We start from the raw sequence: 448,580 nt of genomic DNA, 5'->3' as shown, positions 1-448,580 counted from the left end.
AGGCCATCGCCAAGGCCAAGCAGTCGACCGACAAGCCCACGCTGATCAACTGCAAGACCGTCATCGGCAAGGGTAGCCCGAACCGCGCCGGCACCGCCAAGGCGCACGGCGAGGCGCTCGGCGCCGAAGAAATCAAGCTCACGCGCGACGCCATCGACTGGCACTACCCGGCCTTCGAGATCCCGGCCGAGGTGTACGCCGACTGGGACCACAAGGAAGCCGGCGCCAAGACCGAAGCCGCCTGGAATGACAAGTTCGCCGCCTACGCCGCCGCGTTCCCCGAACTCGCCGCCGAGTTCACCCGCCGCATGAAGGGCGAGCTGCCCAAGGACTTCCACCAGGTCGCCTTCGACACCGTGGTCGCCGCCCACACCAAGGCAGAGACCGTGGCCAGCCGCAAGGCCAGCCAGCTCGCGCTCGAAGCCTTCACGGCCGCGCTGCCCGAAATGCTCGGCGGCAGCGCCGACCTGACCGGCTCGAACCTCACCAACACCAAGAGCACGCCCGCGCTGCGCTTCGACGCCAAGACCGGCGCCGTGGTCCGCACCGAGCCCACCGAACAGCACCCCGAAGGCCAGATCGGCCGCCACATCAACTACGGCGTGCGCGAATTCGGCATGGCCGCCATCATGAACGGCGTGTCGCTGCACGGCGGCTACATCCCCTACGGCGGCACCTTCCTCACCTTCAGCGACTACAGCCGCAACGCCATCCGCATGGCCGCGCTGATGAAGCGCCGCGTGGTGCACGTGTTCACGCACGACTCCATCGGCCTGGGCGAAGACGGCCCGACGCACCAGTCGATCGAGCACGCCGCCTCGCTGCGCCTCATTCCGAACCTCGACGTCTGGCGTCCGGGCGACACGGCGGAAACTGCCGTGGCCTGGGCCGTGGCGCTGCAGAACCAGTCGCGCCCCACGGCGCTGCTGCTGAGCCGCCAGAACATCGCCTACGCGGCGAAGTCGGAGCTGGGCGACATCAGCCGTGGCGCCTACGTGCTGTCCGAGCCGGAAGCCGTCGGCCTGAAGAACAAGAAGACCGTGGCCGTGATCATCGCCACCGGTTCGGAAGTGCAGCTCGCGATTGCCGCGCAGAAGCTGCTGGCCGACAAGAAGATCGCCGTGCGCGTGGTGTCGATGCCCTCGACCACCACCTTCGACCGCCAGGACCTCGCCTACAAGAAGGCCGTGCTGCCGAAGAAGCTGCCGCGCATCGCCGTCGAAATGGGCTGCACCGGCGGCTGGTGGAAGTACGGCTGCGCCGCCGTCGTCGGCATCGACACGTACGGCGAATCGGCGCCCGCGCCGGAGCTGTTCAAGTACTTCGGATTCACGGCGGAGAACGTGGCCGCTACGGTGGAAGCCGCATTGCGCGACTGATCGCGCCGGTTCACGACAAACAAGTTTTTCAACCTTAGGAGCAAGTCAGATGGCTATCAAACTCGGTATCAACGGCTTCGGCCGCATCGGTCGCAACGTGCTGCGCGCAGCAGTGCAGAACTTCAAGAACGACATCGAGATCGTTGCCATCAACGACTTGCTCGAGCCCGACTACCTCGCCTACATGCTCCAGTACGACTCGGTGCATGGCCGCTTCAAGGGCGAAGTCACGGTTGAAGGCAACACGCTGATCGTGAACGGCAAGAAGATCCGCCTGACGCAGGAGCGCGACCCTGCGCAACTGAAGTGGAACGAAGTCGGCGCCGACGTCGTGCTCGAATCGACCGGCCTCTTCCTCACCAAGGAAACGGCGCAGAAGCACATCGATGCGGGCGCGAAGAAGGTCATTCTGTCGGCACCGTCGAAGGACGACACCCCCATGTTCGTCTACGGCGTGAACGACAAGAAGTACGCCGGCGAAGCCATCGTCAGCAACGCCAGCTGCACCACTAACTGCCTGGCCCCGCTGGCCAAGGTGCTGAACGACAAGTGGGGCATCAAGCGCGGCCTGATGACCACCGTGCACGCAGCCACCGCCACGCAGAAGACCGTGGACGGCCCGAGCAACAAGGACTGGCGCGGCGGCCGCGGCATCCTGGAAAACATCATTCCTTCGAGCACCGGCGCAGCCAAGGCCGTGGGCGTGGTGATCCCCGAGCTCAACAAGAAGCTCACGGGCATGAGCTTCCGCGTGCCGACCTCCGACGTGTCGGTGGTCGACCTCACGGTCGAGCTGGTCAAGGAAGCCACGTACAAGGAAATCTGCGCCGAAATGAAGGCACAGAGCGAAGGCGCGCTCAAGGGCGTGCTGGGCTACACCGAAGACAAGGTGGTGGCCACCGACTTCCGCGGCGACCCGCGCACCTCGATCTTCGACGCCGAAGCCGGCATCGCGCTCGACGGCACCTTCGTGAAGCTCGTGAGCTGGTACGACAACGAATGGGGCTACTCGAACAAGTGCCTGGAGATGGTGAAGGTCGTTTCGAAGTAAGGCTTCGCGGCTTCAACAAAAAACGCGCCTTCGGGCGCGTTTTTTATTGGACTCTTGCCCACCGTTATCGCAGCTTCTCGTTCCTGCGAATTTCGCTGCTCAGCTGCGAGGTCAATCGCGTTGCAGCCCTGCGTGCCGCCAATCCGAAGTCGCCCTTGAACTCGCCGAACTCCGCAGTGCCGTTGCCCGTCGCACGCACGTGCGTGACCTCGGCGCCGGCAGCGTCGGTCACCACGCACGACACCTCGGCCGTGAACGAGGTCGGCGGCCAGCTGATGAAGGACGATGAACTGGAGTCGGTCTTGATGCGCGGCGCGAACACCAGCGACACGCCGGCCGCCTCGTTCGCCTTCGCGTCACCGGCGGTGCGCAGCACCACCACGTCGCGGTACACCGCGCGCAGCGCATCGCGGATCGACTTCTCCAGGTCGCGGTACGGGTAGTAGCTCACGCGGTCGCCGCTGCCGCCGGGGGTGATCACTTCCAGGTCGCGATCCGCATCGGTCATCACGTAGGCGACCTTCTTTTGAATCAGGTGCGCCTGCGAACGCTGCGGCGCGGTCTCGGTGATCATCGTGATCGGATGCACGCAGCCAGCGAGCATGGATGACATCAGTGCCACGAGTGCCGCGCCCGCAACACGTCGAATCGCGGTCATCGGAAGTAAGAAGAACATCATCATCGAAGCGCCTCCAGGCCTGTGACGTCAGCGGCCGATGGCGGCCACGAACTGCGGATCGGCATACACCTGCCGCAGCAAGGCGCGCACGAGGCGCGGGTACGCGGCCTGTCCGGCCGGCACGGCGACGATGCTCGCGTAGCTCGAATCGAAGGCGGTCTCCGCGCGGTAGGTCTTGCGCAGGCGTTGCGTGCCCTCGCGCGTGACGGTGACTTCGACGTCCATGCGGCCGGTGCCGTTGATCACGCCGAGGTCGATCTCGTTGACCAGGATGCGCGCCGCGATGCGCGTGGGCGCCTTCGGGTCGTAGACGGAGATTTCGCTGAGGTCGCGCATCAGCGCGTCCTGCAGGTATTGCGCGAAGCTGCCGCTGGGTGACAGCAGCCTGGCGCTGCGAAGGCGCACGGTGTTGACCTTTTCTTCCGCTTCGATGGGCTGTGCCTTCGTGAGCGCCACGGGGCCGGGGCGCGTGGCCTCGAGGCGGTCGAGCGTCTCGTAGTCGGCCGCGTAGGGCGGCGCCAGCAACGGCGCGCAGCCGGTCGTCAGAACGACGACGGCCAGTGCGCCGGGCGTGAGCAGGGCGCGCAAGCGCCAATCCTGCGAACGAAAGATCGCCATGTCCTTGGTTCCCTCTCTCCACGAGGCATCCCGTGATGCATACATAGTGCATCCGTGGTGCGTGCTCCCGGCGCGAAGGTAGCACGCATCGCGCCGCGCGCGAAGGCGGGAAACTCAGGCCAGCTTCAGACCGGTTCGAGCACGTGGATCAGCTTGCTCTCGGTGAACTCTTTCGTCTTCTCGCTGTGGGCCTTCATGTGCGGTGCAACCGCATGCGCCTGCAGATGTGCCAGCGTTTGCCATTTCTCGACGACCACGAAAGTGTCTGGGCCGAAGCTGGCCTTCGAAGTCGGGATGCCCTGCGCATCGACCGTGGCGCCGTATTCGATGCAGCCCTCTTCGGCCAGCACGGCCGCGCGATTGGCGGCAAAGGCTTCGAGCAATTTGGCGCGCTGGCCCGGCTTGGCGGTGATGACGGCGACGACGTGAATCATTGAAAGAGTCTCCAGTAGCTAAGGTAGTAGGACGGTCGAATCTAAGAGATTCGGCGCCGTCGCGCTGGTCCGGTCCGCGACAACACCACGGCCTTGTCCCTATCATCGCCCGCATGTTCTTCCCGCTGCCCCGCACGGCCACTGCGCCCTTCTGCCCTTCCGAAGTGAAAGGCAGCGTGGCCGTTCCGCAAGACCTGCCTTTCTTCAAGAAGCTGATGCGCTACGCGGGCCCGGGGCTGCTGGTGTCGGTCGGCTACATGGACCCGGGCAACTGGGCGACCGACATCGAGGCCGGCTCTCGCTTCGGCTACGGCCTGCTGTTCGTGGTGCTGCTCGCGAGCCTCGCGGCGATGCTGCTGCAGACGCTGTGCGTGCGGCTGGGGCTCGTGGCGCAGAAGGACCTGGCGCGTGCCTGCCGCGAGCACCACTCGCCGCGTGTCAATCGCCTGCTGTGGCTCGGCGCCGAGCTGGCCATCGTGGCCTGCGACCTCGCCGAGGTGCTGGGCAGTGCGCTCGCGCTGCATCTGCTGTTCGGCGTGTCGATTCCGGTGGGCATCGCCATCACGGCCTTCGACACGCTGCTGGTGCTGGGCCTGCAGGGCGCGGGCTTCCGCCGTGTCGAGGCCATCGTGCTCGGGCTGGTCGGCACCATCGCGGGCTGCTTCGTCGTCGAGCTGGCGATGGCGCCGCCCAACTGGTTCGGCGTGGCGATGGGCTTCGGCCCGAGCCTGGAGCGGCTGCACCAGCCGGGCGCGCTGTACCTGGCCATCGGCGTCGTCGGCGCCACAGTGATGCCGCACAACCTGTACCTGCATTCGTCCATCGTGCAGACCCGGCTGATTGCCGACACCGATTCGGCGCGCCGCGAGGCGGTGCGCTTCTGCACGCTCGACGCGGTGGTGTCGCTGTCGCTCGCGCTGCTGGTCAACGCGGCCATCATGGTGCTCGCGGCCAGCGCCTTCCATGCCACGGGACACCGCGAAGTGACCGAGATCGACGACGCCTACCGGCTGCTCGAACCCATCGTCGGCAGCGCGTTCGCGGCCACGCTGTTCGGCATTGCGCTGCTGGCGTCGGGGCAAAGCTCGACCTTCACCGGCACCATCGCGGGCCAGATCATCATGGAAGGTTTTCTCGACCTGAAGATCCCGTGCTGGCAGCGCCGGCTGATCACGCGCGGGCTGGCGCTCGGCCCGGCCTGGCTTGGCGTCTGGTGGTTCGGCGATGGTGGCGTGGGCAAGATGCTGGTGCTCAGCCAGGTGGTGCTGAGCTTCCAGCTGCCCTTTGCGATGTGGCCGCTGATCCGCTTCACGAGCAGCCGCGCGATGATGGGCGGCTTTGCAAACGGGCCGGTGGTGAAGTCGCTGGCCTGGCTGTTGTTCGGCGTGATCAGCGCGGCCAACGTGTGGCTGGTCGCCACGGTGGTTTCGGGCAACTAGCGCTTGCCCGCGTCCTTCCACAGGTGCACCAGCGCCTCGGGCGCCTCGGCTTCCGGCACCTCGAAGCTCACGGAGATCTTCTGGTCTTCTCCGGCGCTTTCAACGAGCACCTCGACGCGGTAGTAGCGCTGGTCGCCGCTGGACAACGTGGCACCGGCCTGCCCGGCGTACGGCACCGCGCTCTGCAGCGCGTCACCGATCTGCTGGCGCAGTTCGGCGGTGCAGTCGCCGAGCTGGAAGCTGCGCGGCTGCGACAGGCCGGGCATGTAGGCCAGCCCGCCCTCGCGCGTCACGCGCACGATGGTCGCCTTGTCCAGTGGCGGCAGGCGGATCATGGCGAAATCACTCCCACGCCTTGCCAGGCATCAGCCACCGCCTTGTGTACCGCGCTGCCGGCGCCGAAGCGCCGCGAGGCGACGTCGGCGCTGAGCGTTGCGAAGGCCTCGAAATCGGCGTCCTGGCGCAGGCGCTTGTCGCATACCGCGTCGTACCAGACACGGCCTGCGGTTTCCCAAGCCTGCCCGCCGATGGCCATGGCCGCCAGATAGAAGGCGCGGTTCGGAATGCCCGAGTTGATGTGCACGCCCCCGTTGTCCTGCGAGGTGGTGACGAAGTCCTTCATGTGCGCCGGCTGCGGGTCCTTGCCGATCACCGGGTCGTCGTAGGCGGTGCCGGGCTCGGCCATCGAACGCAGGGCCTTGGCCTTCACGCTCGGCATGAAGAGGCCCGCACCGATCAGCCAGTCGGCCTGCTGCGCCGTCTGCCGCAGCGAGTGCTGCTTGACGAGCACGCCGAACACGTCGCAGATCGATTCGTTGAGCGCGCCGGGCTGCCCCTGGTAGATGAGCCCGGCCTCGTGGTCGATCACGCCGTGTGTGAGCTCGTGGCCGATGATGTCCACCGCGATGGTGAAGCGGTTCATGACCTCGCCGTCGCCATCGCCGAACACCATCTGCTCGCCGTTCCAGAAGGCGTTGTCGTAGTCCTTGCCGTAGTGCACGCTGCCGGTCAGCGGCATGCTCGCGCCGTCGATGGAGTCGCGCTCGTACACGTCGTGGTACAGACGCCAGGTTGCGCCCAGGTAGTCGTAGGCCTCGTCGGCCGTGATGTCGCCGGTGGCGGGCTTGCCCTCGGTGCGCACCAGCTTTCCCGGCAGCGTGGTTGTGTGGCCTGCGTCGTGGATGGCGCGTTCCGGTGAATTCGGCCGCGCCGGGCGTGGCCGCGCGGCTGTCGTGCTCGCTGTGCCCGAGGCAAGCTTTGGCGGCACGAAGCCGCGCAGCGCGCGGTGCTCGCGATCGATCGTCAGCGTGTTCACTGCACGCGCGCTGATGGACGCGCTGGCGTGCTCGGCAAGGCGGCTCAGCAGGTACGGCGGTATGAAGCCGGGCGGCAGGATCTGCAGCGTGCGCGACGGCATGGGCGGGCCTTTCGTCGGGTGTCGATTGATCCAGAACACCGTAGCAGAAACACCCGTCCGCGCTTGTCGGATCGAAGCTCAAGCCCTCGGCGGCATGTCGTCTTTTCCGAGCGCGGCGGCCATGAAGTCGACGAAAGTTCGCACGCGTGCCGACAGCTGGTGGCGCTGCGGGTACACCGCGTAGATGTCGGCGTCGGGCGTGCGGTAGTTGGCCAGCACCTGAACCAGCCGGCCGCTGCGCAGGTAGCGCGCGATGTCCCACTCGGCGCGCATCAGGATGCCGTGGCCGTCCAGGGCCCAGTTGACCGCGATTTCGCCGTCGTTGGTGCTGAGCGCACCGCGCGTCTTCACGGCCTCGGTGCGCTGTGCCGTGCCGCGCCCGGTGCTCAGCCGCCAGATGCCATAGGCCTCGTCGCCCTGGCGAATGCCGATGCAGCGGTGGTGCGTGAGGTCGTTGGGCACCTTGGGCTGCCCGGCGCGCGCCAGGTAGGCGGGCGAAGCGCACAGCAGCCGCCGGTTCGACGCGATGCGCCGCGCGATCACGCGGGCCTCGGGCGGCGCACCGAAGCGGATGCAGACGTCGAAGGCGTCGTCGGTCAGCGGCGGTGGATTGACCGAGAGCTGCAGCTGCACCTCCACCTGCGGATGCCTGCGTGCGAACTTCGAGATCAGCGGCGCCACGTGGCTGCGGCCGAAACCCAGCGTGGCGTTCACGCGCAGCAGGCCCTGCGCCTCGCCCTTCGCGCCGCCCAGCAGCTGCGCCATGTCGTCGATCTCGCCGAGGATGCGGCGCGCGTGCGCCACGTACAGCTCGCCCTCGGGCGTGAGGCTCATGCGCCGCGTGGTGCGGTTCACCAGCGTGACGCCCAGGCGCGTCTCCATCTGAGCGAGCCGCTTGCTCACCGCGGGCGTGCTGATGCCGAGTTCGCGCGCCGCCGCGCTCAGGCTGCCGCAGGCCGCGAGCGAGGAGAAAAAGCCGAGGTCGGCGGGCTGGACCGGAGCAACCATGAGCGATCCGATTGTTGAACTGAGGTTAATGATGGATTCACTTCCGGCATGAATCGTTCGGCACATCGGATCCTACAGTGGGCCACCACCACTACAGCGCACACAAGGACATCGATGAGCAGCTACAGCATTGCCACCATTCCCGGCGACGGCATCGGCAAGGAAGTGATCCCGGCGGGGCGCCAGGTGATGGAGGCGCTGGCCGCGGCCTCCGGCGGCGCCCTGCATTTCAGCTTCGAAGACTTCGGCTGGGGCGGCGACTGGTACCGCGCGCACGGCGAGATGATGCCGGCCGACGGCCTCGACGCGCTGCGCAAGAAAGACGCGATTCTTTTCGGCTCCGCGGGCGATCCGCACATTCCCGACCACATCACGCTGTGGGGCCTGCGCCTGAAGATCTGCCAGGGCTTCGACCAGTACGCCAACGTGCGGCCCACGCGCATCCTGCCGGGCATCGACGGGCCGCTCAAGCGATGCGCGCCGGGCCAGCTCGACTGGGTGATCGTGCGCGAGAACTCCGAGGGCGAGTACGCCGGCGTCGGCGGCCGCGTGCACCAGGGCCACCCCATCGAAGCCGCCACCGACGTGAGCATGATGACCCGCGCGGGCGTCGAACGCATCATGCGTTTCGCTTTCAAGCTCGCTCGTTCGCGGCCGCGCAAGCTGCTCACCGTGGTCACCAAGAGCAATGCGCAGCGACACGCGATGGTGATGTGGGACGAGATCGCGCTGCAGATCTCGAAGGAGTTCCCCGACGTGAGCTGGGACAAGGAACTGGTCGACGCCTGCACCGCGCGCATGGTCAACCGCCCGGCCTCGCTCGACACCATCGTCGCCACCAACCTGCACGCCGACATCCTCAGCGACCTCGCTGCGGCGCTGGCGGGCAGCCTGGGCATTGCGCCCACCGGCAACATCGATCCGGAGCGGCGCTATCCGTCGATGTTCGAGCCCATCCACGGTTCGGCCTTCGACATCATGGGCAAGGGGCTGGCCAACCCGGTCGGCACCTTCTGGTCGGTGGTGATGCTGCTCGAGCACCTGGGCGAGGCCGAGGCCGCGCGCCGCGTGATGGCTGCGGTGGAGCACGTCACGGCCAACCCGTCGCTGCACACGCGCGACCTGGGCGGCAGCGCGACCACCGAGCAGGTGACGCGCGCGGTGTGCGCGCACATTGCCGGCGAGCCCGTGCGGCTTGCGGCCTGACCGATTCGAGCGACACGACGGTATCCGCGCGCCTCGATGCGCGCATCACAACAACGAGCCGGAGACAACACCATGACAGCAGCTTCTTTCCCCCAGCGCCACCGGCGCACGGTGCTTCGGGCCGCGGCGCTCGCGCTCGGCCTCGGCGCCTCTGCCCTCGCCTTTGCGCAGCAGGCACCAGTCAACTGGCCGACCCGGCCCATCAGCCTCGTCGTGCCCTTCCCCGCCGGCGGCACCACCGACGTGCTGGCCCGCGCGCTGGCCGACAAGCTTTCGCAGTCACTCGGCCAGCCGGTGGTGGTCGAGAGCAAGCCCGGCGCCGGCGCCACGCTCGGCGCCGACTACGTGGCCAAGGCCAAGCCCGACGGCTACACGTTGCTGATGGGCGCGGTGCACCACACCATCGCGACCAGCGTCTACAAGAAGCTGCCCTACGACTTCCAGAAAGACCTGGCGCCGATCACCGTCGTGGCCATGGTGCCCAACGTGCTGGTCATCAACGCCGCGAACACGCCCGCGAAGAACGTGGCCGAACTGGTTGCGCTCGCCAAGGCCGAGCCCGGCAAGCTGGCCTACGGCTCCAATGGCAACGGCACGGCGCAGCACCTGATCGGCACGCAGTTCCAGTCCAGTACCGGCACCACGCTGCTGCACGTGCCCTACAAGGGCAGCGGCCCGCTCACCACCGACCTGCTCGGCGGCCAGGTGGCGATGTCCTTCGACACCATCACGCCGGTGCTTCAGCACATCAAGAGCGGCAAGCTGCGCGCGCTGGCCGTGACCACGGCGCGCCGCTCGTCGGTGCTGCCCGACGTGCCGACGCTGGAGGAAGCGGGGCTCAAGGGCTTCGACATCGGCACCTGGTTCGGCGTGCTTGCGCCGGCCGCCACGCCGAAGGAGATCGTCGCGCGCCTCAACGCCGAGATGGTGAAGATCATCCACTCGCCCGATTTCGCGCAGCGCATGCAGGCCATCGGCGCCGAGCCGCTGGGCGGCACGCAGGAAGAGATGGCGCGGCAGATCCGGGAAGAGACAGCCCGATTCGCGAAACTCGTCAAAGAGGGCGGAGTGGCGATCGACTAGCGAGCAGTCTGTTACGGGTGTGCACACCTCGCCCGGGCGGGCGCCTTGCCAAGGTCATAGGATCGGGGCTTCCGAATTCACCGCAGCCCTGCCCATGTTCATCGTCACCCTCACCTACATCCGCCCGCTCGAAGAAGTCGACGCGCTGATGGACCCGCACATGGTCTGGTTGAGGAAGCACTACGAAAGCGGGCTGTTCGTGGCTTCGGGCCGCCAGGTGCCGCGCACGGGTGGCGTGATCCTCGCCCGGTCGGGCGACCGTGAAGGGCTGGAGGCCGTGCTGGCGCGCGATCCGTTCGTGCAGGGCGGCGTGGCGCGCGCCGACGTGACCGAGTTCGTGCCCAGCATGACGGCCCCCAGCATCGAGGTGATCAAGACGTTCTGACGAAGAACGTCTTTTTTTCGCTCAGACTCCCGGCACTTCTTCGTGGCCGCCGGGGTGCCGCGCAAAGCGCGCGGCCTCGCGGTCGTGCACCGGCGCCGGATCGTCCCACGGCCAGCCACCGAACTGCGTGCGGCGGTAGTCGGCCATGGTCTGGCTGATCTCGGCCTGCGTGTTCATCACGAAGGGGCCGTACTGCGCCACCGGCTCGGCGATCGGGCGGCTCTGCAACACCAGGAACTCGCTCGTCTCGTCGTTGCCGTTGACGATCTCGACGGCCGCATCCGCGCGCAGCTCGACAGCGGCCGGGCCTTCCACGCGCTCGCCGGCAATGTGCGCCACCGCCCCCTTGAAGAAGTACAGCATGCGCCGCGTGCCTTCGCCCGTGGCGGCCGGCAGCGTCCATTGCGCGCCGGGCGTCATCTTCAGCGTCCAGATCGCCACGTCGGCATCGGCCTGGGCAGCCCATGAATCGGGCGGCGGCGCCAGCGGCTGGATCGGGTCCTGTCCGCTGGCGGCGTCGCCGAGCCGGCCCGCGATGACTGCAACCTCGGTGCGGCCGCCCTTCGCATCGTCGGAGGCGAAACGCGGAATGGCGTCGGACCAGAACATCGTGAAGTGCGGCTCGGCCATCTTGCTCCTGGCTGGCAGGTTGAGCCAGATCTGGAACAGCTCCAGCGGGTTCGGCGCGCCGGCGTCGAGCAGCGGGAACATTTCAGAGTGCACGATGCCCTTGCCGGCCGTGAGCCACTGCACGTCGCCGCCGCCGAAGCGCGCGGTGGCGCCCAGCGAGTCGGAATGATCGACGAGGCCCTTGCGCACGATGGTCACGGTTTCGAAGCCGCGGTGCGGGTGCGAGGGAAAGCCCGGCACCGTGTCGCCGTGGTACATGCTCCAGCCGTCCTTGCGGCTGAAGTCCTGGCCGATCTGGCGACCGGCCAGCGAGGCATCGGGGCCCATCTGGCCGTTGGCCTTCGGGTAGGCGTCGTCGTGGTAGACGCAGAACAGGAACGGGTCGATCGTCTGCCACGGGAAGCCGAGCGGCTTGACCTGGACGACGGGGCCCTTGTTGTTGTCGGACATTTCGATATTCCTTTCCATGTGGGACGCGGCCGATGATGCCGTGCCAGTGGATGGAATATCGGGGCGCCGCCGCCTTCCGGTAGAGGCCTTCCGTGCAACAGTGAAGAGCGCGTATGGAACGATGGGCATCGCTCTGGTTCTTCAGCGGCGTGGCGTTACATCACGGGTTCTGGTGCGTCACGGCGGCGTTCGGGTCCATGTACACCAGCTCCCACAGGTGGCCGTCGATGTCCTGGAAGCCGTGGCCGTACATGAAGCCGTAGTCCTTCGGCTCACCCGGGATGGTGCCTCCGGCCGCCTTTGCCTTGGCCACCAGCTCGTCGACTTCGGCGCGGCTCTCGCACGAGAGGCACAGCAGCACTTCGGTGCTCTTCGACGTGTCGGTGAGGCTCTTGGTGGTGAAGGTCTTGAAGAACTCCTCGACCAGCAGCATGACGTGGATGCTGTCCTTCTGGACGACCATGCATGCGGCATTGGCGTCGGTGAACTGCTCGTTGAAGGTGTAGCCCAGCGCGGCGAAGAAGGTCTTGGTCTTCTCGAGGTTCTTGACGGGGAGGTTCACGAAGATCTGCTTGGTGGCCATGGTGTCGTCCTGTATCGGTGGATGGATGTGGAGGTGTTTCGCGGTGTCTTGTGTACACCGTCCACAAAAGATATCAAAGAAAATGGACGGCGTCCACATCTTTTTTCCAGGCGAGCATTCAGAACGCCACAGTCGCCTGCGCCCACAGCCGCGCGCCGCCGCGGCGGCCATCGCTGGCCCGGCCCTCGGTGGCCCAGGCAGAGGTGAGCGAGAACGCCAACTTGTCCGTCGCCCAGCCCACGCCCAGACCGGCGCCGGCCAGATGCGCACGGTTGCTGGTGCTGCCGGTCCGGTTCCAGGCACGGTGGTTGAGCTGCACGCCTCCCGCGTCGTAGAAAGCTTGCAGTTGCCAGCCCGGCGCGGGCTGCCAGCGCAGGGCCGCACTGGCCAGCCAGCCTGCGTCGCCAAGGGCCTCGCCTTGCGCATAGGCCCGCACTCCGTTGTTGCCGCCCAGGCTGAATTTCTCCGCCGAAGCCAGGTTCCTGTCGGCCATCTGGCCGCCGAGGTTGAGTACCAGCGACCAGTTGGGGCGCAAGGCCTGCACGCGTTGCAACTGGTAGTTCAGCTTGCTGAAGTGCCCGGCGCTTTGGGTGCTGGCCGCGTCTTGCGCCAGGCTGTCATTGTCCAGCCGCAGTTGGCCGGTGGTCAGGTTCACGGCCAGGCTGTTGCCGGCAGCACCACCCAGCGTATCCTGCCAGTCGCCGTTCAGCCCCAGCACGACATTGCGCAGCTGGTGCACCGACGTGGTGGCGGTGCTGCCCACGGTGTCGCGCAGATTCTTGGCGTCCACCTGGAGCTGGGCATACCAGTTGTTCTCCAGGCTGCGCAGCAAGGGCTGGCGCACATACAGGCTGACGGTATCGGCCTTGCCGTCGGCATCCAGTGCCGCAAAGTCCTTGCCCAGGCGATAGTCGAGGTGCGACACGGCCACGCCCACGCGCGTGCCGCTGGCGCCCAGCGGCAGCTGGTAGCCCAGGCGCGCGTAGTGCATGCTGGTGTTGCTGGCCTGCAGCCGCAAGCTCATCTGGTCGCCCCGGTCCAGCGGATTGTTCCAGTACAGGCTGGTGCCCACGCGGTACTGCCCGGTGTAGGTGCTGCCGAAGTTGTCGATATCGGCAATGCCCTGGATGGCGCGGGTCTTGTCCACCTCCACCAGCAGGTCCGATGCCCCCACGGTCGTGCCCGGGCGCAGAGTGGACTGCACGCGGGTGCCCGGCAGGTCCGACAGTGTGAGCAGGGTGCGGTCCAGGCTTTGGGCTTGCACCGGGGCGTTCAGCGGCAGGGCGCTCAAGGGAGCAAGGGCCGAGTCCTTGAGGCCGGCGTTGTTGGTGATGCTGACCTGGCCCAGGTTGCCCTCCAGCACGGCGATGTCGAGCACGCCGTTCTTGAGCTCTTGCGCCGGCAGGTAGGCCCGGGCGACAAGATAGCCCGCCTCCCGGTAATGCCGCGTCACGCGCGCGGCCAGGCGGCTGAGGTCGGCAAAGGTCTGTTCCTTGCCGATGGCGTCGGCCAGCAGGCTTTCCAGGGCGGCGCTGCCGAAGGCGGTGTTGCCGCTGAAGTGGATGGCCACCACGCGAACCTGGGCACCGCCCTCGGCCACGCTACCGGCGCCGGGCTTGTCGATGGTCAGGGCCGGAGCTCCGGTGCTGGGGATCGGCTGCGGAGCACGGGGTTCCTGCAGGATCTGGCCGGCATCGGGGAGCGTGCGGACCTGGCCGACGGCGATGGTGGGAACCAGAGCCAGGGCGATAGAAAGCAGGCTCAGCGGGATTCGAGGCGTGACATGCATGAAAGCTTGTTCTCGTTGCGGGTGAAGAAGTCGGTCGCGGGTTGGTCCATGTTCAGACCGCAATACTCGATGCGCAGCGGCTCGTGCGGATTGGCCGGCGGCTTCGGCCAGTCGGCCAGGCTGGCCACTGCGCGCTGCTGCGCATCGCCAAGCGACGGGTTGGCGCTCGACGGCACGGGGCTCAACGGCACGGGGCTCAACGGCACGGGGCTGGGCGCCGCCGCGCTGATCACCAGCGCACCGTCGACATAGCTCAGCGTGTAATTGCCCGAGCTCAGCCCGCCGGCCGCGATGCTGTAGCTGCCGGCCGCGGTGGCGCCCTGGGCGCTGCCGCCATAGACCAGCCTGCCATTGAGCACGCTTGCGGTCTCGCCATTGACGAAGCCGCTGTAGCTGACGCCATTGCCGCCGCTGTAGGCACTGCCGTCGGCGACGCGGCTGTCGTTGTTGGCGGTGACCGTCAACGCGGCGGCGGTGATGCTGGCCGTGGTGGTGGCGCTGTTGCTGGCCAGCACGTAGTTGCCGGCATCGCTGCCGCTGATGGCGAAAGTCTCGGTGACAGTCTTGCCGGTGCCGGCGTTCTTGTCGCTGAAGCTGCCGCTCTGGCTCAGCGCCACGGTGTCGCCGCCGACCAGGCCGCTCAAACTGCCGCCGCTGACCGTGGCGGCAGTCGTGCCGTCATAGGTCTTGTCGGCCGCAGTCGCGCCGCTGACGGTCAGCGTGGCGGCATTGATGTTTGCCGTGGTCGTGCCGCTGCTGCTGGCCAGCACGTAGTTGCCGGCGTCGCTGCCGCTGATGGCGAAAGTCTCGGTGACAGTCTTGCCGGTGCCGGCGTTCTTGTCGCTGAAGCTGCCGCTCTGGCTCAGCGCCACGGTGTCGCCGCCGACCAGGCCGCTCAAACTGCCGCCGCTGACCGTGGCGGCAGTCGTGCCGTCATAGGTCTTGTCGGCCGCAGTCGCGCCGCTGACGGTCAGCGTGGCGGCGGTGATGCTGGCCGTACCCGCTGAAATCAGGTCGTAGCCCTGCTGGCTGGAATACAGGCCGCCGACGGTGATGGCGTAACTGCCCACATTCTTGCTGCTGGTGTCGTAGCTCGCGGTCCCCAAGATGAGGCCGGTGTTGGCACCTGGATCGCTGAGGGTGTAGCTGCTGCTGAAGCTGGTCGTGCCGTCATAGGTCTTGCTGACGTTGCCGGCCGTGACGGTCAGCGCGGTCAGGAAGCTGCGCAGCAAGGGCATGGTGTTGCCCTCGTAGATGCGCCACACCGCGCTGGTGCCGCCGGTGGTGGCGATGTCCCAGCCGGCGGCGCTGTAGATGTTGGCGCTGGTGGCTTCGCTGCCGCTCAGGCCGCGCGTCAGCGCATCGACCGACCCCGCTTGGGTGCCAACGCCAGTGTTGCCCGCACCGAGCCAGAACGATGCCGTGATGCTGCCGGCGTTGTGGCCCACCAGGCTGCCCAGAACGCCGGAGCTGCTGACGGCGCCGGTGGCGTAGGTGTTGAGGACGCTCCCGGCATTCCAGCCCATCAGGCCGCCTGCATAGGCATTGGACGCACTGACGGCCCCGGTGGCGTAGGCATTGCTGATGCTGCCAGCGCCGCTTCGGCCCACCAGACCGCCGGCATAGTCATTGGATGCACTGACGGCGCCCATGGCGTAGACATTGTTGATGCTGTTGGTGCCGCTGAAGTTGAAGCCCACCAGCCCGCCCACGTCGTCCGTGCCCGTGGCGGTGCCGATGGCGTAGGAACTGCCGATGCTGCCGCTGTTGCGGCCCACCAAGCCGCCCACCGCGGTGGTCCCGCTGACGGCCCCCGTGGCGTGGGCGGCGCCGATGCTGCCGTCGTTGAGGCCCACGAGGCCACCGACATTGATGCCGGAACCACTGACGTTACCCGTGGCGTAGGCATCGCTGATGCTGCCGCTGTAGTTGTAGCCCACCAGGCCGCCCAAGGAGGCGACACCGCTGACAGCTCCCGTGGCATGGGCGTTGCCGATGCTGCCGAGGGAGTTGTAGCCCACCAGGCCGCCCACGACCCCAGCCGCGTTGGAACTGCTGACAGCGCCCGTGGCGTATGCATTGCTGATGCTGCCAAGGTCGAGAAGGCCCGTCAGTCCACCGACATGGTTGCCCGCGCTGGTGACGGCACCAGTGGCGTATGAATTGCTGATGCTGCCGCGGTTGTAGCCCACCAGGCCACCGACATCGTTGCCGGTGCCATTGACGGCGCCGGTGGCGTAGGCATCGCTGATGCTGCCGCCACTGCCGGCGCTGTGGCCCACCAGGCCGCCGACATCGTTGCCGGAGCCATCGACGGCACCCGTGGCGTGGGCACCACTGATGCTGCCGGCGTAGCTGAATCCCAGCAGGCCACCAACGCTGTCGCCGGCGCCATTGACATCGCCCGTGGCAAAGGAATTGCTGATGTTGCCGCCGAAGTTGAAGCCCATCAGGCCGCCCACACTGTTGGCCCCGCTGACGGTTCCCGTGGCGTAAGCATTGCTGATGCCGCCTTCGTTGTGGCCCACCAGACTGCCCACCTCGTCGCGGCCGGTGACTCTGCCGCCCAGCAGGCCGACGCCTTGGATCACGCTGCTGCTGCCGGCCTGGCCGAACAGCCCGACCTTCGACGTCGTGCCGCGGTTGATCACCAGGTCAGTGATGGTGTGGCTTTGGCCGTCCAGGCTGCCGCTGAACGCCACCGTGTCATTGCCCACCGGCGAGAAGCCGGCCGTGGTCCACATGCCGCTGGGGTTGGCGCCGGCGGTTTCGCTGGCGTCGACATCGGCGGCCAGGCTGTAGCTGGCGGAGAGGTTGTAGGCCATCAGCTGCAGCTGGTGGGCGTTGCGGATGCTGGTGGAGTACTCGCTGTACAGGAACGGGCGGGTCGCGCCTTCGACCATCACCCACTGCGGGTTGCCGCTGCCGTCCTTGGCCACCCACACGCCGGAGCCCGAAACCGTTTCGGTCCAGGTGCCGAGGTTGGTATAGCTGCCGTGGCTGTAGGCGGTGCCGCTGGTGACAGCGTTGACGCTGGTGACCGTGCCGCTGTTCGTACCCACCGCGGCGCCTTGGCCCGTGGTGCTGCTGTCCCAGTAGGCGTTGCCGATGCTGCCGTCGTTCAAGCCCACCAGCCCGCCAACGTTGGCGCCCCCCGAGACGCTGCCGGTGGCATAGGCGTTGCTGATGCTGCCAAGGTTCCAGCCCACCACCCCACCGACGTAGCTGGTTCCCGAGGCGCTGCCGGTGGCATAGGCGTTGCTGATGCTGCCAGCGTTCACGCCCGCCAGCCCGCCGACGGCGGTGTCTCCTGAAACGCTGCCGGTGGCATAGGCGTCGTTGATGCTGCCGCCGTTCGTGCCCGTCAGCCCGCCGGCGGAGCCGGCAGTTGCCAAAACGCTGCCGGTGGCATAGGCGTTGCTGATCGTGCCGCCGTCGTTCCAGCCCACCAGCCCGCCGGCGTTGAAGCCGGCCGCCGAAACGCTGGCCGTGGCATAAGCGTCGCTGATGCTGCCGCTGTTCCAGCCCGCCAGCCCGCCGACGTTGTCGCTGGTTCCGGCAACGCTGCCGGTGGCATGAGAGCTGCTGATCGTGCCGTAGTTCCGGCCCACCAGCCCGCCGACGTCGTCGCCAGTTGCCGAAACACTGCCGGCGACATAGGCGTTGCTGATGCTGCCGCTGACGCCGCTGTAGCCTGCCAGGCCGCCGACGCGGTCGCCGCCCGACACACTGCCGCCGACCAGGCCCAGATCACGGAGGGTGCCGAAGTTTTGCGCGAACAGGCCCACGTAGTCGGCGCTGCCGGCGCTGATGGTCAGGTTCGAGATGGCATGGCCCAGGCCTGCAAAGCGGCCGCTGAAGGGGGTGCTGGCCGAGCCCACCAGCGCACTGGTGTAGGTGATGCCGCCGGCATCGAGGCCCTGCGCGAGCGCGTAGTTGCCGCCCAGGCCGGTGCTGTCAATGGCATCGAGCTGCGCCATGCTGTGGATCAGCGTGTAGCTGGTGCCATTGATGCCCAGCGTGGCGTTGGCACCGCTCAAGGTGATGGGCGCCTTCACGTTGTAGTCGGTGCCGCTGGTGACCGTTCCTGTGCTGGCGTAGTTGCCGTGGTTGAGCACCAACCCGGCGCTGGTGCCCGTGGCAGTGATGGCTGCATTGATGTTGATGTCGTGGTACGCATTCAGCGTCAGCGTGGTGTTGGCCCCCCAGCTCACCGCCGCGTTGACGTTGATGTCGCCGCTGTCCGTGCCCGTGCTGTTGTCGGTGGCCAGCGTGACGTTGGTCGTTGCCAGGTTGGCCGACAGCGTGTCGGCGCCGATGCCGCTCGTGGTGCCGGCCGCGCTGCCGGCGCTGACGGTGAAGTCGGTCGGGTCGACCAGCCAGGTGCCGGTCTTGCCCGTCTCCGACAGCGTGCTGACCTTCGCCCCACCGGCCACCTGCACATGCGCGCCGCTGGTCTCGATGAAGCCGCCGTCGTGGGCGCCGCTGGCCGAGGCGTCCAGCGTGCCCGCCACCTTGACGGTGCCGCCGGTGAGGCCGCCCAGCAAGAGGATGGTGCCGCCCGCGGCATCGATGCCCTTGGCTTCGATCACGCCCTCGTTGTTGACCACCGTGTTCAGCAGCGCATCCTTGGCGCTGGCCGTGAGGATCACCTTGCCGTTGTCGGCGCGGATCAGTCCCTTGTTCTCGGCCAGGGCGTTCAGGGTGCCTTCGTCCACCTGCACCGACAGCAGCCTGCTGCCGCTGAAGTCCAGCGTGATCTTGTCGCCCGCGGCCAGTGCCGCCGTGCCGTTGGCGGTGGTGATGGTGCCGCTGTTGCCGGCCTGCTTGCCCAAGAGGGCCACGTAGCCGCCGGTCAGGCTGCCCTGGTTGACCACCGTGCCCTGGCCTCCATTCGCGCTGAAACTGCGTTTGCCGGCCAGGAAGTCGGCATCGCTCAGGCTCAGCGTGGAGGCCACCAGGCCACCGACGTTGACGCTGGCCGTGCTGCCGAACAGCACGCCGTTGGGGTTGAGGATCCACACCTGACCGTTGGCGCTCAGGCTGCCGTTGATGACCGAGGACTCGGAGCCAACGACCCGGTTCAGCGCAATGGCGCTGGCACCGGGCTGCACGAAGTTGACGCGTTCTCCGGCGGCAATGCCGAAGCTGGCCCAGTTGATGGACAGGTTCTGGCTGGCCTGGGTGATGGTGGTGGTGGCGCCGCTCTGGCTGATGCTGCCGCTACCGGCGCTCACGCTGCCACCGCTGGGGCCAGCCCACGTGCCGCTGGCCAGCAGCGCCACACAGAGCGCCACGACGGCAGCGCCACGGCCTGACGACTTGCCGCGCCCCTTGGCGGTCTCGGGGGCAGGCACGAAGCGTGCGGCGGCGTCGCTCCAGACGAGGCGGTAGGCGTGGTTCATGGAGAAATAGCCCCTGTTTTTTGCATGAAAAAAATTGCATGCTGCCCAGGGCGCACCGGCCCGCATATAGTCAATATTGACTGATTGAAACTCTTTGCAACCAATGTTTTAATTTGCGCATGTCGCTCATGCATTTGCTGCTCATCGACGACCACGCGCTTTTCCGCTCGGGTCTGCGTCTGGTTTTGCTGCAGGGCATGGCCGACGTCGAGGTATTGGAGGCGGCATCCCTGGAGCAAGCCGTGCGCACGACGGACGAGCCCCCCGCGCTGGTGCTGCTCGACATCCAGCTGCAGGGTGTCAACGGACTGGAGGGGCTGGGGCTGCTTCGGCAGCGCTGGCCACAGGTGCCGGTGGTGATGCTGTCCTCCATCGCGACGCCCGACACCGTCGCCCAGGCCCTGGCACGCGGCGCGGCGGCTTTCGTCTCCAAGGGCGATACCCCGGACAAGATCATCTCAGTGATTCGCCAAACCCTGGCGCATCTGCAGCAGCCGCCCCTCGCCGGCACCGCCCCGGCAAAGCCCACCGTGCCCCGGCTGACCCCCCGCCAATGCGAGGTGCTGGACCTGCTGTGCGAGGGTCTGCCCAACAAGCTCATTGCCCGGCGCCTGCAGGTGTCGGAGTTCACCGTGCGCGGACATGTGCAAGCGGTCCTGGGCTTGCTGGGGGTCAACAGCCGCTCGCAGGCCACGTTTGCGGCACGCCAAAACGGGCTGATTGGTTAACCGGACTTACGCAACGCCCCCTGTCCGCCCGAGGGCGGACAGGGGGCGTTGCGCAAGCAAATCCTCAACGTGAAACAGCGCAGGCCCTGGTAGTTTCCGAAGGTTGCCTAGATGAACCCGTCTCCCGCTCCTTCGCCCCTGTCTTCCAAGGCCGAATCCCAGATCCAGTTGCATCAGTTCATCACGTTGCAGAGCAACGTGCCCTTCATCGTCCTTGGCAGCCTGTTGGTGGCCACTGCACTGCTGTGGGTGATGAACGAGGTTATTCCTCTGGCCGTGCTGCTGGTGTGGAGCGGGTTGCTGGTTGGGCACGCGTTGGTGCGCCTGGCATGCTGGTGGTGGCTGCGGCACCAGAGCGTTACGGAAGCGGAGGTGGGCCGCCGGATTCATCTGCACACGGTCCTGTCGCTCGCCTCGGGATTGCTGTGGGCTGGTGGTGCTCTGTGCTTGCTCCAGTACGGCGACATTGAGCACCGCTTGCTGGTCACCCTCATGCTGGCCGGCATGGTCTCGAGCTCCCTGATTTCGCAGACGATCCATCTGCCGACCTTCCATGCCTTTTTCCTGCCCTGCGCGGTGAGTGCCGTCGCGGGCAACCTGATGCTTGGCAATCGCTTGTACCAGGCCGTCGCCCTGACGATTTTTGCCTATTCGCTGCTGGCGGTGCGCTTTGCCCGGACGCTCAACGACAAGCTGACCGAATCGTTGCGGGCTCGCTTCCAGATTGCTGACCTGGCCGAACGCCTGCATGTCCAGAAAGAAGCGGCCGAACAGGCAAACCTGGCCAAGTCGCGTTTCCTGGCCGCCGCAAGCCACGACTTGCGCCAGCCGATCCACGCCCAAGGCATGTTTCTGGACGTGCTGTCGCGTACCCCGCTGTCACCGTATCAAAGCGAGGTGTTGGTCAGCACCCAGTCGGCCTGGCGCGCCTCCAGCGACATGCTCAACACCCTGCTGGACTTTTCGCGCATCGAAGCCGGTGTCGTGCAGCCCCAGATACAACCCTTTCTCCTGCAAGACCTGCTCTACCAGATCGAGAACGACTTCGCTCCGCTGGCCGATGCCAAGGGGCTGGTCTACCGCTCGCGGGAAACCCGGCTTGCCGTGCAATCCGATGCCATCCTGGTCGGCATGGTGGTGCGCAACCTGGTCTCCAACGCCATCCGCTATACCCAGCGCGGCGGCCTGCTGGTTAGCTGCCGAAAACGCCGGCACACCGTGAGCGTCGAGGTGTGGGACACCGGCATAGGCATCGCGCCAGCCGACCAGCAAGCCATCTTTCGGGAGTTTCACCAACTGGGCAACCCCGAGCGCGACCGGCACAAAGGCCTGGGGCTCGGCCTGGCCATTGCCGACGGACTGGCGAGATCAATGGGCCATGGGCTGACCTTGTCATCCAAGCCTGAGCGGGGCAGCGTGTTCCGGCTGGAGCTACCCCTGTCGGTAGCACCCGTGCCGCCTCCGCGACAAAAGGGGCCGCAGTTGCAACCCATGCGGGTACTGGTGATCGACGACGATGCCGCTGTGCGCAGCGCCATGGCGCACCTGCTGCAAAGTTGGGGCTGCCCCTGCGACAACGCCGAATCCCTGGAGGAAGCACTGCCGCTGGCCCTGCAAAACCCCCCTGCATGCATCATCAGCGACTATCGACTGCGCGGGCCACGCACCGGGGCTCACGCCATCACTGAATTGCGTCAGCAATTGCATCGGCAGGGGGGGCGTCATACACCCGCCCTCATCATCACCGGCGACACTGCCTCGGAGCGCCTGCGCGAAGCCCTGGCCAGCGGTATTCCACTGCTGCACAAGCCGATCTCAGCCGAGCAACTGTACCGGGCGCTGGTGGAGTTGCAGACCGATGAGCAACCACGCTAAACCGGTTGTTCGCAATCGAGGAAGCCATCCCCGTGCTCGCAACGGTTGGCAAGGGCGGCGTGCCCCGGAGTACCCGATGCGACGTTGCGCATGAGAAAAAAGACGGGGCATCATGGCCGCCATGGAAATCGAGTTCAAGTTCTGCATTCCCGCCGACCGACTGAAGGCCGTCGAAGCCGCCCTGAAGCGTGGCGCCGTCGTGCGCACGCGCCTGCAGGCCCGCTACTTCGACACCGCCGACCAGCGGCTCGCCGCCGACGGCATGGTGCTGCGGCTGCGCAAGGAAGGCCGGCGCTGGGTGCAGACCGTGAAGGCCACCGGCGACAACGCGCTGCACCGGCTGGAGCACAACGTCGACCTGGGTACGGCGGCTGCGGCGCCGCAGATCGATCCGCAGCGCCATCAGGGCACGCCCGTGGGCGACCGGCTTTCGAAGCTGCTGGCCGAAGGGGGCGGCGCGCCGCTGGTCGAGCGGCAATCGACCGACATCGTGCGGCTCACGCGCGACGTGCGCGTCAACGGGACCGGCGGCGCTGTGGTGGAGATGGCGCTGGACATCGGCAAGGTCGTCGCGCACGCGGGCACGCCTGAGCAGCGTGAATCACCGGTGTGCGAGCTGGAGCTCGAACTCAAGCGCGGCGACGTGCAGGGCCTGGTGTCGCTCGCGCGGCGTTGGTCGCAGCAGCATGGGCTGTGGTTCAGCACCGTGTCGAAGGCGGAGCGCGGCGCGCGCCTGCTCGCGGCGCAGGAGACCGTGGAAGCAGTGAAGGCCGAAGTGCCACGCTTCGCCACGCAGCACCCCGACGGGCGAGTCGTGCAGCAGGCCGTGGTGGCATCGTGCCTGGCGCAGATGCTGCCCAATGCCAGCGAGATCGCGGCGGGGAGTACAGATGAAGAGCAGATCCACCAGCTGCGCATCGGCATCCGCCGGCTGCGCACGGCGTTGCGCGAGCTGCCGGAGCTGGGCCAGTTCGACACGGCCGAATGGGAGCCGCCGCTGGTCGACGCCTTCCGCGCGCTGGGCGCATTGCGTGATCGCGAACAGGTCGTGAAGCTCGCGCAACCCCGGCTGCGCGAGGCGGGTGCGCCGGACTTCGATCCGCTGGCCGGCGGCGATACGGCGGCCAGCACGCTATCGCCCGGTGACATCGTGCGTGCCCCGGCGTTCCAGAACGTGCTCGTTTCGCTGATTGGCTTTACCGCTGCGAAGCCTGTGGAAGCCGCACCGGCGACCGTCGCCACCGAAGACAGCCCGGCAGTTCCTTCGGCACCCGCGCCCATCAATGCCAATGCCGTGCGCCGCCTGCTGCGCAAACGCCTGCAGCGTCTGCACAAACAGGTGCGGCGCGACGGCGAGCGCTTCGAGTCGCTCGACACCGAAAGCCAGCACCGCGTGCGCAAGCGGCTCAAGCGCCTGCGCTACCTCGCCGAGTTCGTGGCGCCGCTGTTCGAGAAGGAAGACGGCAGCGCCGTCGCGCGCTACCTGAAAGCACTGCGCCCCGCGCAGGATGCGCTGGGCGAGTTCAACGACGAGGCCGTCGCGCTCGCGCTGTACCGAGAGGCCACCGCGCGCGATGCGCGTGCGTGGTTTGCGGTGGGATGGTTCACCGCGCGGCATGCAGCCGGCGCGAAGGCCTGCCACAAGGCGCTGGCGAAGATCGAGGATGCGCCGCGGTTCTGGAAGAAGCGCGCCTAGGTGCCGAAGTCCAGAGTCAATTGAGAGTCCGGTAGCGCTGGATCAAGCCGGCGAGCCGCCAGATGCTTTGCGACATATCCTGCGGCCCAGGCAAGAAAGCAAATCCACGAGAGCCAGATTGCGAAGGCGATCAGAAGCGCACAGGTCCAGCGCTGCTCTTTCAGCGAATCCTTGACGAATGCGGCGGTGTCCTTGTCCTTGAGAACCCCGCAAAGAACGCTTATCTCGTTCTCGGTGAAGGAGGTCCGTGCCGCATTGAGGCTCGCTGGCTGCGAGCAGTCTTCGATGCGCAACGGTGCGGGTCCGAACGGAAAGATGGATCGAAGAGCCTTGGCCTGAGTCGTCGTGGCGGCGAATGTTCGCTGCGTTGCTTTCAGCGTCAGAAAGGCCTGGTCGTGAAAAAGCGCTGTCGTGCTGACAAAAAGAAGCAGCATCCCGATCGCGACGCCGGTAAGCCTCATGCCTTGAGTCAGCCGTGACGGCAGCTTGTGCTGCTTGATCTGGCGAAGCTCCATGTCGAAAAGCTCGCCGCACAAGCTCAGCGCTCTCATCTGTACGCCGTTGTGCTTCGCCCATTGAATGAGATGCCGGGCTTGGTCCAGGCTGTTGACCTTCACACCGGCAAACAGGCGGAATGAAATCAGGCTGCTTTGCTCATCGATGAATGCGCGAATCTCCGGGTCGGTGATTTCCTGCTTCCCATGAACCAACTGCCATAGCCGGTGCACGAGTACGTGAAGTGACTCCGTCCGCCAGATGACCCAAATGAAAGCAGCGCAGATCAGCGAAGGCGCGGCAACGCTCAGGAAGCTGGAAAGACTGGGAAGAGTGGCGAAATCCATCGCCCGAGTCTGCCTCAGTGATGGTGCCCGTGCGCCCCATGAACATGCCGGTGCTCGATCTCCACCGGCAGCGCCGCACGCACATCCGTCACCTGCAGGCTGAAGCGCAGCGCCTTGCCGGCCCATGGATGGTTGCCGTCGAGCAGCACGACCGGGCCCTTGATCTTCATGACGGTGAAGACATGCTCGGTGCCGTCGTCGAGCCGGCCCTGCAACTGGCCGCCGACCTTCACGCCCGGCGGAAAGTCGGTCTTGGGGATGCTGCGCACTAGGGTCTCGTCGCGCTGGCCGAAGGCGTCTTCGGGCGCGAGGTTCAGCACGGTCTGGTAGCCCTTTTCCTTGCCATCGAGGGCTTCCTCGATCTTGGGCAGCGTGTTCTCGTAGCCGCCATGCAGGTAGGCCATCGGCTCGGGGCTCGCTTCGATGAGCTTGCCCTGGGCGTCGGAGACCTTGTACTTGATGGTGACGACGGTGTCTTTTTCGATTTTCATGGGGTGGCATTTTCAGTGGAAACGAAAAGGCCCTGAGCCTTCCCGGAAGACGGCAGCTCCAGCAGCATGTCCATCTGGTCGAGCTTGTCCAGCACCAGGTCAATGAACGCCGACACCGCCAGCGGCAGATGCTTGCGGCTCGGGTAGACCACGCTGAGCCCCCGGCCGGTGTACTCGTACTGCGGCAGCACCCGCACCAGCCGCCCTTCCTGTTCGTCGCGCGTCGCCATCGCCGGCGGCAGCTGCGCAATGCCCAGCCCGGCCAGCGCCGCCTTGCGCAGTGCCTGGGCGGTGTTGCCGGTGAACCGGCCGGTGACCTGCACTTCTTCTTCCACCCCCTCGGGACCCGTGAGGCGCCAGATCGTGTGGCCGCTGGGGTGCGGTGGCGTCACGCAGTCGTGGTCCGCCAGCTCCTGCAATGTTGTGGGCTCCCCGCGTTGCGCGATGTAGGCGGGGCTTGCCAGCAGGCCGCCGCTGCGGGTGGCCAGCCGCCGGCCGATGTACCCCGAATCGCGCAGCACACCGCCGCGGAAGGCCACGTCGATCTGCTCCGCGATGAGGTCGGCGGCCGCGTCGCTGAGCACGAAGTCGAGCTTCACCAGCGGGTGCGCGGCCAGGAAGTCGGACACCCATTCCATCGGGAAGAAATCGAAAAAATCCGCCGGCGCCGCCACTCGCACGAGGCCGCTGGGCTCCTGGCCTCCGGCCACCAGCGCCTGCCCGGCCGCAGCCAGCCCGTCGACCAGCCCCGCGCACCGGTCATGAAAATCCTGCCCGGCGCTGGTCAGCGTCAGCTTGCGTGTCGAGCGCTGCATCAGCCGCGTGCCCAGTTGCGATTCGAGCTGCTGGATGCGCCGGCTCACGGTGTTGGGCGGCAGGCCCAGCCGCCGGGCCGCCTCGGCAAAGCTGCCGTGGCGCGCCACCTGCACGAACATGGCGACGTCGTTGAGGTCGAACATGGTGGGTTGATTCCTTCAATTTTTGGACGAGTGCAATCCGACTCTACCGTCTAGTCGATCAATGGGTGCGTGCCTAACCTTATGCCCATGACTTCTTCATCTACTTCCTCTCCCATGCAGCGCCGCATCGTCTGGGGCGTTCGCATCCTGCTCGCGCTGGCTTTCGGCGCCGCCGGCGCTTCCAAGCTGGCCGGCGTGCCGCAGATGGTCCAGGTGTTCGACGCGATCGGCTTCGGCCAGTGGTTCCGCTACGTGACGGGCCTGGTCGAGGTCGGCGGTGCGCTGCTGCTGCTCGTGCCCGCAACCGGCTTCTTCGGTGGCCTGCTGCTGGCCGCGACCATGGTCTGCGGCGTGGCCACGCACCTGGTGCTGATTGGCGGCAACCCCGTGCCGGCAATGGTGCTGGCGCTGCTGTCGGGCTTTGTCGCCTGGCGCCTGCGGCCCGTGCCCCGGCTGGCCGTCAAGGCGGCCTGACCTCCTCTTCATCTTCTTCAACTTTATTTGGAGTACCCCATGACCCAGCAACAACCCCGCATCGGCATCATCCTCGGCTCGACCCGCGAAGGCCGCTTCGGAGAAAAGCCCGCGCAATGGATCCACGAGATCGCCAAGCAGCGCACCGACCTCGCCTTCGAGCTGGTCGACCTGCGCGACCATCCGCTGCCCTTCTTCAACGAGGCGGGCGCGCCGGCCTGGGGGCCGGTGAAGAACGAAGCCGCGCAGCGCTGGCAAGCCAAGCTGGCCACCTTCGACGGCCTTGTCGTCGTCACGCCCGAATACAACCACGGCCCGAGCGCGGTGCTGAAGAACGCGATCGACTGGGCCTACAAGGAATTCATCCGCAAGCCGATCGGCTTCGTAGGCTACGGCGGCGTGGGCGCGGCGCGGGCCGTGGAGCAACTGCGGCTGGTGGCGGTCGAGATGCAGATGGCGCCGGTGCGCAACGCCGTGCACATCGGCATGGTCGAGTTCCTCGGCATCTGGCAGCAGGGCAAGAGCTTCGACGACTTCCCGCACCTCGCGCAGTCGGCCACCGGCATGCTCGACGACATCGCCTGGTGGGCCAAGGCGCTGAAGACGGCGAGGGAGGCTGTATGACCACCGCTGCTGTCGAAACGCTGGCCCGCGCCATCGTCTACCGCACGCGCGGTTCGCAGCACGGCGGCATCGTGCGGCTGATGAGCCCCGGCGACCTGGGCGAGTTTCTCAAGCCCTTCGTGTTCCTCGACCTCTTCGGCTTCGACACCACGGGCGGCCACAAGGGCTTCGGCCTGCACCCGCACTCGGGCATTGCCACGCTCACTTATCTGATCGAGGGCGACACGCTCTACGAGGACACGACCGGCGAGCAAGGCACGCTGCTCGGCGGCGGCGTGGAGTGGATGCGCGCCGGCAACGGCGTGTGGCACACCGGCGGACCCGCGCCGGGTGTGAAGCGCGTGCGCGGCTTCCAGCTGTGGGTGGCGCTGCCCGCCTCGGAAGAGAACGCACCGGCGCAAAGCATGTACCTCGCGCCCTCGCAGGTGCCGCAGGAGGGCCCGGCGCGTGTGCTGCTCGGGCGCTACGGCGCGGCGCAGAGCGCCATCGCGGCACCGGCTCCGATCAACTACCTGGCCGTGCAGCTGAAAGACGGCGAGCGCTGGAGCTACGTGCCGCCCGCCGGCCACACGGTGGGCTGGGTTGCGGTCAACGAAGGCGCGCTCGAGACGGGCGACGACAGGGGCGGCCCGATCGGCAGCGGCGAGCTCGCGGTGTTCGAGGAGTCGAGCGCGGTCATCGACTTCGTGGCCCGTGGCGACACGTCCTTCGTGCTGGGCTCGGCGGCGAAGCACCCCCACGAGCTGGTGATGGGCCACTACTCGGTGCACACCAGCCGGGCGACGCTCGACCAGGGCGAGGCTGAAATCCGGCGCATCGGCGCACGGCTGCGCCAGGAAGGGCGCCTGCCCTAGCACCCCATCGGTGCGCTTGGGCGCACGAACGACAGCCCCCAACCACGCCGGCGGCGCGCATTTTCGGGTGCGCGCCGTCGGTTTTTTTGCGTTCCGCCCTCTGAGCGGCACCGGTCTGGAGGGCCACCCAAGGGCTTACCCCATCACGCGGGCCCGCATATTGCTTAAGACTGTCGCTGGTTGACTGTCGACAGCTCGCAGTCAATCCGACGAACCCATCAACAAGGCAAGGCCCGCCCGGCCGGGCCTGTGGAAAGGAACGCGATATGCAACTGCACGCAGTGGACCGCAAGGCCCCGCCCGTCTCAGACGCCGAGCGCCAGGTCCGACAAGACCTGGCCGCGGCCTACCGGCTGGTGGCGCACTACGGCATGGACGACAGCATCTACACGCACATCTCCGCGCGTGTGCCGGGAACCGAAGACCAGTTCCTGATCAATCCCTTCGGCATGCTGTTCCGCGACATCACGGCCTCGTCGCTGGTCAAGATCGACCTGGAAGGCCGCATCCTCGACGACTCGCCCTACGACGTGAATCCGGCCGGCTTCACCATTCACAGCGCGGTGCACGCGGCGCGCCACGACGCAGCCTGCGTGCTGCACACCCACACGGTGGCGGGCGTGGCGGTGTCGTCGCTGGCCGGCGGGCTGCAGCCTTGCAACCAGTGGGCGCTGCAGTTCTATCAGCGCGTGGTCTATCACGACTTCGAGGGCATCGCGCTCGACCCCGAGGAGCGCGAGCGCCTCGTGGCCGACCTGGGCCCCACGGCGCGCGCGCTCATCCTGCGCAACCACGGCCTGGTGACGCTGGGCCGCACGGTGTCGGAAGCCTTCATCCTGATGCTGAACCTGGAGCGCGCCTGCCGCGTGCAGGTGGCCATCCAGTCGAGCGGCCTGCCGGTGTACCCGGTGCCGGCCGAGGTCTGCGAAAAGACCGCGCAGCAGTACGAGGCCGGCGGCGGCAGCTACCTGCCCGGCCAATCCGACCCGAACGCGCGCGAATGGCGCGCGATGCTGCAGCGCATCGAGCCCGCACCGGCCACGTCGTTCCGCGACTGAGCCGCTGCCCCCCGCTTTCCCATCCCGTCCCCCTGACCCTGTCCACCACCTCGAAAGAGCCAGAAGGAGTTCGCCCTCATGAAACGTCGCAACCTCATCCAGATGGGTGCCGCTGCCACCGCCGGCCTGACGCTGGCCGGCGTTCCCCTGCATCTTCTGGCCGCGGGCAGGAAGGGCGGCGTGATCAACGCCGTCGTCCAGCCGGAGCCGCCGGGGCTGATGCTGGGCATCACGCAGAACGGCCCCACGCAGATGATCTCCGGCAACATCTACGAAGGCCTGCTGCGCTACGACGAGAAGATCACCCCGCTGCCCTCGCTGGCCACCGCGTGGACCGTCAACAAGGAAGGCACGCTCTACACCTTCAAGCTCAAGCCCGGCGTCACCTGGCATGACGGCAAGCCCTTCACCTCGGCCGACGTGGTGTTCTCGGCCGACGTGTTCCTGCGCAAGACGCATGCGCGCCTGCGGGCCAACCTGGCTGCGGTGGAAAGCATCCGCGCGGTCGATCCGCTCACCGTCGAGTTCAAGCTCAAGTACCCCTTCGGCCCCTTCATCGGCATCTTCGAGGTCGGCAGCATGCCGATGATCCCGAAGCACATCTACGAAGGCACCGATTTCGCGACCAACCCCGCCAACGCCACGCCCATCGGCACCGGGCCGTTCAAGTTCAAGGAGTGGGTCAAGGGCTCGTACATCCAGCTCGTGGCCAACGACAAGTACCACGTGAAAGACGTGCCGCTGGTCGACAGCGTCTACTTCCACGTCATTCCCGACGCGGCCTCGCGCGCCGCGGCCTTCGAATCGGGCAAGGTCGACCTGGTGCCCGGCGGCGCGGTCGAGTACTTCGACGTGCAGCGCCTGTCCAAGCTGCCGGGCGTCGCGGTCACCACCAAGGGCTGGGAGTTCTTCGCGCCGCATTCGTGGCTGTGGCTGAACAACCGCAAGGCGCCGATGGACAACGTCAAGTTCCGCCAGGCCGTGATGTTCGCCATCGACCGCGAGGCCATGGCCAAGATCGCATGGCAGGGCTTCGCCAAGCCCGCCACCGGCCCCTTCAACAGCAACATCAAGTTCTACAGCACCGACGTCGCCAAGTACCCGCGCAACGTGGAAACGGCCAAGAAGCTGCTGGCCGAATCGGGCTACAAGGGCGAGACGCTGCGGCTGCTGCCGCTGCCCTACGGCGAGACCTGGTCGCGGCAGGCCGAGATCCTGAAGCAGAACCTGGCCCAGGCCGGCATCAAGGTCGAGATGACCGCCACCGACGTGGCCGGCTGGAACCAGCGCCTGAACGACTGGGACTACGACCTCGCCTTCACCTACGTCTACCAGTACGGCGACCCGGCGCTGGGCGTGGCGCGCAACTACACCACCGCCAACATCGCCAAGGGCTCGCCCTTCAACAACGTCGAGGGCTACTCCAACCCGAAGATCGACGAGCTGTTCGATTCCGGCGCACGCGAGACCGACCCCGAGAAGCGCAAAGCCATCTACCTGCAGGCGCAGAAGATCCTGCTCGACGAGGTGCCCGTGGCCTGGCTGCTGGAGCTCAACTTCCCCACGCTCTACCGCACCAAGCTCAGCAACATCGTGAGCTCGGGCATCGGCCTCAACGACAGCCTCGGCAACGCAAGCGTCGGCTGACGCGCGGAGTGACGACCGAATGAAACGTACGCAGTTCATGTTGACCCGCGTGCTGCAGGGCCTGGTGGCGATCCTGCTGATTGCGACGGTCAACTTCATGCTGGTGCGCGCCGCGCCGGGCGATCCGGTGTCGGTGCTGGCCGGCGAGGCCGGCGCGTCCGATCCGCAGTTCGTGGCGCAGCTGCGCGCGCAGTTCGGGCTCGACCAGCCGCTGTCGACGCAGCTTGCCACCTACGTCGGCAAGGTGGTGCGGCTCGACCTCGGCTATTCGTACCGCCAGCAGCAGCCGGTGCTGAAGCTCATCATGGACCGGCTGCCCGCCACGCTGCTGCTCACCGGCACGGCCTTCGCGCTCTCGCTGCTCTTCGGCATCACGCTGGGGGCGCTCTCAGCGCGGCGCGCGGGCACATGGGTCGACAGCGCCATCACCGTGGTGGCGCTGCTGTTCTATGCCACGCCGCTGTACTGGCTCGCGCTGATGGCCGTGCTCGTGTTCACGGTGCAGCTCGAATGGCTGCCGGGCTTCGGCCTCATGACCGTGGGCTCGGGCCACACCGGCTTCGCGCTGGCGCTCGACGTCGCCAAGCACCTGGTGCTGCCGGCACTCACGCTCGCACTGTTCTACATGGCCGTCTACGCACGCATGACGCGCGCCGCGATGCTCGAGGTGGCGCAGATGGACTTCGTGAAGACCGCGCGCGCCAAGGGCGTGCGGCCCGGCCGAATCCTGCGCGCGCACGTGCTGCGCAACGCGCTGCTGCCGGTGGTCACGCTGGCGGGCATCCAGGCCGGCGGGATGATCGGCGGCGCCGTGCTCACCGAGACCGTGTTCGCCTGGCCCGGCATCGGCCGCCTGATGTTCGACGCGCTGCTGCAACGCGACTACAGCCTGCTGCTCGGCGCCTTCCTGGTGACGGCGGCGATGGCAGTGCTCTTCAATCTCATCACCGACCTGGTCTACACCCTGGTCGATCCGCGGATCGAGCTGACATGACGACGACGATGCAAAGCGATTTCTGGCGGCGCTTTCGCCGCAACAAGGGCGCCGTGGCCGGCATGGTCGTGCTGCTGATCGTGGCAGCGGTTGCATTGCTCGGGCCGTGGCTCGCCACCAACGACCCGTGGGCCATGGTCGAGCAACCCTTCGTGCGCCCCTGGACCGAGCCCGGCTTCCTGCTGGGCACCGACACGCTCGGTCGCGACATCCTCGCGGGCCTGGTCTACGGCGCGCGCATTTCGCTGTTGATCGGCGTGGTGTCCACCATCGTGGCGCTGCTGATCGGCGTTACCTTCGGCGCAATCGCGGGCTACTTCGGCGGCTGGATCGATGCGGCGCTGATGCGCTTCACCGAGCTGTTCCAGGCAGTGCCGAGCTTCGCGCTGGCCATTGTGCTGGTGGCGATCTTCGAGCCTTCGATCAAGTCCATCGTCGTGGCCATTGCCATCGTTTCTTGGCCGCCGGTGGCGCGCCTCGTGCGCAGCGAGTTCCTCACGCTGCGCCAGCGCGACTTCGTGCAGGCCGCGCTGCTCGCGGGCCAGTCGACGCCGCGCATCATCCTCACGCAGATATTGCCCAACGCCATGTCGCCCATCATCGTGATGGCCTCGCTGATGGTGGCCACCGCCATCCTGCTCGAAAGCAGCCTCAGCTTTCTGGGCCTGGGCGATCCGAACCAGATGAGCTGGGGCTACATGGTCGGCGCCGCGCGCACCGTGCTGCGCCAGGCCTGGTGGATGGCGTTGTTCCCGGGGCTGGCCATCGTGCTGACGGTGCTTGCGCTCAACCTCGTGGGCGAAGGCCTGAGCGACGGCCTCAACACCCGGCTGCACGGAAGGGGCAAGTAAGAAATGAACGCCACCGTGACACCGATGAAACCCCTGCACCCCGTGCTCGACATCGTCGACCTGAGCATCTCGCTGCCCTCGGGCGCCGACCGCGCGCTGGCCGTCGAGGGCGCCACGCTCTCCGTGCTGCCGGGCCAGACGCTGTGCGTGGTCGGCGAGTCCGGCTCGGGCAAGTCGATGATCGCCAACGCCGTCATGGGCCTGTTGCCGCGCCCGCATGTGGCGCCTGTGGCCGGCCGCATCATGTTCGAGGGCCACGACCTGCTGCAGCTCACCGAGCCGCAGATGCGCGAGCTGCGCGGCCGCCGCATCGGCATGGTGTTCCAGGAGCCGATGACCGCGCTGAACCCGGTGATGCGCATCGGCGAGCAGATCGGCGAAGTGTTCGACGCGCACGGCAGCGTGCCCGCGGCCGAGAAGCGCCGCCGCATCCTCGCGGCGCTGGCCGACGTGGGCCTGCCCGACCCGGAGCTGCTGATCGACGCCTACCCCTTCCGCCTCTCGGGCGGCCAGCGCCAGCGCGTGATGATCGCCTGCGCGCTGGTGCTGGAGCCCGTGCTGTTGATCGCCGACGAGCCGACCACCGCGCTCGACGTCACGACCCAGGCGCAGATCCTCGCGCTGATACGCGAGCTGCAGCAGCGCCGCGGCACGGCGGTGCTCTTCATCACGCACGACTTCGGCGTGGTCAGCGAAATCGCCGACCACGTGGTGGTCATGCAGACCGGCCACGTGGTCGAGAGCGGCCCGGCCGCGCAGGTGCTCGGCGCGCCGCAGCACCCCTACACGCGCAAGCTCATCGCCGCCATCCCCGACGGCCAGGCGCAGACCGTGCCGCACGACGACCTCACGCGCGTGCTGCAGGTGCAGGACTTGTGCAAGACCTACCGTTCGAGCGGCGGCCTGTTCAAGCGCGGCCGCGCGGTGCAGGCGGCAAAGGACATCAGCTTCGAGCTGCACCGCGGCGAAACGCTGGGCCTCGTGGGTGAGTCGGGCTCGGGCAAGTCGAGCGTGGGGCGCTGCCTGGTGGGGCTCGCGCCTTTCGACAGCGGCCGCATCATCTTCAAGGGCCGCAATCTGGCGCAGGGCCGCAACTTCCGCAGCGCAGCGGCCGGCAAGATCCAGATGGTGTTCCAGGATCCGTACGCATCGCTCAACCCGCGCCACCGCGTGGGCGCGGCCATTGCGGGCGGGCCCATCGCGCAGGGCGTGAGCAAGGCCGAGGCAATGGCGCGGGCCATGGAGCTGCTGCAGCTCGTGGGCCTGGGCGCCGATGCAGCGCAGCGCTATCCGCACGAGTTCTCGGGCGGGCAGCGCCAGCGCATCGGCATTGCCCGCGCGCTCGCGATGCAGCCCGAGCTGCTGGTGGCCGACGAACCCGTGTCGGCGCTCGACGTGTCGGTGCAGGCGCAGGTGCTGGAGCTCTTCGCGCAGGTGCGCGCGCAGTTCCAGCTCGCGATGGTGTTCATCACGCACGACCTGCGCGTGGCCGGGCAGATGTGCGACCGCATCGCGGTGATGCAGCGCGGCGAAGTCGTGGAGTACGGCGAGACGCAGAAGGTGCTCAACGATCCGCAGCACGCCTACACACGCAAGCTGATCGACGCCGTGCCGCGCCTCGCGCCGCAGGCCGACATGTCTGCGAAGGTGGCCTGATGCCTTGCGTTGCGCTACTGAGCGATGTGCTCGACATGCACTACCTGGCGCCCGCTTTTCGCGAGCATTGCCCCGACATCGATTTGCGCCTTGGGTCCGACCTCGGCCCGCTCGACCAGATCGATGCGGCCGTTTGCTGGTTTCCGCCGCATGGCCTGCTTGCGAGCCTGCCGCAGCTGCAGCTGGTGCAGTCGCTGGCAGCGGGCGTCGACCACATCACGGCCGACCCCCGGCTGCCGCGCGCGCTGCCGCTGTGCCGCATCGTCGATCCGGAGATGGCCACGGGCATGAAGGCATACGTGTGCTGGGCCGTGATCCAGCATCAGCGGCAGATGCCCGCGTACCTTGCGAGCGCGGCCCGGCGCGTGTGGGAAGAGCAACCGATGAGCCCGCCCGGGCGCCATCGTGTCGGGATCGCGGGGCTCGGCACCCTGGGGCTGGCCTGTGCCGAGGCGCTGGCCGCCATCGGCTATGCGGTGCGCGGCTGGAGCCGCAGCGCCAAGGCCGAACTGCCGGCCGGTGTCACGGGCTTTCACGGCGATGCGCAGCTCGACGAATTCCTCTCGGGCTGCGACACGCTGGTGTGCCTGCTGCCGCTCACGCCGCAGACGCAGGGCTTTCTGGACGCGGACCTGTTCGCGCGGCTGCCGCGTGGCGCGCACCTGGTCAACGTAGGGCGTGGCGCGCATCTGGTCGAAGCCGACCTGCTGCGCGCGTTGGACCTTGGCCAGCTCTCTGCCGCCACGCTCGACGCCTTCACACAGGAGCCGCTGCCGGCCGACCACCCCTTCTGGGGCGACCCGCGCATCCTGGTCACGCCGCACATCGCCACCCGCACCGACACCTCTGTGATCGCGCGGCAGACACTTCACAACCTCGCGCTCGTGCAGCGCGGCGAGCGGCCCCACACGGCCGTCGACCTCGACCGGGGCTACTGAGCCGCGAGGTTTTCTTCTCTATCGCAATTCAAGCAAGAAAAACGGAGCAGGCCCCATGAACGCATCGATTCCCAACGCCGCCCTGCAATCGGCACACGCCGAGCGCGCGGCGAACGACATCGCGGCCCATCTGCACCCCTTCACCAATCTCGCGGCGCATCCGCAGGTCGATCCGCTCGTGATCGAGCGCGGCGACGGCATCTACGTGCAGGACGACCAGGGCCGCCGCTACCTGGAGGCCATGTCGGGCCTGTGGTGCGTCTCGCTGGGCTTCAGCAACGCGCGCCTGGCCAAGGCCGGCAGCGAGGCGCTGCACACGCTGCCCTGCTATCACACCTTCAACCACCGCTCGAACGCCGCCGCCATCGCGCTGGCCGAGAAGCTGATTGCGATGGCGCCGGTGCCGATGTCCAAGGTGTTCTTCGCCAACTCGGGTTCGGAGGCGAACGACACGGCCGTCAAGCTGGTCTGGTACTACCACAACGCCATCGGCAAGCCGGCCAAGAAGAAGATCATCGCGCGCCGCAATGCGTACCACGGCGTCACCGTGGCGGCGGCCAGCCTGAGCGGGCTTGTTCCCAACCACCGCGACTTCGACCTGCCGATCGACCGCATCCTGCACGTCGACTGCCCGCACCACTACCGCTATGCCGAGCCCGGCGAAACCGAAGAAGCCTTCGCCACGCGGCTGGCCGATGCGCTGGAGCAGCGCATCCTGGCTGAAGGGCCCGACACCGTGGGCGCCTTCATCGCCGAGCCTGTGATGGGCGCGGGCGGCGTGCTGGTGCCGCCGGCCACCTACTTCGAGAAGGTGCAGGCCGTGCTGCGCAAGTACGAGGTGCTGCTGATCGCCGACGAGGTGATCTGCGGCTTCTGCCGCACCGGCGAGATGTTCGGCTCCACCACCTTCGGCCTGCGGCCCGACATCCTCACCGCAGCCAAGGCCCTGTCGTCGGGCTATGTGCCGATCTCGGCCGTCATGGTGTCCGAGCAGGTGCATGCGGCCGTGGCCGCCAACAGCGGAAAGATCGGTACCTTCGGCCACGGCTTCACCTACTCGGGCCATCCGGTGACCGCAGCCGTGGCGCTCGAAACACTGCGCATCTACGAAGAGGAAAAGGTGCTCGCGCATGTGCAGTCGCTGGCGCCACAGTTCCAGGCTGGCCTGCGCCGCTACGCCGGCCATCCGCATGTGGGCGAGGTGCGCGGCGTGGGGCTGATCGGCGCGATCGAACTCGCAGCTGAGCCGGCCACTCGCACGCCGTTCGATCCGGCGATGAAGGCCGGCGCGCGGCTGGCCGAGCTTGCATTGCAGGAAGGCCTGATCGTGCGCGCCATGGGCGATGCCGTTGCCTTCTGCCCGCCGCTGATCATCACGCCCGCGCAGGTCGACGAGATGTTCGAACGCTTCGACCGCGCGATGGCCCGCTTCGAGGCTTCGCTGGCGTGAACACAGCGAACGCCGCAGTGCTGTTGCGACCGCCGGGCTCCAGGAGCACCGGCGTTGCGCTGTTCTTCTGCGCGCTGATGGCCTTTGCGAGCTACGACGCCTTCTGCAAGCACATGCTGCAGTTCTACCCGGCGCCGTTCATCAACCTGATGCGCTACCTGTCGGTGATCTGCATCGCCTTTGCCATGCTGCTGCGCCACGGCGACCTGCGCATCTGGCGCGCGCCGCAGAAAAAGCTGCTGCTGTTGCGCGGCACGATGCTCGCGACGGTGGCCACCTGCTTCATGACGGCGCTGATCTGGATGCCGCTGGCAGAGGCCACCGCAATCTACTTCACCGCGCCGCTGCTCATGGTGGCGCTGTCGCCCTGGCTGGTCGGCGAACAGGTGCAGCGCAGCCGCTGGGTGGCGGTGAGCGTGGGCTTCGCGGGCATGCTGCTGATCGTGCGGCCCGGCGGCAACCTGCCCTGGGTGGGCACGGTGCTGATGGCGGTGTCGGCCGTCTGCTATGCGATCTTCCAGCTGCTCACGCGCCGCCTCGCGGGGCTCGTTGAAAGCCCGGTGCAGTACGCCTACACGGCGCTCGTGTGCCTTGTGGTCACGGCCGTGCCGGCGCCCTTCTTCCTGCCGGCCGAGCGGCCTGCCGCCGGCGCCGTGTTGCTGTTGCTTGCGGGCGGCGCGTGCAGCGGGCTCGCGCAATGGCTGCTGCTGGCCGCCTTCGAGCGCGTCGAGGCCGCGACGCTGGCGCCGCTCAACTACTTTCAGCTGCTGCTGGCGGTGGCCTTCAGCACCTTCTGGTTCCACAGGCCGCCCGATGCGCTGGCGATGGCGGGCATTGCGCTGATCATGGCGGCGGGCGTGTACCTGGCGCGGCGGCCGATCAAGAATAAGAACCCGATCCCTCTCACATGACGAGACAAACACCATGGCTTTTTCTTCTTCCACTGCCGACAGCGCCGGCTTCGAGTCCGTCGAGGCGCAAGACCTCGTCGGGCTGGTCGAAGCGCAGCTGACGCGCGCGATCGTCGAGGGGCGCCTGGCGCCCGGCAGCCGCATCGTCGAGGCCGAGATCGCGCGCCGCATGGGCGTGAGCCGCGCCCCGGTGCGCGAGGCCGCGCGCCGGCTCGAACGGCAGGGCGTGCTGGTCGCGCGGCCGCGCCACGGCTTCGCGGTGCGCACCATCAGCGTCCAGGAGATCGACGACCTGTTTGAAGTGCGCCTGAGCCTGGAGATGACCTCGGTCGAGCTGGCCTGCCGCAAGGCCGACGACGCGGGGCTGCAGCGCCTGCGCACGCTGGTCGACGGCATGGTGCGCGAGGCGCCCACGCAGCCGCAGCACGTGCGCATCGCGACCGACCTGGCCTTTCACACGCTGATCTGCGAGCTCTCGGGCAACGCGCACCTGCACCGCATCTTCTCGAACACGCAGACCGAGATGCAGATGATCATCGCGCTGATCGACGCGGTCTACCACGACCCCGAGACCATGGCCAACACGCACTACCCGATCGTCGATGCGCTGATGAGCCGCGACGTCGATGCCTCGCGCCTGGCCATGCGCGAGCACCTCGACGACGCCTGGCAGCAGGTGCGCGCGCTGTTCGTGAAGCAGCACGGCACGGTTTCTCCATCTACCCCGACTCCAACGCAAGGACCCGCGCGATGAAGATCGTCTACAGCGACGCCCACAAGGACCACGACCCGCAGCTCTTCATGGTGCGTGGCCGCCTGAAGCGCAGCAACGAGCAGCCCGAGCGCGCCTTCCGCCTGCTGTCGGCGGTCGAGCATGACGGCCACGAGGTCATCGCGGGCGAAGACTTCGGCGCCGGCCCGCGCGCCGCGATCCACACGCCCGAGTACCTGCGGTTCCTCGAGACGGCCTATGCACGCTGGCGCCTGCTGGACGACCCCTCCGACGAGGTCATGCCCAACATCCATCCCTTTCCGGGAGAGCCCTGCACCTACCCGGAGAGCGTGGTCGGGCAGGCCGGCTACCACATGGGCGACAACGCCTGCTCCATCGGCCCGCACACCTGGGCAGCGGCCGTGGGCTCGGCCCACGTGGCCACGCATGCGGCACAGCTGGTGCTGCAGGGCGAGCGCGCGGCCTATGCGCTGTGCCGCCCGCCGGGCCATCACGCGTATGCAGACCGTGCCAATGGCTTCTGCTACCTGAACAACACCGCCATCGCCGCGCAGCAGCTGCGCGCGGCGCACGAGCGCGTGGCGATCCTCGACATCGACGTGCACCACGGCAACGGCACGCAGGGCATCTTCTACCGCCGCGCCGACGTGCTGACGATCTCGCTGCACGGCGATCCACGCAACTTCACGCCCTTCTTCACCGGCTACGCGCATGAGCGCGGCGAAGGCGCGGGCCTGGGCTACAACATCAACAAGCCGCTAGCGTTGGGCACCGACATCGATGGCTACCTGCCTGCGTTGCGCGATGCCTGCGAGAGCATTCGCGCCTTCGCGCCCGGCGCGCTGGTGGTGGCGCTGGGCCTGGACACGCACGAGCGCGATCCCTACAAGGGCATGAAGATCACCACGCCGGGCTTCGCGCAGCTGCTCGCCGAGATCGCGCGCCTCGGCTTGCCGACTGTGCTGGTGCAGGAGGGTGGCTACCTCTCCGACGACCTGGGCCCCAACCTCGCCAGCGCGCTGCGCGGCTTCGCGGGCGCCGCATGACGGCAGCGGACGGGTTCGACGATGCGGAAGTCCTGAGCGAAGGCTCGCCCGAACTCGGCGCCGAATGGGTGCGCGCGTTCGCGCTGCGCCATTACGGCATCGAGGGCGAGATGCGGCCCCTGACCGGCGAGCGCGACCGCAACTACCGTCTCGAATCGGCGCTGACCGGCGAGCGCTTCATGCTGAAGATCTCCCACCCGAGCGAAACACCGCTGGTGGCGGACTTCCAGACCCAGGCGCTGCTGCACATCGCGGCTGCCGACGCGGGGCTGCCGGTGCAGCGCATCGTGCTCACGCGCGACGGCCAGCCTTCGCTGCTGTGCGATCCGGGCGACGGCCTGCCGCGCGTGGCACGGCTCTTCAGCTATCTGCCGGGCCTGCCCTTGCCCGAAGCGCCGCGCACAGCCGCGCAGCAACTGAACCTGGCGCGCACGCTGGCCCGGCTCGACCTCGCGCTGCGGGACTTCGACCATCCGGCCGGCGCGCTCGCGCTGCCCTGGGACATCCAGCGTGCCGACAGCGTGCGCGGCCTGCTCGCGCACATCGGCGATCCGCAGCGGCGCGCGCTGGCCGGGCGCTCGCTCGATCGCTTCGAGCGCGATGCGAAGCCCGTGTTGGCGGGCCTGCGCACGCAGCCCATTCACAACGACTTCAACATCTACAACGTGCTGGTCGACCCCGCCGACACCGACCGCATTGCCGGCATCCTCGATTTCGGCGACATGGTGCGCGCGCCGCTGATCGACGACCTCGCAGTGGCCGCGGCCTACCAGCTCGATCCGGCGGGCGATGCGCTGGCCGGCATCGTGCCCTTCATCGCCGCGTACCACGCCGTGCTGCCGCTGACGCGCGAGGAGGTCGACGTGTTGTTCACGCTGATCACCGCGCGGCTCGTGATGGTGGTGGCCATCAGCGGCTGGCGCGCCGCGCGCCACCCCGACAACGCGGCCTACCTGCTGCGCAACAACGCGCTTTCGTGGGCCCGCCTGCAGGCTTGCGACCGCATCGGCAACGACGTCGCGAGCGCCGCATTCCGGCGCGTCTGCGGCATGAACGAGAGCAACGCAAATGCCTGAAGAATCGCTCCTGGAGCGCCGCGCGCGGCTGCTCGGCCCGGCCTACCGCCTGTTCTACGAAGCACCGCTGCACCCGGTGCGCGGCGAGGGCGTGTGGCTCGACGACGCCGACGGCAAGCGCTATCTCGATGCGTACAACAACGTCGCGTCGGTGGGGCATTGCCATCCGCACGTGGTGGAGGCCATCGCGCGGCAGGCCGGCGTGCTCAACACCCACACGCGCTACCTGCACGAGGGCGTGCTCGACTATGCCGAGCGCTTGCTCGCCACCATGCCGCGCGAACTCGGCCATGCGATGTTCACCTGCACCGGCAGCGAGGCCAACGACCTCGCGATGCGCATCGCCAAGGCCCACACCAAGGCAGAAGGGCTGATCGTCACGCGCTTCGCGTACCACGGCGTGACCGAGTCGATCGCGCAGGCCTCTCCCTCGCTCGGGCGCTTCGTGCAACTCGGCCGTGCGGTGCGCACCGTGCCGGCGCCGGACAGCTATCGCGTGCCGGCCAGGGAGCTAGGCACGGCGTTTGCGGCCGGTGTGCGTGCAGCGATTGCCGACCTGCAGGCTCATGGCATTCGGCCTGCCGCGTTGATGGTCGACACGGTGTTCTCGAGCGACGGCATCTTCACCGACCCGGCGGGCTTTCTCTCTGAAGCAGTGGCCGCGATCCGCGAGGCCGGCGGCATCTTCATTGCCGACGAAGTGCAGCCGGGCCTGGGCCGCACCGGCGACGCCTTCTGGGGCTTCATGCGCCATGAGGGCCTGGTGCCCGACATCGTGACCATGGGCAAGCCGCTGGGCAACGGCCACCCGCTGGCCGGACTGGCGGTGCGCCCCGAGGTGCTGGCCGCGTTCGGCCGCGAGTGCCGCTACTTCAACACCTTCGGCGGCAATCCGGTGTCGATGGCCGCCGGCATGGCCGTGCTCGACGTGATCGAGCGCGAAGGCCTGATGGCCAATGCGCAGCGCGTCGGCCGCCATCTGCGCTCGGGGCTCTCGAAGCTTGCCGAGCGCCACGAGTTGATCGGCGACGTGCGCGGCGCGGGCCTGTTCGTGGGCCTGGAGCTCGTGACGGTCCGTCGCGCGCGCACGCCTGCCACAGCCGAGACCGTGCGCGTCGTCAACGGCCTGCGGGAGCGGCAGGTGCTGCTGAGCGCCACCGGAGAGCACGCCAACACGCTGAAGATCCGCCCACCGCTGGTGTTCTCCGAAGCCAATGCCGATCTGCTGATCGACACGCTGGACGAAGTGCTGGCCGGGCTTTGACCCGCTGCCATGGCGGCAAACGCCGCCTTGCGCCAGAATCGTCCGCCTCCCACGACAGTGCCCTTGCCGCCATGAACATCGCCGATTCCTTCCTCGCCAACGCCGCCCGTTTCGTCGAGATCCGACGCGACATCCACGCCCACCCCGAACTCGGTTTCGAAGAGCACCGCACTTCCGAGAAGGTCGCGAACCTGCTGACCGGATGGGGCATCGAGGTGCACCGAGGCATCGCCGGCACGGGACTCGTCGGCGTGCTGCGCAAGGGCACGGGCTCGCGCACCATCGGCCTGCGCGCCGACATGGACGCGCTGCCATTGCACGAAGCCAACGAGTTCGCCCACAAGTCGACCAACCCCGGCCGCATGCACGCCTGCGGCCACGACGGCCACACCACGATGCTGCTGGCCGCCGCGTGGCACCTGTCGCAGCAGGGCCCCGGCGACTTCGACGGCACGGTGCATTTCATCTTCCAGCCCGCCGAGGAGATGGGCAAGGCGGGTGCCAAGAAGATGATCGACGAGGGCTTGTTCGAGCGCTTTCCGTGCGACGCGGTCTTCGGGCTGCACAACTTTCCGGTGGGCGACGTGGGCCGCTTCGCGCTCAACGAAGGCGCGCTGATGGCGTCGAGCAACACGTACAAGATCACCGTGCATGGGCGCGGCACGCACGCCTCGATGCCGCACACGGGCATCGACCCGGTGGCGGCGGTGGTCACGCTCGCGCAGCAGCTGCAGACCATCGTGGCGCGCACCATTCCGAGCACCGAGCGTGCGCTGCTTGCGGTCACGCAGTTGCAGGGCTCCGATGCGCCGAACGTGATTCCCGACGTGGCGACGGTGGGCGGCACCATCCGCACCTTCTCCATCGAGGCCATCGACAAGATCGAGGCCCGCCTGCGCGAAGTGGCCGCGGGCGTGGCGGCGGCGCATGGCTGCACGGCCGAGGTGTATTTCAACCGCTCGTCGCCGCCGACCGTGAACCACCCGGCCGAGGCGCGTTTTGCCGCCGGCGTGATGCGCGAGGTGGTGGGCGACGACATGGTGACCGACAACTTCCCCGCCGTGATGGGCGCTGAAGACTTCGCGCACATGCTGCTCGCACGGCCCGGCTGCTATGCCTTCCTGGGCAATGGGGACGGCGATCACCGGCTGGACGGCCACGGGCCCGGCCCTTGCATCATCCACAACACCTCGTTCGACTTCAACGACGAGATCATCCCGATCGGTGCCAGCTACTTCGTGAAGCTGGTGCAGCGCTGGCTGCCGTCGGGCGTTTGAATTTTTCACTGTCGACGATGACGAAGAAAGAAGTGGCCACCCAGATGACCTCCACCCCGCTCACCCGACGTTCATTGACCGCGCTTGCAGCCGCGGCGGTGCTCTGTGCCGTTGCACCGGTGCATGCGCAACAGCGCGTGATCCACATCGTCGTGCCCTTCGCCACCGGCGCGGTGCAGGACACGGTGGCGCGCGCCTTCAACAACGAACTGGGCGCGGCGCTGAATGCCAGCGCCATCGTCGAGAACCGCGCGGGCGCGGGTGGCACCGTGGGCGCGGCCCTGGTGGCGCGCGCGCCGGCCGACGGCAACACGCTGATCCTGGCGGCCGCGAGCCACAACATCGCGGGCTTTCTCTACAACAAGCTGAGCTACGACCCGCTGAAGGATTTCGTCGGCGTGGCCAACGTCGGCAACGCGGGCTATGTTCTGGCGGTGGCGAGCGGCATGAATGTGTCGAGCACGGCCGACTTCATCAAGGAGGTCAAGGCCAACCCCGGCAAGTACAACTACGCCTCGGCGGGCAACGGTAGCGCCACGCACCTCGCGATGGCATCGTTTCTCGCGAAGGCGGGGCTGCAGATGACGCACATCCCGACCAAGTCGACCGGCGAGGCCGTCAACGAGGTGCTCGCGGGCCGCGTGCAGGCGGTGATCTCGTCGAGCATCGGCGTGATCGGCTTCCAGGACGACGCGCGCATGAAGCTGCTGGCTTCCACAGGCCAGTCGCGCAGCCCCTTCCTGCCGAAGCTGCCGACCGTGGCTGAAAGCGGGCTGCCGGGCTACGCCTTCGATTCGTGGATCGGTCTGCTCGCGCCGGCCGCTACGCCCAAGGCAGAGGTCGAGCGCCTGAACGCCGCGGCCAACAAGGTGCTGGCCGACCCGGCGATCCAGGAACGCTTCAAGCGGCTGGGTGTGGAGCCGCGCAGCCAGAATGCGGAGGAATTCCAGAAGCTGCTGCGTTCGGATTGGGATGCGATGGGGGTTGTGGTGAAGGCTTCCGGGGCGAAGATCGACTGAGGCGGTGATCGAATAACGGCCAGGCCTTGTTTCGGAGAAAAACAAGACAGGGCTTGTAACTTATAAAAATACCCCAAAGCTGATATTTTGACAAAATAAGCTATAGCCGATATTCTGGTCGGCGATGGACTATCCCCTTCGCTTCGTCGACCAGCTGCGGCCGCATCTCAAGGCACTGCGGAAGAAGCGCGGCCTGACGCAGGCGCAGGCAGGCGCGCTGGTCGGTGTCAGCCAGGCCCGGATCGCGGAGATCGAAGCGAATCCCGGGGCGGTCAGCTTCGAGCAACTGATGAAGTTGATGGCGGCGTTGGGGGCATCCTTTTCCCTGCAGGACGGGACGTCCCCAAGTCCCATCGCGGACGCCGCGCAGCAGCATCCCGGGGAGCGCGACTCGCTGCCGGACGATGCCGTGAACCTTCCGGAGGGATGGATCGCCAAGAGGATGAGCGATCAATCGGTGCTGGTCCGCCTGCCTTCCGGGCAATCGAGCGCTCCAGGCGCATCGCTTCGCGCGCTTCAGGCGCTGAATCCCGGCAAGGACATCAAGCCGACGTCTCGCCGGAGCTTCGTCGTCCGGCCGAAGAAGGAGTCATGGTGACGCAAGCGCTCGGCGCGTGGATGAACGGGGAGCCCGTTGGCACCTGGTCCGTCGACCACGGCGTCCACACCTTCCGGTACGACCCACGATGGCTCGAATCGCCCCGGCGGCGCTCGCTGTCGTTGTCGATTCCGCTCACCGGCACGCTCGAAGTCCGCGGCGAGGTGGTCCGCAACTACTTCGACAATCTGCTGCCCGACAACGACAGGGTTCGCGCGCGTCTGCGCAATCGCTTCAAGCTCAAGGACGCCAAGACTTTCGACCTGCTCGAAGCCATCGGCCGCGACTGTGTCGGGGCCGTGCAATTGCTGCCCGAAGGCGCCGCGCCGCAGGGCTGGAATGCCGTGAACTGCGAGCCCTTGAACGAAGAGCAGATCGCCGTGCTGCTGCAAGCCGTTCCGTCCGAAGACACCCCGGAAGGCATGCGCGACGAAGACCTGTTTCGCATTTCCCTTGCCGGTGCGCAGGAGAAGACCGCCCTGACTTTCTGGAACGGCGAATGGTGCCGGCCGCATGGCGCCACGCCCACCACGCACATCATCAAGCTGCCGCTGGGATTGATCGGCGGCTCCAAGCGCGTGGACGCCTCGGACTCGGTGCAGAACGAATGGCTGTGCGCACAGATCGTCGAGGCACTCGGCCTGCCAGTGGCACCGACGTCCATGGCCACTTTCGGCGGGCAGACGGTCCTGGTCGTGGAGCGGTTCGACCGCGAGTGGATGGACGGTGGCGCCTGGATCGCGCGCCTGCCGCAGGAAGACTTTTGCCAGGCCATGGGCCTGCCGTCCGACAGGAAGTACGAGCAGCACGGTGGCCCCGGCATGAGCAAGTGCCTGCAGCTTCTGCAAGGCAGCGGGAGCGTGGATGACGGCGCCCGGTTCCTGCTCGCGCAATTGGCCTTCTTTCTGCTCGCCGCCACCGATGGCCATGCCAAGAACTTCTCGATTCACCTCCTGCGCGGCGACGCCTACGAGATGACGCCGCTCTACGACATCATTTCGATGTGGCCGTACTTCGGCAACGGGCCCAATCAGTTCCAGCCGCGCAAGGCGGGTCTGGCCATGGCCATCCGATCCAAGAATGCGCACTATGTCTTTCACACCATCCAGGCTCGCCATTGGCATGGGTTGGCCATGAAGAACGGTGGCATCGACGTCTGGAACGCCATGCTGGACATGGCGGCGTCGGTGGATGACGCACTGAGCGAGGTCGAGGCCCTGTTGCCGTCGGATTTCCCTGCATGGACCTGGGAGTCCATCTCGCGGGGCATGCGAAGCGAGGCCGAGCGGTTCCTCTCAGGTGTGGCCGACATCGCTGTGTAGGACGCCGGTCAATTGACAACGCGCCGCCCGCGTTCATGCTTCCTGATGGGTTTCGGGGCATTCCGCTTCGGACCGTAAAAGGGGCTTTTCATGGATCCGACGTCGCCATTCAACCCGCCTCCGGGCCAGCCGGCGGGCAAGTCGCCCAAGGCGCTGTGGGCCGTGATCGGCGCATTGAGCGTGGCCGTGGTGGCGCTTGGCGGCGTGTTGCTTCACCGGCAGGAGCCGGTCGCGAGTGCGAGTGTTCCGCCGCCAGTCGTTGCCGCAGCATCACCCGCCGCACCGGACGATTTCAAGCCTGAAGCCATGCCGCCAGCGCCCGCAGTGCCGCCCACGGCGGCAGGCCCGGCGCCACAAGCGAGGGCGGCTGCGCCGATGCCCGCTCCCATGCCAGCCCCGGCTATCGAGCCCGGACCTGCGCCAGGCGTGATGAATGCACCACAGGTCGCTGCCGCGCCTCCCGCCCCGCCACCTTGCGCGGTCTGCGGCCATGTCGAATCGGTTCGCCCGGTTCAGAAGCGCATCCAGAACACCTCGGGCGTGGGGGCCGTGGCCGGCGGCGTGGTGGGTGGCCTCGTCGGCAACCAGTTCGGCCATGGCAATGGGCGCGTCGCGACCACGGTGCTCGGCGCGGTGGGCGGCGGCTTCGCGGGCAACGAGATCGAGAAGCACGTGCGCACGGTCACGGTCTACGAGGTGGGCGTGCGCATGGACAACGGCACGCTGCGCACCGTCGAGACGAAGACCGCGCCGCCCATCGGCAAGCCGGTGACGCTCAAGCGGGGCCTGCTGCGCCCCGCGGACGGCCGCAAGTAGCGCGACCTACCCGCTCCCGGATATCACAGAAAAACCGGGCGCGGAAGAGCGCATGCCCGAAAGATATCTTGACCATATATCCTTAATATATTTAAAGTGCGACGCTTCCACACCACCGCACATCCACAAGGAGCGATCAAGTGAGCAATCCCCGCTGGCAAGGCATCTTCCCCGCCGTCACCACCAAGTTCCACGCCGACGAGAGCATCGATGCCGAGGGCACGGCCCGTCACATCGACTTCCAGATCCGCAACGGCATCCACGGCCTCGTCACCTGCGGCTCGCTTGGCGAAGCCAGCACGCTGACGCTGGAAGAAAAGCTGCAGGTCGCGAAGATCGCGCTCGAAGCTGCCGACGGCCGCATCCCGGTGCTGGCCAACGTGTCCGAAACCAGCACGCGCGAAGCGCTGCGCTACGTGGACGGCGCCAACAAGCTCGGCGTGGCCGGCTTCATGGTGATGCCCTCGGTGATCTACGTGGCCGACGCGCGCGAGGCGATGCTCAATGTGCGCACCATCGCCAACGCGGCGCAAAAACCCATCATGGTCTACAACAACCCGGTGGCCTACCGCGTCGACCTGAAGCCCGAGCACATGGTCGAGCTGGCCGACTGCGAATGGATCGCGGCCATCAAGGAAAGCACCGACGACATCCGCCGCATCACCGACCTGCGCAACACCGTGGGCGACCGCTACCAGCTGTTCCTGGGCGTGGACGACCTCGCCTACGAAGGCCTGGCGCTCGGCTGCGACGGCCTGCTGGCCGGCGTGGGCTGTGCCTTCCCGCGCGAGACCGTGGCGCTGTACGACCTGATGAAGGCCGGCAAGTTTTCCGAAGCGCTCAAGCTCTACCAGTGGATGACGCCGATGCTGCATCTCGACGTGTCGACCAAGCTGGTGCAGAACCTCAAGCTCATCGACGTGCTGGTGGGCGTGGGCAGCGAGCACATGCGCCGTCCGCGCCTGCCGCTCATCGGCGAGGAGCGCGCCTTCATCGAAGCGATCGTCAAGAAGGCGCTCGCGACGCGGCCCACTCAGTACCAGTCGGTCATGTAATCGCACACAACGAACGTCCTTTTCATCGTCCCCAACCTAGGAAGAAGCATGAAGACAAAAGCAGGCATGGTTCCGTTTCTAAGCCTCGTGGCCCTCGCCCTTGCAGGCCAGGCGTACGCACAGGAGCAGGTGGTCAAGATCGGTCACAGCGGCCCGCTGTCGGGCCCCAATGCCTTCGCGGGCAAGGACAATGAAAACGGCGTGCGCCTCGCCGTCGAGGAGCTCAACGCGAAGAAGCTCGTCGTCGGCGGCAAGACGCTGAAGTTCGAGATGGTGTCGGAAGACGACCAGTGCGACGCCAAGACCGGCGTGAGCGTCGCGCAGAAGTTCGTGGACGACGGCGTCAAGTACGTCATGGGCCCGTACTGCTCGGGCGTGGCCATCCCGGCTTCGCGCATCTACAGCGAAGGCGGCACCATGGTCTCGACCGTGGGCACCAACCCGAAGGTGACGCAGGGCGGCTACAAGAACCTCTACCGCATCATCGCGAGCGACAACCAGATCGGCTCCAGCATGGCCGTGTATGCGGCCAAGGTGCTGAAGGTGACGAAGGTCGGCGTGATCGACGACCGCACCGCCTTCGGCCAGGGCCTCGCCGAAGAGTTCACCAAGGAAGCCAAGAAGCAGGGCCTGACCGTGGTCGGCCAGGAGTTCACCACCGACAAGGCCGTGGACTTCACCGCCATCCTGACCAACATGAAGGCCAAGGCGCCAGAGGCCATCTTCTTCGGCGGCTATGCGCCGCAGGCCGCGCCCATGGCACGTCAGATGAAGCAGCTGGCCGTGCCCGGCAAGCTGCTGGGAGGCGACACCGTGTGCAGCCCCGCTACCGGCAAGCTCGGCGGCGATGCGGTCAACGACCTGGTGTTCTGCGCGCAAGGCGGCTCCATCCTCGAGAAGGCGCAGAGCGGCCCGGCGTTCAAGGAAAAATTCAAGAAGCGCTTCAACGCCGACCCTGATGCCTACGCAGCTTCGTACTACGACCAGGTGCTGTTCATCGGCGAGTCGATGAAGAAGGCCAATTCCATCGACCCAGACAAGGTGGGCGCGGAACTCTACAAGGCAACGTACAAGGGCGTGGCAGCAACCTATGCCTACGACGACAAGGGCAACATGAAGCAGGCGCCCATCACCGTGTTCACGTTCAAGAACGCGGCCCCGGTGCCCATCGCCAGCTACTGAACGAACGAACGGACGACGCCACATGCAACGCATCCAGGTCATCGACTCGCACACGGGCGGCGAGCCCACGCGCCTTGTGATCGGCGGCTTCCCCGATCTGGGCGGCGGCAGCATGGCCGAGCGCCGTGCGCTGCTGGCCCACCAGCACGACAAATGGCGCGCGGCCGCCGTGCTGGAGCCGCGCGGCAGCGACGTGGTGGTGGGCGCGCTGCTGTGCGAGCCGGTGTCGCCGGATGCGGCTGCCGGCGTGGTCTTCTTCAACAACGCCGGCTACCTCGGCATGTGTGGCCACGGCACCATCGGGCTGGTCGCAAGCCTCGCGCACATGGGGCGCATCGGCGTGGGCGAGCACCGCATCGAAACGCCCGTGGGCACCGTCACGACCACGCTGCACGAAGACGGCTCGGTGAGTGTGCGCAACGTGCCCGCGTACCGGCATCTGCACCAGGTGGCAGTGGAGCTGCCGGGCCATGGCACCGTGCGCGGGGATGTGGCCTGGGGCGGCAACTGGTTCTTCCTGGTGAGCGAACACGGCCAGCGCGTGGCGAGCGACAACCTCGCGGCGCTGACCGACTACACCGCGGCATTGCGCAAGGCACTCTCGGCCCAGGGCATCACGGGCGCGGACGGCGCGGAGATCGACCACATCGAACTCTTCGCCGCGGACGATGAAGGCGCCGACAGCCGCAACTTCGTGCTGTGCCCCGGCAACGCCTACGACCGCTCGCCCTGCGGCACCGGCACCAGCGCCAAGATCGCCTGCCTCGCGGCCGACGGCAAGCTTGCGCCCGGCGAGGTGTGGAAGCAGGCCAGCGTGATCGGCAGCGTCTTCGAGGCCAGCTACGCGATGGACGGCGACAAGGTCATTCCCACGCTGCGTGGCCGCGCGCACATCAGCGCGGAAGCCACGCTGCTGATCGACGACGAAGACCCGTTCGGCTGGGGCATCCGGCTCTGACGCCGCGCGGCATGGACGCGGATGTCATCGTCATCGGCGCCGGCATCGTCGGCGCGGCTTGCGCGCAAGCGCTTGCACAGGCGGGGCGCCGTGTGCTGGTGCTCGATGCGCACATCGGCGGCGCCACCGGCGCGGGCATGGGTCACCTCGTGGTGATGGACGACAACGCGGCCGAACTCGAACTGAGCCGCCATTCGGTCGCGCAATGGCGCGAGCTTGCGCCGCGCATGAGCGAAGACTGCGCGTACAGCGCCTGCGGCACGCTGTGGATTGCCGCCAACGACGAAGAGATGGCCGAGGCCGAGCGCAAGCAGCAGCGGCTGCGCGCGCACGGCATCGACAGCCGGCTGCTCGATGCGCGCGAACTGGCGAGCGCCGAGCCCGCCTTGCGCAAGGGCCTGTCGGGCGCGCTCGAAGTGCCGGGCGACGGCATCCTCTATGCGCCGAATGCGGCGCGCTGGCTGCTCGCACAGGCCGCTGATTCGGTCCGTGTGGAGCACGCGAAGGTCGATGCCATCGAAGACGACGGCGCACTGCGCCTCGCGGACGGCAGCCGCCGCACCGCGCCGCAGATCGTGCTGGCCAACGGCATCCAGGCGACGACGCTGTGCCCTGAGCTTCCGATACGCCCGAAGAAAGGCCACCTGCTGATCACCGACCGCTATCCGGGCACGGTGCATCACCAGCTCGTCGAGCTCGGCTACGTGACCAGCGCGCACCACAGCGACGGTGACTCGGTCGCCTTCAACGTGCAGCCGCGCCCCACGGGGCAGCTGTTGGTCGGCTCGTCGCGCCAGTTCGACACGACCGATCCGACGGTCGAGGCGCCGATGCTGGCGCGCATGCTCCAGCGCACGCTGGACTACCTGCCGGGGCTCGCGAATCTCAACGCCGTACGTTCGTGGACCGGTATGCGCGCGGCATCGCCCGATGGGTTGCCGCTGCTGGGCAAGCACCCGTGGCGCGAGAAGCTCTGGCTCGCCGTTGGGCACGAAGGCCTTGGCGTAACCACGGCGCCGGGCAGCGCGCATCTGCTTGCTGCGCTGATGACCGGCGCGACTCCTGATTTCGATGCGACGCCGTACGCGCCGCGCGGACTGCGGGGGATCGCATGAGCGCCCACACCCTGTTGAACATCGACGGCCACCTGGTCCGCGTGAAGGCGGGCAGCTCGGTCGCCGCCGCGTTGCGTGTGGCTGGTGGCATGGGCGTGGCGCGCACGTCGGTCACGGGCCAGCAGCGCGCGCCGTTCTGCGGCATGGGCGTGTGCCAGGAGTGCCGCGTGCTGGTCGATGGCTGGCGCAGGCTCGCATGCCAGACGGTCTGCGCCGAGGGCATGCGCGTGGAGACCGCGGAATGAACATGGAACATTGCGATGTGCTGATCGTCGGCGCAGGCCCGGCCGGCATGGCTGCTGCAGTGGCTGCCGCGCCGAGCGGTGCATCGATCGTCGTCATCGACGACAACCCCGCGCCCGGCGGACAGATCTGGCGCGACGGCCCCGGCGCGACGCTGCCGCCAGCAGCGCGCAAGTGGCGCGATGCACTCGAGCGTCACGCCAACATCCGCGTGCGCAGCGGCACCCGCGTCGCTGCCGCACCTTCGCCCAACGAGCTGCTGCTCGAAGACGCGGAACGCGCCACGCGCATGCAATGGCGCAAGCTCGTCCTCTGCACCGGCGCGCGCGAGCTGCTGCTGCCCTTCCCCGGATGGACGCTGCCCGGCGTGACCGGCGCGGGCGGCCTGCAGGCGCTCATCAAGGCCGGCATGCCGGTCGAGGGCGAGCACATCGTCATCGCGGGCAGCGGCCCCTTGCTGCTTGCTGCCGCCGCGACGGCACGTGCGGCGGGTGCGAAAGTGCTGCGCATCGCCGAACAGGCTTCGTTCGCCTCGGTCGCGCGCTTCGGTGCCAGCCTCGCGCGCTGGCCGGGCAAGGCCGCGCAGGCAGTGACGCTCGCCGATCCGCAGTACCGCACTTCGTCGCACATCGTCTCGGCGCAGGGTGCGACGCAGGTCGAGTCGGTTCGCCTTCGACAAGGCAGCGGCAGAGAAGTCGAGATCGCCTGCGAGCGCATCGCCTGCGGCTTCGGCCTCACGCCCAACACGCAGCTGGGGCAACTGCTCGGCTGTGCCCTCACGCCCGCGGGCCCAGGTGCGCAGGCCCTGGCGGTCGATGCCTTGCAGGCCACCAGTGTCGCTGGCGTCTATGCAGCGGGCGAGTGCACCGGCTTTGGTGGCAGCGAACGTGCGCTGGCACAGGGCACCATCGCCGGCCATGCCGCTGTCGGCAACGGGCGCGCTGCAAAGACGCACGAGGGCGAACGCGCCCGCTGGAACGCCTTCGCCGCCCAGCTGCACCGCAGCTTCGCACTGGCCGCCGACATCAAGGCCATGCCGCAACCCGACACGCTCGTGTGCCGCTGCGAAGACGTGCCCTTCTCAGCGCTGGCAGCCTGCAGCGGCTGGACAGACGCCAAGCTGCACCGCCGCTGCGGCATGGGCGCGTGCCAGGGGCGCGTCTGCGGTGACGCTGCACAGTTTCTCTTCGGATGGACTCCGCCCGTGCCGCGCCCGCCGCTGTCGCCGGTCCGCATAGCGACACTCGCGGGTCTCGTGGGTCTCGCGAACGACGGCGACGCCCGACAATGACGCCGCCGCATCCGCGGAAAAAGAAAACCATGGCCGCCCCGAAGAAGACTGCTCCAAAGAAGACAAGCTTGCGCGCACCGCCCAAGCGCCGCGCCGCTGACATGGCCTACGACGCCATCGAGACGCTGCTGTCGACCATGCTGCTGAAGCCCGGCAGCCAGATCGTCGAGGCCGAACTCGCCGAGCGCACGGGGCTGGGCCGCACGCCGGTGCGCGAGGCGCTGATGCGCATGGTGTCCATCGGCCTCATCGTGCAGCAGCCGCGCCGCGGACTGCTGGTGTCGGCCATCGACCTGGCCGACCATCTCGACGTGATCCAGACCCGCCGCGTGCTCGAACTGCTGATTGCCGCCTGCTCCGCGCGCCGGGCCACCGCGCAGCAGCGCAAGGAAATCGTTCATTGCGCCGAGATGATGGTCGAGGCCGCGGGCCGCGGCGACCTGAACGACTACATGCAGGCCGACCGCGCGCTGGACCTCGTCAATCACCAGGCGAGCCACAACGATTCCGCGGTGAAGGCGGTGGTGCCGCTGATCGTGCAGTGCAGGCGCTTCTGGTACGCGTACCAGCATGAAGGCGAGATCGTCGAAGGCGCGAATGCGCACCTCGAACTGGCGCAGGGCATCGCGACAGGCGATGAGGCCGCGGCCATCGCGGGCGCCAACCGGTTGATGGACTATCTCGAAGTTTTCGCCCGCAAGATCATCGACAAGTAGCGGCGAGTAGGCCGAAGGGCCTCGCCCGGCACCCGGGGAATTCCGTGTGTTCTACAGCGGCTTGCAGCGCCATACTGGCCTCATGGCCGCCGCTCCCCGTGCCCAACCCGAAGACTTCTTCACCACCGACGAGTGGCAGTCGCTCACCGCGCGTTCGTCGTGGAAGGGCCTGTGGCTGGTGCTGCACTGCTGGGGCGTGATCGGCGTCGCCATGCTGGTGGGCATCGTGTGGCCGTGGACCATTCCGCTGGCGGTGCCCATCGTCGGCGCGCGGCAGCTGGGGCTCTTCATCCTCATGCACGACGCGGCGCATGCTGGGTTGCATCGCAACCGCAAGGTCAACGACTGGGTGGGCTACTGGCTGTGCTCGTCGACGCTGCGCGACTACCGGCCGTACCACCTGCAGCACCATCGCTTCGTGCAGCAGGCCGAAGACCCCGACCTCGTGCTGTCGGCGCCTTTTCCGATCACTCGGGCCTCGATGTGGCGCAAGGTGGTGCGCGACCTGAGCGGGCAGACTTTCTACAAGCAGCGCTTCGGGCACATCGCCGAGGGCATTCGCAAGCGTGCGCCGGGCGAGTCGGCCTTGAAGGTGCTGGGCCGGGAGCTCGAGAAAGACCGCCGCTTTCTCATCGCCAACGGCCTAGGCTTCCTGGCCTTTGCCGTGGCCGGCTACTGGTGGGCATGGCTGCTGATGTGGCTGCTGCCGATGGCGACATGGCTGCCGCTCGTGAGCCGTGTGCGCAACATCGCCGAACACGCGCTTGTCGCGCAGAACGAGGCCGATCCGCTGCGGCAGGCCCGCACCACGCACGCCGGCTGGCTCGAACGCATCCTGGTAGCGCCCTACTGGGTCAACTACCACTGCGAACATCACATGTTCACCAACCTGCCCTGCTGGGCCCTGCCGAACGCGCATCGCCTGCTGCAGCGGCAGGGCGCGATCGTGCGCATGGAAGTGCAGCCCGGCTACCTGAGCCTGCTGAAGCGCGCCACGGCGCTTGCCGCCTAACGGGTGGCCGCAGCAGGCCGCACCAGCGGCTGGGCGCCGCGCTGCGCATGCTGGCTGAGCCAGATGCTCGCGATCACGATGCCGATGCCCGCCACCTGCCACGCCGAAAGGCTCTGCCCCAGCAGCGCCCAGCCGAGGATCACGGCCGTCACCGGGCTCAGGAAGGCCAGCGGCGCGATCGCTGATGGCTCAAGCTTGGCCACACCACGGAACCACACGATGTAGGTCAGCGCGGCGCCCACGAGGCCGAGCCAGCCGAAGCCGATCCAGTTCTGCACCGTGAGCGCGGGCAGCGGCGGCTCCAGCAGCAGCGCCACCGGCAACAGCAGCAGGCCGCCCGCGGTGAGCTGCCAGGCGGTGAAGGTCAGCGCCGACACCGGCGGCTGCCAGCGGCGGCTCAGCACTGTGCCGAAGGCCATCGACACGGCCGCGGCGATGGCTGCGGCAATGCCGATGGCGTCGAGCGCCGCATTCGGCGTGAGCACCAGCAGCGCGACCCCGCCGATGCCGACCACCGCCGCCGCCACCGACAGCGCACGCACCGGCGAGCCCAGGAAGACGCTCGCGAGAAACACCACGAGCAGCGGCTGCACCGAGGTGATCGTCGCCGCCACACCGCCCGGCAGTCGATACGCCGCGAGGAACAGCATGGCCCAGAGGATCGAGAAATTCAGCGCCCCGAGCACGAAGATGCGGCCCCACCAGGCGCGTTCGGGCAGCTTGCGCACGATCAGCAGCAACAGCAGGCCCGCGGGCAACGCGCGCAGCAAGGCGACGGTCAGCGGGTAGTTCGCCGGCAGCAGTTCGGTGGTGACGATGTAGGTGCTGCCCCAGATGGCGGGCGCGGTCGCGGTGAGGAGGATGTCGGTGATGCGGCTGGTCATGCCTCGAATCTAGTGAGTTGACCCTTGGTTGTGAATGCTCGAATAATGAATTGATTCATTACTGTCGGTCGTCAATCCAGCATGGACCATCTCACGGCTCTCAAGGTCTTTCGCACCACCGCGGCCACGGGCAGCTTCGCCGGCGCCGCGCGGCAGATGGGGCTCTCGGCCGCGGCCATCAGCAAGAACATCGCGGAGCTGGAGGCGCATTTGAAGGTGCGGCTCATCAACCGCACCACGCGGCAGATGAGCCTGACGGAAGCGGGCGCAGCCTACTTCGAGCGCCTGTCGCGCATCCTCGACGAACTCACCGAGGCCGATGCCGCGCTCGCGCCCATGGGCAGCAGCCCCGGCGGCGTGCTGCGCGTGAGCGCACCGCTGACCTTTGCGCTCACCTCGCTGTCGCCGGCCATTCCCGAGTTCATGAAGCGCTACCCGAACCTGCGGCTCGAACTCAACCTGCAGGACAGCCGCTCGGACATCATCGGCGAGGGCTACGACCTCGCCATCCGCGGCAGCGACCGGCTGGAAGATTCGAGCCTCGTCGCGCGCAAGCTGATGACCATGACCCACGTGCTGTGCGGCGCGCCCGGCTACTTCGCCTCCGCCGGCCGGCCTGCGCAGCCCGAAGACCTGAAGGCCCACGAGTGCGTGCAGTTCACGCTCTCGGGTCATGCGAACAAGTGGACCTTCAGCCGCGCCGGCCGCAGCGTGGTGGTGCCCATCGACGGGCGCTACAAGGTCAGCTCCAGCATCGCCGTGCGCGACGCGCTGCTTGCGGGCTTCGGCCTGAGCCTGATCCCGCGCATCTATGTCGAGAGCGAGCTGGCTTCAGGCCGGCTGCAGGCTGTGCTCGAAGACTGGGAGGCCGATCGGACGCCCATCTATGCCGTCTACCCCTCGCGTCACTTGGCGGCCAAGACCCGCGCCTTCGTCGACTTCCTGGTCGAGCGCTTTTCCGCGCGCTGACCGTTCAGCAGCGTGCCGAGGCGGGTGTGGCGCACCAGCAGCTGGTAGCTGGCGAGCGCCACCAGCGACGTGGCCGCGATGTTCAGGCCCATCTTCGCGACCGCGCCGAGGGGCGCGTTGAACAGCAGGATGCCGAAGCCGATGGTGCCGAGCATGTGCACCAGGTACACCCAGTACGAGCTTTGCGACAGGTAGGCCAGCACGGCGTTCTGGCGCGGCAGGTAGCGCACGAAGCCGCCGATCAGGGCCAGGCTCCAGAGCCATGCGGTCGCGTTGTAGACGAAGGCGATCCAGAACTCGGGGTGCGGCAGCGACTGGAGACGGTTGCCGCGGAATGCACCCAGCAACACCACCGTTGCCACCAGGAATGCGAGACCGGCCACCGCGTGGCCCTTGCAGCGCGACGCGAACAGCGCCAGCAGCCGCTCCTGCTGGCCGTGCACGTACCAGCCGACCACGAAGAAAAGTCCGCTCTGCACCCATTCGGCCAGCGGCGGCAGGAACGAGCCGCTTTCCGTGACCATGCCGGATGGATAGAAAGTGCCAACGAGCGCCAGGGGCAACGCCAGCACAGCGAAGCCCCAGCGCCGTTCGGCCAGCGTCACGAAGCTTCGGGCCAGCGTCTCGCGCAGCCGTGTCGGCACGAAGCGCTGCAGCCGCACGCCGGCCCAGGCCATCACGCTGAACCAGAACAGCTGGTACAGGAACCACAGGTGCATGGTGTTGAAAGGCGAGCCGCCAGGCTGCCGCGCGGGCGCCAGCGCGGGGGCGATGCCCGGCACGCCGCGTGCCGTCAGGTGGATGTAGACCATCGCCAGCACGGTGGTCGCCACGAACAGCGGCGGCCAGAAAATCGCGAAGGGCAGCGCCAGCCGCAGTGCGCGGTTTCGCAGCATGCCGCCGGCGCCGCGCCGCGCGACCAGCAGCGCAACGAAGAAGCCGGCCAGCATGAAGAACACCGGCATGCGGAAGCTGTGGATGAAGAGCAGCAGCAGGTCCGCGACCGGCGATGTCTTCGGGTCGCGCCATGGCAGCGGCGAATTGATCGTGAGGTGGTTGATCGCCACGTGCAGCACGATGCCGAGCCACATCATCAGGGCGCGGAGGTTGTCGAGCGCGTGGAGCCGTTGGGGCGTGGTTGGGTTGTTCATGCGGCCACTGTCGGGCCTCACGCAACGTCAGGGTCAAGCGCTGCCGGCGGGCGGCGGTGGATTTTTCTGCTGCAGCACGGCCATGGCGCGCATCAGGTACTCGCGCACTTCGGGCGTGGTCACGGCGGCGGCCTGCAGCACCGGCTCCGCGTTCATCGCCCGCATCAGGCGTGCCGCCAGGCCGGGGTCGTGGTTGGTGAAGGCGGCGAACAGGCGCGCCCATTCGCGCGCGATGGCCTGCACCGACTCGTCTTCAGGAGGGACGGCGCGCGCCCGTAGCGCGGCGAGTTCGCCCGCCAGGCGCCGCCATTCGTCCTCGGGCGGGCGGCTCAGGTGCGCGAGATCGTCGGTGCTCAGGTGACGCAGCAGCGCGGCCATGCGCATGCCGATGGCTTCGCCGATGTACTCCACCAGTTCGGCGGGAGGCCCGTCGTCGCTGCGAGCCACGGGCTCGCGCCGGTACATCTCGCCCCAGCGCGTGATGAGGTCGAAGCTGCCGTCCATCCACTGGCCCATCAGCGTCATCCAGCGGGCGGCCAGCGGCTGCACCTCGGGGGCGCCGGCCGGCACGCCGCGCGACATCAGCGCGGCCACCTCGGCCACCAGCGGCGGCCACCGGTCGGCCACGTCCTTCCAGTTGGCCATGAACGACCTGATCTCGGCGGGGCTGAAGTAGCGCCCGTAGGTGGTCATCTTCTCGAGCGTGTCCAGCCAGTCCTTCATGTCGGGCTGGGCGCCTTCGTCCAGGCGCTGCTGCAACAGGCCGAGCCGTTCGCGCAAGGCCGTGGCCTGTGCGATCTGCTGGTCGAGCGATTCGATCTGCCGCGCGATGATGGTGGGCAGCGAGCTGCTCTCCGCGCCCAGCAGGGCGCCGATCTCCGCCAGCGGCAGGCCCAGCAGCCGCAGTGCCTGGATCGCGTGCAGGCGGGCGATGTCGGCCGCGTTGTAGAGCCGGTAGCCGGCCTCGGAGCGTGCCGAGGGCGCGAGCAGGCCGATAGCGTCGTAGTGGTGCAGCGTGCGCACCGTGAGGCCCGTGTGCCGGGCGAGTTCTCCGACCTTGAGCAGCATGGGTCGCTCCGGCAGGGGCTCAGTCCGCTTCGGGCGCCGGCTCGGGCCCTTGCCAGCCCAGCAGCTCGGCCAGCCGCTGCACGATCCAGCCCGCCTCGGCCGCCGATACGCCCGATTCAGGCGTGGCCAGCCCCACGTGGATGCGCCGCAGGATCTCGCTTTCGACCGGCACCTCGGTGTGGTGCTGGATCTGCGCATGGCCCACGAGGTGGCTGGCGAGGTCTTCGCAGATCTCGTAGCGCTCGCGCACCACGCCGATCGGCTCGCTCAGGCGCTGGCGCGCGTCGGTGTACACCGCGAAGAACGAGGGCGGGATGAGGATCTGGTTGTCGTCGGACATTGCGATTTATAGCTGCCCCAATGACAAAACGCGCCCTGGGGCGCGTCTGTCGTGGCTCAGGTGGGAGCCAGGCGGGGGCTGATGGATCAGCCGCCCTTCTTGGCGCGCTTGCCAGGGTTCTTCTTGCTGCGCGTTGCGGTGCCGCGTTCCAGGCTGACCTTCTGGCCGCCACCGGAGCGAGGCGCCGTGTAGCCGGGCAGGGGCGTCGGCTTCGGGGTGGCAACGCGGTCGGCTTCGGTACGAATTTTCTTGGGCATGAAAAGCTCGGGTAAAAGTAATGTTCGAGCCGCAATTAGGCCACATCGAGAATTTCACATGCCAATAGCCGAAACAACCGGCGGTGTCGAGCGCGCGCGCTTCGTTTCGGGGTCGCTGCTGCGGCATGTCTGCGTGATGGCGGGCACCGGGGCCATCGGACTGATCGCGGTGTTCGCGGTCGACCTGATCAACCTGTTCTACATCTCGCTGCTCGGGGAGAAAGCGACGGCCGCGGCGGTCGGCTTCGCGGGCGTGGTGGGGTTCTTTCATGCGTCGCTGTGCATCGGGTTGACCATCGGCATCGCGGCGGTGGTGTCACGCACGGTGGGGGCGGGACGCACCGAGGACGCGCGGCGCATCGGCACCTCGAGCCTCGTGCTGATGACGGCGGTGTCGGTGGTGGTGGGCACGGGCACGGCCTTCTTCCTGCACCCCGCGCTGCAGGCGCTCGGCGCCGAGGGCGAGACGGCGCGACTCGCGCAGCGATACCTCTCGGTGACGGTGCACACGCTGCCCCTGCTGGGCATCGGCATGGCGACTTCCGCGCTGCTGCGTTCGATCGGCGACGCACGCCGCGCGATGACAGTGACGCTCGCGGCCGCCTTCGTGACGGCGGTGCTCGACCCGATATTGATCTTCGGCTTCGGGCTGGGGCTCGACGGCGCGGCCATCAGCGCGGTGGTTTCGCGCATGGTGCTGGCGGCCATCGGGCTGCATGGCGTGATGGTGAAGCACCGCATGCTCGGGCGCTTCGATGCGCAGCAGCTGGCCGGCGACGCCCGCGCGCTCGGCACGGTGGCCGGGCCGGCTGTGCTGACCAATCTTGCGACGCCAGTGGGCGCGGCCTTCGTGACGCATGCGGTCGCGCAGTTCGGGCCGTCGGCAGTGGCGGGCGCGGCCACCATCGACCGGCTGACGCCGGTGGCCTTCGGGCTGGTCTACGCGCTCAGCGGCGCGGTCGGGCCGATCCTTGCGCAGAACCTTGGCGCGGGGCAGTACCGCCGCGTGCAGGAGGGGCTGCGCGACAGCCTGCTGTTCATGGTGGCATCGGTGGCCGTGGCGTGGCTGGTGCTGGCATTGGGCCAAGGCGTGCTGATTCGCGCGTTCTCGGCCGACGGGCTGGCGGCGGAGCTGATCTCGCTGTTCTGCAGCTGGCTGGCCGCGAGCTTCTTCTTCGCGGGCGGGCTGTTCGTGGCGAACGCGTCGTTCAACAACCTCGGGCATCCGCTGCTGTCTACGGCGTTCAACTGGGGGCGCGCCACGCTGGGCACGATTCCATTTGCCTGGTGGGGCTCGCACTACGGCGCGGCCGGCGTGCTGGTCGGGCAGGCCGTGGGCTCGTCGATCTTCGGGTTGCTGGCGGTGGTGGTGGCGTTCCGGCTGGCCGCGAAGCTGGCGCGGCAGGAGGCGCCCGATGCGGCGCCGGCACCGGTGCTCGATGCACCGGTGGCGCCGACCTCGGCGCTCGCTACGCCGCAGCCAGCAGGGGTTGCTACAGGTCCTGCAGCGTCAGCAGCCGCACCTTGACCGACTTGCCCTTCACGCGGCCGCTGGACAGCTTGCGCGCCGCCTCTTCGGCGATGGCGCGGTCGACCGCCACATAGGTCGAGAACTCGTTGACGTTGATCTTGCCGACCTGGTCCTTCGCGTAGCCGCAATCGCCGGTGAGCGCGCCCAGCACGTCGCCGGCGCGGATCTTTTCCTTGCGCCCGCCGACGATCTGCAGCGTGGCCATCGGCGGCTGCAGCGGTGCGCCCTTGCCCGGCGTGAGCTCGGCCAGTTCGTGCCATTCGGACTCGCGGCCTTGCAGCTGCTCGATTTTTCCGACGCTGCCCATCTCGTTCATGCTGGCGAGGTTCAGCGCCAGGCCCTCGGCATCACCCGACTGGCCCACGCGGCCGGTGCGGCCGATGCGGTGGATGTGGATTTCCGAATCGGGCGTCACGTCGACGTTGATTACCGCTTCGAGCTGCGCAATGTCGAGCCCGCGCGCCGCCACGTCGGTTGCCACCAGCACCGAGCAGCTGCGGTTGGAGAACTGCACCAGCACCTGGTCGCGCTCGCGCTGCTCCAGTTCGCCGAACAGCGCCAGCGCACTGAAGCCCTGGGCCTGCAGCACCTCGACGAGGTCGCGGCACTGCTGCTTGGTGTTGCAGAAGGCCAGCGTGCTCACGGGGCGGAAATGATCGAGCAGCAGGCTCACGGTGTGCAGCCGCTCGCTGTCCTTCACCTGGTACCAGCGCTGGCGGATCTTGCTGCCTTCATGCTGGGCCTGCACCGTGATCTGCTCGGGGTTCTTCATGAACTGCTGCGCGAGCTTGGCGATGCCTTCGGGATACGTGGCCGAGAACAGCAGCGTCTGGCGTTCCTTCGGGCACTGGCGCGCCACCTTCACGATGTCGTCGAAGAAGCCCATGTCCAGCATGCGGTCGGCTTCGTCGAGCACCAGCGTGTTGAGCGCCGAGAGGTCGAGGTTGCCGCGCTCCAGGTGGTCCATCAGGCGGCCGGGCGTGCCGACCACGATGTGGGCGCCGTGCTCCAGGCTGGCGATCTGCCCGCGCAGTGCGACGCCGCCGCAGAGCGTGACGACCTTGATGTTTTCCTCGGCGCGCGCAAGGCGGCGGATTTCGGTCGTGACCTGGTCGGCCAGCTCGCGCGTCGGGCACAGCACCATCGACTGCACCGCGAAGCGGCGGGGGTTCAGGTTGGAGAGCAGCGCCAGGGCGAAGGCGGCGGTCTTGCCGCTGCCGGTCTTGGCCTGGGCGATCAGGTCCTTGCCGAGCAGCGCCGGCGGCAGGCTGGCCGCCTGGATCGGCGTCATCTGCGTGTAGCCGAGCTGCGTGAGGTTGGCCAGCATCTGGGGCGAGAGCGCCAGCGCGGCGAAGCCGTTGTCGGCAGGGGCCTGGGCTTGCGGGCCGCCGGCTGTGGGATTGGGTGTGGTCATCGTTCAGCAGCCGGACAGACGCACGAATGACAAAGGCCTTGCCGACGCCCGTCGCGGGGCGCCGCAAGGCCTTTCGTCAGTCGCGGATCAGCGGCGGGGTGCGTTGTTGTTGCCGGAGTTGGTCGGCGGCGGGCCGCGACGTTCCAGGTGACGGAAGGTGATACGTCCCTTGGTCAGGTCGTAGGGCGAGAGTTCGAGCGACACCTTGTCACCCGCCAGGATGCGGATGTGGTGCTTGCGCATCTTGCCGCCGCTGTAGGCGATCAGCTGATGGCCGTTGTCCAGCGTGACGCGGTAGCGCGAGTCGGGCAGGACTTCGGTCACTGCGCCGTTCATTTCGATCAGTTCTTCCTTGGGCATGTGTGGTTACCTCTGAATCGTTCGATGTGTGTTGGAGATGGAATTGGGCGTAATTGTTTCAGCCCGCGCACGGAAGCGCGAGAGGGGCATTGCGGGGAGCGCGTTCGCGCACCCAGCCGAGGCCCTGGTCGATGGCGTAGCCGACGGCGGCTGCGTGGCTGGCAAAGCGCGGCGTGAAGCGCATCACGCGGTCGTGCATGCCGCTGCCGTGGCCGGAGCGGATCGAGACGGAAGCGGCGTAGTTGCCGTCGTCCTGGTGTCGAATGAGCGGGGAAACAAGGTACTTGCCCACCGCGATACTGTGTTGAATGATGTCCATGAAGCCTTGGCACGCCGCGCGGATACAAAGCGCGAAGTGCCTGAAAAATAATTGAAAACGGGCGTGGGCCGGCCGGAATGGCGCGGCGGACGCGCTATTCGCTTCAACAGGAACGAAGGCAGTGGTGGCAATCATGGGCGCCCGGTCTGGCGCTCCAACACACTGTGAAAGCCGGCTTGGGAGTGAGAGGCCTGAATAATCCAAGGACAGTGCAGGTCAGCCGGCGGTATTGACGAAATTCTTCGTCGTGGTATCGAAACGAACCCGACATTATAGCTTGCGGGGCATGACAATTGCCGGTCTTAAAAACAACGATCCCATGAAAAAGGCCCCGAAGGGCCGTGATTGGAGAGTTGTTTGCTATCAAAAGTATAGTTATTCAGCGGCCGATCAAGCCGTAGCAGCCGCTGCCAGCGCCGAACTGGCCGTCCGCGCCTTGTGCGCCGCGCGTAACAGCAGCATCAATCCCGCGAACTGGAAGGCCGCCCCCACCCAGCCCACCGCGCTGACGCCGACCAGCTCGATCGCCGCGCCGCCGGACACCGAGCCCGCCGCAATGCCGAGGTAGATCGCCGAGGCGTTGAGCGACAGCGTCATCGGTGCGCGCTCCGGTGCCAGCCGGATCAGCCGCACCGCCTGCGCCGGCCCGAAGCCCCAGCCCGCGAAGGCCCACAGCGCCGACAGCCCCACGATCAGCGGCAGCGCCAAGCCGCGCGGCAGCATCTGCGCCGAGAAAGACAGCCCGCCCAGGATCACCACCAGCATCAGCGCGAAGCCCTGCGCCGTGCGGTCGGCGCCGAGGCGGTCGGTGGCCCAGCCGCCGGCCGCGGTGCCGATGGCCGCCGCCACGCCGATGGCGAAGAACATCGCGCCCACGCCCTCGGTGCCGAAGCCCAGCGTGGCCGAGAGGAACGGCGCGATGTAGGTATAGAAGCTGAAGCCGCCAGTGGTCCACAGCATGGTGGTCAGCAGCGCCGGCAGCACGCCCGGCACGCGGGCCACGGCAAAGGCCGGTGTGCCCTTCGTGGCGGCGGCTGCGACGACCGGCGCCTGCGCCAGTTGGCGCGGCAGTCCGAGCGCGAGACCCCAGGTGGCGAGTGCCGCCACCGCCGCGATCAGCAGGTAGGCCGTGCGCCAGCCGCCCCAGCCCGCGATCCACGCACCCAGCGGCACGCCGAGCGCGACTGCCACCGTACCTCCGCCGGTCACGATGGCCAGCGCCCGGCCGCGCAGCGCGGGCGACACCATCGCGGCCGCCACGGCGCTCGCGGTCGGCAGGAACACGCCGGCCACCAGCCCCAGCGCGACCCGCGCCAGCGCCAGCTGCGCAAAGCCGTGCGCCATCGACGCCGCCAGCGTCAGCGCCGAGAAGGCCGCGAGGCTGGCAATCAGCAGCGGCCGGCGCCCGAAGCGCGCCAGCAGCGCCGCCATCACCGGCGAGCCGATGGCGTAGCTCAGCGCGAACAGCAGCACCAGTTGCCCGGCCCGCGCGGCGCTGATCTGCAGGTCGGCCGCCAGCACCGGCAGCAGCCCCACGACCATGAAGCTTTCGGTGCCGAGGGCGAAGGCGCCCAGCGCAAGCCAGCCCAGGCTCAGCGGCAGGCGTTCGGTTGCCGGTTGCTGTTGCGATGTCGAGAGATCCGTGTTCATGAAGGACTCCGTGGCAAGTGTGTTCAAGGCCTCCAGAATAGGTTTGCAATTGGTTCTTCAAAAGAACCACAATTGGCGAAGTTCATGGAGCCACTTTTCGAACTCGCCATCCGCCTGCCGGGCGCCGGCTCGCGCGATCTGCTGCGCGAGGTGCACCGCCAGCTGCGCAGCGCCATCCTCGACGGCCGGCTGCAGCCCGGCGCACGCCTGCCCGCCACGCGCGCGCTGGCGCTGCGGCTGGGCGTGTCGCGCAACACCATGCTCGCGGCCTACGACCTGCTGCTGAGCGAGGGCTACCTGCTGGCGCGCCCCGGAGCCGGCACCTACGTGGCGGACACGCTGCCGGCATCCCGGCGCGGCCGCAGCACGAAGGCCTCGACGGCCCGGCGTGACCCCCGGCTGGTGCCGCTGAACGTTCCTGGCGCCGACCTCGCCCCCACGCTGCAGCCGCAGCCCGCGCGCGACGACTTCCGCGTCGGCCTGCCCGACGTGAGCGTCTTTCCCTTCGACATCTGGCGTCGCCTGAGCGACCGCGCGCTGCGCCGCGTCGCGCGGCAGACGGCCGACTATGCCGACCCGCAAGGCCAGGGCGCGCTGCGCGAGGCCATCGCGAAGCACGTGTCCTTCACCCGCGCGGTCGGCTGCACCGCCGACGACATCGTGGTCACGGCCGGCGCACAACAGGCCTTCGGGCTGCTCGCGCGCATCCTCGTCGTGCCGGGGCGCACGGTGGTTGCGGTCGAGCAGCTGTTCTATCCGTCGCTGCGCGAAGCCATGCTGGCCGCGGGCGCGAGAGTGATGACGGTGCCGACCGATGGCGAGGGCCTGTGCGTGGACCGCATTCCGCCCGAGGCGCGCGTGGTCTGCGTGACGCCCTCGCACCAGTTCCCCACCGGCGTCGCGATGTCGCCGCAGCGCCGCGCCGCCCTGCTGGCCTTTGCGCGGGCGCGCAACGCTGTCGTCGTCGAGGACGACTACGACAGCGAATTCCGCTTCGCCGGCCGCCCGCTCGATGCACTGCAGACGCTGGACCGCGCCGAGTCGGTCTTCTACATCGGCACCTTTTCCAAGAGCCTGTTTCCCGCCTTGCGCCTGGGCTTCGTGGTGACGCCGCCGTGGGCGCGCGCGGCGCTGGTGCGGGCGCGCGAGCTGGCCGACTGGCACGGCCCGGTGCTCGGCCAGGAGGCGCTCGCCGCCTTCATCGCCGAAGGGCACCTGGCGCGCCACATCCGCAAGATGCGCAAGATCTACGGCGCGCGGCGCACCGTGCTGCTCGATGCGCTGGCACGCCACTGCGCGGGCAGGCTCGAAGCGATTCCTTCAGATGCGGGCCTGCACCTGTCGGCCTGGCTGCACGGCGACACGCGCGACCACACTGTGGTCGAACGCGCGGCCGCAGCCGGCATCACGCTGCCGCCGCTGTCGCGCTACGCGCTCGACCCGAACGCGCCCGGCGCGCCTGACGTACCTGAATTGCAAAAAAATGGCCTCGCCTTCGGCTACGGCCTGATCGCCGAGCCGCAGATCGACGGCGCCATCCAGCGGCTGGCGCGCCTGCTGTAGCGCAGGCCTACGCCCTGTCCAGCGGCAGCTGCGTCGTGAACTTGGTGGTCGACAGCACGATGTCGCTCGAATAGTTCTCCAGGGCCAGCGCGTCGCCCAGCTGCTCCTGCGCGAAGGCCTGGTAGTCGGGCAGCGAGCGCGCGCAGATCACGAGCACGAAGTCGGTCTCGCCGGCCACGCAGTGGCATTGCAGCACTTGCGGCAACGCGTGCACCTTGCGCTCGAAGGCCCGGAACGCCTCGCGCGTGGTGCTGCGCAGCGAGACGCGCGAGATCACCAGCACCGGGAAGCCGACGCGCGCGGCATCGAGGATCGCGACCTCCTCGCGGATCACGCCCGCGCGCCGCAGCCGCTGCACCCGCTTGAGACAGGCCGAGGGCGAGAGGTTCACGCGCTCTGCCAGCGTCTGGTTCTGCAGGCCCGCATCGGCCTGCAGTTCGGCCAGGATGCATTGGTCGATGCGGTCGAGGGTGCCGGTTTTCATGCCGCCAGTGTGGCGCAACCAGGATGCAATCGGCTTCGTTTCAAGGCCCCTACAACGACAGCCGATTTCCCGCCCGATGGCTACGCTGGCCGCATCCCCACGACAAGGAGCATTCAATGGGCCAGGACACAGGCTACGACCCCACGGTCGCCCGGCATCTCATTCGCTACGGCATGGGCCTGAGCCCGCACGTCATCGTCAAGGCGCGGGGCGCCACGCTGTGGGACCAGCACGGCCGCGAGATCCTCGACTTCACCTCGGGCCAGATGTGCGCCACCATCGGCCACAACCACCCGCGCATCGTTGCCGCCATGCACAAGGCCTGCGAGGGCGCGTTGCACCTGTACAGCGGCTTCGTCGGGCCGGCCGTGCTCGGGTTGGCCGAGCGGCTGGCCTCGATGCTGCCGCCGCAGCTGTCGAAATCGATCTTCCTCTCGACCGGCGGCGAGGCCAACGAGGCGGCGGCGCGCATGGCGCGCGTGGCCACCGGGCGCTACGAGATCGTGGGCCTGAACGGCGGCTGGCACGGTGTGACCGGCGGCATGGCCGGGCTCACCTTCGCGGGCAGGCAGCACGTCGACTACGGGCCGCGCAAGCCCGGCACGATGTCGATCCCGCCGCCCAACTGCTTTCGCTGCCCCATCAGGCATTGCCGCGATGCCTGCGACAGCACTTGCCTGGACGTCGGCTTCGACATGGTCGATGCGCAGTCCAGCGGCTCGCTGGCCGCCTTCATTGCCGAGCCGGTGCAAAGCTCGGGCGGCGTGATCGTGCCGCCCGAGGGCTACCTGCCCAAGCTCAAGGCCAAGTGCCAGGAACGCGGCATGCTGCTGATCCTGGACGAGGCCCAGACCGCCTTCGGCCGCATGGGCAGCAACTTCGCTTTCGAGCAGTTCGGCGTGGTGCCCGACATCCTCACGGTGTCGAAAACGCTGGGCGGCGGCGTGGCCATCGGCGCGGCGATCACCAGCGAGGCGATCGAGCAGGAGTGCCACGACAAGGGCTTCGTGCACGTCACCTCGCATGTGTCCGACCCGCTGCCGGCCGAGGTTGCGCTGGCCGTGCTCGACGTGCTGGAAGAAGAAAAGCTCAACGCCCGCGCCAACGAGATGGGCCTGCGGCTGCGCCACGGACTGGAGACGCTGCAGGCGCGCCACGAGCTGATCGGCGACGTGCGCGGCCACGGGCTGCTGCAGGGCGTCGAGCTCGTGAAAGACCGCGAAACCCGCGAGCCCGATGCCGAGCGCGGCCGGGCCATCACCGATGCGTGCATGGCGCGCGGCCTCAGCATGAACATCGTGTCGGTCGGCGGCATGGCCGCGGTGTGGCGCATTGCGCCGCCGCTGACCGTGACGCCCGCGGAGATCGATCGCGGCCTGGAGATCCTCGACGACGCGATCCGGTCGGTGAGCTAGCTAGCCGACTCAGCCGATCCCGAGCATCCGCTTGTTTGCCGCCACGTCGACCCCGCCCGCGGCGAAGTCGTCGAAGGCCCGGTCGGCCACGCGGATGATGTGGTCGGCGATGAACTTCGCGCCCTCGCGCGCGCCGTCTTCGGGGTGCTTGATGCAGCACTCCCACTCCAGCACCGCCCAGCCCGGGAAGTCGTACTGCGCCATCTTCGAGAAGATTGCCTTGAAGTTCACCTGCCCGTCGCCCAGCGAGCGGAAGCGCCCTGCCCGGTTGATCCAGCTCTGGAAGCCGCCGTACACGCCCTGCTTGCCGGTCGGATTGAACTCGGCGTCCTTCACGTGAAAGATCTTGATGCGCTCGTGGTAGTGGTCGATGTAGGCCAGGTAGTCGAGCTGCTGCAGCATGAAGTGGCTCGGGTCGTACAGCAGGCAGGCGCGCGGGTGGTTGTTCACGCGCTCCAAAAACATCTCGTAGCTCACGCCGTCGTGCAGGTCTTCGCCGGGGTGGATCTCGTAGCCCACGTCCACGCCCACGGCGTCAAAGGCGTCGAGGATCGGCCGCCAGCGGCGCGCAAGTTCGTCGAAGGCTTCCTCGATCAGGCCCGGCGGGCGCGGCGGCCACGAGTAGAGGTACGGCCAGGCCAGCGCGCCCGAGAAGGTCGCGTGCGCCGTGAGCCCGAGGTTGGCCGAGGCCTTTGCCGCAAAGTGCAGTTGCTCGACGGCCCACTGCTGGCGCCGCACCGGATCGCCGCGCACCTCGGGCGCCGCGAAACCGTCGAAGCCCGCGTTGTAGGCCGGATGCACCGCCACCAGCTGGCCCTGCAGGTGCGTCGAGAGTTCGGTGATCTCCAGGCCGTGCTTTGCCAGCGTGCCCTTTACCTCGTCGCAATAAGTTTTGCTTTCGGCGGCGCGCTGAAGCTCGAACAGGCGGGCATCCCAGCTCGGGATCTGCACGCCCTTGTAGCCCAGCCCGGCGGCCCAGCCGGCGATGCCGTCGAGCGTGTTGAACGGCGCGGTGTCTCCCGCGAACTGGGCCAGAAAGATGGCGGGGCCCTTGATCGTTTTCATCGGCTTGTCTTCCTTATTCGTTGGGGCAGCGTTGAAAGCATACTTGGCGTGTCGTCCGACCCCGTGCGAGAGGCCAACGAGCCAAAATGGACTTTCCTTTTCGCATCAATCGCCCGGTTCCCACCGACGACAGTCCCGCGATGACACAACCTGTTTCCGCTCGGCTCAAGATCGGCCTGTCCGCCTGCTTCTCGCATGCCGACCCGGCCCGTTCGCTCTTCACCAACAAGACGCTGCAGTACGTCGAGCAATCGATCGCGCACTGGCTCATGTCCGCCGGCGCCATGGTCGTGATGGTGCCCTGCCCCACCGGCGAAACCGCGCGCGGCGACACCAAGCTGTCGCACTACGCCGAATGGCTCGATGGCGTGGTCATGCACGGCGGCGCCGACGTCTGGCCCGGCAGCTACGGCGAGGTGCCGCTGAAGGACGCGTGGATCGGCGACCAGATCCGCGACCTCTACGACCTCGCGCTGGTCGAAGCCTTCGAGCAGGCCGGCAAGCCCATCTTCGGCGTGTGCCGCGGGCTGCAGCTCATCAACGTGGCCTTTGGCGGCACGCTCTACCAGGACATCGAGGCCCAGCACGAGGGCGGCCTGCGCCACCGCGACCCGGTGACCTACGACCAGAACTTCCACGAGATCGAACTGGTTCAAGGTACGCGGCTGTCGAAGCTCTATCCGCAGGTGGAGAAGGCGCGCGTCAACAGCATCCACCACCAGGGCATCAAGGGCCTTGCGCCCGGTTTCGAGATCGAGGCCTGGAGCCTGCCCGACCGCGTGCCCGAGGCCATCCGCCGCCGCCCCGACAAGGGCCGCAGCTACATCGCCGCGACCCAGTGGCACCCCGAATTCCACAAGTACGGCAGCACAGAGACGGTCGACGACACGCCGATCCTGCATGACTTCCTGTGGGCCTGCGCCACCGCGAAGGTCGCGCCGAAGGTGCCGCCGCGCTCCAGCTCCGGCAAGATCCGCGACCGCGCTGCGCGCGTGCTGCGCCAGGCGCTGCTGCGACGCTAGGCGGCGCGCACTGATCAGCGCGACGACTTGTTCGTCGTGCCGCTGACGCTGGCGTCGATGGTGCCGAACACCGTGACGCCGCTGCCGCCGGTCGCGCCCGATGTATTGGCGCCGCTGCTGGCCGGGGCCGGACCCGTGCCTGCGCAGCCCGACACCAGCACGCCCATTGCGATCGTGAACACAGCAGCAATGATTGGCTTCACTGGAAACTCCAAGAGATGGTTTGGTTGACGGTTGTTGCCGGCCCACTATAGGCCGCCGGCCCGCTCGCCCTGTAACAACACACCCGGCGCCGACAAGGTTGTTTCGCGCAGCCAGTCGATCAGCGCGCGCAGCTTGGGCGGCACGCGCCTTCGGTCGGGGTAGTACAGCGTCAGGTCGGGCAGCGGCGTGGTCCAGTCGGCCAGCAGCTGCACCAGCCGGCCGTCGGCGACGTGGCGCTCGGTGTAGCTGCTGATCAGGTTGGCGATGCCGATGCCTTCGACCGCCGCGTCGAGCATCACGGCCACGTCGTTCATCACGAGGCGGCCGCTCACCGCGAGTGTCATGGCCTCGCCGTCTTTCTCGAACTCCCACCGCTCCAGCAGGCCCGAGCTCTCGAAGCGAAAGCCGATGCAGTCGTGCGCCAGCAGTTCGCGCGGGTGCACCGGCGTGCCGCGTTCGGCCAGGTAGCGCGGCGCGGCGACGATGCTGTTGGCCAGCGGCCCGCCGACCTTCACCGCCACCATGTCGCGCTCGACCATGCCGCCGAAGCGGATGCCGGCGTCGAAGCCCCGGCCCACGATGTCGACCAGCGCGCTGTCGATCGACACCTCCACGTCGATCTGCGGATAGGCCCGCAGGAAGCCCCCGAGCGCCGGCTGCAGCACGAACAGGTAGGCCGCGCGAGGCACCGTGAGCCGCAGCAGGCCCGCGGGCCGCTCGGCGCTGTCGCTCAGCTCGTCGGAGGCCGAGGCCAGCTCCTGCACCGCCGGGCGGATGCGCTCCAGAAAGCGCGCGCCGGCTTCGGTGAGATTCACGCTGCGCGTGGTGCGGTTGAACAGCGGCACGCCCACGCGCTTTTCGAGCAGCCGCACCGCCTGGCTCACGGCCGAGGGCGAGACGCCCAGCCGCACAGCCGCGGCCGAAAAGCCGCGTGTTTCGGCCACGGCTACGAAGGTGACGAGTCCGTCGAGCTGGTCCTGGCGCATGGGTGGAATCCGGTTGATCTTGAAGAAAACCTTCAAGGTGCTTCGTCGATTGGGTGGATTATCAAAGCGATGCGGCGCGCGCACAGTCAGGCCATCGGTTCTTCCATCCACCCTTCAAGGACATCGCCATGACGGTTTCTTCTTCTCCCAGGACCTGGTTCATCACCGGCGTCAGCAGCGGCTTCGGCCGCGCGCTGGCGCAGGAGGCGCTGGCCGCCGGCCACCGCGTGGTCGGCACGCTGCGCAACGAGGCCGCGCGCGCCGAGTTCGATGCGCTGCAGCCCGGCCGCTCCTTCGGCCGCCTGCTCGACGTGACGCAGGGCGCCGAAGTGGCCCGCGTGGTGGCCGAGGTCGAGGCCTCGGTCGGCCCGATCGACGTGCTGGTCAACAACGCCGGCTATGGCCACGAAGGCACGGTCGAGGAATCGTCGCTCGACGAGCTGCGCCAGCAGTTCGAGGTGAACGTGTTCGGCGCCGTGGCCGTCGCCAAGGCGGTGCTGCCCTTCATGCGGGCGCGCCGGCGCGGCCACATCCTCAACATCACGTCGATGGGCGGCATCGTGACCTTTCCGGGGCTGGGCTACTACCACGGCAGCAAGTTCGCGCTCGAGGGCATCTCGGAGACGCTGGGCAAGGAGGTGGCGAGCTTCGGCATCCACGTGACTGCCGTGGAGCCCGGCGGCTTCCGCACCGACTGGGCGGGCCGCTCGATGGTGCGCGCACCGCAGACCATTGCCGACTACGCGCCGGTGATGGGCCCGGTGCGCGAGCGGCGGCTGGCGCGCAGCGGCAAGCAGGACGGTGATCCTGTGAAGGCGGCGCGCGCCATGATCCAGATCACCGAGGCCGCGAACCCGCCGGCCCACCTGCTGCTCGGCCCCGACGCGGTGAAAGTGGTGCGCGAGAAGCTCGGCGCGCTGCAGGAGGAGATCAAGGCGTGGGAGGCGCTGTCGGTGTCGACCGACTTCACGCCTGCCGGCGCCTGATCGAGCTGCAAAGGATCAGCGCGGGTCCGTGGCCAGCAGCATCTCGACCATCGAGCGCAGATGGCCCTGCAGCCGCGCCGCTCCGGCCTCGTCGAGCGCCAGCGTGGCCTCGTCCATGTACAGCTTGCGGTTGATCTCGACCTGGATGCTGTGCCGGTGTTCGGCAGGCTTGCCGTGCCGGCGCACCAGTTCCACGCCCTTGTACGGGTGGTTGTAGTCCACGCTGTAGCCGAAGGCGCGCAGGTGCTCGCAGATCTTTTGCGACAGCGCCGGGTCGGCCGTGCTGCCGTCGCGGTCGCCGATCACGAAGTCGGCATGCGCCAGGCCCGGAAAGTCCGTCGCATGGCTGGCCGCGATGGCCGGCATCGAGTGGCAGTTGATGTGGATGCTGTAGCCGTGACGCGCATGCGCCTCGGCTACAGCCTGCGCCACCGCCGCGTGGTACGGCCGCCAGCAGGTGTCGATGCGCTGGCGCACCTCGTCCACCGGGAGCTGGCGGTCGTAGATAGGCAGGCCTTCGTCGGTGAGCTTCCAGATCAGGCCCTTGCCCAGGCGCACCTTCGACAGCACGCGCGGGTCGGTGGAAACCGGATCGGTCCAGGAGCCGTCGAGCATCGTGGTGTCGATCTCGGTCGTGTCGCGGTTGGCGTCGAGATAGCTGCGCGGAAAGTGCGCCTCGATCCAGGCCGCGCCCATGGCGGGCGCGAAGGCGTAGAGCTTCTCGACGTGCGTGTCCTCGGCGCGGCGCAGGGTGGCCAGCTCGCGCACCGTGCGGAAGTCTTCTGGGTAGACGGTGCCGCTGTGCGGGGAGTCGAGCACCAGCGGGGTATGCCCGGCGACGCTCGTCACCTGGGCGCGGGTTTGGATCAGTTTCAGAACAGGATGCATAGGCAGGTGTCGGTCAGTCCAATCGGATGCGGGCGAATTCGGCCACCTTCTTCATCTTCTCGATCTCACCCGCGATCTGCTTCGTGAACTCGGCAGGCGTGGTGCCCGAGGCATACAGCCCCTGCAGCGCAAGGCGCTCGCGCACCGCGTGGTCCTTCAGCGCAGTGGCCACGGCCTGCTGCATGCGCAGCGCGATCTCGGCCGGCGTGCCGGCGGGTGCGACCATGCCGAACCACGAAGGATCGTTGTTGACCGGATAGCCCAGCTCGCCATACGTCGGCACCTCGGGCAGCACGTCGAGCCGGCCGCTCCAGGACACGGCCAGCGCCTTCAGCTTGCCCGACTTCACATGCGGCAGCGACGAGGCCACCTGGTCGAAGTACACCGGCACCTGGCCCGCCAGCACGTCGTTGATGGCCGGGCCCGCACCGCGGTAGGGGATGTGCACCATCGAGGTTCCGGTGCTGCTCTTGAACAGCTCGCCCCACATGTGGCCGATGGTGCCGTTGCCCGGCGTGGCGTACGACACCTTGCCGGGGTTGGCCTTCAGGTACTTCACCAGCTCCGCGAAGCTGCCGACCGGCAGCACGGACGGGTTGATGACGATCACGCCCGGCGCCTTCACCAGCTCGGTCACGGCGACGAAACCCTTGATCGGGTCGTAGGGCAGCTTCTGGTACACGGCCGGGTTCACGCCGTGGGTGGACAGCGTGGCCACGCCGAAGGTCAGGCCGTCGGGCGTGGCGCGTGCCAGTTCGGCCATGCCGATGGAGCCGCCCGCACCGGCGCGGTTGTCGATCACCACGGGCTGCTGGAGGATCTTGCCGAGGGGCTCGCCGAGCACGCGCGCCGTGATGTCGGTGGCGCCGCCGGGCGGGAACGGCACGACGAGGCGAATCGGCTTGCCCTGGGCGAAGGATATTCCTGGCACGATGGAAGCAGCGGCCAGGGTGGAAATGAAGTGACGACGTAGCATGGGTTTCTTCCAATGAAACAGAGAGTGATGGAGCGATTCGCTGCATTACCTGAAGCAAAGGATAGACCAGCTAACATTCCGATCTGGAATGTTTTAATGGGCATCCCGCCATGTCACTCCGCCCATGTCACTGCGCCGTCTCAACCCGCCCCTGAACCTGCTGCGCGCCTTCTCGACCGTCGTTCGCTTCGGCGGTGTCTCGCGCGCGGCCGAGGCGCTGCACCTCACGCAGGGCGCGGTCAGCAAGCAGGTGCAGGAGCTCGAACGCTGGATCGGCGCGCCGCTGTTCGAGCGCAGCCGCAAGCGCCTGGCGCTCACGCCGGCCGGCGAGCGCTACGAGAAGGCGGTGCGCGCCACGCTCGCGCAGCTGGAGGCGGCCACGCTGGAGCTCATTACCAGCGGCGACGGCGGCGGCGCGCTGCACCTGTCCGCCCTGCCCACCTTCGGCGCCAAGTGGCTGATTCCGCGGCTGCCCGACTTTCAGCGCGCGCATCCGCAGATCACGCTGCATTTCGTGCCCTTCGTGCATGGCTATGACTTCGAGCGGCCCGAGCTCGACTGCGCCATTCTTTTCGGCGACGGCCACTGGCCCGGCGCCCGCTCGCACTACCTCGCCGGGCAGGACGTGGCGCTGATCGCCCCGCGCGCCGCGCAGGCCGAGGTGGCCATCCGCACGCCGCAGGACGTGGCGCGCTGCACGCTGCTTCGCCACGTGAGCGTGCCGCAGTCGTGGCTGCAGTGGAGCGAGGCGCATGGCGTGCGCGGGCTCGACCCGCTGGCGGGGCCGCAGTTCGACCAGTTCCAGACCATGATCCGCGCAGTGATGGTCGGCATGGGCGTGGCGCTGGTGCCGCGCTGCCTGGTGCAGGACGAAATCGCTTCCGGGCTTGTGGACGAGCCCTTGCCCGGCGGCGGCTACCGCGGCAACGAGGGCTACTGGTTCTGCTACCCGGAAGGGCGCGGCCAGCTGGCCACGCTCGATCATTTCCGCAGCTGGCTGCTCGCGGAGGTGGATCGCGGCAAAGAGGCGCAGGCGCCTGCTTGATGCCTGCTTAATGCCTGCTTACTCGGGCTTCGCGCCCGAGGCCTTCACCGCCGCGCCCCACACCCCGATCTCGCTCGCCACGAAGCGGTCGAACTCGGCCGGCGTCGTGGGGGCGGGCTCGGAGCCGCGCTCGCGGATGAAGCGCGCCATCTGCTCGCTCTTCAGGATGTCCGTCACTTCACGATTGAGCCGCTCGACGATGTCGGCCGGCGTGCCGCGCGGCGCCATCAGGCCGAGCCAGCCCACGGCCTCGAAGTTCTTGGTGCCTGCCACGCCGCTTTCGCGCACGGTGGGCACGTCGGGCAGCTGCGACGAGCGCGTGGCCGAGGTGACGGCCAGCGCCACCGCCCTGCCCGACTTGATGTGCGGCAGCGCGGCCGTCACCGAGTCGACCATCAGCGGAATCTGGTTGCCCAGGAAGTCCGACTGCGCCGGCCCGCTCCCCCGGTACGGAATGTGCGTGATGAACACATGCGCCGCAGACTTGTACATCTCGCCCGACAGATGCTGCGTGCCGCCGATGCCGGCGCTCGCGTAGCTCAGCCGGCCGGGCTCTGCCTTGGCGCGTGCCGTGAGTTCGGCCAGCGTGCGGATGCCGCTCTCTGGCGTTGCAAGAAACACCAGCGGCACCTTCGCGATCAGCGAGATGCCCGTCAGGTCCTTGCGCGGGTCGAAGCCCGGCTTGGCATAGAGCGTCTGGTTCACAGCCATCGCGCTGCCGGCCACCACCAGCGTGTAGCCGTCGGGCTGCGAGCGCACCACAAACTCGGTGCCGATGTTGCTGCCGGCACCGGCCTTGTTGTCGATGATCACCGGCTGGCCCAGCCGCTTGCCGAGCTGCTCGGCAAGCGCGCGGGCGAAGATGTCGGTGGCCTGCCCCGGCGGAAAGGGCACGACCAGCTTGACCGGCTTGTCAGGCCACGCGGCGGCGTGGGCCAGGCCCGCGCCGCCCAGCAGCGCGACGGCCATCGCAACAACGCTTGCGCTGAAGTGTCTGCGCCGCATGGCTCAGGGCGCCGAGAGGTGCTTGCCCACGATGCCCGCGAGTTCGAACATCGTCACTTGGTCCTTGCCGAACACCGGCTTGAGCTTGGCATCGGCATTGATCGCGCGCTTGTTGGCCGCGTCCTGCAGGCCGTTGGCCTTGATGTAGTCCCACAGCTTCTTGATGACCTCGGTGCGCGCCACCGGTTCGGCGCCGATCACCGCGGCCAGCGAATCGCTGGGCTTCAGGCCCGCGCCGGGCTTGCGCGGTGCCGCGGCCTTCTTCGCTGCCGGTGCCTTCTTGGCGGCGGGCGTCTTCTTCGCAGCAACCTTCTTGGCCGCAGCCGTCTTGCCCGCGGGCGCGGCCTTGCCGAAGGTCTTGCGCGGCGGGAACTTGCTGCCGCCTTCGCGCGGCGCGAACTCGAAGGTCACCTTGCCCTCTTCGGCGTTCCACGTCAGGAAGGCCTTGAAGGCGCGGCGCGTGCGCATGCTCACGAACTTGTCGAGCAGGTCGGTCTTGCCGGTGGCGAGCAGCTTTTCCATCTGCGCGCGTTCCACCGGCTGCTGCAGGATGATCTTGCCGGTCTTGAAGGTGCAGCTCGGCGTGGGCTGTGCATTGGTCGGCACCGACTTCTCGCAGACGTAGTTGCTGCCGTGCTCGAACACCGGCGCACCGCAGACCGGGCATGGGCCCACGGTGTCCTGCTCGCTGAAGTCGACGATCTCGCCGCTGTCTTCGTTCTTGTCGTCGCCGAAGTCGAACTCCAGCTTCCAGTTCTTTGCTTCCTCGTCGAACTTGATGACGATCTCGGAGGTGAAGGGCCAGCCGGCCTTGGAGCGGAAGCCTTCCAGCGGGCCGATGTGCTTGTCGCGCAGCAGCGCCTCGGCCTCGGCCACCTCGAAGGTGCGCCCGGCCGGCGACTTGCCGAACGAGAAACCGCAGGCGTCCTCGCCGGTGCCGCTCTTGCCGGTGCAGGCGTAGCGGCGGTAGTTTTCGCGCACGATGCCGCCGCAGTTGGGGCACGGTGTCTGCAGGGTCGCGTAGTCGCCCGGCACGGTGTCGCGATCGTATTCCTTGGCCTTCTTGACGATGTGCTCGGTCATCGCCGCGATCTCGCGCATGAAGGCGTCGCGGCTGAGCGCGCCCTTCTCCATCTGCGCGAGCTTGTATTCCCACTCGCCGGTCAGCTCGGCCTTGGAGAGTTCTTCCACGCCCAGGCCGCGCAGCAGCGTCATGAGCTGGAAGGCCTTGGCCGTCGGGATCAGCTCGCGGCCTTCGCGCAGCATGTACTTCTCGGTGATCAGGCCTTCGATGGTGGCCGCGCGCGTGGCTGGCGTGCCGAGGCCCTTTTCCTGCATGGCCTCGCGCAGCTCGTCGTCGTCGATGGTCTTGCCCGCGCCTTCCATCGCGCCGAGCAGCGTCGCTTCCGAGTAGCGCGCCGGCGGGCGCGTCTTCAGGCTCTTGATGTCGGCCGACTCGGTGTTCACGATCTCGCCCGGCTTCACCGGCACGAGGCGCTTGCCGTCCTTGTCGTCTTCCTTTTCGTCGTCCTGTGCTTCCTTGCCGTAGATGGCGAGCCAGCCCGGCTTCACCAGCACCTTGCCGTCGGTGCGGAAGGGATACTTCTTGCCGCCCTGCTCCACCGTGCTGATGCGCGTGGTCACCTGGTGCTCGGCGCTCGGGAAGAACACCGACATGAAGCGGCGCACCACGAAGTCATAGAGCTTCTGCTCGGCATCGCTCAGGCCGCTGGGCGCCTGCAGCGTCGGGATGATGGCGAAGTGATCCGACACCTTGGCGTTGTCGAAGATGCGCTTGTTGGGCTTGACGTAGTTGCCATCGACCGCCTGCTGCGCGAACGGCGCCAGGTGCTTCATGCCGCTCGTCGCGAGCATGCCCATGGTCTGCTTGACCACCGGCAGATAGTCTTCGGGCAGCGCGCGCGAATCGGTACGCGGGTAGGTCAGTGCCTTGTGGCGTTCGTAGAGGCTCTGTGCCAGCGCCAGCGTGGTCTTGGCGCTGAAGCCGAAGCGGCCGTTGGCCTCGCGCTGCAGCGAGGTCAGGTCGAACAGCGCGGGCGAGGCCTGCGTGGTGGGCTTGCTCTCTTCCGTCACCGTGGCGGGCTTGCCGCGCGAGGCGTCGGCGATGGCGCGGGCTTCCTGCTCGTTCCACACGCGGTCGGCGCGCTGTTCGGAGTCGGGCTCGCCGTTGGCCAGGAGCGGCGCGTTGGCCTTCTTCCAGTCGGGGTTGAACCACTTTCCCGGGTACTCGCCGGCCTCGGCCGCGAAGCTGCCGTGGATTTCCCAGTAGTCGCGCGAGACGAACTTGCGGATCTGCTCCTCGCGCTCCACAACGACGGAGAGAGTCGGCGTCTGCACGCGGCCCACGGTCGTGAGGAAGAAGCCGCCGTCGCGCGAATTGAACGCGGTCATGGCGCGCGTGCCGTTGATGCCCACCAGCCAGTCGGCCTCCGAACGCGAGCGCGCAGCGTCGGCCAGGCCCTGCATCTGCTTTTCGGTGCGCAGCGCGTCGAAGCCGTCGCGAATGGCCTGCGGCGTCATCGACTGCAGCCACAGGCGCTTGACCGGCTTGTGAAGGCCCGCCTTGCCGCCGGCGTATTGCTCGATCAGGCGGAAGATCAGCTCGCCCTCGCGCCCGGCGTCGCAGGCATTGATGAGCTGCGTCACGTCCTTGCGCTTGGCCTGCTTGACCACGGCGTTCAGGCGCGTCTTCGTCTTGTCGACCGGCTTGAGGTCGAAATGAGGCGGGATCACCGGCAGGTTGGCAAAGCTCCATTTGCCTCGCTTGACGTCGAACTCCTCGGGCGCCTGGATTTCGACCAGGTGACCGACAGCGCTGGTCACGACATAGGTGTCGTTCTCGAAATGCTCGTCATGTTTGTCGAATTTCCCTGCAACCGGCGTGAGGGCACGGACGATGTCCTGTGCCACCGACGGCTTTTCTGCGATTACCAAAGTCTTTGTCATCTAAGGGCTCTCTATACTCTGCGGCTTCCCGCGTGCGCACGCGCACACGCGCATGTGTGCATATTCAAACTAACAGACTTCGGCGATGCCTTCCAAATCCCCACTTTCCGCCGGTCGCCGAATCCAGACGCGGCGCTCGAATGTCCATGGCAACGGCGTGTTCGCCGTGCAGGACCTGGCCGAGGGCGAAACGCTGATCGAATACAAGGGCGAAGTCATCAACTGGAAGGAGGCGCTGCGCCGCCATCCGCATGACCCGGCCCAGCCGAATCACACCTTCTACTTTCACATCGACGACGGGCGTGTGATCGACGGCAACGTCAAGGGCAACGCCGCCCGCTGGATCAACCACTCGTGCGAGCCGAACTGCGAAGCCGACGAGGTCGATGGGCGCGTTTATATCAAGGCGCTGCGCAACATCTCCGCCGGCGAAGAGCTCAACTACGACTACGGCCTGATCATCGATGAGCCGTACACGCCGAAGCTTCTGTCCGAATTTCCTTGCTGGTGCGGCTCGGAGCAGTGCCGCGGCACGCTGCTGACGCCCAAGGACGATGAGGACGAAAAGAAGAAAAAGAAGAAAAAGAAGAAGGCTGAAAAGAAAAAGGCCGAGAAGAAAGAAGCCAGGAAGGCGGAAAAGAAGGCCGACAAAAAAGCCGAGAAGAAATCCGAAAAGAAGGCGGAGAAAAAATCCGCCAAGAAGGAAAAGTCCGCCGAGGACTGACCATGAGCAGCAGCACCTCGGCCGCCTGGTTCGAAGACCGGATCGCCGCGTCGGTCGCTCCGCTGCTGCCCGGCTTCGCGGTCGAGGCCGTGGCCGAAATCGATTCCACCAACACCGAGCTGATGCGCCGCGCGCGCGCCGGCCGCATCGAGCCCGTGCTGCTCGTGGCCGAGCGCCAGACCGCGGGGCGCGGCCGTCTCGGGCGGCCCTGGCAGAGCGCGCCGCAGCAGGAAGAATCGGCCTCGTTGACCTTCTCGCTCGGCCTGCCTCTGGCGCCTGCCGACTGGTCGGGCCTGTCGCTCGCCGTTGGTGTCAGCGTGGCCGAAAGCCTCGATCCCTCGGGCGCACACAAGGTCGGCCTCAAGTGGCCCAACGACGTGTGGGTGAACGACTGCAAGCTGGTCGGCATCCTCATCGAAACCGCGCTGCCGTCCGCCGGCCGCGCCGATGCGCCGCGCTATCTCGTGATCGGCATCGGTATCAACATCGGCGCGCGCGAAGGCGACGGCATGCGTACGCCGCCGGCCTGGCTGCGCCAGTGGCACCCCGAGGCCAATGCGCCCGAAGTGCTGCGCGAACTGGCCGAGCCGTTGGTGCGCAGCGTGCTCGAATTCGAGGCCAGGGGCTTCGCGTCCTTTGCCGAGCGCTTTGCAGCACGCGACGTGCTGCGGGGCCGCGAAGTGGTGCTCAGCGACGGCACCGCCGGCCTGTGCGAAGGCGTGGCCTGGGGCGGCGAGCTGCAGGTGCGCACCGACGCCGGCCTGCAGCTGATTTCCAGCGACGAAGTGAGCGTGCGCCCTCGCGGCATGACCCTCTGACACGTATGAAGCTGCGCCTGCTCCTCATCGTCCTGCTGCTGGCCAATGCCGGCTATTTCTTGTGGGCGCGCGGCGATCTTGCCGGCTTCGGCCTGGCTCCGGCCGCGCTCAACGAGCGAGAGCCGCAGCGCATGTCGCGCCAGATCCACCCCGAGTGGCTGCAGATCCGCAAGGAAGCGAAGCCGGGCGCGCCTGCGCCCTGACTTCCCTGGTCAATCAAGGTGCCGCTTCGCCCTCGAAGCGCACTGTGAACAGCGCGCCCGGCGGCTGCTTGCCGGGATGCGCATCCTCCAGCTTCACTTGCGCGCGATGCTGGTTCGCGATCTCCAGCACGATCGGCAGCCCCAGCCCCGAACCGTCGGCCTCGTTGCCGAGCACGCGGTAGAAGGGCTCGAACACCAGCTCGCGGTCGACCTCGGCGATGCCGGGGCCGTTGTCCTCCACCTGCAGCAGCAGCACGTGGCCGAAGGGGTCGGCCAGCACGCGCACGGTGATCAGGCCAGGGCGCTCCGGCGTCGAGGGCGTGTAGTTGATCGCGTTGTCGACCAGGTTGCGCACCAGCTCTTTCAGCAGCGTCGCGTTGCCGTCGAACATTACGCCCGGTGCGCCGGCTTCCGCGCCGTCGTAGCCCAGGTCGATGCGCTTCTCGATCGCGCGCGGCACGGCCTCGCGCACCACCTCGATGGTGAGCTTCGCCAGATCGCAGGGCTGGTGGTGCGCATTGGCGCTGTTGCCTTCGGCGCGCGCCAGCGACAGCAGCTGGTTCACCGTGTGCGTGGCGCGCTTGCTCGCGCGGCCGATCTGCTTGAGCGATTGCTTGAGCTCGTCGGCATTGGCGCCTTCGCGCTGCGCCAGGTCGGCTTGCATGCGCAGGCCCGCGAGCGGCGTCTTCAGCTGGTGCGCCGCGTCGGCCAGAAAGCGCTTCTGCGTGCCGATCGAATCGTTGAGCTTGTCGAGCAGTTCATTCACCGACGACACCAGCGGCACCACTTCCAGCGGCACCGACGATTCGTCGAGCGGGCTCAGGTCGCCCGGGCGCCGCTCGCGGATGCGTGCCTCCACCACCGACAGCGGCTTGATGCCGCGCACCAGCGCCAGCCAGATCAGCAGCACTGCCAGCGGCAGGATGGCGAACTGCGGCAGCAGCACGCCCTTGATGATCTCGGCCGCGAGCACCGACTGCTTCTCACGCGTCTCGGCCAGCTGCAGCAGCGTGGGCGGCACGTCGTCGGTGCCGCTGGCGATCCACATCGAGGCCACGCGCACTTCCTTGCCATGCAGGGCGCTGTTGTGCAGGAACACCTGGCCGGCCGGCAGCGGCTCGTCGAGGCCGGGCATCGGAATGTCGCGCTCGCCGCTCAGCAGCGTGTCGTGGCCGTCGAGCAGCTGGTAGTACACGTGGCCGGCGTCGTCGGCCCGCAGGATCTCGCGCGCCGATTGCGACAGCACGAACTGCGTATGCCCTTCCTTCACCGTCACCAGTTCGGCCAGGGCCTTCACGTTGTGTTCGAGCGCGCGGTCGAAGGGCGCGTTGGCAATGCCCTGCGCCACCAGCCAGGTGACGCCGATGCTCACCGGCACCAGCAGCAGCAGCGGCGTGAGCATCCAGTCGAGGATCTCGCCGAAAAGCGAGCGCTGCGCACGCTGGAAGAGCTTCATCGCGCCGAGTCCTCCGGCGTGCCGCCGCCCGCGCGTGGCGGCTGCCGCGTCGTCGTCACTGGATCTTTTCGAGGCAGTAGCCCAGCCCGCGCACCGTCGCGATGCGCACCGGCCCCTTCTCGATCTTCTTGCGCAGGCGGTGGATGTAGACCTCGATGGCGTTGAGGCTCACCTCCTCGCCCCATTCGCACAGGCGGTCGACCAGCTGGTCCTTGCTCACCAGCCGGCCGGCGCGCTGCAGCAGCACTTCGAGCAGCCCCAGTTCGCGCGCCGACAGCTCGATCATCTTGCCGTCGATGGTGGCCACGCGGCCGGCCTGGTCGTACACCAGCGGGCCGTGGCGGATCGCGTTGCTGGTGGTGCCCATGCCGCGCCGCGTGAGGGCGCGCACGCGCGCTTCGAGCTCCTGCAGGCTGAAGGGCTTGGCCATGTAGTCGTCGGCGCCGTGGTCCAGGCCCTTGACGCGTTCCTCGACGCTGTCGGCCGCGGTGAGCACCAGCACCGGCAGCTGCGAGCCGCGCGCGCGCAGGCGCTTGAGGATCTCGATGCCGTGCAGGCTGGGCAGCCCGAGGTCGAGGATCAGCAGGTCGAACTCGTCATGGGTCATGAGCGCGGTGTCGGCCTGCGAGCCGTTCGCCACGTGGTCGACCGCCGCGCCCGAGGTGCGCAGGCTGCGCAGCAGGGCATCGGCCAGCACCTGGTCGTCTTCGGCAATCAGAATCCGCATGCGTCACCTCCGGCCTGTTCGAGCGCCGAAACGGCGCCGTTCACATTTGTCTCTGGGGCGAGTCTAGCCCGCTGTGTAGGCTTCCAGTCCGATGGTTACCACGGTGGCGATCTCGTCGCCGACGCTGCTTCGGAACTCGCTCTCGGCCTGCGTCACCGCGCTGCGGAAGGCGTCTAGCCAGGCCAGCCCGTCGGCGGTGAAGAGCACGCGCCGCGCCCGCGCGTCGAGCGGATCGGGCCCGCGCGTGACCAGCCCCCAGGCCTCGCACTGGTCGACCAGCGCCCCCATTGCCTGCTTGGTCATGCCGGCGCGCTCGGCCAGCTCCGTGAGGCGCGAGCCCTCACGCGCCAGGTGCCGCGTGATGTGGATGTGCGCCGCGCTCACCTGCGCGCGCGCCGCGAGGTTCGACAGCGCCAGCGGCACGTCGACGTCGTGCGCCATCAACTCCAGCACGCGCTCGTCGAAGCGGCGCATGGCGTGGCCGAGCAGGCGGCCCAGGTGGGTCTGGCGCCAGGCATCGGGGTCGGTCGGGAAAGCGGCTTCAGCCATGGCGGCAAATGGTAAAGCAAACTGACCAAAAAATGGGTTTACGCCAACCCATCAGCCCCTACACTACTGTTCAAGCATCCAGCCTGTAGTTAAAAGCAGATCGGATGAAACCCAACACAAACCGTTGATTTTCAAGGAATTTCCACATGGACGCAGTCGTCAAGGGCGCAAGCATCTCGGTCGCCAACAGTGAAAAAGCCAAGGCGCTGCAAGCCGCGCTGGCCCAGATCGAAAAGCAGTTCGGCAAGGGCACGATCATGCGGCTCGGCGAAGGCGAGGCGCTCGAAGACATCCAGGTGGTCTCCACCGGCTCGCTGGGCCTGGACATCGCGCTGGGCGTCGGCGGCCTGCCGCGCGGCCGCGTGATCGAAATCTACGGCCCGGAATCGTCGGGCAAGACCACGCTCACGCTGCAGGTCATTGCCGCCATGCAGAAGCAGGCCGGCACCTGCGCCTTCGTCGATGCCGAGCACGCGCTCGACGTGCAGTACGCCCAGAAGCTCGGCGTGAACCTGTCCGACCTGCTGATCAGCCAGCCCGACACCGGCGAGCAGGCCCTTGAAATCGTCGACTCGCTGGTGCGCTCCGGCGCCGTCGACCTGATCGTCATCGACTCGGTCGCCGCGCTCACGCCCAAGGCTGAAATCGAAGGCGAAATGGGCGACTCGCTGCCCGGCCTGCAGGCCCGCCTGATGAGCCAGGCGCTGCGCAAGCTCACGGCCACGATCAAGAAGACCAACTGCATGGTCATCTTCATCAACCAGATCCGCATGAAGATCGGCGTGATGTTCGGCTCGCCCGAAACCACCACCGGCGGCAACGCGCTGAAGTTCTACGCCTCGGTGCGCCTGGACATCCGCCGCATCGGCACCATCAAGAAGGGCGACGAGGCCATCGGCAACGAAACCAAGGTGAAGGTGGTGAAGAACAAGGTCTCGCCCCCGTTCAAGACGGCGGAGTTCGACATCCTGTTCGGCGAAGGCATCAGCCGCGAAGGCGAGATCATCGACATGGGCGTGACCGCCAAGATCGTCGACAAGTCGGGCGCCTGGTATGCCTACAACGGCGAGAAGATCGGCCAGGGCCGCGACAACGCCCGAGAGTTCCTGCGCGAGAACCCCGAGCTGTCGCGCGAGATCGAGAACAAGGTGCGCGAGTCGCTGGGCATCCCGCTGCTGGCCGCCGATGCTGGCGCCACGCCAGAGAAGCCGCAGAAGGCTGCCAAGGCCGAGAAGGCCGACAAGGGCGAATAAGCCAGAGCGCGGCTCCCCGGGGGCCGCGCGAGCGACCCCCGAATGGCATTCAACGCCCCGTCCCTCAAAGGCCGCGCACTGCGCCTGCTGAGCCAGCGCGAACATTCGCGCGCGGAGCTGGAGCGCAAGCTGGCAAAGCATGAAGAAGAGCCCGGCACGCTGGCGAAGGCGCTCGATGAGCTGGCAGCGAAAGACTTCATCAGCGAGCCGCGCGTGGTGGCCTCGGTGCTCAACCAGCGCGCTGCCCGCTCGGGCGCGCTGCGGGTAAAGCAGGAGCTGCAGGCCAAGGGCATCGCGCCCGAGGCCATTGCCGAAGCGATAGCTGGTCTGCAGGAAACAGAAGTCGAACGCGCCACGGCCCTGTGGCGCCACCGCTTCGATGCGCCGCCCGCCGATGCGAAGGAGCGGGCCAAGCAGATGCGATTCCTGATGGCGCGCGGTTTTTCGGGCGCCGTCGTGTCCAAGGTACTCAGGAGCGATTTCGATGAAACCGACGAATGAAGACCACGCCGCGCAGTCCCGCGTCATCACTCAGCGCGTGCAGTGCGAATGGCGCCGCGCCTATGTGCTGGCGGCAGATCCGAAGCGCTTGCCCGACTGGGCCAGCGGCCTCGCCAAGAGCGCGCTGGTGCCGCATGGCGACCACTGGATCGTGCGCACGCCCGAGAGCGGCGAGGCCCGCATGCGCTTCGCGCCGCGCAACGATCTCGGTGTGCTCGACCACTGGGTCGCGCCCGAAGGCGTGCCCGAGGTCTACCTGCCGTTTCGCGTGATCGGCGTTGCGCCGGACGCCTGCGAGCTGCAGTTCACGCTGCTGCGCCAGCCGCACATGGACGATTCGGCCTTCGAGCGCGATGCGCAGTGGATCGCCCGCGACCTGCAGGCGCTGCGCAACCTGCTCGAAGCAGACTGACTGACAGCCTCAGCCGCGCACCACGATCGGAGCGAACTTGCGCCGCGCCTTCAGCTGGTCGGCATCCCACTCGATGCCCAGCCCCGGCGTCTCCGGCGCCACCGCATGGCCGCCTTCGATGCGCAGCCGGCTCGTCGTGAGGTCGTCGAGCTGCGGGATGTATTCCACCCAGCGCGCATTCGGCACCGCCGCGCACAGGCTCACGTGCAGCTCCATCAGGAAGTGCGGGCACATCGCGATGTTGTGCGCCTCCGCGAGGTGCGCAATCTTCAGCCACGGCGTGATGCCGCCCACGCGCGCCACGTCGGCCTGCACGATGGAGCAGGCGCCCTGCTGGATGTATTCCGCGAACTGCGAGGGGTGGTACATCGATTCGCCCACCGCGATCGGCACGCTGGTGCTCGCCAGCAGCTGCGCGTGCCCGCGCACGTGCTCGGCCGGCATCGGCTCCTCGAACCATGCCAGGTCGAGCGGCGCGTACTGGCGCGCGCGGCGAATGGCCTCTGCCGCGGTGAAGCTCTGGTTGGCATCGACCATCAGCTCGAAGTCCGCCCCCACGGCCTCGCGCACAGCCGAAAGGCGCGCGATGTCCTGCGCCACATGCGGCTTGCCGACCTTGATCTTCGCGCCGAGAAAGCCGTCGGCCTTCGCAGCGAGTGTCTGCTCGACGAGTTGTGCGGGCTCGATGTGCAGCCAGCCGCCCTCGGTCGTGTAGACCGGCACGCGCGCCTGCGCACCACCGGCCAGCCGCCACAGCGGCAGCCCCGCCGCGCGCGCGTTGCGGTCCCACAGCGCAGTGTCGATGGCCGCCAGCGCCAGGCTGGTGATGGCGCCCACGGCGGTCGCGTGCGTGTGGAAGAACAGGTCGCGCCAGATGGCTTCGTACTGCTGCGGGTCGCGCCCGATCAGGCGCGGCACCAGGTGGTCGTTCAGCAGCGCCACGATGGACGAGCCGCCCGTGCCGATGGTGTACGTGTAGCCCGTGCCCGACGAGCCGTCGTCGCAGCGCACGGTGACCATCACGGTCTCCTGCGTCACGAAGGACTGGATCGCGTCGGTGCGCTTGACCTTGGGCGCGATGTCGATCTGCGCGATTTCTACCTGGTCGATCTTCGCCATCGTGCTCAGGCTCCGTTGCGCATCACGTCCGCGGGCAGGTCGGCGCCGTGGAATTTCTTGTAGATGGTGTTGAGCTCGCCGCTCTTGAGCTGCGCCTTCACGAACTCGTCGAGCTTGGCCTTCAGGCGCGGCTCGTTCTTGCGCATGCCGATGGCCAGCATGTTGACCTTCATCGTGAACTTCGGCTCCATCTGCTTGGCAGGGTTCTTCTCGTTGATGGTCTTCAAGAGCGGCGGCGCGGTCGCGAAGATGTCGGCCTGTCCGCTCACCACGGCGGTGATGGAGGTGGCGTCGTCGTCGAAGCGCACGATCTGCGCGCCGGCCGGCAGGATCTTCGTCACTTCCTGGTCGTTGGTGGTGCCGCGCGTGGCAATCACTTTCTTGCCCGCCAGGTCGGCCGGGCCGGTGATGCTCATGCTCTTGGGCGCGCCCACCACGGCCAGGATGGCGGCATAGGGCACAGAGAAGTCGACGACCTTCTCGCGCTCCGGCGTGACCGACATGCTGGAGATCACGATGTCTGCCTTGTCGGTCTGCAGGAAGGGAATGCGGTTGGCGCCGGTGGTGGGCACGATCTCCAGTTCGAGGCCCAGGCTCCTGGCCAGCAGGCGCGCGGTCTCGACGTCGGAGCCGGTGGCGTTGAGCTTCTCGTCCTTCAGGCCGTAGGGCGGCACTGCGAGGTCGATGGCCACGCGGATCTTCTTGGCGGCGGTGATGGTGTCGAGCTGGTCAGCGTGCGCCGCACCTGCAAAGCCGAGGGCCAGCACGAGCGCGGACAGCAGTGCGCCGCGGCGCTTGAACGAGAGGGAAGAAGTCATCGAAGGTCTCCTGGAGTTGTCTGAAAAGAAAATCAAAGCCCGGTGCCGATGAACTGGCGCAGCTCGGGCGTCTGCGGGTCGCTGAGGATGCCGGCGTCGCCTTCCTCCCACACCAGCCCCTGGTGCATGTAGATGACCTTGTCGGCCACGCCGCGCGCGAACGCCATCTCGTGCGTGACGAGGATCATGGTCATGCCCTCGGCAGCGAGCTTTTCCATCACCTTGAGCACTTCGCCGGTGAGCTGCGGGTCGAGCGCGGAAGTCACTTCGTCGAACAGCATCAGCTGAGGCTTCATCGCGAGCGATCGCGCGATGGCCACGCGCTGCTGCTGGCCGCCCGAGAGCTGCTCCGGGTAGGCGTCGGCCTTCTCGGCCAGGCCCACGCGTTCGAGCACTTCCATGGCGATGGCGCCGGCTTCCGATGCGCTCATCTTCTTCACCGACTGCGGCGCGAGCGTGATGTTCTGCTTCACCGTGAGGTGCGGGAACAGGTTGTAGCTCTGGAACACGATGCCCACGTCCTTGCGCAGGTCGCGCAGGTTCAGCGCCGGGTCGTGCACCGCGTGGCCGCAGCACTGGATGGTGCCGCTGTCGATGGTCTCCAGCCGGTCGATGCAGCGCAGCGCGGTGCTCTTGCCCGAGCCGCTCTGGCCGATGATGGCCACCACCTGCCCGCGCGTCACCGAGAACGACACGCCCTTGAGCACATGCAGCTTGCCGAAGTGCTTGTGGACGTCGTTGAGTTCAACCACGGGCTGCATTGAGCTTCCTTTCAAGGGCGCGACTCCATCGCGACAGCGGATAACAAAGAATGAAATACAGGACCACCGCGCACCCGAAATACAGGAAGGGCTGGAACGTCGAGTTGTTCAGCACCTTGGCGTTGTAGGAAAGCTCGGCATAGCCGACCACCAGCGACGCGATCGACGTGTTCTTGATGATCTGCACCAGGAAGCCCACTGTGGGCGGCGTCGCGATGCGCAGCGCCTGCGGCAGGATCACGCGGCGCATGCGCTCCCAGCGGGTGAGCGCCAGGCACTCGGCGGCTTCCCACTGGCTGCGCGGCACGGACTGGATGCAGCCGCGCCAGATCTCGCCCAGGAAGGCGCTCGCATAGATGGTGATGGCCAGCGCTGCCGCGACGATCGCCGGCACCGAGCCGATGCCCGCGATGTTGGGTCCGAAGAAGCACACGCCCATGAGCACCAGCAGCGGCGTGCCCTGGATGACCTGGATGTAGCCCGCCGCAATGCGCCGCACCGCCTTCACCGGCGACACGCGCGCCAGCGCCACCGCCAGTCCGATGAGCCCGCCGCCCACGAACGCAAGCGCCGAGAGCTGTACCGTGCCCCACGCGCCCATCAACAAAAAGCCGAAGTGATCGATTGGCATGAAGGTCATGTCGAAACCTCTTTCGCCCGCCTCACAGCGGCGTGCCCAGCTTGCGCCGGCGCGGGAAGATCAGCATGCCCAGCAGCCAGAAGCCCAGGCGCATGGCGTACGACAGCGCCAGGTACACCACCCACAGCACGATGAAGATCTCGAAGTTGCGGAAGGTGTCCGACTGGATGCGGTTGGCCACGCCGAAGAGCTCTTCCGCGCCGATCGACGACATGATGCTGGAGGCCAGCATCAGCAGCACGAACTGGCTGGCGAGCGCCGGGTACACGCGCTCCACCGCGGGCCGCAGGATCACGTGCCAGAACACCTGCAGCTTCGACAGGCCCAGGCATTGCGCCGCCTCGAGCTGGCCCTTGTGGATCGACTCGATGCCCGCGCGGATGATCTCGCAGCTGTACGCGCCGATGTTCACCACCAGCGCCAGCACCGCGCCCACCATGATCGGCATCGTCACGCCGGCACTGGAGAGGCCGAAGATGAGGAAGTAGCTCTGGATCAGCAGCGGCGTGTTGCGGATGGCTTCCACGTAGCCGCCCGTCAGGCGCCGCAGCCAGCCGTGGCGGCTGTTGCGCCCCAGTGCGCAGACCGTGCCCAGCGCAAAGCCCAGCACCGTCGCGATGAAGGACAGCTGCACGGTGGTCCACGCGCCTTCGAGCAGCAGCGGCCACTGCTCGAGCACGGGCATGAAGTCGAACTGGTAGTTCAATGCGTTGGGCTCCGGAAGTCCAATGGAAGAAAGCAGGGGAGGGTGCCGCTCACGCAGCGCGAGCAATGCTGGCGAGCGGCAGGCACGAAGGGCCGAGCGGTTCGAAGGCCTTGTAGGTCAGGATGAATTCGCGATGTCCCAGCGCCTCGGACTTGGTGGCCGCGCCGTCGGCAACGCTGCGCACAGCGTCGAAGATCTCCTGGCCCACCTCCTGCAGCGTGCCGCGCCCTTCGAGGATGCGGCCGGCATCGACGTCCATGTCCTCGCCGAGCTGGCGGTAGGTGTCGGGGTTGGCGCAGACCTTGATGACGGGCGACACGGCAGAGCCCACCACAGAGCCGCGGCCCGTGGTGAACAGGATGAGGTGCGCGCCGCAGGCGATGAGTTCGACGATCTCTGCGTTGTCGCTGATGTTCGGAAAGCCGAAGCGCGGCTCGCCGTCGGGCACCACGTCGAGCAGGTAGAGGCCGCCCTGCGGCGGAACGTCGCCCGGCTTCACGATGCCGTTGATGGGCGAGGCGCCGCTTTTCGCATATGCGCCCAGCGATTTTTCCTCGATGGTCGAGAGGCCGCCGTCGGCATTGCCCGGCGCGAAGCTGCCGTGGCCCATGGTGCTGTAGTAGCGCGCGGCCTTGTTCACGCATTCGACGATGGCCTCGCCGAGCTCCGGCGTGGCGGCGCGGCGCTGCATGTGGAATTCGCAGCCGATCAGCTCGCCGGTTTCCTCGAAGATGCAGCGCGCGTCCTGTTCGATCAGCAGGTCGAAGGCGCGGCCCACGGCCGGGTTGGCGGTGATGCCGCTGGTGCCGTCGGAGCCGCCGCAGATCGTGCCCACCACGAGCTCGCTCAGGTTCATGGGCACGCGCTGCTGCTGCGCGAGTTCGGCCAGCGCCCACTGCACCCACTGCGTGCCCTCGCGGATGGTGGTGCGCGTGCCGCCCTTCTTCTGGATGGTGAGCGTGTGCACCGGCCGGCCCGATGCGGCAACGGCCTCTTCGAGCTTGCGCTTGTTCATGCTCTCGCAGCCCAGCGAGATCAGCAGCGCCGCGCCCACGTTGGGGTGCGTGGCAATGGCTTGCATCATGCGTTCGGCGTACTCGTTCGGGTAGCAGCCGGGGAAGCCGACGAGATGCACTTCCGATTCACCGTCCTGCTGGCGGAAGTTGAGCGTGATCTCGCGGGCCACGTGGTGCGCGCACTCGACGAGGTAGGCCACGACCACGACGTTGCGAATGCCCTTGCGGCCGTCGGCGCGCGGGAATCCGTTGATCTTGAAATTGGGAGCGTTCATGCGGGGAGGGCGCCTCAGGCGTGGCCGACGAAGGTCTTGCCCTCGTCCAGCGTGTAGGTGGGCGTGTAGTCGCTGTCGAGGTTGTGCGTGTGGATGTGTTCGCCGGCCTCTACGGCCAGGCGCAGGCTGCCGATGACGGCGCCGTACTTCAGCACCTTCTCGCCGGCCGCGATGGCATGGCGCGCGAGCTTGTGGCCCAGGCCGATTTCTTTCGGCAGGGTCACGGCGCCGTCTTCGAGCTGCACGGACGTGCCGGCGGCAAGGCGGGTGCAGGCGATCAGGCAGTTGTCGCCGGGCGAGAGCAGCACCAGCCGGGCGTCGATGGATTGCGGGTTCGACATCCGGCGCTCAGAACTTGCGGTACTTCAGGTAGGCCTCTTGCGGGTCGGTGCCCGCGAGGATGGCGGTGCGCACGAGGTTTTCGCGGCCCATCATGTGTTCGGCCTCGGTAACGATGGCTTCGGCCTGCGCGAGCGGCAGGCAGATCACGCCATCGGTGTCGGCCAGCAGCAGGTCGCCGGGGTTCACCGTGACGTCGCCGATGCGCACCGGCACGTCCATCGCGTCTGGCAGCCAGTAGCCGACGATGTCGCGCGGCGTGAAGTAGCGGTGCCACACCTGGAAGCCCTGCTGCAGGATGAATTCGGCGTCGCGCACGCCGCCGTCGGCGATCACGCCCAGCACGCCCTTGCGGCCCAGCGTCTCGGCCGAGAGCTCGCCCATGTGCGACACCGTCGAGTCGTTCGGCTGGATCACGGCGATGTGGCCGGGCTTGGCACGCGAGAGAAAGCCGGTCCACGCCATCAGCGTCTCGTGCGGATCGGCCGTGGGGTCGACGCGGCCGTTCACCGTGAAGGCCGGCCCGCACATCTTCTGGCCGGCGATCAGCGGGCGCAGCGTGGGCGGCAGCGTGAAGTCGCGCAGGCCCGCGGCGCGCATCACGTCGTGGAGGATGCCCGTGTAGCAGGCTTGCAGGCGGGTGAGCAGCGAGGAGGGTGCTTGGGCCATGGGTGAATCTCGTTTTCTTAGGTAAAACTACTTTTCACAGATGAGGTTAGCAGCAGGCCTTCGAATGGAAGCTGGGGTTTGCGCCAATTCAAGGGTATTCACCAATGATTGAGCGACCGATCCCGGGTTTTTGAGGGGATGCAAAGGCTTGCGGGTCGCGTATATTTGATTTCATCAGTGAAATTGATATTTCACATATGCGCCGACACTCACTCAAAGGACATCGCCAATGACTTCTCGCGTTCAGGGAAAGAACATCCTCGTCACCGCTGCCGGCAAGGGCATCGGCCGCGCCAGCGCACTGGCGCTGGCGCGCGAAGGCGCCGCCGTATGGGCCACCGACGTGGACGAAGCCGCGCTGGCCGAACTCGCAGCGCTGGCTCGTGAAGAGGGCCTGTCGGGCCTGAAGACCGCCACGCTCAACGTGCGCGACAGCGCCGCGCTGCAGGCCTTCGCGCAGACCGCGGGGCGGCTCGACGTGCTCTTCAACTGCGCCGGCTTCGTGCACAGCGGCAACATCCTGGCCTGCGAGGAAGCCGACTGGGACTTCAGCATGGACCTCAATGTGAAGTCGATGTACCGCACCATCCGCACCTTCCTGCCGGCGATGCTGGAGCGCGGCGGCTCGATCATCAACATGGCCTCGGCCGCGTCGAGCGTGAAGGGCGTGCCGAACCGCTTTGTCTATGGCGCCTCGAAGGCCGCGGTCATCGGGCTGACCAAGGCGGTGGCCGCCGACTTCATCCAGCAGGGCGTGCGCTGCAATGCCATCTGCCCGGGCACGGTCGAATCGCCCTCGCTGCGCGACCGGATCGCGGCCCAGGCCGAGCAGGCCGGCGCCGACGAAGCCGCGGTGCGCGCCGCCTTCGTGGCGCGCCAGCCGCTCGGGCGCGTCGGCAAACCGGAAGAAATTGCTGCGCTGGTGGTGTACCTGGCTTCCGACGAGTCGGCCTTCACCACCGGCGCGATCCATATGATCGACGGTGGATGGTCGAACTGAGCAGGGAACAATGAAGCAAGCACCAGCGCCGGAAGAACTACAGAGTCAGGAAGAGGCCGCGCCCGAAGGGGAGGGCGCGCTGCGCTATGCCGCGCCGGCGCTCGAGAAGGGGCTGGACATCCTGGAGGCGCTGGCCGACAGCGCCACCGGCTACACGCTGAACGAGCTGGCGCAGAAGGTCGGGCGCAAGGTCAGCGAGATCTTTCGCATGGCGGTGACGCTGCAGCGGCGCGGCTATGTGCAGGTCGACGAGAACGACCGCTACACGCTCACACTGCGCATGTTCGAACTGGCGCATCGCCAGCAACCGCTGAAAAGCCTGGTGAGTGCGGCGCTGCCGCTCTTGCGCGAGCTGGCCAACCGGGCGCGCCAGTCGTGCCACCTCACCATGTACCAGGGCGGGCGCGTGGTGGTCATCGCGCAGGTCGAGAGCCCCGAGCGCTGGTCGTTCGGGCTCAAGGTGGGGGTGGTGATGGGGCTGACGGATACGTCGTCAGGCCACGTGCTGCTGGCGTTCCGCGACGAAATCGATCGCGCCCGCATGCTGCGCGCCCACATCGGTGTGGAAGGCGAACTCGACATGGACCCGGGCGAGCTCTTCGCGATCCTGCAGGAGGTGCGCGAGCGCGGCTACTCGGCCATGCCGAGCAAGCAGACGCGCGGCATCACCAACATCGCGTTCCCGGTGATGGGGGCGGCCGACCACGTGATCGCGTCGATCAACGTGCCGTACATCGAGCGCATCGACCAGAAGTCGGCGCCGGACGTGGTGCAGGTGCGCGGCATCGTCGGCAACATCTCCGCGCGCCTGTCGGCGCTGATGGGGGCCAGCGGCTACAACGACAACGAGTAGCGCCGGCTCGCTCGCTCAGTTGGCTTCGGGCGAGTCGTCGAGCGACGGCATCTCGCTCTTGTGCGCGGCGATGTCGCGCACGTTCTTCTGCACGGCCACAGCGCCGAACAGGCTCAACAGGAAGGCCATGGCGTAGAAGCCCTTTTCGCTCGCGGCCAGCGTGGCGTTGAAGAGGCCGACGGCGAGCAGCGCCACCGACAGCAGCAGCGAGATCCAGCACAGGCCGTAGTAGATGCCGGTGACGGCGGTGCCTTCGAGGCGGTCGCGCACGGTCTTCTGCAGCGACACGGCGGCGAACAGGCCGTACATCAGGATGGTGAAGTAGTAGCCCTTCTCGTTGAGCTGCATGGAGGCGTTCCACAGCCCGATCAGGTAGACGATGGCGCCGATGAGCAGCGCGGCCCAGGATGCGGCGACGAATGCCGCGGTCGGTTTCTGGAATTTGACGGCCATGAAGTCCTCCTCGTGTGGTTGGTGCGCGATTATGGTGTGGGGCGCCGATGGCATGATCCGCGGCAGGCCGCCGGATTGCACGGCAAGCAGTCGAGCAGAACGGCCGTCAATCAACGGAGGAGTTTTTCCATGTCATCCGACCCCGTCGGCCAGCCGTCTCTCGTTCGCACCGGCGCCAAGGCCGGCTTGTCTTTCGCCGGTTCCGTGATCAAGGGAGGCCTGCTCGGCGTCATCCTGGGCGGCGGCGTTTTCTTCTTCTATCTGAGCCAGTTGCAGGGGCCGGGCAATACGGCTGCGCGTGCCGGTGGAGCCGGCGCCATCGTCGCGCTCATCACCTCGCCGCCGCTGCTGGTAGCGGTCTTGCTGCTGCTGTTCGTGGTCGTCTACGTGATGCTGGGCGTGCAGCAAGGGCGCGCGCGTGCGATGCAGCATCTGGTCGCGGCGCGTGGCGAGGCCGTGTCGCAGCGGCTCGGCGGTGCGATTGCCGGGCGCATCGAAGCGATGCCGCGCGCCCACGGCACTTTGCAACGCGCGGCCGACTGGCTGTCGATCGATGCCTTGAGCAAGCAGCTCGCGCCGGTGCTGGGTGAAGGCAAGGCGGTGCGTTCGGTGGTGGGCTTCGTGCTCAACAGGCTGCCGCTGAGCGAGATGCTGGCCGAATGGCAGCAAAGTCGCGCGGAGCATGGCGAGCCGGTGGCAGGCGAGGGCGCTGTGCAAGACCCGGCGCTGCGCGCGCTACTCACGCGCCGCATCCACGAGGCGCTGCAGGACATGGCGACGCCTTCGCGCAAGCCGCTGTACGTCGCGCTGGGCGTGCACGCGGCCCTGCTGGGCGTCGGGCTCTGGCTGGTGAACTGACTGAAGAGGCGTGGCGCTCAGAGCGCCAGCATCAGCTTCAGGTTCTGCACCGCGGCGCCGCTGGCGCCCTTGCCGAGGTTGTCGAGGCGGGCAATCACCACGGCGTGGCGATGGTCCTCGTTGGGGAACACGCGGATCTCGAGCTCGTTGGTGTCGTTGAGCGCCAGTGCTTCGAGCTTGCCGTCCTCGGTGGGCGGCAGCACCTTCACGAATTTCTCGGGCGTGTTGCTGCGCGCGTAGTGCGCGGCCAGCGCATCTTGCAGGTCGCCGGCCTTCGGCTTGCCGGGCAGCAGGTCGAGGTGCAGCGGCAACTGCACCAGCATGCCCTGCTTGAAATTGCCCACCGACGGAATGAAGACCGGCCGGCGGGTGAGGCCGGTGTAGGTCATGATTTCGGGAATGTGCTTGTGCTTCAGGCCCAGGGCGTAGATCTCGTACGGCGGCGCTTCGCCTTTTTCGTAGGCCTCGATCATGGTCCGGCCGCCGCCCGAATAGCCGCTCACGGAGGGCAGCGAAACGGGGAAGTCGACCGGCAGGATGCCCGCGTCGACCAGCGGGCGCACCATGGCGATGGCGCCGGTGGCGTAGCAGCCGGGGTTGCCGACGCGCTCGGCCTTGGCTACGGCCTGCCAGTGGCCTTCGGTGAGTTCGGGGAAGCCGAACACCCAGCCGGGGGCGATGCGGTGCGCCGTGGAGGCGTCGATGATCTTGGGCTTCTTGCCGGGCAACTGGTCGATCAGCGCGACCGATTCGCGCGCCGCGTCGTCGTGCAGGCACAGCACCACCAGGTCGACGCCGGCCATCAGTTCGCGCTTGGCGTTCACGTCTTTTCGCAGCTCGGGCGCGATGCTCACGAGTTCGATCTGCGGCATTGCCTGGAGCCGTTCGCGAATCTGCAGGCCGGTGGTGCCGGCTTCGCCGTCGATGAAAACCTTGGCCATGATGGAGGGTGCCCCGGGTAACTAGAAGAAAGTACGTATTGCCCGCAACCCCACGTACAGTATTGGTGCGGCGCACCATGATACAGTCCGCGGTTGTTCGCCGCCCCCGGCCGTCAGGCCGCCGTCGCCCGCGAGCAACAGAGCAGAAACACTCTCACCCAGATCTCCCGTTCTCAACCTCCTCCTTCCGAGAGACATCCCTCATGAAGATTCACGAGTACCAAGGCAAGGAAATCCTTGCCAAGTTCGGCGTGCCGGTGCCGCGCGGCATCCCGGCCTATACGGTTCAGGAGGCGGTGGAAGCCGCCCAGAAACTTGGAGGCCCGGTCTGGGTCGTCAAGGCCCAGATCCACGCGGGTGGCCGCGGCAAGGGCGGTGGCGTCAAGGTCGCCAAGTCCATCGAAGACGTCAAGAAGCTCGCCGGCGAAATCCTCGGCATGCAGCTCAAGACGCACCAGACCGGCCCCGAAGGCCAGAAGGTCCGCCGCCTCTACATCGAAGACGGCGCCGACATCAACAAGGAATACTACGTCTCGGCCGTGACCGACCGCGCCACCCAGAAGGTGGCCTTCATCGCTTCGAGCGAAGGCGGCATGGACATCGAGGAAGTGGCCCACTCCTCGCCCGAGAAGATCATCACGGTGTTCGCAGACCCCGAAAAGGGCCTGACCGACGAACAGGCCAAGCAGATCGCCGACGGCATCGGCATGCCGGCCGATTCGACCGCCCAGACGGTCGACATCCTCAAGAAGCTCTACACCTGCTACATGGAGACGGACGCCTCGCTGGTCGAGATCAACCCGCTCAACCGTGACAGCAAGGGCAACGTCATGGCGCTGGACGCCAAGTTCAACTTCGACAGCAACGCGCTGTTCCGCCACCCCGAAATCGTGGCCCTGCGCGACCTCGACGAAGAAGACGCTGCCGAAGTCGAAGCCTCGAAGTTCGACCTCGCCTACATCTCGCTGGACGGCAACATCGGCTGCCTGGTGAACGGTGCCGGCCTGGCCATGGCCACCATGGACACCATCAAGCTGTTCGGCGGCGAGCCGGCCAACTTCCTGGACGTGGGCGGCGGCGCCACCCCCGAGAAGGTCACGGAAGCCTTCAAGATCATGCTGAAGAACAAGAACGTCGAGGCCATCCTCGTCAACATCTTCGGCGGCATCATGAAGTGCGACACCATCGCCACCGGCGTGATCGCAGCCTGCAAGGCCGTGAACCTGCAAGTGCCGCTGGTCGTTCGCATGAAGGGCACCAACGAAGTCGAAGGCAAGAAGCTGCTGGCCGATTCGGGCCTGCCGATCATCAGCGCCGACACCATGGCGGAAGCGGCCCAGAAGGTCGTGGCAGCAGTCAAGAAGGCCTAAGGAACAAGTCATGTCGATCTACATCAACAAAGACACCAAAGTCATCACGCAAGGCATCACCGGCAAGACCGGCCAGTTCCACACCGAGAAGTGCCAGGAATACGCGAACGGCAAGAACGCCTTCGTGGCGGGCGTGAACCCGAAGAAGGCCGGCGAGTCGATCTTCAACATCCCGATCTTCGGTTCGGTGAAGGAAGCTGCCTCGCAAACCGGCGCCACGGTGTCGGTGATCTACGTGCCGCCGGCAGGCGCCGCGGCCGCCATCTGGGAAGCCGTCGAAGCCGACCTGGACTTGGCGATCTGCATCACCGAAGGCATCCCGGTTCGCGACATGCTCGAAGTGCGCAACAAGATGAAGGCCAAGGAAGCGGCCGGCGGCAAGAAGACCCTGCTGCTGGGCCCGAACTGCCCCGGCCTGATCACGCCCGACGAAATCAAGATCGGCATCATGCCCGGCCACATCCACCGCAAGGGCCGCATCGGCGTGGTCTCGCGCTCGGGTACGCTGACGTACGAAGCCGTGGCTCAACTGACCGAAATCGGCCTGGGCCAATCGTCGGCAGTCGGCATTGGCGGCGACCCGATCAACGGTCTGAAGCACATCGACGTGATGAAGGCCTTCAACGACGACCCGGACACCGACGCCGTCATCATGATCGGCGAAATCGGCGGCCCGGACGAGGCTGACGCAGCCCGCTGGTGCAAGGAACACATGAAGAAGCCGGTCGTCGGCTTCATCGCCGGTGTCACCGCCCCTCCCGGCAAGCGCATGGGCCACGCCGGCGCGCTGATCTCGGGCGGCGCCGACACGGCTGATGCCAAGCTTGCCATCATGGAAGAATGCGGCTTCACCGTGACGCGCAACTTCTCGGAACTGGCCAAGCTGCTCAAGGCGCAGCTCTAAAACGGAAAACGGCAGCAACATGCCGTAGGACCACGCAGAAACAAAGAAGCGCCCGCACTGGATTGCGGGCGCTTTTTTCAATAAAACACAGTGGGATCAGAGACATGGAAATTCTTCAAAGCACAGACTTCTGGTTAGGTCTGCTCAAGATCGTCTGGATCAACATCATCCTGTCGGGAGACAACGCGGTGGTGATTGCCATGGCGGCGCGTTCGTTGCCGCCCGCGCAGCAGAAAAAGGCCGTGCTCTTCGGCTCGGGCGCGGCCGTGGTGCTGCGTATCGTGCTCACGGTGGTGGCGGCCAAGCTGCTCGCCCTGCCTTACCTGCAGATCATCGGCGGCCTGCTGCTGCTGTGGATCGGCCTGCAGCTGCTGAGCGAGGACGACGAGGGCGAGGGCGAATCCAAGGAATACGGCAGCATGATGGCCGCCGTGCGCACCATCCTGCTGGCTGACCTGGTGATGAGCCTGGACAACGTGATTGCCGTCGCGGCCGCCGCGCAGGGCAGCATGGTCCTGCTGGTCCTCGGCTTGGCAATCAGCATCCCCTTGGTGATTTTCGGCAGCACGCTCATGATCAAGCTCATGGAACGCTTCCCGATCATCGTCATGCTGGGCGCCGCGCTGATCGGCTGGGTTGGTGGCGAAACCATCGTGCAGGACGCGGTGCTGCGTGACACGCTGGCGGCCAACCCCTGGTTGCACTACGCGGCTGCTGCTGCTGGTGCGTTGCTCGTCGTGGCCGGTGGCCGCTTGCTGCAACGGCGCGCACGCGCCGCTGCGCACTGAGTTTTCAAGAAGTCGGCACTGACAAACCATGGCGAGTGTCGGCGTTTCCCTGTTCTCCACCCGCCCTCCGCTGACCTGGGAATTCGCCGCCCTGACTGACGTCGGGCGGACGCGCGCCCATAACGAGGACGCCGTGCACGTGGACTCCGCCCTGGGATTGGCCTTGCTGGCCGACGGCATGGGCGGCTACAAGGGCGGCGAAGTGGCGAGCGCGATGGCTGTCTCGCTGATGCATGCCAGCTTCGGCCGGTGGTTCGCCCAGGCCGGGATGCAGGCGCCGACCCGCGTGATCCGGCGGGCGCTGCAGGCGGCCACGGACGAGGCCAACAGCTCGATCCTGCACGCCGGCATGACCAATCACGAACTGCAGGGCATGGGAACGACGCTGGTGCTCGCGGCGTTCCGGCCGCAGCGCGTGCTGGTCGGCCACATCGGCGATTCGCGGTGCTACCGGGTGCGCAACAACAAGCTGGAGCTGCTCACCCGCGACCACTCGCTGCGCCAGCAGCAGCTCGACGCCGGCGCCATCACCGCCGAGGAAGCCCTGAATTCGCCCACCCGCAACCTTGTGACGCGCGCCGTGGGCGTGGAGGCCCAAGTCTTGCTGGAAATGCACGAACACAGCGCAAGACCGGGCGATCTCTATATGCTTTGCTCCGACGGGCTCAGCGAGATGGTTTCGGATGAGCAGCTTTTCACGCTTCTAGGACACGATGTCGGGCTTCAGAAAAAAGCATCACTTTTGGTTTCAATTGCCAATGACAATGGTGGACGGGACAACATCTCGGTTGTCCTTGCCAGCGCGAGCGTTGCAGAAGCGCCTCGCACGGCCAAGTAGCAGGCCCTGGCGGCAATCCGCCAATGTGCTTGCCGTCATTCAAGCTCTGGATTCGGGGAGTCGGCAATGCCGAAGATGATCATCTCGGTCGATGGCGTTGTCATCGGGCAAGTGGCGCTTGCCAAGGAACGCACGACGCTGGGACGCCGTGCCTACAACGACATCGTGATCGACAATCTGGCGGTCAGCGGCGAGCATGCCGTGCTGCACATGAGCGGTGGCGAAGTCGAAATTGAAGATCTCAACAGCACCAACGGCACCTACGTCAATGCGCTCGCCATCCAGAAGCAGGCGCTCAAGGACAACGATGTCATCGAGGTCGGGGGCTGCCGCATCCATTTCCGCGCGCGCAGCAATCTGCCCATCGGCACCGGCTCGGTCCGCTCCCCGTCGGCCGAGTACCCCTCGGGGTCCATGCCTTTGTCGTCGGCGCCAACGGAATCCGGCGCCTTGGTCGAGCTCGGCATTCCGGTGCTGCGCGTGCTCTCCGGTGCCAACGAGGGGCAAGACGTCGCGCTGCAGAAGGTCGTCACCACCATCGGCAAGCCCGGTGTCGCGGTGGCGGTGGTTACGCGCCGCCGACAGGGCTACGTTGCTGCGGGCGTCGAAGGCAACGTCACGCTCAACGGCCTGCAGCTCGGCGCCGAGGCGGTTGCGCTGCAGGAGCGCGACGTGCTCGAGCTGGGTGGCGCCACGCGCATGCAGTTCGTGCGCATCTGAGCCGCCTTTTCTTCCGGCCTGCCGCGGCGACGTGCGCATGGACGCCGCGCCGTGAGGGAACTGCGGCGGCACTGGCCGCGCATCGCCATCACCTTGCTGCCCGTGCTGCTGGCGCTGGCGCATGCCACCGGCGTCTGGCCGCTGACCGCGATCGAGCGCCTTGACCGGCTGATCTACGACATCCGCCTGCGCGCCACCATGCCGGGCACACCCGATGCGCGGGTCGTGATCGTCGATGTCGACGACGCCAGCCTGGCGCGCCAGGGCCAATGGCCCTGGGCACGCGACAAGATCGCCCGCCTCACCACGGAATTGATGACCCGCCAGCAGGCGGCCGTGCTCGGCTTCGACGTCATGTTTCTCGAGCCGGACCGCAGTTCGGGCCTCGACAGGCTGCGGGAGATGGCGAGCGGGCCGCTGGGCAACGTGCCGGGCCTGGCCGCCGAGGTCGAGCGACTGGCGCCTGGCCTCGACCATGACGCCACCTTCGCCGCGGCGCTGAGCGGCCGGCGCGTGGCGCTGGGCTATTACTTCACGCGGACCGAGGCGCCGAGTGCCAAGGGACAGCTGCCTGCTGCCCCCTTGCTGCCAGCCGGGGCGTTCCCCTCGGGCGGGATCTACGCAACGACCTGGAACGGCTTCGGTGCCAGCCTGCCGGCACTGGCGCAGGCCGCGCCAATGGCGGGTTTCCTGAATACGCTGGTCGGTGCCAACGGCGACGGCGTCATTCGCAGCGTGCCGCTCATCGCCCGCTACGAAGGCGACAAGGCGCAGCCGGGTTATTACGAGTCGCTGGGGCTCGCCGTCTACCGCCTCGCGAACGGATCGCCGCCCGTGCAGCCGGCCTTTGCGCCCGGAGGAGGCGCCACGCCGCAGCTCGAATCGCTGAGAGTGGGACGCCTGCGCATTCCGGTCGACGGCACGGGCAGCATGCAGGTGCCGTTTCGCGGCCCCGGCGGCGCGGACGGAGGATCGTTCCGCTACGTGCCTGCAGCGGACGTGCTCGAAGGCCGGCTCGGGCCGGGCGAGCTGAAGGACAAGATCGTGCTCCTGGGCGCCACGGCCCCGGGGCTGCAGGATCTGCGTGCCACACCCGTCGAGGCCGCGTTCCCGGGGGTGGAGGTACATGCCAACGTCGTCTCCGCCCTGCTCGACCATCGGCTGCTCAGCGTGCCCGATTACGCGGTGGGCTATGAGGTGCTGCTTGTCGCCGTGACGGGGCTCGTGCTGGCCTTCGGACTGTCGTTGCTGTCGGCGCCTCGCGCCCTGCTGCTGGCCGCGGGGACGATCGCCGCGCTGATCGGTCTCAACACCTGGTTGTACGTGAGCCACAGCCTCGTGCTGCCGCTGGCGTCGGCGCTGGCGATGACGGCGCTGGCCTTCGTGTTCAACATGAGCTGGGGCTACTTCGTCGAATCGCGTGCGCGGCGCGGCCTGGTGCGGCTCTTCGGCACCTACGTGCCGCCACAGCTCGTCAACGAAATGATGGAGCACCCCGGCCGCTACAGCATGCGCGCCGAGAGCAAGCCCATGACCGTGATGTTCTGCGACATGCGCGATTTCACCCGCCTGTCGGAGCAGATGGCGCCGGCCGAGCTGCAGGCCTTTCTCAACACCGTCTTCAGCCGACTCACCAACGTGATCAGCGCGCACCGCGGCACCATCGACAAATACATGGGCGACTGCGTCATGGCCTTCTGGGGCGCACCCATCGACACACCCGACCACGCCACGCTCGCCGTACGGGCTGCGCTCGACATGGCCGACGCCGTGCACGACATCAACCGCATTCACCGCGCCAGCGGCCGGCCCGAGATCAGCGTGGGCATCGGCATCAACAGCGGCCTGATGAGCGTGGGCGACATGGGCTCCGCCGCGCGCCGCAGCTATACCGTGGTCGGCGATGCGGTCAATCTCGCATCCCGCCTCGAGGGCCTGAGCGGACACTACGGCGTGCAAGTCGTGGCCAGCGGCGCGACATGCGAGCTGGCGCCCGACTACATCTGGCAGGAGCTCGACAGCGTTCGCGTCAAAGGAAAGGCACAAGCCGTTGCCGTTTTCACGCCCCTGGCCGTGCGCACGCCCGAGGCGGTGGCGCAGACCCGGCAACTGCTCGGCCGCTGGAGCGAAGTGCTCGCGGCCTACCGACGGCAGGACTGGGCGATGGGCCGAAACTTGCTGGCCCCCCTGCTCGCCGCGGATGCCAAAAAAGTCCTTTACCAGCTCTATGCCCAGCGTTTAGCCTCGATGGCGTTGCGACCACAAGACCCTGATTGGGATGGCGCAACCCGGTTCGAAACCAAATGACGACAGACACACACAAGGGGTCTCTCACAATGCAGGTTCGTGTGCTGGGTTGCTCAGGCGCCATCGCCAAAGACTGCCGCACCACCTCTTTCCTGGTCGACACGGACCTGCTCGTCGATGCGGGCACGGGCGTCGGAGATCTCACGCTCGAAGAAATGGTCTGCATCGACGATGTCGTGCTCACCCACAGCCACCTCGACCACATCGCCGCGCTCCCATTGATGCTCGACGCCGTAGGCAGCCGCCGCAAGCGGCCGCTGCGCGTGCATGCGCTGAGGGCCACCATCGACGCGCTGCGGGCGCATGTGTTCAACAACGTCATCTGGCCGGATTTCGAGAGCATTCCCAGCGTCGAGGCGCCGTTCGTGAGCTTTCACGTCATTGCCGTCGGGCAGATGCTGCCGCTGGGCAGCCGCGAGCCCAAGCTGGTCGAGGTGCTGCCTGCGGTTCACACCGTGCCGGCGTGCGGTTTTGCCGTGAGACGGGCCGAAGGTGGTGCCCACTGGGTGTTCAGCGGGGATACCGAGCGCAACGCGCCCTTCTGGGAACGTGTGAATGCGCTCGACGTCGCGATGCTGGTGATTGAAACGGCCTTCAGCAGCCGCGAGCAGGCCCTGGCCGAGCGCAGCTTGCATCTGTCGCCCGCGGTGCTGGCCGACGAGTTGGCGCACATCGGGCCGGGGAAGCAGTACCCGATCTACATCACCCACACCAAGCCCACCGAAACCGACGAGATCATGAGCCAGATCGAGGCACTGATGGACGAGCAGGTGGCGGGGCTGGCGCAGCGGGACATACGCTGGCTGAAGGCGGATGGGATCCTGACTTGCTGATGCTGGGTGATGCGTTGGCATGACAAATTTGTCACTACGTGTAGCTTTTACTGGCGAATCGTGTCACACCGTGTAACGCCAAAGTGGGTAAAGGTGACGTGTTCGGTCAGCAGGAGGCTCTGGGGATGGGTGGCACAGATGCTGCGGAAGGTACCTCGCTCCGGGCAGGTTCCCGGGCGTAACAACCAACCAACCTGGAGTTAGTTAAATGAACCGTCGTACTTTCGCCCGCCGCGCACAGGCTGGCTTTACTCTTATCGAATTGATGATCGTTGTGGCGATCATCGGCATTTTGGCCGCTATCGCGATTCCCCAGTACCAAACGTACATCGCCAAATCGCAAGTGACGCGTGTTGTTGGCGAAACCGGTGCGCTGAAAACATCGGTCGAAACCTGTATTCTGGACGGCAAGCTGACCGTCGGTGCCGCCACTACGGCCGCTCCCAACCTTTGCGACCCCCAAGCAAGTGCATCTAATCTTCTGACGGGCGCAGTGCAAGGTACCGGCGCCGCTGCCAATGGCAATGGTTATCCCCAGGTGAAGACGCCTTTGACTGGCACCGGTGGTGACACCATCACTGGCACGCTGGGCAGCAATGCAGCCGCCGCTATCGCGGGCAAGAAGATTCAGTGGACGCGTGACGCAAACGGTACGTGGACTTGCCTGACCGACGCTGACTCCAAATATGCTCCCCCGGCTTGCAAGAACGGCACTGTGACCTAAGTCACAACACTCAAAAAAGCCGCCTCAGGGCGGCTTTTTTTTTGGGGGACATACTGAGATCGGCAATTAAGAAATCTGGGGTCAGATTCCAATTGGACACAGCGTGAGTCAGATTCAAATCAAGTCGGGGAGGGAACTTCTACGGCTTGACCCGCAGCATCGCGATCGCTCGATGCACAAGTCAAATCTGGTTTGGCCTTCGCGTCGGCTTACGTTGAAAGCCTCCATTGCGCCCGCCTTCGCTCAGCGCGACACGCAACGATTGAATCGTGATGTCGACCGCTTCGATGCGCCGCCCCAACTCCTCGTTGACCAACCACACCAGGGCGCTGAATTCGGTACGCGTCGGATAAACCTCTTCCGTGTCGTTCACGTGGTGCGGAGCGATGAGTTTTTCGAGACACGCGTAGGCGCGTCGCACAACCTGCAGGTTGTCGATGTCGTCGCTTGCCTGTAGCGCGAACGATTCGGCGCAGGCAATTGCAGAAGACTCAGAAGGTGAATGAGTGTGCGCAGACGCGCGGGCGGATGTAGCCATGAGTGGCCTCCAAGTGATTGCAGTTTTCAAAAACTGCCGTCCCGAGACCAATCGGGGCGGCAGCTCGACGGGTTGGTCTACCGGGCAACCACTTGCGTGAAACCGGCCGGGCTCACGCCCGCCCGCCGAGCCGCCAAAACTGGAGGCGCCAACGACAAAGCCACAGACCCTGCGGGGAAACTGCGGCTTGCATCGCAGTGATTGCACGGGAGACCAATCCCGATCACGCCGTCTTTCGGTGTGACCGCCGCAGTATAGCCACGCAGGTGTCGTGTCGGCCGCGGATGAGCTTGGATGATTCCAGCCCAGCCCAGCCCCAGCCCAGCGCGGAAGAGTTTGATCGCCATTGAGGCGACTAGAGCGCGTCATCAATTGCTGGTGTGCCCGAACGATGGTTGAGTCGATGATGGCGCATTCGTTGTCAGCCTCCTGCGCCAAGCTCTGGCAGATCCGCAGCCATACGCCGGTTCTGCTCCAGCACGAGTGGCGCAGATGCACCACTCGGAAGTCACCGAAGCGCTCGGGTAAATCACGCCACGGAATGCCTGCCAGATACCAGCCATCAATCAATCGTCGGCACTTCCCGCCAATTCAACAACCGCAGCCCCGTCCCCTTGCCGAAGTCGATTGGCGGCTGGTTCACTTCGCCCTTCACATTTCCCGCGATACCCTGCATCCTGCCGTTGTTGTTGATGATCTGGATGTCCGTGATTGCGCTGCTGTAGCCGACGTATGCGGCCCCCGTGGTCAGCGCGGTGGTGCCGGATCCATAGTTCACCGCATAGATGCGACTCTGGCCCGAAGGGCTGCAGGCATCGCCGGTGGTCAGCAGGCTTGAAAACACCGCGACGCCATTGAACGATGTAGGCCCCAGCGTCACGCGCCAGGTAATCCCCGAAGTCGCGTCCTTGCCCAAGTCAAGGTACCAGCCCAACTTCGTTCCCAGGCTGAACACCGTGGTGCCGGTGAGATTGGCTTCGGTGAGCTCGGCCAGATCGTTGCGCGTGATCGGATAGGTGCCACCGGTACTGAAGCCCGAAGCCGTGCCGTCGATGATCGCGTAGAACGACTGACCCGCTGTCGAGTTGATGTCCACGGTATCGAGCAATTGGCCCGTGCCGAACAGCACATAGCGCTTCTTGCTCTTCGGATCGATTTCCACCAGCGGCTGTGTCGTGATCGGCTGGGCCGTATTGCTGGGATTAGCCAGCGTCGCCAGCTTCAACGGTGCCGGATAGAACCCGGTGCTGCCCCGTGCCGCAGTCACATCGAAGCGCCAGAGCTGTCCATTCAGGTCGCCGGCGTAGAGCGCATCGGCGGTGCCGTCAGTGAAGTCTGTGATGTAGGCGGTCAACTGCGTCAGGCCGGCCGACGCATTGCCTGTTTGCACCTTCTCGAGCAGCGCACCGGTCTTCGGGTTCACAAAATACACGTAGCCATAGCCGTCGGTGTTGTTGTAGCCCGAAGTGAGGACCACGACCCAGCCGTACTTCTTGGTCTTCAGCACCACTGGCGTGCCGAAGCTGTAGCCCAAGGTATCGCCGACACCGGTGGTCGCGCTCGAGAATTCCCAGAGCACCTTGGTCTTGATGTTGTCCTCGCTGGTCATGCTCGCAGGGTCAGTGACGTCGATGGCATAGAAGCCCTTGCCACCCTTGCCAAGACCGCCGATCAATACGGTGTGCCAGTCCGAATTGTTGCCCGTGGTCGTGGTGGTGAAGACTCCGCCTGCGGTATTGAAGTCAATGTCGAAGGTCTTCGGCGATGCGTCGACGTAGTAGCGATGCTCGTAGTCCGGGTTGCCGAGTTGTCCCAGGCCATTGAGCGCCGGTGTGGCGGGGCTGCTGGGCCCCGAGAACAACATGCTCGGCACGTAGGCGAACAGTTCCTGGCCTGCAGTCGTTCCGGTCAGGGCACCGTTGAACGCGTGCATCATGCCGTCGTTGGCGCCCGCGTAGACCACTGTCGGCCGGGTGGCGTAGTCAGTCTTGAACTTCGCATAGCCGGGGTTGACGGTATTCGAGAACTGGCCCGAAGGCGGTCCCACCGGTGTGACCTTCGCATTGACGATGTCGCCGAGCAGCAAAGCGCGGCGGCGGTAGGGCTTGGTATCGTCGGTGGTCGTCTTCTCTTTGCTGCGGTCGCCGCGCAGGTAGTTGACGAAGTCGCTGCTGTCGTCACCCGTCACCCACGGCGTATCGAGCGCGGTGGACTGAGCCGTCGTCAGGTTGGTTTTGCGGAAAGGCACGCCCGCAGTGCCATTCCAGGTGAGCACCCGGCGCGCGGTGTTCCAGCCGGTGCCGGCAAGCTGGTTTTCCAGCGTGGTGGAGGTGTTCCACATCTCCGTGAGAGTCGGCACGCCGCTTGGGAACGTGAGCTGGCTGCCGGAAAGCACGCCGGTCCATCCGTTCGAGTCGTATTGCGATGCATAGGATGCCGCGCCGGAAGACGACACCTGCGGGCTCGACAGCGAGAACGAAGTGGTGAACGACTTGATGGCGTTGGCGATGCTCGCGAAGGCCTTCGTCAGGCCATCCACCATCGAGTCGGGTCGACCCGCGGTGAAGTAGTTGTCAGGCCTTGCCTGGGTGGTGCCGCCATTTCGGGTGTCCGTGAGCATGTCACCGCTTGTCGCCCACCAGGCTTGCGGAATGGTGTCGTTGAAGGTGTACGGGTTGAAAGTGCTCTGCATGCTCGTGGGTATCTTCAGCCCTCCGAACTTCGCCGCCAGGTAGAACTGGTTGTTCGCCTGGAAAGCCTGTTCGAGCACGTCGACCCAGTAGGTTTGCACTGTCTGCTTGCCGACGGTGTTTGACTTGGTCGCGTCGTCAGGTCGGATGTCCTTGGTGTTCGCGTCGTAGGCAAGCCCGGCCATGCGCGCCGAGTTATTGCTGCAGCAACCGTTCGAAATATTGGTGCGCGTGCCGAGGTCGTCGCCCATGCCTTGCAGCTGGCCGACCTTGTTGGTGGCTACCACTGCATCGACGGTCGTGTCGGCCGTGACCTTTGCAGGCATCGCGGGTTCGTTCGCGTTGTTCGTATTGCCGGGCACGTTCTTGTCGGCGTGGGTGTAGATGTCGCCGATGCCCAGAACGAAGTTGCGCTGGCACGAATACTGGATCGGGTCGTCCCAATTGGTGATGACCGGAAAGCCGTCGAGGCGTTTCGCCGTCGTGTTGGTGTCGGTGGTGTTGAGGTTGCTCCACTCCGGCACGTTGCCCAGGTTGCGGTAGTAGCGCAGCGCCGCGTAGTAGAGCTCGCTGACCGGGTCGTTCGACTTGTAGTTACCGGGAATGATCTGGCCGAACTTATTGAGGTAGTTGATCACGCCGCTGTCGGCAATGGTCACGCCGTTGGCTGAGGTGGCGGTGGCGTCGGCCGGGTTGGGGTTGCGAACGAACACGCCGGTGTTCTCATCCCATTCCTTCGATGCGTTGCTGGTGTCGGGCAGGCCAGGCACCGGTTGCAGCGGCCCCACGAACTTCTGGCGTGCGCGCATCACGCCGCCGTCACGGCCGTTGCCGTCCTCGTTCAGATAGCCGAAGGCGCTGAAGCGCATGCGGCGCGCGTACTGCTGGATCAGGCCTTCGGGCTTCCAGTTGCTCCCGTACTGTTTGCAGTTGCTTTCCACGCCGCCAGGTGCGTTGGGGTTGCACACCCTGTTGCGCATCGTGTAGTCGTTGGTGACTGCGGCCCCGATGTCGCTGGTGAAGGTGTTGAAGCTGTTGCCGCCCCCAGGCCTCTTCCACAGGAATTGCATCACCGCGCCGCCGCCGTTTTCGTAGTACTCGATCTTCACGTCGAAGCTCTGTCCAGCAACCAGGGCGACGGTGGCGTCATAGTTGGTCGCGCCCTGGTCGATCCATTTGTCGATCAGCAGCACGCCGGACACCCAGAGGCGCACGCCGTCGTCTGCCCGCACCCGGAAGGTGTAGGTGCCGGTGGAAGGCGCCACGAAGGTGCCCGTGAAGCGCGCGGCGAAATTGTCCGCGCCAATGCCCGTCACGGGCGCGCCGTTGCCCCAGTCGTGGTCCACGGTGTCCTGATTCACCGTGACAGTGGGGGTGCCCGTAAGAGTCTTGTTGGCGGCGTTGTAGTACTCGCCTTTCAACGACGCACCGGATGCGGTGATGCGCATCGCATACTTGCGGCCATTGACCGAAATGCCGAGGCTGGTGGCGTTGCTGAACGGTGTGGCGCCCGCGATCTCGGTGGTGGGAAGGGTGCGGTCGTCGAACAGGCCTTGCCCCGCGTGATAGCCCTTCTCCAGGATGGTGTCGGTGGCTGTATCCACCACGCGTCTGCCGCCGGTCATTGCCCAGCGGAACGGGTCGATGGTCGCCGTGGCCGCCCAGTTCAGGAAGTTGCCGCTCCACTTCGTGCCGTCGCACTTGCGATTGGCGGCCACAGCCGTCGGATCGAAGAAGCTCTTGTCGCCGGTGTTGGTTTCGTTGGCGGTGGTGTCCACCACGTAGCTGTAGCACTTGGCCGGGTCGAAGTAACCCAGGAATGTGCTGGCGCTGGAATAGGCGGCGGTGTGCGCGGTGCGGGAGGCCGTTGGCCATTCCACAGACAGTGTCAGCGCCAGGTTGCCGGGTACGTTGGAGGTGGCGAAGACGGGTTGGTCCGCCAGGCTGGCAGCGTTGGCCAGCCCGTGCATGCCGAGGAATGCGCCGGCCAGCGCTGCGGTACCGGCGAGGCGCGCGGCAAGGATGGAAATCTTGTTCATGGTTCTTCCGCGATGCGTTATTCGGGCTTCGTGAAGGAGGACTGCAGGAAGACCTGCGTGTCGCGAGGGCCGTCCACGCGCACGCTCAGTCGATAGACCAGCGCCTTGGGCGGCGGCGGGCGCCCCGATTCCTGGACGCTGCCGCCGCGCACGTCGGTGGTGGCGGGGGCGTAGACGCAGGTGCTCTTGCTTGCGGCGCCGGAGGTGTTGCACAGGCGGTCGATGAGGTAGCGGATCTTCACGAAATCTGCGGTCCGTTCGATGGTGTCGGATGCCTTGGCGTTGTAGAGATCGTCCTTCAGAAGCGCGAGCGGAATGCCGCGGTCGTTGGAGTCGAGCCTGACCGCGCTGTAGTTCGACGCCTTCGCGTCGTTGTAGTCGGCGCCCACGGCAGACAGGGCGCCAGTGCTGAACAGCGCCAAGGCCTTGACCCCCGCTTGCTCGCCCTGGTTGACGAGGTCGCGCTTGAAGGCAAGGTTGCCGGCGCCGGAAAGTGATGTGTTCATCGAGCGCATCACCGCTACGCCGCCCGCGAGCAGGATGACAAGAACGATCAGACAGATGAGCAGCACGACGCCGCGCTCCCGGCGCTGCCGGTGCAAGGAAGTAATCATGATTTGGGCAGCAACAGGACGTTGCGCAACGGGATGGTGAATTCGACCACGCGATAGCGGTAGCGACGGTCGTCGTTCGTGAGGGTGACGGCGTCGCGTTTGAGGCCCGTGTCGCTGAACATTTCCGGAATGGTCAGCGAGACGAGGTCACGCTCGAGTGTCGCGCTGCGCAGGATCAGGCCTACGCGAACGGCCACCACCTGCCTGCTCAGCTTCCCGTCCTTCATCATGGTGCTGATGTCGAAGCCCGTGGTATCAGGTGCCTTCCACGTGTCGATGATGCCGTCCGTATTGGTGTCCAGGCCATAGAGCGCATGCATCTCCATGACGCCGTCGGCCAAGGTCTGTGGGGCGTCGGTGCCGTCGCTGCGCAGCAGGTCGTAGCCGACCAGCGTGTTGTTTGCACCGATGCCGAAGAGCTGAAACTGCACGTTGTTGGCCGCACCGTTGCCCAGCGGCGTGAAGTAAGCGCTGCCGGTGGCCGCCAGCGAGGCCAGCGTCGTGCCGACGCCTGCGGTGTAGTAGGTGCCGTTGAGCGTCACGAGCTCGTTGTTCGCGCTATCCGTAAAGGAGGAGTCGACCTGCTCGAGCAGACAGTCCGTGGTGCCGACCTGGCTGACCAGTGCGATGTCGTTCTTCTTCAGCTGCACTGTGTTGTCCAGTCGAACGATGTTGGCGCTGGCACCTGCCGAGATGATCGGGCGTGGTACGTCGCCAGCTGCGGCGTTGCCGCCCATCACCATCAGCACGTCGGATTTGCCGTCCGACGACTGCCCCTTGCCGATCAGCAGCGGTGCGATACGCAGATCGGCGACCCCGGTAGCGTTGCCGAGGAATTTCTCGAACGGCACTGGAAAAACCGTGGTGCGCGGCAGGATCGCCGTATTGCTGCGCTTGGCCTGCAGCTTGCACCCGAATACGCCCAGGTCCCACGACTGGGTGAAGCCGGAGCCGGCGCTACGACCTGCGCGGTCCAGCAGGTAGGCGGCGTAGGAGCCCGATTGATTGATGTCGTTGACGGACGTGGTCGTGCGCTTGGTCGACTCGCCGAAGATCACGGCGCTTGTGACTGCCAGTGTCACCACCAAAGCGATGACCATGGCAACCAGAAGCTCGATCAAGGTGAGGCCGCGTTCGCGCATCGCGCGCCTGGGTTGCTGAATACTTATCAAGGCAGCTCCACATGTGTCGTGAGTTGGCTGCCCGTGCTGCGCGACGGGGCCTGCCAGGTGATAGTCACGTCGGCCGCCTTGCCTGTGCCGGCGACGTCGACCTTGCCGACGCCATTGGGTAGACCACCGGTCGTCGGAGTGGCAACACGCAGCTTCCAGGCATCCAGCGCTGCGGCCGGCACCGTGGATGATTGGTTGAGCCACATCAGAGCCACCACTTCATTGGCGAGCAGCGCTGCGCGGTTGCGGTCTTCGGCATCCACCGAAAAGCTCACGGCGCGTGCCTGCAGGCCGATCAGGCCCAGTAGGCCCAGGGAAAAGAGCAGCACCGACACCAGAACTTCAAGCAGTGCGATGCCGGCCTGGCTGCGGCGGCGTGTTGTTTCGCGTAGGTGTTTCATCGCTAGGGGCAGCCGTCGGGCTGGGTGGCTGAAAGGGTTCGCGCCGGGTCGCACATGCGGACTTGCCCGCCCAGCGCGACGAGGACGCGTAGCGGTCGGTCGCCCGTCTGGCTATCGCTCATCGTGATGTCGTACTGAACGGCTGCGGCTGTGCACTTTGCGCTGGTGGGGCCCGGTGTGTCGTTCGCCACCAGGCGGCCGATCGAGCTGAAGCAGATGGAGATAGGGCCGGAGATCGCCACGCTGGAGCCGACGTCGCGCAGGATGCCCGCCTCGACAAACGCTGCTGTTGCATCTGAGTCAGCCGGGACCACAGTGCTGATAGCCCAGTTGCTGCCGGAGGCCTTGGCTGTATAGCTGGTGGTGGTTGGCTTGTCGTCCGTAAGCGAGAACACCACTTGCCGGCTGCGCCGGGTGGCTTCTGTTTGCGCCTGCCGCAAGCCGTTCTGCAGCGAATCGCTGACTGTGCGGATCTTGTTGTTGCGCACCCAGCCGAGCATGGATGGCATGGCGAGCGCCGCGAGCAACGCCATGATCGCTACCACGACGATCATTTCGACCAGCGTGAACCCCCTGCGATGACGCTGGGAGAAGCTGGTTTTCAGCATGCCTGACCCTTCTTGACGATCCAGGCAGTAGTACAGGACGTCGTCCAACCCGACCATGCGGTTGGCATGCCCGTCGTGGCGCGAATGTTCTGCTCGCTGATGGTGTAGACGACTCCGTTCGCTGGCCCGCTTCCTGTTGCAGTGAGCGTGAACGTCGTATCGGTCGGCACAACGGTTGCACAACTGATCACAAAGTTGCCGAAGGTGCGTTTGCTGGCGGCTACGCCAGCGTCGCAAGGCGGCAGGATGGTGGCGCTGACCTTCTTGTACGTGCGGTTGTCCTGAAAATACCTCTCCATGTCCGCACGCATGGTGGACAACGCATTCGTGCCGTCCACCACGTACCCGCGCCGTACATAGTCCTGATAGCTTGGAATGGCGATCGCTGCGAGCACGCCGATGATCGCCACCGTGATCATGATTTCGATCAGGGTGAAGCCACGAGACTGGTCACGGGAGGCGAGCCGGTTTCGAGCAGTTTGTTGTTTCATCAAAGACACCTTTAAGCCCCGCCCGGCAGAGCCGGAAACGGGTGGGAAACAATTACACAGAGTTGTTAAAGGATGTCTCTAGATGTTTGTTTTTGCAAAACCTTCCATCTCCCGGCAATGACCATTCGTCGGCAAGTCGGCCCGGCACAATCGACCGGATGACGTCTTACGCAGCGCACGCCAGCTCCGTTTTGCCCGCCTCCAGGGCCCTTGACGTCACCCGTACGGTTCTCGTCGCACTGCCTTTTCTCTGCCCCCTGGTCGCCGGTCCGTCCGCCAACGTGTGGCAGTTGCTGGTTTCCTGGGGTTGCCTCGCGGCGCTTCTTTTGACGGGCCCCGTCGGCTGGCCCGCTCTCGCAGTCGGAGGATGGCTGGGTCTCGGAGGCTTTCTTGTCGCACTTTCCGGGTGGGGCGCGCTGACTGCATGGGGGCCGGCCTGTCTCGCAATCGCAGGAATCGCGGCGGCGGCGAGCGTCGGCAGCGGACTGGCGCGCGACGGTCAGGCAGCTTCCTCGCTATTGGCAAAGGGTGTGCTTGTTGCCGGTCTTGTCAGCGCCGTCTTGGGCTTGCTGCAGTACTACGGCCTCGCCGAATGGCTTGTTCCCTGGACGACCTCCCCCGCGCTGGGCCAAGCCTACGGCAACCTTCGCCAGCGCAATCAGTTCGCCACATTGATCAGCATGGCCTGGATTGCCGCGCTATGGCTCTATGCCATGCACTCGTCGACGCGCACCCGGCGCGGATTGATGGCTGCGGCGCTGCTGTTGCTGGTTGCCGCAGCGGCTTCGACATCGCGCACGGGGTTACTGCAACTGTTGGCCATTGTTGGCGTGGCGAGCTTCATCGCCTGGCGGGAGCGTCGGGGCTGGCGCGTCGAAGAAACCGGGGCACGGTTGCGGCTGCCCTCGCCACTGCTCTTGTTGGCGACCATCCCGCTCTACTTCGCCATCGCCTGGGCATTGCCTCAGCTGGTGGGCGGCGGCAGCGGCGGTGTCGAAAGCATGCTCCAGCGCCTGCACACTGGCGCCCCCGACGACCACAGCCGGCTGATCCTGTGGCACAACGTGCTCACGCTGATCGCAGAGCGTCCCTGGACCGGCTGGGGCTGGGGCGAACTCAGCTTTGCGCACTACAGCACCCGGTACGCCGGTGCCCGGTTCGTCGAGATCCTGGACAACGCGCACAACCTCCCCCTGCATCTGGCGGTGGAGCTGGGCATTCCCGCCGCCGTGCTGATCTGCGGTGGCTTTCTCTGGATGGTGCTCGCCGCGCGGCCTTGGCGCGAGCGCGATCCCACTCGCCTGATGGCGTGGGGCATGCTGGGGGCGATCGTGCTGCACAGCCTGCTCGAGTATCCGCTCTGGTATGGACCGTTTCAGCTGGTTTTCGGCCTGTGCCTGGGCATGCTCTGGCCGGCCAGGCGCAGTCTTGCGATCCGGCCAGCGTTTTCATTCATCGCGGCTGGCGCCCTGCTGTTGATTGTCGGATGCGCGAGCTGGGACTACATCCGTGTCAGCCAGATCTATCTCCCGCGCGACGAACGGCTTCCGGCTTACGAGGAAGACACGCTCGCCAAGGTGAGAGGAACGTGGCTGTTTGCGCGCCAGGCGGAGTTTGCGGAGCTGACGCTGACCACCGTGACGCCTGCCAACGCCGCAGCGATGCATGCGCTCGCGCAGCGCGTGATTCATTTTTCACCTGAGCCACGCGTCATCGTCAAATTGATCGAAAGCGCTGAATTGCTCGGCTTCGAAGACGAGGCCAGGGCGCAGGCGGAACGCTTCAGGGACGCGTTCCCGTCGGATTTCGCCCGTTGGATGAGAGAGGATGCCAGCGAAGGCACCGCTCCCTAGCAGTGCGATTACGGCGCCACCCAACTCCCCGACTTCCCCCCATGCTTCTCCAACACATGCACATCGTTGATCCGCATCCCCCGGTCCACCGCCTTGCACATGTCGTAGATCGTCAATAGCGCCACCTGTGTTCCTTGATAAATCAAGGACTTAGCTTCGCCACGGCGGTCAACGCTACGTCGAAAACTCAACTTCTTGCCCACCCAATGGGACAAAACTGGGACAGAGAATTCTGCCCAGACAGAGGAAGGATAGCTCATAGGTCGCGCCCGCTGATGTTCGTTGTCGTTAGACGTTTTTGTCAGAAAGCCCGGTCGGAAGCGGTGGATAAATCTGTTGATAAACAGGGGAAAACATTGTATAAAGAGGATTGAGCAATCCTATATTTAATATAGTTCACACTGAAGCGATAATGAGCACTTACTCCACCTTGGATGCTGTGAGGCTCACGGGTATCACGCAGCCCATGCTGAACTATCTTTGTCGGGTAGGGGTGGTGGTTCCAACGGCAAGCCGGAGGCAGGGGAGGAAGGGGCATGGCCACGAGCGGAGGTACAGTTTCCGCGACTTGGTCTCCTTCAAAGTGGTCCGCCAGCTGACGGCTTCAGGCGTTTCCCCGGTTAAAGTGAAGGGGGCAATCCGAGATTTGCATGCGCTCGGGATCGCGCTCCACAGGTTGCCTTGTTCACATGTGGTCATCTTTGGAGGGAGCGTCTATCGCTGGAATGGGATCGATGACATCTACCGCTTGGTAGACGGGCAACGTGCATTCGGATTTGTTCTTGACCTCACAGCGATCCACGATGAGCTTGTTGCAGAAATTGCGGCAATGGCGGCGTAGCGTAAGTTCGGTTTGAACGCGGTAGATTCGGCCGATTAATTTGTGGCGCGAAGGGGAATTAAATGACATTGATGACGACTTACTATCCTGGAGCGTCTTCGTCGATTCTGTTCGGCGAACTCGCCGGACGTGTGGCGGAAGTTTTTGAGCGTCCGGAGAATTGCAAAAGGGAGACTATTGCTCTTCGAAACGCTTTCCGTCTCTTGGAGATGTTTCGGTATGACGCATTTGCAGGGGTGCATTCGCCGGGCATCCTTGACCTTGATGCAACCAACTTCGGCACAGACGCAGGCGACTCTGACGAGCAAGTAGTGAAGCACGCGATGATGGGGGCCGCCCACGCAGTCTATCCGGGCGTCGACAAGGACGCTGTGGTGGAAATGTTGGAACAGGTGATTTCTGCTATGGCAAAGGACGAGCCTGAAGCGACGTATCACGGTGAATTGAGAAACGCTAAGACGTTCTTCGCTGAGGTATCGAAGGCGCTGCAGGTGTAGAAGTGCTTTCAAGAGAGTTTCTTCTTCACGAGCTCGAGAACGTACAAAGTGCCCTGGACGACACGCTACGGCACGACTACCTTCCTGGTGATGGGCGAGAGTTCTACCTTGAGTGCTTCGCCCGTCTTAAGGAGGCTGAGAAGCAGCTCCAGCGCTTATCGCCTACGAATCTGAGCCTTCAGGTTACGTACGCGCACCAGCTTTCGTTTCTATCGAAGCTGGTATCGCTTATTGAGCGATCGCATATTGGCGAGTTTTCGTGGGCATTTGCTTCGAGATTGCGCGACCTTACAAGAGAATTGTGCGCAGAAAATGGGCCGGGTGGTGAGCTGCTGCACCCTGTCGTGCATATCGTCGCTGAAGGCGGGCTTACTTCATATGCCGTCCTACCTGAAGATCCAGCGCTGACTGGGGGTCTAAAAAGACTCATCCATGTGATCTTTCCTCGGACGCTGAAGCATGATGTGCTTGTTCACACGATCTTGGGCCACGAAATTGGCCACGCTGCGTGGGCAATACCAAAGCTGCGGCGTGACATCATCTCTAAAGTGGTTACCCCGCTTTTTAAAGGAGGCCCACTTGAAAGCCCTACATCGGCCGAAGCTTGGCTGAACGAATCAGGAAGAGCGTCCGATGCCGATGAATTCTTACTAAAGCGGGATAAGCTTACGCCGAACAAGTTCTCGTTTTCTGGGAACAACAACAAGATGCTCGATCGGTGGCATCAGGAGTTTTTCTGCGACTTATTCGGTTTGGTAATGTTCGGACCTAGCTTTGCCTGCGCACACCGACTGCTACTAGGTTTACATCAACCTAGCGGCAATCAGCCGGGCGATCATCATCCGCCTTACGCATCAAGAGCCATCCTAGTTCTTAAGGCTTTGCGGCATCTCAACTGGCTGAGCTTTCCTTGCGGCACGGATACGTATTTGCAAGATGCGGTCAACAAGATGGAGGCGTACGTGGCTAAACTGCCCTCTACTCACGGCTGGTACGACGTATTCACTGACCAACAGGTTCGAGATGCGACAGATGGCTTGGTAGCAGTCCTCGCGCCGTACGCGGGGTTCGCCTATTCGCCTGTGGGCGAGTCCACGCTAGTCACCGTCAAGAACAGCCTTCATGCTCGAGTTCCTCCGGTGGGCTCAGCTTTGAATCCGACTAATGAAACGGTGTCTCTATCAGAGATGGATTTTCGACATGTGCTGACCGCTGGATGGGTGTATTGGCTGGGGCAAGAAAATCTCGCTGAAAATGATCGATTGAGCTTCAGTAGCATCAATCAACTGTGTGACCGAGGGATTCTCCAACAGGGTGCGGTGGACATAGTTCGAGGGACACCGTAATGTCAGCGCTGAGCCGAAGTGCGATCGTTGACCGGCTTAAAGATGGTTCTCTTGTAGTGTCCCCGCTACTTCAAGATGCACAGCTTGGGGCTTCTGCGATTGATCTTCGTATGGGGAACATCGTGCTCATGGCGAGAGCCCGAGGGTTATCACACGTCGAACCACGGAACTATCTAAAATCTGCCGACGACCACGCGGCGGTTTTGGGGAAGCGGCAAAAGCACGAAAGACACGAACTGGCTTATCACCAGCGATTTCTACTTCATCCCGGAACCTTGGCACTTGTGCCGACCCTTGAGTGGGCGAAGCTGCCGATGAATCTGCAAGGCGTGGTTACCGCTCGTTCAACCTGGGCCCGCGAAGGATTGAGCATCGCGACGGCCAGTTTCATCGAGCCGGGGTATGAGGGAATAATTACTCTTGAACTGGCAAACCTTGGGCAGATTCCAATCGCTCTCTATCCGGGACAACGAGTCGCGCAATTGGCTCTTTACACAATTGATTCGCCGCTCAACGTAGGCCAGCGGAAGAAGAGTCAGTTTCACGCGGCCTTCGAGCCATCCGAAGGAAACATCGCCAAGGGCGACGAGCCTTTCATTCCCACGCAGTGAGCGGACGATCGGCTCACAGCCGTATTCGATTCGCGGGTCACGAGCAGTCACGTTCCGCACTGCGGGCAATCGCTCGAAATCCCAGCTTTCTCGCAACAGCAGGTAGGCGTGTGTGCGCCAAAAACGACCGGTTGCGGACATCCGCTTTCAGCATGTCCAGAACCTAGGGTTGACTGAATTTCGGACTAATGCGATTATCGGATCTCCTTTTCGTACACCAAGGATGTCCGCATGACCCGTGTCTTCGCCTACTGTCGTGTCAGCACGACTGACCAGACGACAGAGAACCAGCTTCGAGAGATTGCAGCCGCAGGATTCGACATCGCGCCCAAGCGGCTCATAACTGAGACGATATCGGGCAGCGTTCCAGCCTCGGAACGGGCGGGCTTCTCGGGGCTCATCAATAGGCTGGAGGAAGGCGATGTGCTTGTGGTCACGAAGCTGGACCGACTTGGCCGCAATGCCATGGACGTTAGAGCCACCGTGGAGGCCCTGACGGGCTTAGGCGTCCGGGTTCATTGCCTAGCCCTTGGCGGCGTTGATCTAACCAGTGCGGCGGGCAAGATGACGATGGGTGTGCTCGCTGCCGTTGCGGAATTCGAGAGGGATTTGCTGATCGAGCGGACGCAATCAGGATTGGCGCGTGCGAAGGCCGCTGGAAAGGCTTTGGGGCGTCCGCAGGCGCTGGCCGAGGGGCAGGCCCGCGCCGCCCTTGAAAAGCTCTCCAAAGGGCTCTCCGTGGCGGCTGTCGCAAAGGAGTTCGACACGAGCAGGCAGACCATCATGCGCCTGCGCGACAAGGCCCCGCCAACGCAGCACTAAAGCGACAGCGAGGGCAGATGCCGGAGTGGAATTCGGCCTGCCGTGGGGCCCTCTCCGGCCCTCCTGAGCCCATTACTTGGAGGGGCACGGGGGAACTCAGACTCTGGAGCAGTCGTAGCTGCCCTCTTGCGGATACAGAAAAAATTTGGACTTCCACTCTCTACGGTTTGAGCAGTTGAAACGGCTTGACTTGGAGGGCGCGAGCCAATCGTTCTAGGTTGTCCAGCGAGATGTTTCGAGCCTGCCGCTCCACATGCGCCACAAAGGTTCGATGCAGGCCCGCTTCAAAGGCAAGCGCCTCTTGAGACCAACCCTTCGCCGCTCGGCGCCGTATCAAATTAATGGCAAGCACTTCCCGCGCCGAAGGTTCGGACTCTCCGTCGGGAACAAGCGGGCGAGACATTGCGGGGGAGTCTCTTTGCCTGCTGCTTTTGAGTCAGCCGCTTTTGAGTCACAATCTCGCGCTTGGCTTGTACGTGGTCGCCTAGCAGATCGCCGAAGGTTCGCTCTGCGTTCAAGCGAACTGGAGGACGCATGGGATTGTTTTCATGGATTGCCGCTACCGGGAGAAAGAGTGCGGCAGCTGCTCTGATTCAGCAGTACTTCGAGTTGAGCAAGCAGCATGGAATCTTTCCCGGCGACCCCGCAGGGACCGCCAATAGGATTACCGAACTCGCATGCAACCGCGTTCCCGAACTACCCCAAAAGTGGAAAGGACGAGTACTGGCCGCAAGCGTTCTAGCCATCGCAGTGCTCGAAGACGAATTCGCAGTAGAGGTCCGAGATCAGTGCGCGATGGCGCTGGCAGGCATGCTCAAGGCGGCGCATGCCGAGCGGCACCTTCATTCCTACGAGGATCAGAAGATGCTCGCAGTTGCTCAGCGTCTGTACGTCGAATTTCGGGAGGCCGTACCGGCGCAGCCGTATGAGCCACCAAAAACCGCAGCGGCCCAAAAGGAACAGCATCCGCAGACCGGGCGAGACAGGGCGCGGGCAATGGATGAACTCATCAAACGGATGAAGGCGTAGCGTCTCAGGCGTTGCAAGCCGGGACTCATGCACTTCGCGGACAAATAAGAAAGATGCAGTTCCGTCTCTCGGGCTGCTGGGCAAAGTCTCGCTGCACCGGACTCCTCCGCCGGGGCTGAAGCCCAGCGGGGGCGGGGCCAGCCGCGCCAGCACCTCGGTCATTGCAGCAGCCCCTGCCCCAGTGCACGAGAGATCGCCCGCTTGCCGACCTGGCAGGGGCCTCCATGCCCGTCAGACGCTGCACGACCTGATCGACAGGGACCACATCCTTGCAATGCATGAACGGGTTGCCCGAGGTGTGGCTGTTCCAAGTGAAAACTCTCCCATTCCCATGCCACTCGGTCTGCCTCACGCTGGGCTTCCAACTGGGACACCTCGGTCGCGATAACCTCAGCGTCCCCTGTGCGAGTCCGCGTGGTCGAGATGGGTTGGGCCTTCATCCGCAGCCGAGAGTAGATGCACGCTGCGCGGTACTCCTCCCCGAGATGCTCCCTTGCCTTCCCGCCTGTTCGTTGGAAGAGGGGCCCTAGCAGTGTTTCCCCGGCCAGAACACCGGCTTTGTGCAGCGCCGGGATGTAGCGCCGAACATCCTGCGAGCGTCGACTATGCATCTCGGCGTACCACTGGCATAGGACTCCAATGCCGGGTGTGATACCTCGGCGCAGATTGGCGAAGCGTAGGACGAATGTCGCGAACTGCTGCACCTCGAATCGAAGGGATGCAAGCGCCTTGGCGCGGGCGGGCAACCTCTCGCGCAAGTCCAGCACGGGGATGTTCAGCTGGTCGGCAGGGATGATCTCTCCCGTACCTGTGTCCAAGTACTCATGGACGCTCCGAATCCCCCCGGCCTTGGTGGTGTTGACGGAGTACACCGCCAGCATATCGAAGCTCAGGGACTCCGCAGCCGTGGCGCGGCTGATTGTGTTCTTTCGCATGTGTATGTCTTTATTCGGGAAAACAGCAGGAATCCAGCATCCATGCGGGTTTGCGACCGATGGAAGTGCGCAAATGGCGCGATTCAGCTGGTCTGCGGTGGTGGGGGGGCGACGGGTATTCGGTGTCAGGCATTCATGGCTGCGCGGCCCGCTTCGCGGTACGCGTTCAATCCCGGCAGTGCGGCCCGAACGGCTGCTGCCCCAACGGCGGCGCGGTCCTGATGCGATGCGGAACCGACTCGGAACTCGACCGCTGCGACGGTCCGTGCTCGCTCATCGCGGGAAAGAATGGGAGCCTGCGGACATGTCCGCTCGCTGAAGCCAATCTCCTTGCCGCTGACTCTGAGGATCAGGTTTTCACGAGTGAGATCGTTGCGGTCCCCATTGCGGTAGCTGATCCTCTCGCCTTTGCGGGCGTCCAAGATGACGCGGGCGAGGGGCCTGATCTTGTCGCCGTGATTGATGCTGGGGTAGTAGTTGTTCCCAGTGACCTTGCGTTGCGTCCAGCGAGCGGTCCAACCTGCCGCTTGAAGGAGGCAGTAATCTCGCGCTTCGACCTTGGCGGTAGACCCGTCTTGCAGTACCACGCCGAGCACGGTAGGGGTGAGGGGCACGATGTCATTTATGCCGCCTAGACGAGGAAGCCGTTGAGTATCGTCAGGCGTGTATGGACTGGTCGCAGGGCCGTACCAGCGGGGCGTTTGCGCGGCAGGCGTTGAGGTCAATAGTCGCGCGGAGTTCGTGTCCATGAAGTTCCTTTGAAGAGTCTTCGCGCACGGCTGCGCCTACCGGTAAGGGCATGCGGTTTCGAGAGCGAGGGAGTGCGTAACCCGGAGCCGCTAGATCGGGCTAGGGAAGTGACGCGTGAGCACAGGGTGCGATGAATGCCAAGAAGACCTTGGCGCTAAGACGGAAAAGGCCGCACCGTCAGCAGCATTGCGCTGCCAAGAAATGCGACCTTGTGTCTGTAATATAGGTACCGGATATAGAAACCGGTCCGCCGCTACTAACCCAGCTTCTTGGCCAGGGCCCCCGCGCTGGGGTGGTAATACCGCTTCAACATTTGGAGGCTGCGATGCCCCGTCACCGCCGCCAGTTCGATGACATTGGGCAGTTTGTCCGCCATGCGACTTGTTGCCGTGTGCCGTAGGTCGTGAAAGCGAAAACCGGGAACGCGTGCCCGCGCTGTAGCTTTCCGGAATGCTGCTGCCAGCGTCTGCGCAGATATCGAGAAGACGCGCCCATCCCCGTCTGTAGGCCGCGCTGAGAGGGCCGCGACTGCGGCGCGGGATAGCGGCACGCTGCGCGGATGCCCGTTCTTCGAGACCGGCAAGTACGCGGTTTGAGCGGCGAGATCGATATGCTTCCATTCGAGGGCCAACAGTTCACCCCGGCGCATGGCCGTATGCAGTGCAAGCTGCACAAGCGGCAGCATGTCTGGATTGCGTCGGCCTACTGGGGCCACGGCCACCAGCAAGCGCCCTTCTTCATCAGCAGAGAGCACGCGTGCCCGGCCAGGGGGAGCAGGCGGTTTCTTTACTAGTAGGCAAGGGTTTTCGATGCCAGCGCCCCATTCCCGCCGAGCGTGATTGATGACGCTGGAAAGCAGCGAAAGGTCCCGGATGACTGCTCCGGCCTTGACCTCCCTTAGCCGTTCGTCGCGGAAAGCAGCAACGACCGTAGGCGTCAGTTTCTCCAGCGCAAAGGCGGCCATCTTCGAACGCATAAGCGCCTTGATGCGGATGACCTCGTCTAGGTGTCCGCGCTTGGTCGGCGATACCTCCGCTGAATACCGGAGCAGCGCCTCGCCAAGCAGTGCCTTGTCCATGCTGGTACGCGACCGATAGCCCCCCGCGTCCATGGACGTTTCCATGTGACGCGCCCATTTCTTCGCCTCTGTTCGCGTGGCGAAGCTCTTCACTTCAGCCGGGTAGCCTTCTCGCCGCACGCGTGCTTGCCACGTGCCAAACCGTTCTCGAATCGATGCCATCTCGTGCCTTATTGGGACAGGAGTGGGACAAGAACGAGTTTTCGGCCTTTCCGGGCGGCTAGTCTGGTGTGCGGGTCTTGTGGTGAGGTTGGCGTTTACTTACGCCGCAATCACCCCGCCACCCAACTCCCCGACTTCCCCCCATGCTTCTCCAACACATGCACATCGTTGATCCGCATCCCCCGGTCCACCGCCTTGCACATGTCGTAGATCGTCAATAGCGCCACCTGCACCGCCGTCAGCGCCTCCATCTCCACCCCCGTCGGCCCGACGGTCTCGACGGTCGCCGTGCAGACCACTTGCGGCACGCTCCCCGCGTCGGCAAGCGCAAACGCCACAGCCACCCGCGTCAACGCCAACGGATGACACAGCGGAATCAGATCGCTGGTCTTCTTCGCCGCCTGAATCCCCGCAATCCGTGCGATGCCCAGCACGTCGCCCTTCTTCGCCGTCCCCGACTCGATCAGCGCCAGCGTAGCCGCCTGCATCTCGATGCGGCCCGTGGCCACGGCCACGCGGTGGGTTGCGGGCTTGCCGGCCACGTCGACCATGTGGGCCTGGCCCTGGGCGTCAAAATGGGTGAGAGTGCTCATGGTGAACGTTCGTTTTGAAGATGCATCATACGAGCCCGAGCCACAGACGAGGAATGCCGCGCTTGACTCCCCATCGCCCCACGAAAAGCCTGCCGATGCCTGCCTTGCGGTCGTTGTGCGCTACTTTTTTAATAGCTTCCCAGGTGCTGTTGCCGGTGCCCGCGCTGGCACAGATGCAGCAGATCCTGCCCGGCATGGGCGATGGCGGCGAGATGACTGCCAGCGCGGAGCGCCACCTCGGCGACCAGATCGCCCGTGAGCTGTACCGCGACACGGACTACATCGACGATCCGGTGATCGCCGCCTACGTGCAGGACATCTGGCAGCGCCTGCTGACGGCCGCCCGCGCGCGCGGCGAGCTCACGCCCGAGCTCGACGAGCGCTTCGCCTGGACGATCCTGCTGGGCCGGGACCGCAACATCAATGCCTTCGCGTTGCCCGGCGGCTACCTGGGACTCAACCTCGGCCTGGTGGCGGTGGTCGGCAGTCGCGACGAGCTGGCCACGGTGCTCGGGCACGAACTCTCGCACGTCACGCAGCGCCACATCTCGCGCATCATGAGCAAGCAGGGCAAGCAGATGCCATTGATGATCGCGGGCCTGATCCTCGGGATGATCGCGGCCGGCAAGAGCCGCAACGGCGACGCAGGCCAGGCCGTGATCATGGGCAGCCAGGCGCTGTTCATGCAGAACCAGTTGAGTTTTTCGCGCGACATGGAGCGCGAGGCCGATCGCATCGGCTTCGGCGTGATGACGCAGGCGGGCTTCGCGCCGCAGGGCGCGGCCGCGATGTTCGAGAAGCTGCAGTACGCCTCGCGCCTCAACGACAACGGCTCGTACCCTTACCTGCGCAGCCACCCGCTGACCACGGAGCGCATCTCCGACATGCAGGGCCGCTTCCAGTTCCGCATGGACGCGGCGCCGCCGGTTCCGCTGGCGATGGACCACGCGATGATCGCTGCGCGCGCACGCGTGCTGACGCGCCCGGGTGTCGACGTGTTGCGGCTCTGGATCGAATCGGCCTCCAGCGGCGAGTTCGCAAAAAGCTCACCGGCCCAGCAGGCCGGCACGCTCTATGCCGCGGCACTGTCGGCCAAGGAAATGCGCGACTACAAGAGCGCGCGCACGCTGGTCGAACGACTGGTTGCGCGCACGGCGGACGATGCTGCCGCGGCGAAGCAGGCGCGTTGGCTCAACGCGGAGATCGAGCTCGCCGCAGGCGCCGCGCCCAAGGCGGCTGCGCTGCTCGATGCCAAGTCGAAGGAGCGGCCCGAGATGATGCTCGCTGCCGAAGCCGCCACGGCGATGCGCCAGCCCGCGCCGATGATTCCTGTATTGCGCGACTGGGTCGCCGCGAACCCGCGCGATGCCACGGCGTGGCGCACGCTCGCCAATCTCTACGGCGCCCAGAACGACACGCTGCGCGCGGTGCGCGCCGACGCCGAGGCGAACGTGGCGATCCTCGACTACCCGGCCGCGCGCGACCGTTTCAAGGCTGCACAGGAACTCGTCCGCCAGTCCAAGGTGGTCGACCACTACGAGGCGTCGATCATCGACACCCGTGCGCGGGCAGTGGAGGCGTTGGTGAAAGAGCAGGCTGCGGAGCCGCCGCTGAAGTGACGTAGCGCGGCAGCCGCTGCAGATTCAGCGCTTGGACAGCAGCCCGCCCAGCGCGGACTCGATCAGCAACCCCAGCAGCGAATACAGCAGCGAGCCGATCAACGCGGCCAGGAAGCCGCTGACGTGAAAGCCGCTCAGCAGCCCCGATGCGGCCCAGAACAGCAGCGCGTTGATGATGAACAGGAACAGCCCGAGCGTGACGATGGTGACCGGCAGCGTCAGCACCACCAGCACCGGCCGCACGACCATGTTGAGCAGGCCGATCACCGCGGCCGCGATCAGCGCGGAGCCGAAGCTGTTGACCTGGACACCGCTGTAGAGATAGGCAACCGCCAGCAGCGCCACGGCGCTGAGCAGCCATTTGATGATGATGCGCATAGGGCGCTCAGGATACCCCAGGGCCCACAAAACAACGAGCTCCGGTGCGTTGCCGCACCGGAGCTCGTCCAGAGAGACTCGTCCTGCCTTACTCGGCCAGTTCGTTCGCCAGCACCAGCAGCGCGCCCATGCCCATCACTGCGCCGGGAAAGGCCCAGCCCGATTGATGGGCCGGTGTCTGGTCGGGCGTTACCGGCTCCAGGTCGACGCCGATCTTCGGGCGGCGTGCATCGACCACGTGAACGGCCGAGTGCTCGCGCTTGAGCTGTGCCGTCAGTTCGGTCAGCGGGCCCTTGGCCAGCACCGGGGTCACCTGGCCGCCATTGCGCTCCAGCAGCGGCAGCATCTGCGCCTGCACCTTGCTGAACCACTTGGCGCGCCAGTTCTCGCGCGCGCTGTGGCTCACCCACTTGCTGATGCGATGCGTCATGCGCGGCGCGCAGGCCACGAGCACCCAATGGCGCGCCACGACGGTGCTCGCGTCCGGAGCAAGTTCGGCGAACTGCTCACAGGCGTAGGTGACGTCGTCGACATAAAGAATGATCTTTTCCATGGCGTGCTCCTTCAGGTAGTTAGAGTGAGAGACGAGGTGGGACAGGAAGTTTCTCGAAAGCGACGCCGGCTCAGCCGGTCGTCACCGCCTGTTCTTCAGGCTTGTTGCGGGCGTGGCGCGCGGCCACCCACTTGCCGATTGCCAGCACCAGCAGCGCACCGGCGATACCGGCGGCGTACTTGACCACGTCGGTCTGCGGCACCTTCGGCACCCAGGTCCAGGCGGCGGCGTTTGCCAGTGCGGGGTCGGACACGGCCATCGTGCCGGCGATCCAGCCGAGCAGCATGCCGCCCAGCGTGATGATCATCGGGAAGCGGTCCATCAGCTTGATGACCAGCTGGCTGCCCCAGACGATGATCGGGATGCTCACGAGCAGGCCGAAGATCACGAGCGGCATCTGGTGGCCGTCGCCCGCGCCTTGCGCGGCACCGGCAATGGCGATCACGTTGTCGACGCTCATCACGAGGTCGGCCACGATCACGGTCTTGACCGCGCCCCACAGCTTGTCGCTGCCGGTGATGTTGCCGTGTGCGTCGTCGTGTTCAGGGGCCAGCAGCTTGACGCCGATCCACAGCAGCAGGATTGCGCCCACCAGCTTCAGGAACGGAATGGCCAGCAGCGTGAGCGCAAAGAAGATCAGGATGACGCGCAGGATGATGGCGCCCGCTGTGCCCCAAAGAATGCCCTTGGTGCGTTGGGCCGGCGGCAGCTTGCGGCAGGCCAGCGCGATCACGACAGCGTTGTCGCCGCCCAGCAGGATGTCGATCATGATGATCTGACCGACCGCGACCCAGAACTCCGGGGTCATGAACATTTCCATAGATTTCCTCTTTGTCTTTGCGCCCCAGCCTCTCCCTTCAGGGGCGACGACGGAAGGCGCATGCCGATGCGTTTCGATTCATCCTGTGCGGGAAGATCGAAAGCGAGGAATGAAGTCCGGGGGTGACACCGGGAGCTTGCGAACGCTTCGACCAAACCTGCACAGGTTCAAATCGAAGGTCTCGCTCGACAGCGCCCGCGCGAGTGCGCGTACGTTGTCCGGCAGGCCGGAAGTGTTTTGCTTCGTATTGACGACCTGACGATTCGCGCTGCCGTGGACAGCGGTCGGGAGCTACTCCCCTTCGTGGGGCGGATTAGAGCATCGAAGCTCGCGGCGGTGCAATCGAAAGTTTCCACGGGTTTAAAGAGAACACCTTCAAACTGCTGATGAATAGGGCATGTGGCGCTCTGTTTTTCATAGCAAGCTTGTCCCTTCGGCGTTTCGGGACATTGCCGGACTATGATCGCCGTCCGCTGCTTTTTCACGTTCCATGGCCGCCATACACATCACCGACATCGAGGCCGCCATCAACCACTGGCGCGAGAAGACGCCGTCGCCCGACGGGGTCACGCTCGGCCCCGAATTGCGCGCGCTGGCCGAGGTCTACGCGCTCATGGTTTTTCATCACGAGGACGAGGTCGACGAGGTCGGCTTTCCACCCAAGGCCTGGGCCGCCTGGATGGCCTGGTACGAGAGCACGCCCGACACGCCTTGCATCGCGATCTGCTCCACCAGCCAGGGCGACGACGAATGCAAGGGCTGCGGCCGCACCTTCGACGAGGTGCAGTTCTGGCCCGGCATGACACCCGTCGAGAAGCGCGCCACGTGGCGCCGCATCACGATGGAAGACTCGGCCTGGCGCTTCAACCGCTATGCCGAACGGGCACGCGAGGCGGAACCGCCGCCGTCCGCCGCCGAGCCTGAGCTCGATCCCGACGACGAGAAAAACTGGGCCCCCTGACCATGCGCCGCCTCGCGCAAGCCCCCAACCTCGCGATCGCGACCGTGTGGGTGCACGCGCTGCGCGAAGAGGGCGTGGCCGCCACCGTGCAGCGCGAATTCCTCGGCGCGGTGATGGGCCAGCTGCCACCCGACCAGTGCCTGCCCGAGATCTGGATCGACGACGAGGCCCAGTTCGATCTGGCCAGGAGGCTGCTGCACGAGCTGCAGCACCGCCCGCAGCGCAGCTGGCTGTGCGTGTGCGGCGAGCAGGTCGAAGGCGGCTTCGAGCAGTGCTGGCAGTGCGGCGAGATGATGCCGGCCGCCTAGCCGCGCGGCATTACTTCCAGCGAAGCAGTTCCACGTCGATGCTGTTGACGCCGTCGCCCAGCGTCAGCGTGTTTTCCTGAATGGTCGCCTGCAGCTGCATGCTGCGCTGCGCCAGCGCGGCCAGCGCCTGCGAGGCATTCGTCGGCACGCGATAGACCTTCAGGTTCTGCGGCCGCGTGAGCTTGTTCTCGATGCCGCGCCACCAGATTTCTGCCGCGTGGTTGAAGCAGTAGACGATCACCTCGTCAGCCTTGCCGCAGGCCTTGATGATGGGCTTGTCTTCCGGCTGGCCGACCTCGATCCAGATCTTGACCTCGCCCGTGAAGTCGCGCAGCCACACGTCGGGCTCGTCAACGTTCGACAGGCCAGCGCCGAAGGCCAGCGTGCCGTCGCCCTGGCAGATGTCCTGCAGCTGGTGCGCATTGAGCGCGAGCGCGACCAGCCGGATCATCATCCGCTCGTCGGTTTCGCTCGGGTGGCGCGCCAGGGTCAGCGCATGGTCGGCGTAGTAGCCGTGGTCGATGTCGGCCACCGCGAGGGTGGCCTTGAAGATGGTGGACTTGAGGGCCATCAGATGCGCTTGGCCAGCTCGGCAGCCTTGCCGACGTAGCTGGCCGGCGTCATCGCCAGCAGGCGGGCCTTTTCCTCTTCCGGAATCTCCAGCGAGCGGATCAGCCCGTGCAGCGCCTCGGCCGTCACGGTCTTGCCGCGCGTCACTTCCTTCAGCTGCTCGTAGGCACCCTGCACGCCGAAGCGGCGCATCACGGTCTGGATCGGCTCGGCCAGCACTTCCCACGAGGCGTCGAGGTCTTCGGCCAGCGCTTCCTCGTTGAGTTCGAGCTTGCCCAGGCCGGTGGCCAGGCTGGCGTAGGCCAGAGTGGCATAGCCGAAGGCCACGCCGATGTTGCGCAGCACCGTGCTGTCGGTCAGGTCGCGCTGCCAGCGGCTGATGGGCAGCTTCTCGCTCAGGTGGCGCAGCACCGCGTTGGCCAGGCCCAGGTTGCCTTCGGCGTTCTCGAAGTCGATCGGGTTGACCTTGTGCGGCATCGTCGAGGAGCCGATCTCGCCCTTCTTCAACCGCTGCTTGAAGTAGCCCAGGCTCACGTAGCCCCAGATGTCGCGCGAGAAGTCGATCAGGATCGTGTTGGCACGGGCCACCGCGTCGAACAGCTCGGCCATGTAGTCGTGCGGCTCGATCTGGATGCTGTAAGGCTGGAAGCTCAGGCCCAGGCCCAGCGGCGCGGGCGTCTCGATGACCTTGCGGCTGAAGGCTTCCCAGTCGAAGTCGGGCCAGGCGGCCAGGTGGGCGTTGTAGTTGCCGACCGCGCCGTTCATCTTGCCGAGCAGCTGCACCGAGGCGATCTGGGCGCGGGCCTTCGACAGGCGCACCGTCACGTTGGCGATTTCCTTGCCGACCGTGGTCGGGCTGGCGGTCTGGCCGTGCGTGCGCGACAGCATCGACACGTTGGCGAACTGGTGCGCCATTTCGCGCAGCTTGGTGATCAGGCCGTCGATGGCCGGCAGCACCACCTTGTCGCGCGCGGCCTGGATCTGCAGGGCGTGGCTGGTGTTGTTGATGTCCTCGCTGGTGCAGGCGAAGTGCACGAACTCGGCGGCCGCAAGCAGCTCGGGCCGGGCCTCGAACTTGGACTTGATCCAGTATTCGACCGCCTTCACGTCGTGGTTGGTGGTTTTCTCGATTTCCTTGATGGCCAGCGCGTCGGCCTCGGAAAAGTGCGACACCAGGCCCAGCAGGTACTTGCGGGCGCCGCCCGTCAGGGGCTTGAATTCGGCGAAGCCGCAGTCGGACAGCGCAATGAACCACGCCACCTCGACTTGCACGCGTCGGTGCATATAGCCCTGTTCGCTCATCAGCGGACGCAACGCCGCGAGTTTGGCCGCGTAACGGCCATCAAGGGGGGAAAGGGCGGAAACGGTGGAAAAGCTCATGCCCGAATTTTAGGCGGCCGGCGGTCCGTGGGGCGGTACCGACACATTGGGGTCGATTTGGGGCTCTGGTTTTCCCGTTCACCTAAAATGACTATTAACAAACGTCATTAAAGCTAGGGAGAGAGCCTTCATGAAACTGATCGGATCCGCCGCCAGCCCTTATGTGCGCAAGGTGCGCGTGGTGCTGGCCGAAAAGCGGCTCGATTACCAGTTCGTGATCGAAGACGTCTGGGCTGCCGACACCACGATCTCCAATTCCAACCCGCTCGGCAAGGTTCCCTGCCTGATCATGGAAGGCGGTGAGGCGATGTTCGACTCCCGCGTGATCGTCGAATACCTGGACACCCTGTCGCCGGTCGGCAAGCTGATTCCGCAGCAGGGCCGCGAGCGCGCCGAGGTCAAGACCTGGGAGGCGCTGGCCGATGGCGTCATGGACGCCGGCGTGCTCTGGCGCCTGGAAGCCACCTGGGCCGGCCGCAACGACGGCGAGCGCAGCGCGGCCTGGATCGAGCGCCAGCGCACCAAGGTCGAGGACGGCGTTGCCGCCATGTCCAAGGGCCTGGGCGACAAGCCCTTCTGCAGCGGCATCCACCTGAGCCTTTCAGACATCGCAGTGGGCTGCACGCTGGGCTGGCTGGACCTGCGCTTCCCTGAAATCGACTGGCGCGGGGACCACGGCAACCTCGCGAAGCTGTTCGACAAGCTGATGCTGCGGCCCAGCTTCATCGACACCAAGCCCTGAGAAACGAGCCCTGAAGAAAGGCGCCACGCGGCGCCTTTTTCTTTTCAGCGCTTGCGCAGCGTGTACTGCACCACGTCGATGTTCGCCTGCGAGAACGCGGCCTCGCAGTAGGCCAGGTAGAACTCCCAGATACGCATGAAGCGCTCGTCGAAACCCAGCTGCAGGATGCGGCCGCGCTGCCCGAGGAAGCTCTCGCGCCAGCGGCGCAGCGTCTCGGCGTAGTCGGCGCCGAAGGCGAATTCGTCCACCACCTCCAGCCCCGCGGCCTCGGCCTCGCGGCGGAACTCGCGAGGGCAGGGCAGGCAGCCGCCCGGGAAGATGTACTGCTGGATGAAGTCGGTCGAGTCGATGTAGCGGTCGAACAGCAGATCGTCGATCACGATGCTCTGCACGCAGGCGCGGCCGCCCGGCTTGAGCAGCCGGCTCACGCTCTGGAAGTAGGTCGGCCAGTACGCGCGGCCCACGGCTTCCACCATTTCGATGGAGCACACCGCGTCGAAGGGGGCGTCGGCGATGTCGCGGTAGTCCTGCAGGCGCAGGTCGGTGACCAGTCCGGCGGTGCGCTCGCGGGCGTAGGCCAGCTGCTCGGTCGACAGCGTCACGCCCGTCACCGAGGCGCCGAAGTCCGTCGCCGCCATCTCGGCCAGCGCGCCCCAGCCGCAGCCGATCTCGAGCACGCGGTCGCCGGGTTGCACGGCCGCCAGTTCGAGCGCGCGGCGCACCTTGGCGCGCTGCGCCTCGGGCATTGGCCTCGACAGATCGCCATCGAACCAGGCCGACGAGTAGTTCATCGTCTCGTCGAGCCAGAGTTTGTAGAACGCATTGCCCAGGTCGTAGTGCGCGTGGATGTTGCGCGAGCTGCCGGCCTTGCTGTTGCGGTTCATGAGGTGCCGCACGCGGTACAGCAGGCGGCCGGGCCAGCTGCCGTACACCACGTCTTCGATGGCGCGGCGGTTGGCGATGAACACCTTGATCAGCTCGGTGAGGTTGGGCGTGGTCCAGTCGCCGGCGATATAGCTCTCGGCAAAGCCGATGTCGCCCGACTTGAGCGCGGCCTTGCAGGCATTCCAGTTGCGCAGCGTGAGCGAGGCTGTGGGGCCGCTGCCCGGCGTGGCCCCGAAGTGCCGCACCGAGTCGTCGGGCAGGCGCACGGTGAGCGAGCCATGGGCTAGCCGCTGCAGCAGGCCGAGTACGGTGCGCGCGGCGGCGGGCGCGCCCTGGGGCAGCGAGAAGCGGGACGCGGTTGTTGTGGACGTCATGGATTCACCTGCTGCTGCTGGTTGTCGCGTGAAACGAAGTGCGTGGGCGGCGCCGGCCTGGCGACCAAGGGCACGCGCTTGACCCACAGCTTCGCGGCCTGCCAGTGGATGCGCGCGATCAGCCCGAAGGTCATGGCCGGGTAGCGCCACAGCGCGCGGCGCACGCTGGCCGCGGTCATGGGACCGAGGTCGCCGCTCACGCTGGTCTGCAGCAGCGGGCCGTCGGTGTCGTCGTGGTCGATGCGCACCACCGTATGCGCGCGGCCGGCATCGACGAAGAAGCGGAAGCGGTAGCTGCCATGGACGCTGCAGAACGGCGAGACGTGGAAGGCTTTCGTCGCCTGGAGTTCTTTGCCGTACACCGGGCGGTCCAGCAGGTAGCAATGGCGCTCGCCGAAGGTGTTGTTGACCTCGACCACGATCGCCCGCAGCACGCCTTCGGGCGTGTGGCAGTACCAGAAGCTCACCGGCTTGAAGGTGTAGCCGAACACGCGCGGGTAGCAGTGCAGCCAGGCTTCTCCGCCGGCGTCGTGGATCTGGTGGGCGGCCAGCAGGTCGTCGAGCCAGGCCAGCGCGCCGCCTTGCTCGGGCGGGCGGCCGTCGCCGTGATCGACGTCGTGAAAAGAGATGGCGGCCGCGCGGTTGAGCGCCACGGCTTTGCTGCCGTGCTCGCGCAGGGCGCGCATCGGCAGCATCAGGAAGTAGGTCGGATAGACGAAGGCGTTGCGCGCAGGGCGCAGGCGTGTGTGGCGGACTTCGCCGAAGCCCATCAGCGGCACGGCCTGCGTGGGTGTCATGCTGCAAGCCTCGCCGTCGTCGGGTTCTCGCCGGCGGAAAGCCGTGCGCGCAGTCCTTCGGCCACCGCCAGCCCGGCCTTGAGGCCGTCTTCGTGGAAACCGTAGCCCATCCACGCGCCCGCGAACCAGGTGTTGCGCTGGCCTTGCAGGGCGGGCACCTCGGCCTGCGCGCGGATCGCGGCAAGGTCGAGCACCGGGTGGTCGTAGTCGTATTCGGCCATGACCTGACTACGCTGGATTTCGCGCACCGGATTCAACGAAACGACGACCGGTTGTTCCCAGGGCAGCGGCTGCAGCTTGTTCAGCAGGTAGTGCAGGCAGATGCGGCCCGATTCGCGCTCGCCGGCTCGTTCGTAGTCGGCGCGCTCGTAGTTCCAGGCGGCCCAGGCCGTGCGGCACTGCGGCAGCACCGAGGCATCGGTGTGCAGCACGGCATGGTTCGACTGGTAGCGGATCGCGTCCAGCACCGCGGCCTCGGCGGGGCTCGCATCGCCCAGCATGGCGAGCGACTGGTCGGAGTGCGTGGCCAGCACGACGTGGTCGAAGCGCTCGACGCCCGCGTCGGTGGCCACCAGCACCCCGGCGTCGCTGCGGGTGATGCCGCGCACGGACGTGTTCAGGCGCTTGTCGGGCAGGCCCGCGACGATCTTCTCGACGTAGTGGCGCGAGCCACCGCGCACGGTGCGCCACTGCGGCCGGTTCGCGATCTGGATCAGGCCGTGGTTGTGGCAGAAGCGGATCATGGTCGCGACCGGAAACGCCAGCATCCGCGTGGTCGAGCAGCTCCAGATGCAGCCCATCATCGGCAGGAAGTACCACTCGCGAAACGCCGCGCCGAAGCGGTGGGCGTCGAGGAATTCACCCAGCGGCTGGGCCATTTCGCCCTCGGTGCCGGCCTCGGCGATACGCGTCGTCAGGCGGTTGAAGCGCAGCAGATCGCCGAGCATTCCCAGGAAGCGGCGGTCGAACAGGTTGCGCCGCTGCGCGAACACGGTGCCGAGGCTGTTGCCGCTCCACTCCAGCCAGCCGCCGCTGTTGTCGCGCGCGGCCTGGACCGAGAACGACATGTCGGAAGCAGCTGTCTCGACACCGAGTTCGGCGAAAAGACGGATCAGGTTCGGGTAGGTGCGGTCGTTGTAGACCAGGAAACCGGTGTCGACGCCATGGGCGACCCGGGTGGTGTCGGTAGAGGAGCGTGGAAGCTCGATTGTTGCCGTATGGGCGTGGCCACCGAAGTAGTCACTGGCTTCGAAGAGGGTGACGGCGGCCGCGTCGCGCAGCGAATGCGCTGCGGCCAATCCTGAGATGCCGGCGCCGATGACGGCGATGCGAGGGGGCCGCGTCATCGCGAAACCCCAGCCCGGCTGGAAGACAAAAATGCTGCGAGGCGCCCCGACGCGAAGGAGGGAGGGAGGGAGGAGGAGAAGAATCGCCTCGGGATTTCGACCAGACGGCAGGCGCCCGGAAGACCTCGCAACATGAAAACTGCTGGGCAATCACTGCCCACGCAAGTTAGGAGCGCGACATCCGCGGCACGGTTCCCGCGCGTTTGGTAAACGTTTGTGACGCCGAGCTCACGATGATTTAGACGCATCGGTAAATAATATTACCGATTCGTTTTCTTGTGAACTGCTCAGTCTCAATTTGACCCGAGTTGCTTCTCGATGACGTTCACAAAGCCGTTTTCATCGGGCGCCGTCATGCTCGACCACGCCTGCACGACCTTGCCGTCGCGCCCGATCAGGTACTTGTAGAAGTTCCACTTCGGCGTGGTGCCGGAGGCCTGCGCGAGCTGCTTGAACAGCGGATTCGCCTCGGTGCCGCGCACCGACGACTTGGCGAACATCGGGAATTTCACGCCGAAGGTGCTTTCGCAGAAGTCGGCAATTTCCTTGTTGGAGCCCGATTCCTGGGAGAAATCGTTGGACGGAAAGCCCAGCACCACGAGCCCGCGCGAGCGGTATTTCATGTCCAGCGACTCCAGCCCCTTGTATTGCGGAGTGAATCCGCAGAAGCTGGCCGTATTGACCACCAGAACCACCTTGCCGGAGTACTGGCACAAAGACTGGGGTTTTTCATCCTGCAGCCGCGGGAAGGTGTGTTGCAGGATTGCCGGGCATCCTGCGGCTTCTGCCGGAGCGGGCGCGGCGGACGCCGTCTGGGCGTGGGCGGGAAGGGTCGAAAAGAGGCTCGCCACGAGGGAAATCGCGGGGGCGCAGCGCCAGAGCGTCGACAATCGGAAGAGGGTTCGCATGGCGGGCTCCTGGGTCAAAAAGGGGGGTGTGCATCCGTGCCGCAACGGCGCACGTATTCGCATCATCGCGCGTCTGTCATGGTCGCGCCAAACTGGCCGACTAAAATCGGCGGCCATAGAAAGACATTGATGCTCTATCCGGAACTCTTCAGACAACTCGAATCCGTCCGCTGGGACATGGACAAGGACATTCCCTGGCAGTCGTTCGACGCTTCCTTGCTGTCGGAAGAGCAGGCGCAAACCATCAAGATGAATGCCATCACCGAGTGGGCGGCGTTGCCGGCCACCGAGATGTTCCTGCGCGACAACCGCCACGATAGCGATTTTTCCGCTTTCATGTCGATCTGGTTCTTCGAAGAGCAGAAGCACTCGCTGGTGCTCATGGAGTACCTGAAGCGCTTCAGCCCCAAGCACGCCCCCACCGAAGAAGAGCTGCACGAAGTGCGCTTCGACTTCGACCCGGCCCCGCCGCTCGAAACCCTCATGCTGCATTTCTGCGGCGAAATCCGCCTCAACCACTGGTACCGCCGTGCCGCCCAGTGGCACACCGAGCCGGTCATCAAGCACATCTACACCACGCTGAGCCAGGACGAAGCCCGTCACGGCGGCGCCTACCTGCGCTACATGAAGCGCGCGATGGAAAAGTTCGGCGACGAGGCCCGTGCCGCGTTCACCAAGGTCGGCGTCCTGATGGCCAGCGCGCGGCGTACGGCGCAGGCCCTGCACCCGACCAACCTGCACGTCAGCAAGGCGCACTTCCCGCGCGACACCATCCAGAGCCGCATGCCCGATCCGGACTGGCTCGAGCACTGGCTCGACAAGCAGATCAAGTTCGATGCCGTCTGGGAAACCAAGGTTGGCGAGCGCATCCTGCACAACCTGAGCCTGCTGATGAACCGCAGCTTCAAGACGGTCCAGGAACTGAACCGCTACCGCAAGGAGCTGGCGGCCACCCTGGGCCCCAAGCCCGAATACCAGGGCGCATAAAGAAAAACGCCCCGCACGCCGGGGCGTTCTTTCTTGAAGGACCCGTGTCACAAACCGGGGACGCCAGCCGTCTAGCTCCCATGGACGACGCCACCCTCACCTTCGACCGCCACCGCCCTCGCCTGCAGGGCATCGCCTACCGGATGCTCGGCTCCATGGCCGAGGCAGAAGAGGTCGTGCAGGACGCCTGGCTGCGCTGGCATGAAGCCGCCAAGGACACCTTCGACAGCGCCGAAGCCTGGCTCGTGACCGTGGTCACGCGCCTGTCGATCGACCGGCTGCGCGCCGCCAAGGTCCAGCGCGAGCACTACATCGGCGCCTGGATGCCCGAGCCCATGCTGACCGAGGCGCCCGACACGCCCGAGCAACTGCTGGAGCGCGCCGACAACATCTCCGTTGCCTTCCTCGCCGTGCTGGAGCGCCTCGCCCCCGAAGCCCGCGCCGCCTTCCTGCTGCGCGAGGTGTTCGACGCCGACTACGAAGAAGTCGCCCGCACCCTCGGCAAGAGCGAGGCCGCCTGCCGCCAGCTCGTGCACCGTGCCAAGGTCCAGGTGCAGGAAGGGCGTCCGCGCTTCACCGTGCCGCGCGAAACCCACGAGCGCCTGTTGCGCGCCTTTGCCGACGCCGCCGCGCGCGGCAGCCTGCAGGACCTGAAGGCGTTGATGGCCGAGGACGTCGAACTCATCGGCGACGGTGGAGGCAAGGTGCAGACCTTCAGCAAGATCCTGCGCGGCAGCCAGCGCCTGGCGCAGCTGTACTACTCGCTGTGGCGCCGCATGGGGCCGGCGGTGCGCATGGAAATGGTCGACATCAATGGCGAGCCGGGCATGCTGCGTTTTCTCGACGGCGAACTCGAATCGGCCCAGACCTTCGAAATCGAGAACGACCGCATCGTGCGCATCCGCGCGCAGCGCAACCCCGACAAGCTGGCGCGCATCGCACAGCTTTTTTCTTCGAAATAGTTCGCGCGGCGTGTCACAGGGCGCATGGCTCGCCCGTCTTCAGTGGGTAGCAAGCAGATTTCATCGCAACCCACCTGGATAAACCCATGAACACCACCGCACGCCTGAACTGGTTCAAGCTCGTCCCGAAGTCCTTCGAGGCCATCCTCGCCGTCAACACCACCATCGAGTCGAGCACGCTCGGCAAGACACTGGTCGACTTCGTCTTCGCCCGCGTCTCGCAGATCAACGGTTGCGCCTACTGCCTCGACATGCACGTGCGCGACCTGCGCAAGCAGGGCGAGGAGTGGCAGCGCATCAACAGCCTGCCCACCTGGCGCGAGGTGAGCTTCTTCAACGAGCGCGAACGCGCCGCTCTGGCCTGGGCCGAATCGCTCACGCGCCTGGCCGACGACCATGACGAACGCGAAGCAGAATTCGCCGCGCTGAAGGCCAATTTCAGCGACGTGGAAATTGCAGAACTCACCGTGGCAATCGCGCAGATCAACACCTGGAACCGCCTCAACGTCGGCATGCGCGTGCCGGTCGCGGTCAAGCCGCTGGCCTGAACGGGCTTACCTGCGCTCCACCACCATCGGCGAGATGCGCAGGTTCTCGCGCAACTGCGCGACCGCTTCGCCGGCCGCATTGCGCGAGGCAAAAGGCCCGGCCTGCAGCCGGTGCGTGCCGGCTTCGCTGAACACATGCAGCTGCGGCGCCAGCGAAGGCAGGCCGCGTGCGGCCTGGTTCAGCATGCTCTGTGCACCGTCGCGTTCGCGAAAGGCGCCGAGTTGCACCCAGAAGCCCGGCAGCGCCAAGGGCTGTGCAGCGCCGGCAGGTGGCTGTGACGCAGGCGCCGCCTGCAGAGGGGCCAGGTCGCTCACCACGATGGCCTGCCGGGTCGGCGGAATGGAAGGCGGCGACTGTGCCGATTCCGGCTCAGCCCCCGGCGGCAGCGCCGCGGCCATCGGCGTCTGCGGCGTGACGGGCATCGTCGATGCCGGTGGCGGCATGTCGTCATTCACCGTCGCGACCGGCGCCACCCATTCGGCCGGCACCCGCACCTGCTGCGCACTCGCCACGCGCACCGGTGCCGCGCGCACGGGAACAGGCGCTTCAGCCGCCGCATACGCCGTCCCCGAATCCCGCCGCCATGCGCCCGTGCGGATGTCTTCGTTCGTGATCCGCTCGATCTCCACCGGCGCCACGCCGCGCAGCAGGTCGAGCTTGAGCGCGGCCGTGTAGCTCAGGTCGATGACGCGGCCGTCCACGAATGGGCCGCGGTCGTTCACGCGCACGATCACCTCGCGCCCGTTGGCCGGGTTGCGCACGCGCACATAGCTCGGCAGCGGCAGCGTCTTGTGCGCGGCCGTCATGGCGTACATGTCGTAGGGCTCGCCACTCGAGGTCGACGCCGCGTGGAACTTGCGGCCGTACCAAGAGGCCAGTCCCGACTCGCGGAACGGCCGATCGTCGGTGAGCGGCGCATAGCCGCGACCCAGCACCGTGTACGGCTTGCTGGTGCCGCCGCTGGTGCGGATGGGCTCGATGCGGGGCTCGGCATCGGGCACGCTGGCGAGGTCCGGCGGAATGTTGGTGCCCGGCCCGTCGCGGCCGCTGGCTACGCCGCTCCCGCTGCGCGGACCGCTCGCACAACCGGCCAGAAGGACGGCGACAGCCACCGCGCACGCAGCCAGCGCGGTGGCGGCGGAGGAGCGAGCGCCGTCAGCCAAATACCGCCTTCCACAGCGCCAGCATGGCCTCGCGCTCAGGGGCCAGTGCGGGCGGGGTGACCTGCGTCGGTTCTTCGTTCAGGCGCGCGCGATGCTGCACACGGCGCAGCTCGCGATAAGCCCGCGCCGCGCTGCGGCCCACGCCTTCGGGCAGCAGCCCCGCCAGTTCGGCGCGCAGCAGCAGCGCGATGTTGCCCACGTTCGGAATCAGCTCGGGATGCTCGCCCGACGACGACAGCACCAGAAACTGCACCGCGAACTCGGCATCGACCATGCCGCCGGGGCTGTGCTTCACGTCGAAGCGGTCGGCTTTCACCGGCCGCGCGCCGCGCAGCTTCTCACGCATGGCGATGATCTCGGCCTTCAGCGCCTCGCGGTCGCGCGGCGACACGAGCACGGCCTCGCGCACCTGGTCGAAACGTGCGCCCAGTTCGGCGCCGTGGTCTTCGCTGCCGAGCACGAAGCGCGCGCGCGTCATGGCCTGGTGCTCCCAGGTCCACGCGGTGTTGCTGCCGCGGCCGAGCTGGTATTTCTCGTAGGCCTCGAAGCTGGTGGTAAGCAGGCCCGAGTTGCCGTTGGGCCGCAGGGCGGTGTCGATCTCGAACAGGTCGCCCTCGCGCGTCTTCACCGTGAGCCAGTTGATGAGCTTGCGCACGTAGGCCGCATAGACCTCGCCAGCGCGCTCGTCGTCATCGTCGTAGACGAACACGATGTCGAGGTCGCTGCCGTAGCCCAACTCTTTTCCTCCCAACTTGCCGTAGCCGATGATCGCGAACTGCGGCACCTCGCGGTGCCGGTTGCGCACGTGCGGCCAGCACCAGCGGGCGGTCACGCGCAGCGTGGTGTCGGCCAGCGCGCTCAGGTCGTCGGCCACCTGCTCGACGGTGATGCGGCCGTCCACGTCGCGTGCCAGAGTGCGGAACACTTCGGCGTGGTGCGCGTGGCGCAGCAGGTTCAGCAGGCGCTCCTCGTCGGCTTCCCCGGTGCGGGTGAGCGATGCGTGGCGCGCCTCGAGCTCGCGCTCGAACTCGACGGCGACGAAGCGGCCCGACAGCATTTCGTCGCTCGCCAGTTCGTCGATCACGCCCGGGTGCTGCATCAGGTAGCGCGCCGGCCATTTGGCCGCGCCCAGCAGGCGCAGCAGGCGTTCCTGCACGGCCGGTCGTTCGACCAGCAGCGCGAGATAGCTCTCGCGGCGCATCAGCGGCTCGATCCAGTCGGCCCAGCGCATCGCGGCATCGACGTGGCGCGGCGTCTGCCCGGCGCCATCGCCGTCGGGCTCCTTGAGCCACTGGCCGGTGCGCTGCACCAGCTGGCGCAGCCGCCCGCGTGTTTCTTCGCGCAGGGCCAGCACGCGGGGCTGTTCGCACCAGTCGCGGATGCGCTCGGCAAACACCGGGGGCAGGTCGTCGAGCAGGTCGGCCAGATCGGCGGGCGCGGCGGTCTTCTTGCCGCTGCACTTGCCGTTGCAGGGCTTCTCGCCGCCGAGCAGCTTGTCGAACTCCTGCGCGACGAACTCGCGGTGCGTGTCGAGCTGCGCCAGGAAAGGGCAGCACTCGGGATAGCCCAGGGTCTGGGCGATCCAGCGCAGATCGTCGTCGGACACCGGCAGCACATGGGTCTGCTGGTCGTCGAGGTATTGAATACGGTGCTCCACGCGGCGCAAAAAATCATAGGCCGCGGCCAGCGCATCGGCCGTTTCCTGCGGCATGAGGTTGGCGCGCGCCAGGCGCTGCAGCGCATCGAGCGTGGGCCGCGTGCGCAGCTCGGGAAACTGGCCGCCACGCACCACCTGCAGCAGCTGCACGGTGAACTCGATCTCGCGGATGCCGCCGCGCGACAGCTTCACGTCGTTCGCGCGCTCGGGCCGCCCGGCGCTGCGGCGCGCCGACTGCTCGCGGATCTGCCGGTGCAGCACGCGCAGCGAATCGAACACGCTGTAGTCGAGATAGCGACGGAACACGAAGGGCAGCACCGCGCCGCGCAATCCCTGGGCCTGGCCCGCGAGCACGATGTCGCGCGGAGCCACCACCCGGCTCTTCATCCAGGCGAAGCGCTCCCATTCGCGGCCCTGCACCTGGAAATACTCTTCGAGCGCATCGAGCGAGACCACGCTCGGGCCCGAGTTGCCGTTGGGCCGCAGAGCCAGGTCGACGCGGAACACGAAGCCGTGCTCGGTGGTGTCGCCCACCAGCGCATAGATGCGCTTCACGGCGCGCGCAAAGTACTCCTGGTTGGCCAGCCGGCCGCGCCCGTCGGCGTCGCCCTTGGTCTCGCCGTCCACGTCGTAAAGGTAGATCAGGTCGATGTCGCTCGACACGTTGAGCTCGCGCGCGCCGAGCTTGCCCATGCCGACGATCCACAGCTGAGCGCGCTGGCCTTCGGGGCCGAGAGGGGCGCCGTGCACTGCGTCGAGTTCGTGGCATGCGTCCTGGCACGCAATATCGAGTGCCAGTTCGGCCAGCTCGGTGACGGCGATGGTCACCACGGCCAGCGGCGCCTGCTCGTCGCAATCAAGCGTTACAAGCCGCTCCATCACAAGCTGCCGCACAATTCGCAGTGCATCGCCAACGCTGTCCCCACGTTGGCGCAATGCCTCGTAAGCCACCGTCATCGACTCGCGCCGCGGCGCACCAGGGGGAAGCAATGAAAGCTCGGCCGCATACCTGCGACGCAGGCGCTGCACGAAGCGTGAGTAAGAAGAGAGCGCGCTGCGCGTCGAAGTGGCTGGCAACTGGTTCACACTGATGCTGGTTTCCGTGGAACCCCTCTGAATGCTGGCGGTCATAATTCCCGACACAGCGCGATCCTCAATGAACGACACGGCGTCTACCCCTTCACGTCTGCTCAAAATCACCGCTGTGACGGCGCGCTGGCTGCTGGGTCTGTTGATCGCTGCATGGCTTCTGCTGGCGCTGTCAGTCGTTGTCCTACACGCGTGGATTGTGCCGCGAATCGGCGATTTTCGCGGCGCACTGGAGGCACAGGCTAGCAAGGCCATCGGCGTGCCGGTACGCATCGGATCGATCACCGCCCGCTCCGAAGGGCTTTTCCCGGCCTTCGAACTGCGCGACGTGGTGCTGCAGGATGCAGACAAGCGAGAGGCGCTGCGCCTCGTGCGCGTGGTGGCCAGCGTGTCGCCGCGCTCGCTCTGGCGGCTCAACTTCGAGCAGCTCTACGTAGAGGGCCCGGAGCTCGACGTGCGCCGTGACACTCAGGGAAAACTCCATGTGGCTGGATTGCACATGGCGACCGATACGACCGGAGAGACCCGCGGTGCCGACTGGTTTTTCGCCCAGCGCGAGCTGGTCATCGAAGGCGGCACCGTGCGCTGGACCGACGAGCAGCGCCAGGCCGAACCCCTGCTGCTGACCGACGTGCGCTTCGTCGCGCGCAACAGCGCCCGGCGCCATGGCCTGCGGCTCGACGCCACGCCGCCGGCCGGCTGGGGCCAGCGCTTCACCCTTCGCGGCCAGTTCCGCCAGCCATTGCTGTCGATACGCAGCGGCCACTGGCAGACCTGGGACGGCCAGCTCTATGCCGACCTGCCCTACATCGACGTCACCCGGCTCGGCCAGTACGTCTCGCTCGACGCCCGCATTCGCCAGGGCAACGGCGCGCTGCGCCTGTGGGCCGACGTCGACGACGGCCAGGTCGTCGGCGGCGCGGTCGACCTGGGGCTCGACAAGGTCGACGTCTCGCTCGACAAGGGCCTGCCGCCGCTGGTGCTGAACGCCGTCACCGGTCGTCTCGCGGGGCGGCTCTCCGAGGAAACGCTCGAGTTCTCGACCACTGCGCTGCAGTTCGACACCAGCGACGGCCTGCGCTGGCCCGGTGGCAACCTGTGGCTGCAGCACACGCCGAACAGGGGCCGCACGCCCGAGCACGGCGCGCTGCGCGCCGACCGCCTCGACCTGGCCGCGCTCGCCCTCATCGCCGACCGGCTGCCGCTGGGCGACGCCACGCACCGCGTGCTCGACGCCTATGCGCCGCGCGGCCTCGTCGAGCACGTCGACCTGAACTGGCAGGGCTCGCTGGGCGCGCCCAGCCGCTACCAGGCCAAGGGCCGCGTCAGCGGCCTGCGCATCGCCTCGCAGCCCGGCGCGGCGGATGAGGCTGCGGGCCCGCCCGCAGCGGCGGCCTCGGCACCGTCGGCGACCACCGCTGCGGCCACCCCGCCCAGGGTCCATGCGGGCACCCCCGGCCTGAGCGGCGCCACGATCGACTTCGACGCCACCCACACCGGCGGCACCGCCACGCTCGCCATTGCAAAGGGCACGCTCGAATTCCCGGGCGTGTTCGAGGAGCCTGTCATTCCCATCGACCGGCTCTCGACCCAACTGCAATGGAAGCTCGACAACGGCAACGCGCAGCTGCAGATGTCGAAGCTGAGCTTCGCCAACGCCGACGCCGAGGGCGACGCCCAGGCCAGCTGGCGCACCAGCGACCCGGCCACATCGAGCAGCAAGGCCCGCTTTCCCGGCGTGCTCGACCTGCAGGGCAAGCTGACTCGCGCCGACGGCACGCGCGTGTTCCGCTACCTGCCGCTCGACATTCCCCAGCACACGCGCGACTACGTGCGCGAAGCCGTCACCAAGGGCGTTGCCAGCAGCGTCGACTTCCGCGTGCGCGGCGACCTGCACGACATGCCGTTCAAGGACCCGAAGCAGGGCGACTTCCGTATCGCGGCCAAGGTTGCGGACGTCAACTACGCCTACGCGCCGCCGTCCATCGCGGCGCCGTCGCGCAACGGCGTGCCCGCCCCGGTGTGGCCCCCGCTCACCGGCCTTTCGGGTGAGCTGGTGTTCGAGCGCGACGGCATGCTGGTGCGCAACGCGCGCGGTCGCCTGGTCGGCGCCACCGGCGTGGAGGTGACCAAGGGCGAAGCGCAGATCCCCGAGCTGTCGCACCACGCGCAAGTGCTGCGCGTCGATGTACAGGCCAAGGGCCCGCTCGGCGAGGTTCTGCGAGCGGGCGCGCCGCTGGCCGGAGAAACCGGCGAGATCATGCGCACCGCGCGCGCCACCGGCTCGGCCGACTACAAGCTGCACCTCGAGCTGCCCCTTGCGGCCATGGAGAACGCCAAGGTGCAGGCCACGGTCGTGCTGGCCGACAACGAGCTGCAGGTCGTGCCCGAGGCGCCTTCGTTCACGCAGGCCAAGGGCACCGTCAGCTTCACCGAAACAGGCTTCTCGCTGGCCGGCGTGCAGGCCAGGCTGCTGGGCGGTGACATCCGTGTCGAGGGCAAGGGCCGCTTCAGCGGCCCCAACCGCGAAGTCGCCCTGAAGGCACAGGGCACGGCCACCGCCGAGGGCCTGCGCGGCGCGCGCGAGATCGACTGGCTCGCCCGCCTCGCGAAGAACTCGACCGGCAGCACGCCCTACGCGGCCACCTTCTCGGTGCGCGACGGCACAACCGAGTTCTCGCTCACCAGCAGCCTGCAGGGCCTGGCGCTGCAACTACCGCTGCCGCTCGTGAAGACCGCCGAAGAGCAGATGCCGCTGCGCATCGAGAAGAAGGTGCTCGCGCGCGAAACCCGCCAGGGCACGAGCGTTGCCACGCAGGACCAGCTCTCGCTCGACCTCGGCCGCGTCGGCGCCGTCCAGTACGTGCGCGATCTCGTCGGCAACGAGGCGCGCGTGCAGCGCGGCAGCATCGGCGTCGGCCTCGCGCAGGGCGAGACGGCCAGCCTGCCTGACAAGGGCGTGTTTGCGAACGTCAACGTCGCCAAGCTCGACATGGCCGCATGGCAGGCGCTGATCGGCGACGCCGCCAGCACCGGCACCGAGGCCGCGGAGCGGGCCGACGATCCGTCGCAGGCCTACCTGCCCACGCGCATCGCAGTGCGCGCGCAGCAGCTCGGCATTGCGGGCCGCACGCTGCACAACGTGGTGCTCGGCGGCACGCGCGAGGGCGCCGTCTGGCGCGCCAACATCGACGCCACCGAACTCAGCGGCTACGCCGAATACCGCCACACGCAGGCCGGGCGCCTCTACGCGCGGCTTGCGCGGCTGAAGATCGCGCCGGCCGAGGCCACGCAGGTCGAGGCCCTGCTCGACGAGCAGCCCGGCACCCTGCCGGCCCTGGACATCGTGATCGACGACTTCGAGCTGCTCGGCAAGCGCCTCGGCCGCGCCGAGATCGACGCCGTCAACCGCGGCGGCGCGGGCCGCGAATGGGCGCTCAACAAGCTGGTCTTCACCATGCCCGAGGCCAGCTTCGCGGCCAAGGGCAGTTGGGCAGCCGTGCCCGGCGCCGCGGCCGGCCAGCGCCGCACCGCCATGACCTTCAAGCTCGACATCGCCGATGCCGGCGAACTGCTCACGCGCTTCGGCATGCCGGGCGTGCTGGCGCGCGGCCGCGGGCGGCTCGAAGGCGACGTCAACTGGCGCGGCTCGCCGTTCTCGCTCGACTACCCGAGCCTGGGCGGGCAACTGCAGGTCGACGTGGAGCAAGGCCAGTTCCTCAAGGCCGACCCGGGCCTGGCCAAGCTGCTCGGCGTGCTGAGCCTGCAGGCGCTGCCGAGGCGGCTCACGCTCGACTTCCGCGACGTCTTCAGCCAGGGCTTCGCCTTCGACTTCATCCGCGGCGACGCGAAGATCAACAAGGGCATCGCCAGCACCAACAACCTGCAGATGAAGGGCGTCAACGCCGCCGCGCTGATGGACGGCTCGGCCGACATCGTGCGCGAGACGCAGAACCTGCGCGTGGTGGTGGTGCCCGAGATCAATGCCGGCACGGCCGCGCTCGTGGCCACCGCCATCAACCCCGCCATCGGCCTGGGCACATTCCTGGCCCAATGGGTGCTGAGCAAGCCGCTCGCGGCGGCGGCCACGCAGGAGTTCCACGTCGAGGGCACCTGGGCCGACCCCAAAATAGCGAAGGTGCCGCGCACCCTGCAGCTGTTGCCACAGAGCATTCCGAACATCCCCGGCCTGCCGGGCTCGTCGACAGCAGACGAAGGCAAGAAAACGGAGATCACGCAATGAAAGTCGCAGCCATCCAGATGGTGTCGGCCATCGCCCGCGAAGCCAATCTGGCGCGTGCGCACGGTCTGCTTGCACAGGCCGCAGCTGCGGGCGCCGAGCTGGCCGTGCTGCCCGAGTACTTCTGCATGATGGGCGCGCGAGACACCGACAAGCTCGGCCTGCGCGAGACCGCCGGCGCGGGTGCGGTGCAGGGCTTCCTGGCCGACGCGGCGCGCGAGTTCGGCCTGTGGATCGTCGGCGGCACGCTGCCCATCGAGAGCACCGATGCCGAGCACGTGTTCAACAGCTCGCTGGCTTTCTCGCCCGAAGGCCGGTGCGTGGCGCGCTACGACAAGATCCATCTCTTTTTCTTCGACAACGGCACCGAGCGTTACGACGAGCGCCGCGTCATCGCGCCCGGCAAGGAGCCCGTGGTGTTCGACCTGCCCTCGCGCGACGGCCACAGCTGGCGCGTGGGCATGAGCGTGTGCTACGACCTGCGCTTTCCCGAGCTGTACCGCGCGCTCGCCAAACAGGGCGCCGACCTGCTGCTGGTGCCCAGCGCCTTCACGCGCACCACCGGCGCGGCGCACTGGGAGGTGCTGCTGCGCGCCCGCGCCATCGAGAACCTGGCCTGGGTGGTCGCGCCCGCGCAGGGCGGCACGCACGAGAACGGTCGCCACACCTGGGGCCAGTCGCTGGTGATCGACCCCTGGGGCACGGTGGTGGCGCAGCAGGCCAGCGAAGAGGGCGTGGTGCTGTTCGACATCGATGCCGCACAGGTCGAGCGCACGCGAACCCAGCTGCCCGTGCTCTCGCACTGCGTTCTCTAGCAATGTCCGATGCGCTGCTGACCGTCGCACCGCAGCGGTGGGCGCTGCTGGCGTACGCGCGGCTACGCTCGCTGTGGCAGCGCTGGTTCTTGTGGCTGCTGCTGGCGGTGCTGGTGTCGGTGCTGCTGGTCACGGTGGTGTGGCTCGCGGGGCGGCACGAGGTCGAGCAGGTGCAGGCGGCGCTCGACCGCGACACCTCCGACGCCGTCTCCGACCTGCGCAGCGGCTTCCAGCGCAATGCGCAGAGCCTGCGCGCCACGCAGGCTCCGGGCGTCGACCGCGCGCAATGGTCCGAGGTGGCGGCCGCGCTGCTGCGTGAGCATCGCGAATGGCTGCGGCTCGAATGGCGCGACGCCGCGCTGCGCCCGCAGCAGGCCGTCAACACGCCCTATCGCATGCGCATCCTCGACGAGGAGAGCCGCGGGGCCGAGCAGTCCGACGTGACGCTGGCCTGCGCCGCCGCGCGCAAGCTCGGCGCGCCGGCCTATTCGCCGAGCCACTACGTGCCGATTGCCGGCGGCGGCGGCATCGAGGTGATGGAGCTGTGCGTGCCCATCGATGCCGGGGGCTATCTCGTGGCCAGCTACTCGCTGCGCGACGCGCTGATCGAACTGGTCGGCCCCACGCTCACGCGCGGCCAGGAAGTGGCCTTCACCGAGGCCGACGGCACGCGGCTGGTAGCCCTCGGCACCTCGCGGCGCACCGGCACGCGCGTGTTCACCTCGCAGCAGCTCATCGACCTGCCGGGCACCGCGCTGATGCTGCGTGTCGACGGCTGGCGCGCCGCGCCCGACCTGTTCCCGAACATGCTCACGGCGCTGGTCACGGCGATCTCCATCGCGCTGGTGTCGGTGCTGGTGCTGCTTGCGCGCGACACGCGCCGCCGCCTGCGCGCCGAGCGCGACCTGGCCGACGCGCTCGCCTTCCGCAAGGCGATGGAAGACTCGGTCATCACCGGCCTGCGTGCGCGCGACCTGCAGGGCCGCATCACCTACGTGAACCCGGCCTTCTGCGAGATGGTCGGCTTCAGCCCCGAGGAGCTCATGGCCGACAACGCCGATGCGCCCTACTGGCCCACCGAGCTGGCGCACGAGTACCAGCAGCGGCAGGCGCGGCGCCTTGCGGGCGGCATGCCGCCGCGCGAAGGCTTCGAGTCGGTCTTCATGCGCAAGGACGGCACGCGCTTTCCGGTGCTGATCTTCGAGGCGCCGCTGATCAACGCGCACAAGGTGCAGACCGGCTGGATGAGCGCGTTCATCGACGTGAGCGAGCAGCGCCGCATCGAGGAGCTTTCGCGTGCCAGCCAGGAGCGGCTGCAGGCGAGCGCGCGGCTTGCAACGGTGGGCGAGATGGCCTCGCTGCTGAGCCACGAGCTCACGCAGCCGCTGGCCGCCATCGCCAGCTACGCGAGTGGTTCGCTCAACCTGCTCGGGCCGCATGCCAAAGGCGACCAGGGCGAGGTGGCGATGGCGGTGAGGCGCATTGCCGAGCAGGCCGACCGCGCGGGCCAGGTCATTCGCAGCGTGCACGACTTCGTGCGCCGGCGTGACCGCACGCGCGAGGCCGTGGCGCCGCAGGCGCTGATCGATGCGGTGCTGCCGCTGGTGCGGCTGCAGGCGCGCAAGCTCGGCGTGATCATCGAGGTGGTGCTGGAAGACCGCCTGCCCGCGGCCATGTGCGACCGCACGCTGGTCGAGCAGGTGCTGCTGAACCTCGCGCGCAATGCGATGCAGGCCATGGACGGCCCCGACAATGTCGGCAGCCGCGTGCTGCGGCTGCGCGTGGCGCGCGCCAACGCGGTGGGCGCCGCGGTGCAGGAAGACGGGCGGCGCTGGCTCGAGTTCTCGGTGGCCGACCTGGGCAGCGGCATCAGCGAGGAAGTGGCTGAGCGGCTCTTCACGCCCTTTTTCACCACGCGCGCCGATGGCATGGGGCTCGGCCTCAGCCTGTGCCGCACGGTGGTGGAGCAACATGGCGGGGCGCTGGTGTTCGAGCCGAACAAGCCGCGCGGCACCGTGTTCAGATTCACGCTGCCGGCCGCGGGCTGACGGCGTTTCAATCAATCAAACAATCTTCTGCTGGATCTCACCGCATGCAACCGCTGATCGATGGCTTGATCTTTATCGTGGACGACGACGCCAGCGTGCGCGAGGCGCTGGCCTGGCTGCTGCGCTCGCGGCGCCTGGCCAGCGAGCACTTCGCAAGCGCCGAGGCCTTCGAGCAGTTTCTCGACCAGGGCCCGTTGCCCGAACAGCCGCTGTGCCTGTTGCTCGACGTGCGCATGCCCGGCACCAGCGGACTGGTGCTGTTCGACCGGCTGGCCGAGCGCGGCCTGCTGCCCTCGATGCCGGTGATCTTCCTGACGGGCCACGCCGACGTGCCGACGGCCGTCGACGCGGTCAAGCGCGGTGCTTTCGATTTCTGCGAGAAGCCGTTCTCGGACAACGCGCTGGTCGACCGGATCGAGCATGCGTTGAATGCGTCGCTTCAGGCGCTGGAAGTGCAGCGCGTGCGGCGCGGGCTGGCCGAGCGCATCGGCGAGCTGACCGACCGCGAGCGCGACGTGATGCGGCTGGTGGTCGAGGGCCTGCCCAACAAGCTCATCGCCGACCAGCTCGCGATCAGCGTGCGCACGGTGGAAGTGCACCGCGCGCGCGTGTTCGACAAGATGGAAGTGAAGTCGGCCGTCGAATTGGCCAACCGACTTCGGGATCTCTAGAAGATCAGGCCTTTTCCGCGACGAAGATTTCGACGCGGCGGTTCTGGGCGCGGCCTGCTGCCGTGCCGTTGTCGGCCAGAGGCTCGCGCGAGCCGCGGCCGTCGGTGGTGATGGCCGTGGTCGACACGCCTCGGCCCACCAGGTGATTGCGCACGCTGTCAGCGCGGCTCACCGAGAGGCGTTCGTTGCCTTCTTCGCTGCCCGTGTTGTCGGTGTGGCCGACCACGCGCACGCTGGCGGCGGTGGCGTTCTTCAGGCCGTCGGCGACCTTGTCGAGTACCTGAGCCAGGTTGCGCTTGACGTTGGCGCGGCCGGTGTCGAACGACAGCTCGTTCGGGATCACCACGTGCAGCTGGTTGTCGGCGGTCTGTTCGATCACCGCGCCCGTGCCCTTGGTCGAGGCTTCCAGGTCGGTCTTCAGTGCGGCCAGGCGGGCCGTCCAGCTGTTGGCTGGCGCAGCCGGTGCAGCAGCCGGAGCGGCGGCTGCCGGCGGCGGCGACTGCGAAGCGCAGCCCGCAATAAAAAGCAAAGCGGCCGCAGCCGCACTAGCAACAACAAACTTCCTCATGAATTTCCCTCTCTATGGACCAATGGAACGGTAGTGGTGGGAACCGGCCTTTCAGCGCGGCCGGTTTCCCGGGGTGGTGAACGCTCAGCCCTGCGGCGCGCGCTCGCCCACGTAGATTTCGACTCGGCGGTTCTGCGCACGGCCGGCATCGCTGTTGTTGTCGGCAATCGGTTCGTGCGAGCCGCGGCCCTCGATGCGGAAGGCCGCCGCGTTCACGCCGCGCGCCACGAGGTAGTCGCGGGTGCTGGTGGCACGCTCGACCGACAACGGGTTGTTGATGGCGTCGGAGCCGGTGCTGTCGGTGTGGCCGATGATGCGCACCTCGGCGTTCGGGTTGTTGCGCAGGCCGTTCGCGAACTGGTCGAGCACCGGCGCGAAGTTCGACTTGATGTTGGCGCGGCCCACGTCGAAGGACACGTCGCTCGGGATCTGCAGCTTCAGCTCGTTGTTCGGCGTCTGCGTCACGGCGATGCCGGTGCCCTGCGTGGCGGCTTCCATCTGGCGCTTCTGGTTTTCCATGCGCTGCGACCACAGGTAGCCGCCGAGCGCGCCGGCTGCCGCGCCGAGCACCGCACCCGTACCGATGGCGCCGCGGTTGCCGCCCGTGGCCGAGCCGATGGCGGCGCCGCCGAGCGCGCCGATACCGGCGCCGATGCCGGTGTTGCGCTGCGTGTCGGTCATGCCGCCGGCGCAGCCGGACAGGATGAGTGCTGTGGCAGTGGTGGCGAGTACAAACTTTTTCATGGCGATCCCTTTCTAGGTTGAGTCAGGCGGGCCACAGCTTAGCTTCCGGGCGTACGCGATGGTACGGGCTCAAAGCCCCACAGAAAATAAGAAAAGTTTCGCCATAGCGCATGAATGCTACGATGATTGCTACTAAAGTAATAGCGATGGGGTAGTTGTCCGACATGGCGGCGCGGCGCGGGACTGCACAAGCAATTCACGTTTCCGGCGGCGGGTTTCGATCGGTGGCGTCGCGGCCTGCTTCAGGCTCGTCGTCGTCATGCAATTCACCCTTGTTCCGGCCGGAAAACATGGTCCACCAGATGATCAAGATGAACACGAGTCCCGCGGCGAGGGCTTCAAGCAGAATCAAACCCATGAGAAATGGACTCCAGTGGCTGGTCGGGCTTGTGATCGTAGCAACGCTCGCCGCCTGTTCCACCGGCCCGCGCGCGCCCGAGGCCCCCACCCGCCCCCCCGCCACCCAGCCGCGAGACCTCGGTCCGCTCACCGGCTCGCTCGCGCACCCCAAGAGCCGCTGGGTGCCGGTCGGGTGGGGCGAGCTGCCCGGGTTCGGCGAAGACCCGCTGCACGAGGCCTGGATCGCGCTGCTGGCGAATTGCTCGCGCCCCAACGCCGCCTTCGCGCCGCTGTGCCGCGACGTGCGCCAGCTGACCATTGCCACCCCCGAAGAGCAGCGCCAGTGGATGACCGACCGGCTGCAGCCCTACCGCATCGAGGCGCTCAACGGCCAGACCGAAGGCAAGCTCACCAGCTACTACGAGCCGGTGTACGAAGCATCGCGCGTACCCACCGCCGCCTTCAATGTGCCGATCTACCAGGCCCCCGACGGCCTGGTGCCGCGCCGCCCCTGGTACACGCGCCAGGAGATCGAGACCCTGCCCGAAGCCCAGGCTGCGCTGCGCGGCCGCGAGATCGCATGGATGGCCGACCCCATCGACGCGCTGATGCTGCACATCCAGGGCTCCGGGCGCCTGCGCATCACCGAGGCCAACGGCTACCAGCACACCGTGCGCGTGGCCTTCTCGGCCACCAACGAGCAGCCCTACCGCAGCGTGCAGCAATGGCTGATGAGCCAGGGCGTGAGCAAGGTCGGCAAGTGGCCCGACGACACCAAGGCCTGGGCAGCGCAGAACCCGCAGCGCGTGACGCAGCTGATGTGGAGCAACCCGCGCTACGTGTTCTTCCGCGAAGAGACGATGAGCGAGGTCGACGCCGCCTTCGGCCCGCGCGGCGCCCAGGGCGTGCCGCTCACGGCCGGCCGCTCCATCGCGGTCGACCGCGAGAGCATCCCGTACGGCACCCCGGTGTGGCTTGCTTCCAACGGGCCGGCGGCGCAGCTGCAGAAACTGGTGGTGGCGCAGGACACCGGCAGCGCCATCCTCGGCGCCGTGCGCGCCGACTACTTCGCGGGCACCGGCGCCGATGCGGGCAGGCTTGCGGCGAGCATGAACCAGCCGCTGCGCCTGTGGGCGCTGTGGCCGCGGCAACTGCCCGCGCCCTGAGCCGCGCGGGCCTGAAGGGTTGATGAAGAGGTGCTGAAAACAGCCTGATTCAACCTGACTGGAACCTGAGCAATTCACGGAGTCGTCATACGAAGTGCCTAACTTCGCGGGCTGGTTTCTCCCCCAACCCACGAAGAAAGACATTGCGCATGACCGCAAATACCCGCACCGACGATCCCTCGGTCGACCTCGACGACATCGGCACCAACCCCACGTCGAACCCCTCGTTCACCGACCTGATCGCCTCGCGCCTGAGCCGCCGCCATCTGTTCGGCCTGGGCGTCGGCACTGCCGGTACCGCGCTGCTCCAGGCATGCGGCGGCGGTGGCGGCGGTGGCACCAGCTTCCCGGTCCTGCCCCCGGCCCCCGCACCCGCCCCCCCTGCGCCGGCTGCCGCTCCTTCCCCCGCTCCGATGAAGCTCGGCTTCAATGCCGTCGCAAAGAGCCTCGCCGACGTCGTGACCGTGCCTGCCGGCTACACCGCCAGCGTGCTGTACCGCCTGGGCGACCCGATCGCCTCGGGTGTCGCTGCCTACAAGAACGACGGCACCGACGACGCCACCACCTACGACCGCCGCGCCGGCGACCACCACGACGGCATGACCTTCTTCGGCATGAATGCCTCGAACAAGTGGGACGCCGCCAACGCCTCGCGCGGCATGCTCGTGATGAACCACGAGGCCATCACGCCGCTGTTCCTGCACCCCGCCGGCCAGACCATCACCGGCACCGGCAATGCCGCCGTGCGCACCGTCGCCGACGAAGTGCTGCGCGAGTTCTACCTGCACGGCGTGAGCGCGATCGAGGTCAACAAGAGCGGCAGCACCTGGAGCTACAAGCAGGACTCGAGCTTCAACCGCCGCGTCCACACGCTGACCGAGATGAATTTCTCGGGCCCGGCCGCTAAGACCGACTACCTGAAGACCAAGTACTCGACCGACGGCAGCAAGACCCGCGGCACGCTCAACAACTGCGCCAACGGCACCACGCCGTGGGGCACGTACCTGACCTGCGAAGAGAACTGGGCCGGCTACTTCCGCCGCATCAAGGCCAACGACGACCCCCAGCGCACCGCGAAGGAAATCGCAAGCTTCACCCGCTATGGCGTGGCCAGCGCTGGCCGCGAGCTCTGGGCCACCGTCACGCCCGACACTGCCGACAACCTGTATGGCCGCTGGAATACCGAGGTCATCGGAGCCACTGCCGTCGACGACTACCGCAACGGCTCCAACACATACGGCTGGGTCGTCGAGATCGACCCGTTCGCTCCCACCAGCACGCCGAAGAAGCGCACCGCGCTCGGCCGCTTCGGCCATGAAGGCGCCTGCCTCGGCCCGGTCGTGGTCGGCAAGCCGCTGGTCTGGTACATGGGCGACGACTCGCAGAACGAGTACCTCTACAAGTTCGTGTCCACCAAGAACTGGGATGCGGCCGACGTCGGCGGCGGCATTGCGGCCGGCGACAAGTACATGGACGACGGCAAGCTCTACGTCGCCAAATTCAAGGCCGACGGCACGGGCGATTGGCTCGAACTGAAGCTCGGTGTCAACAACATCACCTCGAGCTACGCCGGCTATGCATTCGCCGATGCGGCCGATGTCGTGATCAACGTACGCCACGCAGCCGATGCGGCTGGCGCCACGAAGATGGACCGCCCGGAATGGACGGCCGTCAACCCGAAGAACGGCGAGGTGTACCTCACCCTCACCAACAACTCGGCACGTCCGGTCACTGGCACCGACGCGGCCAACCCGCGTTCGTACAACGACCCGAAGAACGGCGTCGATCAGAAGGGCAACCCGAACGGCCACATCATCCGTTTCGCGGATGCCGGTGGCGACCCCGCTGCAGTCACCTTCAAGTGGGACGTGTACCTGTTCGGCGCGCGCTCGACCGCGTCGGCCGACGTGAACCTGTCCGCCCTTGGAGCTGACAACGACTTCTCCAGCCCTGACGGCATGTGGTTCAGTCAGGCCGCGCCCGGCCTGCTGTGGATCGAGACCGACGACGGCAAGTACACCGACGTGACCAACTGCATGCTGCTCGGCGCCCTGCCGGGCAAGGTCGGCGATGGTGCAGCGAAGACCATCACCAACGTCGATGGCGGCACCACCGCCACGCAGGCCACCTTCGTCGGCAAGGCCCCGGGCACCGACGGCCTGCGCCGCTTCCTCGTTGGCCCGGTTGATTGCGAAATCACCGGCATCGCCGAATCGGGCGACGGCCGTGCGCTGTTCGTGAACATCCAGCACCCGGGCGAGAACACGGCCAAGGCCAACATCAGCGATCCGACGAAGTTCCTCAGCCACTGGCCGCAAGGCGGCACCGCCCGTCCTCGCTCGGCGACCGTGGTCATCACGAAGGACGACGGCGGCCTGATCGGCCTCTGAGCGTTGAATCCCTAGGCCCCTCCGGGGAACACCGTGGAACCGGCTCTGCCGGGCCACCGGTGTTGCCCCCGGCGAGGGGGTGGGCGAAGCGACACGAAGTGCGCGAAGCCTGGGGGAGCACCTACTCCCTCGGCAACGGCAGCGCCGTTTTGTATCGCACTTGCTTGAGCGCAAAACTCGAGCGGATCTTCTCGATCCCCGGAATCGGCGTGAGCTGTTCCAGGATGAATTTCTCCAGCGCAGCCATGTCCGCCACCGCGATGCGGATCAGGTAGTCGCTGTCGCCCGTCATCAGATAGCACTCCATCACCTCGTCGTGCTCGGCGATGCGTTGCTCGAAGTCGGCGAGCGATTGCTTGCTCTGCGTCGTCAGGCTGATCGAGATGAACACGTTGAGCCCCAGGCCCAATGCCTTCGCGCTGACGAGCGCCACATAGCGGTCGATCACGCCGTTCGCTTCAAGCACCTTCACGCGCGCCAGGCAGGGCGACGGCGACAGGTGCACGCGCCGCGCCAGTTCCACGTTCGACAGCGCACCGTCGCGCTGCAGCTCATCCAGAATGCGCAGGTCGATGGCGTCGAGTTGCATGAAATGCTTTGAATTCAAGAAATGGCGGAATTTTATGCTGCAAGGCTGGCGTGGGATTGCTCGCGCCAGTAGCTAATTTTCCGCAAGGCGGCCTAAAGTGCCGGTATGAACGCCCCGATTTCCGCCGACCAGATGCGCGCCTTGCTGCTCGACCCGCAGCTTTCGCACGACCCCGATCCCGCCGAGACCGCCGAATGGCGCGACGCCTTCGTGGCGCTGGCGCAAACACAGGGGCCGCAGCGCGCCAGGCAGATGCTGGTCGAGCTGGCCCGCCTCGCGCGGCAGCAGCGCATCGGCTGGCAGCCCGAACTCGCGACGCCGTACGTCAACACCATCGCCGCGGAAGACCAGCCGCCGTTCCCGGGCGACCTTGCCATCGAGGAAAAGCTCGCCTCGCTGATGCGCTGGAACGCGCTCGCGATGGTGGCCAAGGCCAACCAGGCGTATGGCGAACTCGGCGGCCACATCGCCAGCTATGCCAGCGCGGCAGACCTGTTCGAGACCGGCTTCAACCACTTCTTCCACGCGCGCAGCGAACAGCACCGAGGCGACCTCGTGTTCTTCCAGCCGCACAGCGCCCCGGGCGTCTATGCGCGGGCCTACCTCGAAGGCCGCCTGAGCGAAGAAGACCTGAAGCACTACCGCCAGGAGCTCACCGCTCCCGCCTTCGTCGACGGCAGCGGCGCGCGCGGCCTGTGCAGCTATCCGCATCCGTACCTGATGCCGGACTTCTGGCAGTTCCCCACCGGCTCGATGGGCATCGGCCCCATCAGCTCGATCTACCACGCGCGCTTCATGCGCTACCTCACGCACCGCAACCTGCTGAACTGCGAAGGCCGCAAGGTGTGGGGCGTGTTCGGCGACGGCGAGATGGACGAGCCCGAATCGATGAGCGCGCTGACGCTCGCCGCGCGCGAAAAACTCGACAACCTCGTGTGGGTCGTCAACTGCAACCTGCAGCGCCTCGATGGCCCGGTGCGCGGCAACGGCCGCATCATCGACGAGCTCGAAAAGCTCTTCGCGGGCGCCGGCTGGAACGTCATCAAGCTCGTGTGGGGCAGCGACTGGGATGGCCTCTTCGCGCAGGACACGAGCGGCGCGCTGGCCCGCGTGTTCGCCAACACCGTCGACGGCCAGATGCAGACCTTCGCCGCAAAAGACGGCCGCTTCAACCGCGACAACTTCTTCGGCCAGAACCCCGAACTCGCGCGCCTGGCCGAAGGCATGACCGACGAGCAGATCGATCGCCTCAAGCGCGGCGGCCACGACCTCGTGAAGATCCATGCGGCTTACGCGGCGGCGGCCAAGCACAAGGGCCAGCCCACTGTGATCCTCGCCCACACCAAGAAGGGCTACGGCATGGGCAGCGCCGCGCAGGGCAAGATGACCACGCACTCGCACAAGAAGATGGGCGACGTGGACCTCATCGAATTCCGCGACCGCTTCAACCTGCCGCTGACCGATGCGCAGGCCACCGCGATGGACTTCTATCGCCCCGCCGAAGACAGCGCCGAGATGCGCTACCTGCGCCAGCACCGCGAATCGCTCGGCGGCGCCATGCCGCGCCGCGAGACCGCCTGCGACGTGGTGGCCAAGCCCGACATCGCGAGCTACGCGCAGTTCGCCACGGCCGCCGCCGGCAAGGAAATGAGCACCACCATGGCCTTCGTGCGCATGCTGGGCAATCTCATGAAGGACAAGGCCCTGGGCCCGCGCATCGTGCCCATCGTGGCCGACGAGGCGCGCACCTTCGGCATGGCCAACCTGTTCAAGCAGGTGGGCATCTATTCGAGCGTGGGCCAGCGCTACGCGCCGGAAGACATCGGCTCGGTGCTGAGCTATCGCGAAGCCACCGACGGGCAGATCCTCGAAGAAGGCATCAGCGAAGCCGGCGCCATCGCGAGCTGGACGGCGGCCGCCACCAGCTACAGCGTGCATGGCCTGGCGATGCTGCCCTTCTACATCTACTACTCGATGTTCGGCTTCCAGCGCGTGGGCGACGCCATCTGGGCTGCCGCGGACCAGCGTGCGCGCGGCTTCCTGCTCGGCGCCACGTCCGGGCGCACCACGCTCGGCGGCGAAGGACTGCAGCATCAGGACGGCAGCAGCCACCTCGTGGCCGCGACCATTCCCAACTGCAAGGCCTACGATCCGGCCTACGCGGGCGAGATGGCGGTGATCGTCGATGCGGGCATCCGCGAGATGATGGTCGAGCAGAAGGACGTGTTCTATTACGTCACGCTCATGAACGAGAACTACGCGCAGCCCGATGTGCCCGAGGGCGCGGAAGGCGACATCCTGCGCGGGTGCTATCGCTTCGGCACGTATGCGCCGGCATCGGGCAAGGCGAAGAAGAAGGTCACGCTGATGGGCTCTGGCGCGATCCTCACAGAGGTTGTGAAGGCCGCGCAGCTGCTGGCCGAAGAAGGCATCGAGGCCGAGGTGTTCAGCGTCACGAGCTGGAGCGAACTTGCGCGCGACGGGCTGGCCTGCGAGCAGCGCGCGTTGTCGGGTGAAGAAGCCGGCACCGCGTTCATCGCGCAGCAGCTCGGCAAGGGCAGCAAGGCGCCCATCATTGCCGCCACCGACTACGTGCGCGCCGTGCCTGAGAGCGTGCGTGCCTTCCTGCCGGAAGGCCGCCGCTACATCACGCTGGGCACCGATGGTTTCGGCCGCAGCGACACGCGTGCGGCGCTGCGCGGATTCTTCGGCGTCGATGCGGCCAGCATCGCGCGGGCTGCTCGCCACGCGCTGAACTGAGGCCGCGGCGGTCGCGCAGGGCCTGCGTTAGAGTCGCAGGCCCCACCCCATTCGCGCCCATGACCGCCCGCTTCCAATCCCTCGCCCCCAGCGTCCGCCTGGCCGACCAGGTCGCCGATGCATTGGCCGCCGAGGTGCGCAGCGGGCGCCTTTCCGAAGGCGACCGCCTGCCGACCGAGACCGCGCTGGCCGAGCAGTTCGGCGTGAGCCGCACCGTGGTGCGTGAAGCGGTGTCGCGGCTCAAGTCGCTGGGCCTGCTCGATTCGCGCCAGGGCAGCGGCGTGTATGTGCGTGCCGCCGGCGTCGAGCCGCTGCGCTTCGAGATGCCGCACGTAGCTTCGCGCGAAGCCGTCATCCAGATGGTCGAGCTGCGCCGCGCGCTCGAAGCCGAAGTGGCCGCGCTGGCCGCCGAGCGCCGCACGCCAGACGATGTGCAGCGCATCCGCGACGCCATCGACGCGCTGCACGCCGCCGTGGAAGCGGGTGGCAACGGCGCCGACGAAGACGTGCGCTTCCACCGCGCCATTGCCGAGGCTGCGCGCAATCCCTTCCTCATCGGCACGCTGCAGTACCTGCGGCAGTTCCTCCACGGCGCCACCCGCGTCACGCGCGCCAACGAGGCGCGCCGCGCCGACTTCGCGCGCGAGGTGGCGCAGGAGCATGCGCGCATCGTCGAAGCCATCGAGGCCGGCGATCCGCTGCGGGCGCGCGAGGCGGCCAAGAGCCACATGGACAACGCGATCCGCCGCATCGAGCAGGCCGATCCCGCGTTCTGGCAGCAGGAAGGCGCGCAGCTCGCGCGGCCCTTGGTCGAAGGCTGGCCAATAGGCAGCTAAAGCGAGCTGTAGGCAGCCGAGCCGACACAGAAAGACACCAGAAAGTCGCCGCCAACGGCGCGATCTCCGGGTTTACCCGGGCCAGCTCATAAATCTCAAATTTGTATGATGACCTGACAAATCAACCGAGACAAAGCTTTCTCATGACTTCCTCGACCCTCAAGGCCGGCGCCATGCCGTCGTCCGCCGCAGCCGATGCCGCGCTCGAAAAGCGCACTTACGCCAAGGTGTTCTGGCGCCTCGTGCCTTTTCTCATGCTGTGCTATGTGGTCGCGTATCTCGACCGCGTCAACGTGGGCTTCGCCAAGCTGCAGATGGGGCAAGACCTGGGCTTCAGCGAAACCGTGTTCGGCCTGGGCGCGGGCATCTTCTTCCTCGGCTACTTCCTGTTCGAGGTGCCGAGCAACCTGCTGCTCAACCGCGTGGGCGCGCGCATCTGGATCGCGCGGATCATGATCACCTGGGGCCTGCTCTCGGCCTGCTTCATGTTCGTGAAGACGCCGACCAGCTTCTACATCCTGCGCTTCCTGCTCGGCGTGGCCGAGGCGGGCTTCTATCCGGGCGTGATCCTGTACCTCACGCACTGGTACCCGGCGCACCGGCGCGCGCGGATCATCGCGGTGTTCATGTCGGCCATTCCGGTGGCGGGCATCTTCGGCAACCCGCTGTCGGGCTGGATCATGGACAGCTTCCACGGCGTCTCGTCGATGAGCGGCTGGCAGTGGATGTTCTTGATCGAGGCGGTTCCCGCCGTGCTCGTGGGCGTGATGGTGCTGGTCTACCTCGACAACGGCATCGCCCAGGCGCGCTGGCTCAGCGCCGAAGAAAAGGCGCTGCTGCAGCGCGAGGTGGCGCGCGACGCAGCCCATGGCGCCAAGGGCCCGCACTCGGTGGCTGGCGTGTTCCGCGATGCGCGCATATGGTGGATGGCGTTCATCTACTTCGCCTTCGTCATGGGCCAATACGCACTCACTTTCTGGCTGCCCACGCTGGTCAAGGCCACGGGCGTGCAGGGCAACCTGAACATCGGGCTGCTCAGCGCGATCCCCTTCGTCTGCGCCATCGTCGCGATGAACCTCTTCGGCCGCAGCGCCGACCGCCGCCAGGAGCGCCGCTGGCACCTGATCGTGCCCGCGCTGATGGGCGCGATCGGCTTCACGGTCGCGGCTTCGTACACGCAGAACACGGTCGTGTCGCTGGCGTTCCTCTCGCTCGCCGCAGCCGGCGTGCTGACCTGCGCGCCGCTCTTCTGGTCGCTGCCCACCGCTTTCCTCACGGGCACGGCTGCTGCTGCCGGCATCGCGGCCATCAACTCGGTGGGCAACCTCGCGGGCTTCGTGAGCCCGTACCTCATCGGCTACCTGAAAGACCTGACCGGCAGCACGCAGATCGGCATGTACGTGCTGGCCGGTGCGCTGGTGCTCGGCGCCATCGGCGTGTGGCTCACGCCCAAGCAACTCGTCAATCGCTGACCTCGAAAGAAAGAATCCCTGCATGACTTCCAGCACCAACACTCCCGTCGTCGGCCTCGTAGGCCTCGGCGCCATGGGCGCCGGCATGGCGCAATCGCTGCGCCGCGCGGGCCATGCGCCGCACGTGTTCGACGTGCGCCGCGAGGTCGCCGAAGCCTTCGCGCGCGATGGCGGCACGGCCTGCGACACGCTGGCCGCGCTCGGTGCGCAGTGCGACATCGTCGTCAGCGTCGTCGTGAATGCGGTGCAGACCGAATCTGTGCTGTTCGGCGACGGCACCGCGCCCGGCTGCGCCGCATCGATGAAGCCCGGCAGCCTGTTCGTGATGTGCTCCACCGTCGATCCGAACTGGTCGGTGGCGCTCGAAGCGCGCCTTGAGAAGCTGGGCATCCTGTACCTCGACGCGCCCATCTCCGGCGGCGCAGCGAAGGCTGCGAGCGGCCAGATGACGATGATGACCGCCGGTACGCCCGCCGTCTACGAGAAGGCCGGCGCGGTGCTCGACGCGATGGCCGCCAAGGTCTACCGCCTGGGCGACAGCGCGGGCGCCGGCAGCAAGGTGAAAGTCATCAACCAGCTGCTGGCCGGCGTGCACATCGCCGCGGCGGCCGAGGCCATGGCGCTGGGCCTGCGCGAAGGCGTGGACCCGGCGGCGCTGTACGAAGTCATCACGCACAGCGCCGGCAACAGCTGGATGTTCGAGAACCGCATGGCGCACGTGCTCGCGGGCGACTACACGCCGCTGTCGGCCGTCGACATCTTCGTGAAGGACCTGGGCCTGGTGCTCGACGTGGCGCGCGCGACCAAGTTTCCGCTGCCGCTGTCGTCCACCGCGCACCAGATGTTCATGCAGGCATCGACCGCGGGCTATGCGCGCGAAGACGACAGCGCGGTGATCAAGATCTTCCCGGGCATCGAAGTGCCGGCGCCGAAAAAACAGGCCTGAACAAGACAAGAAGGACACACTCGCTCATGAACATCCTCATCACCGGCGGCTGCGGCTTCCTCGGCGCCCGCCTCGCCCGCACGCTGCTCGCGGGCGGCAACCTCGCACTGGCAGGCGGCGCCGCGCAGCCGGTGTCGCGCATCACCCTGGCCGACCGCGTGCCGCCGCCCGCCGACCTGGCCGGCGACGTCCGCGTGCAATTCGTGCAGGGCGATCTGTACGAGCAGGCTGGCAACGGAGCGCTGCCGCTGGCCGACACCGACGCGGTGTTCCACCTCGCCGCCGCTGTGAGTGGCGAATGCGAGGCCGACTTCGACCTGGGCATGCGCAGCAACCTCGACACCACGCGCGGCCTGCTGGAGGCCTGCCGCCGCGCGGGCCACTCGCCGGTGTTCGTGTTCTCCAGCTCGGTCGCCGTGTTCGGCGATTCGCCCGAGCAGCGCCTGCCCGCAGTGATCGAAGACACCACGTTGCCGACACCGCAGAACAGCTACGGCATCCAGAAATTCATCGGCGAGCAATTGGTGGCCGACTTCACGCGCAAGGGCTTCGTGCAGGGCCGCAATGTGCGGCTCATGACGGTGTCGGTGCGCCCGGGCAAACCCAACGGCGCGGCCTCCAGCTTCCTGAGCGGCATGCTGCGCGAGCCGCTGGCGGGCGAACGCGCGCGCTGCCCCGTGTCGCCCGACACGCCTGTCGCGCTGGCATCGCCCGGCAACACCGTCGCGGGCATCGTGCGCGCGGCCACCGCCAGCGCCGCGGAATGGGGTGCACGCACTGCGATCAACCTGCCGGCATTGACGACCACCGTGCGCGAGATGGCGCAGGCGCTCGAACGCATTGCCGGCAAGGACGCCACCGGCCTGATCGACTGGGAGCCCGACGCCGCCATCGCGAAGATCGTCACCAGCTGGCCCAGTCGCATCCACGCAGCGCGCGCCGAAGCGCTGGGCCTGAAGGCCGACGCCAGCTTCGACGCCATCCTGCGCGACTATGTGCGCGAGAACGCACAGGCCGTGAAGCTGCCTGTCGTGAAGGACTGACCCATGGCAAAGCTCGTTCTCGGCTGCATCGCCGACGATTTCACCGGCGCCACCGACCTCGCCAACAACCTCGTGCGCGCGGGCATGCGCGTGGTGCAGGCCATCGGCGTGCCCGAAGGCCCGCTCGATGCCGATGTGGATGCCGTCGTCGTCGCACTCAAGTCGCGCACCATCGCGCCGGCCGAGGCCATCGCGCAGTCGCTCGATGCGCTGCGCTGGCTGCAGGCACAGGGCGCAAAGCAGATCTACTTCAAGTACTGCTCCACTTTCGACAGCACGGCGCAAGGCAACATCGGCCCCGTGACCGAGGCGCTGATGGATGCGCTGCAATGCGACTTCACCATCGCCACGCCCGCTTTTCCAGACAACAAGCGCACCGTGTTCAAGGGCTACCTGTTCGCGGGCGACGTGCTGCTCAACGAGAGCGGCATGCAGAACCACCCGCTCACGCCGATGACCGACCCGAACCTCGTGCGCGTGCTGCAGGCGCAGTGCAAGCGCAAGGTGGGCCTCATCGACTACACGGTGGTGGCGCGCGGCGCGACTGCCATCGATGAGCGCATCGCTCAGCTGAAGGCCGAGGGCGTGACGATCGCCATCGTCGACGCCGTGTCGAACGACGACCTTCTGCGCATGGGCCCGGCGCTCGCGAAGATGCCGTTGCTCACCGCGGGCTCGGGCGTGGCCATCGGCCTGCCGGCCAACTTCGGCCTCGCACCTTCTTCGCAGGCCAGTGCATTGCCAAAGGCCGGCGGCAAGACGGCGGTGGTCTCGGGCAGCTGCTCGCTAGCCACCAACCGGCAGGTGCTCGACTTCATCCAGCGCGGCGGCGCGGCAATGGCCGTCGACCCATTGCGCATCGCCGCGGGCGTGGACGTTGCCGCCGAGGCTCTGGCTTGGGCCGCGCCCTTGATCGACAAGGGCCCCGTGCTCGTCTACTCGACCGCCGAAGCCGGCGCCGTGAAGTCGGTGCAAGGCAGGCTCGGTGTCGAAGAGGCCGGCGCGATGGTCGAACGCACCATTGCAGCCATCGCGCGCGGTTTGGTCGAACGCGGCGTACACCAGCTGGTGGTGGCCGGCGGTGAAACCTCGGGTGCATGCGTGCAGGCGCTGGGCATCGCGCAGATGCAGATAGGCCCGCAGATCGACCCCGGCGTGCCGTGGTGCCATGCGCGTTCCGATGCTGCGCCAGAGGCAGGCGTGCATATCGCGCTGAAGTCCGGCAACTTCGGAAGCGACGATTTCTTCACCAAGGCATTTACAGTGCTCGCATGACCGAGAACGAAGCCCGTGAAGAAATCTGCCGCGTCGGCCGCAGCCTGTTCGAGCGCGGCTACGTGCATGCCACCGCCGGCAACATCAGCGTGCGGCTGGACGACGGCTTCCTGATCACGCCGACCGATGCCTGCCTCGGCTTTCTCGACCCGGCCCGATTGGCAAGGCTCGACGCGCAAGGCCAACAAACTAGCGGCGATCGCGCCAGCAAGACCATCGCACTGCACACGCGCATTTACGCCGCGACGCGCAAGTTCGATGCGAACACCGCCTGCGTGATTCACACACACAGCACGCACTGCGTCGCGCTCACGCTGAACGAACCGGGCGACGAACTGCTGCCCGCGCTTACACCGTATTTCGTGATGAAGGTCGGCCACGTGCCGGTCATCCCGTACCACCGGCCCGGCGCGTCCGAAGCGGCCGAACAGGTGGCACAAACCATCGAGCGCTTCGGCACCGCCGGCACGCCGATTCGCGCCGTGATGCTCACGCGCCTCGGCCCCAACGTCTGGCACGACACGCCGGCCGCCGCCATGGCCGTGCTCGAAGAACTCGAAGAAACCGCACGGCTTCAGCAGCTCGCGCAGGCCGCACGGCCCGAGCCGCTGAACGCCGATCAGATCGATGAACTGCGCCGTACCTTCGGTGCGCGCTGGTAGTACAAACACCCCATGCCCCAATTTGCCGCCAACCTCTCGATGCTCTACCCGGAGCTCGCTTTCCTCGACCGCTTCGACGCCGCCGCGAAAGACGGCTTCAAGGCCGTGGAATATCTCTTCCCCTACGACTTCGCGAAAGACGAAATCCTGGCGCGGCTCAAGCACAACGGCTTGCAGCAGGTGCTGTTCAACGGCCCGCCCGGCGACTGGAACGGCGGCGAGCGCGGCCTGGCCTGCCTGCCGGGGCGCGACGCCGAGTTTCGCGAAGGCATTGCCAAGGCTATCGACTACGCCGTGGCGCTCGACTGCCCGCGCATCCACGTCATGGCCGGCCTCGTGCCCGAAGGCCTGGAGCGCGACGCGCTGCAGCCCGTGTACCTCGACAACCTGCGCTGGGCCGCGGCCGAAGCAGCCAAGGCCGGCCGCGACGTGCTGATCGAGCCGATCAACACGCGCGACATTCCGCGCTTCTTTCTCAACCGGCAAGACCACGCGCACGAGATCGTCGAGACGGTGAGCGCGCCCAACCTCAAGGTGCAGATGGACCTGTACCACTGCCAGATCGTCGAAGGCGACGTGGCAATGAAGATCCGCAAGTACCTTCCCACCGGCCGCGTCGGCCACATCCAGATCGCCGGCGTGCCCGAGCGGCATGAGCCGGACATCGGCGAACAGAACTACCCGTACCTGTTCGACGTGATCGACGAGGTGTCGGCGCAGTGCGGCTGGCAGGGCTGGGTCGGCTGCGAATACCGGCCGAAGCGCGGTTCGGAGCCGGGCGGCACCTCGGCCGGCCTCGGCTGGCTGCGGGCCTGGGAGCAGCGGCACGCATGAAGCTCGAGGCGCTGCGCATTCCGGCGCCGCTGCGTGCATTCGCGGCGGGCGATGCGCAGTTGTTTGATGTCACGTTGACTGGCGACAGCGTTGCATCCATCGTGCCGAGCGCCCAACAGAAGCACGCAAGCGGCACGCTGCTGAGCGCGCTGGTCGAGGCGCACGCGCACATCGACAAGAACTACACCGTGCAGGACGTCGGCGCTGCGCAAGGCAACCTGTTCGCCGCCATCGAGCGCATGAACAGGCACCGCGACAGCTGGACCGGCGAATCACTGCGCGTTCGCATGGAGCGCGCATTGAACGACGCCTGGCAATCGGGCACGCGCGCACTGCGCACGCACCTCGATTGGGTGCAGGCCGAACCGCCGGCCGCGCTGGCCGTGTTCGAGTCGCTGCGCGAGGAGTGGCGCGGCCGCGTCGAGCTGCAGTTCGTCTCGCTCACGCCGCTCGACCTGTTCGCCGACCACGCCGCAGGCGAACGCATCGCGCGCGAGGTGAAGCGCGCGGGCGGTGTGCTCGGCGCGTTCGTCTACCGCAACGAAGGCATCGTCCACAAGCTCGGACGTGTGTTCGACCTCGCGCAGCAACACGGGCTGGGCCTCGACTTCCATGTCGACGAAGGGCTCGACCCCGAGGCCAGCGGCCTGCGCAGCATCGCGCAGCTGGTGCGGGCGCGCGACTTCAGGCACGGCGTGGTCTGCGGCCACGCCTGCTCGCTCTCGGCGCAGGACGACGCGGTTGCCGGGGAAACGCTGGCACTGTGCGCCGGCGCGGGCATTCACCTTGTTGCGCTGCCCACCACCAACCTCTACCTGCAGGGCGCCTGGGACCGCACGCCGGTGCAACGCGGCATCACGCGCATCCGCGAGGCGGCGGCACGGGGCTTGCGTGCAAGCCTCGCAACCGACAACGTGCAGGACGCCTTCTATCCCTACGGCAGCTACGACTTGCTGGAGACCTTCGGCCTCGGCGTGCAGATGGCGCACCTGGCGCCGGCCTCCGACTGGCTCGACACCGTCACCGTGAGCCCCGCGAAAGCGCTGGGGCTCGCATGGGACGGGCGCATCGCGCCGGGCTGTCCGGCGGACCTGCTGCTGTTGTCGGCCACAGACGAACACGAACTCATCGGCCCGCGCGGGCGGCAACGCACCGTCATCCGCGCTGGCCAGGTACTGGAGAAAACACAATGAGCACGATGGGCAAGCCAATGGCCAACTACGCCGCCGCCAAGCGCGTCGGCGATTTCGTCTTCATGAGCGGCGTGGTCGCGGTCGATCCGGCCACACGCCGCGCCGTCGCTGGCTACGACGCGATTCCCGAAGCAGCACGCACCGCGCTGCAGGGCGTGGGCTATGCCACGGGGCAGATGTCGGTCGACGTGTTCGAGGCGCCCATCGTCGCGCAGAGCTGGTTCGTGCTGGAGCGCATCCGCCAGATCGCCGCCGAGCATGGCGGCACCATGGAAGACGTGGTGAAGCTGGTGCAGTACTTCCGCCACCTGCCGCACTACGCCTTCTACAACCGCGTGCGCGGCCTGTTCTATCCGGGCGAGCCGCCGGTGAGCACGGTGGTGGAGGTGTCGCGCTTCCTGCCGGGGGACGAAGTGCTGGTGGAAGTCGAAGCCACCATGTACCTGCCCCAGCGCTCTTCTACTTGACCCCCGCGCCCTTCAGCAGGAACTCCGTCACCTGCTCGATCAGGTAGCGCCGGTCTTTGCCGTCCTTGTCCTGGCCCTGCTGGGCTGCGTTGCGGTAGTAGGCCGCCTGCGTGGCGTGGTCGGCGTAGAACTGCGTCACCGCCCAGATGTGGAACAGCACCAGCATCGGGTCGGCCTTGTCCATCAGGCCCTGGTTCATCCAGTTCTGGATCACGGCGGCGGCCTGGTCGGTGCGCTGCTTGCTCGTGTCCATCATGTTGTTGATGACGGGCGCGCCGCGCATCATCTCGGCCGTGAAGATCCGCGAGCGCAGCGGGTGCTCGAACGAGAACATCATCTTGCGCTGGATCAGGTCGCCCAGCACCTTGCGCGGGCCGAAGGCCTCGTCGCTGAAGCCGAACACCACGATCCAGTCGGTGAGGATGTCCTGCAGCACCTGGCGGTACAGCGCTTCCTTGCTCTCGATGTAGTAATGCAGCTGCGCCTTCGAAAGCCCCGCCTTGTCGGCGATGGCCTGCGTGGACGCGCCGGCCAGCCCTTCGCTTGCGAACACTTCGATGGCGGCCTGGTTGATGAGGCCGAGCACCTGCGTGTACTTGCGCGAGCGGCCGCGCGTGGCGGGCGCCTCGGCGTCGCTCTCTTCGTTGACGGAAGCAGGACGCGCGCTCACAGCTGGAGTTCCAGTTCCTGGCCCCTGGCGCGCGAGCAGCACAGGGCAATCTTGTGGCGGCGCTCGCTGCCCGTGAGGCAGAAGTCGCGGTGCTCGGCGTCTTCGCCGTCGCCCTCGACCACGCAGGTGCCGCACAGGCCCTGCTGGCACGACACGGGAATGTCGATGCCGACTTCGTGCAGCGCGTCGACGGCTGTCTGGTCGGCAGCCACCGGCACGGTGATGCCACGCCGGGCGAGCTTCAGCGTGAAGGGCAGGCCGGTGGTGGCGTTGGCGTCGGTCGGTGCGGCGAAGTATTCGGCGTGCAGCGCGTCTTCGGGCCAGTGCGCGGCTGCGTCGCGCACCGCCTTCATGAAGCCGCCGGGGCCGCAGACGTAAAGGTGCGTGCCGGGCGCGCGGTCGGCCAGCAACCCATGCAGGTCGATACGCTGCAAGGCGTCACCCTGGTCGAGGTGCAGCCGCAGGTGCGGCGCCAGCGCGGGCGCGTGCAGCGCATCGGCGAAGGCCAGATGCTCTTCGCTGCGCGCGAACACGCACAGCGTGAACTGCGCGCCGCGCGCCGCAAGCGCCTGTGCCATCGCCAGCAGCGGCGTCATGCCGATGCCACCGGCCAGCAGCAGGTGGTGCGTGGCTTCCTCGCGCAGCGGAAAGGTGTTGCGCGGCGCGCTGATCGGCAGCAGGTCGCCCTCGCGCACGCGCTCGTGCATCGAGGCCGAGCCGCCGCGGCTGGCGAGTTCGCGCTTCACGCCGATCACGTAGGAGTTGGCGTCAGAGGGCGCGCGCGCCAGCGAGTACTGCCGCGAGAAGCCGCCGGGCATGTGCACGTCGATATGCGCGCCGGCCTCGTAGGAAGGCAGCGGCCGGCCCCACGGGTGGGCCAGCTCGAAGGCCAGGATTTCCGGCGTCTGCCGCGAGATGCGTTCGACGCGGACGGTGAGCGTGCGTTCGAGGCTCATTGAGTTGTCTCCCTGTGTCGATGTTTTCTAGATGCTGCCCAGCTTGCGCGACACGCGCTCGATGAAATGAGTCCGGTCGCGTGCGGTCGCTGCGTTCATGTCGTGCAGCTGCAGCCACGTCACCTTGCAGCGCCACGCGAACAGCGCACGCAGCGCGCGCGTGAACAGCCGCCGGCCCGGGTCGCCGATCATCAGCACGAACCAGCGCGGCGAGCCGCCGGTGGTCACCACCGTCAGCCGCCGGATGTGCCGCATGCCCGACTTCGCGAGCTGCCCCTTGCGTTCCGCCGGCAGGAAGGCCACGCCCGGCAGCCACACCCTTTCGAGCCAGCCCTTGAGCATCGACGGCGGCCCGTGGAACCAGGTGGGAAACACGAACACAAGATGCTCGGCCCACAGCAGCGCTTCGACGTGGGGTTTCACGCGTTCGCGGATCAGGTCGGGGTTGTCGAGGTAGGCGATGCGCTCTTCGCGTGTCAGCGTCGGGTCGAAGCCCTCGGCGTACAGGTCGATGGCCTTGACGGGGTGTCGCGGTTCGAGCGCCTCGAGGGCGGTGCGATAGAGCGCGTGATTGAAGCTGTCAGGGTTCGGATGGCAGTGGACGACTAGCGTTTTCATGGTTGAGGGCCGGTTCGCTCAGGACTTGCGTCGCTGGCGAGACGGGGTCAGAGCCCAAGGAGTGAAAGGCCGCGCGGTGCCTTATGGCAACCCAGGCGCCGGCATCTGACCCCGGCGCAAGCCCCGCGCGACCCACGGGAAAAAATCGGTGTGCTTACTTGCCTGTGAGCTTCTTGCGGACGTCGACGCCGACGCCCTTGTTGACGAACTGCGTGGTCACGACTTTCGAGAGATCGACCTCGCCGGTCTTGTACAGGCCGGCCTTGACCATCTTGTCGTAGAAGTCCTTCACGCGGGCCTCGTCCATCGCGCCGATGCCCTTGGTGAGCGATTCGCCGCTGTCGACGATGCCCATCTTCTTCATCAGCTCGATGGAGCCCTGCGAGGCGGCCACGGGCGAGTCGGGGTTGATCTTGGCGATCATCTCGTTGGCGGCCTTGTTGTCGCCGTAGAGGTAGTTGTTCCAGCCGATGATCGAGGCCTCGACGAACTTGCGCACCGTCTCGGGCTTGGTCTTGATCAGGTCGGCGCGCGTCTCGATGGTGGTCGAGTAGGTCGAGAAGCCGTTGTCTGCCAGCAGCTGCACCACCGGGTCGAAGCCGGCCTGCGCCTTGATCGACAGCGGCTCCGAAATCGCATAGCCCTGCTGGATCGACTTCTTGTCGGCCAGGAAGGGGCCCACGTTGAAGGTGTAGGGCTTGAGCTGCGAATCCTTGAAGCCGTGCTCCGACTTCATCCACTGCCAGAAGCTGAACTGGCCGTCCTTGCCGATGAAGGCCACGGGTGCCTTGGTCATGTCCTTGAAGGTGTCGAAGCCCTGGCCCGGGTGGGCGAACATGGCCTGCGGGTCTTTCTGGAAGAAGGCCGCGACCACCACCGTGGGCACGCCGTTCTTCACGTTGTCGAAGGACTGCAGCAGGTTGCCCGTCATCAGGAAGTCGACCTTGCCGGCCGGCAGCATCGGCCGGTTGTTGACCATCGGGCCGCCCTGCTGGATGTCGACGTCGAGGCCGTACTTCTTGTAGGTGCCGTCCACCAGCGCCTGGTAGAAGCCGCCGTGGCCGGCCTGCGCCTTCCAGTTGGTGGCGAACACCACTTTTTCCTGCGCCTGCGCGGCGAAGGCGGCGGCCGCGAGGGCCAGGCCGAAAGCAAGCGGTCGGAGATTGAAAGCGGGGATGCGCATGGGGACGGACTCCTGTGGAGGTTTTGGAAGGTACGGGATGCGGAGACTAAATCTTTTCAGCGTTCGGTAGCCATCTCTGGCGACCAGCCGCGCGTCTTGCCGGGATTCATCAGCCCCATCGGATCGCTGCGCTTCTTGAATTCGATCTGCTGCGTGTCGATGGTCTTCATGCCGCCGTCCTCGATGGTGACGACGTGCGGGTTGAAGATCTGGCAGCCGCCCTGCGACTCGATCTCGCGGATCACTTCGTACTGGTGGGCCTCGCCCTTCCAGCGCACGAGTAGGATGCCGAAGGTGCCGCACTCGCCGTTGGCGCGCGCGAAGTCCTGGTGCTGCAGCACGTCGTCGCCGAAGATCTGCAGATGGCGCTCGACCACGGCCGGGTCGAAGGGCTGGGCGTAGGCCACCTGCAGGTAGGTCCAGCCGCGGTCTGCCTTCAGCGCCTGCAGCGTCGTGTGGTTGAACGCGCACTCGTAGGCCGGGGGCAGGCCTTCGGCGAGCAGCTCGGCTTCGGTGCCGGCGACCGAGATCGTGCCGCCCTGTGCATCGGCCAAGGCGCGAAAGTCCGCCATCGACTCGGGCGAGACCATGGCGAACACGGCGTGCCGGTCGACAGGAAATCGGTCGCGCATGGCCGTGTAGTAGGGCGAGAAACGCGCCTCCACCGTCGAGAGCAGGAAGATGTCGAGCGAAGGCGCCTGCGCCGCAATGCCGAAATCGAGCGCGCCGCGATAGGTCTCGAAGAGCACCGTGCAGTGCACCCATTCGACGGCGGGGCTCAGCGCGACTTCCACGTCGAGGATCACGCCGTTGGTGCCATAGGCGTGGTGCACCTGCTGGATCTCGTCGCCGTGCAGTTCGATGATGCGCGGCTCGCGCTCTACCGTCATCACGCGCGCGCGCAGCAGGTTGCCGGGGTCGCGCAGGATGCCGTGGCGGAACGAGCCGATGCCGCCGAAGCCGCCCGCGATGAAGCCGCCGATGGACGCCACGTGCCAGGTCGAGGGCCACATGCGCAGCGCCTGGCCGGTCTCCCGTGCGGCGAGGTCGATGTCGTGCATGCGCGCGCCGGCCTCGACGCGGATGCGTCCGGGCTGGATGTCGAGCACGCGGCACATCTGCGTCACGTCGAGCACGATGCCGCCTTCGAGTGGCACGCACTGGCCGTAGTTGCCGGTACCGCCGGCACGCACGGTGAGCGGCAGCTTCCATTTCGCGGCCACGGCGGCGGCCTGCCGCACGTCGTCTTCGGTGCTGACCTTGACGACGAGGTCGGCCACGCAGCCCGCGAGCTGCGCGGTGAGGATGGGGCTGTACCAGTAGAAGTCTTTCGACAGCTGCTTGCGCTGGGCCGGCGCGGTGATCAGGTTGAGGCCGCGCAGGTCGGCGCGCACGGCATCCCAGTCGACGGCAGGCACGATGGTCCTAGCGTTCACGGCGCATTTCGCTTTCGTGCCAATGCCCGAGCACCAGCCGCGACAAGGCCGCGAACACGATGAAGATCACGATGCCCAGCAACGACACCAGCAGCAGCGCCGCGAACATCATCGGAATCTCGGTGCGGAAGCTCGATTCGAGAATGCGCGATGCAAGACCCGTTTCCTTGCCCGCAGTGCCGGCCGTGAACTCGGCGACCACCGCGCCGATCAGGCTCAGCCCGCCCGCGATCTTCAGGCCCGCCATGAAGTACGGCAGCGCGCTGGGCGCGAGCAGGTAGCGGAAGGTCTGCCACGGCGAGGCCATGTAGAGCTGGAACAGGTCGCGAAGGTTGCTGTCCGCGCTTTTCAGGCCGATGACGGTGTTCGACAGGATCGGGAAGAAGGCCACGATCCACGCGCACAGCAGCAGCGCCGCCGTGGTGCTCGACACGTAGATCAGGATCAGCGGCGCGATCGCGATGATCGGCGTCACCTGCAGGATCACGGCGATCGGGAACAGGCCGATCTCCACCCACTTGAAGAGCGCGAACGCAATCGCCAGCAGCACGCCGCCGACGATGGCCGCGGCCAGCGCGAGCAGCGTGAGCTTCACCGTGAACCACAGAGCGCTGGACAGCGAATCCCAGTTGTCGAACAGCGTGCGAAGAATGAGCGAGGGCGCGGGCAGGATGTAGTGCGGGATGTTGTTGGCGCGAACCGTCCATTCCCAGATGAGCAGCAGCAGCACGACGATGCCCGCGGGCACGACGATGCGCAGCAGCGACTCGCGCCGGCGCAGCCGGTCTTCGTGCGCGCGCAGCGATGCCTCGGAGGGCGCCGCATCCGCATTGGCATCCGCGAGGGCGACGGGCTCAGTGATCGATGTCGAGGCCATGCAGGGCTCCGTGCAGGGATTGCGACACGGCAGTGCAGTGCGCGTTGTAGCGGCTCGATGTGCGGAACTCTTCGCCGCGCGGATAGGGTTCGTCGATGCGGATCTCGTCGATCACGCGGCCCGGGCGCGCGGCCATCACGACGATGCGGTTCGACAGGTACACCGACTCGTACACGCTGTGCGTGACGAACACGACCGAGAAGCGGTGTTCGCGCCAGATGGCCAGCAGGTCGTTGTTGAGCTTGATGCGCGTCATCTCGTCGAGCGCGGCAAAGGGCTCGTCCATCAGCAGCAGGCGCGGGTGCGTGACCAGTGCGCGCGCAATCGACACGCGCATCTTCATGCCGCCCGAGAGCTCGCGCGGGTACACGTCGGCAAAGCGCGAGAGGCCAACCATCTCAAGCACCTGCTGCACCACCGGCGCGGCCGCATCGCGGCTCATGCCCGCGAGCTTGAGTGGCAGCCAGACGTTGTCGAACACCTTGGCCCAGGGCATGAGCGTGGGCTCCTGGAACACGAAGCCCAGGTCGCGGTCGCTCTGCGTCTTTCCGGTGTTGGCACCCGACCAGTGCATGTCGCCCGAACTGAGGCGCGTGAGCCCCGCGATGAGGCGCAGCGCGGTGCTCTTGCCGCAGCCCGAGGGGCCCAGGAAGCTGATGAAGTCGTGCTCGCCGATGTCGAGCGTCATGCCCTGCAGCGCGAGCGTGCCGTTGGCGAAGCGCTTGCTGACGTTGCGCAGGGTGACCAGCGGCGGGGTGGATGGCGTGGTGCTTTCCATGATGGCTGCGAGCCTAGCGCCAGGCGGGTTGGTTGGCGAGGCGCGACAGGGGGAAGCGGTCGACCTCGTGCAGCAGCTCGACGAAGCGGCGGCCCACGTGGTCGAGCACCGCCGCGCCCTTTTCGGCGGTGGCGCGCGTGGCGTCGCCGGCTGCGCCCGCGGGGTTGATGTCGTGCATCTGCCAGCCGAGCTTGCCGCTGGGGGTGATCGACAGGAACTTGTTCTCGGCGGCCAGTTGCTCCGTCATCGAGCTGAAGTTCTGGAACTGGTCTTTGCGGACGTAGTCGGGCGTGAGGTGCAGCATGACCGAGCTTTCGAGGTCGCCGGCGTGGATGCCGTGCCTGCCTTCATGCGCGGTGAACAGGCCCTCGGGCAGGCCCAGCGTGTACCAGTTGGCGGCCACGACCATCATGTCGTGGGCTTCGCGCAGGTCGCGCGCCACGATGTCCATCACGCTCATCTGGCCGCCGTGGCTGTTGTAGAGCACCAGCTTGCGCACGCCTGCCTTGGCGACGCAGGCGCCGATGTCGGTCCACAGCGAGATCAGCGTGTTCGCCGACACGGTGAGCGTGCCGGGGTAGCGCGAGTGTTCGTTGCTCTTGCCATAAGGCACGGTGGGCAGGAACAGCACCGGCAGGTCGTCGGGCAGGTGCGGCAGCGTGGCGCGCACCATGCCGCCGATGGTGGCGGTGTCGGTCGACATCGGCAGATGGGGGCCGTGCTGCTCGGTCGCGCCCACGGGCAGCACGGCGATCAGCCGTTCACGGTCGAGGCGGGAGAACTCTTCGCTGGTCAGGTCAGACCAGAAACGGCTGCGCAGTGGGGGCGGATTCATCGTGGTGTACCTCGTGGCGACGGACGGGATGATGGTCTAAATTATCCATACGGTCAAAAAAGATTGGCTATCCGTGGATACCCGTTGATCTTTCATGACCGATCTCATGCAAGCTGCATGCCATCAAATTTGCTCGAATGGTCAAAAATTGACCCCGAGCGCCCGCCGCCCGGGGTTCACCAGCGCAGGCGCAGCCCCACTTGCCCCTGCACGCCGGTCTGCTCGGTGATGCCGATGGCGCTGGTGTACGCCAGGCCGCCGTAGACCGCCAGCGTCTTGTTCACCTGGCCGACAACGCCGCCGCCGACTTCGAGCGCGCTCGAATTGCGGCGGTTGACGACCTGGTCGGTCGGCCCGAAGTAGATCGCGTTGCTGCCGCTGAAGGTGTGCCACAGGTTGACCTTCAGGTACGGCTTCCAGACGCCGCCGCCCGCGTCGAAGCGGCCTTCGAGCCGCGCGCCCAGCCGGCCGGTGACGGCGTTGTCGCGCTGGAAGCGCACGGTGGAAAGGCCATCGTCGAAATCGTCGATCGAGCTGCGCTGCCAGATCAGCTGCGCCTGTGGCTGCAGCGTCACGGTGTCGCTCAGGGCAAACGGATAGCCCGCTTCCAGCGATGCGGTGATCGTCTTGCCGTGCGGCCTGCCGCCGCGGCCGAGCGTGGAAATCGCGTCGGTCTTGAAGCGGGTGGCCATGAGCACGGCGTCGCTGTACCAGCCGCTGTTCGCGATACGGGTCCAGTACGCGCCGAGGCTGTAGCCCTCCACGCTCAGCCGGCCGGCCGCCTCGTTGGTGGCCCCGTCGGCGACGCCGCTCGCGCTGCCGCTGGCGCGCGTGTAGCCACCCAGCACGCCGACGCGGTTGCGTCCGCCGGCGGCGTCGGTGCCCACCAGGAAGTCGTGGCCGAGCTGCAGGCCGTGGACGTTGCCGTCGAACTGCGGATTCGCATCGCCGCGCAGGCGCTGCCGCGTGCTCTCGCCGAACACGCGGCCCCACGAGGCCTGCCGGCCTTCGCTGTCCCCGTCGCCGGCCAGCAATTGCTGGTCACCCTGCCGGTCGTGGAAGCTGCCCAGCTGCGCGAGCCCGAGGCGGCGCACCGCGATCGGCAGGGCGCTGTAGAGCGGGACCTCGGGCCGGTAGAGCTTGACCGGCTCCACCGACATGGCGGCTGGCGGCGCGCCGGGCACCGGCGGCGTTTCGTTGAGGACCGCGAGCGCTTCTGTCAGCGAGCCCACCACGGTGCCGCCGACCAGGTAGCCGTTGTTGCGCAGGTACCAGTTGTCGGGGTTGTTGCCGGCCGCGCTGCCTCGGAACAGCCGGTAGTTGTAGGCGCCGGCCTCGACCGCCTGGGTCAGCGAGAACGCGGTGGGGGCCGTGGTGGCGCCGTTGAGTGCCTGCACCACCAGGATGCCGTCGGCCAGCGTGGGCGCGCCCAGGCCGCCGCGGTTGACCACGCGGATGCCGGTGCTGCCCGATGCCGCGCCGCCGTCGATCACGAGCTTGTCCGATGGCGAGTTGTCACCGGCCAGCACGGTGTTGACCTGCATCAGCGCGCCGCTGCCGCCGAAGTAGTTGCCGCGCACGGTGAAGGCCCCGAAGTTCACGCCGTCGTTAGGCCCGGGCAGCAGCGTGCCCTGGTTGGTCACGTTGCCCGCGAATGTGCCGGTGCCCGCGACTGTGGTGCCGGGGATCACCGTGATGACGGGGCTCGTCAGTGTCGCGGGGAGGTTGAAGCGGCCGGACTCCACCCGTATCGAGTCGGAGAAATTCGCGTCGGTCAGCCACGACCATTCGGTGCCGCGCATCGTCAGGTTCTGGAAATTGCGGAACGCGTTGTCCACCGTGCCGGTGCCTTCGAGGAAGGTGCTGGCAGTCTTTCCGACGCCGCCGTCGGCGCCGCCACGGATGACCGAGCCGGTCTGCAATATCAGCGTGCCGTTGCCGAGCGCGCCCATGTAGATCGCGTCGGTGTTGGCGGCGCCGCCGTGTCCCTCGATGGTGCCGGCGTTGACCAGCACGTCGTTGCCGTTCTGGCCGCGATAGCCGTAGCCGTTGGCGCTGGACAGCGTGCCACCGGCCCGGTTCTCCACGCGCGAGAAGAAGCTTGAGCCCAGAGTGTTCGCATGCACCGCATCGGCGCCGCCCGCGGGCGAGTTGGCACCGGTGGTGGTGATGGTGCCGGTGTTCACCAGCAGGTTGGCGACGAGGTTGCCCCCCTGCAGGTAGACGCCCTTGGCCGAGGTGCCGCTGGTATTGATGGTGCCGTTGTTGATCACCGTGTTGCCCGGGCCCAGCATGGAGACGCCGTGCGAGCTGCCGCCCGTGGTGCTGATGCTGCCGTTGTTGGTGATGACCGTGCGCGTGCTGCTGTTCGACGTCACCAGGATGCCGGAGGTGCTGCTGCTCGTCGTGCGGATGGCGCCGTTGTTGGTCAGGGTGTTGTCGTTGCCCGTGGCGACCATCGCCGCGCGAGCAGAACCCGAGCCGCCCGAGACGGTGATGGTGCCGTTGTTCGTGATGGTGCTGGCATCGCGCACCAGCAGGACCTGCGTGGCGTTGGTGCTGAGCGTGGCGCCGTTGTTCACGGTGATGCCGACGCCGGTGCTGCCCGGCGTGGCGATCACGCTGGCCGAACCGGTCGTTGCGCCGTCGCAGACCACGGCGGTGTTCGAGCCCGGCGTGGCGGTTGGCGCGCAGGCGGCATAGGCGCCATCGGCGGCCAGCGTGGCGAGCGTTGCCGCAAGGCAGCGAACAAGAGGGGAATGGGAAGGAAGGTGACGCGGAATCCGATGCGATCGCGCGATGCTCATGCTTGCTCCTTTGTTCTTGGTTGTCTCTCGTGCACGACCCTGGGGCTGGGCGGTCGTTTGACCATTTGCCAAGACATTTGGCACGATTAACAATCAAGAAACAATCGAGCGAATGTTTGCATGTTGCTGTAGTGAGACGGCGCGGGCGCCGGTGTCTTTCAGGCCGCCACGGCCTGCGTCTTGCGGCGCGGCCACGGAATGAGCAGGCATGCGCCGAGCAGCGTGACAACGCCCACCAGGCCGCAAAACAGGGTCACTGAGAAGCGTGGGACGACGGTGCCCAGCGCGAACGAGACCGAGAAGATGCCCAGGTTGAGCAGGCTCGCGTGGTACGAGTTGATGGTGCCCCGGCAGCGCTCAGCCAAGCATGGCGCCCATCATCGGGCCGGCGAGCACCTCCGCCGAACCGATGAGGAAGAGGCAGCCGAAGAGTGTTGCGATCTGCGAGGCTCTTATGCTCATCGCCGCACCACATAGCGCGTGACCACAGGCGGCGATTCGCCGAGGTGAAAGGCCAGCCGCCGCTCGCGCAATGCCATGTCGCTGGCCGTCGCGCGGTTGAAGCGGCGCAGGTGGTCGGTCCACGATTCGTCGACGATCTGCTCCACGTAGCGCTCCGGCTGCGCGATGTCGTGCAGCAGCTCCCAGCCGATGGCGCCCTGGCTCAGGCGCGCGCGGCGGGTCTGCTGCATCACGAGGTGGAAGGCGGCGGCGCGGGCCGGGTCGATCATGAATTCGACGGTGATGACCACGCGGCCGTCTTCCTGCGGCGCCTCGGTCGGCGGGCCGGCGGCCCAGCCGGCCTGCGCGGGGCTGGTGTCGTCCTCGCCGCTGACGTCGGTCACCCAGCGCAGGGCCATGAGCATCAGCAGCGTGCCGCTGATGGCGGCGACGGAAAGGCTGGCGACCAGCGAGGTGACCGTGGCCACCTGCCCCCAGATCGCCGCGCCGATCGCGCTCGCGCCCATGATCGCCATCTGGTACATCGACATGCCGCGCGCGCGCACCCAGTCGGGCAGTGCGAGCTGGGCCGACACCGACAGCGAATTGGCCACCGTGATCCACGCCATGCCGCCGAAGAACATCGCCGGCACCGCGACCCATGCGTTGGGCGCGAAAGCCATCACGGCCGTGGCGCCCGACTGCAGCAGCGTGCCGCGCAGCACCAGCTGGTCGCGCCCCAGCGCCTGGCGCAGCCGCGGCAGGAACAGCACCGCGATGATCGCGCCCGCGCCCATGGCCGCCAGCAGCAGCGTGAAGGTGCCCGCGCCGCCGCCCTGGAGGTTGCGCGCCAGCAGCGGCAGCAGTGCCAGCAGTGCGGTCGAGTGGAAGAAGAAGATAGAGATGCGCGTGAGCACCGCGCGCATGCGCTGCGACTGCCGCACGAACTGCACGCCCACGCGCATCGCACTGATGAGCTTCTCGCGGCCCAGCGGGTTGGGCGTGTGCTCGCGCCGCCAGCGCAGCACCACGAAGCCCGAGGCTACCGACAGCACCGCGTTCAGCGCAAAGACCCAGATGCTGCCCGCGCTCGCGATCAGCATGCCGGCCGTGAGCGGGCCGACGATGCGCGAGGCGTTCATCGCGATGCCGTTCAGGCCGAGCGCGGCCGGCAGCTGCGGCCGCGGCACCAGCTCGGGCACGATGGCCGCGAACACCGGCCAGCGCAGCGCCAGGCCGATGCCGTTGGCAAACGTGAGCGCCAGCAGCAGCGGCGCGGTCATGAGGTCGAGCGCCAGCGCGGCGCACAGCACGATGGCGGTGCCGGCCAGCCAGAACTGCGTGGCCACCAGCCAGCGCCGGCGGTCGAGGATGTCGGCCAGCGCGCCGCTGGGCAGGCCCAGCAGGAAAACCGGCAGCGTGGAGGCCGACTGCACCAGCGCCACCCAGATGGGCGAGGTGGTCAGCGAGGTCATCATCCACGCGGCGGCCACGTCGTTCATCCACATGCAGATGTTGGCGACGAGCCATGTGCTCCACAGCATGCGGAACACGGGGAGCTTGAGGGGCTCGAGGGCCGCGAGCTTCGTTGGCTGCGGCCGCGCGGGCGGGATCGGTGTCTCTTCGGGGGATATGGGCGGCATGTGCCGCTATTGTGGCGCGGCCTCTTCTCTCAACCCCGGTCGCTGCGTGCGAGGCGGTGTTCGAGGCGGCGCAGCATCGTCGTGAGCACCAGCGTCATCACCCAGTAGATGACCGAGATCGCGAGGTACGGCTCCCAGTAGCGCGCATAGGCGCCGGCCACGGTGCGTGCGGCGTAGGCCAGCTCGGCCAGGCCGATGGCGGAGACCAGCGAGGTGTCCTTCAGCAGCGCGATGGCGTTGTTCCCCAGCGGCGGCAGCATGCGGCGGAAGGCCTGCGGCAGCACCACGTAGCGCATCACCTGCGCGGGCGAAAAGCCGATCGAGCGGCCGGCATCGAACTGCCCGCGCGAGATCGACTGGATGCCCGCGCGGAACACTTCGGAGATGTAGGCCGCCGAGTTGAGCGTGAGCGCCACCACGCCCGAGATGAGCGCACCGTGCTCCTGCTTGAGCGTGCGCGCGAGTTCGCCGTCGATCAGGATGCCCGAGGTCGGGTGGATGAACACCGGCATCACCGCGAAGTGGATCAGCAGGATCTGCACGAACAGCGGCGTGCCGCGAAAGAAGCTCACGTACACCGTGGCCGGCCAGCGCAGGAAGAAACGCGCCACCCAGGTCCACGGCGCATGGCGCGGGTGCGCCAGGCGTGCGAGCGCAAGGCACAGTCCCCAGCTGGAGCCCAGCAGCACGCAGACCACCGTCATGCGCAGCGTCATCCAGGCGCCCTGCCAGAACAGGTCTTTGTATTCCACGAGGATGTCCCAGCGGAACCATCCGAAAAGCAGCACTGGTTGTTCCATGCTTGCGTCCTCAACTCTCAGTCAACGAAAAACGAAACGGCCGCGTGAGGGCGGCCGTGTTCAGGGAAATGCCGTGCGGCTCAGCGCACGTTCGGGTCCTTGTTGAACCACTTCTTGTAGATCGTCACGTAGCTGCCGTCGGCGCGAATGGCCGCGAGGCCGGCTGTGAGCTTGTCGAGCAGGGGCTTGTCGCCCTTCTTCACGACGATGCCGAAGCCTTCTTCGGGGAAGGACTTGTCGTCCAGCGTCTTCAGCTCGGGGTTCTGCGCCACGCGATAGGCGATCACGCCGTTGTCGCCCATGGCTGCATCGACGCCGCCGCCAGCCAGCTCGGAAATGATGAGCGGCGTGCTCTCGAAGCGGCGGATGTCGGGGTTGGTCTTGCCGAATTCGCGCGAGGCGATGTCGTCGGCGGTGGAGGCGCTGACCACGGCGATCTTCTTGCCGGCCAGGTCCTTCAGCGAGGCGACCTTGCTGTTCTTCGGCAGCGCGATCAGCTGGCGGGCCGCGAAGTAGGGAGGCGTGAAGTCGTAGCTCTGCTTGCGCTTCTCGTTGATGGTGACGCCCGAGATCACGAGGTCGACGTCGCCGTTGTTCAGCGCGCCGAAGATGCCGGTGAAGGGCGTATTGACGATCTTGATCTTCAGGCCCTGCTGCTTGGCGATGGCGTTGATGATGTCGATGTCGAAGCCGACGATCTGCTTGTCCTTGTTCTCGAAGGCGAAGGGCGCGTAGGTGGCGCTGGAGGCCACCGTCAGTTCGCGGTTCTGGGCCTGGGCGCCAAGGGCGAGCGTGGCGGCAGCGAGGCCCAGGGCCAGGGCGCGGCGGAGTGGATTCATTCGGGGTCCTTGCTTTTTCGCCGTCCGGCGGGAGGTGGTGGGCGGGGATTTTAGGCTGTCGCTATCGGCCGCCCCCGGGGCGCTCCCTGGAGTGCGGGGCTAACTAAGGTTCTCCGGGAGAGATGAAGGGCATCGGGGAGCGATCGCGGCCTGCTGACTAGTATCCGGAGCTTTCCGGTTCAGGAGCCTTGCATGACGACCTCGCGGCTTGCTTTTCTTCTCTGTGGCATCGGCCTCACATGCAGCGCTGCGAGCGCGCTGGCGGCTGATCCTCCGGCGCCGCGATTCGATCCGCAGCGCCTGTCGCAGATCGTGAAGACGGTTTCCGGCGACGACTTCGAAGGCCGCGCGCCGGCTACGCCAGCGGAGGCCAAGACGGTCGACTATCTCGTGGCCCAGTTCAAGGCCGCGGGCCTCGCACCCGGCGGCGATCTCGAAGGCGGCCGGCGCGGCTGGACGCAGTCGGTGCCGCTGGTGAAGACCGAGTTCCGCGGTACGCCGCGGCTCATGCTCCAGGTGGGAGCCCATAGCGACGCGCTCGTGCAGGGCGAGCAGATCGCGGTGCGCGCCGCGCTCGACGGCTCGACCACGGTTGCGATCCAGCAGGCGCCGCTGGTCTTCGTGGGCTATGGCGTCAGCGCGCCCGAGCGGCGCTGGGACGACTACAAGGGCGTCGACCTGAAGGGCAAGATCGCCGTCGTGCTGGTGAACGACCCCGACTTCGAAACCGGCAGCGGAGACTTCGGCGGCAAGGCAATGACCTACTACGGCCGCTGGACCTACAAGTTCGAAGAGGCCGCGCGCCGTGGTGCGCTGGGCGTGCTGATCGTGCACGAGACCGCTCCTGCCGCCTATGGCTGGGCCACGGTCAAGAACTCCAATACCGCGACCATGCTCGACATCGAGCGCGAAAAGCCGGCCGCCGTGCATCCGAAGCTGGAGGGCTGGATCCAGCGCGAGGTGGCGGTCGATCTGCTGCGCCGCGCGGGCCTGGACTTCGAGGCGCAGAAGAAGCTGGCGCAAACGCGCGAGTTCCAGCCGCAACTGCTGAAGGACGCGAGCCTCTCGGCCGAGTACGCGATCGAGCGGCAGGTGATCGTCTCGAAGAACGTGGTGGGCCGTGTCGAGGGCCGCAAACGGCCGGGCGAGACGGTGATCTACAGCGCTCACTGGGACCACCTGGGCGTGGGCGCGCCCGATGCCAGGGGCGACAAGATCTACAACGGCGCGGTCGACAACGGCACCGGACTGGCCGCGCTGATCGAGATGGGCCGCGCCTTCGCGAGCGCGCCCAGGAAGCCCGAGCGCTCCGTCGTCTTCCTGGCCGTGACGGCCGAGGAGCGCGGCCTGCTCGGCTCCGAGTACTACGGCGCCAAGCCGCTGTATCCGCTGGCGCGGACCGTGGCTGTCATCAACATGGATGCGCTCGGCCCGGAAGGCCCGGCGCGCAATTTCAGCACCTCGGGCAGCGCGGCCTCGCAATTGCAGGATCTGCTGGTCGAGCAGGCCAAGGGCTTCGGCCTGGCCTATGCGCCGGACCCGCACCCCGAAGCCGGCTATTTCTTCCGCTCCGACCATTTCTCGTTTGCCAAGCGTGGTGTGCCGGCGTTGTCCTTCGCCTCCGGCAACGACTTGGTGGAAGGCGGCCTCGCGGCCGGCGAAGCGGCCAGCAAGGCCTACACCGCCGAGCGCTACCACCAGCCGGCCGACGAATGGCGCGCCGACTGGTCCTTCACCGGCATGGCGCACGACCTGCCGCTGCTCTATCGCGTGGGCGAGACGCTGGCCAACAGCCGCCGCTGGCCGGAGTGGGGGCAGGGGTCGGAATTCCGCGCGATCCGTGAGGCCAGCCGAGGGGAGCGGCGCTGATCCAAGACGCCTAAGACGCGCGCGTTCGAGCGGAACCGCCGAGATGGCCCAGCGGCAGCGCGCTGCTGGCCTTCACCTCGCCCAGCGAGAAGCTGGTGTGCAGGTCTTTCACGTTTGGCAGGTTCATGAGGTGCTGGCGCGCGAAGGTCGAGAAGCTGTCGAGGTCCTGCGCCACCACCTGCAGCTCGAAGGTGCCGGTGCCGCTGATGTAGTGGCAGGCGATCACGTCGGGCAGCTTGCGGATCGCGTCTTCGAGCCTGCGGGTGGCCTCGTGCGTGACGCGCTCGGTGTCCACGCGCACGAAGGCGAGCACGCCCAGGCCGATCTTGTGGCGGTCGATTTCGGCGTGGTAGCCCTTGATGAAGCCGGCCTCTTCCAGCGCGCGCACCCGGCGCCAGCAGGGCGCGGCCGAGAGGCCCACGCGCTGCGCAAGCTCGGCGTTCGTGAGGCGGCCGTCGGCCTGCAGTTCTTGCAGGATTGCGAGGTCGAACTTGTCAATGCTTTCCATGGATGGCAATCTTAAGCAAGATTCTTTCTGGAAGCGGGTTTTTCAGGGCAAAGAACGCAAACACCTGTCGCGGACCCCGGCATACACTTTGCACGATCATGGGCTCGTGCCCTACCCGGGCACAGACCCACAGTAATCAGCCAGGCTCACAAGGCCCTGCCATACGGAGACAAAGAACATGAATGCACCGCTACCTGCGCACATTCGCAAGGCCCTGGAGACCGTCACGCTCGACGACAAATACTCTCTGGACTACGGCCGTGCCTTCATGAGCGGCGTCCAGGCCCTCGTCAAGCTGCCCATGCTGCAGCGCCTGCGCGACCAGCAGGCCGGCAAGAACACCGCCGGCTTCATCAGCGGCTACCGCGGCTCCCCGCTCGGCGGCTACGACCAGGCGCTATGGAAGGCTAGCAAGTTCCTCAAGGAACAGAACATCGTCTTCCAGCCCGGCGTGAACGAAGAGCTGGCCGCCACCGCGCTGTGGGGCACCCAGCAGCTGGGCTTCTCCCCGCAGGGCACCAACAAGTTCGACGGCGTCTTCGGCATCTGGTACGGCAAGGGCCCGGGCGTGGACCGCTGCTCCGACGTGTTCAAGCACGCCAACATGGCCGGCACCACCGAGTTCGGCGGCGTGATCGCTGTGGCGGGCGACGACCACATCTCCAAGAGCAGCACGGCCGCGCACCAGAGCGACCACATCTTCAAGGCCTGCGGCACGCCGGTGTTCTTTCCGGCGAACGTGCAGGAAATTCTCGACCTGGGCATTCACGCCTTCGCGCTGAGCCGCTTCTCGGGCGTGTGGTCGGGCATGAAGACGATCCAGGAAATCGTCGAGTCCAGCGCCACGGCCATGATCGACCCCGAGCGCGTCGAGATCGTCATTCCCACCGACTTCGAAATGCCGCCCGGCGGCCTGCACATCCGCTGGCCCGACCATGCGCTGGAGCAGGAAGCCCGGCTCATGCACTACAAGTGGTACGCCGCGCTGGCCTACATCCGCGCCAACCGGCTGAACCACAACGTCATTCAGGGCCCGAACGACCGCTTCGGCATCATGGCCAGCGGCAAGGCCTACAACGACACCCGCCAGGCGCTGATCGACCTGGGCCTGGACGACGCGGCCTGCCGCCAGCTCGGCATTCGCCTGCACAAGGTGGGCGTGGTGTGGCCGCTGGAAGCGCAGCTCACGCGCGAATTCGCCACCGGCCTGCAAGAGATTCTGGTGGTCGAGGAGAAGCGCCAGGTCATCGAATACCAGCTCAAGGAAGAGCTCTACAACTGGCGCCCCGACGTGCGGCCCAACGTGGTCGGCAAGTTCGACGAGGGCGAGGTGCATGCGGCCGAGGGCTACTCGGGCGGTGAATGGTCGATGCCCAACCCGACCTCCCACACGCTGCTGCGCGCCAACGCCGACCTGAACCCGGCGCTCATCGCCAAGGCCATCGCCACGCGCCTCAGGAAGACCGGCCTGCTGGCCGCCGCCGGTGCCGACATGGCCGCGCGCATCGACGCGCAGCTCGCCATCCTCGAAGCCAAGGAGCGTTCGATGGTGGTGCAGCAGGCTTCCACCAGCGTGGTCGACGCCACGCGCCAGCCCTGGTTCTGCTCGGGCTGCCCGCACAACACCAGCACCGTGGTGCCCGAGGGCTCGCGCGCGATGGGCGGCATCGGCTGCCACTTCATGGCGACCTGGATGGACCGCTCCACCATCGGCTTCACGCAGATGGGCGGCGAGGGCGTGCCATGGGTGGGCCAGCAGCCCTTCACGACTGACCAGCACATCTTCGCGAACCTGGGCGACGGCACGTACTTCCATAGCGGCCTGCTCGCCATTCGCCAGAGCATCGCGGCGGGCGTGAACATCACCTACAAGATCCTCTACAACGACGCGGTCGCCATGACGGGCGGCCAGCAGGTCGGCGAACGGCCCGAAGGCCACTCGGTGCTGCAGATTGCCGAGAGCCTGCATGCCGAGGGCGCCAAGAAGGTCGTCATCGTCACCGACGAGCCCGAGAAGTACGAGGGCGTGAACATCCCCGGCGACCACGTGCAGGTCAAGCACCGCGACCTGCTCGACGACGTGCAGCGCGAGTTCCGCAAGATCCCCGGCACCACGGCCATCATCTACGACCAGACCTGCGCCACCGAGAAGCGCCGCCGCCGCAAGCGGGGCACAGCCGTCGATCCGGCCAAGCGCGTGGTCATCAACGAGCTGGTCTGCGAAGGCTGCGGCGACTGCAGCGTGCAGAGCAACTGCCTGAGCGTGGAGCCGCTGGAGACCGAATTCGGCCGCAAGCGCACCATCAACCAGAGCAGCTGCAACAAGGACATGAGCTGCCTGAAGGGCTTCTGCCCGAGCTTCGTGACGGTTGAAGGCGGCCAGCTCAAGAAGAAGGGCAAGAACAAGGCGGCCACGCCGGCCGAGTTCGGCCTGCTGCCCGAGCCCGCGATTCCGTCGCTGGTGGGCGGCAAGGTTTGGGGCGTGGTGGTGGCGGGCGTTGGTGGCACCGGCGTGATCACCATCGGCCAGCTGCTGGGCATGGCCGCGCACATCGAGGCCAAGGGCATCGTCACGCAGGACGCGGCCGGCCTTGCGCAAAAGGGCGGCGCCACCTGGAGCCACGTGCTCATTGGCGACACGCAGGACGACATCCGCACCACGCGCGTGGGCACCGCGGCGGCCGACCTGATCCTGGCCTGCGATCCGCTGGTCACGGTGAATGCCGAAACCATGGCGCGCATGCGCGAAGGGCGCACGCACGTGGCGCTCAACAGCCACAGCGCACCGACGGCCGCCTTCGTGCGCAACGCCAACTGGCAGAACCCCGAAGACGCCTGCGCAGCCGAGATCGCGCGCGCCGTGGGCATCGACGGCATGGGCACCTTCGATGCCGACGCCGCCGCGACCACGCTGATGGGCGACACCATCTACGTCAACCCGATGATCCTGGGCTACGCCTGGCAGAAGGGCTGGATCCCGCTGGAGCACGAGTCGCTGATGCGCGCCATCGAGCTGAACGCCGTGGCCGTCGAGAACAACAAGACGGCGTTCGAATGGGGCCGCCAGGCAGCGGTGCGCCCCGAAGAACTGCAAAAGCGCGTGCGCCCTGGCCAGGTCATCGAGTTCAAGAAGCGCGAGTCGGTCGAGGCCATCGTGGCGCGCCGCGTGGAGTTCTTGACCGGTTACCAGAACGCGGCCTATGCCGACGAATACAGGCAGTTCGTGGGCAAGGTGCAGCAGGCCGAGTCGGCCACCGGCAAGAGCACGGCGCTGACCGAGGCGGTCGCGCGCTACCTGTTCAAGCTGATGGCATACAAGGACGAGTACGAAGTCGCCCGCCTGCACACCGACCGCACTTTCCTCGACCGCGTCGAGGGCATGTTCGAAGGTGACTACAAGCTCAACTACCACCTGGCTCCGCCGATCATCGCGAAGAAGAACTCCAAGGGGCAGCTGCAGAAGCAGAAGTTCGGCCCCTGGATGCTGACCGGCTTCAGGTTCCTCGCGAAGCTCAAGGGCCTGCGCGGCACCGCGCTCGACATCTTCGGCCGCACCGAAGAGCGCAAGACCGAGCGCGCGCTGATCGGCGAATACCGCGCCAGCATCGAGGAAGTGATCGGCGCCCTGCGCGCCGACAACCACGCGCTGGCGCTGGAGATCGCCAGCCTGCCCGAGCAGATCCGCGGCTACGGCCACGTGAAGGATCGCAACCTGGCAGCGGCCCGCACCCGCTGGAGCGAGTTGATGGCCAAGTGGCGCAACCCGCAGGCGCAGCGCGTGGCGGCCTGATCCAGGATTGCTGGAAGTCGGCTCAGTCGGTCTTGTCCGCGAGCCGGCCGTCGAGCCGGGCGCGTGCAGCCATCAGGGCGCCGTGAATCTTCTGTTCGAATACTTCGCGAGGCGGCAGGACGGTGAGGTATTCCGCCACGTGAATGCCTGACTTGTTCAGCTCGAGCAGTTCGATCTGCTCCTGCTTCTTGCCGGTGCAAAGAATGATGCCCAGCGGGGGCGCATCGCCCGGCTCCTGGTCGTGGCGGGCCAGCCAGCGCAGGTACAGCTCCATCTGGCCCTTGTACTCGGCGCGGAATTCGCCCAGCTTCAGCTCGATCGCCACCAGGCGGCGCAGCTTGCGGTTGTAGAAGAGCAGGTCGATGTAGAAATCGTCGTTGTCGAGCTGGATGCGCCGTTGCCGAGCGACAAAGCTGAAGCCCGCCCCGAGCTCGAGCAGAAAGCTCTCCAGCTCGCGCAGGATGGCGTCCTCGAGATCCTTCTCCAGATGGCGGTCCTGCAAGCCAAGGAAGTCGAGCACATAGGGGTCTTTCAACAGCAGCGCCGGCTCGGTGGGGTTCTGGCGCTGCAGTTCGTCGAGTTCCTGGCGGATCAACACGTCGGGCTGGCGCGAGACCGCGGTGCGTTCGTAGAGCAGCGAGCCAATGCGCTCCCGCAGCGTACGGACGCTCCAGCCTTCCAGTTGGCACATCTGTGCATAGAAGTCGCGGGCGAGCGGGTCCTTGACCGGCAGCAACGCGAGAAAGTGCGTCCAGCTCAAATGTCGTATCAGTGGCACGACAATTTGCTCGGACGGGAACACCTCGGCGAACTGCACCATGCGCCGGAGGTTCTTCTCCTCGAAACCGCGTCCGTAGTCGCTCGCCAATTGTCGCGACAGCGTTGCGACAATTTCTTCCCCGTAGCCGGCGCGCTGGCCCCCAAGCACTTCGGTGCGGATGCGCTGGCCAATGCGCCAGTACATGAGCGTCAGCCCCGCGTTCACGGCGGCGACGGCCGTTTGCCGGGCTTGCTCGATCAGTTGCCGCAGGTCTGCCAGGAGGGATCCGGCCCCTCGTGAAGCGCCGGTGTGGCGTTGGCTGTCGTCAAGCTATTGCGCTTGCTCATGGAGGCTCCTTGCTTTGCGCGTCATGCGGGTGGAATTGTCCGGCGGCTGTCACCTCGGCCTCCACGTGCAATACGGTGTAGTCCGGAAAAGAGCTGAAAGCCGGTGATATTTGCAGGAATTGCTATCAAAAATGCAGCAAATGCGGGGCCTGGAGGCTTCCTGAAAGCCCCGCGCGTCGCGCCGGGATAGCGCCCTGAGAGGCGCCGCGCCCCGAATACAATGCCCGGTGCTGTGCGCGGCCAAGCCCCGCCAAGCTTTGATTTGCGGCCCGTTTCCCTTGTGGCCGCGAAGCCGCGAAAGAGGCGGAATGACGGACCCCGGTCCGCGCTCCTCTCGTTTTCTCTTCCCTCTGCTGGAGACTCTCTTGTTCATTTCCTCTGCTTTCGCCCAGACCGCGCCCGCTGCAGCCGGCGGCGGTGACATGTTGTCTTCCCTCGGCAGCATGCTGCCCCTGGTGCTGATGTTCGTGGTGCTGTATTTCGTCATGATCCGGCCCCAGATGAAGCGCCAGAAGGAAGCCCGCGCCATGATCGAAGCCCTGGCCAAGGGCGACGAAGTCGCCACCGCCGGCGGCGTGCTCGGCAAGATCACCTCGCTGGGCGACCAGTACCTCGGCCTCGAGATCGCCAACGGCATCGAGATCAAGATCCAGCGCAGCGCCGTCGTGCAGGTCCTGCCCAAGGGCGCCGTCAAATAAAAGCGTGAGCCGAGCCTTGCGCTTTGCGGCGCAGGGCCCCATTTCACGCCGTGTTCCATTTCTGAAAAGCTTGTAAAAAGCGCCCTCTCATGAACCGTTACCCGGTCTGGAAGTACGCGATCATCGTGATCGTGTTGCTCGTGGGACTCGTCTACGCCCTGCCCAATTTCTTCGGTGAGGCGCCTGCAGTGCAGGTGTCGGCGGCCAAGTCCACCGTCAAGATCGACGCGGCTACCCAGGCCAGGGTCGAAGGCCTGCTCAAGACGGCCGGCCTCACGCCCGATCTGCTGAGCCTCGAACCCACCGCGGTGCGTGCGCGCTTTGCCACCACCGACGACCAGATCAAGGCACGCGACACGCTGCAGCAGGCGCTGGTGCCCGATGCGGACGACCCCTCCTACGTGGTGGCGCTGAACCTGGTATCGCGCTCGCCCTCGTGGCTGACCGCGCTGCACGCCTTCCCGATGTACCTGGGCCTCGACCTGCGCGGCGGCGTCGACTTCCTGCTGCAGGTCGACATGCGCGGCGTGCTCGACAAGAAGGCCGAGTCCTTCGCCGGCGACATCCGCATGGGCCTGCGCGAAAAGAAGGTTCGCGGCAGCGCCGTGAACCGCAACGGCCAGACCGTCGAGATCACGCTGCGCGACGCCGACAGCGTGGAAACCGCCCGGCGCCTGATCCAGGACCAGATGCCCGACCTCACCACGGTCGAGAGCCAGCAGGGCTCCGAATGGCGCATCGTGGCCAGCATCAAGCCCGAAGCCGCGCGCCGCATCCAGGACGCGGCACTCAAGCAGAACGTGACGACGCTGCACAACCGGATCAACGAACTCGGCGTGGCCGAGCCGGTGATCCAGCAGCAGGGCATCGACCGCATCGTCGTGCAGCTGCCCGGCATGCAGGACCCGGCCCAGGCCAAGCGGATCATCGGCCGCACCGCCACGCTCGAAATGCGCCTGGTGGACGAAAGCGCCGAAGGCCGCTCGGCCGAACTGAACGGCGGTCCGGTGCCCTTCGGTTCCGAGAAATTCCTCGACCGCTCGGGCCGTCCGGTGATCGTGAAGAAGCAGGTGCTGGTCACCGGCGAGAACCTCACCGACGCGCAGCCCGGCTTCGACCAGCAGAGCAACCAGCCCAAGGTCGACCTGACCATGGACTCCAAGGGCGGCACCATCATGCGTGACGTCAGCCGCGAGAACTACAAGAAGCGCATGGCCATGCTGATCTTCGAGAAGGGCAAGGGCGAAGTGCTCACGGCCCCGTCGATCAACGGCGAGCTGGGCAACCGCTTCCAGGTGTCGGGTTCGATGACCGTGGCCGAAGCCAACGACCTCGCGCTGCTGCTGCGCGCCGGCTCGCTGGCCGCGCCGATGGAAATCATCCAGGAACGCACCATCGGCCCGACGCAGGGCGCGGAGAACATCAAGAAGGGCTTCGACAGCGTGATGTACGGCTTCGCCGCGATCATGGTGTTCATGTGCATCTACTACGCGCTGTTCGGCCTGTTCTCGTCGATCGCGCTGGCCGTCAACCTGATGCTGCTGGTGGCCATTCTCTCGATCCTGCAGGCCACGCTCACGCTGCCGGGCATCGCGGCCATGGCGCTTGCCATCGGCGTGGCCATCGACTCCAACGTGCTGATCAACGAGCGCGTGCGCGAAGAACTTCGCAACGGGGCGTCGCCGCAGGCGGCCATTCATGCGGGCTACGAACGCGCCTGGGGCACCATCCTCGACTCCAACGTGACCACGCTGATCGCGGGTATCGCGCTGCTGGCCTTCGGTTCGGGGCCGGTGCGCGGCTTCGCGGTGGTGCACTGCATCGGCATCGTCACCTCGATGTTCTCGGCGGTGTTCTTCTCGCGCGGCCTCGTGAACTTCTGGTACGGCCAGAAGAAGAAGCTCAAGACGGTGTCCATCGGCACGGTCTGGCGCCCCAAGACCGACGGCGCTGCCGTGGCCGAAACGAAGTAAGAGGCAGAAGAGACAGTCATGGAATTCTTCCGCATCCACAAGACCATCCCGTTCATGCGCCACGCGCTGGTGCTGAACATCGTTTCCTTCGTCACCTTCGCGCTGGCGGTGTTCTTCCTGCTCCACCGCGGGCTGCACCTGTCGGTGGAATTCACCGGCGGCACGGTGATGGAAGTCGCCTACACGCAGTCGGCCGATGTCGGCAAGGTCCGCGAAATCGTCGGCACGCTGGGCTACACCGAAGTGCAGGTGCAGAGCTTCGGCAAGTCGGTGCAGATCCGCCTGCCTGTGAAGAAGGGCGCAACTTCCGCCCAGCAGAGCGCCGAGGTGATGACCGCGCTGAAGGCGGCCGAGCCGACGGTGGAACTGCGCAGCAACGAATTCGTCGGCCCGCAGGTCGGCGACGAGCTCACCACCAACGGCCTGAAGGCCCTGGCCATGGTGGTCGTCGGCATCATGATCTACCTGGCGTTCCGCTTCGAATGGAAGTTTGCGCTGGCTACCGTGCTGGCCAACTTGCACGACGTGGTGATCATCCTGGGCTTCTTCGCCTTCTTCCAGTGGGAGTTCTCGCTGGCGGTGCTGGCGGCGGTGCTGGCGGTGCTGGGGTATTCGGTGAACGAGTCGGTCGTGATCTTCGACCGGATCCGCGAGAACTTCCGCCGCTACCGGAAGATGTCGACCACCGAGATCATCGACAACGCGATCACCTCGACCATCAGCCGCACCATCATCACCCACGGCTCCACCCAACTGGTGGTGCTGTCGATGTTCTTCTTCGGCGGCCCGACCCTGCACTACTTTGCGCTGGCACTGACCATCGGCATCTGCTTCGGCATCTACTCGTCGGCCTTCGTGGCGGCGGCAATCGCCATGTGGCTCGGCGTGAAGCGCGAAGACCTGATCAAGGGCGGCCCGGCCAAGCGCGACGGCGAGTCCGAAGACGACCCGAACGCCGGCGCCGTGGTCTGACGGATACTTCGGGGTTCAACAAAGCGGTGGCGGCAATGCTGCTACCGCGGTCCGCAGGCAACGCCGGGTACTCTTCGCACTTGTGCGGTAGCGCTTCCCGATGCAAGCTCGCGGTTGTTGCCGATGAATCGATCACCCAGGCCTTTCCGACTTTTCAATGAGCATTGCGCGGTCCGCCTCTTCCCTGCAGCTCGCACGCGAGACGCGTGAGCGTTTCGTATTGGCCACGGAAGGGGCCATTGCGCCGCTGGCCCGCGCGATCCGGGACCGGCTGACGTCGCTGTCCTCCGAGGCCGGCACCGCCCGCGCCATGCAGGAAAACCGCGACGACTTCGTCGCATTCCAGGGACAGGCCACGCAGTGGGTGACGCTCTCGCAGACCGGCTGGCGCAAGGCGCTGGGCGCCGGCTCCGGCAGTCCGTCGACGCTGCCTTCGGCGCTGCGGCTCGAGCTGATCGGCGACGAAGTGGTGGAAAGCAACATCCTCTCCTCGCGCCTCGCGCAGCTGATCCACGACAAGGCCAGCTTCGAACTCAGCGACCTGCGCCTGCGCATCCAGCACCTCGAAGGCACCACCGAACTCGACGCCAAGGACGTGCTCAAGCCCGAGACGCTGGCTAAGCTGCTGGTCGAGCAATGGCTGGCGGTCGGCCTGAGCCGCGGGCTCTGGACCCGCGTGCAGGACACGGTGCAGCAGGGTCTGGTCGAGGTGGTCGTCAAGGCCTACGAGAGTGCCAATGCCTATCTGATCGCCAATGGCGTGATGCAGGAGATCGACCTCAAGAGCTTCGTCCGTCGCACTGGCAGTGCGGGCGGCGGCGGTGGCGGCGGTGGTGGATCGGGCGCCGCGCCGGTGGACAGCGGCATGTCCTCTGGCGGACCCCACAGCGCGCAGCGGCCTGGTTATGGATTCGGAGGACAGCAGGCATCGGTGCCGTCGACCGTGGCCGCGGCGCCCGCGTCGACCACCGGCGGCTCGCCGCTCTCAATTGCGCGGCAGCGAGCGCAGACCGCGCTGCTGAGCCTCAAGCGCTTCGTGACGGCGCGCATCGGCGGCGAGGCGGGCGGCTCCGCCGCACAGTTCCAGACTGCAGGCGCGGAAGGGCGCGCCACGGGTGGCAGCGGCCAACCGGGCCAGGGCGGCGGCATTGCGGCGCCCCGCGTGTTCTCCAGGACCTTCGCCGGTGCCATCGCCGACGCCGAGGTCGCCTACCGGATGGCTGCCACGCAGTACATGGACGGCGCGGCCGAACAGGCCACGCTGATCCAGCAGACGGCGGTCGACCTGCGCCGGCGCAGCACCGAGCTCAAGAAACGCGCGCCCACCACGGCCGACAAGGCCACGGTCGAGATCGTGGCGCTGATGTTCCAGGCCATCCTTGCCGAGGAGCGAATTCCGTTTTCGGCGCGCGTGTGGTTCGCGCGCCTGCAGATGCCCGTGCTGCGCGTGGCCATCGCCGAGCCCGAGTTCTTCGGCACCCTGCAGCACCCCGCACGGATGCTGATCGACCGCATGGGCTCGTGCGTCATGGGCTTCGACGCGGCAGCCATCACCGGCAGCGCGCTCGAAGGCGAGATCCGCCGCGTGGTGCAGGTGATCGAGCAATACCCCGAAACCGGCCAGCGCGTGTTCAAGCTGGTGTTCGACGAATTCGTCGCCTTCCTCAACCGCTATCTGACGCAGAGCGACACCACGCAGCGCGTGATGAGCGTGGCGCAGCAGGTCGAGCAGAAGGAAACGATGGCGATCCAGTACACCATCGAGTTGCGCAAGATGCTCAACGACATGCCGGTGCGCGACGAGATCCGCGAGTTTCTCTTCAAGATCTGGGCCGAGGTGCTGGCCATTGCCGCGCTGCGCTACGGCGCGCAGGGCGAGCAGACCGTCATGCTCAAGCGAGTGGCCTCCGAGCTGGTGTGGGCCGCGAGCGCCAAGCCCAACCGCACCGACCGCGCCCGCGTCATCCAGGACCTGCCGCAGTTGCTGCAGCGCCTGCGCCAGGGCATGGCGCTGCTGGGCATCGTCGACGAGCCGCAGGAAGCCCACATCAAGACCATCGGCGCCACGCTGTCCGACGCCTTCCTGTCGAAGACCGAAGCCATTCCGCAGGCCAAGATCGAGGCGATGGCCGAGCGGCTGGCGCACCTGGAGGACTTCGTGAGCGACGTGGGCGGTACCGCCGACCTGCCGCTCGATGCCCACAGCATCGAACTGCTGCTGGGCGTGGATGCAGCGTCGATCGAAGTCATTCCGGACGCCGCCGGCACCAGGGTGCCCGAGGACATGATTGCCTGGGCGCACGAGCTGCAGGTGGGCAACTGGTTCATGCTCGACCATAACGACCGCGTGAGCCAGGTGCAGTTCGTCTGGCGCAGCGAGCGCAAGCAACTGCATCTGTTCGCGACGTCGGACGGGCGCAGCTTCCTCATTCAAGCCGGCCGGCTCGCAACCTACCTGCAGGCGGGCCTGCTGGTGCCGGCGGAAGAAGAAACGCTCACGGTGCGCGCCACGCGCGAGGCGCTGGCGAAGCTGGATGCCAACCCGGAACGGCTGCTGAACTAGCGGCGAGCCTGGTCAGTGAGCCGTGCGGCCTTCGCGGCTTTCGCACAGTTCGTCGAGCACCAGCGCATCGGGCTCGATGCCGGTGCTCCAGTGCACCATCAACACGATGATCTTCAGCTCGTCGAGCGCCACCGGGTCGCCAGGCGCGGCCATTGCGCGCTCAACGACGATCTCGCGCAAGCCGCAGGGCAGCACGTTCGATGATTCGAGAAAGCGGATGAAGCCGAGGCACTCGGCGCCAAGGTGTTCCTGCTCGGCCTGCGAATAGACGCGCATCGCGTCGTCAGATTGGGGCATTGCCGCTTCGGGTGTGCCCCGAAGAATGACCGTGGCGCTGGCCTCGTCGTTGGCGCTGCGTTCGATCTGCATGCCTTGCGTTGCAAGGCTGAGGCCGTCGAGCCAGTGAAGGGCCTCGCGGATTTCTTCTGCCTCGAAGCCGTGTGCACTGAGCTTGCGGCCCAGTTGCTCCGGCTCTGGGCAGGCATCGCCGCGCCAATAGTTTTCGTACACAAAAACAAGCACTTCGAACATGAGCCCAATATAGCCGACGTTCGTGCAATCCAGACTAGGTGGAAGCCGCTCGCTGGAAGAGTCCGCCCGGCAGGCGTGAGATATGGCCTTCCAGCTCGAGTTCGAGCATCTTCGCCTGCAGCGCGGCCGCACTCCATCCGGTGCGCGCGCTCAGTGCGTCGAGGCTGACGGGGTCGAAGCCGAGGGCCTCCAGCAGCGGGTCTTCGGTGGTGGCGACCGGGTGCCCGTTGCCGGCAGAGGGAGCGGCCGCAGCTGGTGCCCCGAGGGGCGGAAGTTCTTCGAGGATGTCGCTCACCGACTCCACCAGCTTCGCGCCCTGGCGGATCAGCGCATGGCAGCCGCGTGATTGCGGCGAATGGATCGAGCCCGGAATGGCGAACACTTCCTTGCCCTGCTCCGAAGTGAGCCGCGCGGTGATCAGCGAGCCCGATTGCAGCGCCGCCTCGACCACCAGCGTGCCGCGCGCCAGCCCGGCGATGAGCCGGTTGCGCTTCGGAAAATTCTGCGTGAGGGGCGGCGTGCCCAGCGGCAGCTCGCTCACGATCAGCCCCTGCAGCGTGATGCGGTGCGCCAGGTCGCGGTGCCGCGCGGGGTAGACGCGGTCGAGCCCGGTGCCCACCACGGCCACAGTCGCGAGCCGCGGGGCGTCGCCGGCCGCATCGAGCGCGCCCTGGTGCGCCGCACCGTCGACGCCCAGCGCCAGTCCTGAGACCACGGGCAAGCCCGCCTCGCCCAGCGCCCGCGCGAAGCTGCGCGCATTGGTCGCGCCCTGCGGCGTTGGATTGCGGCTGCCCACCACGGCAATGCTGTGACCCAGTTGCGTGAGGTCGAAGCCGGCGGCGCCGACCACGTAGAGCATCAACGGCGGGTCGGCCATCTCGAGCAGCGAGGTCGGGTAGCTGGCATCGCCCAGCGTCACGACGCGGCGCGAGACGCCGTTGTCGGTCGTGTGGAGCCACTGCCAGGTCTGGTCGATCTGTGTCTGCAAGCCCACGGGCGGTTGCAGCAGCGCCTCGGCCTGCGCAGAAGAGACGACCTCGCGCAGCGCGGCATGCGGCTGCGCGAAGACGCCCTCGGGCAGGCCAAAGGCCGCGAGCAAACGGCGCGCGGCACCGTCACCGATGCCGGGCGTCAGTGAAAGTCGCAGCCAGCCTGCGAGTTCTGCGCGTTCCAAACGAGTGTCGAGAAGGAAAGCCGGAGTCGCGGGTCAGGGATTGACGAGGAAGTCGCCGGCGCGCGGAGTGTCGTTGATTTCGAGCACCAGCGCGTACGAAACCTTCTCGAAGGTGCGGAACACCATCAGCAGGCCGATGCGTTCGTTCGGCAGCTTGATGGTTTCCTTGCGGGCGCCGGTGCGGTCGAGGATAGTCTCGCCGTTCTTCAGGATGGCCAGCACGTGGCCGTTGTCGATGCCGTCGCGCGTGCCCTTGTTGATGGCCACCACCTGGTTCTGCGCCGCGAACTGCACCGCGTTGCCGTAGACCGAGATGATGCGGCCGTCGACCTGTGTCGACGGTGCGCGCGGCACGTAGCTCAGCAGCTGGCGCGGCGGCTCGGGCAGCAGGCGGTCGCCGGCGCGCATTTCCTCGCGCGACGCGATGATGTCGATGCTGGCGGGCACCACGGTGATGACGTCCTTGTCTTCCACCGTTTCGACGGTGGTCGATTCGCCGCGCTGCAGCCGGGCCTTGCCCAGATACTGAGCCTCGTAGCCGAGGATTTCGCCCGTGCCCGGGTCCTTCAGCGGCGTGGCGTTGCGGAAGATGCGGAAGTTCTGCACCGGGCCCGGCACCTCGACCAGCGGCGATTCGGCGTTGCCGCGGGCATAGGCCCGGTCGCCGCGCGACAGCAGCACGCGGCTGTCGTTGCCCGCGACGATGCGCGGGGCGCTTTCCAGCGTGCCGGCGTCGACCACGATGGGTTCGCTGAGGAAGGGCTCGATGATGCTCGGGTTGAGCGTGGGCAGTGCCATGCCGGCCAGCGAGTCGAAACGGGTGCGAGGTGACAGCTTGATGGTTCCGCCGTCGCCGCTGAAGCCGCCGCGGCGGGTGGTCAGGCGGGCGCGGCCACCGCTCTTGTCCAGGTAGAGCACCTGGCCCGGATAGATCCGGTGCGGGTTGGCGATTTCATTGATGTTCATGCCCCACAGCTCCGGCCAGCGCCAGGGGTGCAGCAGGTAGAGGCGGGAGATGGCCCAGAGCGTGTCGCCGGACTTGACGGTGTATTCGTCGGGCGCCTTGGGCGACAGTTCGTTCAGCGGCACGCCGGCCTGGGCGGTCTGCTGGGCGGTGGCGCGCTGCTGCGGCGTGACGGGGTAGTTCTGAGCCCAGGCTGTCGTGGCGCCGCAACTGCCGATCACCGCCAGGGCTGTCAGCGTGGCAAGGAGGGAGGGGCGCTGGCGGTCGGTGAGTCTGAGCTTTTTCATGTCTGGATGGGTGAGCGCGCGACGTATCGCTGCGCATACGAATCTCACAATTTGCTACGAATTCTGCGCTGAACCCCTTGGGAGGGCAACGTTTTCGGGGCCAGATGGCGCGTCACGTCGCGGAATTGGCGAAAATAGCCACAACTTTCCCCCGATTTCATGGCCAAACGAATCATTCTGAGTTACCCGGACAAACGCCTGCACACCGTGGCCAAGCCGGTGCAAGGCGTCGACGCACGCATCAAGACCCTGGTCGCCGACATGCTGGAAACCATGTACGACGCCAACGGCATCGGCTTGGCAGCGACCCAGGTCGACGTGCACGAGCGCCTCGTCGTCATCGACGTGTCCGAGGAGCGTAACCAGCCGATCGTGCTGATCAACCCCGAAATCACCTGGGCCAGCGACGAAAAGGTGCTGAACGAAGAAGGCTGCCTCTCGGTGCCCGGCATCTACGACGGCGTAATGCGCTCGACATCGGTCAAGGTGCAGGCGCTCGACGAGAACGGCGAATCGCGCAGCATCGAGGCCGACGGCTTGCTGGCCGTGTGCATCCAGCACGAACTCGACCACCTGTTGGGCAAGGTGTTCGTCGAATACCTCTCGCCCCTGAAGCGCAACCGCATCAAGAGCAAGCTGCTGAAGCAACAGCGCGAAGACATGCGGGAACGGGCTTGAACGCCATGGAGGTACGGCGCTTCGGCTCCCTTGCGGCACTGGGGGTCTTCGCGGTCGCCGGGCTGGGGCTCATTGCCGGCTGCGCCAACGAACCCACGCGCGTGCAACCCGGTGCCACGGCGGCCGAAACGCTGCAGCGCCTGGGCGCCCCCACCGGCCGCTACCCGCTCACCGGTGGTGGCGAGCGGCTGCAGTACTCGCGCATGCCGGCCGGCTTCGAGGTCACCGACATCGACGTCGACGCCTCGGGCAAGGTCGTCTCGGTGACGCAGGTGCTCAGCGAAGCGCGCTTCGGCTACGACATCAAGGTCAACCAGTGGCGCCAGAACGACGTGATGGCCTTCTATGGCCGTCCCTATGAAATCACCCGTGTCAGCTCTTTCGACGGCGCGGTCTGGACCTGGCGCTACAAGGCCGTGAACGAGCGCCGCATGCTGTACATCTACATCGATCCGACCGGCGTGGTCCGGCGCTATCACACGGGGGACGATCTCGATTTCGATCGGATCCGGGATTGAGCCGCCTCAGAGTCGTTTTTGCGGGCACGCCCGAGTTCGCGCGCGTCGCGCTCGAAGCCATTGCCGCCGCCGGCCATGACATCGTGCTGGTGATGAGCCAGCCCGACCGCCCCGCCGGCCGCGGCATGAAGCTGCAGGCCTCCCCCGTCAAGCAATGCGCCGTTGCCAACAACTGGCCCGTGGCGCAGCCGCGCAGCCTGCGACTGGACGGCAAGTACCCCGACGAGGCCTCGGCCGCGCGCGACACCCTGCTGGCCGCCAGGCCCGACGTGATGGTGGTCGCGGCCTACGGCCTGATCCTGCCCCAGTGGGTGCTCGACCTGCCGGCGCACGGCTGCCTCAACATCCACGCGAGCCTGCTGCCGCGTTGGCGCGGCGCCGCGCCGATCCACCGCGCCATCGAGGCGGGCGATGCCCAGACCGGCATCACCATCATGCAGATGGACGCCGGCCTCGACACCGGCGACATGCTGCTGCGCGAGGCCGTCGACATCGGCAGCGATGACAACACCGCGCGCCTGCACGACCGCCTGGCCGATCTGGGCGGAAAGATGATCGTCGAGGCGCTGGCGCACATCGGTACGCTCACTCGCACGCCGCAGCCCGCCGAAGGCGTCACCTACGCCAACAAGGTCGAGAAGCACGAAGCGCTGATCGACTGGGCCCAGCCGGCCGACGCCATCGTGCGCCGCATTCGCGCCTTCGACCCGTTCCCGGGGGCCAACAGCCCGCTCGACGGCGAGACCGTCAAGCTCTGGGCCGCCCACTCTGCAGGCTCGCCCGAGGCGTCCGCCGCGCCGGGCACGATCCTGGCCGTCAGCGATGCCGGTGTGGCCGTCGCGGCCGCCGGCTCGGTCGTCAACGTCACCGAACTCCAGCGTCCGGGCGGCAAGCGCCTGCCCGTGGCCGATTTCCTGCGCGGCTTCGACCTGAAGCCCGGGCAGGTGTTCGGCTGATGTTTCTCTCGAAAAGCATCCGCAGCCGCCCTGAATTCCGCGTCGGCATGCGCGACATGTCCCCGGTGGCGATGGGCATCGGCGCGTGGGGGCTCATGACCGGCGTGGCCATGGTCAAGTCGAACATGAGCACGGTCGAGGCGCTGGCGATGACGCTGCTTGTGTACGCGGGCAGCTCGCAGCTGGCGGCGATTCCGCTGCTGTTCGCGGGCGCCCCCGCCTGGGTGATCCTGGCCACGGGCTTCTGCGTCAACCTGCGCTTCGTGGTGTTCAGCCTGCACCTGCGGCCCTACCTCATGCACATGCCGCGCTGGCGCCGCATGACGCACGGCTACCTCACGGCGGACATGAGCTACGCGCTCTTCACGAAGAAGTACCCGAAGCCGCCGCTGACCATCGCCGAGCAGGAGTCGCAAGAGGCCTACCTCACCGGCAATTACTTCGTGACCTGGGGCGCCTGGATGGGCATGAGCCTGCTGGGCGTGGCGCTGGCCAACTTCATTCCGCAGACCTGGGGCCTGAGCTTTGCTGGCGTGCTGAGCCTGGTGGCCATCGTCTGCTCGATGGCAACGACGCGCCTGCGCGTGCTGGCCGCGCTGATTGCCGGCGCCACTGCCGTCGCGGTTTACTCGCTGCCGCTGAAGCTCAACATCGTGGTCGCCATCGGCGTGGCCGTGCTGCTGTGCTTCTGGCTCGAAAAGCAGTTCGGCCTCGACCCCACGGCGGAGGACGACAAGTGAGCGGAACGGGGGCAACCACCGACTGGTGGACCATGGGCGTGATCGTCGGGCTGGCGCTCGTCACCGTGCTCACGCGCTGCTTCTTCTTCATCCTCGACCGGCCCTGGGGCCTGCCCGAGTGGGCGCACCGCGCGCTGCACTACGCGCCGGCCGCCGCGCTCGCGGGCGTGATCGCGCCCGAGATCGTCATGACGCAGGGCCACCTCATCACCACGCTGCACGACGCCCGCCTGTATGCGGCGGTCGTCGGCGCGGCGTATTTCTACTGGCGGCGTGGCGTGCTGGGCACCATGCTCGCCGGCATGGCGGTGTACCTGCCGCTGCACCTCGGCCTGGGCTGGTAACGGGCGGCCGCCGCCGGGCCGCCCCAAGGGGGGCCGCGCCTCCCCCTTGGGGGGTGGAGTTACACGCAGCGAAGCGAAGTGAAAAGCCCGGGGGGCTCGTGGCTCGTCAATCCAGCTTCACGCCAGCGGCCGCAATGATCTTTCCCCAGCGCTCGCTCTCGGCGCGAGACAGCTTGTAGAAATCCTGCGGCGTTCCGGGCAGCGCCTCGAAGCCGAAGTCCGCGAACAGCTTCACCACCTTCGGCGCCTTCATCGCCTTGTGCAGTTCGCCGTTGAGCCGCGCCACCGTTTCGGGCGGCATGCCGGCCGGGCCGATCAGGCCGTGGAAGGCGTAGGCGTTGACGTCGCTGAAACCAGCCTCGACGAAGGTCGGCACCTCGGGCAGGGCGCTCGCGCGCTGCGGCAGCGCTATGGCCAGCACCCGCACCTTGCCCGACCTGATGATCGGCAGGCCCGAGGCCAGGTCCAGCATCATCGTCGGCACCTGGCCGCCCATCACGTCGGTCATGGCGGGCGCGGCGCCCTTGTACGGCACGTGCGTGATCGTCAGGCCGGCCTTCTGCTTGAAGAGCTCCATCGCCATGTGGTGCGGCGAGCCGTTGCCGGGCGAGGCGTAGCTCACCTTGTCGGGGTTGGCCTTCACGTAGCGTACGAACTCGGCCACGTTCTTCGCGGGAAAGTCGGGGTGCACCACCAGCGCCACCGGAAAGCGGCCGATGGTGCCGATGTAGGTGAAGTCGCTCGCAGGCTTGTACGGCAGCTTGGCGAACATGTGCTCGTTGAAGAGCAGCGCCGCGTTCTCGGCCTGCATGATCGTGTAGCCATCAGGCTTGGCCTGCATCATCACGGACACGCCGATGTTGGTGGACGCGCCGGGCCGGTTGTCGATGATGAGCGGCTGCCCGAGCGAAGGCTGCATCGCCTCGGCGAGCGTGCGAGCCAGGTTGTCGGTGCCACCGCCGGCCACGTAGGGCACGATCCATTTGACGGGCTGGCTGGGGTAGGCGGCCGGCTGCGCCGATGCAAGGCTGCTGGCCAGCGTGAGGGCTGCGCCCAGCAGGGGCAGAAGGAATCGCTTCATCGTCTCTTGTCTCCGTTGCTTGTTTTGAAATCGGTTCAGGTCATTCGCCGCGCAGCGTCTGCCAGAGCTCGCGGTCACGCTCCGCGGTCCACACCACGGGGTGCTCGATGCCGCGCAGTTCGTCGTACGCGCGCGAGACGTCGAAGGGCAGCACGTGCTGGAACACGGGCCAGTCGCCGAAGCGCGGCGTCATCGCCGCTTCGGCGCGCGCAAAGCAGCCCTTGAGCGTGTCGCCCGCGGCGATGCCGGCCTTCACGCTGTCGAGCAGTGTCGAGAGAAATGCCTTGGTCAGGCCGATGGCCTCGGCGCATGCGGCTTCGTCCTGCAGCACCGCGCCGCGCCCGGGCACCAGCATGCGCGGCTTCAGCGCCGCCACCGCGTCGAGCGTGCCGGCCCAGTCGCCGATGTAGGCGTCGCCCGCGTACACGCCGCAGCGGTTCTCCACCACGTCGCCCGAGAACAGCACGCCGCAGTCGGGCAGCCATGCGACCGTGTCGCCGCCCGAGTGACCGCGGCCCAGCGCCTTCAGATGCAATTCGCGGCCACCGCCGAGCTGCAGCGTCATCTCGCGCTCGAAGACCTTCGTCGGAAGGGTCAGGCCCGGAATCTCCTCGACGCCGGCGAACAGGCGCGGAAAGCGGCCGACCTCCGAATCGAAATCGGCTTGGCCGCGCGTGCGGATCCAGTAGAGCGTGCCGTTGCTCGCGATGATGTCCTTCACTTCGTCGAAGGCGCTTGCGCCCATCACACGCACTGCGTGGTAGTGCGTGAGCACGATGGTGCGGATGGGCTTGTCGGTCACCGTGCGAATGGCCGCGAGAAAGTCGCGCGCCATGCGCGGCGTGGGGCGCGTGTCGATCAACACCACCTGCTCGTCGCCGGCGACGAAGCCGCAGTTGGGATCGAAGTCGCTGATGTAGCCGTAGGCACCGGGCGCGAGCTCGCGCAGTTGCGGCTTTTGCTCGCGGGTGTCGGACGCAGAGGCGAAAGAGACGGAAGTGGTCATGGGGCGGTTGTTGTCGTGGTGTCTTCGGCGGCTGCGCGGATGCAGGCGAGCAGCACGCGCTGGTCGGCGCACTGGTTGGCCAGCAGCAGCACGAGGCGGGCGTTGAGGTCGGCGCTCTGCGCGTCGGTGCGGCCTTCGTGCGCGGCGAGCAGGGCCGCGTAGAAGCCATCGGGGTCGGGAATGCGGGGCTCGGTGATCATGGGTTGCTGTCGTGGCCCAGCGCGGTGCGCAAGGCGGAGGCGATGATTTCCGGCGTGGCATTCGCCAGCACGGCGGCGCGATAGGCGTCGGGCCGCACGAGAGCAAAGCTGCCCGCATCGCCGATGCCGAGGTGGCTCGCGAGCCTGTCGTCGGCCTGCAGCGTGGGCAGGCCGCTGTCTCCTCCCACGGCCAGCAGGCGCAGCGGCAGCGACGCCGTGGCATCGAGGGCCGCCTTCGCCTGCTCGCGGGTCGGCGCGAACCAGAGGCCGATGCAGTGCGTTCCCTCGGACAGCAGTTGCACCAGCGTCGTCTCGCGGCCATCGGCCCAGCGCAGCGGCAGGTTCTGCACCGAACGCGCGCCCTCGGGTAGCAGCGGCGCGGCGGGGTAGTCGTTGGCGACCGACATGCGCCCGGTGTTCACCAGCGCCCGCGCAAACGGATGGCGGGCCGCCAGCGCTACCACGGCGCGGCGCAGCGTGTGCTCGGCCGGCGAGCGCGGCGCCAGGAAGCGTGCCGACCGGCTCGTCACCTGCAGGTTCTGCTGCGCGGCGGGCTGGCGCTCGGCGTCGTAGCTGTCGAGCAGGGTGTCACCGGCCTTGCCCTGCGCGACCAGCGCGAGCTTCCAGCCCAGGTTCGCCGCATCCTGGATGCCGCTGTTGCCCCCGCGCGCGCCGAACGGACTCACCACATGCGCCGCATCGCCGATCAAGAACACGCGGCCATGCCGGAAGCTGTCGAGCAGGTGGTCACGGTAGCCGTACGGCCCGATCCACACGAACTCGAACTCCACGTCCGGCCCGAGTTGCTCGCGCAACCGCGCACCCGCCACTTCGGGCTGGCTGATATAGGCCGTGTCGCAGTCTTCGGGCATCTGGTAGTCGATGCGCCACACGCCGTCGGCCATCAGGTGCTGCCACACGCCGCGGCCTTCGTTGAAGGGCGCATCGACCCAGGTCCAGCGCTCGGTCGGCAGCGGCTTCTTGAAGCGCACGTCGCTGATGCACCAGCGGTCGGTGCTGCGCGACGCGTGCGCCTCGATGCCGAGCTGCGTGCGGATCGGGCTGTTGGCGCCCGTCGCGTCGATCAGCCGGTCCGCCTCGATGGTGTAGCTGCCGGCGGGCGTTTCGATGTCCAGGCGTACGCCGTCGGCCAGTTGCTCGACGCGCGTCACGCGGCTCTTCCAGCGCAGGTCGGTCAGCCCGAGTTCGAGGATGCGCTCGACCAGAAACCACTCGACGTAGAACTGCTGCAGGTTGATGAAGGGCGGCTGCCTCGAGACGCTGTTGGCCTGCAGGTTGAAGTTGTAGACCTCCTGCTCGCCCGAGAAGGTGCGCCCGAACGACCAGGTGATGCCCTTGGCCGCGATGTGTTCGTAGATGCCCAGGCGTTCGAAGATCTCCAGGCTCTTCTGCGCATAGCAGATACCGCGCGACGATGCGCCGCGCACGCCGACGGTGTCGTCTTCGTCGAGCAGCACGGCGCGCACGCCGCGTTGCGCGAGGTCGCAGGCCAGCGTGAGGCCCGAGGGGCCTGCGCCGACGATCACGATGGGGTGGCGCACGACCTTCGCGCTGCCCAGTTCGGGCGGTGGCGTGAAGGGCCAGACCGGCAGCTCGTAGGCCGGCGCGAAAGCAAAGTTTTCCATGTCTCTTCTACAGCGCGTGCGCGAACTCGGCGATGGCGTCCGCCGCCTTGGGGATCAACTCCGGCTGCCCCGCGAGATAGTGGTTGCCGCCGACGATGTCGACGTTGCGGATGCGCGACTCGCCCGCGGCCATCCACGCATCGCGCGTGCTCGGAAAGGTCGACTGGTCGCCCGTGTAGGTCAGCAGCAGCTTCGGCACCGTGGTTCGCGCGAGGTTTGTCGGCCCGTCGGCCTGCGAGCGTGACGACCATTGCGAGAGAAATGCCGTCAGCGAGGTGGTACGCCCCATCGCATTGGCCGAGTAGTTCACCTGCCGGGCGTCGCCCCACACGCTGCCCGGAAGGCGGTCGTTGGGGTCGAGCGACAGGTCCACGCAGCGCGGATCGGCATGCGTGCGATAGACGATGAAGGTCTGGTCGCGCGGCGCGCCCGGCGTGTTGCGCAGCAAGGCAAGCCGGTCGATGGCCCATTGCTCGATGCGGTCCAGCCGTGCCTTCTGAGCAGCGCTGAAGCGCGCGAGAAAGTCGCTGTCGTAGGGCACGCGATGGCGCGGGTCGTACATGTCGAGCTCGGGGTTCACCGAGAGCGGGTCATGCTCGTCGGTGACCGACGGGTCGATCCAGTCGCGCATCAGCCGCGTGCGGCCCAGGTGCGCGGCGCACAGCGCGATGCCGTCCACGGGCGGAAGGTCGCTCGGGTGCAGGTGCGTGGGGTCACCGTCGGGCAGGTGCGTGGCCGTGAGCTTCTCGGCCTGCGCCTGGTAGAAGCTCGCGAGCGCCGCGCCGCCCGAGTTGCCGACGAGAAACACCTTTTCGTAGCCGGCAGCGCGCAGGTACTGCACGCCGGCGCCCAGGTCTTGAATGGCACGCTCCATCAGCAGCACCGTGTCGTTGCCCACGAAGCGCGAGTTGAGCCCCATGCAGCAGATGCCGCGCTCGGCCAGCGGGCCGATCAGGTAGTGGCCCATGAAGTTGCTGGTCGGGTGCATCACGATGGCGGCGACCTTCTTCGGGCCTTGCGGTGCGCGGAAGGCGCCGTAGATGCGCGGGCGCAGCATCTGCAGGCCCGACTGGCTTTCCATCGCCGCGCCGGGCTTCACGTCGATGACGGCGAGTTGCAGCTCAGACATTCGGCGCACCCTTTGCTGCTGTCGCACGAAGTTCGGCCTTGCGCGCGGTCCACGCATCGAGGTCGGCGCGAGCGCGCAGCGCGTGCGCGTCCATCTCCGCTTGCGGCACGGTCGGCGTGGTCAGCTCCACGCGAATGCCGTTGGGGTCGAAGAAGTAGATCGATTCGATGATGTGGTGGTCGGTCACGCCCAGCACCTCGACGCCCGCGCCTTCGAGCCGCGCCTTGGCCGCCAGCAGGTCGGCCACTGAATCGACGCGCAGCGCGATGTGGTTCACCCACGAGGGCGTGTTGGGCGAGGGCAGCGCGGCGATGTCGTCGCCGAGGTCGAAGAAGGCGATGTACGAGCCGTCGCGCATCTGGAAAAAGATGTGCACGTAGGGGCAGTACTCGCCCGTGCTCGGCACGTGGTCGCTCTTGATGACGTGGGCCAGCGGCAGGCCCAGCAGGTCTTCGTAGAAGCGGCGGGTTTCCTCGCTGTCGCGGCAGCGCCAGGCGAAGTGGTGCAGCCCGCGCACGGGTGGTGGGATCGGCATGGCTCGTGTCTCCAGTGAGCCGTTATTGGGCGATGCCGCGTCTTATGATGCAATCGAAATTAATTCATCGATTGATGAAATAACCGTATATATGAATCTCACCCTGCGCCAGTTGCGCGCCTTTGCCGCCGTGGCCGAAACCGGCAGCTTCACCGCGGCGGCGCTGCAACTTCATCTCACGCAGTCGGCGCTCAGCGTGCTGGTGCGTGAGCTCGAACGCGAAATGGGCGTGCAGCTGCTCGACCGCAACACCCGCAGCGTGCAGCTGTCGGAGGCGGGGCGCGAGTTCTTGCCGTCGGTGCATCGCCTGCTCGGCGACCTGATGAGCGCGGTGGCCGGCGTCACGGATTTGCGTGACAAGAAGAAAGGCTTGCTACGGCTTGCGGCGCCGCAGCTCATGGCCTGCACGTTGATGCCGCGCGTGATCGCGCTCTACCGCGAGCAGTACCCCGACGTGGACGTGCGCCTGACCGACACGCTGCCCGAGCACCTGCTCGCAGGGGTGACGGCCGGCGATGTGGAGTTGGCCGTGGGGCAGGATGTGGCCGTCGACAGCGCCATCGAGCGCCGCACGCTGCTGCGCGACCGGCACTGGCTGATCTGCCCGCCCGGCCATGCCTTTGCCAACCGCCGCAAGGTGCGATGGCACGAGCTCGAGCCGTACACCTTCATCGCCCCCACGCGTGACTTTCGCCAGCGCGTGCTGCCCGAGCTGGCCCCGGCAGAGCGCGACTACATGTTGCGCCCCGCCACGCAGGAGGTGTCGTACATGACCACCGCCCTCGGCATGGTGGCCTCGGGGCTGGGGCTCACGGTGTGCCCGACCTATTCCGCGCCGCTGGTGCGCGCCCACGGCCTGCAGATGGTGCGGCTCGAATCGCCCGACTTTCACCGCGAGGTGTGCGTCTACAGCGCGGCGCGGCGCTCGCTGTCGCCGGCCGCCGCGAGCTTTGTCGGCGTTCTCGAAAGCTTCGCCAAGGCGCAGCAAAAGGGCTGAAAAGCATCGGAGCGCTGCAACAGGCGCGTAGAGCGGCAGTGGGGCCAAACCTACAATGCAGGCCGACCCGTCTTCCACCTCCTCCAGATCCATGAACGTCATTCGATTCACCGACCTCTGCGCACAGGGCAAAGCCGCCGGCCAGCGCGTCTTCATCCGTGCCGACCTCAACGTGCCGCAGGACGACGCAGGCAACATCACCGAAGACACGCGCGTGCGCGCCTCGGTGCCTTGCATCCAGCTGGCGCTCGACGCAGGCGCCGCCGTGATGGTCACGTCGCACCTGGGCCGCCCGACCGAAGGCGAGTTCAAACCCGAAGACTCGCTGGCCCCTGTCGCCAAGCGCCTGGGCGAACTGCTCGGCCACCCGTACGAAAATGGAGTGCCGCTGGTCTCCAACTGGGTCGACGGCGTCGACGTCAAGCCCGGCCAGGTCGTGCTGCTCGAGAACTGCCGCGTCAACAAGGGCGAGAAGAAGAACGACGAGGCGCTGGCCAAGAAGCTGGCCGCCCTCACCGACATCTACGTGAACGACGCCTTCGGCACCGCCCACCGCGCCGAGGCCACCACCTACGGCATCGCGCAGTTCGCGAAGATCGCCGCGGCCGGCCCGCTGCTGGCGGCCGAGATCGACGCCATCACCAAGGCGCTGGCGCAACCCAAGCGGCCGCTGGTGGCCATCGTGGCCGGCTCCAAGGTCAGCACCAAGCTCACCATCCTCAAGAGCCTGTCGGCCAATGTCGACCAGCTGATCGTGGGTGGCGGCATCGCCAACACCTTCATGCTGGCGGCCGGCCTGAAGATCGGCAAGTCGCTGGCCGAGCCCGACCTGGTCGACCAGGCCAAGGCGGTGATCGACGCCATGCGCGCGCGCGGCGCCGACGTGCCGATTCCGGTGGACGTGGTCACGGCCAAGACTTTCGCGGCCGATGCGGCTGCCACCGTCAAGGACGCAAGCGATGTGGCCGACGACGACCTGATCCTCGACATCGGCCCGAAGACGGCCGCGATCCTGGCCGCGCAGCTGCGCGAAGCCGGCACCATCGTCTGGAACGGCCCTGTGGGCGTGTTCGAGTTCGACGCCTTCGCCAATGGCACCAAGGCCATCGCGCAAGCTATTGCCGACAGCAGCGCCTTCTCTATCGCCGGCGGCGGCGACACGCTGGCGGCCATCGCCAAGTACGGCATCGAAAAGCAGGTCGGCTACATCTCGACCGGCGGCGGCGCCTTCCTGGAAGTGCTGGAAGGCAAGACTCTGCCGGCCTTCGAGATCCTGTCGAAGCGCGCGGCTGGTTGAGCACGGCCCTGCGCGGGAAAACCCATGGGTGACTTCCGTCCGACACACAAAGTGTATACAGTAGCGAATACAAAACGGAGACTACCCTCATGAGCACGGACCGCATCCCCCGCCACGCCACCAAGATCGTTGCCACGCTCGGTCCGGCGTCCAGCACCCCCGAATTGCTGGAAAAGATGATCCAGGCCAAGGTCAGCGTGGTGCGGCTGAACTTCAGCCACGGCACCGCGCAAGACCACATCGACCGCGCCGCCATGGTGCGCGAAGCCGCCCGCAAGGCCGGCCGCGAAGTGGCCATCATGGCCGACCTGCAGGGCCCCAAGATCCGCGTCGGCAAGTTCGCGCAGGGCAAGGTCTGGCTGGAGCCGGGCGCCAAGTTCGTGCTCGACGCCTCGCGCACCGAACTCGGCGACGCCGATGCCGTGGGCCTCGACTACAAGGACCTGCCACGCGATGTGAAGCCTGGCGACAGGCTGCTGCTGAACGACGGCCTCATCGTGCTGACCGTCGACGCCGTCAAGGGCGAGGCCGTGCACACCACCGTCAAGCTGGGCGGCGAGCTGTCGAACAACAAGGGCATCAACAAGCAGGGTGGTGGCCTCACGGCGCCCGCGTTGACCGCCAAGGACATGGAAGACATCAAGACCGCGATGAGCTTCCAGGCCGACTACGTGGCCGTGAGCTTCCCGAAGAACGCCACAGACATGGAAATGGCGCGCCAGCTGTGCAACGTGGCCGCGGCCGAGTACGGCCACAAGCCCGGCATGATCGCCAAGATCGAACGCGCCGAAGCCATCCCGAAGCTGGAAGAAATCCTGCGCGCCAGCGACGGCATCATGGTCGCGCGCGGCGACCTCGCGGTCGAGGTGGGCAATGCGGCCGTGCCGGCGCTGCAGAAAAAAATGATCCGCATGGCGCGCGACATGGACAAGGTGGTCATTACCGCGACCCAGATGATGGAGTCGATGATCACCAACCCCGTGCCCACGCGCGCCGAAGTGAGCGACGTGGCCAACGCCGTGCTCGACGGCACCGACGCCGTGATGCTCTCGGCCGAAACCGCCTCGGGCCGCTACCCGCTCGAGACCGTGCAGGAGATGAGCCGCATCTGCGAAGCCGCCGAAGCTGCCGAAGACAAGACGCTCGACGCCGATTTCAGCGGCAAGACCTACAGCCGCATCGACCAGTCGATCGCCATGGGCGCGCTGTTCACTGCCCACCACCTGGGTGCCAAGGCCATCGTGGCGCTGACCGAGTCGGGCTCCACCATCCTGTGGATGAGCCGCCACCGCGCGCACATTCCCATGTACGCGCTGACCTCGCGGCTGGCTACGCAGCGCAAGCTGGCGCTGTATCGCAACGTGCGTCCGCTGCTGATGGATTCGGAAAGCGACCGCGACACCGCGCTGCAGCAGGCCGAAAACCACCTGAAGAAGCGCGGCATCGTGCAGAGCGGCGACGTCTACGCCATTACCTGCGGCGAGCCGATGGGTGCCCCTGGCGGCACCAACATGCTCAAGATCTGCCGCGCGAGCTGAGTCGGCTCAACCGTTGCGGAACAGGAAGCTGTAGGCGTTCAGCGCGGGCACCCCGCCCAGGTGCGCATACAGCACCTTCGAGCCGGCCGGGAATTCCCCCAGCCGCACCTTCTCGATCATCCCGTGCATCGACTTGCCCTCGTACACGGGGTCGGTCAGCATGCCCTCGAAGCGCGCACACAGGCGAATGGCTTCCAGCGTGCCGTCGTTCGGCAGCCCGTACTCGGGGCCGCCGAAGCGGCGGTCGAGCACCACGTCTTTCTCGGTGATGTCGCGGCCCAGCTCCACCAGCTCGGCCGTGTTCTTCGCGATGCGCAGGATCTGGTCGAAGGTCTGCTGCGGCTTGGCCGAGGCGTCGATGCCGATCACGCGGTCGGCCCGGCCGTCGGCCGCGAAGCCCACCACCATGCCGGCTTGCGTGCTGCCGGTGACTGCGCAGACCACGATGTAGTCGAACTTGAAGCCCAACTCGGCCTCCTGCTGGCGCACTTCTTCGGCAAAGGCGACGAAGCCGAGCCCGCCGCGCGGATGCTCCGAGCAGCCCGCCGGAATCGGAAACGGCTTGCCGCCTGCCTTGCGCACGCTCTCCATCGCGTCTTCCCAGCTCTTGCGGATGCCGATGTCGAAGCCTGCCGCGTCCAGCCGCACGTCGGCGCCCATGATGCGTGACATCTCGATGTTGCCGACCCGGTCGTACACCGCGTCGGAGTAGTTGACCCAGTTCTCCTGCACCAGCACGCATTTCAGCCCGAGGTGCGCGGCCACCGCGGCCACCTGCCGCGTCTGGTTCGACTGGATGCCGCCGATGGACACCAGCGTGTCGTAGCCGCCCTCGAGCGCCTCGGGGATCAGGTATTCGAGCTTGCGCGTCTTGTTGCCGCCGAAGGCCAGGCCGCTGTTGCAGTCCTCGCGCTTGGCGTACAGATCGACCTTGCCGCCGAGGTGCGCGCTCAGCCGCTTCAGCGGGTGAATCGGCGTGGGGCCGAAGGTCAGGGCGTAGCGGGGAAACTTCTTCAGATTCATGGGAGCGGCTCCAGGGAGTTGAAGCCTTAGATCGTAGAAAGAAGCGAACGCAACGTGCTTGCGAAGTTTTGTGGATTCTCTAGAGAAAAAAAGGCACTATGGCCAGATCGAAAACTTTCAAGCCGAAAAATAAGGCATGAGCACAACAAAATTGCGTATCGCGCCGGAGCTCGATCGCACCGACCGCGCCATCCTCCGCGCCCTTCAGCGCGACGCCTCGCTGTCGAACGTGGCGCTGGCCGCCAAGGTCAATCTCAGTGCAGCCGCCTGCCTGCGCCGCGTCGAGCGGCTCAAGGCGGAGGGGTTCATCAAGGGCATCGTCGCCCTGCTCGATGCCGACGCGCTCGACGTCGGCATGCTCGTGATGATCGGCGTGGTGCTCGACCGCTCCACGCCCGACTCGTTCGCCGATTTCGAGAAGGCCGCGCAGAAGGTGTCGGGCTGCCTCGAATGCCATGTGGTCACGGGCGAGTTCGATTACTTCATGCTCGTGCGCACGCGCGACAACGACAGCTTCAACCACCTGCATGCCGAGCAGCTGCTGTACCTGCCGGGGGTGCGGCAGGTCCGGACTTTCGTTGTGCTCAAGCAGGTGCTGTCGACCACGCAGTTGCCGATCTGACGAAACCGGCGCCCGCCCGCGTGCGTACTGTTGCGATGAGTCTTCCCACCTTCGCGTCACTCCGCCGGCGCCGCGGCGCTTTCTTCATCGCCCTCTGCGTCATCGCCGCCGCAGTGCTCCCGGCCTGCTCGCCGGTCAAGGTGCTCAACGGCCTGGTGCCCACCGACACTTACCGGTTCCAGGGCGGCATCACCTACGGCCAGGCGCCCCGCCAGTTGCTCGACGTGTACCAGCCGTTGCCGGCCACCCAGCCGGCCCAGGGTGCGCGGCCGCTGGTCGTATTCTTCTATGGCGGCACCTGGACGACCGGCGACCGCGCCGGCTACAGGTTCGTCGGCGAGGCGCTGGCCGCGCGCGGCGCGGTGGTTGTGGTGCCCGACTACGGGCTGTCGCCGGCTTTCACCTACCCGGCATTCGTGCGCGACAGCGCGCTGGCCGTCAAATGGGCGCTCGACAACGCGGCCCGGCTGGGCGCTGATCCGAAGCAGGTGTTCGTGATGGGCCACAGCTCGGGTGGCTACAACACCGCGATGGTGGCACTCGACGAGCGCTGGCTCGGCGAGGTGGGCGCCAGCCCGAAGCAACTCGCGGGCTGGATCGGCCTGGCCGGCCCCTACGACTTTCTGCCCATCGGCGACCCGCAGGCGCAGGTTGCCTTCAACTGGCCGGACACGCCGCCCGACTCGCAGCCGCTGGCGCATGTCACGCCAGCCTCGCCGCGCGTGCTGCTCATGGCGGCATCGAAAGACGACCTGGTCTACCCCGACCGCAACACCGGGCAGATGGCCACGGCGCTGCGCGCGGCGGGCGTGCCGGTGCAGGTCAGGCTGTTCGACAACCTGAGCCACGTGACGCTGATCGGCGCTTTCGCCAGGCCCATCCAGTGGCTGGGTGGGCCGGTGCTGCCGCCGGTGATGGAGTTCCTCGGGTTGGCGTCAGTCCTGTCCCACAAGGGGGCTCGGTAGAATTGCGGCAGTTTTCTCCTGTCTTCCAGCCTTCTTCTTTCCCTAATTTCCGCGAGGTATTTCCATGGCACTCGTCTCGATGCGCGAACTGCTCGACCATGCCGCAGCCAATGGCTACGGCATTCCGGCCTTCAACGTCAACAACCTCGAACAGGTCCAGGCCGTCATGGAGGCCGCCAAGGAAACCGGCGCGCCCGTCATCCTGCAAGCCAGCGCAGGCGCCCGCAAGTACGCCGGCGAAGCCTTCATCAAGCACCTGATCCAGGCCGCCATCGAGCAGTACCCGAACATCCCGCTGGTCATGCACCAGGATCACGGCCAGAACCCCGACGTCTGCAAGGGCGCCATCGACCTGGGCTTCAGCTCGGTCATGATGGACGGCTCGCTCGAGGCCGACGGCAAGACCATCGCCAGCTACGACTACAACGTCGACGTCACCAAGAAGGTGTCCGACATGGCCCACCGCCTGGGCGTTACCGTCGAAGGCGAGCTCGGCTGCCTCGGTTCGCTCGAGACCATGAAGGGCGACAAGGAAGACGGCCACGGCACCGACGACACCATGACGCGCGAACAGCTGCTCACCGACCCCGAGCAGGCAGCCGACTTCGTCAAGCGCACCCAGATCGACGCGCTGGCCATCGCCATCGGCACCAGCCACGGCGCCTACAAGTTCACGCGCGAGCCCACCGGCGACATCCTGGCGATCGACCGCATCAAGGAAATCCACCGCCGTATTCCCAACACCCACCTGGTGATGCACGGCTCGTCGAGCGTTCCGCAGGAACTGCTGGCCATCATTCGCCAGTACGGCGGCAACATGAAGGAAACCTACGGCGTGCCCGTCAAGGAAATCCAGGAAGCCATCAAGCACGGCGTGCGCAAGATCAACATCGACACCGACATCCGCCTGGCCATGACCGGCGCGGTGCGCAAGTTCCTGGCCGAGAACCCCGAGAAGTTCGACGCCCGCGAGTGGCTCAAGCCCGCGCGCGAGGCCGCAAAGCTGATCTGCAAGCAGCGCTACATCGAGTTCGGCTGCGAAGGCCAGGGCGCCAAGATCAAGGGCGACACGCTGCAAGTGGTCGCCGCCAAGTACGCCAAGGGCGAACTGGCTCAGGAAGTCGTCTAAAAACTTCCCTGCGATTCGAAGGCCACCGTTCGCGGTGGCTTTTTTCTGCGCGCACAATCCGCTTTCACCGTCCCACGTTCCCCACCGCATTTGTTGTTGTTCCCATGACCACCGTCCACACCTCCTCCATCCAGAGCCTGCCCCTGCTTGCGCGCGGCAAGGTGCGCGACAACTACGCCGTCGGCGAAGACCGCATCCTGATGGTCGCGAGCGACCGGCTCAGCGCCTTCGACGTGATCATGGGCGAGCCCATTCCCGGCAAGGGCGAGATCCTCACGCAGATGGCGCTGTGGTGGTTCGAGCGGCTGGGCCAGATCTGCCCCAACCACCTGACCGGCGACGCGCCCGAAAGCGCTGTAACACCCGATGAGGTGCCTCAGGTCACGGGCCGCTCGATGCTGGTCAAGCGCCTGAAGCCGATCCCGGTCGAGGCCGTGGTGCGCGGCTACCTGGCCGGCAGCGGCTGGAAGGAATACCAGGAAAGCCGATCGGTCTGCGGCGTGCCGCTGCCCGAGGGCCTGACCAACGCCAGCAAGCTGCCGCGCCCCATCTTCACGCCCGCCGCCAAGGCCGCGGCCGGCGAGCACGACGAGAACATCAGCTACGACCGCGTGGTCGAGATCGTCGGCCCCAAGCTGGCCCAGCAGATCCGCGAGACCAGCATCGCCATCTACGAAACCGCCGCCCAGATCGCCCTGACCAAGGGAATGATCATTGCCGACACCAAGTTCGAGTTCGGCCTGGACGAGGCCGGCACTCTCGTGCTGATGGACGAAGTGCTCACGCCAGACAGCTCGCGCTACTGGCCGGTCGAGGGCTACCAGGCCGCGCTGGCCACCGGCGCCAACCCGCCGAGCTACGACAAGCAGTTCGTGCGCGACTGGCTCGAAGCCACCAAGATCAACGGCAAGCCGTGGGACAAGACGCCCCCGGCGCCGCGCCTGCCGGCTGAAGTCATCGAGAAGACGGCGGCCAAGTACCGCGAGGCGCTGGAGCGCCTGACGGGCTGATCCTCCTCTTCCTTTTCGTCGCTTCGTAGTTCATCCCGGGCGCCTTGTCGCCACGGGAATCGGGGATGTACGAACGCCCCCGCCCCGCCATCATGCGTACTCAAAACATGAGGGGCGGGGGATATGAAAACCGGGAATGTTCTTCGTTGGCAGCGCTGCGTGGCGGCGGGGCTTGTGGTGGCTGTCACGGGCTGCAGCAGCACCAATCCCTACCAGCGCAGCAAGCGGGTCGACGTGCCGATCGCCCAACTCGGCCGCGAGGAGGTCCGCAACGCCCATGCCGAGCGGTTCGCGGGCAACCTGCATGGCGCGCTCGGCGTGCTGAAGGACCAGCGCCGCGAGTGGTACGACTCCCTCTCGACGCAGGCGCGGGTGCGTGCCGTCACGCAGCTTGGATTGCTCGGCATCACGGCGGCGGCGCTCTACAGCGGCCTGAAGTCAGGCGTGACGACCGACCATGACAAGACGCGCCTGGCCATGGCCGGCGCGGTCGGCTTCGCGGCGTATTCGGGCAGCACCTGGTTCGTCAATCCCAACCAGGAGCTGGCGTATGTCGAAGGCATCCGTGAGCTGACGTGCGCGATGATGAACATCGAGCCGCTGCGCATGAGTGCGGTCGACTTCTCGCTGATGCGCCAGGAGCGGCAGGCCTTGACGGAAGCCATCAATACGCTCGACAAGGATTTGCTCGAAGCCGAGGCCATCGATCGCTATGGCAGCGACAGCAAGCTTCCCAGGGCACGGGTTCGCGCAGAGGCGAAAGAAGCGCTGTGGCGCGCCCGCAAGACCCTGGCCTCCAGCGAACAGTTGGCCGACCAGCTGAACAACAGCGGCGTCATCCTGATGCGCGAGGGCGATCTGGTCTTTGCCCGCGTGGCGGCCCGCATCAATGCCGCCAACAAGCCCATCACCCCGCCGGACACCATGGCCAGCCAGGCAGCGGGAATCATCGGCAAGTTCAGGGCGGTGAAGATCGATGCGCCGAGCGAGAGCAGCGGTGGCGGCGGCGCGACCCCGCCAGCGCCTGCCGCTGCCGCAACAACAACTGGTGCCCGGGCGCCCGCGGTCGCGGCAAAGTCGTTGGGGACAGCAAGCATTCAGGAGCTGCTTGCGCAGGTCACCGCTCTGCAGCAGCAACAGATCGCCGCCGCCGTCGCCGCTGCAGAGAAAAAGCGGGAAGACAAGCTCGAGGCGGATGCCAAGAAGCAGCCAGCCAATGCATCCGAGGCCAGCATGGCGCGCAAGCTGGCCAAGGAAACGGCTGATCTCTACGCCGCCCGCCGCCCCCTGAGCAACCGCTTGCTCAGCTTTGCCGAGCAGCGCAAGTCCGTGGAGCGAAACGGCAGCTGCGTGGGGAGCGTCAGTGCCATGACTGTCGCGCCGGCCGACGATGCGAAGGTCAGTCCGGGCGAGGTCTACGAGATTGCCGTGAGCGGCATAACGGTCTGGCCGCAGGTGACGGTCAAGGGCTCGGCAACCTCCGAAATCCTGGTTGGTCCCGCGGTGAACCAGTTTGTCGTGCGCATCAAGGTGGCGGCAGACGCCAAGGGCACGGTGGACGTCAGCATCTCCGACCGGGGCCTGGCCACCGAAGACATCCAGCTGACCGTCGGTGCCCCCGCGGCCAAGTGAAGGTAGGCGCGGCGAGTGCGCTCAGCGCCCCCCGCCGCTGTTCAACAACGCCACTGTCCGCCCGCCGCCGTCCAGCAGCGCCAGCCGGCTCGGCCCCGCCAGCCGGTAGCTCGCGGTGCTCTGCAGCGCGGAAATGAACTGCGCTTCATTGGCCCCACGCGCCGGGTCCGCGCAGGCCATGCGGGTAGAGGCCAGTTGGCCGATCCTCAGCGTGATGCCGCTGCGCGTGAAGGTGCCGGAGATGCGGTTGCAGCCGCCCGATCCGCTGACGCGGCCGCTGCTGCGGTCGAACTGAACTTGCGCTTCGCTCTGCCCTACCGGCTCGTCACCCAACTGAGCAAGGCGCCAGACCGGCCCTTCGATCGGCTCGTCGAGGCTGATGCCGCTGCCGCAACCGGTAAGGGCGGTCAGCAGCGCCGTCGTGGCAAGAAGGGGAAACACGATACGGCGGGCGAAGGAGCGCATGGCCAGTCTTCCTTTTCAATCTGCAACAAGTTGAATCGGGCGTGATCGTATTCGAGGCGGCCACGAAAAAGCGACCCCGAGGGTCGCTTTGTGGGTCCGCTTTCCGGATCAGCTCAGCACGATGCTGCTGAGGCGACGGCGGTAGGTGGCCACCACCGGATCGTCCGGCGGGATCTGCCCGTCGGCCACCTTCACCTTCGGCGGCTCGATCAGGTCGAGGATTGCGATGTAGGTCTTGCGGGCCAGGTCTTCGCTCCAGGTCTTGTCGCGCATCAGGATGTCGAGCAGCTCGTCCATCGCGTCGGTCCAGCGCTGTGCGGCCATCAGCAGGCGGGCACGGCCGAAGCGGGCGTCGAAGTCGCGCTTGTTGGCGGCGATCTTCGCCTCGAATTCGGCGATCGCAGGCGCGGCGCCTGCCACCGGTGCTGCGAAATCGATAGCATCCATCCAGCGCTGCAGTGCATCGAAGCGGCGCACCAGCGTGGTCTTGGCGATCACCGGGGCGAAGGCGACCTTGGCGTCGTCGACGCGGCCTTCCTGCAGCAGCAGCTTGATGTAGTCGAAGCGGGCGTCGTCGTTGGCCGGGTCGGTGGCCACTGCGTGCTGCAGCCGTTCGAGTGCGCCCTGGGTGTCGCCTTCGGCCAGCGCTTCCTGCGCGGCGGCTTCTTCAGAGGCGGCCTCGGCTTCGTCGGCGCCCGGCACGTGCTTGTCGAGGAATTCACGGATCTTCTCGGCCGGAATGGCGCCGACAAAGCCGTCCACCGGCTGGCCGTCCTTGAACATCACGCAGAACGGGATGCTGCGCACGCCGAACATTTCGGACAGCTGCGACGAAATCTGCGGCACCTTGTCGGCGTCGAGCTTGGCCAGCGTGAAGCGGCCGGCGTACTCGACTTCGAGCTTTTCGAGCACCGGGCCCAGCTGTTTGCAGGGGCCGCACCATTCGGCCCAGATGTCCAGCAGCACCGGCGTGGCCACTGAGCCTTCGATCAGTTCGGCCTGGAAATTTTCGAGAGTGATGTCGATCATCGGAACCAGCTGAGGGTGAAACGTAAAATTGAAACCATGAACGAAACCATTCAGGTCGGTGTAGTGATGGGCTCGAACTCCGATTGGGAGACGATGCGCAACGCGGTCGAGATTCTCCAGCAATTCGGAATCAGTCACGAAGCAAAGGTGGTCTCGGCCCACCGGATGCCCGATGCGCTCTTCGCGTACGCCGAAAGCGCCGCCGGGCGCGGGCTCACCGCGATCATCGCGGGCGCGGGCGGCGCGGCCCATCTGCCGGGCATGCTGGCCTCCAAGACCACGGTGCCGGTGCTGGGCGTGCCGGTGGCCAGCCGCCACCTGCAGGGCGTCGATTCGCTCTACAGCATCGTGCAGATGCCCAAGGGCGTGCCGGTGGCCACTTTTGCTATCGGCAATGCGGGCGCGGCCAACGCGGCGCTGTTCGCGGTGGCAATGCTGGCGGTGAACGACCCGGCGCTGCGCGCGAAGCTCGATGCCTTCCGCACGGCGCAGACCGCCGCCGCCGAGGCCATGACGCTGCCGCCGGCTCCTGCCGGCGGTGTTGGAGAAGTGCCCCCCGTGTCCCCTTTCTCGCCGCAAGGCGGAGGTGCCCTGTGAGCAACAGCAAGAACGGTGACCTGCCCATCCTCCCGGGCGCCACGCTCGGCGTGCTCGGCGGCGGCCAGCTGGGGCGCATGTTCGCCCATGCGGCCCAGCGCATGGGCTACTTCACGGCGGTGCTCGATCCCGACACCGACAGCCCCGCCGGCCGCGTGAGCCACCACCACATCCACACCGACTACGACGACGTCGACGGCCTCGCCCGCCTCGCCGGCCTGGCCGATGCGGTGACGACCGAGTTCGAGAACGTGCCAGCGCCCTCGCTGGAGCACCTTGCGGTCGCGCGGCCGGTGTCGCCCGGCGCCTCGGCCATCGCCATCGCGCAGGACCGCATCGCCGAGAAAGCGCATTTCACCCGCTGCGGCGTGCCCTGCGCGCCCTACGCGGTCATCGAGACCGCGGCGCAGCTCGCCGCCGTTGAAGACAGCCTGCTGCCCGGCATCCTGAAGACCGCGCGGCTGGGCTACGACGGAAAGGGCCAGCAGCGCGTGAAGACGCGCGCCGAGCTGGTTGACGCCTGGCAGGCCACGGGCTGCGTGCCCTGCGTGCTCGAGAAGATGCTGCCGCTGGAGTTCGAATGCTCGGTCATCCTCGCGCGCAGCCGCGACGGGCAGATCGTGCACTTTCCGCCGCAGCGCAACCTGCACCGCGACGGCATCCTGGCTGTCACCGAGGTGCATCCGCAGAACATGCCGAAGACGGTGGCGCAGGGCGCGGTCAATTCGGCGAAGAGCATCGCCAACGGCCTGGGCTATGTGGGCGTGCTGTGCGTCGAGTTCTTCGCGCTGGCCGACGGCTCGCTGGTCGTCAACGAGATGGCGCCGCGCCCGCACAACAGCGGCCACTACACGATGGAAGCCTGCGACGTGTCGCAGTTCGAGCTGCAGGTGCGCACGCTCGCCGGCCTGCCGCTGGCCGCGCCGCGCCAGCACAGCCCCGCGATCATGCTCAACCTGCTGGGCGACCTGTGGTTCACCGCCGAGGGCGGCGACAAGCCGGTTTCGCCGCGCTGGAGCGAGGTGCTCGCGCTGCCGGGCGTGCATCTGCACCTCTACGGAAAGATCGACCCGCGGCGCGGCCGCAAGATGGGCCACCTCACGCTCACCGGCGCCACGCTCGAAGCCGTGCGTGCCACCGCCTCGCAGGCCGCGCTGCTGCTGGGCCTGCCGGCGGTGACCACCGCCGATCTCGCATGATCCTCGACGGCCGCTCCCCCGAGTCCATTGCCGAAGCCGCGCGCGTGCTTCGCGCGGGCGGGCTGGTGGCCTTTCCGACCGAGACTGTCTACGGCCTGGGGGCCGACGCGAGCAGCGACATGGCCGTGGCCGGCATCTTCAAGGCCAAGGGGCGGCCCGCCGATCACCCGCTGATCGTCCACGTGGCGGCCGGCATCAAGGGCACCGAGTCGCTGTCGCGCTTCGCGCAGCCGCTGCCGCTCTTCGCGCAGAAACTCGTGCAGGCCTTCTGGCCCGGGCCGCTCACGCTGATCGTCACGCGCCAGCCCGGCGTGGGCGCGGCGGCGGCCGGCGGGCAGGACACCATCGGCCTGCGCTGCCCCTCGCATCCCGTGGCGCAGGCGCTGCTCGAAGCCTGCGCCCAGCAGGGTGTGCCCGGCCTTGCGGGGCCCAGCGCCAACCGCTTCGGCCGCGTCAGCCCGACCACGGCGCAGCACGTGCACGACGAGTTCGGCGACGCGCTGCTGGTGGTCGACGGCGGAGCCTGCGAGGTCGGTATCGAGTCGACCATCGTCGACTGCAGCCGCGGCGCCCCCGTGCTGCTGCGGCCCGGCCTGATCACGCGTGCGCAGATCGAGGCCGCCTGCGGCGAGAAGCTCAGCGATCGCGAAGTGCTCGAAACACCCGACCCGCGCGCCTCGGGCACGCTGGAGGCGCACTACGCCCCGGACGCCAAGGTGCGGCTGATGGACGCCAAGGCGATCCAGACCGGCCTCGACGTGCTGGGCGCGAATGCCGCGCACATCGCCGTGTGGTCGCGCACCGTGGTGCGCAGCCGCTCGCAGCGCGTGCTGCAGCGGCGCATGCCCGACGACGCGGCGGCCAGTGCGCAGCAACTCTTCGCGGTGCTGCGCGAGTTCGATGCGCAGGGCGTCAAGCTGATCTGGGTCGAGATGCCGCCCGACACGCCCGATTGGGAAGGCGTGCGGGATCGCTTGCAGCGCGCGTCGGCGGCCTGATCAGCCCCCAGCGGCGAGCACGCCCTGGAAGAAGCCGCGGGCGGAGGCCAGGCAGAACGGCGGCGCCAGCGTGCCGTGGTACGCCAGCGTGACCGCCTGCGCCTTGTCAGATGCGCTGCCTGACGTGTTCTGCGCCAGCAGGGCCTTGGCCTGCGCGAAGCCGGCACGGGCCGTCGAGTAGGCGTCGATCGCGGCCGAATCTTCCAGATCGACCACCGCCAGCGCGGTGGCCGGCACGCCCTTGGCGCGGAAGTAGCCTGACGTGGCGCGGGTGCTCACGAAGTTCACCGTCGGATCGTTGGCGCCGCCGCACATCAGCATCGGGCGGGTCGGCGTCCAGTTGCGCAGGTCGTTGGCGAGCGCCGCCTTGCGGAAGCCCGTGGACGGCTTGCAGTCCAGCGGCGATGCCGTGCTCAGCGACGCCGACGTGGCCGGCAGCGCGTTGCCGGGGCAGGGCGTGGCCTGGATGTCGCCGGCGGCCTGCGTCAGGAAGCTCTGCTTGATGAGGTTGTTGGCGCCGTAGAAGATCGACAGCGAGGGGCTCACCGGCCCCGGCGTGGCGTTCGCCGGGAACAGCGCCAGCTGCGGCAGCTTGCCGCTGGAGAACAGCGTGCCGGGCGAGGTGCTCGGCAGCAGGGTGTCGATGCCGTTGGCGTACTGCGCTTCATACACGTCGCTGGTGGAGCTGTAGACGTTGCCGAACTGCTGCTGCCAGCTGGTCGACAGCAGCGGCACGAACAGCGTGGCGCCCAGCGCCGGCCAGCCCTGGTAGGTGTAGTCCGTCAGCAGGCTGATGGCCGAGGGTGCCGACAGTGGCGCCGACGCCGTCACCGTCTTGCCCGTGGCCTGCATCTCGCGGTGCGCCGCCATTGCCACGTAGCCGCCCTGCGAGTAGCCGGTGATGAACAGCGAGCCGGCGTCGTTCGCGCCGATGCCCGAGAAGGTCTTGCGCGCGGCGGTGAGCGCGTCGACCATGTCCTTGCCCTGCTGGTCGCCGTTGAGATACGGGTGGTAGGGCAGGGTCGACTTGTCGTAGCCCGCGTAATTGGGCGCCACCACGATGTAGCCCTGCGCCGCGAACATGGCGGCGACCATCAGGCCCTCGCCGGCAGCCGCCTGCGTGCTGTCGGTCCACTTGGCCAGGTTGTAGGCCTTGGCGGCGGTGGTGCCGTGGGCATAGAGCACCACCGGACGCTGGCCGCCGCAGGCCACGTCGGAGCCGGTGGGCACCATGATCGCGGCGGTGGCGTTGGTGGCCTCGCTCTTCGCGCCGATGGTGCGGTATTCGAGGTAGCGCAGGTCGATGCCGCACTTGGGTGTGCCCGCCACCTGCAGCAGCGCCTTGCCCTGGTCGCTGGCCTGCAGGCTGGCGGTGAACTGGTCGGCGGTCAGCTTCGCCGTCTGCTCGGGCGGGTTGGTGACCACCGAGCCCCGGCCGTCGTCGGCGGCGGGCGGCGGAACGCCCACCCCGATGCCGATACCCCCGCCACCACCACCGCCTCCGCAGGCGGCGAGCAGCAACAAGGTTGCGCCTGCGAGCGCCGTCAGGGCTGCTGTCTTGCGCATCGGGACGGACGAATGGGGGTGGGGCTTTGTCAAGGCATGTCTCCTGCGTTGGTTTTGTACGGAAAAGAACGACCGTCCGATTCTGTGCAGGGGCATGCCCGCGCGCAAGCGGGCGTTTGCCCTCAGAAGATTTCAGTACACGGCCGCTGGCCGTGCGCCTTGTCGAGCCGTCGGCCTCAGTTGTCCTGCGAGGCCCAGTCGACCAGCGCGTCGAACGCCGCGCGCGCCGCGCCCGCGTTCTCGCCGTTGGCAATGGCCACCAGCACGTAGCGGCGCCCGCTTGCGCCGTCCACGTAGCCGGCCACGCCGGATGCGTCGCGCAGGGTGCCCGTCTTCAGATGGGCCGAGCCGCCGGAGCGCAGCGTGCGCTTCTTCAGCGTGCCGTCCACGCCCATGGCCGGCAGCGAGGACATCAGCTCCGGCATCACCGGCGAGCGCCACGCCACCTGCAGCATCTTGCCGAGCGCGGCCGCGCTGATGCGCTCGTCGCGCGACAGGCCAGAGCCGTTCTCGAACACCGGCTGCGCCTCGCCCGTGCCGATGCGCTCGCGCCACCACTGGCCCAGCGCTGAGCGCGAGGCCTCGAAGGTGCCGCGGTTCTTCTGCGTGAGCCCGATCGTGAGGAACAACTGCTGCGCCATCACGTTGTTGCTGTACTTGTTGATGTCGCGGATCACCTCGGCCAGCGGCGGCGATTCGAACTCGAAGGCCGGCTTCAGCCCCGCCGGCACGCGCCCCTCGCGCATTTGCCCGCCCACGCGCCCGCCCATCTCGGCCCACATGCCGCCGATGGCGCGCATGGCGTAGGTGCGCGGATCGCCGTAGGCCACGGCCCAGCTCTTCTCGCCGCAGCCGGCCGGGAAGCCGCCGTTGAAGCGGATGCGGTTCACGTCGCTGAAGTCGGTGCGCAGCGCGGCGCGCCAGTCGCCGCATTCGCCGGGCACGATCGCCACGGTTGGCGGCATGGCCACGCTCGCCAGCGGGGGCTCGTAGCTCACCCGCGCGATCTGGCCGGCGCGGTCGGGCGCGAAAGTCATGTTGACCGACTTGAAGTTCACCAGCAGCGCGTCGGGCGAGGCGTTGTAGGGGCGCAGCGGCTCGCCGTCGAAGGCGCCCGGGTCGCCCTCTACCGTGGTCTCGAAGGCGCTGCGGTCGATGACGATGTCGCCGCTCACCGTGGTGATGCCCAGCCCTTGCACGTGGCGCAGCAGCAGCCATACGCGCTCCAGCACCAGCTTGGGGTCGCCCTGGCCCTTGATGTAGAGATTGCCGTTGAGCACGCCGTTGTTCACCGTGCCTTCGACGTAGACCGGCGTGGTCCAGCTGTAGGCCGCGCCGAGCAGGTCAAGCGCGGCGTAGGTGGTGACCAGCTTCATGATCGACGCCGGGTTCACCGGCGCCTGCGTGCGCCAGGCCAGGCGCGGCTGGCGCGTGCCGTCGGCCTCGGCCACCAGCATGGTCACGGACTCGCGCGGCACCTTGGCGCGGGCGAGGGCGGCATCGACCTGGGTCGGGAGTGCTTGCTGGGCGAAGGCGCCAGCCGGGGCCAGCAAGGAGAGAGTCAGTGCGCAGGCCGCGCGGCGGAAGGCAAGAGGCATGCGGCGATTATCCCGGCGCAAACACATGCAGCTTCGCGTGATACAGCAGCATCACCGTCTTGGCGTCGGCGATGCGGCCGTCGGCCACCATGGCCAGCGCCTCGTCGATGGCCAGCTCCAGCACCTCGATGTCCTCGCCCTCCTCGGCCAGCCCGCCGCCCGCGCCGATGCGCATCGAGGGCTCGTAGGGCGCGACGAAGAAATGCAGCTTCTCGGTGACGGAGCCCGGGCTCATGAAGCTCTCGAAGATCTTCTGCACCGTGCCGAGCCGGTAGCCGAGTTCTTCCTCGACCTCGGCGCGGATGCGCTCCTCGGGCTCCGCGTCGTCGAGCAGGCCGGCCGCGGCCTCGATCAGCAGGTCGTCGTGGCCGTTGACGAAGGCCGGGTAGCGGAACTGGCGCGTCAGCAGCACGGTGCGCTGCGCGAGGTTGTAGGGCAGCAGGGTGGCGCCGTTGCCGCGGTCGTAGGTTTCGCGGTGCATGCGCTGCCATTGGCCGTCGTTGCGCCGCCAGTCGAAGGCGGTGGTGCGCAGCGTGTACCAGTTGTCGGAAAGCAGGGTGACTTCGTGCACCCGGACGCGGTCGTGGATGGTCATGGCGGCGAGCATATGTGCGAATTCGTGCAAAAACAAGAAAAAACGTGCAATAAACGGCGCGCACCGATACCATCGGCCGATGCTCACCAGCCAGCGCAAGCAACACATCCTCTCGGTCCTGCGACGTGACGGCAACGTCGTCGCGAAGTCGCTCAGCGAAGAACTCGGCCTGTCGGAAGACACCATCCGCCGCGACCTGCGCGAGCTGGCCGCCGAAGGCCTGTTGCAGCGCGTGCACGGCGGCGCGCTGCCGGTCGCGGCGGCCGAGGCCGACTTCGCGGGGCGCCAGCAACTGGCTCCTGATGAAAAGGTGGCCATCGGCCGCGCCGCTGCGCGCCTCGTGAAGCCGGGACAGGTGGTATTCATCGATGGCGGCACCACGGCCGTGCAGCTTGCGCGCCACCTGCCGGCGAATCTGCAGGCCACCGTGGTCACGCACAGTCCGTCGGTGGCCATCGAGCTGGTGGCGCATGCCGGCATCGAGGTGGTGCTGATCGGCGGGCGCCTCTTCAAGCACTCGGTGGTGGCGGTCGGCTCGGCGGCGATGGCGGCCATTGCGCGCATCCATGCCGACACGTATTTCATGGGCGTTACCGGCGTGCACGCCGAAGCAGGGCTGACCACGGGCGACCTGGAAGAGGCCGAGATCAAGCGCGCGCTGATGGCGTCGGCGGCCGAGACGGTCGTGCTGGGCTCGTCGGAAAAGCTCGGCGCAGCGTCGGCCTGGGTGGTGAACCCGGTGACCTCGGCCACCAGCCTGCTGGTATCGCCGGACGCTCCTGCCAAGGCGCTGGCGCCGCTGCGCAAGGCGGGGCTGGCCATTTTGCGCAGCGATAACGGCGCGTGACCCTGGGGATTGGCCGCCCCTCGATAATCGGCGGATGCCCCTCGCCCTGCCCAAGCTGCTCGCCTTCGACACCAGCACCGAGCACCTGTCCGTGGCCGTGCTTCACGGCGACAGGCTGCTCGCGCACAACGGCGTTGGCGGCGCGCAGGCCTCGACCACCCTGCTCCCGCTGATCCAGCAACTGCTGGGCGACGCCGGGCTGGCGCTGTCCGAGCTCGACGCCATCGTCTTCGGCCGCGGCCCCGGTTCGTTCACCGGGCTGCGCACCGCCTGCTCGGTGGCACAGGGACTGGCCTTCGGCGCCAAGGTGCCGCTGCTGCCGGTCGACACGCTGCTCGCCGTGGCCGAAGAAGCGCGCCATGCCTTCGGTGCCCAACAGGTGGTGGCCGTGCTGGACGCCCGCATGGACCAGATCTATGCCGCTCGCTACGACTTCGCGGCCAACGGCCCGCTGGGTGGCGACGACGAGCCCCTGCTGCTGTCGCCCGAAGACCTCGAAGTGCCCGCCGGCTGGGCGCTCGCCGGCAATGCCTTCGCCGCCTACGGCCTTCGCCTGGCCCCGCCCGCCATCCGTCACGAGGCGCTGCCGACCGCCACCGCCATGCTGCGGCTGGCCCCCGCGCTGCTCGCGGCCGGGCGCACAGTGCCGGCCGCGCAGGCCTGGCCGCTCTATGTTCGGGATAAAGTGGCGCAAACCACCGAAGAGCGCGCCGCCATCAAGGCGGCCGCAGCCGCCGCCAACTGACCCGCATGAGCGCCGTCCTCCAGCCCGTCGAAGCCCGCCTCGAACCGCTCACCGTCGAGCGGATCGATGCTGTCTGCGCGGTCGAGCAGACGGCCTACAGCCACCCCTGGACGCGCGCCAACTTCACCGATTCCATGGCCGTGGGCTACCACTGCCAGTGCCTGCTGGCGCCCGGCGTGGCACCGGGTGTGAGCTCGCCGGTCACGGAGCTGGGCGAAACGCTGATCGGCTACTTCGTCGCCATGAAGGGCGTCGACGAAGTGCACCTGCTGAACATCACCGTGGCGCCGGCCTTCCAGCGCCAGGGCTGGGCGCCGCTCATGCTCGAGGCGCTGGGCGGCTGGGCGCGCGGCGAGGGCGCGCAGTGGCTGTGGCTCGAAGTGCGCCAGAGCAACCAGCGCGCGCTCGACATCTACATGCGCCAGGGCTTTCGCAGCGTCGGCGTGCGCAAGGGCTACTACCCGGCGCACGACGGCAAGCGCGAGGACGCCGTCGTCATGAGCCTGCGTTTGAACGAATCAGGCTCCGCCTGGGGAGCCTTGCGATGAGTGCGGTACAGACATTGAAGCTCGACGCGCGCCAGCGCGCGATGCTCGACGAGATGGGCGTGAAGGTCTGGTGGCCCGTGCCCGAGGCGGTGGAAGTGGCGGTGCCTGAGACGGCTGCTGTTGCCGAAGAAGAGGTGGCCGTGGCCGAGGAACGCGTGCAGGTCGAAGCACCCGTTGCCGCGCCAGCACCAGCCGCCCGGCCTGCTGCGGCACCAGCACCGGCTGCCCGCCCGGCGGCTGCGCCGATGTCCCAGGGCGCTGCCGTGCTGGTCGAGGCGCCTTGCCGTCTCTATGCCGACGCCGGCGCGGCGGAATCCACGCAGGGCGGCTGGCTGGTCGTGGCCGACATGCCGCCCGAAGCCGACGGCCGCCACGGCGAGCCCTTCGAGGGCGACGCCGGCCGCCTGCTCGACAACATGCTGCGCGCCCTGAAGCTGCACGACGGCCATACGCCAGTGCACCTCATGCGCACCCACCGCGGCGTGGCCGCCGGCCAGCCCGGCAGCCCGCGCGCAATCGATGAGGCCTTCGACGAGCACGCCGCCGCGCTCGCCCCCCGCATCGTGCTGGCGATGGGCCCGCTGGCGGCGCAGAGCCTGATGCGCAGCGGCGACCCGCTGGGCAAGCTGCGCGGCCGCGTCGTGCCACTGGATTCCGTCGGTGGCGCGGCGGTGGTGGCGACCTACCACCCCGCGTATTTGCTGCGCAACCCCGCCGACAAGGCACGCGCCTGGGCCGACCTCTGCCTGGCCGCCGAGCAGCACACGCCCGCGCCCAACTGAGGGCCGAAAGCGGGCCGCCTAAAATCAGGCCCCATGACTTTCCTCGACAAGCTGGCCGCCGCACAGCAAAAAAACGGTTCCTTGCTCTGCGTGGGGCTCGATCCGGAGCCAGCCAGATTCCCGGGGCAATTCAAGGGCGACGCCAGCCGCATCTATGACTTCTGCGCGCGCATCGTCGACGCGACGGCCGACCTGGTCATCGCCTTCAAGCCGCAGATCGCCTACTTCGCGGCCCACCGTGCCGAAGCCCAGCTCGAACAGCTGATGGAGCACATGCGCCGCAACGCGCCCCACGTTCCCACGATCCTCGACGCCAAGCGCGGCGACATCGGCTCCACCGCCGAGCAATACGCCCTGGAAGCCTTCGAGCGCTACGGTGCCGACGCGGTGACGCTGTCGCCCTTCATGGGCTTCGATTCGGTCGCGCCATACCTCAAGCACGAGGGCAAGGGCGCCTTCCTGCTGTGCCGCACCAGCAACCCTGGCGGGTCCGACCTGCAGGGGCAGCGGCTGGCGGATGTAGCGGGGCAGCCCTTTTTGTACGAACACGTCGCCAGGCTGGCGCAGGGGCCGTGGAACCTGAACGGCCAGCTCGGCCTGGTGGTGGGAGCGACCTACCCCGCCGAAATCGAGCGCGTGCGCGAGCTCGCGCCGACGGTGCCGCTGCTGATTCCGGGCGTCGGCGCACAGGGCGGCGATGCTGTAGCCACGGTACGCGCCGGCTGGCGTGCCGATGCGCCGATCGTCGTGAACTCGTCGCGAGCGATCATTTATGCGTCGTCGGGCGACGACTTTGCCGAAGCGGCAAAAATTGCCGCGCGTACCATGCGCGACACCCTGGAAGCCGCCAAGCCCTGATCGGCCCCGGGTTCAGCCCCGGCGCAGGCGGGTGAAGAGCTCGAATTCCCAGTTGCGCATGCCCAGCAGCAGCGTGTAGCCCTCGCGGTCCTTGGCCGACAACTTCTGGTCCGTCTGGTGCTGCTGCGCGAAGTCCTGCGCCACGCGCTGCAGGCGCTCCAGGAAGGCCGGCGCCAGCGAGCGGCTGATCGAGCCGTGCACCAGCAGCAGGCCCTCGGCCGGGCCGTCGAAGCCGCCGCGGTAGTAGTCGAGCACCACGTTCTCGCGAAAGAACTCCATCACCGGGCCGTGCGGCCGCCAACGGAAGGTCTTGGCGAGCTTCAGGCGATACCGGTTGAGCGGGCGCAGTTCGATGATGCCGATGCGGTCCAGCTGCGCCAGGCAGCCGATGCACTCGGCCTCGCTCACGCGGTAGGCCGCCACGATCTGCTCCAGCGTCCACTGGCTCAGCACGCTGATGGCCACCAGCAGCAGCTTCTTGTCCTTGACCACGGCCTTCTCCTGCTCGTGCGTCAGCTCCTTCAGCAGCGGCTGGGCGTCGGCCACGCGGCGCGCCAGCTCGGCGAAATCGATCTTCAGCGCCCGGCAGATGGCGTCCACCCGCGACAGCGGCATGTCGCTCTTGGCCAGCATCCGCTTGACGCTGGATTCGGCCATGTCGAGCGACCGCGCCAGGTCGGCGTAGGTCATGCGGGCGCTCTTGAGTTCGTTCTTGAGGGCTTGGACGAGATCGACGGTGGTGCTCATGGGGCGGAAGCGTACACGGGCGCCGGCAAGTATCGATTGAAGATACCGTCAGGTGTGAATTAGTGCCACGTATCGATTCTCGATGCCTGTGGAGCGGCCTGCCACTAAATTCCGCGGCTCGTACAGACCACCCACCGAGGACCGCCATGCTCTTGCCCTCTCTCAGCCGCCGCGAACGCGGGTTGCTTTTCACCTTCGTGCTGCTCGCGCTGATCGCCTTCTTCGGGCCCGAGCTGCCGGCCGCCGAAGTCGCCATCGCCTCGGTGTTTGCCGACGACCGCGCCTGGCACGGCCTGCCCAACGCCATGGACGTGCTGAGCAACATCCCCTTCGTGGTGATCGGCCTGTGGGGCCTGTACCGGCTCAACCGCATCGACCGCTCGCACCAGGAGGCGCTGTCGCAATTCCCCCTGGCCCCGCCCGCCAGCGACCCGCCCGACAACACGCTGGACTGCGCCTGGCTCTTCTTCGCCGGCCTGATCGCCACCGCCGCGGGCTCGGCCTTCTTCCACCTCGTGCCCGACGCCCCCCGGCTCGCGGCGGACCGCGCCGGCATGGCGGTGGCCTTCGCAGGCTTGATCGGGGTGGCGGTCTGCGAGCGGGTGAGCCAGCGCGCCGGCTGGCCCGCCGCCTGGTTCGTGCTGACGGCCGGCCTGCTCTCGGCCGAGGTGTTCCAGGAAACCGGCAACGTCATGCCCTGGGCGCTGGTGCAGTTCGGCGGCATGGCGCTGGTGGTGACGCTGGCGCTGGCCACGCCGATGCGCAAGTCGGTCGGGCTGAAGCTGGGCTGGGTCATCTTCTTCTACGTGCTGGCCAAGGCTTTCGAGCTGGCCGACCACCAGATCTACGAATTCACGCGGCACACGGTTTCGGGCCATACGCTGAAGCACCTGACGGCCTCGCTCGCCGGGCTGCCCGTGGTGCTTGCGCTCCACAAGCTCGAAATGCGCTGGGAAGCCGCACTACGGCACAATCCGGGCGCCGCCGCCGTGGCCGCCTGAGGAGCACTCTTCGAATGACAAATCCCGCCGCTGCCGCAGCCACACCCGTGGCCCATGAAGCGAACGCCCACGCCAACCAGTTCGCCCTCCTCAAGCAGCGGCGCTTCGCGCCTTTCTTCTGGACCCAGTTCGCCGGCGCGGCGAACGACAACCTCTTCAAGTTCGCCTTCACCGTCATGGTGACCTACCAGCTCCAGCTGAGCTGGATGCCGCCGGCCATGGCGGGGCTGGTGATCGGTGCGCTGTTCATCTTGCCGTTTTTGCTGTTCTCGGCCACGTCCGGCCAGCTCACCGACAAGTTCGACAAGACGAAGATGATCCGCTTCGTCAAGAACCTCGAGATCGTCATCATGCTGATCGCCGCCTGGGGCTTCGTCACGGCCAATGCCGTGGTGCTGCTGGGCTGCGTGTTCCTCATGGGGCTGCATTCCACGCTGTTCGGGCCGGTCAAGTTCGCCTACCTGCCGCAGGTGCTCGACGCGCGCGAACTCACGGGCGGCAACGGCATGGTCGAGATGGGCACCTTCGTCGCCATCCTGCTCGGGCAGGTGGCGGGCGGGTTGCTGGTGGCGATACCGCAGATCGGCCACATGAGCGTGGCCGTGGGCTGCGTGCTGCTGGCGCTGGTCGGGCGGGGCGTGGCGCAGGCCATTCCGAAGGCGCCGGCCACCGATCCGGGGCTGGTCATCAACTGGAACCCCATCAGCGAAACCTGGCGCAACCTGAAGCTCGCGAACGAGAACGTGGTGGTGTTCCGCTCGCTGCTGGGCATTTCGTGGATGTGGTTCTTCGGCGCGGTGTTCCTGAGCCAGTTTCCGAGCTTCGCCAAGGAAGTGCTGCACGGCGACGAGCAGGTCGCCTCGCTGCTGCTGGTGGTGTTCTCGGTGGGCATCGGCGTCGGCTCGCTGCTGTGCGAAACGCTGAGCCGCCGGCAGGTTGAAATCGGCCTGGTGCCGCTGGGAGCCATCGGCATGAGCTTGTTCGCGATCGATTTGTACTTTGCCTCGCGCGGCCTGCCCAAGGTGCCCGAGATGGGCATCGGCGCCTTCGTGCACCAGGGCGCGCACTGGCGCGTGATGGCCGACCTGGCGCTGCTGTCGCTGTTCGCGGGGCTCTACAGCGTGCCGATGTATGCGCTGATCCAGCTGCGCAGCCAGCCCACGCACCGCGCGCGCATCATCGCGGCCAACAACATCCTCAATGCGCTGTTCATGATCGGCAGCTCGGTCATCGCCGGCGCGCTGCTGGGCGCGGGCTTCACCATTCCGCAGATCTTTTTGTTCACCGGCATCGCCAACGCGGTGGTGGCGTTCTACATCTTCATGCTGGTGCCCGAGTACCTGCTGCGCTTCGTGGCCTGGGTGCTGTCGCGCTTCGTCTACCGCTTCGATATCAGGGGCGAGTCGCACATTCCCACCGAGGGCGCGGCCGTGCTGGTGTGCAACCACGTGAGCTTCATCGACGCGGTGCTGCTGATGGCGGCGAGCCCGCGGCCGATCCGCTTCATCATGGACCACCGCATCTTCAAGGTGCCGGTGCTGGGCTGGCTGTTCAGGCTGGCCAAGGCGATCCCCATCGCGCCGCAGAAGGAAGACCCGGCAGCGTACGAAGCGGCCTTTGCCAAGGCGCTGGGCGTGCTGCGCGAGGGTGACCTGCTCGCCATCTTCCCGGAGGGCGCGATCACGCGCGACGGCACGCTGCAGCCCTTCAAGGGCGGCGTGATGAAGATAGTCGAGAGCGCACGCGCCGAAGGCCTGGAGCCGCCGGTGATCCCGATGGCGCTGATCAATCTCTGGGGCTCGTACTTCAGCCGCATCGAGCTGCGCGGCGGCGAACAGGTGGCCATGGCCAAGCCTTTCCGCCGCGGCTTCTTCAGCCGCGTGGGCCTGAACGTCGGCGGCCCCGTGCCGCCGGCCGAGGTGCAGCCCGAGTCGCTGCGCCAGCGCGTGAGCGCCCTGCTGGGCGCCTGAAACACCTCAAAAGTATCGGCTGCAGATACCGGTGGCGCTGAAAGCCGCCACTGGTGCAAGCATTCAAGCCTCGCAGTGCGGGGGCGAACCATCATTCGCTCACCTTCACTACGCCGCGAGGCACACATGCAACCCCTCTCATCCACCTCGACCGTTTTCATCCAGCGCGACACGCGGGCCTGGCAGTTCCAGGCCTGGGCTTCGTTCGCGATAGCCGTCTTCCTGTGCGCCACCGGGCTGAGCTGGCTGCCAGGGGAGGCGCTGGACCGGGCGTTCATGGTGATGGGCTACGTGTTTTGCCTGAGCACCGCCTTCATGCTGGCCAAGTTCGTGCGCGACAGCCAGCAGGCCGCCGAGCGCGGCGCCGATGCGGGCCGTGACGTGCCGATGTGGAAGCTGGTCGTCTGGGGCAGCTTCTTCACCGCGATGGGCCTGACCGGCTGGGGCCTCGTGCGCATGGAGATCAACGAGGCCTACAAGGCCTTCCTGGGCGTGAGCTGGCTGTTCCTCATCAGCTCGGCCTTCACGCTGGCCAAGACGCTGCGCGACCGCCATGAGGCCGACATGGCCGAAGCCCGCATGCAGGGCCGCCGCATGGCCCGCGCCGAAGCCGCTGCTTCCTCTGCCGAATAACCCGTGTCCGATCAACGAAAGCCCATCATGAAAAAGTCGATTGCCGCTGCCCTCGTCGCTGCCTGCACCGCCTTCGCCGGCGTCACGGTTCCCCTGCTTGCCCAGGCGCAGAGCGAAGCCTCGGTTGCTCTCTCTTTGATGCCTGTGGCATCGGTGGTGGTTACCGCCTCGGCCGTTGGAGCTTCTGCCACCACGGCGGTTGCGCTGCCTGCCGCGCTGTCGGTTGCCGGCTCTACGCTCACCGTGGTCGCGGTCGAAGCCTCGGCCGACGGCACGGTGTATGTACTCGAACGCGCCTCGGACGGCGCGCGTGCCAGCATCAAGGTGGCGGGGCGCGCCGCCAACGGCGTATCGAACGCGGTTGGCACCAGCGTCGTCGTCAGCGTGATCGGCACGGGCGTCGTGCTGTCGGCCGCCGGCGAGGTGCTGGCCTTCGTGCCCAACGCCATCGGCCGCGCGCTGCTCTACAACGAGAGGCTGTCATGAAGCGCGGCGCGCTGCCCGTGTTCTGCGGGCTCGCCACCATCGTCGTCTTTGCTGCGATGGCCTTGCTGCCGATGCAGGCGCAGGCCGGCCGCTCGTGCGAGCAGGTCAAGCCGACGCCCGACGTGATCGTCAAGGGCATGCAGATGGCCGAGCGCACCTCGCAGGCGCTCGACGCCAGCGGCGCGCGCGTCGTGATCCTCGCGCGTGCCGGGCAGGACCTGAGCAAGTACGGCCTGCGCTATTCGCACCTGGGCTTCGCCTACAAGACCGATGCCGGCCCGTGGCGCGTGGTGCACAAGCTCAACCAGTGCGGCACCGCGGTGGCCGCCGTCTACCGCCAGGGGCTGGGCGAGTTCTTCCTCGACGACCCGTGGCGCTACGAGGCGGCCTGGGTCGTGCCAACGCCCGACGTGCAGACGCATCTGCTGGCCGCGCTGAACGAATCGCCCGCGCGCATCGTGCGGCTGCACACCGCGCCCTACAGCATCGTGAGCTACGTCTGGGGCCAGAAGTACCAGCAGTCGAACCAGTGGGCAGTGGAGACGCTGGCCGCCGCCATGGAGCCCGCCACCATCAACAGCCGCGCGCAGGCGCAGGCCTGGATGCAGTTCAAGGGCTACGAGCCGACCACGCTGAAGCTCGGGCCGCTCACCCGGCTGGGCGGGCGCGTAGGCTCGGCCAACGTGGCCTTCGACGATCATCCGAACGACAAGCGGTTCTCGGACCGCATCGAGACGGTGACGGTCGATTCGGTGTTCGCGTGGCTGCCGCGTGCGGGGCTGGGTGCGGCGCCGGTGACACTCAGGCTTCAATGAAGAAAGACAAGAAGGAGAAAACAACATGAGCAAATCCCTGCGCCTTTCCGAAAAATGGTTCCGCCGCGGCCTCTGGCTGGTGGCGCTGGTGTTCGCGAGCTTCCTCATCGGGCTCGGCAGCACCGTCGTGAGCGACCTGCCGCAAGTGGAGCGCGTGCGCCAGCTCGACGACTTCATCGACAAGCCCAGGGCCGAGCCGCTGCGCGCCACCATCAAGGCCTCGGAAACCGCGGAGCTGCAGGCCGCGCGCGACCTCGACCAGATCCGCCTGCAACTCAGCGCCGCGCAGCAGGCCAGCGCCAATGCACGCGAAACCTTCGGCAACTGGATCGCCACGCGCCGCGCCACCGCGCAGCCCGACCAGGACACCGAGCTCATCGCGCGCACCAAGACGCTCGACGCCTTCAAGCAGAAGGAAGACGAGCTGCAGCGCAAGGTCAACGCGCAGCAGCAGATCACGCTCGATGCGCGCCAGGCCGAGCAGCGCGCCCGCACGGCGCTTTCCGACCTGGAGCGCGACGCGCAGATCAAGCTCGACGCCGAATACCGCCGCATCGAGCTGCGCGTGTTCGCCTACCGGCTGGCGCTCACGCTGCCGTTGCTGCTGGTGGCCGGCTGGCTGTTCGTGAAGAAGCGCAAGAGCACCTACTGGCCGTTCGTGTGGGGCTTCATCTTCTTCGCGCTGTTCGCCTTCTTCGTCGAGCTGGTGCCCTACCTGCCGAGCTATGGCGGCTATGTGCGCTACGTGGTGGGCATCGTGCTCACGGTGCTGGTGGGGCGCTATGCCATCGTCGCGCTCAACCGCTACCTGGCGCGGCAGAAGCTGGCCGAGCAGCAGCCCGACCAGGTGCGGCGCGAAGAGCTCAGCTACGACACCGCACTTGCGCGCCTGGGCAAGAGCGTGTGCCCCGGCTGCGAGCGGCCGGTGGACCTGAAGAACAACGAGATCGACTTCTGCCCGCACTGCGGCATCGGCCTGTTCGACCACTGCGGCAATTGCGAGACGCGCAAGAGCGCGTTCTCGAAGTTCTGCCATGCCTGCGGCACCTCGGCCGCGCCGCGCGTTCTGCCGCCCATTGCGTCACCTGTCGCGTAGTCTGCGAATTCGGTCACAGGAGGCGGTCCGATCGACACACCGTGTAGCTGGTATGCCGCACGGTCGTGCTACAACCGCCGACTGCGACACAAACGTTGCCGCAGACTTCCAGCCAACCCCTTCGACGGAGCACCAGCATGAGCATTTTCGGCAGCATCCTTTCCAAGATTTTCCCGTCCGCAAACGCCGCGCCCGCACCTGCTGCGCCGGCCCCCGACGCACCCGCAGGCGCCCCCGCCGCAGCGGCGCCGCCGCCCGCCATCACCGTGGTGGACGTCGAGGCCCTGCTCGACGGCATGCCCGGCGCGAGCAGCCTGAACTGGCGCACCTCCATCGTCGACCTGATGAAGCTCCTGGGCCTGGACAGCAGCCTTGACGCACGCAAGCAACTGGCCGCCGAACTGAGCTACGGCTCGGACACCAGCGACAGCGCCAAGATGAACATCTGGCTGCATCGCCAGGTGATGACCAAGCTGGCCGCGAACGGTGGCAAGGTCCCTGCCGAACTGCGCGACTGATCCGCTCGCAGTGCAAACAAAAAAGCCCGGCATGCCGGGCTTTTTGCTTGGGGGAGAAGGCGAAGAAAGGCTTCAGGTCCAGCCTGCGTCCACCACATAGTCCTGCGCCGTGCACATGCGCGAGTCGTCCGCCGCCAGGAACAGTGCCATCGCCGCAATGTCCTCAGCCATCACGCGGCCCGGCAGGCATTGCGCCGCATCGATCTCCGCGCCCGATTCGGGCTTGACCCACAGCTTGATCTGCCGCTCGGTCATCACCCAGCCCGGCACGATCGAATTCACGCGAATGCTCTGCTTGCCCAGGTCGCGCGCCAGCGAGCGCGTGAGGCCGCGCGCCGCCGCCTTGCAGGCCTGGTACACCGGGTAGCCCTTGCCCTTGATCATCCAGCTGATGGAGCCGAAGTTGACGATCGAGCCGCCGCCCAGCGCGCGCATGTCGTCGGCCACAGCCTGCGCCGCGAAGAACTGGTGCTTGAAGTTGACGGCCACGAGGCGGTCGAAGTCATCGCTGGTCACGTCGGCCATCTCGTGGCGGCGGTCGTTGGCCGCGTTGTTCAGCAGCACGGCGATCGGGCCGAAGCGCTGGCGCACTGCGTCGATGGCGGCGGCGAGCGCGACTGTATCGGTCACGTCGCACGGTACGAACAGCGCCGGGTGCTCGCCTTGCAGCTGGGCCGCGAGCGCGTTGCCGGCAGCCGCATCGAGGTCGCAGAAACCGACCTTCGCGCCCTGCGCGTGAAAGGCCCGCACCAGCGATTCGCCGATGCCGCTGGCGCCGCCAGAGATGAACACGGTGCGCCCGGCCAGCGAGGGATAGCGGGCGGTGTAGGGCGAAAGTTGTGATGCGTTGGTCATGTGAATGCAGCAACAGCGGTAAGGAGAGGCGGCAAGCGTACCGGATGCATGTGCCCCTGCCGGGCGCGGGGCCGCCGGCCGGCGTATGGCTTACGGCGAATGGGCAGCGCGGGCCTGTGTGACTACGCTTGCCCGCATGACGAAGACCTTTCCCCGCCGCGCCCTCCTTGCGCTCTCGCTTCTCCCTGCCGCCCTGGCGGTGCGCTCAGTTCGCGCCCAGGCGCCGGCAGCGCCCGTGCAGCTCTTCAAGGTGGTGTCACCGCGTGACGAGGTCGTCGTGGGCGTCGATGCGGCGCAGCTCGGCGCGGGTTCCAACCCCGCCGTCGAGCGGCTGGCCGCGCAGCTCGCGGCGAAGGGTCAGCTCACGCTCTGGCAATACGCCTCGCACAAGGACGCGAGTGGTGCGCTGGTGCAGGCGCCGCTCAAGCAGATCGTCGTCTTCAAGAACGAGCTGCTGCGCATCGAGCCCTATGCGACGCCGCTGCCGATCCAGCCCTTGAAGTAGCGGCCGGCAGCCCCGGGCGTCAGACGCCTCTTGCGCGCTCCGACTTGAAGCGCGCGCGAAATTCCGTGAACGTGCCCGCGTCCAGCGCCTCGCGAATCTCGCTCATCAGGTTCAGGTAGTAGTGCAGGTTGTGGATGGTCGTGAGCATCGGCCCCAGCATCTCGCCGCAGCGGTCCAGGTGATGCAGGTAGGCGCGGCTGAAGCCCTCGCGCCCGCCGTCGTTCCAGCTCACGCCCGAGGTGCCTGCGCAGGCGTGGCAGGTGCAGCTCGGGTCGATCGGCTGCGGGTCGCTCTTGTGGCGCGCGTTGCGCATCTTCAGGTCGCCGAAGCGTGTGAAGAGCGTGCCGTTGCGCGCATTGCGCGTGGGCATCACGCAGTCGAACATGTCGACGCCGTCAGCCACGCCCTGCACCAGGTCTTCGGGCGTGCCTACGCCCATCAGGTAGCGCGGCTTGTTCGCGGGCAGCCGGTGCGGCGTGTGGCCCATGATGTGCAGCATCTCTTCCTTGGGCTCGCCCACGCTCACGCCGCCGATGGCATAGCCAGGAAAGTCCATGTCGACCAGCGCGGCCAGCGACTCTTCGCGCAGGTTCTCGAACATGCCGCCCTGCACGATGCCGAACAGCGCGTTCGGGTTCTCGAGCCGCGCGAACTCGCTCTGGCAGCGCTTGGCCCAGCGCAGGCTCAGCTCCATCGAGATGCGCGCCTCGGCCTCGGTCGTGATGTGGCCCTTGGTGTCGTAGGGTGTGCACTCGTCGAACTGCATCACGATGTCGCTGTTGAGGATGGTCTGGATCTGCATCGAGACCTCGGGCGTGAGGAACAGCTTGTCGCCATTGACGGGCGACGCGAACTTCACGCCCTCTTCGCTGATCTTGCGCATTGCGCCCAGCGACCACACCTGGAAGCCGCCCGAGTCGGTGAGGATGGGCTTGTCCCACTTCTCGAACTGGTGCAGCCCGCCGAAGCTCGCCATCACGTCGAGGCCGGGGCGCATCCACAGGTGGAAGGTGTTGCCCAGGATGATCTGCGCGCCCATCTCTTCCAGGCTGCGCGGCATCACGCCCTTGACGGTGCCATACGTGCCCACGGGCATGAAGATCGGCGTCTGCACCTTGCCGTGGTTGAGCGTGAGCGTGGCGCGGCGCGCGTGGCTGTCGGGGTCGGTCTTGAGGAGTTCGAAGTTCAGCATGTCATTCAGTCCTTGGTCCGTGCGAGCAGCATGGCGTCGCCGTAGCTGAAGAAGCGGTATTGATGGGCGATGGCGTGGGCATACAGCGCCATCACGCGCTCGTAGCCCGCGAAGGCCGAGACCAGCATCATCAGCGTGCTCTTGGGCAAATGGAAGTTCGTCACCAGCAGGTCGACGTGCTCGAAGGCGAAGCCCGGCGTGATGAAGATGCGTGTGTCGCCCGTGGCCTCGCCGCTCTTGGCCCACGACTCGAGCGTGCGCACGGTGGTCGTGCCGACCGCGACGATGCGTCCGCCCCGCGCCTTGCACTCGGCAATGGCGCGCTGCGTGGCCTCGGGAACCTCGTAGCGCTCGGCGTGCATCGTGTGTTCGGCGATGTTCTCGGTCTTCACCGGCTGGAAGGTGCCGGCGCCCACGTGCAGCGTGACGTTGGCGCGCTGCACGCCGCGCGCTTCGAGCTCGGCCAGCAGTCCTTGGTCGAAATGCAGCGCGGCCGTGGGTGCCGCCACCGCGCCGGGCACGCGCGCGAACACGGTCTGGTAGCGGCTTTCGTCGTCGGCCGAATCTGTATGCGTGATGTAGGGCGGCAGCGGCACGTGGCCGCAGCGGGCCATCAGTGCGTACGGGTCTTCGCCCGCGTCGCTCTCGAAGCCGAAGCGGAATAGCGCGCCCTGCTCATCGGGCCAGCGGCCGAGCAGCGTCGCGCGAAAGCCGCCGACCATCTCCAGCGTGGTGCCCACGGTCGGCTTCTTGCTGACCTTCATGTGCGCCACGACCTCGTGGCCCTGCAGCACGCGCTCGACCAGGAGTTCGAGCTTGCCGCCGGTGGGCTTCTCGCCGAACAGGCGCGCCTTGACCACGCGCGTGTCGTTGAAGACCAGCAGGTCGCCCGCGCGCAGCAGCGAGGGCAGGTGCTTGAAGATGCGGTCGACCGGCGCAGGCTCTGTGCCGTCGAGCAGACGGGAGGATGTGCGTTCGGTGGCCGGGTGTTGCGCCACCAGATCGGGTGGCAATGCGAAATCGAAATCGGAGAGCGTGAAGGCGCGCATGGTGCTCGAGGGCCGGACGGGCCCGTGCCAAGGAGGCATGGGGAAAAGAAAAAACAGGGCGGGAGCCGGGCAGAATTGTCCCATGCCCGCCGCGTCCAAGCCCGAACCGCCCGAAAAGACCGCAGCCGCGCCTGCGGCACCGGCGGCACCAGGTTCGGGCCTGAGCCTCGTGCAGCGCGCGCTGCGCAAGCTCGGCCTCGTGCGCGACATCGACTTTGCGCTCTACCTGCCGATGCGCTACGAGGACGAGACGCGCATCGTGCGGCTCGCCGACACGCGTGACGGCGACATGGCGCAGGTCGAGGGCGTCGTCACCGAATGCGAGGTGGTGTACCGCCCGCGCCGCCAGTTGCTGGCCACCATCGACGACGGCAGCGACACCTGCCAGCTGCGCTTTTTCAACTTCTATCCCTCGCAGCAGAAGCAGCTGGCGATCGGCGCGCGGGTGCGCGTGCGGGGCGAGATGCGTGGCGGTTTCGTGGGGCGGCAGATGATGCATCCGACCGTGAAGGCGGCCGGCACCGCGCTGCCGAATGCGCTCACGCCGGTGTATTCGACCGTGGCCGGGCTCGCGCAGCCTGTGTTGCGGCGCGAGGTGCGTTCGGGTCTTGCCCGCGCGGTGCTCGACGAGACGATTCCCGTGCAGATCGGCCCGCGCGGTGCGTGGGACCTGCGCGCCTCGCTGAGCTTCCTGCACTACCCGACGCCCGACGTGGCGATGGCCACGCTCGAAGACCACAGTCATCCGGCCTGGCAGCGCATCAAGGCCGAGGAACTGCTCGCGCAGCAGCTGTCGCAATTGCAGGCCCGGCTGGAGCGCGCGGCGCAGCGTGCGCCGGTGCTGCCCGCGCCTGCCGAGCCGGTCGCTACCTCGCTGCACGCGCAGCTGCTCGCGGTGCTGCCCTTCGGCCTTACCGGCGCACAGCAACGCGTGGGCGAAGAGATCACGCGCGACCTGGGCCGCGAGATACCGATGCACCGGCTGCTGCAGGGCGACGTGGGCTCGGGCAAGACCGTGGTGGCGGCGCTCGCGGCGGCGCGCTGCATCGACGCGGGTTTCCAGTGTGCGCTGATGGCCCCCACCGAAATCCTCGCGGCGCAGCATTTCGGCAAGCTCGTCGGCTGGCTCGATCCGTTGCTGGCCGAGCGCGGCCTGCGCGTGGCGTGGCTCACGGGCAGCCAGAAGAAGAAGGAGCGCGATGGGATGTCCGCCGCCGTCGAAAGCGGCGAGGCGGCGCTGGTCATCGGCACCCACGCGGTCATCTCGGAGAAGGTGCGCTTCAAGAATCTCGCGCTGGCCATCATCGACGAGCAGCATCGCTTCGGCGTGGCGCAGCGCCTGGCCTTGCGCGGCAAGGCCGGCGGGCACCTGGAGCCGCATCTGCTGATGATGAGCGCCACGCCCATCCCCCGCACGCTCGCGATGAGCTACTACGCCGACCTCGACGTGTCGACGCTGGACGAGCTTCCGCCTGGCCGCACGCCCATCGTCACCAAGCTGGTGGCCGACCACCGGCGCGATGAAGTCATCGACCGCATCCATGCGCAGATCGCGCAGGGCCGGCAGGTGTACTGGGTGTGTCCGCTGATCGAGGAGAGCGAAGCGGTTGATCTGCGCAACGCGACCGAAACGCGCGACGAACTGGCCGAGACGCTGGGCGAGCCCATCCAGGTCGGCCTGCTGCACTCGCGCATGCCCACGGCCGAGAAGCAGGCGGTGATGGCCGCATTTACCGCCAACGAAATCCAGGTGCTGGTGAGCACGACCGTGATTGAAGTGGGCGTCGACGTGCCGAATGCCTCGCTGATGGTGATCGAGCATGCCGAGCGCTTCGGCCTCTCGCAGCTGCACCAGCTGCGCGGCCGCGTGGGGCGCGGCGCGGCGGCCTCGGCCTGCGTGCTGCTCTATGCGCCGGGCGACAGCGGCCGCGTCGGCGAGGCGGCGCGTGCGCGGCTCAAGGCGATGGCCGAGACCAGCGACGGCTTCGAGATCGCCCGGCGCGACCTGGAGATTCGAGGGCCCGGCGAATTCCTTGGCGCGCGGCAGTCGGGCGCACCGCTGCTGCGTTTTGCCGACCTCACGACCGACACGCTGCTGCTCGACTGGGCCCGTGAACTCGCGCCGGTCATGCTCCGCAAGCATCCCGACCTGGCCCAGCGCCACATCGACCGCTGGCTCGGCACCAAGGCCGAGTACCTGAAGGCCTGAGGAAGATCAGGCTGCAGGACGGCGCGTGAAGGCCAGGATGAGGCCGAAGCCGACCATCATGCTGCCGCTCACCCGGTTGAACCAGCGCATCGCACGGCTGCCATCGGCCAGCCGGCGCATGCGCGCGCCGAGCATCGCGTAGAGCGCGATCGCGATCAGCTCGAACACCAGGAAGGTCACGCCCAGCAGCATGTAGCTGGAGGCGTAGGCACCGGGCACCACGAACTGCGGAAAGAAGGCGGTGAACACCAGGATGGCCTTCGGGTTGCCCGCCGCCACGGTGAACTCCTGCCGCGCCAGCGCGCGCATGGAGGGCGGCGCGGATGCGTCGCGCGCCTGCACCTCGGCCGTGGGCGCTGGGGCGCGCAGCAGGCGGATGCCGATCCACACGAGATACGCCGCGCCGATGTACTTGATGACATCGAAGGCCAGCTCCGACGCCACCAGCACCGCGCCCATGCCCAGCCCCGCGATGGCGATCATGATCGCGAAGGCCACCAGCCGGCCGCTGGCCGCGATCACCGCCGGCGACACGCCGTGCTTTGCGCCGTTGGTCACCGACAGCAGGTTGTTGGGGCCGAAGGCCATGTTGATGGCGAAGCAGGCCGGCAGGAAGAGCAGGTAGGCAGACAGGGTCATGGCGGGTCCGTCGGCGGGGCGTTGCAGGGGCTGCCATTATTTCAGCTCATCCCGAGAAAGCCGCGGCGAATGCCATGACAACGAATTCCCCTCTGAAGATACGCAAGGCCGTACAGGTTGATCTCCCCGCCATCACTGCCATGCTGGCCGACGACGTGCTCGGCGCAGCGCGCGAGCGCCTGGGGTTCGAGGCCACGCACGAAGGCATGAAGCTCGAACTGGCGGCTGCCTAGTTGTCGATGCCGCTTTCCGGCATCTGCCGCGCGTAGACCGCGAGCACGATGCGCTCGGAGTGAATGAGGTAGTCGTTGAGCGCCACCGCTCCCTCGGCGAACTTGCCGGCCTCGATGAGTTCGAGCAGCTTCGTGTTCATGTCCACGTAGGGCGCGTGCAGGAACTCCGGGTCCTTGAGCAGGCCGAAGGCCAGCCGAAGCTCGACCAGGATGTGCGCGAACAGCACGTTCAGCCGCTCGCTGTCGGCCAGCTCCACGATGCCCTTGTGGAACTCCATGTTGGCTGTACCCACGCCCAGCCAGTCGCCTGCGTCGCGGCATTTCAGCGCCATTTCCACCGCCTCGCGCATGTGCTTCTTGGCCGGGTGGCGCGGGTAGGCCTGCGCCAGCGCCTGGCATTCGATGAGGCGGCGCACCCGGTAGATGTCGATGATCGACGCGATGCTCGGCACCGCCACGAACACGCCGCGGTTCGGCGCGTGCTTGAGCAGCCCTTCCTTGGTCAGCGTGCGGAACACCTCGCGCAGGGTGTTGCGCGAAATCTCGAAGCTGTCGGCCAGCGCGGCCTCCGACAGCCGCTGCCCCGGCGAGAACTCGCCCTTCACGATCTTCTGGCGGATGAGCTCCGCAACCCTGTCGTTGAGCGTCTGCGCGCCGGCGGCTGGCGAGGCAGGTGAAGTCGGGGAGGCCAATGGAGTCATGCCGGAAGGGGGTGGAAGGAGCGGGGAGTCCGGGCGTTTGTAGCAGGTTTTCCCCGCCGGACGGCACCCGCGCGGCCGCCGCCCGATGCACCAAGTGTTGACACGCTCAGGGTTTTCATGGGGTCAGTCAAGCACTGTTGTTGGGCACACTCGCACAAATTGTTCAACAATTTATGAGAAATGAGTGATTCATATGATTTAAATTGCTCATTCATTGGCACGCAGTTTGCAAGAAGCGGCTTGCCGGCGCCCCCGCGCAAGGTGTCTCCGAATCCAGAACCGAAAGACCAACATGACTCCTGACATCCCTCATCTGTGGCCGCTGATCGGCGTCGCCGTGATCATTGCGGGCTTCATCCTGCGCTTCAATCCGATGCTGGTGGTGATCGTCACGGCCATCGCCACGGCGATCGCCGCGGGCTTCGGCCCGATGGCGATCCTCACGGCCATCGGCACCGGGTTCATCAAGACCCGCAACCTGCCGCTGATCATTCTTCTGCCGCTGGCGGTGATCGGGCTGCTCGAACGGCACGGCCTGCGCCAGCACGCGCAGAACTGGATCAGCCGCATCAAGTCGGCCACCGCCGGGCGCCTGCTGATCGTCTACCTCGCGGCGCGCGAACTCACGGCGGCAGTTGGCCTGACCAGCCTGGGCGGCCACCCGCAGATGGTTCGCCCGCTGCTCGCGCCCATGGCCGAAGGCGCCACCGAAACCCGTTACGGCAAGCTGCCCGACCGCATCCGCCACAAGCTGCGCGCCTATGCGGCGGCCACCGACAACGTGGGCCTGTTCTTCGGCGAAGACATCTTCGTGGCCTTCGGCGCCATCGTGCTGATGAGCACCTTCCTGCACGAGGCCGGCATCGACGTCGAGCCGCTGCACATCGCGCTGTGGGGCATCCCGACCGCGATTGCCGCCTTCATCATCCACGCCTGGCGCCTGCGCCGGCTCGATCAGTCGCTGGCACGTGAACTGGGCGGCGCACCGGCGTCCGATGCGCCCGCCGTTCCGGCCACGCAGGAAGGCCGTTGATCATGATTCTCTCGATCCAGCACCTGTACATCCTGGTCGGCCTGATCCTCGCGATCACGGCAGTCATGACGCTGGCCGACCGCCAGCACCCCAAGCGCTACACCAGCGCGCTGTTCTGGGGGCTCTATTCGCTGGTCTTCCTGGTCGGCGACAAGCTGCCGCCCGCATGGGTCGGCGTGGGCGCCATCGGCATGGCCGTCATTGCCGGCCTGCGCGGCGTTGGCGCGGGCAAGCACAAGGAGCCCACGCCGGCCGAGTACGAAACCAGCGCCAGGCGCCTGGGTAACAAGCTCTTCATGCCGGCGCTGGCGATTCCGCTGGTCACCGTCATCGGCACCGTGCTGATGAGCAAGGTGAAGATCGGCGACGCCTTCCTGCTCGACCCCAAGAACACCACGCTGGTGAGCCTGGGCGTGGGCTGCGTGGTGGCGCTGGCGCTGGCCTGCTGGCTGACGCGCGAGACGCCGGTGCAGGGCATGCGCGAGTCGCGCCGCCTGACCGACGCGCTGGGCTGGGCCGTGGTGCTGCCGCAGATGCTGGGCATGCTGGGCCTGGTGTTCTCCGACGCGGGCGTGGGCAAGGCCGTGGCGTACATCACCACGAGCTACATCAACATGGACATCCGCTTCGTCGCCGTTACGGTGTACGTGCTGGGCATGGCGCTCTTCACCATCATCATGGGCAACGGCTTCGCGGCCTTCCCGGTGATGACGGGCGGCGTCGGCGTGCCGGTGCTGGTGGGCGTGTACCACGGCGACCCGGCGGTGATGGCGGCCATCGGCATGTTCTCGGGCTACTGCGGGACGCTGATGACGCCGATGGCGGCCAACTTCAACATCGTGCCGGCGGCGCTGCTGGAGCTGCCCGACAAGAACGCGGTGATCAAGGTGCAGATACCGACCGCGGCCGCGCTGCTGGTGGTCAACATCTTCCTGATGTACTTCCTGATGTTCCGCTGAGGCGCCGAGCATGACGAAGACCACCGATGGCGCGGCGCCCCGCGTGCTGCTCGCGGGCTTCGAGCCTTTCGAGAACGATCCCGTCAACCCCGCGTGGGAAATCGCGCGCTCGCTCGACGGCTGGGCCTGCGAAGGCACCGTGGTGCAGGCGGTGCAGCTGCCCTGCGTGTTCGGCCGCGCCATCGACACGCTCGACGAGGCGCTGGTGGGGCCGCCCCCACGGCTGGTGCTGTGCATCGGCGCGGCAGGCGGGCGCACCGAGATCTCGCTGGAGCGCGCCGCGCTGAACGTCGACGACGCGCGCATCCCCGACAACGCGGGCTACCAGCCCATCGACACCGAGGTGGTCGCGGGTGGGCCGGCGGCCTACTTCTCGACGCTGCCGATCAAGGCCATGGTGCGCGACATGCGCGCAGCAGGGCTGCCATCGGCGGTTTCCAATACTGCCGGCACCTTCGTGTGCAACCACATCTTCTATGCGCTGATGCACCGCATCGCGACGAGCCCGGCGCTCGCACACACGCGCGGCGGATTCATCCACGTGCCCTACCTGCCCGAGCAGGCGGCCTCCAAGCCGGGCGTGGCCAGCATGGCGCTGGCCACGCAGGTCGAAGCCTTCCGCGTGGCGATACGCACCGCGCTCACCGTGCGCGACGACGTGCGCGAGACCGCCGGCCGCCTGCATTGATGACCCTGGGACCAACGATGAACATCGACTTGAACAGCGACCTCGGCGAGAGCCTTGGCGTTTGGCGCATGGGCGACGACGCCGCCATGCTTTCCCTCGTGAGCAGCGCCAATGTGGCCTGCGGCTTCCATGCGGGCGACCCGGCGGGCATTCTGCGCACGCTGCGCCAGGCGAAGGAGCGGGGCGTTGCCGTCGGCGCTCACGTGGCCTACCGCGACCTGGTGGGCTTCGGGCGCCGCAACATGGACGTCGACAGCGCCGACCTGCGCGCCGACATCATCTACCAGATCGGCGCACTCAAAGGCCTTGCCGCCGCCGCCGGCACCACCGTGCGCTACGTGAAGCCGCATGGCGCGCTCTACAACACCATCGCCCACGACGAGCGCCAGGCGCGCGACGTGATCGCTGCCATCCGCGAGATCGACCCCGGCCTGTGCCTGGTGGCGCTGGCGGGTTCGCCGCTGCTGGGCTGGGCGCGCGGCGAAGGCCTGCGCGCCGTGGCCGAAGCCTTTGCCGACCGCGCCTACACGCCGCAGGGCACGCTGGTGTCGCGCCGCGAACCCGGCGCGGTGCTGCACGACGCCGACGAAGTGGCCGCGCGCATGCTGCGGCTGGCCACCGACGGCGTGGTCACGGCCGTCGACGGCAGCACGGTGCGCATCGAAGCCGAATCGGTCTGCGTGCACGGCGACAGCCCGGGCGCGGTCGAGATGGCGCGGCAGGTGCGCGCGCGGCTCGAACAGGCAGGCGTGACGATCCGCTCCTTCGTGGATTCAGCCGCATGACGATGCGCTTCCTGCCGGTCAATTTGAACGCCGTGCTGGTCGAGCTCGACGACCTGCCGCAAACCCTCGCGCTGCTGGCCTCGCTGCGCGCCGAACCCATCGCGGGCGTCGAAGAACTGGTGCCTGCGGCGCGCACGTTGCTGATCACTTTCCGCCCGGCCGCCATCACGGCCGATGAACTGGTGCGGCAGGTCGGCGGGCGCAGCCTCGACGCTCGCGAGACGCGCATCGACAAGCGCATCGAGATTCCCGTGCGCTACGACGGCGAAGACCTGGCCGAGGTGGCCGGTCTGCTGGGCATCGCGCCCGAGGAGGTGGTTCGCCGCCACACCGGCAGCGACTACACCGTCGCCTTCACCGGCTTCGCGCCGGGCTTTGCTTATCTCTCGGGCGGGCACCCGAGCCTGAACGTGCCGCGCCGCACGGTGCCGCGCACGCGCATTCCGGCGGGCGCGGTCGGCCTTGCGGGCAGCTTCAGCGGCGTCTACCCGCAGGCCAGCCCTGGCGGCTGGCAGATCATCGGCATCACCGATGCGCCGATGTGGGACCTGGCGCGCGAGACGCCGGCGCTGCTGCAGCCGGGCGACGCGGTGCGCTTCGTGGATGTCACCGGATTGCCGCAGGCTGTGCCTGTGACCGTGGCATCCGCGCCTTCGCAACCCGCTGCCGTGGAAGGCGGCTGCGCCTTCGAGATTCGCGCTGCGGGCCTGCAGGCACTGCTGCAGGACGGCGGCCGGCATGGCCAGGCCGGGCAGGGCGTGTCGGCCTCCGGCGCGATGGACCAGCGTTCGCTGCAGGCGGCCAACCGGCTGGTCGGCAACGCATCGGACACGGCCTGCGTGGAGATTGCCTATGGCGGCTTCCAGCTCGCTTGCCGTGGCGACGCGGTGGTCGCCATCACCGGCGCTGACGGCTCCGTCACGCTGACCCGTGCCGATGGCGCGAAGTGGCCGCTGCCGCGCTACCAGCCCATCGCGCTGGCCGATGGCGACGTGCTTGCGCTCGGCGAGCCGCAGGCCGGCATCCGCAGCTACATCGCCGTGCGCGGAGGCTTCGACATCTCGCCCGTGCTGGGCAGTCTCTCGACCGACACGCTGGCCCGCGTCGGCCCGCCAGCCATCGCCACGGGCGACGTGCTGCCCGTGCGCGCGGTGGCAACCGGCGCCGTGGTCGGTGCGCCCGAAACGCCACCGGCGGACCTGCCCACCGTGCCGGAAGAAGTCGTGCTCGACATCGTGTTCGGCCCGCGTACCGACTGGTTCACGCCCGATGCGGTCGAGCTGCTGTGCAGCCAGCCGTGGGCGGTCACGCCGCAATCGAACCGCGTCGGCATCCGGCTCGCGGGCGAGGTGCCGCTGGCACGCGCCAATCACGCAGAGCTGCCCAGCGAGGGCACGGCGCGCGGCTCGATCCAGGTGCCGCCCAGCGGCCAGCCCGTGCTGTTCCTGGCCGACCATCCGCTGACCGGCGGCTATCCCGTGATCGCCTCCGTCGCCACCCACCACCTCGACCGCGCGGGGCAGATTCCCGTGAATGCGCGCGTCCGCTTCAAGCCGATGGCCGACGCCGGCTTCGTCGAAACCTTTGCACCGTGAGAGCCTCCCGATGAAAAAACTCCTGATCGCCAACCGCGGCGAAATTGCCGTGCGCATCGCACGCGCCTGTGCCGACCACGGCGTGCAATCGGTCGCGGTGTATGCCGACGCCGACCTGAATGCGCTGCACGTTCGCATGGCCGACGAGGCCTACGGGCTCGATGGCAACAAGCCCGCCGACACCTACCTGAACATCGGCAAGCTGCTGGCGGTGGCCGCGCGCAGCGGCGCCGACGCGGTGCACCCGGGCTACGGCTTTCTCTCGGAGAGTGCGGCGTTCGCGCAGGCCGTCATCGACGCCGGCCTCACGTGGGTCGGCCCGTCGCCGGCCGCGATCGCGATGCTGGGCGACAAGGTGCAGGCCCGCAAGCTCGCGATGAAGGTCGGCGCGCCGCTGGTCGCGGGCACGGCCGATCCGGTGAAGAACGCTGGCGAGGTGCTTGCCTTCGCCGAGAAGCACGGATTGCCGGTTGCGATCAAGGCCGCGTTCGGCGGCGGTGGCCGCGGCATCAAGGTGGCGTGGCGGCTCGACGAGGTTGAAGGCCTCTACGAATCGGCGGTGCGCGAGGCCGTCACGGCCTTCGGTCGCGGCGAGTGCTATGTCGAGCAGTTCCTCGACCGCCCGCGCCACGTCGAGGCGCAGGTGCTGGCCGACACGCACGGCAACGTTGTGGTGCTCGGCACGCGCGACTGCTCGCTGCAGCGGCGCAACCAGAAGCTGGTCGAAGAGGCGCCCGCGCCCTTCCTGAGTGACGAGCAGCGCGAACGCATGCACCAGTCGGCACGCGACATCTGCGCGGAAGCCGGCTACACGGGCGCCGGCACGGTCGAGTTCATGCTGAGCGCGAGCGGTGCGATCTCTTTTCTCGAAGTGAACACGCGGCTGCAGGTGGAGCATCCGGTGACGGAGGAAACCACGGGCATCGACCTCGTGATCGAGCAGCTGCGCATTGCCGAAGGCCTGCCGCTGTCGATCAAGCAGACGCCGGTGCCGCGCGGCCATGCGTTCGAGTTCCGCATCAACGCCGAGGACGTGGGGCGCGGCTTCATGCCTTCGCCCGGGCCGGTCAAGGTGTTCGATGCGCCTTCGGGCCCCGGCGTGCGTGTCGATGCCGGTGTGGATGCCGGCTCGCAGGTGCCGGGCACCTTCGATTCGCTGATGGCCAAGCTCATCGTCACCGGCGCCACGCGCGAGCAGGCCATTGCGCGGGCGCGTCGTGCGCTGAAGGAGTTCCGCATCGAGGGCCTGCCCACGGTGCTGCCGTTTCATCGTGCCGTGATGGCGCACCCCGACTTCGTGTCCGGCGATGCCTTCAAGGTGCACACGCGCTGGATCGAGACCGACTTTGCGAACGGCGAGGCCGCAGCTATGCGGCCGGACCCGTTGCCCGATGCGGCCCTGCTGCGCACGTCGATCGAGGTGGATGGGCGGCGGATGTCGCTGGGCCTGCCTGCCGTGCTGCTGAGCGGGCTGTCGGCGGCCGCTGGCGGCGCGGGCGCTGCACCGGTTGAAGCGGCAGCAGTGGTGGACGCCGCTGCCGTGGCCGCACCGGTCTCCGGCACGGTGCAGGGCTGGAAGGTCGCTGACGGCGACGAGGTCGCAGCGGGCAGTGTCATTGCCGTGATGGAGGCGATGAAGATGGAAATGCAGGTGCTCGCGCATCGCGCCGGACGCATCGCGTTCTCGGTCGCCGCTGGCGGCTATGTGGCGGCCGGCGCCGCCATTGCGACCATCGGCTGAGGCCATGAGCCAGCCCCTCATCACCCGCCGGACCTTCGCACTGCTGGTGGGCGGTGCGGGCGCCTTGTCTTGCGCCGCATCTGCCGCTCCCGGGGCGACGGTGTGGCGGCTGGCCACCGGCTATCCGGCGGAAAACTTCCACACGGCCAACCTGCTGGCCATGGCGAAGGAGGTCGGGCTCGCGACCGCAGGGCAACTGCGCATCGAGATCCACGCCGGCAATTCGCTGTTCGCGCTGAACGCGATCCGTGCGGCGGTGCAGGACGGCAAGATCGAGGCCGGCGAAGCCATCATGAGCAGCCTTGCTGCCGACGTGCCGCTGGCCGGCGCCGATTCCGTCCCGTTCATCACCAGCAGCTATGCCGACGCGCAACGGCTCTGGCGCATCCAGCGCCCGCTGATCGAACAGGCCTTCGCCGAGCGCGGGCTGCGCGTGCTCTACGCCGTGGCGTGGCCGCCGCAGGGCCTGTACTCGACCAAGCCGCTCGGCGCGATGAGCGACCTGCGCGGCATGCGGATGCGTGCCTACAACGCCACCACCGCGCGCATCGCGACGCTGATGGGGGCGGTGCCTGTCGACGTGCCGGCCACGGAGCTCGACAAGGCGCTGGCGGACGGCCGCATCGACTGCATGATGACCTCCGCCGTCACGGGCGTGGAGAGCCGGGTGTGGCAATCCATGCGCTTCTTCTACGAGATCAATGCCTGGTTTCCCAAGAACCTCGTGTTCGTCAACGACAAGGCCTGGAGCGCCCTCGAGGCGCCTTCGCGCGATGCGCTGAAGGCCGCCGCTGCGGCCGCCGAATTGCGCGGTTGGGCGAACAGCGCTGCCGCAGCAGCACGCTCCATGGACGAATTGCGGCGCAACGGCATGAAGATCGAGCAGGTGTCCTTCCTGTTCAACCGTGACCTGCAGCGCCTTGGCGAGCACTTCTCGCTGGACTGGGTCAAGCAGGTGGGCGTGGCCGCCAACGGCGTTTTCATTCCGTATTTCGACAAGCGGTGAGGCGGCGAACAGAGGGAAGACCCTACTCGCCGCTGAAGAAGTTGCTGCACCGCAACATGCTTTTGTAGCGGTTTTTTTTCGCAATACGACTAAAGATTCCCAATTCCGGAAACCGCGAATTGGGTGATCGCTTTGCGATGAAATCTTTCGCGCTCAAAGCTCCACGTGAAATGTTTTCACCCGGAAAGCTGTCTCTGAAATTGTTGAAACAGCTTGTACATTGATTCGGAGTTTGCGATTGTTTCCTGAGGGATTCGATCGCTGCCGATTCAATTCAAGACGTGGAGAAGTTCATGAGCACGGTCGATCCCCAGGGCGCCGCATCTGCCCTTACCTCGGGTCAGATGGCGATGTGGCTCGGCGCGAAATTCGCCTCGCCCGACACCAACTTCAATCTCGCCGAAGCCATAGAAATCGACGGCTGGATCGATCCCGCCGTCTTCATGGCCGCCATGCGGCAGGTGACCGAAGAAGCCGAGGCCACGCGCCTGAGCTTTGCCGACACCCCGCAGGGGCCTCGCCAGATCGTCGCGCCCGCTTTCATGCGCGAAATGCCTTACCTGGATTTCAGCGGCGCAGAGGATCCGGCCGCCGCCGCGCAGTCGTGGATGCACGCCGACTTCAGCCGCAAGGATGACCTGGCGCGGGACCAGCTCTGGATGTCCGCGCTGATCCGCATCGCGCCCGAGCGCCACATCTGGTACCACCGCAGCCATCACATCGTGCTCGACGGTTTCGGCGGCGGCCTGGTTGCGCGCCGCTTCGCCGATGTCTACACCGCACGCATCAACGGCACCGAGGTGCCCGAGGCTTCGCGCATCGCGCCCATCTCGCAACTGGCCGAGGAAGAGAAGGCCTACCGCGAGTCCGGCCGCTTTCCGCGCGACCGCCAGTACTGGACGGAGCGCTTCGGCGACGCGCCCGATCCGCTGAGCCTTGCTTCGCATCGCTCGGTCAACGTCGGCGGCCTGCTGCGCCAGACGGCGCACCTGCCGGCCGCCAGCGTGCGGGCCCTGGCGGACATCGCGCAGCAACTGGGCACCACGCTGCCGCAGATCCTGATTGCCACCACCGCGGCCTACCTGTACCGCGCCACCGGCATCGAGGACATGGTGATCGGCATTCCCGTCACGGCGCGCCACAACGATCGCATGCGGCGCGTGCCCGCGATGGTAGCGAACGCATTGCCGCTGCGGCTCGCGATGCGCCCGGACCTGCCGGTGCCTGAGCTCATCAACGAAGTGGGCCGGCAGATGCGGCAGATCTTGCGGCACCAGTCGTACCGCTACGAGCACCTGCGCAGCGACCTGAACATGCTGGTCAACAACCGGCAGCTGTTCACCACCGTGGTCAACGTCGAGCCCTTCGACTACGACTTCCGCTTTGCCGGGCATGCCGCCAAGCCGCGCAACCTGTCCAACGGCACGGCAGAGGACCTGGGCATCTTCCTGTACGAGCGCGGCAACGGGCAGGACCTGCAGATCGACTTCGACGCCAATCCGGCGGTCTACACCGCGCAGGAGCTGGCCGATCACCAGCGCCGGCTGCTTGCCTTCATGACGGCAGTGATCCGCCAGCCCGACCAGGCCATCGGCCACATCGACCTGCTGCAAGCCAGCGAGCGCGAGCAACTGCTGGTGACGTGGAACGACACGGCCCATGCGGTGCCCGACACCCATCTCACCGCGTTGATCAAGGCACAGCTTGCCGCCAACCCGCAGGCCATCGCATTGCGCTTCGCCGGCGAGGACATGCGCAACGACGAGCTCAACCGGCGCGCCAACCGTCTCGCGCACCTGCTGCGCGCACGCGGCGCGGGCCCGGAGCGCACCGTGGCGCTGGCCATTCCGCGTTCGCTGGACCTGATGGTGGCCTTGCTTGCCACGCTGAAGACCGGCGCCGCCTACCTGCCCGTCGACCCGGACTTTCCGCAGGACCGCATCGCCTTCATGCTCGGCGACGCGCAGCCGGTGTGCCTGGTCACCACCGCAGCGCTCGCGGAGTCGCTGCCGGCAGACGCCCCGAAACTTCTGCTCGATGTAGCGCAAACGTTTGCGGATCTGGCGAATTGCGCCGAAACCGACCCCGCCGTCGCGATCGATCCCTCGCACCCGGCCTACGTGATCTACACCTCGGGCTCGACCGGGAAGCCGAAGGGCGCGGTCGTGTCGCACCGCGCCATCGTCAACCGCCTGCGCTGGATGCAGGACCGCTACGGCCTGCAGGCCGATGACCGCGTGCTGCAGAAGACGCCGTCGAGCTTCGACGTGTCGGTGTGGGAATTCTTCTGGCCGCTGATCGACGGCGCCACGCTGGTGCTGGCAAAGCCGGGCGGCCACAAGGACGCCGCATACCTCGCGGGGCTGATCGCGGACGAAGGCATCACCACGATCCACTTCGTGCCGTCGATGCTGGAGGTTTTCCTGCTCGAACCCATGGCCGCCAGCTGCACCTCGCTGCGGCGCGTGATCTGCAGCGGCGAGGCCTTGTCGCCCGCGCTGCAATCGCAGTTCCAGCAGATCCTGCCGTGCGAGTTGCACAACCTCTACGGGCCGACCGAGGCCGCTGTCGACGTCACTTCGTGGGAGTGCCCGCGCACGTCCGAAGACGAGCAGTCGTCGAAGAGCGTGCCTGCCGTTCCTACCGTTCCGATCGGCCGCCCGATCTGGAACACGCAGATGCACGTGCTCGACAGCGGCCTGCAGCCGGTGCCGCCCGGCACGACCGGCGAGCTGTACATCGCGGGCATCGGCCTGGCGCGCGGCTATCTGAACCGCCCGCTGCTGAGCGCCGAGCGCTTCATTGCCAACCCGTACGGCGAACCCGGCAGCCGCATGTACCGCACCGGCGACCTCGCGCGCTGGCGCGCCGACGGCAACCTGGACTTTCTCGGCCGTGCCGACCAGCAGGTGAAGATCCGCGGCCTGCGCATCGAGCCGGGCGAGATCGAATCGGCGCTGCTGCAGCATCCGCAAGTCGCGCAGGCCGCGGTGATCGCGCGTGAAGACGTGCCGGGCGAGAAGCGCCTTGTGGCCTACGTCGTGGCGGCCGATGCGGCCGACCCGCAGGCAGCCGAGCTGCGCACCCACCTCGCGCAAACGCTGCCCGAGTACATGGTGCCCTCGGCCTTCGTCGGCATGCCGGCCTTGCCGCTGGGCCCGAGCGGCAAGCTCGACCGCAAGGCGCTGCCGCCGCCCGAACTGCAGGCGGCCACGCCTTATGCCGCGCCTCGCACGCCCACCGAACGCATCCTCGCGGGGCTCTGGGCCGAGACGCTGCACCTGCCGCGCGTCGGCATCAACGACAACTTCTTCGAGCTCGGCGGGCACTCGCTGATGATCGTGCAGCTGATCTCGATGATCCGGCAGCAGTTCATGATCGACCTGCCGCTGGACACGCTGTTCCAGGTCTCCACCATCGCCGGCCTCGCGGAGCTGCTCGACCAGGCCTCGCAGGCGCGGCCCAGCCTCACGCCGATGCCGCGCCCGGCGCGCATTCCGCTGTCGTTCGCGCAGCGCCGCCTGTGGCTGATGAACCAGCTCGAGAACTCGAACCCGGCCTACAACATGCCGCTGGCCCTGCGCCTTTCGGGCGTGCTCGACCGCGATGCGCTGCAGGCCGCGCTGGACGACCTGGTGCAGCGCCACGAAAGCCTGCGCACCATCTACCAGAACGAAGACGGGCTGCCGTACCAGCAGATCCTCGATGGCGCACAAGCGCGCGCGCTGCTGATCGAAGCCGACAGCAGCGAAGACGAGATCGCTGCCCAGTTGCACGCCGCGGCACGCCTCGGTTTCGACCTCGGCAACACGGCCCCCTTGCGCCCCCATCTGTTCAGGCTGGCCGCCGACGAGCACGTGCTGCTGCTGCTGACGCACCACATCGTCGGCGATGGCGCCTCGCTGCTGCCGCTGGCGCGTGACCTGAGCATCGGCTACGCCGCACGCAGCGAAGGCAAGGCGCCCGGCTGGTCGCCGCTGCCGCTGCAATATGCCGACTACGCGCTGTGGCAGCAGGAACTGCTCGGCAGCGAAGACGACGCCGAGAGCATGGCCGGCCGCCAGCGCGAGTTCTGGCGCGAGACCCTGCGCGACCTGCCGGAGCGGCTGAGCCTGCCGGTCGACCGTCCGCACCCGGCCGTTCCCAGCTACCACGGCGACGTGGTGCCGGTGCAGATACCGGCGCATGTGCACGAACGCATGCTGCAGCTGGCGCGCGACGGCCAGGCCAGCGTCTTCATGGTGCTGCAGGCCGCGCTCGCGGGCTTGCTGAACCGGCTGGGCGCGGGAGACGACATCGTCATCGGCACGCCGGTTGCCGGCCGCAGCGATCACGCGCTGGACGACCTGATCGGCTGCTTCGTCAACCCGCTGGTGCTGCGCACCGACACCTCGGGGCAGCCGGGCCTGCGTGACCTCGTCGCGCGGGTGCGGGCCACCAACCTTGCCGCGTACGCGAACCAGGAGTTCCCGTACGACCGGATCGTGGAACTGCTGCGGCCGCAGCGCTCGGGCGCCAACCTGCCGCTGTTCCAGGTCATGCTGGGATTCCAGCAGGGCGGCAACCGGCTGTCGTTCAGCCTGCCCGGCCTGTCGATCACGCCGCAGCCGGTGGCCGTGGACACCGCCAAGTTCGACCTGTCCTTCATCCTCGACGAACTGCGCGGCGCCGATGGTCTGCCGGGCGGCATTGCCGGCGGCATCCAGTACAGCACCGACCTGTTCGACCGCAGCACCGTCGAAGCCATCGCGGCGCGACTGGTGCGCCTGCTGGAGCAGGCCTGCGACGCGCCCGACGCCGCGCTGGGCAGCCTGGACATCCTGAGCGAAGAGGAAGACCAACGCATGCTTGCCGACTGGAGCGGCAGCACGCTCGACATCGCGCCGCTCTCGCTGGCCGCCATGGTGGAGTCGCACGCCGCCGAGCGTCCGAATGCACCGGCGGTGGTGCTCGACGGCGCGACCGTCAGCTACGCCGCGCTCGACGTGCGGGCCAACCGGCTTGCGCACCTGCTGCGGGGCCGGGGCATCGGCGCCGGCGCCATCGTTGCGACGGTGTTGCCGCGTTCGCTCGATCTCGTCGTGGCGCACCTTGCCATCGTGAAAGCAGGCGCGGCCTACCTGCCCATCGACCCGAATCACATGGCCGGGCGCAGTGCCTTCGTGTTCGGCGAGGCGGCGCCCGCAGGCGTGCTGACCCATGCATCGCTGCTGCCGGAGCTGGCCGGCATTCCGCATTGCCTGGCGCTCGACAGCGACGAAACGGTCGCCGCACTGGCGATCCAGTCTGACGACCCCGTGGCGCAGTCGCGAGCGGTCGATGCGCGCGATGCCGCCTACGTCATCTACACCTCCGGCTCCACCGGCCTGCCCAAGGGCGTGGTGGTGCCGCATGCCGGCCTGAGCAGCCTTGGCGCATCGATGGCGCAGCGCTTTGCCATCGGCCACGACTCGCGCGTGCTGCAGTTCTCTTCCAGCGGCTTCGACGCTTCGGTGATGGACCTGCTGATGGCCTTTCACGCCGGCGCCGCGCTGGTGGTGCCGTCGCCGCAGCAACTGCTGGGCACGGAACTGGCCGAGCTGCTCGAGCGCCAGGCCGTGAGTCATGCGCTGATTCCGCCCGCCGCGCTGGCAACCCTGCCGCACGGCGAATTCCCGCATCTGCAGACGCTGGTGGTGGGCGGCGATGCCTGCCCCGCCGCGCTGGCCGCGCGCTGGTCGCAAGGCCGCCGCATGATCAATGCGTACGGCCCGACGGAGATCACCATCTGCGCGAGCACGAGCGCGCCGATGAATGCCGAAGAGCAGCCCTCCATCGGCCAGCCGGTCTGGAACACGCGGGTGTACGTGCTCGACGACAGCCTGCAGCCGGTGCCGCCCGGTGTCGCGGGCGAGCTCTACATCGCCGGCAGCGGGGTGGCGCGCGGCTACCTGAACCGCCCGCTGCTCAGTGCCGAACGCTTCATCGCCAACCCCTTCGGCGAACCCGGCAGCCGCATGTACCGCAGCGGCGACCTGGTGCGCTGGCGCGGCGACGGCAGCCTCGACTTCCTGGGCCGCGCCGACCAGCAGGTGAAGATCCGCGGCTTCCGCATCGAGCTGGGCGAAATCGAATCGGTGCTGCTGCAGCACCCGCTGGTGACGCAGGCGGCAGTGATCGTCCGCGAGGACGTGCCGGGCGAGAAGCGCCTCGTGGCCTACGTGGTCGCTGCGGCCGATCCGCAGCCGATCGAGTTGCGCGCCCACATGGCGAAGGCGCTGCCCGACTACATGGTGCCTTCGGCCTTCGTCCACCTGCCGTTCCTGCCGCTGACCCAGAGCGGCAAGCTCGACCGCAAGACATTGCCGGCGCCCGAGCAGCAGGCCGCCGCACCGTATGCCGAAGCCCGCACGCCCACAGAAAGGCAGCTGGCCGCGCTCTGGGCCGAGACGCTGCACCTGGAACGCGTCGGCATCCACGACAACTTCTTCGAGCTCGGCGGGCATTCGCTGATGGCCATCCAGCTCGGCATGCGCATCCGCCAGCAGGTGCGTGCGGACTTCCCGCACGCCGAGGTCTACAACCGACCGACTGTCGCCGAACTCGCCGCGTGGCTCGACGACTCTGCCGGCACGGCCGAGGCGCTGGACCTGTCGCGCGAACTCGATCTGCCCGCGCACATCCGCAGCCAGGATGCTTCGCCGCCGCTGGCTGCAAAGCGCGTGTTCCTGACCGGCGCCAGCGGCTTCGTCGGCAGCCACCTGCTGGCTGCGCTGCTGCGCGACACATCGGCCTGCGTGGTCTGCCACGTGCGCGCCGCCGACGAAGAGGCGGGCAAGCGCCGCCTGAAGCTCACGCTGGCCCAGCGCCAGCTCGGCGCGATCTGGAACGACACGCGCATCAAGGTCGTCACCGGCGACCTCGGCAAGCCGCTGCTCGGCCTCGACGACAGCGCCGTGCAACTGGTGCGCGACGGCTGCGACGCCATCTACCACTGCGCCGCGCAGGTCGACTTCCTGCATCCCTATGCCAGCCTGAAGCCCGCCAACGTCGACAGCGTGGTCACGCTGCTCGAGTGGACGTCGCAGGGCCGGCCCAAGAGCATGCATTACGTCTCGACGCTGGCGGTGATCGACCAGAACAACAAGGACGGCACGGTCACCGAGCAGTCGGCTCTCGCTTCGTGGAGCGGGCTGGTCGACGGCTACAGCCAGAGCAAATGGGTCGGCGATGCGCTGGCCCGCGTGGCGCAGGCGCGCGGCATGCCGGTCGCGATCTACCGGCTGGGGGCGGTCACCGGCGACCACACCCACGCGATCTGCAACGCCGACGACCTGATCTGGCGCGTGGCGCATCTCTATGCCGACCTGGAAGCGATTCCCGACATGGACCTGCCGCTCAACCTGACGCCGGTGGACGACGTGGCGCGCGCCATCCTCGGCCTTGCGGGCCAGCAGACGTCGTGGGGCCAGGTGTTCCACCTGATGAGCCAGGAGGCGCTGCGGGTGCGCGACATTCCGCCGGTGTTCGAGCGGCTTGGCATGCGGCTCGAACCGGTGGGGCTCGAGCCCTGGCTGGAGCGTGCGCATGCACGGCTCGCCGTGGGGCAGGACCGCGACCTTGCTGCGGTGCTGGCGATTCTCGACCGCTACGACACCTCGGCCACGCCGCCGCAGGTCAGCGGCGCGGCCACGCATGCACAGCTCGAAGCTATCGGCGCGGCGATCCGCCCGGTGGACCGCGAACTGCTGCAGCGCTACTTCGTCGACCTCGGCATTGACACCAAGGCACGCCGTGCCCTGGAAACCAGCGCTTCATAGGAGACCCGACATGGCACGCTATCTCATCGCGGCAACCGCATTGCCGGGACACGTGTTGCCGATGCTGGCCATCGCCCAGCATCTGGTGAACCTCGGGCACGAGGTGCGGGTGCACACCGCGAGCCGGTTCCGGGCGCAGGCCGAGGCCACCGGCGCAAGCTTCACCGCCTTCGACGCCGCGATCGACTTCGACTACCGCGAGCTCGACCAGCGCTTTCCGCAGCGCCAGCGCCTGCCGTCTGCGCATGCGCAGCTGTGCTTCGGCCTGAAGCACTTCTTTGCCGACGCCATGGCCGCGCAGCGGGCCGGCCTGGGCGCGATCCTGGAGAACTTTGAGGCCGACGCCATCGTGGTCGACACGATGTTCTGCGGCACCTTTCCGCTGCTGCTGGGGCCGCGCGAGCATCGCCCGGCGATCGTTGCCATCGGCATCTCGGCGCTGCCGCTGTCCAGCTGCGACACGGCCTTCTTCGGCACCGCGCTGCCGCCGTCGTCCACGCCGGAAGGGCGCGTGCGCAACCGGGCGATGAACGCCAACCTCAAGCAGGCGATGTTCGGCGAGGTGCAGCGCTACTTCGATGCGTTGCTGACGTGCGCGGGCCTGCCCGCGCTGCCGGACTTCTTCATCGACGCCATGGTCAAGCTGCCGGACCTGTATCTGCAGCTGACGGCGGCGTCTTTCGAATACCCGCGCAGCGACCTGCCCGCCTCGGTGCGTTTTGTCGGCCCGCTGCTTGCGCCCGCCAGCCGCGACTTCACGCCGCCCGACTGGTGGCACGAGCTGGACGACGGCCGCTCGGTCGTGCTGGTCACGCAAGGCACGCTGGCCAACCAGAACCCGGCGCAGTTGATCGGCCCGACATTGCAGGCGCTGGCCGGGGTGAAGGACATCCAGGTCATCGCCACCACCGGCGGCCCGCTGCCGGCCGCGCTGAACATGGCGGTTCCCGCCAACGCCCGCGTGCTGCCGTTCCTGCCCTACGACCGACTGCTGCCCAAGGTGCATGCGATGGTGACCAACGGCGGCTACGGCTCGGTCAACCATGCGCTGAGCCTCGGCGTGCCGCTGGTCGTGGCCGGCGCCACCGAGGAAAAGCCCGAGATCGCCGCGCGCGTGGCGTGGTCGGGCGCGGGCATCAACCTCGGCAACGGCCAGCCGAGTGCACGCCAGATCGGCGACGCCGTGCGCAGGCTGTTGAGCGAACCCAGCTACCGCCAGCGTGCGGGCGTGCTGCGCGAGGACTTCGCGCGCCATCACGCATTGACCGAAATCACCACGGCCCTCGTGGCACTGCGCGAGGCAGCCCCCGAGTCCGTGGAAATGGCTTGAACGCCTGAACCCATTCAAGGAAATCGACCATGAGCAACCCGTTTGACGACAAGAACGCCACCTTCCTGGTGCTGGTAAATGAAGAAGGCCAGCACTCGCTGTGGCCGAGCTTCATCGAGGTGCCCGCCGGCTGGCAGGTCGCGCTGGCCGCGACCGACAGGGCGGCCTGCAGCGCCTTCATCGAGGCGAACTGGACCGACATGCGGCCGCGATCCCTTGCGGCCATGGATCTCGATGCCGCCAAGGCATGAGGGTGTTTGCCCTGCATCGGCGCGGCGCTGCCTGGGCGTATGCGTCGCGGTTCCGGTCGCCTGCTGCCGGTGACTTGAACAAGGAACGCACCGAGCCAGTGGGGGAGGGGGCCGGCGTTCTTGCGAAGGCGCCTGGAGCAAGAAGGCAACAACAGGGCAGGCCGCGCCAGCGATGAGCGTCTTGTCCGTCTGGCCGTATTTCGTGCTCGTGCTGGTCGTGCTCGGCGTACTGGCGCTGCCGGTTTTCCGCGCGGCCGATGAGCCACCGCAGCGCGACCAGCGCACCGCGACGCTCGACGGGCTGCGCGGCTTTCTCGCGCTGAGCGTCTTCGTGCATCACCTGATGGTGACCCATGGCTACATCGAGCGTGGCGAATGGACGTTTCCACACTCGGGCTTCCACACCCTGCTCGGGCAGGTCGGCGTAACGGTCTTCTTCATGATCACCGGCTTCCTGTTCTGGGGGAAATTGCTCGACGCCAAGGGCCGGCCGGACTGGACGAGCCTCTACGTCGGCCGGCTCTGGCGCATCGGGCCGATGTACCTGGTGGCGGTGGGCCTGATGTTTCTCATCGTCGCCTGGAGAACCGGGTTCGAGCTCAAGGAGCCGGCCTGGTCCGTGCTGGGCGAGATGCTGCAGTGGCTGGCCCTCGGCATCGTGCCGATGCAGCCCGATATCAACGGCTATGACGGGACAAGGTTCATTCTCGCGGGCGTGACCTGGACAGTCTTTGTGGAATGGCTGTTCTACGGATCGCTCCGGCTGATGGCACCGCTCGCGCGCGGCGGGCGGACGCCGCGCTTCGTCGCCGGTGCCTTGCTGCTGTGCCTGCTGGTGCTGACGTTCTCCGCGCTTTCGCCGGACGGCTCGCTTTGGCACCCGACGCTTTTGCTTGTGGTCGGCGCCCTGGCGTGGGTGCTGGCGTCGTTCCTCATGGGCATGCTGTCGGCTTGGTTGATCCGTCGCGATGGCGCGAGCATGGCGAGGCTGCGACTGCCGGAATGGGCGGCTTCACTGCTCGCACTGGTCTGCCTCGGTGCCGTGTTCCTCTGGTTCGAGCACATGGTCGGCCCCATTCAGGCCTTGCTGCTCTGGGTCTTCTTCCACCTGGTCTGCCGCGGCAGCACGCTGTTCGGCCTGCTGGCCACGCGTGCGGCCCGGCGCATGAGCACGGTGAGCTACAGCATCTATCTGCTGCAGGGGCTCGTTCTGACCGTGGTCTTCGCGGCACCGCCGGTGCGCGATTTCGCGATGACCGGCGCGCTGCAGTACTGGCTGGTGGGCATCCTCTGCGCGCTGCTGCTCGTGGCCGCCTCGGTCGTCAGCTACCGCCTGGTCGAGAAGCCGGGTATCGCGCAAGGCAAGCGTGCGCGATCGGGCCTGCGCCGGCTGCCCGCCGCGCAGGGCGCCCGGCCCTGAGGGGGGGCGGATCTGCGCTCTCCAAGACCTAGGAGCTGTTAACAGAAAGTGGGTTGCAGAGCCTCATTTTGCGCGGGTTTCTGCGACACGTGAAGAATTGGCGCGTTCGCAAATAGTTGGCTGACAGAGTTGATCTTGAACAGACGAAATTTCTTGGCAACAGAAAGTTGGCGCTGCGTAAGCGGCTGGTGCGCCCATTTTTCCCGCCCGCAAAGGCAAGCATCGTCTGAGATCGATGGCTGCGTCTTGGCTCATTGCTGTTCTTCGAACTGACGCATTTCTAAAGTTGGCAATGAAGTCGCTCAAACAGTTGGCACGCGCCTCCAGATTCGATAGAAGTACAGCGCCTGGAACAACAAGGCACACCCGTACGTGGCTGGATAGGCCATCCAAAGCCCATGGATGCCAAAGAACCCGTCGAAAAAGCTGGCCAGCGGCACCAATAAAACTGCCAGGCAGGCGAGTGAAATCGTGGTCGGGATGAGCACTGTCCCAGCGGCACGCATCACCCCACTAAACACGCTGGCAATACCAAACAGGACACTGCCCCAGACCGTGATGTGAAGCAAAGATCCGGCAAGCTGAACAACTTCAGGCTCAACTACGAACAGGCGCACAGCGCTTGAGGAGAAAAGTGCTGCCATCGTCGCCACGCCTCCCGTGAGCGCCAAGTTCATCCAGATGCCAGTGTTCGTGATCTGACCAACCCGAACAAATTCTTTGGCCCCAATAGCTTGTGCCGCGAATACAGAGGCCGCGATGGCAATACACATAGCGGGCATCTGCACGTAGGCCATCACCTGATTCACCGCGCCCCACGCAGCGGTAGCCGTGGCGCCGTAGCTGTTGACCAGGGATAGCAATATCATGTCCGCCAGCGAGCCGGTGACAAAGAAAAGCCCCGTTGGCACGCCGAGTCGTACGATCTCAAATAGGATCGCGCGATTAAAGCGAAGATGCGGTGCAATGCTGCCGAGGGCAAAAGGTGAGCGCCTCTTCGCAAGATGACGCATCAGCCACACGAGCGAGAGCAATGTTGCACACGCGCTAGCTAGCGCAGCCCCTTCCACCCCGAGACGCGGCATGCCCAGTGCTCCGCCAATGAGGGTCGGCGTCAGAACAATCAAAGCGGCGCAAGCGATCGCGAGCGAGAAGAGCGGGGTGCGTGTGTCGCCAGTGCCTCGCAATACGGCGGAAATCAGCATGAACACAAACACCGCCGGAAAGGCCAGCACGGCGATACGTGCGTAGGCGGTTGCCGCCTGCCGAATCTCTGGCGGGGTGTGCATCCACTGCAGCCATGTGTCCACGGAGACGATGCCAACCAAGGCAGCGACAAGGCCCAGGCTCATACCTCCGACCAGCGCAGCTCCGGCGATCTCCTGCGCCTTGGTGAGATCCTTGGCACCCCACGCACGGCCCACAAGGATCGAAGCACCCGTTCCAAGGCCGATCACAAAGGCCGTGAAGAACATTAGAACGGGAAAGACCCCTGCAGCAGAGGCGATGGCACTCGCGCCCAACATACGGCCGAGGAAGATGCCGTTGATTGTGTTGGACAGCGCTTGCAACACATTGCCCAGCAACAGCGGGAGCAAAAAGATGATGAACTGCTGCCCCAAAGATCGGCGCGAAGTCTCTTGGGGTGAAGGTCTTGCAGCGGCGGTCACGGAGTTGATTCGTGTCGGGGGCGGGAGTGCTCACTCTACCAGCGCTCTGATGGTCTACCGACTACTTAGCGCCCGAGCGCACTCGCATGCTTACGAACGTCGACTTCCCATGCCCACGACGTATGTGCAGTCGCGGAGCGAGATTCCGGCAAATCCTCCGTGTTTCCTTGGAGGTAGGAACTAGGTTGTATGAAGCGTGGATCGATCAACTCGCTCGGCGCCATCGATGAGGAAGTAACTCGTCAATGCGGCTGTTCAGATGCGTCGGCAGGCGCGTAAGTACGTCTTTGAGGTAGGCCCACGGCTCATGGCCATGGAGTTTGGCCGATTGCACCAGGCTCATGACGATCGCGGCGCGCTGGCCCGCCAGCTCGCTGCCCGCGAACAACCAAGCCTTGCGTCCCATCGCCCATGGCCTCACGAGATTCTCAATGCTGTTGTTATCGATGCTCACCTCGCCGTCACGGAGGTGATGGGTGAGCGCTGGCCAGTGGTTGAGGCTGTAGTCGATCGCCTTGGCTGTCGCGCTGCCGTCAGGCACGAGACCTCGCTCCAGCGCGAGCCACGCATGCAGTTGCTTCCACAGCGGCCACGTGCCAACAAGCCTACCGGCCAAACGCTCATCGGGCGTCATCGAGACCATCTCGCGCTCGACCCTGTAGATTCTCGCGATGTGATGCAAGGCTTCTGTCGCGACAGCGCTGCGCCCGCCGTCGTGCAATAGCTCATCGAACTTGCGTCGCGCGTGCGCCAGGCAGCCGGCTGCCATGCGGTCCGGCACCGCGCTCAACACGCTGTCGTAGGCCTTGTATTCGTCGCGCACCAGCGTGCCGCGCCAACCTCTGCGGTCGTTGCCCACTGCCCCGAGGAACGCGATGGGGAACCGCGCGCCTCGCCCTACGCAGAAGTCGTAGATCACACCCGGCACCGCATCGAAGGCGCCGCGGGCATAGGCCCAAACGTAGGCGCGTCTGGTCTTGCCTGCCCCTGGGTCGAGCATCGCTACCGGCGTCTCGTCGGCATGCAACACGCGCGCGGCCAGCACGAAGCGTTTGTGGGCTTCGTACAGCGGCTCCAGGGCCGCGCCGGCTTGCCCGGACCAGCTTGCCAGTGTCGAGCGAGGCGTGTGCACGCTGGAGCGCGCGTTGATCGCCTCCTGCCGGTAGTACGGCAGGTGGTCGACGAAACGACTGATCAATGTGTGGGCCACAAGTCCAGCGGCAGGCATGCCGCCATCGATGACCTGAGATAGCGCCGGCGCCTGCACGAGGCACTGGCAGCAGCGGCAAGCCCACTTGCCGTAGATGTGGCGGTGCACGAAGAACTCTGCTGGCACGATGTCCAGCCGCTCGCTGACGTCCTCGCCCACACGCGTCATCGGCTTGCCGCACCCCGCACTCGGACAATTCGTGTTCTCGGGCTCGTGGTGGTGATCGACGCGACGCAGCTCGTCGGGTAGAGGTTTGCGACGTGGCGCGCGCCTGGTCATTGCGCTGTCTTCGGACGGCGCTGGCGCCTCGCCCTTGGCTTGCCGCAACAGCGCCAGCAAGCTGGCCTCGTCCTCAACCAGCGTCTCTTCGAAGAGACGGCGTTGCTCGGCGCTCATCGCCTCGGTCTTCGCGCCGAACTTCCAGGCCTTCAGCCGCGCGAGCTGGAAGGCGATCTTCTCGATCTTGGCATCCTTGAACTTGATCTCGCTGTCCTGGCGGCGTAAGCGCTGAAGCATCTGCTGCGCCAGCGCGGCGACGGACTCCGGCGCCAGACCTCGCAGGTCTTCGTCCTTGAGGTCGTGCAGTTCTTGCATGCGTGGATCATGCAGGTGGCGGCGACACGCCGCCACTGGGAGATGCGCTGTCAACGCACCGCCTCTCGAGCCCTTCTTCTAGAGCCGCGTGATCGCGCTCATCTCGGGTAGCCGCTGCCACGGCAACCCGACCACGAGCGCATCGAACTGCGCCTGCGTCAGCGCGATCGGCTTCGCCGTGTCGAGCTCGCGTGGCCACGCGAAGCGACCGACGTTCAATCTTCTCGCAGCACACCACACGCCGAAGCCGTCATGCACAAGCACCTTGATGCGCGTGGCCCGCGCATTGGCAAACATATAGCCGTGGTGGGCGTTCGCGCTTCCCAGCGCGTGCACCACGTGCGCAAGTAGCCGCTCGGCACCGGAGCGCATGTCCACTGGCTTCGTGCACAGCCACAGCGCGTCGATGCGAATCATCGCAGCACCTCGCGAAGCCACACTGCGCAGCCTGCGGCCGCCGAGGCGGGCCACGTCACGTTCACGCCGATCGCGCCACGCTTGAACTCAAGACGGATCTCCTCGGTAGCGGCAGCTGTGACCGCGGGCGCTGGCATCGAGGGCGGTGGTAGCGGGGGCAATGACAGCGCGATGAACTGCGATGCCGACTTCGCAACCGTCGTCGACGTTGCCGGTGGAACTGGACTCGCCCCGCGTCCGCGACGCCATTGATGCACAAGGTTGTCGTTCAGCTGGAATGACAGCGCGACCGCCGCGACCGATGCCCCAGGCTCCGCGCAGGCGGCCAGAACTTGCGCCTTGAACTCTGCACTGTGGCGGCGCCGTTGCTTCGGATTGACGTCCATTGATGATGTCCAGCTAACTTAGATGGACAGCATGGTCTCCTGCTTGGCTTCAGTTCTCAAGGTGGGACGGCCGGTCGCTTACTGTGCGACTGTAAGCATGGAGGCCAACGCCCACAGTTCGTGGATGCGGTTGTAAGCAACGTCGATAAATGTGAATGAACCCAGATCTATTGCCATTCAATGCGAATCTGCCAAGGGGCTACTGGTTCGCGCATGTGCAAATCCTGCCGCCTCGCTCTTGCTGCGACAACCCGCTATCGCGTAGATAGGCGTTCCGCAACTTCGCGCGCACCGAGGTCTCGCACTGCCGCAAGACTTTCGAGTTGCGCTGCCCGCGGGCGTGCCTTGCCTTGTTCCCAGTGGTAGATGGTCTGCCCGGACACGCCAACCAGCTGCCCATAGCTCGCTGCGGAGAGCCCAAGCTTTGCGCGATGTGCCGCCAGCCTGGTTGCGCTGAATCGACGCTTCGTACCTTCTGCAGCTTCATTGGCCGAATCAGGCACTGTGGCGGAGCGCGTCGCGCTCTTCGCAACACGGCGCAATTCTTTCTCGAGCGCATTCACTTGGCGACGTAGCTCGGCAATCGACGCGCGATGCGCGACCGATGCCTTCTTGAGCGTTTCGATCTCGGCGCGCACTTCTTTGCGAGCAACACGGGAGATTTCGGTTTTGAGGATCGAGGCAATATTTGGCATGGGCACATTGTGCCGCGCCGTTGCAATGCTGCAATTCTGCTGCCGGACCTTCAAGTCCGGGCATGAAAAGCGACAGCGGTCGGCATCGAGGCGGTTCCCTGAGCGGCTTTTTTCTCCCTGGCCTCTACCAGCGCCGAACCACTGTCGATAGGCAGTTTGCGCGACCGAGGTGAAATCGGAATGAAGTCCATGCAGGAGTTCTGTGAAACGATACTTGCCGTCTTGTTTCATGCAACTGCTGTCCCTGATGCAGCCAGTCAGAGCTGGCGCTTGAGCGACCCTGTGTCCCGCCGCCGAGATCTCACCGGGGCTGGATCGCCCGCCTGATCCGATCCGCGTATGTCGTCAGTATCGGCACCATCGCCACGACGTCCTCCAGCGTGCGCCTGCTCTTTGGCGCAGAGATCGTGAGCGCCGCCACGACCTGACCATCCGTGTTCTGTATGGGTACTGCGGCACCGACGACGCCTGTGATGTACTCGGACTCGTTGGCTGCGTAGCCCTGGTTCTTCACTTTCCGAAGACGCTCGAGGAGCACCTTCGGCTCGGTGACGGTCTTGGGTGTCAGTGGCTCCCAGGGGCCGGAGGCCATGAACTTGGCAAGCTCGTCTGGCGGCAGTGCGGCGAGGAAGATCTGTCCACTGGACGTGCAGTGGAGCGGCGCCTTCTGGCCGGCCTGGAACTGGAGCGTGAGGGGCGATTGCCCCATGACGCTCGCGATGTATTCCACCTCGCCGGAGGACATCAACGCCAGGCCGCAGGTCTCCCCGGTCTTTTGTGCGACGGCCGTCAGCAGCGCCTGTATCGGCGCGTAGACGATGGTGGAGCTCAGGATCGACGTCGCCAGTCCAACCAGCTTGGGGGCGACGGCGTACTTGCCCTTGACGGGCATCTTCTGGAGAAACTGTAGCTCCTCCAGCGTGGCGATCATCCGGTGTGCCGTTGGCCTGGGCAGATCGAGGAGATAGACGATGTCGGCGGCGGAGATCATGCCCATCTTTGCCGCCAGGTTGAGGACCGCAAACAGCCGCTCGACAGGCGTTCCCACAACGGCCGTCGACGCCTTCTTCGCCTTCTTGGTCATCGTGCTCATGGCCGCATTATTCCGATCTCTATCGACGTCCAGGAACGGCATAGCGATTTTTCAGAATGGCCACGAGCTGCGACGTCAGCGAGGAAAGCACCATGTAGATCACGGCGACCGCCAGGTACATCTCGACGAGGCGTCCATCGCGTTGGGCAATCTTCGAGGCGGCTCCCAGCAGATCAGTGACCGACAGCACGTAGACCAGCGACGTATCCTGAAACAGGATGATCGTCTGCGTGAGCAGTATCGGACTGACGACACGCAGAACCTGCGGCAGGATGATCAGTCGATAGGTCTGCCAAGTCGACATCCCCAGCGCCTTGCACGCACCATACTGCCCCTTTGCCATCGACTTGAACCCTGCGCGAATGATCTCGGCATAGTAGGCGGCCTCGAACAGCGTGAACGTCACGAAGGCCGTCCACACGGGCCCGATCTGCACCGGCCTCGAGGCTCCGGTCATCCACATCAGCACGAGCGGCATCAGGAAGAAGAACCAGAAGAGCACCATGATCAGGGGCACCGAGCGGATCAGCGTGATGTACGCACTTGCGAGCTGCGATGCGACCGGAACTTCAAGGTGCCTCACAAGAGCGAGGCCGATACCGAGCAACAGGCCGCCGAGAAAGCCGACCGCGGTGAGCTTCAGCGAGAACACCAGCCCGTCGAGCAGGAACGGCCAGGCCTGCGCGATCACGGAAAAGTCGAAGTGGTTCATGGCTTCGCTGCCTCCTTTCGCATCGGGAAGAGGCGGCGCCTCGTGATCGTGGGTTCCGTGCCGGGCGTGCGAAGGCGCTTTTCCAGGCCATGCATGACGGCATAGACGGAGAGCGCGAGCAGCAGATAGAGGATGGTTGCCGCCCCGAAGGCCTGGAACGTCTTGAAGGTGAACTCGTTGATCTGTCGAGCCTGGGCGGTGAGTTCAAGAAGCCCGATGGTCAGTGCCACCGACGTGTTCTTGAAGATGCCCATCACCTCGCTGGTCAGCGTCGGCATGATGATGCGCAGCGCCTGCGGAAGCAGGACGGTGCGATACAGCTCCAGTTCGGTCATGCCCAGTGCCTTGGCTGCCGATCGCTGACCGTAGGGCAACGCTTCGATCCCCGCCTTGACCTGCTCTGCCACGCGAGCACCGGTGTAGAGCGAAAGCGCGATCAACGCGGGAAAAAAGGCTCCCCAGGGCGGCACCATCTTCTTCATCGCATTGCCGAGGTCGGGCGGCAGCAGTTCCGGCAGCACGAAGTACCAGAGGAACATCTGGACGATGATGGGAATGTTGCGGAAAACCTCGACGTAGAGCCGCGCGGCCAGCGCGATCGCCCGGTTGGAGGAGGTCCGGCCACAGCCGACCAGCACCCCCAGGACGAAGGCTACGCACCAGCCCGCCAGCGCCAGGGCGACCGTCCAGCCCAAGCCATTGAGCAGCCAGGCGAGGTACAGCTCCTCGCCGTCCTGGACTGTCTCGAAAAGAACGTCGAACACATCGAGCTCCGGTCAGTTTCAGATGGTGTTTCTTCAGTCGATCCGGTCGCTGGGGGCCTTGATTCGCTCCTTCAGCTTCTCCGTCATCGGAAAGGCAAGGCTCACGTTGCGCGGCGGGATCGGCGACTCAAACCACTTCTTGTAGAGCTTGTCGTACTCGCCGCTCTTCATGAGGTTGCCGATCACGCCGTCGACGAGGGCCTTGAACGCCGGATCGTCCTTGCGCAGCATCAAGCCGTAGTAGATATTGTCGAAGCCGCCGGGCATGAGGGCAAACGACGCCGAGTTGCGCGAGTTCGCCTTCTCCCCCGCCAGCAGGATGTCGTCCTCGAGCCAGGCGACGGCACGGTTGCTGTCGAGCGTGAGCATCGATTCGCCATGGTCCTTGGCCGCGATCGTCATCAGCGCCATCTTCTGCTCTTCATTGAACTTGCGTGCGAAGCCGACGGCGTTGGAGCCTTGCGTGACCACGATGGTCTTGCCCTTGAGGTCCGCCGAACTCTTCACACCGGAGTCCACACGCACCAGCCAGAGCGGCTGGCTGACGAATGTGGCCACGGAGAAGGCGACCTGCTTTTGCCGCGCGGCGTTGTTCGCGGTGCCGCCGCACTCGACGTCGACGGTGCCGTTGACGACCAGCGGAATGCGGTTCGACGAGTTGACGGCCACCTGCTTGACTTCGAGCTTGGGCATGTTCAGCTGCTGCTTCACCTTGTCGACAACGGCTGCGCACAGGTCCATCGAAATGCCGACGGGCTTCTGCTGACTGTCCAGGAACGAGAACGGCACGGACGACTCGCGGTAGCCGAGCGTGATCGCCCCGGTTTCCTTGATCTTCTGCAGCGTATCTCCGCCGGTCTGGGCGAAGGTGGGCATGTTCGCGGCCAGCAGGCATGCGGCTGCGATGGTGAGAAACGACGACTTCGGGTTCATGAAGATTCTCCTGCGGTCAATAAGAAAAACGGATGGCAATCAGTCGACCTGGCTCGCTGCGCTCGGGTGGGCACCGCGGCTCAGGCGCTGCTGGATCAGCGATACGACCTGGTCGACGTCTTCGGAGGTATTGAAGAGTCCGAAGGAGATGCGGATGCCACCGCGCTCAGGCGATACGCGAACCTGGTTCTGCGTGAAGTAGTCCAGCCATTCGGCGACCGGCAGATCCAGCACGTAGATGTGGGCACGGCTGGCACGGGTGCGTGGACCGACGAGGCGCACATCGAGCTTCTCGAGCTGTGCGATCAAGCGATCGCCCAGCTCGAGCACATGCGCTTCGATGCGCTCGACACCGGTCTTTCGGATGAGGCTGATCGAGCTCGACAAGGCATGCAGATCGGGAAGGTTGTAGTTGCCGAACTCGAAACGCCCGGCATCCTTGCGCGGCGCCAGATCGTCGGGCCGCGCGATGTAGTCCTCGGGGGGATTCGCCAGGCTGCTCATCGCAAGGTAGGCCGGTTGCAACTCATCCAGGCCGGCCTTCACGTAGAGGATGCCCAGGCCCTGGGGCACGAGCAAACCCTTGTGGCAGCCAGCGGCCAGCACGGACACGCCCAGCTTCCTGACGTCGACCGGAAGCACGCCGACGGACTGCATCACGTCGACGACCAGGTAGATGCCCTTCTGTGCACACAGGCGGCCGATGCTGGCGATGTCGTGCCGCTGGCCCGCATGGAAGGTCACGTGCGACAACGAGATGACCTTGGTCCTGGCGTCGATGAAGGTCTCGAAGGTCTCCGCGGTCGCGATTTCATCGTCTGCCACCTTCACGAAGCGCACCTGCACGCCCTTGCGCTTCAGGTTGAGCCAGGCATAGGCATTGTTCGGATGGTCGCCCTCGAGCATCAGGACGGTGTCTCCGCTTGCGAGCGGAACGGCATTGGCGGCGATATTGAGGCCCTCGGAGGTGTTCTTCGTGAAGGCGATCTCGCTGGGGGATGCATTCAGCAGCGCCGCGACGTCTTCCCGGGCGCGCTCGACGCGGCGCATCCACACAGGCTTGGGGCCGGCCATTTCGTTGCCTTCCGCGAGAAATTCGGAAAGCGCCTGGCGCACGCAGGTCGCCATGGGTGTCTGGTGCGCGGAGTCCAGGTAGAGCATCCGCTTGGTGACCGGAAATTCCTGGCGGATGGAATCAATTTCGAGAAGGGCGGACATGGTTTCCTCAGTTCATCAATCATTGCCCCGATGTGGGGCGGCGGGTGCACGGAACGCATGACCACCGTGTGACGTGAATCGATGCGACGGTGTCATCCTAGGAGTGCCTGTGAGTCGCCACGTCTCGATATTCGGCCATATCGAAGGTCGAATTTCCAAGGGAAAGTACAGGCAGATCGCTCCGGAAGTTGCGTCCGAATTTCGAGACAAAATTTCGCCACAAGCAGCATCGAACAGGCTCTTTCATACGCTGCTCGCAGGGTTTTGGAGCGCTGAACGAAGGTGCTCGACCCCAAGACCGCGCCCTCGCAGGAGTCAACGCCTCGCACCATGCCGGGGCGAAGTCCGAACGGGAATCGGCCCTTGAATTTTTTGCGTTGCACTTTTCGGACGCGCGTCCGACCCGGGCGCCGCGCGGGCGAACACGATGAAAGAGGCACCTTGCGAGAGCGTGCTCATCGGGCTGCTGCGTATCGAAATCTGAACACACCCAGTCGGCGCGCAGACATACCATCCGCCGCGCTCTGCAACTGCAGGGCTCCGTGGACAGGCTGGCTGCTCACCATCCGCCGCGAGGAAAACGTACGTCGCCGCGCAGTCCCGGCGATTGAACCTTGAGGAACCTCGACCCCATGAAAACCAAAGCCGCCGTCGCCTGGAAATCCGGAGCCCCGCTCACCATCGAAACCGTGGACCTCGAAGGCCCGAAGTTCGGCGAAGTGCTGGTCGAGATCAAGGCCACCGGCATCTGCCACACCGACTACTACACCCTCTCGGGCGCCGACCCCGAAGGCATCTTCCCCGCGATCCTCGGCCATGAAGGCGCGGGCATCGTGGTCGACGTCGGCCCCGGCGTCACCACGCTCAAGAAGGGTGACCACGTCATTCCGCTGTACACGCCCGAATGCCGCCAGTGCAAGTTCTGCCTGAGCCGCAAGACGAATCTGTGCCAGCTGATCCGTGGCACGCAGGGCAAGGGCCTGATGCCCGATGCCACCTCGCGCTTCAGCCTCGACGGCAAGCCGATCTTTCACTACATGGGCACGTCGACCTTCAGCAACTACACGGTCGCCCCTGAAATCTCGCTCGCCAAGATCCGCGAAGACGCCCCCTTCGACAAGGTCTGCTACATCGGCTGCGGCGTCACCACGGGCATCGGCGCGGTGATCTTCACGGCCAAGGTGGAAGCCGGCGCCAACGTGGTGGTGTTCGGCCTCGGCGGCATCGGGCTGAACGTGATCCAGGGCGCCAAGATGGTGGGTGCCGACAAGATCATCGGCGTGGACCTGAACCCCGAGCGCGAAGCCATGGCCCGCAAGTTCGGCATGACGCACTTCATCAACCCCAAGGACACCGAGAACGTCGTCGATGCCATCGTGCAGCTGACCGATGGCGGCGCCGACTACAGCTTCGAGTGCATCGGCAACACCAAGGTGATGCGCCAGGCGCTCGAATGCACTCACAAGGGCTGGGGCCGCAGCATCATCATCGGCGTGGCCGAAGCGGGCGCCGAGATCAGCACGCGGCCGTTCCAGCTGGTCACCGGCCGCAAGTGGGAAGGCTCGGCCTTCGGCGGCGCACGCGGGCGCACCGACGTGCCGAAGATCGTCGACTGGTACATGGAAGGCAAGATCAACATCGACGACCTGATCACGCACACCATGCCGCTGGAGGACATCAACAAGGGCTTCGACCTGATGAAGCGCGGCGAGTCGATTCGCGGCGTGGTCCTGTACTGAGCGATGAGCTTCAGGGTTGTTTCAGAACACGCGTGCTATGGCGGCATGCAACGTTTCTACGAGCATGCGTCGCGGGTCATCGGTCTGCCTATGCGCTTCTCGATCTATTTACCGAAAGCCTGTGCAATTCAGAAGGTTCCCGCTCTGGTCTATCTGGCAGGCTTGACCTGTACCGAAGAGACGTTCCCGATCAAAGGAGGAGCCCAGCGCTTGGCATCCGAGCTGGGCATTGCGCTAATCGCACCGGACACCAGCCCGCGAGGCGCAGGCTTCGAGGACGAGTCGGACAGCTGGGACTTCGGTGTCGGCGCCGGCTTCTACCTCGATGCCACGCAGGCGCCATGGTCTAAGCACTGGCGCATGGAAAGCTACCTCATGGAGGAACTGCTTCCTGCCATCTGCGAGAGCTTGCCGATCGTGAGCGATCGAATCGGCATCTTCGGCCACTCGATGGGCGGACACGGTGCGCTGACGCTCGCCCTGCGCCATCCGGGACGCTTCAGGTCGGTCTCGGCTTTTTCGCCGATCTGTGCGCCGACCGAAGCGCCGTGGGGCAAGAAAGCATTTGGCGGCTATCTCGGCATCGACTCTCAAGCCTGGATTACGCACGACGCAACGCAGCTGATGGCAATGCAGACAGAAGCACCATGGCCGGAAGGCGTCCTCATCGATCAAGGCCTTCTGGACAAATTTCTTGTCGAGCAGTTGCATCCACACCGCTTCGAAGCGGCATGTGCCAAGGCGGGCCAGCCACTGACGTTGCGCTGGCATGTGGGTTACGACCACGGCTATTTTTTCATCCAGACCTTCATGGCCGATCACCTTCGCCATCACCACCGCATCCTCAGTTCCAGCCGGAGCTGAATGCTTTAACCCCTCCCAAGGAGACAACCGTGCCCAAACTTTACGACTGCGACATTTCCGGCAGCTGCTACAAGATTCGTCTGTTCCTGAACATCCTGGGGGTCGCGTACGACGCCGTTGCCGTGGACTTCGTCAACAAGGAGCACAAGACCTCGCCCTACCTGGCGCTCAACCCGTTCGGCGAGATCCCGATCTTCGAAGACGGCGAGTTGCGCCTGCGCGATGCACAGGCCATCCTGGTCTACGTCGCGGGCAAGTACGACAAGACGCGTCAATGGTTTCCGGAGGACGCAACTTCGCAAGGAAAGATCGCCCAATGGCTGTCGACGGGCGGCGGCGAAGTGATGAACGCCGCGGCTGCGCGCCTGGTCAAGGTGCTGAGCTATCCGTTGGATCTTGAGAAGCTCCATGCCGGTGCCAACCGGGTGTTCAAGATCATGGATGACCATCTGGCGCATCGCCAGTTCCTTGAGCTCGATCGCCCCACCATTGCCGACATCGCATGCTTTCCCTATACCGCGCTTGCCGGCGAAGGTGGTATCGACCTGAGCGCGTACAAGAATGTGTTGGCGTGGATCGAGCGCATCAAGCGCCTGCCCGGATTCATTCCGATGCCAGGAATACCTGTCGCGGCCTGACGTAGAGCAGCGGGGGCGTGCGCTCCCCCGCTCCAATGATTTTCTCGGCGATGACAGGTCTTGAAGACACGTCTTTTATGCATCGAATTTCGGACGCTTCAATTTGACCGGCAAGAGGGCGAGTTACAGCACGCCTTTTTCAACGGAGCACCTCGAAAGCGCCCGAAATCCGGACGGCTCAAGTTGCATTGCGCATGACCATTGCTTCGCTCTCTCAGGATAAAAGTTCCATCAACCCACGAGGTGCCCCATGATTTCTAAAGTCCTCCAAACTGCAGCACTTTCGTTGAGCGTTCTTCTCTCAAGCGCTCCAGCGCTGGCGCAACAGGCAATACCGCAGCCGAACGTCGTGGTGATCGCCACGGGCGGCACGATTGCGCAAACCGACTCAAAGGAAGCGAAACTTCTTGTCGATCAACTCATCGATGCGGTTCCCCAGATCCGCTCGGTTGCCAAGGTCTCGGCAGAGCAGCTCTTCCAGGTCTCGAGTCCGGACATCACCGTCGAGAACTGGTTGACCCTGGCCAAGCGCATCAATCAGCTCCTGGCCCGCGACGACGTACAGGGTGTTGTTGTCACGCATGGCACCGACACCATGGAAGAGACGGCATATTTCCTCGATCTTGTTGTGAAGAGCAGCAAACCCGTGGTTCTCGTGGGTTCGATGCGCGGCTCGAAAAGTCCGGGTGCAGACGGACCGGCGAACCTGCTCAACGCAGTGATCGTCGCCAGCAGCGCAGACGCAAAGGCAAAGGGCGTACTGGTTACCTTGAACGACCGCATCCTTGCCGCGCGGGACGTGACCAAGACGAACACCTTCACCCTGGACACATTCGCCAGCCCCGATTTCGGATCGCTGGGATACATCCAGGCAGGCCGTGCCAGGTTCTATCGCGAGCCGATTCGCAAACACACGATCGGCACTGAATTCGATGTTGCCGCGCTGAGCTCGCTGCCCAAGGTGTCCATCGTGTACAGCTTTGTCGGTGTAGAGCCGCCTTCGCTGACGGACACGGTGAATGCCAAGGTCAAGGGCGTCGTCTATGCCGGCACCGGCAACGGCAGCGTGCCGAAGGCGATGCAACCTGCGGCGCTCGGCCTGGTCAAAGCAGGCATACCGTTTGTGCGAGCTGCACGAGTCAACGGCGGTATCGTTGAGCGTAACGGCGAGCACAACGATGATCAGATGGGATTCGTGACGGCTGACTCGCTCAATCCGCAGAAGGCGCGGATCCTGTTGATGCTTGCGCTCACTAAGACGACCGACGCACAAGTAATTCAACGAATATTCGAAACGTACTGAGCAAGTTGAACAGGGTGAGGCGCGAGAGGCCTACTGTTCGTTCTAGGTCAACGGACATATCCCTTGCGGTGCGCTTACAGGCAACCCTGGCACCACCAACATCTCCGAGGTGAAGTTCAACTTGCGGTATTCGGGACAGTATGCGGACGAGGAGTCGGGGTTCAACGCGGAACGAAGTCGGAAAGCAGATGCCCCGCTTGATAGAGCAGCTCAAACTCACTGTCATCAATCGAACGCTCGATCAGATCGAAGTGAGATAGCGTGCCAACGAGCACCCGGTCGGAGTCAACAAGCGGAACGGCGTGATAGCTGACAACGACACCCTGATACGGGAGCCCGTCAAGTCGGGCATCGGTTGCGGAGTTGTTGGTCCTGAACAACCCGTCACGAACGACGAACTGGCAAAAGCTCGCGTCCATAGGCACCACCTCGAGGAAAGCCGGGCGAATCTCTCCCCGCTTGTCCACGAGCAGCACATTGCGAAGGTTGTCGCCGTCAATACGGTATACGCCGGAGAATCTATGAGGCACCCCGTCATTCAAATACGCGAGCGCCGCGCGCGCACCTCTGGCCTTAAGGACGGCAGCAAATGCATTGAAGTCGCGGGACTGGGACATGGGCCTCCCGGCGCTTTCACGCGAGTCGGGTGCTGGGCCGATAAATCTAGCACGATGCGGGGTGCACATGCATAGTTAAAGTACTCCCCTGCAGCAGGCTCGCTATTCAAGCTTGCCGAGAATTCAGACGTGCCGCGCGGTGCTTCGCCCGCGGTGGTTTGCTCCTCGGTCTGATGCGTTCGCCGAGCTTGATGTACAGCTCGACCGCTCGAATTTTGTCTTCATATGAAGACACGAACTACCTTCTGGTAGTCCAAGTTTTCGTCCGAACCCCCAGCTGGTCAAGATTGCATCGGCACTAACACCGTGGGTTCTTGGCGGGCGTCGTCCGGCCTATTTGGTCCGCGCGAGCAACTAGGACGGCATGTGCGCCGGTTCGGCCGCAGCCCCGGAGGAGCCCGGTTAGTCTTCAGGCCGAACTGGCATTCCGGTCGTGGCGCGCGATATCGTTCCGGATTCACGCACGCAGAGCAGAACCAACACCAAGCCCGTCATCAGTGCCGCCAGCCCCAAATGCGGAATGATTGCAATACCTGCCTGTTTGGCGGCCCAGCCCGCCAGCGCCGGCGCCAGTGCTCCGCCGAGGATTTCCCCCATGCCCACCACGACTCCGGTAGCAGAGGTTGCCAGCGTGGCAGGCACCGCAGCGCTGGTCAGCGGGCCGAGTGTGATGGCGATGGCGCCCGAGGTCGACCCGAGCGCGATGAATAGCAGCAGGAACAGAATCACGGGCTGAGGACTGGTGACCGTGAACACTCCCAATGCGACAACGCCGACGACCAGTGCAGCGATCAGTGCCGGCTTGCGGCCCGCGCGGTCCGAGAATGCAGGGACCACCACCATTCCGACAAGGCTACCAAGGCCCTGGCCTGCCATCACCATGCCCATGGTTTCAAGCGGCAGTCCGAGGTGGTCGGTTAGATAGCTGGGCAGGAAAGTTGCGAGAGTGATCAGGCCACCCAGGTAGCACACCATGCACAGCCCGGCCACCAGCACTGCGGGATAGCGCAGTGCAGCACGCGCGCCGGGTGGGCGCGCGCTGAAGCCGCGTTCGACAGCAGGCCTTGTGGCCGGGGCGTCTTTGCGCAGCACCCGCGCCATCAGCAGCGCCAGCGCCAGGCCTGGAATCCCGACCGCCGCGAACACCCAGTGCCAACTCGGCAGCACTTTCAGAAGACCAATCGCGATCAGGGGGCCTAGTCCCAGGCCCACTAATGGCTGGGCCATTTGCTGAATGCCCACGTTCAGGCCGACGCGTGAGGGATTGGAGGCGGCTACGGTAGCCACGACCGAAGCGGGCGTGTACGCGCCTTCTGCCAGCCCCATCAGCGCGCGGACCAGCAGCAGGCTCAACAGCCCAACGGCCAAGCCGCTCGTCGCGACCAGCAGGGAAAACGCTAGCAGCGCCGGCACCAGAACGTTCTTGCGGCCCACGCGGTCGGCTAGACCGCCCGAGAACAGTGCCGCAGTGCCCCAAGCCAGCGCGAGCGAGGCCGATATCAGGCCCATGTCCTGGTAGTCCAGCCCCAGATCCTTCTGCATTACGGGGAACAGTGGATTGATGATGAAGCGGTCCAGACCGACTAGCCCATAGCCGATGGTCAGCAGTCCTATGGCCTTAAATTCGTAGCGCGTGTCCCACGGGGCGACATGGTCGCCGGCAGCGTCTTTCGTCTGGGTGGCTGTGCAGGGAGTCATAGGCGTGCGGGTGGAAGTTGGATGTAGAAGGTTGGACAATCGCCACGCCAGAGTGTCGATAGCGGGGGGGCGAAAGCTTGGGCGACATCGCTTGCGCCGCAGACGCAAGCGTGCCGGGGCGTCAGGCAATAGAGACGTCCCCGGCGGGCTGATCTGGGCTTGTCGCGGCCTGGGCAAGATGGTTCAGCCCGTGGGGCATAAGCAGCACCGGCTTGACCGTGCGACCCGAAATCGCGTCGTCCCAGGCACGCGCGATATCAGCGAATGGATAGGTCTGGATCAGGCGATCGAAGGGAAAGCGCCCCTGCCGCCAGTACTCCACCAGCATCGGGATGAAGGTTTGCGGATTGGCCGAACCGCCGATGATTCCCTGCAGCTTGCGGCCACCGGCGAGTAGATGCGCGACATCAACCGACCATTCTCCGCGGGGTGCAACGGCGATGCCGCAACTGCCTTGCGCACCCAGGCAGGAGAGCGCGGAGGCGTACACGCTGGGGTGATCAGCGGTGACGAAGGAGAAATCAAAGCCGTCGGGCAGGATCGTCCGCAACGCCTCGTCCATCCCATCGCCCGACGGTACGCCGTCGGTCGCTCCCAGCTCTTGGGCCAGTGCCAAGCGCCGCGCGTTCAGGTCTACCGCGACAACTCGCGCCGCGCCTGCAATGCATGCGCCCATGACGGCCGCTAGACCCACGCCGCCAGTGCCGAAAATCACCACCGATTGCCCTGGGCGCACCTTGAAGGCCTCGATAATCGAGCCGGCGCCGGTGATCATGCCGCAGGCCAGCGGACCAAGCAGATGCAGCGGAACGTCCTTGGGCACAGGAACTGCCGTACGCGCTGCGGCCACGGCGTAGGTGCCGAAAGAAGACTGCCCGAAGAACGAGCCGGCCAGGCGGGCGCCGTTTTGCGACAGCGGCGAACTGCCATCCAGGCGCTGTCCGCCGAAGCCCGCCTGCATGGCATGGCGGCAGTAAGTCGGGCGCGCCGCGCGGCAACTCGGGCAGGCCCCGCACGAGCCGCCGGACAGAACCACATGGTCGCCCACGCGCAAGGTGGTCACGTCGGCACCGATGGCTTCCACCACGCCCGCGCCTTCATGACCGAGCACGATCGGCTTAGGCACGATGCGGCCGATGCCATGTCCGGCGTGGCTGTGGATGTCGGTGTGACAGATGCCAGTGGCGACGATGCGGACAAGCACCTCGTCGCCACGTGGTGGCTCTAACTCGATCTCCTCCAGTTCAGGTACCTGAGTGTTGGGGCGCGATACGGCGGCGGTGATGTGCATAGTGTGCTCCTTCGGCGAGGTCGGCAATGCAATGGCATCGGCCACTCAGGCCATGTGGACACCGCCATTGATGGCGAGGGTGGCACCGGTGACGAAGTCGGTCTGCGCCGAGGCTACGTATGCCACGCTTGCGCTAACTTCCTCCGGCGTCGCCAGGCGGCCGAGCAGGGTGAGCGAAGCGATTTCTTTCCGGATCTCCGTGTTTGTGTTGCTGAAGAACTCAGGCGTGCCCACCGGCCCCGGCGCGACCACGTTGACGGTGAGGCCGGCAGGTGCCAGCTCGAACGCGGCCTGCCGCGCCAGTCCCAGCAGCGCCGCTTTGGCGGCGCAATAGGCAATGTCGACACCGCTGCCGGCCACGGCGCCGGCCGTGGAGCCCAGCAAGATCACGCGCGCGTGCGCTAGCGGTCTGGCCAGCCGCTGCCGCGCAAAGGTCTGCAGGCAGCAGAATGTCCCGGTGAGGTTCAGCGCGAGAGTGCGGTCCCAGGTCGTGCGGGTCAGGGTGACAAGGTCGGCGCGCTGCCCCAAATGCACCTGCGGGCCGCCCGAGGCAACCACCAGCACGCGGGCTGGATCTTGCGCCTCGATGCGCTCGAATGTGGAACTGACGGAATCCGGGTCCGTCACATCGAGCGTTTCCAGCGTGTGTCCCCGGCCATCCATCGTTGAGAGCACTTCTCGCGCACGCGCCTCATTGAAGTCGGCCACCACGACCTGATGGCCCTGCGTTGCCAGTGTGCGGCAGACGGCACTGCCGATCCCGCCGGCGCCACCGATGACGATGGCACGCCCTGTTATTTGTTGCATCGCGTTGTCTCCTGTCGCCGCCTTGTGTGTGGGACGCCATCCGTCAGGCGTCACGGCGATGCGGCAGTATTTGACTGAGCGGCTGCTCGGGCAATCGGCTACGCCTAAGATCAACTATTTGCGAGAGAAATAATTGGTACGCCAGAGGGCGCCTTCACGCTTTGTCACTGCGAAAACAGGCGTACCACCAATGCGCGCAGCCACTGCACAGCAGGGTCGAGGTGAAAACAGGGGTGCCAGAAAACGCTCAAGGGAAAGGCTTCGATGTTGATCGGCGGCTCAACCACGCGCAGTTGCTCGATACGCACGGCGTAGTCGGCCACCGTGCGCGGAACGGTCACGATCAGGTCAGTGGCGGCGATGATCGAGGGCACGGCCATGAAGTGCTCCATCACCAGTTGCACGCGCCGCTCGCCGCCATGCGCCTTCAACTGCGCCTCGAACAACTCCTGGCTGATGCCGGTAGGCCGTACCACCACGTGTGACAGCGCCAGGAAGCGTGCCATGGACAACCGCGACGAGCGTACCTCGGGGTGGTCGGATCGCACGAGGCAGACCATGCGCTGCGAGCACAGCTTGTGGACGTGCAACGACGACTGTGCCAAGCCGGAGAACAGGCCCAGCGCAAGGTCACAGCGGCCTTCCTCCATGGCGCTTTCGACCTCGTCTATCGCGAATGTCTTGCACCGCAGGTTGCAGTGCGGCGCCATCTGGTGCAGGTGCACCATGAGCCGTGGCAGGAAATGCAGCTCCCCGACATCGACGGCAGCGATGACGAAGTCCCGGCGCGAGCTGGCTGGATCGAAGGTCGGCGGACTTAGCAGTCGCGCATTGAATGCGGACAACGCCTCAGAGGCTGCATCGGCCAACTCGGTACAGCGGCTGGTCGGGACCATGCCGGCGCGCGAACGCACGAACAGCGGGTCGTGCACGGCCTTGCGCAGACGCCCCAGCGCCAAGCTGGTGGCCGGCTGACTCAGTTGTAAGGCATCTGCGGCCTTCGAGACGCTGCGTGTGCGGTGCATGGCCACCAGTACACGTAGCAGGTTGAGGTCAAAGCGCAGATCCAGATCCTTCATTTGCATGCCAAATAGTAGATCTAATTAAAACTTTATTGATCAAATTTTTAGGATCGTCAATGCTTCGGTCCACGCAATGCCGTACGAGGCAGCGCGCAAAAAAAGCGAGCAAGGTTGCTCGCCATCAGGAGACATGACGATGAACATCCCAACCCACTCCATCGCAGCCTCGGCTGCCATTACGTCCGAGGACGTGAAGATCGCTGCCAAGGGCGGCTCCATCGATGCCTGTCTGGCCTCGCCATCGACAAGTAGCCCTAAGGTGCCAGGTGTTGTCGTGGTGACCTCCATCTTTGGCGTGGACCGCGACACGCGCAACACATGCGAGCGGCTGGCGCAGAACGGCTATGTCGCGCTGGCCCCCAACTTTTTCTGGCGCGACACCGACCCCATCGTGCTATCCGAGGCCGAGGTTCCCCGCGCTATCGGCCGCGTGATGCGGACCGATTTCGACACCTCGATGAACGATCTGCGGCTTGCCATCGACTATGTGCGCCGGCACCCAGCATGCAGCGGCAAAGTCGCGGTGCTGGGTTACTGCTTCGGCGGGCCGCACGCCTGGCGTGCAGCCTGCGATGGCTTGGAAGTGGAGGCGGTCGTGTCATTCCACGGAACCCATGTGTCCAAGTACCTTCAGCCGGGCGACCGGCCTGCGTGTCCGGTTGCCTTCCACTACGGCGAGCAGGATGACTTCGCACCGGCAGAGGAGTTAGCGAAGGTAGGGGCTGTGGCACGAGCCACTGGTAGTGCGTTTCATGTCCACCCGGGTGCCGGTCATGCCTACATGATGGAGAGCAATTCGCACTACCACGCTGCAGCAGCCCGCGCATCGTGGGAGGAAGCCATGCGCCTGCTTTCCCAACTGCGGGGATAGGCCCGGGCAGTGCATCCCGCACGGCGGTCGCGCAGATACGAGGCATGACCCCGTCGCCCGCCGATGGCCGAGCAGACCCCGCACGGGCCGTGCATCGTTGGCGCACAGCGGTCGCTTCGATAGCGATAGGCCTCGATACAGGCGAAGAGACACACAAGCGGACAGGACGAAGCCGCGCCACCGCAGTGGCGCGGAGAGGCGGCCGCCCGCCCGCATTTAGACATTGACAACCCAAGGAGAACGAATTCATGAACGCACAACTGGATCTGGAATCCGTGCGGCACACCCCGGCGGCCGAATTGGACTGCGGGCGTCTGGTAGAGGCCGAGCGTGTGCACCGCCGGGTGTACGTCGATCCCCAGATTTTCGAACTGGAGATGGACCGTATCTTCGGACGAGCGTGGATCTATGTCGGCCACGAGAGTCAAGTGCCCAACGCCGGCGACTACTTCACGACGCAGGTCGGACGTCAGCCCGTGGTCATGACGCGCCATCCGGACGGCAGCATCCACGTTTTGGAGAACCGCTGCCCCCACAAGGGCGCGATCGTGTGCCCCGAGCGCTCTGGCCACGCCAAGCGGCTTGTGTGCTGGTATCACGGCTGGAGCTTTGAACCCGATGGCTCGCTGGCGGGCGTGCCGGTCCGCGCGGGATACGACAGCACATGCTTCGACCCGGCGAACCGTGCCAATGGCATGAAACGGCTGCCCCGCGTTGAGAACTACAGGGGCTATGTATTTGCGTCGCTGGCGGCAGATGGCCCCGATTTTCAGTCGTGGGCGGGAGAGGGCATACGGGGATTCGACAGCGTTGTCGATCGAGCGCCAGAAGGGCAGATCGAGATCGTCGGCGATTGCTTCCGCACGGTGCAAAACAGCAACTGGAAGATCTTCATCGACAACATGAGTGATGGTCTGCACACCTCTTTCGTGCACCACCAGACCGCACGCGCGGCGAAGCGCACTCTGGAGAAGTACAAGATCGAGCACCCTGGCGGGCTGCAGGTGGCGACGCTGCTGGCCGGGGCGCCAGACCAGATGGCCAAGACCGACTTGGTCGCACATACGAACGGCCACTTCGATATGGCGGCCTTCGCCCCTGAACCGAAGGGCCCTGATGCGGAGAAGTACAAGAGTGACCTTATCGCCAAGCACGGCGAGGAGGGCACGCAACGCATCCTTTCGCAAAACTACCATAACGCCATGCTGTTCCCGACGGCGCTGATGCAGCCTTCGCTGCAGCAGCTGAGGGTGATCCGTCCGCTTGCCGTCGACCGGACTTTGCTCGAGATCTGGGTGTTCCGGCTCAAGGGTGCACCCGATAGCTTCACCAGCCGCGCCATCACGGCCGCCAACATCGGCAACTCACCGGCCAACATCGTCGCCGCCGACGACTTCGAGGCGTACTACCGAGTCCACGCCGGACTCAAGGGCCCCGCCTCGGACTGGGTGATCCTCAGCCGCGAGGCGAACCGAGACATCCCGATTGGGGGGAGCCTCAAAGGCGCGAACGGCAACTCGGAGGTCTGCATGCGCAACATGTATCAGGCCTGGAGCCAGTACATGTCCGCGCGCTGAGCCACGCATCACCCGCACCGCACAAGGGAAACACCACATGCAGACCACTGCAAAAAACCACCTTTGCTTCAGTCGCGGCGACGCCGAGGACTTCCTCTATCGCCAAGCCGAGTACATAGACACGCGTGACTACGAAGCCTGGATCAATCTGTTCATGCCGAATGCCACCTACTGGATCCCGGCGCGAGCGGGGGATACGGACCCCAAGACCCAACTGTCGTTCCTCTTCGATGACGTGCCAAGCATGGCGGCGCGCTGTGAACGCCTGCTTGACCATGGAACGGGTGGCCAGCAACCTATTACGCGCAGCAGCCACGTCATCGGCAATGTGCGCATCGTCGCCACCAATGATGACGGATCGGTTGTGGTGCGATCGCGCTTTCACGTCACGCAGTTCCGACGCGATGCGTTCAAGCACTACGTCGGCAGCTACACCCACCATCTGGCGCGGTGTGATGAGGGCGATTGGAAGATTCGCTCCCAGCGCGTGGATTTGATCGATAGCGATGGCATCCACGACGCGATTCTGCAGGTCTATCTCTAGCGCTCGCTGTGTCGCCGCATAGGCGCACTACCGGGTACGCCGGGGGTTATTTCGCGTCAACGTAGGCACCGCTACAAGGTGCGCAAACTAGGAGACAACATGATGAGAAGACTGCCGGCGGCGACTGCCGTAACGGCTTGGGTCACTTTGGCCTGTGCGCCCGTCCACGCGCTGGAGGGAGGCGTCTCGCCGTACCCTGTAGGCGCATCAGGCGCGTCCATCGCGTCCCTGCCACCAATCCCGGGGCTATTCGTGCAGGAGCAGTTCAGTTATCGGGCATCGAATGGGCTTTACGACAACAACGGCAACAAGCTGCCAGTGCCGTTTCAGTCGTCATCGTTCGCTGCCACCACGCGCCTTGTCGCTGCGTACCCTGTAACTTGGCTTGGAGCCAACGTCTATTCGCAGGTCGTGCTGCCCGCCGTGACTTTACACCTGGATGCTGCTGGCAGCAGCGGCCGCTACAACGGCTTGTCGAATGTCACGCTCTCGCCTGCGATTCTGCAATGGTCCCTGAGCCCCAATCTTGCCGCAATCGCCGGACTGGACGTCGCAATGGCTAATGGGTCTTACAGCGCCTCCCGTCCCAGCGTAGCAGTTGGCTACACGTCGGTGCAGCCCGTGCTCGCGCTGCGCTACAACGAGCCCAATGGGCCCGACGTGGGTCTACTCACTCGCTTCATGTTCAACCGCACGAACGGCGACACAGGGTATCGCTCCGGAAATGCCGTTGCGGCCGATTTCAGCGCAGGCTGGAACTTTGGCAAGTGGAAGCTCGGTGTCGTCGGCGGCTACTTGAACCAGTACGAAGACGACAAGCGACAGGGCGTTGTCATAAGGGACAACCGCAGCCGAAGCTTTGGCATCGGACCTTCCATCGTCTACGACGCGGGCCCTCTGAGCATCAATATCAACTACCAGCACGGCATCTATGCAGCCAATACTTCCAAAAGCCACGCGCTGTGGCTGAACTTCTCGCTCCCTCTGTGGGTTGGCCAGCGCGCTGCGCCCTAGACCATTGGGAACCGTCAGAGAGTGCCAAGGTGCAATACGCTGAAAACAATGCAATGACAATGAGAGAGACACTTGCCGCGCAGAGCGAGCGGCTCGGCCCCGAAGCGATTGCGCAGGTTCATCGCCTGTACCTACCCGAGCAGCAGCGCCTCGCCGCCGAGCTCGTCCCCTCGGCACTCGATGTGCCGTATGGGCCGCATCCCCGCCACCGGCTCGACCTGTACAGCGGCAGCGGTGGCCATGCCTTGGCTCCCATCCTAGTGTGGGTGCATGGCGGCGGCTTTATGCGTGGGGACAAACGTTCGACCGAGCATCCCTTCGAGGCGCACGCAGGTCGTTTCGCGGCGCGACACAACTTTCTCGGCGTGGTGATGAACTACCGTCTCGCGCCTCAGGATGGTTGGCCAGCCGGCGGCGAGGATGTGGGGCACGTTGTCGATTGGCTGCGCGACAACGCTGCAAGCCATGGCGGTGATCCGGACCGAATCGTTCTGGTGGGCACCTCGGCAGGTGCCACGCACGTCGCGACGCATCTGCATCTGCGTTCACAGACGCCATCGGTCCGGGGCGCTGTGCTGCTTTCTGGTCTCTATGGGCTGACACCTTCGGATGGCGAGCGCGACGCTGCCTACTACGGTCGCGATCCACAGGAGTACGTACGGCGGGTTCCAGCGCTCGGTATCGTGCAGACGAGCACGCCGCTGCTGCTATGCTGTGCCGAATTCGATCCGCCGCGTTTCCAGACCGAGTTCCTGGGTCTGATGCAGCGTCGACTTGATCACCACGGCCGCGCGCCACGCGCCTGGATCGCCAGCGGCCACAACCACTACTCGCTGGCCTACCACTTGGGAACACAGGACCATCGCTTAGCCGACGAGATCCTGGACTTTGCGCGCAGCTGCTGTGTGTGATTGTGTTGCGCCGACGGTGTAGGGGGGCGTGGACGGTCCCGGCGGGCCAGACCCCTACAAGGTGGCGATGGTTAGCGGACCGTTCAGGAGCAGATGGTGCAGTAGTCGCTACTGCGACTCCGTGGAACCGTTGACGTCCCGAAGCCGCGCATTCACGCTCAAGCTCGCCAGCGTAAAAATTCTGCGCACCAGAAGAGGCAGGTCTGACTTAACGTCATAGCCTGGGGGCGGCGGCGCAGTGGATTGCGCGTCTTTCAGGGCGCTTGTTCCCCCCGGGGCCTCAGGCCAGCTTGCGCGAGGTGAACTTCCTCGCTCCCTCCGAATAGGCCCCCGACGCAAAGTTGGCCGCGTGCCCGCGCCGGGCCGCGGCGCATGCCTTGGCGAACAGCTCGTCGCCCATCTCTTTCCACCATGCCTTGGTGATCTCCACCGAGGTGGGCGACCAACCTGCGATAAGCGTGCAGATCTCGGCCACGCGCTCGTCGAGGCGCTCGTCCTCCACCACCTCGTGCACCAGTCCGAGGTCGAGCGCCGGGCCGGCGGGGACGATCTCGGCCAGCAGCACCAGGCGCTTCATTGCGGCCTCGCCAATGATCGGCTGCAGCAGCGCACTGCCGACGATGGCTGCCGAGCCGACCTTGAACTCGGTCATGCCGAAGCGCGCCTGCGTCGAGGCGATGCGCAGGTCCGACATCAGCGCGATTTGCAGTCCTGCGCCGGCCGCGACGCCGTTGATGCGCGCCACCACGGGCTTGCGCAATGCGCGGAACACTTCGTACATAGCCTGGGTCTCTTTTGCCTCGTGCTCGACCCTGGCGCCATTGCTGGCGCGCAGTTCCATCACACGCTGGGCCGTCTGCGAGACGCCATCGAATCCCAACCCGGCGCGCGCCTGCCTGGCAGGCGCGCGAGGGCAGGGGAGTGCCTGACGGTGGATAGCGTGCTGTGGCGGCAGGCGTTGTCACTCGCCCGCCTGGCTCCCACCCCTGAAACCTGAATACGGGCGCTCCGCGCCCTTTGCCCCAGACCGCCATTCGGCGGATTCCCACCATCTGAAGTTTGAGGAGACCCCACGTTGCATCGCCCACCCTTGACCGTGCTCTGCGCGGCTGTTTCGGCCTTATTGCCAGCACTCACCTTCGCGCAGTCCAGCGTCACCCTCTACGGACTGATCGATGTAGGTGTGCGCTACCAGCGCAACAAGGATGCCTCCCTTACCACTGTGGGCGACGGCGCTTTTACCGGTAGCCGTTGGGGTATACGCGGCACAGAGGATTTGGGCGGTGGTCTGAAGACCATCTTTTCGCTGGAAAGCGGCTTCGACCTCTCCACTGGTGTACTGCAGCAGGCCAATGCTAGTCCCACCGACGGCTCCGCTGCAGCGCCCGCCGGTCGCGCCTTCGGGCGCGAGGCCTATGTGGGCCTGGAATCGTCGCAGCTGGGCCAGGTGACACTGGGGCGTCAGTACACGCTGGCGCACGCGCTCTCCAATCGCTTCCAGCCCCTGCCCAACCCCAATCTGGGAGCCGTCAACATGTTCAGCGGCCACCAGGTCACGCGCCAGGACAACATGGTGCGTTACACAAAGAACTTCGGCTCGGTCGGCCTCCATGCGGCGTACACCTTCAGCGAGGGCAACGGACGTGGCCGTGCACTGGGTGTCAGCTACAGCGCAGCGCCGTTGGAACTGGTGGCCTTCTACCAGGAAGTCAACAACGCGGCCGGCACAAGCACGCGCCGCCTCTCCGGCGCAGGCGGCAGCTATGCCATCGGCCAGAGCGCAAAGCTATTCCTCGGCTACATGAAGCGCGACGACAAGGGCGCCAGCACGCAGGAGAACGACATCGTGAACCTCGGCTTCAACTACACCGTGCCGTCGATGCCGTCGATGCCGTCGATGCCGTCGATGCCGTCGATGCCGTTGGTGCTAACGGTGAGCTATGGGCAGGACCGTCAGACCCAGGTCAATCCGGGCACCAAAAAGACGGCTTACGTGGCAGCGAGCTATCTGTTGTCCAAACGCACAGACATCTATGCAGAACTCGACCACAACCGGCTGAGCGGCAAATACCCGCAGCCCAGTTTCATGACGACGCGCAGCGCGACCGTCGGCACCACCATCGGCTTGCGGCATCGGTTCTGACCCTCTTGACGTCACGACAGTTGCACGGCCATAATAACAAATATCGGAACACTGTGCCGATTATAGGAACAAAAAATGTCCACCAATCAATCTCTGTCGCGCGGTTTGGCGCTGCTCGACAGCATCAACGACAGTGCCCAGCCGCTGGGAATTCGTGAGATTGGGCGTCTGCTCGATATCAGCCCTTCTATTGCGCAGCGCCTGGCCAATACGCTCGTGGAGGCCGGCTATCTGCAACAGGTTGTGGAAACGCGCAAATATCGATTGGGCGTGCGTGCGCTTGCCCTGGGGGGGGCAATGGTGCGCAGCGACGCGCTGTACGTGAGCGCCTCGCAGGAGTTGGGCTTTCTGGCCGAGCACCACCAGCTCAATGGCTATTTGGGCGTGGTTCAGCAGGACGCCGTGGTCTACCTGCACACGGTGCAAAGCCACGGTGCCATTGCGATCCGTGCCGAGGCGGGGCAGCGTGTGTCCCCGCACGCTACAGCCATGGGCAAGGCCCTGCTGGCCGAACTGCAGGCTGAGCGCGCTGCTGCCATTCTGGGGTCGGCGCCGTATCTGGCCCGTACCGAACACACGCTAACCAGTCTGCCCGCGCTGCAGAAGGAGCTTGAGGGTGTGCGCAAGCGCGGCTACGCCATTGCCGACGAGGAAAACAACCTCGGCGTGGTCTCCATTGGAGCGCCCGTGCGCAACAAGGATGGCTTGGTCGTGGCTGCCATCAGTGTTGCCTTCCTGAAGGCTCAGCGTGGTCCGAAGGAATGGCCCGAAATCGCTGAACTGGTGCTGCGTGCGAGCCAGCGCTGCTCAGCCTCGTTGGGCTATGCGACCGAATCATCTAACACCAATCAGACACCGGGCGTCGCTGCTGGCGCCGCCCTCAAGCCTTCCACACATTAAGGAAACAGCATGACCACCCTTTTGAACAAGCAACGCCTGGCCGACATCGCCAAGCGTCACGGTATTGACGCCTTCATCGCTACCTCGCCCGAAAACGTCACCTATGCCAGCGGCTATTGGGCACTTTCTCAGTGGATTCGACGCGGGCCGCAGGTGCACGTGCTGCTGCCAGTCCAGAACCTCGAAGCCGCACGCATCATCGCCCCGAGTTCGCTCCTTGATCAGCTCGTGGATCAGGAAGACGTGTGGATCCGGAATGTCTCGCGCTATGGCTTTTTCCATGTGGACAAGTCCGCTGACCTGCCGCTGAGCGCTTCCGATACTCGCCTATTCGATTTGTTTGGCCAGCCAGACGAGAAGGATGCCATTGCTGCTCTGGTCAAGGCGCTACAGGCACAAGGACTGGAGAAATCGACTTTGGCCATTGACGAGCTGGGTTTGATGCCTGGCCACTGGGAGCGTCTGCAACAGGAGCTCCCGAATGCGAAGCTTGTTCCGGCCATGAGGCTCTTTCGCGAGATCCGCGCCGTCAAGACCCCGCAGGAGGTCGAACGACTGCGCCGGATTGCAACGATCACCGAAGAGTCCATTGACGCGGCGCTGAAGCTGGCGCGCCCTGGCGTTACCGAGATCGAGTTGGCCCGCGTCTTTCATGCAACCACCGTTGAAGGCGACGCTACGCCCGTGCTGGGTTGCGTTGGCTTTGGGGCGCGCTCTGCCATGCCCAATGTTTACCCCTCGGAGGCGAAGCTGAAGGCGGGTGACATCATTCGTTTCGATGCGGGCGGTCGCTACCGGCATTACCGCGCTGACATCGCGCGCATCGCGATTTTGGGTGAGCCTGACGCTAAGACCCGGATGTACCACAAGGCCCTGCACAACGGTGTGCTGGCTGCCTTCGACGCCATCCGGCCCGGCGTTCGTGCCTCGGCGGTCTTTGACATCGCGATGGAGGCCACGCGCAAGTCGGGCATCCCACACTACGCCCGAAGCCATGTGGGCCACGGCATCGGTCTGGACGGCTACGACATGCCTGACTTGATCCCTGGCAACGACCAGATCATCGAAGAAGGCATGGTCATGTGTGTGGAGACGCCGTACTACGAATTCGGCTGGTGTGGTCTGCAGGTCGAGAACACCGTGGTCGTCCGCAAGGACGGTGTTGAACTGCTCCACCGAGAAGACGGTGCGCTGAAGGTACTTGCATGAGCGCACCTATTGCACTCAAGTGCCTGCGATGCGGCACTCTCTATGCAACCGACCATCAAGGCTCCGGTTGCACCAAATGCACAGGCGCCCTGGCCAGCAACCTGCGTGTGTGCTACGGGCCGGCCGACGTGGGTCGGTGGAATTTCCGCAAGGCTGACACAGCTTTGCGCGGAATGCAGCGATTTGGCGACATGCTGCCGGTTCAGTCGGAGCACTGGGTCTCGCTGGGCGAAGGCGATACGCCGCTGCACGCAACCACTCGGCTCGCGAGCTATCTCGGCGTCGAAAAACTCTATATCAAGGACGAATCCAGCAACCCTACAAACTCTCACAAGGATCGCGTGAGTGCCGTTGCTGTGGCGTATGCGAAGCAGATCGGTGCGCCCGTGGTGGCTACGGCTTCGTCGGGCAACGCCGGGGCCTCCCTGGCAGCCTATGCCGCTCGCGCTGGTTTGCCCTGTGTGGTCGCATCGATGAAAGGTGCGGCGGGCCCCATGGTGGCGCAAATCCGTAAGCTTGGCGCGCACTTGATCCTGATGGAAGACAAGACGCTGCGCTGGCCTCTGCTCGCCGAGGCCGCCCAGCGTTACGGCTGGTTCATCACGTCACCCTATTCGGCGCCGGTGGTTGGAAGTACGCCCATCGGCATTGAAGGCTACAAGACGATTGCTTACGAGATCTACCAGGATCTGGGCCGCGTGCCCGACTGGCTTGCGCTGCCAGTTTGCTATGGAGATGCGCTGGCCGGGATTCATCAGGGATTCCTGGATCTGAAAATAACGGGCCAAACTGACCGCGTGCCTCGCTACATCGCTGCGGAGGCCCATGGTTCGCTGCAGCGGGCGATGGCAGCGAATGCGGATCAGGTCGATAGTTTGCCTGCGGCGTACGCGACATTGGCGGCCTCTGTGGGCGGTCCGCAGAGTGCGTATCAGGCGCTTCTGGCGCTGCGGCAATCCAATGGCATCGCAATCAGGATTGGCAACGAAGGCTTGGTTGAACTTCAAGAGCGGGTAGGCGCCATCGAAGGCCTGAACTTCGAACTGGCCAGCGTCATGCCATTCGCTGCCGTGCGCCAGCTGAGAAATGAGGGCGTCATCGCAAGCGGTGACTTGGTAGTTTGCCTTGCCACGGCCTCGGGTTTAAAGGACCTCGACAAATCGACGAGTGACTGGGCGGAAATTCCCATCAGCAGCCAGCCGCAAGAAGAAGTCCTCGAGGCTGCAGTGGCGGCGGTGAAGCGAATTGCTTTGAAGTTCTCGAATATTGAAGACGAGACTTCTCCACAAATGGACCTCGCCAGTTCTAGCAACGCCTAAGAAATACAAAGGAGACAAAATCATGAAGCTGATCCGAATCGCTGCTTTTCTAACGTTGGGCCTTGTGTGCAACTGGGCTGCTGCACAGGACCGCTACCCAAGCCGTCCCATCACCCTCGTGCTTGGATATTCTCCTGGAGGCATTGGCGATGGTGTGGGAAGGCAGATCGCTGAGTTCGCCCGTCAGCGACGAGGTGCAACCGTCATCGTGGACTTCAAGCCCGGTGCGGCGAGCACGATCGCAACGACCTACATCAAGCGTGCCGCTGCAGATGGCTACACGCTGGGATTCCTGAGCCCCAGCGCGATGTATGTCTTGCCCCATTTCCAGAAGCTTCCCTATGACCCTCTAACGGACTTCACGTATCTTGGCCTGGTGATGGCGCAGCCATATCCCTTGTATATTCGGGCCGACAGCCCCTTCAAGACATTCAACGACGTGCTGGTCTATGCGCGCGCAAACCCGGGGAAGTTCCGTTGGGGGACCGCGGGCTCAAACACACTGGGTCAAATTTTGATGCAGTCCGCATTTGAACGAGACAAGGTGGACGCGACCACCGTGCCATTCAAGGGCGGCTCCGATGCGATCAACGCACTGCTCGGGGGCCATATTGAAGGTGTGGTTTCCTCGGATTTTGGTCCCATGTTGGCAGCTGGAAAGGTACGCCTGATTGTTGAGACTGGTGAGACGCGGCCGATGGCTCAAGTGCCCACTCTTAAAGAACTTGGGTACCCGCTTTCGGTCACGCTGAAATATGGTGTTTTCGGGCCGGCGGCGCTACCAGCAGAGGTCGTTACTTGGTGGGACACGCTGCTCAAGGAGTTTGCGGAATCGCCTGCATACGCAGAGTTCGCAAAAAAGAACTATGGCATCCCCATCTACGCATCGCCTGCTGACGTGACGCGGCATGTGCAGCAAACCTACAGCCACATCGGAACAGCGATCAAGACGCTTGACCTCAAACCGAACTGAGAATGGCCTCATTGGACTGCGTGCATTCGGTCCGCCAGCTGCGCGTGCTTAGCAACCATATCGACGGGAGCTGAGTGCAATGTATTGACTTATCGCATTTCAAACTTGCCCGCGGTCCGTGGAATCTGGAGCGCGATGTCGGCGCCGAGCATGTGGTGATTCAGCCGGTCGATGGGCGCGTCGACATCTTCGATGAATTTGTTCCTCGAGCGCTGGGGTGTCAGCCGCAGGGTGGCGGTCAGCACCTACAGCTTCGTCGCGCTGCCAGCGCTGCTGATCGGCGCCGACCGCATCGCGACCGTGCATGAACGGATCGTGCGCCGCCTCGTCGGCGTCTGGCAGCTGGAGATCAGACCTACGCCTATGCCTTTCGATGCAATGGAGCAGGCGATGCAGTAGCATAAATTCCGGACGAAGGTCCCGGGGCTGGCTTGGCTGTGCCGACTGGTTGCCGAGGCAGCGGGACGCATCGACGAGGTCTACGCGTAGCAGCCGATATTCAACGCTCAAGCGCGATCGCTGTTGCGAATACCGAGCTTCTCAGCAAACCGCGGGACCACGCCGTCCAAGGCTTTCAGCACGGCTGCGATGGCGGGGCGGCGAAAGGTTCCTTGGGCCATAGCAACGAATATTCGTCTCACCATCAGCGGCTGCACGGATATCACGCTGAACGCGGGGTCTGCTGCTGCCGCCCTTAGTGCCAGCGCCGGCAAGACGGTGACGACATAGCCGGTACGCACCATCTCCAGCGTCGCGGCCATGTTCCTGCAGCTTGCCACCACGCGCGGCGCGAACCCGGCTTCATGGCAAGCATTGACGATCTGGGTCTTGTAAGTCTGCGCGTTTCTGTTGATGGCCCATTTCTCGGCCTTGAGGTCAGTCACGCTGATCGAAGAAGCTCCCGCGAGTCGATGGCTTGCAGCCATCACCACGGCGAAATGGTCCTCGTAGACCGGGCGGAAATACAGCATGCTCCAGAGCGCTTCGGCACTGATGGAGTCATCGACCAGTGCCAAGTCGACCTGTTTCGCAGCGGCAGCCTTCAGGCTCTCGCCGGGCTCGAGTTCCTCGAAACGAAGGTCAAGTTGGGGGTATTCGCGTATCAACGATTCGAACACCGCCGGGATAAAGGTCGTCGCAACCGAGCCGAATGCTGATACCCGGACTTCGCCCGCCACGGAGCCCTTGGCGGACGCGAGGTCCGATTCGATCTCGCTCACCAGATCCAGCACTTTTCCGGCCCTTGCAACCAGGCTTTCGCCCGCCAGCGTCAGTTGAACACCTCGGCCTGAGCGTTCAAACAGCACGGTGCCTGTCTCCTGTTCCAGGATGGCCAGTTGCTGCGAGACAGCGGGGCGTGTGAGGTTCACAGCCTCCGCCACCTTGGCGATGGTCCCTAGAACGGCAAGTTCGCTGAGAAGGTGAAGGCGAGACAGGTTGAGCATCTGAACGACAGAAAAGCTAACGCCTCCACTCTCGCGGCAATGTCCCTCGAGCTCTTGGCATCAGGGTATTCCCCAATGAAATGGGGCGAAGGAGTTTACGCATGCAACTTTGATGCCTCTATACACGCACCAACTTGGAGGACCACAATGGGAAAGAAATTCTAACGATTCCCGTAAGCATTGGTGGTCTTATCCACACGCCACGCTCTCCCTACAGTCCAACGCATCCAAACAGGAGCGCTTAGGAATGAAGAACGTTGCATTTATCGGTATCGGCAAGATGGGCGCGCAAATGGCTGCGCGCCTGGTTTCGGCAGGTTTCAAGGTCACGGTGTTTGACCCGAACCGCAGCGCTGTCGACGAATTGGTGTCCAAGGGGGCGGCCGCAGCCGCAAATCCCAAGGCAGCCGCTGAGGGGGCTGATGCAGTTCTGTTCAGCTTGCCTACGCCCGCCATCCTCAAGTCGGCAATCACAGGCGCCGACGGTGTGCTCGCGTCGCTGAGCAAGGGTGCGGTACTGATCGATTTCAGTACCGTCGACCCTGAAACGACCAAGGCTCTGGCTGCCGAGGCGGCCGAGAAGGGTGTCGCCTTTCTCGATGCGCCCGTCAGCGGTGGCGTTGCAGGCGCCACGAATGGAAAGCTGGTCGTGATGGTCGGTGGCGATGCCGCTGTCCTCGAACGCGTCACGCCGATGCTGAACAACCTGGCCGGACGCATCGTCCACTGCGGCGCCATCGGTGCCGGCCAGCTCACGAAGCTGAGCCACAACCTTGTGGTGGCAATCAACACCGTCGCGTTGGGCGAAGTTCTTGCAGCCAGCGTCAAAGCTGGCGGCAACCTGGAAGTGCTGTGCGACGTGATGAGCGCAGGCATGGCTGGCAGCAAGATGCTTGACTGGTTCCAGAAGACGTTGTTCACCGCAGAGCGCCCGGCATTCTTCGCCATCGATCTGATGAACAAGGACCTGGGCCTGTGCCTCGATGAGTTCTCCAACTACCCAATGCCCCTGGGTCAGCTGGTCAAGCAGACCTACAACGCCGCTCGTGCCAAGGGCATGGGCGGCAAGGATTCCACCAGCGTCAGCGAAATCTACGAGGAACTGCTGGGCGTTCGCCTGCAAGCCGCCGCGTAAGCGCGCCTCCCTCATCCAGCCAAGAGCATCCAAGTGAATACCATCTCCAAGTCCACCTACGGCACTGTCAGCCTCCCCACGTCCGGTCTCGCCGGCAACTTCATCAACGGCGAATGGTGCAAGCCCATCGGCGGCAAGACGCTTGACGTCATCAACCCATGCCGCCTCGACACCATCGCCGCCATCGGCGCCGCCGACTCGCGCGACATCAATGTCGCTGTTGCGGCTGCCAAAGCGGCATTCCCGAAATGGCGCCGCAAGGCAGCACGCGAACGCGGCGCCATGCTGATCGAGTTCGGCAACCGCATCACCGCAAACGCCGAAGAAATCGCCAAGATCCTGGCCGCGGAAACGGGCAATGCGCTGCGCACCCAGAGCCGGCCGGAGGTTGCCAGCACCGCCGAAGTCCTTCGCTATTACGGCGGCGTTATTGCAGAGCAAAAGGGTGAGACCCTCCCGCTTGGGCCTGGCCTCTTCAGCTACACCACCCGTGAGCCTTTCGGCGTGGTCGGGGCCATCATCCCCTGGAACTCGCCGCTCGTCCTGGCTGCGGTCAAGATCGGCATGTCGCTCGGAACGGGCAACACGCTGGTTCTCAAACCGGCAGAAGACGCACCGCTCGCCGTCATCCGCATCGCCGAGCTCGCTGCGGACATCTTCCCGCCCGGCGTCTTTAACGTCGTGACCGGCGAAGGCCTGGAAGCCGGCGCCCCGCTGAGCACTCATGCCGACGTCGCCAAGGTGTCGTTCACGGGATCGCACGAAGTGGGTCAGAAGGTCGCGCACGCCGTTGCGGACCGCATCGGGCATCTGACCCTGGAACTCGGCGGCAAGAGCCCCTGCATCGTCTACCCGGACGCCGGTACCGATGCAATGCTGGACACCACGGTGAACAACATCATCGCGGCGATGCGTTTCGCCCGTCAGGGCCAATCCTGTACCGCTGGCTCGCGTCTGTTCCTGCACAAGTCCATCTGGGACAAGGTGATGCCACGCCTGGTGGAGAAGGTCAATGCACTGAAGGTCGGCGACGCTCTCGACGAAACCTCCGACATCGGCGCCGTCATCAATGCCGAACGCTACAACGCGGTCTGCGGCTTCATCAAGGAAGCCATGGATGCCGGCGCGAAAGTGGAGACCGGCGCGTTGCCGCCGGCCGCCGGCGATGCCAAGGGCTACTTCCCGACACCCGTCATCTTCACGGGTGTCGACAACACCTGGCGCGTTGCCCGCGAAGAAGTGTTCGGACCGGTCCTCGTGGCCATCGCGTGGGAGAACGAGAGCGAAGTTCTCGCCATGGCTAACGACACGCACTACGGTCTTGCCGCCTACGTCTTCACGAACGACATCGGCGCGGCAATGCGAGCCACCGAACAGCTCGATGCGGGCTGGATCCAGGTGAATCGCGCCGGTGGCCAGATTCCTGGCATGTCCTACGGTGGTGCGAAGCAGAGCGGCATCGGTGCTGAGTACTCCATCGAAGGTGCGCTGGAGAGTTACACCAGCCGCAAGAGCGTCACGTTTGGTATTTGACCCGGGGACCCTCGTGAACAGCACTTCCACATCGGCGAACTACTGGACCCAGGGCTTGTCGCCGCAGCAGGTCGAGACGGGAAACCGAATCGACCGTCTGATGACGCTCGAAATTCGACCGCTCAGTGGGGGACTCCCGCCGGGAATCGTCGTGCCCATGTACGAGGTCTGCCGCGCGCACCACGAGGGCCCACTTTCGATGGCCGCCGCAGTTGCCCTCAAGGAGAAGGTTGTGCCTGGTAGCACGGTATTCATCGCTACAGGCGCAGGTGTGTCCCCGAAGCTCCCATGGGGCGAGACCGACGGTCCGGTCGGAGCTGCAGCACTGGCAGCCGCCCTGGTCAAAGGGCTGCGCGCGAAGGTCGTCTTCGTCACCGAGGAGGCGCACATGGCACCCATCAAAGCCGCCGTCGACCTGATGAACGCCAAGCTCGCTGTCTGGGCCGAAGAGAAGCCGGGTCGCGATGTTCAGCCCGTCACCATCGAGTCGTTCCCCATCGGGATGAACCGCGGGCAGACGCGCTCCCGGGCGCTGATCGAAACCCATCGCCCCAGCGCGGTGGTCTTTGTGGAACGTGACGGTCCCAACGTCGAGGGGCAATTTCACGGGGTTCGCGGTGACTGTCGGGATCCGTTGGCCGTTGGCTACGTCTATCTGCTCGCGTACCACGCAGCGGAAGCTGGAATCGTCACGATTGGCATCGGTGATGGTGGCAACGAGGTGGGCTTCGGCGCGGTCCGGGAGTCCATCCGGGACGTCCTCCCGCTGCGTGGCCGCTCTTTGGCCGGGCACGAGTCCGGTGTGGTCACCGTGGTGGCAACGGATGTGACGGTGAGTGCCGCCGTGTCGAACTGGGGCGCGTGCGCCGTCGGAACCGCACTCGCGGTGCTCGTTGGTGACGAGGAGTTGCTGCACGACGCCGATACAGAGCATGAACTGATAGCAGTGACTGTGGCCGCAGGTGCGCGCGACGGGGCTACTTCGAAGCAGGCCATGGTCGTTGACGGCATTGCGTTCGACGGCCACCTCGCCTTTGTCAATCTTCTGAGTGCCGTAGCGCGCATGTCCATTCGCACCGCTGCCACTGCGTAACCAAGACAAAAAATGCAAGTCAAGAAGACCACCGACTCGCTCGGCAATCCGCTCGACCCTATCGTCGGCTTTGCACGCGGGAAAATCATTCAATCGAGCGTCGACGAGGCGCGTCGACTGCGCCAAGGTCAGTCGGTTGCGGCAGAACGCATCCGCCGTCTCGGATCGATGTCGATTGGCGTGTTCACAGGCAACCAACGCGAGTTCCCGCTGAACGTCGAAGACCTCGCAACGAACTGCGAAGAGTGGGTCGGGCCTGGGCTCTACGCCGAAGAACTCCGACAGGTCGCCATCGAGCACATGGGCGGACAGCCCGGCGACATGGTGGCGCCCGTGAACAGGACGAGCGCTGGAATCATTGCCACTATTGCAGCGCTAGCCGACGGGAGGCCGGTGGTGTCCGTGGTCCCGCCTGGCGGCCGGTCGCACGCGTCGGTCATCCGCGGATGCGGCATCGCGCAGGTCATCCTGCATGAGGTTCAGGGAGACAAGGACTGGGCGTCGGTCATAGAAGAAAGGGCCCCCGCATTGGTGGTCGTGACCACCGTCACCAGCAGCCTTGAATATCTGGACGACAACGTCTCCATGGATGTCGCAGCGGTGGCGAAAGCAAGCGGCGCGGCGGTTCTCTTCGACGAGGCATACGGCGCCCGGATGCGACCGGTCCTGCGTGGTGGTGCGAAGAGTCTTCACCTCGGTGGCGACGTCGCCATCACCAATTGCGACAAGGCCGGTCTGTCGGGGCCACGCTCGGGGCTGTTGGTAGGCCGACCGCTGTTGATCACGCGCATTTCTGCGAAGGCGTCCGAGTTCGGGATGGAGGCGCGCGCCCCCATCGCAGCGAGCGCTCTTCGCTCATTGCAGCGATTCTCTCCAAAGGATCTTCTGGAGGAAGCGGAAAGCGGCAAGCAGCTCGCGGCGGCACTGCGAGACCGCATGGGAACCGATTTGGTCGCCGTGAGCGATCTTGGTCCGATGATTGAAGAAGACCTTGCCCTAAAGGAAGTCTTTCGCCGCGCCGGCAAGGCCCCGTCGGGGACTGATCTTGTTCCCTGTGAAATCACTTCGGCGCTCGGCATGGTGCTGCTGCGTGACCACGGCATCCTGACGGTGAATACTCATGGCCAGCCCGGTGCCCGTGTATCGGTCCGTCTCAAGCCGACCCACGGTGCGATCGAGCGTGTGGGTGGCATGTCCAAGGTTGTCGATGCAATGGCGGCCTCCTTCGATGAAGTGGCCCGCTACGTCGACAAGCCCAAAGAGCTTGCCGAACTCATCGTGGGAGCCACGCAATGACCGCGGTGAGCGGCGTGCTTGCCGCCATCGACGAGCGGCTCGACAAGCTGGTCAGCATGGACATCGGCGGCCGTGGCGTCGAACATCTGTACAAGGCCGCGCGCGCCCGGCAAGGCGCGACGCTCGTCGGCGCCGCGGCTGATGCGCTCTTGTCGGTGCCCGACGGCGCGACGGTCTTCGTCACCACGGGGTCGGTGTCGCGCGCCTGGATTTCCACCGAAATCGGTGAGAACGACGGCCCTGCAGGAGCCGCTGCCGTTATCCGTGCCCTGGCCATCTCCAAGCGCGTCCATTGCGTCCTGCTTGCCGAGGCCACGCTACTGCCTGGAATGAAGGCCATCCTGACAAGCGCGGGTTTGACCGTGCTGCCCTACGACCAGGCGCAGATTGCGTCCAAGGATGGGACTTTGGCGATCGCCTCGCTTCTCCCGTTCACGACGTCAGATGACGAGGCGCCTGCAGCAGCCAAGGAGTTGCTCGCCAAGTACAAGCCGAGCCTGTTCTTCTCGACGGAACGTGTTGGCCGAGCCAAGGACGGCGTCTACTACAGCATGCGGGCAATCGACTACGGTATGGGGCGGTCGCGAATCGACATCTTGTTTGATGAGGCCATCAGACAAGGCATCCCCACCGTTGCAGTGGGAGACGGCGGAAACGAAATCGGCATGGGGGCTGTGACCGAAGCAGTCAACGCACACGTGAAATTCGGCGAAACCATCGCTGCTGTCACATCCGCCGACGTGCTGGTGACCGCTGCATGCTCGAACTGGGGCTGCAACGCGATTGCGGGCGCCATGGCCGCCAGGCGCAAGGACGCGCGACTCCTTCATACGCCGGAGATGGAGCGCCAGCTGCTGACCCGCGGCGTCGACATCGGACTCATCAACTCTGTGCAGAACATCATCGATGCCAATGTCGATGGCTTGGCTCTGGACACACATGTCGCGTTTGCCGAGATGGTGCGTGCCGTTGTGCGGCCCGCACTGAGCTGATCCTGAACCGAACTCCCCCAGTTTTACAACGCAACGAGGAACTTCAAATGCGCCAACTCCTTAAATTGTTCGGTCTGCTACTGGCAGGCATGGTCATCGCGTCAACCGCGATGGCCCAAGAGAAGTCGAAGCTTGACGAGGTTCTTGCCCGCGGCAAGATCATCGTCGGTGTAAGTAGCGAATCGCCGCCCTTCGGATTTGTCGACGAGAAAGGTGAACTCACGGGCTTCGACATCGATATGGCGAAGCTCATCGCAAAAGGGATTTTTGGCAGCGATGACCCCAAGCACATCGAGTTCGTCAAGCAGAGTTCGGCTGCTCGCTGGGAGAATGTGAACAGCGGTAAGGTGGACTTCGGAATCCACGTTGCAACCGTTCTCCCCGACCGCATTGCGCGCGTTGCATTCACCCGTGGATACATCGACTCGTCAATCGTTGTCATCGTCAAGGCTGACTCGAAGTTCAAGAAGTTTGCGGACCTCAACACCGACAAGGTGACGACCGCGATCCTTTCGACACCCGTCCAGGCCGCTCGAGCCACGCAGTTCTTCCCGAAAGCAAAGACGACCACGCTCGACTCGATCGGGGCTCAGTTCACTGCGGTCAAGGGCGGGCGTGTGGACGCTGCTCAGCTGGACGAGCCTGTCGCCCTCTGGTACGCCACGCAGAACAAAGACGTGCGTGTACTGGAGGAGCGCATGACGGCAGTCACCAACAACGCCATCTATATGAAGCAAGGCGACTTCAAGTGGTGGCTGGCTCTGGACACCTACGTCAACGAGATGCGCGCCGGCTCGATGTTCAACGACTACTCGGCCTCGTACAAGAAGTGGTTTGGCAAGGCACCGATGAACGCGAAGTACTACGTCAAGTAATCGCCGACACCTCTGGAGCTGAAAGCAAGTATGAGCTGGTTGAACATGGTTTGGGGATGGTTGCCGGAGTTCTTCAACGGATTCCTGGTCACGGTCACGCTGGTGGGCATGTGCCTTCCTGTTGCCGTGGCCTTCGGGATGGGCGTGGTCCTCATGCGACTCTCGAACCATGCTGTCATCTGGGCACCGACGTACGCAGTGATTGAGTTTCTGCGAAACGTGCCAACGTTCCTGCTCATACTTGTCGTCTACTACGGCGCGCCGCTGCTCGGCTCGCGACTCGACGGAATTTATTGCGGTGCGATTGCCATCGCAGTTCAGCATACCGCCTACCTGGCAGAAGTCTTCCGAGGCGGAGTCAGCGCCGTTCCCCGGACGCAGTGGGATGCAGGGCGAGCCATCGGCCTTCGACCTGCCGGCGTTTTCTTCCGAGTTGTCCTTCCCCAAGCTGTGCTCAAGGTTGTACCGGCCATCGGGAACCAAGTGGTCGTGCTGATCAAGGACACGTCTCTTGTCGCAGGCATTGGGGTGGTGGATCTCACGCTGAGCGGAAAACTCGTCATGGAGCGGACAGCCGCCTCCTACGAAGTTTTCATCGTCATCGCTGCCTTCTATCTCGTGCTCACAACGCTCGCCAGCGCGGTTTTTCATTGGCTCGAGATTTTCTCGCGCAAGCGCAACTGAGGAATTCAGATGGACGTCGCATTTCTGAATATCAACTATCTGCTGAAGGCAGCTCTTGTCACCCTGGAGATGGCGGTCGCTACGGTCGTCCTCAGCTTCATTGTTGGTACCGCCCTGGGCGTCGCGGCAGCGCTGAGCGGACGACTGGTCCGATCAGTTCTTACAGTCTACGTGTATGTGGTGCGAGGGGTTCCGGTCCTGGTCCTTATCTTCATCGCCTACTTTGGCCTGCCGCGCCTGGGCGTCGACGCGCCGAACTACGTGGCTGCCACCATTGCCCTGGTCATCTACTTTGCGGCCTTCGTGGCCGACATCGTCAGAGGTTCGATTCTTGCCGTGCCCAAAAGCACCGTGGAGGCCGGATTGGCTATCGGTCTGCGTTGGAGGCAAGTCCTCATGCAGATTCAACTTCCCCTTGGGATGCGTCTCGCGCTCCCGCCATTGGTAACCACTGCGTCTATTGCAGTGAAGAGCACTTCGTACGCCTCGATCGTGGGCGTCTGGGAACTGACGTATGCATCGCGTGAGGTCGTCGAGCGGACTTTGGCCGCGTTTGAGATTTTCTTCACCGTGATGGTTATCTATTTCTGTATCTGCTACCCGATTTCACTCTGTGCGACCTATCTGCAGCGGCGCTATGCGGCGGCGTAGTCGCTCAACGAACTGCCTGAAAACCATGAACAAAGAACAGCCCCTGCCGACTAGCCGGCCGATGATCGAAGTTCGAGGCGTCTCGAAGAGCTTCGGCGAGAACCAAGTCTTGAAGAGCATCTCCTTCGAAGTGAAGGAGGGTGAGGTTGTCGTTCTCATCGGACCCAGCGGGTCCGGTAAGTCGACGCTCCTGCGATGTATTAACTACCTTGAGGATTTCCAGGCAGGCGAAATCCTCGTCGATGGTGCGGCTGTCGGCTACAACTCCACGGCTGGCAGCTCAAAGAGGACCAAGCAATCCGAGACTGAGATTGCCCGTCTCAGAACCAAGGCAGGGATGGTCTTTCAGAACTACAACCTGTTCCCCCACAAGACGGCCATCCAGAACATCATGATGGGGCCGGTGCTGGTGAACGGGGAGTCCAAGGCCGAGGCTCGCGAACATGCCCAGGCGTTGCTGGCCAAGGTCGGCCTGGCAGACAAGGCGAACCACTATCCATCTCAGCTCTCCGGCGGTCAGCAGCAGCGCGTGGCCATCGCCCGTGCTCTTGCCATGCGGCCGAAGGTGATGCTGTTCGACGAGGTGACATCAGCCTTGGACCCAGAGCTGGTCGATGAGGTCCTCAAGACGCTTCGCGACCTCAGCACAGAGGGGATGACGATGATCATCGTCACGCACGAGATGCAGTTCGCACGCGATGTCGCGGATCGACTTCTCTTCTTCTACCAAGGCTCCATCATCGAAGACGGGCCTCCGAACGATGTGTTCGCGAACCCCAGAACCGAACGTTTTCAAGCGTTCGTGAAGCGTTTCCAGAGTGCGGCGATGGCTGCCTAGTCCCTCTACAGGTCAATCTCCCGCCTCCAAAAGAATGAACGCACTTGCTTCATCCGTCGCTCTCGCTGGTGAGAGGCCCATTCTGGAGATGAAGAAAATTCATCTCTCCTATGGCAATAACGCCGTGCTGAAGGGCGTGGACCTCTCGGTTCGTCGAGGGGAAGTCGTCGTGATCGTGGGCCCCAGCGGCGGCGGAAAGAGTTCTCTACTTCGCTGCGCGAACCTGCTGCAGCGAGTCAACTCTGGTCAGATCCTTCTCGAAGGAGAGGACCTTGCAGGAGGTTCACTCAACGAGAACCAGATTCGTCAGCGCGTGGGTATGGTGTTCCAGCACTATCACTTGTTTCCTCATCTCAGCGTCCTTCGAAATCTGACACTCGCTCCGCGAAGAGTGCTCAAGGAGTCGACGGGCAGATCGGAAGCGCGCGCGCATGAACTCCTGCGGAAGGTCGGTCTTGCCGACAAGGCGAACAGCTATCCGGACCAGCTCTCCGGTGGCCAGCAGCAACGCGTTGCCATTGCCCGCGCGCTGATGATGCAGCCGCACGTGATGCTCTTCGACGAAGCAACGTCCGCGCTCGACCCGGAGCTTGTGGGCGAGGTGCTGGCGGTGATGAAAGATCTGGCCAAGTCTGGCATGACCATGCTCGTTGTCACCCATGAGATGGGCTTCGCTCGGGAGGTTGGCGACCGGCTCGTCCTGGTCGCCGGCGGAAACATCGTCGAACAGGGCCCTCCTGCTCAAGTACTCGACCGGCCTCAACACGAGCGCACGAAACAGTTCCTGTCTCGGATGACCAGGCACTAGCTGGATGCCACTGTTCTTTTCTCCACGTCCTCCCGTCTGTTCTGAAAGCTTGTCATGAAGAAATCGCTGATTGCTTCCCTGGTCTCCGCCATGAGCTTCATCTCCCTTGCAGCAATGGCCGCCGTGCCCAAGGTGGACGTTCCGCTGCCGCCGGAGGTCAAGGCAACTGGCTTCCTGACCGTTGGCATCAACTGCACGTACCCGCCCGCTGGTTTCGTTGGCATCGACGGCAAACCTGCCGGATACGAGTACACGTTGGTGAAGCGTATCGGTGAAGCCGCCTTCGGCACCGGTGATGGCTTGAAGACTCAGTGCGTCAACGATGGAAACCGCGTTTCATTCCTTCAGTCCGGCAAGATCGACATGATTCTGGCCTCGCTCGCATATACACCTGCGCGTGCAGAACAACTCGACTACTCCAATCCAATTTGGGCTAGCAATCTTCAGCTCATTGTCCCCAAGGACTCGAAGATCAACGACTACGCTGATCTCGCCGGCAAGACAGTCGTGACGCCGACTGGCAGCACGTACCAGACTTGGCTGCAGAAGTGCTACCCGCAAGCAAACTTGGTGACAGCTCAGACCGCAGCAGAAGGCGCCACCATGCTCACGCAAGGACGTACCGATGCCTTCGCCTACATCGATGTGTATGGCTTCAACTTCACTCAGATGCAGAAGAACTACAAGGTAGTCGGCACATTGGCCGCGACTGCAGTTCAAGGCGTGGGGGTCAAGAAGGGCAACAAGCCGATGCTCGATTGGCTGAATGCGGTGCTCGAGCAGATGCGTGCGGAGGACGCTTTCTACAAGGCTTTTGCAGCGGAAGTAAAGGATCCCGCATTCGTCGCGAAGTATCGACAGATTGTTCCGGGACCGGGCATGAAGATGGACTACTCAAAGTCCGGCGCGCTCGACTGCTTGAAGTAAGGAATCCGAAAAGAGCGCCCATCCGACCACGTAGGGTGGATCGCCGGGAGGAACCGATATGACACCGAATTTCATGAACGAACTGCTCGTTCTGCTCGACGGACTAGGCCGGACGCTGCTTGTTAGTGGCATCGGCATTGCCCTCGGTATGGCGCTGGGCATGCTGATGGGGGCAGCGCGCCATGCGCGCATTCCGGTGCTGAGCGAGCTCATCGCTTGCTACGCCAATCTCTTCCGATGCACGCCGCTCCTGGTCCAGGTCGTGATGCTCTACTTCGCGCTGCCCGACCTTGGAGTAAAGCTCTCGCCGTTCGAGACGTCGTGGCTGGCGCTGGGACTTTGGGGGGCTGCGTACCACACGGAAATCTTCCGAGCAGGCTTCGGCGCTGTGAACCCGAACGAGGTGCTCGTTGCTCGAGCGCTCGGGATGTCTGCTCCTCGGGCTTTTCTGGACATTACCGTTCCCCTTGGTGCGCGTGCGGCAATTCCTGCGGCGACGACTATGGCGATCACGCAGTTTCGGTCGTCGTCTTTCATGATCGCAGTCGGCTATCAGGAGCTTACGTACGTAGCCAATCGCATGGTGGCAGACACGTTCAAGGTGTTCCAGGTGTTCGGCATTGCAGCGCTTGCCTATCTCATCGTCTCGAACGTTATTGCAATGGCCTCCCGCAGGCTTGAGAAGACGGTCGCAGTGCACGGCCTGGGGGCTGTGAAATGAACCAGGTATGGATGGGTCCCGTCGCATCGCACATGCTCAGCGGGCTGTACGTCACGCTCTGGGTCTCATTGCTGACAACGCTCGTCGCGACCGCTATCGGGATAGTCGTCGGAGCGCTCTCCGCGAGCACGACGCCCTGGGTGAAGTTCGTCGTGCGGTTCTATATCGACATCTTCCGAGGCGTTCCTTCACTGATAACGCTCTTGTTTGTCTTCTTCGCGTTGCCGCACGTCGGCATCAGCACCGGGCCTATCACTGCGTCGGTGCTTGGATTGGCACTCTGGGGTGGCGCGAACATCGCCGAGACCGCACGAGGTGCGCTCAAGTCGATTTCGTCCCATCAAACGGAAGCCGCCCGCGCTCTTGGTATGGGCAAGCTGGATGCACTCGTGTTTGCAGTGATGCCCCAGGCGCTCCGGCGGTTCCTGCCTCCGTACATCGGACAACTCACCGTGCTGATTCAGGCCAGCGCGCTCACATCCGTCGTCGGTGTCACCGACTTGCTGGGTTCGGCGAGGCAAATGATCGAACGGCTGGCATACGTGAGCAATGACGCTCATGCAGTGGAAATCTATTGTGGTGTCCTCGTTGTCTTTTTCGTCATCTGCTATCCGCTAACCCTGCTCTCCGACTACCTGGAACGTCGGCTCCGAAGCTAACCATCATGAACAGCCCTGCCACCCTACAAGAACGAAGCCTGCCAGCCACGACAGCAGTGTCCCCCGCGGCGCTGCCACCGGCCGGTGCGCAAGGCCTGTTGGCCGTTCCGCGCTTGCGCGACCTACCGATGTCCGTCGCGGCGGCTGAAGCCAAGAAGAGGGACGTTGAGGCGATCCTGGAGGGTGTGGCGGTTCTCGGCTACAACTAGGCGCTGGCATGTCCGCTCTATGCTCAGCAACCGCCATGCAGGAACAGAAGGGTGACGGCATGTCCGAGCTTCACCGGGTGGTCATCGTCGGCGGCGGCGCGGCGGGCCTTGAGCTCGCGACCAGCCTTGGCAAGAACCGGGATCTGGCTGTCACGCTCGTTGACCGATCGCGAACGCACGTCTGGAAGCCGAAGCTCCATGAGATCGCGGCCGGAAGCATGGACACCGGCCGGCACGAAGTCGGATACCTGGCGCATGCACGCAAGCACGGCTTCGTGTTCCGTATCGGACAGGTGTCCGGGCTCGACCGATCAGCCCGACTCGTGACCGTCGAACCGTATGTGGATGGGGAGGGGGAGCAGGTCACCCCCCGGCGGCGCATTCCCTACGACACGCTGGTCATCGCCATCGGAAGCCAGAGCAACGACTTCGGCACCGAAGGGGTGGTCCAGCATGCCCTCAAGCTGGAGTCGCTCGGCGATGCCGCCCGCTTCAATCGAAAGCTGATGAATGCCTGCTTCCGAGCCCAGTCTCAGGAAGGTCCGCTGACTGCGGTCCAACTTCGCATCTGCATCATTGGCGCGGGCGCGACGGGCGTCGAGCTGGCCGCCGAACTGCACCGAACGGGGCGGGAGGTCCTGGGCACCGCCGACGCCGTGCGAAACAGGCGGGCGCAGCTCGAGATTCACCTGGTCGAGGCTTCGCAGAGAATTCTTCCGGCGCTGCCGCCCCGCGTCTCCGACGCCGCGCATCGGCTGTTGAGCCGTTCGGGCATTCATGTCCATGTCGGAGCGAGTGTCAGCCGCGTGGGCGAGGGCGAGGTCACCCTGAAGGACGGCCGCACGATCCCCGCGGAAATCAGCGTGTGGGCCGCGGGCGTGAAGGCGCCGGCCGTGCTGAAGACACTGGACGGTCTTGAGACCAATCGGCTTCATCAGCTGACCGTGCACCCGACCCTGCAGACGACGTCGGACGCCCGCATCTTCGCGATCGGCGACTGCGCTGCATGCATGCGCCCCGATGGAAACGGCTGCGTGCCACCTCGCGCCCAGGCGGCGCACCAGCAGGCGTCATTCCTGGCGCGACATCTTCCGCGATTCATCGCGGGCGCAAGTCTGCCTCCCTATCGCTACCGGGATTTCGGCTCGCTGGTTTCCCTGGGGGACTTCAGCACGGTCGGCAGCTTGATGGGCAGCGTCGTCGGCAGGAACATGTTCATCGAAGGCGTCTTCGCCAAGCTCATGTACCGGTCGATGTACAAGATGCACGAACTTGCCCTGCACGGATGGTGGCGGGTGGCCCGCGAGACGCTGGCGAGGTTGCTGACGCCTTCGACTGGCTCCAAGGTGAAGCTGCACTGACTTCCCATTTGCCGACTATTGAACAGAGGAAATCATGTCCACCATTCTCGACGTTGATGCCGTCCGCCAGGAATTCCCGGTCACCAGGCGGATGCTCTACCTGGACTCCGCGCACCAGACACCCATGGCGACCTGCGTGCGCCAGGCGCTTTCCGAATTTCTCGCGGAAGGCAACGAAATGGCCGGCCCCAAGCCTGTGTGGATGCGCCGCGTCGAGCGCGCCCGGGAGGACGTCGCGGCGCTGCTGAATGCATCGCCCAGCGAGATCGCCTTCACGAAGAACACCTCCGAGGGCCTCAATATCGCCGCCAATGCCGTTCCGCTCGCAAGCGGAGACACCGTCCTGATGCTCGAGGGCGACCATCCGAACAATGCCTATGCCTGGCTCAACCTGAAGCGCAAGGGCGTGCAGGTGCGTTTCGTGAAGGTGGCAGACGATGAAATCGCGACCGCGGAAACCTTCGAGCCCTTCATCGATGCCAGGACCAAGGTCATCTCGTTGTCGCACGTGACCTTCCATGCGGGCCAGCGGCACGACATCGCCAGCATCGGCCGCCTGTGTGCACAGAAGGGCATCTACCTGGTCGTCGACGTGATGCAGTCCGTCGGCGTGCTTCCGGTCGACGTCAGGAAGCTGGGCGTGTCCGTGCTGGCCGCTGGCTGCCACAAGGGTTTGCTCGTGCCCCAGGGCCTGGGCATCCTCTACGTGAAGGCCGGCCTGGATGAGTTGCAACCGGCCTACCTTGCGATGAGCAGCCTGGCGAATCCCCCGGAAGACTACATCGCGCGGCCCGACGATCTGGCGCCGCGCAAGGATGCGGGGCGCTTCGAGTTCGGCAACTACAACCTTCCCGATCTGCATGCCTTGTCCAGCTCGATCGCCCTCATCCGAAAGACCGGCGTCGAGCGCATCGAAGCGCATGTGCTCGAGCTGGGCGACCGCTTGATCGCACAGCTTGAAAGGCTCGGCGTGCGCCTCGTTGGTCCACGCGCTCGTGCCAGCCGTGCCCACATCTACGTGCTGGATCTGCCGGTCGCCGAGTGGCTCGACTACTTCACGCAAAATCAGGTTCGCGTATCGCCCGAGCGCGGCGGCATTCGCATCTCCTTCGGCCTCTTTAACACCTCCGAAGACGTCGACCAGGTCGTCTCGCTGATCCGGCAGCGCCTGAGCCGCGCCGTTTGACGGTGCCCGCGGGCGTTGACAGGGTTGCGCCGCGGCCGTGCTACCCCAAGGCCACGAACAGCTTCTTCAAAAGAACAAGCAGTCCAAGCGATCCACCGAGGACGATGAAATACGCCAGAGGCGCGCCTGCCATGGTCTCCCACCATCGCGGTGGGCCGGAAGGCCTGGGTTTGTTTCTTTGAGTGTTCATCGTGTTCCCTTTGGATGTGTACCTCTGCCTGCGCAAGGCAGGCAGAGGCTGCGTTTCAACTGATGCGGATCTTCGGATTCACCAGGCCGTTGAGCCACTCGGCCAGCCACAACAGCGCCGTACGGCCCGGGCCGTGCAATGAAAGCTGATGGCTGCGGTAGAGCAGTGCATGACTCCACTGTGCGAATCGGCCCTTGACAAAGCCGTCCGGGAAAAAGCCGAAGCGACCGAGCGTTCCAAAGGCGTTGTAGTCACTGAGTGAAACAAGAGATCCCAGGTCGCGAAAGTTGAACGGCGGCAATGGCTCGCCGGACAGCCATGCCGGGAGATGCCTTGCCAGATGTAGCGCTTGCTGGTTGGCAACCTGGGCCGTCGATGGAAGCGGCCGCGGGGCGCCAGGCGGAAGCAGACTGGCGCAATCGCCGATGGCAAAGATGCAATCCTCACCGCTTGCCAGCAAGCTGGGTGTAGCTATCACTTGGCCGAGAGGGTTGAGTCCGAGTCCGCAGTCCGCGATGCCGCTGGCCGCACGGATGCCGGCAGCCCATACCTTGAGGGCGGCCTCTATCCGTTCCCCGCCGTCAAGCACGAATCCTTCGGGGTCGGCCGCCACGACCCGTACCCCGGTGCGAACATCGATACCCAGTGCGCGCAACTGGGCCGCTGCCGAAGTTGAAACTGCTTCCGGAAATGCGTTGAGTATTCTTGGCGCGCCTTCCAGCAATGTCAGGCGCAGCCGCTGGCGAATACCGGTCTGGGTTCCATAGCCGCCGGCGAGTTCGACCATGCGGCTCATTTCGGTGGCCAGCTCCACGCCTGTAGCGCCGCCGCCCACGATCGCGACGTCGATGCTGTTCCCGTTCACGAAGCTGCGCGCCACGTGCGCACGCAAGCGACTGTTGAAGGCATCCGCCTGCCCCTGGCTGTCGATCCGATGGCAATGTTCGTCGACGCCGGGCGTCCCGAAGTCGTTGGCGCTGCTACCCAGGGCCAGAACGAGTGCGTCGTAAGACAGCTCGCGGGCCCCGGCCACCGTTTCGCCTTCCAGCCGGACCGGCGCCAGATGGATGCGCCGGGCCGCACGGTCGATGCCGTCGAGCTCGCCGGGCACGTAGCTGAAATCATGCGCCCGGGCGTGCGTCAGATACTGGACCTGCTGCTGATGGATGTTCCAGGTGCCCGCGGCGATGGTGTGCAACATGGGTTTCCAGATATGCGTGGGACTTCGATCGACGAGGGTGATCTCGGCACGGCCGGTGGCACCGAGCGTGCGTCCCAGGCGGGTGGCCAGGATCAAGCCGGCGACACCCCCTCCTGCCACCACGATGCGCCGCGGACGCCGGTGAAGTGTGCTCATGATGGCGACCCGATCAGGAGCCGGACCTGCTCGTTGGTCATGTTCACAGCGGTGGCGCGGTCCCGCCGCAGGTCGACGACGGAGCGAAGCGCCAAGCCGCTGAACAGCGCCGCGATCATGTCCATGCGCGTCATGAGGGTGGACTCGTCGAGGCCTTCGGGCAGGCCGATGCGCCGTGTCATGTCCAGAAAGCGCTTTTTGACCGCGCGATCGGTCCTCTGCAATATCTTTGCCACGGCGGGGTTGCGCGCTGCTTCGGCTGCCAGCTCGAGCATCAGACCGACAGAAGCCGGATTGCTGTTGCGTTCGACCATCTCTTGAGTTCGGCGAATCAGTCTGCTCGCAAGATTTCCACCGCCCGCGTCTTGTTCCATGCGGCGCACCAGCTCGGCCATGTCGCTTTCCTCGCGCGCCGCGATCGCTTCGACCATGGCTTCCTTGCTCGCGAAGTACCGATAGAGACCCGCCGGGCTGATGCCGGCGACCTGGCAGATGGTGGCGGTACTGCAGCCATGGAAACCTTCCCGACGAAAGCATTCCGCTGCGGCATCCAGCACTTGGTTTCGGCGCAATTCGTCCTCGCGTCCGGTCTGGGTCGCCGCGCCGTAGATGAAAGGAAGGCGCATGCAAGTTCTCCTGGAGGGGGGTGGAAAAACGGTTTGCCCGGTCGATGTTTAAATAGACAGTGCTGTACTGAAATGTATTTTGACTTCCAGCTCCGTGTCAATAAATAATGAACACATGTGTATGAAAATAAACGGAGGCACGAGATGCGAGTGAAGACCGAAGCCAAGCGCGAAGCCATCGTCCAGGTGGCATCGGAAGTCTTCAGGGAGCTGGGGTTCGAGGGCACCTCCATGGTGGAAATCGCCGCGCGCGTGGGCGGTTCGAGGGCCACGCTCTATGGGTACTTCGCCTCCAAGGAGGAACTGTTCGTGGCCGTGATCCACGGCTCGGCAAAGCGCCACTTCGATCCGATCTTCACCGCGCTGGCGGAGGAGGGCGAGGAAGACCTCGAACGCGTGCTGCAACGCTTCGGCGAGAAGGTCCTGGCCGTGATCTGCTCGCAAGAGGTCATCCAGGCGCACAGGGCCGTGATCGCGGAATCCGGCCGCAGCGACATCGGGCGGCTGTTCTACGAGGGCGGTCCCAAGAAGGGTGTTGCCGCGTTGGCAGATTTCCTGGAGCAGCAGATGCGCCAGAACAGGCTGCGGCGAGCCGATCCGTACGTGGCGGCTGCCCATCTGACTGCACTACTGGACTCGGAGACCGTCAGGCCGAGTCTTCTCGGCATCCAGGGGCCGTTGACCCGGAAAGAACTGCGAGAGGCGACGCATCGCGCCGTGCAGGTGTTCCTTGGCGGTTACGCGTCGGCCGGCAAGCGTGTCGAATGACATGGGATCGAGGTTCCCCGTGCACCCAGTCCGATTGGCAGACCGCCTGCGCCCATGAAATTTGGCATCAGGGCAAAGTGCTTCCGGTTCGTTCTGTTTGCCTGCGCTGCCGCTGGCTTCCTCCGATCAGACTGGCGCATTTGCATGTGTGGGCCTGCTGGATGCACGCATCGCCTGAAGCGACCGGAGCATCCGCTGAACCCATTTGCAGTTAGATCGAGGAGGGTAAAAAGCGCTTCTCACGCCGGGTGCGACTACATAGCCAAGTTGGCTTGTGGTGGGATGTAGGCCATCCGCGCCGCATACACCGATGCCTGATTTACTTTTGCCCACTCGACTAATCCATGCATGGGTGTCAGAAATGATCTACCCAACACAGTAAGGGTGTAGTCGACCCGCGAGGGAACGACGGGAAACACCGTGCGCAACACCAAGCCGTCTTGCTCGAGTCGACGCAAGGTGCTGGCCAGCATCCTCTTCGAAATGTCGGGAATCAAAGCATTCAAAGAAGAAAACCTGAGCGTGCCGTTTGCCTCCAGCTTGAAAAGTACCAACATGCTCCAGCGGTCACCGATCCGATCGAGAACATCACGTATAGGGCAGCTTGCCGTTGGGATGGGTTCGTTTTGCATCATGCACAGCTCTCTCTTATCCCGATTCTCAAATTCGCTTGATGGTTATCGCGGGGTTACCAAGGCACTTCAAGCTCCCTCCTTGTGGTCGCCCTGCCATTGGTGAAACATATAGAGCCCAGGAGGATTGCATCCCCCGGGGTAGCCAACCTCTTTTCTGGAAATCCTTCCCTTATGCGCATCTTCACATGCCTTCATGCTCTCCTGCTCACCGTGGTTCTTTCGGCGTCCGCATTGGCCCAGACCGCAGTAACGCCCAACCCGGACCACGCTTCATTGCTTGGCAGCGCGGACCCACAGCTTGCCGCAAACAAACGCCTTGTCTATGACTTCTGGAGAGAGGTTTTCGAGGCTGGTCAAGTGTCAGGTGCGGATAAATATGTGGCCGAGTCATACATCCAGCACAACCCCAACGTTCCCGATGGCCGGACGGCCATGGTCGGCTTCATCTCGCGAAGAAATCCTGTGGCGAAACCTGTGGATGCACAGGTCAAGGCACCCCTGGTTTCCATCGTGGCTGAACGGGATATCGTTGTCCTTGGCTTCGTGCGGGAGTATCCAGACCCAAAGGATGGATCCCGTAAGTACACGACCACATGGTTCGACATGTTCCGTATCGAAAACGGCAAAATCGCGGAACACTGGGACTCAGCAATACGGCAATAAGAATGTCAGATTTCAGCGATCCTGAGCATGGCAGCCGTTGGGGAAGTGCTTATGTGGGCGTGTCCTGCGTCTCATGTAGCTCGTGTCTTGTGCAGAGGCGGGGCCGTACTGTGTCCAGCCTGTTCAAGTGACACTTGACCTTCACCACTTCCTGGACCCTCAACTGTCGGACTACCCGTGTCACGCATGCCGCCTTTGCACTGGAGTAAATGGCGTGCGCGCACCGGAACGGATACAAAGCTCGATCGCATGTTCATCATGTTTTCTTTGGATTGGTGCCTCAGCCTTCACAAGGCAGACCGCTGCAGTGCTTCAACTGATACGGCTCTTCGGTTTGACCAGCGCGTTGATCCGCTTGGTCAACCACAGCAGCGCCGCGCGGGCGGGGCCGTGCAATGAAAGCTGATGGCTGCGGTAGAGAAGCCCATGGCTCAACCGTGCGAAGCGGCCCTTGACCGGGCTGATTGCGCGGGCCAGGCGAACGAACGCTACGCAGAAGATGTACCGTGTCGCGCGTTGTTCGCCAGGCGCGCAAGCAGTTGAAGCAGGTTCTTCCGCTGTGCCGCGTCGAAGTCAGCCAGCAGTTCGTGTTGCGCGCGCTCGAGCAAAGGAGCAACGCGCTGTGCAGATTCCGCGCCGCGCTCGGTGAGAAAAACTTCGACCACTCGGCGGTCCGACGGAGACCGCGATCTGCGGCAAAGCCCCTTGCGTTCCAGGCGATCGATGAGTCGGGTCATGCCGGCCGGATCGATCTCGCAGACGCGGGCCAGTTCGATCACCCTCAAGGAGCCGTGCAAGTACAGGCAATGCAGCGGCCGCCATTGCGACCCCGTCGGTCCCTCGATGCCGCGCAGCCGCGCGTTCACGGCAGTGCTGGCGAGTGCAAGGATTCTGCGAATCAGAAGATTCGGGTCTTCTTCGATGTCATAGCCTGAGAGGGCCGAAGAGCGTGCGAACGTCACGGCCGGACTGCCATCACCGCCAGTGACGAGGTGGCATTCGCGATCAGGCGGGAGCGCTCTGCGTCGTAAAGCTTCGCGTGCGCAAAGGCGATCTGCCGCCCGACCCGGTCTACCCCCGCCACCGCAATGAAATGACCTTCGTGGCCAGCACTCTGCATGTTGACCGTCAAGCTGACGGTGGCGCATGTATGGCCAAGCTTCAGTCGCGAAAGTACTGCCATTGCCATGGACAGGTCCAACATGTTCGCCAGCGTGCCTCCGCCCACCACGCCGTTGCCCTGCGTTGCATCGCGTGGCGCGGTGAACCGGATCACGAGTTCATCTTTGCCGCTCTCCACCAGCAGGGCCGACAGGCTGGCCAGCGCGGGATTCACCTCCAGTGGGAGATGTCGGCGCCCGGACGCCACCGCGTCCGCGATGAACGCGCGGGTGGGGTTGTCCTCATGCCGCGGAATGTCGGAAATCTCGTCAGCTTTCACGGTTCAGCCCAGCAGCGTAGTGCGCGCGTAATCGGGCGTGGAGACTTCGTACCCGAGGTCCTCGATGATCCTGGCTGCCTTGGCGACGAGCTCGGCGTTGTCGCGCGCGAGCTTGCCCGGCGACACATACAGGTTGTCCTCGAGTCCGACTCGCACGTGCCCGCCCAGGATCGCGGCAGTCGCGACCATCGGGAATTGGTCAGGGCCGATGCCGAACGCGCTCCAGTGCGAGCTGGTCGGCAGCAGGCGCTGCATTTCGGCCAATACCGTCGGCGTGGCTGGCGCGCCCCAGGGCACCGACATGCACAGCTGGAAATAGGCGCTCTTCGGAATGGCGCCCGTGGCGATCAGGTGACTTGCCAGGCGGGCGTGGCCGAGGTCGAAGACCTCCAGTTCCATCGTCACGCCGCTCGCGTGGATTTTTGCGGCCATTTCCCGTAGGTGGTTCGCGGGGTTGATGAAAACGGCGTCACCGAAACTCATGGTTGCGACGTCGAGGCTGCAGATGTCGGGCTTGAGGCTGACCACGTGCGCGACCCGCTCATGTGGCGTCATGAGTTCGGCATCGGGAATGGGGACGACACGAAACGGCGCGTCGGTCGGCACCGTCAGCATCGTGCCCGGACCGGTTGTGAGATTGATCAGCACATCGCAGCGGGATGCCCGGATGCGCTGCACGACCTCCTCGTAGTAGGAGAACTTCGTGGAGGACTTGCCGGTCTCGGGCTCGCGCACATGGATGTGGACGATGGATGCACCGGCACGCGCGGCATCGATGGCCTGGTCCGCGATCTCCCGAGGCGAGGCGGGCACGGCGGGGTTCTTTGCTCGGGTGTCCCCCGCGCCGGTTAAGGCGCAGGAAATGATGACGGGAGGGCGCTTGCTCATGTGTGGGGCCAAGGCTGGCAATGGGAGTGACAGAACCGGCATGAACGAACAGCATCCTGCCGGGCCATTTACGATACGAGTCGTATCGAGGAAAATATAGGCATGAAAGACAAGCTCGTCAAGGAGGGGTCTTGCTGAATATTCGCTCGTATCCTAGGGAAAGTACCAAAATACAATTTATAAACGATACGTACAGTATCGAAATTATTTCAAACAGGAGCTACCGTGAAACTTGGAAGATTTGTCGTACAAGGACTCGATGGTCCGGTTCAGCGCATCTGCATGGTGTTGCCGGAGGAGTCTCGCGTGATCGACCTGCGTGCGGCGGAGGCATTGCGGCAGCAGTCGCGCGGTGCCAACCGCGATGCTGCGCTGCGATACGCATCTGCGGTGTTTCCCGAAAGCATGTCGGCGGCCATCGCTCTGGGCGAGCAGTTCCTCGAGACGGCGCATGAGGCGGCGACACGCCATGGGGACGATGCATCCAGGCCCTTCGAAGGGCTGAGCTGGGCTGCAGCCTGCGACCCGTCGGTCGTGCGCGACGGCCTCACTTTCGTCAAGCACATCCGGCAGTTCCATGAGCGCATGAAGCTCACGCCTGCACCCGCGCTGCTTCAGGTCCCCGGCTATTTCAAGGGATCCCCTTGGACCGTGATCGGGCATGAAGCCGAAGTGCCTTGGCCGGCACGCGCCGAAAAGATGGATTACGAATTGGAAATCGGCTGGGTCATGGGGCGGACCGCTCACAACATCACGCCCGACACGGCCCGATCGCACCTGTTCGGCGTGACGATCTTCAATGACTTCTCGGCCCGCGACCTGCAGGCCAACGAGTTCGCCATCGGCATGGGACCGACCAAGAGCAAGGACTTCGCCTACGGCATCGGGCCATGGATCACCACGATCGACGAATTCCCGCACCTGGACCGCATCCGCATGGCCGTGCGGGTGAACGGGGAGACCTGGGGCGAGGGCGATACCTCGGAAATGCTGTGGAGTGTCGAGGAGTTGGTTGCCTATGTGTCGCTGGGCGACCATGTGCAGCCGGGCGATGTCATCGGTTCGGGAACGATGGGCAACGGCTCGGCACTCGAGCTCGGCCGCAGCCTCAGTCCGGGCGATGTGGTGGAGCTGGAGGTGTCCGGTGTCGGCGTCCTGCGCAACCGCATGGGCCAGCCTGAGAAGGGCACTTGGTGGCCGACGCCGCGCAAGCCCTTCATGTGAGAAGACTGCTGTGAAGTTCACCCTTGGCACTTTCTCGCACGATGGGGGCGAACGGTTTGCCGCCATGTGCATCGGCGACCGCGTGCTGCCCTTGCACGCGTTGCATGGGCAGGCACTGCGCTGCGGGGCAGCATGGCCCGAGAAGGCGTCGGTGCTCGACCTGCTGCAGGACTGGGATCGCAACCTGGTGGTGCTGCGTGCGCTACGGGAGAGTATCCCCGTCGAACACGATGCCCAGATGCTGATGAGCCGCCTGAGGGTGCATCCCCCTGTGGACTTGCCGCGGCAGCTGATTTGCACCGGCGCCAACTATCGCAAGCATGTGGTCGATCTCACGCTCGACATGGGTGTCGGGCCGGAAGGTCTCGAAGGCCCTGCGCTGCGCAAGTGGGCGGAAGGCATGATGGACGAACGGGCGGCGCACGGCGAGCCGTACGCGTTCCCGAAGTTGCCTTCGGCCGTCACGGGTGCCTTCGATCCGATCCTGCTTCCGGCAACGACCGGCAAGCCCGATTGGGAGCTGGAGCTCGCCGTCATCATCGGACGGCGTGCCAGGAACGTGCGCCGCGAGGATGCGCTCGGCCACGTCGCCGGCTACGCGATCGTGAACGACGTTTCGGCGCGTGACCTTATCGCCCGCACCGACTACAAGATGCTGGGCACCGATTGGCTCAGGTCGAAGTCCGCTCCGAGCTTCATGCCATTCGGCCCGGTGCTGGTGCCCGCATGCTTTGTACCGAACCCGCAGAACCTGCGGATGACCTTGAAGCTGAACGGACAGACCATGCAGGACGAGTCGACTGCGGACATGCTGTTCGACGTGGCGCGGCAGATCGAATATCTCTCCGCGCATATCGAACTCTGGCCGGGTGACCTCATCGCCACCGGATCGCCCGCCGGGAACGGTACCCACTACAACCGGTTTCTTCAGGACGGTGACGTGCTCGACTCGGAAATCGAAGGGCTTGGCAGCCAGCGCAATGTGTGCGTGCGGTCGCAGGCGCCGAAGCCCGCCTGATCGCGCACTGCGAATGCGAAACCACTTATCCATCGCCACCAGAAAGGACCCTCGGCGTGAACATTGAAGCAACGATCGAGAAACAACACGCGAAGACTCCGGCGAACGCGCGGCCGGTGCGGCGCATCGTCACCGGCGAGAACGCGCAGGGCAAATCCGTCTTCGTGTCCGACGGACCGACGCCGAACCACACGACCGACCCGGGCACACCGCTCGCGCGGGTGGTGTGGGCGACGGGCGAAGCCGCGGTGCCCGGGGCCGATCCGGCGCCTGCCGGCCAAGCCTTCGGTTTTCATTCCAAAGGCGGTTCGCTCCTGCGGGTGGTGGATTTTCCGCCGGACGAAACCTACGAGACTGCGAAGCTGGCACGTTTTCTCGACGAGCACGGCGTGCGGGACACCGGCGATGCCCGTCACTTCTGGTTCCACAAGACGCAGTCTCTTGACTATGCGATCGTGCTGGACGGCGAGATCCATGCGCTGATGGATGAGGGCGAGACGCTCATGCGCGCCGGCGACATCCTGATCCAGAGGGCCACCAACCACAGCTGGGCGAATCGCTCCGGCAAGACATGCCGCATGGCCTTCGTGCTGCTGGACCTGGAGCCGGGTGCCAAGGTGTGATTGCGTGTCCCGGATAATGGGCTCGTCGCAGTAGCCATCGAGAATTCCTTGCCGACCAAAACCCCTTCTCCAACGACCACGGCCAAGGCGCGCGGCCGTTCCGCTGCCTCCTCGGCAGCGAAGCTCGCCGCCGCTCCGGGGCCGGCTGCTTCGCGCACGCGCTCGCCGGGTCGCGCACGCAGCGATGCATCGCGCATGGCCATTCTCGATGCCACGCTGAAGCTGCTGGAAACAACGCCAGTGCCCCAGATCTCGATCGAGTCGATCGCGCGCGAGGCGGGTGTGGGCAAGGCCACCATCTACCGTTGGTGGAACTCGAAGGCCGCGGTGGTCATCGAGGCATTCCTGCACACCCATCTGTCCCACACGCCGATGCCGAAGGACATCAGCCCGCGCGATGCGCTCATGCGGCATATCCACCTGCTGGTCGAGGAGTACAGCGGCTGGTCGGGGCGCATCGTCTCGCAGATCATGGCCGAGGGCCAGAGCGACCCGGACGTGCTGCGCGAGTTCCGCGAACGCTTCTGGTACGGGCGGCGTGCGGTCGTGCGAGAGGTGGTCGAGGACGCGCGCCGCAAGGGCGAGTTCCGCAACGACGTGGAAACGGAACTGCAGATGGACATCCTGTATGCGCCGATCTACTTCCGTCTCCTCATGCGTCACCTGCCGCTGGACAAGAAGTTCGCGGACGAACACTGCGCCACGATCATGCAGATGCTGGCGCCCATCGAGAATCAGGCTGCTGCGGCGTCGCCCAAGCGGCGCAAGATCGCCCGAGCCGCCCGGGCCGCCTGAGCGCGGGACAGTTTCAGCCGCCGGGCAAGGCGGAAGTGTCGACCAGTTGCTCGTACGTGATGTCGGCACCGGGCAGGCCGCAACGGCGGCGCAGCGCGGCAAGGAGCTCGATCCCCGCGCGAGCCGGCCACAGCGAGTCCGGTGTCGCATGCAGCATCGCATCCACCACCGAAGCGGAGAAACCGGCCGGTGCCAATGCCTGGCGCGCGGCCTCCGGTTCACCTGCCATGCGCTGGCGTGCCTTTTCGAGGCCGTGCAACCAGGCGGAAAGAGCAGGGCGCAGCCGCCCCAGTGCGCCCGCCCTTACCACCAGGCCCTGCCCTGGAAAGGCGGGATAGCATTCCTGGACGGTTGCAATGCGGCTCAGGCCTGACGCGAGTGCCATGGCGTCGAAGGGCGGTCCCAGCAAGGTTGCATCGCCGCGCCCAGAGACGATGGCGTGGTGCCTTTCCTGCACGCCGCCCACCGATTCCAGCACGTAGGCCTCCGGGCCGATGCCTTCGTCCGCGAGCATGGCGCGCAAGGCCACGACGAAACCGTTGCCAGGTGCGTCGACCAGCAGTGTTGCGCCGCGCAGGTCGCCGAGCACAGCGCGCCCTCTCTGCCCGACCACGGTCAACGGGGTTGTGCGTTCGAGCTGCGCGACCACGCAGAAATCCCGCGGGCCTGGGCGCCGGTTCCAGTCCATCACGTTGTCGATGGCCGTGACCACGGCATCCGTGCGATCGGACACGAGCGCTTCGAATTGGGCGTCGGATGAGGGGTTGCGCTCGGCCAGCAGGGTCAGTCCTGCCATGAGGTCCAACGCGTCGGCGACCAGGGCGACAGGCGAGGGAACGAACCAGAGAAGCCGCAGGATGTGAGACATGGGACTCGGGGCTATGGAGTGAAAGGAAAAATCAGAGCGACGCTATGCATGGTCGGGAGGGCTGCGGTGCAGAGCGACGGGCTGGCCTACGCCGACCGCGGTTGAGCTCTCGGCGGCCTCCAGTTCCAGGCGCCGGGAGACCGCCCTGCGGAACCGGGAAAGCGCAGCATCCATCGCGAACGGTGCCATCTTGAAATCGGGGTCCAGCGCGAGGTTCTTCTGCTGCGCCGTGATGATCGCCCTGTCTTCCTCGAATGCGGCGACGATGTTCTGGTGAATCGACCTCGTCACTTCCGGCTTGTCGATTGAGAAGTTGTGTGGATGCGCAAAGAAGTAGTGCGTGGAGTTTTCCGTTTCAGGCGTGATCGCCTGGCAGCCCCTGAATTCCACGGCGTCGATGCGGTGCCCCTCCGGCGCGCCCGTACCGGCCGGCGCATTGCCCGAGTCCATGATCAGGATCGCGGGGATCGTGAAGTTGTAGATGTTCCAGCGGTCCACCTTGCCGCTCCAGTCCTTCACCGCCTTCACGAAAGGAGGCGGCTCCGTATCGAGGACCCACCGTGTGATGCGCACGCCGTCGTCCAGCCGTTCGACCTGGGGCGGATGCTCTGCGTAGTCGGCGCCGCCCCCGAGGGTGGCGGGGTGCACGAAGGGCAGGTGAGAAAAATCCAGCAGGTTGTCGCAGATCAGGAGGTAGTGGACGTCGTAGTGGATGTAGCCGTCCAGGCTGCGCCAGTCCGGATGGTCAAGCCACGGCGTTGGCGGGATCAATGCGGGATCCGCCTTGGCGGGGTCACCCATCCAGATCCAGACCCAGCGATGCTGCTGGACCACGGGGAAGGTGCGAACCTTCGCCTGCGGCGGAATCCGGGGCTGCGCCGGCGCCTCGATGCATTGGCCGGCCGCGTCGAACTTGAGGCCGTGGTAACCGCAGCGCACGCAATCGCCCTCGCGCCTGCCGACGGAGAGCGGCGCGCCGCGATGGCAACAACGGTCTTCCATGGCGGTCAGCCTGTCGTCCGATGTGCGGTACATGAGGATCGGCGTGCCGATGATCGTGCGCGAAAAGAGGCCGTCGCGCGTGACCTCGTTGTCCCAGGCGGCGACGTACCAGGTGTTCTTGATGAACATGCTTTTTCTTTCGTCAGGTCAGTTCGAGTTTGATTCCGGAGCGCCGCACCACCGGAATCCATTTCGTCCGCTCGGCGCGGATGTAGGCGGAAAACTCCGCCGGGGTGCTCCCGACGGGGTCGCCGCCGTATTCGTGGTACCTCTGGATGACTTCCGGCTTGCGTGCCAGCGTGGCGCAGGCGGCTGCCAGCTTGTCCAGCACTGCCTTGGGCGTGCCTGCGGGCGCAAGAAGGCCGAACCATGTCGATGCGTCGAAGTCCCCGATGCCCAGCTCCTCGAAGGTCGGCACGCTCGGGAGCAGCGGATGGCGGCCCTTGCCCGTGACGGCCAGCGCCTTCAGTTTCCCCGCCCGGATATTGCTCATGGACGCCGCGAGCGCGTCGAACATCACTTGGGTTTCGCCCGCAAGCAGCGCTGCATAGGGACTGGTCGTGTTGTACGGGACGAACTGGTAGCTGGTTCCCGTGATCGCGCCAAACCACTCGCCCAGCAGGTGCTGGAAGGTGCCGATGCCGAGCGTCCCCGCCGGGATGGTTCCGGGCCTGCCCTTGGCCAGCGTCACGAGTTCGGATGCCGTCGATGCGGGCAGGCCCGGATGGGCGACGAGTACGCTGCGCAAGCTGGTGAGCTGGCTGATGGCGTCGAAGTCGGTGGGCTTGTACGGGAGCTTCGTATACAGCTCGGACATGTAGCACAGCGAGCTCGGGATGCCGATGAGCAAGGTGTAGCCATCGGGCGGCGCCTTGGCGGCCAGCGAGGTGCCGATGGTCGTCGCCCCTCCGGGGCGGTTGTCGATGAGCACGGACTGCCCGAGCAGGGCCGTGAGTCCCGCAGCCCAGAAGCGCGAATCGGCGTCGAGGCCTGACCCGGGCGGGTTCGCCACGATGATGCGCACCGGCTTATCGGGGTAGGCCTGCGCCAGCGCCTTGCCGGCAAGCGTGGTCATCAGCATTCCAGCACAGGTGCCCAGCGCCTGTCGTCTCGAGATCGTCATGGTCGTCTCCGCAGCTCGGGCGCAGGAAGGAAATGCAAATGCACGGCGCCCGCAAGTGCCTACTCTAATTCAATACGAGTCGTATTGAAAATATCGGGAAACCCCGTAGATGCCTCTGCAGACGGAGTGCCGGTGACAGACATCTGTCGCGTCGCCGAAAGGGCTGGGAAAACTACCTCTTCCATAAGGAAATCGACAATTCTGAATGATGGTTTTGCCATCGGCGCGGCGGCCGATGTGCATCCTGATTCAAGGGTTTGTCCTTAATTTATAACGATACGGTCCGTATAGTATTGAGGCAGTTCCAGTACATAAGACAGAGACAAGCAAAGAAGCATGGCGAGATGGCAGCTGTCCTGCGGACCCTCGGGCCGCAGGAATCAGCGGAGCCGATTCGCCCATCGCTTCGCGAGCATCGGTGCTTGGCTTTCGAGTGCTGGCCATGGAGCCTTCTCACTCTCGAAAGGAAAAGAGGATGAACATCCTGGGCCCTGATTCCCTGGTCTTCGGCGTCGACGATCTCGATGCTTGCATTCAGTTCTTCACCGACTACGGCCTCACGCCGGTCGGCGTCGACGAAACCGGCGGGCGCTTCGAAGCGGTCGACGGCACCTCCATCGTCGTCGCGCACCGCGACGATTCCTCGCTGCCTCCCCCGATGGACACGGGCACGATGCTGCGAAAAACGATCTACGGCGTCGCAGACCGTGCGACGCTGGAAGCCATCGCCGACGAACTGGGCCGCGACCGCGAGGTGAAGCGTCTGGCCGATGGCTCCATCGAGGCGTCCGACGACATGGGCTTCGTGCTGGGTTTCCAGATCTCGGTGCGGCGAGAGATCGAGGTGGCGGGCGAAGCCGTGAATTCACCGGGCGCCAGGCCGGGCCGGGCGCCCAACATCGTCGGGGCGAGTGCCAGCGCGGAGTTCCTTCCATTGACGCTTTCGCACGTCGTGTACTTCGTGCCCGACCAGGCCAAGGCTTCCCGGTTCTACGAGGATCGGCTTGGCTTTCGTTGCACCGACCGCTTCACCGATGCGGGCACTTTCCTGCGGCCCGCGGGCACGCTGGATCACCACACGCTGTTTCTGATCCAGACCCCGGCCTTCATGAAGGGCGTGGAGCACTTCACCTTCCACCTCTCGGGCCCGACAGCCGTGCTTCAGCGCGGCACCGAGTTCGCTGCCAAGGGCTACCAGACCTACTGGGGGCCCGGGCGGCACAAGTTCGGCTCCAACTGGTTCTGGTACTTCAACAGCCCTGTGGGCTGCCATGTGGAGTACGACGCTGACATGGACCTGCACGACGACAACTGGGTTGCGCGCGAAGCGCCGATGCAGGTCGACGAATCGCAGATCTTTCTTTTCCAGCACCGCGAGAAGTGGGCACCGGGCGGCCCACCGCCGGGCGGCGAGACGCATTGAAAGCCCGGCATGCGAACGTACCTGTGCAGGCTCGACGAGCTTCCTGACGGAGCGGCACGCGGGTTCGGTTCTGCAGGCGTATCGCGAAGAGCGATGTTCGTGGTCCGGCACGGCGATCGGGTGAGGGGATGGCTCGATTCCTGCCCCCATGTCGACGGCGCTCCGCTGGCTTGGCGCAAGGATGCTTACCTCAACGCAGACGGGAATTCGATCGTTTGCTATGGGCACGGCGCGGTGTTCGACATCGAAACCGGTGTCTGCACCCAAGGGCCATGCGTCGGGCAGGCGCTCACGCCTGTGGCGCTGGAATGCGATGAACAGGCGTTGTGGATCACTTCACCGCACGCCGCCGAATGACAACTTTTCCGAGGGCTTCAAGATGAATGCGACAGTTGGCTTGCGGGCACGGATTGCCCTGATGAGCGCGCATTGCGCGGGGATGATCGACATCGTTGCGCTGCCCGTGTGGGTCGGAACGCTGATTGCACGGTTCGGATTCGACCCGCAGCAGGCGGGGGCGCTGGCCACCTTGTTCCTGGCGGGCGCCGTCACGGCGAGCTTGAGCGTGGCATCCCGTTTCAACCGCTTGCGCGGTCGCTGGATGGTTCCTGCCGCCTACGCCGTCTCGGCAGCTGCGTTTCTGGTTTGCATGCGCACCAGCGAGTTCGAAACGCTTGCCGTCCTGCACCTGCTGGCCGGCATGGCGACCGGGTTCGGTTTGAGCATCACGCACGGCACTGTTGCGCTCACCAGCAATCCGCACCGGCTGTTCGGCTTCATGCAGGTCGCGGTCGGCGTACTCGGCATTGCCTACATGGCGGCCGCGCCGCAGATCATTGCCCAGGTCGGCGGGGCAGGGCTCTTTGCCATCTTTGGCGGGATCATGATCGCAGCGAGCGTCATCACTGCTCTGGCGTTTCCGAAAACACAACCGGTGCAGACAGAGGTTGCGGCACACGGTGTGCGATCGGCCCGGCTGCCCAGGGCCGCATGGTGCGCGATGGTGGGCATCAGCCTCATGAACGTGACGCAAGCCATGGTGTTTTCGTTCATGGAGCGCATGGGTGCCGACCGCGGGTTCACGCCGTCTGATCTGCATGTGGTGCTGATCGCGGTCGGCATCGTCAACCTGATCCCAGGCGCAGTCGCCGCATTTCTGCAGCACCGGCTGGATGCCCGCAATGTCGTGCTTGCAGGCGCGACGGCACAGGCCCTCCTTGCGGTGGTGCTGGTTTCAAGCACAGCGTTCCCTGCCTACGCGACGAGCGGTGCCTTCTTCGTCTCGGCGGTGATCTTCACGCACATCTTCACGTTCGGGGCACTGGCGAAGCTGGATCCGTCCGGGAGGGCTGTTTCCGCGACGCCTGCGATGCTGATGATCGGTTCCGCCATCGGCCCGATTCTGGGCGGCACCCTGGTGAAGTTCTTCGGCTACGGGGCCATCGGCTGGGCCGCGGTTGCGATCGACGCCGTGGCCTTCTGCTTCTATCTGCAATTGCGAAACCACACCGCGCCGCCCGATGCGCCGGTGGTAAAGATTCATCCACAAACATGACGAAACAGGAGACAAAGCCATGAACAAGACCAAGCGGGTACTCGTGGTCGGAAGCGGCATCGGCGGTGCCACGGCAGCCTGTGCGCTGGCCAAGGCCGGCGTGGAGACGCATTGCATCGACATCCAGCCGGCGAGGTCCACGCTCGGCTCGGGCATCTGCCTGCTTCACAACACCATGCGTGCTCTTGCGGAGATCGGCCTGGCCGAGCCCTGTCTCGAGAGCGGCCTGCGCTTTGAAGTGTTCAAGCAATACGACGCCGCCGGGCACTTGCTCATGTCGAACCCGACACCGCCCGGCATCGGCATCCGTCGCCCGGAGCTTGCCCGGATCCTCGAGACTTCGGCCAGCGAGGCGGGTGCGAAGATGGAGCGCGGCCTCACCACCAAGCGCGTGACCGACCGGGGAGACTGCGTGGAGGTCGAGTTTTCCGACGGGCACGAGGCGGCCTACGATCTCGTGGTTGCGGCAGACGGTGCCTACTCGAAGCTGCGGGAACAGTTCTTCGGTGCCGAGCATCGCGTGTGGTTCGCCGGCCAGAGTGCCTGGCGCTTCAATGCGCCGCGCCCGCCCGAGGTCGATGGCTTCTGCCTCTATCGCTCGCCCGATGGCAGGCGTGCCGTCGGTGCACTGCCGACGTCCAAGGAGATGTGCTACTTGTTCTTTCTGGAGAACAGTGCCCAGCACATGCGTTGGCCGGACGACCAGCTGGATGTCCTGGTGCGCGAGCGGCTGGCCGGCTTCACCGCTCCTGTGATCCAGGATGCGCTGGCGCTGGTCACGAGCCCCCAGCAGGTCCTGGTACGCCCCTTCGACGTGACGTTAGTACCCGCCCCGTGGCATCGCGGCCGCATCGTGCTCGTGGGAGATTCCGCGCATTCGCCGACCCCCCAGATGACGTCCGGCGGCGGCATGGCCATCGAGGACGCCGTGGTCCTTGCACAGTGCATGCGGGCCGAGGCGGATGTCGAAGAGGCTTTGGCAGCCTACTCGAAGCGTCGGTTCGAGCGCGTGTCGACCGTGTGGAATGCTTCGCTGCAGCTGTGCAGGTCCGAGCAACAGCCTGTCCTGGAGCCGCAAAAGTCGGCCGCGCTCATGCTGCAGACCTACCAGTACCTCGGCCAGCCCATGTAGATGCAGTTGCTCATCGACAGGGAAGGGCGGCGAAAATCACGGGCATGAAGTCCATTGTCGACGCGGCCTGGCACCACTTCGTCAAAGTGGCGGAGCTGGGGTCGGTGTCGCGCGCGGCCTTGGCGGCGGATGTTCCGCAGTCGGTTGTTAGCCGGTGCATCGCCCAACTCGAGCGCGACGCCGGCACACGCCTGTTTCGCCGCACAGGACGCGGTGTCGTCCTGACCGAGCTGGGCGAGCAACTCTATCCGCGCATCAAGCGCCTGATCGCCGAGTCGGAGAGCTTTGCCGACGACCTCCGCGCGAGCCGCGGAGTGCCGGTCGGCGATGTGCGCCTCGGACTTCTGCCCTCGACCGTGCCCGCACTTGCCGGCCCCCTGTACCAGCGGATCCTCGAGCAGTTCCCCCAGGTGCGACTGCATCTGACGGAAGGCTCGAGTTCGCAGTTGCAGGAAATGCTGGATCAGGGGCGGCTGGACCTGTCCTTGCTGCTGCGCGACGGCGGCGAAGCGAGCGCCGACGAGCCCGTGTTGATGGAGGGGCCCCTGTGCCTCGTCGCCGCCAGTAGTGATCCGCTTGCAGGTCGCTCCGACATCCGCTTCGAGGAGGTCACCCGCTTGCCGCTGGTGCTGCCGGGCGATCCTCACCCGCTGCGCGAACGGTTGGTGTTGCTCGCGCGCAAGAGGGGCCTATCGCTGCGGGTGGTCGCTGAGGCGAACTCGATCCGGCTGCAGCATGAAGCTGCGGCCTCCGCCGCGGGCTATGCCATCACCGCCCTGTCCATTGCGCCGCACGATCGGCACCGGCTGGTGGCGCTGAAGATCGTCGAGCCGGTGCTGTCGCGTGCCATCGTGCTCGCCGTTGCCCGTCACCGGCCGCACACGCTCGCGACGCGGGAAGTCCATGCACTCCTGCTTTCGATAGCACCCGGGATCCTCTCGGAAGAAAGCCGCACAGCCTCAGGTTTCGCTTGAGCGCATAGCTGCTATCGCGTGCGCACTCTCGCTCGTTGCGCACGGCAAACCTAAAGTCGTTGGCATGCGGTGCCGTACCTCGACGAGGGCGGCTTTCATTCCACCACCAGCGAATCGAGACAACATGCTTCCCTACAAGCGCGCAGACGCCCGGGCCTGGGCCCGTGACCACCTGATCGGCTGCTCTTCCGTGACCATTCCAAGTTACTCGGCCGATCTGAAGAAATTGAATGAGCGCGGTATACGCCACGACGTGGCGTTGTCCAAGGAACTCGGGTTCAAGCACACGCTGCTGTGCGCCGAAGTTGCCATCACGCCGGAAGAGAACGCACAGTTCACCGCCTGGGCGGCAGAGACCGCGGGTCCGGGATTCGGCCTGTTCTTCCATGCGGCCTTCAACACGCTGGCCGAGAACATCCAGGCGGTCAAACTGGCTGAGGCCGCCGGCGCCACCATGGTGTTGCTGTCCTATCCCGCGCAGTTCTGGCCCACGACGGAACAGGAAGTCTTCGACTACACCAAGGAACTGTGCGACGCCACGAACCTGGCGGTGATGCTGTTTCCTCTGCCCGCCTGGGGCTTCGAGCGCATCCATCCTGCAGGCATGTCGGTCGCATTTGTACGCAGCCTCCTGAAGGCATGTCCGAACATCGTGGCGATCAAGTCGGAGCAGGGTTTTCCGCTGCCCGCTGGCGTGTGCGAGATGTACCACCACTTCCGCGACGAGGTCGTCATCAGCTGTCCCATCGAAGGCGACGCCATCCCGCTCATGAGCGTGATGAAGATGCAGTTCTCGGGCACCAGCAACACGCAGTGGATGGGTGACTACTATCCGCGCGCCTTCGAACTTGCTCGTACCGGCAAGTGGGAGGAGGCGATGGAGCTGTACTGGAAGGTCAACCCGGCACGCGGTGCCAATGGAGCCGCCACCCAGGCCTACATCGGCGGCACCTCGGTCCTGAACCGGACCATGTGGAAGTACCAGGACTGGCTCGCCGGTTTCAACGGTGGCCCGCTGCGCGCGCCGGCCATGCGTATTCCCGACCGGTTCTTGAAGGTGCTTCGCCAGGGCTTGATCGCTTCCGGGCTTCCGGTGACAGCCGACCCCGACAGCGAGTTCATGGTCGGTCGGCATCCCTGCTGAAGCCAGTTGCCGGACAGTCATCGCCTCCAAAGAAGAAACGAGACAAGACCATGACACTCCTTGGGCGTCGCACATTCATCGGCGGGATCGGCGGCCTGCTGCTTTCATCGGCCCGTGCCTCCGACGTGGTTCGCGTGATCGTGCCCTACGCTGCGGGCGGTTTCACTGACATCGGTGCACGGGTCATCTGCGAGCAGTTGGGCTATGCGCTGGGGCAGCCCGTGATCATCGAGAACCGGCCGGGCGGCGGAACGCGGATCGGAACAGCCGCCGTGTTCGGTGCCAAGCCGGACGGCAACACGCTGCTGCTCACCAACATCGCCTACAGCATCCTTCCGTTGGTCGATCCGTCGGTGAAATACGACGCGCTCACGGCCGCCGCACCGGTGGGCATCGCTTCGGTCTATCCCATCGCCCTGGTCGTCAATGCGCAGCTGCCAGTGAGAACGCTGCGGGAGTTCATCGACTACGCACGCAAGAGCCCCGGGAAGCTGAGCTACGGCAGCGCCGGTCCGGGCAGTGGAGCGCACCTTGGCGGCGAGCTGTTCAAGGCCTTGACCGGCACTGATCTGGTCCATGTTCCGTTTCGGTCCACCTCGAGTGCGCTCACCGAAGTGGCGGCGGGCAGGGTCGATCTCACCTTTGACGCGACAGCCATCGAACTCGCGAAGATGGGCAAGGTCAGGATCCTCGCGGTATCGGGCACCGATCGCGATCCGCGGCTGCCGGACGTTCCCACGGTGGCGGAAGCGGGGCTCAAGGGCATGGAGACGAATTCCTGGCTCGGGATCTTCGCCCCGCTGGGCACTCCCGCGTCCACCGTCGAGCGCCTGAACCAGGCACTGAACACTGTCCTGAAAAACGAAGCGCTCAAAGCACGCTTCCGCGAACTCGGGATGCTCCCGCGTTCCGGCCCTCCAGGCCTGTTGATCGATCAGGTGCGCTACGACACCGATCTGTACAGGCGCGTCATCCACGAAGCCAAGCTGAAATTCGAATGACCTCTTCCAATCTCGATCTCTCCGCGAACGATGCGCCCGATGCACCGGTGTTCGTTTCGTCCGAAACCGCTGCAGCCGTTTTCCAGTGGCTGCCCGCTGTGCGCGCCTTGCAGGAAACCTACGCACGACCCCTGGGCCCTCAGGCGGTTCCCCGGCGCACGATCGCCGCGGGCGCGGCCGAGCGTGCCTCGCTGCGGACCATGACGGCGGTGCCGCCGGGCTCCCGCTACTACGGCGCCAAGCTGATGGGCATGGCGTTCGGGCCGGCGGGCCGGCAGCTCGAGTACGCCGTGGTGCTGTTCGATGCAACCACGGGCTCGCTGGCCGCGATCGTCGACGGCAACTTGGTCACCGCATATCGCACGGCCGCCACATCTGCTGCGGCCCTTGACCGCCTGGCGCCGCCAGGGGCCGCGAGGCTCGCCGTCCTTGGCAGCGGACTGGAAGCACGCATGCACACGCTGGCCATTGCCGCGGTGCGCGAGCTCCAGGAGATCCGGATCTACAGCCCGACGCCGGCCAAGCGCGCGGCGTTCGCCGACGCCCTGGGCTCCGAGCTGGGCGTTCATGCATATGCCGTCGATTCGCCCGCTGAAGCCGTCGGCGGCGCCGACATCGTGCTCGCCGCGGCCCGCTCGTATGGCGAGAAGCCCATCCTGCACGGCGCCTGGCTCGCGTCCCATGCGACGGTCGTCTCCATCGGGTCGACGCTTCCCGACCAGCGCGAAGTCGACAGCAGTGTGGTGGCGCTCGCCAGTCTTGTCGTCTGTGACAACGTGGAGGAAGTGCTCGAGGAATCCGGCGACATGCTGGCGGCCCATCGAGACGGTGTCGAGCCCGACGCCAAGTGCGTGAGCCTGAACGACCTGATGTCCGGCAAGGTCACGGCCTCTCGCCGTGAAGGCGATGTGGCCATGTACAAGTCTGTCGGCTCCGGACTGCAGGACGTGGTGGTCGCCGGCATGATCCTCGACCTCGCGCGCGCGGCCGGGCTGGCGACACCTCTGCCCATTCGATTCGAAACCAAGCGCATCGGCTGATGCAACGAACCATGAAAAATCTGCTGAAAGATCCAGAGCTGTTCCGCAACGCCGCCTTCGTCGGCGGCGAGTGGATCGGCACGACGCCGCACGGCAAGTACACCCTGCGCAATCCTGCGACCGACGAGCCGCTCGTCGAGCTCCCTCGCTTCAGGCAGGACGAGACAGCGCACGCCGTCGAGGTGTCGCACCGCGCCTTCCTCAACTGGCGCCGTACCACGGCCAAGCACCGCTCGGACCTGCTGCGCCGCTGGTACGACCTCATGGTCCTGCACAGCGATGACTTGGCAACCTTGATCACCCTGGAAGAGGGAAAACCGCTGGCCGAAGCCAAAACCGAGATCCAGTACGCAGCATCGTTCCTCCAGTGGTTTTCCGAGGAAGCCAAGCGGGTACGCGGTGACGTGATCCCGGCGCCCAAGGACACCCAGCGCATCGTGGTACTGAAGGAGCCGATCGGCGTGTGTGCAGCCATCACGCCCTGGAACTTCCCCGCGGCCATGATCACGCGCAAGGCAGGCCCCGCGCTGGCCGCCGGCTGCAGCATGGTTGTCAAGCCTGCGAGCCAGACGCCGCTCACGGCCCTGGCACTGGCGGAACTGGCCCGGCGCGCCGGCGTGCCCGCGGGCGTGTTCAACGTGGTGACCGGCAACGACACGCGCGACATCGGCAACCAGCTCACATCGCATCCGCTCGTGCGCAAGATCACCTTCACCGGTTCGACCGAGGTCGGGCGCGTGCTGCTGGCCCAGGCCGCAGGCACCATCAAGAAGTGCTCGATGGAACTTGGGGGAAACGCGCCATTCATCATCTTCGACGATGCGGACCTCGATGCCGCGGCAGACGGCGTGGTTGCTGCCAAATTCCGTAACACTGGGCAGGCGTGCATCAGCGCCAACAGGGTGCTCGTGCAGGCCAGCGTGTACGAGGCTTTTGCCGCCAAGCTGGTGGAGCGTGTCCGGAGACTGCGCGTCGGAAATGGACTGGAGGCGGACGTGCAACTCGGCCCGCTCATCGATGACGCGGCCGTCCGGAAAGTCGAGGAACACATTGCGGACGCCGTTGCGCACGGCGCGACGGTTCTGCAAGGCGGGCAGCGCCATTCGCTCGGAGGCCGCTTCTACGAACCGACCGTATTGGGTGGTGCGACCGCGCAAATGGCGCTCGCGCGGGAAGAAACCTTCGGACCGCTCGCACCGCTGTTTCGTTTCGAGAAGGACGAGGAAGCGTTTGCTATCGCCAACGCGACCGAATACGGACTGGCCGCCTATCTCTACAGTCGCGATGCCGCCCGCATCTGGCGCGCGTCGGCGGCTATCGAGGCCGGGATGGTCGGCATTAACTGCGGGTTGATCTCGAACGAAGTCGCGCCGTTCGGCGGCGTGAAGCAGAGCGGCCTGGGGCGCGAAGGTTCGCACCTCGGCATCGAGGAGTTCCTGGAGGTCAAGTACCTGTGTTGGGACGGGCTCGCGCCGGCGTTCAGCTGAAGTCGTCGGCCTGCGGCATCGACGCGCGGCCGACCCCTCTCAGTCCAGCTGCAGCTGGGTACGCTGCGCGACCGCGCCCCACTTGGCGAAGTCGTCCTGGCTGCGTCGTTGCGCTTCCTGCGGGCTGTTGCCCTCCACGCGCAGGTCCATCTCTGCCAGCCGGGCTTTGTTGGCCGGCGTCTGGAGCGCGGTTCGCACGTCGCGCTGGATCTTCTCGACGGTGGCGGCCGGCAGGCCCGATGGCGCCATCAGCGTTTCGAAGAAGGTTGCATCGAAGCCGGGATGTCCGCTTTCGGCGACGGTGGGAATGTCGGGCAGCAGCCCCGAGCGTGCTGTGCCGGAGACGGCGATCGCCCGCAAGCGTCCGGCCTGGATGTGGGGCTGGACGACGGACGAGACGATGAAGCCGCAATCGACGTGGCCTCCCATCACGTCGAGCGCCGCGGGTCCCGGTCCCTTGTAGGGCACGTGGGTAAGCTTGGTCCCCGTTGTAGCCAGCAGCATTTCCATCGTCATGTGGCTCGGTGTCCCGGGGCCGCCGGAGGCATATAGCCGTGTCGACGGCAGCTGGGTGAACTTGTCGAGCGATGTGATCCCGGTTGCCGGGTTGCACACCAGCGTCTGGTTGAAGCTCGCGAAGTAGGTGACGGGCTTGAGCGACGTCCGCAGATTGAAGCTCAGTCTCTTGTACAGATGCGGGTTGATGGTGAGGATCGTGTCGGGCCCGACGAGCAAGGTGTGTTCATCCCTGGCCTGAGCCACTTCGCTGGCGGCGATGTTGCCTCCCGCGCCCGGCTTGTTCTCGACGATGACGGGCTGGCCCCACGCCGTCTGCAACGCCGGTTGGATCAACCTGGCGATCACGTCGCCCGGCGTGCCCGGCGGAAATGCCGCCACCATGCGCACCGGCTTGGTGGGCCACGCTTGCGCAAAGGCCGAGGGCGCGATCGCCAGGGCCATGGCGAGTACGGGGATTCGAAGCAATGGGACAAAGTTGGTTTTCATGCGAGGTCCTCGGATGGAGTGCTTGAAGTCGTCGAAACGGAATGGCCTGTGGGTGGCAGCGACCTGGCCGTGACGCGGGACAGCACGCCCGCCGCATCGCCCGCAGCCGCGCCACGCCAGGCGACGATCTGGTCGGGCCGGATCAGCACCAGCGGTGCCTCGTAGAGTTCACGCAGCGATGGCTGCGGCAACCGCACGACGCGCAGGTCGACGGCCATGGCGCGGGCTGCGGCCTCGAAGGCCTCGGTGTCAGGCGCATCGGGTCCCAGCGCCAGCAGGGTCCATTCGGTGTGGAACAGGTCGAACAGCGAGCGCCCGTCGTCCAGCCAGGCGTGCGGCGGACGACCGCCGGGGCTGGCCGTGGGCGTGTAGGCGTTCGGTTCATCGGGCGGCAGCACAGCGCCATCGCCGACGATGATCGGCGAGCCGTCGTACCGGCCCCCGAAGGTCACCCCGGGGATGTTGAACTCCAGCCGGACATGCGCGTTCAGCTGTTGGCCCGCGAGCTCGCGCTCGGCGTCCCCTCGTGCCGAGGCCTCGTCGAGCTCGGGCTTTGCCGCAAAGAGCCCCACCGAGTCGGCGAACTTGCGCGCATAGCCGGTGTTGCGCTCGGCGAGCGGTTTGCGCTCGGCCTCGTAGCTGTCAAGCAGCGCTGGTGGCGCCTGCCCGCGAATCACGCTGGCGAGTTTCCAGCCCAGGTTGACGGCATCCTCCACCGCCGTGTTGTAGCCGAGGCCGCCTGTCGGGGTGAACAGGTGAGCGGCGTCGCCTGCGATGAAGACGCGGCCCTGCTGGAAGCGTTGTGCGACCAGCGCATGCCCGGCGAGCCAGGTGCCCATCGAGAGGATCTCCATGGGTACCTCCTGGCCCACCGCCTCTGCAAAGACGCGGCGCGCATCGTTTTCGGTCCAGCCGTCGGCGTCTTCGCCGGGCCGCAGCGCCGCGTGGAAGGCGTACTCGGCCTTGCCGTCCACCGAGGCCATGAAGGCGCGCCTTTCATGGTTGACGGCTACGTACATCCAGGCCTTGGGATGGCGCAGCGCAGGGAGGAATTCGGGCGCGCGCAAGTAGATGGCGAACATCTTGCCGCCCATGAACTCGCGCTGGATTCCGGTGACACCGCCCCACTCGATGCCAAGCTGCTGCCTGACGAAGCTTCGTGCGCCATCGGCGCCGACCAGGAACCTGGCGGTTACGTCCTGCGCCGCGCCGCCTTCGCTCGGCTGCACGGCGGCGCTCACGGAGGAACCGTCATCGCTGAATCGCTCCAGGCGCCAGCCATAACGCACATCGGTGGACGGCCAGGCCTGCGCATGGCGGCGCAGGGTTTCCTCGACGAACTTCTGCGACACGCGATGCGGCAGTTCGGCTGCGCTCCACGAACCCGTCATCGACTTGATCTTGACGGCGGCCTCGGCGGCCGTGGGCAGGCTGAGGCGCGCCAGTTCATGCTCGGCAAACCGCGTGAAGTAGGCGATGTCCGTCGGATGGTCAGCGGGCAGTCCCAGCGCGCGGATCTCGTGCGCGAAGCCCAACCGGCGGAAATGCTCCATCGTGCGGGCCTGCGTTGCGTTGGCCTGCGGATTGAAGGCGGTGCCGGGCTTGCCGTCGACCAGCAGGCACTTGATGCCGCGGCGGCCGAGTTCGTTGGCGAGCATCAGCCCACAGGGCCCACCGCCAGCGATCAGCACATCCGTTTCGATGAGGGGAGTGTGGCCGGCAGCACGCCGGGAAGTTGCGATCATCGGCTGTCTTTCTTCTTGAAACATCAGTCGGCGCGAATGCCGCGCTCCCGGATCACTGCGCCCAGGCGCTTGAAGTCAGCTGCGCCTTTGTCGCCGAAGGCTGCGGGCGTCAGGGGCTCGGGTACGTTGCCTAGCGTTTCGATATGCGCCCTGACCGCCTGTTTGGTCAGCGCGCGGTTGACTTCCGCGTTGATCCGCTGAATCACGGCCGGCTTCGTGCCGGCAGGCGCGTAGAGGCCGAACACCGCATCGGCGTCGAAACCCTTCAGCCCGAGTTCATCGAGCGTCGGCACCTCCGGCATTTGAGGGGCCCGCATGAGGCTTGCTACCGCGAGCATGCGCAGCTTTCCGGTCTGGACGTGCTGGATGCTGATCCCCGGGTCAAAGAGGAAGTCGATCTGACCGCCCAGCAGGTCCGTCAGCGCGGGCGCCGCGCCTCGGTAGGGCACGTGGACCGCTGTTGTCCCGGTCTGGCCGGTCATCATCTCCGCTGCGAGATGCGGCGAGCTTCCGTTGCCGGGCGAACCGAAAGACCGCTTGCCGGGGTTTGCTTTCAGATCGGCGATCAAGCCCTTGAAGTCCTTGACCGGGCTGTCGGCACGAACCACCAGATAGAACGGAACGCGTGCAACGGATGCAACCGGGACGAGGTCCTTCGCAGGATCGAACGGCATCTTTGCGTAGATGTGCGGATTGATCGAAACCATGCCGCCGGAGCTCATCAGAAACGTATAGCCGTCAGGCGGCGACTTGGCGACGAAATCGCCGCCGAGGTTGCCTCCGGCGCCACCCTTGTTCTCGACGAGCACCGGTTGTCCGAGCGCCTCCTGCAGCGGGGCGCTGATCACGCGGGCCAACTGATCGGCCGCGCCTCCGGGCGCGAAGTTGGCGACGATCTTGACGGGCTGCTTCGGCCAGTCCTGGGCCTGGGCAATGCCGTACGGTCCCAGGCCGAGCGCAAGCGCTGCTGTTGCAAGCAGGAATTTCATGGGGTGTCTCCTGCTTTTCATCAGAACGGATAGTGGCGGTCGGTGGTCTGCACCGTCAGCCACCGCAGTTCGGTGAAGGCATCGATCCCGGCCTTCCCGCCGAACCGCCCGTAGCCGGAATCTTTCACGCCACCGAAGGGCATCTGCGCCTCGTCGTGCACGGTCGGGCCATTCACATGGCAGATGCCGGAGTCGATGCGGTTGGCTACATCCCACGCCCGGGCAACGTCGCGACCGAACACGGCGGAGGACAGCCCGTAGGGGTTATCGTTGGCCACGCGCACCGCTTCGTCGACGCCATCGACACGCACGATCGATTTCACGGGACCGAAGCTCTCTTCGTGATAGATACGCATCTGCGGAGTCACGTGGTCGAGCAGCGTTGCGGGCATCAGCGTGCTCTCTGCCTTGCCGCCGCACACGAGCTTGGCGCCCTTGGCGAGCGCGTCGTCGATCAGCGCATTGCAGCGCTCGACGGTGCTGGCATCGACGACCGAACCGAGCACCACGGGGCCTTTGCGCGGGTCGCCCAGCGGTAGTTGCGTGGCCTTGGCGGCGAGCCTGTCGACGAAGGCGTCCGCGATCCGGCGATCCACCACGATGCGCTCGGTGCTCATGCAGATCTGGCCGCTGTTGGCGAAGGCGCCGAAGGCTGCGCCGTTGACTGCGGCATCGAGGTCGGCGTCGTCCAGCACGACCAGCGGAGCCTTGCCGCCCAGCTCCAGCACTGCCGGCTTGAGGTACTTCGCGCAGGTCAGCGCGATCAGCTTGCCCACGCGGGTGGAGCCGGTGAAGTTCACGCGGCGCAGGGCAGGATGGGCAATGATCGCTTCGACAACCTCGGCCGCGTCCGCTGGCGCGTTGGTCACGAAGTTGACGACGCCCGGGGGGAAGCCCGCATCCTTGAAGGCCTCCACGATCAGCCCGTGGGTGGCGGGGCTGAGTTCCGAACCCTTGAACACCACCGTGTTGCCGCAGGCCAGCGGTGTGGCGATCGCACGCACGCCGAGGATCACCGGCGCGTTCCATGGCGCGATGCCGAGAACCACACCCGCGGGGCGGCGTATGCCCAAGGCCAGGCTACCTGGCACGTCGGACGGGATGACTTCTCCGCCGATCTGGGTCGTCATGCCGGCCGCCTCCTGCAGCATGCCGGCTGCCAGGTGCACGTTGAAGCCGGCCCACGGCGCGGCGGCACCGGTCTCCGCCGCCATCGACTCGGTCAGGGCCTGCGCCTTGGCCTCGATGGCTTGCGCCGCCTTCAGCAGCAGCGCCCTGCGTTCGCCCGGGCCGGTCCGGGACCAGGCCGGGAACGCGGCAGCCGCGGCCTCGACCGCAGCCACGGCGTCGGCGCGAGTGGCAGCGGGCGCCGTGGTGGCCACCGTGCCGTCAAGCGGGTTGCGGCGCTCGAAGGTGGCGCCGTCTGCGGCCTGCCGGCTTTCGCCATTGATCAACATCGATATCGTGCCCATCGTTTTGTCTCCTTGTAGGTTTGAAAGAAAGCGAAAAACTGTCAGGCCACTTCGACCTCGACCAGCATTGGTGCGGCCGATTGAAGGGCCTGGTGCAAGGCCGCGCGCAACTGCTCGGCCGTCTCGACGCGCAGCGCCTTCATGCCTTGCGCGCCGGCCAGCGCAACAAAATCGAGATCGGGCAGGTCGGTGCCCGGAACATGCTTGTCTCCTTGTAGGTTTGAAAGAAAGCGAAAAACTGTCAGGCCACTTCGACCTCGACCAGCATTGGTGCGGCCGATTGAAGGGCCTGGTGCAAGGCCGCGCGCAACTGCTCGGCCGTCTCGACGCGCAGCGCCTTCATGCCTTGCGCGCCGGCCAGCGCAACAAAATCGAGATCGGGCAGGTCGGTGCCCGGAACATGCTCGTCGGGCCGGTAGCCGAAGATGCGGGCGAACTCGTAGAGCGCCGCGTAGCGGCGGTTCTTCAGGATCACGACCGTGACCGGCAGCGCCAACTGCGCCGCACTCCACAGCGCCTGGATCGCGTACATGGCCGAGCCGTCGCCGATCAGTGCAATGACCCGTGCGCCGGGCTTGCCCAGCGCCACGCCCACGGCGGCCGGCAGCCCATAGCCCAGGCCGCCGCTGCACATCGTGTAGAAGGTTTCCGACTCGAGGATCGGCAGGTGCCCATGCATGACCGGCCGTGCGCTGGGCGCTTCCTCGACCACGATGCTGTCGCGCGCGCGCACATCGGCCAGCGTCTGCAGAACCCACGGCACCGGCAGGCGTTCGCCAGGCGATGGCTCCGCAACGCGCGGCGGCCGTGGATGAGGAGGCGGTGCCGCGCGATCTCGGGGCTTGCACTGTTCGAGCAGGTCAAGCAAGCCGAGGCGGATGCTGCCGACCACGGAGGTTCCTGTCGGCGCCCAGGCCGCGACCTGAGGATCGTCTGTCAGCTGTACCAGCTCGGTTGATTCGGGCAGATGCGGCCCTTGGCCCGGTACGTGATAAGTGAACGCCGGCGCGCCCAGTGCAAATACCAGGTCGTGGCCCGCGAGCCGCTCGACGATGCGCTCGCGCATCGGCGGCAGGAAGCCTCCCCACAGCGGATGGTCTTCAGGGAAGCTGCACCGGCCCGACATCGGGGCCACGTACACGCGCGCGTTGTGCCGCTCGGCCAGCTGCAGGGCCTCGTTCCAGGCTTCGTCGCGATCGACCGCGGCACCGACCACGAAGGCCGGGCAGCGGGCGCCATCGATCGCTTCGGCAATGCGCGCGAGCAGCTCCGGGTCGGGGCGCAGGTGCCGGCTGACAGCCCGTGCATCGACCGGCTGGGTCTGCACATCCCAATCGTCCGACGGGATGGAGACCAGCACAGGCCCGCGCGGCGGCGTCATCGCGACGTAGTAGGCCCGCGCGATCGCCAGCGGAACGTCTTCGGCCCGCGCCGGCTCGATGCTCCACTTGACGTAGGGCCTAGGCAGCTCGGCCGCCTGCGTGGATCCGAGGAAGGGCTCGAAAGGCAGGATCGAGCGTGCCTGCTGGCCGGCCGTGATCACCAGCGGCGTGCGGTTGCGAAAGGCCGTGAAGATGTTGCCCATCGCGTGGCCGACGCCGGCGGCGGAGTGCAGATTGACGAACGCCGCGTTGTGCGTGGCCTGGGCGTATCCGTCGGCCATGCCCACGACCACCGACTCCTGAAGGCCGAGCACATAGTGGAAATCGTCCGGGAAGTCGATGAACAGCGGTAGCTCCGTCGACCCGGGGTTCCCGAACACGCGCTTCATGCCGAATGCGCGCAGCAGCCTATAGACGGCATCCCGCACGGACAGGGTGCGGCCCACTGCGAGTGGCTCTTGCTCAAGCGGCTCGACGCGTTGATCCATGAATGCTCCTTTGATGAATGCCGCAGTCTTGCCGTTGGAGGTTTATTCATCAATACAATGAACTGTCTATAAGAAAATAAGAAATATGCATAGTGAGAAGCTGGACATGAACCTGCTTCGCTTGTTCGAAGCGGTGTATCGCTTGGGCAGCGTCAGCCTTGCGGCCGATGCGCTGGGGCTGTCCCAGCCGGCGGCCAGCCAGGGGTTGACGCGATTGCGGCTTGCGCTGGGCGACGCGCTGTTCGTGCGCGCCAACGGACGCATGCGGCCGACCCTGCGGGCGGAACGGCTGGCCAGCGTGGTGCAGCCGGCCGTGGCCGCCATTCAAGAGGTGTTGCGAGACGAAGACAGCTTCGATCCTTCGCACTCGCGCATGACCGTTCGAATGCACATGAACGACATCGGGGAGGCGAGGCTATTGCCGGAATTGATCTCGGCCTTGCACCGCCAGGCACCCGGCGTGCGGGTGCACACGACCCCGCTGCCGCACGCGGAGATCGCCGATGCCCTGGAAACCGGGGCTATTCATTTCGCGCTTGGCTTCCTGCCCTCGGTCAGCGGAACGGAGCGTGTCGAGTTGCTGCGCGACCGCTATGCAGTGGTGGTCCGGGCGGGGCATCCCATGGCCAAGGCCAAGAAGGGGCATACGACCATCCAGGACTTGCGGCGGCTGGAGTACGTGGCCGTGCGATCGCATTCGGAGACCTTCCGTATCCTGCAGCAGCTCGGGCTGGACGGCAGGTTGGTGCTGACCTCCGCGCACTTTCTTGCATTGCCGGCCATCATCGAACGCACTGATCTCGCCGTCGTGATGCCGGAAGAAATCGCACGCCGGTTCATCGATGCCAAGCGTTATGCACTGCTTCCGGCCGAACTTCCCCGCAGCACCTTCACCGTGTCGATGCACTGGAGCCGCCGCTTCGAGTCAGACCCTGCGCTCCAATGGATCCGAAACCTCTTCGTCGGTCTCTTCAAGGACAAGGGGCGCCAATAGGCGCGCGATCCGCCTTCGCCGAGGTGTACTGCAGCTTCCGCAGGAAGCTTTCGGCCAGTTGCGCGAGACCTGTGCGATGGGGCGTGCCCGTCACCACGAAGTCGGCTGCGTCAGAACGACGTGGGCGTCGAGCACGCGATGGCCTTGGCTCGAGCCTGAGCGCCGGCACAGGCGCCTGCTGCCGCTGCCACGCCCGCATCGGGAGACAAGCAATGAAGTACCTCAAGTCGTCGTCCGCCGCGCTCGTGTTGCCGGCTTCGTCGGTCGGAATGGCCGGTGCGCGGACGTCTCCGTCCGCATCCGCTTCAAGCGCTGCCATCGTGGCCTGCCTCGGCGAAATCATGGTGGAGCAGGACGAGGTCGAGACGCCGCTGCAAGGCCTTCCCGGGAACGAACGCGCCGCCCCCGCGAAGAGATGAGGCCGAAGTTTCAGGCCGCGCTGCGCCAGCAGCGGCAACTCGTGCAGGCCTGCCTCGCGCAGATCGCATCCCAGCCGTCTCTATGCCACACTTTGTGATCCACCAACCGACGAAGCCCGTGACCCGTCGAATCGATTCCTACAGCATCAGGTTGTTCGTCGCGGCGGCTCGCGCCGGCTCCATCGTCCGTGCCGCTGCCGCGGAGAACATCGCACCTTCGGCATTGAGTCGCAGGATCGCGGATCTGGAACATGCCTTCGAGACGCCGCTGTTGGTGCGCTCGCCGCGTGGCATTGCGCTGACCGATGCCGGCAAGCTGGTGCTGGCGCGAGGCGAACGCATCGACGACGAGCTGCAGGCCTTGTTGCGCGAGGTACAGAGCGAAGGCGGCGAAGTGCGTGGCACGGTGCGCCTTCATGCCAACATGTCCTCCGTGATCGGCTTCCTGCCCGAGCGCTTGCACCGTTTCATGGAGACCTACCCGGGCGTGGAGGTCGCCCTGCACGAGGAAGATACGCGCGACGTGCTGCGCGCCTGTCTGGACGATCGCGCCGATGTCGGTGTGGGCGTCGATGTCGCCGTGCCGGCGGGCATGGATGCATGGCGCTTCGCCTCCGACCCCTTGCTCGTGGTTCTTCCTGCGGGACATGAACTGGCGGACCTGGAGGCCATCACGTTTGCGCGTGCGCTCGAATCTCCTTTGGTCGGCATTCATCAGGGCGGTGCGATGGACCGATCCCTGAATGAGCGCGCCATGGCATTGGGCAAGCGCTTCAACCCGAAGGTGACGGTCAGCAGCTTCGAGGCCGTCTGCCGCATGGTGGAGGCAGGCCTGGGCATCGCGGTGGTGCCTCGAAGTGCAGTGACAGCTTATGCGGGGACCGACCGCTTTGCCAGGCGTCCACTGGCGGAAGAGTGGGCCGACCGCATCCTGAACATCTATGCCTTGCGCAAGACGCCGCAGCCTCGCGCAGTTGCGGCGCTCATCCAGAGTCTTCAAGGGTAATCACCGATCTCGCGACCGGCGAGAGCCCCTGTGCCGTACGAGCGCTCTATGGCGCCGCCACCGCCCGTGAACATCGGGGCATGCCAGCCTCCACGCCAGCCGCCGCCAGCGCCGAACGCATCCGGTTCGAGCCGCGCATCCTCTTCCTGAGCTGTTCCGCACGCATGGTCGAACAGGGCTTGGAGGGAGAGCCGTTCGAACTCGCCGACGCGTCGCCGTTGCGTGACGACGTTTCGACGGACGAGATCACGCCGCTTCCGATCCTCACGCACTACGACGACAAGCTGGGGCGCTACCCTTACACCGGTTTCAAGGTGGGGGAGGCATTCCCGATCGGCACCGATGCCGTCCGCGAGTCAGGCATCGAGGTCGTGGTCGCGGGCAGGCGCTATGGCAAGGGCTCCTCGCGCGAGCACAGCCCCACAGCCGAGAAGGCGGCCGGCGTGCGGCTGGTCATCGCCGAAAGCTTCGAGCGCCTGTACCGGCAGAACGCCGACAACATCGGCCTGTTCACCTCGACCGACTTCGGCTTGGTCGCGCGCATCCGGGCTGGCGAGGCGATTCCGGTCGACGACCTCGTGGCCGGCCGCGACGCGTTGGCCGCAGGGATCCTGAAGAGCGGCGGGCTGTTGTGCTTCGGCCAGCGATTCATGCGCGACATCACGGTGCCGCCCAAGGCTCAGGGCGCGCATCCGCGCACGCTGTTCGAGAAGATCGTGGCGCGCCACGCGCTCGCCACCGAACTGACGCAGGCGCATCCTGCGCCGGGCGCCGGTGCCTTCGTGCGCGCCGACCTTCGCTTCATCCACGAGTACTACACAGGCATGGCCGCGCACATGCTGCACGCCACCTTCGGCCGTCCCCTCGTGCTGCACGACGCCGATTCCATTGTCGTCTTCGAAGACCACACGTCCTATGTCGAGGAGAGCCCCGCACACGTTCGCGGCGGCCTGGTGCCGAATGTGCATCGCATGGTCGAGGCGCAGCGCGAATTCGCGGCCGCCTACGGCTTGCGCTCACACCGCACACTGACGGAGGAACAGGCCGAGAAGGACGACGGCACCAACGTGGCCGGCATCTCGCACGCGATGGTGGCGGAACACTATGCGCTGCCGGGCCAACTGGTGGTGGGCACGGATTCACACACGCCGCACAGCGGCGCGCTGGGTTGCGTGGCTTTCGGCGTCGGAACCACGGACATGGCGAATGCCTTTATGACGGGGGCGGTCCGGCTGACGGTGCCGCAGTCCCTGAAGATCGTGCTCGAAGGTTCGCTTGCCGCTGGCGTGACCGCCAAGGACGTCGTGCTGCATCTGCTGGCGCTGCCCTTCGTGCGCGAGGGCGGCGGGGTCGGCAAGGTGTTCGAGTTCACGGGCGAGGTGGTACGGCGCATGACCACCGACGAGCGCGCCACGCTCACCAACATGACGGCGGAACTCGGCGGCTTCACCGGCCTGGTCGCACCCGATGCCGAGACCGTGCGCTTCCTGCGCGAGCGCCGCGGCATTGATTTCGAAGTCGAGCCCTGGATGCACAGCGACGACGGCGCGGCTTACGCTAGAACGCTCCACGTCGACTGCACGCAGCTTTCCCCCATGGTCGCGGCACCGGGCGATCCCGGCAACGGCCTGCCGCTGGCGGCGGTCGACGAGCGGGTGCGCATCGACATCGCCTACGGTGGCTCTTGCACGGCCGGCAAGCGCGAAGACTTCGACCACTACCACGCGGTGCTCAGGTGGGCGGCGGACCGCGGGCTCAAGGTCGCGCCCGGGGTGGACCTGTATCTCCAGTTCGGGACCACCGCGGTGCGTGACCACTGCATTGCAGCCGGGTACATGGATGCGTTCGAACGCGTGGGCGCGCGCATTCTTCAGCCCTCCTGCGGCGCTTGCGGCAACTGCGGACCGGGTGGTTCGGTGCGGGCCGACCAGGTCACCGTGAGCGCCATCAACCGCAACTTCCCCGGCCGGGGCGGACCCGGGAAAGTCTGGCTCGCCAGCCCGCCCACGGTGGCGGCCAGCGCGATTGCGGGCGAACTCGTTTCGTTTGTCGAGCTCCAGGCGCGCCATCCATGAATTCCAACAAAGCAAGAGAGACAAACCTATGCGTGCACATTTCCTCCGGAAAGCCATTTCAGTTTCTTTAGCGACAGCGTTGCTTGCCACGTCATTGTTCGCCGCCGCGCAATCCTCGAACGCCGACCGGCCGATACGGCTCGTCGTTCCGCTGGCCGCCGGATCGACGGTCGACGCGGTGGCCCGCGCAGTCGCGCCGGCCTTCGGACGCGCGACCGGCCATCCGATCGTGGTGGAGAACGTCGTCGGCGCCGGTGGGATTCCGGGCACCGCACAGATTGTGAAGGCACCCAAGGATGGGCTCACGCTCGGCATGGTGTCGTCCAACCATGTCATCAATCCAGGCATCTACAAGACGATTCCCTACGACAGCATGAAGGACATCACGCCCATCGCGGTACTGGCCACGGTGCCGGTTGTGCTGGTGGTGAACAACGCGCTTCCGGTGAAGAGCGTGAAGGAGCTGCTGGCCTATGCGAAGGCCAATCCCGGCAAGCTCAACTACGGGTCCGCTGGCAACGGGAGCGTGCTTCACCTGGCGGGGGAACTCATGGTGAGCGAGACCGGCATCGACATGAAGCACGTGCCCTATCGCGGCACTGGACCGCTCATCACCGATCTGATCGGCGGGCAGGTGCAACTCGCATTCGTTTCGATCTCGCAGGTCGCCCCGCAGATCAAGGCCGGGGCACTGCGCGCATTGGCGGTGTCGACGCCGGCGCGCTCCGCGGCCTTGCCCGAGGTGCCGACGATGATGGAGTCGGGCGTGCCCAAGTACAGCTTCGACGCGTGGATCGCGTTGATCGGTCCGGCCGGTTTGCCCAAACCCGTGGTCGACGGCTATGCCGCGGCGGTGCAAGAGGCCTTGGTATCGCCGGAGGCAAGAAACGTCATCGCCGGCCAAGGGCTCACGGTCCTGAACACGGGGCCTGACTTGGCGCCAGCCTTCTTCCAGTCCGAGTTGGCGAAGCACCAGAAGCTGGTGAAGCAGTCCGGCGCCACCCTGGATTGAGGCCATGCCCGCGTTCAGGATCGCGATGCTGCCAGGCGAGGGCGTTGGACCGGAAATCATTGCGCAGGCGCGAAAGGTGCTGGAGGCGCTGAAGCCTCTCGGGTTTCACGCGGAAGTGGAAGATGGCGCCGTGGGCGGTGTCGCCTGCGAATCGCATGGCAGCCCTTTGCCGGCCGAAACACTTTCGCTGGTGCAACGTGCCGACGCAGTCCTGTTCGGTACCGTGGGCGATCCACGGTTCGATCACCTGGAGCGTGCGGCGCGGCCGGAACGCGCTTTGCTTGGCCTGCGGCGTGAACTCGGGCTCTTTGCCTGCCTCAAGGAGGTCGTCGTTCCGCCGGATCTGGTGCGGCTCTCGCCCTTGCGCAGCGAACGCGTCGCGGGCACCGACCTGCTGGTGGTGCGCGAGCTGAGCGGAGACGTCTACACCGGGCTGCCGCGCGGCCAGCGATGCGCGCCGGACGGGGATTTCGAGGGACAGCGGGAAGGGTTCGACACGATGCGATATGCGGAAGACGAAGTGCGCCGCATAGCGGGCATCGCTTTCGAAATGGCACGTGCGAGACGCGGAAAACTCGCGAGCGTGGACAAGGCCAATGTGCTGGAAACGTCCGGCCTCTGGCGTTCGGTGGTGAGCGAGCTGGCAGCGCAGTACCCCGACGTGGAACTCACGCATCTGTACGCCGACAATGCGCTGATGCAGCTCATCGGGCATCCCGCGTCCTTCGACGTCATCGTGGCGGGCAACCTCTTTGGTGATCTCCTGAGCGACGCGGCGTCGGCGCTGACAGGATCGATCGGGTTGTCGGCATCGGCGTTGCTGGGAGAGAGCGCCAAGGGCATGTTCGAGGCAGGGCATGGAACTGCGCTCGACATCGCTGGGCAGGATATCGCGAACCCGATTGCCTGCATCCGTGCCCTGGGGCTTCTGCTGCGCCACTCCGCGCGCCGGCCCGACCTTTCTGCAGTCATCGAGGTTGCGATACGCTCGGTGCTCCATCAGGGCTACCGTACCGTGGATATCCGACGCAGCAGCACCCGACTGGTTGGAACGGAGCGCATGGGCGACCTCATCGCCGACGCCGCAAGAAGCGGGTCGACCTTCACCGAGCATTGAAACCATGATCACCCTGCACCATTGCGTGAGCGCACGTTCGTTTCGTCCCTTGTGGATGCTTGAGGAACTCGAGATTCCGTACGATCTGAAAATGATGCCGTTTCCGCCTCGCGCGCTTGCCCGGTCGTACCTGGAGATCAACCCCTTGGGGACGGTGCCGGCCATGGTCGACGGGACTGTTCGCATGACAGAGTCCTCCGCAATCTGCCAGTACCTGGCGGCGCGCTTCTCACCGGGAAAGCTTGATGTCGGCGTCGATGAGCCGGCCTTTGGCACCTACCTGAATTACCTGCATTTCGGCGAAGCGACCTTGACGTTCCCACAGACGCTGGTGCTGCGCTATCTGCACTTCGAAACGGGCGAACGGCGTCAGCCCCAGGTGGCCCATGACTACGGCAAGTGGTTCCTCGCGAGGTTGCGGACGCTGGAACCCCTCTTAGTGGAGCAGGAGTTCCTCTGTGCGCATCGTTTCACCGCCGCCGATGTTTCGGTCGGCTACGCGTTGCTGCTGGCCAAGCATCTCGGCCTCGACCAGCAGTTCACGCCTTCGGTTTGCGACTACTGGGAACGTCTGCAGGCAAGGCCTGCTTACGGGCGCGCGATGGTGGTCCAGAACGGTGCGGCCATCTTGCAGGGGGTGCCCACGACTCCATCGCCCGACATCAGGCCGAAGAGCTGACTTACACACCAGCGTTCAGGTAGGCGCGAACAGTGCCAGGGTGCTGATCCCGGCGGACGCGACTGATTCCCAGCAGGCGTCGGAGCCGTATGCGTGAAAACGCTGCAGAAGTTCCTCGACCATACCCGTAAGAGAACCCGGCAAGTTGACCTATGGAAGTGCCGATCCGGACAGCACCCTCGCGCCGCTCTTGCGCTTTGAGAAAGACGAGGATGCACTCGCATCAAGGAGTTCCTCGAGGTGCAATCCCTGTGCCGGGACGGCCTTGGGCCGGCGTTGAATGGGCGTGTCGAAAGAGTGAAGGCAGCCTCCGATCGCGTCGCTAAGCGCACCAGATTTCCTCCCATTGGTTGGCCCGATGCGCGCGAGTGGATCGCCCATGGGCGCATCGGAGCAGGAATTGCGGCCGCCAACGGCCAGGACCCGCGCGCCACTGGGGAGTGATGGCGGCCGCTCACCGGTCCCGCTTCCTTATGGGGCCGGATGCGGCGACTGGCTCCTTAGTCGCAAGGGGATCACGCGAAATCAGAGATCCGGTGAAACCTGCCTCCATCGCTCGCGATGGCGCAGAGCTCATTTGCGCGAGTTCTCGATCAGCGTCGCAACGATCCCTGACCGAGAGGATCGGGTGAAGGCGGTGGAGGCATCGGTCAGCTGACGCTCATCCCGCACGTGTCTTTCCGAGTCGCGCCCGTGCTCTTCAGCACGCCCGAACCGCTCGAACATGACGAATAAGAGCAACGCTAGAAGACGAGCTCCGGGTGGGGGGTACAAAAGGGGTACCGAGTTTTCCCGGAAGTAACGGAACGCCGCATATATGCGGAAGGCGGGCCATCGTTAGATTGGCTTCGCAACTAGGACCCGAGGCTTCACACCACGGTTTTCTTCCTGGACTCGCCTGGCGATATCCGTAAGCGGGATGGTTCCCGACGAGGCTTCCCGCAACGTCTTGAGCACGCCATGGAGAATGGCGGGCCGGTGCAGACGCACATTCGGCATGGCTCGCAGTTCCTCCAATAACCAAGTAGGCCTGGAATCGATGTCCAAGTCGATCGGACGGGGTGATCAATATAGACCGGAATACGCACGTACTTCTGATGGCCGACGGTTGAGGAGCGAAAGCAGTGGGAGCCTGAGTGGTTCGGTACCCGTTACTCGAAGCAACATCTTCTTCTCTCGACTCGATGTGACTTCGGCTCCATGGTCGATGCTGTGAGAAACAACGAATGGGAATTGCAGGAGGTTAGGCGATCGGACGACGATTCTGCGGTCATCGAGTTCACGTCCTATTCCTACCTGTTCGGTGGCACGGGATGTCTCATCGCTATTGCCGAATCGCTTGGACGGGCATCCAGTCATTGACGTCGACGACGGCACTGGAGTCACACCGCACTCCCCGATATCAGCATACTGGACTGCACGCGAGAAAGCCGCAATCAGCCTTGGACGGTCGGAACAACTCCCGGCAGAAGCTCGTTGGTTGTGATCCAGGGTCGGTGTATGGCTGCGCCGAGTCGAGGCTACTGAGTTGTGACTGGAGCCACAGACGCCCCTTGAATTCGGTGACGTGATAACGCATCGGCCACAAAGCCGCTCGCTTTAATTTCTTCGACGAATGCCTCAAGTGCTGCCGCTGCTGCTTGCCCCCGGGATTTCGGTGTTCCCATTGCCTGCTGGATCACCATGAAGCGCCCGGGCAGCAGCCGAAGGCCGGCATGCCTCTTCTGATCTGCTTCGAGTTGCTGTTTCACGCCGGCCGCGACATCGAGCTGTTGAGCAAGGAATGTCTCAACAACGCTCGGCGAGGTCGGCGCACGAACGATATGGGCGTGCTTCAGCTCGCGTGTCAGGTAAAGGTCATAGGCACTTCCCTTGCCCACAGTCACCGAGACGCCCTGTTGATCGACCTCCTCGTTTCGCTTCAGCGGCGAGCCATCGCGAACGAGGTAACTGCCTTCGATCAATACATAGGCCGCGGTGAACGCGATGTCGGCCCCTCGGACGGGGTCTATCGCAAAGAAGCCGATGTCGGCGCGCTCTGCGACAACCGCCTCCACTGATTTGCCTGCCGCGTCGAACACCACCAGCTCGACTGGCACCCCTAGCCGCTCGCCGAAAGCCCTGGCGAGATCGATCGACACGCCAACAGGCGCGCCAGAGGCATCCTTGTTAGCCAGGATCGGATTTCCCAGATTGATCGATGCGCGCAGGACGCCCGAGGGTGCAAAGTTCTTGACGATTTCGGGGGACATGATGAATTCAGTTCTTCAGGATGCCAGTGATCTTCTTGAGATTCCGAAGCGTGCTCGACAGGTGTTCATGCATGGCCTTCGACGCATCGTCGTTGTGGCCGCGCTCGATGAGGTCCAGCAGTTGCAGGTGCTGATGGCAGTGTTCCTTGTAGCGGCTGCGATCCTTCATCGACCTGTAAGAAAGCAGCCGTCGCACTCGGTTGACGCGCCGGATGGTGTCGATGAAGAAAGCGTTGCCGGAACCTTCGACGATCGATTCGTGGAAACGCACGCCGCGGTCGTGCATCTGGTCGGCTGTGTCGGTTTCAATCCCGCCGTCGAGCAAGTGCTGTTCCGCGGCGCGGCAGCGCGCGATCACGCTGGGTGCCAGGTGATAACCCGGTTCGAGCAGCGCGGCCGGCTCCAGCGCAAGGCGCAGCCGGTACGACTGCAGCAAGCTGTCCGCCGTGGTCAGCATCGACGAGAACTCCCAGCCGTAGCCGGGTTTCTTCTCGGCCCAGCCCTCACTGGCGATGCGCGCCAGTACCGCATTGAGCTGCGCGGGCGTGAGGCCGTAGCGCTGCTTGAGCATCACCTCGGTGAACTCGCCCGGCAATTCACCGCTCAATCTGTCGTCCGCGATACGGAAATAGACCTCTGTGACGGTGTCGGAGTCTTCCAGCCCAAGCCGACGCGCCGTGGCCTCGACCGACTCGCTCAACGGTTCGACAAGAAAGTAGCCGCGGTTGGGCTGGCGCACCAGCACCCCCTTCTCCGCAAGGAACGACAGGGCATCGTTCACAGGCGAGCGGGAAACTCGCAGGCGGTCTGCCAGTGGTTGGGCTCGCATGTGGGCCCCGGCCTTCATGTCGTCGGCTTGAATCAGGCCAAGGATCTGAGTGGTAATGGATTGTTCGGGCCGCATGACCACGATTTTCATCACTTTGCCTCGGCCACCAAGCGTTGGGGTGCATGCGCCGTCATCATCTTGTGCAGCGTCGAGGGAATCACTCCGCCTGCGCGCAGCAGCGAGACCTCCAGTTGCGTCTCGACGGCGGCGGTCGCCTTGAAGCTCTCGATGCGGCCATCGCGGCGGCAGATCGACACGCTGACCGGCCCGCGCGGGGCGATGTGTGCCGCCCGGGCGTCGACCTCGATGCGGTCGCCGGGCTGCAGGTCCAGCGTGAACGGCGTCATGCCCGCCGGCATGCGCAGCGGCAGCACGCCCATGCCGACGAGGTTGGAGCGGTGGATGCGCTCGAAGCTGTTGGCCAGCACGGCACGGATGCCCAGCAGGCGCTGGCCCTTGGCGGCCCAGTCGCGCGATGAGCCCGTGCCGTAGCGTTCGCCGGCGACCAGCACCACCGATTCGCCGGACTCCTTGTAGCGCCGCGCCGCCTCGACCAGCGACACGAGCTCGCCGCTGGGCACGTGCACGGTGTGCGCCACGGGCGCACCGGGGGCCAGCAGGTTCTTCAGCGTCTTGCTGTGGAAGGCGGCGCGCACCATCACTTCCCAATTGCCGCGGCGCGAGGCGAAGACGTTGAGGTCGTTCCGGTCGTCACCGCGCGCCACCAGGAAGTCGGCCACCAGGCTATCCTGGGGGATCGCGCTGGCTGGGGAGATGTGGTCGGTCGTGATGTCGTCGCCGACCACCAGCAACGCGTGGGCAGTGTAGGCGCCGAGCAGGCTGCCTTCGGTGGCCGCCGCGAACGGTGGGCGGCGCAGCGCGGTTGATTTCGGGTCCCACGGATACAACGCGGATTCGGGAGCATCAAGGTCGTGCCACAGCGGGTTCGCGCTGGCCAAGGCGAAGGCGCGTTGGTAGTCGGCCGGGTCCTGCGATTGCCGCAGCGCCTGGTCGACTTCCTCGCGCGAAGGCCACAGGTCCTTGAGATAGACCGGCGTGCCGTCTCCGGTGATCTGCACCGGGTCGACGCTGAAGTCGCGCTCGGCATCGCCGGCCAAGCCGAACACGATGACCAGCGGTGGCGACATGAGGAAGCCGAGGTCCAGATCAGGATGGACGCGGCCCGGAAAGTTGCGGTTGCCGGACAGCGCCGCAACAGGATGGATGGTGCCCGCGGCCAGCGCCTCCTGAATGACCTGGGGCAGCGGCCCGGAGTTTCCGATGCATGTGGTGCAGCCGAAACCCACGATGTCGAAGCCGACGGCCGCCAGGTCGGCGGTGAGGCCTGCGCGCTCCAGGTAGACAGCGGCCGCCGGCGAACCGGGCGCGGTCGAAGTCTTGACCCAGGCAGGCGCCCTCAGCCCGAAGGCGCGCGCCTTGCGCGCCACCAGGCCTGCCGTCACCAGCAGGCGCGGGTCCGAGGTGTTGGTGCAGCTTGTGATGGCCGCCACCGCCACGGGATGTCGAGGCATGGTGGCGTGCGCCGCCTTCGGCTGGAAGTTCAGCGCCGCCAGCGTCGAGGCGGCGTCGTAAAACGCCAGCAGGTCCTGCGGCCGGCGCGGCCCTGCGATGTGCATGCCAATTGCGTCCAGCGCGATGTCGATGCTGCGGGTGTAGCGTGGCTGCGCCGACGGGTCGAACCACAGGCCGGTGGCCTGCGTGTAGGCCGCGACCATGGCCGCATGCGCCGCGGTTCGGCCGGTGGAAAGCAGGTAGTCCACGGTGTGCTGGTCGACCGGGAAGAAGCCGGTCGTCGCGCCGTATTCGGGCGCCATGTTGGCGACCACGCTGCGCTCGCCCGCGCCGAGCGTCGACACGCCCGGGCCGAAGAACTCGACGAACTCGCCCGATACGCCGATGGCGCGCAGTCGCTGCGTCACGGTCAGCGCCAGGTCGGTGGCCGTCACCCCCGCGCGCAGCGCGCCCGTGAGCCGCACGCCGATCACGTCGGGGATGCGCAGCATCGTCGGCATGCCGAACATCACGGTCTGCGCCTCCAGTCCGCCCACGCCCCAGCCCAGCACGCCGATGCCGTTCACCATCGGCGTGTGGCTGTCGGTGCCAATCATCATGTCGGGCACCACCCAGGTGGTGCCGTCGCGCTCCTCGGTCGTCACCACCGTGGCGAGCTGCTCCAGGTTGATGGTGTGCATGATCCCCGTGCCCGGCGGATTGATGCGCACGCCGCGCAGCACCTTCGAGGCCCAGCGCAGGAACGAATAACGCTCGCCATTTCGGCGGATCTCGAGCGCCATGTTCAGCGCGGGTGCATCGCCGCGCGCGAAGGCCTCTACCGCCAGCGAGTGGTCCACCGACACGTCCACCGGCAGGCTGGCGTTCAGCACAGCCGGGTCGACGCCCGCTTCCGCGAGCGTGTCGCGCATGGCGGCCAGGTCGACCAGCGCGGGCGTGCTGGTGGTGTCGTGCATCAGAACGCGGCCCGGCTGGTAGGCGATCTCGGCCTCGCTGGTGCCGGTGTCGGTCCAGGCGAGCAAGGCGGCCAGGGCTGCGTCTCTTTCCGTGCCTTCCATGTTGCGCGCGACGTTCTCCGTCAGCAGCCGCAAGACCACGGGCATGTCATGCAGTCGCGCACCGCACAGGGCCGGCAGATCGACCGCGCATAGCGAGCGATTTCCGACGCTGATCTGGCGGATCGCGGTCGTCTCAGTGTTTTCCATAGGTTTGATTTTGCATTTGTCATTCATAAAATGCAATTAAGTGCAAACCCTCAGACCCGCCCGAAAGCTCCCTTGACCCTCGAACGCCCCCTGTTCTCCCGCGCTTTTCCCGCAGATGCGGGCCGCCGGCGGCTGATGGCGCAAGGCGCAGCCCTCGGCGGCGCGGCCTTGCTCGGCCCGCTCGCCGGGTGCGCCAGCCCCCGTCCCGGCAGCGCCGGACCCTCCGCCCACAACCCAGGAACACCCATGTACGCCTACGTCGGAAGCCGGACCACCCGCGAGCGAAACGCGCGCGGCGACGGCATCAGCATCTTCAAAGTCGACACCGAGCGCGGCACGCTCGCGTCCGTCGCCGTGGTCGGCAACCTCGTCAACCCCTCGTTCCTCGCGCTGAGCCGCGACGGCGAATTCCTCTACACGGTGCACGGCGACGAGAGCGAGGTCAGCGCCTTCAAGGTCGACCGCCGCACCGGCCTCCTCAGGTTCCTGAACCGCCAGAGCACGCAGGGCAAGAACCCGGTGCACCTCGCACTCGACCCGAGCGGTCGCTTCATGGTCGTGTCCAACCATATCGGCGCGAGCCTGGCGGTGCTGCCGGTGCGCGAGGAAGGTTCGCTCGGCGAGCTCAGCCAGCTGGTGAAGCTCGAGGGCCCGATCGGTCCGCACCGCGTGGAGCAGAAGCAGGCCAAGCCGCACTTCAACCCCTTCGACCCGAGCGGGCGCTTCGTGATCGTTCCCGACAAAGGGCTCGACCGCGTCTTCAGCTTCCGCTTCGACCAAGGCAAGCTGACGCCGGCGGAAGTGCCGTTCGTGGCCACGCGCGAGACCGCCGGTCCGCGCCACATCGCGTTTCATCCCGCCGCACCTCTGGCATACGTCGTCAACGAGCTGGACTCCACCGTCACAGCCTACCGCTTGGCGCCCGCCACCGGCGCGCTGCAGCCCTTTCAGATCGTGTCGTCGCTGCCCGAGAGCTTCACCGGCAACAGCCGCGCCTCGGAAATCCAGGTCGATGCGCACGGGCGCTTCGTGTACGCGTCGAACCGCGGCTTCGACAGCATCGCGGTGTTCAGCATCGACCCGGCCACCGGCGCGCTGAAGTTCATCGGCGCACAGCCGACACAGGGCAAGACACCGCGCTTCATGACGACGACACCCGACGGGCGTTTCATGTTCGCGCTGAACGAAGACAGCGATTCGATCGTCACCCTGGCCGTCGATCCGGCAGCCGGAACGCTGGCTCCCACAGGCGCCTCCGTGCGCACGGGCAGCCCGGTCTGCATGGTGTTCTCGTCATGAGCGCCGCGACGCCCGTTGCGTTCACGCCGGCCCAGGAGAAGGCGACGGTGCGCAAGATCACGCTGCGCATCATTCCCTTCGTCTTCCTGCTCTACATCATCTCGTACCTCGACCGCGCGAACATCGGCTATGCGGCGCTGCAGATGAATGCCGAACTGGCCTTGAGCAGTGAGGCCTTCGGTTTTATTTCCGGCATCTTCTTCATCGGCTATTTCCTCTTCGAGGTGCCGAGCAACGTGATGCTCAACAAGTACGGCGCGCGCGTGTGGATCGCTCGCATCCTGATCAGCTGGGGCCTGCTGGCCGCCCTGTCGGCCTTCGTGCAGAACGCAACCCAGCTCTACGTTCTTCGCTTCCTGCTGGGCGTGGCAGAAGCCGGCTTCTTCCCCGGGATCATCGTGTACCTGACGTACTGGTTCCGCTCCAAGGAGCTCGCGACCACGGTGGCGCTGTTCACCGCAGCCATTCCGGTGTCGTACATCATCGGCGCGCCGCTCAGCACGCTGATCATGGACCACATCCAGTGGTTCGGCTGGAGCGGCTGGCGCTGGATGCTGTTCCTCGAAGGCATTCCCGCGGTGATCTTCGGCGTGGTGTGCTTCCTGCGCCTGACCGATCGGCCCGACCAGGCGAAGTGGCTCACGTCCGAAGAGAAGGAATGGCTGCTGGCCGAACTGGAGCGCGACCGCCAGTCGAAGAAGAACGTCAAGCACCTGTCGGTGATGCAGGCGATCGGCAATGGCAAGGTGCTCTACCTGTCGTTCATCTATTTCGTCTATCAGTGCGGTAGTCTGGGCGTGGGCTACTGGATGCCGCAGATCATCAAGGGCTTCTCCGACAAGCTGAGCCACACGCAGATCGGCTTCATCGCGATGGCGCCGTACATCGTTGCCACCATCGCCATGGTGGCGTGGTCGCGCAGCTCCGACCGCCGCAACGAACGCAAGCTGCATTCGGCCCTTCCGCTGGCCGTGGCCGCAGCCGCGCTCACCGGCGCGGGTCTGGTCGGCAATCCGTTTGCTGCCGTGGCGCTCATCAGCGTGGCGCTGGCCGGCCTGTATGCGTTCAAGTCGCCGTTCTGGGCACTGCCTACGCTGTTCCTGAGCCGCTCGACGGCGGCGATCTCGATCGCGGTCATCAACTCGATTGGCAACCTCGGCGGCTTCGTCGGGCCCTATGCCATCGGGCTCATCAAGGGCACGGGCCGCACCGCCACGACGGGCCTGATCTTCCTGAGCGCGCTGCTCGTCGTCGCGTTCCTCATGACGATTTTCATGCGGCTGTCCTATGCCAACCGGACCGAGGACGCCGCAGCGGGAACGGTCAGCAGCTGAGCACACCGATCGCTAGAACGATTTCGAAGTTCATTCACAAGGAGACAAAAATGCAATTCCCATTCAACCGAATCTTCACCGGCGCGGTGGCATCGCTCGCGCTGGGTGCCAGCCTGCACTCCGGCGCCCATGCACAGGCTGCGGCCGGCGACTATCCGACCAAGGCCATCACCATCATCGTTCCCTTCGCCGCGGGCGGGAACACCGACGTCAAGACGCGCCTGGTCGCGCTGCAGATGGCCGCTATTCTTGGCAAGCCCGTGATCATCGACAACCGGCCGGGCGCGAGCGGCAACATCGGCATCGAGATAGTCTCGCGCGCGGCACCGGACGGCTACACCATCGGCATGGGCAGCTTTGGCCCGCTGGCGGTAAACCCGTCGATCTACCCGAAGGTGAACTACGATCCGAAGAGCTTTGTGCCGATCGTGCTGCTGGAGAAGAGCCCGCTGGTGCTGACCGCGCCTGTCGACAAACCCTACAAGACCGTGAAGGACGTGGTAACGGCGGCGAAGGCCAAGCCCGGCAGCCTGAACATCGCCAACGCCGGCCCCGGCGGCGCACACCACCTGTCGGCCGAACTCTTCGAAAGCGCCGCGAGCATCGACATGGTGGGCGTGCCGTTTAAGGGCGGCGGTCCGGCCTCCACGGCGTTGCTGGCCGGTCAGGTCGACCTGATGTTCGAGCAGACCGGTGCCGCGATTCCGTCGATTCAGGCCGGCAAAATCCGTCCTATCGCGGTGACGTCAGCGAAGCGGCTCTCGACCATGCCTGACGTTCCGACCTTTGCCGAGGCAGGCTACCCGCAGGTGCTGGTGTCGAACTGGATGGGCTACGTGGCGCCGAAGGGCACGCCGCCGGCCATCGTGGCGCAGTTGCACGCCGCCTTCGTGAAGGCAATCGATCATCCTGACGTGAAGGGGCGCATTGTCTCGCAAAGCAATGAGCTTGGCGGCGGCTCTTCGAAAGAGTTCGCGGAGTTCATCGACAGTGAGAGCGCGAAGTGGTCCAAACTGGTTAAGGAACGCGACATCAAGATCGAATAGTGGAGTGAACTGGGCGCCGAGATGATCGTGGCGTCGACGGTGGAGCCCCTCTTCAGCAGCAGACCCTTCCTGGCAAGGTGCGCGTTGACTCGCTTGAAGATGTCCTCGGCCAGATCGTTGGCCTCCAGCAGGTGCCGCAGTAATCACCCGTCGTCGTCAAGCCGGAGACTAAGCTTTCGGCGGGACGAAGATGTTCGAGGGAATACACGCAGTGCATGTCAGCAACCTGGAGCGTTTCGGCTAGGGGGTGGGAGCATAGGTCTGCGCGAGCCGCAGCCTCGAGCGCAGATCGCGTTCCGCGCCGGGCTGTGTGAGGCTGCGCCCAGTCAGCGGCTTGCTCAATCGCGTCGCGGTCATCACGTCCCGCAGCGGCTTGCGCGAGTGCACATGGAAATGCACGTTGCCCCGTCGCGCGCCTTACAGCGACTTGCGGATCAACAACGGCCATGCTTGGCCCGTGGCAATTGAAACCCCGTGCACCTGTCGCACATGGACGCTTGGCAGGTCGACCCTTAGTCCTAGTTTCCACCGAGGCGCCTCGTGGCTCGGCCGCGACCAGATGCCGACGCCGTCGTCTGCAGGCTTCGAAGGAACATGGAGTTCAGGCACGATGTAGCGGTGGCCGGGTTGATCCTCGTCATATTCCCACAGCGATACGATTCCGACCGGCGAGTCTTGCGCCCCTTCCACGCGGGAAGCCCTCGGAAAAAGCGCAACGTTGAACGGCGCCACATCCGCGTCATCTGCCTGTAGCGCGCTGGGCTTTTGCACGGAGGCCCGCCGGCGCGCGAGCGCGATGCATTCGCACAGGTTGCCCCACCCCTGCTTGTTCGGCGCCAGCAACACCACCCGCGCATGGACATGGCCACGCTCGGTCGTCAGCAGAAGCTCGGAGCCGCAAATGAAGTGCAGGCCGTTCTCACGGGCATGCAGGTGCGCACGGACGACCCCGGCCACCGAGGCCTCGTCCGTGAGCGCCAAGGCCGAGTAGAGCTTGGCGGCCGCGCGCTCCACCAGTTCCTCGGGCTGCGAGGCGCCCACGAGAAAGGTGAAGGCCGAGCGGCAGTGAAGCTCGGCGTAGGGTGGTGGCTCGGCTTGTCATTCACTGTGTTTTCTCACAGTATTTTGAACCACTCGTTCGGCATGGTCTCAGAGTTTTTATTTATCCAATAGAATAGATAATTTACCTTGAACGATTTGGCAAATTTACCTATCATAATGACCAATATGGCAAGGAAACGCGCTCCTACCGCAACCACTCAAACTCAACCTGCTACGACCGTCGAGATCTACGATCGCGGCCGCTGGCTTCCTGCGGCCACGCTCCAGGCCCTTGGGGAAGACCGGTGCCGTTTCGAGTACCTGCCTGAATACGTCTTCAGTGACGATCCTCGCCCCATCGCGGTCGGCCTGCCCATTGGGATCGAACCTGACAGGTTCATTGAGGGTCCAACAGGAACGGAGGCCGACCGACGACCGCCAGCGTTTCTCTACGACCTAGTTCCCCAAGGGAAGGGCCGCAAGTACTTGCTGGAACGACTCGGCCTCACCGACGGTGACAACTTGAACATGCCGCTGGTGATGGCCGGCGCCTTCAACCCGATCGGATGCCTTCGATTCATGAGCGCCCTCGAATTCTTTCGACAGGAATCAGAGAGACACCCGGATCCGGCGACGGCAACGGGGTTCGACTTCGAGGAAGTGCTCACGCGAAGCCAGGAGTTTCTGGACCACCTCTCTCTGCACGCGATGCTTGCGTCAGGTACGACTGGCGTGCAAGGAGTTGCGCCAAAGTTCTTGCTGACCACCGATCGTGATGGGCGATGGTTCGCCGACATGGCATTGTCCGACGACCGAGCGCACGAACATTGGCTTCTAAAGTTGCCGCGTGGGAAGAGCGATGCCGACCGCGCGGTCCTGCGCAATGAGGCAGGATTTCTGCGGGTAGCCGAGCGATGCGGGATGCGGACATTCGCAAAACCAGATCTGCACAACGAAATCTTGTTCGTACGGCGCTTCGATAGACAGGTGATCGACGGCCAGATGCACCGGCTCCACCAGGAAAGCCTGGCCAGTGTCTGTGGCATCAGGGGCTTCAGCGTTCCGAAGAGCCAGCAGACCCTTCTTGCAGGCCTGCGCAGCGCGGTCACGAATCCGCTGGCCGAAACGATCGAATTCATGAAGCGTGACGTGTTGAACATGGCCATGCGCAACACCGACAACCACGCGCGCAACACTGCAGTGCAAAGGCTCCCCGATGGCACTATTCAACTCACACCGGTGTTCGATTTCGCGCCGATGTACCTGGACAGCGAAGTAATCGTTCGCGGCTGCCACTGGCGCGGCGCCGAAGGTAGGGTTCAGCGTACCTGGACAGAAGTCGTTGAATCCCTGGATATGCCAGATCACGAACGGAAGCAGATCGCAGCCGAGCTCACTCGATTCGCGGACGTTGTTGCGGCACTCCCGGCTACTGCCAAAGAATGCGAGGTCGAACCGGAGGTGATCGAAGCGTGCAGAAAAACGATCGAAACCCAGGCGGATCAGTTGCAAGCGCTGGCGCATCTGGCCGCGGCCAACGCATCTCCGGAGAATGTCCATGGATAAGCGACGCAAGAGTTCCGACGCAACACACGAGATGGAGTTGCGCGATGCCCTATACCGTGCAATCTCCTCAGGGAAATTGCCGGTTGGCCAATCCGTCGCAGCGATGCGGCGGATGAGCAAGCTGACTCAGCCGGAGTTCGCAACGCATCGTGGGCTGAGCGTTCAGAGCTTGCGCGCGATCGAAGCGGACAAAGCCAACCCCACTGTCGATACGCTCAACAAGGTCGCAGGGATCTTCGGCCTGCAGGTTGGGTTCGTCCCGAAGGATTCGCAACGTGAATCCTGGAGAGACGTCGAGCATGCATTGAAGCAAGCCGCTGATCACCTTCAAAACCTGAAAGACGAGCAATGACCCGGAAAACGAGCGCTGCGACAGCTGGCGCGGCCATGTGTGGACGGCATGGTGTCAACAGGGCTCAATATTCGTCTCGACCAGCTTGCCACCATTGAAGTAGCACGCCGCCTTAGAGGTCAACTCCGCCGCATCGAACGGCACTAAGTCGGTCCACAGCGTCGCTCCGAGAAATCGCACTCCGTCGATCACCAGTTCGTCACCATCGAGCAGATGGACATTGCTGCCCTCGGCTTCGCGGCGCGCTTCGGCCAGTGTCGTGTCCAACCGCCCGTCGTAGTACTCGTGGTTTCCAAGCAGATAGATCACCGGCTTGCCACGAAAGCGATCCACCGCCCACTGGACGGCGCGCTTGGCTGGCGAATGGATATCGCCGGCGAGGATGACGACATCGAATTCGAGATCGGGTACCGGCTCGAAGGGGGCGAACTCGAGGTGAAGGTCGGAAAGAACCAGCACCTTCATTGGGATGCTCCCTCAAAGCGCGAGCGAAGCTCGGCACTTGCCTTGTCGTCGAAGCCGGTGAACGAACCACACACCACAAGGTGTTCCTTGCAGTGGTCGAACTGCCAATAGGCATCGTCGAGTGCGACCCAGGGTTCATCGACCGCATCGTGGATTTGGAGCCAGGCGAGGATTTCTCCTTCGCGCTTTCCGTACGGTGGAGGGAGGCCGAAGCCTGAATGAGGTGTGGCGCCGAGGATCCGGGCCCGGATGTCGCCGGAGAACGGCTTCAGCAGAGTCTCATAGAGAAGCTGCTCGCGCCAGGACGAACTAATCACGATCTTCACGTGCGGGAACTCGCGCAGCAGTGCCTCCAGTCGTGGAAGGAAGCAGAAGTCGGCGCCGCCGTTGAGGATGTGATCTTCCCCCTCCGGATGCAGCACGCCGTCGAAGTCGAGGAACAGGATCACTCTGAATCTCCTAGCCCATATCCACCGGCCCTCATACGACACCGCCGTGTTGAATCGCGATGAGCATCGATCGCACTCTTTCCGAGCCACCTGCAGCGGCGAACGCTGTTGGCGTTTGGCCATCGAGCCATTCGTGTGGCTTGTCCAGCCATGCTTGAGCCGCTGCGCCGAACACCTGAGTAGCGAGCTCGAGCACGTCTTGTAGAGACCCTCCCGGCCCAGGCTCGTCGCGCGGCCATGCCAGGTGCGAGCCCATGTCGACCCCGAAGGCGCGAAACGGCGCCGCGGTGGTTATCAAGCCCTCCGCGACATAGTCGATGTTCTGATGGTGGTGGCCATGAACCAACAGCTGGACGCCGAGCGTCTCAGCGAGCTCGTCGATCGCCTGCCAGCCATGCGGGTGAGCCGCCGGCGCCTCGTGCGTCACTAGGATGTCGGCGGCTGGGCTCCGCAGCAGTTGCTGGTAGTCGGCCGGGAAGATGGAAGACCGGTGCTTGCGGGAGATGCCGTCGCGCCACCGTTCTTCGCGTTTCATGGTGCGGCGCATGGCGTCGCTCGACTGGAACGCCGCCTCCTCGATCGGCCGCCGCGGATCCCAGATCTTGCTGCGGAAGACGCCGCCCAGGCCTGCGACCTTGTACCCGGCGATCTCGACGATGCGTCCGTGCAGGTTGCGGTCCGCGAGCTCCGATCCCCACAGGTTGTCACAGTCGGCATCGGAGTCCGTGTCATGGTTCCCGTGGATGAACCAGACCTCGGTGAGAGCCAGGATCGGCTGAAGCTCGATGTGCAGAGGCTGGCGCGCCTGGATGTCGCCCAACAGCACGATCGCCTCCGGCTGAAAGTGCTCGACCGCGGCAATCACCGGATCGAGATCGCCGTGCGGGTCGCCGAAGAACATCAGCTTGGGCTTCGACTGGTTGCGCTCGGATCGCGCATGGAGGTCCGACGAGATGAGCGGTTTCATTTCATATGCCAACGGCGGTTCATCGTCCAGCCGCGAACCGCAGGAAGTGCGAGCGCAACTCCTGGAAGCAGTCCTGGTCGAATGCCCGCGCGGGATCGGTGAGCACGAGCCGCGCGTAGCCCGCTTCGAAGCTCGAGGGCCAATCGTCAAGCGCGACCCATTCCGCGTCGCTGCGGCCATTCCCATCGAGCCAGGCCTGGATTTCCAACTGACGCCGGTGGTGGACGGCCGCATTGGGATCAATTTGCGGCGTCGCTCCGATGATCCGGTGCCGAATGTCAGCACTGAAGTAGCGCTGCAGCTGCTCGATGCCTTCGGCCAGCCGCCAGTCCGATGAAATGACGACGTCGACAGACTCGAACTCTCGAAGAAGCTCTTCCAGCCGCGGCAAATGGCTGAAGAACCTGCTGCTGAACGAGTAGTCCACGCCGACAGGATGAAGCACACCATCGATATCCAGGAACAGAAGATCGCTGGAATCACTCGTGTGACCAACGGCATCATGGGTCAACGTCGCTTTTGGCATGGGTAGACGGCAAGTGCAGGGCCGCATCACCCAACAAACCCTGCTTGGAAGGACTCGAGGAGATTGAGCACATCGGCGGCTCTCCCTTCGGCAACCAGCGACTCGGCGGTCCTGCAATCAAACAGCGCGAATGGCTCGTTCCTGTACCAGAGGATGGCCGCCTCAAAGTCCCCACCCGAGACCGTAGTCGCGGCAGCCAGCACTTGCTGGATCGTGTGGGTAGATGACTGGATGTCACTCATAGCTCGACCACGAGCTCGGGGCTGAACTGCTTGTTCTCCAGGCCGCGGCCATGCTGCAAGTACCCACGGGGATTGCACACCACCCGGCAGTTGCCCACTTGATAGTCAAAGCTCTCGTGGATGTGGCCGTGGAACCAAAGCGAAGGCACCTCGAAGAAAGAGCTTGGGAGCTCGCTCACAAAAGATGGGGACAGCCAGTCGGACTGATAGTGCCGCGCAAGGGAGTTTCGATGCGGGGCGTGGTGGGTCACAACCACCGTTGGCCCGTCGAAGGGCTCGGCCAGTTTCTGGGCCAGCCAGGCGCGGTCACGCTGGTGGAGCGCCAGTGTGTCCTCGGGGACCAGGCGGCGCTTTTTTGACTTGGCTGCTACCACCGGTGCGTCGGAGGATTCCTGCGCTTCGGCCCACCGGATCGATGAGTAGTCGTTGAGACGGACCTTGGCCGCCTTCGTAGCCCGTTCGGTGTCTACCAGCAACCCCGTCTTGGTCTGGATCGGCAGTTCGAAGTCTGTCCACAGCGTGCAGCCCAGAAAGCGGACGCCGGCGATCACGGCCTCGCCCGGTGCCAGGAGATGCACGTTGCACGACCTCGCGGCGAGCGCCATTTCCTTGAGCGAGGTCTGGAAGACACCTTCGTAGTACTCATGGTTGCCGGGCACGAACAGGATGGGGGTTGTCTCCCCAAAGTTTCCCGCCCGCCGGGCCCAGCGCATGGCCTTGAAACCGGGGACGAAGATGTCCCCAGCAAGGATCACTGCGTCGTAGTTGACCTTCGGGACGTTGAAGATCCCGAACTCGAGGTGCAGGTCCGAAAGGATGAGCAGCTTCACGTCGATGGCCCATTTCTTCAGCAGCGCATTCAGGACATCAGGATCGAGAGCTTGGCGTTCCATGCCTCGCCATCGGACCTGGAGGGCACGGCGACGCGGATCGTCGGGCGGTCGAAGTCCCTGGTCTCGAAGAGGATGTGCACGTGCTGAAAGCGAAACACCGGGTTTCCGGGATATTCGGTCCACTTGAGTTGCCAGGTGTTGAAGTACTCGAAGTCGACCGTCCGGGCTTTCCTTCCGCGGCTGACGATGCAGGCCTTGCGGGCATCCGGATCGAACAGGATGCAGGTTCCATCCCAATCGCCCAGCATGCGGCGAGGGTCGACCGGGAAGAAGGTTGCGCCAAATGCTTGGCCTTGCTCGCGAAGCAACTGCTCATGTCCTGTCTGGATCGAACGAGGCGATGCGATCCAGGCCCAGTAGAAGAGAACCAGTGCGACTGCGAGCATCGCCATGAGTGGGAGTGTCACGAGCGAGTCTCCTGAGACCAACGTGAACGAGTGTTGCCTCTCAACGACAAGTCGACGATGTCCTGTGGTGGTAGTGCCAAGCGTGGCCCATTTCGTCGAGAACTTGATGGATCGTCCGGCAAAGCTAGATCACCGAGATCTGCGACCCGGCTATCGATTGGGGGCTGTGTCGGTTCCGCTTTCATTCATCGTCCTGTGCCAGCTGTAAGACGACGCGGACTCCGCTGGGAGCCGCGACGAGTCGAATCGCTTCAGTGTGAGATCTGAAGAATAGTCGAATTTCCACTATTCCAAAACGAACTTCAGGGTGCGGGCCACAAGGAAGTGGCTCATGCAGAAGACAATTTACAGCCGGCAAAGCAAGCTGGTGACGACTCTCCTACGAGAGTTCAGGCAGGCAAGGGAAATGACTCAGGTGGAACTGGCCAAGAAACTTGGCATAACCCAAAGTGACCTCAGCAAAGTTGAGCGGGGAGCTCGGCGCATCGACTTTGTCGAACTGAGGCATTGGGCCGCCGCACTGGGTATCGATATGGGGCTTTTCGTCGCCGAGTTTGAGGCGAGGCTTGAAGCCGCGTCTGTGGCAGCACAGGTGCACAGGCGCCCCCACTGATGCGCTGGCGACGCTCAGTCGAGGTAGGGGGCGTCCCGCGTTAGACGCCATGAATACGGCTCTAGTTGAGGCAATGACTTGATTTCATGCGCAGTCTCCGGTGCCGGTATCGCTGGCAATGAGTGAGACTTTTTCCTTCGATGTTAGTGTCTACTGCTGGCATTTGCTCCGAGTTTTCCGCAGAAATTTTTGACACTCTGTTATCTAGTGTTTTCGCCTGCGCTCTCGATTTTTGACACTCTGTTGGGAAATTTGACACTCTGTTAGGAGCCTCTAAGACCCCAGGCCTGCCGGGTCACACACCCTTGCGCATAATTGACGCAAGCTATGACTCTCACCGAACTCAAATACATCGTCGCAGTAGCCCGCGAACGGCACTTCGGCAAGGCGGCCGAGGCCTGCTACGTTTCACAGCCGACCCTCTCGGTCGCGATCAAGAAGCTCGAGGACGAGCTCGAAGTCAAGCTCTTCGAGCGCAGCGCCGGCGAAGTGACCGTCACGCCGCTGGGCGAGCAGATCGTGCAGCAGGCGCAGAGCGTGCTCGACCAGGCGGCCAGCATCAAGGAAATCGCCAAGCGCGGCAAGGACCCGCTGGCAGGTCCGCTGAATCTGGGCGTGATCTACACCATCGGGCCGTACCTGCTGCCCGACCTTGTGCGCCAGGTGATCGCGCGCACGCCGCAGATGCCGCTGGTGCTGCAGGAGAACTTCACCGCCAAGCTGCTCGAGATGCTGCGCGCCGGCGAGATCGACTGCGCCATCATGGCCGAGCCCTTTCCCGACACCGGCCTCGCGATGGCGCCGCTGTACGACGAGCCCTTCATGGCGGCGCTGCCCAACAAGCACAAGTTTGCCGATCGCGAATCGATCACCTCCGAAGAGCTGCAGAGCGAAACCATGCTGCTGCTGGGCACCGGCCACTGCTTCCGTGACCACGTGCTGGAGGTGTGCCCGGAGTTCGCGCGCTTCTCCAGCAATGCCGAAGGCATCCGCAAGAGCTTCGAAGGCTCGTCGCTCGAAACCATCAAGCACATGGTGGCCTCGGGCATGGGCGTGACGCTCGTACCGCGCCTGTCGGTGCCGGCCGAGGCGATCAAGCCCAAGGTCAAGGGCCGCAAGGAGCCCGAGCAGATGGTGCGCTATCTGCCGGTGCGCGATGCGCACGACCGCGACCCGCCCACGCGCCGCGTGGTGCTCGCATGGCGGCGCACCTTCACGCGCTATGAGGCGATTGCGGCGCTGCGCAACGCGATCTATGCGTGCGAGCTGCCGGGCGTCAAGCGCCTGTCGTAGATCGCTGGGATAGAGTCACGCTGTTGCGAAGCCGCGTGCCGGCTTTCAGAATTCAGGTGTTCTCCCCTCCAAATTGAAGAAAGACCTCCCGCCATGGCCAAAGACTCGAAAAAATCATCGTCCGCCTCCTCCGCCGGCAAGGTGCCCAAGAAGGGCGGTGCGGTGGTTGCGCAGGAGTCGGGCAGCCGCAATGCGCCGATCATCAACATCGGCATCGAGCGCCAGGACCGCGCCGCCATCGCCGAAGGCCTGAGCCGCGTGCTGGCCGACACCTACACGCTCTACCTCACCACGCACAACTTCCACTGGAACGTGACGGGCCCGCACTTCAATTCGCTGCATGCGATGTTCATGGGCCAGTACACCGAGCTTTGGGGCGCAACCGACGTGCTGGCCGAGCGCATTCGCGCCCTGGGCCACTATGCGCCGGGCTCGTATGCCGAGTTCAGCAAGATCGCCACCGTGCCCGACGTGCCGCAGACCCCGCCCAAGGCGATGGAGATGGTGCGCATCCTGGTGAAGGGCCACGAAACTGTGTCGCGCATTGCGCGCGAATTCATTCCTGTCGCCGAAGAAGCCGGCGACGACCCGACGGCCGACATGCTGACCGCGCGCTGCACGGTGCACGATCAAACGGCCTGGATGCTGCGTTCCCTCCTTGAAGACTGAGTCCGCTCCCCCCGTCACTGCGCCCGCGCCTCCCCGCGGGCGTTTTGCGTTGTACCTCGACCTGATCCGCTGGAACCGTCCCGCGGGTTGGCTGCTGTTGCTGTGGCCCACTCTTGGCGCGCTCTGGTTCGCGGCGGGCGGCTGGCCCGGCTGGCACCTGCTGGTCGTGTTCACGCTCGGCACCTTCCTCATGCGCAGCGCAGGCTGCTGCGTCAACGACGTGGCCGACCGCGACTTCGACCGCCATGTGAAGCGCACAGCGCAGCGGCCCGTTACCAGCGGCGCGATGTCGGTCAAGGAAGCGCTTGGGCTGGGCGTGGTGCTGGCACTGGCGGCCTTCGGCCTGGTGCTCACGACCAACCGCACGACGGTGCTGTGGTCGTTCGCGGCGCTGGCCATCACGCTGATCTATCCGTTTGCGAAGCGCTTTGTCTCGGTGCCGCAGGCGGTGCTGGGCATCGCCTTCAGCTTCGGCATTCCGATGGCCTTTGCCGCGGTGCAGTCCACGGTGCCGGTCTTTGCCGCGTGGTTGCTCGCGGGCAACCTGTTCTGGGTGCTGGCCTACGACACCGAGTACGCGATGGTCGACCGCGACGACGATCTCAAGATCGGCATGAAGACCTCGGCCATCACCTTCGGCCGCTTCGACGTGGCGGCAGTGATGGCGAGCTACGCGATCTTCCTTGCGGTCTGGACCTGGGCCGGCGCGAGCCGTTCGCTGGGCGTGCTGTTCTACGTGGGCATTGCCGTAGCCGTGGCGCAGGCGCTGTGGCACTGGCGGCTGATTCGCGACCGCACGCGCGAAGGCTGCTTCAAGGCCTTCCGCCTGAACCACTGGCTGGGCTTCACGGTGTTCGCCGGCGTCGTGGCCGGCTACGCCGTTCGCTGAGAGCGCGCATGCTGGAGCGACTGAAGCAGAAGATCGGCCAGGAGGGCTTCTCCGAATGGCACCGCATCACGCAGGAGATGGTCGATCGCTATTCGGAGCTGTCGGGCGACGGCGAAGGCGAGTGGATTCACCTCGACCCCGAGCGTGCGGCGCGTGAGGCGGACTACGGCGGCACCATCGTGCAGGGCTTCTTCCAGGTCTCGCACCTCATCCGGCTGACCGGCGAAGCCATGCGCACGCTGCTGCCCTTCGATTCGAACCATGCGCTCAACTACGGCTTCGACCGTCTGCGCTTCGTGCGGCCGATGCCGGTGGGCGCGCGCTTCAGGGCACGGTTGCGCATCGCGGAAGTGACGCCCAAGCCCGGCGACAGCTTTCTGCTGAAGGAAGAAGTCTGGCTCGAGCTGGAGGACGGCACCGTCACGCTGGCCGCCGAATGGCTGTTCTTCCTCGGGCCGCGCGCGCTGCCCGAGGCCTGAAATCAGTCGCGGCCGAATTCTTCGCCCAGTTCGGCGGCGCGCTTCTGTGCCGCGCGGATCGCGGTCTTGAACTGTGCCTTCACGTCGGCCTGTTGAAGCGAGGTGATGGCCGCGTAGGTCGTGCCGCCCTTGGAGGTCACACGCTCGCGCAGCACCGAGGGGGGTTCGGTCGCGCTGTGCGCCAGCGCCGAGGCACCGGTAAAGGTGCCGATGGCCAGCCGCTGGGCTTGGTCGGGCGTCAGGCCCATCTCGACGCCGGCTTCGGTCATCGCCTCGATGAAATAGAACACGTACGCCGGGCCCGAGCCGGACATGGCGGTCACGGCGTCGAGCGCCGGTTCGGCGTCGACCCAGATCAGCTCGCCGGTGGGCGCCAGCAACTTCGCGACCGTCGAGCGGTCGGTGTTCTCGACGCCTGGCCGGGCGAACAGGCCGGTCATGCCCTTGCCCACCAGCGCGGGCGTATTGGGCATGGCGCGCACCACGCGTTCCGTGCCCAGCCAGCGGGCGATGCTGCCGGACGGAATGCCCGCGGCCACGCTCAGGTGCAGGGCGTCTTCGGCAAAGTCGCGCACCGCGCGGGCGGCTTCGGCAAAGGTCTGGGGTTTGACCGCCCACACCACCACGCCGCAGCGCGACAGGGCCTCGCCCGCCTCGGCCTTCGCGACGATGCCGAAGGACTGGGCCAGCTTCGTGCGGGCCTCCTCGAAGGGCTCGACCACCTCGAACGCATCCGCCGGGGTGCCTTGCTGGATCAGCCCGCCGATGATGGCGCTGGCCATGTTGCCGCCTCCGATGAAGGCGACGGGGGGCAGCGGCGCGGGGCCGGTGCGGGGCAGGAAGGTCACGGCGATGGTCATGGTCGGTCGGCGTATTCGAAGGCTGCGAACTGGGTGATTTGAAGCGGATTGAAATTGTCGTCGCTCACGACCACCAGCATGCGCTTGCCGTTGGGCAGCGGTGGCCCCCAGCACATGCCTTCGGTGTTGTCGAGGCGGGACAGGCCGAGCGCGGCGAAGTCGGCCACCAGAGTCTTGGCCGCCGGCCGGTGGTTGTCCGGTGCCAGCGTGTCGACCGCGAGCACGTCGCTGGCAGCGCGGGTGTCGATTTCGTAGAGGCGCAGCGAATTGCCGGCGCCGGTGGCGTAGGCGCGCTCCAGCACCAGCATGCGGTCGGCGTCGAGCATCAGGATCTCGCTCACGCCGTTGTCGGCGTAGCTGCCGGGAATCAGCGGGCGCAGCGGTATGGCGTCGGGTACGTAGGCGATCTGGCGGTCGGCCTGGCCGGTTTGCAGGTCGATCCGGGTGAAGCGGCAGGGGCCGCCGGGCGCGCCGGTGGTGGGCTTGGGGCCGTCCTGGATCAGTGCGTTTTCCATCGCCAGCCAGGCGAAACGGCCGTCGGGCGTGAGGGTGACGCCTTCGAAGGTCAGGTTGTCGCGCGGGCCGCGGCGCAGGGCCGGATCGGGCTGGAACATCGCCGGCATCGGGAATTCGCGCAGAAAGCGGCCGTCGCGGGTCGATTCGTACAGCGCGGGGCCGAAACCACGGGCGATGTCGCCCTCGCTGGTCCAGAGCAGGGTGTTGGTCGCCGGGCGCAGCCGCAGGGCTTCGGGGTCGGGCACGGGAAGTCCGTCGACCGCGTGGCGACGATCCGGCCAGGGTCCGCCGCCGGGGCGTTGCAGCTGCACAACGCCCGTCGGTTCGGGTTGTTGCGCGGCCTGTGGGTGGGGCCAGCGGGCGATGTAGTAGCGCACGGGTGCTTGGTCTGACCGGTCATCGCTGATGAGCAGGTACTCACCTCGGATCGGGTCGTAGTCGATGCCGGAGAGGCCGCCGGCCACGGTGCCTTCTATATGAAGGCGGTGCGGCCAGCGCGCCTCGCCAATGCGGCGCAGCCGGCCAGGGTCCGGATTCGGAGTCGCGCTCTTGCAGCCGGCCAGGCCCAGCGCTACCAGGCTGGCCCCGCTCGCCAGCAGGTGACGACGCTGGAGCAATGGGGGCGAAAAGGGTGGTTTCAGGGGCTGGCGCACGCCCTGGAGTCTAGTGGCAGCGCGAGATGGTGTAATGGGGTTGTTGACATCGGCATTAGTGCGTGCAACAATCGCGGGCTTCGCTTCTAAAAGGCGAAGCTTTCAGCCCAAAGCGGAAGTGCCTCGAGTGGTTCGAGGCATGGACGACGGGCCCAAGACTGACCGCGGTGCCTCCCTCCTGGATGCACATCGGTACAAGTTGGGAATATCAAGAAATGATCCAAACTGAATCCCGGCTCGAAGTGGCCGACAACACAGGCGCGAAATCCGTCCTGTGTATCAAGGTGCTCGGTGGCTCCAAGCGGCGTTATGCCAGCGTGGGCGACGTCATCAAGGTCAGCATCAAGGAAGCCGCTCCGCGTGGTCGCGTCAAGAAGGGCGAGATCTACAGCGCTGTGGTGGTCCGCACCGCCAAGGGCATCCGTCGCGCAGACGGCTCGCTCGTCAAGTTCGACGGCAACGCAGCAGTGTTGCTCAACGCCAAGCTGGAGCCTATCGGCACCCGCATCTTCGGACCGGTCACGCGCGAACTGCGCACCGAGAAGTTCATGAAGATCGTGTCGCTGGCACCTGAAGTTCTGTAAGGACAACAACGCCATGAACAAGATTCGCAAAGGCGACCAGGTCATCGTGTTGGCCGGTCGTGACAAGGGCAAGCGCGGTACCGTGTCGCTCCGCAAGGACGATTCGCACGTGCTCGTCGAAGGCATCAACGTCGTCAAGAAGCACACCAAGCCGAACCCGCTCAAGGGTACGACCGGTGGCATCGTCGAAAAGTCCATGCCCATTCACCAATCCAACGTGGCGATCTTCAATGCCGCGACCGGCAAGGCCGATCGCGTGGGCATCAAGATCACCCAGGGTGCTGACGGCAAGCGCGTGGCTGTTCGCGTCTTCAAGTCCAGCGGCGACGAAATCAAGATCGCCTAAGAGGTACTCACATGGCACGTCTCCAACAACACTATCGCGAAAAGATCGCGAAAGACCTGACGGAAAAGTTCGGCTACAAGTCGCCGATGCAGGTTCCGCGTCTCACCAAGATCACCCTGAACATGGGTGTGGGTGAGGCAGTCGCCGACAAGAAGGTTCTCGACAACGCTGTCGCCGACCTGACCAAGATCGCTGGCCAGAAGCCCGTGGTTACCAAGTCGAAGAAGGCTATCGCCGGTTTCAAGATCCGCGAAAACCAGCCGATCGGCTGCATGGTCACGCTGCGTGGCGTGCAGATGTATGAGTTCCTGGACCGTTTCGTGACCATCGCGCTGCCGCGTGTTCGCGACTTCCGCGGCATCTCCGGCCGTGCGTTCGACGGCCGTGGCAACTACAACATCGGCGTCAAGGAACAGATCATTTTCCCCGAGATCGAGTACGACAAGGTCGATGCCCTGCGCGGTCTCAATATCAGCATCACGACGACGGCCAAGACCGACGAAGAAGCCAAGGCGCTTCTCGCTGGTTTCCGTTTCCCGTTCAAGAACTGAGGTGATCTGTGGCTAAAGCATCTTTGATCCAGCGCGAACTCAAGCGCGACAAGCTGGTTGCCAAGTTCGCTGCGAAGCACGCGGAACTGAAGGCAATCTCCAACGACGTGAAGAAGAGCGACGAAGAGCGCGCTGCAGCCCGCCTGGGCCTGCAAAAGCTCCCGCGCAACGCGAACCCCACGCGTCAGCGCAACCGTTGCGAAATCACCGGTCGCCCGCGTGGCACCTTCCGTCAATTCGGTCTGGCCCGCGCCAAGATCCGCGAACTGGCTTTCAATGGCGACATCCCCGGTGTCACCAAGGCCAGCTGGTAAGCCAGGCAGGAGCAAACAACATGAGCATGAGTGATCCCATTGCCGACCTGCTGACGCGTATCCGTAACGCGCAGATGGTGGCGAAGCCCACCGTGTCGGTCCCGTCTTCCAAGGTGAAGATCGCGATCGCACAAGTCCTGAAGGACGAGGGCTACATCGACGGCTTCCAGGTCAAGACCGAAGCCGGCAAGAGCGAGCTTGAAATTTCGCTGAAGTACTACGCTGGCCGTCCGGTCATCGAGCGCATCGAGCGCGTGAGCCGCCCTGGCCTGCGCGTCTACAAGGCCAGTGCTTCCATTCCGCAGGTTCAGAACGGCCTCGGCGTTGCGATCGTCACGACCCCCAAGGGCGTGATGACCGACCGCAAGGCTCGCGCCACCGGTGTCGGCGGCGAAGTTCTGTGCTACGTCGCCTAACCGAGACATCGAGGAGTTACTGAAATGTCCCGAGTAGGAAAAATGCCGATCACCATCCCCGCAGGCGTGGATGTGTCGATCAAGGAAGACCAGATCAGCGTCAAGGGCACGGGCGGCACGCTCAGCCTGTCGCGCAATGCACTGGTGAAAATCGTCAGCAATGACGGCAAGCTGAGCTTCGAGCCCGCAAACGAGTCGCGTGAAGCGAACGCGATGAGCGGCACGATTCGCCAGCTGGTGAACAACATGGTCGTCGGCGTCACGAAGGGCTTCGAGAAGAAGCTCAGCCTGATCGGCGTCGGCTACAAGGCTGCAGCGTCCAACAACAAGCTGAACCTGCAAGTCGGTTACTCGCACCCGGTCAACATCGACATGCCGCAAGGCATCACGGTGGCCACCGCGACCCCGACCGAAATCGTGATCAAGGGTGCTGACCGTCAGCGCGTTGGTCAAATCGCCGCTGAGATCCGCGCTGTTCGTCCGCCAGAGCCCTACAAGGGCAAGGGCATCCGCTATGCGGACGAGAAGATCGTGATCAAAGAGACCAAGAAGAAGTAAGGGGCAGCAAAATGATGTTGACCAAAAAAGCACAGCGTCTTCGCCGCTCGCGCCAGACCCGCATTCGCATCGCGACGCAGGGCGTGGCCCGTCTGACGGTGAACCGCACCAACCTGCACATCTACGCGACCGTCATCTCCGACGACGGCACCAAGGTGATTGCAACCGCATCGACGGCAGAAGCCGAAGTGCGTACCTCGCTCGGCGGTTCGGGCAAGGGCGGCAACGCCGCTGCAGCCACCGCCGTCGGCAAGCGCATCGCTGAAAAGGCGAAGGCTGCCGGCGTCGAGAAGGTCGCCTTCGATCGCGCAGGTTTCGCATACCACGGCCGCGTCAAGGCGCTGGCCGAGGCCGCCCGCGAAGCCGGCCTGCAGTTCTAACCGGACACGAGATTCAAAATGGCAAAGATTCAGGCAAGAACGCAGAACGAAGGCCCCGAGGACGGTTTGCGCGAGAAGATGATCGCGATCAACCGTGTCACCAAGGTGGTGAAGGGTGGTCGTATCCTCGGTTTCGCAGCACTCACCGTGGTCGGTGATGGCGATGGTCGCGTCGGCATGGGCAAGGGCAAGTCGAAGGAAGTGCCCGCTGCAGTGCAGAAGGCCATGGAAGAAGCGCGTCGCAACCTGCTGAAGGTTTCGATCAAGAACGGCACGCTGCACCACCAGGTGCAAGGCCACCATGGCGCTGCGACGGTCGTGATGTATCCGGCTCCCAAGGGTACCGGCATCATCGCCGGCGGCCCGATGCGCGCCGTGTTCGAAGTGATGGGCATCACCGACATCGTGGCCAAGAGCCATGGTTCGTCGAACCCCTACAACATGGTTCGCGCCACGCTCGACGGGTTGAAGAACTCGACGACGGCGGGCCAGGTGGCTGCCAAGCGCGGCCTCACCGTCGAAGAAATCTTCGCTTAAGCGCAAGCCGAAAGAAGCATTCAAATGACGACGCAACAACAAACCCTCAAGGTCCAATTGGTCAAGAGCCCGATCGGTACCAAGGAATCGCATCGCGCGACCGTGCGTGGCCTCGGCCTGCGCAAGCTCAACAGCGTGAGCGAGCTGCAAGACACCCCTGCGGTGCGCGGCATGATCAACAAGATCAGTTATCTGGTCAAAGTTCTGTAAGAGAGACTGATATGGAACTCAATGGCATCAAGCCGGCGGATGGCGCCAAGCACGCCAAGCGCCGCGTCGGTCGCGGTATCGGCTCCGGCATCGGCAAGACCGCAGGTCGCGGTCACAAGGGCCAGAAGTCGCGCGCAGGCGGTTTCCACAAGGTCGGCTTCGAAGGCGGTCAAATGCCGCTGCAGCGTCGCCTGCCGAAGCGTGGCTTCAAGTCGCATCTGCTGAAGTTCAACGCCGAAGTCACGCTGACTGCCCTCGAGCAGCTCGGCCTGGCCGAAGTGGACGTCCTGGCGCTGAAGCAAGCCGGCCTCGTGGGCCAGCTCGCCAAGGTCGTCAAGGTCGTCAAGACCGGCGAACTGACCAAGGCCGTCAAGCTGACGGGCGTGGGCGCTACCGCTGGTGCCAGGGCTGCGATCGAAGCGGCCGGCGGCAGCATCGCCTGATCACCATCGGACTGAAAGAAGTTCTTCGTGGCAACTAACGCGGCAACGATCGCAAAAACAGGCAAGTTCGGCGACCTCCGCCGTCGGCTCGTCTTTTTGCTGCTCGCGCTCGTGGTCTACCGGATTGGCGCGCACATTCCTGTGCCGGGTATCAACCCGGACCAGTTGGCGGCGCTGTTCCAGGGCCAGCAGGGCGGCATTCTGAGCCTGTTCAACATGTTCTCGGGCGGGGCGCTGTCGCGCTTCACCGTGTTCGCGTTGGGGATCATGCCGTACATCTCGGCGTCGATCATCATGCAGCTGATGACCTACGTGCTTCCGACCTTCGAGCAATTGAAGAAGGAAGGCGAGGCCGGCCGCCGCAAGATCACGCAGTACACGCGCTACGGTGCGCTGGGCCTGGCGCTGTTTCAGTCGTTCAGCATCGCGGTGGCTCTCGAGTCGTCGGCCGGTCTGGTCATCTCGCCTGGTTTCGGCTTCCGCCTGACCGCCATGGTGAGCCTGACGGCAGGTTCGATGTTCCTGATGTGGCTCGGCGAGCAGATCACCGAACGCGGCCTGGGCAACGGCATTTCGATCCTGATCTTTGCAGGTATCGCGGCCGGTCTGCCCAACGCCATCGGCGGCCTGCTGGAGCTGGTGCGTACCGGTGCCATGAATGTCATCGTCGCGCTCTTCATCGTCGCGGTGGTGGTGCTGGTCACCTACTTCGTTGTGTTCGTCGAACGCGGTCAGCGCAAGATCCTCGTGAACTATGCGCGGCGCCAGGTCGGTAACAAGGTCTATGGCGGCCAGTCGTCGCACCTGCCCTTGAAGCTGAACATGGCCGGTGTGATCCCGCCGATCTTCGCTTCGTCGATCATCCTGCTGCCCGCAACGGTGGTTGGCTGGTTCAGCACCGGTGAAGGCGGTTTCCGCTGGATCAAGGATGTTGCCGGCGCTCTGCGTCCGGGCGAGCCGATCTACGTGCTGCTGTACGCTGCCGCGATCGTTTTCTTCTGCTTCTTCTACACGGCACTCGTGTTCAACAGCAAGGAAACGGCCGACAACCTGAAGAAGAGTGGTGCATTCATTCCTGGCATTCGCCCGGGTGACCAGACCGCTCGCTACATCGACAAGATTCTGGTTCGCCTGACGTTGGCTGGCGCGGTGTACATCACCTTCGTCTGCCTGCTGCCCGAGTTCCTGATCCTGAAGTACAACGTGCCGTTCTACTTCGGTGGTACCTCCCTGCTGATCATCGTGGTCGTCACGATGGACTTCATGGCCCAGGTGCAAAACTACATGATGTCCCAGCAGTACGAATCGCTGCTGAAGAAGGCGAACTTCAAGACATCGTAGGGCTGTGTTTCAGTATTGAGTCCGGGCGGTAGACCGCCACGTTAAACAGTTTTAGGAGAATGAAATGAGAGTTTCGGCTTCGGTCAAAACCATCTGCCGTAATTGCAAGGTCATCCGCCGTAAAGGTGTGGTGCGTGTGATTTGCACCGACCCGCGCCACAAGCAGCGCCAGGGTTGATTGAAGAGTATTAGAGGACGCACATGGCACGTATTGCTGGCATCAACATTCCGCCGCACAAGCACGCTGAAATCGGCCTGACCGCCATCTTCGGCATCGGTCGCACTCGCGCCCGTCAGATCTGCGAAGCGAGCGGCATCGAATATTCGAAGAAGATCAAGGATCTGACCGACGCCGATCTCGAAAAGATCCGCGACCAGATCGCTCTGTTCACCATCGAAGGCGATCTGCGTCGCGAGACGACGATGAACATCAAGCGTTTGATGGACATCGGCTGCTATCGCGGCTTCCGTCACCGTCGCGGCCTGCCGATGCGCGGCCAGCGCACGCGCACCAACGCCCGCACCCGCAAGGGTCCGCGCAAGGCTGCGCAGTCCCTGAAGAAATAAGGATAGAACAGCATGGCTAAAGCACCTGCAAACAACGCCGCACAGCGCGTTCGCAAAAAGGTTCGCAAGAACGTCGCGGACGGTATCGCTCACGTGCACGCTTCGTTCAACAACACCATCATCACGATCACCGATCGCCAGGGCAACGCCCTGTCGTGGGCTTCGTCGGGTGGCCAGGGCTTCAAGGGCTCGCGCAAGTCGACGCCGTTCGCTGCGCAGGTGGCTTCCGAAGTGGCCGGCCGTGCTGCTGTCGAACAAGGTATCAAGAACCTCGACGTCGAGATCAAGGGCCCGGGCCCCGGTCGCGAATCGTCGGTGCGCGCACTGGCTGCGCTCGGCATCCGGATCAATTCCATTGCCGACGTGACGCCCGTTCCGCACAACGGCTGCCGTCCCCAGAAGCGTCGCCGCATCTGATCGTCAGTCCGCAAGGCGCAGCCAGCTTTGAATAGCGGCTGCGCATTTGTTTTTTAACTAAGCCCACCGCCATCCGCGTTTCGCCGATGGCTCCCGCAGGCAACTGCGGCAGATGACACAAAGGAAAAATCGTGGCACGTTACCTCGGCCCCAAGGCCAAACTTTCCCGCCGTGAAGGCACCGACCTGTTCCTGAAGAGCGCCCGCCGTTCGATCCAGGACAAGGCCAAGTTCGACTCCAAGCCCGGCCAGCACGGTCGCACCTCGGGTCAGCGCACTTCCGACTACGGCCTGCAACTGCGTGAAAAGCAGAAGGTCAAGCGCATGTACGGCGTGCTCGAAAAGCAATTCCGCCGCTACTTCGAAGAAGCTGATCGTCGCCGTGGCAACACCGGCGCCAACCTGCTGTTCATCCTCGAATCGCGCCTGGACAACGTCGTCTACCGCATGGGCTTCGGCTCGACCCGCGCCGAAGCGCGCCAGCTCGTGTCGCACAAGGCGATCACGGTGAACGGTCAGTCGGTCAACATCCCGTCGTACCTGGTCAAGACCGGTGACGTGATCGCCGTGCGCGACAAGTCGAAGAAGCAAAACCGCATTGTCGAAGCGCTGCAACTCGCCCAGCAAGTCGGTATTCCGGCTTGGGTCGACGTGAATGCCGACAAGGCCGAAGGCACGTTCAAGAAGGTGCCCGATCGCGACGAATTCGCCGCCGACATCAACGAATCGCTGATCGTCGAACTGTATTCGCGTTGATTTTTTCTACCCGCTTGCGCGTCTTTGCGCTGGCGGGAGATTGATATTGTTGTTCACGTTCCTGCTCCGCGCTTCGTCGCGGATCAGGTGCTTCACCAGCCTTACCGGTGTAACGAGCCGGGGGTATTGAGAGGAAGTCTGCATGCAAACCACCCTGCTGAAACCCAAGACCATCCAGGTCGAGCAACTTGCCCCCAACAAGGCCAAGGTCACGCTCGAACCTTTCGAGCGCGGCTACGGCCACACGCTCGGCAACGCGCTGCGTCGCGTTCTGCTGTCGTCCATGGTCGGCTACTCGGCCACCGAAGTCACGATCGCTGGCGTTCTGCATGAGTACTCGTCGATCGACGGCGTGCAGGAAGATGTCGTCAACATCCTGCTGAATCTCAAGGGCGTGGTGTTCAAGCTCCACAACCGCGACGAAGTCACGCTGAGCCTGCGCAAGGACGGCGAAGGCCCGGTCCTGGCGTCGGACATCCAGACCCCGCACGACGTCGAAATCATCAACCCTGACCACGTGATCGCGCACCTGTCGCAAGGCGGCAAGCTCGACATGCAGATCAAGGTCGAAAAGGGTCGTGGCTACGTGCCCGGCACGATGCGCCGCTACGCCGACGAGCCGACCAAGTCGATTGGCCGTATCGTTCTCGACGCGTCGTTCTCGCCCGTCAAGCGCGTGAGCTACACGGTCGAAAGCGCCCGTGTCGAACAGCGTACCGACCTCGACAAGCTGCTGGTTGAAATCGAAACCAACGGTGCGATCACCGCCGAAGACGCCGTGCGCGCATCGGCTAAAATCCTGGTCGAACAGCTCGCCGTGTTTGCGCAGCTCGAAGGCGGCGAACTCGCAGCATTCGATGCACCGGCACCGCGCAGCGCACAGCAATTCGATCCGATCCTGCTGCGCCCTGTCGACGAGCTCGAGCTCACCGTGCGTTCGGCCAACTGCCTGAAGGCCGAAAACATCTACTACATCGGTGACCTGATTCAGCGCACCGAAAACGAGTTGCTCAAGACCCCGAATCTGGGTCGCAAGTCGCTCAACGAAATCAAGGAAGTCCTCGCTTCGCGCGGCCTGACCTTGGGTATGAAGCTCGAAAGCTGGCCGCCGGCCGGTCTCGACAAGCGTTGATTTGAATTTTTGAAATAGGCCTCCTGAAAAAGGCCAGTGCACCGGGCAGTACCTGATACGGCTGCCTGTTTTTATAAAGTAAAGGAAAGCACCATGCGTCACGGACACGGACTCCGCAAACTCAACCGCACCAGCTCGCACCGCCTTGCGATGCTGCAGAACATGATGAATTCGCTCATCGAGCACGAAGTCATCAAGACCACGGTCCCCAAGGCCAAGGAACTGCGCCGCGTCATCGAACCGATGATCACGCTCGCCAAGAAGCCCACGCTCGCCAACAAGCGCCTGGCTTTCGACCGCCTGCGCAGCCGCGACAGCGTCGTCAAGCTCTTCGGCGAACTCGGCCCGCGTTTCGCCGCGCGTCCGGGCGGCTACACCCGCATCCTGAAGATGGGTTTCCGCGTGGGCGACAACGCTCCGATGGCACTCGTCGAACTGGTCGACCGTCCTGAAATTAAAGAAGAAGCAGCCGAGCAAAACGCTGCTGAATAAGCTATAATTCCATCTTGCCGCGCGATGGAGCAGCCTGGTAGCTCGTTGGGCTCATAACCCAAAGGTCGCAAGTTCAAATCTTGCTCGCGCAACCAATTTAAAAGGCCCTTTGAATTTCAAAGGGCCTTTTTTCTTGGCCGGTAAATGAATTGAAAAAGCCCTCGCAAAGAGGGCTTTTTTGTTTCCGGAATTTGCGCGCTCGCCTAGTCTTAACCGTGCCAGGCCGAGCAGCGGATTACGCTGCAGAAGTTGCCCCGGTGGAAGTGCGGCTCCTTGTCCGCGATCACGTCCGCCTTGACGTTCCCGAACGTCGTCTCCGGCTTGTGCCGGATGCCGTCGTAGAAGGCCTGGATGATGTCTTCTTTGAAGTGTTCGGTGCGCGGATGCGCATGCACGACCTTCGTGCGCTCGGCCTCGCTGTACTCCTTGTAGGTCAGGCCCAGCACGTCCATCTCGACGCCGGCCGTGACCAGTGCCACCACCGGGTGCATGTGCTGCGGGATGCCCGGCGTCGTGTGCAGCGCGATCGAGGTCCATACCAGGTCGATGTCCTGCTTCGAGATTCCATGCCCGCACAGGAAGTCGCGCGCCACGTTCGCACCGTCGACTTCGAAGCGCTCGTGCGCGCTACTGTGTTTCTTCACCAGCCCCATGTCGTGGAACATCGCGCCGGCGTACAGCAGCTCCGGGTCGAAGGTCAGCCCGCGGCGCTTGCCGGCGAGCGCTCCGAAGTAGTAGACCCGGCTCGAATGGTGAAAGAGCAGCGGCGGGGCCGTGTCTCGAACCAGTTCCGTGATCTCGTGTGCGAGCTTGCTGTCGGGGATGCGCACCCCTTCGATATCCGTCGTCGTCAAAGTCATTTGGATTTCTCCTGTGAAGTTGAGACAACTCTAGGAGTAGGCTGTGATGGCTTCGATCGACGTAGAACGGCGAATCCAGACATTGTCCGTCCGAAAGCGCCGCAGATCCATGAAAGCTCCGAAGACCGTCGCCATCCTCGCCATGCCCGGCGTCCAGTTGTTGGATGTGTCCGGCCCGCTCGACGTGTTCGCCGAGGCCAACCTGCAAGCTCGTTCGCAGGCCTACAGGCTGCAGGTGATCGCAACCCGGCGAGGGCCCGTGCGCAGTTCCTCGGGTGTGCGGCTCATGCCCGATGCAGTCATCGGCGATGCAATGGACGAGCCCATTCACACACTGCTCGTCGCGGGCTCTCCGCACGCGGCCGACGCGGTGTCCGATGCCAACGTGACCACGTGGCTGAGGAAACTCACACCCAAGATGCGCCGTTTCGGCTCGGTCTGCAGTGGCGCCTTCGTGCTGGCCCAGGCCGGGCTCTTGAACGGCCGGCGCGTCACCACGCACTGGGCCGTTGCCGACCAGCTCGCGCAGGAGTTCCCTTCGGTCACCGTCGACGCCGATGCCATCCACGTGCGCGACGGCCGCCTGCGCACCGCCGCAGGTGTCACGGCGGGCCTGGACCTATCGCTCGCACTCGTGGAGGAAGACCTCGGCCGCGACATCGCAATGAAGGTTGCCGCGCAGCTCGTGATGTTCTTCAAGCGCCCTGGCGGCCAGATGCAGTTCAGCCGCAAGGGCGAGGCCGCGCCCACCGGCCGTTCGGCCCTTCAGGAGGTCCAGCGATGGATCTCGGCCAACCCTGCCGAGGATCACGGCGTCGCGAATCTCGCGGCGCGCATGGGCCTCAGCGAACGCCACTTCGCGCGGCTCTTCAGGCAGGAGGTCGGAGTCACACCCGCGGCGTGGGTGGAAGACGTTCGCGTGGCCGCCGCGCGCCGCCTGCTGGAGGCTGGAGACGCGGCACCCAAGCAGGTGGCATACGAATGCGGATTCGCCGATGCCGACACGCTGCGCCGCGCGTTCCAGCGGCAGGTCGGCATCACGCCCGCGGAGTACCGCAAGCGTTTCGGGGCCGCGTCAATCAGTCTGGAATGACCGCCGTCACCTCGATCTCGACCTTCGCGCGGTGCTCGACCAGTGCCGCCACCTGCACGCAGGTCATAGCCGGGAAGTTGCGGCCCATCGCATCGCGGTAGACGGGGCCGAGCTCGGCGAGCCGGCTGCTGTATTCGTCGCGGTCGGTCACGTACCAGGTCATGCGCACCATGTGCTCAGGGCCCGCACCGCCTGCGCGCAGCACCTCGGCGATATTGCGCAGCGCCAGGCCGCATTGGTCGATGAAGTCGTCCGACTCGAACTGCTGCTGCGCATTCCAGCCGATCTGTCCGCCGACGAACAGCGTCGTGCCGCGCGCGGCAACGCCGTTCGCATAGCCTTTGGGAGGCAGCCAACCTTCGGGCTGCAAGAGTTTGTGGATCATGATGTTGTGTTGAGTTGTCTCAGTTTGAATCGCTGGAGCTTGCCGGTTTCGGTGCGTGGCAGCACCGGCACGAACTCGATTTCCCGCGGGTATTTGAAAGGCGCGATCGTCGCCTTCACGTGGTCCTGCAGCGCCTTCACGAGGGCTGCGTTGCCCTCGTTGCCGGGCTTCAGGACACAGAACGCCTTCACGATCATGCCGCGGTCGGCATCGGGCTTGCCGATCACGCCGCACTCGGCCACGGCCGGGTGCTTGAGCAGCGCGTCTTCGACCTCCGGGCCGCCGACGTTGTAGCCGGCCGTGATGATCATGTCGTCGGCGCGTGCCTGGTAGAAGAAGTAGCCGTCGTCGTCCTGCACGAACGAATCGCCCGGATAGTTCCAGCCGTTCTTCACGTAGTCGGCCTGGCGCGGATCGTCGAGATAGCGGCAGCCTACTGGGCCCTGCAGCGCGAGCTTGCCGACCGTGCCGCGCGGCACCTCGTTGCCTTCGTTGTCCACCACCTTCGCGGTGAAGCCCGGCACTGCCTTGCCGACCGCGCCGCGGCGCACGTCGTCGCCCGCAGCCGAAATGTAGATGTGGAACACCTCGGTGCCGCCGATGCCGTCGAGCATCTCGATGCCGGTGGCGTCCTTCCACAGCTGACGCGTGGCATCGGGCAGCGCTTCGCCGGCACTTACGCTGATGCGCAGGCTGGGCATGCCGTGCTGCTTCACGAACGGCGCCATCTGGCGATAGAACGTCGGTGCCGTGTAGCAGATGGTCGCGCCGACCTCGTTGATGAGCTTCACCAGCCCCTCGGGCGTGAACGGCGCATCGGGAAAGTAGACCGAAGCCCCCGCCCACATCGGGAACACCAGCAGCCCACCGAGGCCGAAGGTGAAGGCCAGCGGCGGAGAGCCCACCACGATGTCGTCGCTGCGCGCGCGCAGCACATGGCGCGGCCAGGTCTCGCACATCGCGAGCACGTCGCGGTGTGTGGTGACGGGCGCCTTCGGCTTGCCCGTGGTGCCCGATGTGAAGGCCAGCAGCGCGATGTCGTCCGATGCCGTGGGGCAGGCCTTGAACACACCGCTCTTCTTCGCCGCGCGTGCAGAGAGCGAGTCATCCGCATCGGGCTTGTTGAATGCAATCACCGTGGCGAGCACCGGATGTGCCTGCTGAGCGATCACGAGTTCGTCGAGCAGGCGCCCATCGCACAACGCGGCTACGGGCTGCGCCTTCTCGATGATCTCGCCCAGCTCCTTCGCGCGCAGCAGCGGCATCGTTGCTACTGCGATCAGCCCGGCCTTCACCACCGCGAGCCACGACAGCGCCATGGCCACCGAGTTGCCGCCACGCAGCAGCACGCGATTGCCCGGCACGAGCCCGAGGTCTTCCGTCAGCACCTGCGCGATGCGATTGACCTCGACGGCCGCTTGCGCGTACGTCAACGTGCCCTGCGGCGAACGCAGCATCGGCTTGTCGCCGAGGCCCTTGGCCACCGCCTTGTCGAGCAACTCCTCGACCAGGTTCAGCTGGTCGGGCAACTGCAGCTCGGGCAGTTCGTAGCGAAAGACGGGCAGCTGCGCGGCAGGCGGCAGGCGGTCGTGAACGAAGCGGTCGACTTGGGCAGACACGGTGTTTATCCCCGCAGAACAGATTTACCGATGATCAGTTGTTGGACTTCCGTCGCGCCCTCATAGATGCGCAGCGAGCGGATGTCGCGGTAGAGGCTTTCAATCTTCGTGCCAACCTTCACGCCGAGGCCGCCGTGCATCTGCAGCGACATGTCGATCACGCGGCTTGCGTTTTCGGTGGCGCACATCTTGGCCATTGCGGCTGCGGCAGAGACGTCGCCCACTGCCGGTGCACCGCGTTGCTCTGCGTCGTCGCGCATCCACGCAGCGCGGTACGTGAGCAGCGCGGCGCTGTCGATCAGCGCGGCCATCTCGCCGAGCTTGGCCTGCGTGAGCTGGAAGTCGGCCAGCGTCTGGCCGAACATGCGGCGGCTCTTCGAATGCGCAATGGCTTCAGCCAACGCGCGACGACCCATGCCGAGCGCAGCAGCCGCTACCGAAGCGCGGAAGATGTCGAGCGTGCGCATCGCGAGCTTGAAGCCGCCGTTGAGCTCGCCGAGTTGCGCCGAGCGCGGCACGATGCAGTTTTCGAAGCGCAGCGTGGCCAGCGGATGCGGCGCCATCACGTCGATGTGCGCGGAGGTGTCGAGGCCGGGCGTCGCTGCATCGACGATGAAGGCCGTGATGCCGCGCGTGCCACCGGTGGGGTCGGTCTTCGCGAAGACGCAGTAGAAGTCGGCGATGCCGCCGTTGCTGATCCAGGTCTTCTCGCCGTTGAGCTTCCAGCCGTCGGCGGTTGCTTCGGCGCGCATTGCCATCGCGCCCACGTCGGAACCCGCTTCGGGCTCGCTGAGCGCGAAGGCCGCGATCTTGCTGCCCTTGGCAACCGCCGTCAGGTAGTTGGCGTGCTGCTCCGGCGTGCCTGCAAGTGTGATCGCCCCGCTTCCGAGGCCTTGCATCGCGAACGCGAAGTCGGCGAGCGGCGAGTGAAAGGCAAGCGTTTCGCGCAGCAGCACGAGGGCACGCGAGTCGAGTCGTTCGAGCGCGCCGCCGGACGTACCCGGCACGCAGTAGCGCAGCCAGCCGCCGGTGCCGAGCCGCTGAACCCAGTCGCGACAGGCGGCACGGTCATCGCGCTCATCGACTTCCTGCGCAGCGGCCCAGGGCAGCAGGCCGTCGGCGAGCGCGCGATGCGCATCGTCGAAGAAGGGCAGCGCAAGGTGCGCAGTCGATGGCGGGGCGGGTGCTTTGGTCATCATCGCGTCAGTCTCCGCCGAACACCGGCTTGCGCTTGGCCGCGAAGGCTTCGTACGCGCGCTTGAAGTCTTCCGTCTGCATGCAGATGGCTTGTGCCTGCGCTTCGGCCTCGATGGCCTGGTCGATGGTCATTGACCATTCCTGCGACAGCATGGTCTTCGTCATGCCGTGCGCGAAGCTCGGGCCTTCGGCCAGCTCGCGCGCAACCTTCGTGGCTGCTTCGAGCAGCGCATCGCTTTCATGCAGTGCGTTGAAGAAGCCCCAGGCGTGGCCTTCCTGCGCCGTCATCGCGCGGCCTGTGAACAGCAGCTCCGATGCGCGGCCCTGGCCGATCACGCGCGGCAGCAGCGCGCAGGCGCCCATGTCCGCACCGGCAAGACCCACCCGCGTGAAGAGGAATGCAGTGCGCGTGGCGGGCGATCCGTAGCGCAGATCGCAGGCCAGAGCGATCATTGCGCCGGCGCCGGCACACACACCGTCGATGGCTCCGACGATGGGCTGCGGGCACGCACGGATCGCCTTCACCAGGTCACCCGTCATGCGCGTGAACTCCAGCAGCTCGGGCATACGCATGCCGGTCAGCGGGCCGATGATCTCGTGCACGTCGCCGCCAGAGCAGAAGTTGCCGCCCGCGCCGGTCACGACGATCGCCTTCACGTCGGTCGCGTAGTTCAGCGCGCGGAACAGGTCACGCAACTCGGCGTACGAGTCGAACGTGAGCGGGTTCTTGCGCTCCGGCCGGTTCAGCGTGACGGTGCCGACGCCGGCCTCGTAGCTCCATGCGAAGTGCTCGGCCTTGTAGGCTGCCTTCGCTTCGAATTGCGCGCGCATGGGGTTGCCTGCGCCGATGTAGTGCTTCATTCGGTCTCCACTATCAATTGGTTGTGTGAGTGTTCCTTGACCTTGCCGAGCAGCTTGTGGAGCTGGGAGATCTCCTTGCCGCTGAGGCCCGCGAAGGCTTCGACGATCCAGTCTTCGTGCTGCTGCGCCATTTCGTTGAAGAGCTTGCGCCCGCGCGGCGTGAGGCGCACGCGCCAGGCGCGGCGGTCGCCCTCGACGTTGATGCGCTCGACCAGCCCTTCGGTCACGAGCTGGTCGGTGATGCCGGTCACGTTGCCGCCCGTCACCATCATGCGGCGCGAGAGCTCGTTCATCTTGAGACCGTCGGGCGAGCGTTCGAGCTGCGACATCAGGTCGAAGCGCGGCAGCGTGGTGGCGAACTGCGAGCGCAGTTCGTTGCGCACCTGCTTCTCGATCAGCTGGGTGCAGGTGAGCAGCCGCAGCCAGAGCCGCAGTGCTTCGGGGTGTTCGCTGTGCGCGCGCGCTTCGAGGTCCATGTCAGTGCGTCTCCTCGCCGCTCTGGGCGGCCATCGCGGCATTCGCTGCCGCTGCGAGCTGTTGCTGCTTGGCGATCTCGCGGTACATCTGGTCGCGTCCGCTCAGGTATTGCTTGGGCCAGTCGACGTCGCGGCTCTGCAGCTTGGCGGCTTCGTGCAGCGTCCACGCCGGGTCGGCCAGGTGCGGACGCGCGACGGCGCACAGGTCGGCGCGGCCGGCGGCGATGATGCTGTTGGCCTGGTCGGCGTCGGTGATGGCGCCGACCGCGATGGTCGAGATGCCGACCTCGTTGCGGATGCGGTCCGAGAACGGCGTCTGGTACATGCGGCCGTACACCGGCTTCGCGTCGCGCGTGGTCTGGCCGGAAGACACGTCGATGAAGTCGGCGCCGGCTTTCTTGAAGAGGCGCGCGATCACGATCGCGTCGGCATCGGTGTTGCCGCCGGGCGCCCAGTCGTGCGCGGAGATGCGCACGCTCATGGGCTTGTCCGCTGGCCACACGGCGCGCATGGCGCGGAACACTTCGAGCGGATAGCGGCAGCGGGCTTCGATGTCGCCGCCGTATTCGTCGGTGCGCAGGTTCGTGAGCGGGCTGATGAAGGCCGACAACAGGTAGCCGTGCGCGCAGTGCAGTTCGAGCCAGTCGAAGCCGCATTCGACGGCGCGACGGGTGGAGGCGACGAACTGGTCGCGCAGCGTGTCCATCTCGGCCCGCGTGATGGCGGCGGGCAGCTGGTTCTGTTCGCCGTAGGGCAGCGCGCTCGCAGCCAGCAGCGGCCAGTTGCCGCTTTCGAGCGGTTCGTCGGTGCCTTCCCAGCCCACGCGGGTGGAGCCCTTGGGGCCGCTGTGGCCGAGCTGCATGGCGATCTTTGCGCTCGACTGCGTGTGCACGAAATCGACGATGCGCTTGAACGCTGCCTGCTGCGTGTCGTTGTACAGGCCCGTGCAGGCCGGCGTGATACGGCCTTCGGGCGTCGGGCTCGTCATTTCGACGAACACCATGGCGGCGCCGCCGAGAGCACGTGCGCCCAGGTGCACGAGCAGAAAGTCTTGCGGCACGCCATCGACCGCGCTGTAGGTGGCCATCGGCGACACCAGGATGCGGTTCTTCAGCGTGAGCCCGCGCACCTTGTAGGGCATGAGCATCGGCGCCATCGCCTTGCCGCCCGCAAGCCATTGCTCGTAGCCGCCGAGCCATTGCGTGTCGCGCACGCGCAGGTTCTCGTGGCTGATGCGCTGCGAGCGCGTGAGCAGCGAATAGGCGAACTGCTCGATCTGCATGCCGGTGTAGCGCGGCACGTTCTCGAACCACTCGGTGGAGTTGCGCGCGGCGTTCTGGATCTTCAGTACCTCGACGCTGCGGCGCGCTTCGTAGCCTTCGAGCACATGGTCGACCGTGCCGCCCTGCGCGAATTCGTTGGCCAGGTCTATCGCGTCTTCCAGCGCGAGCTTGGTGCCCGAGCCGATGGAGAAGTGCGCCGTGTGCGCGGCGTCGCCCATCAGCACCACGGGCACCGAGCGGCCTTCGACGTCGATGCGGTGCGTCCAGCGCTCGCACACCACGCGCGGAAAGCGGATCCAGTTGGCCGAGCCGCGCAGGTGCGTGGCATTGCTGATCAGCGAATGGCCGCCCAGGTATTTGGCGAACAGCTTCTCGCAGAAGGCGATGGCCTCGGGCTGCTCCATCTGGTCGAGGCCATGGGCCTTCCAAACGGCCTCGGGTGTCTCGACGATGAAGGTCGATGTCTTGTCGTCGAACTGGTAGGCATGCGCCTGGAACCAGCCGTGCTCGGTCTGTTCGAAGGCGAAGGTGAAGGCGTCGAAGGTCTGGTGCGTGCCCAGCCAGACGAAGCGGCAGTTGCGCAGATCGACGTCGGGCTTGAACACGTCGGCGTAGCGCTGGCGGATGCGGCTGTTGAGGCCGTCGCTGGCAATGACCAAGTCGGCCTTGTACTGCGCGGCAATGGCCTGGTCGTCGGTGGCGTCGGTCTCGAACACCAGATCGACGCCAAGCGCGAGGCAGCGCTCCTGCAGGATGTTCAGCAGCCGCTTGCGGCCGATGCCGCAGAAACCGTGGCCTCCCGAGCGCACCTGGCGGCCTTTGAAGAAGACCTGGATGTCGTCCCAGTGATGGAACTCATTGCCGATGAGCGCCGCGGTGTCGGCGTCGGCCGCGCGCAGGTTGCCCAGCGTCTGGTCGCTCAGCACCACGCCCCAGCCGAAGGTGTCGAAGGGGCGGTTGCGCTCCACCACGGTGATTTGCAGCGCCGGGTTGCGCGCCTTCATCAGCAGGGCGAAATAGAGACCCGCCGGCCCCCCGCCAATGCACAGGATGCGCTGGAGGTCCGAAGCGGGAGCGGATTTGAGCGGGCTGATGCTGTTCATGGTTCAATAGTTTAGACATAAACAATCTCATGTCAATCCCGATTCGCACCGGGCGCCCGGCGTGTCGCTCGCGGCCGCCGCTGACACGGGTAGTCATGCAAAAACTTGGAAAAATCAATACCATGGGCCCCATGCAAAACTTGATACCCAAGATCGAGTCGCAGCTGGCTTCGCTGCCTGTCCCCATCGCGCTGGAGCTGCCAGATGGCCGGCGCGTTGCCCAGGCGGGAGCCCGCGTCACCCTGGCCTTCAAGGAGTGGACGGTGCTCGCCAAGCTGGCGGCCCGACAGGTGGGGGCCATCGGCGAGGCGTATGTCGAGGGCAAGGTGCAGATCGAGGGCGCCATGCGCGACCTGATCGACGCCACCGTCGGCATGCTGCCCGGCAACCCGGCCGAAACCGACACCGGTTGGTGGAGCCGCCTGCAGCACCGGGCAAAGTCCCATGGCTCGCACTCGCTGCGCAAGGACGCGGCCCAGATCGAGTTCCACTACGACGTCTCCGACGACTTCTACGCGCTGTGGCTGGACCCGCGCCGCGTGTATTCATGCGCCTACTTCCGCACGCCCGACCTCACGCTGGCGCAGGCGCAGGAGGCCAAGCTCGACCACATCTGCCGCAAGCTCATGCTGCAGCCGGGCGAGCGCTATCTCGACATCGGCTCCGGCTGGGGCGCGCTGCTGCTGTGGGCGGCCGAGCACTACGGCGTGGACGCCACCGGCATCACGCTGTCGAAGAACCAGCATGCCTACGTGCAGCGGCTCATCGAGGAAAAGGGCCTGCAGGGCCGCGTGCGCGTCGAACTGCGCGACTACCGCGAGCTGTCGGTCGACCAGCCCTTCGACAAGATCTCGTCGGTGGGCATGTTCGAGCACGTGGGTGCGGCCAACATGCCGACCTACTTCCGCAAGATCCATTCGCTGCTGAAGCCGGGCGGCCTGGTGATGAACCACGGCATCACCTCGGGCGAGCTCAACTACCGCCAGCTGGGCGCCGGCATGGGCGACTTCATCGAGAAATACATCTTCCCCGGCGGCGAACTGCTGCACGTGACGCACGTGCTGCGCGAAACGGCCGCGGCCGGCCTGGAGATGGTCGACACCGAGAGCCTGCGCCCGCACTATGCGCGCACGCTCTGGGCCTGGTCGGATGCACTCGAGGCGCAGCTCGACACCGCGCGCGAGGTGCTGCAGCGCAACGGCGGCCGCCAGGCCGAGAACGCCGAGCGCGTGCTGCGGGCCTATCGCCTCTACCTCGCGGGCTCGGCCATGAGCTTCGAGCAGGGCTGGATCTCGCTGCACCAGATGCTGTCCACCAGGCCCGACGGCAAGGTCGAGCACGGCGTTTTGCGCGGCGCGCAATCGGTGTACCCTTTTGCCCGTGACTACATCTACAAGTGAGTGAAAACACCATGCTCTATCGATTCCAGTCCCGAGCCTCCCCCGACTTCGTGATGCTCGAAGTGCATGCGCGCCAGTTGCTGGACATCGTCGGCAAGTCGGCGGCCCCGCAGGGCATCATCACGGTCGAGCAGATCCCCGGCGCCATCGCGGCCATCGAAGCCGCGCTGGCGCGCGAGGGCTCCAACGCCCACAACAACGACGACTACGCCGTCGAAGGCCACGCCAACGAGGCCGAGAAGCAGCATGTCGGGCTGCACCAGCGTGCAATCCCCCTGCTTCACATGCTCAAGGATTCGCTGGCCGAGAAGAAAGACGTGACCTGGAAGACCTGAGCTCCGTCAGTCGACTTTCGCGCCTGAGTCTTTGACGACCTTCGCCCACTTCACGTGCTCGCTCGCAATGAGCTTCGTGAAGTCGGCGGGTGAATTCCCGCTCGGAATCGCGCCCTGCGCGAGCATCTTTTCCTTGATGGCCGGCGTGCCCAGCGACTTGGCCACTTCCTGCTGAATCCGGTTCACGATTTCGGGCGAAGTGCCGGCCGGTGCCAGCAGCCCGAACCACGAGCTCGCCTCGAAGCCCTTGAGCGACGGGCCCCCCACTTCTTCCACCGTCGGAATGTCCGGCAGGGCAGGCGAACGCTGCGCGCTCGTCACGGCCAGGGCCGTGAGCTTGCCTGCCTTGATCTGCGCCATCGACGAGGGCAGGTTGTCGAACATCACGTCGGCGTTACCGCCCACCATGTCCAGCAGCGCCGGGCCCGAGCCCTTGTACGGGATGTGCGCCATGAACGTGCCCGTCATGCTCTTGAACAGCTCGCCCGCGAGATGGATCGACGTGCCGCTGCCGCTCGACGCCATGTTCAGCTTGCCCGGGTTGGCCTTGGCGTACTTGATGAAGTCCTGCACGTTGCGGATGTTCAGCGTCTTGGCCTTGTCGGCGTTCATCTCCATCACGTTCGGCACGGCGGCCACCAGCGTGATGGGCGCGAAGTCCTTGATCGGGTCGAAGGGCAGCTTGGGGTACAGCGCGCGGTTGATGCCGTGCGTGCCCACCGTGCCCATCAGCAGCGTGTAGCCGTCGTTCGGCGCGCGCGCCACGACCTCGGCGCCCACGTTGCCGCCCGCGCCCGCACGGTTGTCCACGATGAACTGCTGGCCGAAGGCCTTCGACAGCTCGGGCGCCACGGCGCGCGCCAGGATGTCGGTGGTGCCGCCGGCCGCAAACGGCACGACGATGCGCACCGGCTTGGTCGGCCAGGTGCCTTGTGCCCACGAAGGGGCGGCCATCAGGGTCAGGGCGGTGGCTACGGATGCGGCCAGCGCGGTGCGGCGACTGGGCTTGAAGAGAGGGAAAGAAGAAGTCATGCGCGCGTTTGTACAGGTGCGCGCCACGGGCGTCGCGGGTGAAAACCCCGTGAGCCGGTGGGTCGACGCACAGTCGGCTCAGGCGACCTGCATGCGCTGCGCAAACCGCTCGTTGCGAAAACGCTCCAGCACGAAGTCGATGAACACGCGCGTCTTCGGCGGCAGCAGCTTCTTGCTCGGGTAGTAGAGCCACACTGCGCCCGCGTCCTGGTGCCATTCGGGCAGCAGCCGCAGCAGCTCGCCGCTGCGCAGCCCGCGTTCCACGAAGGGCATCGGCAGCATCGCCACACCCAGCCCCATCAGTGCGGCATGCGCGATGGCTTCGGGGTCGTTGAAGATCGCGCGCGGCCGGGGCAGATCGACCGTGACCTCCTCTCCGCGTGCCTGCCGCAGCGTCCAGCTGCGCAGCCGCCCCGTGGGCGAGGAGCGGCGCAGCAGGGTGTCGAGTTCCGCCAGATCCGAGGGGTGCCGCGGCCGCTTGCGCCCCTCCATGTAGCGCGGCGACGCCACCGCCACCACGTGGATGCGCGCCAGCTCCCGCGCCACCAGCCCGGCCGACAGCTCGATGCCGCCGCCGATGGCCGCATCGAAGCCCTCGCCGACCAGGTCGACCTGCTGGTTGTCGAAATGCCAGTCCGGCAGGATGGCCGGGTAGCGCGCGAGAAAGTCGCCCATCAGCGGCAGCACGTGCTCGCGCCCGAAGGCCTGGCCCATGCTCACCTTCAGCGTGCCGGCGGGCTGACCGTCGTCGGTGTCGATGCCGGCCACGGCCTCCTGCAGCGTGGCCAGCGCGGGGCCGATCTGCGCCAGGAAGCGCTCGCCGCCCTCGGTCAGCGTGAGGCTGCGCGTGCTGCGCTGGAACAGCCGCACGCCCAGCCGCGCCTCGAGCCGCGCCACGTTCTTGCTGACCGCGGCCGGCGTCAGCCCAAGGCGCCGGGCGGCCGCCGAGAAGCTGCCACCCTCCGCGCTCTGCACGAAGGATTCGAGGTGATTGAGCGGTTCCATGGCCGCATTTTCGTGTTTATCTTCAACTTTGGGTTGAATTTGATTGCGCCAATTGATGGCTACCGCCGAGGGAATGAAATGCCGACACTGAAGGTCTTCTTTCTCCCGTCCTCCTTCAACTGATCGGAAAAATCATGACTTCCAGCACTGCTTCTTCTTCCGCCGTCCTGGCCGGCAAGGTCGCCTTCGTCACCGGCGGTTCGCGCGGCATCGGCGCCGCCATCGTGCGGCGCCTGGTGCGCGACGGCGCCGCCGTGGCCTTCAGCTACGCCAGTTCGGCCGCCCCGGCCGACGAACTGGTGCGCAGCATCCAGTCCGAAGGCGGCCGCGCCCTCGCGCTGAAGATCGACAGCGCCGACGCTGCCGCGCTCACCGCCGGCATCGACGAAGCGGCCCGCGCCTTCGGCAAGATCGACATCCTCGTGAACAACGCCGGTGTGTTCCTCGGTGGCACCCTAGACGACTTCTCGCTCGAAGATTTCGACAAGACGCTGAACGTCAACGTGCGCGCCGTGTTCGTCGCGGCCAAGGCGGCCTCGCGCCACATGGGCGAAGGCGGCCGCATCATCAACATCGGCAGCACCAACGCCGAGCGCATGCCCTGGCCGGGCGGCAGCGCCTATGCGATGAGCAAGTCGGCGCTGGTCGGCATGGTCCAGGGCCTGTCGCGCGACCTCGGCCCGCGCGGCATCACGGTCAACAACGTGCAGCCCGGCCCGGTCAACACCGACATGAACCCGGTCGACGGCCCCAACGCTGCCGCCATGCACGGCCTGATGGCACTGGCCCGCCATGCCCATCCGGAAGAAATCGCCGGCATGGTCGGCTACCTGGCCAGCCCCGAAGCGGCGTTCGTGACCGGTGCCAGCCTGAACATCGACGGCGGCTTCGCGGCCTGACTGTTGCTCGCCAGGCCGGTCCCTTCTTCTCTACTTATTTCTCTTATTAAAGATAGTAGTAATAGATAAGGGTAAACCCCTGCTGTGGAAACTGCGCTTTTTTCCATGGCTGACAACGACTTGTGCTGCCTGCTTCACTGTGCGCACCTCTGCTTTCGGGGCTGCCTCGAAAGAGGAACAACTTAAGGGCGATCGGGCCGGCTGTGGACAACCGGCTCCTTGTGCCAAAACTTTCCCCAGAGTTTTCCCGCGCGTCTGCGCTCAGCGTCTGCACGCAGTGAAGACACCGGAGCGGGTCGTCCTTCGCCTACGCAGGATCGCCCGATGTGACGACGCGGCGGCGCCGTCGATCTTTCAACCATGGGTCTTCGCTCAGCCGCCAGAGCAATCAATGAAAGCAGAGGCAAGGCTGAACCCCGCAGACCCGGCCCGTCGCACAGACGGGCAACGAAAGGACCCCGACATGGCATACACCGAAGCAACCACAGACACCCTGAACACAGGCCCTATCCTCGCCAACGACGAGGTCGTGGACGTGCTCAACGACCTGCTCGAAAACTCGCGCGACGGCGAATACGGCTTTCGCGCCTGCGCCGAAGAAGTGAAGGACCCCGCGGCGAAGCAGCTGTTTGCCAGCCGCGCCGAGCAATGCAGGAAGGCCGGTGCCGAACTGATCGCGCTCGTCACCACCTACGGCGGCACACCGGCCTCCGGCGGCACCACCAGCGGCGCATTGCACCGCGGCTGGGTGCACGTGAAGGGATCGCTGGGCGCGAACAGCGAGCTTTCGATCCTGGAGTCGTGCGAGCGCGGCGAAGACGCGGCGGTTGCACGCTATCGCAAGGCGATGAAGCAGAACCTGCCTGCCGACGTGCGCGGCGTGATCGCGATGCAGGCCGAAGGCGCGCAGCGCAACCACGACCAGATCCGCGACCTGCGCAACGCCGCGCGTGCGCGTGAGTAACTCGCGCTGATCGGATTCGCGCCGATCTCGCGGCGCCTCACGAAAAGGCCGGGACCTCCCGGCCTTTTTCGCGCGCGCCTTCGCCCGGATAGCGCACGCATTGCAGCGCCTCGAAACCCTTCTGCGTGACCGCCAACACTTGCACCACGCGCAGGCCCGGCATCTTCGCGATGTCCGCGGCCGAGGGCACCAGCGCGAGCACCAGTCCGGCTGCACGCAGTTTCAGGACTTCATCGATGTCCTTGCGCGAGGACATCACCATGGGTAGCCGCGTGGCGGCAATCTGCCTGAGCATGAGCATGTCTGTGAGCATTTCTTGTCTCCTTGTTCATCGGCGACAAAGGTCGGGAGAGCGTTCGGAATATGGTCTCCCGCCAAGCGGGAGGGATGCGAAAGATACCGGGCCGCACACGCCCGCAACGTAGGACCGCATCCCGCGACAAGGGTCGCAATGCGCTCCGGGAATTCCCGGATGCCCAGAGCCCCGCCGCGATGGGATAGTTAGTTCGCCCTTCAAACTAACTAATTTCTTACACGGCTGATCCCTGCGGGGCGCACCAACATTGGAGAGACATCGATGCAACTGAAACACACCCTGGCCGCCATGGCCTTCGGTCTTACGGCCGTGGGCGCGATGGCGCAGACCGTGGTCGGCGTGAGCTGGTCGAACTTCCAGGAAGAACGCTGGAAGACCGACGAGGCCGCCATCAAGGCCCAACTGGAGAAGCTCGGCGCCAAGTACATCAGTGCCGATGCGGGCGGCTCGCCCGAGAAGCAGCTCGGTGACATCGAGGGCCTGATGTCCAAGGGCGCCAAGGCGCTCATCGTGCTGGCGATGGACAAGGACGCCATCCTGCCCGCAGTCACCAAGGCCACGCGCCAGAAGGTGCCCGTGGTGGCGTACGACCGGCTGATCGAGGCGCCCGGCGTCTTCTACATCACCTTCGACAACGTCGAGGTCGGCCGCATGGAGGCGCGCGAAGTCTTCAAGGTCAAGCCCAAGGGCAACTACGTGATCATCAAGGGCTCGCCGAGCGACCCGAACGCCGACTTCCTGCGCGCAGGCCAGCAGGAAGTGCTCGACGCCGCCGTCAAGAAGGGCGACATCAAGATCGTCGGCGACGAATACACCGAAGGCTGGAAGCCCGAGGTCGCGCAGAAGAACATGGAGCAGATCCTCACCAAGAACGGCAACAAGGTCGACGCGGTGGTCGCGGCCAACGACGGCACGGCCGGCGGCGCGGTGGCTGCGCTCACGGCCAAGGGCATCCGCGGCATTCCGGTGTCGGGCCAGGACGCCGACTTCGCAGCGCTCAACCGCATCGCGCTGGGCACGCAGACCGCCACCATCTGGAAGGACTCGCGCGAACTCGGCCGCGAAGCCGCCACCGCCGCCGTGGCGCTGGCCGCCGGCAAGCCGGTAGACAAGGCCGCGCCATGGGCCGGCGGCGCCAAGAAGATCTCGCTGTCCTCGCGCCTGCTGACGCCGGTGCCGATCACGCGCGACAACCTCGACGTGGTCGTCAAGGCCGGCTGGATCAAGAAGGACGAGCTTTGCAAGGGCGCCTCGGGTGCGAGCGCGCCCGCCGCCTGCAAGTAAGCCGTAGCAACGGACGCGCCGGTCGCGCGTCCATCCGCGCAACGCTGCCGCCTCGGGCTGGCCCATCACGGGCCCGGCCAGGGCAGGTTGCGCACCTGTAGTCCCTGGGGGTTTCAAGAATGAGCAATCCAACACCGGGCTGGTGGCGCCGCACGGGCATCGACCTGCGGCTGATATTGATGTGCGTGCTGCTGGCCGTGATGGCCGTGGTGTTCAGCGTCATGTCGGGCGGCGTGTTTCTGTCGCCCGAAAATCTCTACAACGTCGCGCAGCAGACGGCCGTGGTCGGCATCGTGTCGACCGTGATGGTGCTGGTCATCGTGGCGCGCCACATCGACCTGTCGGTCGGCTCGGTGATGGGCTTCGTCGGCGTGCTGATCGCGTACCTGCAATACACCTCGGGCTGGTCGTGGCCCACGGCCTGCCTCGCGGGGCTCGCGGTGGCGCTGCTGGTGTCCATCTACCAGGGTTGGCTCACGGCGGTGCTCGGCGTGCCGTCGTTCGTGGTCACGCTGGGCGGCCTCATGTCGTTTCGCGGCGCGGCCTTCCTGGTGGCCGACGGCAAGACGCAGCCGGTGAACGACGAATTCTTCCAGCGCCTGGGCGGCGGCTACGACGGCGGCATCGGCGTCACCGCGAGCTGGGTGCTCGCTGCCATCGTGGCGCTGGTGCTGTTCGGGCGCATGCTGCAAAAGCGCCGCGCGCGCCAGCGCTACGACATGCCGACCGAGGCGCTGTGGCTCGACGTGCTGATCACCGCGGTGCCGGTGGCGGTGGTGATCGCCTTCGCATGGGTCATGAACAACTACCAGATCTCGTCGAAGAGCGAGCCGCAGGGCATTCCGATTCCGGTGCTGATCTGGGCGGTGGTGGCGATCGTGCTGTCGTTCATCGTGCACCGCACGCGCTTCGGGCGCTATGTGTTCGCGATGGGCGGCAACCCCGACGCGGCAGCGCTGGTGGGTATTCCGGTCAAGCGCGTCACGCTGATGCTGTTCGCGCTGCTGGCGGTGCTGGTCACCATTGCGGCCATCGTGTCGATTGCGCGGCTCAATGCGGGCACCAACTCGCTGGGCACGGGCATGGAGCTGTACGTGATCGCGGCGGCCGTCATCGGCGGCACGGCGCTCGCGGGCGGCAGCGGCTCGATCTTCGGGTCGGTCCTGGGCGCGCTCATCATGCAGTCGCTCGACAGCGGCATGCTGCTGCTCGACGTGCCCATCGGCAAGCGCATGGTCATCATCGGGCAGGTGCTGATCGTGGCTGTGGTGTTCGACGTGCTGTATCGCCGCAAGTTTGGGGAGAACTGAAATGGCAGACATCGACACCTCCAAACCCCTGGTGGAACTGCGCGAAATTCGCAAGGCATTCGGCGGCGTCAAGGCCGTGGACGGCGTGAGCGTCAACCTCTACCCCGGCGAAGTGGTCGCGCTGCTGGGCCACAACGGCGCCGGCAAGTCCACGCTGATGAAGATGCTCGCGGGCGCCTACCCCATCGACTCCGGCGACACGCTGATCGCGGGCGAGAAGGTCAACATCCGCACGCCCGCCGAAGCGCAGGGCCAGGGCATCGAGACCATCTACCAGACCCTCGCGCTGGCCGACAACCTCGACTCCGTGTCGAACCTCTTTCTCGGCCGCGAGAAGATGACCCCGTGGCGCACGCTCGACGATCACTTCATGGAAGTGCAGGCGCGCAAGGTGTTCCACCGCCTCAACAAGAACTTCACCAACATCCGCGTGCCGGTGCGCAGGCTCTCGGGCGGGCAACGGCAGGTGGTGGCGATCTCGCGTGCGCTGTACTTCAACGCGCGCATCCTCATCATGGACGAGCCCTGCGCGGCGCTCGGCCCTGAAGAAACCGCGATGGTCGGCGGCCTCGTGAAGCAGCTCAAGGCCGATGGCGTGGGCATCTTCCTCATCACGCACGACATGCCCGACGTGTTTTCGTTGAGCGACCGCCTCGCGGTGATGAAGAACGGCAAGCTGGTCGGTACCTACCGTACCGCCGACGTGACCGAAGACGAAGTGCTCGGGATGATCATTGCCGGCAAGCGGCCCGAGGGCAAGGAGCAGGCCCATCACGCCGACACTGCCGCGCTCGCCTGATGTTGTCGTGAAGACGATAGGCGACCAGCAACTGCTCAAGCGCATGAACCGCAGCGTGCTGCTGCGGCTGCTGCGCGCGCAGCCCGGCCTGTCGCGCGCGCGGCTGGCCAGCGAGAGCGGCCTCACCAAGTCGACCGTGAGCCTGCTGGTGCGCGAGCTGATCGACGAAGGCTGGCTCAGCGAGGCCGGCGCCACCGTGGCCGACGGGCTCGGCCGGCCTTCGACGCCACTGCAGATCAATGTCGGCGTGCGCGCGCTGATGGGCGTGGAGATTGCGGTAGAGACCGTGCGCCTCGTGTGCGTCTCGCTGCAGGGCGAGGTGCTGCATTCGAACACCCACGCACTCACCGACGGCTCGCCGGCGGGCGTGTGCGCGCAGGTCGCGCGCATGGCGGCCGCCGCGAATGCGCAGCTGGAGCAACTGGGCCTGCGCCTGTCGAGCATCGGCGTGTGCGTGCCCGGTGCGGTGGACGACTGCACTGGCGTGGTCCGCTTCGCGCCCAACCTCGGCTGGCGCAACGTGAGCCTGCTGCCCGCGCTCGAAAAAGCCTTTGCCGCCATCGGCCTGCCCGGCGTGACCGTGCAACTGCAGAACGACGCCGATGCCGCTGCGCTCGGCGAATACGAGTTCGCGGCGGGCGAGGGCGAAGACCCACTGGTCTTCGTTAACTGCGACGTCGGCGTGGGCGCCGGCGTGGTGCTGAACGACCGGCTCTTCACCGGCGCGCAGGGCATGGCCGGCGAGATAGGCCACACCATCCTTGAACTCGACGGGCCGCTGTGCTCGTGCGGCCGACGCGGCTGCGCCGAGGCCTTCTTCGGTTCGCGCGTGCTGGAGCGCAAGGGGGTCGACCTGCCGCGCGCCGCCGCCTTCTTCGGCGTGCTGCTGCAGAACCTGTGGGTCACGTTCAACCCGCGCGCGATCGTGCTCGGCGGCAAGGCGTGCGCCGAGCATCGCGGCTTTGCGCAAGCGGCGTTCGAAAGCATGAAGCGCCACGCTGACGATGCCGGCATGCCCGCGCCCGACCTGCGCACCGCGCGCTACGGCGCGCTGGCCCCTGCGGTGGGCGCAGCTGCATTGGCGCTGCACGAATACCTGCGGCCGTTGCAGCCCGATGCGAAGGCGCGTCGCGCGCGTGCGCTGGCTCGCGCCGCGGCCTGATCAGTCCGCGGCGTCTTCTTTCCAGCCGCGCAGCCTGCGATAGAGCGTGCCGCGCGACACGCGCAACTGCCGCGCCGCCTGCGACACATTGCCGCCGTGCGCCACTAGCGTTTCCTCGATCAGCTTGCGGCTGTGCTCGCGCAGCGTTGTCTCGGCATGGGGCTCGGGCTCGCAGGCTTCGGCAGCAGGCATCTGCGCATCCTGTTCGATGGCCAGCGGCGTGGCTTCGCCGGGCATTGCCACCGCATGCCGGAAGTCCGCGCCATCCGCGCCCTTCAGCCGCGCCTGCACCCACACGCCCAGCCCGCTCGCAAGCCGCAGCGGCTGCGCTGCCTCGCGCCGCCCAAGGCGCAGCAGGCTCGCAAGGTCATGCCCCAGCAGGCATTCGACATCGCGCTCGTCCGCCGCTTCGGGCAGCCGGCCCAGCAGCCGCGCACCTGCGTTGTTGAGCCACGCGATCGTGCCGTCGGGCGCGATGCCGGCCAGCGCTTCGAGCGGCGTGCCCAGCAGAGTGGGGCTGGCCTGGAAGCGCAGGATCAGGTGGTCGCGCGACTGCGCCTGCAGCAGCCGGTTCTCGATGGTCGTGGCATAGAGCGCCACCATCGATGCCGCATCGAAGCCGAAGCGCCGCGCCTCCGCCGTGAGGTCGAGCACGCCGGCCAGTTGCCCCGTCACGTCGCGTATCGGTGCTGCCGCGCACTGCATCTGGCACAGCACGTCGAAGTAGTGCTCCGCGCCGTTGACCGTGCAGGCCTGGCCGGTGCTCGCCACGATGCCCGGTGCCGTGGTGCCGACGATGCGCTCGGAGATGTTCACGCCCACGCGCGCGGTCTTGCACAGCACCGGCTGGTGCGCCATGGCGGGCTGCTGCGTGACGTGCACCAGCACGCCCTCGCTGTCGGTGAGGATCACGCGGCAGTCGGTGCCCGCGAGCGCGTGCTCCATCTGCACCAGCTCCTGCCGTGCCACCTCGAGCAGTTCGCGGTTGCGCGCGAGCGTGGCGTGCAGCCGGCTCGGCGTGACCGCATCGAAGGGCACGATGCGCTGGCGGTCGGTGTGCGTGCGGCTGCAGCGCATCCACGACTGGATCACCGCCTCGCCGACGAGGCCCGAGGGGCGCACGCCTTCCTCGAAGAACTGCTGCCGCGCGAGCGCCACGCGCTGCGCGGGCGTGCTGGCAAAGAGTTGGCGCGGCGCATCCGCCGTGCCGATTCTTCTTCCGTCGAGGGCCATGGTGTTCGCTGCCTCCCGCAAGGGACCGAGTCCGGGACCAACGCTGAATGTGTTCCGCAATGGAACAGCACCGGACTGGGGAAATCCCGAAGATGAATGCGAAGCCCGCACAGACCATCCTTGAGCCACAAAGGAGACCTGCGATGAAAAAAACACACTCCGGGCTGCTCGTGCTCGCCGGCGCTTTGTTGTGCCTGGGCGCAAACACGGCGGCCACGGCCCAGAACGCACAGGACCGCGCGGCAGCCGCCACCAAACGCGTCGACGGCAGCTTCATCCGCGCCAACGCGGCGCAGAAGAAAACACCCGACTGGCCCAGCGTCGGCCTCGACTATTCGGAGTCGCGCTTCAGCCAGCTCGACCAGGTGAACGCCGGCAACGTCAAGCAACTGGGGCTGGTCTGGTCGTACAACCTCGAGTCGACGCGCGGCGTGGAGGCCACGCCGCTGGTGGTGGACGGCATCATGTACGTCACCGCCTCGTGGAGCGTGGTGCATGCCATCGACACCCGCACCGGGCAGAAACTGTGGACCTTCGATCCGCAGGTCGATAAGTCCAAAGGCTTCAAGGGCTGCTGCGACGTGGTGAACCGAGGCGTTGCGATCTACGAAGGCAAGGTCTACGTGGCGGCCTACGACGGCCGCCTGATCGCGCTCGACGCAGCCACCGGACAGAAGGTCTGGGAGAAGAACACCATCGAGGGCCAGAAGGGCAGCTACACCATCACCGGTGCGCCGCGCGTGTTCAAGGGCAAGGTCATCATCGGCAACGGCGGCGCCGAGTACGGCGTGCGCGGCTTCGTCACCGCCTACGACGCGAAGACCGGCGACCAGAAGTGGCGCTGGTTCGTGGTGCCGGGCGACCCGGGCAAGCCCTTCGAAGACGAATCCATGGCGCGCGCCGCCAAGACCTGGGACCCGAGCGGCAAGTACTGGGAAGCCGGCGGTGGCGGCACCGCGTGGGACAGCTTCGCCTTCGACCCCGATCTCAACCTGATGTACGTGGGCACCGGCAACGGCTCGCCATGGGCCGCCAAGGCGCGCAGCCCCAAGGGCGGCGACAACCTCTACCTGGGCTCGGTGGTGGCGCTCAACCCCGACACCGGCAAGTACGTGTGGCACTACCAGGAGACGCCCGGCGACAACTGGGACTACACCTCCACGCAGTCGATGATCCTCGCCAACGTGAAGATCGACGGCAAGGCCCGCAAGGTGCTGCTGCATGCGCCGAAGAACGGCTTCTTCTTCGTCATCGACCGCACCAGCGGCAAGTTCATCTCGGCGAAGAACTTCGTCGAAGTGAACTGGGCCACCGGCTACGACAAGAACGGCCGGCCCATCGAGATTGCCGCCGCGCGCCAGAACGAGAAGCCCGGCGACAGCATCCCCGGCCCCTTCGGCGCGCACAACTGGCACCCGATGTCGTTCAACCCGCAGACCGGCTTTGCCTACCTGCCAGCGCAGCACGTGCCGATCAACCTGATGGACGACAAGGACTGGAAGTTCGACCAGAACGTGCCCGGCCGCCCGCACTCGGGCCTGGGCTGGAACCTCGGCAAGTTCGCCAATGTCGAGCCGCCCACGAGCAAGCCCTTCGGCCGCCTCGTGGCGTGGGACCCGGTGGCGCAGAAGGAAGCGTGGGGCGTCGACTACGCATCGCCATGGAACGGCGGCACCCTTACCACTGCCGGCAACCTCGTGTTCCAGGGCACGGCCGACGGGCGCCTGCTGGCCTACAACGCCAAGACCGGCGAGAAGCTGTGGGAAACGCCCACCGGCACCGGCGTGGTGGCCGCGCCCTCGACCTATATGGTCGACGGCAAGCAATATGTTTCGGTCGCCGTGGGCTGGGGCGGGGTGTACGGCCTGGCGCAGCGCGCCACCGAGCGGCAGGGCCCAGGCACGGTCTACACCTTCGCGGTGGGCGGCACGGCCAAGATGCCGGACTTCGTGCAGTACCGCATGGACAAGCTGGTGCAGGGCGTGAAGTACGACCCCGCCAAGGTCCAGGCCGGCACCATGCTCTACGTGAGCAACTGCGTGTTCTGCCACGGCGTGCCCGGCGTGGACCGCGGCGGCAACATCCCCAACCTCGGCTACATGGACCCGGCCTACATCACGAACCTGGACAAGTTCATCCTCAAGGGCCCGGCCATGGCGCGCGGCATGCCCGACTTCACGGGCAAGCTCTCGGGGGACGACATCGAGAGCATCAAGGCCTTCATCCAGGGGACGGCTGACGCGATCCGACCAAAGTAGGGAAGCCCGCTCTCTCCTTCTCTACCGGCCGCCGTACCAGTACTGGGTGCTGGCGGCCCAGGTCGAATCCGGGTATTTCGCGTGCAGGGTCTGAAGGCCCTTGCGCGACCAGTCGCCCACCGCCTTGTCCGGGCAGGCGTAGCGCGCCATCTTCACCGCGACCGATAGCGCCTGCGGCACCAGCGGATCAGCGCGGTTGCGCTGCATCAGCGCCAGGCTTTCCTGGGTGAAGTAGATCGAGTCCTGCGGAATGGCGCGCAACTTTGCGACCAGCGCGGCCTGTTGCGCGCGCTCTTCTTGCGGCAGGAACTCGGGCATCTCGAAATCGGCAGCCGTGGCGGCCTGCGGGCCGGTGGTCATCACGCCGAGCGGGCGGCACCACTTGCTGTAGCTGCCGGTGGCCATGCTGCGGTCGTACGCCGGTTCGAGCCAGGGCTTGAGCGGCGTGGGCCGGATGCCGTCTGCCACGGGCCAGTGCGGCGGCAACAGCACCTCGGTGGTGCTTGCCATGCGCTCCAGCAGCAGGTGACGCCAGGCGGCGGTGTCAGTGACCGACAGCGCCATCGAGCGGCGGATGCCGGCGATCATGTCCGGCCCCTTGGCGGTAGCCCCCTGCGACGGTGACGCGATACGCATCTGCGCAGCGCGGCGAGCGCTGGCGTAGTCCTCGGCCAGCACGGCGCGGGTCCATGCGGTCTCCAGCAGGGAGTCGCGCAGCGCGGGCGAGAGCGCCGGGTCGGCCGCGAGCCGCAGCCACATTGCGAGCGGCGCGCGCGTGTTCAGGAAGCGCGTCGCGTCGTCGTCGAAGGTGCTGGCCAGCGGCACCGCATTGGGTTTGGCTTCCATCGCCTCGGGGTCGCGGCGAGCAACCACCGGGCGGATCGCCAGGCGGCGCCATTCCTCTTCCGACGAGGCCGTGGGCAGCAGCAGCGCCTTCACGAGGTTCTGGCCCGAGAGGCTGTGTGCGATCAAGGGCGAATCGGCTGCACTGGCGACCAGTTCACGCGTCTCCTTGAAGCGGCCCTGCGCAAACAGGCGCTGGGCGCGCAACTGGGTGGCGGCGAAGCGTGCGGGGTGGTCTTCGGGCACGGCCGCCAATGCGGCCTGCAGTTCGGCCTCGCGCTTGTCGTCGGTGGCGGTGCTCACGGGCACCAGGCTTGCCGCGGCCATCAGCCAGGCGAGGTCGTGCGTGCGCTGGTAGTTGCTCCAGCTGAACTTCTCGCGCCACTTGTCCTGGGCGGTGATGCCGCTCGCCGGACCGTTGAAGCCGCGCACCGTGTTGAGCCACTGCACGAGATCCGACTTCTGATCCGGGCCGGCGTACGAACAACCGGCCATCATGCAGTAGCGGAACTCGTGGTTCAGCAACAGCAGCCTGGCGGCGGCGACATCGGGTGCGCCCATGGTCTTCAGGCTGTCGGCCAGGCGCTGCAGGCGCGTGCCGGGCGTGAGGTAGCGGATGCGCAGTGCCTCGGCCAGCCGGTGCACCGACGGATGCAGCGCCTGGAGGCGTGGGTTCTTCAGCAGCGGCAGCGCGATGGCATCGACCGCTTTGGTAAGTTCGGCCTGCTGCTTCAGCGCCTCGGGGCTTTCCTTGCCGGCGTCGTCCCGTTCCGAGAAAGACGGCTCGCCGCCCGGGTTCTGCCGCGCCAGCACGCGCAGCCGCATGTAGGCCGCGAGGTCGCGCCAGGGGCTGGCCTTGTCGGCCGCGATCTCGGTGAACGCGGTGTCGGCCTCGTCGAGATCGTCGGCGTAGAAGCGCTGTGCGGCCAGCTGGTAGGCATGGTCGGCCTGCAGCCAGGCGGGGGCGCGGGGTGGCAGTTCGGGGATGGTGCCGGGCTCCTTGTTGCAGGTGTCGAACACTGCGTCTTGCGCCTGCAGCCAATGCCGCACGTAGGGGGTGGCCGCCTTATCGCCGGCGGCACGCGTCATGCGCTGGGCCAGCGTCTTCGTGGCGTTGCGGAAGGCATCGCCGTAGAAGCAGTTGGGGCTCGCCTGCAGGCTGCTGGCGTTCCATTTCGGCTGCTGCTGCGATGGCGCCAGCAGGGCAGGCCTGTCGCGGGGCGACTGGGGATCGAGCTTCGCATTGGCGTCGTCGCGCGCTTTTCGCCATTCGATCCAGGCGTCGTCCGTTTCGGCCATGCCGTTGTCTTCGCGCGGCAGCTTCTCCAGCAGATCGGAGAAGGCCCGCACGGCGTCGGAAGAGAACGGCTGGCCGTGCAGGCGCCAGTACCAGAGCACCTGGTAGGGCACGAGGTAGTCGGTGTAGTAGCCCGCGGGCCGCTCGACGAACTCGCGCACCGGCTGGTCGGGCCGGGTGGTGGCGAAGAACAGGTCCTCGGGGTCGCCGCCGCCACTGGCATGAGCCGCGAGAGCGCTGCCGAGCAGCGCGGCCATTGCGAGCAGCCTGGCGCCGGCGCGCATCGCGTTTGCTGTTGAAGAAATCATTTGTGCGAATCCCTGTTGCCGAGTTGTTCGAAGTCTTCGTTCTTCCATGCGCCCGCGTGGAACACATAGCGCCGCTTCACGCTGCCGAGCACGGGCCATGCCTCGCCGAGCATCAGCCCCGCCGCGTCGCGGCAGGCCGGCACCGTGGCCGCGCCCGTCGCGTCGAGCCGCTGGCGGATGCGCGCGGATTCCGCCCCCATGCGGAAGTACATCGGCACGATCTCGTCGAGCAGGCCGGCAGGCAGCCACGCGTCGCTCATGCACCATGAGGCGAGCGCCGTGGCCGAGAGCCGCACGCCGCCGGCGCGCACCGGCTGCAGCCGCCGCAGCAGCGCGACATACGCCTCGCGCTGGCTGCGGCGCGCCTCGAAGTCGAGCTGCACCCAGCCCGAGCGGTTGCCGTGCTTCGCGGCATGCTCGATGGCGGCGGCAATGGCCTCCTGCTGCGCGTCGTTGACGGGCGAGGGCGCGAGGTTGTCGAGTGAAACATGGACCACCGGCACCACGGTGGTGGCGCCCGGCGCGATGCGCAGCGGCCACTGACGCCAGCTCGTGCGGCTGCGCTCGCCGCTCAGCTGCACCGTGGCATGCAGGTAGGCCACGCCCGTGCCTTCTGGCAGCGCGGAAAAAAACTGGGGCCGGTCCCAGACCCACAGCAGCGTCTGCGGCTGGGCCATGCCGTCATGCGCCAGCAGGGCCAGGAAGACCGGAAAGGCCGCGCTGCGAAAACGCATGGGAGAGAGCGAAAGGGGCGGGAGGGTGGAAGAAAAATCCCGGCCAGCATAACGAAAAAAGCCGCCTGGCCCGGGAGGGCGCAGGCGGCCTTGCGGCTGCTTGTGGCGGCGGTGAATCGATCAGTCGGCGTACACGCCGGCAGCCTTGATGATCGGACCCCACTTCGCGATTTCAGCCGAGACGAACTTCTTGTGCTCCGCCGGCTCGACGCGCTTGTCGGTCGTGATCACGGCGCCCAGCGCTTCTTCGCGCTTGATGAAGCCCGGGTCCTTCATCGCGGCCTTGATGGCTTCGTTGAGCTTCTTCAGCACCGGCGCGGGCGTGCCCTTGGGCGCGTACATGCCGTGCCAGATCGTCACTTCGAAACCCTTCAGGCCCGACTCGTCCAGCGTCGGCAGGTCTTTCAGCGCGGGGGTGGTCAGGCGCTTGGCGGTGGTCACGGCATAGGCCTTGACCTTCTTGGCCTCGATCTGCGACGTGGTGTTGGTCGTCTGGTCGCACAGCAGGTCGATCTGGCCGCCCAGCAGGTCGGCGATGGCCGGGGCCGTGCCCTTGTACGGCACGGGCGTCATCTCGACCTTGATCGCGCTCTGGAACAGCAGGCCGCACAGGTGCGACGCGGCGCCCAGGCCGGCGTTGCCCAGGTTGATCTTGCCCTTGTTGGCCGCGATCCAGGTCGTCAGCTCCTTGTAGTTGTTGGCGGGCAGGCCGGGCTTGCCGATCAGCGTCATCGGCACTTCGTTGACCATGCCCAGGTATTCGAAGTCGGTCTCGACGTTGAAGGGCAGCTTGCGATACAGCGCCGGCATCGTCGACATGCCGATATGGTTCAGCAGCAGCGTGTAGCCGTCGGGGTTGGCGCGCGCCACCTTGGCGGTGCCGATGGAACTGCCCGCGCCCGCGGTGTTGTCCACCACGATCGTGGTGCCGAGCGTCTTCTGCATGGCCTCCGCCAGGTCACGCGCGACACGGTCGGTCGGGCCGCCGGCTGCGAAAGGCACCACCAGCGTAACGGTCTTGCCCGCGGGAAAGTCCTGGGCGTGAGCACCGGCGGCTGCGGCGGCAATCGCCGCGAGGGCGAACAGTTTCTTCATGTCGTCTCCGGGAGGGGGTAATAAAAACGCCGCGATCTTAAAGGCTGACTGCTGCCTGACCTATAGCGAATAGCCCTTAGGTTCGCGTCGTCATCCGATACCCTTGCTTCTTCCGCGCATGCCACCGCATGCGCCATGTAAAGCGAGAAAAAGCATTCCCATGACGACGACCCCTTCCCCCGCAAGCGCGCAGCGCCTGCCGCGCGATCTTGCGCTCGTCACCGTGGCCATCGATGCCGCGATGGTGCTGGTCAACATGGCCATCCAGCTCTGGCCCGATTCGCCCCACGGCGAGCAGCTGCGCAGCACCTATGCCCTGCCGGGTGTGTGGATACCGATGGTGTTCAGCATCGGCATGGCCTGGGTGCTGGCGGCGGCACTGGCCTGGAGTCACGGGCGCAACGCGCTCGAAAAGCGCGGCGTTGGCAGCGTGGCCCGGCTGCCCCAACCCCGCATCCGCTACGCCGCGGTGTACATCGCGGTGCTGGTGCTCAACTTCTACTTACTGAGCCCGCTGTTCTACGAAGTGCAACTGCTCTTCATGCCGGGCGGCCGCCTGCATGATTTTTTCGGCTCGACGTCCATGAGCGCGGCGATGGCGCTGTTCACGGTGCTGCAGTCCGTCGCGCAGTTGATCTTGCTCGTGCTCGGCGTGTGGGTCTCGGCCTGGTTCGCGTTGAGGGCGGCCAGTGCAGCGCCTTCCGATGCGCAGCAGCAGGACGACGATGAAGCCATCGGTGCATCGCCACGCCGTGCCGTGGCACTGGTGGGCGCCGCGGTGTTCGCATCGCTGCAGATGTGGAGCGGCGTGGTCGTGAGTCGCTGGACATCCGTCGCGCGCGGCATGGATGGGCTCGAACTGCTGATCGCCTGGATGCTGCCGCCATTGGTGGCCTTCGCGCTCGCGTTCTGGGGCGGCTGGCTGGGCGCCAATGCCGGGCTCGCGCGGGTGCGGCCTTTCAGGGCCGTGGCGGCCGCGGCCCTGGCCTTCGTGCTGGTGCAGGTCAGCTGCATCGCCATCGCATTGGCCTGGGTGATGCTGGTGACCTGGTCGCACAGCTTCGACAACGCGGGCGGCCTCATCGGCTTCGCCCTGGCGCTCGTGCTGGTCTATTCGGTGCTCGTGGTGGTGTTGATGCGCGCCGCCACGCGCTGGCTGTACCGCCGCGACTGACTGGCTACTTGTAGCTGCGCGCGTCCTCGATCACCTTGCCGTCGTTGGGCAGACCGCCCGCACCCAAGACGACGACCTCGCCACGCAGCTTGGTCACTTCGCGGATCACCGCGCTCACGCGGGCCTCGAGCCCTTCGGGCACCGCCCCCGCGCATTCGAGCTGCAGCGTCATCTTGTCGTCGCCCATCTCGCCGGACACGATGAGCCGCGCGCGCTGCACTTCGGGAAAGCGCCGCGCGATCTCGGCCACCTGCGAGGGATGCACGAACATGCCGCGCACCTTGGTCGTCTGGTCGGCGCGGCCGAGCCAGCCCTTGATGCGCTTGTTGGTGCGGCCGGTGGGGCAGGTGCCCGCGAGCACGGCCGAGAGGTCCCCGGTGCCGAAGCGCACCAGCGGGTAGTCGGGGTTGAAGGTGGTGACGACGATCTCGCCGACCTCGCCATCGGGCACCGGGTCGCCGGTGCCGGGCCGCACGATCTCGACTAGCACGCCTTCGTCGATCACCAGGCCTTCGCGCGCGCTGGTCTCGTAGGCGATCAGGCCCAGGTCGGCAGTGGCATAGCACTGCGTGCCTTTCACGCCGTGCGCGGCAATCCAGTCGTGCAGGCTGGGTGGAAAGGCTTCGCCGGAGACGAGCGCCTTGGTGAGCGAGGGCAGCTTCTGCCCTTTCTCCTCGGCCTTCTCCAGCAATATCTTCAGGAAGCTCGGCGTACCCGCATAGCCTTCGGGCTTCAGGTCGACCATGGCTTCGAGTTGCTGCTCGGTCTGCCCGGTGCCGCCCGCGAACACGGTGCAGCCCATGGCACGTGCGCCGCTTTCCATGATCGAGCCGGCGGGCGTCATGTGATAGCTGAAGCTGTTGTGAATGAGCTCGCCGCTGCGAAAGCCCGCCGCATGCAGTGCCCGTGCGGTGCGCCAGTAGTCGCGCGCTTCGCCCTCAGGCTCGTAGATGGTGCCGGGGCTCGCGAACACGCGCGGCATGCGCGGGCCGCGCACGATGGTCGAGAAGCCGCCGAAGGGGTCGTCGGTGCGGCGTGCCTTCTGCAGGTCGAGCAATTCCGATTTGCGCGTGACCGGTAGTTTCGCCAACGCCTCGCGTGTCGTGATGTCTGCGGGCTTCACGCTGGAGAGGATCTTTGCGAATGCGGGTGCTGCCGTCTGGGCCTGTGTGATCTGCTTCGGTAGCGCGGCCAGCAGGTCGCGCTCGCGTTCGGCCGGATCGCGGATCTCGAGCTTGTCGTAGTGGTCGGTCATGTCCGTACCCTTTGTCTTTCAGTTCGGTTTTTCGCCACGCTGGCGTTCGTTCGGGGTGCGTGCGAATGACACCGGGTGCTCCCCTCCGAGAATGTCCCCTGTCGGCGTGATCGCACCCCGAACAGCGACACATGAATACATCAAGCCAGCCACCTCTTGCGCCGCTTGTAGCTCTTCACGTCCCGAAAGCTCTTGCGATCCGCACCGCCAACGCCAAGGTAGAACTCCTTCACGTCCTCGTTCTCGCGCAGGCTCTTGGCCTCGCCATCCATCACGATGCGCCCGTTCTCCAGGATGTAGCCGTAGTCGGCGTAGCGCAGCGCCATGTTGGTGTTCTGCTCGGCCAGCAGGAAGGTCACGCGCTCCTTGGTGTTCAGGTCTTTCACGATCTCGAACACCTCCTCCACGATCTGCGGCGCCAGGCCCATAGAGGGTTCGTCGAGCAGCACCATGCTCGGGTTGGCCATCAGCGCGCGGCCGATGGCGCACATCTGCTGCTCGCCGCCCGATGTGTAGGCCGCCTGTGAAGTGCGCCGCGTCTTCAGGCGCGGGAAATATGCGTAGACCTTCTCCAGCGTCTGCTGCACCGCTGCCTTGCCATCGGTGCGCGTGTAGGCGCCGGTCATCAGGTTCTCTTCGATGGTCAGGTGGGCGAAGCAGTGGCGGCCCTCCATCACCTGGATCAGCCCGCGCTTCACCAACTCGGCGGGCGAAAGCGCCTCGATGCGATCCCCGCGCAGCTCGATGGTGCCTTTGGTGACAGCGCCGCGCTCACCCGCGAGCAGGTTGCTCACTGCGCGCAGCGTGGTCGTCTTGCCCGCGCCGTTGCCGCCGAGCAGCGCCACGATGCCGCCGTCGGGCACCGTGAGCGACACGCCCTTGAGCACGAGGATCACGTGGTTGTAGATGACCTCGATGCCGTTGACATTGAGAAGGATGTTGGGTTCGCTCATGGTGTGGTCCGAAGCATTCGCAAGAACAGCGCGTGCAGCGCAGTGCTGTTCTTGCGAATGGCGGCTCTCGCGAGCCGCCACGGCACGCTCAGTGCATCAAGACTGGCAATCTGCTGCCTCGCGGCGCGTCAGCTTCTTCTCGCCCGCGTACTTGTCGGCAGCAGACTTCACCATCGGCTTGATGATCTGGTCGTCGGCCTGGTACCAGTCGGACATGTCGCCCCACTTCGCGCCGTCCCAGGTGTGCACGCGCGCCCAGGTCGAGCCCATGTGGTCCTGGCACGAAGTGCTCACCGGACGCATCACGCCCGAGAAGCCGAGTGCGTCGAGCTTCTTCTGGTCGAGTGCCAGGTTCTCCATGCCCCAGCGCACCTGCTCGCCGGTCATGACCTTGCCCTTGCCGAAGCGCTCCTGCGCGCGCTTCACGGCCTCGACGGTCAGCATCTGGATGATCACGCCGCGCGTGTAGAGCACCGAGCCCACTTCGTCCTTCGGCCCTGTGCCCTGGCCCTTGTCGTGCACCTGCTTCAGGATGTCCTGGATCACCTTGGGCTGCGTGCCCGAGGTGTTCAGCGCCAGCGCGTGGTAGCCCTTGGCATTGGCGCCCACGTCCTTCACGTCGGGCTCGGCACCGGCCCACCACACGCCGTACATCTTCTCGCGCGGGTAGCCCGTGGCCACGGCCTCTTTCAGCGCGGTGGAGTTCATCACGCCCCAGCCCCACAGCAGCACGAAATCAGGGCGCTGCTGGCGCACCTGCAGCCAGGCCGACTTCTGCTCCACGCCGGGCGCGGTCACCGGGATCAGCGACAGCTCGAAGCCGTTCTGCTTGGCGCGCTCCTGCAGCAGCGGAATGGGCTCCTTGCCGAAAGGCGAGTCGTGGTACACGAGGGCGATCTTCTTGCCCTTGAGCTTGTCCATGCCGCCTTCGGCCTTGCCGATGTGCTGGATCAGGATGTCGGCCGCGGTCCAGTAGGAGCCCATCAGCGGAAAGTTCCACTTGAAGACACCACCGTCCTGCGAGGCGGCCAGGCCGTAGCCCAGCGTGATCAGCGGGATCTTGTCGGTCGGCACCTTGTCGGTCAGCGCGAAGGTGATGCCGGTGGCTTGCGGGTCGAACAGCGCTACGCCCGGGCGGCCCTTCAGGCGCTCGTAGCATTCCACGCCCTTGTCGGTGGCGTAGCCGGTCTCGCATTCTTCGTACGTGATCTTCACGCCGTTGATGCCGCCAGTCGCATTCACCAGCTTGATGTAGTCCTGCTTGCCGTTGGCCCAGGGCGTGCCGTTGGGTGCATAGGGGCCCGTGCGGTACACCAGCAGCGGGAAGAACTGCTCCTTGGCCTGCGCATTGGCGAGCGACGGCGCGAGCAGGGCGCCGAGGGTGCTGGCCACCAGGGCGGCGGTCAGAGCGAGCGATTTCAGTTTCATGCCTGTCTCCTTTGTGGGCACCTCGGTGCCGGGTTTTTTACGAACGGGAACTCATCAATCAATGAGGGAAGGGCCAGAGCCGGAGCTTCTCTTTGGCCGTGGACCACAGCCGCGCAAGACCATGCGGCTCGACGATCAGGAAGAACACGATCAGCGCGCCGAAGATCATGGTCTCCAGGTGCGAGGCCAGCGCGGTCGAAATCGAGAAGCCCAGCCACCCCGGCAGCTGGTTCAGAAACAGCGGCAGCAGCACGATGAACGCGGCGCCGAAGAAGCTGCCCATGATCGAGCCGAGCCCGCCGATGATCACCATGAACAGCAGCTGGAACGAGCGGTCGATGCTGAACGCCGCCGGCTCCCACGCACCCAGGTGCACGAAGCCCCACAGCGCGCCGGCCACGCCGACGATGAAGCTGCTCACCGCAAAGGCAGTGAGCTTGGCGTACACCGGGCGAATGCCGATCACCGCGGCTGCCACGTCCATGTCGCGCATTGCCATCCACTCGCGGCCGATGGCGCTGCGCACCAGGTTCTTTGCCAGCAGCGCGAACACCACCACGAAGAGCAGGCAGAACAGATACTTCTGCACCGGCGACTCGATCGGCACGCCGAACACGTTGAGCCCCGCCACGCTCACCGAGCCGGATGAAGAATTGTTGGTGAACCACTGGATGCGCAGGAAGGCCCAGTCGGTAAAGAACTGCGCCGCCAGCGTGGCCACAGCAAGGTACAGCCCCTTGATGCGCAGGCTCGGAATGCCGAACAGCACGCCGATCACCGTCGCGCACAGGCCGCCCAGCAGCAGCGATGCGATCAGCGGCATGCCGTCGATGCGCACCTGGAAGTTGTAGGCCGCATATGCGCCCACCGCCATGAAGGCGCCCGTGCCCAGCGAGATCTGGCCGCAATAGCCGACAAGGATGTTGAGGCCCAGCGCCGCGAGCGACAGGATAAGGAAGGGCGTGAGGATGGCGCGCATCCAGTAGTCGGACACGCCCAGCGGAACCACGACAAACGCCACGAGCAGCAGCACCAGCATCGCGATGCGATCCTGCGCAATCGGAAAGATCTGCTGGTCGGCCCTGTAGCTCGACTTGAACTGACCGTTTTCTCTGTAGAACATTGCTCAGACCCGATCGATGATTTTTTCGCCGAACAGGCCTTGAGGCCGAACGAGCAGGAAGACCAACGCCAACACATAGGCAAACCAGATCTCGATGCCGCCACCGAGCATGGGGCCGAGATAGATTTCGGACAGCTTCTCGCCCACGCCGATCAACAGGCCACCGATGATGGCGCCCGGAATCGATGTGAGCCCGCCGAGGATCACCACCGGCAGCGCCTTCAGCGCCACCAGCGAGAGCGAGAACTGCACGCCGAGCTTCGATCCCCAGATGATCCCGGCCACCAGCGCCGAGAAGCCGGCCACCGACCACACGATCACCCAGATGCGCTTGAGCGGAATGCCGATGGACTGCGCGGCCTGGTGGTCGTCGGCCACCGCGCGCAGCGCGCGGCCCGTAGCCGTCTTCTGGAAGAAGATGGCCAGCACCACCACGAGGCCGGCCGCCACCAGCGCGGCGATCAGGTCTTCCTGGCTCAGCAGCAGCCCGCCCTGGAAGGTGCCTTCGAGCACCATCAGCGGTTCCTTGGGCATGCCCACGTCGATCTTGTAGATGTCGTTGCCGAAGATCGTCTGGCCCACGCCGTCGAGAAAGTAGGCGATGCCCAGCGTGGCCATCAGCAGCGTGATGCCTTCCTGGTTCACCAGCTTGCTGAGCGCGAGCCGCTCGATCAGCCAGGCCACCACCACCATCACCGCCATCGCGGCAATGAAGGCCAGGATGTTCGCGAGGATCTGGCTCTGGAAGCCGAACCACAGCGGGAACCACTCGGAGAAGCGCGCCATGGCCAGCGCCGCGAAAAGCACCATCGCGCCCTGCGCGAAGTTGAAGACGCCCGAGGCCTTGTAGATCAGCACGAAGCCGATGGCGATCAGCGAATAGAGCATGCCGACCATGAGGCCGCCAAACAGGGTTTCAAGAAAAAAGCCCATCGTGTTCTTTCGTGATCAGTGCTCGACGCCGAGGTAGGCGCGGATCACGTCTTCGTTGTTGCGCACTTCATCCGGCGTGCCGTCGCCGATCTTCTTGCCGTAATCCAGCACCACCACGCGGTCGGAGATGTCCATCACCACGCCCATGTCGTGCTCGATCAGCACGATGGTTGCGCCGAACTCGTCGTTCACGTCGAGGATGAAGCGGCTCATGTCCTGCTTCTCTTCCACGTTCATGCCTGCCATCGGCTCGTCGAGCAGCAGCACCTGCGGCTCCATTGCGAGCGCGCGGCCCAGGTCGACGCGCTTCTGCAGGCCGTAGGGCAGGCGGCCCACCGGCGTCTTGCGGTGTGCCTGGATCTCGAGGAAGTCGATGATGTGCTCGACGAATTCGCGGTGCCGCAGCTCCTCGCGCTCGGCGGGGCCCCAGCGCAGGGCTTGTGCGAGCAGGCCGCTCTTCATCTTGAGGTTGCGCCCCGTCATGATGTTGTCGAGCACGCTCATGCCCTTGAACAGGGCCAGGTTCTGGAAGGTGCGCGCCACGCCCATCTCGGCCACCTGGCGCGAGTTCATGTGCTTGAAGGTCTGGCCGCGGAAGGTGATGGAGCCCTGCTGCGGCCAGTACACGCCGTTGATGCAGTTCAGCATCGAGCTCTTGCCCGCGCCGTTCGGCCCGATGATGGCGCGCACTTCATGCTCGCGCACGTTGAAGCTGATGTCGGTCAGCGCTTTCACGCCGCCGAAGCTCAAGGAGATGTTCTGCACGTCGAGGATGACCTCGCCTGTCTTCCGGGTGCTCATGCCGCCGCCTTCACGATGGGAAACGTCTTCGCTTCGACGACCTTCAGCGTGGCGCTGACAACCCCCGTGCGTCCGTCCTCGAACTTGACCTGGGTCTCGATGTACTGCTCGGTCTTGCCGCCATACAGCGCGGCGACCAGCACCGCGTATTTCTCGGCGATGAAGCCGCGGCGCACCTTGCGCGTGCGGGTCAGTTCGTCGTCGTCGGGGTCGAGCTCCTTGTGCAGCACCAGGAAGCGCGCAATCTGCGTCTCGCCCATGCCGTCCTCGGCCGCGAGGTCGGCATTCACCTTGCCGATGCATTCGGCCACCAGCGCCAGCACGTCGGGCTTGCCGGCCAAGTCGACGTAGCCGCCGTAGGCCAGGCCGCGCCGTTCGGCCCAGTTGCCCACGGCCTCGAAGTCGATGTTGATGGCCGCGCACACTTCGTCTCGCGCGTTGCCGAAGCACACGGCTTCCTTGATCTGCGGGAAGAACTTGAGCTTGTTCTCGATGTAGTTGGGCGCAAAGATCGCGCCGCTCACGAGACGGCCTACGTCCTTCGCGCGGTCGATGATGCGCAGGTGCCCTTCGCTGTCGAGCACGCCCGCGTCGCCGGTGTGGAAGTAGCCGTTTGCATCCAGCACTTCGGCCGTGGCGTCGGGGCGCTTGTAGTACTCCTTGAGCACCGACACGCCACGCACCAGCACTTCGCCGTCTTCCGCGATCTTCAGTTCGATGCCCGGCGCGGCCGTGCCCACGGTCTGCAGCTTGACCTTGCCGTCCTGCTGCAGGCACACATACGCGCAGGTCTCGGTCTGGCCGTAGAACTGCTTGAGGTTGACGCCGATGGAGCGGTAGAAGCGGAACAGGTCGGGCCCGATGGCCGCGCCGGCCGTGTAGGCCACGCGGATGCGGCTCATGCCAAGCACGTTGCGCAGCGGGCCGTAGATCAGCAGGTTGCCCAGGCCGTACATCAGGCGGTCGCCGGTGCCCACCGGCGCGCCATTGAGAATGTCCGCGCCCACGCGCCGCGCCAGCGCCATGAACTTCGCATAGAGCCAGCGCTTGGGCGCGGCCGCGTCTTCCATGCGGATCGACACGGCCGTGAGCAGCCCTTCGAAGGTGCGCGGCGGGCCGAAGTAATAGCTCGGGCCGATCTCGCGCATGTCGTTCATCACCGTCTCGGCCGACTCGGGGCAGTTGAGCGTGAAGCCGCCCACCAGCCATTGCGCCACCGAGAACAGGTGGTCGCCCACCCATGCCATCGGCAGGTAACTCATGATGTTGTCGCCGGGGCCGAGCTTGTCGGTCTGCACGCCGCCGCTGCCCGCTGCGATGAAGCTCGCATGCGTCTGGCACACGCCCTTGGGGCGGCCGGTGGTGCCCGAGGTGTAGAGGATCACGCCGACATCCGTAGCCTCTCCGCTGGCCACCGCGCGGTCGTAGTAGCCGACGTTGGCCTTGTCGAACTCGCGGCCCAGTGCGCGCAGTTGCTCGTAGCTCATCAGGCCCGGCTGGTCGTAGTGGCGCAGGCCCTTAGGGTCGTCGTAGATGATGTGGCGGATGCCGTGCTGCTGGTCTTTCTGGAGCTCGCGGCATTCGAGCAGTTTGTCGACCTGCTCCTGGTCTTCGACGATCACGAAGTCGATGGCCGCGTCCTGCAGCATGAAGACCATCTCGCTTGCCACCGCATCCTGATACAGCGGCACCGGCACGCCGCGCAGGCTTTGCGCCGCGACCACCGCCATGTACAGGTGCGGCCGGTTGGCGCCGACGATGGCCAGGTTGTCGAAGGGTTTGAAGCCGAGGCTCGCGAGACCGCAGGCCATTTCGCGCACTTCCTGCGCCACGGCGTTCCAGGTCCAGGTTTGCCAGATGCCGAGATCCTTCTCGCGCACGGCGGGCGCCTCGGGTTGGGCGTCGGCATGCGCGAGCAGCAGACGGGGGAAGGTGGGGGCGGTTGTTTGCACAGTGGGCGGATCGTAGGTCTCACTTTGACGCCCGGTTGTCGTTCCAACGACAATCCTAGGGACACTACTCCCCGGAGTTTCCCGATGCCTCACGGCAATCTCAACCACAACGTGCTCGGCGGTTCGATCAAGGATCGCGTGCGTCCCGCCAATGCCGCTGAGCTCGAAGGCATCCCCTGGCTGCCCACGCTCACGCCCGCCGAGCGCCGCCGCGCCGAAGCCGCGCTGGTGGTGGGCGAGGCCGAGCCCGGCGACCTGGTGTGCCGCGTCGGCCGCTCGCCGACCTACTGGTTCGGCGTGGTCGAGGGGCTGCTCAAGATGAGCAACGACAACGCCGACGGCGGCTCGGTCACCTACACCGGCGTGCCGCCCGGCGGCTGGTTCGGCGAAGGCACGGTGATGAAGCGCGAGCCCTACCGCTACAACATCCAGGCGCTGCGGCGCAGCCTGGTGGCGGGGCTGCCGATCGAAAGCTTCCACTGGCTGCTCGACCACTCCATCGGCTTCAACCGCTTCGTGATGAATCAACTGAATGAACGGCTGGGCCAGTTCATCGCGGCACTGGAGATCGACCGGCTCAACAACCCCGACGCGCGCGTGGCGCGCAACCTGGTGTCGCTGTTCAACCCGGTGCTGTACCCAGGCGTGGGCGAAGTCTTGCGCATCACGCAGCAGGAGCTGGCCTACCTGGTCGGCCTTTCGCGCCAGCGCGTGAACGAGGCGCTGAACGGCCTCTCGGCACAGGGCCTGATCCGGGTGGAGTACGGTGGACTGCGCGTGCTCGACCTGCCGGGCCTGCGCGCGACCGCGATGTCGAACAGGAAGAACGCCTCGGCGGAAACGGAAAACACATGACCCTCAAAGACCAGCTCCAGGTGGTGCCCGCGAATGCGGAAGCCGCCTTCATCGCACCGCCCGAGGCGCCCAAGGCGAAGGCCGAAGACACCGGCCCGACGCTGCAGGAGGCCATCGAACGCAACGAGGCGTTGAACGAGAAGCTCGATGTGCTCAACGAAATACTGGCCAAGCCGCTCAGCGAAATTCTGGCCGACCGCGAGAAGTCCGAAGAGGCCGCGCTCGCGTGGGACCGCTTCGGCGCGATGTGGATGCTCTCGCAACGCGCGATGCGACGCGTGGCGCTCGACCTCGCAGCGCAGCTCGGCGTGAGCGAGGAAGAAGTCGTCGCGCGTGCCATGGCCAATGCCAATGCGGTGCTCAACGGCGCAGACGAGGTCGACCTCGACGGCACCATCGCGCCTGCGCAGCTGCAGCACATCGCCCGCCACCGCAACTTCCTGCGCAAGCAGTTCCGTACCGGCTGAGCACCAAGGCCTCTCGATACCGCTTAACCTCCCCGCCTTCGTTCAAGAAAGAGCTTCCCGATGACCGCTTCCCACCTCACCCTCATCACCGGCGCCTCGCGCGGCCTGGGCCGTGCCATGGCCGAACAGCTGCTGCAGGCCCGCCACACGGTGCTGGGCATCTCGCGCAAGCAGGATCCGGCACTTGCCGAAGTAGCCAAAGCCGCCGGCGCCGAACTCGTGCAATGGGAGCAGGACCTGTCCGACCCCGTGGCCGCATCGGCCCGCGTGTCGGCATGGCTCAAGACCATCGACGCGCAACGCTTCGACAGCGTCACGCTCATCAACAACGCCGGCACCGTCGGCAACCCCGCGCCGCTGTCGAGCGCGGTGGAGGCCGAGCTCTCGCTGGCCCTGCGCATCGGCCTCGAAGCGCCGATGCTGCTGACGGCAGCCTTCCTCGGCGCGACCCGCGAATGGCGCGGCGCACGCAAGGTGCTGAACATCTCGTCGGGCCTGGGCCGCAACGCCATGGGCAGCCAGGCGCCTTACTGCGCGGCCAAGGCCGGCATGGACCACTTCTCGCGCGCCGTGGCGCTCGAGGAAGCGAATGCAACGAACGGCGCGCGCATCGTCTCTCTCGCGCCCGGCGTGATCGACACCGACATGCAGGTGCAACTGCGCGGTGCGTCGGCCGAAAAGTTTCCGGACCGCACGCGCTTCGTGAGCATGAAAGAGGACGGCCGGCTCGACAGTCCCGCCACTGCGGCGGCCAAGGTGCTCAAGTACCTGGCGCGCGAAGACTTCGGCAATAACCCCGTGGCCGACGTGCGCGACCCTGCCTGATCGAAACGAAGGACACGCACGCCATGGCCACCGCCAAGTCGATCGACACCATCGAGTACAAGCTCTTCCCGTCGCCGAGGAACGTGCACCGCATCGTCTTCGAGCACCAGGTCTTCGTGCCGTACCCGTACGCTCTGATCGTGATGGACGAGTTCTACTTCAAGGGCCGCTACAGCCTGTTCTCGGCTTGCAGGCTGAGCGACGGGAAGATGGGGCAGGTGGCGACGTTCGAGGATGCGTCGGACGTTGCCATCTTCAACACGAAGTTCGTGCCGGACTGAACTGCGACTACTGCATCGCGAACCTGTCGCGCTGCGCCTGCGCGCATTCGCCCATCACGTTCAATGCGCGCTCCACCGTGGGCGTGCCCATCACGAAGGGGTTCGCCGCGCCGGCCGGCTGCTGCCGCATCGCCGCCATCTTGGCCTGCGAGCTGTCGACGTTCGAGTGGTTCGACAGCATCACGTCGATGCCTTGTGCTTTCACCAGGGAGTCCATGCGCCGGGTGGACGCGATGTAGCTGTCCAGCCGAGGCACGTCCTTGCCGAAGTTGAAGCCTGTGCCGCCCCAGAGCATGGCGCGGTGCTTCCTGCCGTTCTCGCTCACGTCGAACACCGGGGAGAGCGTGCCCATGGTGTGGCCCGGCGTGAGGTACAGCGTGACGGTGGTGTCGCCCAGGGTGACGCGGTCGCCGTCTCTCACCGAGATGTCGCCCGCGCCGCGCTTGGGCGGCGCGCCCCAGATGGGCGTGGCGAACTCCAGCTTCGTCTCGGTCATCGTCCAGTCGGCCTCGCTCATCACCACGCGCGCGCGGTACTTCTGCGCGAGGTAGGGTGCTCCGCCGTAGTGGTCGCCGTGGCCGTGCGTGACGATCACGTACTTGATCTGCGCCGGGTCGAGGCCCAGCTTGCGCATGCCGCCTTCGATCAGCGCGGCGGCCTCCACCTGGTTGTTCAGCGCATCGATGAGGATGATGCCGTCGGAGGTCTTGATGGCCCAGGCGCTGACCCAGTCGGCGCCCACGAAATACAGGTTGTCGAAGGCCTTGGCGGGCGGTGGCGCCGGCTTGTTGATGAGCAGCGGGAGGCCCTTGTCGAGTTCGTCCTGCGGCGGGCGCGTGGCGGGGGCAGGCTTGCATAGCGTGAGCAGCGGACCGAGGTCGCTGCCCGCGGCCTGCGTGGCTGCCGCGACGTGGGCAGCCACGGTTGCGTCGGAAGGTTTCTGCGCGGGCATCTGCGCGCAGCCCTGGACGAGGGCGACAACCGCCGCGCTGGCAGCTGTCTTCAGGGAAAAGGAAGAAACCATCGGTGTCTCCATGCCGTCGTTGCGGCTTGTTCTGGAGACACCATTCTGCGGCGCGCAGGCTTATTCGATTGTCGCGCCCGAGGCTTGCACGATGCCCTTCCACTTCTCGTAGTCGGTCTTCAGCAGCGCGCCGAACTGCTCCGGCGTCATGCTCTGCGGCTCCGCGCCCTGCGCGATGATGGCCGCCTTCATTTCAGGCGTGGCCAGCAGCTTGTTGATATCGGCATTCAGCAGCGTCACCACGTCCTTCGGCGTACCGGCCGGCACGAAGATGCCATACCAGGTGCTCACGTCGAAGTCCTTGTAGCCGAGCTCGGCCACGGTGGGCGTGTCGGGCAGCGAGGTGCTGCGCCTGGCCGAGGTGACTGCCAGCGGGCGCAGCTTGCCTGCCTTGATCTGCGCCATGGCCGAGGGCACCGACGACACCATCAGGTCGACGTTGCCCGCGAGCACGTCCATCATGGCCGCGTTGGAGCCCTTGTAGGGCACGTGGCGCATCTTGATCTTGGCGGCGCTGTTGAAGATCTCGCCGGCCAGGTGGATGGTGGTGCCGTTGCCGGGCGAGCCGTAGGTGACGGTGTCTGGCGCGGCGCGCGCGGCTTTCACCACGTCGTCGAGCGTCTTGAACTTGGAGTTGGCCTGCGTGACGATCACCACCGGCGTGTAGGCCACGTGGGCCACCGCGGTGAGGTCTTTCACGGGGTTGTAGCTCAGGTTCTTGTAGAGCCAGGGCGCGACGACCATGTTGTCCTTCTGGCCCATCACGATGTCGTAGCCCGTGGGCGCGGCGCGCGCGGCCTCGGCGATGCCGATGGTGCCGCCGGCACCCGCGCGGTTGTCGGGCACCACGGTCCAGTGGTTCACCTCGGTGAGCTTCTGGGCCACCAGGCGCGCCAGGATGTCGGTGCCGCCGCCGGGCGGGAAGGGCACGACCATGCGGATGGGCTTGGCGGGGTAGGCCGCGGTCTGTGCATGCGTCGCAACGGTGGCGAATGCCATGGGGATTGCCAGCGCGATGGCCAGCGGGCGGATGAGTTTTCTGATCATGGGTTGTCTCTGTATCTGTGTGTCGTCGGGACTATGCGGGTAATGGAGTGCGCGCCCGGCTCTGCCGAAGGGCGAGTGTGCCGGAACCGTGATGCAGGGGTTTCGCGGTTCGCGATGACCCCTATCTCGGTACGCGCTGACAGCAACCGTATGGATGCGGATAACAAAGGGCACGAGCTTTGGATAGCCCGTGTACGTGCGAGGTTGTCATGTGCTGAAGTCTCAATCGATCGACTCAGATGTCGCTCTCGCACAAACCTCAAAGCTGAAGCTACGGCATCGGACTGGCAAGACTTCTTTTATAAAAATTAGACTGTAAATGTCAATTGACGCTATTAATGTTAATTAATGTCAATTAACACGAATGCGGTTGAATTTCTTGTTGAGAATGAGTATTGTTTGCTGGCTGGGCTTTTCCAGCGATGTTCGAAAATCTCAGGTGAGGAATCAAGAGATGAGCAAATTTCTGTCAGTTACTGGGTTGCTTCTCGCAACTGCACAAGCGCAGGCAATGCAGGTACCGCTGCAAGAAACCGTACACCAACCGCAGTCTCCAATCGATATCGTGAAAGAAGGGCAACCTCATGAGGTTGTAGCGTTTGGAAGAGGCTGTGGACCAGCAGCGGAGTGGATGTTGCAGGGGATGCCCTACTGCAATTAAAGGAGCAGAGAAGGCTCCTTGTTAACCGAGGGGCCTTTTATCCAATGAACCATTTTTCAAATATGACAGAGCGAGATCCAGAAAAAATAGTGGATCGAGTCATTGTCGTAAACGACAGGCCTATCGGCTTGCTCCGACCTTCAACGGTCTGGGGGCAGGAGCTAGATGGCCCACTGTATATTTACGGTCCTCATCATATCGTCAGAGCCCAAAGCCACTCAAGAGAGGATTTCTGGAAGGCGCTAATTGATTCGGGTGCAATATTGTTCGGCACGGTCGATGAAATCGCGGAGGCTAAAAAATATTTAGCAATCGATCGAACCAGTCGCACAGCATCTTATTTGATGGCGACGGGAAGAAATTGCCGAGAATTTCTCGATCGAATGCTGAACATAGCGAATAGTCGAATTTTAATCGTGGGCTGCGGAGGAATCGGCTCGCTAGTCGCTATGAATCTCGCGGGCGCAGGAGTGAAGGAATTGCGACTGGTCGATGGCGACGTTATTGAGCCCAGCAATTTGAACAGGCAATTCATGTGGCGCATGGCAGACGTGGGGAAAAAGAAAATTGATGTACTAAGTTCCTTGATCGAGGATAGGTTTCCAGAAGTCGTATGTAGCACATCCAGTGATTTTGTCGGCGAGAAAGAGCTGGAAAGGTTGGCGAAATCTTTCAGTCTTGTGATAATTTCTGCGGATAATCCTTTGGGGCTTGGGAGGTCTTTAAAAACCTCCGGTCAAACAAGAATTATCGAATGCGGCTATATGCATCACTATTCAACCGTAAGTAGGGGCGCTGCCTCGAGAAATAGTGACTCTGCAATTCAATGGGAAAGGGTGCCTGGATTTATTGGGCCCAGTTTTGGCCCGTCAAACACGGAAATAGCCGGAATAGTCTCGTCGTTGGCCATTCAGTCCATAGGGGGAGATCTTGGCGATAACTTTGAGTTGAGCTCCCTTTGGGATTCGACTGAATTCCCGCGTCAGCATTTCTCGCGTTTCCGCTCTGCCTTGGAAGAACAATCCAGGCCGCTTATTGGTTGGACGCCAGATCTAATTAAAAAGACAAGTTATCCTGCGCTTGTCGGTTATTTGCGTCAAGAAAATTCCCCTCCTGGCGGGGAAAAGACCATTCGATATTGGATAAATAAGGGGAATATCAAGGAAAAATCATCCATCTTGGACCTTGCCTGTTCGACTGGATATAGCTCCAGAAATACGGCAAAGCTAACCGGCTGCAGTGGAGTTGGTATTGATGTGGAGATGTGCGCAATAGAGTCGGCAAAAAATATGGCGGCCAGGGATGGTGTATCGCACCTTCAATTCGAGAGTGGAGACGCGGAAAATTTATCTTTTAAAGATTCTGAATTCACTCATATCTTGGCAGGATGCACTTTTGCCTTCATTCAAAACCAGCAGGCTGCGATCAACGAGGTTCGTCGAGTTTTAAGGGGTGGTGGAATTCTTTGCGTGTCCAGTTTTTTCTACTCTCAGGAGCCTCCGGTCGATGTCCTCGATGCAATTGAATTGCACGTCGGCTTCAGGCCGCGGCCTTTCTGGAGTGAGCTGTGGTGGAATAATTTTTTTGAAACTGCCGGATTCTCTCTGACTAATCAAGAGGTGGAAGGCCTGCCGGTTTATTCTGATGACGTCATTGCGATGGAGGTCCGTCGAATCGTCTTTGAGTCTCAGCATGACCTAACCGGTGCCGCGCCTGAGGTGCTATGGGCGGCGTACGAAAAAATCTTGGCCATGCGGTTGGCTGCGAATAAGCAAAGAAAATATCAAGGATTGGCGATACAGGTATGGCGCAACGAAAAATTTCCGCATCAGTAAAAGAGGTCATTGCTGGCCTGCTACAGCAGGGAGAGAAAACTCCTTTTTATTTTTTGGACTTGAATGCGATAGAGGGTAAGGCGAAAGAGTTTCAACGATTGGCTTTTTTGAATTTCGAAAAATGCGAAATCGCCTACTCCATAAAAACCAACAATCTTCGCTCCCTGCTTCAGATTTTCAATGCCCTGGGATGGTCGGCTGAGGCAGCTTCATTGGCGGAAATCAAAGCTGCGGTGGCAGATGGATTTTCGTTGGACAGAATTATTTTCGACGGCCCCGTAAAGGGACGGGAGGAGATTGAATTTGCCCTAAAAAACGGCATCAGAATCCATGCGGATTCGCTTGAGGAGTTGAGGGCGATTATTGAAACAGCGGGCTTGCATCAAATTTCCGTGCCATGCATCGGAATACGGTTGACTCATTTTGGCAAGAAAATGGGTGCGTCTCGATTTGGATTTGATCGAAAGGAATTGGAGCAAGTCGCAGAATTAACCAATGCCGGCCGTTTTCTGTTGGGTGGCGTGCATCTGCATGTTGGTTCAAATATGCTTGATGAATCGAGCCTCAAGGAGGCACTGGTTTTTTATGCTGAATTCATAAATTCGCATCTTCCGGAAACCGGGTGGATCGATCTGGGGGGAGGATATCCCGCAAACTCCGCATCGACGTTTCTCGAGATTTCAACTATTGAAAGTTACCTGAGAGGCATTTCTCAGTGCCTCGCTGAGTTAATTGATAAAAAATTCAAACTCAAGATAATACTTGAACCCGGACGCCATTTGGTCGAAGATGACGGGTACCTTGTCAGCACCATTTCGCACGAGAAAAGCAGAAACGGGAGGAGAATTCTTTTTTGTGATGCAAGTGTCAATCAGGCTTTTTCGATTCATTCGTGGGCTCATCGTCTCGAGCCGATTCTGGAGAGGCCGCAGCAGGCACGTAAATCGTTCTATTTGTCGGGTGCAAACTGTTTTGAATCGGACTATCTCGGTGGTGTACATGAAATTGACTCCGAAACACAGGCTGGCGATGCGATCTTGATTAGAGGGTGTGGCGCCTACGATATTCCGTCTGCAACAGCATGGATTCGCCCAGCGATTCCAATCTGGGGTGTTGCGGGGAAAAATGTAATTTTGCTTCGTCATCGTGTGTCGGAGGGAAAATTTCGATCATTGGATGTTAGTTCGATAAATTCCTTCCCCCTTGTCATCGCGATTGAAGAAGGCCTGGAGTTGCGAGCTATTGCCCGAGGAAATGCCTCCGTATTGCATTGTTTGATAGAGAAAAACAAATCAAGCTTGTCGCAACAATTGCATTGGCCGAGATTTGTTGATTCCCTTGAGGACACAATTTCATTTTGCATTTCCTGTGAAATCGGGATGCAAAACAAGGTAGAAGCAGCTTACGGAATCTGGTGTAATGATCACCTTGTAGGTGTCGTGTCGTTCAACACGCTTGATCTTGGAAACGAATCAGGTGAAATTGGATACTGGCTGGATGAGTCCGCTCGCGGAAAGGGCGTTGCTTCATCGGCAGTTGGCGCACTTGTGCGGACTTTCGCTCAGCAGCAATTGCTGCGACGCTACGTAATAAAGTGCGCCGTTACCAACAAGAGGAGTCAACGCGTCGCAGAGCGACTTGGGTTCTCTCGCGAGGGGTTGCTCAAGCTCGCGGAAAAAATAGGCGATACGCGTCACGATCAGCATCTGTACGCGCTGTCCTTGCAGGACGGCACCGACCTTCCGGCCTTCTGGACTTCAGGGTGCTAGCCGGTGCAGATGCTCGGTTCGGAGGGCGGGGTATCGCCTGTTTCAGTCTGCTTCAGGAATCCGATACTCATCATCCCCGACCCGATCAACGATTGAGGATGTTGTCCCTCGGTGTTCAGCCGAAGTTCTTCGCCGCGAAGTCCCAGTTCACCAGCTTGGCCAGGAAGGTCTCGACGAACTTCGGGCGCAGGTTGCGGTAGTCGATGTAGTAGGCGTGTTCCCAGACGTCCACCGTCAGCAGCGCGGTGTCTGCAGTGGTCAGCGGCGTGCCCGCGGCGCCGGTGTTCACGATGTCCACCGAACCGTCGGCCTTCTTCACCAGCCACGTCCAGCCCGAACCGAAGTTGCCCACGGCCGACTTCACGAAGGCTTCCTTGAACGCGTCGTAGCTGCCCCACTTGGCATCGATGGCCTTGGCCAGCGCGCCGGTGGGAGCGCCGCCGCCTTGGGGCTTCATGCAGTTCCAGAAGAAGGTGTGGTTCCAGATCTGGGCAGCGTTGTTGTAGATGCCGCCGCTGGATTTCTTGATGATCTCTTCAAGCGTGAGCGACTCGAACTCGGTGCCCTTTTGCAGGTTGTTGAGGTTCACCACGTAGGCGTTGTGGTGCTTGCCGTAGTGGTACTCGAGGGTTTCCTTCGAATACTCGGGTGCCAGCGCATCGAGGGCGTACGGCAGGGGTGGGAGCTTGTGTTCCATCGTGGTTTCCTTGTGGTGGTTGCTGAAAAAACAGAGTCAGGCATTCGCCTTGGGTTCGACCCGGTAGGCGCACCTTCGCGCGCCCGCCAGCACGTGTTCGACGCGGCTGACGCTCACGTCGGGCCCCAGCACTTCGTCGAAGAGTTGCAGCTCACTGCGGCACAAGCCCGTGCAGGCCTGCGCCGCGGTGCAGATGGGGCAGTGGTTCTCGATGAATAGAAAACCCTTGCCCTGTTCGTCGGGCCGGAACTCGGCCATGTAGCCCTCGCGGCTGCGGATTTCCGCCAGCCGCTCCAGCCGCGCCTTGAGGCTGCGCGCGCCGCGCATGGCCTCGGTGTAGTTGGTGCGCATGGTGGCTTCGCGCGCGCTGATGAGCTGGTCCATGCCCTTCTCGCCGAACACGCTGATGACGGCGCTGATCATCTGCACCGTCATCTCGGCATGCGTGTCGGGAAAGCGCTTGTGGCCCTCGCCCGTGAGCCGCCAGATCTGCGTGGGCCGGCCGCGGCCGCTGGAGCGGCTCTCGGCGTCGACCAGGCCTTCGGCTTCCAGCTTGGCCATCTGCTGGCGCACCGCCTCCACAGTGACGTTCAGCACCTTGGCGATGTCGGGAATGCCGAGCGCGCCGCGGGTCTTGAGCGTCGAGAGGATGCGGTCTGCCGGCTGGTGCGGCATCCAGGTGGGCTTGGCATCGGGGGCGGACATGGCGGATTCGGTCGTAGGGAGGAAACAGCGCCATTGTCAGGTGGTTGGCACTCCCTTCGCAGCGGCGGGTGCTTGCCAGCCGCCGCCCAGCGCCTTGTAGAGCGCGACGAGGCTGGTGTACGAGGCGGTTTCCGCCTCGGCCACCGCGTCTTGCGCGCGCAGCAGGGTGCGCTGCGCATCGAGCACGCTCAGGTAGGGCGCGGCCCCTTCGCGGTAGCGCACCTCGGCCAGCTCGGCGGCGCGGCCGCTGCGGGCGGAGGCTTCCACCAGCCGCTGCAGGCGCAACTGGTTCTGACCGTAGCCGGTGAGGGCGCCTTCCACGTCCTCGATGGCGCGCAGCACGGTCTGCTCGTAGAGCGCGCGGTCGCCTTGGGCGCGGGCCACGGCGCCACGCACGCGGGCCTTCACCGAGCCCAGCCGCAGAGCCGGCCAGCTCACGCCCGGCGTCACGCTGAAGGCGCGGCTCGGCGAACTGCCCAGGTCGGAGCCCCGCAGCGCGACGAAGCCCAGGAAGCCGCCGATGTCGAAGCGCGGATACAGCTCGGCCGTGACCGCGCCCACGTCGGCCGTGCTGGCCGCCAGGCCGCGCTCGGCGCGCAGCACGTCGGGCCGGCGGCGCAGCAGTTCGGCCAGGTCGCCGATGGGCAGGCGCTTGTCGAGCACGCGCAGCTGGCGCGGTTGCAGCATCGACTCCAGCTCGCCGGGGCGCAGGCCGGCCAGCACCGCGACGCGGTAGGCCGACTGCCGGCGTGTGGTTTCGAGCGCGGGCAGCTGGCTTTCGGTGGTTGCCAGGTTGGCCTGCGCGCTCGCGAGGTCGCCTTCGAGGCCGCGGCCGGTCTGCACCTGCGCCTCGGTCACGCGCAGGCTCTGGCGCAGGCTGTCGAGCGTGCTGCGCGTCACGGCAATGCGTTGCTCGGCGCCGCGCATCTCGTAGTAGTTGCGCGCCAGCTCGGCCACGGCAACGATGCGCACCTGTTCGAGATCGGCGGCGCTGGCCTCGGTGCGCGCGGTCGCTGCCCCGTCGAGCCGCTTCAGGCGGCCGAACAAATCGATTTCCCACGAGGCGTCGAAGCCCGCGCGGCTGCTCTGCGACAGCGAACGCACATCAGGCTGCGTGCCGCTGTTGCCTTGCGCAATGCTGCGCGTCTTGCTCGCAACGGCGGTCACGACCGGCAGCCGGTCGAGCTCCGCCTCGGTCTGCGTGGCGCGGGCTTCGAGCAGCCGGGCCTGCGCGATGCGGATGTCGTGGTTCTCGGCCAGTGCGCGGTCGATCAGCGCGTCGAGCTGCGGATCGTCGAGCTGGCGCCACCAGTCACGCTGCACCGCGTCGTCGGCGAACAGCGAGCGCTCGGGCGCAGTGATGGCAACGGGTGCGTCGGCCGGCGCCTTGTAGTCCGGCCCGACGGCGCAGCCGGCCAGCACCAGCATGCTCAATGCGAAGGGAGCGGCGTAGGAAAAGAGTCGGTTCATGGTCATGCTCCTTCGGCCAGCGCATCGAGTTCGGCCGCGCGCTGCGAGTGGCCCGCCGCGCGGTGGTCGCGCGCCAGCAGCGTGTACATCGTGGGCAGCACGAACAGCGTGAACAGCGTGCCCACCAGCATGCCGACCACGATCACCAGGCCGATGCTGAAGCGGCTGTTGGCACCCGCGCCGCTGGCAAACAGCAGCGGCACAAGGCCCATCACCATCGCGGCCGTGGTCATAAGAATGGGGCGCAGCCGGATGCGTGCGGCCTCCTCGATCGACGCGCGCCGGTCGAAGCCCTTGTGCACCTGGATCTCGTTGGCAAACTCCACCATCAGAATGCCGTGCTTGCTGATGAGCCCGATCAGCGTCACCAGCCCGATCTGCGTGTAGATGTTGATGGTGCCGAAGCCCAGCGCCAGCGGCACCAGCGCGCCGCAGATCGACATCGGCACGCTGATCAGGATGATCAGCGGGTCGCGCAGGCTCTCGTACTGCGCGGCCAGCACCAGGTAGATCACCACGATGGCGAACACGAAAGCCATCACCAGCGCCGAGCCCTCCTGCGTGAACTGCCGAGCGTCCGACTGCCAGTCGTAGCTGAAGCCGGCCGGCAGCTTCTTCGCCTCTTCGCTCAGGAAGGCCACCGCGTCGCCCATGGTCACGCCGGGCATCGGAATGGCCTGGAAGGTGGACGCGTTGAGCTGGTTGAACTGCGTGAGCTTGTTGGGCCCCACGCTGGTCGACAACTGCACCAGGTTGGCCAGCGGCACGGGCTGGCCGCTCGCGCTCTTCACGAAGTAGCGCGACAGCGCCTCGGCCGTGAGCCGCTGCTCGCGCGGCGACTGCGGGATCACGTCGTACGAGCGGCCGTCCATGCCGAAGCGGTTGACGTAGTTCTCGCCCACCAGCACAGCCAGCGTGTCGCCGATGGACTTCATCGTCACGCCCATGCTGTTGGCCTTGGCTCGGTCGACGCGGATCTCGACCGTGGGGTTGTTGAATTCCAGGTCGCTGTCGACCACGGCGAACTTGCCGCTGTCGCGCGCCGACTTCTTCAGCGCTTCCATCGCCTCGAACACGGTGCGATGATCGCCCGCGCTGCGAATGACCATCTGCACCGGCAGCCCGCCGGTAGAGCCCGGCAGCGAGGGCAGCTGGAACGCGAAGACGCTGCTGCCTTCCACGTCGTTCATGCGGCCCTGCGTGTCGCCCTGGATCTGGTCGGCGTTGCGCTTGCGGTCTTTCCAGTCGGAAAGCTGCACGCCGCCGATGCTGTTCGACACGCCGTCCGAGCCGTTGATGAGCCAGCGGCCGGTGTTCTCGGGCAGCGTGGCGAACACCTCGTCCCACTTCTTGCCGAACTTCTCGACGTAGTCGATGTTCGCGTGCTGCGGCGACTTGATGGCCGTGAGCACCATGGCCTGGTCTTCACCTGGGGCCAGCTCGCGCTGCGCCGCGTTGTAGAGGAAGGGCAGGCTCACCAGCACCAGCGCCGCGAACGCGCCGGTCACCCAGCGGTGGTGCAGCGACACGTCGAGCAGCCGGCCATAGCCCGTGGCGAGCCGGTGGAAGAAGGCCTCGGCAGCGCGCGCCATGCGGCTGCCTGCGGTGTCCTGCGGCAGCAGGAACGAGCTCATCACCGGCGACAACGTGAGCGCGATCACGCCCGACACCACCACCGCACCCGCCAGCGTGAAGGCGAACTCCTTGAAGAGCGAACCGGTGAGCCCGCCCATGAGCCCGATGGGTGCGTACACCGCGGCGAGCGTGAGCGTCATCGCGATCACCGGGCCGGCCACTTCGCGCGCGCCGATCAACGCGGCCTGCACGCGCGACTTGCCTTCTTCTATGTGGCGGTGCACGTTCTCCACCACCACGATGGCGTCGTCCACCACCAGCCCGATGGCCAGCACCATCGCCAGCAGCGTCAGCAGGTTGATGCTGAAGCCGAACAGCAGCATCAGCGCGGCCGCGCCCAGCATCGACAGCGGAATCGTCACCACCGGAATGAGCACCGCGCGGATCGAGCCCAGGCACAGGAAGATCACGATCACCACGATGGCGATGGCTTCGAGCAGCGTGTGCCGTACCTCGTCGATGGAAGCCTCGATGAAGCGCGCCAGCTCGAAGGGCAACTGCACTTCAACGCCCGGCGGCAGGTTCTGCTTGATACCGGGCAGCAGCTCGCGGATGCGCTTCACGATCACCAGCGGGTTGCCGTTGGGCGCGGCCTGCAGGCCGAGGTAGATGGCGGGCACGCCGTCCATCGTCGCGCTGCTGTCGGCGCTTGCAGCGCCCAGCTCCACCGTGGCCACGTCGCCCAGGCGCACGATGGCATCACCGTCGCGCTTGATGACCATGTCGCGGAACTCGGCCACGTTCACCAGGTCGGTGTTCACGCGGATGTTCGACACCACGTACAGGCCCTTCACCTGCCCGGGCGCGGCCTGCACGTTGTTCTGGCGCAGCGCGTCGGCCAGTTCGCCGGCCGAGATGCCGCGCGCGGCCATGCGGTTGGGGTCGAGCCACACGCGCATGGCGAGCGTCTGCCCGCCCGACACCTCGACGCCGGAGACACCGGTGATGGAGGCGAACTGCGGTTGCACCACGCGCGAGAGGTAGTCGGTGAGCGCCGGCATCGGCATCGTCTTGCTGGAGAAGCCGACATAGGCCACGGCAGTGGCCTCGCCCGACGACTTCAGGATCACCGGGTCGAAGGCCTCGGCCGGCAACCGGTACTTCACCTGGCTGACCTGCGCCATGGCTTGCGTGAGCGCCTGGTTGGCATCGGCGTTGAGCTTCATGCGCACGCTGATCACGCTGCGGCCCAGCGTGGAAGACGACGAGAGGTAGTCGACGTTCTCGATGGTCGCCACCGCCTGCGCGATCGGCTGCGTGACGAAGCCCTGCATCAGCTCCGGCGAGGCGCCGGGGTACTGCGTGGTGATGGTGAGCGTGGTGCTCTCGGTCAGCGGGTACTGCCGCACCGGCAGGTCGCCCAGCGCACGCGCGCCGAGCAGCAGGATGAGCGTGCTCACCACCAGCGCCAGCACGGGGCGGCGCACGAAGAGGTCGGTGAACTTCATGACTTCGATTCCTGCGCGACGGCCAGCGTGTCTTTTGCAGTCGGCATCACGGCGGCGCCGGTGTACAGGCGCAGCTGGCCGGAGGTGACGACCTTGTCGCCGGGCATCAGGCCCTTCTCGATGACGACCAGGCCGTCCTGCCGCTCGCCGGCTTTCACGAACACCTGCTGCGCCGTGAAGCCGTCGCCCTTTTCGGCGGGCCGCACCACGAAGACCGAGTCGCCGTGCGTGCTGTAGGTGATGGCCGTCTCGGGCACGGTGATGGCGTCGGCACGCGCTGGCAGCGCGACCTTGCCGTTGACGAACATGCCCGGCGTGAGGGCGCCGTCGGCGTTGTCGATGGTGGCCTGCAGGCGCACCGTGCGCGTGTCGCTGCCGATCTGCGGCTCGATGGTGCTGAGCCGTCCCTGGAACACGCGCCCCGGATAGGCGTCGACCGAGAGCGCCACCTGCTGGTTGCGCTTGAGCACGGGCAGCGCGGTTTCGGGCAGCGTGAGGTTGGCGAACAGCGTGCGGCTGTCGGTGAGCGACACCAGCGCATCGCCGGCCCGCACGAACTGGCCGAGGTTGACGCGGCGGATGCCGAGCACGCCGTCGAACGGCGCCTTGATGCGCTTCTGCTCCAACAGCGCCTGCACGCGCCGCAGGTCGCCGCTGGCCTGGTCGAAGGCGGCCTGCGCCTGTTCGAGCTGTTCCTGCGTGGCCGCCTGCTGCGGCACCAGGCGGCGCGTGCGGTCGAGCAGTGCCTTGGCATTGGCGCGCTGGGCCGTCAGGCGCTCCAGGTCGCCCTGCTCGGGTGCGTCGTTGAGCTGCACCAGCAGCTGCCCCGCGCGCACTTCGCCGCCGGGCGTGAAGAGAATCTTCGCAACGCGGCCTTCCACTTCCGCCGGCACTTCGACCTGCCGGTTGGCCTCCAGCGTGCCGATGCCGCTGAGGAAGCGTGCCACCTCCGTCTTCTGCGCGGTGGCCACCGCCACCTTGGCCGGCGGCCTGCCGCCACCCTCCGCATGCGCCGGCGTGAGCTTCGTGACGAGCCCGTAGCCGGCTCCCCCAATTACCAATGTCGCGAGGCCGGCGCCTAGCCACGCCCTTGATTGCTTGTTCATTACGACGTCCATTATTAATCAAAGAAAGTACTTTGATTATTAAAAGATGCCGATGGCCTGTCGATGAAGGCGTGGCAATGGCCGTCATAGGCCGGGGCTATTTGTGCAAGGCTGTGCATGTCGAGTTCTCCAGGGTTGCGCGGGGATTCCCGCTGACCTGAAGAAGACGCGCCACCCACCCGGGTTGTGACAACCCGGTGCCTTGCTATCTATCTGTAGTGAGTCGCCATGAAATCGATGAAGGCGCGCACCGCGGGCTGCACGTGCCGCGTGCGCGGATAGAGCGCCGCGTAAGTGCGCTGACCGAGCGTGACCTCCGGCAGAACGCGTACCAGCGCGCCTGCCTGAAGATCGGCGCGCGCCGTGTGCCATGTCAGCGCCGCAATGCCCAGCCCGCATTTCGCGGCCGAATACAGCGCGGTGATCGTGTCGCACGCGAAGCGCGCATCCGGCTTGAGCGTTTGCTGTTGGCCGTCGCGCAGGTGGAGGGTCCAGTGCGCAGGGCTTTCCGGCCCGTTGTGCTGCAGGCACTGGTGCTGCGACAAGTCTTCCGGCGTGCGGGGCAGGCCGTGCTCGGCCAGATAGCGTGGCGCGGCGACCAGCACCATGTCGGAGATGGCCAGCGTCCGCGCCATCATCGAGGCATCTTCCAGCTCGGCGCTGATGCGCAGCGCGACGTCGATGCCTTCGGCGACCAGCTTGGTGAAGCGGTCGGTGCAAACGACTTCCAGTCGGATGCCTGCATGCCGCGCCTGAAAGGCCGGCAGCCAGTCCGGCAGCTCCAGCGTCGCGATCGAGAGCGGCATGCTTACCTTCAGTGTTCCCGAGGGCGCCTTGCTATCCGCCGCCGCATCGGCATGGGCCGCATCCAGTCGCGAGAGGATGTCCGTGCAGGCGGCGAGATAGCGATGCCCCGCTTCGGTCAGCGTGATACCGCGCGTGTCGCGCCGCACCAGCTGCGCGCCGAGCGACGCCTCCAGTGCCTGCAACTGGCGCGACAGGCTGGAGTGCGTGGTTCCCAGCGACTGCGCCGCCGACGAAAGGCTCTTCGCCTGCGCGATGCGTTGAAAGGCGCGCATCGCCTTCACCTGATCCATGCGCCGCCCTCCCGCGGGTTCCTTAGATTTCTCGCATTTTCAGGCAACCGGCAATGCCAGGATCTGCGCGGTCGTCAGCACCTCGCCGAAGGTGTCCTCGATCTCGGCCAGCGCTGCGCGATGCAGGCTGTCGTGCGAAACGGTGTCGCCGTTCTCGCGGCGGATCGACCGGGTGGCCGTGGCATCGGACGACACCACCACGTCGAAGCCCTGCACAGCGGCGTCACGGGCCGCACCAGCCACGCATGCGTGGGTCATGAGCCCGGTGATGACGAGGGTCTGGACACCGGCCGAGCGCAGGCGCTGCGCGATGTCGGTGCTTGCGAACACGCTGACGGTGGTCTTCTGCACGACCGTATCGCGCGCCCTCGGTTGCATGTCTGCGTGGAACTTCACGGTGTCGCCGCCCTGGGCGAATGTCGCGGAGCCCGCCGGCGCCACGTGCTGTATCTGGAACACGGGGAAAGCGTGCCGGTCCGCCCACGCCAGCAGGCGCTTCGTGCGGGCGACGGCATCCGATGCGTCGGCAATGGGCATGCGGCCGGTGAAGTATTCGTTCTGGAAGTCGATCACCAGCAAGGCGGTGGCCTTGCCGTTCAACTGCTGCAGAGGTTTCGCGCCCGACATGGCGCGAAGGGTCGGCGTCGGTGCGGGGGAAGACACGGGTGCGGCAGCGGAAGTGCCGACGATGCCGGCCGCGCAGGGCACGGCCAATACGCTCATGAGTCCGCGGCGAGAGAGTCCTGACATGGTTGTTGTTCCTGGAAGAGATTCATCAAAAGTGATGAGGAAGTCTAGGAACGGCAGCGGACAGCGACTAGGCCGGCACGGCGACAAGTGTTGTGCGGCTTGCGCACACCGCCGCCGGACGCGGATGCAATTCAAGCCGCGTCGGGCATCCGGCTGATGAGCTTGTCCAGCGTGATCGGATAGTCGCGCACCCGTATGCCCGTGGCGTTGTGGATCGCGTTCGCCACTGCCGCACCCACGCCGCAGATGCCGAGCTCACCAACGCCCTTGGCCTTCATAGGCGAAGAGATCGGATCGGTCTCGTCCAGGAAGATCACTTCCTGGTGCGGTATGTCGGCATGCACCGGCACCTCGTAGCCGGCCAGGTCGTGATTGACGAAGAAGCCCAGGCGCTCGTCCACGGCGAGTTCTTCCATGAGCGCGGCTCCTACCCCCATGGTCATCGCGCCGATGACCTGGCTGCGCGCCGACTTGGGGTTGAGGATGCGGCCCGCGGCGCAGACGGCGAGCATGCGTCGCACCCGTATCTCGGCAGTGAATGCGTCGACTCCGACTTCCACGAAGTGCGCGCCGAAGGTGGACTGCTGGTACTGCTTGTCGAGGTTGCCGAACTCCAGCACGTCTTCCGCGACGATGCTCTCGCCAGCCGCGATACCGGCGAGCGGCACGCTGCGGCCACCGGCGCGCACCATGCCGTCCGCGAAAACGGCGCCGGCGGAGTCAAGGCCCGCCCGCTGCGCGACGGCCTCCCGCAGCTTGGTGCAAGCAGCGTAGACACCAGCCGTCGAGCAGTTGGCGCCCCATTGCCCGCCCGAGCCGGCGGACGCGGGAAAGTGCGAATCGCCGAGCCGCACGACCACGCGTTCGAGCGGCACGCCCATCATCTCGGCGGCCGTCTGCGCAATGATCGTGTAGCTGCCGGTGCCGATGTCCGTCATGTCGGTCTCGACCGTCACCACGCCGCGCGCATCCAATGCCACGCGTGCGGCCGACTTCATCACCTGGTTGTTGCGGAACGCCGCCGCCACGCCCATGCCGACGAGCCATCGGCCGTCGCGCACGAGGCCGGGCCGCGCGCTGCGCTTGTTCCATCCGAAGCGCTCGGCACCCGTGCGCAAACACTCGATGAGGCGGCGCTGCGAGAACGGACGGCTCGGGTTGGCCGGGTCTACCTGCGTGTCGTTCAGCACGCGGAACTCGATGGGGTCGATGCCCAGTTGCTGCGAGATTTCGTCGACTGCAATCTCCAGTGCCATCAGCCCCGGCGCCTCGCCCGGTGCGCGCATCGCGTTGCCTTCGGGCAGGTCGAGCAGAGCCAGCCGGGTGCCGGTGAGCCGGTGTTCGCCCGCGTAGAGCAGGCGCGTCTGCTGCACTGCGTTCTCGGGTTTGCCGTCCACCAGGTTGCCGGACCAGCTTTCATGGCCGATGGCGGTGATCTTTCCCTGCGCAGTGGTGCCGATGCGAATGCGCTGGATCGTCGCGGGCCGGTGCGTGGTGTTGTTGGCGATCAGCGGGCGCTGCAGCGCGACCTTGACCGGCCGGCGCGCAATGCGCGCGCCCAGCGCCGCCAGCAGCGTGTCCGCCCGCAGGAACAGCTTGCCGCCGAAGCCGCCGCCGATGTAGGGCGACATGAGGTGGACCTTGTCCTTGGGTATGTCCAGCGTCTTCGCGAGTTCGCCGGTGGTCCAGTCGATCATCTGGTTCGAGGTCCACACGGTGAGCCTGTCTCCATCCCACGCGGCGATGGTGGCTTGCGGCTCCATCATCGCGTGCGAGTGGTCGGGCGTGGTGTAGGTCTGGTCCAGCCGCACTTCGGCCTTGGCGAATGCGCCGGCGAAGTCGCCGACGGTGTTGTCGCGGTTGATCGTCTTGCGGTCCGCCGAAGCTTTCGCATCCGCGAGGCCGAAGCTGCCTTCGGCGCGTGCGTACTGCACCTGAACGAGTTGCGCCGCGGCGCGCGCTTGCTCGAAGGTCTGCGCGACGACGAGCGCAACGGCCTGGTGGTAGTGGTCGATGACGGGGCCGCCGAGCAGCCGGGCCGTGTTGAAGTTGCCCTTGCCCAGCTTGCCTGCGTTCTCATGCGTGACGATGGCGATCACGCCCGGCGCGGCCTTCGCGCGGCTCAGGTCGATCGAAACGATCCGGCCCTTGGCAATGGCCGATCCGACGATGTAGCCGTAGGCCTGGTTGGCCACAACGTCGTGCCTCTCGTATGCGTAGGGGGCAGTGCCCGCGGTCTTGAGCGGACCGTCGATGCGGTCCACCGGCTGGCCGATCACCTTCAGCTGGTCGATGGGGTTGGTGGTGGCGGGGGTGTCGAACTTCATCGCTCAGCTCCTGGCTTGCGTCAGCACCGCATCGAGCGTGCGCTCGACCAGCGACACCTTGAAGGTGTTCTGTGAAGTGGGCTTGGCGCCGGCAAGCAATGCCGCGGTCACGGCCCTGGCGCCGCGAGGCATCTCGGCCTCCGCCGCCTCGACGCGCCACGGTTTATGTGCGACGCCGCCCACCGCAATGCGGGCACTGCCGTCGCGCTGCACGATCGCGCCTACCGAAACCAGTGCAAAGGCATAGGAGGCCCGGTCGCGCACCTTCTGATAGATGTGCCTGCCGCCCACCGGTGCGGGGAGCTTGACCGACGTGACCAGCTCGCCGGGGGCCAGCGCTGTTTCAACATGCGGCGTAGCGCCGGGCAGCTTGTGGAAGTCGGCGATGGGGATGGTGCGCCGCGAGCCGTCGGCGCGGATGGTCTCCACCGCCGCATCGAGCGCGCGCATCGCGACGGCCATGTCGCTGGGATGTGTCGCGATGCATGCATCGCTCGTGCCCACGATCGCATGCTGCCGGGTGTATCCGCCGATGGCCGAGCAGCCGCTGCCGGGCTGGCGCTTGTTGCAGGCCTGGTTGGTGTCGTAGAAGTAAGGGCAGCGCGTTCGCTGCAGCAGGTTGCCCGCGGTCGTTGCCTTGTTACGCAGCTGGCCCGATGCGCCGGCGAGCAGGGCGCGCGACAGCAAACCGTGGTCGCGCCGCACGCGGCTGTCGGCGGCAAGATCGGTGTTGCGCACCAGCGCGCCGATGCGCAGGCCGCCGTCGGGCGTGCTTTCGATCTTGTCGAAGCCCAGGCCGTTGACGTCGATCAGGTGAGCGGGCGTCTCTATCTCCAGCTTCATGAGGTCGAGCAGGTTGGTGCCGCCTGCGATGAAGCGCGCACCCGGAACCCTTGCCGCCCTCATGACGGCTTCCGTCGGCGAAGACACGCGCTCGTAGGTGAAGGACTTCATGCCGTTCTCCCCGCGGCCACTTCGGTGATCGCATCGACGATGTTGCTGTAGGCCCCGCATCGACAGATGTTGCCGCTCATGCGCTCGCGCAGTTCCACCACCGTGACCTGGGGCCTGGCCGTCAGGTCGGCACTCACGTGGCTGGGGATGCCTTCGCGAATCTCGTTCAGCACGGAGACGGCAGAGCAGATCTGCCCCGGCGTGCAGTAGCCGCACTGGTAGCCGTCGTGCTTCACGAAGGCAGCCTGCATCGGATGCAGCGCGCCCGGCTTGCCCAGGCCTTCGATGGTGGTGACCTTGGCGCCTTCATGCATTACCGCCAGCGTCAGGCACGAGTTGATGCGGCGGCCGTCCACCATCACGGTGCAGGCGCCGCATTGGCCGTGGTCGCAACCTTTCTTGGTGCCGGTCAGGTGCAGGTGCTCGCGCAGCGCATCGAGCAGGGTGGTGCGGTTGTCCAGCGTCAGGACGTGCGTCTTGCCATTCACTTCAATGGTCGTCTTCGACAGGCCGGAGAGCTTTGGCGCGGGTGTCGTCGCCGCGTTGGCCGCTGGAGCCTCCGCGACCACTGCCGCCGAAGCGGCCCCGGCAATCAGCAGATCGCGCCTGGAGATGGTGGTGGGTTCGTCGGGGGTATTCATGCCGTGCCGCGTGCCTTTCATCTCGAACAACTGCAATCCGCCAATGTAGGCCGGTACCCCCGGGCCGAACTAGGCGGAACGGCCTTGATGCACTGACAAGTTGCTCTTGATAATCGACGGCCACACTGGAGGCCTTTATGCCTATCAATGAACTGCGTTCCATCGCCACATTCGCCAGGACGGCCGAACTCGGCAGCCTGCGACAGGCCGCCGCGGCGCAAGGGATGACGCCGCAGGCCGCCAGCCAGGCCCTGGCCCAGCTGGAGCAGCACCTGGGTGTGCGACTGTTCCATCGCACCACGCGCAGCATGGCGCTCACAGACGAGGGGCGGCAGTTTCTGGAGGCCGCGCAGCCCGCGCTGCTCGGTCTGCAGCGCGCCCTGCACATGGCGCGCCGGGCAACCGACGAGATTGCCGGGCCGCTGCGCATCGTGGGGCCGCGATCGACCTTCGCTCCCGTGTTCTGGCCCCTGCTCGACGAGTTCTGCAGGCTTTACCCTGAAGTGCAGCCCGACGTGCAACTGGACGACCGCATCGGCAACTGGGTGGAAGACCGGGTCGACGTGGGTTTTCGCGTCGGCCCGTCGCCGGCCGAGGGCGTCATTGCGCGAAGGCTGTTCGGCCTCCAGCTCATCGTCTGCGCGGCCCCGTCGTATCTTGATCGCCATGGCGCGCCCGACAGCCTGAACGCGCTGGCCGCGCATCGCTGCAGCGGCTTCCGTCTCCCGAGCACGGGCAAGGTCATGCCCTGGTACGTGAAGGTCGGGGAGGATGTCGTCGAGCATCACATCGTTCCGGCACTGTGCGTCAACGACGAAGCGCTGGAAACCGAAGCGGTGCTGGCCGGGCATGTCATCGGTTCGATGACCAGCGTGAGCGCCAGCGCGCACATCCGGGCCGGGCGGCTGATACCGCTGCTGAGCGAGCACGCCGCCGACCGTTCGGCCGTGTTCGTCTACTACGGAAGCCGCGCGGCCCAGCCCGCGCGCGCCAAGGCATTCATCGACCTGGCCATCGAGCGGCTGACCAACAACCCCGCCTACCTGCTGACGGCGGAAGAACTGCGTTCCGCGGAATCCGCAGGGCGGCTTGCACATGCACGTCGTTAGGGTGAGTCGACATTCAATCCGATGCGCTAACCTGTGCCGCCGATGAACGACGTTTCCCGCCCTGATCCCGACGCCCTGCTGGCCCAACTGCGAAACGACGAAGCGCGCGCATTGCGCGGCAAGCTGCGCATCTACTTCGGCGCCAGTGCCGGTGTCGGCAAGACCTGGGCCATGCTGAGCGCGGCGCAGCGCGAGCGCGCCACCGGCCGCGACGTGCTCATCGGCGTGATCGAAACCCATGGCCGCAGCGAGACCGCCGCGCTGCTCACGGGGCTGGAGGCGCTGCCGCTGCGCGAGCTGGACTACCGCGGCCGCACCCTCGCCGAATTCGATCTCGACGCCGCGCTCGCCCGCAAACCCGCCGTGCTGCTGGTCGACGAACTGGCTCACACCAACGCCCCCGGCTCGCGCCACGCCAAGCGCTGGCAGGACGTGCAGGAGCTGCTGGCCGCCGGCATCGAGGTGTGGTCTGCGCTCAACGTGCAGCACCTCGAAAGCCTCAACGGCACGGTCGGCGCGATCACCGGCGTGCGTGTGCACGAGACCGTGCCCGACACCGTGCTCGACGAGGCCGACGAGGTGGTGCTGGTCGACGTCACGCCCGACGAACTCACGGCGCGGCTCGCGGCCGGCAAGGTCTACCTGCCGCAGCAGGCCGAGCGCGCTGCGCAGAACTTCTTTCGCAAGGGCAACCTGATCGCATTGCGCGAGATCGCACTGCGCCGCACCGCCGAGCATGTGGAAGACGACGTGCGCGGCTGGCGCGTGGAGCAATCGGGCGCTGGCGGCAACGGGCAGGGCCGCGAGCTGCAGGCCTGGAACACCTCGGGCGCGATCCTCGCCTGCGTGGGCCCGCATGAAGGCGCGGCGCAGACGGTGCGCACTGCGGCGCGTCTCGCGGGCCAGCTCAATGTGCGCTGGCATGCGGTGTATGTCGAAACGCCCAGGCTGCAGCGGCTGGCCGCGGCGGAGCGCGATCGGACTCTTGCTGTACTCAAGCTGGCGGAAGAACTGGGCGCGGCCACCGCCGTGCTCACCGGCTCGGATGTGGCGGAGCAGCTGGCCGAACAGGCACGCCGGCTCAACTGCGCGACGCTGGTGCTGGGGCGCGCCGAACCGGCCACCGGCTGGCGCCGCTGGTGGCCCGCGGGAGCGCAGCCGCTGGCGCGTGCGCTGGCCCAACGCGCACCCGCGCTCGACATCATGGAAGTGGCCCGCGCGGAAAGCTCGCGCCGCCTGTCGCGCACCCAGCTGGAGGGCATGCGCATCGACAGCGACGATCACGAGAAGGCGCCCACCCACTGGCCCGCCTACGCATGGGCCGCTGCCACCAGCATCGCGCTCACGCTGATCTGCACGCCGCTGGCCCACGTGCTGGAGCTGTCGAACATCGTCATGCTGTTCCTGCTCGGCGTGGTGGGCGTGGCGATGCGCTTCGGGCGCGGGCCCGCGGCGCTGGCGGCTCTGCTCAACGTCGCGGCCTTCGACTATTTCTTCGTGCCGCCGCGCCTGTCGTTCGCCGTGAGCGACGTGCAGTACGTGCTGACCTTCGCGATCATGCTCGGCGTCGGCCTGCTGGTGGGGCAGCTCACGGCGGGGCTGCGCTTCGCGGCCGGCGTGTCGGCCAGCCGCGAGCGGCGCGCGCGTTCGCTGTTCGAGCTCACGCGCGAACTGTCGGCCGCGCTGGAAAGCTCGCAGGTGATCACGCTCGGCACCGCCGCTGTGCAAGGTCACTTCGGCGGCGATGCACTGGTGCTGGTGACCGACGCGGCCGATCAACTGATGCTGCCCGCCGACCCTCCCAAGGGCTTCGACCCGCAGGTGGCCGACTGGGCCTTCCGCCATGCCCAGCCCGCCGGCCTTGCGACCGCCACGCTGGCGGCGCAGGCCTGGCACTACGTGCCGTTGCAGGCGCCGATGCGCGTGCGTGGCGTGCTCGCACTGTCGCCCGCGCAGCCGCGCTGGCTGCTCATTCCCGAACAGGCGCAGCAGCTCGACACGCTGGCGCGGCAGATCGCGATTGCGCTGGAGCGCGTGCACTACGTCGAGGTGGCGCAGCAGGCCGTGGTCGAGATGGAGTCGGAGCGTTTGCGCAACGCCCTGCTCGGCGCCATCTCGCACGACGTGCGCACGCCGCTCACCGCGCTGATCGTGCTGGCTGAATCGCTGCAGACCCTGCCGCCCGAGGAGCACGGCAACACCGCGCGCGCCATCGTCGCGCAGGCACACGAACTGCATGCGCTGGTCAACAACCTGCTCGACATGGCGCGGCTCGAAAGCGGCATTGCAGGCGGTGCGGTGAACCTGCGGCGCGACTGGCAGTCGGTGGAGGAGGTGGTGGGCTCTGCGATTCGCGCAGCGCGCACGTCGCTCGGCAACACCGTCGTGCAGACCGCGCTCGACCCCGAGCTGCCGCTGGTCGAGTTCGACGCGGTGCTGATCGAACGCGTGCTGGTCAACCTGCTGGAGAACGCCACCAAGTACGGCGCGCCGCCCATCGTGGTGGGTGCACGGGCCGAGCCCGGCACGCTGGTGCTGACGGTGCGCGACCACGGCCTCGGCCTGTCTGCCGCGCTGCTGGGCCACGAGCAGAAGCTGTTCGACAAGTTCACGCGCGGCGAGGTCGAATCGGCCACGCCCGGCGTGGGCCTGGGCCTTGCGATCTGCAAGGCCGTGGTGAACGCGCACGGCGGCGAAATCGCTGCGGGCAACGCGCGCGACGGCGGTGCAGAATTCACGGTCACCTTGCCCCGCCGCGAGCCTCCCGAACCGGCAGAAGCCCAACTCTGAACCCATGCCAACCCCCATCGCCATCGTGATCGAAGACGAGCCGCAGATTCGCCGCTTTGTACGCGGCGCGCTCGAGGCCGAAGGCTGGGTGGTGCATGAGGCTGGCACGTTGCGCGATGGACTGGCGGCGGCCGGCACGCGGCAGCCCGATCTGCTGGTGCTCGATCTCGGGTTGCCCGATGGCGATGGCGTCTCGCTGATTCGCGACGTGCGGGGTTGGTCGGCCGTGCCGATCATCGTGCTGTCGGCGCGCACAGATGAAGCCGACAAGATCGCCGCGCTCGACGCGGGCGCCGACGACTATCTGACGAAGCCCTTCGGCACCGGCGAATTGCTGGCGCGGGTGCGAGCCAACCTGCGCCGTCCGCGAGCGGCAGGTGGCAACGGCAGCGAAGAACCTCCCGAGGCGCTGTTCCGCTTCGGCGAGATCGAGCTCGACCGCGCCGCGCGCCTCGTGCGGCGTTCAGGCGTCGAGGTGCATCTGACACCTACCGAGTACCGCCTGCTGTCGGTGCTGGTCGCGAACGCGGGGCGCGTGCTGACGCAGCGCCAACTGCTGCGCGAGGTGTGGGGGCCGTCGCACTCCGACCAGAGCCATTACCTGCGGATCTACATGGGGCATCTGCGGCAGAAGCTGGAGGCCGATCCTGCGCAGCCCCGGCATCTGTTGACTGAGACGGCTGTGGGGTATCGGTTGGTGGTTTAGGCCTTCCCGCAACACCGTGACTCCCAGCCAACAGGGCACGTCGCCGCGCTTGCCTTTGCCCGCCGGCATCACCACAATCCAGCCCACCATGAAATTCATCCAAGCCATCGAGGCGAGCATCGCCACCTGACATCGCCCTCGATCGCGTTCGGAAGGCGGTGCGCCTTCCGGTATTGAAAACCCCGGCAGGTTCGTCCCTCCGGGGTTTTTGTTTTGCTGCACTTCATTCTTCACAACGCCATGCGTACCTACGACAAGCTGATCGCCACGATTCGCCTCCGCCGGAGCGTGGACACCGTGCGCCCGGGCTCCGGCCGCCGCATCAGCAGATTGCACGACACCGTTCGTCGCTAGCCCTCAGGCGAATTTTTCTTGCCCTGGGGCTGGCGCATGCCAACCAGGCCTTCGAAGCAGAGCGCGAAAGAGCGAGCTTCGGCCGAAAGAAAAGAGAGATTCGTCTTATGAACCCGAAACCCAGAAACCTCCGCAACATCGGCATCATTGCCCACGTCGACGCGGGCAAGACCACGACCACCGAACGCATCCTGTTCTATGCCGGCGAGAGCCATCGCATCGGCGACGTCAGCCGTGGCACGGCCCGCATGGACTTCGAGCCGCAGGAGCAGACGCGCGGCATCACCATCAGCAGCGCGGCCATCACGGTCCACTGGAACGCGACGCAGATCAACCTGATCGACACGCCCGGCCACATCGACTTCAACATCGAAGTGAACCGCTCGCTGCGCGTGCTCGACGGTGCGGTCGTCGTGTTCGACGGGGTGGCCGGCGTGGAGCCGCAGACCGAGACGAACTGGCGCCTCGCGGACAAGTACCGCGTGCCGCGCATCGCCTTCGTCAACAAGCTCGACCGCCTCGGCGCGGACTTCCCGCGCGTGGTCGCGATGATGGAAGAACGCCTGGGTGTGAAGGCCGTTGCCGTGCAACTGCCCATCGGCGCGGAGGGTGACTTCCGCGGTGTGGTCGACCTGGTTGGCATGCGCGCACTCGTCTGGGACAAGGACGATGCGAGCCAGCCGTACCGTGTGGTCGACGTGCCTGCAGAGATGCTGGCACCGGCGCAGCGTTGCCGGGAGCGGCTCGTGGCGCTGGCGGTCGAACAGGACGAAGCGGCAATGAACGCCTACCTGAATGGCGAAGAGCCGTCGGCCGACGTGCTGCACGCGTGCATCCGCAAGGGTGTGCTGGCCAGTGCCTTCGTGCCCGTGCTCGCAGGCTCGGCGTTCCGCAACCGCGGCGTGGAACCTCTGCTCGACGCGATCGTCGATTGGCTGCCGAAGCCGGGCGAAGTGGCTATGGCCAGCGATCCACAGGCGCCGTTCGCGGCGCTCGCGTTCAAGGTCGCCAGCGACGACCATGGCGCGATGGTGTTTGTGCGTGTCTACAGCGGCAGGCTGCGGCGTGGCGACACGATGCTCAATGCCACGACGGGCCGCATCGAACGCGCTGCGCGGCTGTACGAAGTGCATGCGGACGACCGCATCGAGCGCGACGAGCTCGTGGCCGGCGACATCGCGGCCATCGTCGGGCTGAAGGACACGCTGACCGGTCACACGCTGTGCGACCGGAATCATCCGGTACATCTGGAGGAGATCAGCGTGCCCGAGCCGGTGATCCACGTCGCGATCGAGCCTAAGGCGCAGGCCGACCAGCAGGCGCTGTCGAAGGCGCTGCAGGCGATGCTGCGGGAAGACCCGAGCCTGCAACTGAGGCAGGACGCCGAATCGGGCCAGACGATCCTGTCGGGCATGGGCGAGTTGCAGCTCGATGTGTCCATCGAGAAGCTGCGCGCGAAGTACGGCGTCGAAGTGTCGGTGGGGCGGCCGCAGGTTGCCTACCGGGAAACGATTTCAAGAGAAGTGGAGGTGCACCATGTGCACAAGAAGCAGACCGGTGGCCCCGGTCAGTTCGCGGAACTGAAGCTGCGTCTCGCGCCCCGTGCGCGTGGCGAAGGCATCGCCTTCGAGAGCCAGGTGGTGGGCGGCGTCATTCCGCGCGAGTTCATTCCCGCGGTCGAGGCCGGCATCCGCCGTGCCGCGCAATCGGGCGTGGTTGCCGGTTTTCCGTGTGTGGACTTCATGGCCACGCTGGTGGACGGTAGCCATCACGAGCGTGATTCGTCGGCGATGGCTTTTGAACTAGCCGCCGCTGCGGCCTTCCGTGAAGCGGCTGCGAAAGCCGGGCCGCAGGTGCTGGAGCCGGTGATGGCGGTGGAAGTCATCACGCCCGCCGACTACCTCGGCGATTGCATCGGCGACCTGCACCGGCGGCGCGGCATGGTCCGCGGCCAGACGGCGCGCGGCAACGCAGCGGTCGTCGAGGCGCATGTGCCGCTGAAGGAGATGTTCGGCTACATCGGCAACCTGCGCGCGCTGTCTTCGGGCCGTGCGCAGTACACGATGCAGTTCGACCACTATGAAGTGGCGCCTGCGGGTGAAATGGCCACGCTTGTGAAGAGCTGATGGTATTGAAAGGGCGGTTCGCAAGAGCCGCCCTTTTTTATTTCAGTCTTCTTTCGGGGCGTTGTGTTCGGGGTGCGTGCGAATGACACCGGGTACTCCCCTCCGCGAATGTCCCCCGGCCTTCGGCCTCCTCCTTTATTTCGCTGCGGGGAGTACCCGGTGCCATTCGCACATAGGCGCAGCGCTTATGCGGGCCGATCGACCGCCGCGTCCATCGATCACGTCGATGGTGTGCTCTGCGCAGCGAAATAAAGGAGGAGGCCGCAGGCCGGGGGACATTCGCGGAGCAGAGCACGCCGTCGGCGTGATCGCACCCCTGAAGACGAACTTTCTCAGGCCGCAGCAACGCCCTTGTTCGGATTCAGCAAGAACTTCTCACCAGTAGCCTGCTTCCCATAAACACCGATCGCATCGAGCTGCAGCGCCTCGACCAGCGACACCTCGCGCGTGTAGTGGCTCGCAAACGTCGTCTTCAGTTCCGCCACAACACGCGCCTTCAAGCGCTGGGTGCCCGCATCGCCGAGCTTCCCGAGGAACGGGAACAGCAGCCACCCGCCCATGCCCCACGCCATGCCGAAGTTGCGCACGAACTCCGTGGGGGCGCGGTCGAGGCCGCCGTAGATGTACACCTGCTTGTGCGTGGTCGAGCCGTAGCGGCTGTATTCCTTGGCGGTGCGGTTGATGGCCGCTTCCATGCAGCCGAGGATCTGTCCCGCGAGCTTGCCGCCGCCGGTGGCGTCGAAGGCCAGCGTGGCGCCGGTCTCGACCAGCGCCTGCGTCAGGTCTTCGAGGAAGGTGGGCGAGGTCGCGTTGCACACGTACTTCGCGCCCAGGCCGCGCAGCAGGTCTTCCTGCTCCTGCTTGCGCACGATGTTGACGAGGGCGATGCCGTCCTTCTGGCAGATCTTGTTGAGCATCTGGCCGAGGTTTGAAGCAGCAGCCGTGTGCACCAGCGCCTTGTGGCCTTCCATGCGCATCGTCTCGACCATGCTGAGCGACGTAAGCGGGTTGACGAAGCACGAGGCGCCTTCGGCTGGCTTGGTGCCGTCCGGCAGTTCCAGGCACTGCGCGGCGGCAAGGCAGCGGTACTGCGAGTACATCGCGCCGCCGATGGCTGCCACGGTCTTGCCGAGCAGCGCCTGCGCGGCCGGCGACGAACCGGCTTTCACCACCACGCCCGCGCCTTCGTTGCCGACGGGCATCGATTCGTCGAGCCGCGCCTTCATGGCGGGCAGCACACGCTCGGGCACGGTGGCGGTGACGACGGGGCGATCGGCGGTGCCGGAGGCCTTGGCGGTGCTCATGTCGGCCGCGCCGAACAGCAGGCCCAGGTCCGACGGGTTCAGGGGCGACGCCTCGACGCGAATCACCACTTCGTGGGCCTGCGGCTCGGGAATGGGGTCGTCGTGCAGCGAGAGTTCGAGTTCGCCGCTGGCGCGAATGAGGGAGCGGATTTGCAGTGCCATGGAAGAGCCCTTTTCAGAAGGTTCGCAGATGGCCTGTGGCCACGGGGCGGCCAGTATAGGAGCGGGGTACGAAAGGCGCTGGCGCCTTCAGGACACCATGGGCACCACCGGGGCATGGGCCAGCGCCTGGCGCATCTTCACCGGGTCGAGCCGCTCGATGTAGCGCGGAATGTTGCGCCACAGCGTGTGATAGCCATAGCCGCCGCGCAGCATCTCGTGGCGCGCGCTGTCCTTGTCCCAGTCTTGTACCGCCATGCGGTACACCGCCGCGACCACGCCGGTGCGGTCGGCGCCGTGCATGCAGTGGATGAGCACCGGGCCGTGCTTTTCGGCCTCGCGAATGGCGAGCAACGCGCGCAGCACCTTGGCGTCGTCGATGGACCAGGTGTTGATCGGCACGCGCACCAGCCGGATGCCGCTGCCCGCGAACACCTTCCTGTCGTCGTTGAAGGAGCGCAGGCTCACCACCGTGTGGATGCCCAGCGATTGCAGCGCCGCCATGTTGGCGCGCCGCGGCTGCGCGCTGCGGTACAGCGTGGGCGTGATGCGGTGCAGGTTCTCGACTTGCAATGCGTCCAGCGGATCGGCCCAGTGGCCGGGGCGCGGGTCGGCAATGCCTTCTTCTGCTGCCGCTGCAGCCTTGCCGTGCTTCTTCTTCGTCATTGCTGTCGTTGCTTCTGGCGAGGCCAGTGCCGCGTTGCCAGTATCAGCGCCGCCACCGCGAGGCCGCCCCAGTAGTCGACCGGCGCGCCCCACATCCAGTGCTTGTGCCAGAACGCATCGACCGGGTTGAAGCGCTCCCAGCCGAAGGCCGGGTTGATGAGGAACCAGGTGAAGTCTTCGCAGACCCAGAACACGATGAGGCCCGCCCCCGCCAGCCCCATGTCGCGCCAGGTCCATCGCCCGTTGAAGGCCAGCGGCGAGAAGAACACCAGCGCCATGAAGGTGAACACCCAGGCGTGATAGCCCGTCATCGCGCGGCCGCCCCAGAAGATGTCGAGCCAGATGCTGTTCTCGATGCGCCAGGTCGGCAGCGACGTGGCCCAGCCCGCGCCGCCTTCGATCTGGATCTCGGCATTGGCGAAGAAGAAGGCCATGACGACCACCCAGGCGAGATAACCGAGCGTGCGGGCCACGCTCGTCTTTTCGACGGCGCCGCTCACGCCTTGGCACCCAGCACGTGTTGCAGCACCGCGCGCGCCGCCTGCGGCTTGCCCAGCGCCCGGCTGCGCGCAGCCATGGTCGCGAGCTTGGCGGGGTCGGCCATCAGGCGCGCCACCTTGTAGTCGAGGCCGATGGCGTCGTAGGCCAGCCAGGCCGCGCCTTCTTCCATCAGGAAGCCGGCGTTGTGTTCTTCCTGCCCGGGAATCGGCGAGATCAGCAGCATCGGCTTGCCCAGCGCCAGGCATTCGGACACCGTGAGGCCGCCGGGCTTGGTCACCACCAGGTCGGACGCGGCCATCATCTTGTGCATTTCGTTGGTGAAGCCGATGGCCACCACGCGGCCCGGATAGCGCCTGGCCAGCGCTTCGAGCTTGCCATGCGCTTCCACGTTGCGGCCCGCCACGGCGATCACCTGGAAGTTGCCTTCCTTGCCGTCATGGCCACCCAGGCCGAGCACGCGCTCGACCATGCTCGGCAGGTCGCCGACGCCGGCACCGCCCGACGCCATCAGCAGCACGGGGCGCGAAGGATCGAGGCCGAGTTCCGCCGCGCAGGCATTGCGCGCCAGCGCCGGCACATCGGGCTCGGAAAAAGCCGGCATCACCGGAATGCCGGTGACGTGGATCCGCTCCGCCGGAATGCCCCGCGCCCGCAGGCGGAAAGCAACCTCTTCCGTCGCAGCAAGGTAGCCCGCCATGCCCGGCACCAGCCACATGTTGTGCAGGTCGTAGTCGGTGATCTGCAGCCACACGGGATATTCGATGCGGCCGCGATTGCGTTCGCGCATCAGCAGTTCGGCCGGCAGGAAGTGCGTGCAGACCACGGCATCGGGCTTTTCGCGGCGGATTTCGCGCACCAGTGCGCCGGTGCTCAGCCGCTCGATGCCGCGGCGCAGGCGCTGCGAGGGCGCGTGGTGCGGCGTGGTGTCGGTGCGCTGGTGCAGGTACGACCACAGCTCGGGTGCGCGGTTCACGAGCTGGATGTACCAGTCGGTGTAGACCTTACGAAAGCCGCTGGCCACGTGGGCCATCGCGTCGATGTGAACCGCCGTGCAGGGCGGGACTAGGTTCTGGGCGGTGGCGGCAAGCGCCTGTGCTGCACGCACGTGGCCGTTGCCGGCGCTCACGCTGAGGATCAGGAGTTTGGTCATGGATTCGGCGGTCTGGGCGGATTATGGCTATGCCTTGTGGCACTGCCCCTTGGGGAGCCTGAGGCGCGATCACGCCGACGGTGTGCTCGTTCAGCACAGCGGTTGATCGGCCGGCACAAGCGCTGCGCTCATGTGCGAATGGCACCGGGTGCTCCCCGCAGCGAAATAAAGGAGGAGGCCGCAGGCCGGGGGACATTCGCGGAGGGGAGTACCCGGTGTCATTCGCACCCGCCCCGAAGGAGCGACCCGAACCGCCTCAGAGCGGCGCGCGAGAGGTGACGAACTGGTTCACCCCGATGGCAGCCCGCTCGCGTATTGCATCGAACGTGGTGCTCTCGACAATGCGCCCGTTCTCGAACACCGTCTGCAGCAGGTCGACCTGACCTGCCGCAAGCGTCTCCTCACGCACGGTGTTCTCGACGCCGTTCGCATCACGCACCAGCGCAAGCCGACCCTTCTTCGAGGCCTTGCTCACATCACCCACCGGCGACTTGTACACGTCGCGCCACTCGCCGTTCACCTGCATGGCCGAGCACTTCATCGCCCACTGCATCGTGTCGCGATTGACCTGCTGCAGCAGCCCGCCACCCATGCCGAAGGAGATGTTCTCCGTCGAGAAACCGTTGTGGAAGAAGTTCGACAGGCACAGCCGCAGCGAGTCGAGGTTCACGCCGTCGCCCTGGATGATGCGCACGTTGTTCAGCACGCGAAAGCCCTTGGCATTCGTCGTGGTGCCGAAGCGGTCGGCCAGGATCTGCGCCACCTTCAGCGTGGTCTCGGCCGGGTCGCCCGAGTCGGGCCGCACCACCAGCGTCGCGCCAGAGGCCACCACCTTCGCCTTCAGCTCGCCGCCCCAGATGCGCGCGCAGGCATTGAAGATGTCGTAGCTGTCGCTCACCACCGCGAAGGTCGCGCCGGGCTTGCCGAACTGCTCGACCATGTTGCTGTACGCGTCGGCTTCATGCTCGCGGCCCCAGCCCGTGATGGTGCTGTGCTCGGCCGCCGGAATCGAAAAGCCCGCCACGTCGCAGTCGTAGTACCGGCGCGCGGCTACCAGTGCGGCCAGCGTGTCGGTGCCCATGAAGTTCACCAGGTGGGCCATGCCGCCGAGCGCGGCTGATTCGAGACTCGACACCCCACGCGCGCCGAAGTCGTGCAGCCTGAAGGCGATCTGCCCTTGCGGGTCGTCGCAGGTCGCTTCGAGGTACCGCAGCAGTGTGGTGCGCGCGGCAGCCGAGAGCGTGGCGACCGTGGTGGGGTACCAGATCGCGCGCAGCAACTCGGTCTCGAGAAAACTCGTGACCCAGAAGAACTCGGGGTCCGTGTTCTCGATGGTGGCCAGCACGTTGTGCACCGGCAGCACGCTGCCTTCAGGCACCGCGCGGATGCGCACCGGCATCAGCCCGCCATGCTTCTCGATCAGGCGCAGCCAGCCTTCGCGGTTGAAGGGCTCGCCGTGCGCGGCCATGAGCAGGGCGGCTTCTTCCACGTCGTCGCGCGTCACCGGCGTCTGCAGGTATTCGCGCAGATAGGCCTGCAGGCCGAAGAACAGCGAGTGGCTGAAGATGCCGCCGCGCGACTCGATGTAGCTGTACACCGTCTGCGTGCCGGGTGGATATTGCATCCAGTGCGACACCTTGTAGGAGTCGGTGCGAAGCAGCAGGTTGTTGCCCAGGGGCGAGGAGGTGAGATTGCGGTTCATGTGAAAGCTCCTTTCACGTTGGCACCCGTCAACCAGGTGCCGTTCTTGCTGACAAAGCCTGGTCGTTCAGTTCTTGCCCAGGCCACCCAAAAAATGATTCGCGATGAAGAAGTGGTCTTCGTAGACGTGGTCCTGCATGTCGAGGAACTCGGCGATCGGCACCCATCGCACCTCGGCCGCATCGTCGT

The 448,580-nt window shown here is 65.8% G+C and carries 428 protein-coding genes, 1 tRNA gene and 2 pseudogenes (2 of these 431 only partly in view); 240 read left to right on the top strand and 191 right to left on the bottom strand.

All coding sequences use genetic code 11. The features are described 5' to 3' along the window. Both tkt and gap read left to right on the top strand, forming a co-directional pair. Positions 1-1,379 carry the 3' portion of a transketolase gene (gene tkt, locus ACN9MV_RS32720; protein ID WP_097197584.1) on the top strand. Its footprint begins 676 nt before the window's first position, so 1,379 of the gene's 2,055 nt are visible here — the last part of the coding sequence; its start codon lies beyond the left edge, outside the window; it ends in the stop codon at positions 1,377-1,379. 49 nt (positions 1,380-1,428) lie between these two features. Further along, complete coding sequence (gene gap / locus ACN9MV_RS32715) at positions 1,429-2,430, top strand: type I glyceraldehyde-3-phosphate dehydrogenase (protein WP_093076388.1); 1,002 nt, start codon at positions 1,429-1,431, stop codon at positions 2,428-2,430. A gap of 64 nt (positions 2,431-2,494) precedes the next feature. Here the strand turns inward: gap and ACN9MV_RS32710 are convergent, their stop codons facing one another. The 3 genes from ACN9MV_RS32710 to ACN9MV_RS32700 all read right to left on the bottom strand — a co-directional run bounded on the left by ACN9MV_RS32710 (position 2,495) and on the right by ACN9MV_RS32700 (position 4,161). Beyond that, positions 2,495-3,043 carry a hypothetical protein gene (locus ACN9MV_RS32710; protein ID WP_256329039.1) on the bottom strand — a complete coding sequence of 183 codons (549 nt, stop codon included), beginning with the start codon at positions 3,041-3,043 and terminating at the stop codon, positions 2,495-2,497. A 93-nt stretch (positions 3,044-3,136) separates the two neighbouring features. Further along, on the bottom strand, positions 3,137-3,727 hold the full coding sequence (locus tag ACN9MV_RS32705; protein WP_426390912.1) for a hypothetical protein: 591 nt from the start codon (positions 3,725-3,727) through the stop codon (positions 3,137-3,139). 125 nt (positions 3,728-3,852) lie between these two features. Then, a complete protein-coding gene (locus ACN9MV_RS32700; protein WP_093055072.1) occupies positions 3,853-4,161 on the bottom strand; it encodes a putative quinol monooxygenase in 309 nt (102 codons plus the stop codon). Between the two features lie 113 nt (positions 4,162-4,274). Between ACN9MV_RS32700 and ACN9MV_RS32695 the strand changes: the two genes are divergently transcribed. Then, complete coding sequence (locus ACN9MV_RS32695) at positions 4,275-5,600, top strand: Nramp family divalent metal transporter (protein WP_426390911.1); 1,326 nt, start codon at positions 4,275-4,277, stop codon at positions 5,598-5,600. On the opposite strand, the gene ACN9MV_RS32690 is transcribed toward ACN9MV_RS32695, so the two are convergent. From ACN9MV_RS32690 to ACN9MV_RS32680, 3 genes are all read right to left on the bottom strand, one after another. Next, on the bottom strand, positions 5,597-5,935 hold the full coding sequence (locus tag ACN9MV_RS32690) for a protealysin inhibitor emfourin (RefSeq protein ID WP_093174557.1): 339 nt from the start codon (positions 5,933-5,935) through the stop codon (positions 5,597-5,599). The genes ACN9MV_RS32695 and ACN9MV_RS32690 overlap by 4 nt on opposite strands. Next, positions 5,932-7,017: a M4 family metallopeptidase gene (locus tag ACN9MV_RS32685; protein WP_426390910.1), complete on the bottom strand. Its 1,086-nt coding sequence runs from the start codon at positions 7,015-7,017 to the stop codon at positions 5,932-5,934. Before ACN9MV_RS32685 ends, ACN9MV_RS32690 begins: the two co-directional genes overlap by 4 nt. 78 nt (positions 7,018-7,095) lie before the next feature. Next, positions 7,096-8,025 (bottom strand): LysR family transcriptional regulator, encoded by a 930-nt coding sequence (locus ACN9MV_RS32680; protein WP_093055080.1) that lies wholly within the window; start codon positions 8,023-8,025, stop codon positions 7,096-7,098. A 114-nt stretch (positions 8,026-8,139) separates the two neighbouring features. Here ACN9MV_RS32680 and ACN9MV_RS32675 point away from each other — a divergent pair, with 114 nt between their 5' ends. The 3 genes from ACN9MV_RS32675 to ACN9MV_RS32665 all read left to right on the top strand — a co-directional run bounded on the left by ACN9MV_RS32675 (position 8,140) and on the right by ACN9MV_RS32665 (position 10,699). Then, on the top strand, positions 8,140-9,231 hold the full coding sequence (locus ACN9MV_RS32675; protein WP_093055082.1) for a tartrate dehydrogenase: 1,092 nt from the start codon (positions 8,140-8,142) through the stop codon (positions 9,229-9,231). Positions 9,232-9,303: 72 nt separating this feature from the next. Continuing rightward, entirely contained in the window at positions 9,304-10,314 is a 1,011-nt protein-coding gene (locus tag ACN9MV_RS32670; protein ID WP_426390909.1) for a tripartite tricarboxylate transporter substrate binding protein, read from the top strand. A gap of 94 nt (positions 10,315-10,408) precedes the next feature. Next, complete coding sequence (locus ACN9MV_RS32665; RefSeq protein WP_093055086.1) at positions 10,409-10,699, top strand: YciI family protein; 291 nt, start codon at positions 10,409-10,411, stop codon at positions 10,697-10,699. 21 nt (positions 10,700-10,720) lie between these two features. On the opposite strand, the gene ACN9MV_RS32660 is transcribed toward ACN9MV_RS32665, so the two are convergent. The 4 genes from ACN9MV_RS32660 to ACN9MV_RS32645 all read right to left on the bottom strand — a co-directional run bounded on the left by ACN9MV_RS32660 (position 10,721) and on the right by ACN9MV_RS32645 (position 19,556). Continuing rightward, on the bottom strand, positions 10,721-11,779 hold the full coding sequence (locus tag ACN9MV_RS32660; RefSeq protein WP_426390908.1) for a pirin family protein: 1,059 nt from the start codon (positions 11,777-11,779) through the stop codon (positions 10,721-10,723). A 160-nt stretch (positions 11,780-11,939) separates the two neighbouring features. Next, a complete protein-coding gene (locus ACN9MV_RS32655; RefSeq protein ID WP_093174549.1) occupies positions 11,940-12,362 on the bottom strand; it encodes a VOC family protein in 423 nt (140 codons plus the stop codon). A gap of 118 nt (positions 12,363-12,480) precedes the next feature. Then, entirely contained in the window at positions 12,481-14,151 is a 1,671-nt protein-coding gene (locus ACN9MV_RS32650; protein ID WP_426390907.1) for a ShlB/FhaC/HecB family hemolysin secretion/activation protein, read from the bottom strand. After that, positions 14,124-19,556: a beta strand repeat-containing protein gene (locus ACN9MV_RS32645; RefSeq protein ID WP_426390906.1), complete on the bottom strand. Its 5,433-nt coding sequence runs from the start codon at positions 19,554-19,556 to the stop codon at positions 14,124-14,126. Before ACN9MV_RS32645 ends, ACN9MV_RS32650 begins: the two co-directional genes overlap by 28 nt. 128 nt (positions 19,557-19,684) lie before the next feature. Between ACN9MV_RS32645 and ACN9MV_RS32640 the strand changes: the two genes are divergently transcribed. The 3 genes from ACN9MV_RS32640 to ACN9MV_RS32630 all read left to right on the top strand — a co-directional run bounded on the left by ACN9MV_RS32640 (position 19,685) and on the right by ACN9MV_RS32630 (position 23,855). Beyond that, entirely contained in the window at positions 19,685-20,284 is a 600-nt protein-coding gene (locus ACN9MV_RS32640; protein WP_426390905.1) for a response regulator, read from the top strand. A 111-nt stretch (positions 20,285-20,395) separates the two neighbouring features. Further along, on the top strand, positions 20,396-22,159 hold the full coding sequence (locus ACN9MV_RS32635; RefSeq protein ID WP_256330750.1) for an ATP-binding response regulator: 1,764 nt from the start codon (positions 20,396-20,398) through the stop codon (positions 22,157-22,159). A 112-nt stretch (positions 22,160-22,271) separates the two neighbouring features. Beyond that, positions 22,272-23,855: a CHAD domain-containing protein gene (locus tag ACN9MV_RS32630; protein ID WP_426390904.1), complete on the top strand. Its 1,584-nt coding sequence runs from the start codon at positions 22,272-22,274 to the stop codon at positions 23,853-23,855. Here the strand turns inward: ACN9MV_RS32630 and ACN9MV_RS32625 are convergent. The 3 genes from ACN9MV_RS32625 to ACN9MV_RS32615 are packed head-to-tail and all read right to left on the bottom strand — an operon-like array spanning position 23,852 to position 26,147. Further along, positions 23,852-24,697 carry a DUF6216 family protein gene (locus ACN9MV_RS32625; protein ID WP_354336530.1) on the bottom strand — a complete coding sequence of 282 codons (846 nt, stop codon included), beginning with the start codon at positions 24,695-24,697 and terminating at the stop codon, positions 23,852-23,854. The genes ACN9MV_RS32630 and ACN9MV_RS32625 overlap by 4 nt on opposite strands. A 14-nt stretch (positions 24,698-24,711) precedes the next feature. Continuing rightward, complete coding sequence (locus ACN9MV_RS32620; protein ID WP_093055094.1) at positions 24,712-25,188, bottom strand: FKBP-type peptidyl-prolyl cis-trans isomerase; 477 nt, start codon at positions 25,186-25,188, stop codon at positions 24,712-24,714. Beyond that, positions 25,185-26,147, bottom strand: a complete 963-nt coding sequence (locus ACN9MV_RS32615) for a LysR family transcriptional regulator (protein WP_426390903.1) — start codon at positions 26,145-26,147, stop codon at positions 25,185-25,187. Before ACN9MV_RS32615 ends, ACN9MV_RS32620 begins: the two co-directional genes overlap by 4 nt. Positions 26,148-26,234: 87 nt before the next feature. Here ACN9MV_RS32615 and ACN9MV_RS32610 point away from each other — a divergent pair, with 87 nt between their 5' ends. From ACN9MV_RS32610 to ACN9MV_RS32475, 28 genes are all read left to right on the top strand, one after another. After that, a complete protein-coding gene (locus ACN9MV_RS32610) occupies positions 26,235-26,621 on the top strand; it encodes a DoxX family protein (RefSeq protein ID WP_426390902.1) in 387 nt (128 codons plus the stop codon). 39 nt (positions 26,622-26,660) lie between these two features. Continuing rightward, positions 26,661-27,245: an NADPH-dependent FMN reductase gene (locus ACN9MV_RS32605; RefSeq protein ID WP_093055098.1), complete on the top strand. Its 585-nt coding sequence runs from the start codon at positions 26,661-26,663 to the stop codon at positions 27,243-27,245. Next, positions 27,242-28,099: a pirin family protein gene (locus tag ACN9MV_RS32600; RefSeq protein WP_354336537.1), complete on the top strand. Its 858-nt coding sequence runs from the start codon at positions 27,242-27,244 to the stop codon at positions 28,097-28,099. The genes ACN9MV_RS32605 and ACN9MV_RS32600 overlap by 4 nt, the downstream gene beginning before the upstream one ends. 266 nt (positions 28,100-28,365) lie before the next feature. Then, positions 28,366-29,157: a class II aldolase/adducin family protein gene (locus tag ACN9MV_RS32595; protein ID WP_093055102.1), complete on the top strand. Its 792-nt coding sequence runs from the start codon at positions 28,366-28,368 to the stop codon at positions 29,155-29,157. Positions 29,158-29,235: 78 nt separating this feature from the next. After that, positions 29,236-30,804: an ABC transporter substrate-binding protein gene (locus tag ACN9MV_RS32590; protein WP_093076363.1), complete on the top strand. Its 1,569-nt coding sequence runs from the start codon at positions 29,236-29,238 to the stop codon at positions 30,802-30,804. A 19-nt stretch (positions 30,805-30,823) separates the two neighbouring features. Continuing rightward, positions 30,824-31,798, top strand: a complete 975-nt coding sequence (locus tag ACN9MV_RS32585; RefSeq protein WP_426390901.1) for an ABC transporter permease — start codon at positions 30,824-30,826, stop codon at positions 31,796-31,798. Next, positions 31,795-32,649, top strand: coding sequence for an ABC transporter permease (locus tag ACN9MV_RS32580; RefSeq protein WP_093076359.1), 855 nt, complete (start codon positions 31,795-31,797; stop codon positions 32,647-32,649). Before ACN9MV_RS32585 ends, ACN9MV_RS32580 begins: the two co-directional genes overlap by 4 nt. Before the next feature lie 3 nt (positions 32,650-32,652). After that, on the top strand, positions 32,653-34,305 hold the full coding sequence (locus ACN9MV_RS32575; RefSeq protein WP_093174531.1) for an ABC transporter ATP-binding protein: 1,653 nt from the start codon (positions 32,653-32,655) through the stop codon (positions 34,303-34,305). Then, a complete protein-coding gene (locus tag ACN9MV_RS32570; RefSeq protein ID WP_093076355.1) occupies positions 34,305-35,243 on the top strand; it encodes a 2-hydroxyacid dehydrogenase in 939 nt (312 codons plus the stop codon). The genes ACN9MV_RS32575 and ACN9MV_RS32570 overlap by 1 nt, the downstream gene beginning before the upstream one ends. Positions 35,244-35,298: 55 nt before the next feature. Beyond that, positions 35,299-36,693 (top strand): aspartate aminotransferase family protein, encoded by a 1,395-nt coding sequence (locus ACN9MV_RS32565; RefSeq protein WP_426390900.1) that lies wholly within the window; start codon positions 35,299-35,301, stop codon positions 36,691-36,693. Beyond that, positions 36,690-37,604, top strand: coding sequence for a DMT family transporter (locus ACN9MV_RS32560; RefSeq protein ID WP_093174527.1), 915 nt, complete (start codon positions 36,690-36,692; stop codon positions 37,602-37,604). Before ACN9MV_RS32565 ends, ACN9MV_RS32560 begins: the two co-directional genes overlap by 4 nt. Before the next feature lie 13 nt (positions 37,605-37,617). Next, entirely contained in the window at positions 37,618-38,358 is a 741-nt protein-coding gene (locus ACN9MV_RS32555; RefSeq protein WP_093076349.1) for a GntR family transcriptional regulator, read from the top strand. After that, a complete protein-coding gene (locus tag ACN9MV_RS32550) occupies positions 38,355-39,383 on the top strand; it encodes a histone deacetylase family protein (RefSeq protein WP_093055120.1) in 1,029 nt (342 codons plus the stop codon). The genes ACN9MV_RS32555 and ACN9MV_RS32550 overlap by 4 nt, the downstream gene beginning before the upstream one ends. Continuing rightward, positions 39,380-40,459: a phosphotransferase gene (locus ACN9MV_RS32545; RefSeq protein ID WP_426390899.1), complete on the top strand. Its 1,080-nt coding sequence runs from the start codon at positions 39,380-39,382 to the stop codon at positions 40,457-40,459. Before ACN9MV_RS32550 ends, ACN9MV_RS32545 begins: the two co-directional genes overlap by 4 nt. After that, entirely contained in the window at positions 40,452-41,723 is a 1,272-nt protein-coding gene (locus ACN9MV_RS32540; RefSeq protein WP_426390898.1) for an aspartate aminotransferase family protein, read from the top strand. The genes ACN9MV_RS32545 and ACN9MV_RS32540 overlap by 8 nt, the downstream gene beginning before the upstream one ends. A 71-nt stretch (positions 41,724-41,794) precedes the next feature. After that, positions 41,795-43,000, top strand: a complete 1,206-nt coding sequence (locus tag ACN9MV_RS32535; RefSeq protein ID WP_093055126.1) for a M20 aminoacylase family protein — start codon at positions 41,795-41,797, stop codon at positions 42,998-43,000. Positions 43,001-43,017: 17 nt separating this feature from the next. Next, a complete protein-coding gene (locus ACN9MV_RS32530) occupies positions 43,018-44,019 on the top strand; it encodes a tripartite tricarboxylate transporter substrate-binding protein (RefSeq protein WP_426390897.1) in 1,002 nt (333 codons plus the stop codon). 124 nt (positions 44,020-44,143) lie between these two features. After that, entirely contained in the window at positions 44,144-44,617 is a 474-nt protein-coding gene (locus tag ACN9MV_RS32525) for a helix-turn-helix domain-containing protein (protein WP_093174515.1), read from the top strand. Next, entirely contained in the window at positions 44,611-45,939 is a 1,329-nt protein-coding gene (locus ACN9MV_RS32520) for a type II toxin-antitoxin system HipA family toxin (protein ID WP_426390896.1), read from the top strand. Before ACN9MV_RS32525 ends, ACN9MV_RS32520 begins: the two co-directional genes overlap by 7 nt. Before the next feature lie 90 nt (positions 45,940-46,029). Further along, a complete protein-coding gene (locus tag ACN9MV_RS32515; protein ID WP_093174513.1) occupies positions 46,030-46,755 on the top strand; it encodes a glycine zipper 2TM domain-containing protein in 726 nt (241 codons plus the stop codon). 140 nt (positions 46,756-46,895) lie between these two features. After that, on the top strand, positions 46,896-47,810 hold the full coding sequence (locus ACN9MV_RS32510; protein ID WP_426390895.1) for a dihydrodipicolinate synthase family protein: 915 nt from the start codon (positions 46,896-46,898) through the stop codon (positions 47,808-47,810). A 48-nt stretch (positions 47,811-47,858) separates the two neighbouring features. Then, positions 47,859-48,992 (top strand): branched-chain amino acid ABC transporter substrate-binding protein, encoded by a 1,134-nt coding sequence (locus tag ACN9MV_RS32505; protein ID WP_093055138.1) that lies wholly within the window; start codon positions 47,859-47,861, stop codon positions 48,990-48,992. A gap of 22 nt (positions 48,993-49,014) precedes the next feature. Beyond that, positions 49,015-49,950: a 4-hydroxyproline epimerase gene (locus ACN9MV_RS32500; protein ID WP_426390894.1), complete on the top strand. Its 936-nt coding sequence runs from the start codon at positions 49,015-49,017 to the stop codon at positions 49,948-49,950. 11 nt (positions 49,951-49,961) lie between these two features. Then, the gene (locus tag ACN9MV_RS32495) at positions 49,962-51,065 is read left to right on the top strand and encodes an NAD(P)/FAD-dependent oxidoreductase (RefSeq protein WP_426390893.1); all 1,104 of its coding nucleotides are present in this window, start codon (positions 49,962-49,964) and stop codon (positions 51,063-51,065) included. Continuing rightward, on the top strand, positions 51,062-51,310 hold the full coding sequence (locus tag ACN9MV_RS32490) for a (2Fe-2S)-binding protein (RefSeq protein ID WP_426390892.1): 249 nt from the start codon (positions 51,062-51,064) through the stop codon (positions 51,308-51,310). Before ACN9MV_RS32495 ends, ACN9MV_RS32490 begins: the two co-directional genes overlap by 4 nt. Then, positions 51,307-52,599, top strand: a complete 1,293-nt coding sequence (locus tag ACN9MV_RS32485) for an FAD-dependent oxidoreductase (RefSeq protein WP_426390891.1) — start codon at positions 51,307-51,309, stop codon at positions 52,597-52,599. The genes ACN9MV_RS32490 and ACN9MV_RS32485 overlap by 4 nt, the downstream gene beginning before the upstream one ends. Positions 52,600-52,628: 29 nt before the next feature. Beyond that, the gene (locus tag ACN9MV_RS32480; protein ID WP_093174501.1) at positions 52,629-53,315 is read left to right on the top strand and encodes a GntR family transcriptional regulator; all 687 of its coding nucleotides are present in this window, start codon (positions 52,629-52,631) and stop codon (positions 53,313-53,315) included. 82 nt (positions 53,316-53,397) lie between these two features. Then, a complete protein-coding gene (locus tag ACN9MV_RS32475; RefSeq protein WP_426390890.1) occupies positions 53,398-54,327 on the top strand; it encodes a fatty acid desaturase family protein in 930 nt (309 codons plus the stop codon). Here the strand turns inward: ACN9MV_RS32475 and ACN9MV_RS32470 are convergent. After that, complete coding sequence (locus ACN9MV_RS32470) at positions 54,324-55,211, bottom strand: EamA family transporter (RefSeq protein WP_426390889.1); 888 nt, start codon at positions 55,209-55,211, stop codon at positions 54,324-54,326. The genes ACN9MV_RS32475 and ACN9MV_RS32470 overlap by 4 nt on opposite strands. Positions 55,212-55,292: 81 nt before the next feature. Between ACN9MV_RS32470 and ACN9MV_RS32465 the strand changes: the two genes are divergently transcribed. Beyond that, entirely contained in the window at positions 55,293-56,180 is an 888-nt protein-coding gene (locus ACN9MV_RS32465; RefSeq protein WP_426390888.1) for a LysR substrate-binding domain-containing protein, read from the top strand. Here ACN9MV_RS32465 and ACN9MV_RS32460 read toward each other — a convergent pair. The 4 genes from ACN9MV_RS32460 to ACN9MV_RS32445 all read right to left on the bottom strand — a co-directional run bounded on the left by ACN9MV_RS32460 (position 56,117) and on the right by ACN9MV_RS32445 (position 58,996). After that, the gene (locus ACN9MV_RS32460) at positions 56,117-57,331 is read right to left on the bottom strand and encodes an acyltransferase family protein (protein WP_426390887.1); all 1,215 of its coding nucleotides are present in this window, start codon (positions 57,329-57,331) and stop codon (positions 56,117-56,119) included. The genes ACN9MV_RS32465 and ACN9MV_RS32460 overlap by 64 nt on opposite strands. Positions 57,332-57,364: 33 nt before the next feature. Next, positions 57,365-58,399: a MerR family transcriptional regulator gene (locus ACN9MV_RS32455; protein WP_426390886.1), complete on the bottom strand. Its 1,035-nt coding sequence runs from the start codon at positions 58,397-58,399 to the stop codon at positions 57,365-57,367. A gap of 19 nt (positions 58,400-58,418) precedes the next feature. Further along, positions 58,419-58,739: a hypothetical protein gene (locus tag ACN9MV_RS32450; RefSeq protein ID WP_093174490.1), complete on the bottom strand. Its 321-nt coding sequence runs from the start codon at positions 58,737-58,739 to the stop codon at positions 58,419-58,421. A gap of 86 nt (positions 58,740-58,825) precedes the next feature. Continuing rightward, complete coding sequence (locus tag ACN9MV_RS32445) at positions 58,826-58,996, bottom strand: hypothetical protein (RefSeq protein WP_176928792.1); 171 nt, start codon at positions 58,994-58,996, stop codon at positions 58,826-58,828. Between the two features lie 58 nt (positions 58,997-59,054). Here ACN9MV_RS32445 and ACN9MV_RS32440 point away from each other — a divergent pair, with 58 nt between their 5' ends. Beyond that, positions 59,055-60,524 carry an MATE family efflux transporter gene (locus tag ACN9MV_RS32440; protein ID WP_426390885.1) on the top strand — a complete coding sequence of 490 codons (1,470 nt, stop codon included), beginning with the start codon at positions 59,055-59,057 and terminating at the stop codon, positions 60,522-60,524. On the opposite strand, the gene dbpA is transcribed toward ACN9MV_RS32440, so the two are convergent. The 4 genes from dbpA to ACN9MV_RS32420 form a co-directional block, all read right to left on the bottom strand. After that, a complete protein-coding gene (gene dbpA, locus ACN9MV_RS32435; RefSeq protein ID WP_093076324.1) occupies positions 60,490-61,941 on the bottom strand; it encodes an ATP-dependent RNA helicase DbpA in 1,452 nt (483 codons plus the stop codon). The two genes, ACN9MV_RS32440 and dbpA, sit on opposite strands and share 35 nt — an antisense overlap. Before the next feature lie 87 nt (positions 61,942-62,028). Next, on the bottom strand, positions 62,029-62,301 hold the full coding sequence (gene infA / locus ACN9MV_RS32430; RefSeq protein WP_015867950.1) for a translation initiation factor IF-1: 273 nt from the start codon (positions 62,299-62,301) through the stop codon (positions 62,029-62,031). A gap of 58 nt (positions 62,302-62,359) precedes the next feature. Beyond that, a complete protein-coding gene (locus tag ACN9MV_RS32425; RefSeq protein ID WP_093055166.1) occupies positions 62,360-62,620 on the bottom strand; it encodes a hypothetical protein in 261 nt (86 codons plus the stop codon). A 390-nt stretch (positions 62,621-63,010) separates the two neighbouring features. After that, the gene (locus ACN9MV_RS32420; protein ID WP_426390884.1) at positions 63,011-64,270 is read right to left on the bottom strand and encodes an MFS transporter; all 1,260 of its coding nucleotides are present in this window, start codon (positions 64,268-64,270) and stop codon (positions 63,011-63,013) included. 84 nt (positions 64,271-64,354) lie between these two features. On the opposite strand from ACN9MV_RS32420, the gene ACN9MV_RS32415 reads away from it, so the two are divergent. Beyond that, entirely contained in the window at positions 64,355-65,833 is a 1,479-nt protein-coding gene (locus tag ACN9MV_RS32415) for a PLP-dependent aminotransferase family protein (RefSeq protein ID WP_093055170.1), read from the top strand. A 7-nt stretch (positions 65,834-65,840) separates the two neighbouring features. On the opposite strand, the gene ACN9MV_RS32410 is transcribed toward ACN9MV_RS32415, so the two are convergent. After that, positions 65,841-66,317 carry an Lrp/AsnC family transcriptional regulator gene (locus ACN9MV_RS32410; protein WP_093055172.1) on the bottom strand — a complete coding sequence of 159 codons (477 nt, stop codon included), beginning with the start codon at positions 66,315-66,317 and terminating at the stop codon, positions 65,841-65,843. 116 nt (positions 66,318-66,433) lie between these two features. Here ACN9MV_RS32410 and ACN9MV_RS32405 point away from each other — a divergent pair, with 116 nt between their 5' ends. After that, positions 66,434-67,732, top strand: a complete 1,299-nt coding sequence (locus ACN9MV_RS32405) for an aspartate aminotransferase family protein (protein WP_426390883.1) — start codon at positions 66,434-66,436, stop codon at positions 67,730-67,732. 9 nt (positions 67,733-67,741) lie between these two features. Here ACN9MV_RS32405 and ACN9MV_RS32400 read toward each other — a convergent pair whose 3' ends face one another. Beyond that, positions 67,742-68,797 (bottom strand): sugar phosphate isomerase/epimerase family protein, encoded by a 1,056-nt coding sequence (locus ACN9MV_RS32400; protein ID WP_426390882.1) that lies wholly within the window; start codon positions 68,795-68,797, stop codon positions 67,742-67,744. Between the two features lie 140 nt (positions 68,798-68,937). On the opposite strand from ACN9MV_RS32400, the gene ACN9MV_RS32395 reads away from it, so the two are divergent. After that, positions 68,938-69,819 carry a gamma-glutamyl-gamma-aminobutyrate hydrolase family protein gene (locus ACN9MV_RS32395; protein WP_093055178.1) on the top strand — a complete coding sequence of 294 codons (882 nt, stop codon included), beginning with the start codon at positions 68,938-68,940 and terminating at the stop codon, positions 69,817-69,819. Positions 69,820-69,833: 14 nt separating this feature from the next. On the opposite strand, the gene ACN9MV_RS32390 is transcribed toward ACN9MV_RS32395, so the two are convergent. Further along, positions 69,834-70,022 (bottom strand): hypothetical protein, encoded by a 189-nt coding sequence (locus ACN9MV_RS32390; protein ID WP_426390881.1) that lies wholly within the window; start codon positions 70,020-70,022, stop codon positions 69,834-69,836. A gap of 45 nt (positions 70,023-70,067) precedes the next feature. After that, positions 70,068-71,045 carry a LysR family transcriptional regulator gene (locus ACN9MV_RS32385; protein WP_426390880.1) on the bottom strand — a complete coding sequence of 326 codons (978 nt, stop codon included), beginning with the start codon at positions 71,043-71,045 and terminating at the stop codon, positions 70,068-70,070. A 92-nt stretch (positions 71,046-71,137) separates the two neighbouring features. On the opposite strand from ACN9MV_RS32385, the gene ACN9MV_RS32380 reads away from it, so the two are divergent. After that, entirely contained in the window at positions 71,138-71,995 is an 858-nt protein-coding gene (locus ACN9MV_RS32380) for an oxidoreductase (protein WP_426390879.1), read from the top strand. A 15-nt stretch (positions 71,996-72,010) separates the two neighbouring features. Here the strand turns inward: ACN9MV_RS32380 and ACN9MV_RS32375 are convergent, their stop codons facing one another. Together ACN9MV_RS32375 and ACN9MV_RS32370 are read right to left on the bottom strand one after the other, a co-directional pair. Beyond that, positions 72,011-72,883 (bottom strand): N-formylglutamate amidohydrolase, encoded by an 873-nt coding sequence (locus ACN9MV_RS32375; RefSeq protein WP_354336579.1) that lies wholly within the window; start codon positions 72,881-72,883, stop codon positions 72,011-72,013. Positions 72,884-72,896: 13 nt separating this feature from the next. Further along, the gene (locus ACN9MV_RS32370) at positions 72,897-73,859 is read right to left on the bottom strand and encodes a tripartite tricarboxylate transporter substrate binding protein BugE (RefSeq protein ID WP_426390878.1); all 963 of its coding nucleotides are present in this window, start codon (positions 73,857-73,859) and stop codon (positions 72,897-72,899) included. Between the two features lie 124 nt (positions 73,860-73,983). On the opposite strand from ACN9MV_RS32370, the gene ACN9MV_RS32365 reads away from it, so the two are divergent. After that, entirely contained in the window at positions 73,984-74,904 is a 921-nt protein-coding gene (locus tag ACN9MV_RS32365) for a LysR substrate-binding domain-containing protein (protein WP_093055186.1), read from the top strand. A gap of 18 nt (positions 74,905-74,922) precedes the next feature. On the opposite strand, the gene ACN9MV_RS32360 is transcribed toward ACN9MV_RS32365, so the two are convergent. Both ACN9MV_RS32360 and ACN9MV_RS32355 read right to left on the bottom strand, forming a co-directional pair. Further along, positions 74,923-75,909: a tripartite tricarboxylate transporter substrate binding protein gene (locus tag ACN9MV_RS32360; RefSeq protein ID WP_093055188.1), complete on the bottom strand. Its 987-nt coding sequence runs from the start codon at positions 75,907-75,909 to the stop codon at positions 74,923-74,925. A gap of 3 nt (positions 75,910-75,912) precedes the next feature. Beyond that, positions 75,913-78,876, bottom strand: a complete 2,964-nt coding sequence (locus ACN9MV_RS32355) for a DNA topoisomerase III (protein WP_426390877.1) — start codon at positions 78,874-78,876, stop codon at positions 75,913-75,915. Between the two features lie 85 nt (positions 78,877-78,961). On the opposite strand from ACN9MV_RS32355, the gene ACN9MV_RS32350 reads away from it, so the two are divergent. From ACN9MV_RS32350 to ACN9MV_RS32340, 3 genes are read left to right on the top strand one after another with little or no spacing between them, the layout of a single operon-like run. Continuing rightward, complete coding sequence (locus ACN9MV_RS32350) at positions 78,962-79,600, top strand: SET domain-containing protein (protein ID WP_093055192.1); 639 nt, start codon at positions 78,962-78,964, stop codon at positions 79,598-79,600. Between the two features lie 2 nt (positions 79,601-79,602). Continuing rightward, positions 79,603-80,418: a biotin--[acetyl-CoA-carboxylase] ligase gene (locus ACN9MV_RS32345; protein ID WP_354336586.1), complete on the top strand. Its 816-nt coding sequence runs from the start codon at positions 79,603-79,605 to the stop codon at positions 80,416-80,418. 5 nt (positions 80,419-80,423) lie between these two features. Then, entirely contained in the window at positions 80,424-80,621 is a 198-nt protein-coding gene (locus ACN9MV_RS32340) for a sporulation protein (RefSeq protein WP_093055196.1), read from the top strand. 13 nt (positions 80,622-80,634) lie between these two features. Here the strand turns inward: ACN9MV_RS32340 and ACN9MV_RS32335 are convergent, their stop codons facing one another. The 3 genes from ACN9MV_RS32335 to ACN9MV_RS32325 form a co-directional block, all read right to left on the bottom strand. Next, entirely contained in the window at positions 80,635-82,077 is a 1,443-nt protein-coding gene (locus ACN9MV_RS32335; protein WP_093055198.1) for a sensor histidine kinase, read from the bottom strand. Between the two features lie 55 nt (positions 82,078-82,132). Further along, positions 82,133-82,804, bottom strand: coding sequence for a response regulator transcription factor (locus ACN9MV_RS32330; protein ID WP_093055200.1), 672 nt, complete (start codon positions 82,802-82,804; stop codon positions 82,133-82,135). A gap of 63 nt (positions 82,805-82,867) precedes the next feature. Further along, entirely contained in the window at positions 82,868-83,353 is a 486-nt protein-coding gene (locus ACN9MV_RS32325) for a MarR family winged helix-turn-helix transcriptional regulator (protein ID WP_093055202.1), read from the bottom strand. A gap of 146 nt (positions 83,354-83,499) precedes the next feature. Between ACN9MV_RS32325 and recA the strand changes: the two genes are divergently transcribed. Genes recA through ACN9MV_RS32310 form a run of 3 tightly spaced genes read left to right on the top strand, consistent with a single transcriptional unit; the run spans position 83,500 to position 85,519 of the window. Next, entirely contained in the window at positions 83,500-84,606 is a 1,107-nt protein-coding gene (recA, locus tag ACN9MV_RS32320; protein ID WP_093055204.1) for a recombinase RecA, read from the top strand. 42 nt (positions 84,607-84,648) lie between these two features. Beyond that, on the top strand, positions 84,649-85,107 hold the full coding sequence (recX, locus tag ACN9MV_RS32315; protein WP_093055206.1) for a recombination regulator RecX: 459 nt from the start codon (positions 84,649-84,651) through the stop codon (positions 85,105-85,107). Beyond that, complete coding sequence (locus tag ACN9MV_RS32310) at positions 85,091-85,519, top strand: polyketide cyclase (RefSeq protein ID WP_093076305.1); 429 nt, start codon at positions 85,091-85,093, stop codon at positions 85,517-85,519. Before recX ends, ACN9MV_RS32310 begins: the two co-directional genes overlap by 17 nt. A 9-nt stretch (positions 85,520-85,528) precedes the next feature. On the opposite strand, the gene ACN9MV_RS32305 is transcribed toward ACN9MV_RS32310, so the two are convergent. Genes ACN9MV_RS32305 through ACN9MV_RS32270 form a run of 8 tightly spaced genes read right to left on the bottom strand, consistent with a single transcriptional unit; the run spans position 85,529 to position 91,862 of the window. Then, positions 85,529-86,638: a mandelate racemase/muconate lactonizing enzyme family protein gene (locus ACN9MV_RS32305; protein ID WP_426390876.1), complete on the bottom strand. Its 1,110-nt coding sequence runs from the start codon at positions 86,636-86,638 to the stop codon at positions 85,529-85,531. Positions 86,639-86,643: 5 nt separating this feature from the next. Next, a complete protein-coding gene (locus ACN9MV_RS32300; protein WP_093055212.1) occupies positions 86,644-87,456 on the bottom strand; it encodes a transporter substrate-binding domain-containing protein in 813 nt (270 codons plus the stop codon). A gap of 32 nt (positions 87,457-87,488) precedes the next feature. Further along, positions 87,489-88,217, bottom strand: coding sequence for an amino acid ABC transporter ATP-binding protein (locus tag ACN9MV_RS32295; RefSeq protein WP_093076300.1), 729 nt, complete (start codon positions 88,215-88,217; stop codon positions 87,489-87,491). Beyond that, entirely contained in the window at positions 88,201-88,857 is a 657-nt protein-coding gene (locus ACN9MV_RS32290; protein ID WP_371127368.1) for an amino acid ABC transporter permease, read from the bottom strand. The genes ACN9MV_RS32295 and ACN9MV_RS32290 overlap by 17 nt, the downstream gene beginning before the upstream one ends. A 22-nt stretch (positions 88,858-88,879) precedes the next feature. After that, positions 88,880-89,563, bottom strand: a complete 684-nt coding sequence (locus ACN9MV_RS32285) for an amino acid ABC transporter permease (protein WP_097197622.1) — start codon at positions 89,561-89,563, stop codon at positions 88,880-88,882. 49 nt (positions 89,564-89,612) lie between these two features. Continuing rightward, on the bottom strand, positions 89,613-90,854 hold the full coding sequence (locus ACN9MV_RS32280; RefSeq protein WP_426390875.1) for a UxaA family hydrolase: 1,242 nt from the start codon (positions 90,852-90,854) through the stop codon (positions 89,613-89,615). 14 nt (positions 90,855-90,868) lie between these two features. After that, positions 90,869-91,195, bottom strand: a complete 327-nt coding sequence (locus ACN9MV_RS32275; protein WP_093055220.1) for a UxaA family hydrolase — start codon at positions 91,193-91,195, stop codon at positions 90,869-90,871. A gap of 7 nt (positions 91,196-91,202) precedes the next feature. Then, positions 91,203-91,862 carry an RraA family protein gene (locus tag ACN9MV_RS32270; protein ID WP_093055222.1) on the bottom strand — a complete coding sequence of 220 codons (660 nt, stop codon included), beginning with the start codon at positions 91,860-91,862 and terminating at the stop codon, positions 91,203-91,205. Positions 91,863-92,091: 229 nt separating this feature from the next. On the opposite strand from ACN9MV_RS32270, the gene ACN9MV_RS32265 reads away from it, so the two are divergent. Together ACN9MV_RS32265 and ACN9MV_RS32260 are read left to right on the top strand one after the other, a co-directional pair. Continuing rightward, complete coding sequence (locus tag ACN9MV_RS32265) at positions 92,092-92,862, top strand: SDR family oxidoreductase (RefSeq protein ID WP_093055224.1); 771 nt, start codon at positions 92,092-92,094, stop codon at positions 92,860-92,862. Between the two features lie 10 nt (positions 92,863-92,872). Further along, the gene (locus tag ACN9MV_RS32260) at positions 92,873-93,715 is read left to right on the top strand and encodes an IclR family transcriptional regulator (RefSeq protein WP_093055225.1); all 843 of its coding nucleotides are present in this window, start codon (positions 92,873-92,875) and stop codon (positions 93,713-93,715) included. A gap of 15 nt (positions 93,716-93,730) precedes the next feature. Here the strand turns inward: ACN9MV_RS32260 and yiaA are convergent, their stop codons facing one another. After that, positions 93,731-94,168 (bottom strand): inner membrane protein YiaA, encoded by a 438-nt coding sequence (yiaA, locus tag ACN9MV_RS32255; RefSeq protein ID WP_093076293.1) that lies wholly within the window; start codon positions 94,166-94,168, stop codon positions 93,731-93,733. Positions 94,169-94,297: 129 nt separating this feature from the next. On the opposite strand from yiaA, the gene ACN9MV_RS32250 reads away from it, so the two are divergent. Beyond that, positions 94,298-95,026 (top strand): hypothetical protein, encoded by a 729-nt coding sequence (locus ACN9MV_RS32250; protein ID WP_426390874.1) that lies wholly within the window; start codon positions 94,298-94,300, stop codon positions 95,024-95,026. A gap of 17 nt (positions 95,027-95,043) precedes the next feature. On the opposite strand, the gene argC is transcribed toward ACN9MV_RS32250, so the two are convergent. Next, the gene (argC, locus tag ACN9MV_RS32245) at positions 95,044-95,967 is read right to left on the bottom strand and encodes an N-acetyl-gamma-glutamyl-phosphate reductase (protein ID WP_093055231.1); all 924 of its coding nucleotides are present in this window, start codon (positions 95,965-95,967) and stop codon (positions 95,044-95,046) included. 203 nt (positions 95,968-96,170) lie between these two features. On the opposite strand from argC, the gene sucC reads away from it, so the two are divergent. The 8 genes from sucC (at position 96,171) to ACN9MV_RS32205 (ending at position 104,451) form a co-directional block, all read left to right on the top strand. Continuing rightward, positions 96,171-97,337, top strand: coding sequence for an ADP-forming succinate--CoA ligase subunit beta (gene sucC / locus ACN9MV_RS32240; RefSeq protein ID WP_042577345.1), 1,167 nt, complete (start codon positions 96,171-96,173; stop codon positions 97,335-97,337). A gap of 10 nt (positions 97,338-97,347) precedes the next feature. Beyond that, positions 97,348-98,241, top strand: a complete 894-nt coding sequence (gene sucD / locus ACN9MV_RS32235) for a succinate--CoA ligase subunit alpha (protein ID WP_007828710.1) — start codon at positions 97,348-97,350, stop codon at positions 98,239-98,241. A 104-nt stretch (positions 98,242-98,345) separates the two neighbouring features. Then, positions 98,346-99,029: a TerC family protein gene (locus tag ACN9MV_RS32230; protein ID WP_093055233.1), complete on the top strand. Its 684-nt coding sequence runs from the start codon at positions 98,346-98,348 to the stop codon at positions 99,027-99,029. A 28-nt stretch (positions 99,030-99,057) separates the two neighbouring features. After that, positions 99,058-99,867: a Stp1/IreP family PP2C-type Ser/Thr phosphatase gene (locus ACN9MV_RS32225; protein WP_093055235.1), complete on the top strand. Its 810-nt coding sequence runs from the start codon at positions 99,058-99,060 to the stop codon at positions 99,865-99,867. Between the two features lie 66 nt (positions 99,868-99,933). Then, positions 99,934-100,587, top strand: coding sequence for an FHA domain-containing protein (locus ACN9MV_RS32220; protein ID WP_093174460.1), 654 nt, complete (start codon positions 99,934-99,936; stop codon positions 100,585-100,587). A 51-nt stretch (positions 100,588-100,638) separates the two neighbouring features. After that, positions 100,639-102,894 (top strand): CHASE2 domain-containing protein, encoded by a 2,256-nt coding sequence (locus ACN9MV_RS32215; RefSeq protein ID WP_426390873.1) that lies wholly within the window; start codon positions 100,639-100,641, stop codon positions 102,892-102,894. Positions 102,895-102,923: 29 nt separating this feature from the next. Continuing rightward, positions 102,924-103,727, top strand: coding sequence for a 3',5'-cyclic-nucleotide phosphodiesterase (locus ACN9MV_RS32210; protein ID WP_426393222.1), 804 nt, complete (start codon positions 102,924-102,926; stop codon positions 103,725-103,727). 208 nt (positions 103,728-103,935) lie between these two features. Beyond that, positions 103,936-104,451, top strand: a complete 516-nt coding sequence (locus tag ACN9MV_RS32205) for a pilin (protein ID WP_426390872.1) — start codon at positions 103,936-103,938, stop codon at positions 104,449-104,451. A gap of 181 nt (positions 104,452-104,632) precedes the next feature. On the opposite strand, the gene ACN9MV_RS32200 is transcribed toward ACN9MV_RS32205, so the two are convergent. The 7 genes from ACN9MV_RS32200 to ACN9MV_RS32170 form a co-directional block, all read right to left on the bottom strand. Beyond that, positions 104,633-104,989 (bottom strand): hypothetical protein, encoded by a 357-nt coding sequence (locus ACN9MV_RS32200; RefSeq protein WP_426390871.1) that lies wholly within the window; start codon positions 104,987-104,989, stop codon positions 104,633-104,635. 562 nt (positions 104,990-105,551) lie between these two features. Then, a complete protein-coding gene (locus tag ACN9MV_RS32195) occupies positions 105,552-109,718 on the bottom strand; it encodes a PilC/PilY family type IV pilus protein (protein WP_426390870.1) in 4,167 nt (1,388 codons plus the stop codon). Positions 109,719-109,735: 17 nt separating this feature from the next. Further along, positions 109,736-110,332, bottom strand: a complete 597-nt coding sequence (locus tag ACN9MV_RS32190; RefSeq protein WP_258352206.1) for a pilus assembly PilX family protein — start codon at positions 110,330-110,332, stop codon at positions 109,736-109,738. Further along, positions 110,329-111,474 carry a PilW family protein gene (locus tag ACN9MV_RS32185; RefSeq protein WP_426390869.1) on the bottom strand — a complete coding sequence of 382 codons (1,146 nt, stop codon included), beginning with the start codon at positions 111,472-111,474 and terminating at the stop codon, positions 110,329-110,331. The genes ACN9MV_RS32190 and ACN9MV_RS32185 overlap by 4 nt, the downstream gene beginning before the upstream one ends. Before the next feature lie 26 nt (positions 111,475-111,500). Then, on the bottom strand, positions 111,501-111,905 hold the full coding sequence (locus ACN9MV_RS32180) for a fimbrial assembly protein (protein ID WP_426390868.1): 405 nt from the start codon (positions 111,903-111,905) through the stop codon (positions 111,501-111,503). 2 nt (positions 111,906-111,907) lie between these two features. Further along, on the bottom strand, positions 111,908-112,513 hold the full coding sequence (locus ACN9MV_RS32175; protein WP_426390867.1) for a pilus assembly FimT family protein: 606 nt from the start codon (positions 112,511-112,513) through the stop codon (positions 111,908-111,910). After that, positions 112,507-113,004, bottom strand: a complete 498-nt coding sequence (locus ACN9MV_RS32170) for a type IV pilin protein (RefSeq protein ID WP_426390866.1) — start codon at positions 113,002-113,004, stop codon at positions 112,507-112,509. The genes ACN9MV_RS32175 and ACN9MV_RS32170 overlap by 7 nt, the downstream gene beginning before the upstream one ends. Before the next feature lie 158 nt (positions 113,005-113,162). Here ACN9MV_RS32170 and ACN9MV_RS32165 point away from each other — a divergent pair, with 158 nt between their 5' ends. Beyond that, the gene (locus ACN9MV_RS32165; RefSeq protein WP_426390865.1) at positions 113,163-114,857 is read left to right on the top strand and encodes a PglL family O-oligosaccharyltransferase; all 1,695 of its coding nucleotides are present in this window, start codon (positions 113,163-113,165) and stop codon (positions 114,855-114,857) included. Positions 114,858-114,865: 8 nt separating this feature from the next. Here the strand turns inward: ACN9MV_RS32165 and ACN9MV_RS32160 are convergent. Beyond that, positions 114,866-114,985, bottom strand: a pseudogene (locus tag ACN9MV_RS32160) (cyclic pyranopterin monophosphate synthase MoaC); the annotation flags it as partial. 284 nt (positions 114,986-115,269) lie between these two features. On the opposite strand from ACN9MV_RS32160, the gene ACN9MV_RS32155 reads away from it, so the two are divergent. From ACN9MV_RS32155 to ACN9MV_RS32135, 5 genes are all read left to right on the top strand, one after another. Beyond that, positions 115,270-115,698 (top strand): MerR family transcriptional regulator, encoded by a 429-nt coding sequence (locus ACN9MV_RS32155; RefSeq protein WP_093174440.1) that lies wholly within the window; start codon positions 115,270-115,272, stop codon positions 115,696-115,698. A gap of 62 nt (positions 115,699-115,760) precedes the next feature. Beyond that, positions 115,761-116,195, top strand: a complete 435-nt coding sequence (locus ACN9MV_RS32150; RefSeq protein WP_426390864.1) for a hypothetical protein — start codon at positions 115,761-115,763, stop codon at positions 116,193-116,195. Positions 116,196-116,197: 2 nt separating this feature from the next. Continuing rightward, the gene (locus ACN9MV_RS32145; protein WP_143047738.1) at positions 116,198-117,541 is read left to right on the top strand and encodes a hypothetical protein; all 1,344 of its coding nucleotides are present in this window, start codon (positions 116,198-116,200) and stop codon (positions 117,539-117,541) included. After that, a complete protein-coding gene (gene dcd / locus ACN9MV_RS32140; protein ID WP_093174436.1) occupies positions 117,541-118,152 on the top strand; it encodes a dCTP deaminase in 612 nt (203 codons plus the stop codon). Before ACN9MV_RS32145 ends, dcd begins: the two co-directional genes overlap by 1 nt. A 231-nt stretch (positions 118,153-118,383) precedes the next feature. Then, positions 118,384-118,974 carry a recombinase family protein gene (locus ACN9MV_RS32135; protein WP_093174434.1) on the top strand — a complete coding sequence of 197 codons (591 nt, stop codon included), beginning with the start codon at positions 118,384-118,386 and terminating at the stop codon, positions 118,972-118,974. Between the two features lie 160 nt (positions 118,975-119,134). On the opposite strand, the gene ACN9MV_RS32130 is transcribed toward ACN9MV_RS32135, so the two are convergent. Beyond that, positions 119,135-119,377: a helix-turn-helix domain-containing protein gene (locus ACN9MV_RS32130; protein WP_093174432.1), complete on the bottom strand. Its 243-nt coding sequence runs from the start codon at positions 119,375-119,377 to the stop codon at positions 119,135-119,137. 131 nt (positions 119,378-119,508) lie between these two features. Here ACN9MV_RS32130 and ACN9MV_RS32125 point away from each other — a divergent pair, with 131 nt between their 5' ends. Next, positions 119,509-120,003 carry a hypothetical protein gene (locus tag ACN9MV_RS32125; protein ID WP_093174430.1) on the top strand — a complete coding sequence of 165 codons (495 nt, stop codon included), beginning with the start codon at positions 119,509-119,511 and terminating at the stop codon, positions 120,001-120,003. A gap of 1,060 nt (positions 120,004-121,063) precedes the next feature. Here the strand turns inward: ACN9MV_RS32125 and ACN9MV_RS32120 are convergent. From ACN9MV_RS32120 to moaC, 3 genes are all read right to left on the bottom strand, one after another. Beyond that, positions 121,064-121,687, bottom strand: coding sequence for a hypothetical protein (locus ACN9MV_RS32120; RefSeq protein WP_143047737.1), 624 nt, complete (start codon positions 121,685-121,687; stop codon positions 121,064-121,066). 257 nt (positions 121,688-121,944) lie between these two features. After that, positions 121,945-122,928 (bottom strand): site-specific integrase, encoded by a 984-nt coding sequence (locus ACN9MV_RS32115; protein ID WP_093174424.1) that lies wholly within the window; start codon positions 122,926-122,928, stop codon positions 121,945-121,947. Positions 122,929-123,038: 110 nt separating this feature from the next. Next, positions 123,039-123,521: a cyclic pyranopterin monophosphate synthase MoaC gene (gene moaC, locus ACN9MV_RS32110; RefSeq protein ID WP_093174422.1), complete on the bottom strand. Its 483-nt coding sequence runs from the start codon at positions 123,519-123,521 to the stop codon at positions 123,039-123,041. Positions 123,522-123,574: 53 nt separating this feature from the next. On the opposite strand from moaC, the gene ACN9MV_RS32105 reads away from it, so the two are divergent. Next, complete coding sequence (locus ACN9MV_RS32105) at positions 123,575-125,140, top strand: M48 family metalloprotease (RefSeq protein ID WP_426390863.1); 1,566 nt, start codon at positions 123,575-123,577, stop codon at positions 125,138-125,140. A 24-nt stretch (positions 125,141-125,164) separates the two neighbouring features. On the opposite strand, the gene ACN9MV_RS32100 is transcribed toward ACN9MV_RS32105, so the two are convergent. The 3 genes from ACN9MV_RS32100 to ACN9MV_RS32090 form a co-directional block, all read right to left on the bottom strand. Continuing rightward, positions 125,165-125,518: a phage holin family protein gene (locus tag ACN9MV_RS32100; RefSeq protein WP_093055261.1), complete on the bottom strand. Its 354-nt coding sequence runs from the start codon at positions 125,516-125,518 to the stop codon at positions 125,165-125,167. An 88-nt stretch (positions 125,519-125,606) separates the two neighbouring features. Next, positions 125,607-126,071 (bottom strand): hypothetical protein, encoded by a 465-nt coding sequence (locus tag ACN9MV_RS32095; RefSeq protein ID WP_093055263.1) that lies wholly within the window; start codon positions 126,069-126,071, stop codon positions 125,607-125,609. A gap of 70 nt (positions 126,072-126,141) precedes the next feature. Beyond that, positions 126,142-126,891: a TerC family protein gene (locus ACN9MV_RS32090; protein WP_093055265.1), complete on the bottom strand. Its 750-nt coding sequence runs from the start codon at positions 126,889-126,891 to the stop codon at positions 126,142-126,144. A 490-nt stretch (positions 126,892-127,381) separates the two neighbouring features. On the opposite strand from ACN9MV_RS32090, the gene ACN9MV_RS32085 reads away from it, so the two are divergent. Next, entirely contained in the window at positions 127,382-127,852 is a 471-nt protein-coding gene (locus ACN9MV_RS32085) for a DUF3717 domain-containing protein (protein ID WP_093055267.1), read from the top strand. A 2-nt stretch (positions 127,853-127,854) separates the two neighbouring features. Continuing rightward, a complete protein-coding gene (locus tag ACN9MV_RS32080; RefSeq protein ID WP_093055269.1) occupies positions 127,855-128,160 on the top strand; it encodes a putative signal transducing protein in 306 nt (101 codons plus the stop codon). A 10-nt stretch (positions 128,161-128,170) separates the two neighbouring features. Here ACN9MV_RS32080 and ACN9MV_RS32075 read toward each other — a convergent pair whose 3' ends face one another. Both ACN9MV_RS32075 and purB read right to left on the bottom strand, forming a co-directional pair. Further along, positions 128,171-128,731 (bottom strand): YaeQ family protein, encoded by a 561-nt coding sequence (locus ACN9MV_RS32075; protein ID WP_093055271.1) that lies wholly within the window; start codon positions 128,729-128,731, stop codon positions 128,171-128,173. Further along, positions 128,731-130,110 (bottom strand): adenylosuccinate lyase, encoded by a 1,380-nt coding sequence (purB, locus tag ACN9MV_RS32070; protein ID WP_093174419.1) that lies wholly within the window; start codon positions 130,108-130,110, stop codon positions 128,731-128,733. Before purB ends, ACN9MV_RS32075 begins: the two co-directional genes overlap by 1 nt. 130 nt (positions 130,111-130,240) lie before the next feature. Between purB and ACN9MV_RS32065 the strand changes: the two genes are divergently transcribed. Then, positions 130,241-130,852, top strand: a complete 612-nt coding sequence (locus ACN9MV_RS32065; protein WP_093174417.1) for a glutathione S-transferase N-terminal domain-containing protein — start codon at positions 130,241-130,243, stop codon at positions 130,850-130,852. A gap of 44 nt (positions 130,853-130,896) precedes the next feature. Here the strand turns inward: ACN9MV_RS32065 and ACN9MV_RS32060 are convergent, their stop codons facing one another. From ACN9MV_RS32060 to ACN9MV_RS32045, 4 genes are all read right to left on the bottom strand, one after another. Next, complete coding sequence (locus ACN9MV_RS32060) at positions 130,897-132,111, bottom strand: class I SAM-dependent methyltransferase (protein ID WP_426390862.1); 1,215 nt, start codon at positions 132,109-132,111, stop codon at positions 130,897-130,899. Further along, on the bottom strand, positions 132,108-132,908 hold the full coding sequence (locus tag ACN9MV_RS32055; protein WP_426390861.1) for a DUF1365 domain-containing protein: 801 nt from the start codon (positions 132,906-132,908) through the stop codon (positions 132,108-132,110). The genes ACN9MV_RS32060 and ACN9MV_RS32055 overlap by 4 nt, the downstream gene beginning before the upstream one ends. Continuing rightward, entirely contained in the window at positions 132,905-134,254 is a 1,350-nt protein-coding gene (locus ACN9MV_RS32050) for an NAD(P)/FAD-dependent oxidoreductase (RefSeq protein ID WP_426390860.1), read from the bottom strand. Before ACN9MV_RS32050 ends, ACN9MV_RS32055 begins: the two co-directional genes overlap by 4 nt. Before the next feature lie 293 nt (positions 134,255-134,547). Continuing rightward, positions 134,548-135,162: a glutathione peroxidase gene (locus ACN9MV_RS32045; RefSeq protein WP_093055284.1), complete on the bottom strand. Its 615-nt coding sequence runs from the start codon at positions 135,160-135,162 to the stop codon at positions 134,548-134,550. A gap of 129 nt (positions 135,163-135,291) precedes the next feature. Here ACN9MV_RS32045 and ACN9MV_RS32040 point away from each other — a divergent pair, with 129 nt between their 5' ends. From ACN9MV_RS32040 to ACN9MV_RS32030, 3 genes are all read left to right on the top strand, one after another. Further along, the gene (locus tag ACN9MV_RS32040; protein WP_093055286.1) at positions 135,292-136,149 is read left to right on the top strand and encodes a ferritin; all 858 of its coding nucleotides are present in this window, start codon (positions 135,292-135,294) and stop codon (positions 136,147-136,149) included. Between the two features lie 80 nt (positions 136,150-136,229). Next, positions 136,230-137,111, top strand: a complete 882-nt coding sequence (locus ACN9MV_RS32035) for an RNA polymerase sigma-70 factor (RefSeq protein WP_093055288.1) — start codon at positions 136,230-136,232, stop codon at positions 137,109-137,111. Between the two features lie 86 nt (positions 137,112-137,197). Next, a complete protein-coding gene (locus tag ACN9MV_RS32030; RefSeq protein WP_093055290.1) occupies positions 137,198-137,659 on the top strand; it encodes a carboxymuconolactone decarboxylase family protein in 462 nt (153 codons plus the stop codon). Positions 137,660-137,665: 6 nt separating this feature from the next. Here the strand turns inward: ACN9MV_RS32030 and ACN9MV_RS32025 are convergent, their stop codons facing one another. Together ACN9MV_RS32025 and glnE are read right to left on the bottom strand one after the other, a co-directional pair. Beyond that, complete coding sequence (locus ACN9MV_RS32025; protein ID WP_426390859.1) at positions 137,666-138,823, bottom strand: septal ring lytic transglycosylase RlpA family protein; 1,158 nt, start codon at positions 138,821-138,823, stop codon at positions 137,666-137,668. After that, on the bottom strand, positions 138,816-141,611 hold the full coding sequence (gene glnE / locus ACN9MV_RS32020; RefSeq protein ID WP_426390858.1) for a bifunctional [glutamate--ammonia ligase]-adenylyl-L-tyrosine phosphorylase/[glutamate--ammonia-ligase] adenylyltransferase: 2,796 nt from the start codon (positions 141,609-141,611) through the stop codon (positions 138,816-138,818). The genes ACN9MV_RS32025 and glnE overlap by 8 nt, the downstream gene beginning before the upstream one ends. 25 nt (positions 141,612-141,636) lie before the next feature. Here glnE and ACN9MV_RS32015 point away from each other — a divergent pair, with 25 nt between their 5' ends. The 4 genes from ACN9MV_RS32015 to ACN9MV_RS32000 are packed head-to-tail and all read left to right on the top strand — an operon-like array spanning position 141,637 to position 149,343. Continuing rightward, a complete protein-coding gene (locus tag ACN9MV_RS32015) occupies positions 141,637-145,812 on the top strand; it encodes a YhdP family protein (RefSeq protein WP_426390857.1) in 4,176 nt (1,391 codons plus the stop codon). Further along, the gene (locus tag ACN9MV_RS32010) at positions 145,809-146,624 is read left to right on the top strand and encodes a carbon-nitrogen hydrolase family protein (RefSeq protein ID WP_426390856.1); all 816 of its coding nucleotides are present in this window, start codon (positions 145,809-145,811) and stop codon (positions 146,622-146,624) included. Before ACN9MV_RS32015 ends, ACN9MV_RS32010 begins: the two co-directional genes overlap by 4 nt. 2 nt (positions 146,625-146,626) lie before the next feature. After that, entirely contained in the window at positions 146,627-148,672 is a 2,046-nt protein-coding gene (locus ACN9MV_RS32005; RefSeq protein WP_426390855.1) for a two-component system sensor histidine kinase NtrB, read from the top strand. A 44-nt stretch (positions 148,673-148,716) separates the two neighbouring features. After that, on the top strand, positions 148,717-149,343 hold the full coding sequence (locus ACN9MV_RS32000) for a response regulator transcription factor (protein WP_093076246.1): 627 nt from the start codon (positions 148,717-148,719) through the stop codon (positions 149,341-149,343). Between the two features lie 4 nt (positions 149,344-149,347). On the opposite strand, the gene ACN9MV_RS31995 is transcribed toward ACN9MV_RS32000, so the two are convergent. The 3 genes from ACN9MV_RS31995 to ACN9MV_RS31985 all read right to left on the bottom strand — a co-directional run bounded on the left by ACN9MV_RS31995 (position 149,348) and on the right by ACN9MV_RS31985 (position 151,013). Next, complete coding sequence (locus ACN9MV_RS31995) at positions 149,348-149,911, bottom strand: OmpA family protein (protein ID WP_093076244.1); 564 nt, start codon at positions 149,909-149,911, stop codon at positions 149,348-149,350. A gap of 84 nt (positions 149,912-149,995) precedes the next feature. Further along, positions 149,996-150,655, bottom strand: a complete 660-nt coding sequence (locus tag ACN9MV_RS31990; protein WP_093055306.1) for an OmpA family protein — start codon at positions 150,653-150,655, stop codon at positions 149,996-149,998. A 196-nt stretch (positions 150,656-150,851) separates the two neighbouring features. Continuing rightward, on the bottom strand, positions 150,852-151,013 hold the full coding sequence (locus ACN9MV_RS31985) for a hypothetical protein (protein ID WP_176928796.1): 162 nt from the start codon (positions 151,011-151,013) through the stop codon (positions 150,852-150,854). On the opposite strand from ACN9MV_RS31985, the gene mltA reads away from it, so the two are divergent. After that, on the top strand, positions 151,012-152,160 hold the full coding sequence (gene mltA, locus ACN9MV_RS31980) for a murein transglycosylase A (RefSeq protein WP_093076243.1): 1,149 nt from the start codon (positions 151,012-151,014) through the stop codon (positions 152,158-152,160). The genes ACN9MV_RS31985 and mltA overlap by 2 nt on opposite strands. Before the next feature lie 149 nt (positions 152,161-152,309). Then, the gene (locus ACN9MV_RS31975; protein WP_426390854.1) at positions 152,310-154,550 is read left to right on the top strand and encodes a PhoX family protein; all 2,241 of its coding nucleotides are present in this window, start codon (positions 152,310-152,312) and stop codon (positions 154,548-154,550) included. Positions 154,551-154,671: 121 nt separating this feature from the next. Here the strand turns inward: ACN9MV_RS31975 and ACN9MV_RS31970 are convergent, their stop codons facing one another. Then, on the bottom strand, positions 154,672-155,139 hold the full coding sequence (locus ACN9MV_RS31970) for an Lrp/AsnC family transcriptional regulator (RefSeq protein WP_093076240.1): 468 nt from the start codon (positions 155,137-155,139) through the stop codon (positions 154,672-154,674). 105 nt (positions 155,140-155,244) lie between these two features. Between ACN9MV_RS31970 and mdeB the strand changes: the two genes are divergently transcribed. The 10 genes from mdeB to ACN9MV_RS31920 all read left to right on the top strand — a co-directional run bounded on the left by mdeB (position 155,245) and on the right by ACN9MV_RS31920 (position 166,627). After that, a complete protein-coding gene (gene mdeB, locus ACN9MV_RS31965; RefSeq protein ID WP_426390853.1) occupies positions 155,245-157,899 on the top strand; it encodes an alpha-ketoglutarate dehydrogenase in 2,655 nt (884 codons plus the stop codon). A 59-nt stretch (positions 157,900-157,958) separates the two neighbouring features. Next, a complete protein-coding gene (locus ACN9MV_RS31960; RefSeq protein WP_093076237.1) occupies positions 157,959-158,735 on the top strand; it encodes a FadR/GntR family transcriptional regulator in 777 nt (258 codons plus the stop codon). 143 nt (positions 158,736-158,878) lie between these two features. Continuing rightward, on the top strand, positions 158,879-160,207 hold the full coding sequence (locus ACN9MV_RS31955; RefSeq protein ID WP_093174392.1) for an MFS transporter: 1,329 nt from the start codon (positions 158,879-158,881) through the stop codon (positions 160,205-160,207). 22 nt (positions 160,208-160,229) lie between these two features. Then, a complete protein-coding gene (gene ltnD, locus ACN9MV_RS31950) occupies positions 160,230-161,153 on the top strand; it encodes an L-threonate dehydrogenase (RefSeq protein WP_426390852.1) in 924 nt (307 codons plus the stop codon). A gap of 26 nt (positions 161,154-161,179) precedes the next feature. After that, the gene (gene denD, locus ACN9MV_RS31945) at positions 161,180-162,196 is read left to right on the top strand and encodes a D-erythronate dehydrogenase (RefSeq protein ID WP_426390851.1); all 1,017 of its coding nucleotides are present in this window, start codon (positions 161,180-161,182) and stop codon (positions 162,194-162,196) included. Between the two features lie 3 nt (positions 162,197-162,199). Next, entirely contained in the window at positions 162,200-163,471 is a 1,272-nt protein-coding gene (gene otnK / locus ACN9MV_RS31940) for a 3-oxo-tetronate kinase (RefSeq protein ID WP_093076231.1), read from the top strand. Further along, positions 163,468-164,133 (top strand): aldolase, encoded by a 666-nt coding sequence (locus tag ACN9MV_RS31935; RefSeq protein WP_307614680.1) that lies wholly within the window; start codon positions 163,468-163,470, stop codon positions 164,131-164,133. Before otnK ends, ACN9MV_RS31935 begins: the two co-directional genes overlap by 4 nt. Positions 164,134-164,145: 12 nt before the next feature. Continuing rightward, entirely contained in the window at positions 164,146-164,967 is an 822-nt protein-coding gene (otnI, locus tag ACN9MV_RS31930; protein WP_426390850.1) for a 2-oxo-tetronate isomerase, read from the top strand. Beyond that, positions 164,964-166,160, top strand: a complete 1,197-nt coding sequence (locus ACN9MV_RS31925) for an amidohydrolase family protein (protein WP_426390849.1) — start codon at positions 164,964-164,966, stop codon at positions 166,158-166,160. Before otnI ends, ACN9MV_RS31925 begins: the two co-directional genes overlap by 4 nt. Beyond that, positions 166,157-166,627: a RidA family protein gene (locus tag ACN9MV_RS31920; protein ID WP_093076225.1), complete on the top strand. Its 471-nt coding sequence runs from the start codon at positions 166,157-166,159 to the stop codon at positions 166,625-166,627. Before ACN9MV_RS31925 ends, ACN9MV_RS31920 begins: the two co-directional genes overlap by 4 nt. On the opposite strand, the gene ACN9MV_RS31915 is transcribed toward ACN9MV_RS31920, so the two are convergent. The 13 genes from ACN9MV_RS31915 to ACN9MV_RS31855 form a co-directional block, all read right to left on the bottom strand. Next, entirely contained in the window at positions 166,620-167,297 is a 678-nt protein-coding gene (locus ACN9MV_RS31915) for a TetR family transcriptional regulator C-terminal domain-containing protein (protein WP_093055334.1), read from the bottom strand. The genes ACN9MV_RS31920 and ACN9MV_RS31915 overlap by 8 nt on opposite strands. Continuing rightward, on the bottom strand, positions 167,294-168,253 hold the full coding sequence (locus ACN9MV_RS31910; protein ID WP_093076223.1) for a PDR/VanB family oxidoreductase: 960 nt from the start codon (positions 168,251-168,253) through the stop codon (positions 167,294-167,296). The genes ACN9MV_RS31915 and ACN9MV_RS31910 overlap by 4 nt, the downstream gene beginning before the upstream one ends. A gap of 27 nt (positions 168,254-168,280) precedes the next feature. Further along, the gene (locus ACN9MV_RS31905) at positions 168,281-168,871 is read right to left on the bottom strand and encodes an NAD(P)H-dependent oxidoreductase (RefSeq protein WP_093055338.1); all 591 of its coding nucleotides are present in this window, start codon (positions 168,869-168,871) and stop codon (positions 168,281-168,283) included. Positions 168,872-169,025: 154 nt separating this feature from the next. After that, entirely contained in the window at positions 169,026-170,054 is a 1,029-nt protein-coding gene (locus ACN9MV_RS31900; RefSeq protein ID WP_093055340.1) for an ABC transporter substrate-binding protein, read from the bottom strand. A gap of 56 nt (positions 170,055-170,110) precedes the next feature. Continuing rightward, positions 170,111-171,490 carry an FAD-binding oxidoreductase gene (locus ACN9MV_RS31895; protein WP_426390848.1) on the bottom strand — a complete coding sequence of 460 codons (1,380 nt, stop codon included), beginning with the start codon at positions 171,488-171,490 and terminating at the stop codon, positions 170,111-170,113. Then, positions 171,480-172,367, bottom strand: coding sequence for an ABC transporter permease (locus tag ACN9MV_RS31890; RefSeq protein ID WP_426390847.1), 888 nt, complete (start codon positions 172,365-172,367; stop codon positions 171,480-171,482). The genes ACN9MV_RS31895 and ACN9MV_RS31890 overlap by 11 nt, the downstream gene beginning before the upstream one ends. Next, positions 172,345-173,145 (bottom strand): ABC transporter ATP-binding protein, encoded by an 801-nt coding sequence (locus ACN9MV_RS31885; protein ID WP_093055344.1) that lies wholly within the window; start codon positions 173,143-173,145, stop codon positions 172,345-172,347. Before ACN9MV_RS31885 ends, ACN9MV_RS31890 begins: the two co-directional genes overlap by 23 nt. A gap of 13 nt (positions 173,146-173,158) precedes the next feature. Next, the gene (locus tag ACN9MV_RS31880; RefSeq protein WP_426390846.1) at positions 173,159-173,980 is read right to left on the bottom strand and encodes a creatininase family protein; all 822 of its coding nucleotides are present in this window, start codon (positions 173,978-173,980) and stop codon (positions 173,159-173,161) included. Between the two features lie 176 nt (positions 173,981-174,156). Further along, on the bottom strand, positions 174,157-176,787 hold the full coding sequence (locus tag ACN9MV_RS31875; RefSeq protein ID WP_426390845.1) for an autotransporter outer membrane beta-barrel domain-containing protein: 2,631 nt from the start codon (positions 176,785-176,787) through the stop codon (positions 174,157-174,159). Between the two features lie 158 nt (positions 176,788-176,945). Further along, positions 176,946-177,152: a hypothetical protein gene (locus tag ACN9MV_RS31870; RefSeq protein ID WP_426390844.1), complete on the bottom strand. Its 207-nt coding sequence runs from the start codon at positions 177,150-177,152 to the stop codon at positions 176,946-176,948. A 93-nt stretch (positions 177,153-177,245) separates the two neighbouring features. After that, positions 177,246-178,871 carry an MFS transporter gene (locus ACN9MV_RS31865; RefSeq protein ID WP_093055350.1) on the bottom strand — a complete coding sequence of 542 codons (1,626 nt, stop codon included), beginning with the start codon at positions 178,869-178,871 and terminating at the stop codon, positions 177,246-177,248. Between the two features lie 29 nt (positions 178,872-178,900). Continuing rightward, positions 178,901-179,671, bottom strand: coding sequence for an amino acid ABC transporter permease (locus tag ACN9MV_RS31860; protein ID WP_093076217.1), 771 nt, complete (start codon positions 179,669-179,671; stop codon positions 178,901-178,903). Positions 179,672-179,751: 80 nt separating this feature from the next. Then, positions 179,752-180,510 (bottom strand): basic amino acid ABC transporter substrate-binding protein, encoded by a 759-nt coding sequence (locus tag ACN9MV_RS31855; protein WP_093055354.1) that lies wholly within the window; start codon positions 180,508-180,510, stop codon positions 179,752-179,754. A 192-nt stretch (positions 180,511-180,702) separates the two neighbouring features. Here ACN9MV_RS31855 and ACN9MV_RS31850 point away from each other — a divergent pair, with 192 nt between their 5' ends. After that, the gene (locus tag ACN9MV_RS31850; protein ID WP_426390843.1) at positions 180,703-182,379 is read left to right on the top strand and encodes a M28 family metallopeptidase; all 1,677 of its coding nucleotides are present in this window, start codon (positions 180,703-180,705) and stop codon (positions 182,377-182,379) included. Between the two features lie 10 nt (positions 182,380-182,389). Here ACN9MV_RS31850 and ACN9MV_RS31845 read toward each other — a convergent pair whose 3' ends face one another. Then, positions 182,390-182,887: an Lrp/AsnC family transcriptional regulator gene (locus tag ACN9MV_RS31845; RefSeq protein WP_093055358.1), complete on the bottom strand. Its 498-nt coding sequence runs from the start codon at positions 182,885-182,887 to the stop codon at positions 182,390-182,392. Between the two features lie 178 nt (positions 182,888-183,065). Here ACN9MV_RS31845 and ACN9MV_RS31840 point away from each other — a divergent pair, with 178 nt between their 5' ends. Next, on the top strand, positions 183,066-186,677 hold the full coding sequence (locus ACN9MV_RS31840) for an indolepyruvate ferredoxin oxidoreductase family protein (RefSeq protein WP_307614670.1): 3,612 nt from the start codon (positions 183,066-183,068) through the stop codon (positions 186,675-186,677). Positions 186,678-186,699: 22 nt separating this feature from the next. Here ACN9MV_RS31840 and ACN9MV_RS31835 read toward each other — a convergent pair whose 3' ends face one another. Beyond that, positions 186,700-187,716 carry a PDDEXK nuclease domain-containing protein gene (locus ACN9MV_RS31835; protein ID WP_426393221.1) on the bottom strand — a complete coding sequence of 339 codons (1,017 nt, stop codon included), beginning with the start codon at positions 187,714-187,716 and terminating at the stop codon, positions 186,700-186,702. A gap of 433 nt (positions 187,717-188,149) precedes the next feature. On the opposite strand from ACN9MV_RS31835, the gene yajC reads away from it, so the two are divergent. From yajC to ACN9MV_RS31815, 4 genes are all read left to right on the top strand, one after another. Beyond that, on the top strand, positions 188,150-188,482 hold the full coding sequence (yajC, locus tag ACN9MV_RS31830) for a preprotein translocase subunit YajC (RefSeq protein ID WP_013544185.1): 333 nt from the start codon (positions 188,150-188,152) through the stop codon (positions 188,480-188,482). An 89-nt stretch (positions 188,483-188,571) separates the two neighbouring features. Beyond that, a complete protein-coding gene (gene secD, locus ACN9MV_RS31825; RefSeq protein WP_093055363.1) occupies positions 188,572-190,455 on the top strand; it encodes a protein translocase subunit SecD in 1,884 nt (627 codons plus the stop codon). Between the two features lie 18 nt (positions 190,456-190,473). Continuing rightward, positions 190,474-191,427 (top strand): protein translocase subunit SecF, encoded by a 954-nt coding sequence (gene secF / locus ACN9MV_RS31820; protein ID WP_093055365.1) that lies wholly within the window; start codon positions 190,474-190,476, stop codon positions 191,425-191,427. A gap of 157 nt (positions 191,428-191,584) precedes the next feature. Then, positions 191,585-193,990, top strand: coding sequence for a DUF1631 family protein (locus ACN9MV_RS31815; RefSeq protein ID WP_426390842.1), 2,406 nt, complete (start codon positions 191,585-191,587; stop codon positions 193,988-193,990). A 12-nt stretch (positions 193,991-194,002) separates the two neighbouring features. Here the strand turns inward: ACN9MV_RS31815 and ACN9MV_RS31810 are convergent, their stop codons facing one another. Genes ACN9MV_RS31810 through ACN9MV_RS31800 form a run of 3 tightly spaced genes read right to left on the bottom strand, consistent with a single transcriptional unit; the run spans position 194,003 to position 196,946 of the window. After that, positions 194,003-194,521: a DUF494 family protein gene (locus ACN9MV_RS31810; protein ID WP_093055369.1), complete on the bottom strand. Its 519-nt coding sequence runs from the start codon at positions 194,519-194,521 to the stop codon at positions 194,003-194,005. A 34-nt stretch (positions 194,522-194,555) separates the two neighbouring features. After that, positions 194,556-195,695 carry a DNA-processing protein DprA gene (gene dprA, locus ACN9MV_RS31805; protein ID WP_426390841.1) on the bottom strand — a complete coding sequence of 380 codons (1,140 nt, stop codon included), beginning with the start codon at positions 195,693-195,695 and terminating at the stop codon, positions 194,556-194,558. Between the two features lie 33 nt (positions 195,696-195,728). Further along, positions 195,729-196,946 (bottom strand): LysM peptidoglycan-binding domain-containing protein, encoded by a 1,218-nt coding sequence (locus ACN9MV_RS31800; RefSeq protein WP_093055373.1) that lies wholly within the window; start codon positions 196,944-196,946, stop codon positions 195,729-195,731. A 159-nt stretch (positions 196,947-197,105) separates the two neighbouring features. On the opposite strand from ACN9MV_RS31800, the gene def reads away from it, so the two are divergent. From def to ACN9MV_RS31775, 5 genes are read left to right on the top strand one after another with little or no spacing between them, the layout of a single operon-like run. Then, positions 197,106-197,624 carry a peptide deformylase gene (gene def / locus ACN9MV_RS31795; RefSeq protein ID WP_093055375.1) on the top strand — a complete coding sequence of 173 codons (519 nt, stop codon included), beginning with the start codon at positions 197,106-197,108 and terminating at the stop codon, positions 197,622-197,624. Between the two features lie 5 nt (positions 197,625-197,629). Then, on the top strand, positions 197,630-198,142 hold the full coding sequence (locus tag ACN9MV_RS31790) for a hypothetical protein (protein WP_426393220.1): 513 nt from the start codon (positions 197,630-197,632) through the stop codon (positions 198,140-198,142). Next, positions 198,139-199,098 carry a methionyl-tRNA formyltransferase gene (gene fmt / locus ACN9MV_RS31785; RefSeq protein WP_426390840.1) on the top strand — a complete coding sequence of 320 codons (960 nt, stop codon included), beginning with the start codon at positions 198,139-198,141 and terminating at the stop codon, positions 199,096-199,098. The genes ACN9MV_RS31790 and fmt overlap by 4 nt, the downstream gene beginning before the upstream one ends. Further along, on the top strand, positions 199,098-199,838 hold the full coding sequence (locus ACN9MV_RS31780; RefSeq protein ID WP_426390839.1) for an AzlC family ABC transporter permease: 741 nt from the start codon (positions 199,098-199,100) through the stop codon (positions 199,836-199,838). Before fmt ends, ACN9MV_RS31780 begins: the two co-directional genes overlap by 1 nt. Positions 199,839-199,870: 32 nt before the next feature. After that, the gene (locus tag ACN9MV_RS31775; protein ID WP_093055509.1) at positions 199,871-200,182 is read left to right on the top strand and encodes an AzlD domain-containing protein; all 312 of its coding nucleotides are present in this window, start codon (positions 199,871-199,873) and stop codon (positions 200,180-200,182) included. A 106-nt stretch (positions 200,183-200,288) separates the two neighbouring features. Here the strand turns inward: ACN9MV_RS31775 and ACN9MV_RS31770 are convergent, their stop codons facing one another. From ACN9MV_RS31770 to ACN9MV_RS31745, 6 genes are read right to left on the bottom strand one after another with little or no spacing between them, the layout of a single operon-like run. After that, positions 200,289-201,263 (bottom strand): Bug family tripartite tricarboxylate transporter substrate binding protein, encoded by a 975-nt coding sequence (locus ACN9MV_RS31770; RefSeq protein WP_097197675.1) that lies wholly within the window; start codon positions 201,261-201,263, stop codon positions 200,289-200,291. Between the two features lie 40 nt (positions 201,264-201,303). Next, positions 201,304-202,269, bottom strand: a complete 966-nt coding sequence (locus ACN9MV_RS31765) for an MBL fold metallo-hydrolase (RefSeq protein ID WP_426390838.1) — start codon at positions 202,267-202,269, stop codon at positions 201,304-201,306. Next, the gene (locus ACN9MV_RS31760; RefSeq protein ID WP_097197677.1) at positions 202,266-202,469 is read right to left on the bottom strand and encodes a DUF2783 domain-containing protein; all 204 of its coding nucleotides are present in this window, start codon (positions 202,467-202,469) and stop codon (positions 202,266-202,268) included. Before ACN9MV_RS31760 ends, ACN9MV_RS31765 begins: the two co-directional genes overlap by 4 nt. Then, positions 202,466-204,115, bottom strand: a complete 1,650-nt coding sequence (locus ACN9MV_RS31755) for an FAD-dependent oxidoreductase (RefSeq protein WP_426390837.1) — start codon at positions 204,113-204,115, stop codon at positions 202,466-202,468. Before ACN9MV_RS31755 ends, ACN9MV_RS31760 begins: the two co-directional genes overlap by 4 nt. A gap of 7 nt (positions 204,116-204,122) precedes the next feature. Next, complete coding sequence (locus ACN9MV_RS31750; protein ID WP_093174343.1) at positions 204,123-205,244, bottom strand: alpha/beta hydrolase family protein; 1,122 nt, start codon at positions 205,242-205,244, stop codon at positions 204,123-204,125. After that, positions 205,237-205,779, bottom strand: a complete 543-nt coding sequence (locus ACN9MV_RS31745) for a VOC family protein (protein WP_093055393.1) — start codon at positions 205,777-205,779, stop codon at positions 205,237-205,239. Before ACN9MV_RS31745 ends, ACN9MV_RS31750 begins: the two co-directional genes overlap by 8 nt. 91 nt (positions 205,780-205,870) lie before the next feature. On the opposite strand from ACN9MV_RS31745, the gene ACN9MV_RS31740 reads away from it, so the two are divergent. The 3 genes from ACN9MV_RS31740 to pyk all read left to right on the top strand — a co-directional run bounded on the left by ACN9MV_RS31740 (position 205,871) and on the right by pyk (position 209,611). After that, complete coding sequence (locus tag ACN9MV_RS31740) at positions 205,871-206,776, top strand: LysR family transcriptional regulator (RefSeq protein ID WP_426390836.1); 906 nt, start codon at positions 205,871-205,873, stop codon at positions 206,774-206,776. Positions 206,777-206,867: 91 nt separating this feature from the next. Then, positions 206,868-208,073 carry a phosphoglycerate kinase gene (locus ACN9MV_RS31735; RefSeq protein WP_097197680.1) on the top strand — a complete coding sequence of 402 codons (1,206 nt, stop codon included), beginning with the start codon at positions 206,868-206,870 and terminating at the stop codon, positions 208,071-208,073. Between the two features lie 89 nt (positions 208,074-208,162). Then, positions 208,163-209,611: a pyruvate kinase gene (gene pyk, locus ACN9MV_RS31730; RefSeq protein ID WP_093055398.1), complete on the top strand. Its 1,449-nt coding sequence runs from the start codon at positions 208,163-208,165 to the stop codon at positions 209,609-209,611. Between the two features lie 6 nt (positions 209,612-209,617). Here pyk and ACN9MV_RS31725 read toward each other — a convergent pair whose 3' ends face one another. Continuing rightward, positions 209,618-210,634: a 1-aminocyclopropane-1-carboxylate deaminase gene (locus ACN9MV_RS31725; RefSeq protein WP_093055400.1), complete on the bottom strand. Its 1,017-nt coding sequence runs from the start codon at positions 210,632-210,634 to the stop codon at positions 209,618-209,620. Positions 210,635-210,770: 136 nt separating this feature from the next. Between ACN9MV_RS31725 and ACN9MV_RS31720 the strand changes: the two genes are divergently transcribed. From ACN9MV_RS31720 to ACN9MV_RS31700, 5 genes are all read left to right on the top strand, one after another. Continuing rightward, positions 210,771-211,256: an Lrp/AsnC family transcriptional regulator gene (locus ACN9MV_RS31720; protein ID WP_093055402.1), complete on the top strand. Its 486-nt coding sequence runs from the start codon at positions 210,771-210,773 to the stop codon at positions 211,254-211,256. A gap of 35 nt (positions 211,257-211,291) precedes the next feature. Further along, on the top strand, positions 211,292-212,221 hold the full coding sequence (locus tag ACN9MV_RS31715) for an alpha/beta hydrolase (RefSeq protein WP_426390835.1): 930 nt from the start codon (positions 211,292-211,294) through the stop codon (positions 212,219-212,221). A gap of 64 nt (positions 212,222-212,285) precedes the next feature. Further along, positions 212,286-213,350 carry a class II fructose-bisphosphate aldolase gene (gene fba, locus ACN9MV_RS31710; RefSeq protein ID WP_013544161.1) on the top strand — a complete coding sequence of 355 codons (1,065 nt, stop codon included), beginning with the start codon at positions 212,286-212,288 and terminating at the stop codon, positions 213,348-213,350. A 104-nt stretch (positions 213,351-213,454) separates the two neighbouring features. After that, a complete protein-coding gene (locus ACN9MV_RS31705) occupies positions 213,455-214,360 on the top strand; it encodes a phosphoribosylaminoimidazolesuccinocarboxamide synthase (RefSeq protein WP_093055406.1) in 906 nt (301 codons plus the stop codon). 177 nt (positions 214,361-214,537) lie between these two features. After that, positions 214,538-215,992, top strand: a complete 1,455-nt coding sequence (locus ACN9MV_RS31700) for a hypothetical protein (RefSeq protein ID WP_426390834.1) — start codon at positions 214,538-214,540, stop codon at positions 215,990-215,992. 21 nt (positions 215,993-216,013) lie between these two features. Here ACN9MV_RS31700 and ACN9MV_RS31695 read toward each other — a convergent pair whose 3' ends face one another. Beyond that, complete coding sequence (locus ACN9MV_RS31695; protein WP_093055410.1) at positions 216,014-216,457, bottom strand: META domain-containing protein; 444 nt, start codon at positions 216,455-216,457, stop codon at positions 216,014-216,016. 108 nt (positions 216,458-216,565) lie between these two features. Further along, positions 216,566-217,486, bottom strand: a complete 921-nt coding sequence (locus ACN9MV_RS31690; protein WP_093076187.1) for a tetratricopeptide repeat protein — start codon at positions 217,484-217,486, stop codon at positions 216,566-216,568. A 36-nt stretch (positions 217,487-217,522) separates the two neighbouring features. On the opposite strand from ACN9MV_RS31690, the gene purE reads away from it, so the two are divergent. Genes purE through ACN9MV_RS31675 form a run of 3 tightly spaced genes read left to right on the top strand, consistent with a single transcriptional unit; the run spans position 217,523 to position 220,280 of the window. Further along, positions 217,523-218,083: a 5-(carboxyamino)imidazole ribonucleotide mutase gene (gene purE, locus ACN9MV_RS31685; RefSeq protein ID WP_093055414.1), complete on the top strand. Its 561-nt coding sequence runs from the start codon at positions 217,523-217,525 to the stop codon at positions 218,081-218,083. Further along, positions 218,080-219,282 carry a 5-(carboxyamino)imidazole ribonucleotide synthase gene (locus tag ACN9MV_RS31680; RefSeq protein ID WP_093055416.1) on the top strand — a complete coding sequence of 401 codons (1,203 nt, stop codon included), beginning with the start codon at positions 218,080-218,082 and terminating at the stop codon, positions 219,280-219,282. Before purE ends, ACN9MV_RS31680 begins: the two co-directional genes overlap by 4 nt. Beyond that, on the top strand, positions 219,279-220,280 hold the full coding sequence (locus tag ACN9MV_RS31675; RefSeq protein WP_093076184.1) for an L-threonylcarbamoyladenylate synthase: 1,002 nt from the start codon (positions 219,279-219,281) through the stop codon (positions 220,278-220,280). The genes ACN9MV_RS31680 and ACN9MV_RS31675 overlap by 4 nt, the downstream gene beginning before the upstream one ends. On the opposite strand, the gene ACN9MV_RS31670 is transcribed toward ACN9MV_RS31675, so the two are convergent. The 3 genes from ACN9MV_RS31670 to ACN9MV_RS31660 all read right to left on the bottom strand — a co-directional run bounded on the left by ACN9MV_RS31670 (position 220,281) and on the right by ACN9MV_RS31660 (position 224,039). After that, entirely contained in the window at positions 220,281-221,846 is a 1,566-nt protein-coding gene (locus ACN9MV_RS31670) for an alpha/beta hydrolase family protein (RefSeq protein ID WP_093055420.1), read from the bottom strand. It lies immediately after the preceding gene. 176 nt (positions 221,847-222,022) lie between these two features. Then, complete coding sequence (gene dacB / locus ACN9MV_RS31665) at positions 222,023-223,444, bottom strand: D-alanyl-D-alanine carboxypeptidase/D-alanyl-D-alanine endopeptidase (protein WP_093174280.1); 1,422 nt, start codon at positions 223,442-223,444, stop codon at positions 222,023-222,025. 7 nt (positions 223,445-223,451) lie between these two features. Then, complete coding sequence (locus ACN9MV_RS31660; RefSeq protein ID WP_093076638.1) at positions 223,452-224,039, bottom strand: GDP-mannose pyrophosphatase; 588 nt, start codon at positions 224,037-224,039, stop codon at positions 223,452-223,454. 79 nt (positions 224,040-224,118) lie between these two features. On the opposite strand from ACN9MV_RS31660, the gene ACN9MV_RS31655 reads away from it, so the two are divergent. Genes ACN9MV_RS31655 through pyrF form a run of 5 tightly spaced genes read left to right on the top strand, consistent with a single transcriptional unit; the run spans position 224,119 to position 227,819 of the window. Then, entirely contained in the window at positions 224,119-224,886 is a 768-nt protein-coding gene (locus ACN9MV_RS31655; RefSeq protein ID WP_426390833.1) for a DeoR/GlpR family DNA-binding transcription regulator, read from the top strand. A gap of 34 nt (positions 224,887-224,920) precedes the next feature. Beyond that, on the top strand, positions 224,921-225,631 hold the full coding sequence (gene tsaB, locus ACN9MV_RS31650; protein WP_093055426.1) for a tRNA (adenosine(37)-N6)-threonylcarbamoyltransferase complex dimerization subunit type 1 TsaB: 711 nt from the start codon (positions 224,921-224,923) through the stop codon (positions 225,629-225,631). A 5-nt stretch (positions 225,632-225,636) separates the two neighbouring features. Next, positions 225,637-226,179 (top strand): ribosomal protein S18-alanine N-acetyltransferase, encoded by a 543-nt coding sequence (gene rimI / locus ACN9MV_RS31645; protein WP_354336689.1) that lies wholly within the window; start codon positions 225,637-225,639, stop codon positions 226,177-226,179. After that, positions 226,176-226,961 carry a uracil-DNA glycosylase family protein gene (locus ACN9MV_RS31640; protein WP_097197687.1) on the top strand — a complete coding sequence of 262 codons (786 nt, stop codon included), beginning with the start codon at positions 226,176-226,178 and terminating at the stop codon, positions 226,959-226,961. The genes rimI and ACN9MV_RS31640 overlap by 4 nt, the downstream gene beginning before the upstream one ends. A gap of 33 nt (positions 226,962-226,994) precedes the next feature. Continuing rightward, positions 226,995-227,819, top strand: coding sequence for an orotidine-5'-phosphate decarboxylase (gene pyrF / locus ACN9MV_RS31635; protein WP_093076177.1), 825 nt, complete (start codon positions 226,995-226,997; stop codon positions 227,817-227,819). A 12-nt stretch (positions 227,820-227,831) separates the two neighbouring features. Here pyrF and ACN9MV_RS31630 read toward each other — a convergent pair whose 3' ends face one another. Further along, positions 227,832-228,566: a helix-turn-helix domain-containing protein gene (locus ACN9MV_RS31630; RefSeq protein ID WP_093055434.1), complete on the bottom strand. Its 735-nt coding sequence runs from the start codon at positions 228,564-228,566 to the stop codon at positions 227,832-227,834. 146 nt (positions 228,567-228,712) lie between these two features. On the opposite strand from ACN9MV_RS31630, the gene ACN9MV_RS31625 reads away from it, so the two are divergent. The 7 genes from ACN9MV_RS31625 to ACN9MV_RS31595 all read left to right on the top strand — a co-directional run bounded on the left by ACN9MV_RS31625 (position 228,713) and on the right by ACN9MV_RS31595 (position 235,085). After that, entirely contained in the window at positions 228,713-229,567 is an 855-nt protein-coding gene (locus tag ACN9MV_RS31625) for a hypothetical protein (RefSeq protein WP_093055436.1), read from the top strand. A 14-nt stretch (positions 229,568-229,581) separates the two neighbouring features. Next, on the top strand, positions 229,582-231,537 hold the full coding sequence (locus ACN9MV_RS31620) for an MFS transporter (RefSeq protein WP_426390832.1): 1,956 nt from the start codon (positions 229,582-229,584) through the stop codon (positions 231,535-231,537). A 126-nt stretch (positions 231,538-231,663) separates the two neighbouring features. Next, positions 231,664-232,170, top strand: a complete 507-nt coding sequence (locus ACN9MV_RS31615; RefSeq protein ID WP_093076174.1) for a YiaA/YiaB family inner membrane protein — start codon at positions 231,664-231,666, stop codon at positions 232,168-232,170. Positions 232,171-232,197: 27 nt separating this feature from the next. Beyond that, entirely contained in the window at positions 232,198-232,656 is a 459-nt protein-coding gene (locus tag ACN9MV_RS31610) for a hypothetical protein (protein ID WP_426390831.1), read from the top strand. Beyond that, positions 232,653-233,471: a DUF2145 domain-containing protein gene (locus tag ACN9MV_RS31605; protein ID WP_426390830.1), complete on the top strand. Its 819-nt coding sequence runs from the start codon at positions 232,653-232,655 to the stop codon at positions 233,469-233,471. Before ACN9MV_RS31610 ends, ACN9MV_RS31605 begins: the two co-directional genes overlap by 4 nt. Before the next feature lie 25 nt (positions 233,472-233,496). Then, positions 233,497-234,567 (top strand): serine endopeptidase, encoded by a 1,071-nt coding sequence (locus tag ACN9MV_RS31600; RefSeq protein WP_426390829.1) that lies wholly within the window; start codon positions 233,497-233,499, stop codon positions 234,565-234,567. A 137-nt stretch (positions 234,568-234,704) separates the two neighbouring features. Then, the gene (locus ACN9MV_RS31595) at positions 234,705-235,085 is read left to right on the top strand and encodes a DUF3597 domain-containing protein (RefSeq protein WP_093055446.1); all 381 of its coding nucleotides are present in this window, start codon (positions 234,705-234,707) and stop codon (positions 235,083-235,085) included. A 72-nt stretch (positions 235,086-235,157) separates the two neighbouring features. On the opposite strand, the gene ACN9MV_RS31590 is transcribed toward ACN9MV_RS31595, so the two are convergent. Beyond that, complete coding sequence (locus ACN9MV_RS31590) at positions 235,158-235,940, bottom strand: SDR family NAD(P)-dependent oxidoreductase (RefSeq protein ID WP_093055448.1); 783 nt, start codon at positions 235,938-235,940, stop codon at positions 235,158-235,160. Positions 235,941-236,076: 136 nt separating this feature from the next. Here ACN9MV_RS31590 and ACN9MV_RS31585 point away from each other — a divergent pair, with 136 nt between their 5' ends. Next, the gene (locus tag ACN9MV_RS31585; protein ID WP_256329066.1) at positions 236,077-236,445 is read left to right on the top strand and encodes a hypothetical protein; all 369 of its coding nucleotides are present in this window, start codon (positions 236,077-236,079) and stop codon (positions 236,443-236,445) included. Positions 236,446-236,464: 19 nt separating this feature from the next. Here the strand turns inward: ACN9MV_RS31585 and tgt are convergent, their stop codons facing one another. Continuing rightward, on the bottom strand, positions 236,465-237,637 hold the full coding sequence (gene tgt, locus ACN9MV_RS31580; protein ID WP_093174262.1) for a tRNA guanosine(34) transglycosylase Tgt: 1,173 nt from the start codon (positions 237,635-237,637) through the stop codon (positions 236,465-236,467). Positions 237,638-237,642: 5 nt separating this feature from the next. Then, a complete protein-coding gene (gene queA, locus ACN9MV_RS31575; protein ID WP_426390828.1) occupies positions 237,643-238,686 on the bottom strand; it encodes a tRNA preQ1(34) S-adenosylmethionine ribosyltransferase-isomerase QueA in 1,044 nt (347 codons plus the stop codon). Positions 238,687-238,768: 82 nt separating this feature from the next. Here queA and recG point away from each other — a divergent pair, with 82 nt between their 5' ends. Further along, positions 238,769-240,895, top strand: coding sequence for an ATP-dependent DNA helicase RecG (gene recG, locus ACN9MV_RS31570; RefSeq protein ID WP_426390827.1), 2,127 nt, complete (start codon positions 238,769-238,771; stop codon positions 240,893-240,895). A 6-nt stretch (positions 240,896-240,901) separates the two neighbouring features. Here recG and ACN9MV_RS31565 read toward each other — a convergent pair whose 3' ends face one another. Further along, the gene (locus tag ACN9MV_RS31565; RefSeq protein WP_426390826.1) at positions 240,902-241,534 is read right to left on the bottom strand and encodes a LysE family translocator; all 633 of its coding nucleotides are present in this window, start codon (positions 241,532-241,534) and stop codon (positions 240,902-240,904) included. Positions 241,535-241,608: 74 nt separating this feature from the next. Between ACN9MV_RS31565 and ACN9MV_RS31560 the strand changes: the two genes are divergently transcribed. Continuing rightward, the gene (locus ACN9MV_RS31560) at positions 241,609-241,767 is read left to right on the top strand and encodes a hypothetical protein (RefSeq protein ID WP_218137500.1); all 159 of its coding nucleotides are present in this window, start codon (positions 241,609-241,611) and stop codon (positions 241,765-241,767) included. On the opposite strand, the gene ACN9MV_RS31555 is transcribed toward ACN9MV_RS31560, so the two are convergent. Further along, positions 241,764-242,468 (bottom strand): GntR family transcriptional regulator, encoded by a 705-nt coding sequence (locus ACN9MV_RS31555; protein ID WP_354336702.1) that lies wholly within the window; start codon positions 242,466-242,468, stop codon positions 241,764-241,766. The two genes, ACN9MV_RS31560 and ACN9MV_RS31555, sit on opposite strands and share 4 nt — an antisense overlap. A 292-nt stretch (positions 242,469-242,760) precedes the next feature. On the opposite strand from ACN9MV_RS31555, the gene ACN9MV_RS31550 reads away from it, so the two are divergent. The 11 genes from ACN9MV_RS31550 to ACN9MV_RS31500 all read left to right on the top strand — a co-directional run bounded on the left by ACN9MV_RS31550 (position 242,761) and on the right by ACN9MV_RS31500 (position 261,075). Continuing rightward, complete coding sequence (locus ACN9MV_RS31550) at positions 242,761-243,501, top strand: DUF969 domain-containing protein (RefSeq protein WP_093055460.1); 741 nt, start codon at positions 242,761-242,763, stop codon at positions 243,499-243,501. Between the two features lie 2 nt (positions 243,502-243,503). Then, the gene (locus ACN9MV_RS31545) at positions 243,504-244,460 is read left to right on the top strand and encodes a DUF979 domain-containing protein (protein ID WP_426390825.1); all 957 of its coding nucleotides are present in this window, start codon (positions 243,504-243,506) and stop codon (positions 244,458-244,460) included. A gap of 10 nt (positions 244,461-244,470) precedes the next feature. Then, positions 244,471-245,148, top strand: a complete 678-nt coding sequence (pcp, locus tag ACN9MV_RS31540) for a pyroglutamyl-peptidase I (RefSeq protein ID WP_307614645.1) — start codon at positions 244,471-244,473, stop codon at positions 245,146-245,148. A 17-nt stretch (positions 245,149-245,165) separates the two neighbouring features. Beyond that, on the top strand, positions 245,166-245,933 hold the full coding sequence (locus tag ACN9MV_RS31535) for a LamB/YcsF family protein (protein ID WP_426390824.1): 768 nt from the start codon (positions 245,166-245,168) through the stop codon (positions 245,931-245,933). Between the two features lie 2 nt (positions 245,934-245,935). Beyond that, entirely contained in the window at positions 245,936-247,528 is a 1,593-nt protein-coding gene (locus tag ACN9MV_RS31530; RefSeq protein ID WP_426393219.1) for a 5-oxoprolinase/urea amidolyase family protein, read from the top strand. A 10-nt stretch (positions 247,529-247,538) separates the two neighbouring features. Next, a complete protein-coding gene (locus ACN9MV_RS31525) occupies positions 247,539-249,269 on the top strand; it encodes an acetyl/propionyl/methylcrotonyl-CoA carboxylase subunit alpha (RefSeq protein ID WP_426390823.1) in 1,731 nt (576 codons plus the stop codon). Between the two features lie 4 nt (positions 249,270-249,273). After that, entirely contained in the window at positions 249,274-250,275 is a 1,002-nt protein-coding gene (locus tag ACN9MV_RS31520) for a TRAP transporter substrate-binding protein (RefSeq protein WP_426390822.1), read from the top strand. Between the two features lie 293 nt (positions 250,276-250,568). Beyond that, positions 250,569-258,074, top strand: coding sequence for an amino acid adenylation domain-containing protein (locus ACN9MV_RS31515; protein WP_426390821.1), 7,506 nt, complete (start codon positions 250,569-250,571; stop codon positions 258,072-258,074). Between the two features lie 10 nt (positions 258,075-258,084). Then, a complete protein-coding gene (locus ACN9MV_RS31510) occupies positions 258,085-259,404 on the top strand; it encodes a glycosyltransferase (RefSeq protein WP_426390820.1) in 1,320 nt (439 codons plus the stop codon). Positions 259,405-259,433: 29 nt separating this feature from the next. Further along, complete coding sequence (locus tag ACN9MV_RS31505; RefSeq protein ID WP_093055474.1) at positions 259,434-259,655, top strand: MbtH family protein; 222 nt, start codon at positions 259,434-259,436, stop codon at positions 259,653-259,655. Between the two features lie 172 nt (positions 259,656-259,827). Further along, complete coding sequence (locus ACN9MV_RS31500; RefSeq protein WP_426390819.1) at positions 259,828-261,075, top strand: acyltransferase family protein; 1,248 nt, start codon at positions 259,828-259,830, stop codon at positions 261,073-261,075. Between the two features lie 302 nt (positions 261,076-261,377). Here the strand turns inward: ACN9MV_RS31500 and ACN9MV_RS31495 are convergent, their stop codons facing one another. The 10 genes from ACN9MV_RS31495 to ACN9MV_RS31450 all read right to left on the bottom strand — a co-directional run bounded on the left by ACN9MV_RS31495 (position 261,378) and on the right by ACN9MV_RS31450 (position 270,767). Then, positions 261,378-262,745, bottom strand: a complete 1,368-nt coding sequence (locus ACN9MV_RS31495; protein WP_426390818.1) for an MATE family efflux transporter — start codon at positions 262,743-262,745, stop codon at positions 261,378-261,380. Between the two features lie 205 nt (positions 262,746-262,950). Next, positions 262,951-264,549 carry an IS66 family transposase gene (gene tnpC, locus ACN9MV_RS31490; protein WP_426390817.1) on the bottom strand — a complete coding sequence of 533 codons (1,599 nt, stop codon included), beginning with the start codon at positions 264,547-264,549 and terminating at the stop codon, positions 262,951-262,953. A 78-nt stretch (positions 264,550-264,627) separates the two neighbouring features. Next, positions 264,628-264,966: an IS66 family insertion sequence element accessory protein TnpB gene (tnpB, locus tag ACN9MV_RS31485; RefSeq protein ID WP_426390816.1), complete on the bottom strand. Its 339-nt coding sequence runs from the start codon at positions 264,964-264,966 to the stop codon at positions 264,628-264,630. Beyond that, positions 264,963-265,352 carry an IS66-like element accessory protein TnpA gene (tnpA, locus tag ACN9MV_RS31480; RefSeq protein WP_426390815.1) on the bottom strand — a complete coding sequence of 130 codons (390 nt, stop codon included), beginning with the start codon at positions 265,350-265,352 and terminating at the stop codon, positions 264,963-264,965. Before tnpA ends, tnpB begins: the two co-directional genes overlap by 4 nt. A gap of 254 nt (positions 265,353-265,606) precedes the next feature. After that, complete coding sequence (locus ACN9MV_RS31475) at positions 265,607-266,047, bottom strand: helix-turn-helix domain-containing protein (protein ID WP_426393218.1); 441 nt, start codon at positions 266,045-266,047, stop codon at positions 265,607-265,609. Positions 266,048-266,348: 301 nt separating this feature from the next. After that, positions 266,349-267,140 carry an IclR family transcriptional regulator gene (locus ACN9MV_RS31470; RefSeq protein WP_426390814.1) on the bottom strand — a complete coding sequence of 264 codons (792 nt, stop codon included), beginning with the start codon at positions 267,138-267,140 and terminating at the stop codon, positions 266,349-266,351. Between the two features lie 19 nt (positions 267,141-267,159). Then, entirely contained in the window at positions 267,160-267,852 is a 693-nt protein-coding gene (locus tag ACN9MV_RS31465; protein WP_047786840.1) for an amino acid ABC transporter permease, read from the bottom strand. Further along, positions 267,849-268,616, bottom strand: coding sequence for an amino acid ABC transporter permease (locus ACN9MV_RS31460; protein WP_426390813.1), 768 nt, complete (start codon positions 268,614-268,616; stop codon positions 267,849-267,851). The genes ACN9MV_RS31465 and ACN9MV_RS31460 overlap by 4 nt, the downstream gene beginning before the upstream one ends. A gap of 33 nt (positions 268,617-268,649) precedes the next feature. Beyond that, a complete protein-coding gene (locus ACN9MV_RS31455; protein WP_426390812.1) occupies positions 268,650-269,549 on the bottom strand; it encodes a transporter substrate-binding domain-containing protein in 900 nt (299 codons plus the stop codon). A gap of 39 nt (positions 269,550-269,588) precedes the next feature. Then, positions 269,589-270,767: an aminotransferase class V-fold PLP-dependent enzyme gene (locus ACN9MV_RS31450; protein ID WP_426390811.1), complete on the bottom strand. Its 1,179-nt coding sequence runs from the start codon at positions 270,765-270,767 to the stop codon at positions 269,589-269,591. A 632-nt stretch (positions 270,768-271,399) separates the two neighbouring features. Here ACN9MV_RS31450 and ACN9MV_RS31445 point away from each other — a divergent pair. The 4 genes from ACN9MV_RS31445 to ACN9MV_RS31430 all read left to right on the top strand — a co-directional run bounded on the left by ACN9MV_RS31445 (position 271,400) and on the right by ACN9MV_RS31430 (position 275,311). Continuing rightward, positions 271,400-272,506, top strand: a complete 1,107-nt coding sequence (locus ACN9MV_RS31445) for an S-(hydroxymethyl)glutathione dehydrogenase/class III alcohol dehydrogenase (protein ID WP_097201034.1) — start codon at positions 271,400-271,402, stop codon at positions 272,504-272,506. Positions 272,507-272,551: 45 nt separating this feature from the next. Further along, positions 272,552-273,370, top strand: a complete 819-nt coding sequence (gene fghA / locus ACN9MV_RS31440) for an S-formylglutathione hydrolase (RefSeq protein ID WP_426390810.1) — start codon at positions 272,552-272,554, stop codon at positions 273,368-273,370. A 29-nt stretch (positions 273,371-273,399) separates the two neighbouring features. Continuing rightward, positions 273,400-274,008 carry a glutathione S-transferase family protein gene (locus tag ACN9MV_RS31435; protein WP_426390809.1) on the top strand — a complete coding sequence of 203 codons (609 nt, stop codon included), beginning with the start codon at positions 273,400-273,402 and terminating at the stop codon, positions 274,006-274,008. A 250-nt stretch (positions 274,009-274,258) separates the two neighbouring features. Further along, complete coding sequence (locus tag ACN9MV_RS31430; protein WP_426390808.1) at positions 274,259-275,311, top strand: asparaginase; 1,053 nt, start codon at positions 274,259-274,261, stop codon at positions 275,309-275,311. A gap of 161 nt (positions 275,312-275,472) precedes the next feature. On the opposite strand, the gene ACN9MV_RS31425 is transcribed toward ACN9MV_RS31430, so the two are convergent. The 5 genes from ACN9MV_RS31425 to ACN9MV_RS31405 form a co-directional block, all read right to left on the bottom strand. Next, the gene (locus ACN9MV_RS31425; protein WP_426390807.1) at positions 275,473-275,928 is read right to left on the bottom strand and encodes a guanylate cyclase; all 456 of its coding nucleotides are present in this window, start codon (positions 275,926-275,928) and stop codon (positions 275,473-275,475) included. Positions 275,929-276,330: 402 nt separating this feature from the next. After that, entirely contained in the window at positions 276,331-277,626 is a 1,296-nt protein-coding gene (locus ACN9MV_RS31420) for an MFS transporter (RefSeq protein ID WP_426390806.1), read from the bottom strand. Between the two features lie 121 nt (positions 277,627-277,747). Beyond that, positions 277,748-278,917, bottom strand: a complete 1,170-nt coding sequence (locus ACN9MV_RS31415; protein ID WP_426390805.1) for an NAD(P)-dependent alcohol dehydrogenase — start codon at positions 278,915-278,917, stop codon at positions 277,748-277,750. A 45-nt stretch (positions 278,918-278,962) separates the two neighbouring features. Then, on the bottom strand, positions 278,963-279,724 hold the full coding sequence (locus tag ACN9MV_RS31410; protein ID WP_426390804.1) for an SDR family NAD(P)-dependent oxidoreductase: 762 nt from the start codon (positions 279,722-279,724) through the stop codon (positions 278,963-278,965). 164 nt (positions 279,725-279,888) lie between these two features. Next, positions 279,889-280,803 carry a LysR family transcriptional regulator gene (locus ACN9MV_RS31405; protein WP_426390803.1) on the bottom strand — a complete coding sequence of 305 codons (915 nt, stop codon included), beginning with the start codon at positions 280,801-280,803 and terminating at the stop codon, positions 279,889-279,891. A 139-nt stretch (positions 280,804-280,942) separates the two neighbouring features. Between ACN9MV_RS31405 and ACN9MV_RS31400 the strand changes: the two genes are divergently transcribed. The 5 genes from ACN9MV_RS31400 to ACN9MV_RS31380 all read left to right on the top strand — a co-directional run bounded on the left by ACN9MV_RS31400 (position 280,943) and on the right by ACN9MV_RS31380 (position 285,723). After that, positions 280,943-281,677, top strand: a complete 735-nt coding sequence (locus ACN9MV_RS31400; RefSeq protein WP_426390802.1) for a dienelactone hydrolase family protein — start codon at positions 280,943-280,945, stop codon at positions 281,675-281,677. 248 nt (positions 281,678-281,925) lie between these two features. Further along, positions 281,926-283,254: an aromatic ring-hydroxylating oxygenase subunit alpha gene (locus ACN9MV_RS31395; protein WP_426390801.1), complete on the top strand. Its 1,329-nt coding sequence runs from the start codon at positions 281,926-281,928 to the stop codon at positions 283,252-283,254. A 37-nt stretch (positions 283,255-283,291) separates the two neighbouring features. Further along, a complete protein-coding gene (locus ACN9MV_RS31390) occupies positions 283,292-283,798 on the top strand; it encodes an aromatic-ring-hydroxylating dioxygenase subunit beta (RefSeq protein WP_426390800.1) in 507 nt (168 codons plus the stop codon). Between the two features lie 102 nt (positions 283,799-283,900). Then, complete coding sequence (locus tag ACN9MV_RS31385; protein WP_426393217.1) at positions 283,901-284,812, top strand: SphA family protein; 912 nt, start codon at positions 283,901-283,903, stop codon at positions 284,810-284,812. A 59-nt stretch (positions 284,813-284,871) separates the two neighbouring features. Then, on the top strand, positions 284,872-285,723 hold the full coding sequence (locus tag ACN9MV_RS31380; protein ID WP_426390799.1) for an alpha/beta hydrolase: 852 nt from the start codon (positions 284,872-284,874) through the stop codon (positions 285,721-285,723). A 280-nt stretch (positions 285,724-286,003) separates the two neighbouring features. On the opposite strand, the gene ACN9MV_RS31375 is transcribed toward ACN9MV_RS31380, so the two are convergent. Next, entirely contained in the window at positions 286,004-286,603 is a 600-nt protein-coding gene (locus ACN9MV_RS31375; RefSeq protein WP_426390798.1) for an enoyl-CoA hydratase/isomerase family protein, read from the bottom strand. Between the two features lie 195 nt (positions 286,604-286,798). Here ACN9MV_RS31375 and ACN9MV_RS31370 point away from each other — a divergent pair, with 195 nt between their 5' ends. From ACN9MV_RS31370 to ACN9MV_RS31345, 6 genes are all read left to right on the top strand, one after another. Continuing rightward, positions 286,799-287,866, top strand: a complete 1,068-nt coding sequence (locus ACN9MV_RS31370; protein WP_426390797.1) for a porin — start codon at positions 286,799-286,801, stop codon at positions 287,864-287,866. 75 nt (positions 287,867-287,941) lie between these two features. Then, the gene (locus ACN9MV_RS31365; RefSeq protein WP_426390796.1) at positions 287,942-288,766 is read left to right on the top strand and encodes an IclR family transcriptional regulator; all 825 of its coding nucleotides are present in this window, start codon (positions 287,942-287,944) and stop codon (positions 288,764-288,766) included. A 9-nt stretch (positions 288,767-288,775) separates the two neighbouring features. Then, complete coding sequence (locus ACN9MV_RS31360; protein WP_426390795.1) at positions 288,776-289,975, top strand: M24 family metallopeptidase; 1,200 nt, start codon at positions 288,776-288,778, stop codon at positions 289,973-289,975. Further along, on the top strand, positions 289,972-291,294 hold the full coding sequence (locus ACN9MV_RS31355; protein WP_426390794.1) for a pyridoxal-phosphate dependent enzyme: 1,323 nt from the start codon (positions 289,972-289,974) through the stop codon (positions 291,292-291,294). The genes ACN9MV_RS31360 and ACN9MV_RS31355 overlap by 4 nt, the downstream gene beginning before the upstream one ends. Before the next feature lie 22 nt (positions 291,295-291,316). After that, positions 291,317-292,267, top strand: a complete 951-nt coding sequence (locus tag ACN9MV_RS31350; RefSeq protein WP_426390793.1) for a Bug family tripartite tricarboxylate transporter substrate binding protein — start codon at positions 291,317-291,319, stop codon at positions 292,265-292,267. 192 nt (positions 292,268-292,459) lie between these two features. Beyond that, positions 292,460-292,666, top strand: coding sequence for a hypothetical protein (locus ACN9MV_RS31345; RefSeq protein WP_426390792.1), 207 nt, complete (start codon positions 292,460-292,462; stop codon positions 292,664-292,666). 107 nt (positions 292,667-292,773) lie between these two features. Here ACN9MV_RS31345 and ACN9MV_RS31340 read toward each other — a convergent pair whose 3' ends face one another. Next, positions 292,774-293,712, bottom strand: coding sequence for a LysR family transcriptional regulator (locus ACN9MV_RS31340; protein WP_426390791.1), 939 nt, complete (start codon positions 293,710-293,712; stop codon positions 292,774-292,776). A gap of 247 nt (positions 293,713-293,959) precedes the next feature. Here ACN9MV_RS31340 and ACN9MV_RS31335 point away from each other — a divergent pair, with 247 nt between their 5' ends. The 15 genes from ACN9MV_RS31335 to ACN9MV_RS31265 all read left to right on the top strand — a co-directional run bounded on the left by ACN9MV_RS31335 (position 293,960) and on the right by ACN9MV_RS31265 (position 308,680). Then, positions 293,960-294,847 carry an NAD(P)-dependent oxidoreductase gene (locus tag ACN9MV_RS31335; protein WP_426390790.1) on the top strand — a complete coding sequence of 296 codons (888 nt, stop codon included), beginning with the start codon at positions 293,960-293,962 and terminating at the stop codon, positions 294,845-294,847. A 33-nt stretch (positions 294,848-294,880) separates the two neighbouring features. Further along, complete coding sequence (locus tag ACN9MV_RS31330) at positions 294,881-296,380, top strand: aldehyde dehydrogenase family protein (RefSeq protein WP_426390789.1); 1,500 nt, start codon at positions 294,881-294,883, stop codon at positions 296,378-296,380. Between the two features lie 13 nt (positions 296,381-296,393). After that, positions 296,394-297,473, top strand: a complete 1,080-nt coding sequence (locus ACN9MV_RS31325; protein ID WP_426390788.1) for a glutamate cyclase domain-containing protein — start codon at positions 296,394-296,396, stop codon at positions 297,471-297,473. A 12-nt stretch (positions 297,474-297,485) separates the two neighbouring features. After that, entirely contained in the window at positions 297,486-298,769 is a 1,284-nt protein-coding gene (locus tag ACN9MV_RS31320; RefSeq protein ID WP_426390787.1) for a selenocysteine synthase, read from the top strand. Beyond that, entirely contained in the window at positions 298,766-299,761 is a 996-nt protein-coding gene (locus ACN9MV_RS31315; protein ID WP_426390786.1) for a glutamate cyclase domain-containing protein, read from the top strand. The genes ACN9MV_RS31320 and ACN9MV_RS31315 overlap by 4 nt, the downstream gene beginning before the upstream one ends. A 47-nt stretch (positions 299,762-299,808) precedes the next feature. Then, entirely contained in the window at positions 299,809-300,636 is an 828-nt protein-coding gene (locus ACN9MV_RS31310) for a transporter substrate-binding domain-containing protein (protein WP_426390785.1), read from the top strand. 30 nt (positions 300,637-300,666) lie between these two features. After that, positions 300,667-301,320 carry an amino acid ABC transporter permease gene (locus ACN9MV_RS31305; RefSeq protein WP_426390784.1) on the top strand — a complete coding sequence of 218 codons (654 nt, stop codon included), beginning with the start codon at positions 300,667-300,669 and terminating at the stop codon, positions 301,318-301,320. Positions 301,321-301,329: 9 nt separating this feature from the next. Then, positions 301,330-301,971 carry an amino acid ABC transporter permease gene (locus ACN9MV_RS31300; protein WP_139701216.1) on the top strand — a complete coding sequence of 214 codons (642 nt, stop codon included), beginning with the start codon at positions 301,330-301,332 and terminating at the stop codon, positions 301,969-301,971. A gap of 61 nt (positions 301,972-302,032) precedes the next feature. After that, a complete protein-coding gene (locus ACN9MV_RS31295; RefSeq protein ID WP_426393216.1) occupies positions 302,033-302,809 on the top strand; it encodes an amino acid ABC transporter ATP-binding protein in 777 nt (258 codons plus the stop codon). Between the two features lie 34 nt (positions 302,810-302,843). Beyond that, entirely contained in the window at positions 302,844-303,617 is a 774-nt protein-coding gene (locus tag ACN9MV_RS31290) for an amino acid ABC transporter ATP-binding protein (RefSeq protein WP_426390783.1), read from the top strand. A gap of 54 nt (positions 303,618-303,671) precedes the next feature. Further along, positions 303,672-304,544 (top strand): transporter substrate-binding domain-containing protein, encoded by an 873-nt coding sequence (locus ACN9MV_RS31285; protein ID WP_426390782.1) that lies wholly within the window; start codon positions 303,672-303,674, stop codon positions 304,542-304,544. Between the two features lie 58 nt (positions 304,545-304,602). Beyond that, entirely contained in the window at positions 304,603-305,265 is a 663-nt protein-coding gene (locus tag ACN9MV_RS31280; RefSeq protein WP_426390781.1) for an amino acid ABC transporter permease, read from the top strand. After that, positions 305,262-305,924: an amino acid ABC transporter permease gene (locus ACN9MV_RS31275; protein ID WP_426390780.1), complete on the top strand. Its 663-nt coding sequence runs from the start codon at positions 305,262-305,264 to the stop codon at positions 305,922-305,924. The genes ACN9MV_RS31280 and ACN9MV_RS31275 overlap by 4 nt, the downstream gene beginning before the upstream one ends. 244 nt (positions 305,925-306,168) lie before the next feature. After that, entirely contained in the window at positions 306,169-307,494 is a 1,326-nt protein-coding gene (locus tag ACN9MV_RS31270; RefSeq protein ID WP_426390779.1) for an NAD(P)/FAD-dependent oxidoreductase, read from the top strand. A gap of 34 nt (positions 307,495-307,528) precedes the next feature. Then, on the top strand, positions 307,529-308,680 hold the full coding sequence (locus tag ACN9MV_RS31265) for an aminotransferase class V-fold PLP-dependent enzyme (RefSeq protein WP_426390778.1): 1,152 nt from the start codon (positions 307,529-307,531) through the stop codon (positions 308,678-308,680). A 245-nt stretch (positions 308,681-308,925) separates the two neighbouring features. Here the strand turns inward: ACN9MV_RS31265 and ACN9MV_RS31260 are convergent, their stop codons facing one another. Next, positions 308,926-310,227 (bottom strand): NAD(P)/FAD-dependent oxidoreductase, encoded by a 1,302-nt coding sequence (locus ACN9MV_RS31260; RefSeq protein ID WP_426390777.1) that lies wholly within the window; start codon positions 310,225-310,227, stop codon positions 308,926-308,928. After that, positions 310,224-310,853: a TetR/AcrR family transcriptional regulator gene (locus ACN9MV_RS31255; RefSeq protein ID WP_426390776.1), complete on the bottom strand. Its 630-nt coding sequence runs from the start codon at positions 310,851-310,853 to the stop codon at positions 310,224-310,226. Before ACN9MV_RS31255 ends, ACN9MV_RS31260 begins: the two co-directional genes overlap by 4 nt. Positions 310,854-310,997: 144 nt before the next feature. Between ACN9MV_RS31255 and ACN9MV_RS31250 the strand changes: the two genes are divergently transcribed. Next, entirely contained in the window at positions 310,998-311,621 is a 624-nt protein-coding gene (locus tag ACN9MV_RS31250) for a TetR/AcrR family transcriptional regulator (protein WP_426390775.1), read from the top strand. Positions 311,622-311,875: 254 nt separating this feature from the next. Here the strand turns inward: ACN9MV_RS31250 and ACN9MV_RS31245 are convergent, their stop codons facing one another. Then, positions 311,876-312,256 carry a winged helix-turn-helix transcriptional regulator gene (locus ACN9MV_RS31245; protein WP_426390774.1) on the bottom strand — a complete coding sequence of 127 codons (381 nt, stop codon included), beginning with the start codon at positions 312,254-312,256 and terminating at the stop codon, positions 311,876-311,878. A gap of 171 nt (positions 312,257-312,427) precedes the next feature. On the opposite strand from ACN9MV_RS31245, the gene ACN9MV_RS31240 reads away from it, so the two are divergent. After that, positions 312,428-312,919, top strand: coding sequence for a nuclear transport factor 2 family protein (locus tag ACN9MV_RS31240; protein WP_426390773.1), 492 nt, complete (start codon positions 312,428-312,430; stop codon positions 312,917-312,919). 488 nt (positions 312,920-313,407) lie between these two features. On the opposite strand, the gene ACN9MV_RS31235 is transcribed toward ACN9MV_RS31240, so the two are convergent. Genes ACN9MV_RS31235 through ACN9MV_RS31225 form a run of 3 tightly spaced genes read right to left on the bottom strand, consistent with a single transcriptional unit; the run spans position 313,408 to position 315,173 of the window. Then, positions 313,408-313,881 carry a MarR family winged helix-turn-helix transcriptional regulator gene (locus tag ACN9MV_RS31235; RefSeq protein WP_426390772.1) on the bottom strand — a complete coding sequence of 158 codons (474 nt, stop codon included), beginning with the start codon at positions 313,879-313,881 and terminating at the stop codon, positions 313,408-313,410. Beyond that, a complete protein-coding gene (locus ACN9MV_RS31230) occupies positions 313,878-314,360 on the bottom strand; it encodes a PaaI family thioesterase (protein ID WP_426390771.1) in 483 nt (160 codons plus the stop codon). Before ACN9MV_RS31230 ends, ACN9MV_RS31235 begins: the two co-directional genes overlap by 4 nt. Before the next feature lie 3 nt (positions 314,361-314,363). Beyond that, positions 314,364-315,173 (bottom strand): 3-keto-5-aminohexanoate cleavage protein, encoded by an 810-nt coding sequence (locus ACN9MV_RS31225; RefSeq protein WP_426390770.1) that lies wholly within the window; start codon positions 315,171-315,173, stop codon positions 314,364-314,366. Positions 315,174-315,554: 381 nt separating this feature from the next. On the opposite strand from ACN9MV_RS31225, the gene ACN9MV_RS31220 reads away from it, so the two are divergent. The 4 genes from ACN9MV_RS31220 to ACN9MV_RS31205 are packed head-to-tail and all read left to right on the top strand — an operon-like array spanning position 315,555 to position 318,908. Next, positions 315,555-316,472, top strand: a complete 918-nt coding sequence (locus tag ACN9MV_RS31220; RefSeq protein WP_426390769.1) for a fumarylacetoacetate hydrolase family protein — start codon at positions 315,555-315,557, stop codon at positions 316,470-316,472. A 10-nt stretch (positions 316,473-316,482) separates the two neighbouring features. Then, complete coding sequence (locus ACN9MV_RS31215; protein WP_426390768.1) at positions 316,483-317,490, top strand: fumarylacetoacetate hydrolase family protein; 1,008 nt, start codon at positions 316,483-316,485, stop codon at positions 317,488-317,490. 56 nt (positions 317,491-317,546) lie between these two features. After that, positions 317,547-318,113 carry a cupin domain-containing protein gene (locus ACN9MV_RS31210; RefSeq protein WP_426390767.1) on the top strand — a complete coding sequence of 189 codons (567 nt, stop codon included), beginning with the start codon at positions 317,547-317,549 and terminating at the stop codon, positions 318,111-318,113. A gap of 48 nt (positions 318,114-318,161) precedes the next feature. Continuing rightward, positions 318,162-318,908, top strand: a complete 747-nt coding sequence (locus tag ACN9MV_RS31205) for a TetR/AcrR family transcriptional regulator (protein ID WP_426390766.1) — start codon at positions 318,162-318,164, stop codon at positions 318,906-318,908. Between the two features lie 13 nt (positions 318,909-318,921). On the opposite strand, the gene ACN9MV_RS31200 is transcribed toward ACN9MV_RS31205, so the two are convergent. The 3 genes from ACN9MV_RS31200 to ACN9MV_RS31190 form a co-directional block, all read right to left on the bottom strand. After that, positions 318,922-319,704 carry an ABC transporter substrate-binding protein gene (locus tag ACN9MV_RS31200; RefSeq protein ID WP_426390765.1) on the bottom strand — a complete coding sequence of 261 codons (783 nt, stop codon included), beginning with the start codon at positions 319,702-319,704 and terminating at the stop codon, positions 318,922-318,924. Positions 319,705-319,818: 114 nt separating this feature from the next. After that, on the bottom strand, positions 319,819-320,907 hold the full coding sequence (locus tag ACN9MV_RS31195) for a Rieske 2Fe-2S domain-containing protein (protein ID WP_426390764.1): 1,089 nt from the start codon (positions 320,905-320,907) through the stop codon (positions 319,819-319,821). 13 nt (positions 320,908-320,920) lie between these two features. Beyond that, the gene (locus ACN9MV_RS31190) at positions 320,921-321,901 is read right to left on the bottom strand and encodes a Bug family tripartite tricarboxylate transporter substrate binding protein (RefSeq protein WP_426390763.1); all 981 of its coding nucleotides are present in this window, start codon (positions 321,899-321,901) and stop codon (positions 320,921-320,923) included. 475 nt (positions 321,902-322,376) lie between these two features. Here ACN9MV_RS31190 and ACN9MV_RS31185 point away from each other — a divergent pair, with 475 nt between their 5' ends. From ACN9MV_RS31185 to ACN9MV_RS31145, 9 genes are all read left to right on the top strand, one after another. Beyond that, complete coding sequence (locus tag ACN9MV_RS31185) at positions 322,377-323,324, top strand: VOC family protein (protein WP_426390762.1); 948 nt, start codon at positions 322,377-322,379, stop codon at positions 323,322-323,324. Between the two features lie 9 nt (positions 323,325-323,333). Continuing rightward, positions 323,334-323,681 (top strand): Rieske (2Fe-2S) protein, encoded by a 348-nt coding sequence (locus tag ACN9MV_RS31180; protein ID WP_426390761.1) that lies wholly within the window; start codon positions 323,334-323,336, stop codon positions 323,679-323,681. A 22-nt stretch (positions 323,682-323,703) separates the two neighbouring features. Next, positions 323,704-324,879: an MFS transporter gene (locus tag ACN9MV_RS31175; RefSeq protein WP_426390760.1), complete on the top strand. Its 1,176-nt coding sequence runs from the start codon at positions 323,704-323,706 to the stop codon at positions 324,877-324,879. A 19-nt stretch (positions 324,880-324,898) separates the two neighbouring features. Continuing rightward, positions 324,899-326,011: an FAD-dependent monooxygenase gene (locus tag ACN9MV_RS31170; protein WP_426390759.1), complete on the top strand. Its 1,113-nt coding sequence runs from the start codon at positions 324,899-324,901 to the stop codon at positions 326,009-326,011. A 44-nt stretch (positions 326,012-326,055) separates the two neighbouring features. Further along, complete coding sequence (locus tag ACN9MV_RS31165) at positions 326,056-326,985, top strand: LysR family transcriptional regulator (RefSeq protein ID WP_426390758.1); 930 nt, start codon at positions 326,056-326,058, stop codon at positions 326,983-326,985. Positions 326,986-327,109: 124 nt separating this feature from the next. Continuing rightward, the gene (locus ACN9MV_RS31160) at positions 327,110-328,129 is read left to right on the top strand and encodes a dihydrodipicolinate synthase family protein (protein ID WP_426390757.1); all 1,020 of its coding nucleotides are present in this window, start codon (positions 327,110-327,112) and stop codon (positions 328,127-328,129) included. A gap of 50 nt (positions 328,130-328,179) precedes the next feature. Further along, entirely contained in the window at positions 328,180-329,130 is a 951-nt protein-coding gene (locus ACN9MV_RS31155) for a Bug family tripartite tricarboxylate transporter substrate binding protein (RefSeq protein ID WP_426390756.1), read from the top strand. Beyond that, complete coding sequence (locus tag ACN9MV_RS31150; protein ID WP_426390755.1) at positions 329,127-330,170, top strand: ornithine cyclodeaminase family protein; 1,044 nt, start codon at positions 329,127-329,129, stop codon at positions 330,168-330,170. The genes ACN9MV_RS31155 and ACN9MV_RS31150 overlap by 4 nt, the downstream gene beginning before the upstream one ends. 11 nt (positions 330,171-330,181) lie before the next feature. Beyond that, positions 330,182-331,657, top strand: a complete 1,476-nt coding sequence (locus tag ACN9MV_RS31145) for an NAD-dependent succinate-semialdehyde dehydrogenase (RefSeq protein ID WP_426390754.1) — start codon at positions 330,182-330,184, stop codon at positions 331,655-331,657. A gap of 39 nt (positions 331,658-331,696) precedes the next feature. On the opposite strand, the gene ACN9MV_RS31140 is transcribed toward ACN9MV_RS31145, so the two are convergent. The 6 genes from ACN9MV_RS31140 to mdlC are packed head-to-tail and all read right to left on the bottom strand — an operon-like array spanning position 331,697 to position 338,738. Continuing rightward, complete coding sequence (locus ACN9MV_RS31140; RefSeq protein ID WP_426390753.1) at positions 331,697-332,662, bottom strand: Bug family tripartite tricarboxylate transporter substrate binding protein; 966 nt, start codon at positions 332,660-332,662, stop codon at positions 331,697-331,699. Then, entirely contained in the window at positions 332,659-334,407 is a 1,749-nt protein-coding gene (locus ACN9MV_RS31135; RefSeq protein ID WP_426390752.1) for an FAD-dependent oxidoreductase, read from the bottom strand. The genes ACN9MV_RS31140 and ACN9MV_RS31135 overlap by 4 nt, the downstream gene beginning before the upstream one ends. A 23-nt stretch (positions 334,408-334,430) precedes the next feature. Beyond that, positions 334,431-335,396, bottom strand: coding sequence for a Bug family tripartite tricarboxylate transporter substrate binding protein (locus ACN9MV_RS31130; RefSeq protein ID WP_426390751.1), 966 nt, complete (start codon positions 335,394-335,396; stop codon positions 334,431-334,433). A gap of 20 nt (positions 335,397-335,416) precedes the next feature. Continuing rightward, entirely contained in the window at positions 335,417-336,868 is a 1,452-nt protein-coding gene (locus tag ACN9MV_RS31125; protein ID WP_426390750.1) for an aldehyde dehydrogenase, read from the bottom strand. A 41-nt stretch (positions 336,869-336,909) separates the two neighbouring features. Next, positions 336,910-337,053: a thiamine pyrophosphate-dependent enzyme gene (locus ACN9MV_RS31120; RefSeq protein ID WP_426393215.1), complete on the bottom strand. Its 144-nt coding sequence runs from the start codon at positions 337,051-337,053 to the stop codon at positions 336,910-336,912. 56 nt (positions 337,054-337,109) lie between these two features. Then, positions 337,110-338,738: a benzoylformate decarboxylase gene (mdlC, locus tag ACN9MV_RS31115; protein ID WP_426390749.1), complete on the bottom strand. Its 1,629-nt coding sequence runs from the start codon at positions 338,736-338,738 to the stop codon at positions 337,110-337,112. Positions 338,739-338,823: 85 nt separating this feature from the next. Here mdlC and ACN9MV_RS31110 point away from each other — a divergent pair, with 85 nt between their 5' ends. The 7 genes from ACN9MV_RS31110 (at position 338,824) to ACN9MV_RS31080 (ending at position 346,040) form a co-directional block, all read left to right on the top strand. Continuing rightward, a complete protein-coding gene (locus ACN9MV_RS31110; protein WP_426390748.1) occupies positions 338,824-339,732 on the top strand; it encodes a LysR family transcriptional regulator in 909 nt (302 codons plus the stop codon). A gap of 212 nt (positions 339,733-339,944) precedes the next feature. Next, positions 339,945-340,151: a hypothetical protein gene (locus ACN9MV_RS31105; protein WP_426390747.1), complete on the top strand. Its 207-nt coding sequence runs from the start codon at positions 339,945-339,947 to the stop codon at positions 340,149-340,151. A 94-nt stretch (positions 340,152-340,245) separates the two neighbouring features. Then, on the top strand, positions 340,246-341,157 hold the full coding sequence (locus ACN9MV_RS31100; RefSeq protein WP_426390746.1) for a LysR substrate-binding domain-containing protein: 912 nt from the start codon (positions 340,246-340,248) through the stop codon (positions 341,155-341,157). Between the two features lie 80 nt (positions 341,158-341,237). Further along, positions 341,238-343,232: an aconitase family protein gene (locus ACN9MV_RS31095; protein ID WP_426390745.1), complete on the top strand. Its 1,995-nt coding sequence runs from the start codon at positions 341,238-341,240 to the stop codon at positions 343,230-343,232. A 28-nt stretch (positions 343,233-343,260) separates the two neighbouring features. Continuing rightward, positions 343,261-344,244, top strand: a complete 984-nt coding sequence (locus ACN9MV_RS31090) for a Bug family tripartite tricarboxylate transporter substrate binding protein (RefSeq protein WP_426390744.1) — start codon at positions 343,261-343,263, stop codon at positions 344,242-344,244. Between the two features lie 4 nt (positions 344,245-344,248). Beyond that, a complete protein-coding gene (gene leuB / locus ACN9MV_RS31085) occupies positions 344,249-345,361 on the top strand; it encodes a 3-isopropylmalate dehydrogenase (RefSeq protein ID WP_426390743.1) in 1,113 nt (370 codons plus the stop codon). 4 nt (positions 345,362-345,365) lie between these two features. After that, positions 345,366-346,040 carry a glutathione S-transferase family protein gene (locus tag ACN9MV_RS31080; protein ID WP_426390742.1) on the top strand — a complete coding sequence of 225 codons (675 nt, stop codon included), beginning with the start codon at positions 345,366-345,368 and terminating at the stop codon, positions 346,038-346,040. Between the two features lie 1,520 nt (positions 346,041-347,560). On the opposite strand, the gene ACN9MV_RS31075 is transcribed toward ACN9MV_RS31080, so the two are convergent. From ACN9MV_RS31075 to acnA, 3 genes are read right to left on the bottom strand one after another with little or no spacing between them, the layout of a single operon-like run. Then, positions 347,561-348,292 carry an ABC transporter substrate-binding protein gene (locus ACN9MV_RS31075; protein ID WP_426390741.1) on the bottom strand — a complete coding sequence of 244 codons (732 nt, stop codon included), beginning with the start codon at positions 348,290-348,292 and terminating at the stop codon, positions 347,561-347,563. 7 nt (positions 348,293-348,299) lie between these two features. Beyond that, entirely contained in the window at positions 348,300-349,196 is an 897-nt protein-coding gene (locus ACN9MV_RS31070; protein WP_426393214.1) for an FCD domain-containing protein, read from the bottom strand. Positions 349,197-349,210: 14 nt separating this feature from the next. After that, positions 349,211-351,859, bottom strand: coding sequence for an aconitate hydratase AcnA (gene acnA, locus ACN9MV_RS31065; protein WP_426390740.1), 2,649 nt, complete (start codon positions 351,857-351,859; stop codon positions 349,211-349,213). Positions 351,860-352,105: 246 nt separating this feature from the next. Here acnA and ACN9MV_RS31060 point away from each other — a divergent pair, with 246 nt between their 5' ends. The 3 genes from ACN9MV_RS31060 to ACN9MV_RS31050 are packed head-to-tail and all read left to right on the top strand — an operon-like array spanning position 352,106 to position 355,538. Next, entirely contained in the window at positions 352,106-353,158 is a 1,053-nt protein-coding gene (locus tag ACN9MV_RS31060) for a lactonase family protein (RefSeq protein WP_426390739.1), read from the top strand. Continuing rightward, positions 353,155-354,492 (top strand): MFS transporter, encoded by a 1,338-nt coding sequence (locus tag ACN9MV_RS31055; protein WP_426390738.1) that lies wholly within the window; start codon positions 353,155-353,157, stop codon positions 354,490-354,492. Before ACN9MV_RS31060 ends, ACN9MV_RS31055 begins: the two co-directional genes overlap by 4 nt. A gap of 50 nt (positions 354,493-354,542) precedes the next feature. After that, a complete protein-coding gene (locus ACN9MV_RS31050) occupies positions 354,543-355,538 on the top strand; it encodes a Bug family tripartite tricarboxylate transporter substrate binding protein (RefSeq protein WP_426390737.1) in 996 nt (331 codons plus the stop codon). 5 nt (positions 355,539-355,543) lie between these two features. On the opposite strand, the pseudogene ACN9MV_RS31045 reads toward ACN9MV_RS31050, so the two are convergent. Both ACN9MV_RS31045 and ACN9MV_RS31040 read right to left on the bottom strand, forming a co-directional pair. After that, a pseudogene (locus tag ACN9MV_RS31045) lies at positions 355,544-355,675 on the bottom strand (IS5/IS1182 family transposase); the annotation flags it as partial. A gap of 280 nt (positions 355,676-355,955) precedes the next feature. Then, positions 355,956-356,579, bottom strand: a complete 624-nt coding sequence (locus ACN9MV_RS31040) for a PHP domain-containing protein (protein ID WP_426390736.1) — start codon at positions 356,577-356,579, stop codon at positions 355,956-355,958. 147 nt (positions 356,580-356,726) lie between these two features. On the opposite strand from ACN9MV_RS31040, the gene ACN9MV_RS31035 reads away from it, so the two are divergent. Together ACN9MV_RS31035 and ACN9MV_RS31030 are read left to right on the top strand one after the other, a co-directional pair. Then, positions 356,727-358,145 carry a type II toxin-antitoxin system HipA family toxin gene (locus ACN9MV_RS31035; protein WP_426390735.1) on the top strand — a complete coding sequence of 473 codons (1,419 nt, stop codon included), beginning with the start codon at positions 356,727-356,729 and terminating at the stop codon, positions 358,143-358,145. Beyond that, positions 358,138-358,497, top strand: a complete 360-nt coding sequence (locus tag ACN9MV_RS31030; protein ID WP_426390734.1) for a helix-turn-helix domain-containing protein — start codon at positions 358,138-358,140, stop codon at positions 358,495-358,497. The genes ACN9MV_RS31035 and ACN9MV_RS31030 overlap by 8 nt, the downstream gene beginning before the upstream one ends. Before the next feature lie 54 nt (positions 358,498-358,551). Here the strand turns inward: ACN9MV_RS31030 and ACN9MV_RS31025 are convergent, their stop codons facing one another. Genes ACN9MV_RS31025 through ACN9MV_RS30995 form a run of 7 tightly spaced genes read right to left on the bottom strand, consistent with a single transcriptional unit; the run spans position 358,552 to position 362,431 of the window. Beyond that, the gene (locus ACN9MV_RS31025; RefSeq protein ID WP_426390733.1) at positions 358,552-358,962 is read right to left on the bottom strand and encodes a metallophosphoesterase; all 411 of its coding nucleotides are present in this window, start codon (positions 358,960-358,962) and stop codon (positions 358,552-358,554) included. Continuing rightward, positions 358,959-359,411, bottom strand: a complete 453-nt coding sequence (locus ACN9MV_RS31020) for an HAD domain-containing protein (RefSeq protein WP_426390732.1) — start codon at positions 359,409-359,411, stop codon at positions 358,959-358,961. The genes ACN9MV_RS31025 and ACN9MV_RS31020 overlap by 4 nt, the downstream gene beginning before the upstream one ends. Positions 359,412-359,442: 31 nt before the next feature. Further along, positions 359,443-360,378, bottom strand: coding sequence for a metallophosphoesterase (locus ACN9MV_RS31015; protein WP_426390731.1), 936 nt, complete (start codon positions 360,376-360,378; stop codon positions 359,443-359,445). A 19-nt stretch (positions 360,379-360,397) separates the two neighbouring features. Further along, on the bottom strand, positions 360,398-360,904 hold the full coding sequence (locus ACN9MV_RS31010; RefSeq protein WP_426390730.1) for an HAD domain-containing protein: 507 nt from the start codon (positions 360,902-360,904) through the stop codon (positions 360,398-360,400). A gap of 26 nt (positions 360,905-360,930) precedes the next feature. Beyond that, the gene (locus ACN9MV_RS31005; protein ID WP_426390729.1) at positions 360,931-361,146 is read right to left on the bottom strand and encodes a hypothetical protein; all 216 of its coding nucleotides are present in this window, start codon (positions 361,144-361,146) and stop codon (positions 360,931-360,933) included. After that, the gene (locus ACN9MV_RS31000; protein ID WP_426390728.1) at positions 361,143-362,039 is read right to left on the bottom strand and encodes a metallophosphoesterase; all 897 of its coding nucleotides are present in this window, start codon (positions 362,037-362,039) and stop codon (positions 361,143-361,145) included. The genes ACN9MV_RS31005 and ACN9MV_RS31000 overlap by 4 nt, the downstream gene beginning before the upstream one ends. Beyond that, positions 362,006-362,431 carry a hypothetical protein gene (locus tag ACN9MV_RS30995; protein WP_426390727.1) on the bottom strand — a complete coding sequence of 142 codons (426 nt, stop codon included), beginning with the start codon at positions 362,429-362,431 and terminating at the stop codon, positions 362,006-362,008. The genes ACN9MV_RS31000 and ACN9MV_RS30995 overlap by 34 nt, the downstream gene beginning before the upstream one ends. A gap of 346 nt (positions 362,432-362,777) precedes the next feature. Between ACN9MV_RS30995 and ACN9MV_RS30990 the strand changes: the two genes are divergently transcribed. From ACN9MV_RS30990 to ACN9MV_RS30970, 5 genes are all read left to right on the top strand, one after another. Further along, complete coding sequence (locus tag ACN9MV_RS30990) at positions 362,778-363,059, top strand: helix-turn-helix domain-containing protein (RefSeq protein ID WP_093307521.1); 282 nt, start codon at positions 362,778-362,780, stop codon at positions 363,057-363,059. Positions 363,060-363,386: 327 nt separating this feature from the next. Next, entirely contained in the window at positions 363,387-364,352 is a 966-nt protein-coding gene (locus ACN9MV_RS30985; protein WP_093059408.1) for a LysR substrate-binding domain-containing protein, read from the top strand. A gap of 93 nt (positions 364,353-364,445) precedes the next feature. Continuing rightward, entirely contained in the window at positions 364,446-365,021 is a 576-nt protein-coding gene (locus ACN9MV_RS30980) for a Dps family protein (protein WP_093059406.1), read from the top strand. Next, positions 365,011-365,910 carry a 4-hydroxybenzoate octaprenyltransferase gene (ubiA, locus tag ACN9MV_RS30975; RefSeq protein ID WP_426390726.1) on the top strand — a complete coding sequence of 300 codons (900 nt, stop codon included), beginning with the start codon at positions 365,011-365,013 and terminating at the stop codon, positions 365,908-365,910. The genes ACN9MV_RS30980 and ubiA overlap by 11 nt, the downstream gene beginning before the upstream one ends. An 8-nt stretch (positions 365,911-365,918) precedes the next feature. Further along, positions 365,919-366,389: a MaoC/PaaZ C-terminal domain-containing protein gene (locus tag ACN9MV_RS30970; protein ID WP_426390725.1), complete on the top strand. Its 471-nt coding sequence runs from the start codon at positions 365,919-365,921 to the stop codon at positions 366,387-366,389. 2 nt (positions 366,390-366,391) lie between these two features. On the opposite strand, the gene proC is transcribed toward ACN9MV_RS30970, so the two are convergent. Beyond that, on the bottom strand, positions 366,392-367,249 hold the full coding sequence (gene proC, locus ACN9MV_RS30965) for a pyrroline-5-carboxylate reductase (protein WP_354336713.1): 858 nt from the start codon (positions 367,247-367,249) through the stop codon (positions 366,392-366,394). Continuing rightward, positions 367,246-368,382 carry an esterase-like activity of phytase family protein gene (locus tag ACN9MV_RS30960; RefSeq protein ID WP_426390724.1) on the bottom strand — a complete coding sequence of 379 codons (1,137 nt, stop codon included), beginning with the start codon at positions 368,380-368,382 and terminating at the stop codon, positions 367,246-367,248. The genes proC and ACN9MV_RS30960 overlap by 4 nt, the downstream gene beginning before the upstream one ends. Positions 368,383-368,633: 251 nt before the next feature. Here ACN9MV_RS30960 and rplN point away from each other — a divergent pair, with 251 nt between their 5' ends. The 18 genes from rplN to ACN9MV_RS30870 all read left to right on the top strand — a co-directional run bounded on the left by rplN (position 368,634) and on the right by ACN9MV_RS30870 (position 377,556). Beyond that, a complete protein-coding gene (gene rplN, locus ACN9MV_RS30955; RefSeq protein WP_009124801.1) occupies positions 368,634-369,002 on the top strand; it encodes a 50S ribosomal protein L14 in 369 nt (122 codons plus the stop codon). 13 nt (positions 369,003-369,015) lie between these two features. Next, the gene (gene rplX / locus ACN9MV_RS30950; protein WP_093059397.1) at positions 369,016-369,348 is read left to right on the top strand and encodes a 50S ribosomal protein L24; all 333 of its coding nucleotides are present in this window, start codon (positions 369,016-369,018) and stop codon (positions 369,346-369,348) included. 11 nt (positions 369,349-369,359) lie between these two features. Further along, complete coding sequence (rplE, locus tag ACN9MV_RS30945; protein WP_013544114.1) at positions 369,360-369,899, top strand: 50S ribosomal protein L5; 540 nt, start codon at positions 369,360-369,362, stop codon at positions 369,897-369,899. A gap of 8 nt (positions 369,900-369,907) precedes the next feature. Continuing rightward, entirely contained in the window at positions 369,908-370,213 is a 306-nt protein-coding gene (gene rpsN, locus ACN9MV_RS30940) for a 30S ribosomal protein S14 (protein ID WP_042577476.1), read from the top strand. Positions 370,214-370,233: 20 nt separating this feature from the next. Next, positions 370,234-370,629, top strand: coding sequence for a 30S ribosomal protein S8 (rpsH, locus tag ACN9MV_RS30935; protein ID WP_093059395.1), 396 nt, complete (start codon positions 370,234-370,236; stop codon positions 370,627-370,629). A gap of 24 nt (positions 370,630-370,653) precedes the next feature. Then, the gene (gene rplF, locus ACN9MV_RS30930; protein WP_093059393.1) at positions 370,654-371,187 is read left to right on the top strand and encodes a 50S ribosomal protein L6; all 534 of its coding nucleotides are present in this window, start codon (positions 370,654-370,656) and stop codon (positions 371,185-371,187) included. 14 nt (positions 371,188-371,201) lie between these two features. Continuing rightward, positions 371,202-371,567, top strand: a complete 366-nt coding sequence (gene rplR, locus ACN9MV_RS30925) for a 50S ribosomal protein L18 (protein WP_042672913.1) — start codon at positions 371,202-371,204, stop codon at positions 371,565-371,567. An 18-nt stretch (positions 371,568-371,585) separates the two neighbouring features. Continuing rightward, positions 371,586-372,104 carry a 30S ribosomal protein S5 gene (gene rpsE / locus ACN9MV_RS30920; RefSeq protein WP_093059391.1) on the top strand — a complete coding sequence of 173 codons (519 nt, stop codon included), beginning with the start codon at positions 371,586-371,588 and terminating at the stop codon, positions 372,102-372,104. 24 nt (positions 372,105-372,128) lie between these two features. Then, positions 372,129-372,314 (top strand): 50S ribosomal protein L30, encoded by a 186-nt coding sequence (gene rpmD, locus ACN9MV_RS30915; RefSeq protein WP_009124818.1) that lies wholly within the window; start codon positions 372,129-372,131, stop codon positions 372,312-372,314. A gap of 11 nt (positions 372,315-372,325) precedes the next feature. Then, on the top strand, positions 372,326-372,757 hold the full coding sequence (gene rplO, locus ACN9MV_RS30910) for a 50S ribosomal protein L15 (RefSeq protein WP_426390723.1): 432 nt from the start codon (positions 372,326-372,328) through the stop codon (positions 372,755-372,757). 27 nt (positions 372,758-372,784) lie between these two features. Next, entirely contained in the window at positions 372,785-374,098 is a 1,314-nt protein-coding gene (gene secY, locus ACN9MV_RS30905) for a preprotein translocase subunit SecY (protein WP_093059387.1), read from the top strand. Positions 374,099-374,162: 64 nt separating this feature from the next. Beyond that, positions 374,163-374,276 carry a 50S ribosomal protein L36 gene (gene rpmJ / locus ACN9MV_RS30900; RefSeq protein ID WP_013544106.1) on the top strand — a complete coding sequence of 38 codons (114 nt, stop codon included), beginning with the start codon at positions 374,163-374,165 and terminating at the stop codon, positions 374,274-374,276. 23 nt (positions 374,277-374,299) lie between these two features. After that, complete coding sequence (gene rpsM, locus ACN9MV_RS30895) at positions 374,300-374,665, top strand: 30S ribosomal protein S13 (RefSeq protein WP_013544105.1); 366 nt, start codon at positions 374,300-374,302, stop codon at positions 374,663-374,665. 12 nt (positions 374,666-374,677) lie between these two features. Beyond that, positions 374,678-375,082, top strand: coding sequence for a 30S ribosomal protein S11 (gene rpsK, locus ACN9MV_RS30890; protein ID WP_009124825.1), 405 nt, complete (start codon positions 374,678-374,680; stop codon positions 375,080-375,082). Between the two features lie 131 nt (positions 375,083-375,213). After that, a complete protein-coding gene (gene rpsD, locus ACN9MV_RS30885; RefSeq protein WP_009124826.1) occupies positions 375,214-375,837 on the top strand; it encodes a 30S ribosomal protein S4 in 624 nt (207 codons plus the stop codon). Between the two features lie 142 nt (positions 375,838-375,979). Further along, a complete protein-coding gene (locus ACN9MV_RS30880; RefSeq protein ID WP_093059385.1) occupies positions 375,980-376,969 on the top strand; it encodes a DNA-directed RNA polymerase subunit alpha in 990 nt (329 codons plus the stop codon). A gap of 93 nt (positions 376,970-377,062) precedes the next feature. After that, the gene (rplQ, locus tag ACN9MV_RS30875; protein WP_093059382.1) at positions 377,063-377,461 is read left to right on the top strand and encodes a 50S ribosomal protein L17; all 399 of its coding nucleotides are present in this window, start codon (positions 377,063-377,065) and stop codon (positions 377,459-377,461) included. 18 nt (positions 377,462-377,479) lie between these two features. Then, a tRNA-Met gene (locus ACN9MV_RS30870) sits at positions 377,480-377,556 on the top strand. A 114-nt stretch (positions 377,557-377,670) separates the two neighbouring features. Here the strand turns inward: ACN9MV_RS30870 and ACN9MV_RS30865 are convergent. Then, positions 377,671-378,321, bottom strand: coding sequence for an HD domain-containing protein (locus ACN9MV_RS30865; protein WP_093059380.1), 651 nt, complete (start codon positions 378,319-378,321; stop codon positions 377,671-377,673). Between the two features lie 109 nt (positions 378,322-378,430). On the opposite strand from ACN9MV_RS30865, the gene ACN9MV_RS30860 reads away from it, so the two are divergent. Then, entirely contained in the window at positions 378,431-379,414 is a 984-nt protein-coding gene (locus ACN9MV_RS30860; protein WP_426390722.1) for a GlxA family transcriptional regulator, read from the top strand. Here ACN9MV_RS30860 and ACN9MV_RS30855 read toward each other — a convergent pair. From ACN9MV_RS30855 to ACN9MV_RS30830, 6 genes are read right to left on the bottom strand one after another with little or no spacing between them, the layout of a single operon-like run. Further along, complete coding sequence (locus tag ACN9MV_RS30855) at positions 379,401-379,799, bottom strand: RidA family protein (protein ID WP_093059376.1); 399 nt, start codon at positions 379,797-379,799, stop codon at positions 379,401-379,403. The genes ACN9MV_RS30860 and ACN9MV_RS30855 overlap by 14 nt on opposite strands. After that, a complete protein-coding gene (locus ACN9MV_RS30850; RefSeq protein WP_354336717.1) occupies positions 379,796-381,418 on the bottom strand; it encodes an AMP-binding protein in 1,623 nt (540 codons plus the stop codon). The genes ACN9MV_RS30855 and ACN9MV_RS30850 overlap by 4 nt, the downstream gene beginning before the upstream one ends. A 5-nt stretch (positions 381,419-381,423) precedes the next feature. After that, complete coding sequence (locus tag ACN9MV_RS30845; protein ID WP_426390721.1) at positions 381,424-382,617, bottom strand: acyl-CoA dehydrogenase family protein; 1,194 nt, start codon at positions 382,615-382,617, stop codon at positions 381,424-381,426. Between the two features lie 4 nt (positions 382,618-382,621). Continuing rightward, the gene (locus ACN9MV_RS30840; RefSeq protein WP_093076145.1) at positions 382,622-383,476 is read right to left on the bottom strand and encodes an enoyl-CoA hydratase family protein; all 855 of its coding nucleotides are present in this window, start codon (positions 383,474-383,476) and stop codon (positions 382,622-382,624) included. Next, a complete protein-coding gene (locus ACN9MV_RS30835) occupies positions 383,473-383,952 on the bottom strand; it encodes a MarR family winged helix-turn-helix transcriptional regulator (protein ID WP_093059368.1) in 480 nt (159 codons plus the stop codon). The genes ACN9MV_RS30840 and ACN9MV_RS30835 overlap by 4 nt, the downstream gene beginning before the upstream one ends. A gap of 1 nt (position 383,953) precedes the next feature. Continuing rightward, positions 383,954-386,338: a bifunctional salicylyl-CoA 5-hydroxylase/oxidoreductase gene (locus tag ACN9MV_RS30830; protein ID WP_426390720.1), complete on the bottom strand. Its 2,385-nt coding sequence runs from the start codon at positions 386,336-386,338 to the stop codon at positions 383,954-383,956. A 131-nt stretch (positions 386,339-386,469) separates the two neighbouring features. Here ACN9MV_RS30830 and ACN9MV_RS30825 point away from each other — a divergent pair, with 131 nt between their 5' ends. After that, complete coding sequence (locus tag ACN9MV_RS30825) at positions 386,470-387,738, top strand: SAM-dependent methyltransferase (protein WP_258352362.1); 1,269 nt, start codon at positions 386,470-386,472, stop codon at positions 387,736-387,738. Between the two features lie 11 nt (positions 387,739-387,749). Next, positions 387,750-388,073 carry a DUF1840 domain-containing protein gene (locus ACN9MV_RS30820; protein WP_093059364.1) on the top strand — a complete coding sequence of 108 codons (324 nt, stop codon included), beginning with the start codon at positions 387,750-387,752 and terminating at the stop codon, positions 388,071-388,073. 6 nt (positions 388,074-388,079) lie between these two features. Here the strand turns inward: ACN9MV_RS30820 and ACN9MV_RS30815 are convergent, their stop codons facing one another. Together ACN9MV_RS30815 and ACN9MV_RS30810 are read right to left on the bottom strand one after the other, a co-directional pair. Then, positions 388,080-389,105 carry a Bug family tripartite tricarboxylate transporter substrate binding protein gene (locus ACN9MV_RS30815; RefSeq protein ID WP_426390719.1) on the bottom strand — a complete coding sequence of 342 codons (1,026 nt, stop codon included), beginning with the start codon at positions 389,103-389,105 and terminating at the stop codon, positions 388,080-388,082. Between the two features lie 78 nt (positions 389,106-389,183). After that, positions 389,184-390,110 (bottom strand): LysR family transcriptional regulator, encoded by a 927-nt coding sequence (locus tag ACN9MV_RS30810; protein ID WP_097197706.1) that lies wholly within the window; start codon positions 390,108-390,110, stop codon positions 389,184-389,186. A 134-nt stretch (positions 390,111-390,244) separates the two neighbouring features. Here ACN9MV_RS30810 and ACN9MV_RS30805 point away from each other — a divergent pair, with 134 nt between their 5' ends. Together ACN9MV_RS30805 and ACN9MV_RS30800 are read left to right on the top strand one after the other, a co-directional pair. After that, complete coding sequence (locus tag ACN9MV_RS30805; RefSeq protein WP_426390718.1) at positions 390,245-391,009, top strand: SDR family oxidoreductase; 765 nt, start codon at positions 390,245-390,247, stop codon at positions 391,007-391,009. Between the two features lie 463 nt (positions 391,010-391,472). Continuing rightward, positions 391,473-391,973: a ferritin-like domain-containing protein gene (locus ACN9MV_RS30800; RefSeq protein ID WP_093059428.1), complete on the top strand. Its 501-nt coding sequence runs from the start codon at positions 391,473-391,475 to the stop codon at positions 391,971-391,973. Between the two features lie 37 nt (positions 391,974-392,010). On the opposite strand, the gene ACN9MV_RS30795 is transcribed toward ACN9MV_RS30800, so the two are convergent. Then, positions 392,011-392,286 carry a hypothetical protein gene (locus tag ACN9MV_RS30795; RefSeq protein ID WP_093059356.1) on the bottom strand — a complete coding sequence of 92 codons (276 nt, stop codon included), beginning with the start codon at positions 392,284-392,286 and terminating at the stop codon, positions 392,011-392,013. Between the two features lie 264 nt (positions 392,287-392,550). Between ACN9MV_RS30795 and xylF the strand changes: the two genes are divergently transcribed. The 4 genes from xylF to ACN9MV_RS30775 all read left to right on the top strand — a co-directional run bounded on the left by xylF (position 392,551) and on the right by ACN9MV_RS30775 (position 396,844). Then, the gene (gene xylF / locus ACN9MV_RS30790; RefSeq protein ID WP_093059354.1) at positions 392,551-393,573 is read left to right on the top strand and encodes a D-xylose ABC transporter substrate-binding protein; all 1,023 of its coding nucleotides are present in this window, start codon (positions 392,551-392,553) and stop codon (positions 393,571-393,573) included. 119 nt (positions 393,574-393,692) lie between these two features. Beyond that, positions 393,693-394,883, top strand: a complete 1,191-nt coding sequence (locus ACN9MV_RS30785; RefSeq protein WP_093076134.1) for a sugar ABC transporter permease — start codon at positions 393,693-393,695, stop codon at positions 394,881-394,883. Between the two features lies 1 nt (position 394,884). Beyond that, positions 394,885-395,682, top strand: a complete 798-nt coding sequence (locus ACN9MV_RS30780) for an ATP-binding cassette domain-containing protein (protein ID WP_258352400.1) — start codon at positions 394,885-394,887, stop codon at positions 395,680-395,682. A 7-nt stretch (positions 395,683-395,689) separates the two neighbouring features. After that, entirely contained in the window at positions 395,690-396,844 is a 1,155-nt protein-coding gene (locus ACN9MV_RS30775) for an ROK family transcriptional regulator (protein ID WP_426390717.1), read from the top strand. On the opposite strand, the gene ACN9MV_RS30770 is transcribed toward ACN9MV_RS30775, so the two are convergent. Beyond that, positions 396,845-398,077, bottom strand: coding sequence for a helix-turn-helix domain-containing protein (locus ACN9MV_RS30770; protein ID WP_426390716.1), 1,233 nt, complete (start codon positions 398,075-398,077; stop codon positions 396,845-396,847). Positions 398,078-398,220: 143 nt separating this feature from the next. Here ACN9MV_RS30770 and ACN9MV_RS30765 point away from each other — a divergent pair, with 143 nt between their 5' ends. Continuing rightward, a complete protein-coding gene (locus ACN9MV_RS30765) occupies positions 398,221-400,335 on the top strand; it encodes a PQQ-dependent dehydrogenase, methanol/ethanol family (protein ID WP_097197708.1) in 2,115 nt (704 codons plus the stop codon). Positions 400,336-400,356: 21 nt separating this feature from the next. On the opposite strand, the gene ACN9MV_RS30760 is transcribed toward ACN9MV_RS30765, so the two are convergent. From ACN9MV_RS30760 to ACN9MV_RS30750, 3 genes are all read right to left on the bottom strand, one after another. Next, positions 400,357-402,783: a hypothetical protein gene (locus ACN9MV_RS30760; protein WP_426390715.1), complete on the bottom strand. Its 2,427-nt coding sequence runs from the start codon at positions 402,781-402,783 to the stop codon at positions 400,357-400,359. Further along, the gene (locus ACN9MV_RS30755; protein WP_426390714.1) at positions 402,780-403,517 is read right to left on the bottom strand and encodes a hypothetical protein; all 738 of its coding nucleotides are present in this window, start codon (positions 403,515-403,517) and stop codon (positions 402,780-402,782) included. The genes ACN9MV_RS30760 and ACN9MV_RS30755 overlap by 4 nt, the downstream gene beginning before the upstream one ends. Before the next feature lie 120 nt (positions 403,518-403,637). Beyond that, on the bottom strand, positions 403,638-404,612 hold the full coding sequence (locus ACN9MV_RS30750; protein WP_093076125.1) for a tripartite tricarboxylate transporter substrate-binding protein: 975 nt from the start codon (positions 404,610-404,612) through the stop codon (positions 403,638-403,640). A gap of 160 nt (positions 404,613-404,772) precedes the next feature. Here ACN9MV_RS30750 and ACN9MV_RS30745 point away from each other — a divergent pair, with 160 nt between their 5' ends. Further along, positions 404,773-405,786 (top strand): hypothetical protein, encoded by a 1,014-nt coding sequence (locus tag ACN9MV_RS30745; RefSeq protein ID WP_426390713.1) that lies wholly within the window; start codon positions 404,773-404,775, stop codon positions 405,784-405,786. Positions 405,787-405,790: 4 nt separating this feature from the next. Here ACN9MV_RS30745 and ACN9MV_RS30740 read toward each other — a convergent pair whose 3' ends face one another. The 7 genes from ACN9MV_RS30740 to ACN9MV_RS30710 form a co-directional block, all read right to left on the bottom strand. Continuing rightward, a complete protein-coding gene (locus ACN9MV_RS30740) occupies positions 405,791-407,041 on the bottom strand; it encodes a phenylacetate--CoA ligase family protein (RefSeq protein ID WP_426390712.1) in 1,251 nt (416 codons plus the stop codon). Positions 407,042-407,181: 140 nt separating this feature from the next. Continuing rightward, positions 407,182-407,994 carry an ABC transporter ATP-binding protein gene (locus tag ACN9MV_RS30735; RefSeq protein WP_093059335.1) on the bottom strand — a complete coding sequence of 271 codons (813 nt, stop codon included), beginning with the start codon at positions 407,992-407,994 and terminating at the stop codon, positions 407,182-407,184. Positions 407,995-408,090: 96 nt separating this feature from the next. Then, positions 408,091-409,422: an ABC transporter substrate-binding protein gene (locus tag ACN9MV_RS30730; RefSeq protein WP_093059333.1), complete on the bottom strand. Its 1,332-nt coding sequence runs from the start codon at positions 409,420-409,422 to the stop codon at positions 408,091-408,093. A gap of 58 nt (positions 409,423-409,480) precedes the next feature. Beyond that, positions 409,481-410,545, bottom strand: coding sequence for a branched-chain amino acid ABC transporter permease (locus ACN9MV_RS30725; protein WP_093059331.1), 1,065 nt, complete (start codon positions 410,543-410,545; stop codon positions 409,481-409,483). Positions 410,546-410,548: 3 nt separating this feature from the next. Further along, positions 410,549-411,478 carry a branched-chain amino acid ABC transporter permease gene (locus ACN9MV_RS30720; protein ID WP_093059329.1) on the bottom strand — a complete coding sequence of 310 codons (930 nt, stop codon included), beginning with the start codon at positions 411,476-411,478 and terminating at the stop codon, positions 410,549-410,551. 15 nt (positions 411,479-411,493) lie between these two features. After that, on the bottom strand, positions 411,494-412,279 hold the full coding sequence (locus ACN9MV_RS30715) for an ABC transporter ATP-binding protein (protein WP_093076121.1): 786 nt from the start codon (positions 412,277-412,279) through the stop codon (positions 411,494-411,496). Beyond that, positions 412,276-414,231, bottom strand: a complete 1,956-nt coding sequence (locus ACN9MV_RS30710; protein WP_426390711.1) for an AMP-binding protein — start codon at positions 414,229-414,231, stop codon at positions 412,276-412,278. Before ACN9MV_RS30710 ends, ACN9MV_RS30715 begins: the two co-directional genes overlap by 4 nt. Before the next feature lie 84 nt (positions 414,232-414,315). Between ACN9MV_RS30710 and ACN9MV_RS30705 the strand changes: the two genes are divergently transcribed. From ACN9MV_RS30705 to ACN9MV_RS30690, 4 genes are read left to right on the top strand one after another with little or no spacing between them, the layout of a single operon-like run. Next, positions 414,316-415,086, top strand: a complete 771-nt coding sequence (locus tag ACN9MV_RS30705) for a Crp/Fnr family transcriptional regulator (RefSeq protein ID WP_093059323.1) — start codon at positions 414,316-414,318, stop codon at positions 415,084-415,086. Next, on the top strand, positions 415,083-415,553 hold the full coding sequence (locus ACN9MV_RS30700; RefSeq protein ID WP_426390710.1) for a hypothetical protein: 471 nt from the start codon (positions 415,083-415,085) through the stop codon (positions 415,551-415,553). Before ACN9MV_RS30705 ends, ACN9MV_RS30700 begins: the two co-directional genes overlap by 4 nt. A gap of 60 nt (positions 415,554-415,613) precedes the next feature. Further along, a complete protein-coding gene (locus tag ACN9MV_RS30695; protein ID WP_426390709.1) occupies positions 415,614-416,378 on the top strand; it encodes an SDR family NAD(P)-dependent oxidoreductase in 765 nt (254 codons plus the stop codon). Between the two features lie 23 nt (positions 416,379-416,401). After that, entirely contained in the window at positions 416,402-416,659 is a 258-nt protein-coding gene (locus ACN9MV_RS30690) for a hypothetical protein (RefSeq protein ID WP_093059317.1), read from the top strand. Between the two features lie 7 nt (positions 416,660-416,666). On the opposite strand, the gene ACN9MV_RS30685 is transcribed toward ACN9MV_RS30690, so the two are convergent. Together ACN9MV_RS30685 and ACN9MV_RS30680 are read right to left on the bottom strand one after the other, a co-directional pair. Next, the gene (locus tag ACN9MV_RS30685) at positions 416,667-417,683 is read right to left on the bottom strand and encodes an MBL fold metallo-hydrolase (RefSeq protein ID WP_426390708.1); all 1,017 of its coding nucleotides are present in this window, start codon (positions 417,681-417,683) and stop codon (positions 416,667-416,669) included. Between the two features lie 60 nt (positions 417,684-417,743). Further along, the gene (locus ACN9MV_RS30680; RefSeq protein WP_426390707.1) at positions 417,744-418,730 is read right to left on the bottom strand and encodes a Bug family tripartite tricarboxylate transporter substrate binding protein; all 987 of its coding nucleotides are present in this window, start codon (positions 418,728-418,730) and stop codon (positions 417,744-417,746) included. 705 nt (positions 418,731-419,435) lie between these two features. Between ACN9MV_RS30680 and ACN9MV_RS30675 the strand changes: the two genes are divergently transcribed. Together ACN9MV_RS30675 and ACN9MV_RS30670 are read left to right on the top strand one after the other, a co-directional pair. Then, positions 419,436-421,226 carry a ThiF family adenylyltransferase gene (locus tag ACN9MV_RS30675; protein ID WP_426390706.1) on the top strand — a complete coding sequence of 597 codons (1,791 nt, stop codon included), beginning with the start codon at positions 419,436-419,438 and terminating at the stop codon, positions 421,224-421,226. Further along, complete coding sequence (locus ACN9MV_RS30670; RefSeq protein WP_426390705.1) at positions 421,196-422,995, top strand: GNAT family N-acetyltransferase; 1,800 nt, start codon at positions 421,196-421,198, stop codon at positions 422,993-422,995. The genes ACN9MV_RS30675 and ACN9MV_RS30670 overlap by 31 nt, the downstream gene beginning before the upstream one ends. 115 nt (positions 422,996-423,110) lie before the next feature. Here the strand turns inward: ACN9MV_RS30670 and ACN9MV_RS30665 are convergent, their stop codons facing one another. From ACN9MV_RS30665 to paoA, 10 genes are all read right to left on the bottom strand, one after another. Continuing rightward, positions 423,111-423,692 carry a superoxide dismutase gene (locus tag ACN9MV_RS30665; RefSeq protein ID WP_426390704.1) on the bottom strand — a complete coding sequence of 194 codons (582 nt, stop codon included), beginning with the start codon at positions 423,690-423,692 and terminating at the stop codon, positions 423,111-423,113. A gap of 36 nt (positions 423,693-423,728) precedes the next feature. Further along, positions 423,729-424,397 carry a helix-turn-helix transcriptional regulator gene (locus tag ACN9MV_RS30660; RefSeq protein WP_426390703.1) on the bottom strand — a complete coding sequence of 223 codons (669 nt, stop codon included), beginning with the start codon at positions 424,395-424,397 and terminating at the stop codon, positions 423,729-423,731. A gap of 36 nt (positions 424,398-424,433) precedes the next feature. Further along, positions 424,434-425,873, bottom strand: a complete 1,440-nt coding sequence (locus ACN9MV_RS30655; protein ID WP_426390702.1) for an efflux transporter outer membrane subunit — start codon at positions 425,871-425,873, stop codon at positions 424,434-424,436. Next, complete coding sequence (locus tag ACN9MV_RS30650; RefSeq protein ID WP_426390701.1) at positions 425,870-428,950, bottom strand: MexW/MexI family multidrug efflux RND transporter permease subunit; 3,081 nt, start codon at positions 428,948-428,950, stop codon at positions 425,870-425,872. Before ACN9MV_RS30650 ends, ACN9MV_RS30655 begins: the two co-directional genes overlap by 4 nt. Next, the gene (locus ACN9MV_RS30645) at positions 428,947-430,056 is read right to left on the bottom strand and encodes an efflux RND transporter periplasmic adaptor subunit (RefSeq protein WP_093060005.1); all 1,110 of its coding nucleotides are present in this window, start codon (positions 430,054-430,056) and stop codon (positions 428,947-428,949) included. Before ACN9MV_RS30645 ends, ACN9MV_RS30650 begins: the two co-directional genes overlap by 4 nt. A 209-nt stretch (positions 430,057-430,265) precedes the next feature. Continuing rightward, a complete protein-coding gene (locus ACN9MV_RS30640; protein ID WP_426390700.1) occupies positions 430,266-431,153 on the bottom strand; it encodes a LysR family transcriptional regulator in 888 nt (295 codons plus the stop codon). A gap of 39 nt (positions 431,154-431,192) precedes the next feature. Further along, a complete protein-coding gene (locus ACN9MV_RS30635; protein ID WP_426390699.1) occupies positions 431,193-431,903 on the bottom strand; it encodes a cysteine hydrolase family protein in 711 nt (236 codons plus the stop codon). Positions 431,904-432,034: 131 nt separating this feature from the next. After that, the gene (gene paoC, locus ACN9MV_RS30630) at positions 432,035-434,230 is read right to left on the bottom strand and encodes an aldehyde oxidoreductase molybdenum-binding subunit PaoC (protein WP_426390698.1); all 2,196 of its coding nucleotides are present in this window, start codon (positions 434,228-434,230) and stop codon (positions 432,035-432,037) included. A gap of 3 nt (positions 434,231-434,233) precedes the next feature. After that, the gene (locus ACN9MV_RS30625; protein ID WP_426390697.1) at positions 434,234-435,184 is read right to left on the bottom strand and encodes an FAD binding domain-containing protein; all 951 of its coding nucleotides are present in this window, start codon (positions 435,182-435,184) and stop codon (positions 434,234-434,236) included. Further along, positions 435,181-435,825: an aldehyde dehydrogenase iron-sulfur subunit PaoA gene (gene paoA, locus ACN9MV_RS30620; protein WP_097200658.1), complete on the bottom strand. Its 645-nt coding sequence runs from the start codon at positions 435,823-435,825 to the stop codon at positions 435,181-435,183. The genes ACN9MV_RS30625 and paoA overlap by 4 nt, the downstream gene beginning before the upstream one ends. Before the next feature lie 137 nt (positions 435,826-435,962). Here paoA and ACN9MV_RS30615 point away from each other — a divergent pair, with 137 nt between their 5' ends. From ACN9MV_RS30615 to fusA, 4 genes are all read left to right on the top strand, one after another. Beyond that, the gene (locus ACN9MV_RS30615; protein ID WP_093060015.1) at positions 435,963-436,934 is read left to right on the top strand and encodes a LysR family transcriptional regulator; all 972 of its coding nucleotides are present in this window, start codon (positions 435,963-435,965) and stop codon (positions 436,932-436,934) included. Between the two features lie 42 nt (positions 436,935-436,976). After that, a complete protein-coding gene (locus ACN9MV_RS30610) occupies positions 436,977-439,724 on the top strand; it encodes a DUF4118 domain-containing protein (RefSeq protein WP_426390696.1) in 2,748 nt (915 codons plus the stop codon). Positions 439,725-439,728: 4 nt separating this feature from the next. Next, positions 439,729-440,430 (top strand): two-component system response regulator KdpE, encoded by a 702-nt coding sequence (gene kdpE / locus ACN9MV_RS30605; RefSeq protein WP_093080910.1) that lies wholly within the window; start codon positions 439,729-439,731, stop codon positions 440,428-440,430. Between the two features lie 461 nt (positions 440,431-440,891). Beyond that, a complete protein-coding gene (fusA, locus tag ACN9MV_RS30600; RefSeq protein ID WP_426390695.1) occupies positions 440,892-442,910 on the top strand; it encodes an elongation factor G in 2,019 nt (672 codons plus the stop codon). Between the two features lie 332 nt (positions 442,911-443,242). On the opposite strand, the gene ACN9MV_RS30595 is transcribed toward fusA, so the two are convergent. The 6 genes from ACN9MV_RS30595 to ACN9MV_RS30570 form a co-directional block, all read right to left on the bottom strand. Continuing rightward, on the bottom strand, positions 443,243-444,376 hold the full coding sequence (locus ACN9MV_RS30595) for a zinc-binding dehydrogenase (protein ID WP_426390694.1): 1,134 nt from the start codon (positions 444,374-444,376) through the stop codon (positions 443,243-443,245). An 87-nt stretch (positions 444,377-444,463) separates the two neighbouring features. Next, positions 444,464-445,039, bottom strand: a complete 576-nt coding sequence (locus ACN9MV_RS30590) for a dual specificity protein phosphatase family protein (protein WP_426390693.1) — start codon at positions 445,037-445,039, stop codon at positions 444,464-444,466. Beyond that, complete coding sequence (locus ACN9MV_RS30585) at positions 445,036-445,539, bottom strand: hypothetical protein (RefSeq protein WP_426390692.1); 504 nt, start codon at positions 445,537-445,539, stop codon at positions 445,036-445,038. The genes ACN9MV_RS30590 and ACN9MV_RS30585 overlap by 4 nt, the downstream gene beginning before the upstream one ends. After that, the gene (locus ACN9MV_RS30580) at positions 445,536-446,690 is read right to left on the bottom strand and encodes an MGDG synthase family glycosyltransferase (protein ID WP_097197728.1); all 1,155 of its coding nucleotides are present in this window, start codon (positions 446,688-446,690) and stop codon (positions 445,536-445,538) included. The genes ACN9MV_RS30585 and ACN9MV_RS30580 overlap by 4 nt, the downstream gene beginning before the upstream one ends. Before the next feature lie 256 nt (positions 446,691-446,946). Further along, positions 446,947-448,392, bottom strand: a complete 1,446-nt coding sequence (locus ACN9MV_RS30575; protein ID WP_426390691.1) for a nicotinate phosphoribosyltransferase — start codon at positions 448,390-448,392, stop codon at positions 446,947-446,949. A 66-nt stretch (positions 448,393-448,458) separates the two neighbouring features. Further along, positions 448,459-448,580 carry the final stretch of a bifunctional nicotinamide-nucleotide adenylyltransferase/Nudix hydroxylase gene (locus ACN9MV_RS30570; RefSeq protein ID WP_097197729.1) on the bottom strand. 949 nt of this gene lie beyond the right edge of the window, so the window shows 122 of its 1,071 coding nt (coding positions 950-1,071); its start codon lies beyond the right edge, outside the window; its stop codon occupies positions 448,459-448,461.

Source organism: Variovorax sp. R-27, from assembly GCF_049913215.1.
Taxonomy (GTDB): domain Bacteria; phylum Pseudomonadota; class Gammaproteobacteria; order Burkholderiales; family Burkholderiaceae_C; genus Variovorax.
The sequence above is the reverse complement of the archived record's forward strand: the minus strand, read 5'-3'. Positions and strand labels throughout refer to the sequence as shown.

Coding starts and splice junctions, on each gene's coding strand:
- ACN9MV_RS31185 (WP_426390762.1), top strand. CDS start 322,377: ATGAACATCCTGGGCCCTGATTCCCTGGTCTTCGGCGTCGACGATCTC.
- ACN9MV_RS32010 (WP_426390856.1), top strand. CDS start 145,809: ATGAAAGTCGCAGCCATCCAGATGGTGTCGGCCATCGCCCGCGAAGCC.
- ACN9MV_RS32295 (WP_093076300.1), bottom strand. CDS start 88,217: ATGCAGCCCGTGGTTGAACTCAACGACGTCCACAAGCACTTCGGCAAG.
- ACN9MV_RS31140 (WP_426390753.1), bottom strand. CDS start 332,662: ATGAAAACCAACTTTGTCCCATTGCTTCGAATCCCCGTACTCGCCATG.
- ACN9MV_RS32090 (WP_093055265.1), bottom strand. CDS start 126,891: ATGGAAATGTTCATGACCCCGGAGTTCTGGGTCGCGGTCGGTCAGATC.
- ACN9MV_RS31010 (WP_426390730.1), bottom strand. CDS start 360,904: ATGCCAAAAGCGACGTTGACCCATGATGCCGTTGGTCACACGAGTGAT.
- ACN9MV_RS31690 (WP_093076187.1), bottom strand. CDS start 217,486: ATGATCGACATCACTCTCGAAAATTTCCAGGCCGAACTGATCGAAGGC.
- dacB (WP_093174280.1), bottom strand. CDS start 223,444: ATGCCTCTTGCCTTCCGCCGCGCGGCCTGCGCACTGACTCTCTCCTTG.
- recX (WP_093055206.1), top strand. CDS start 84,649: ATGGCATTCAACGCCCCGTCCCTCAAAGGCCGCGCACTGCGCCTGCTG.
- ACN9MV_RS32280 (WP_426390875.1), bottom strand. CDS start 90,854: ATGAACGCTCCCAATTTCAAGATCAACGGATTCCCGCGCGCCGACGGC.
- ACN9MV_RS32030 (WP_093055290.1), top strand. CDS start 137,198: ATGAACACCACCGCACGCCTGAACTGGTTCAAGCTCGTCCCGAAGTCC.
- ACN9MV_RS30690 (WP_093059317.1), top strand. CDS start 416,402: ATGGCCACCGCCAAGTCGATCGACACCATCGAGTACAAGCTCTTCCCG.
- ACN9MV_RS30695 (WP_426390709.1), top strand. CDS start 415,614: ATGACCGCTTCCCACCTCACCCTCATCACCGGCGCCTCGCGCGGCCTG.
- ACN9MV_RS30835 (WP_093059368.1), bottom strand. CDS start 383,952: ATGGACCTCGAAGCGCGCGCGCACAGCGAACACCCCGAAGCACTGCGG.
- otnI (WP_426390850.1), top strand. CDS start 164,146: ATGCCCCAATTTGCCGCCAACCTCTCGATGCTCTACCCGGAGCTCGCT.
- ACN9MV_RS32630 (WP_426390904.1), top strand. CDS start 22,272: ATGGCCGCCATGGAAATCGAGTTCAAGTTCTGCATTCCCGCCGACCGA.
- ACN9MV_RS32700 (WP_093055072.1), bottom strand. CDS start 4,161: ATGATTCACGTCGTCGCCGTCATCACCGCCAAGCCGGGCCAGCGCGCC.
- ACN9MV_RS31290 (WP_426390783.1), top strand. CDS start 302,844: ATGAACGCACTTGCTTCATCCGTCGCTCTCGCTGGTGAGAGGCCCATT.
- yiaA (WP_093076293.1), bottom strand. CDS start 94,168: ATGGCCGTCAAATTCCAGAAACCGACCGCGGCATTCGTCGCCGCATCC.
- ACN9MV_RS32080 (WP_093055269.1), top strand. CDS start 127,855: ATGCGCCGCCTCGCGCAAGCCCCCAACCTCGCGATCGCGACCGTGTGG.
- ACN9MV_RS31840 (WP_307614670.1), top strand. CDS start 183,066: ATGAATGCACCGCTACCTGCGCACATTCGCAAGGCCCTGGAGACCGTC.
- tnpA (WP_426390815.1), bottom strand. CDS start 265,352: ATGGACGTCAATCCGAAGCAACGGCGCCGCCACAGTGCAGAGTTCAAG.
- ACN9MV_RS31890 (WP_426390847.1), bottom strand. CDS start 172,367: ATGGCCTCGACATCGATCACTGAGCCCGTCGCCCTCGCGGATGCCAAT.
- ACN9MV_RS32165 (WP_426390865.1), top strand. CDS start 113,163: ATGACGTCTTACGCAGCGCACGCCAGCTCCGTTTTGCCCGCCTCCAGG.
- ACN9MV_RS31070 (WP_426393214.1), bottom strand. CDS start 349,196: ATGCGGCCCGAACAATCCATTACCACTCAGATCCTTGGCCTGATTCAA.
- ACN9MV_RS32395 (WP_093055178.1), top strand. CDS start 68,938: ATGACACAACCTGTTTCCGCTCGGCTCAAGATCGGCCTGTCCGCCTGC.
- leuB (WP_426390743.1), top strand. CDS start 344,249: ATGCCCGCGTTCAGGATCGCGATGCTGCCAGGCGAGGGCGTTGGACCG.
- ACN9MV_RS31920 (WP_093076225.1), top strand. CDS start 166,157: ATGAGCACGATGGGCAAGCCAATGGCCAACTACGCCGCCGCCAAGCGC.
- ACN9MV_RS32605 (WP_093055098.1), top strand. CDS start 26,661: ATGACCCAGCAACAACCCCGCATCGGCATCATCCTCGGCTCGACCCGC.
- ACN9MV_RS31340 (WP_426390791.1), bottom strand. CDS start 293,712: ATGCTCAACCTGTCTCGCCTTCACCTTCTCAGCGAACTTGCCGTTCTA.
- ACN9MV_RS30705 (WP_093059323.1), top strand. CDS start 414,316: ATGCCTCACGGCAATCTCAACCACAACGTGCTCGGCGGTTCGATCAAG.
- ACN9MV_RS32305 (WP_426390876.1), bottom strand. CDS start 86,638: ATGGCGAAGATCGACCAGGTAGAAATCGCGCAGATCGACATCGCGCCC.
- ACN9MV_RS32685 (WP_426390910.1), bottom strand. CDS start 7,017: ATGCCGTCGCGCACGCTGCAGATCCTGCCGCCCGGCTTCATACCGCCG.
- ACN9MV_RS32275 (WP_093055220.1), bottom strand. CDS start 91,195: ATGTCGAACCCGCAATCCATCGACGCCCGGCTGGTGCTGCTCTCGCCC.
- ACN9MV_RS31155 (WP_426390756.1), top strand. CDS start 328,180: ATGACACTCCTTGGGCGTCGCACATTCATCGGCGGGATCGGCGGCCTG.
- ACN9MV_RS32150 (WP_426390864.1), top strand. CDS start 115,761: ATGACATTGATGACGACTTACTATCCTGGAGCGTCTTCGTCGATTCTG.
- ACN9MV_RS30840 (WP_093076145.1), bottom strand. CDS start 383,476: ATGAAGCACTACATCGGCGCAGGCAACCCCATGCGCGCGCAATTCGAA.
- ACN9MV_RS31560 (WP_218137500.1), top strand. CDS start 241,609: ATGACAACGAATTCCCCTCTGAAGATACGCAAGGCCGTACAGGTTGAT.
- ACN9MV_RS31425 (WP_426390807.1), bottom strand. CDS start 275,928: ATGTCCCAGTCCCGCGACTTCAATGCATTTGCTGCCGTCCTTAAGGCC.
- ACN9MV_RS30650 (WP_426390701.1), bottom strand. CDS start 428,950: ATGAAGTTCACCGACCTCTTCGTGCGCCGCCCCGTGCTGGCGCTGGTG.
- ACN9MV_RS30735 (WP_093059335.1), bottom strand. CDS start 407,994: ATGAGCGAACCCAACATCCTTCTCAATGTCAACGGCATCGAGGTCATC.
- ACN9MV_RS32575 (WP_093174531.1), top strand. CDS start 32,653: ATGAACGCCACCGTGACACCGATGAAACCCCTGCACCCCGTGCTCGAC.
- ACN9MV_RS32470 (WP_426390889.1), bottom strand. CDS start 55,211: ATGACCAGCCGCATCACCGACATCCTCCTCACCGCGACCGCGCCCGCC.
- ACN9MV_RS31060 (WP_426390739.1), top strand. CDS start 352,106: ATGTACGCCTACGTCGGAAGCCGGACCACCCGCGAGCGAAACGCGCGC.
- ACN9MV_RS32250 (WP_426390874.1), top strand. CDS start 94,298: ATGTCATCCGACCCCGTCGGCCAGCCGTCTCTCGTTCGCACCGGCGCC.
- ACN9MV_RS31875 (WP_426390845.1), bottom strand. CDS start 176,787: ATGAGCATCGCGCGATCGCATCGGATTCCGCGTCACCTTCCTTCCCAT.
- ACN9MV_RS32015 (WP_426390857.1), top strand. CDS start 141,637: ATGAACGACACGGCGTCTACCCCTTCACGTCTGCTCAAAATCACCGCT.
- ACN9MV_RS31855 (WP_093055354.1), bottom strand. CDS start 180,510: ATGAATCCACTCCGCCGCGCCCTGGCCCTGGGCCTCGCTGCCGCCACG.
- ACN9MV_RS31080 (WP_426390742.1), top strand. CDS start 345,366: ATGATCACCCTGCACCATTGCGTGAGCGCACGTTCGTTTCGTCCCTTG.
- tnpB (WP_426390816.1), bottom strand. CDS start 264,966: ATGATTCGCATCGACGCGCTGTGGCTGTGCACGAAGCCAGTGGACATG.
- ACN9MV_RS32125 (WP_093174430.1), top strand. CDS start 119,509: ATGGGATTGTTTTCATGGATTGCCGCTACCGGGAGAAAGAGTGCGGCA.
- ACN9MV_RS31845 (WP_093055358.1), bottom strand. CDS start 182,887: ATGGAAAGCATTGACAAGTTCGACCTCGCAATCCTGCAAGAACTGCAG.
- ACN9MV_RS31050 (WP_426390737.1), top strand. CDS start 354,543: ATGCAATTCCCATTCAACCGAATCTTCACCGGCGCGGTGGCATCGCTC.
- ACN9MV_RS32340 (WP_093055196.1), top strand. CDS start 80,424: ATGAAGCTGCGCCTGCTCCTCATCGTCCTGCTGCTGGCCAATGCCGGC.
- ACN9MV_RS30645 (WP_093060005.1), bottom strand. CDS start 430,056: ATGAACAAGCAATCAAGGGCGTGGCTAGGCGCCGGCCTCGCGACATTG.
- ACN9MV_RS32325 (WP_093055202.1), bottom strand. CDS start 83,353: ATGGCTGAAGCCGCTTTCCCGACCGACCCCGATGCCTGGCGCCAGACC.
- ACN9MV_RS31960 (WP_093076237.1), top strand. CDS start 157,959: ATGACCGCCCGCTTCCAATCCCTCGCCCCCAGCGTCCGCCTGGCCGAC.
- pyrF (WP_093076177.1), top strand. CDS start 226,995: ATGACTTTCCTCGACAAGCTGGCCGCCGCACAGCAAAAAAACGGTTCC.
- ACN9MV_RS32625 (WP_354336530.1), bottom strand. CDS start 24,697: ATGGATTTCGCCACTCTTCCCAGTCTTTCCAGCTTCCTGAGCGTTGCC.
- ACN9MV_RS30595 (WP_426390694.1), bottom strand. CDS start 444,376: ATGGCACTGCAAATCCGCTCCCTCATTCGCGCCAGCGGCGAACTCGAA.
- ACN9MV_RS32335 (WP_093055198.1), bottom strand. CDS start 82,077: ATGAAGCTCTTCCAGCGTGCGCAGCGCTCGCTTTTCGGCGAGATCCTC.
- ACN9MV_RS31530 (WP_426393219.1), top strand. CDS start 245,936: ATGCGCTTCCTGCCGGTCAATTTGAACGCCGTGCTGGTCGAGCTCGAC.
- ACN9MV_RS31300 (WP_139701216.1), top strand. CDS start 301,330: ATGGACGTCGCATTTCTGAATATCAACTATCTGCTGAAGGCAGCTCTT.
- ACN9MV_RS31595 (WP_093055446.1), top strand. CDS start 234,705: ATGAGCATTTTCGGCAGCATCCTTTCCAAGATTTTCCCGTCCGCAAAC.
- ACN9MV_RS31715 (WP_426390835.1), top strand. CDS start 211,292: ATGAGTCTTCCCACCTTCGCGTCACTCCGCCGGCGCCGCGGCGCTTTC.
- pcp (WP_307614645.1), top strand. CDS start 244,471: ATGACGAAGACCACCGATGGCGCGGCGCCCCGCGTGCTGCTCGCGGGC.
- ACN9MV_RS31670 (WP_093055420.1), bottom strand. CDS start 221,846: ATGCGCAAGACAGCAGCCCTGACGGCGCTCGCAGGCGCAACCTTGTTG.
- ACN9MV_RS31525 (WP_426390823.1), top strand. CDS start 247,539: ATGAAAAAACTCCTGATCGCCAACCGCGGCGAAATTGCCGTGCGCATC.
- ACN9MV_RS31190 (WP_426390763.1), bottom strand. CDS start 321,901: ATGACGATCTCGAGACGACAGGCGCTGGGCACCTGTGCTGGAATGCTG.
- ACN9MV_RS31695 (WP_093055410.1), bottom strand. CDS start 216,457: ATGCGCTCCTTCGCCCGCCGTATCGTGTTTCCCCTTCTTGCCACGACG.
- ACN9MV_RS31175 (WP_426390760.1), top strand. CDS start 323,704: ATGAATGCGACAGTTGGCTTGCGGGCACGGATTGCCCTGATGAGCGCG.
- ACN9MV_RS32045 (WP_093055284.1), bottom strand. CDS start 135,162: ATGCGAACCCTCTTCCGATTGTCGACGCTCTGGCGCTGCGCCCCCGCG.
- ACN9MV_RS31815 (WP_426390842.1), top strand. CDS start 191,585: ATGAGCATTGCGCGGTCCGCCTCTTCCCTGCAGCTCGCACGCGAGACG.
- secD (WP_093055363.1), top strand. CDS start 188,572: ATGAACCGTTACCCGGTCTGGAAGTACGCGATCATCGTGATCGTGTTG.
- ACN9MV_RS31655 (WP_426390833.1), top strand. CDS start 224,119: ATGCTCACCAGCCAGCGCAAGCAACACATCCTCTCGGTCCTGCGACGT.
- ACN9MV_RS31610 (WP_426390831.1), top strand. CDS start 232,198: ATGAAAAAGTCGATTGCCGCTGCCCTCGTCGCTGCCTGCACCGCCTTC.
- ACN9MV_RS31475 (WP_426393218.1), bottom strand. CDS start 266,047: ATGCCAAATATTGCCTCGATCCTCAAAACCGAAATCTCCCGTGTTGCT.
- ACN9MV_RS32595 (WP_093055102.1), top strand. CDS start 28,366: ATGCAACTGCACGCAGTGGACCGCAAGGCCCCGCCCGTCTCAGACGCC.
- ACN9MV_RS31355 (WP_426390794.1), top strand. CDS start 289,972: ATGAGCGCACCTATTGCACTCAAGTGCCTGCGATGCGGCACTCTCTAT.
- ACN9MV_RS32050 (WP_426390860.1), bottom strand. CDS start 134,254: ATGACGCGGCCCCCTCGCATCGCCGTCATCGGCGCCGGCATCTCAGGA.
- ACN9MV_RS31885 (WP_093055344.1), bottom strand. CDS start 173,145: ATGGAAAGCACCACGCCATCCACCCCGCCGCTGGTCACCCTGCGCAAC.
- ACN9MV_RS31810 (WP_093055369.1), bottom strand. CDS start 194,521: ATGTTCGAAGTGCTTGTTTTTGTGTACGAAAACTATTGGCGCGGCGAT.
- ACN9MV_RS32225 (WP_093055235.1), top strand. CDS start 99,058: ATGGCGAGTGTCGGCGTTTCCCTGTTCTCCACCCGCCCTCCGCTGACC.
- ACN9MV_RS30680 (WP_426390707.1), bottom strand. CDS start 418,730: ATGATCAGAAAACTCATCCGCCCGCTGGCCATCGCGCTGGCAATCCCC.
- ACN9MV_RS32590 (WP_093076363.1), top strand. CDS start 29,236: ATGAAACGTCGCAACCTCATCCAGATGGGTGCCGCTGCCACCGCCGGC.
- ACN9MV_RS31350 (WP_426390793.1), top strand. CDS start 291,317: ATGAAGCTGATCCGAATCGCTGCTTTTCTAACGTTGGGCCTTGTGTGC.
- ACN9MV_RS32450 (WP_093174490.1), bottom strand. CDS start 58,739: ATGTCCGACGACAACCAGATCCTCATCCCGCCCTCGTTCTTCGCGGTG.
- ACN9MV_RS31105 (WP_426390747.1), top strand. CDS start 339,945: ATGAAGTACCTCAAGTCGTCGTCCGCCGCGCTCGTGTTGCCGGCTTCG.
- ACN9MV_RS31145 (WP_426390754.1), top strand. CDS start 330,182: ATGAAAAATCTGCTGAAAGATCCAGAGCTGTTCCGCAACGCCGCCTTC.
- ACN9MV_RS32480 (WP_093174501.1), top strand. CDS start 52,629: ATGGCCGCCCCGAAGAAGACTGCTCCAAAGAAGACAAGCTTGCGCGCA.
- pyk (WP_093055398.1), top strand. CDS start 208,163: ATGAGCACGGACCGCATCCCCCGCCACGCCACCAAGATCGTTGCCACG.
- mdlC (WP_426390749.1), bottom strand. CDS start 338,738: ATGGATCAACGCGTCGAGCCGCTTGAGCAAGAGCCACTCGCAGTGGGC.
- ACN9MV_RS31470 (WP_426390814.1), bottom strand. CDS start 267,140: ATGAGCACGATGACCAAGAAGGCGAAGAAGGCGTCGACGGCCGTTGTG.
- sucD (WP_007828710.1), top strand. CDS start 97,348: ATGTCGATCTACATCAACAAAGACACCAAAGTCATCACGCAAGGCATC.
- purE (WP_093055414.1), top strand. CDS start 217,523: ATGAACGAAACCATTCAGGTCGGTGTAGTGATGGGCTCGAACTCCGAT.
- ACN9MV_RS30640 (WP_426390700.1), bottom strand. CDS start 431,153: ATGGATCAGGTGAAGGCGATGCGCGCCTTTCAACGCATCGCGCAGGCG.
- ACN9MV_RS32530 (WP_426390897.1), top strand. CDS start 43,018: ATGACGAAGAAAGAAGTGGCCACCCAGATGACCTCCACCCCGCTCACC.
- ACN9MV_RS31510 (WP_426390820.1), top strand. CDS start 258,085: ATGGCACGCTATCTCATCGCGGCAACCGCATTGCCGGGACACGTGTTG.
- otnK (WP_093076231.1), top strand. CDS start 162,200: ATGGCAAAGCTCGTTCTCGGCTGCATCGCCGACGATTTCACCGGCGCC.
- ACN9MV_RS32190 (WP_258352206.1), bottom strand. CDS start 110,332: ATGATTACTTCCTTGCACCGGCAGCGCCGGGAGCGCGGCGTCGTGCTG.
- ACN9MV_RS31200 (WP_426390765.1), bottom strand. CDS start 319,704: ATGGCAGGACTGACCCTGCTGGCCGAGCGCAACCCCTCATCCGACGCC.
- tnpC (WP_426390817.1), bottom strand. CDS start 264,549: ATGCAAGAACTGCACGACCTCAAGGACGAAGACCTGCGAGGTCTGGCG.
- ACN9MV_RS30865 (WP_093059380.1), bottom strand. CDS start 378,321: ATGACTTTGACGACGACGGATATCGAAGGGGTGCGCATCCCCGACAGC.
- ACN9MV_RS30880 (WP_093059385.1), top strand. CDS start 375,980: ATGCAAACCACCCTGCTGAAACCCAAGACCATCCAGGTCGAGCAACTT.
- ACN9MV_RS32130 (WP_093174432.1), bottom strand. CDS start 119,377: ATGTCTCGCCCGCTTGTTCCCGACGGAGAGTCCGAACCTTCGGCGCGG.
- ACN9MV_RS32175 (WP_426390867.1), bottom strand. CDS start 112,513: ATGCTGAAAACCAGCTTCTCCCAGCGTCATCGCAGGGGGTTCACGCTG.
- ACN9MV_RS30985 (WP_093059408.1), top strand. CDS start 363,387: ATGACTCTCACCGAACTCAAATACATCGTCGCAGTAGCCCGCGAACGG.
- rplX (WP_093059397.1), top strand. CDS start 369,016: ATGAACAAGATTCGCAAAGGCGACCAGGTCATCGTGTTGGCCGGTCGT.
- proC (WP_354336713.1), bottom strand. CDS start 367,249: ATGACCATCGCCGTGACCTTCCTGCCCCGCACCGGCCCCGCGCCGCTG.
- ACN9MV_RS32400 (WP_426390882.1), bottom strand. CDS start 68,797: ATGAAAACGATCAAGGGCCCCGCCATCTTTCTGGCCCAGTTCGCGGGA.
- ACN9MV_RS32075 (WP_093055271.1), bottom strand. CDS start 128,731: ATGGCCCTCAAGTCCACCATCTTCAAGGCCACCCTCGCGGTGGCCGAC.
- infA (WP_015867950.1), bottom strand. CDS start 62,301: ATGCCCAAGGAAGAACTGATCGAAATGAACGGCGCAGTGACCGAAGTC.
- ACN9MV_RS31450 (WP_426390811.1), bottom strand. CDS start 270,767: ATGTCCGCCCTTCTCGAAATTGATTCCATCCGCCAGGAATTTCCGGTC.
- ACN9MV_RS32115 (WP_093174424.1), bottom strand. CDS start 122,928: ATGGCATCGATTCGAGAACGGTTTGGCACGTGGCAAGCACGCGTGCGG.
- ACN9MV_RS31970 (WP_093076240.1), bottom strand. CDS start 155,139: ATGCAACTCGACGCCATCGACCTGCGCATTCTGGATGAGCTGCAGCGC.
- ACN9MV_RS32005 (WP_426390855.1), top strand. CDS start 146,627: ATGTCCGATGCGCTGCTGACCGTCGCACCGCAGCGGTGGGCGCTGCTG.
- ACN9MV_RS30655 (WP_426390702.1), bottom strand. CDS start 425,873: ATGACCATGAACCGACTCTTTTCCTACGCCGCTCCCTTCGCATTGAGC.
- ACN9MV_RS32035 (WP_093055288.1), top strand. CDS start 136,230: ATGGACGACGCCACCCTCACCTTCGACCGCCACCGCCCTCGCCTGCAG.
- ACN9MV_RS31620 (WP_426390832.1), top strand. CDS start 229,582: ATGACAAATCCCGCCGCTGCCGCAGCCACACCCGTGGCCCATGAAGCG.
- ACN9MV_RS31555 (WP_354336702.1), bottom strand. CDS start 242,468: ATGACTCCATTGGCCTCCCCGACTTCACCTGCCTCGCCAGCCGCCGGC.
- ACN9MV_RS30795 (WP_093059356.1), bottom strand. CDS start 392,286: ATGCTCACAGACATGCTCATGCTCAGGCAGATTGCCGCCACGCGGCTA.
- ACN9MV_RS31630 (WP_093055434.1), bottom strand. CDS start 228,566: ATGAGCACCACCGTCGATCTCGTCCAAGCCCTCAAGAACGAACTCAAG.
- ACN9MV_RS30760 (WP_426390715.1), bottom strand. CDS start 402,783: ATGATTTCTTCAACAGCAAACGCGATGCGCGCCGGCGCCAGGCTGCTC.
- ACN9MV_RS31275 (WP_426390780.1), top strand. CDS start 305,262: ATGAACCAGGTATGGATGGGTCCCGTCGCATCGCACATGCTCAGCGGG.
- ACN9MV_RS30740 (WP_426390712.1), bottom strand. CDS start 407,041: ATGACCGACCACTACGACAAGCTCGAGATCCGCGATCCGGCCGAACGC.
- rpsM (WP_013544105.1), top strand. CDS start 374,300: ATGGCACGTATTGCTGGCATCAACATTCCGCCGCACAAGCACGCTGAA.
- ACN9MV_RS31110 (WP_426390748.1), top strand. CDS start 338,824: ATGCATAGTGAGAAGCTGGACATGAACCTGCTTCGCTTGTTCGAAGCG.
- ACN9MV_RS32665 (WP_093055086.1), top strand. CDS start 10,409: ATGTTCATCGTCACCCTCACCTACATCCGCCCGCTCGAAGAAGTCGAC.
- ACN9MV_RS32205 (WP_426390872.1), top strand. CDS start 103,936: ATGAACCGTCGTACTTTCGCCCGCCGCGCACAGGCTGGCTTTACTCTT.
- ACN9MV_RS32650 (WP_426390907.1), bottom strand. CDS start 14,151: ATGCATGTCACGCCTCGAATCCCGCTGAGCCTGCTTTCTATCGCCCTG.
- ACN9MV_RS32085 (WP_093055267.1), top strand. CDS start 127,382: ATGGCCGCCATACACATCACCGACATCGAGGCCGCCATCAACCACTGG.
- ACN9MV_RS31005 (WP_426390729.1), bottom strand. CDS start 361,146: ATGAGTGACATCCAGTCATCTACCCACACGATCCAGCAAGTGCTGGCT.
- secF (WP_093055365.1), top strand. CDS start 190,474: ATGGAATTCTTCCGCATCCACAAGACCATCCCGTTCATGCGCCACGCG.
- def (WP_093055375.1), top strand. CDS start 197,106: ATGGCCAAACGAATCATTCTGAGTTACCCGGACAAACGCCTGCACACC.
- ACN9MV_RS32310 (WP_093076305.1), top strand. CDS start 85,091: ATGAAACCGACGAATGAAGACCACGCCGCGCAGTCCCGCGTCATCACT.
- ltnD (WP_426390852.1), top strand. CDS start 160,230: ATGACTTCCAGCACCAACACTCCCGTCGTCGGCCTCGTAGGCCTCGGC.
- ACN9MV_RS30610 (WP_426390696.1), top strand. CDS start 436,977: ATGAACGACGTTTCCCGCCCTGATCCCGACGCCCTGCTGGCCCAACTG.
- ACN9MV_RS31765 (WP_426390838.1), bottom strand. CDS start 202,269: ATGACCACTTCCGTCTCTTTCGCCTCTGCGTCCGACACCCGCGAGCAA.
- ACN9MV_RS32695 (WP_426390911.1), top strand. CDS start 4,275: ATGTTCTTCCCGCTGCCCCGCACGGCCACTGCGCCCTTCTGCCCTTCC.
- ACN9MV_RS32520 (WP_426390896.1), top strand. CDS start 44,611: ATGGTGACGCAAGCGCTCGGCGCGTGGATGAACGGGGAGCCCGTTGGC.
- ACN9MV_RS30575 (WP_426390691.1), bottom strand. CDS start 448,392: ATGAACCGCAATCTCACCTCCTCGCCCCTGGGCAACAACCTGCTGCTT.
- queA (WP_426390828.1), bottom strand. CDS start 238,686: ATGCGCGCCTTCACGCTCTCCGATTTCGATTTCGCATTGCCACCCGAT.
- ACN9MV_RS32000 (WP_093076246.1), top strand. CDS start 148,717: ATGCAACCGCTGATCGATGGCTTGATCTTTATCGTGGACGACGACGCC.
- ACN9MV_RS31865 (WP_093055350.1), bottom strand. CDS start 178,871: ATGCCGCCCATATCCCCCGAAGAGACACCGATCCCGCCCGCGCGGCCG.
- kdpE (WP_093080910.1), top strand. CDS start 439,729: ATGCCAACCCCCATCGCCATCGTGATCGAAGACGAGCCGCAGATTCGC.
- ACN9MV_RS31550 (WP_093055460.1), top strand. CDS start 242,761: ATGACTCCTGACATCCCTCATCTGTGGCCGCTGATCGGCGTCGCCGTG.
- ACN9MV_RS32415 (WP_093055170.1), top strand. CDS start 64,355: ATGGAGCCACTTTTCGAACTCGCCATCCGCCTGCCGGGCGCCGGCTCG.
- paoC (WP_426390698.1), bottom strand. CDS start 434,230: ATGAAGTTCGACACCCCCGCCACCACCAACCCCATCGACCAGCTGAAG.
- ACN9MV_RS30625 (WP_426390697.1), bottom strand. CDS start 435,184: ATGAAGTCCTTCACCTACGAGCGCGTGTCTTCGCCGACGGAAGCCGTC.
- ACN9MV_RS32640 (WP_426390905.1), top strand. CDS start 19,685: ATGCATTTGCTGCTCATCGACGACCACGCGCTTTTCCGCTCGGGTCTG.
- ACN9MV_RS31565 (WP_426390826.1), bottom strand. CDS start 241,534: ATGACCCTGTCTGCCTACCTGCTCTTCCTGCCGGCCTGCTTCGCCATC.
- ACN9MV_RS30715 (WP_093076121.1), bottom strand. CDS start 412,279: ATGAGCACCCGGAAGACAGGCGAGGTCATCCTCGACGTGCAGAACATC.
- ACN9MV_RS30750 (WP_093076125.1), bottom strand. CDS start 404,612: ATGAAGAAACTGTTCGCCCTCGCGGCGATTGCCGCCGCAGCCGCCGGT.
- mltA (WP_093076243.1), top strand. CDS start 151,012: ATGAGAAATGGACTCCAGTGGCTGGTCGGGCTTGTGATCGTAGCAACG.
- rpsE (WP_093059391.1), top strand. CDS start 371,586: ATGGCAAAGATTCAGGCAAGAACGCAGAACGAAGGCCCCGAGGACGGT.
- ACN9MV_RS32565 (WP_426390900.1), top strand. CDS start 35,299: ATGAACGCATCGATTCCCAACGCCGCCCTGCAATCGGCACACGCCGAG.
- ACN9MV_RS30720 (WP_093059329.1), bottom strand. CDS start 411,478: ATGGGCTTTTTTCTTGAAACCCTGTTTGGCGGCCTCATGGTCGGCATG.
- ACN9MV_RS31500 (WP_426390819.1), top strand. CDS start 259,828: ATGAGCGTCTTGTCCGTCTGGCCGTATTTCGTGCTCGTGCTGGTCGTG.
- gap (WP_093076388.1), top strand. CDS start 1,429: ATGGCTATCAAACTCGGTATCAACGGCTTCGGCCGCATCGGTCGCAAC.
- ACN9MV_RS31430 (WP_426390808.1), top strand. CDS start 274,259: ATGATTTCTAAAGTCCTCCAAACTGCAGCACTTTCGTTGAGCGTTCTT.
- ACN9MV_RS30830 (WP_426390720.1), bottom strand. CDS start 386,338: ATGAACAGCATCAGCCCGCTCAAATCCGCTCCCGCTTCGGACCTCCAG.
- ACN9MV_RS32210 (WP_426393222.1), top strand. CDS start 102,924: ATGCAGGTTCGTGTGCTGGGTTGCTCAGGCGCCATCGCCAAAGACTGC.
- ACN9MV_RS31975 (WP_426390854.1), top strand. CDS start 152,310: ATGACCGCAAATACCCGCACCGACGATCCCTCGGTCGACCTCGACGAC.
- ACN9MV_RS30825 (WP_258352362.1), top strand. CDS start 386,470: ATGCAAAACTTGATACCCAAGATCGAGTCGCAGCTGGCTTCGCTGCCT.
- ACN9MV_RS30970 (WP_426390725.1), top strand. CDS start 365,919: ATGCTGGAGCGACTGAAGCAGAAGATCGGCCAGGAGGGCTTCTCCGAA.
- ACN9MV_RS32550 (WP_093055120.1), top strand. CDS start 38,355: ATGAAGATCGTCTACAGCGACGCCCACAAGGACCACGACCCGCAGCTC.
- ACN9MV_RS32355 (WP_426390877.1), bottom strand. CDS start 78,876: ATGACAAAGACTTTGGTAATCGCAGAAAAGCCGTCGGTGGCACAGGAC.
- ACN9MV_RS31660 (WP_093076638.1), bottom strand. CDS start 224,039: ATGACCATCCACGACCGCGTCCGGGTGCACGAAGTCACCCTGCTTTCC.
- denD (WP_426390851.1), top strand. CDS start 161,180: ATGAACATCCTCATCACCGGCGGCTGCGGCTTCCTCGGCGCCCGCCTC.
- ACN9MV_RS30755 (WP_426390714.1), bottom strand. CDS start 403,517: ATGCGTTTTCGCAGCGCGGCCTTTCCGGTCTTCCTGGCCCTGCTGGCG.
- ACN9MV_RS31465 (WP_047786840.1), bottom strand. CDS start 267,852: ATGAACCACTTCGACTTTTCCGTGATCGCGCAGGCCTGGCCGTTCCTG.
- ACN9MV_RS32260 (WP_093055225.1), top strand. CDS start 92,873: ATGAAGCAAGCACCAGCGCCGGAAGAACTACAGAGTCAGGAAGAGGCC.
- ACN9MV_RS31850 (WP_426390843.1), top strand. CDS start 180,703: ATGACGACCTCGCGGCTTGCTTTTCTTCTCTGTGGCATCGGCCTCACA.
- ACN9MV_RS30995 (WP_426390727.1), bottom strand. CDS start 362,431: ATGGCGATGCTCGCAGTCGCACTGGTTCTCTTCTACTGGGCCTGGATC.
- ACN9MV_RS32455 (WP_426390886.1), bottom strand. CDS start 58,399: ATGCTGCTCAAGGTCGGAGAACTCGCCCGGCACACGGGCCTCACGGTG.
- ACN9MV_RS30745 (WP_426390713.1), top strand. CDS start 404,773: ATGACGACGACCCCTTCCCCCGCAAGCGCGCAGCGCCTGCCGCGCGAT.
- ACN9MV_RS31675 (WP_093076184.1), top strand. CDS start 219,279: ATGATCCTCGACGGCCGCTCCCCCGAGTCCATTGCCGAAGCCGCGCGC.
- ACN9MV_RS32350 (WP_093055192.1), top strand. CDS start 78,962: ATGCCTTCCAAATCCCCACTTTCCGCCGGTCGCCGAATCCAGACGCGG.
- ACN9MV_RS31025 (WP_426390733.1), bottom strand. CDS start 358,962: ATGAAGGTGCTGGTTCTTTCCGACCTTCACCTCGAGTTCGCCCCCTTC.
- ACN9MV_RS31250 (WP_426390775.1), top strand. CDS start 310,998: ATGCGAGTGAAGACCGAAGCCAAGCGCGAAGCCATCGTCCAGGTGGCA.
- ACN9MV_RS31545 (WP_426390825.1), top strand. CDS start 243,504: ATGATTCTCTCGATCCAGCACCTGTACATCCTGGTCGGCCTGATCCTC.
- ACN9MV_RS32265 (WP_093055224.1), top strand. CDS start 92,092: ATGACTTCTCGCGTTCAGGGAAAGAACATCCTCGTCACCGCTGCCGGC.
- ACN9MV_RS32425 (WP_093055166.1), bottom strand. CDS start 62,620: ATGGACATCATTCAACACAGTATCGCGGTGGGCAAGTACCTTGTTTCC.
- ACN9MV_RS32105 (WP_426390863.1), top strand. CDS start 123,575: ATGCCGCGCTTGACTCCCCATCGCCCCACGAAAAGCCTGCCGATGCCT.
- ACN9MV_RS30780 (WP_258352400.1), top strand. CDS start 394,885: ATGGCAGACATCGACACCTCCAAACCCCTGGTGGAACTGCGCGAAATT.
- ACN9MV_RS31880 (WP_426390846.1), bottom strand. CDS start 173,980: ATGAATCCGCCCCCACTGCGCAGCCGTTTCTGGTCTGACCTGACCAGC.
- ACN9MV_RS31090 (WP_426390744.1), top strand. CDS start 343,261: ATGCGTGCACATTTCCTCCGGAAAGCCATTTCAGTTTCTTTAGCGACA.
- fusA (WP_426390695.1), top strand. CDS start 440,892: ATGAACCCGAAACCCAGAAACCTCCGCAACATCGGCATCATTGCCCAC.
- tsaB (WP_093055426.1), top strand. CDS start 224,921: ATGCCCCTCGCCCTGCCCAAGCTGCTCGCCTTCGACACCAGCACCGAG.
- ACN9MV_RS30805 (WP_426390718.1), top strand. CDS start 390,245: ATGACTTCCAGCACTGCTTCTTCTTCCGCCGTCCTGGCCGGCAAGGTC.
- rplO (WP_426390723.1), top strand. CDS start 372,326: ATGGAACTCAATGGCATCAAGCCGGCGGATGGCGCCAAGCACGCCAAG.
- moaC (WP_093174422.1), bottom strand. CDS start 123,521: ATGAGCACTCTCACCCATTTTGACGCCCAGGGCCAGGCCCACATGGTC.
- ACN9MV_RS30580 (WP_097197728.1), bottom strand. CDS start 446,690: ATGACCAAACTCCTGATCCTCAGCGTGAGCGCCGGCAACGGCCACGTG.
- ACN9MV_RS32515 (WP_093174513.1), top strand. CDS start 46,030: ATGGATCCGACGTCGCCATTCAACCCGCCTCCGGGCCAGCCGGCGGGC.
- rimI (WP_354336689.1), top strand. CDS start 225,637: ATGAGCGCCGTCCTCCAGCCCGTCGAAGCCCGCCTCGAACCGCTCACC.
- ACN9MV_RS30800 (WP_093059428.1), top strand. CDS start 391,473: ATGGCATACACCGAAGCAACCACAGACACCCTGAACACAGGCCCTATC.
- ACN9MV_RS31295 (WP_426393216.1), top strand. CDS start 302,033: ATGATCGAAGTTCGAGGCGTCTCGAAGAGCTTCGGCGAGAACCAAGTC.
- ACN9MV_RS31015 (WP_426390731.1), bottom strand. CDS start 360,378: ATGAAACCGCTCATCTCGTCGGACCTCCATGCGCGATCCGAGCGCAAC.
- ACN9MV_RS31405 (WP_426390803.1), bottom strand. CDS start 280,803: ATGAAGGATCTGGATCTGCGCTTTGACCTCAACCTGCTACGTGTACTG.
- ACN9MV_RS31615 (WP_093076174.1), top strand. CDS start 231,664: ATGCAACCCCTCTCATCCACCTCGACCGTTTTCATCCAGCGCGACACG.
- ACN9MV_RS31590 (WP_093055448.1), bottom strand. CDS start 235,940: ATGACCAACGCATCACAACTTTCGCCCTACACCGCCCGCTATCCCTCG.
- ACN9MV_RS31415 (WP_426390805.1), bottom strand. CDS start 278,917: ATGCACATCACCGCCGCCGTATCGCGCCCCAACACTCAGGTACCTGAA.
- ACN9MV_RS31735 (WP_097197680.1), top strand. CDS start 206,868: ATGAACGTCATTCGATTCACCGACCTCTGCGCACAGGGCAAAGCCGCC.
- ACN9MV_RS31445 (WP_097201034.1), top strand. CDS start 271,400: ATGAAAACCAAAGCCGCCGTCGCCTGGAAATCCGGAGCCCCGCTCACC.
- ACN9MV_RS31420 (WP_426390806.1), bottom strand. CDS start 277,626: ATGACTCCCTGCACAGCCACCCAGACGAAAGACGCTGCCGGCGACCAT.
- ACN9MV_RS31985 (WP_176928796.1), bottom strand. CDS start 151,013: ATGGGTTTGATTCTGCTTGAAGCCCTCGCCGCGGGACTCGTGTTCATC.
- ACN9MV_RS32635 (WP_256330750.1), top strand. CDS start 20,396: ATGAACCCGTCTCCCGCTCCTTCGCCCCTGTCTTCCAAGGCCGAATCC.
- ACN9MV_RS31910 (WP_093076223.1), bottom strand. CDS start 168,253: ATGAGCCTCGAACGCACGCTCACCGTCCGCGTCGAACGCATCTCGCGG.
- ACN9MV_RS31360 (WP_426390795.1), top strand. CDS start 288,776: ATGACCACCCTTTTGAACAAGCAACGCCTGGCCGACATCGCCAAGCGT.
- ACN9MV_RS30670 (WP_426390705.1), top strand. CDS start 421,196: ATGGCGCAACGAAAAATTTCCGCATCAGTAAAAGAGGTCATTGCTGGC.
- ACN9MV_RS30590 (WP_426390693.1), bottom strand. CDS start 445,039: ATGACGAAGAAGAAGCACGGCAAGGCTGCAGCGGCAGCAGAAGAAGGC.
- ACN9MV_RS30730 (WP_093059333.1), bottom strand. CDS start 409,422: ATGAAACTGAAATCGCTCGCTCTGACCGCCGCCCTGGTGGCCAGCACC.
- ACN9MV_RS31725 (WP_093055400.1), bottom strand. CDS start 210,634: ATGAATCTGAAGAAGTTTCCCCGCTACGCCCTGACCTTCGGCCCCACG.
- ACN9MV_RS31255 (WP_426390776.1), bottom strand. CDS start 310,853: ATGCGCCTTCCTTTCATCTACGGCGCGGCGACCCAGACCGGACGCGAG.
- ACN9MV_RS31395 (WP_426390801.1), top strand. CDS start 281,926: ATGAACGCACAACTGGATCTGGAATCCGTGCGGCACACCCCGGCGGCC.
- ACN9MV_RS31170 (WP_426390759.1), top strand. CDS start 324,899: ATGAACAAGACCAAGCGGGTACTCGTGGTCGGAAGCGGCATCGGCGGT.
- ACN9MV_RS32345 (WP_354336586.1), top strand. CDS start 79,603: ATGAGCAGCAGCACCTCGGCCGCCTGGTTCGAAGACCGGATCGCCGCG.
- ACN9MV_RS31150 (WP_426390755.1), top strand. CDS start 329,127: ATGACCTCTTCCAATCTCGATCTCTCCGCGAACGATGCGCCCGATGCA.
- ACN9MV_RS31160 (WP_426390757.1), top strand. CDS start 327,110: ATGCTTCCCTACAAGCGCGCAGACGCCCGGGCCTGGGCCCGTGACCAC.
- ACN9MV_RS31455 (WP_426390812.1), bottom strand. CDS start 269,549: ATGAACCCGAAGTCGTCGTTTCTCACCATCGCAGCCGCATGCCTGCTG.
- ACN9MV_RS31125 (WP_426390750.1), bottom strand. CDS start 336,868: ATGGGCACGATATCGATGTTGATCAATGGCGAAAGCCGGCAGGCCGCA.
- ACN9MV_RS31860 (WP_093076217.1), bottom strand. CDS start 179,671: ATGGAACAACCAGTGCTGCTTTTCGGATGGTTCCGCTGGGACATCCTC.
- ACN9MV_RS32535 (WP_093055126.1), top strand. CDS start 41,795: ATGAACATCGCCGATTCCTTCCTCGCCAACGCCGCCCGTTTCGTCGAG.
- ACN9MV_RS31520 (WP_426390822.1), top strand. CDS start 249,274: ATGAGCCAGCCCCTCATCACCCGCCGGACCTTCGCACTGCTGGTGGGC.
- ACN9MV_RS30855 (WP_093059376.1), bottom strand. CDS start 379,799: ATGATCCACAAACTCTTGCAGCCCGAAGGTTGGCTGCCTCCCAAAGGC.
- ACN9MV_RS32705 (WP_426390912.1), bottom strand. CDS start 3,727: ATGGCGATCTTTCGTTCGCAGGATTGGCGCTTGCGCGCCCTGCTCACG.
- ACN9MV_RS31905 (WP_093055338.1), bottom strand. CDS start 168,871: ATGAAAACGCTAGTCGTCCACTGCCATCCGAACCCTGACAGCTTCAAT.
- rplF (WP_093059393.1), top strand. CDS start 370,654: ATGTCCCGAGTAGGAAAAATGCCGATCACCATCCCCGCAGGCGTGGAT.
- ACN9MV_RS31390 (WP_426390800.1), top strand. CDS start 283,292: ATGCAGACCACTGCAAAAAACCACCTTTGCTTCAGTCGCGGCGACGCC.
- recG (WP_426390827.1), top strand. CDS start 238,769: ATGCCCGCCGCGTCCAAGCCCGAACCGCCCGAAAAGACCGCAGCCGCG.
- ACN9MV_RS31745 (WP_093055393.1), bottom strand. CDS start 205,779: ATGCCGATCCCACCACCCGTGCGCGGGCTGCACCACTTCGCCTGGCGC.
- ACN9MV_RS32570 (WP_093076355.1), top strand. CDS start 34,305: ATGCCTTGCGTTGCGCTACTGAGCGATGTGCTCGACATGCACTACCTG.
- ACN9MV_RS32460 (WP_426390887.1), bottom strand. CDS start 57,331: ATGAACAACCCAACCACGCCCCAACGGCTCCACGCGCTCGACAACCTC.
- ACN9MV_RS30725 (WP_093059331.1), bottom strand. CDS start 410,545: ATGTTCTACAGAGAAAACGGTCAGTTCAAGTCGAGCTACAGGGCCGAC.
- ACN9MV_RS31705 (WP_093055406.1), top strand. CDS start 213,455: ATGACCACCGTCCACACCTCCTCCATCCAGAGCCTGCCCCTGCTTGCG.
- ACN9MV_RS32405 (WP_426390883.1), top strand. CDS start 66,434: ATGGGCCAGGACACAGGCTACGACCCCACGGTCGCCCGGCATCTCATT.
- ACN9MV_RS32410 (WP_093055172.1), bottom strand. CDS start 66,317: ATGAAAACCGGCACCCTCGACCGCATCGACCAATGCATCCTGGCCGAA.
- ACN9MV_RS31535 (WP_426390824.1), top strand. CDS start 245,166: ATGAACATCGACTTGAACAGCGACCTCGGCGAGAGCCTTGGCGTTTGG.
- mdeB (WP_426390853.1), top strand. CDS start 155,245: ATGAACGCCCCGATTTCCGCCGACCAGATGCGCGCCTTGCTGCTCGAC.
- ACN9MV_RS32485 (WP_426390891.1), top strand. CDS start 51,307: ATGAACATGGAACATTGCGATGTGCTGATCGTCGGCGCAGGCCCGGCC.
- ACN9MV_RS32170 (WP_426390866.1), bottom strand. CDS start 113,004: ATGAAACAACAAACTGCTCGAAACCGGCTCGCCTCCCGTGACCAGTCT.
- ACN9MV_RS32065 (WP_093174417.1), top strand. CDS start 130,241: ATGAAACTGATCGGATCCGCCGCCAGCCCTTATGTGCGCAAGGTGCGC.
- xylF (WP_093059354.1), top strand. CDS start 392,551: ATGCAACTGAAACACACCCTGGCCGCCATGGCCTTCGGTCTTACGGCC.
- ACN9MV_RS32100 (WP_093055261.1), bottom strand. CDS start 125,518: ATGCGCATCATCATCAAATGGCTGCTCAGCGCCGTGGCGCTGCTGGCG.
- ACN9MV_RS32440 (WP_426390885.1), top strand. CDS start 59,055: ATGCCAATAGCCGAAACAACCGGCGGTGTCGAGCGCGCGCGCTTCGTT.
- ACN9MV_RS30765 (WP_097197708.1), top strand. CDS start 398,221: ATGAAAAAAACACACTCCGGGCTGCTCGTGCTCGCCGGCGCTTTGTTG.
- ACN9MV_RS31585 (WP_256329066.1), top strand. CDS start 236,077: ATGACGAAGACCTTTCCCCGCCGCGCCCTCCTTGCGCTCTCGCTTCTC.
- ACN9MV_RS32670 (WP_426390909.1), top strand. CDS start 9,304: ATGACAGCAGCTTCTTTCCCCCAGCGCCACCGGCGCACGGTGCTTCGG.
- ACN9MV_RS32135 (WP_093174434.1), top strand. CDS start 118,384: ATGACCCGTGTCTTCGCCTACTGTCGTGTCAGCACGACTGACCAGACG.
- ACN9MV_RS32620 (WP_093055094.1), bottom strand. CDS start 25,188: ATGAAAATCGAAAAAGACACCGTCGTCACCATCAAGTACAAGGTCTCC.
- ACN9MV_RS31165 (WP_426390758.1), top strand. CDS start 326,056: ATGAAGTCCATTGTCGACGCGGCCTGGCACCACTTCGTCAAAGTGGCG.
- ACN9MV_RS31955 (WP_093174392.1), top strand. CDS start 158,879: ATGACTTCCTCGACCCTCAAGGCCGGCGCCATGCCGTCGTCCGCCGCA.
- ACN9MV_RS32580 (WP_093076359.1), top strand. CDS start 31,795: ATGACGACGACGATGCAAAGCGATTTCTGGCGGCGCTTTCGCCGCAAC.
- ACN9MV_RS32290 (WP_371127368.1), bottom strand. CDS start 88,857: ATGACCTTCATGCCAATCGATCACTTCGGCTTTTTGTTGATGGGCGCG.
- ACN9MV_RS32465 (WP_426390888.1), top strand. CDS start 55,293: ATGGACCATCTCACGGCTCTCAAGGTCTTTCGCACCACCGCGGCCACG.
- ACN9MV_RS32095 (WP_093055263.1), bottom strand. CDS start 126,071: ATGGAAAAGATCATTCTTTATGTCGACGACGTCACCTACGCCTGTGAG.
- ACN9MV_RS31770 (WP_097197675.1), bottom strand. CDS start 201,263: ATGAAGCGATTCCTTCTGCCCCTGCTGGGCGCAGCCCTCACGCTGGCC.
- ACN9MV_RS32655 (WP_093174549.1), bottom strand. CDS start 12,362: ATGGCCACCAAGCAGATCTTCGTGAACCTCCCCGTCAAGAACCTCGAG.
- ACN9MV_RS32475 (WP_426390890.1), top strand. CDS start 53,398: ATGGCCGCCGCTCCCCGTGCCCAACCCGAAGACTTCTTCACCACCGAC.
- ACN9MV_RS32185 (WP_426390869.1), bottom strand. CDS start 111,474: ATGCGCGAACGCGGCCTCACCTTGATCGAGCTTCTGGTTGCCATGGTC.
- ACN9MV_RS31740 (WP_426390836.1), top strand. CDS start 205,871: ATGAATCTCACCCTGCGCCAGTTGCGCGCCTTTGCCGCCGTGGCCGAA.
- argC (WP_093055231.1), bottom strand. CDS start 95,967: ATGGCCAAGGTTTTCATCGACGGCGAAGCCGGCACCACCGGCCTGCAG.
- ACN9MV_RS31990 (WP_093055306.1), bottom strand. CDS start 150,655: ATGAAAAAGTTTGTACTCGCCACCACTGCCACAGCACTCATCCTGTCC.
- ACN9MV_RS32180 (WP_426390868.1), bottom strand. CDS start 111,905: ATGAAACACCTACGCGAAACAACACGCCGCCGCAGCCAGGCCGGCATC.
- ACN9MV_RS32600 (WP_354336537.1), top strand. CDS start 27,242: ATGACCACCGCTGCTGTCGAAACGCTGGCCCGCGCCATCGTCTACCGC.
- ACN9MV_RS31600 (WP_426390829.1), top strand. CDS start 233,497: ATGAGCAAATCCCTGCGCCTTTCCGAAAAATGGTTCCGCCGCGGCCTC.
- ACN9MV_RS31790 (WP_426393220.1), top strand. CDS start 197,630: ATGGAGGTACGGCGCTTCGGCTCCCTTGCGGCACTGGGGGTCTTCGCG.
- ACN9MV_RS30675 (WP_426390706.1), top strand. CDS start 419,436: ATGAACCATTTTTCAAATATGACAGAGCGAGATCCAGAAAAAATAGTG.
- ACN9MV_RS32545 (WP_426390899.1), top strand. CDS start 39,380: ATGACGGCAGCGGACGGGTTCGACGATGCGGAAGTCCTGAGCGAAGGC.
- ACN9MV_RS32365 (WP_093055186.1), top strand. CDS start 73,984: ATGTCACTGCGCCGTCTCAACCCGCCCCTGAACCTGCTGCGCGCCTTC.
- ACN9MV_RS31345 (WP_426390792.1), top strand. CDS start 292,460: ATGAATTTGTTCCTCGAGCGCTGGGGTGTCAGCCGCAGGGTGGCGGTC.
- ACN9MV_RS31130 (WP_426390751.1), bottom strand. CDS start 335,396: ATGAAATTCCTGCTTGCAACAGCAGCGCTTGCGCTCGGCCTGGGACCG.
- ACN9MV_RS32120 (WP_143047737.1), bottom strand. CDS start 121,687: ATGGACACGAACTCCGCGCGACTATTGACCTCAACGCCTGCCGCGCAA.
- ACN9MV_RS30700 (WP_426390710.1), top strand. CDS start 415,083: ATGACCCTCAAAGACCAGCTCCAGGTGGTGCCCGCGAATGCGGAAGCC.
- rplN (WP_009124801.1), top strand. CDS start 368,634: ATGATCCAAACTGAATCCCGGCTCGAAGTGGCCGACAACACAGGCGCG.
- ACN9MV_RS31280 (WP_426390781.1), top strand. CDS start 304,603: ATGACACCGAATTTCATGAACGAACTGCTCGTTCTGCTCGACGGACTA.
- fba (WP_013544161.1), top strand. CDS start 212,286: ATGGCACTCGTCTCGATGCGCGAACTGCTCGACCATGCCGCAGCCAAT.
- ACN9MV_RS31075 (WP_426390741.1), bottom strand. CDS start 348,292: ATGTCCCCCGAAATCGTCAAGAACTTTGCACCCTCGGGCGTCCTGCGC.
- ACN9MV_RS31320 (WP_426390787.1), top strand. CDS start 297,486: ATGCAAGTCAAGAAGACCACCGACTCGCTCGGCAATCCGCTCGACCCT.
- ACN9MV_RS32660 (WP_426390908.1), bottom strand. CDS start 11,779: ATGTCCGACAACAACAAGGGCCCCGTCGTCCAGGTCAAGCCGCTCGGC.
- rplR (WP_042672913.1), top strand. CDS start 371,202: ATGTTGACCAAAAAAGCACAGCGTCTTCGCCGCTCGCGCCAGACCCGC.
- ACN9MV_RS31605 (WP_426390830.1), top strand. CDS start 232,653: ATGAAGCGCGGCGCGCTGCCCGTGTTCTGCGGGCTCGCCACCATCGTC.
- ACN9MV_RS32615 (WP_426390903.1), bottom strand. CDS start 26,147: ATGTTCGACCTCAACGACGTCGCCATGTTCGTGCAGGTGGCGCGCCAC.
- ACN9MV_RS31385 (WP_426393217.1), top strand. CDS start 283,901: ATGAGAAGACTGCCGGCGGCGACTGCCGTAACGGCTTGGGTCACTTTG.
- ACN9MV_RS32555 (WP_093076349.1), top strand. CDS start 37,618: ATGGCTTTTTCTTCTTCCACTGCCGACAGCGCCGGCTTCGAGTCCGTC.
- fghA (WP_426390810.1), top strand. CDS start 272,552: ATGCAACGTTTCTACGAGCATGCGTCGCGGGTCATCGGTCTGCCTATG.
- ACN9MV_RS31265 (WP_426390778.1), top strand. CDS start 307,529: ATGTCCACCATTCTCGACGTTGATGCCGTCCGCCAGGAATTCCCGGTC.
- paoA (WP_097200658.1), bottom strand. CDS start 435,825: ATGAATACCCCCGACGAACCCACCACCATCTCCAGGCGCGATCTGCTG.
- ACN9MV_RS31640 (WP_097197687.1), top strand. CDS start 226,176: ATGAGTGCGGTACAGACATTGAAGCTCGACGCGCGCCAGCGCGCGATG.
- ACN9MV_RS30615 (WP_093060015.1), top strand. CDS start 435,963: ATGCCTATCAATGAACTGCGTTCCATCGCCACATTCGCCAGGACGGCC.
- ACN9MV_RS31335 (WP_426390790.1), top strand. CDS start 293,960: ATGAAGAACGTTGCATTTATCGGTATCGGCAAGATGGGCGCGCAAATG.
- glnE (WP_426390858.1), bottom strand. CDS start 141,611: ATGACCGCCAGCATTCAGAGGGGTTCCACGGAAACCAGCATCAGTGTG.
- ACN9MV_RS30820 (WP_093059364.1), top strand. CDS start 387,750: ATGCTCTATCGATTCCAGTCCCGAGCCTCCCCCGACTTCGTGATGCTC.
- ACN9MV_RS31625 (WP_093055436.1), top strand. CDS start 228,713: ATGCTCTTGCCCTCTCTCAGCCGCCGCGAACGCGGGTTGCTTTTCACC.
- ACN9MV_RS32195 (WP_426390870.1), bottom strand. CDS start 109,718: ATGAACAAGATTTCCATCCTTGCCGCGCGCCTCGCCGGTACCGCAGCG.
- ACN9MV_RS30685 (WP_426390708.1), bottom strand. CDS start 417,683: ATGGTTTCTTCCTTTTCCCTGAAGACAGCTGCCAGCGCGGCGGTTGTC.
- ACN9MV_RS31400 (WP_426390802.1), top strand. CDS start 280,943: ATGAACATCCCAACCCACTCCATCGCAGCCTCGGCTGCCATTACGTCC.
- ACN9MV_RS32380 (WP_426390879.1), top strand. CDS start 71,138: ATGACGGTTTCTTCTTCTCCCAGGACCTGGTTCATCACCGGCGTCAGC.
- ACN9MV_RS32675 (WP_093055082.1), top strand. CDS start 8,140: ATGAGCAGCTACAGCATTGCCACCATTCCCGGCGACGGCATCGGCAAG.
- ACN9MV_RS31750 (WP_093174343.1), bottom strand. CDS start 205,244: ATGTCTGAGCTGCAACTCGCCGTCATCGACGTGAAGCCCGGCGCGGCG.
- ACN9MV_RS31240 (WP_426390773.1), top strand. CDS start 312,428: ATGCGCATCTTCACATGCCTTCATGCTCTCCTGCTCACCGTGGTTCTT.
- ACN9MV_RS31245 (WP_426390774.1), bottom strand. CDS start 312,256: ATGATGCAAAACGAACCCATCCCAACGGCAAGCTGCCCTATACGTGAT.
- ACN9MV_RS32540 (WP_426390898.1), top strand. CDS start 40,452: ATGCCTGAAGAATCGCTCCTGGAGCGCCGCGCGCGGCTGCTCGGCCCG.
- ACN9MV_RS31780 (WP_426390839.1), top strand. CDS start 199,098: ATGTTTCTCTCGAAAAGCATCCGCAGCCGCCCTGAATTCCGCGTCGGC.
- ACN9MV_RS32060 (WP_426390862.1), bottom strand. CDS start 132,111: ATGACGTCCACAACAACCGCGTCCCGCTTCTCGCTGCCCCAGGGCGCG.
- ACN9MV_RS30660 (WP_426390703.1), bottom strand. CDS start 424,397: ATGTCCGCCCCCGATGCCAAGCCCACCTGGATGCCGCACCAGCCGGCA.
- ACN9MV_RS30810 (WP_097197706.1), bottom strand. CDS start 390,110: ATGGAACCGCTCAATCACCTCGAATCCTTCGTGCAGAGCGCGGAGGGT.
- dcd (WP_093174436.1), top strand. CDS start 117,541: ATGTCAGCGCTGAGCCGAAGTGCGATCGTTGACCGGCTTAAAGATGGT.
- ACN9MV_RS32710 (WP_256329039.1), bottom strand. CDS start 3,043: ATGTCATCCATGCTCGCTGGCTGCGTGCATCCGATCACGATGATCACC.
- ACN9MV_RS31755 (WP_426390837.1), bottom strand. CDS start 204,115: ATGGAAAACTTTGCTTTCGCGCCGGCCTACGAGCTGCCGGTCTGGCCC.
- ACN9MV_RS32370 (WP_426390878.1), bottom strand. CDS start 73,859: ATGCTACGTCGTCACTTCATTTCCACCCTGGCCGCTGCTTCCATCGTG.
- ACN9MV_RS31365 (WP_426390796.1), top strand. CDS start 287,942: ATGTCCACCAATCAATCTCTGTCGCGCGGTTTGGCGCTGCTCGACAGC.
- ACN9MV_RS31095 (WP_426390745.1), top strand. CDS start 341,238: ATGCCAGCCTCCACGCCAGCCGCCGCCAGCGCCGAACGCATCCGGTTC.
- ACN9MV_RS32155 (WP_093174440.1), top strand. CDS start 115,270: ATGAGCACTTACTCCACCTTGGATGCTGTGAGGCTCACGGGTATCACG.
- ACN9MV_RS31195 (WP_426390764.1), bottom strand. CDS start 320,907: ATGTTCATCAAGAACACCTGGTACGTCGCCGCCTGGGACAACGAGGTC.
- ACN9MV_RS31505 (WP_093055474.1), top strand. CDS start 259,434: ATGAGCAACCCGTTTGACGACAAGAACGCCACCTTCCTGGTGCTGGTA.
- ACN9MV_RS30785 (WP_093076134.1), top strand. CDS start 393,693: ATGAGCAATCCAACACCGGGCTGGTGGCGCCGCACGGGCATCGACCTG.
- ACN9MV_RS30815 (WP_426390719.1), bottom strand. CDS start 389,105: ATGACTTCTTCTTTCCCTCTCTTCAAGCCCAGTCGCCGCACCGCGCTG.
- ACN9MV_RS32495 (WP_426390893.1), top strand. CDS start 49,962: ATGGACGCGGATGTCATCGTCATCGGCGCCGGCATCGTCGGCGCGGCT.
- ACN9MV_RS31310 (WP_426390785.1), top strand. CDS start 299,809: ATGCGCCAACTCCTTAAATTGTTCGGTCTGCTACTGGCAGGCATGGTC.
- rpmD (WP_009124818.1), top strand. CDS start 372,129: ATGACGACGCAACAACAAACCCTCAAGGTCCAATTGGTCAAGAGCCCG.
- tgt (WP_093174262.1), bottom strand. CDS start 237,637: ATGCTGAACTTCGAACTCCTCAAGACCGACCCCGACAGCCACGCGCGC.
- ACN9MV_RS32220 (WP_093174460.1), top strand. CDS start 99,934: ATGCCGAAGATGATCATCTCGGTCGATGGCGTTGTCATCGGGCAAGTG.
- ACN9MV_RS32490 (WP_426390892.1), top strand. CDS start 51,062: ATGAGCGCCCACACCCTGTTGAACATCGACGGCCACCTGGTCCGCGTG.
- ACN9MV_RS30635 (WP_426390699.1), bottom strand. CDS start 431,903: ATGTCAGGACTCTCTCGCCGCGGACTCATGAGCGTATTGGCCGTGCCC.
- ACN9MV_RS31305 (WP_426390784.1), top strand. CDS start 300,667: ATGAGCTGGTTGAACATGGTTTGGGGATGGTTGCCGGAGTTCTTCAAC.
- ACN9MV_RS30845 (WP_426390721.1), bottom strand. CDS start 382,617: ATGATGACCAAAGCACCCGCCCCGCCATCGACTGCGCACCTTGCGCTG.
- ACN9MV_RS31030 (WP_426390734.1), top strand. CDS start 358,138: ATGGATAAGCGACGCAAGAGTTCCGACGCAACACACGAGATGGAGTTG.
- ACN9MV_RS31055 (WP_426390738.1), top strand. CDS start 353,155: ATGAGCGCCGCGACGCCCGTTGCGTTCACGCCGGCCCAGGAGAAGGCG.
- ACN9MV_RS30990 (WP_093307521.1), top strand. CDS start 362,778: ATGCAGAAGACAATTTACAGCCGGCAAAGCAAGCTGGTGACGACTCTC.
- rplE (WP_013544114.1), top strand. CDS start 369,360: ATGGCACGTCTCCAACAACACTATCGCGAAAAGATCGCGAAAGACCTG.
- ACN9MV_RS32645 (WP_426390906.1), bottom strand. CDS start 19,556: ATGAACCACGCCTACCGCCTCGTCTGGAGCGACGCCGCCGCACGCTTC.
- ACN9MV_RS32505 (WP_093055138.1), top strand. CDS start 47,859: ATGAAGACAAAAGCAGGCATGGTTCCGTTTCTAAGCCTCGTGGCCCTC.
- ACN9MV_RS32500 (WP_426390894.1), top strand. CDS start 49,015: ATGCAACGCATCCAGGTCATCGACTCGCACACGGGCGGCGAGCCCACG.
- sucC (WP_042577345.1), top strand. CDS start 96,171: ATGAAGATTCACGAGTACCAAGGCAAGGAAATCCTTGCCAAGTTCGGC.
- ACN9MV_RS32585 (WP_426390901.1), top strand. CDS start 30,824: ATGAAACGTACGCAGTTCATGTTGACCCGCGTGCTGCAGGGCCTGGTG.
- ACN9MV_RS31935 (WP_307614680.1), top strand. CDS start 163,468: ATGACCGAGAACGAAGCCCGTGAAGAAATCTGCCGCGTCGGCCGCAGC.
- rpsH (WP_093059395.1), top strand. CDS start 370,234: ATGAGCATGAGTGATCCCATTGCCGACCTGCTGACGCGTATCCGTAAC.
- dbpA (WP_093076324.1), bottom strand. CDS start 61,941: ATGACCACACCCAATCCCACAGCCGGCGGCCCGCAAGCCCAGGCCCCT.
- ACN9MV_RS32200 (WP_426390871.1), bottom strand. CDS start 104,989: ATGGCTACATCCGCCCGCGCGTCTGCGCACACTCATTCACCTTCTGAG.
- ACN9MV_RS31380 (WP_426390799.1), top strand. CDS start 284,872: ATGAGAGAGACACTTGCCGCGCAGAGCGAGCGGCTCGGCCCCGAAGCG.
- rpsK (WP_009124825.1), top strand. CDS start 374,678: ATGGCTAAAGCACCTGCAAACAACGCCGCACAGCGCGTTCGCAAAAAG.
- ACN9MV_RS30770 (WP_426390716.1), bottom strand. CDS start 398,077: ATGGCCCTCGACGGAAGAAGAATCGGCACGGCGGATGCGCCGCGCCAA.
- ACN9MV_RS32330 (WP_093055200.1), bottom strand. CDS start 82,804: ATGCGGATTCTGATTGCCGAAGACGACCAGGTGCTGGCCGATGCCCTG.
- ACN9MV_RS32680 (WP_093055080.1), bottom strand. CDS start 8,025: ATGGTTGCTCCGGTCCAGCCCGCCGACCTCGGCTTTTTCTCCTCGCTC.
- ACN9MV_RS31135 (WP_426390752.1), bottom strand. CDS start 334,407: ATGATCGCAACTTCCCGGCGTGCTGCCGGCCACACTCCCCTCATCGAA.
- ACN9MV_RS32055 (WP_426390861.1), bottom strand. CDS start 132,908: ATGACACCCACGCAGGCCGTGCCGCTGATGGGCTTCGGCGAAGTCCGC.
- ACN9MV_RS32420 (WP_426390884.1), bottom strand. CDS start 64,270: ATGAACACGGATCTCTCGACATCGCAACAGCAACCGGCAACCGAACGC.
- ACN9MV_RS31515 (WP_426390821.1), top strand. CDS start 250,569: ATGAGCACGGTCGATCCCCAGGGCGCCGCATCTGCCCTTACCTCGGGT.
- rplQ (WP_093059382.1), top strand. CDS start 377,063: ATGCGTCACGGACACGGACTCCGCAAACTCAACCGCACCAGCTCGCAC.
- ACN9MV_RS30980 (WP_093059406.1), top strand. CDS start 364,446: ATGGCCAAAGACTCGAAAAAATCATCGTCCGCCTCCTCCGCCGGCAAG.
- ACN9MV_RS31775 (WP_093055509.1), top strand. CDS start 199,871: ATGGGCGTGATCGTCGGGCTGGCGCTCGTCACCGTGCTCACGCGCTGC.
- ACN9MV_RS31760 (WP_097197677.1), bottom strand. CDS start 202,469: ATGATCACCGAGCCCCGCATTCCCGACCCCGATGGCTTCTACGCGGCC.
- ACN9MV_RS31180 (WP_426390761.1), top strand. CDS start 323,334: ATGCGAACGTACCTGTGCAGGCTCGACGAGCTTCCTGACGGAGCGGCA.
- ACN9MV_RS31925 (WP_426390849.1), top strand. CDS start 164,964: ATGAAGCTCGAGGCGCTGCGCATTCCGGCGCCGCTGCGTGCATTCGCG.
- ACN9MV_RS32525 (WP_093174515.1), top strand. CDS start 44,144: ATGGACTATCCCCTTCGCTTCGTCGACCAGCTGCGGCCGCATCTCAAG.
- ACN9MV_RS32360 (WP_093055188.1), bottom strand. CDS start 75,909: ATGCGGCGCAGACACTTCAGCGCAAGCGTTGTTGCGATGGCCGTCGCG.
- ACN9MV_RS31270 (WP_426390779.1), top strand. CDS start 306,169: ATGCAGGAACAGAAGGGTGACGGCATGTCCGAGCTTCACCGGGTGGTC.
- purB (WP_093174419.1), bottom strand. CDS start 130,110: ATGAGCTTTTCCACCGTTTCCGCCCTTTCCCCCCTTGATGGCCGTTAC.
- ACN9MV_RS30665 (WP_426390704.1), bottom strand. CDS start 423,692: ATGGAACACAAGCTCCCACCCCTGCCGTACGCCCTCGATGCGCTGGCA.
- recA (WP_093055204.1), top strand. CDS start 83,500: ATGGACGCAGTCGTCAAGGGCGCAAGCATCTCGGTCGCCAACAGTGAA.
- ACN9MV_RS31285 (WP_426390782.1), top strand. CDS start 303,672: ATGAAGAAATCGCTGATTGCTTCCCTGGTCTCCGCCATGAGCTTCATC.
- ACN9MV_RS32690 (WP_093174557.1), bottom strand. CDS start 5,935: ATGATCCGCCTGCCGCCACTGGACAAGGCGACCATCGTGCGCGTGACG.
- rpmJ (WP_013544106.1), top strand. CDS start 374,163: ATGAGAGTTTCGGCTTCGGTCAAAACCATCTGCCGTAATTGCAAGGTC.
- ACN9MV_RS31000 (WP_426390728.1), bottom strand. CDS start 362,039: ATGGAACGCCAAGCTCTCGATCCTGATGTCCTGAATGCGCTGCTGAAG.
- ACN9MV_RS31900 (WP_093055340.1), bottom strand. CDS start 170,054: ATGCGCATCCCCGCTTTCAATCTCCGACCGCTTGCTTTCGGCCTGGCC.
- ACN9MV_RS31260 (WP_426390777.1), bottom strand. CDS start 310,227: ATGAGCACACTTCACCGGCGTCCGCGGCGCATCGTGGTGGCAGGAGGG.
- ACN9MV_RS32270 (WP_093055222.1), bottom strand. CDS start 91,862: ATGGCCCAAGCACCCTCCTCGCTGCTCACCCGCCTGCAAGCCTGCTAC.
- ACN9MV_RS31315 (WP_426390786.1), top strand. CDS start 298,766: ATGACCGCGGTGAGCGGCGTGCTTGCCGCCATCGACGAGCGGCTCGAC.
- ACN9MV_RS32300 (WP_093055212.1), bottom strand. CDS start 87,456: ATGACTTCTTCCCTCTCGTTCAAGCGCCGCGGCGCACTGCTGTCCGCG.
- ACN9MV_RS32610 (WP_426390902.1), top strand. CDS start 26,235: ATGACTTCTTCATCTACTTCCTCTCCCATGCAGCGCCGCATCGTCTGG.
- ACN9MV_RS31410 (WP_426390804.1), bottom strand. CDS start 279,724: ATGCAACAAATAACAGGGCGTGCCATCGTCATCGGTGGCGCCGGCGGG.
- ACN9MV_RS32375 (WP_354336579.1), bottom strand. CDS start 72,883: ATGCATCCTGTTCTGAAACTGATCCAAACCCGCGCCCAGGTGACGAGC.
- ACN9MV_RS30860 (WP_426390722.1), top strand. CDS start 378,431: ATGAAAGCTCCGAAGACCGTCGCCATCCTCGCCATGCCCGGCGTCCAG.
- ACN9MV_RS31800 (WP_093055373.1), bottom strand. CDS start 196,946: ATGAAAAAGCTCAGACTCACCGACCGCCAGCGCCCCTCCCTCCTTGCC.
- acnA (WP_426390740.1), bottom strand. CDS start 351,859: ATGGAAAACACTGAGACGACCGCGATCCGCCAGATCAGCGTCGGAAAT.
- ACN9MV_RS31995 (WP_093076244.1), bottom strand. CDS start 149,911: ATGAGGAAGTTTGTTGTTGCTAGTGCGGCTGCGGCCGCTTTGCTTTTT.
- ACN9MV_RS32040 (WP_093055286.1), top strand. CDS start 135,292: ATGCTCTATCCGGAACTCTTCAGACAACTCGAATCCGTCCGCTGGGAC.
- ACN9MV_RS32445 (WP_176928792.1), bottom strand. CDS start 58,996: ATGCCCAAGAAAATTCGTACCGAAGCCGACCGCGTTGCCACCCCGAAG.
- ACN9MV_RS32230 (WP_093055233.1), top strand. CDS start 98,346: ATGGAAATTCTTCAAAGCACAGACTTCTGGTTAGGTCTGCTCAAGATC.
- ACN9MV_RS31720 (WP_093055402.1), top strand. CDS start 210,771: ATGAGCACAACAAAATTGCGTATCGCGCCGGAGCTCGATCGCACCGAC.